Source organism: Mesorhizobium sp. WSM1343, assembly GCF_055901535.1.
In genome coordinates, this window is sequence record NZ_CM148370.1 from 3671365 (window position 1) to 4119278 (window position 447914).

The window sequence follows — 447914 nt, forward strand, 5'->3', positions numbered from 1 at the left end:
TGGCGGAAGGCGCAGCATTTGCATCTTATTCGTGCGTTTGGCGCCATATCATGTCATGATCTGCCGATGACATCACCCGATCTCAACTTACTGTTCGCTCTCGACGTCCTGCTGACCGAAGGCAGCGTGGCGCGCGCCGCCAGCCGCCTACGCCTCAGCCCTTCGGCGATGAGCCGCACGCTGGCGCGACTGCGCCAGGCGACGGGCGATCCGCTGCTGGTTCGCGTCGGTCGAGGCCTTGTGGCGACGCCGCGTGCGGAAGAACTGCGACAGCAGGTAGGCCGTGTCGTCCAGGATGCGGAGGCGATCCTGCGCCCTGCCACCTTGCTCGATCTCCCGAACCTGGACAGGGTCTTCACGCTGCGCACCAATGAGAGCTTCGTCGAAGAGTTCGCACCTCGTCTCGTTGCCCGTATCCAGGCCGATGCGCCCGGCGTGCGGCTGCGCTTTGCACCGAAGTCCGACCGGGACGTCATGTCGTTGCGCGACGCGGCGATCGATCTGGACATAGGCGTCGCTGGCGAGACCGGCCCGGAGGTGCGCATCCAGGCGCTGCTTCGCGACCGCTTCATCGGCGCCGTGCGAACGGGCCATCCCTTGACCGAGGGCGCGGTGACGCCTGAGCGCTATGCCGCAGGCCGACACATCAGCGTTTCACGGCGTGGCCGCGAGAAAGGGCCGATCGACGAGGCTTTGAACCGGCTCGGGCTGCGGCGGACCGTCGTGTGCATGGTTTCCGGTTTCTCGGCAGCCCTTGCCATGGCCCGCACATCAGACCTGATCGCCAGCGTTCCGGAGCGGCATACCGAGGGCGCACGCGCCGGCATGCGCAGTTTTCCCCTGCCGGTTGCCACCGCGGAAGTCACTATCTCCATGCTCTGGCATCCGCGCCTCGATGCCGATCCGGCGCAACGCTGGTTGCGCGACTGTGTGCGGGAGGTGTGTGCGGCGTCGCGCTGACAACGATGAGAAGCCTGAGCCAACCGCCCAGGCTTCTCATCTGTCCAGTCTATTCGGTTTGGCGTTTCTGCAAATGCCTCAGTGCGCTTAGTGTGAGCGTCGCCATGACCGAACAGTAGGCGACCAGCGGCCACGCCGTGTCTCCGCCGAGCAGGACGACGAACAACGTGCCGAGGATGCCAACGACAAGGCTCTGGATGCAGAAGTAGAGTGCGACTGCGGTTCCCGCGACATCGCCAAACGCCTCGAGTGCACCGTTTGCGGTGACTGAGACAGTGAAGACGATACCCACGGCAACGACCCACATCGGCAAGATAAATGTCGCGAAGGACGGCTGTGCGAACAGTTGCCCCACTGCCAATAGCGCCGCGCCGAACAGCAGCATCGCCATGCCCCTGATGGCACTGCCGGCGATGCCCCAGCTTGCAATGAACCTTCTGGCGAAGCGGGTGGTGACGATCATCACCAGCGCCGCGGTGGCGAAGGCTAGACTGAAGCCGAACTGTGAAAAGCCGGCCCGATCCATGAGCACCCGTGGCGCAGTCGAAAAGAACACGAAGAAGGCGCCCATAGCGGCACTGAATGCAAGCGTGTAGGTCCAGAAGGCAAGACTGGAGAGAATGGGTCGAAGCGCCATTCGCCTGGTATCGCCATTCGAGGGGCGGGTTTCGTGCCATTTCGGCCATGCGTTGAGGGTAGCTGCCGTGGCCAGGACTCCGAGCGTCAGGAGGATCGCCCGCCAGCCGAAATTGTCGGCAATCAACGCACCGGCAACCGGCCCCAACGCCGGCACGAAAGCCAACATCGAGCTGAACAGGCCGTAAATGACGGCACTTTCGGGTCTTTGCGCAAGACGTCGCGAACCGTTGCGAAGGTTGCAACGAGAATGGCGGACGCACCAATGGCCTGCACGACGCGCAGGACGACGAAGACAGCGGCCAGCGAGGTGCTGGCGAGCAGAAAGGAAGCGCCTGAAAACAAAAGCGCGCCACCGATCAGCACCGGGCGCCTGCCGATCCTGTCGGAAATCGGGCCGAAGACGACTTGGCCGAGCCCAAGACAGATCATGTAGAGGCTCAGCGTCAGCTGGATGACATCAGGCGATGTCTCGAGGATCCCCGGCATCGCCGGGACAATCGGGAGGTAGATGTCCATGGCCAGCGAGGCCAGTATGTCGAAGGGCGCCATCAGCACCATGGCTGCTGGCAGGGAAGTGGTCCATGTCGGGTTTTTTGGAAAAGGCATGATTGAACATCCGCTCAAATGGCTACATTTGGCGGCGATCTGCCGTTCTCACTGAAGATGGGAAATGACGGGCCGCCGCAACAACGAAGTGCTGTTGCGGCCTACTTGTCTGCTGACTTGCTGGTTCCCATAAACGCTATCCCGGAAAATGACGGCGCAGACATTCTCTCGAGTGCGCTCGCGTTTCCCTAGCAGCCGAAGGTTGCCCAGGCAACAGGATCAGCTTGATGCGCGTCAACGCGCCATCGCCGCCTCGAGCACCCTGAAAATCCGCTCGTCCGTGCATTGGGCAACGTTGAAGCGCAGGAAACGGCCAGCCGTTCCGGACAGGCTGAATGCGTTGCCGGGCGCCAGCACGATGTTGTCGGCCAGCGAGCGGCGGGCGACTTCGGCCGCATCGACGCCGTCCGGCAGGCTGCACCACAGGAAGAGGCCAGCCGGCTGGTCGATCCACGGCGTGATGCCGATCGCTTTCAGGTGGGCGGCCGTCTCGCCCATGGCGCGCGCAAGCTTCGCGCGCAGCAAATCCATGTGCTTGCGGTAGCTGCCGTCCTTCAGCAACGTCAGCACCAGTTCGGCCGCGAGCCGGCCGCCGCCGAAGGTCGTGGCGATCTTGAGGTCGGTCAGGGGCTCGATCCAGTCGCGCGGTGCGGCGATGAAGCCGCAGCGAACCGATGCCGACAGTGTCTTGGAGAAGCTGCCGATATGGACAACGCGGTTGAGACCATCGAACGCCGCCAGCCTGGGGGCGGGCGCATGTTCGAAATCGGCGAAGATGTCGTCCTCGACAATGGTCAATTGCGATTGATCGGCGAGTTTCAGCAGCCGGTGCGCGGTGACTGGCGACAGCACCGCGCCGGTCGGATTGTGGATGGCGGAATTGGTGATGTAGAGGCGTGGCCGATGCTCGGCCAACGCCTGCGCGAACAGATCGATATCCGGCCCCGACGGCGTGTAGGGAACGCTGACGACCTTGGCCCGGTGAGCGCGCAACAGGGCGTGGAAGTTGAAGTAGCAGGGGTCGTCGACCAGCACGGTGTCGCCGGGCTCGATCAGGAACCGGCACAGGAGGTCGATGGCCTGCGTGCCTGATTCCGTCAGCATGATCTGCTCGGGCGAGGCCTCGATGCCATGCCCGGCCATGCGCCGCGCCAGCAATTGCCGCAGCGGTGGCAGGCCGAGCGGCGTGCCGTAATCGGCCAGTGCGACATCGTCGGCACGCGCCACCGTGCGCAGCGCCCGGCGCAGCCCTGCCTGTGGCATCCATGAAGCGGGCAGCCAGCCACAGCCGGGCTTCAGCATGTCATCGCCGGCCTCCAGGGACTGGCGCGAGATCCAGAGCGGATCGACGGCGCGGTCGAGGCGGGGGCCGATTTCGGCCAGCGACAGCGGCGCCAGCGATCCGGCGGCATAGAAGCCGGAGCCCGGCCGCGAGCGGATCGCGCCTTCGGCGGCGAGCCGCTCATAGGCTTCGACCACGGTGGATTTGGACACTCGCATGGATTTGGCAAAGGCGCGGATCGACGGCAATTGCGCTCCCGGCGTCAGGCTGCGCGCCGCGATCCGCTGGCGGATCGTCGCCATGACGCCTTCGACCAGCGTACCGCCGCTCTCGCTTCCTGTAGTCTGCTTGTCCATCCGTACTGCTCTGCTGACCATGACAGTTTTGCATAATTGTACCGCATTGTCTCTGGCGATACTACCGGCTCCGCGCGATACGGAGCCGACAAACGGAGCATACGATGGACAAGACCGCGAGTGGCTGGATGAATGGATTCATCGGCGTGTTGATCTTCAGCGGCTCGCTGCCGGCGACGCGCGTGGCGGTCAGGGAATTCGATCCGACATTCCTGACCTCGGCCCGGGCGGCGATTGCCGGACTGCTTGGCCTTGCGCTGCTGCTCCTGTTTCGGCAGAAACGCCCGGAGCGCGGCGATCTGCTGTCGCTGGTGATCGTGGCACTTGGCGTGGTTGTCGGCTTTCCCTTGCTGACCGCGCTGGCGCTGAAGCACGTCACCACGGCCCATTCCATTATCTTCGTCGGCCTGCTGCCGCTGGCCACTGCGATATTCGGGGTGCTGCGCGGCGGCGATCGGCCGCGCCCGGCGTTCTGGTTGTTTTCATGCATCGGCAGCGCGCTGGTCGCGGGCTTTGCGCTGACGCAGGGCGTGACTGCCTCGCCGGTCGGCGACGGTCTGATGCTGGCTGCCATCATCGCTTGCGGCCTCGGCTATGCCGAGGGCGCCGCGCTGTCGCGCAGGCTCGGCGGCTGGCAAGTGATCTGCTGGGCGCTGGTGCTGTCGCTGCCGATCATGCTGGTGCTGACGCTGCTGACAATGCCGCCGTCGTTCGACGGCGTCGGCGTCAGTGCGTGGATGGGGCTTGCCTATGTCTCGTTGTTCAGCATGCTGATCGGCTTCGTGTTCTGGTATCGCGGGCTGGCGCAAGGCGGCATCGCCGCGGTTGGACAGTTGCAGCTGCTGCAGCCATTTTTCGGGCTGGCACTGGCAGCGACGCTGCTGCACGAGCAGGTCAGCCCGCTGATGGTGGTCGTTACGCTTGGCGTCGTGCTTTGCGTCGTAGGCGCCAAGCGATTCGCGAAGCAGGAATTGCCCACGACGCGCGATTGCCTGACGACGGTGCCGTCCTCGCCTAAAACTTCGTGACCACCCCAATGCCGATGCCCTCGAAGCCGCCCATCGCCATCAAGGCTGCGGGCGCCTCGTCGAGGCTGATCTTCTTGCCGACGAGCAGTTCCGGCTTGAGCTTGCCGTGGCGGATCATCTCCATCATCGCGGGGTAGCGATAGGCCTGCATGCCGTGACTGCCGAGGATTTCGAGTTCGAAGGCGATTACCTTGTCCATCGGCACCTGCGGCCGGGCGTGTTCGCCCAACATCAGGCCGACCTGCACATGGCGGCCGCGCCGACGCAGATTGGCGATCGAGTTGAACGAGGTGGTCGGGTGGCCGAGCGCGTCCATCGACATATGCGCGCCGCCATTGGTGATCTGCTTGACCGCCTTGACCACGTTCGGCGTTGTAGATGCATTGATGGTGGCGACGGCGCCGATCTTTTTGGCGAAATCCAGTTTCTCGTCGGTGAGATCGATGGCGATGACATTGGCGCCCATGGCGCTGGCAATCATAATCGCCGACAGGCCGACGCCGCCGCAGCCATGCACCGCGACCCATTCGCCCGGCTTCACCCGGCCCTGGTCGACAATGGCTCGAAACGAAGTGACGAAGCGGCAGCCGAGGCTGGCGGCGGTGGCGAATTCCATCTCGTCGGGCAGGCGCACAACATTGGTGTCGGCATGTTCGATGGCGACATATTCGGCAAACGAGCCCCAGCCGGTGAAGCCAGGCTGTGTCTGGTGCTCGCAGACCTGGTGATTGCCCGAATTACACTCGAAGCAGCGGCCGCAGCCGACGGCGAACGGCACTGTGACGCGCTCGCCGGCCTTCCAGCGCGTGACCTGCTTGCCCGCGGCGACGACGATGCCGGCAAGTTCGTGGCCCGGCACGTGCGGCAGCGTGATGCCTTCGTCATGACCCATCCAGCCATGCCAGTCGCTGCGGCACAGACCGGTCGCCTCGACCTTGATGACGACGCCATCGGCTGCCGGCTTCGGATCAGGAACGGTCTGGATCCTCGGCGCTTCGCCGAATTTCTCGAAGACGACGGCTTTCATCGATAACTCCAAATAATTTCACGGACCACGCGCATCGAAGCGCGAAGATAGCCGATTCCTTGGCGCGGCGAGTCCGAAATTGATGCCGTCGATCAGGCCTGGGACGCGGGAGCCGTGTCGAGCAGCGGCTGCCAGGCTCGGAACCAGTCGTCGGCCTCGGCGTCCCATGGCCAGATGCCTTCAGTCGTCGGAAAAATCAGCTGCACGACACGGAAATCCGGGCCGTCGTAGAACCAGAGATCCCAGCCGAAATGCTCGGGGTAGTGCTCGATATGAACAGCGTCGAACTGGCAGTCGAAGTCTTTGACGAAGCCGGACGTTCGCTGTCCTGGTTCGAAAACCTCGCCTGAGTGGACCCGTCTGCAATACTCGTTGATGATGGACTGCGAGATTTCAGGCCTCAGACCTATCACGACCAATTCTGGAGCCCCGAAATTGTGCTCGATACCGACTGAATAGGCGAAGGGCGCCAGGTCGCCTTCCTCCAGCACGTACAGGATATGGCAGCCATAGGCCTCGATGTCGGCAAGCACCTTTACTTCCTCTGGATCGGTGGCTTCTCTATTCGGCATCGATCTGGTTCTGGGGCGCCGCTTTCTGGAAGGCCGGCAGCGCCATGCAGGCGGCGTTGATGCGCGCGATCGTCGGGTAGGGCGTCAGATCGACGCCAAAGCGGGCATTGCTGGCAATCTGTGCGGCGAGGCAGATGTCAGCCAGACCCGGCGCGTCGCCATGGCAGAATGTTCCGGTCTCCGCCGACAAGGCCAGGATCTTTTCAAGCGGCTGAAAGCCCTCGTTCACCCAGTGGCGGAACCAGTTGACGACGTCCTCGTCGCCGGCGCCGAACAGCGTGCGCAGCGAGGTCAGCACGCGCAGATTGTTCACCGGGTGGATGTCGCAGGCGATCATCTGCGCCAGCATTCTGACCCGTGCCCGACCGGCCGCATCCCCTGGCAATAGCGGTGGTTCCGGGCTGGTCTCGTCGAGGAATTCGATGATTGCCAGCGATTGCGTCAGCAGCGTGCCGTCGCCGAGCACCAGCGCCGGCACCAGCCCTTGCGGATTGACCGCGAGATAGGCTGGTTCGAGGTGCTCGCCATGGCGCAGATGATGCGGGATGTAGTCGTAGCTCAGCCCCTTCATCTCCAGCGCGATCCGCACCCGGTAGGAGGTGGAGGAGCGATAGTAGTTGTGCAGGACGAGTTTGCTCATGCGCTCACTTCGGCTGGCCGATGGTTATTTCGATGGTGCCGATGCCGTCGACGCCGCCGGTCATCGTGTCGCCGGGGCCAACCGCGCCGACGCCTGCCGGCGTACCGGTGAAGATCAGGTCGCCGGGCTCGAGCTCCATCGCCTCGCTGCAGATCGACACGATATCCGGTATCGGCCAGATCAGTTCGGCGAGGTCGGCATCCTGCCTGACCTTGCCGTTGACGGCGAGCCAGATGCGGCCCTTCTGTGGGTGGCCGGATTCGTGCGCTTGCACCAACGGGCTGCAAGGGGCGGAGCGGTCGAAGGCCTTCGACCAGTCCCAGGGCCGGGCGGCCTTCTTGGCCTCGTCCTGCAGATCGCGGCGGGTGAGGTCGATGCCGACACCATAGCCCCAGACATGGTCCAGCGCCTTGTCGCGGGGAATGCGGAAGCCGGCTTTGCCGATCGCGGCCACCAGTTCGATCTCGTGGTGCAGATTGGCCGTCAGCGGCGGGTAGGGGATAGCGGTGCCGGAATCGACCACCGCGTCGGCCGGCTTGGTGAAGAAGAAGGGCGGATCACGCTCGTCATTGCCGAATTCGCGGGCATGCGCCGCGTAGTTGCGGCCGACGCAGTAGATACGGCGCACCGCAAAACGATCGGACGAGCCGGCAACGGCCACCGATGCGGTTGCGGGCAGGGGAAGGACGAATTCTGTCATCAAGGGTCTCTGCTTGGTTGCCGGAACATTCGACCGATTTGGGGGCCTGGACAAGGCGATTTGGTCGAGAAAGTGCCGGCGGCACTTTCCGCCGGAGATGGCGATATACTATTTGGCAATAATCTGGCCATGGTGGAGAGGTTATTCTAATCGCTCACGAACTGAAATGAACCCCATGACCGCAACCCACGATCGCGCCCGGTTCCTGATCATCGACGACCATCCGCTGTTTCGTGAGGCGCTGCACAGCGCCGTGCAGATGGCCTATCCGGAAGTCGACACGGTGGAGGCGCGCTCGATCACCGAGGCACTCGATCTTCTGGCCGATGCCAAGCCGTTCGACCTCGCGCTTCTCGACCTCTCGATGCCCGACGTGCACGGTTTTGACGGCCTGCTGCAGCTCCGGACCCGCTATCCGCGCCTGCCGGTGGTGATCGTCTCTGGTTACGAGGAGCCGAAGATCATTTCCGAGGCGCTGTCCTATGGTGCCGCCGGCTTCATCCCGAAATCGGCGCGCAAGAGCGACCTCGCCGCCGCCATACGCTCGGTGATGGAAGGCGCGATCTATGTGCCGGAAACCTATGAGGGCCGCACGCCGGATGCCGAAAGCGTCGACCGCGCCGACATGGTGCAGCGCCTGTCGACACTGACGCCGCAACAGCTGCGCGTGCTGCAGATGCTGCGCCAGGGCCTGCTCAACAAGCAGATCGCCTATGAGCTGCAGGTGGGCGAGACCACGGTGAAGGCGCATGTCTCGGAAATCCTGCGCAAGCTCAATGTCTACAGCCGCACGCAGGCAGTGATCGAGGTGTCGAAACTGGACAATGCGGAGCTGTTTCGCGATCAGGCTGGGTTTTGAGCTTTTACCCTGCCGTTCAAGGGGAGGGTATGAAGCTAAGCCAGCAAATGCGCCAGCAGCGCCCTTAGTTGGGCCGGCTTCAGTGGCTTGCGCATCAGTTCGATGCCGCCGGAGCGGGCGGCTTTGGCGACCGCTTCCGAACTGTCGGCGGTGACGATCAGCGCCGGCACGGCGCGGCCGAGATAGTCGCGGACTTCGGCGATGGTCGTGGTGCCGAGATCGCCGCCGTCGAGATGCTGGTCGGCAATGACGATGTCGGGCACCCAGTCGGTGTCGCCAAGCATGTCTAGCGCATCGTCGGTCGAGGTCGCGGCCCGCACCAGGCATTGCCAGCGTTCGAGGAGGAAGGTCATGGCCTGCAGCACTTCGATATCGTTCTCGACCAGCAGCACCTTGGTGCCGAACAGGCCATAGCCGCGCGGCCGTTCCATATCGGCAACGCTGGCGATGGCATCGGCTGGCGCACCGATGCCGACGGGTACATCGATGTGGAAGATCGTGCCGCGTCCGACCTTCGACGAGAATGTCACGGGATGGCCGAGCGCGCTGGCCATGCGGCGCACGATGGCGAGCCCGAGCCCGAGACCGCCACCGTCCAGTTCGGCATTGGCCGGCGAGGTGCCGCGGTGGAACTCCTCGAACACCGCCTCGCGCTGGTCGTCGGGAATGCCGCAGCCCGTGTCGGCGACGTCGATGCGGATGGTGTCGCCGCGATGCCTGGTGCCGACAAGCACGCCGCCCGAGCGTGTATAGCCCAGCGCGTTGGAGAGAATGTTCTGCAGGATACGGCGCAGCAGCGTGCGGTCGGAGCGGACCACGGCATGGACCGGCCGGAATTTCAGCGACAGGCCTTTCATCTCCGCCACCGGCAGGAAATCCGAGCGGAGCGACGAGAACAGCGCCTCCAGGCTGACGTCGCTTATGTCGGGCTGCACCACGCCGGCATCGAGCTTGGAGATGTCGAGCAGGGTTCGCAGCAGGTCCTCCATCGTCTCCAGCGAGCGCTCGACCTGCCGCACCAGTTTCTTGCCCTCGTCGCTGGTCTGAACTTCGGCGAGCGCCGAAACCGAAAGGTGGGCGGCATTCAGCGGCTGCAGCACGTCGTGACTGGCAGCGGCGAGGAAACGGGTTTTTGACAGGTTCGCAAGTTCGGCGTTTTCCTTGGCGGCACTGAGGTCAATGTTCGACTGCTCCAGCCGCCGCAAGGTCGAGTGAAGTTCCTCGGTACGTGTACGCACCCGGTTTTCCAGCGAGATCGTGGTCTGGAACAGCGAAAAGGCGTTGCCTTGCTGGTCCATCGAGCGCTCGACGCGGCTGACCAGTGCCGCGTTGATCTTCTTCAGCTTTTCAAGATCGTTTATGTCCCTCAGCGGCATCTTGTTGCGCCGTCCTATTCCGCCGCCTGGCGCTCGCCGAAGGCGATGCCGGTGAAAGTCTGGTTCAGATGCATCGACCGGTACTGTTCGCCATAGGTGCCGAAGCCGATGACATTGTTGACCCGGTAGAGTTCCGAGATCTCGCGAAACACCTGCCGATTGCGTGCGTCCAGCCGGCGCAGCACGCAGTCGAAGCCGAGGATCATGTCGATGCCGCCAAGCCTCTCCTCGACGTCGCGCAGGGCGGCGCGCGTCGATTCCACCATGTCCTTGGGCTGAGCGATCGACAGCACGACGCCATCGTCTATGGCGCAGAAGAACGACAGCGAGCCGTCGGCATGCATCTTCTGGATCGACCGGCAATAATATTGTCCGCCCACCTTCACCACCACGGGATGCGAGGCGAAGCTCAGTGGCGTCAGCATCTGCGCGACGATACCGACGGACGCGGCGTATTCCTGCGCCGCATTGGTGGCGTTGAACTCGCGCACGATGCGGTGATCTGGATCGGAAGCCGTCACCACCAGTTTCTCATCGGTGGGAACGAAATTGTCGGTCTTGAAGACATGGAAGGGAATTTCGGTCGATATCAGCACGATGATGGCGCTGTCGGAGGTGACCTTGCCGTTCGAGATCAGGCGCGTCGTCTCGAATTTCAGATCGTCGCCGGCGGAGCCGCCAAGCAGCGGAATGTCATCGAGACCCCAGTGGATGGCTGAACTCACCGCTTCTTCGGCATAGGAGAGCCCGTCGATGAAGCAGAGCGCGAAAGTGCCTTTGGTCCGATCGCAACCGAGGCGCGCGCGCAGCGATCGCCGCAGGGTCTCGACCTCGCCGGTGATCCTGTCCATACCCGACGAGGACAGATTTTCGACCATCACGCTGACGGCGGTAAACGCGGTGGACGGAAGCAGCATGGCCAGCACATGACCATCCTCGAGACCTTGCGGCGTGATCTCGCCGGCAGTCGAGCAGCCGGCGTGGTGGAGCGCCGGCGCGTGGGTCATGAGCGCCTGGGAAAGGGCGCTGGCTTCGACCAGGCTCTGGGAAAAGAACAGCAGGGCAAAGCCCGCGTCGATGGCGGCTGCTTCCAGTGCGATCGCCTTGGCGAACGCCTCCATGTCGGGCTCGTCCGTGGTGAGCGCCGACAGGCCGCATGCATAGCGCGTCTGTGAATTGGCCAGCGATGTTCTCCGCATTTCCTCCGACGCTTTTTTGTGCGCGGCTGTTTTAAATGCTTCTGGCGCGCGGGCGTCGACCGACATTGTTGCCTTCAATCGGCGGTTTGGCAATGGGGCCACCGGCACCGCATGTTTGGGCGCGGCCATGACCGAAAGTACAATGTGCCGCGTTTGCGACGTGCTGTTTTTTGTCCGATGTGCGGTGTACCAATAACGCATGGCCGATGCGCCAACGCCGCGTTGGCAACGTGATGACCAAGGTTGATACCCAGGGAGGGACCATGTCGGACGTTTCGTTGATAGTGAACGGAAAGCGGGTCAGCGGTGCTGCCGAGGACCGAACACTTCTGGTTCACTTCCTGCGGGAAAATCTCGGCCTTACCGGCACGCATGTCGGTTGCGACACCTCGCAATGCGGTGCCTGCGTCGTCCACGTCGACGGCAAGGCGGTCAAATCCTGTACGATGCTCGCGGTGCAGGCCTCCGGCTCGACCGTGTTGACGATCGAGGGCCTGGCCAATGGCGCCGACCTGCATCCGGTGCAGGCCGCCTTCAAGGAACATCACGGGCTGCAGTGCGGCTTCTGCACGCCGGGCATGATCATGACGGCGACCGACATGATCGGCCGCCACCCCGAAGGGCTCGACGAGGCGACGGTGCGTGCCGAACTCGACGGCAACATCTGCCGCTGCACCGGCTACCACAACATCGTCAAGGCGATCCTCGCCGCATCGACGACGATGAAGGGGTCGAAGGGTAAGGCGAAACAAGCGGCTTGAACGAGGCAGTAGGGCAATAAGGCAGTAGGGCAGTAGGGAATCGGAGCCAATTTTTCCCTACTGCCGTACTGCCCTACTCACCTACTCCCCTACAATCTCGGGAGGAATTTCTGATGGGCATTGAAGGTGTTGGCGCTCGGGTCGCGCGCAAGGAAGACAAACGATTCATCACGGGCGCCGGCCGCTATGTCGACGACATGGTGGTTCCCGGCATGAAGCACGCCGCCTTCGTGCGCAGTCCGCACGCGCATGCGCAGATCAAGAAGATCGATGTGAAGAAGGCCCAAGGCATGCCCGGCGTCATCGGCGTGCTGACCGGCAAGGAACTCAAGGCCGATGGCATCGGCAATCTCATCTGCGGCTGGATGATCCACTCCAAGGACGGCTCGCCGATGAAGATGGGGGCATGGTCGCCACTCGCCTTCGACCGGGTCCGTTATGTCGGTGACGCCGTCGTCATTGTCGTCGCCGAGACCAAGGGGCAAGCGCGTGACGCCGCCGAGGCGGTCGAGGTCACCTACAAGGAGTTGAAGGCCGTCGTCGACGCCTCCAAGGCGATGGACAAGGGTGCGCCGCAGATCCACCCCGAAGCGGACAATAATCTGATCTTCGACTGGGACATCGGCAATGCCGACGACACGGAAGCGGCCTTCGGGAAGGCAGCCCATGTGGTCAAGATGGACATCATCAACAACCGGCTGGTGCCTAACGCCATGGAGCCGCGCGCCGCACTTGGCCATTACGACAAGGCCGAGGATCACTACACCTGCTGGACGACCTCGCAGAACCCGCATGTGGCGAGGCTGGTGATGAGCGCCTTCTACAATGTCGCGCCGGAAAACAAGCTGCGCGTGATTGCGCCCGATGTCGGCGGCGGTTTCGGCTCGAAGATCTACATCTATCCCGAAGAGATCGTCTGCCTGTGGGCGTCGAAGAAGACCGGGGTGCCGGTCAAATGGGTGGCTGACCGGACCGAGAGTTTTCTGACCGACGCGCATGGCCGCGACCATCACACCCATGCTGAAATGGCCTTCGACAAGGACCACAGGATCCTCGGCCTGAAGGTCGAAACCCAGGCCAATCTCGGCGCCTATATGTCGCTGTTTTCGTCGGCGACGCCGACCTACCTCTATGCGACGCTGCTGTCGGGCCAGTACAATATCCCGGCCATCCACGCCAATGTGAAGGCGATCTATACCAACACCGCGCCCGTCGATGCGTATCGCGGGGCAGGGCGGCCGGAAGCGACCTTCGTCATGGAGCGCATGATGGAGACGGCGGCCCGCCAGTTCGGCGTCTCGCCGGCCGAGCTGCGGCGCAAGAACTTCGTCACAGCGTTTCCGCATCAGACGCCGGTCATCATGTGCTATGACGCCGGCGACTATGCCGCTTCGCTCGATGCGGCAATGAAGGCGTCGGATTATGCCGGCTTTGCCAAGCGCAAGGCCGCCGCCGCCAAGAAGGGGCTGCTGCGCGGCATTGGCATGAGCTGCTACATCGAAGCCTGCGGCATCGCGCCGTCTGCTGCCGTCGGCTCGCTCGGCGCCGGTGTCGGCCTTTGGGAATCGGCGGAAGTGCGCGTCAACGCGGTCGGCACGATCGAGGTGCTGACTGGCTCGCACAGCCACGGCCAGGGCCATGAGACGACCTTCGCGCAACTGGTCAACGAGCGCTTCGGCGTGCCGCTCGATTCGGTCTCGATCGTACATGGCGACACCGACAAGGTGCAGATGGGCATGGGCACCTATGGCTCGCGCTCGGGTGCAGTCGGCATGTCGGCCATCGTCAAGGCCCTCGACAAGGTCGAGGCCAAGGCCAAGAAGATCGCGGCACACCTGCTCGAAGCCGACGAAGGCGATATCGTCATCGAGAATGGCGCGCTGAAGGTCGCCGGCACCGACAAGAACGTGCCGTGGTTCCAGATGGCGCTGGCCGCCTACACTGCCCACAACCTGCCGGGCGGCATGGAGCCCGGGCTGAAGGAGACGGCGTTCTACGATCCGTCGAATTTCACCTTCCCGGCGGGCTGCTATATCTGCGAGGTCGAGGTCGACCCGGAAACCGGCGTCACCGAGATCGTCCAGTTCGTCGCTGCCGACGATTTCGGCAACATCATCAACCCGATGATCGTCGAGGGCCAGGTGCATGGCGGGCTGGCGCAAGGCATCGGCCAGGCGCTGCTCGAAGGCGCCCATTATGACAATAGCGGCCAGCTTTTGACCGCGAGCTACATGGACTACACCATGCCGCGCGCCGGCGATCTGCCGTCGTTCAAGGTTTCGACCTCGAACACGCCTTGCCCGGGCAATCCGTTGGGGATCAAGGGCTGCGGCGAGGCCGGCGCCATCGGCTCGCCGCCGGCGGTGATCAACGCCCTCACCGACGCCATCGGCAGCAACGATCTTGCCATGCCGGCTTCGCCGTCCACCGTCTGGGCCGCGATCCGCGCGACGAAACACTGAAAGCGAATAGCGAATAGGGAGTAGCGAATAGGGAAGAGAAGGCGGTGCGACTGGATAGATCCTATTCGCTATTCGCTACTCCCTATTCGCCCATTCACCCCAGGGAGAATTCCATGTACGCAGTCAACTATCACCGCGCCGCCTCGGTCGCCGATGCTGCCAAGCTGGTCAAGACAGGCGACGCCAAGCTGCTTTCGGGCGGTATGACGCTGATCCCGGCGATGAAGACGCGGCTTGCCGCGCCGTCCGACCTTGTCGACCTGTCGCGGATCGCGGAGCTGCAGGGCGTCAAGGTGTCGGGCAAGACCGTCACCATCGGCGCCGCGACCACGCATCACGCCGTTGCCAATGACGAGAAGCTGAAGAAGGCCTGTCCGGCGCTTGCCCATCTGGCGTCACTGATCGGCGATCCGGCGGTGCGCCACAAGGGGACGATCGGCGGCTCGATCGCCAACAACGACCCGGCGGCCGATTATCCGGCGGCGCTGCTGGCGCTGGGCGCCACCATTATCACCAACAAGCGCGAGATCGCTGCCGACAAGTTCTTCAAGGGTCTGTTCGAGACCTCGTTGAAGGAAGGCGAGATCGTCACCGCCGTCACCTTCACCGCGCCGGCCAAGGCGGCCTATGAAAAGTTCCGCAATCCGGCATCGCGCTACGCCATCGTCGGCGTGTTCGTTGCCAAGGGCAAGGATGGCGTCAGCGTCGCCGTCACTGGAGCCGGCGATGACGGCGTCTTCCGCTCGAAGGAGATCGAGGCAGCATTGGCCAAGAATTTCGCGGCCTCGGCACTGGAAGGTGTGAAAGTGCCGGCGAAGAATCTGATGACCGACATCCATGCCTCGGCCGATTATCGCGCCAATCTGATCGCGGTGATGGCCAAGCGCGCGGTTGCGGCAGCCAACGCCTGAGAAACTGTTTGGAAACTCTACTCCGGCGGCCATCTGATGGCGTTTTCTGTGCTTCCGGTGCTCACGTACCAAAAGTACGCTCCGCTCCGGTTCTCGAAACCACCACCATATGACTCGCCAGGGCGAGTTTCGAAACAGTTTCTAATACGATCGGTCGCAGACAAGGAAAGGGGGCCTCCGTGGCCCCTTTTTTGTCGTGCGGCGGCCTGCATCCGTTCAGTTGCTGCTGGCATGGCCGCCGCACTGCTTGAAGCAATTCCGGCCGATACATCGCCCGGACCTGATCCGGCAGCAATCTCGCACTTGCACAAATTCATATTGCACTGCAATATGGACTGGGCGGGAATGCGAGCTGGGTTCGAAATGTACCGTCGTACCCTTCGCATACCTATTGCGAGAGGATCGGCATGACCGACATTTCCGCGACGCATGTCGTTCCGTCCCGATCCGCCGCCGACAGATCAACCAGAACAAGACTGGCCTATCTCGACGGCTGGCGCGGGCTTTCGATCGCGCTGGTTCTGATCGGCCATTTCTTTCCGGTTCCGGGAATCAATCTTGGCGTGCTGGGCGTCGAATTCTTCTTCGTGCTCAGCGGCCGGCTGATGGGCGAGATCCTGTTCATCGAACGCTACCCGCTGAAAAAATTCTTCAAACGCCGCTTCTCCCGCATCTATCCGGCTCTTCTGGTCTTCGTAGTCGTCGCGATGATCGCGCTCTCCGGCACGTTCCTCGCCTTCAAATGGAAGGCCGCGCTGACGGCGCTGACATTCACCTACAATTATGCCGGCATTCTCGTGGCTCGGGCAGGGGCGCTCGACCATATCTGGTCGCTCTGCATCGAGGAGCACGCCTACATCATCCTGGCGCTGATCAGCGTCATCGTCTCAAGTCGCTCTCGCGTGGTCGTGCTGCTCCTGGCGCTGGCCTTGCTGGCCATGGCCAATGGCGCGGTTTCGTACTGGGTCTTGGGGATGGACTACGAAACCACTTATTGGCGCACGGATGTGCACATCGCGTCGATCCTGCTGTCGGCTTCGATCTGCCTGCTCAAGGCCGACGGCAGGCTGCCGGCGTTTTTGAGAGGCAAGCATGTGGCCCTGGTGGCGACGGTCTGTGCCGTTGTCCTGTTCCTGGATCGGGTGCCGACGCCGATGCACTATCTCTTCGCGGTGCCGCTGCTGGCTCTGGCCGTCAACGCACTCGATTTCAGCCCACGGTATTTTTCCGGATTGCTGTCGTCCTGGCCGATGGCGACGCTGGGGCTGTGGTCGTACTCGCTCTATTTATGGCAGCAGCCGTTCTACAAATTCGTCTATGAGCAAGGCAGCGCGCCGATACCGATGCTGGCCGCGGTCTTCGCTTGCGCGGCCTGCAGCTACTACCTCATAGAGCGCCCGGCTCGCGAATGGCTCAACCGCAACTGGTGAATGCCGTCGTGCCCGGCCAGATGATCGTGAGGGCAGGTGGAGGGATCGCGCTTCATAAGAAGACAGTCAATTAATTGTTTCTAATCTAACTTTCGGGAAAGCAATGACCTGCTTTCCGATATGGGCCAGTCTCATTAGACATTGGTCGTATGGCAGGCATTCCTTATTGCCTCGCCGGCTTACCCGCCTAGTTTGTTCGCAGGACACATCTGAGAAGATGGTTCGAAGACGCATCTGGGAGGATGGAATGGATACGACCGGGGAAAGGGCGGGCGGCTGGCTCGACCGCTCACGCACCGTCGCCGAGCCTGGCTTCAGCAGGTGGATGGTGCCGCCGGCGGCGCTCTGCATCCACCTTTGCATCGGCCAGGCCTATGCGTTCAGCGTTTTCAACTTGCCGATGTCTAAGCTGATCGGCATCACCGACTCGGCGCCCGACGACTGGAAATTGACCGGCCTCGGCTGGATTTTCTCGATCGCGATCCTGTTCCTGGGCATTGCGGCGGCGTTCGGCGGTGGCTGGCTGGATCGCGTCGGTCCGCGCAAAGCCATGGTCGCTTCTGCCTGCTGTTTCGGCGGCGGCTTCATTGTCTCGGCGCTCGGCGTCTATCTGCACCAGTTGTGGATCATCTATCTCGGCTACGGCGTGCTGGGCGGCATCGGTCTCGGCCTCGGCTATATCTCGCCGGTCAAGACGCTGATCACCTGGTTTCCGGACCGGCCGGGCATGGCAACCGGCATGGCGATCATGGGCTTCGGCGGCGGCGCCTTCATCGCCTCGCCGCTGTCGGTTTATCTGATGAAGCTGTTTTCGACGCCTGAGCACATCGGCGTCGCCGAAACCTTCCTGGTGCTGGGCATCGTCTATTTCGTCTTCATGCTGATCGGCGCCGTTATCGTCAGGGTGCCGCCGGAGGGCTGGAGGCCAGCCGGATGGACGCCGCCGGCGGCACAGAATGCGATGGTGACGACGTCCAATGTCCATCTCGACGATGCGTTGAAGACGCCGCAGTTCTGGCTGCTGTGGGGCGTGCTGTGCCTTAATGTGACGGCAGGGATCGGCGTGCTCGGCCAGGCCTCGGCGATGAGCCAGGAGATGTTTCCGGGACGCATCACGCCTGCCGCTGCCGCCGGCTTCGTCGGCCTGCTGTCGATCTTCAACATGCTCGGCCGCTTCTTCTGGGCCTTGACCAGCGATTATATCGGCCGCAAGACAACTTATGCCATCTTCTTCGCGCTGGGCGTCGTCCTCTATGCGGCGGTGCCGTGGACCGGCCAGACCGGCAGCGTTTTCCTGTTCGTGCTGTTCTACGGGATCATCCTCAGCATGTATGGCGGCGGCTTCGCCACCATTCCCGCTTACCTGCGCGACGTCTTCGGCGTGCGTTACGTCGGCGCCATCCACGGCCGATTGCTGACCGCGTGGTCGGTGGCGGGCGTGCTTGGCCCGGTGCTGGTGAATTATATCCGGCAGTACCAGATCGACAGCGGCGTTGCGAAGGCCGACGCCTACACGGTCACCATGTACATCATGGCCGGCCTGCTGGTTGTCGGCCTCCTGCTCAACCTGATGATGCGGCCCGTCAATGCGCGCTTCCACATGAAGACCGAACCAGCGGTGGCTTAGAGTCAGTTCCATCCCGATAGAATCGGGATGGGCTCTATCTTATTGTTTGAGCATGATCTTTTCCGAAAACCGGAGTCCACTTTTCGGGATCAGCTCTGAGGAGACCGACCATGGCGCAAGACAACGAGAATTCGATCAAACTCACGCTGGCCTGGCTGCTGGTCGGCATCCCGTTGGTCTGGGGGTTCTGGATGACGCTGGTGAGTGCGACAGCCCTGTTCCAGTAGTCCTCATCTTCGTGCGCAGATCTGCCTGGTCTGTCAGGCGCTGATCTGCCTGGCGTAATAGCGCACCGCTTTCTTGCCGCCATGGATGACGGCGTCGCCGGCCTCGACGAAGCCGAGCGCGGCGTGAAAGGCATCCGAGGCGGGGTTCGGCGGGGCGGTGTTGACTTCGCAGGTGACCAGCGTGTGGCCGGCGCGCTCAACATGGCCGAACAGGTCCTGATAGAGCCGGCGGGCGTGGCCGCGGCCGCGTGCGTGCGCCGCCACGACGACCCGGTCGACATAGACGAAGCGCTCATAGCGTTCGCGGAACCACAGGAAATTCGGGCTGTCGTAGCGGGCGTCCTGGTCGAAGGTCATGATGAAGGCTTCGAGATCGCCGATGCGCCTGGTGTAAAATGCTTCGCCAAGCAGGAAGGACAGCCGCTCAGCCTCCAGCCACGACAGTTCGGCGGCATGCTCGTTGTTGAGCACCAGGATCGCCGCTTCGTCTTGGGCCGATACACGGGCTATCGGGGCAGGGCTCGAGGTCATGCCTTGGCTGCCGCGATCGTTGCCGCCACCAGCGCTGTGTCGGTCAGCGTGTTGCGGTACTCGCGATCGAGATCGGAACCACCCATGCCGACATGGGGATTGCGGTAGTCCATGGCACTCGGCACATCCTTGAGGGCGGCAAAATGCATTTCGGACAGGCCGGTTCTGCTGCGCACTTCGGCAATGTTGTGCAAATCCAGTCCGCCGCAGCCGAGGATGACGATGCGGTCGCCGGCCTGCCGCACCAGATCCGCCAACAGCGGCAAGCCTTCGATGGCAGTGTCACGCTGGCCGCTGGTCAGCACGCGGCCGACCTTGCTGCGGATCAGCGATTCGAGCGCCTCGGCCGGCTCGCGCGCCATGTCGAAGGCGCGATGGCAGGTGACGTTCAAGGGGCCGGCGGCCTGCGTCAGTTCGCTCATGCGCGCCTCGTCCATGGTACCATCGGCGTTCAGGCAGCCAAACACCACGCCGGGCACGCCGAGTTCGCGCAGTGCCGAGACATCTGCCAGCATCGAGGCATATTCGGTCTCACTGTAGAGAAAATCGCCGCCGCGCGGCCGCACCATGACGTGAAACGGCACGTTTGCCTGCTCGATGGCGGCGCGGATCGTGCCGAGGCTTGGCGTGATGCCGCCTTCGACGAGGCTGGCGCACAGTTCGATCCGGTCGGCGCCGGCGGCTTGCGCCGCGAGAAGGCCGTCAATGCCTTCGACACAGATTTCGATCAGCGGCAGGCGGAGAGCTTTGGTCAAGGGGCGATCCATTCCATGATTTCCCGGCCAGCCCTACCACCGCGCCGGTTGCTGCGAAAGCGCGAACAGACTTTCGCGCCGGGCACGGACTTCGCGGTTATTGGCGCAATTCCGTGTTCTTGGCGCCTTGCTCGACCTGATCGATCACCAGAAGCTTCACCTCGATATCACCGATATTGGTGGCCTGATGCCACTGGCCGATCATTTCGATGATGAAATCGCCGGCCTTGTAGGTGTTGCTGTCGCCGGTCTCGACATTGGTGACCTTCAGCGTGCCGGCCTGGACATAGGCATAGCGCGGGAAAGGGTGCCTGTGGACCGGCAAGGTCGCGCCCGGCGCGATGTCGTAGGTCGAGACCAGCACCTGCACGTTCTTCTGCGGCAGCGTGATCGGTTGGCCGGACGCGGTCGTCGTGCGCGACGCAAGAGGGGTCACGACGACAGGCGTGCCGCTGCTGTCCAGCGCGTGGGCCGGGTTCGCGGAAAAGGCTGCCGCGAGCAGCAGTCCTGACATCAAAATTTTTCGCATGATTCGCATCCACCCCTGGCGTCAACATCGCGCAGTGGCCACCAGCACGCAAGGCAGCGCCTTGGGCACCTGCCTGCCGGCCAAAAATATTTTTGTCGCCCCTCTTGAAGGAAAAAAACACGATTACCAGATCGTTTTCCGTCGAGGCTTCGGCTCGACATACTGGCGTCGCAGCGACGCTGCGACAGCCTCGTAATCCATGTTGCTTCACGGAGGATATGGCTATGAGAAGCTCTGATTATACCCCTCTTTACCGCACAACGGTCGGCTTCGACCGTCTCTTCGATATGCTCGAAAAAAGCGTACGCTCCGACTGGCCTCCCTACAATATCGAGAAGACCGGCGAGAACGACTATCGCATTACGATGGCTATCGCCGGCTTCGCTCTCGATGAGGTCGAACTCATGCAGAACGGCCCCGAATTGTCTGTCGTCGGCCAAAGGAAACCCGACCAGGAAAATCGGGAGGTCCTTCATCGCGGCTTGGCGACGGGCAACTTCAAGCAGGTGTTCAAACTTGCCGACCACGTAAAGGTCAAGGCGGCCAACCTCGAGAATGGCTTGCTGTCAGTGGACCTGGTCCGCGAAGTGCCCGAGGAACTCAAGCCTCGGCGCATTGAGATAGGGTCCGAAGCCAAAGCGGTTTCGCTCGAGCAACCCGGCAAGAAGCAGTTGATCGACTCGGATGCGGAGCCTCAACGCGAGGTCGCCTGATTCCCTGGACCTAAATCTACGGTCCGCCTCCCGGTTCGGCCGGGAGGCACAGATCGCGGAGAATGGAGATGAGAACCGGAACTTACAGTTTTCACCAACCTGAACCGAAAAATCTTGCCGCGGAATCCGCCGGATTGCGGACGCCGGATGATGTGCTGAACGAGGAGACGATGACGATCGGTGCAAAGCGGGCTTTGCTCGCTTTCTGGGCTTCCGACGTTCATGCGGTTCCTGACAATCCCGCGTTGCGGCAATTGGACAACGGCGCCATCGTGGAAGTCAGCGACATACTTCGCGCACTCCGCCTTCTGGACGAAACCGGGCGGGAACCGCGTGTTTCAAAGGAGTCGGGAACCGTCAGCCTGTCTTTCGACCGGCGCCGCAAGAAGAGCCGGCTCGGTTGGATGCGGCGCCCCTGGCGGGATGACGATGATGATCCGCCGCCAATCCCGGCCTTTGCGACGGTGCCGCCCGGGCGTGGAGGCGGCGGCATGTTGGCCGAGCCGGAGCATGCAATCGCATGATGACCCAAGCCAGCAACAACCAACGTGCGGAATGGAGGATCACATGAGTTACAGGACGTTCGACCGACCGGTCCTGGTCAAAAATGGCGAGTTCGTTCAAGAAATTGGGTGCCTCGACGATGCGTTCGACTTCTTTGAGGAGTGGCCAAGGGAACGGCGAGGTCCGATTTTCGAAACGGCCTTTCGAGCTTGCCAGCGTGCTCACGACGGCCAGGTTCCGCTGACGGTGGCGCGCGATGCCGTCGCCGGCTTCGCAAGATCCGTCAAAATCTTGCAGGACCCGCTTGCCCAATTCCCTTGGATGGACGGCACAAGGTCAGGTCGTGGTGGGGTAACCGCTTAGCCTTGATAAGGGGCGGCGCCATCAGGATGGTTCGGCTGCATGGTCGTCGTTTCCGCATCGCTACAAGGTGAACTGCCCTGCCAGCTCACCTTTGGCGGGCGGTTGTTGTTCGAGCCGTTAGTACGGTTTTTTGGCGGGCGCGTCCGCGTCGCCATCAGCGGCATGCGACACTATCGCAGATTATGCCACGGCCCTCAGCGGAGGCTCCGCCATTGTCCCCAGGCCGTCGCATTCCGTGCAGGCACCCGTTTTTCCGGGGCAGCCACCCCGATGGGTCCCCTGAGGGCAGCAGTGTCCGTTTGACGCATACCATTTGGAGCAGTCGAAAACCCTGCCGCTGCCATGACAGCGCAGGCATTCCATATTTGATGAAATCATACCCAATTCTTGCCCAACCCAAACGCACTCGCCCCATGCCGCAAGTAACAGGAATCATTGCGCTTTCAAGCACACTGCCCTGACTTAAATTGGGGGGATCGACGGATGGCCGGCATCGATGGCGAGCTATCGTTGCGCCGTAATTGCGTTGCTCGTGAAAACCTTGCTCGTCACAAGCCGGGTTGGGCATTGGTCGGCACCAGCAGGCTGCGCCGCCTTGTCCGGTTCCTTGTCGGCAGTGACAGCGACTGCGTCGCCGGGCTGCGCGTTGGCGGCCTGTGTGGCCGTGGACGCGAAGAGGACCGTCTGAGTGATGAGAGCCGAAACCGCGGCAACCTGGACCAGCACGGCGGCAAGGGCGATCTTCTTGAGCATGCGAGAAAACGCTTTTTGGCGCTCCCGGTTCCCCCATTCAGGTTTTCGGCTTGCTGCGGGAACAAGGGACCGGCAGTGCGGTTAACTCGATTATGCCGAGCAAGATCAAAGAACCACCATCGAAGCCCGAACCGGAGAAGCTACCTGTCCGACGTCGGGACAAAGAAGCCCCGCCAGAGCTTGAACATGTCGACCCGCCACCACGAGATGTGCGAGAGGCACCGGCACCCAACCCGAACGGTGACAAGAGATGAAATCCTGATGAGATCGCGGTGAAGAGATCGCCGTGATCGAAGCGCGCTGCATAGCGGCGCCAGGTCAAGTTGAGGATCAACCTGCTGCTGCCTGCGGTTTTCCAGACATGCCATAGATCAGCCCCTATGGGCGACCTGACCGTCTCAACGCTTTGAAGAATTTGGCTCCCCGGGCCGGACAAATTTGGTAAATCGAACCGGGTGCAAAAAGACCAGAAAAGTCTTTATTTCCAATCGGTTGCGGCGACCGCTTCTCCAAAGCGTCGACCGCCTTGGTGTATCTCAAGAGGTAGCAGCGGTGTATCTCTTGGTCAAGCGAAATGACGATGCAAGATGAGGATCGCAAATCAATGTCGCTCTTGCAGGGCCACCACGCTATCAGCCACTCGGAAGTACGTTATCAGCAGGGGAGAGATTGTCCGGAAAGCGTTCGCTTGTCCCGCAAGGCTTCCTACCGCACTCGACATCTGCTGTGTGACGTTGGCGAAACTCCGATAGACGTCCTTCAGGCTCTTCGTTTCGCCGATCACTGCATAGGTCTGGGCATCTGCTCCCTTGAGTTCGGTCAGGAATGCAAACTGCTGCTGGGTGAGTTCTTCATCAGGAAGGAAGGGAAGTACGGCTTCCATCTTTTTGGCTGCGTCTGCAAATAACTGGGCCGCTTGCTGGAATTGTTCGCCACCGGAGCCTGGCAGAAGCTCCCTCTGACGAAGCCCTTCGATCACTTTGCCCACGGCTTCGAGTGCTGTTGCACTGGCGTCCCGTGACTGTCCTGCACCCGCTGAACCGCCGAGCACATTTCCGAACTCTCCGGCGTGGGTGCCGGTGCAAAGTGCAATACAAATCAAGGCCGGAGCAAAGAACCTAATTCGCACACCACGCCTCCCTCATAGCCACGTAGTTTTGGGTGATTCTCTTCTCGGCCAGCATCTCGTCGAATGCCTCCGCCATGCTTTTTTCAGAAAGCAATTGGCAAAAATCCTGCCCGAAGGCGTCGCCAATCTTCTCGTTGATTCCGCCAGCCTCAAGTTGCCTGTAGACAGAAAGATAGAAATTAAGCATCGCCCAGAAGTCGGTTTTTGCTTCCTCACGCTCCTCCGTTGGCAACGTTCCTTGTCTCAATTTTTTGACAAATCCGCGCGAAAGTACCTGTGCAGCTAACTCTCGTGCATCGTGTTGAATGGTGTAAGTGTTAGACGCTTGGAGCGAATAATTTGCTGAACGAAGCTGCCACGCAGTCGCACCGAACCCTATGATACCAACAACAACGCCGAGAATTGCCGCCACTGCCTGGATTTCACCACTCTTTTCCCCAAGCCAGTTGCACATCTTTAGTTCCCCCTTTGAGTAACATACCGCAATCTGGGGCCGGCGATAGAGAGGGTCCTGAGTAGTGCACCGCCATGTTTGAGCTTCAGCCCCCGACACACCTCTTGGGGCGATGCATCGGGGGATGGGATAGGCGTCACTCAGTGAAGGCTGTGCCGGTCTTCCGGGCGGCTGCTATGGCTTGGGCATGGCCGTGGAAGACGTGCCATTCGCCCTTGGCCGCAGCCCTGCGGAGCGCCGGGTAATCGGCCTCGTCCACATGCTCGAAGTAGGTCGCCAGCGTCAGCCCATGCTGCCGAAGGACGTTGCGGTCCAGATGCTGACTGAATGCAGTCTCGACCACAGCCGCTTCAACCGGGTCGATGCCGTAGGCTTCGCCGGTAAGGATTTCTCCGGTTTCCACGTAGGCGTCCACGATGAATTGCTGTTGGGGTTCGCTATGCGTGTCACGGAACCGATCAAGGCTCTGGTCGGCCATGCGTACAAATTCGTTATGTTCCTTTTCCTCCTTCTCGTCGTTGGTCAGTTCCTCGTTCTGGGCCTTGTCATCCACGGCAGGCAATTCAGGGGCCGCAGCCCCCTCGTCACTCTCGGCCTCCGTGGTTACCTGAAAGAATAACCGTAGGGGACCAGAGCCGCGTTCACAGCCGCAACGTAATCGCCCTGGCTGATCTCCCCACGTGCCGCCATGTCCTTGGCTTGCTGGGGTCCCAACTGGATGCCACCAACGGTCACCGCAAGCTGATCCACAAGGGCCTGCGGTGCCGAGCCATTCATGGGCTTAGCTGCTGCTATCTGAGCCTTCTGGCCCTCGTTCAGCGCCTGTCCAGTGTTGATGCCCATACGCTTGGCCTGCATCTGTTGATTGGCCCGCAAGCCTGCCTCCGTCTGGGCCGCGATCTGCTCTCGAAAGTCGGCTTCCTTCCGGGCCTTCTCGGCCTGCTCGTGGTCGCGCCGCATCTGGTCCACGCGGTCTTCGACGGCCTGTCGGTCCCGCGCCTCCTGCTCCCGGATGTTGACATGGTCGCTGTTGATCTGGAGCCCAGAGGCCCTGTTGAAATCGTTCATGCTGTTCGTTCCTTCAATGTGAGTGTGTTGACCTCGGAGCGGTATTGCCCCGAGACGTGTTGATGCGGTGGTGATGGAGGGTCAGCGTTGAGGCGTGAACCCGCAGGTCATGGTCTCTCGGCCCTCAGGACGTGCGTCGGACGTGGCTGGAGTGGACGGCGTGGAAAGCCCGTGGGTGCCTCCGGCGGGCTCTCTGCGGGGCGCTGTGGGCCTCATGAAGACCTCAGTCATGCCTCGAGCAACCGCTGCCGGCTCTAGCTCTGGATACCCGTAAACCATGTAGCAGCGGTCGGCGACGACAAGGACATTGGAGATGCCGGTCAGCCGCTCCAGTTCGCTCGACGTCCCTGCTTGGCCCTTACCGAGCGCTTCGACGATGACTAGGGCCGTCTCCCGGCTGGGGTAGTCTTCGGGTGGCAGGAGGCCGCGTAGACCACTCATGCCCGATCGCCCTTCGAGGTCATCCGACCCATACGGTAGAGGTACGCAATCGGTGATGCCTCGGGGTCCGCGACCTCATCCACCATGAGCGGGTCGAGGGTGCCCATTGCAACCAGCCGGTCCATGGTCTGGTGATACTCCTTCACATCGTTTCGGTTCATGTCGCGCCACTGATCCTTGCGCGGCTGAACCACGATCCCCTCCGTTGTTGCTCGTCTCAAGCTCCTTCGCTCCTGTGCTGCTTTAAGTGACTTCGTTCGGCGCATCTTTGCGCGCTGTGGAAGGGCATGGTCGGGTATCGCCCGCTGGCCCGGTAAATGGTCGAGCGTCAGCCGTTCGCGGCTGCCTCGCTTTCCTCGGTCATGGTCAAGTTTGTGCCGCTTGCCTCGCCTGTCCGCTTCCTGTCGGACCTTGGCCCCCAGCATCTCGCCCGCGACCATCTGGCTCCAGTCGGCCTGGGTGTAGCTTTCGCTCTCGGTCGAGGTCATGACCAAGAACAATACTTCCCGGTCGGTTAGTGCCTTTGGGTCACAATGCGCCTGCATGATCTGGAAGGCAGTCGGGCGATAGACACAAACGCCGGTCTCGCTCACCATTCCGCGCCATGGCTGGCCGGTTTGGTGTTCGATGGTCGAGGTCCCATCCGGGTGCTGATCAAGATAGGGGGCGAGATACGCGGTGACGGCTTCTGAGGTGACGAAGCGGTCATGGGGGTCAAAGTCTGGCCGTCGCATGGTGGCCAGAGCCTTTTCATCGGTGGTCATTTTTCGACGATGTAACTCCTTGTGTAATGTAGGTATCCAGTCGGATGACGATCATGGTGACGTAGTCAGTGAACGCCCGAAGGCGAACCAATTTGGGGACTAGGGGAACCCTCGGGTTGAAGACCAATGAGAGAGACCAAGGAGGGAAATCCCACTCCGGGCTCAACTCGAGTCCAGCCTCAGGTGTCAATCAAGTCGGGACTGAGGGTGTCATCCCTGATTCGGGAGAGCCTTCGCTTTCCAAGCCTTCCATGCCCTTATTTGGTCTGCTCGGGTGTTCACATGCAGGGAAACCATTCGGGGCGATGCTCCGGTGATCCTGCAGATGTCGACCTGGAGGAGGTCAGGGAAGTGGTCGGACAGGAAGCAGACTTCCATCTGTGGTGTCATCTCTGACCGACGAGACGCCTTGAACCTATCGAGGCATTCCTTGGCAGTCGTGACAATTGGGTTTGACGCGATCTCTGACGCCATGGTCTTGACCGCACCGTCCCACCTTAGGTCGGCCCAAGATTGCCCCTCGGGTGACAGGACGTCGAAGGGATAGCTCCCCGCCTTCCTCGGATAGATACGCTTACCTAGCCCGGCTCGGATCGCTTCGTCAGTGAGGCGTCTTCGGGTGACCCTAGCGTTGCCCGTACTGGATACCTCAAGCTGTTCTTGGAGTAGACCGAGGTGAGATAGGATTGCTCGGACTTGCCGAGATCCGACACCCTTGTAAGTGCCGTATTCAGTCACGGAGACCCAATTGCCCAAAGAGACGGTCTTGAGATCGCCGGTGGTTCGGTCGAGTACTTCGGTTGTGTATTCCATTGCTCCTTTGTTGGCGTGGTCGATTTGGGCGATTGTCCACCCTCAAATGCATAGATGAGCAGACACGCGTCTGAACATTCGCACCTCACCAAGACTGACCACCCCGGAGACACCTTCAAGCGCCCCCGGAAGGAGCAACGAGGGTGCCTGTCGGGTCTGCACAGGGTGGTCGATCTGGGAGAAGAGCGTTGCGTAGGTGCTAGTGGAGGCCTTAATCGCCTTCGTCGTGCGGGTGCAAAGACCCTGCTCAGTGCTAGTGGGCACCCTATCCGTTTCGTAGTGCTAGTGGGGGCCTTTATCGCCCTTCCTAGTGCTAGTGGTGTGGGTTGTCCCTTCGTAGAGCTAGTGGAGGGGCTTGTCCCGAGAGGGAGCTGTTGGGTGGTGCTAGTGGGTGGGTTTATGCCCCTGCCAGCACCTTCTGGACCGCTGAGGGTGAACACCCGGCTTCCTTTGCAATCTGCCTCACAGAGCAGCCCTCAGCCTTCAGGGCCTTGATCAGGGCATGGTCGAGCGTCACGGGCCTGCCGGTCTTCCATGGCTCGCCTTGGGCCGCTGCCTTTGCCTTCGCCTTGGCGATGCCTTCCATCTGCCGCTCCTTGCGAAGCGCCGTCTCAAACTCCGCGATGCTGGCGAGGATGCCGAACACCAACTTGCCCGTCCGGGTGGTCGTGTCGAGCGAGGCGTCGTCCAGCACTTTGAAGCCAACACCCTTCTTGTCGAGCGTCCCGACGATCTGGTGGAGGTGCGCCGCTGATCTCGCCAGACGGTCCACCTTGGTCACCACGAACACGTCGCCCTCACGGGCAAACTCTAGAGCCTTCTCAAGCTCGGGTCTCATCTCGTCCAAGCCAGACCGCTTCTCGCTGAAGACCTTCTCAGCGGCGGCAGCCGTCAGCTTCTCAAGCTGGGTGTCGAGGTCTTGGCCGGTGGTGCTAACGCGGGCGTAGCCGATGATCATCGTGTGCACTATCCTCTAAGATCGTTGGTGAACGACACTTAGTGGACGATTAGTGTACATGTCAAGCGACGTGTTCACGAACGTATAGGTTTGTGAACGGTGCGCTTCCAAATCGCGGCGATATCAAAGCGCGGAGACCAATGATTAGGTCGGTTGCGTTTGAGGCAAGAGGCGAAATCGGCTATCGTTGCGGAAAGCAGGAACGCGAGATGGAAGACAACAAACTTGGCAATGGCGGAAGCGTCGTTGAGATCGTCATGATCGTCGTCCTCCTCTTGGTAGCAATCGGCCTAGTCATAATCGTCGCGACTGGAATGCCTTGAACATCCCGCCCTGGAATGCCTCGACGTAAGGAGAAGTGTGGTGCTTGGTGCGAGCTGGCCGCGCGGTGTGTGGTGGATCGAGAGGGGTACGGGGGGACAGCGCGCGTGCCAGTTATCCGATCACCCGCTCAGAAATTTCTACCAAATATTCCGACCACATAATGTGATTTGGTTTTTCAGCAGGTTCTCACAATATGCCACTGAGGGGGATTGGGAGGTCACGCGGATGGAACGCCTATTGAAGTCCGACGACGTCATACAGCAAGCCATAGACCACGCCATTCAGGGCGAAATCATCTCCCTTAAGAAGGCCGTCGCGTTCATCCGAACGAAGCGCCCTGACCTAAAGGACGAGCTGGACGAACTGGGCGACGACAACCCACTATGTGAAAAGGTGGTCCAAATAGCCGCGCGGACCGGGAAAGCCGTCCTCTTCGACCTGCACGATTAGACCAGCGCCAGTTGTTTGAACCTCACATATCAGCGGATCGCAATTCGAACCCCGCAAAGGGAACCATTTGTCGGACAAGAAGTTATAGGCGCCAGGACGCTGGGGACACCCTGATGACGAAGCGTGACAAAGCCGGTCACAAGACCGTCGCCGACCATCTTCTGGAGCTGATCCGAAACGAGGACAACCGCCATCACGTTCGGCAGGCCTTCGGGTTGGAAGTTGACGCTGAGTTGCCACCAACTCTAGCCTCATTGCTCGACGCCATTGAAGACGCCCATAAGAAAACCCTAAATTACCTTCATGAGCCAGTTGAGATACGACCTGAGGCAAGACCCGGACGGGACCTGGACGGTGTTCGATGTGTTCACTGGGCAGCCGGCTGAGCCTAGCGGTAGACCTGCCACAGGTCTCGACATGGAGTATGCCGACGATCTGGTTGACCTTTTGAATGCCGCCGATCTGAAGCGCAGGCTCGCCACCGGGAGGTTCAACTAATGGCACTCCATTGGCTCAACCTTGCGGGCTGGATGCATCATTCTCCAGCAGCCGAACGTAGTGTGCCTCCGGCAGCCCGTAGATGCCATTTGCAGATGTTTTAAGGCCTTTGCGGTCTCGGATATCCACTTCGCCACGCCGGGAATAGATGAGACCGCGTCCTTCCAGCACCTGCAGCCCGACGGTAACGCCTGGGCGCCTTGCCCCGAGCATGACGGCGAGAAACTCATGGGTGATCGCAAGGCGTTCGCCGTGGACCCGATCGTCACACATCAGAAGCCAGCGCGCCAACCGCTCTTCAAGGTTTGATTTTGCGTTGATCAGGGCCGTATAGCTGGTCTGGATGTGGAAGTATTGGACATAGCGCAAGAGGAAGAGGCGCAACGTTGGGCTGTTCGCGAGTGCAACCTTGAATGCCTCAGCTCCGATGCGGTAAGCGCTGCCGGGCGACTGGACGTAACATTCATGCGGGGCATAGTCAGCGCCCATCACGAGCGCGGCACCGGTCATTCCCTCGAACCCGACAAGCCCAACCTCGGTTTCCTTTCCTGCCCCTCTGGCCACCACAGAAGCAATGCCGTCCTCCAGGAAGTAAACCGTCTCGATCTCCGAATCGGCTTTCTCTAAAGTCATTTTCAGCTTGAGGTCACACAGTTCAAGGTGTGGCTGCAAAAGCCCCAGGTCACCAGGGTTAAGTCGACGCAACAATTGGTTTTTATAGGAATCGTTCTCCGGATTGGTCATAGCTCAATCCCGCTTGGGGCAAGAGCTTTCCAATCTCCCTGCCGTCCGCGCCCGTAAACACGTGCAGACGATTTCGAGAAGATACGCCCTCTGGCGCGCAATTGACAGTGAAATGCGATTCGATGCACGGCTTCCCCCTGCCGGTAAATCACAAAACATCTACGTCCAAAGTTAAAGGGTTGGAATCGTACAGAACTCTGCTTGGTACGAAATCGACAATCCTATCACTACCAAAAGGACAAGACGTGTATTAGCTTGCACTAATGGCACTCCATTGGTTCAGCGCTGTAGTCCCCGTCAAGACTGAGAAGGTCGGCGTCACGCTGGGCGTCAGCAACGTCAAGACCGCCTTTGAGGAACTCATGAAGTGGCCCGAGAAGGGACCTGAGTGGAACAAGGCGGTGCAGCTCTGCATCGAATGCTTTGAGGACCGAGCGTCACCCCAGGATGTCCAGAAGGCCTTCGAGGAGGCTGCTAAGGAGCAGGGGATGCTCAGGTCTTTGTAGAGGCTACTCAAAAGGAAAGACCCGCTACCGGAGGGAACAGGCAGCGGGCCCCTTGAGCGGCTACATCCCTTGAGGAATCTACCCGCTCTGCATGGTTAACTCGCATCACACACGATTCGTTCCGAGTAAGTTCCTCGCTGCTCATGAGCGTATCTTCTGATCGGAAGCATGAGAGCGCGAAGATGTGCGCAGACAGTCTTGCGATGACAGGCGTTGTTTTTATTGCTCCGTAGCGGTTGCGCTGATCTTTTCACATGAGGCTACGCCGGCTACCTCAGGAACTAAGTGGGGCAAAAATCAGTTCGAGATTAGGTGTCCCGGAAATAGAATAACTTTGTGCAAAACTGTCTGTTCTCTTGCCTTTTTGCTGTTTGGCAGCCTTAGGATCGCCTATAGAGAGCGGGGATTAACGGGAGCTGGACATGAGTTGGAGCTACGACCGCGCACGATCTCGGATACAGGGTTTCGTGGCAGGAGCGCCCAATGTGGCCGTCGAACGCTTCGATGAGGGGTTCACTCCCCGCTTGCAGGCGATAAGACGCAGCATCGGCCGCGACGCTGGCTCTGGCCGGCCACTCTATGATCTACCGGAAAATGTGGCAGTCGTGGCTGACACCGTCCAAATTTATGTGAATTTGGTCAACTATGATGAGATGCGCCTTGATGCAGGGACAGAAACAGAGCGGAGCCACGCACGCGCCTTAGCTTATCTGCATCTGCACTATGCGGCGCTTGACCGGGTTGTAGCCGAGACAGGTGCGCAACGGGTCGACTTTCATGGAGCGCGCCTTCACGCGGTAGTAGCTGAGCCTGCTGGCCCTGAGAATGCGCAAGAGCGCGTCGCACGAGGTCTGAGCCTTGCGTTGGAAATGATAGCTCTTGCCGATGCTGCAAGCGCAGCAATCTTCGGCGGTGACTATTTGGCAAGATATCGTGTCGGAATTGATGTCGGCATGTGCGTCGCTATTGATTCTGGTCGCCAAGATGAGCGTGAGCCCCTATTTGTTGGCTCGCCAGCAAATCATGCTGCTAAACTCGCCGATGGCTCGGCTCCGGGCATCTTTTTGTCACCTCGGGTACGCGGCCTATTCAGCTTGACGGACTCGAACATCCTGCTGGGTTCCGTCCCTGAAGCAAGTTCCGCCGAGTTGGACGAGGTTTTGCGTGCGGACCCCCGAACACTAGGGTCACAGATTCTCAGAGACGCCGATACCAGGCGTCGCGCAGCAGATTGGCAATCTGACATTCGCGAGCATCGGACGACGACCGCCGGTAGTGACGATTTCGTATTCCATCCTCACGTGCTGCCGCTTCGTTCGATCGACTACGAAGCGCTTATGCCGAGCCGCAGCATTCGAATGCCCATGGTTTCCGTGTTTGCCGACATTGAGGGCTATACGGCATACGTTGACAATGCAGTGGCGACGAACACTGTCTCAGAAGCAGTTCGTAACTTGCATGTGATACGCAGTGAGCTAAACGCGGTCGTGCAGGAAGACTTTGCCGGCCGCAAGGTTCGTTTTGTGGGAGACTGTATCCACGGTCTTCTTGCAGATGGTCAAGGCACCCAAGTTGACGAGGCTGACAGCGTCGACATAGGAGCTCAGTGCGCAGGGGCGCTTCGCTCTTCTTTTGATCTGTGCCGGAGTATTCTGTCGGGGATAGACTCACTCGGACTTGCAATTGGCTTTGAGCTCGGTCCTACTCCCGTAAGTCGCATTGGCATTCGGGGCGACCGGGCGGTCCGAGTAGCTTCCAGTAAAGCGACCATTAGCTCTCAGGTTCGCCAGGAAGTCTGCAGCGGCGTAGAGACAAGGATCGGAGACAAAGCCTATGAAACGGCCTCCTATTCAATCCGGGCTCTTTTCCCGGGTCAGGTCGCTCAAGACCTTCACTATGATGACGTAGCGTTCCAAGGTCCCGAGTCGCGAGCAGCTGCTGCTGCGCCCGAGCCGGTTGGCGCAGAGAGGTCGCATCTCGATCAGTGAACGCGCTGGCTCTCCTAATCGCCGAAGCGCTGCCGGACTGGGCTCGCATCGTCAATGATGGCGAGACTTGGTTGCGAGTGGGAGTGGCCCCCAGGCGTCAAAGCGGTGCACCCGCAGCCGATTTTGATCTTCTTATTGATACCGACACTCCGGCAGCAACGGTTCGCGAGTCTAGGATTGGCTATAGGCTTCCGGCCGCTTGCCCGGAACGACACATAAATGGCGATGGTACGTTCTGCTTAGGGCTTGGGCGCTCCGCGATCATAGATATAGACGGGGCACAGGCCTTCTGGCTGACACTGCGAACGTATCTTCTAAGCCAGCAGTTTGCCGAGAAACATGGCAGATGGCCCCCCGGCCGGGGTCTCTCTCACGGTGACGCCGCTGCAATACAAATCGAAGCCGAGGAAGCTGCGGCCCGATGTGGACTTTCTGTCGAATATGCGGCTGCCATCGACTACAAGATAGGTTGGCTTGCTGGGCCTTTGCCCCTGTCTGTCGAGGACACCAAATCCGAGGGAACCCACGTTTGCCCCCTGGGGCCGACGCCAGGTTACATTTTAAGGTTGAGGGTAGGGTGTTCACGATGTGAGGCCCTCGCAGAACTGGTAGATCGGGAAGCGGCTCGGCGGGCGGAAGAAGCTGCATTCGCTGAGTTAATGAGGACGTATCGGCCATGCTGCGGGACCATGCCGAGGTGCTCGTTGGGGGAATTTAAGGGACAGAAAGATGCAGACGCCATGTAGCGGTGGCGGTGGTCGACTGTGGCGGTAAAAGGCGATGACTCAACTGTGGGAATGGTGCACCCATTGAAAAGTAGTCTCGCGGTCCGTAAATACCATCCGGGCGGAGATCTCCTTAAATGACATTGAAAGATGACCTCGCGACTGAGGTCAGCACGATTTTTAGAGGCGCGTGGACGACGCGTGACGGAAACGTGGTGCCTTCTGATGCCAGTATTAAGCTCGGCAACGATTCGATCGATATCGAAGCAACAGTTCTCTATGCAGATATGTCCGAATCAACGAAACTTGTAGACAATAGAAGTGCGCAGTTCGCTGCTGAGGTTTATAAGGCGTTTCTTCACGCAGCAGCCAAAATCATAAAGAGCTTGGGCGGTGCAATCACGGCCTATGACGGTGATCGCATCATGGCGGTCTACATTGGAGATCGTAAGAATACGGCAGCCGTTAAAACTGGACTTCAGATCAACCATGCTCGGACGCAGATCATCCAGCCGGCCTTGAAATCAGTTTACAAAGATTCCGATTTTGTCCTGAAGCACACTGTCGGAATCGACACTTCAAAACTCAAAGTCGCAAAGACGGGCGTCCGGGGCTCAAACGACTTGGTGTGGGTCGGCCGGGCCGCCAACTGGGCAGCTAAGCTCTGCACTCTCGGTAACGACTATCCAACACGGATAACGAAGGCCGTATTTGACGCCATGAACAAAGAGGTAAAAATCTGGGACGGCAAGGAAATATGGGAGGCGAGATTGTGGACGGCCATGAATAACGCACCAATCTATAGATCTAATTGGGGATGGGCGGTTCCGTGAACGCCGAGGGCAACCCAAGCGTGGTTTCGATCGAAGTCGCTGAACGTCAACTCGATCGAATACAAGGATTTTTCCCACGCATCGACAACAAAGTCTCTGCCTTATTCGCAATAGCGTCTGCTCAGATAGCGGCAGTTGGACTAAATTTGACGTTTGGCGATCTCAAGGCTTGGTATATCACTATTTTATTGGGTCTTTTCGTGGCCGCGGTAGGGTGGACGATTCTTAGCCTTTACTACTGTACCTATCCTCACCTTTCAGGTGGGCGTAAATCGCTCGTCTATTTCAATGAAATCGCATCATTGACAGAAGGCGACTACAGTCAACGTTACACAGCCCTGACCGAGGTGGAATTGAAGCGCGATATCGTGGGTCAGATTTGGCGCAACTCAGAAATCGTCAAAATGAAGTACTGGTACCTTAAGAACGCAACGGTGGCCTCAATGCTGGGTGTTGTTCCTTGGTCGATGATACTGATAGCGACTTCGCTCAACCACGCTCGATTGCCTGTTATCCAATAGACCATACAGGTGCGCCTCTACCTGCGTAGGCGGCGTGGAAGCTTCCGCCCTATAAGAGAGGCAGTTGACGCTCTCAGACTGTTGGCCGTCCGAGAATTTGGTCATGTCCCCCAGGGCATCGGTCCGCTGGCGGATGGCCTGTTGCGACGTGGTCAGGTTGTCGACGTTGCACATGGAAGCTCCGATTAGGCGGGCTTCGCGTTCCTCAGCTCTTCGAGCCAGGCACCCAAGGCCAGGCCGTCCCTTAGCTCAAGTCGGTAGGGCATAAATTTGGTGAACTCTAATGAAGTGACCACTCCCGGTTTAAATGCCGAAGTAGTAGTGATTACTGCCTTACATGCATTCAGATCCCCTGATAGCACCCCGAGCTCGCCCGAAGGTCATCGTGACCGACAAGATGGCCAGCCGAGTAGGCTTTTGCTTGATCTAAGATTCGAACAGACCCAAATCCGTCCTTGGACGCGATGATGTCTCTGCCCAAATCCCCTCGCTGGGGCGTGAGAGTGACGCTGTAGCCGGCCCGCTGGTAAGCCCCTGCTAGGAACTCCTCGAAACTCCTTGGGGCTTGGGCAAAGTGGAAAAGGAACTGAGGGTCCTTTGCAATCTCGGATAGGATTGCCATCCATGGCAGTGTGACGGTTACTATCCGGGCACCTTCGGCGACCTTCTCACCCGCGACAACCAACGATTGAAGCACTGGCGGCTCCTCGCTCTTCCTTTTGACGATGGCCCTCCCATTGGAGGATGCCAACACCCCTAGCATCATCGAACTCGCCCTTAGCCTAATGTGATGTCACGCTCTCAGATTCCTGTGGATAGCGTAATTGATGCCTTTGCGCGGTTCCAAGCTGTTAGCCGCAAACGCGCCGCGTTCGGCCTTAAACCGTAGCGACAACTGTTGTGCGCGCATGCTTCGGATAGGAATCAGTTTGGGACGCAAACAAATGGACACTCTTGAAATAGCCGCCTGGGGCATTGGCATTCGAGGCGTAGGGCCCGTAGGCAGCATCGGCGCCCTCGTCGCGTTGTTTTTAATACTCGCCTACATGGCCTACACTTTGTGGCGACGGAACAGACCGTGAGTCGACGGATACGACAACCGCTCTTGATTGCAAGCGTAATAGTTGAGGCGTTCTGCACCGCAAGGGGGCATGGGAGGGGAAAGTGGCAGTCTTCGTCAAGCTGTGCGCGTTTTTTGGGGTGTTGGCCAATTTCATCGGCTCAATCATGCTGTTGCGGGATTTCCGCGACATTGTCCAACTACCTTTCTTCCGGTTCCGCTCTAAGTATCTGAAGACCAGGGCGCTGACCCTTGTCGAGAAACACGCCCCATCTGGGTTGCCAGTGCTAACTCCGCTGTCAGCAGACACAAGGAGAAAGGGCACCAAGACTTCCTATAGCTTCTTCGCCATCCTCCGTGCGAAGCCAGCGTTTAGGGAAATCATGGTGCTTGTAAACAACCACAACACCCTGCGAGCCAATTTGCATCTCGGGCCTTATCAAATTAGCGACTACGAAGCGCTAAACAGAGGCGCGGTTATGAGGAGTTTCGTGGAGATCGACAAGACACTGGAAGACTGGCAACAGGAGCAGGACCCCGAAGAAAGAACCGACAGGAGCCGCGCGCTTTGGCTTTTTATCGCAGGCTTCGCGCTGCTTCTGCTCGCGTCGTTCGTGGATTTAATCACTTACATGATTGGTTGGTGACTTAAGGCTTAGCCAGCGGCCTTTTCAATCGCCCGTCTGGCCATCTCAAGCCGCGCCTCGTCGCCACCATAGTCCTCCCCAACGCTGCCCGAGGAATGACCCAGAACAATGTCTTGGTCCGACTTACTGACACCGGCCAAGCGTAACCGGTCCTTCATGAGGTGGCGTAGGGAGTGGGTGGTGGCTTTTGGATCAGCCACACAGGCCCGAACATGCTTGCCCAAGGCGGCCGATGCTGAGGATGCACCCTTAGGACGTCCGTAGGTTGGGAACAGCATTGCGGCATTGCCGGCGGCTTTGAAGGCTTCCTTTGCGGCATTCAGAGCGTCTCCGATCAAAGGCACGTTGCGGCGCGACACTGCATTCTTAATGCGGCGGTCGTCGTGCCACTCGACCGTGATGTGCGGGGTGGCGTGTTCGAGATGCACGTCTGCAACCCGCAAACCCGAGACCTCGGCGAGGCGACATCCAGTCCCTTTAAGAATGCGCCAGATGTGCTGGAGGTCGGTCTTGGCGTGTGACACAAGGCGCGCCGAGATGGCGGCAGTCTCATCCAACGTAAAGGGCCGCCGTTTGTCTTTATCAGGCTCTGCCTTGTCCTTGGGCGCGGCCTCCAAGTTCATGAAGGGATTGGTGACGCCGGTGAGGTCAAATTCTCTGATGGCGTGGTTGATCATCGCACGGACCACATTCAGGTAGCGGTCCACGGACGACGCTTTGCGGCCATCGAGCATGTGATCCCTGACCTCTTTGGCGTCTTCCCGCTTGAGGCTGCTTAATGTTCGGTCCTTGCTAAGAGCCGCGCTGACGAGCTTGAACACTCGCTCAAGCTCCATCTTCTTCGTTTCGTCAGTGCCAACCTTCTCTTTGAGGTACAGCCTCTTGGCATCCTCCAAGGTCGGGGCAGGGCGTTGCTGACTTTGACCAAGGACAAGTGCGTGGATCAGGGCGCGGTCCGCCGACTCTATGCCGACTGGATTGCCTCGGTCGTCGACTGGATATTTTTCGGCAATCTGCTCAGCGATTAATTCCCGAGCTAATGCTTCGGGGTCATCCTCGTGCTCTGGACCGATCCATTCGGGGTCGAGACTGAGCGCGCGAAGCCGTGCGCGGCTCAGCCTATGGTGCTCAAAGTCGGTCAGGGTAGGGGTGCCGGCCAAGCTGCTTAGGGCTCGCGCATCCTGCGGCCGAGACCAAAGGCGCAACTGCTGCTCTGCCTGTGCATGCACCTTGGGGTAAGCCTTCAGTGCTTGATGTTCGGTCGCGCCGAGCGGGACCAGGATTTCCAACTTGCCCGCAGCGGCCTGGAGCTTCTTCGGAATTTTCCGCCGATAGCGCCAGCCGGCAATGCCACGTTTCTGTAAGTGCTTCACGTCGATCTTCATAGTTCAGGGTACCCCGCAGTGTATCGCGCGGTGTATCTCTGGGGAAGCGGAAACCCTTGCGAGGCTTGGGTTTCAAGGCATTTCTGGAATAAGTGGCTCCCCGGGCCGGATTCGAACCAGCGACCAACCGGTTAACAGCCGGTTGCTCTACCACTGAGCTACCGGGGAACGGAGGCTCTTATGTGAGTGGCGCAGCCTATAGCTGCCCTTTTCGGCTTTGCAAAGAAGCTTTTCACATTTTTCCGAGGCTTTTTCGCATAGGCCTTTCTCGCAATCGTCGAAGGATGCCCTCATATTAGCCGTCTTGGCAGGGATATGGAACCGAAAGCGCGGCGGCGGCTTTGGTTTGAGCATGCTTGCGAACGATCGAAACGGGTCAATCTTTCGAGACGATGACAGCACAAGACAACCAGATGCCGGCGCGCAAAATCTCCGTTTTCGGGCGCGAGTTCAAAATGCCGCGCTCGCGCGGGCTCAGAATCACGATCGGCATCCTGCTGACCATCGGTGGCATCCTCGGTTTCCTGCCGATCCTCGGCTTCTGGATGGTTCCGCTCGGATTGCTGGTGCTGTCCTATGAATTCGCCATGGTTCGCCGTCACCGGCGTCGCTTTGTCGTCTGGTGGGAACGGCGTCGCCGGCCCGATTGACCGCCGATAGCGCAAGGTGGTGTTTCAGTGGGCGGCGTGCTCTTCCAGTGCCTCACGGATCTGCTTGAGAACAGCCGCGGCGGAGGCAAGCCTTGCCCTGTCATGCGGCGACAGGATGCGTTTCTTCTCCCATCAGGCTATGCTTAACTGTCCGCTAATAAAGCGGTCCGATGATTTGCCGGACGCCGTCCGGACTGACGCGAGGAAACCGTTCGGAATGCAAGGTGGCCGCTTGACGGCATTTTCGCCGCAACCTATTGGAACCGGGTGGAACGCCGGGAGCAATGAGGCCTCGTGGCGGAGTGGTTACGCAGAGGACTGCAAATCCTTGCACCCCGGTTCGATTCCGGGCGAGGCCTCCAATGCCCGGGCCCCCGCGCGGCAGCGCAGGGGCCTGAAGTTCCTGACACAATGGACCGCGGTTCTGGCGCGGCAAGCGGACTGGTTGGGACATGAGCGCTGATTTCTCCGAACTACGCGTCAAGATGGTCGACGGCCAGGTCCGCACCACAGATGTGACCAGCGCGCCGCTACTCGATGCAATGCTTGTCGTCCCAAGAGAGATGTTTGTCGGCGCCGCCCAGCGCGATCTCGCCTATATCGACGAGGACATCCGCATTGCAGCCGGCGCGGACGGTTCGCGCTACCTGATGGAAGCGTCGCCGTTGGCCAAGCTTATCCAGCTGGCCGAGATCAACCCGACCGATTCGGTGCTCGATGTCGGTTGCGGAACGGGCTACGCCTCGGCCATCCTGTCGCGGCTGGCCGGGTCCGTAGTGGCGCTGGAAAACGATTCGGCGCTGGCGGAAACCGCCAGATCGACGCTTTCGTCGCTTGGCTGCGGCAATGTGACCGTCGTCCAGGGCGCGTTGCCGCAGGGGCATGCCGCCAAGGCGCCTTATGATGTTATCTTTATCGGTGGCAGTGTCGCGGAAGTGCCGGCCCCGTTGCTCGACCAGCTTGCCGAAGGCGGCCGACTCGTCGCCGTCGAAGGGCAGGGCAATTCCGGCGTGGCCCGTCTCTTTTTCAAGGCCGGGGGGGTTGTAACCGGAAGACGTGCATTTAATGCGGCAATTAAGCCACTACCGGGGTTTGAACGCATTCGTGCTTTCGAATTCTGAATGATTTGGCCTTGCAGCAGAGGCTTTGTCATGGTCGCTTGCATTTGAACGATCGCTGCTGATGCCAAACTGGGGGCACTTTGGGGGTGAGCAGCAGGGAACACGAACACGCGGCGCCGGCTGATCTATGAGAGAAGCAGGCGCGGCGCGGTTCCCATGGAAAACGAATGAGGGTTTAACCGTGCCGTCTTTACGCAAGTCACTTTTCACCGCCGTCCTCGTTTCGGCGACCATGCTGTCCCCACTGGCCGCTTCAGCCGAAACCATCTCCGGCGCGCTTGCAAAGGCCTACCAGTACAATTCTTCACTGAATTCGGCCCGTGCCGGCGTTCGCGTCACCGATGAGGGTGTCGCCATCGCCAAGTCGGGCTACCGCCCGGTTGTCACCGGCTCGGCGGATATCGATTATTCGAGCAGCCATCTCAACGGCACCAATTCAAGCGTGCGGCTGACCACCGGCAATTTTGGCGTCCAGATCGACCAGACGCTGTTCGACGGCTTTCAGACCAGGAACAATGTCGCTGCCGCCGAAGCGCAGGTCCGGGCTTCGGTCGAAAGCCTGCGCAACACCGAAGAGGGCATCCTGTTCAGTGCGGCGCAAGCGTATATGAACGTGATTCGCGACCGGCAGGTCGCCGTGCTGACCGAGCAGAACCTGCAGTTCCTGACCGAAACGGCGCGCGCGGCGCGTTCGCGCTTCGAAGTTGGCGAAGGCACGCGCACCGATGTCGCCCAGGCCGACGCTTCGCGCGCCGCCGCGGTGGCGTCGCTGAGTGCTGCCCGGGCGCAGGCGCTGGCAAGTGCGGCGCTCTATCGCCAGATCGTTGGCGACGAGCCGGGCAAACTCAAGGGCGCTTCGCCGGTGGCAAAGCTGTTGCCGTCGAGCCTCGCCGCCGCCGTCGGGGTGGCCTCGAACGAGCATCCGGCCATCCTTGCCACGCAGCATCTGGTCGACGCCGCGGCGTTTTCGGTGAAGTCGGCCGAAGGCGCGCTGTTGCCGCAGCTGTCGGCTTCCGCCGGCGTTTCGAGCGCCTATCGCAATACCTCGCCTTTGCCAGGCGTCGGTTCGCAGGATGGCACGACCAATTCGGCCAGTGTCGGGGCAACGCTGACCATCCCGATCTATTCAGGTGGCCGCACCTCGGCGATCGTGCGCCAGAACAAGGAATCACTCAGCCAGGCCCGCATCCAGGTCGACGTCAGCCGCGACCAGGTGCGCCAGGCCGTCACCGCCGCCTGGACCGAGTACACCGCCGCGCAGCAGCAGCTGACGGCCAACAGGCAAGTGATCGAAGCCGCGAAGCTGGCACTGAACGGTGTCATCGAAGAGCGCAATGTCGGCCAGCGCACCACGCTCGACGTCCTCAATGCGCAGGCGACGGTCATCACCGCCCAGATCAACCAGGCCGGTTACGAACACGATGTGGTGGTGGCGAGCTACGCCATCCTGCAGGCGACCGGCCGTCTGTCCGTCGACCGCCTTGGCTTGCAGGTAGCGAAATACAAGCCTGAAGAGCACTACAACGCGGTCAAGGACAAGTGGTACGGACTGCGCACGCCGGACGGCCGCTGAGGCGTTCGGCCTGAACTGGCCGTGTTCCCTGCTTGAGCAGGATCTTTCGCGCTGCGGCTCTCGGGTTCAGATGGCGCTAATCTGTTGAAATCCCACAAGTCCCCAGATTGGGGATTCTCGTGCGGCGATCCGTCGGTTACGCTGTGGCCATGATTCGATCCGGCTCTGCCGGAGCGGAAAACCCAACAGGGGTCACAAGGGCGGCGGATGTGACGATGGCAACGGCAAGCAGCGCACAGCGCGAACCTTCCATGGAAGAGATACTGGCTTCCATCAGGCGGATCATCGAGGACAGCGACGGCGGCCGCAAGCAGCCGGGCGACGCCGATGAGCTGAGCCAGGATCTGGAGAGCGCGTCGAGCGCCTATGCAGCCCCCGACGTGGAAGCTTTTCGTGCCGACCTGCATGCCGCCCCCGAGGGCAGGAAGCCTGTCACGCTGGCGGAAGTCCAGTCACAGCTGCCGCCGGCCGAGCCGGTGGTGGCGCGCATGGAAACGCCGGTGCGCCCCGATCCCAGCCCGGCAAGGCCATCGATGACACTCGCCGAGGTCAGCGCCCGCGTTGCAGCGGAGCCAATCACGGCTGAAGCGCCAATATCGCGTCCTGTCGCCGACGCTTCCATCGCCGATTGGCGTCGCGAGATCGCCGCGGTTGGCGAGCAGGCGAGGGCGGCGGTGCCAGACCGGAGCGAAGCCCGCAAGACAGCTGCCCAGCCGTCGATGGAGGCTCCAGGGGATGAACCGACCGCGAAACCGGCTACCGAGCCGTCTCGTCCGGATGCAAGCGTGGTGCGGCCGGTGGCGGCCAGCGACGCGCCGCGTCCGGCGATCGTTTCCGAGCACACCGGCCGTCAGGTCGCGGCTGCCTTTGGCGAGCTTTCCGACGCATTTGCCAGCCGCAGCAAGAAGACATTCGACGAGATGGCCGAAGAGATGCTGCGGCCGATGCTGCAGGATTGGCTCGACAACAATCTGCCGACACTGGTCGAAAGGCTGGTGCGCGAGGAGATCGAGCGCGTGGCGCGCGGGGCGCAGTAGTTCCCCATGCCGATTGCCCAGAGGAAACGGCGCCTTCGTGGCGCCGTTTCTTTTGGTGAAGTCGTTGTCGGCAGGACGACGGATCGCTTTGCGTTGAAATGACTGAGGCCGCGCCTATCTGCTTGTGAGGGTCCGAGACTGCCCTTGCGGTTGACTTGGCCAAAACCTTCCGATTTACACCGGACCAGCAAAACTCCCGACAGCGCGGACCATTTTCCCATGCTTGAAAAGACCTACGACGCCAAAACCGTCGAGCCGAAGATCGCCAAAGTCTGGGAAGAGGCCGACGCGTTTCGCGCCGGTGCCGGGGCCGAGGAGGGGGCGGAGGCCTTCACCATCGTCATCCCGCCGCCGAACGTCACCGGCTCGCTGCATATGGGACACGCGCTCAACAACACGCTGCAGGATATATTGGTGCGCTTCGAGCGCATGCGCGGCAAGAACGTCTTGTGGCAGCCGGGCATGGACCATGCCGGCATTGCCACGCAGATGGTGGTCGAGCGGCAGCTGATGGAAAAGCAGATCCATCGCCGCGACCTGACCCGCGAACAGTTCATCGAGAAAGTGTGGGAGTGGAAGGCCGAATCCGGCGGTGCCATCTTCAACCAGTTGAAGCGGCTCGGCGCCTCGGCCGACTGGTCACGCGAACGCTTCACCATGGACGAAGGCCTGTCCAAGGCGGTGCTCGAAGTGTTCGTCACGCTCTACAAGGAAGGGCTGATCTACAAGGACAAGCGTCTTGTGAACTGGGACCCCAAGCTGCTCACCGCGATCTCCGATCTCGAGGTCGAGCAGCAGGAGGTCAATGGCAATCTCTGGCACTTCCGCTACCCCGTCGAAGGCAAGGTCTTCGACCCGGAAAACCCGAAAACCTTCATCACCGTGGCGACGACGCGCCCGGAGACGATGCTGGGCGATACGGCCGTCGCGGTGCATCCCGACGACGAGCGCTTCCGGCATCTGGTCGGCAAGAACATCGTCCTGCCGATCGTTGGCCGCAGGATTCCCGTGGTGGCGGATGAGTATTCCGATCCGGAAAAAGGTTCGGGCGCGGTCAAGATCACGCCGGCGCACGACTTCAACGATTTCGAGGTCGGCAGGCGCCACAAGCTGCCGGCGATCAATATCCTGACCACGGAGGCGGCGGTAAGTCTCAGGGACAATGAGGATTTCCTTGCCGGTCTCGAGGTGACGCCGGAGCGCCAGGCGGTCTGGGACGAACTCGACGGCCTCGATCGCTTCGTCGCGCGTAAGAAGATCGTCGAGCTGATGGAAGAGGGCGGCTTCCTCGAAAAGGTCGAGCCGCATCGCCACGCCGTGCCGCATGGCGATCGCGGCGGCGTGCCGATCGAGCCGTTCCTGACCGAGCAATGGTATGCCAATGCGGCGGAGCTGGCCAAACCGGCAATCGCTTCAGTGCGCGAAGGTCGCACGAACTTCGTGCCGAAGAACTGGGAAAAGACCTATTTCGACTGGATGGAGAACATCCAGCCCTGGTGCATCTCGCGCCAGCTCTGGTGGGGCCACCAGATTCCGGCCTGGTACGGGCCGGACGGGCGCGTCTTCGTCGAGAAGACCGAGGAAGAGGCGCTGAGCGCCGCGATCGAATTCTATCTGGCGCTGGAAGGACCGTGGAAGGCCTGGGTCGAGGACAAGCTGGAGAACTTCAAGCCGGGCGAGATCCTGACCCGTGACGAGGACGTGCTGGACACCTGGTTCTCGTCGGCGCTGTGGCCGTTCTCGACGCTGGGTTGGCCCGATGAGACTCCCGAGCTGAAGACCTACTACCAGACCGACGTGCTGGTGACAGGCTTCGACATCATCTTCTTCTGGGTCGCCCGCATGATGATGATGGGCCTGCACTTCATGGACGAGGAGCCGTTCCACACCGTCTATGTCCATGCGCTGGTGCGCGACAAGAACGGCGCCAAGATGTCGAAGTCGAAAGGCAACGTCATCGATCCGCTCGACCTGATCGACGAATACGGCGCCGATGCGCTGCGCTTCACGCTGACGGTGATGGCGGCGCAGGGCCGCGACGTGAAGCTCGATCCGGCGCGCATCGCCGGCTATCGCAATTTCGGCACCAAGCTGTGGAACGCGACGCGTTTTGCCGAGATGAACGAGGTCGCGCGCAATGACGATTTCTGGCTCAACGACGCCAAGCTGGCGGTCAACCGCTGGATCCTCACCGAGCTGACGCGGGCGGCGCGCGAGATCACGGACGGCATCACCTCATACCGCTTCAACGAGGCGGCGGGCGCTGCCTACCGCTTTGTCTGGAACCTGTTCTGCGACTGGTACCTGGAACTGCTGAAGCCGGTGTTCATGGGAACCGACGAGGCGGCCAAAGCCGAAAGCCGAGCCTGCGTCGCCTTCGTGCTCGACGAGATCTACAAGCTGCTGCATCCGATGATGCCGTTCATGACCGAGGAACTGTGGGCGCAGACCGCTGGCGAAGGCAAGCAACGCCCCTCGCTGCTGTGCCATGCCGCGTGGCCGTCACCGGACTTCGAAGACGCCGAGGCTGCAGCCGACATCAATTGGCTGGTCGACCTCGTCTCCGGCATCCGCTCCGTGCGTTCGGAGATGAACGTGCCGCCGGCAGCCATCGCACCGCTCGTCGTGGTCGGCGCCAACGATGTGACACGCGAGCGCCTCGTTCGCGAGGATTCGGCGATCAAGCGGCTGGCGCGGGTCGGCGACATCTCGCTTGCCGATGTCGCGCCCAAGGGTTCGGCGCAGATCGTGCTCAACGAGGCGACGATCTGCCTGCCGCTTGGCAGCCTGATCGACCTCGCCGCCGAGGCTGCACGGTTGCAGAAGGAACTGGCCAAGGTGACCGAGGAGATCGCGCGCCTGCACAAGAAACTGTCGAACGAGAGGTTCGTGGCCAGCGCGCCGGCCGAGATCGTCGATGCCGAGCGTGAAAAGCTCGCCGAATACCGCGATGCACAGGACAAGCTGTCGGTCGCGTTGGCCAGGGTTCGCGACGCCGGTTGAGGATAGATTCGCGAGACTTTAGACCCCTCTAAAATGCTGGTTTTCCGCCTGGAAAATCAGCATTCCGTTGCGTTAATATTGACGTAAACGGAAGTTTTAGCCGCATTGTTGCCATAATGTAACAATGGGGCTCCCGGACCCCAAAAAAGGCCTGTTTTCGAGCCTTTTGGATGGTTTTCCCTGTTTTTTGAGAGCCGCTCAGCCTTCACAGACCATTTTTCGGCCTTGCCGCACCCGGTTGCATTTCCTCGAAAATGCGGCTGGCCAGTGTGTACATGTACGCCCGCGAATTCGTTGTTGCACCGTTAACCTGAATTGGTTCTAGCTTGGTGCACTCGAATTCGGGGGAGGACATTTCATGACTATTCTGCGACTGAAGGCGCTGCTGGGGGCGGGCTGCTTTTCGCTGGCTTTGATCGGGACGGCGATGAATCCGGCACATGCCGGCGGCCTGGAGCGTGGCGGCTACGATATCGATCTGCTGTTCGATCCTGCCCAAGTCACGGGTGAGGTCTCCGGCACCTATGTGATGCCGCAGCGCGACCTCAAGAACGTGAAGGACACCGACCCGTCCGACGGCCCCCTTAACCTCATGGGTTTCTCCAACAGTGCTCGCGATACCGAAAGCTATTGGGTGCCGAGCGTCGGCATCAAGGCGGGTATGGGCCCCGTCGATTGCCTCGTGGACTATGGCCAGCCGATTGGTGCGTCCAGCAACCCGGGTCGGAATTGGGCCGGCGCGAACAGCAATGTTGAAACCCAGGTGAAGAGCGAGGCTGTGGGTGGAACCTGCTCCTACAAAATGGATCTCGGCAAAGGACAGTTTCGTTTTATCGGCGGCGTGTTCCACGAGAATGTTTCTGGCTTCAAAGAACAATTGGTGGCTCCCATTCCCGGTGCGGGCATAGGGCGGCTTGACCTTGAGGGTGACGGCTGGGGATGGCGAGCCGGCGTTGCGTATGAGATTCCGGATATCGCCCTGCGCGCCAGCTTGGTCTATAATTCGGCGGTCAAGCTCAACAATTTGGACGGAACGCTGGATCTGTCTCAGGTTCCCGCGGCCCTCAATCCTTTAAATCCGTTTTTGGGCAAAGTGACGAATGTTAGTGGTTCCTCGCAGGTTCCGGATTCTGTAGAGCTCAAGCTTCAGTCGGGCATAGCTCCTGGCTGGCTGGCATTCGGATCCATCAAGTGGATGAATTGGAGCGAGCTACAGAGCATTCCGTTTTGTCCCACCGGCACGGCATCCTGCACGACGACCAGCCCATTGCGGCTTACCTCGCTCGATCTACTCTATCGCGATGGCTGGACAGTTTCCGGCGGCGTCGGCCACAAATTCAATGATCAGTGGAGCGGTGCGGCGGTTATCACGTGGGATCGCGGAACGTCGACCGGCCTGAGCGCCCAGACCGATACCTGGACCCTCAGCGGTGGCGTGGCCTACACGCCAACTCAGAACATCGAGGTTCGACTTGGGGGCGCGGTGGGAGTGCTGACCAGTGGATCGATCCATACGGCCGTAAACCCAGATGATGGCCTAACATATGACAATGGCTATACCGCGGACTTCGGCAACGACCTTGTCACGGCACTTTCAACATCATTGAAGGTCAAGTGGTAACGAATTGAAATTGCGCATGAAAGGCCGGGCACTGCCCGGCTTTTTTCGTTTGAGATCGCATTGCCCGCGATTGTCTCATCCAAGCTGCATTGCACGTAATCCAAACCGCTTGCGCCTCCTGCTATTGTGACGTTTTGGCAACACTTTCTGAACAACCCCTGCGGTAGAAGCTGGGCTGAGGAAATTGCCCATTTCCCGCCATAAACCCGGCGCACCTCGATCTTGTCTCGGGACACGCGCCAAAAGGCTCGGCGAGGGGGCAGGCCGCTCCGCCCCATTTGCAGGGAAGATGGGGCAAGGAAGAGTATGGACGCCAAAGTCATCTCCAAGGCTAAGCTCCCTAGCCGCTATGTGACCGTCGGTCCGGCGCGTGCGCCGCATCGTTCCTATCTCTATGCCATGGGTTTGTCGGCGGCCGAGATTGCGCAGCCGCTGGTCGGGGTCGCCTCCTGCTGGAACGAGGCGGCGCCCTGCAACATTTCGCTGATGCGCCAGGCGCAGGTGGTCAAGAAGGGCGTCGCGGCCGCCAGCGGCACGCCGCGCGAATTCTGCACCATCACCGTCACCGATGGCATCGCCATGGGTCACCAGGGCATGAAGTCGTCGTTGGTGTCGCGCGAGGTCATCGCCGATTCGGTCGAGCTCACCATGCGCGGCCATTGCTACGACGCGCTGGTTGGGCTCGCCGGCTGCGACAAGTCGCTGCCCGGCATGATGATGGCCATGGTGCGGCTCAACGTGCCGTCGATCTTCATCTATGGCGGTTCGATCCTGCCCGGCAGCTATCGCGGCCGCCAGATCACCGTGCAGGATGTTTTCGAGGCGGTCGGCCAGCACTCAGTCGGCACGATCAGCGATGACGAACTGCTTGAGATCGAGCAGGTCGCGTGTCCCTCGGCCGGTTCCTGCGGCGCCCAGTTCACCGCCAACACCATGGCGACCGTCGCCGAGGCGATCGGCCTGGCGCTGCCCTATTCCTGCGGCGCGCCGGCGCCCTATGAAATGCGCGACCGGTTCAATTTCGCCTCGGGCGAAAAGATCATGGAGCTGATCGCCAGAAATATCCGGCCGCGCGACATCGTCACGCTGAAGGCGCTGGAGAATGCGGCGACCGTGGTCTCGGCCACCGGCGGTTCGACCAACGCGGCACTGCATCTGCCGGCGATCGCGCACGAGGCCGGCATCAAGTTCGACCTGTTCGACGTGGCCAAGATCTTCGAGAAGACGCCTTACATCGCCGACCTCAAGCCGGGCGGCAAATATGTCGCCAAGGACATGTTCGAGGCCGGCGGCATTCCGCTGCTGATGAAGACCCTGCTCGACCACGGCTATCTGCATGGCGATTGCATGACGGTGACTGGCCGCACTTTGGCCGAAAACATGCAGCACGTTGTCTGGAATGAGCATCAGGATGTGGTCCGCCCGGCCAACAGACCCATTACCCAAACCGGCGGTGTCGTGGGCTTGAAGGGAAACCTGGCCCCCGAAGGCGCGATCGTGAAGGTCGCCGGCATGGCGGAGTTGAAATTCTCCGGTCCGGCCCGCTGCTTCGATTCGGAAGAGGAATGTTTCGAGGCGGTGACCCATCGCAACTACAGGGAGGGCGAGGTTCTCGTCATTCGCTACGAAGGACCGCGCGGCGGCCCCGGCATGCGCGAAATGCTGTCGACGACGGCAGCACTCTACGGCCAGGGCATGGGCGGCAAGGTGGCGCTGATCACCGACGGGCGCTTCTCGGGCGCGACGCGCGGTTTCTGCATCGGCCATGTCGGCCCCGAAGCAGCCGTGGGTGGCCCGATCGGACTGCTCAGGGATGGTGACGTGATCTCGATCGACGCGGTGAACGGCACGATCGATGTGGCGTTGTCCGATAGCGAACTGGCGGCGAGGGCAAAGACATGGAAGGCGCGCGCGACCGATTATCAGTCGGGCGCGATATGGAAATATGCACAGACGGTAGGGCCGGCGCGCGATGGCGCGGTGACCCATCCGGGCGGTGCGAAAGAAACACACTGTTATGCGGACATCTGAGTTGTTGAGGTCGTCTGTCTTTTCGGCACTGGTCGTGGCCGCCACGTTTGGCGCGACCTTTGGCGCCGTCGGCCAGGCCATGGCCTTCGACGACAAGGTGTTCGACGACAAGACCGGGGTGAAGCCGCAATCGAGCCCCTGGGCGGTCTTCCAGTTCGGCTTCTCCGCCTACAAGAACGGCCACAAGGAGCAGGCTGCCGAGGCCTACAAATACGCCGCCGAAAACGGCCAGATCGGCGCCACCTGGAAGCTTGCCCGCATGTATGCCGAGGGCGACGGCGTGGCGCGCGACGACTATGAGGCGTTCAAGTTCTTCTCCGAGATCGTCGACCAGGATGTCGAGCCCGGCTCGCCCGAGGAAAGCTATGTCTCCGATGCGCTGGTGGCGCTTGGCGACTATTTGCGCACGGGCATTCCCGGCAGCCCGGTCACCGAGAACGAGGTGGCGGCCCAGGAATACTACATGCGCGCGGCTGCCAACTACCGTAACCCGAACGCACAGTTCGAGATGGGGCAGATGTTCCTGAAGGGCGAGGGCGGGGTGAAGGCCAGTGTCAAGCAGGCCGGGCGCTGGTTCCAACTCGCCGCCGAGAAAGGCCATGCCGGCGCCCAGGCGACGCTGGGCCATCTGTTGTTCCAGAGCGGCAAGATCGTTCGCGGCCTGGCGATGATGACGGCAGCGCTCGAACGCGCTTCGCCGGCTGACCAGCCCTGGATCCGCGGCATGCAGGAAGAGGCATTTGCCACCGCGGGCGAGGCCGACCGTCGCACCGCCATCTCGCTGGCCGATGATATCCTCACCAAGGGCAACAACGCGGACCAGTAGTTTTGCTGGCGGCTGAACTGCCGATCTCCCCCACGAAGCGGGAGATTGCTCAGTTCGCGATCGGCTCCGTCGGCACCATGCTGGGCGCCGGCGTCGAGATCGGCGTGACATGGGGGTGTGGCGCCAGCGTGTTTTCCGGGCAGCTATCCCCGATCTTCGTCCACGAGGTGTTGTTGAGCACCATATCGCAGCGGGCCAGATGGCTCTGCTCGGCCACCGTCAGGCAGGCGACCTGACCGATCTGGTAGGATTTTCCATTGGCCAGGCATTCCTGGTCGGCAAATGCCGTACCAGGAACGGCCATGGCAAATGCCAGGCCAATGGGACAAAGATGAAATCGTGTGCTCATGGAACCCCAGCCGCCATGCTGGTCTGCAATGAACGGCGCGAAATGTGGCGATATGAGGGTTCAGCGCAGACGGGCCCGGCGAGGTTCTCTCAAGCCGGCTGAAGCGCGAGATCGATCGCCACCGGGACATGGTCGGACGGTTTTTCCCAAGCGCGCACATGCTTTTCGATAGAGGCCGATGAGAATCGGTTGGCGGCTTCCGGCGACAAAAGCAGGTGGTCGATACGGATGCCGTTGTTCTTCTGCCAGGCGCCGGCCTGATAGTCCCAGAACGTATAGGTGTCGCGCGCGTCGGTGACCGCGCGCACCGCCTCGGTGAAACCAAGATTGAGCAGCCGACGGAAGGCCTGTCGCGTCTGCGGCTGGAACAGGGCGTCGCCCAGCCAGTTCTCCGGAAACCGCGCGTCGATCGGCTCGGGAATGACGTTGTAGTCGCCGGCGAGCACCAGAGCCTCCTCAAGTCTCAGCCGTTCTTCGGCCCAGCGCTCAAGCCGCGCCATCCAGGACAGCTTGTAAGGAAACTTCTTCTCGTCATCGATCGGATTGCCGTTCGGCAGATAGAGCGAGGCAACGCGCAAGGCGCCCTTGTCGGTTGAGAAAACGCCTTCGATGAAACGCGCCTGTTCATCGGCATCGTCGCCGGGCAGGCCCCTGATCACCTCGTCGAAGCGCAGCTTCGACAACAGCGCGACGCCGTTGAAACCCTTTTGGCCATGGGTTTCGACATTGTAGCCAAGCGCCTCGATCTCGGCGCGCGGGAACTGCTCGTCGACCGTCTTGATCTCCTGCAGGCAGACGATGTCGGGTGCGCTCTCGGTCAGCCAATGGGTCAGGTTGCCGATGCGGGCGCGGACACCGTTGATGTTCCAGGTGACGATTTTCATGGCGGTCTCGATGCTGTTCAGTTGGGCTCTTGCGGCGGATGGCGTTCGACGAGGCCGATCGTATTGCCAGCCGGGTCCTTTAGGAAGGCCATCCATTCGCTTTCCCCCGCTGGACCGAACTGGCCGTCCGTGTCGCGATGGACAAGCGTTGGCGGCGCGGTGAAGGGCACGCCGGCGGCAGCAGCCGAGGCATGGAACTGATCAAGGCCCGATATGTCGAGATAGACGGTTCCGGCCGGTACGCCGTCGGTGAACAGCAGCCTGATTTCTCCGGCCATGATGAAGGCGATGCCCGGCGGATCGAAGCGTGCATGGACGGCCATGCCGAGCACGTCGCGCCAGAAAGCCAGCGTCACGTCGAGGTCACGGCCAGCCGACAGCGCGATCTGACGGACCGCACCGATGGCAGGCATTCTATATGGAGAAACTCGTGCCGCAGCCGCAGGAGGCGACGGCGTTCGGATTGCGGATCTGGAACGACTGGCCCATCAGATCGTCGACGAAATCGATCACAGATCCGCCCATATAGACCAGCGACAAATCGTCGATCAGCACGGTGGCGCCGTCCTTCTCGATGGCGACGTCGTCGTCGTTGCGCGTATCGACCAGATCGAACTTGTAGGAGAAGCCCGAGCAGCCGCCGCCTTCGACCGAAACGCGCAGCGCCGTCTTGCCGGCTTCGTTCGAGACAATCCTGGCGATCCGCTTGGCGGCGGCCTCGGTCATATCGACTTTCATGGCAGTCTTGGCATCAGCGCCCATGGGCGTCACCTTGCTTTCGGTTTCACATGATAGGTATGAAGCGCGAGGGGCCAAGTCAACCTGGCTAAGTCAAACGCGGCAGCATCAGCCATGACCAGTGAGTTGGGCGACATCGGATTCGGCTATCGGCCACGCGCCGCCTATGCCTGCGATCCGGCAAACTCGCGCGGGCGGCTGTTCGACGAGGTGGAGAGCCCGACCCGCACGCCATTCCAGCGGGACCGTGACCGCATCATCCATTCGACGGCCTTCCGGCGGCTGAAGCACAAGACGCAGGTCTTCATCGCCCATGAAGGCGACCACTATCGCACCCGGCTGACCCATTCGATCGAAGTGGCGCAGATAGCGCGCGCCCTGGCACGGGCGCTGCGCGGCGACGAGGATCTGGCCGAGGCGGTGGCGCTGGTGCATGATTTCGGCCACACGCCCTTCGGCCACACCGGCGAGGACGCGCTCAACGAGAAGATGGCCGCCTGGGGCGGCTTCGACCACAACGCCCAATCGCTGCGCATCGTGACAAGGCTGGAGGCGCGCTACGCCGAATTCGACGGGCTCAACCTGACCTGGGAAACGCTGGAAGGCCTGGTCAAGCACAATGGGCCGCTGACGGATGCCAACGGCAAGGGTCTGAAAGGGCCGGTGCCACAGGCGATCCGTGATTATTCGCAACTGCACGATCTCGAACTCGACCGGTTCGCCGGCATCGAGGCGCAATGCGCGGCGATCGCCGACGATATCGCCTACAACACGCATGACATCGACGACGGGTTGAGGGCAGGACTCTTGACGCTGGACATGCTGGAGACGGTTTCGCTGCCGGGAACGATCCTGAAAGGCGTGCGCGAACGCTATCCCTCCCTCGATGCCGTGCGCACCGGCCACGAACTGATGCGGCGGCAGATAACGGCCATGGTCGAGGACGTGATCAGGTCGACGACCGCCAATCTCGATCGCATCAGGCCGCGGAGCGCCGATGCAGTGAGGGCAGCTGGCGAGACGATGGTGGTTTTCTCGGCCGAAATGGCTGCCCTGGAGAAGGAACTGAAGGCCTTTCTGTACAAGCACCTCTACCGGCACGCGGAGGTTATGAGGGTGCGCGCGGATGCCGAGCAGATCGTCAAGGATCTGTTCGACGCCTATTTCGCCGATCCGCGCGCCATGCCGGATGGCTGGCGCGAGGGGCTGGATCGGGCCGATGATCGCATCAAGGCGCGCAGCGTCGCCGACTTCCTGGCGGGTATGACCGACACCTACGCGCTCAAGGAACACCGGCGTTTGTTTGACCATACGCCTGAATTGGGCTAGGGCGGGCTCGATTTTGCCGGCCAACGAGCCGGATTCGCTGCAAAGCCGCCAGAGCCAGACCCCAGAGTCACACAAATGAACATCTTCGCCGATTTCACCGCGCGAATCATAAAAGCCGTCGAAGCGCTTGATCTGAAAGACAAAGACGGCATTTCGCCTGACCTGTCGCGCATTGCCGTTGAGCCGCCGCGCGACGCCAGCCATGGCGACCTGGCGACCAATGCGGCAATGATGCTGGCCAAGCCGACCGGCCAGAACCCGCGCGCGCTGGCCGAAAGACTGGCGCAGGCGCTGCGCGACGACAAGGATGTCGCGGCAACAGAGGTGGCCGGCCCCGGTTTCGTCAATCTCAGGCTGAAGGACGGCTTCTGGCAGACACATCTGACCGCACTGCTCGGCGAGGGCCGCAACTATGGCCGCTCGATGGTTGGCGGCGGCAGGAAGACCAATGTCGAATATGTCTCGGCCAATCCGACCGGACCGATGCATGTCGGCCATTGCCGGGGTGCTGTCGTCGGCGATGCACTTGCCAATCTGATGGCCTTCGCCGGTTACGACGTGACCAAGGAATACGTCATCAACGACGCCGGCTCGCAGATCGACGTGCTCGGCCGTTCCGCATTCCTGCGTTACCGCGAAGCGCTGGGTGACGACATCGGCGAGATTCCGGCCGGGCTTTATCCGGGCGATTACCTGGTGCCAGTTGGTCAGGCGCTGGTCGCGGAATTCGGCCGCTCGCTGCTGCAGATGCCCGATGACGAGGCGCTCGCCATCGTCAAGGATCGCACCATCGATGCGATGATGGCGATGATCCGCGAGGACCTGGCGATGCTCAACGTGCATCACGACGTGTTCTTCTCCGAGCGCACGCTGCACGCCGACAATGCCAGGAAGATCCGCTCCGCGATCAACGATCTGACGCTGAAGGGCCATATCTACAAGGGCAAGCTGCCGCCGCCCAAGGGCGAGAAACCCGACGATTGGGAGGACCGCGAGCAGACGCTGTTCCGCTCGACCGCGGTCGGCGACGACATGGACCGGGCGCTGGTCAAGTCGGACGGCTCATTCACCTATTTCGCCGCCGACGTTGCCTATCTCAAGGACAAGGTCGATCGCGGCTTCGTCGACCTGATCTATGTGCTCGGCGCCGACCATGGCGGCTACGTCAAGCGGCTGGAGGCTCTGGCGCGGGCGATTGCCGGCGAAGAGGTCAAGCTCACCGTGCTGCTGTGCAATCTGGTCAAGCTGTTTCGCGAGGGCGAACCGGTGCGCATGTCGAAGCGGTCTGGCGATTTCGTGACGCTGCGCGAAGTGGTGGAGGAGGTGGGCCGCGACGCGATCCGCTTCATGATGCTCTATCGCAAGAACGATGCGCCGCTGGATTTCGATTTCGCCAAGGTGACCGAGCAGTCCAAGGACAATCCGGTGTTCTATGTCCAGTACGCCTCGGCGCGCTGTCATTCGGTGTTCCGGCAGGCGAGCGAGCAACTGGGCGAAGCCAATTTCGACCGCAACAGCCTGGCGTCGGCCGCGGCATTGCTGACCGACGAGGGCGAGATCGGCCTGATCCGCAAGCTTGCCGAATACCCGCGGCTGATCGAGTCCGCCGCCCTTGCGCTCGAGCCGCATCGGCTGGCATTTTACCTCTATGATCTGGCTTCCAGCTTCCACGGGCACTGGAACCGTGGCACGGATAATCCGGACTTACGTTTTGTTAAGGTTAACGACCGACAATTGACGCATGCCAGACTAGGGCTGGTGCAGGCTGTTTCGGACGTTTTGACGTCCGGCCTGACGTTGATCGGGGCCGCCGCGCCCACTGAAATGCGTTAGGTTTGACTAAATAACCTGTCACCTTTTGCCCACATTGCGCTGGTAAGGGCCAACCCTACGCGACGTCCATGGCGTCCGAATGAGTGCGAGTTCGGGAACAATAATGGCAGACAGAACCCAGCTGAGAGTAGCCGACAACAACGACATCGCTGAGGATGATCCGTTCGCGGAACTGACCAGGATCATGGGATTCGACCCGCGCCAGCCGGTCAGGCCGCAATCGCCCGCCCAGCCGCAGGCCCCAGCCGCCGATCGCGGGCTCGAAGAGGGCGATTTCGATATCGATCTCGAGAAAGAAATGATGGGCGAGTTCGGCGCTGACGACAGCGACGCCGCTCCGGTTGTCCAGGCTTATGAGCCGACTTTCGTGCATGAGCCGGCATTCGAAGCGGCTGACGCCAGCGCGATGGACGACGAGCTTTCGGTGTCGCTCGACGACGATTTCGAACTGGACATGGCTGAGATCGACGACCACGTCGCCGGCGCCAGCCATGCGGTCGCCGCTGAAGCCGTGCCGTCCGTCGAGCCCGCTTTCGCGTCCGACATTGGCGATGCCGTCGCCGGTTCGCTCGAGGACGTGTCCCCCTTCGAGGACGATCAGTCGATGGCGGACGAGCTTGCCGCCTCGCTCGACCAGGACCTTCGGATCGATGAGGAAGCCGAAGAGGCCCTGTACAGCGTTGCCGATACGCCCGCTTCTGTCGAGCCGGTTGCCTCCGATGACGAGTTCGACGATGCGGTGGCAATGTCGCTTGAAGACGAGCTGATGCTCGACGACCATTCGGCGGCGGAACAGTCATTCATGGCCGCCGATCCCGTCGAGCATGCCATGCCGGAGCAGGCGGCGGCGCTTGACGGCCAGGCAATCTCCGACGAGAGCTTTGCTGGCCTCGACGATGCCATGGCCGATGTCGACATGGATTTCGACGTTCGCGCGGATGAGCCGATCGCCTTCGACGAGCCGGAAGCGCATGAAGTGCTTGCCGATGCTGCGGACTCAACAAGCGAGATTTCCAGCCCTGAAGGCCTGTCGGACGATGCCTTCGACCTGAACTTTGAAGATTCGTTCGCCGAAACGGTCGAAGAGCCGGTCGCCGAAGTTGCTGCCGCTATGGTCCAGCCGGCGGCGCCAGAAGCCAATGTCGCGCCGGCGGTGCACGCCCCGATTGCGGACGAACGGAGCCTGGAAGACGAGTTGAATGCGCTGCTGGGCGCCATGACTTCCCGCACGGCGCCGGCGGCCAGCGAGCCTGTCACGGCTCAGCCGGCTGTCGCTGCCCCGCCGCCTGTTGCCCAGCCTGCCGAGGAACCGGCCGACCTTGTCGGCGACCTCGACTGGGATCTTGACGAAACCACGCCTGAGCAGAATCGACATGTTGGCACGGCCCAAGCGGCCGACGCGGATATTGACGATCTTATGCTTGATGAACTCCAGGATCCGAACTCGGACACCATTGGCGATGTCGATTTCGACGATGATGCGTTGGACGCGGCTTTGGCCCAGGGCCTTGATCCGCGTGACGAAGCCGCTCCCCGGGACAATTCGGCGGATTCTTTCGATTGGCTTGCGGAGCGTTCCCAACCGACAGAGCCGACGCGTTCGTGGAGCCGCGTGACGCCGGTTCCGCAGCAGCCGTCATTCAGCACGCAGCCTACGTTTAGCGCTCAGCCGGCCGCTTCGGTGGCATCATCCATGGCCGCAGCGCCGGCAGTCGCCGCCACGACGTCCTATGGTTCGTCCGAGCCGGTCGAAACCTTGGCTCCCGCTGCACCAGTATCGGCGCCGCAATCGCGCCAGCCGGCGCGTTACGAAGACATGCCCGATGTCGAGACGGTCGATGTGCCCGAGCGTGTCGTGGCGCTGGCGGACGATCTCGATATCCCCGAACTGCACTTCGAGGAAGACCAGCCGGCGTCGCCTGGCTATGACGATCTCGATGCCGAGTTCTCCAGCCTTCTCTCCGAGATGAACGCGGTGGAGGTCGCTGCCGCTCCCACAGGCAACGCGGCCGGCGCATCTTACGATGATGGCTCCTATGCCGCGGGCTTCAAGCCGGGCTATGACAGCCTCAAGCCGGGCTATGAGGGGATCAAGTCGGGCTATGAGCCGGAAGCGCGAACCTATGCGGCGCGGCCGATGGAAATGTCTGCCCGCGCGGCGCCGCCTACGGGTTATGCCGACGCCTCGGGCTACGACCTCGACAACCTGCCGGGGAGCCAGCCGGCTTCCCAAGCCGATGATTTCACCGTCGATGAACTCGACTACGATCCCGAACTCGACGAGGAGATGGCTGTTCCGGGTCTCGGCGAGCGTGAGGCCGCAAGGCCGTCGCGCGGACGCGGCCTGTTCATCGCCGCGATTGTCGGCGCGGTCGCGGTCGCGGGCGGTCTCGGTGCCTTTGCGCTGTCCTTTGGCGGCAAGGGCGGCAGCGAAGCGCCCGTCATCGTCAAGGCCGACAACGCGCCGATCAAGGTCAAGCCGGAGAATCCGGGCGGCGCCGTGGTGCCCAACCAGGACAACAAGGTCTACGACGCGGTCAGGGGCGCCAAGCCCGCCGAGCCGGTCCAGGAAAAGCTGGTCACCAACACCGAAGAGCCGGTGGACGTGCAGGCGAAGGACCCGGCCCGCGCCATCGATCTTTCGCCGGACCAGAATGCAGCCGGCGCTGGAACCGATGTCGGCAACGCCGCGCCGATGGCCGGCGCCGCTTTGGCCGACAATACGGCGCCAACTCCCAAGTCCGAGGACCGCATCGCGCAGGTGCTGCAGGATGCAGACAAGGGCACAAATGCCGATGTCGTCGCCATTGCACCGCGCAAGGTGAGGACCATGGTGGTCAAGTCGGACGGTTCGCTGGTGCCGCGTGAAGATCCGGCGGCGCCCGCCGCTCCGCAAGTGGCCGCTACCGAGCCGGTCGATCCGGCGCCGCAGCATGTCGCCCCGGCGGCGCAAGCCGATGCCGACCAGACCGGTACCGTGGCGCCTGCCGCCGCCCAGGCGGACGACGAGCCGGCCCTCAAGCCGGTGGCCAAGCCGAAGGCCGAGGCCAAGGCCCAATCGGCCAACACGCCGGCAAAGGTTCCGCTCGCGCCGCAGCGTCCGTCCGACCAGCCGGTCGATGTCGTCGGCGAGGTCAAGCCCGATCAGGTTGCGTCCATCGATCCGGCATCGACCGCGGCCGGCGGTGGCTCGTGGTCGATGCAGATCGCCTCGCAGCCGACCGTCGAAAGCGCCCAGTCCAGCTATCAGGATCTGCAGCGCCGCTATGGCAGCGTGCTTGCCGGGCGTACCGCCAACATCGTCAAGGCCGAGATCGCCGGCAAAGGCACGTTCTACCGCGTGCGCGTTCCGGCCCAGTCACGCAATGACGCGATCAATTTGTGCACCAGCTACAAGGCCGCCGGCGGCAACTGCTTCGTCTCGCGCTAAAGCCGGAGCCAACCGATTGAAAGCCGGCGCGGTCACCGCGCCGGCTTTTTTCATGGGGAAAGCATATCCGGCGTTGCCGTGGATGAATCCCTGGCGATTCCCTTTGATCGCACAAAGCCCTAAACTGCCGACATGACCGAATCAAAATCCATGATCCTCGGCTGCGCCGGGAAATCGCTCACCCGCGAAGAAATCAATTTCTATCGCAATGAATGCCCGTGGGCCTTCATCCTGTTTGCGCGCAACATCGGCGAGACCGAACAGATCCGCGATCTGGTCGCCGAGATGCGAGACTGCATAGGGCGTCCGGACGCGCTGGTGTTCATCGATCAGGAAGGCGGCCGTGTGCAGCGCTTGCGGCCGCCGCTGGCGCCGAATTATCCCGCCGGCGGCGCGCTGGGCGCGCTGTGGCGCGACGATCATGATGCCGGCGCCCGCGCGGCCTGGCTGATGGCGCGGCTGCATGCTTTCGATCTGTTACGCTACGGCATCACAGCCGATTGCCTGCCGGTGCTCGACGTGCCGATCGAAGGCGCCAGCGATGTCATCGGCGCGCGTGCCTACGGCAAGGACCCGCGACCCGTGATCGAGCTCGGCCGCGCAGCCGCGGAAGGGCTGATATCGGGCGGCGTGCTGCCGGTCATGAAGCATATTCCGGGCCATGGACGTGCCTTTGCCGACACGCATTTTGAACTGCCAGTGGTCAATGCCTCGCTCAGTGATCTGCAGCGGCATGATTTCGCCCCGTTCAAGGAGCTTAGCCATCTGCCGATGGCGATGACTGCGCATGTCGTCTACAGCGCGATCGACCCTAACAATCCGGCGACCACCTCCGGCAAGGTCATCGACGAGATCATCCGGCGCGAAATCGGCTTCGACGGACTGCTGATGAGCGACGACACATCGATGAAGGCACTTTCTGGGGATTTCCCGACAAAGGCGGCCTCGATCCTTGCGGCGGGCTGCGATCTGGTCCTTCACTGCAACGGCGTTTTCGAGGAGATGGCCGGCATCGCATCGCGCACCACTGGGCTTGAGGGCACGTCGCTGGAGCGCGCCAAGCGGGCGCTGACCTATATAAAGGACCGTGACACGGTCGAAGAAACCGAAATACGCGCCGAATTCGCCACCTACTTCGATGCGGTGGCATAGCAAGGGAAAGTGACAGGCAGTGGCGGAGACATTGGAAAGCAAGGCCGCGAAGGCCGCACCGATGGACCGTCTGTGGGCCGAAAATGACGATTCACGCGTCACCGGCGACCCGTCGCTGGTCGTCGACGTGGCCGGCTTCGAAGGTCCGCTCGATCTTCTGCTGCATCTTGCCCGCACCCAGAAAGTCGATCTGGCGCGCATTTCGATCCTGGCGCTGGTCGAGCAATATCTGACCTTTGTCGAGACGGCGAGGGCGCTCAGGCTGGAGCTTGCCGCCGACTATCTGGTGATGGCGGCATGGCTGGCCTTCCTCAAGTCCAAGCTCCTGATCCCCAAGCAGCCAGGCGACGAGGGCGAAAGCGGCGAGGAACTGGCGGCGGTGCTGCAGTTCCGACTGAAGCGGCTGGAAGCCATGCGCGACGCCTCGGCGCGTCTGGTCAACCGCAACCGGCTCGGCCGCGACGTGTTCGCGCGCGGCATGCCGGAAATGGTCATCATCGAAAAGCGCAACGCCTATTCTGCCTCGCTCTACGATCTCTTGACCGCCTATGCCCAGCAGCGCCAGAAGCAGGCGATCAACAATGTGACCATCGCCAGGCGCGGTGTCTGGTCGCTCAAGGACGCGCGCGACATCCTGACCCGCCTTGTGGGAGCCGTGAGCGACTGGACGACGATGGAGAGTTTTCTGATCGCGTACATGACCAGTCCCGAGGAGCGGCGCACGGCGATCGCGAGCTCGTTCGCTGCCACGCTGGAACTGGTGCGCGAAGGCAAGATGGATGTGCGGCAGGATCAGACGTTCGCGCCGATCTACATGCGCGGCCGAACGCAGACAATCAAGGCAGTCGAGGTGGCATCATGAGCGAACGCGCCAACGCTTCGGTTGTGCCGTTCAAAGTCGGCGATGAACCCGAAGAGGGCCTGCTTTCCCAAGATCCGGCCGAGCAGCAGCTACAAAACCCGGCCGAACGGCTGCATCTGGCCGAGGCTGTGCGCATGGCCGAGGCGATCGTGTTCGCCAGCACCGAACCCGTCAGCGAAAAGCAGCTTGCGGCACGCCTGCCGGACGGCATCAACATCGCCCTGGCCATGTCCGAACTGCAGCAGATCTATGCGCGGCGCGGCGTCAATCTGGTGCGTGTCGGCGATGCCTGGGCGTTCCGCACCGCCGGCGACCTGGCTTTCCTGATGAGCAGGGATACCGTCCAGCAAAGGAAGCTCTCCCGCGCGGCCCTCGAAGTGCTGGCGATCATCGCCTATCACCAGCCGGTGACGCGTGCCGAGATCGAGGACATCCGCGGCGTCGAAACCTCGAAAGGCACGCTCGACACGCTGCTGGAAACGGAATGGGTGCGCATGCGCGGTCGGCGAAAGACACCCGGACGCCCGGTCACCTACGGCACCACGGAGACCTTCCTCGACCATTTCGCGCTGGAAGAGATCCGCGATCTTCCCGGCATGGAGGAACTGAAGGGGGCCGGCCTGCTTTCGGGCCGCATGCCGTCGAATTTCTCCATTCCGCAGCCGCCGGCCGATCCCGATGCATTGACCGACGACGAGGATGCGCTGACCGATATCGATCTCGAGGAACTCGGCCTGCTGACGCCGCGCGTCACGGAAGATTGACTGGCATTGGCGGCCGATCTGTCGAGGATGTGCGGATTCGTAGCGGGGCCGCCGCGTCGAAAATGCGTGACATCCGCCACCCTTTCATAAACTCTGTCGCAGTTGTGTTTGAATCCCAACGCGAAAACGCATAGATCATCGCCAGGGAAAACATTCGAGAGAGATTTGCTATGGGTTCATTTTCGATTTGGCACTGGATGATCGTGCTGGTGATCGTGCTTTTGGTGTTCGGCCGCGGCAAGATTCCCGAGCTGATGGGCGACATGGCCAAGGGCATCAAGAGCTTCAAGAAGGGCATGGCCGACGACGACGTTGCCGAAGACAAGCGCACCGTCGAACATCGTGCCGACGAGACCGTTGCGGCCGCGAAGGAAAAGGCCAGCAAGAGCTGAGCCCAAAGGTTCTAGTCGGAACAGAGTGTCATGTTTGAAGTCGGCTGGACCGAAATGCTGGTCATCGCGATCGTCATGATCGTGGTCGTCGGGCCCAAGGATTTGCCCAATATGCTGCGCACCTTCGGCCGCACGACGGCGAAGCTGCGCGCCATGGCATCCGATTTCCAGAAACAGTTCAACGAGGCGCTGAAGGAAGCCGAGCTCGACGACGTCAAGAAGTCCGTCGACGAGCTCAGGGGCATGAGCCCGATGGCCGAGATCAGGAAGCAGCTCAATCCGTTCGAACAGGCCGCGGCCGACGTTCGCTCCGGCGTCGACGCGGCGATGAAGCCGAAGCCGGCAGCCGATCCGGCAACGCCAGCCGCTTCGACCCCGCAGGCGGCCGAGCCGCTGAAGAACGGTGCAACGACCATGCCCGGCGTCAACGGACCGGAAGCAGCGCCGGCAGCGCCGATTTTCCCGGCGATGACCGACGAATCGGTGGTGACGTCATCGGTGCCGACGACACCCGTCGTGGCGCCGAAGGCGTCCACGGCGAAGAAGGCAGCCAAGCCTGCACCGTCAAGGGCGACGCCGGCTATAAAGGCTTCGGCAAATGGCGCTAAAGCTCCTGCAAAAACGGTCACCGCTAAGGCCACGCCTGCGCCCAAGGTGCCAGCGAAGCCGGTGACGGCGGCAATGCCTGAAACGCCCAGGGCCAAGACGCCCGCTGCGGCCAAGGTGATCGCGTCCAAGACCGTAGCGACCAAGACGGGGGCGAAAATCGAACCGAAACCTGCTGCGGCCAAGAAGCCGGCGGCCAAGAAGACGGCTGGAGCCGCCAAGTGAGCGTTTCGGACACCGAAAAGGACGAGATCGAGAAATCGTCGGCGCCGCTGATGGAGCATCTGATCGAGCTGCGCCGGCGGCTGATCTGGTCGCTGGGCGGTTTCTTCGTTGCCTTCCTGGTCTGTTTCTTCTTCGCCAAGAAGCTGTTCAACCTTCTGGTCGTCCCGTTCAAATGGGCGACGCAGTGGGCAGGCCTCGATCCGCACAAGGTCGAGCTGATCTACACGGCGCCGCAGGAATTCTTCTTCACGCAGGTCAAGCTCGCCATGTTCGGCGGCATGGTGATCGCCTTTCCGCTGATCGCCACGCAGATCTACAAATTCATCGCGCCCGGCCTCTACAAGAACGAGCGCAACGCCTTCCTGCCGTTCCTGATCGCGTCGCCAATCCTGTTCCTGATGGGTGCGTCGCTGGTCTATTTCTTCTTCACGCCGATGGTGATGTGGTTCTTCCTCGCCATGCAGCAGGCCGGCACCGACGATCAGGTGCAGATTTCGCTGCTGCCAAAGGTGTCGGAATATCTCAGCCTGATCATGACGCTGATCTTCTCCTTCGGCCTGGTGTTCCAACTGCCGGTGGTGACCAGCCTGATGACACGCGTCGGCATGCTGTCGTCCAAGGGGCTGGCCGAGAAGCGCAAATGGGCGATCGTCATCGCCTTCGTCGTCGCGGCGGTGCTGACGCCGCCCGATCCGATGAGCCAGATCGGCCTCGCCATTCCGACCATCCTTCTCTACGAGGTCTCCATCTGGGCTGCCCGGCTGATCGAGCGCGATCAGGAAAAGCAGCGCGTGGCACGCGAGAAGCAGGACGCGGCGGAAGAGGTCGCCGAGAAGAAGCCGGCGGACGCGTCCTCCACCTGAACGGCGCCGCCGCGTCTGGCCAGCCTTGATAGGAATTTTTTCTTGACCTGGTGAGGGCAGCTATGCTATGATTCTCGGTATGGTGCTGACTTGCGCCAGCGACCCGCCGTAGAGGCGGGTTTTTCATTTCAGGCTCTCCTCCGCCTTCAGCCGAAAGCGCGTCAAAGCGTGATCGCATGCTTGCGTTCCCCATGCCCCATCTTGCATCGATCGAGGATGCGGTTTACGCCCTCTGGCTGAAAACGCATCGCACTGAAAGCGATGCGTTTCAGTTTTGTTTGAAGCATGTCGTTGTCCCAAACCGCTGCGCACTTTGGGCGACATGCTACCCCGGAGCGTTCAAACCATGCTTGACATCAAATGGATTCGCGACAACCCGAAGGCCCTTGTCGAGGCGCTGGTGAAGCGCTCGTGGTCGGCTGACGAGGCGCAGTCCACGGTCGGCGGGCTGATCGCCTCGGACGAGGCGCGGCGCGAACACGTTACCGAGCTACAGACCAAGCAGGAGCGCCGCAATGCCGCGTCGAAAGAGATCGGCAACGCCATGCGTTCGGGCGATGCTGCCCTGGCCGAGACGCTGAAAGCCGAAGTCGGCGAGATCAAGGTCTTCATCCAGAACGGCGAGGCGCGCGAACGCGAGCTCGACAAGGCGCTGAACGATGCGCTGGCGGTGCTGCCCAACGTACCGTTCGACGACGTGCCTGTCGGCAAGGACGAGCACGACAATGTCGTCAAGCACATCGTCGGCAAGGTACCGACGCGGCCGAACTGGGTGAAGGAGCACTTCGAGATCGGCGAAGCGCTCGGCATGATGGATTTCGAGCGCGCGGCAAAGCTGTCGGGCTCGCGCTTTACGGTGCTGAAAAACGGACTGGCGCGGATGGAGCGCGCGCTCGGCCAGTTCATGCTCGACTTGCACACGACCGAACACGGCTACGAAGAAGTCATCCCGCCGCTGATGGTCAAGGACGATGTTTTGTTCGGCACCAACCAATTGCCGAAGTTCGAGGAAGATCTGTTCTTCACGCCGCACGGGGAGGGCAGGCTTGGCCTGATTCCCACCGCCGAGGTCCCACTCACCAACCTTGTGCGTGAGGAAATCACCGCGCATGAAAAACTGCCGCTGCGCTACACCGCGCTGACACCGTGCTTCCGTTCGGAAGCGGGCTCGGCCGGGCGCGACACGCGCGGCATGCTGCGCCAGCATCAGTTCTACAAGGTCGAGCTGGTGTCGATCACCGATCAGGAATCGTCACTTGCCGAGCATGAGCGGATGACGCAATGCGCCGAGGAAGTGCTGAAGCGGCTCGGCCTGCCGTTCCGCACCATGACGCTCTGCACCGGCGACATGGGTTTTGGCGCACGCAAGACCTACGACATCGAGGTCTGGCTGCCCGGCCAGAACGCCTATCGCGAGATCTCGTCCTGCTCGGTGTGCGGCGATTTCCAGGCGCGCCGCATGGACGCCCGCTACAAGGACAAAGACGGCAAGGGCAACCGCTTCGTCCACACGCTCAACGGCTCGGGCACAGCCGTTGGCCGCGCGCTCATCGCCGTCATCGAAAACTACCAGAACGAGGATGGCAGCGTAACCATTCCTGAAGTGCTGCGGCCTTACATGGGCGGTCTGGAAAAGATCGAAGCGAAATAATGCGTATCCTCCTGACCAATGACGACGGCATTCATGCCGAGGGCCTGGCGTCGCTCGAACGCGTCGCACGTACGCTGTCCGACGATGTCTGGGTGGTGGCGCCCGAGCAGGACCAGTCCGGCTATGCGCATTCGCTGTCGATCTCGGAGCCGCTGCGGCTGCGCAAGATTGGCGAGAAGCATTTTGCCGTGCGCGGCACGCCGACCGATTGCGTCATCATGGGCGTCAAGAAGATCCTGCCTGGCGCACCCGACCTGATCCTGTCCGGCATCAATTCGGGCGCCAACATCGCCGACGATGTCACCTATTCCGGCACCGTCGCCGGCGCCATGGAGGGCGCGCTGCTCGGCATTCGCTCGATCGCGCTCAGCCAGGGCTACAGCTATGTCGGCGAAGATCGCGTCGTGCCCTACGAGACGACGGAGGCGCTGGCGCCGGCGCTGCTGAAGAAACTTGTCGCGACGGCATTGCCCGACGGCGTGCTGCTCAACGTCAATTTTCCCAACTGCACGCCCGAGGAAGTCGCAGGCACGGTGGTCACCTCGCAGGGCAAGCTCGTGCACTCCCTGTGGGTCGACGAGCGCCGTGACGGGCGCGGCCTGCCTTACTACTGGCTGCGTTTCGGCCGCGAGCCGGTCGAAGGCAAGCAAGGCACCGACCTCTACGCCTTGCGCAACCGGCTGGTGTCGGTGACGCCGCTGCAGCTCGACCTTACCGCCCATGAAATCCGTGACCAACTGAGCAAGGCGCTCGCATGAACCAGGGCCTCCCGATCGACGACCGCGAAGGTTTTGCCGCCTTTCTGCTGCGTCTGCGCGGCCGGGGGACTGTGCCGAAGGCGCTGATCGCGGCCTTCGAGGCGACGCCGCGGCGCGGCTTCCTGGCGGCCCAGTTCCATCAGATCGCCTGGTCGGACCGCATGCTGCCGATCGAATGCGGCGAGGCGATCGAAGGCGCCGACATGCAGGCGGCGGTGATCGCCGCACTCACCATCGAGCAGGGCAACCGCGTGCTCGAGATCGGCACCGGCTCGGGCTACACCTCGGCGGTGATGTCGCGGCTGGCCGCTCGGGTCATCACCACCGATCGCTACAAGACGCTCGCCGAGCAGGCGCGGCAGCGCTTCGAGGCGCTCGGCATCGGCAATGTGATCGTGCGCCACGCCGATGGTTCCGGCGGGCTGCCGAATGAAGGGCCATTTGACCGCATCGTCGCCTGGGCTGCCTTCGACAGCCTGCCGCGTTTCCTGCTCGACCAGTTGTCGAGCGGCGGTATCGTCATCGCTCCGATCGGCCCGGAAGAGGGCGAACAGGTGCTGGCCAAGCTGACCAAGGTCGGCAGCCGCTTCGAGCGCGAAGACATCGGCCTCGTTCGCCTGCAGCCGATCCTGCGCGGTGTTGCCGCTATTATCTAGCGCGGATGTCGATGTTCGGCCGCGTCGTGCGCCCGTCTTCGACCCCGGCTGGCCTGACCCGAAATCTTCGCACGGCTCGCTCTCTAATATTTTAAGAAAAATTGCGTCGGATTCCATGAGGTTAACCGTCGAGTAACATTAACGCGCTTTAATCATGCCTAGTTTGTACCGGGTATGTGCGGGTTAGTGCGATGCAACTCAGTGTTTTGAAGACAAACGGTCGCAATCTGGCGCGAGGCTGCGCCATTCTGATGGTCGCGGGTGCTGCTGCGGGGTGCAGTTCCCAGGTTTCGCGGTTCAATGGCGTCGACGACGTCTTTACATCCTCGACCAACAATCAGCGCGCCATCATCAACAAGCAGGATGCCGTACAGCAGCCCTATCCGGGCGATGTCGCCGCCGCTCCGATCGATGGCAGCCATACACAATCGGTCAGCCGCTCCAGCCTCGAGCCGGTCTCGACGCGGCCGCTGCCGCCGCCCGTTGCCCAAGCGCAGCAGGCGCCGGCATCGAAGCCGGTGCGCACCGCATTGGCCCCGGCACCGCATGTCGACAGGACCACGACCGGCACCGTCGCTCCGGCGGCGTCGCCTTTCAAGGTTTCGCAACCTGACGAACCCCGCGTGGCTGCTTCCGGCACTCCGCATGCAACCGAGATCGTCGTCAGGGACGGCGAAACGATCGGCGGCCTGGCGCAGCGGTACAAGGTGCCGTCCGACGTGATCATGAAGGTCAACGGGCTGAGCGCGACCAAGGGGCTAAAGACCGGCCAGAAGCTGGTCATCCCGGCCTATGCCTATTCCAGCAAGAGCGAGGCGAAGGTCGCGGATGCCAAGCCGGCGAAAGACGGCAAGCACAACCTGCCGGCCACTGCGCCGGACAAGGTCGCCGTTCTGCCGCAGCAGCCGAAGCCTAAGGAAGGCAAGTCCGCCGCTCAGGTCGACGCGTCGGCCGCAGCAAACCAGCCCAAGGAGCCCAAGCCGCAGGTTGCCAAGACGACCGGCGCTGCCGGGACCTACACGGTCCAGTCGGGCGACACGATGTCTTCGATTGCCAGGAAGACCGGCGTCGGCGTCGTTGCTCTAAAGCAGGCCAACGGGATGAAGGACGGACTGCTCAAGATCGGCCAGACCCTGAAGGTGCCGGCCGGCGGAACCGCGACCGTCGCCGCTGCCAAGCCGGCCAAGGTCGATCCGGTGACGACGGCCACCACGCAGCCCGCGGCAAAGACCACGCCGTCTGAAACGCTGGCGTCCTACACGCCGCCGAAAAAGGATTCGAAGGTCATCCAGCAGGCCGAGGCCGACGATGCCGTCGCGCCTGATGCCACCGGCATCGGCAAGATGCGCTGGCCGGTGCGCGGCCGCGTGATTTCCGGTTTCGGCTCGGGCAAGGACGGCGTCGATATCGCCGTGCCGACGGGCACGCCGGTCAAGGCGGCCGAGAACGGTGTCGTCATCTATGCCGGCGACGGCCTCAAGGAATTCGGCAACACGGTGCTGGTGCGCCACGAGAACGGCCTGGTCACCGTCTACGGCCATGCCAGTTCGATCGAGGTGCAGCGCGGCCAGAAGGTCAAGCGCGGCCAGGAGATCGCGCTGTCGGGCATGAGCGGCACGACGGACTCGCCGAAGCTGCACTTCGAAGTGCGCAAGAATTCGGCGCCAGTCGATCCCTCCGGTTATCTCGAATAGTCGGGGCTGTTTCGAATAGAAGAAAAAAAGCAATTTGCGGGCCGTCTGACCTCCAGTCCGGCCCGCCGGCTCAGCCCGTTCCGAAAGGAGCGGGCTTTTTCAGTTCCGGTGCGACGCGCCAGTCTTCAAGCTTCAAAGATGGTCGCGCAGAGTGTCGGCGATCATGACGCCAAGGCTGCTGGCCTTGACGCCGAGAAGCGTCTCCGCGTCGGAGGAATCGACCAGCAAGGGTTTGTCGAAGAGATAGCTCATCTCGATAAGCTCATGCATGCCCAATGCTTCCATTTCGGAGATGGAATAGGAGCGTGTTCCTGGAATTTCACGGTGAAGCATTGCCGCGGTCGCTCGGATGAGTTCCCGGGGTGGGGCGTGTTGCGATGGAACATGGAACGCCCGTCCCCATTCGCCCGCGTAGCGCGAGGCAGCGACCAGTGTCCTGGCCACGTCCTTCGTGAAGGACCAGGCGTGAGTTGCGTCGAGGTTTCCGATGAAAGCCGTCGGTTTCCCTTCGATTATGGAGGGCAGCGCGACCAGTGAGAAAGAGCTGATCGCGCCATGTCCAAGATAATCGCTGGACCGCACTTCGACGGCCGGCACGTCCGCACGGACCGCCCGCTGCCACATGATCGTCCGCGCGGTTCCTTTCTTCGAAGTCGGATCCAGAGACAGGTCGGAGTGAAGCGGGCTTTCGGCATCTTTGCCATAGCCATAGAGGTTTCCGAGCACCACAAGCTTCGCTCCGACCGCTTCGGCAGCCCGCACGGTGCCGTCGATGATTGGGAAAAAGTCGGTCGGCCAGCGGTGATAGGCGGCCATGGCGCACATGAAGATCGCGTCGGCGTTTCGGCTGATACGCGCCAGTTCCGCGGCATTGGTGGCGTCGGAGTGCACGGTCCGGACGTTTTGCAGCGCGTTCGAACCGACACTCCGGCTCGTCAAGACAACATCATGGCCTTCTTCGCCCAGAAGCCGCGCGGTCTCGCGACCAACCGGGCCTGCTCCCACAACAACATAGAAACTCATGGCATAACCTCTCATCCAAGTTTTATGGAGAGGCGTAGGTACATAGCCACGGCATTGAAAATCGCGCGGGAATTGCCAAGTCTTGAACAGGTTTTGCCATGAATCGAGAAAGCATGCTCTCGCAAGTCGCCCCGGCCCGATCCCCGTCCGACGTAACATTGGCCTCCCGGCATGTCGAAGCCGGGGTCCATCGTCTGCTCCGGGCGCCACACCATCGCATCATGGTGCATGCAAGTGCCGCGACGCGCTCCTACTGCCATGAGGTTGGACGGTATTTCGTCAGGCGCGCCGGCGACATCGACCTGGTGCCCGCCGGTCAGGAGGGTGGGTTCGAGGCTGAGACCCCGTTCGACACGATCGAGATCGCGTTACAACCGGCCTTGATGGAAAGGGTGGCAGCCGAACTTGGCGGCAAGGCGCGCGCATTGCCGCTCGGCACACGTCACCTGCTTCGTGACCAGCGCATCGAGCATCTCGCACGAGCACTGGAGAGCGATCTCAATGCGAAGGCGCCAGGCGGGTCGTTGTTTGTCGACAGCATCGGCGCCGCGCTCGCTGTGAGGCTGCTTGGCCTCGGTGAACCTGATATCGATCGCGCGAGCCGATTGTCGGATACTCAGCTCAAGCGCGTGCTGGAGCATATCGAGGTTGCGCTGCACGAACCCCTGTCGATCCATCGACTGAGCCGGGTTGCCCGGCGCCAGCAGTTCGCACTTGCGGACATGGTTCAAGGCGGCGACGGGCTTCACCCTGCACCGCTACGTGCTACGGCGTCGCGTCGAACGCGCACGCGTCCTGCTGCAGCAAGGCGATCTCAGCACAAGCGAAGTGGCGGAATTGACGGGCTTCGCGCACCAGTCACATCTGGCGCATTGGATGCGGCGTGAGATCGGCCAAACGCCGCGTGATTTGCGGCGGTCGCAGCCGCCCAAATGATCTTGTCATCGGATGGCGTTGGCGACGCTATCCAACGCATTAGTCCTTCAGCGGTTTGCCGAGCCGGCCAGCCAAATCCTGGGTGAACTGCCAGGCGACGCGGCCCGAGCGGCTGCCGCGGGTGGTCGCCCATTCCAGTGCTTCGGCGCGCAGCGTGTCGGGATCGATTGTCAGCCCGTGATGGCGGACATAGCCGTCGATCATGTCGAGATACTCGTCCTGTGAACATTTGTGGAAACCGAGCCACAGCCCGAAGCGGTCGGACAGCGACACCTTTTCCTCGACCGCTTCGGACGGGTTGATGGCGGTCGAGCGTTCATTGTCGATCATGTCGCGGGGCAACAGATGGCGGCGGTTCGAGGTGGCGTAGAAGATGACATTGGCTGGACGGCCCTCGACGCCGCCTTCGAGCGCTGCCTTGAGCGATTTGTAGGAGGTGTCGTCATGGTCGAAGGAGAGGTCGTCGCAAAACAGGATGAAGCGGAAGGGCGCCGCCTTCAGCAGACCCATCAGCTTCGGCAGCGTGTCGATGTCCTCGCGGTGGATCTCGATCAGCTTCAACGGCAGGTCGGACCTGGCCTTGGCGTTGATCTCCGCATGCACGGCCTTGACCAGCGACGATTTGCCCATGCCGCGCGCGCCCCACAACAACACATTGTTGGCCGGGTAACCGGCGGCGAAGCGTTCGGTGTTGTCGACAAGGATGTCGCGGACACGGTCGACGCCACGGATCAGTCCGATGTCGACGCGGTTAACCCTGTGCACCGGTTCCAGATAGCCCGGATCGGCCTGCCAAACGAAGCAATCGGCCTCGCGGAGGTCGGTTTGAGGCACCGGCGGCGGGGCAAGGCGGCTCACTGCTTCGATCAGCCGGTCGAGTTTCTGGTTCAGGGCCTCAATGCTGCTGTCGGTCATGTCTGTCTTTTGTTTTCGCGTTTTTGATGTCTTGGGGCGTGAAGCTGCCCGATTCCGCCTGATACAAAACCGGTTGCAACCTTTTGTTCGAGCATAATTTTTTGCGGAAACCGGCTCGCGCTTTTTGCGATCCTGCTCTAACACGGCTCAACAGGCCGGAAAAGCAGCCGATTTGGCCGGCCGCGCAGTTGCATTGACAACTTTACCGACTATATTCCGGCCAAATTTCAAGGGGCCGCCAGATTGGCGGCTGTTTTCAAAATTCAGGAGTACCTCGATGTTCGTGACACCGGCATACGCCCAAGGCGTCGGCGCTTCTCCCGACATGTTCATCAGCATTTTGCCGTTTGTCCTGATTTTCGTGATCATGTATTTTCTGATCATCCGGCCGCAGCGCACGCAGCTGAAGAAGCGTGGCGAGATGCTGGCCGCGGTCCGTCGCGGCGACACGGTCGTCACCGGCGGCGGCTTCGTCGGCAAGGTGACCAAGGTGATCGACGACAACGAGCTCGAGGTCGACCTTGGTAATGGCTTGAAGGTGACGGCGCTGCGCTCGACGATCGCCGATGTGCGCGTCAAGGGCGAGCCGGTGGCCAACCAGAACGCCAAGAAATAATCCAATTTTAGGCGGAGCGATCCGCGGACACGCTCTGACGGACGACGCCATATGTTGTATTTCTCGCGCTTCAAGATGATCCTGATCTGGGTGGCCGTGGCCATCACGGTGATCCTCGCCGCGCCCAACCTGTTCTCCGCCAGCACGCTGGCGCAACTGCCCAACTGGGTGCCGAAGCGGCAGATGACGCTCGGCCTCGACCTGCAGGGTGGTTCGCACATCTTGCTGGAAATGAACCAGAACGATCTGATCAAGGACCGGCTGGAGACGACGCGCGACGAAATCCGCACGCTGCTGCGCGACGCCAAGATCGGCTATACCGGCCTTGCCGGCACGGGGCGGACCCTGCAGGTTCGCATTACCGATCCCGCCCAGATCGATGCCGCCAAGACGGCGCTGAAGACGCTGACCGATCCGGTCGCCGCCGGCCTGTTCACCGGCGGTTCCGTGCAGGAAATGACGCTCGACGATTCCGAGCCCGGCCTGCTCAAGTTCAACGTCACCGATGCCGGCATCAAATACCGCACGTCGACCGCGCTGACGCAGTCGATCGAGGTGGTCGAACGCCGCGTCAACGAACTCGGCACGACCGAACCCATCGTGCAGCGGCAGGGCGATGATCGTATCCTCGTCCAGGTGCCGGGCCTTCAGGACCCGCAGAGGCTGAAGGAGATCCTCGGCCAGACCGCCAAGCTGACCTTCCAGATGGTCGACCAGTCGATGCCGGTGCAGGACGCGCTCAATGGCCGTCCGCCTGCCGGTTCGTCGGTCCTGTATTCGCAGGACGATCCGCCCGTCCCCTATCTGATCGAGAACCGCGTCATCGTTTCGGGGGAAAACCTCGTCGATGCGCAGGCGACCTACAATTCGCAGAACAACGAGCCGGTGGTGTCGTTCCGCTTCGATTCGAAGGGGGCGGCGCGCTTCGGCCAGGCCACGGCGCAAAATGTCGGCAAGCTGTTCGCCATCATCCTCGACAACCAGGTGATTTCGGCGCCGCAGATCCGCGAGCCGATCCTCGGCGGCACCGGCCAGATCTCCGGCAATTTCACCGCCCAGAGCGCCAACGATCTCGCCGTGCTGCTGCGCGCCGGCGCACTGCCGGCGACGTTGACGGTGATCGAAGAACGTACAGTGGGTCCGGGCCTTGGCCAGGATTCGATCCATGCCGGCAAGGTCGCCGGCATCATCGGTTCTATCCTCGTCGTTGCCTTCATGTTCGTCGCCTACGGCTTCCTCGGCTTCCTCGCCAACATCGCGCTGGCGGTGCACGTGGCGATGATCGTCGGCGTGCTCTCGCTGCTTGGCGCGACGCTGACCTTGCCTGGTATCGCCGGTATCGTGCTGACCATCGGCATGGCGGTCGATTCCAACGTGCTGATCTACGAGCGCATCCGCGAGGAGCGGCGCGCCGGCCGCTCGGTCATCCAGGCGATCGATACCGGTTTCACCAAGGCGCTGGCGACCATCGTCGATTCCAACATCACCTCCCTGATCGCCACCGTGGTGCTGTTCTATCTCGGTACCGGTCCGGTGAAGGGCTTTGCCATCACCTATGCCATCGGCATCCTGACGACCGTCTTCACCGCCTTCACCTTCACCCGTCTGCTGGTCTCGATCTGGCTGCGCCGGGCTCGCCCGAAGGAATTGCCGAAGGCGCCGGTGACCTTCGTTCCGCCCGGCACCAAGATCCCCTTCATGGGCATCCGTCGCTGGACGTTCACGCTGTCCAGCGCACTTTCGGTCCTGTCGGTGGTGCTGTTCATGACCGTCGGCATCAACTACGGCATCGATTTCAAGGGCGGTTCGCTGATCGAAGTGCAGGCCAAGAGCGGCAATGCCGATCTCGCCGACCTCCGCGCGCGGCTGACCGAACTCAACATCGGCGAAGTCCAGGTGCAGCAGTTCGGTACGCCGAACGACGTGCTGATCCGCGTCGGCACGCAGGATGGTGGCGAAAATGCCGAGCAGACCGTCATCGACAAGGTGCGCGGCGAGCTGCAGGATAATTACGATTTCCGCCGCGTCGAAGTGGTGGGACCGACCGTGTCCGGCGAGCTCGCCAAGCAAGGCACGATCGCCATGCTGATCGCGCTGCTCGGTATCCTGATCTATGTCTGGTTCCGCTTCGAATGGCAGTTCGCGGTCGGCGCCATCGTGGCGACGGTGCACGATGTGGTCATGACGCTCGGCTTCTTCGTCATCTCCGGGCTGGAGTTCAACCAGTCGTCACTGGCGGCGATCCTGACGATCATCGGCTATTCGCTGAACGATACGATCGTGGTCTATGACCGTGTCCGAGAGGATCTGCGAAAATACAAGCGCATGCCGCTGCCGCAACTCCTGAACAACGCCATCAACGAGACGCTGTCGAGAACGACGCTGACCTCGGTGACGACGATCCTGGCGCTGCTGGCGCTGGTTCTGTTCGGTGGCGAGGTGATCCGCTCGTTCACCATGGCCATGCTGTTCGGCGTGATCTTCGGCACCTATTCGTCGATCTTCATCGCCGCACCGCTGCTGATCCTGTTCAAGCTGCGGCCGCAGGCTTCAGCCGACGAGGAGAAGCCGGTCAATGGCGGCAAGGCGGTCGCGACCTGACGCGCCCCCCCCGAAGAGGTTTAACGGTGACCAGCAAAGGCATCGTCATCCGCGAGGCGCATTTCCCGGGCCGCGCGCCGATCGAAGCCTACGGCAATGGCGGATTCCGCTTTGCCGACATGTCGCATCGCGGTTCGCTGCTCTGTCTGCCATCCGGCATCCATGGCTGGGAGCCGGTGGACCCCTTGGCGCTGACGGTGGCGGATTTTGACAGGCTGCTGTCCGAGGCCGACAAGATCGAGATCCTGCTGGTCGGCATGGGCAGGGATCTTCGGCCGTTGCCCGCTGCATTGCGGGCCGCGCTGAAGGCCGCCGGCATTGCATCCGACCCGATGTCGACGGGTGCCGCGGTGCGGACCTACAATGTCCTTCTGGCGGAAGAGCGCGCCGTGGCCGCCGCGCTCATTGCCGTCGATTGATATGCCTCGAAGCGCTGAAATCGTCATGGACGCGGTGCGTGCCGCCGACCATGATCGCTATCTGACCGCGCTCTACGCGCCGGACGGCAAGCGCTACGCGCTGTTTTCGCTCTACGCCTTCAACGCGGAGATATCAGGTATTCGCGATCGCATCCATGAGGCGCTACCGGGCGAGGTGCGGCTGCAATGGTGGCGCGATGTCATTGCCGCCGGCGGCGAGGCCGGCGCCGGCCATCCCACTGCCGAAGCCGTGAACGCTACGATAGCGACATTCGGCCTGCCGAAGCCGGCCTTCGAGAACATGCTCGATGCGCGCATCTTCGACCTCTACGACGACCCGATGCCGTCGCGCACCGATCTGGAAGGCTATTGCGGTGAGACGGCCGCAGCACTCATCCAGCTTGCGGCGATGGTGCTCGACCCCGGCGAGGCGCCGCGCTTTGCCGAACTGGCGGGCAGGGCAGGCTGCGCACAGGCGATGACCGGCCTGCTGCTGCTGTTGCCGCTGCACCGCCAGCGCGGACAATGTTTTGTCCCGGCCGACATTCTGGCGGCAGCGGGATCGTCGCCGGAAGAATTCGTCACCGGCGACGGCGGACCCGGCGCCAAACGCGCGGTGGCGGCGATGATGGCGCTGGCACGGGAACATCTTTCCGCCTTCGAGAGGGGCGCACCGGCTCTGCCGGTCTCGCTGCGTCCGGCATTCCTGCCACTTGCCCTGTCACGCGCCTATCTCGGCAAGATGGAGAATGGCTCGCCGCTCGAAGGCGTGGCGCGGCTGTCGGCCTTGCGCCGGCATTGGCTGCTGCTGCGTCGTGCGAGCAAGGGTTGGCCTGCTCTTTGACGTAAACGTCAACCGTGCTAAGAAGTCTCCGCGCCAAAACTGTCGCCATAGACGACAGGCCGGCCGGAGGAGATACCCATTCAATGAGCTTGCCTTTGCTGGTTGCGATCGTCGCCCTTGGCATCGCGCTGTCGGTTGCCGCGGTGCATTTCACTGGCGGCAGCAAGACGGCGACGCTCAGTGGCGCAGATCATGCGAAGAGCCGGTTCGCCGAAGATTTTCCCGACGAGATCGTGGCGGCGGTCCGCCTGACAGCGGATGCCAGGACAGCGTTTTTGAATATCGGGCGACGGCGCATCGGGATCGTCCACAGCATCGGCGACTGCTTTTTGACCCGCATCGTCACGCCCCGGGATGTCGGGGTTTTGACCGCCGAAGAAGGGAATACGGTCTCGCTGCGGCTCGCCGATTTCACTTGGAAGGGCGGCCGCTTCCGCTTTGCCAGCGCAACGGATGCGCAAGGCTTGCTGAAGGCGCTTGAGCCGCAGAGTTTCGGCGGAGAGGCGGCATGATGGACGACTACAATTTTCCGCAGGTCACTCAACTGGCCATCCCGTTCTTCGTTGTCGCGATCCTGATCGAGCTTTGGTTGGTGCGCACCGGCCGTGCCAAGGGTTCGTTCGAAACGCGCGACACATTGACCAGCCTGATGATGGGTACCGGCAATGTCGTTGCCGGGCTGCTGCTTGGCGTCGTGTCCTACTGGGCGTTGCTGTGGCTCTGGCAGTTCCGCGTCTTCAATCTCGGCCTGTCGATCTGGGTCTTTCTGGTGGCCTTCCTGCTCGATGATCTGCGCTACTATTTCTATCACCGCATCGCGCACCGGGTGCGCTGGGTGTGGGCCGAACACGTCAACCACCATTCCAGCCAGCACTACAATCTGTCGACGGCGCTGCGGCAGAGCTGGACGGGCCTGTTCACCTTCATGTTCGTGCTGCAGGCGCCGCTGGTGCTGCTCGGCTTCCACCCGGCGGTCATTGCCTTCACCTTCGGCTTCAATTTGGTCTGGCAATTCTGGATCCACACCGAGACCATCGGCAAGATGTGGGGCTGGTTCGAGTTCGTCTTCAACACGCCCTCACACCACCGCGTCCACCACGCCACCAATCCGCGCTATCTCGACGCCAACTATGCCGGCACGCTGATCATCTGGGACCGCATGTTCGGCACCTTCGTCGGGGAACTGGAAGAAGACCGGCCGCGCTACGGCATCGTCAGGAATCTCGGCACCTTCAATCCGCTGAAGGTGGCATTCCATGAATGGATCGGCATGTTCAGGGATGCCTTTGCGCCCGGTCTGACCTTGAGCGATCGCCTGAACTATCTGATCAAGCCTCCCGGCTGGAGCCATGACGGCTCGCGCGAGACTTCGGAGAGTTTGAAGGCTGCCTATGTCAGGCGAAATCCTGCTGAGGCGGGGAAGCCGGGATTGCCAAGCGTGGGTGTCGAGCCCGCCGAGTAGAACTTCTTATGTCAGGAGGGTCCGTCGTCATCGCTGTCGTACGCCAATTGCGCGATTCGTTCCCTCACTTGCGAGATGGCGTGATCCAGCGGAATAGCGGGACGCGTATCTTCGATCGAAGCCTTTATCTTGGCCCGGATCGCGGCTAGGCGCTCGGCATGCTCCTCTTCCTCGCGCTGGAAGGCCCGGAGCGCCGCGCGGATGACTTCGCTCGCCGAGCCGAAAGAGCCGTCTTCGACTTTTTGGCGGATAAGGCGGGCCATTGCTGGCGTGACTGTGACAGAAAGTTTCTCGGCGAATTCCGTGGAACGGCTCCCATTGGACAGCAAGTGGGATTGTATCCTGCTTCATCCGTGCGGCCAACGATGAGGTCCTAGCGCCTGGGTTTCGCCCGGCCGGCTTCCGAACCATCCGGCATGGTGGCGCTAATGCGCCGAGTTGTGCCGAAATGCCGGCCGAATTCATGGCCCCCCAAATCTGTAAAATTGGCTTCGAACTCAACCAGCGCGTCGACAATAGCCGGCGCCTCCGAGCTGGGAGCCTCCTGCGTGAATCGTGCACTGAGGTAGACGCCATGAGGATGTGAGGGATCCAGACGGGCTTGGATCGCCCAGAAGGATGACAGCGAATAGATCGCTTTCATGAAATCCAGAATTAGCCGGTCATTGTAGGGACCTTCGACAGGCTGAACGGCAATGATTCTCTTCAAGCTTCGATCACGGTTCTCATTGTAATTTTCATTTTCGTACAGCCAACCTTGGCCCCCGTGAGGCTGACCTATTAGCGCCTCGATAGCGGGTATATGAACTTCGCGCAGCTTCCGCAGGTTGGTGCATCTGACATAGATGCTCCAGCAAATTTCGTAGTCGCCGGCGAAAGGTTCGCCACTCGGCGGCAGGTCCGACGGCAGAAGCTGGTGCAGCTCGGAGTGCTTGGCCACGGACTACTCGGCGGCTTGCGCTTGTGCCGGCAGCCCTAGCCATTCTCGGCAATCAGCCTGCGCACGCGATGTGATGGCGTGCCGCTTGGCAACGGTCTTGTCCTTGCCGCGCATGCGTTTGCCCTCGGCCTTCGGAGCTTCGACAGGTGGGAACAGGCCGAAATTGACGTTCATCGGCTGGAATGAGCGCTTTCCCGGCTCGTCATCGGAGACAATATGACCGCCGGTGATGTGGTTGAGCAGAGCGCCGAAGGCCGTGGTCAGCGGCGGCAGGGACGGAGCAAGGCCGAGCCGCTCCGCTGCGGCGAAGCGGCCGGCGAGCAGGCCGATGGCCGCACTTTCGACATAGCCTTCGCAGCCGGTGATCTGGCCGGCGAAACGCAGGCCGGGCCGCGACTTCAGTTGCAGCGAAGCGTCGAGCAAGGTCGGCGAGTTGATGTAGGTGTTGCGGTGCAGGCCGCCGAGACGGGCGAAATCAGCGTTTTCGAGACCCGGTATGGTGCGGAAGATGCGCACCTGCTCGGCATGCTTCAACTTGGTCTGGAAACCGACCATGTTGTAGAGCGTGCCCAGCGCATTGTCCTGCCGCAACTGGACGACGGCATAGGCCTTTACCGTCGGATTGTGGGCATTGGTCAGCCCCATCGGCTTCATAGGCCCGTAGCGTAGCGTCTCGACACCGCGCTCGGCCATGACTTCGATCGGCAGGCAGCCGTCGAAATAGGGCGTGCCTTCCCATTGCTTGAATTCGGTTTTCTGGCCGTCGACCAGCGCTTGCACGAAGGCAAGGTACTGGTCCTTGTCCATCGGACAATTGATGTAGTCCTTGCCGGTGCCGCCTGGCCCGACCTTGTCGTAGCGCGACTGGAACCAGCAGGTATTCATGTCGATCGTGTCGAAATGGATGATCGGCGCAATGGCGTCGAAGAAGGCGAGCGCATCGGCGCCGGTCGCTTCCGCGATCGACTGGGCAAGCCCGGGGGCGGTCAACGGACCCGTGGCAACGATCGCCTGGTCCCAATCCGTCGGCGGCAGACCTGGCACTTCCTCGCGCCGGATGGTGATCAGCGGGTGTGCTTCGAGTTTTTTCGTCACGGCATCGGCGAATCCGTCGCGATCGACGGCCAGCGCGCCGCCGGCCGGAACCTGGTTGGCGTCGCCGGCGCTCATGATCAACGAGCCGGCCAGCCGCATTTCGGCGTGCAACAGGCCGACCGCGTTGTTGTCGGCGTCGTCGGAGCGGAAGGAATTGGAACAGACGAGCTCGGCCAGGCTATCGGTCTTGTGCGCATCGGTGCCACGAACGGGCCGCATTTCATGCAGGATGACGGGCACGCCGGCTTGCGCTGCCTGCCAGGCGGCTTCGGAACCGGCGAGGCCGCCGCCGATGATGTGGATTGGGTTTTTGCTCATGAGCGCCGGAATAATCGCTTGGTGCGGCGATTGCAATTGCCGTGCGCGGTGCGGGGCAAACAGCTGCTGATGGGAGCGCCTCGTGAAAACAACAACACCCGCCGGGGGAGGAGGTCCGGCGGGTGTCGTTTTTCGGGTCGACCTTCGGGAGGAGGTGAAGGCCGGCCATATTCGTCATCGCCGGGGAGGAGGTCGGCTTTGACGAAATTCCTTTCGCCATTTTTAGAAGGGGCGAAACCTCTGGAGCAAAATTCGTCTTGCCCCTGGGAAACAACGCCCGCCGCGGGAGGAGGTGCGGCGGGCGCCGTTTTTGTGGCCAACCCTCGGGAGGAGGTGAAGGTCGGGCCGATTCGTCATCGCCGGGGAGGAGGTCGGCTTTGACGAAAACTCTTTCGCTGTTTGAAAAGGAGCGAAACCTTTGGGGCAAAATTCGATTTGCCGGGAACAACGCCCGCCGCGGGAGGAGGTGCGGCGGGCGCCGTTTTGGTGGTCAACCCTTGGGAGGAGGTGAGGGGTGACCGTATTCGTCAAGGTCGGGGAGGAGGTCGACCCTGGCGAAATTCTGTCTAGATCGCCTGGCGGGCGATGATCTTGATTTCGTCGCGGACGATACCGAGATCATGCAGCTGGCGGTTCGAAAGGCGACCCAGCTCGGTAACCGTCTCGCGATAAACGCGCCAGTTACGATAGTTGCGGATCAGGTTCATTGTCGTTCTCTTTTTCAAAACTGGTTCGGACCATTCGCGGTCCGAAGAATTAGACCGCCTTGCGAGCGACGTAAGGAATGTCGCTGCGGCTGATGCCGAGGTCGGTCAGTTCACGGTTGCTCAGGCGGCTCAGCTCGGACACGGTGTCCCTGTAGCGGCGCCAGTTGCGGTAGTTGCGGATCAGGTTCATGGTAGTTCTCGTTTCGTCTTTCTTGCGGATCATTCCGTTTGTGCACGAACTATAAATAGGCGGACCCATATCGATTTAAAAGCGCTATGGCTGCATGGCAGCAATGCAAATTGTGCAATGCAGCATTAACGCTCGTTCACGGACCTGACACAAAGAAACCCGAATCGGAAAATGCCTAAGCGTCAACGGCTTGACCGGATCGGCTGCAAAAAAGACCAAACTTGGGGGGAGAAGCAGCATGGCGAGCTATTCGTCGCGGGTCAGGGCGGATATCGCGCGCTGGCAGCAGGCCGGCATGATCGACGCCGCGACGGCCGATTCGCTGGCGCGCGATGTCGAGGCCAACGAGCGCAAGTCGCTGAGCTTCGGCTCGATCCTGGCTATGATGGCCGCCTTGCTGTTCGGCGCCGCCATCCTGATTTTCGTCGCCGCCAATTGGGACGCGATCCCGAGGCTGGCGCGCGTGGCGGCGCTGTTTGCCGTCATCCTTGGCGGCTATGTCGGCGGCGCGGTGCTGAAGGCCCGCGACCATGCGGCAATCGGGGAAGCGCTGTGGATCGTGGCGGCCGCGGCTTTCGGCGGCTCGATCGCGCTGATCGGCCAGATGTATCATCTCTCGGGCGACGAGGCCTCGGCTCTGGTGACCTGGGGAGCCGGCACGGCGCTGGCGGCGGTTGCGCTGCGATCGAACCCGCTGACGGTGGCTTCGGTCGGCATCGCCGATGCCTGGCTGGTCCTCAAAGGCTTCGACTATTACAGCCGCAGCGATTTTCCGCACGGCTTCGTCGTGATGGCGATCGTGCTGTTTGCCGTCTCGTTCTGGACCCGCAGCCAGGCGGCGCGCCACCTGATTATCCTGTCGGTGCTGTTCTATCTCATGCTGCTGGTCACCAACCACGACACGCTGCAGGTGGCGATCCCGCTGGTCGTCGCCTCGGCGCTGCTGTTCGCGGCCTCGGTCTTCGCGCCTGGCCCGGTCGACCGGGTCGTGCAACTCGGCGGCCGCTTGCCCTTGCACGCGCTGCTCGCCTTCCTCACCGGCCTCGCAATGATCCAGTTCGAACTCGCCGACGAGAGCACCTACAACAGCGGTTTTGCCCTCGCTTCGGCGATCGCGCTGGCCGGTGTTGTCGCCGCGATCGTGCTGGCAGGACGGGAGAGCCGTGGGCTACGCTGGCTTGCCTATCTCGGCTTCGCCTTCGAACTCGCCATCATCTATGTCGTGACCCTGCAATCGATGCTCGATACGGCCGGTTTCTTCCTGGCCGCCGCGGTGCTGCTCGGCATCCTCGCGATCGTCATCATCCGCGTGGAAAAACGCATGAAGGGCCCAGACGCCAAGGGAGCCACGGCATGATCACCGGGAAAAGGCTTGTCATCTCGGCGCTGGTGCTGGCGCTCGTCCAGATAGGCTTCCTGAGCTGGATCATCGCCGGCCGGGCGGCGATCCTGCGCAACGGCAAGGAAGTGCTGCTGAAGATCGAACCCGTCGATCCGCGCGACCTCCTGCGCGGCGACTATATTATCCTGGGCTACGAGATTTCACGCATACCGGTGAAAATGATCGCCAACATTCCGCCCGACAAATTTTCAAGCGACGATACGTCGATTGTGGTGCGCCTGAAGAAGGGCGCCGACGGCTATTGGCAGCCGACGGCCGCCTGGTTCGGCAAGGCGCCAACGATGGCAACCGCCGACGAGGCCGATATTCTAGGCCACATCGCCGAAGGCTGGGACCTTCGCGGCGAAGAGGCGACCATCGCGCCGGACTATGGCATCGAGCGCTTCTATCTGCCGGAAGGCGAGGGGATGGCGATCCAGAACGACATGCGGGTGCGGCCATTCGGCATCCGTCTTGCGCTTGCCGGCGACGGCACCGCGCAGATCAAGGCGCTGGTCGACGGCGACAAGACGCTGTTCGAGGAACCACTCTACTAAGTCCCTTATTTCCGATGGTGTGAAGCATGCCAGTTAGCCTGTCGACGCGTGAAGACATCAACCTCGACACTGTCTTCCGCGTCGCCTGGAAGAAGGACACGGTGGAGATCAGCGAGAAGGCCTTGCAGCGCATCGCCGAATGCCGCGTCTCGTTTCTGAAGCTGATTGAATCCGATCCGCCACCGGTCATCTATGGCGTCACAACCGCCATGGGGGAATTGGCAAGCCGAAAGCTCGAACCTGACGAGCGTGATCGCCATGCGCGCATAAAGGCGTTTGCCGCCGCCACCTCGTTCGGCGATCCCTTGCCGGATCGCGTGGTCAGGGCGATCGTGCTTGCCCGTCTGACAAACTTCATCGAGGGCAACGCCGCCACCACGCCGCGCATCGCGCTTGCCGTGGCCGCGATGCTCGACGGTGGGCCGATGCCTGTCGTGCCGGCCTCCGGCCAGGGCGGCGCCGGTGAGATCCTGGCGCTCTATCCCTTGTTTGCAGAACTTTCGACGCGCTTCGACCTCGAGGTCAAGGAACGCGGCTCGCTCATCAACGGCTCGCCCTGCGCCGCCGCTTTGGTGGCCGACGCAGCGCTCGCGGGGCGCCGCCGCATCCGCATGGCGCAAAAAGTTTTCGCGCTGTCGATCGAAGCGTTTCGCGCGCCGCTCGAGCACTATGACGCGGCGCTCGACACGCTCTGGGGCGATGAGCATGAAACGGCTGCCCTGCAGGGATTGCGGGAGTTTCTGGTTGGCGCCGGCGATGGGCGACGCAACTATCAGGCGCCGGTCAGCTACCGCATCGTGCCGCGCGTCCTCGGCCAGGCGCATCGTGCGCTGGCGACGGCCGAGCGGGCGGCCAATGTGTCGCTGGCCTCGATATCGGACAATCCCGTCTACATCCCGCCCGACGATGCAGATCGGCTCGGCCGCTGCATCTCGACCGGCGGCTATCACAATGCGATGGCAACGCCGGCGCTGGACGATCTGGCGGCGATATGGGCCGACATCTGCCTGCTCTGCGACCGCCACGCCTCGAAGCTTCTGAACGGCAAGGTGTCGCTGCTGCCGGATCTGCTGATGACCGGACGTCACTCAGCCGATAGCGATGGCCATGGCAATGTCGGCTATGTGCCGATGGCGATCACCGGCTATCTCGAGCAGGCCAAGCTGGCCGCACAGCGCACCTTCATTCCGGGCACGGAATCGGCTGGCGCGGGGCAGGACGACGTCGCCACGACGGCATTCTTCGCATGGACCAAGGAAGCGACCGCCGGCCGCTGCGTCGATGCCGCCATGGCGATGCTGGCAATGATCGCCTCGCAGGCGCTGCACGTCACCGAACGGACGCCGCCGCCGGCACTGCGTTCCTTCGTCGATCAAATCAGAGCTATCGTGCCGCCTGTCGGCGCCGATCGCGTGCTGGGACCGGAGCTTGCCAGGTTGGCGGAATGGTTCACTGAGAAAGTGTTCGAGGCGTAGAGATGCCGACAAGCTGTAGCCAGTGAAATTGGTGCGCCTGAACGGATGAAGTACGAACCTGAGAACACTCCTTCATCTAACGAACTTAGGGTGGCACGCCACCGAAGCTCGAAGAGCGAAGGGTGGTGCGGACGACGGGAATCGAACCCGTACGATCAGAGATCGAGGGATTTTAAGTCCCTTGCGTCTACCAATTCCGCCACGTCCGCAGGCCAGCCCTTTTCAGACGCCAGACACAGGCCGTCAAGTCGTGTTGTTGAGCGTTCGCCGAACGTGCAAACAGACCGGGCGGCTTGATGATACTGGCGCGATCACGGAATTATCGGCGCGGCGGGTAGTGGTAGGATGCCTTGTGGTGGATTTGATCCGCCAAGGCCGGCGCCTCTCAGGCCCAACCCATTCCCCCCGCCCACTGGGAGCGTCGGCCACCCTTCCATGAAGAGAGCCCCTCAAGTGGTCGCCTGGGCCGGCAGCGTCGCGATTGTGGGCCTGGTCAGAACTTGTAGCTCAAATTGATCCCGACCGTATTCAGCTTCACGTTCTGATCGCGATCGTTAAAGGGTTCTGCCACCTCGTAGTGCTCGGAGCCGAAATCATAGTAGCGATACTGCGCGCCGACGACGAACTTGTCGGTCAGCGCGTAGTCGACGCCGGCACCCACGGTCCAGCCGACATTCGTGCGCGTGCTGTCGAACGCCGGACCCGCGACTTGCGATGTTTCGATGCCGGCAAAGGCGACGCCGCCAATGCCGTAGACCAGCAGGCGGTCCATGGCGTAACCCGCCTTGGCGTTGACCGACCCGAACCACTTGATGTCGGTGCCGAATGTGCTTCCCAGCGCCGATACCGTCGTGCCGCCGACCGAGGAATAGTTGAGGTCCGCCTCGGCGCCGAGCACCGCCTGGTCGAATTGCCACAGGCCGGCGACGTGGCCGCCGACAAAACCGCCGTCAATGTCGGGCGCGATGGAAAACGGCGCACCTTCTGTCACCGATACATCGGATTGGCCCCAGCCATAGCCGGCCTGCAGACCAGCGTAATAGCCCGTCCAGTCGAATCCGGGCGCGGTCATCGGCACGTCGACCGCTGGGTCGGCTGCAAAAGCCGGCACGGCCAGAACGGCAAGGAAACCGGCACTAGCGACCATCAATCGACGCATCGAACTCCCCGAAATGACGGTTCAGAAAGATCCTCGTCAGAAGGATAACCGCATTCGCCGCAATCGCAATCCCCCTGTCGCCGTACAGAATCCTCTATTTGGCATCGATGAAGTCCAGCACAGCCTGGCTATATTCATCCGGCGCTTGCAGCATGGCGAAATGACTGGCGTTGGGCAGGACGATCAGCTTCGCACCTGGGATGGCGGAGGCGATATAGTCGGTGTGTTCGCGCTTGATCGCCTCATCGTGGTCGCCGGCAACGATCGCCGTCGGCGTGGTTATCTCGGCAAGCTGTTCCTTGCTCCACGCCGGCTCGCTCTCCCACATGTGGCTCATCTGCGCCACGAAGGCGTCATACTGGTCCGGTGTTTTCGACATCTTCTTGTAGTCGCGGCCGGAGCGGTCGATGTAGGCGGCAAAGGTCTTGTTGGTCATCACGCCCGGATCAAGGCCGTCGGCGGTTACGTTGGCGGCTTGCGCGAACAGCCTTGTCAGCCGCTCCGGATGATGCAGTGCGATGTCGATACCGATGATGCCGCCATCGCTCCAGCCGACAAGCGCGGTCTTGTCGATCTTCAGGTGGTCGAGCAGCGCCAGATAGTCCGACGCCATCAAGTCGTAGCCATAGGGCTGCTCGGTGCGGGTGGAGCGGCCGTGGCCACGGCTGTCGGCGACGATCACCTTGTGCGTCTTGGAAAGCGTGGCCACCTGGCTGGCCCAGATGTCGCCGTGGCCGAGGCCGCCATGGATGAGCAGCACCGGATCGCCCACGCCGAAAACGGCGTAGTACATCTGGATGCCGTTCACTGGCGCGTATCCGCTCTGATCGGGTTTGGGCATGGCCGCTGGTTCCGGCAAGGTCTGCCAACGCTCCTCGGCCACGGCAGAAGTGGTCGACGCTGCGAACAGGATAACGATGGCGAACGCTTTCCAAAAACGGGTCATGTCTTCCCTCATATGGTTCGGTTCGCGGTCAGCATCGCCTTCCAGCCGGATTAGTCAACAAGCTCGCCCTGACGCGGTATGTCGGACCGACGGCTCTGGCGGCGCCCGCCGACATTTGCGAGACTGGCGGCAACCGAGGAATCGCCCATGACGAAAGCAACGCCCGCAAAACCCAGACCTTGGACCGAGATGGCGACACATCTGGTCGATGTCGCCGTGGGGCGCAAACCCGCTGACCTGGTCGTGCGCAACGGCCGCTGGGTGAACGTTCATTCGGGCGAGATCATCGCCGGCACCGACATCGCCATTGCCGGCGGGCGCTTTGCCTATTGCGGGCCCAATGCCAGCCATGCAATCGGCCAGGGCACCAAGGTGGTCGATGCCGGCGGGCGTTATCTGGTGCCCGGCCTCTGCGACGCGCATATGCATGTCGAGAGCGGCATGGTGACGGTGACCGAGTTCTGCCGGGCCGTCATTCCGCACGGCACCACCTCGATGTTCATCGACCCGCACGAAATCGCCAATGTTCTGGGTCTGCCCGGCGTGCGGCTGATGCATGACGAAGCGGTCGCCATGCCCATCAACGTGCATGTCCAGATGCCGTCCTGCGTGCCTTCGGCGCCGGGGCTGGAACATGCCGGCGCCGAGCTGACGGTCGCCGATGTCGCGGAAGCGATGACCTGGGAGAACATTATCGGCCTGGGCGAAGTGATGAATTTCCCCGGCGTCGTCGCCAATGATCCGGTCATGTCGGGCGAGATCGCCGCGACTGTCAAGGCAGGCAAGACGGTCGGCGGCCACTATGCCTCGCGCGATCTCGGCCTGCCGTTCCACGGCTACGTCGCCGGCGGCCCCGAGGACGATCATGAGGGCACGCGCGCCGAGGACGCCATCGCCCGCGTGCGCCAGGGCATGAAGGCGATGCTGCGGCTGGGCTCGGCCTGGTACGACGTTGCCTCGCAGATCAAGGCGGTGACGGAGGGCGGAATCGACCCGCGCAACTTCGTCCTGTGCACCGACGACAGCCATTCCGGCACGCTGGTCCAGGAGGGCCATATGGACCGCGTGGTGCGCCACGCCATCCAACAGGGATTGAAGCCGGTGACGGCGATCCAGATGGCGACGCTCAACACCGCCCAGCATTTCAAACTGGAGCGCGAGATCGGCTCGATCGCGCCGGGCCGGCTGGCCGACCTGCTGATCGTCTCGGATCTCGCCGCAATGACCATCGACGAGGTCTATGCACGCGGCGTCAGGGTGGCCAAGGGCGGCAAGCTCGAAATCGACATTCCGGCCTATGATTACCCCCGGACGGCGAAGAACACCGTCAAGCTCGGCAAGAAGTTGAAGGGCGACGACTTCGATATCGCCGCCCCCAAGGGCGCCAACGAGGTTCGGGTGCGTGTCATCGGCGTCATCGAGAACCAGGCGCCGACGCGCGCGCTGGAGGCCGATCTGCCGGTCGAGGACGGGCTGGTCGCCATGGACCGCCGCAACGACATCTGCCAGATCGCGCTGGTCGAGCGTCACAGGGGCACGGGCGGCGTCACCAACGCCTTCGTTTCGGGCTTCGGCTATATGGGCGACTGCGCCATGGCGTCCAGCGTGGCGCATGACGCCCACCACATCATCTGCGTCGGCACCAACAAGCAGGACATGGCGCTGGCGGTAAACCGTCTGGGCGCGGTCGGTGGCGGCGTCGTGCTGTTCTCCAAGGGCAAGGAACTGGCGCTGGTCGAAATGCCGATCGCAGGCCTGATGTCGGACGAACGGGCGGAAATCGTCGCGGCCAAGGCCGAGAAGCTCACCGAGGCGATGCGCAAGATGGGCTGTTCGCTGAACAACGCCTACATGCAGCACTCGCTGCTGGCGCTGGTCGTCATTCCGGAGCTCAGGATCTCCGACGTCGGCCTGATCGATGTGACGACATTCCAGAAGGTCGATCTGTTCGTCTAGGATTGTTGATATTCAGGCCATGCCGGCCTGCAAGTAGCGATTTTCTGCGCTTCCGGTGCTCACGTACTTAAGTACGCTCCGCTCCGGTTCTCGAAAACCACCACTTTCGGCTCGGCCTGACCCGAATCTCAACAATCCTAGCGCCAATGCCGCCCGCTGGCTCACCCGCCGGTGGCGATGGTCAGCACCTTGAACGGCGTGGTGATGACGATCTCTGCGACCGAGCCGACGGCCTTGCCGAGGCCCTGGCCGAGATTGTTGAGCTGTGTCGGGTCGGGTTCGTCCGAGGCGAGGCCCGCCGGCGCCCGCAGCCGGTCGCCGAGCAGTTGCACCAGCATCGGGTTGTCGGCGAATTTGGCGTGGTTGAGGCGGTCGCCGCCCTTGGCCTGGGAAAGATCGACCACCGACACGCCATAGCTGGCGAGGTCTGCAGCGTTGCCGTAGTCGCCGACGCGCGGCTTGTCGCCCGAGATCAGGGACGAGAGCTTGAGAGCCCGGTCATCCGCAGAGAGCAGGATGGCGAACGGCTTGTCGGGTTTGCCGTAGCGGATCATCTGCTTCTTGAAGACGTCGACATCGATGTCGGGCGAGGCCAGGATGACATAGCCCAGCTTGCCGCCGAGATCCCGGTCGCCCGTGATGGCAAGCTGGCGCAGCGCCTCCATGGTCACCCAGGTTCCCATCGAATGGGCGATGATGTCGATGCTCTTGACCTTTGTCTTGGCCAGCATCCGGAGCGTCGCCTCGAGGTCGTCGCGCGCTGCGTTGGCGCTTTCCTTGTCGTAGATATAACCCGTGGTCTTGCCGCTCGAAGCCCAGGAGAACAGCACCGGGGTGCCGGGATATTTGGTGTCGTGGGCGATCTGCGTCAGCCGGTAGATGCCGTCGTCAAAACCGTTGTTGAAGCCGTGCACGAAAACCAGCGCACGGTCGCCGCGCATGGAAATGTCGGCGCCGACCGCTTTGGCGAACTGGGGCGCGCCCTCATAGAAAGTGACGTCCTTGGCGGTAAAATCCTTGGCAGGATTGCTGTTTGCCGATCCCTTGGCCCGCTCGATGGCGCCGACCTGATGGCTTTTGGGAACGGTGACGTCGACACGGGCAAAGCTGGTGGTCAGCGAGCGATCGCCGTCGTAAACCTGTCGCGGCTCTTTTGTTGCCCTCTGGCGGGTGGTGGCGACGAAGATTTCATGCGTGGCCGCGATGTCGGATGCGGGCACCGAGACCGTCGTCCTGTTGAGCAGGTCGTGCGTTTTCCCGCCAGCGCAGCCGGTGACAGCGAGCGCCAATGCAACGACGAGGTAGCTCTTCGAACGCACGGTCACACGCAGGCTCCCGCAAAAGGGGACGTCAAACGCGTGACGTCGCTGGCTATTCCGATAAGGCCAGAGACCGGCGCGGTCCAGTTCAAAGTGAATCCATACGTCCGCGATGCCGGGCAGGCATGGCCGCGAGACCGCACCTATTGGCCAAGCAGGCTGATGCGGTCAGTGACATCACGGTCGCTGGCAAAGCCGTCATCCTCGCGCAGCCGCTGGCCGATCATCTTCACCAGCGTCGGATTGTCGGCGAACTTCGTATGGTTGAAGCTATCCGATCCCTTGACCTTGGACAGGTCGACGACCGTCACGCCATAAGAGGCAAGATCGGCGGCATCCTTGTAGTCGCCGACACGCGGCCGCGAACCGGCGATCAGGCCGGAGAGCCGCAGCGCACGGTCGTCGTCCGACAACAGCAGGATGAACGGCTTGTCGGGCTTGCCATAGCGCCGCATCTGGCTCTTGAACACGTCGACATCGATGTCGGGCGAGGCCAGCACCACGTCGCCGAGCTTACCGCCGAGATCGCGATCGCCGGTGATGGCCATCTGGCGCAGCGTTTCCATGGTGACCCAGGTTCCGAGCGAATGTGCGACGATGTCGATGCGCCGCGCGCCGGACTGCTCCAGCATCCTGAGCGTCACCTCCAACTGGTCGCGGGCAGCGCTGGCGCTTTCCTTGTCGTAGACATAGTCGGTGGTCCTGGCGCCCGATGCCCAGGAAAACAGCACTGGCGTGCCGGGATAGCCGGAATCATGGACGATCTGGGTCAGGCGATAGACGGCGGCATCGAAGCCGGTGTTGTAGCCATGCACGAAGACCATGACGCGGCCGCCGCGCGCCGCGATGTCGGCGTTGAGCGCGCTGGAGAATTTCGGCTGCGTGTCGTAGCCGACGACCTCGGAAGCCATGAAATACTTGGCCGGGTCGTCCGACTTGCCGCGCGAGCGGCGCTCGATCTGGCCGGTCTTGTGAAGCCCCGGAACGGTGACGTTGACGCGGGCATAGTTCAGCGTCGCCGACCGTTCGCCGTCGAAAACCTTGTTGGGATCGTCGGATTTCTTGCGCGTCGTGGCGATGAAGATCGAGTGGTTGCCGGCGATCTCCGTCACCGGCGCGGACACCATGGCGCTGCCAAGCAATTCCTGTGTTTGCTGGCCGGCGCAGCCGGCGACGAACAAGGCCAGGACAACGGTAAAAATCTTCTTCAAAGGCACGCCTGAATTTCCAACTCCGGCCGAAAGGCCTGTCTATCCTCACGATACCTCCCGGACAGGCAGAGTGCGGCAGAACTAAGTCCTGTCGAGTCGAAATGTGGTCGGCGCCCCGCTGCGGCCATCGCAGTGTTGCGCGAAAGCCAAAATGGCGGGAAACGCCTGCGTGATGTGCGCAATGAGCGGCGTCGCCGCTGGCCCTCCAATCCCCGCGGAGATAGCGATTTCATACCGCCCGATGCGAGGGGGCATGAGAATGCACCCGCAAGTAGCTGAAAATATTTCGCAAAATTTCCGCCCGGAAGGACGTAAATGATGGACGATGGCGCTGGGGAGCCGGATATGTGATAGGCGGGCTCGCGCCGCACCTGGTCATGGCGCTCAACAACCGAACGTTCGCGACCCGATTAATGATAGAGATCCGCGGACAGCATGCAACGCAAGGTGATTTTCCCCAGGGGTGGTTTCCGATGAACAGTTTCTCTTCCCGCGTTGCTGCTGCCGCCGCCGCGATCCGCCAGATCTTCCCGGAAACGCCGCTGCAGGAGAACGACTATCTGTCGAAAAAGACCGGCGCGCGGGTTCTGCTCAAGCGCGAGGATCTGTCGCCGGTCCGCTCCTACAAGATCCGTGGCGCCTTCAACTTCTTCCGCAAGACGCTGGCGGTGGGCAACGAGGCGGAACTGTTCGTCTGCGCGTCCGCCGGCAACCATGCGCAGGGCTTTGCATTCGTCTGCCGCCATTTCGGCAGGCGAGGCGTTGTGTTCATGCCGGTGACGACGCCGCAGCAGAAGATCGACAAGACCAGGCTGTTCGGCGGCGAATTCATCGAGATCAGGCTGGTCGGCGACTTTTTCGACGACTGCTATCGCGCCGCCTTCGAATTCACCGAAAGCTCCGGCGCCCATATGGTGCCGCCCTTCGACCATAAGGACATCATCGAGGGGCAGGCGACCGTCGCCTACGAGATCGCCGACCAGATGCCGGGCGCCCGCATGCCCGACATCATCATGCTGCCGGTTGGCGGCGGCGGGCTTGCCGCCGGCGTCACCCATTATTTCGCCGATCAGGGCCGGGAAGCGCGCTTCGTCTTCTGCGAGCCGGCCGGTGCGCCGAGCCTGCGCGAGAGCCTCGCTGCGGGAAAACGGCTCAAACTCGCCAAGGTCGACAATTTCGTCGATGGCGCGGCGGTGGCAGAGATCGGCCGCGAGCCGTTGCGGCATCTCAAGGATTTTCCGGCCGACACGGTGCGGCTGATCCCGGAAAACCGGCTCTGCGCCACCATGATCGAGATGCTCAACGTCGAAGGCGTCGTGCTGGAGCCGGCCGGCGCGCTGGCGATCGATGCGCTCAAGGATTTCTCCAGGAAGGAGATCAGGGGCAAGACCATCGTTGCCGTGGTTTCGGGCGGCAATTTTGACTTCGAGCGGCTGCCGGACGTCAAGGAGCGGGCGCTGCGCTTCGAGGGGCTGAAGAAGTACTTCATCATCCGCTTTCCGCAACGACCGGGCGCGCTACGCGACTTCCTCGAATTGCTCGGTCCCGACGACGATATCGCCCGCTTCGAATATTTGAAGAAATCGGCACGCAATTTCGGTTCGGTGCTGATCGGCATCGAAACCAAGGACCGTCGCAATTTCGACCTGCTCAAGGCGAATTTCGAGGCCGAGGGCGTCCAGTATCAGGACATCACCGACAACGAGACACTGGCCGGGTTCATCATATGAGCGATCGAATGGTTGATCCGGGAAAAATCTTCGTCGCGCTGTTTTCCGGCATCAATGTCGGCGGCAACCGCATCGTCAAGATGGCGGAGCTGCGGTCGTTCTTCGAGGGCCTCGGCTTTTCCGACGTCGCCACCTACGTGCAGAGCGGCAATGCCGTGTTCCGGGCGAAGAAAGGCGACGCGGCGGCACTGGCGAACCTGCTCGAAGCAGCCTTCGAGACGAAATGGGGGTTCCATTCGCGCATCATGGTGCGCGATCTCTCCTGGTTCGAGAAGCTGGTGCGCGAAAATCCCTATCCGGAAATTGCCGCGGACCACACGAAGCTGCACGCCTATGTGCTGGAACGCGAGCCGACCGCCGATGAGGTGGCGCGGCTGACCGAAAAGTGCACCGGCCCCGAACGCTTCGAGATCAAGGGCGATGTGCTCTACCTCAGCGCACCGAATGGGCTGGGCAAATCGGTGTTTGCCGGGCTGATCCCGCGCACGCTGAAAGTGCCGGGTACCGCGCGCAATTGGCGCTCGGTGCAGGCGCTGCTGGAGATGGCCGCACACGCCGGTGAGAAGTAGTTGGCCGGCTAGGCGGAAGTTGGTTTCCAGTCGAAGGTCAGTTCTTCGCGGAAAGCAAAGCGCTTGATGTGATCGGCGACAACGCTTTCCAGGCGCTCGATCGATCCTGCTTCGTCAGTCGACACCGTGATATGCAGCGCTGCGGCATCGGCAGCCATGACGGTACGGCCCATTGAGAGATCGATGGTGCCATGGGTGGGATCGAACTCGACCGGGAATTTGTGTGCCCAGTGCTTGCACAACTGCTGCAGATAGCGGCTGGCATGTTCGGTGGCGACGTCGGCATGGCTGGTCGGCATGAATTCTCCTGGGCAAGCGCCCTTTTGCATGGCTGGGCGCCGGCCCAAGCCTGGCGCCTCAGCCAGACAGATAGGCGCCGCCCCTGAAAAACCAAACGGTAGCGGGGCCGTCAGCCTGGCATTGTCCGCTCAAGACAGCGTGATCGGCTACCAGCTTCCGGTGTTCGCCATCGAAGCCCAAGGCTCGGCCTTGGCCTTGGCCGGGCCTTTCTGCAAAAGCTCGATCGAGATGCCGTCCGGCGACTTGACGAAAGCCATGTTGCCGTCGCGCGGCGGCCGGTTGATGATGACGCCATTGTCCATCAGATGCTGGCAGGTGGCGTAGATGTCGTCGACCTCATAAGCGAGGTGGCCGAAATTGCGCCCGCCCTTGTAGTCTTCGGGATCCCAATTGTAGGTCAGTTCGACCAGCGGTGCCTTTTCATTGATGCCGCTCTCCTCGTCTTCCGGTGCGGCGAGGAAGATCAGCGTGAAGCGGCCCTGCTCGTTTTCGTAGCGGCGCACTTCCTTGAGGCCGAGCTTATTGCAGTAGAAGTCGAGCGAGGCATCGACGTCGGCGACGCGGATCATGGTGTGCAGATAGCGCATGTGATTTCCTCGATAAATTGCGTTGCGGCGCAACATAGGGTCGGCCCTGTCAAAGGGCAATCGTGCGGCGGTGCGCAATGCCGGCAAAGAACAAATCCGGTATTGCCCCAATGAACCGTGAAAAAAGGCACGGCAGGTCTTGCACACACCGGAAGCCGCAGTGTTAATCTGTTGGCAAGAATCAGTTGCGGTGTTCTTGAAAAGAGGGGGCATTCTTATGGGGGAAAAGGCCTCTTTCATGGGGCGGGACGGAACCCTTGGCGACGCCTTGCAGCGTGACGAAGGCGGCGACGCTTCTGATCTGCTCGAAGTAGCCGGCGCTATCAAGTGGTTCGATGTGGCCAAGGGTTATGGTTTCATCCTCCCGGATGACGGCATCTCGGGCGACATCCTCCTCCATGTGACATGTCTTCGAAGAGACGGCTTTCAGACGGCCCTGGAAGGCGCGCGTGTGGTCTGCCTCGTCAAGCATGGCGAGCGCGGATTGCAGGCCTTCCGTGTGCTCTCCATGGATGTCACCACCGCGGTCCACCCGGCCGAGATGCAGGAGCAGCGCACCCATGTCGCGGTGACGCCGGAGAGCGGTCTCGAACGCGCCTTGGTGAAATGGTTCAACCGCACCAAGGGGTTTGGTTTTCTCACCCGCGGCGAGGGTACCGAGGATATCTTCGTCCATATGGAGACCTTGCGCCGTTACGGTGTCACCGAGCTTCGGCCCGGACAGGTCGTGCTGGTTCGTTTCGGGCGCGGCGACAAAGGCCTTATGGCCGCCGAAATTCACCCCGATATGGGGACCTTGCCGGTCTCGCACTAGGGCGTTTCCGGCCGAGGATCTCGAATGGCTTACAGGAACTGGCTGACCGCGGGCGCGATGTGCGCGATTGCCTTCATCGCCGCCGCCGGTGGTTACTTCTATTCCGAAAAGCCGACCTCGGCGGACAGCCGGGCGATGATCCTTCCGGCCGATCCGGCGCCATTGGTCGTGGTGACGAAAGGCGGTGACCGCTCTTTCTCCATCGAAGTCGCCGACACCGCCGCGGAGCGCGAGGCTGGCTTGATGTATCGCCAGGACATGGCGGACAACCACGGCATGCTGTTCGTCTTCGAGGTCCAGCAGCAGGTTGGCTTCTGGATGCACAACACCCCGATGCCGCTTGATCTGATTTTTGTCGGCCAGGATGGCAAGATCCGGGCGGTCAAGCACGGCGAGCCGCAATCAGACGCCGTCATTTCGCCTGGTGTACCGGTGCGCTTCGTGCTCGAGCTCAAGGCCGGCACTGCCGCCAGGAACGGCATCGAGTATGGCGACCTTTTGCGCCATCCGGCGGTGGGCACGGTGTCCGGCCCGAGCATGCCGCCCGCCGACAATGGCGATGCACCAAATGGCGGTGGCGGTTGAGTGCGCAAGCGGGGTCGCTGATGCAGTTTTTCACCCATGACGGCTTCGATCTTGCTTTCCTGGAGCGCCAGCCGGAATCGGGCGAGGGCGATCCGGTGCTGATGATCCACGGCTTCGCTTCGAGCCACTATGTCAACTGGGTGTCGCCCGGCTGGTTCAAGACGCTGAACGATGCCGGTTACCGCGCCATCGCCTTTGACAATCGCGGCCACGGCGCGTCGTCCAAGAGCTATGATGAGGCGGACTATACGCCGGTCAAGATGGCCTCCGATGCCACTGCCTTGCTCGACCATCTCGGCATCGAGCGCGCCCACGTCATGGGTTATTCGATGGGCGCGCGCATCGCGGCGTTCATGGCGCTGTCCGATCCGGACAAGGTGGCGACGCTGGTCTTCGGCGGCCTCGGCATCGGCATGATCGACGGTGTCGGCGATTGGGATCCGATTGCCGACGCGCTGCTTGCCGAAGATCCGGCCGCGACCAGCCATCCGCGCGGCCGGTCGTTTCGCGCCTTCGCCGACCAGACCCGCAGCGATCGCCGTGCCTTGGCGGCTTGCATCGCCAAATCGCGCGAATTGCTGAGCGAGCAGGATGTTGCCCGCATCGCCCAGCCGACGCTGGTCGCCGTCGGAACGACCGACGACATAGGCGGCTCGCCCGATGAGCTTGCAGCGTTGATGCCGAACGCCAGCGCTTTTCATATCGAGGGCCGGGACCATATGCTGGCCGTCGGGGACAAGACCTTCAAGCAGCGCGTGCTGGAGTTCTATGCCGAAAATCCGCTCTGAGCGGAGGGCCAGGGCAGCGAGAAGCAGTGCCGTAGTCGGGGACGAGGCTGCTTGGCATCGTGATAGGCGCCTATCCTGATTGTCCTTAGCCGTTTGCAAGGGCCGCCAGCGATCGCGCGATGTTTTCCCGGGCCTGCGGTTCGAAGCGCTGGCGAAACTCTTGCGTGTGGAAGATATGCGGGCGGGCGAGGAAACTCTTCAAGACCGCACTGCGTCCGGCTCGCCACATCGGCTCCTCCACCCAGTGGTACTCGCGCCGCACGGCGCGCTCATAGGCGTCGAAGGCGTCCGGTGCGGCACCCAGGATCGACAGGTCCATATCCAGGAAAAGACTTGCGTCCCGTGTGGCCGTCGCGTCGTCGAACGGCGGGACCTGGTGCGTGGCGGTGGCGACGATCATTGCCGAGATGCGGTTGATACGTGAAGGATCTGCGCGGCCCGCCAGCTTTTTTTCGGCAAGGGCGGCACTTTGCGCCTCATTGTCCTTGGCCTTGCTGTCATAGACGGCATCGTGGAACCAGATCGCCGCTTCGATCGCCTCGGGATCGGCCAGCAACCTTCGATAGTCGCCAGCCAGCGCCAGCATCGCCTCGATATGGGCAAGGTTGTGGTAGTGGCGGCCCTGTGCCCGGTAGAGTGCTGAGAGCTCGCTTTTCAGCGCGTCGTCGATCAAGGGTTCGTTTTCCATGGCTGCTTGAATTCCCGCGAACCAAATCCATTTGACAAAGCACTAAGGAAAATTGAGTTCAATCGTGCTATGATCTGGCTTATATGTGCGGCCGGGCAGCAGGCAAGCACAACAGGCAAGCCAGGCAGGACGCAGGACGAGACGGCGATGAACAGCATCAGCATTTCCCGACACAGCGCATTGAAGCCGGTCGATCCGATCTGGCGTTCGATCCGCGACGAGGCCATGGAGGCTGTCAACCGCGACCCGCTGCTCGCTGCATTCCTCTATTCGACCATCCTCAACCAGGACAGCCTGGAAGAAGCAGTCATTCATCGGCTGGCCGAGCGGCTGGCGCACCAGGACATCGGCTCCGATCTCATCCGCCAGACCTTCAAGTCCATGCTGGCCGACGACAAGGAGTGGCCGACGACGGTGCGTGTCGACATCCAGGCCTATTACGATCGCGATCCGGCTTGCGACCGCTTCATCATGCCGGTGCTCTATTTCAAGGGGTTTCACGCCATCCAGACCCATCGGCTGGCGCATTGGCTGTGGAACCAGGGGCGCAAGGATTTCGCGCTCTATCTGCAGAGCCGCTCGTCCTCGGTCTTCCAGACCGACATCAACCCGGCCGCCCGCATTGGCAAGGGCATCTTCATCGACCACGCAACCGGCCTCGTGGTCGGCGAGACGGCGGTCATCGAGGATGACGTGTCGATCCTGCATGGCGTGACGCTGGGCGGCACCGGCAAGGCCGGCGGCGACCGCCACCCCAAGATCCGCTACGGCGTGCTGATCGGCGCCGGCGCCAAGATACTCGGCAACATCGAAATCGGCCATTGCTCGAAGATAGCGGCCGGCTCGGTGGTGCTGTCGCCTGTGCCGCACAACAAGACGGTTGCCGGCGTGCCGGCCCGCGTCGTCGGCGAGACCGGCTGCGATCAGCCGTCGCGCCAGATGGACCAGCTTTTGCCGTCGCAGACGATGGATCAGGTCGTCAGTTTCGACATCTGATCGTCATATGTCCGCTGCCTGAGGCCGTGGGCAGACATGGGCGATTGTTCTCGCCCAAGGTCTTTTGAGATTCAGGTCAGGCCGAGCCGAAAATGGTGGGTTCCGAGAACCGGAGCGGAGCGTACGTTTGGGTACGTGAGCACAGTTCTACCGCGACGCGGTAGAACGGGGAAGCGCAGGAAACCGCCATTTGCAGGCCGGCCTCACGTGAATATCAACAGACCTTAATCAGGCCGCTTGCCTTTACATCGCCATTGTCGACGTGCCAGAAGCGCGTTCGAACGAGCAAGCCCGATGATCGGAGAAGACTGTTGAAGCCGGACGAAATCAGAAAGCTGGACGCCTATTTCAAGCGCGTCTTCCAAAACCCCAGGCTCGAGGTCAAGGCGCGGCCGCGCAAGGACGATTCGGCCGAGGTCTATGTCGGCGACGAATTCCTCGGCATCGTCTTCAAGGACGAGGACGACGGCGACTACAATTTTTCGATGGCGATTCTCGACATCGATCTGGCCTGAGCCAGAAAATCTTGCGGTCGGCCGGCTTCATGGAGCCGGCCAGCCGGGTTCCCTTGAAGCGTTCTTAACGTCCCGCCTTCAGAACGCGCCCGGCTTCAGTGGCGATTGCCGCATCGAGCGCCTGCCAATCGCCCAGAAACTCCCTTGGGAAGCGATAGGTGAGGCTGAGTTCGTCGCCGACCTGGATGTCGCGCTCGCAAGGCGCCAGCGATTGGTCGGCACTCGGCCCGCTCAGGCAACGGGCCACGAACGGCTCCTTGCCGGGGCGATTGCCGACAACCAGCACCTCGTTCAGATAGCCTGATTTCTCGTTGAAACCATAAATCATCGTGCCGCCAGGCCCGGCAGTGCCGGGTCGGGTGATCAGCGCGCTGTAGATCGGCGCGAAGCGGCCGCTCATGTCACGCGACATCATCTGCTGTTCGAAGGACAGGAAGACGATGCTTTTGGCTGTCCCCGTATGGTTGAAATCATCTCGCGCGGCCTCGCTGTAGCCGTCCATCTGGGGATAGCGCAGATAGAGGTCGAGCCGCGAGGCGATGCCGTCGCGCCGGGCCTGGGCGAAACGGATGGCATTGGCCGGGACCGTGATGACATTGTTGCCGATCACCACCTGGTGGGCCGTTGCGTCGTCGGTGTATCCGGCCATGGCGATCGAATGGCCGAACCATTTGCCGGCAAGGCTGATCGCCACCGACAACAGGGCGAGCGCCGCGAACCCGTAGAGCACCCGCTTCATCAGCGTGGAATCGACCACGGTGAGTTCGTTGGCGAGCGCTGCCTGCTTCATCTCAGTCCTCGGATCTCGGGCCGCCCGTCCGCCTCCAGTGTCCCCGGGCGGCACACATCGCACGGCATGGCTCTTGCAGCCTGCATGGAACGACTGTGCAATTTCATGGTAAATGGAAAGTTAAGATGGGACCGCTGGAACTCACACTCTTTGCTTTTGCCGTCGGGTTGACGGCCTGCGGGCTGGCCGGATCGGCCATGGAACTGGTGTCGGGCCGCAAGGTCGCCTTCACCGAACCCTATGTGTCGCCGTCACATGTCTTGCGCTCGCTGCTCGCCACGGCCTGTGCGGGACCGTTCATGCTGGTCAACGACGCCATCGATGCCCGGCGTCAGCGCCGCATTTCAACGTTGGCGCTGATGTCCTGCGGCTGCACGGCAATTGCGTGGACCTTGGCGCTGGGCGTCGTCGTGCTTGCCATTGCCTCATGGTCGGTCCGTCTCCTAGGGTCCGAGCTGCCAGCTTGAGACGATTCGGAGACCAGAAATGCCGCTTTATGCGATCGATGGAACAGAGCCCAGCTTCGCCGATGCGGACTCGAACTGGATCGCGCCCGATGCGACGCTGATCGGCGACGTCAGGGTCGGACGCAATGCCGGCTTCTGGTTCGGCGCCGTCATCCGCGGCGACAATGAGCCCATCGTCATCGGTGCCGACACCAACGTGCAGGAACATACGGTCATGCACACCGATCCCGGTTTCCCGCTGACGATCGGCGAAGGCTGCACGATCGGCCACCGCGCCTTGCTGCATGGCTGCACGATCGGCGACAACAGCCTGATCGGCATGGGCGCCATCGTGCTGAACGGCGCGAAAATCGGCAGGAATTGCCTGGTCGGCGCCGGTGCGCTGGTTACCGAGGGCAAGGAATTCCCGGACAATTCGCTGATCGTCGGCTCGCCCGCCAAGGCGATCAGGGTGCTGGACGACGCGGCCGTGGCAAGGTTGCGCGGCTCGGCGGCGCATTATGTCGCCAACGGCAAGCGCTTCAAGGCGGGGTTGAAGAAGGTTTGAGGCTAGCCTGGCATTTGCTGGTTTCTTAGCGCCTCAACTCACTGTTCGTCAGTTGCGCCCAGCCATCGCATCGCGCAGCAAGGAAGCACCGCCTTCAAAGCCGGCAATCTCGGCTTCCTCGATCGCGGTCCTGTAGTCATCGATGCGGGTTTCGAGCGCCGGGTCGGCGCCCGCCGCCAAAAGCAGACGGATCGCATCGACACTGCGGATGGCCACCGAATAGTGCAGCGGAGTCCAGTCGTTGACGCCCCGCATGTTGGGGTCGGCGCCAGCTTCGATCAGCACCCGCACGATGTCCAGCCTATTGGCGCGATCGGTGGACAGCGCCGCAATGATGGACGGAAACCCGCCATGATCCTGATAATTCGGATCCGAGCCCGCATCCAGCAAGGTCGAGATGAAGCCGACGGGACTCCAATAGATCGCATATTCCAGCGGATGCCCAAGGCCGAACTCAAACGGCATGCGCTCGTCGAACCAGCGCGAAGAGCCGCCCAAGGCTAGACCGAGGCCGTCGAAGTCGCCGGCCTTGAAGGCATCGTCGATCGCCTTGAAGAGGCGATGACGCTCGCATCGATCTTCCGGGATTTCCAACATCGCCGTGTTCCAGAAGGCGAAAACCAACGGCCTATATTGCCCCGATCCCCTGCGCGTGGAAAGGCGGTCGTCCGATGCGTCCAGTAGGTCGACGATGCGCATAACATTTCACGGATTGCTGATATAAGTCATCGCTGAATAATAATCTGCATCGCGGAGGTAGCTTTCCGGCATGCCATTCCAGCTCAGTGAGCAAACGCAGCAAATTCTTTCGCTAATTTGCATTCTGTTAGCTGGCGTCTTCATTGGTATGGCCTTGGAACGTCTCCTATCGAGGAAACGGAGGCAGGCATGGAGGGAGAGCAATAGCAGGCGCTGGGCGAGAGAGCGCAGAGGGGGCGACATTCTTAGCGGCCTATGGGTTGCCCCGAAGCCTGTTTCCGCGCCACCGAAACCGATTGATCCTGCTGACCAGTTGCGGATCGTCATGGGTGCGAGCTTCACTATTCAACCGCTCCTCAACAGGAGTGAAGTGCGCGTCTTCAAGGAACTTGATCGCATGGTGATCAGCTGCAATCCGGGATGGCAGGTGATGGCCCAAGTGTCACTGGGCGAAATTTTGCGCAGCGCGAACGCTGACGCCTACAGCTGCATCAACTCGAAACGAGTGGACCTTCTTCTTGTGGACGAGACTTGTCTGCCTCGACATGCGCTCGAATACCAAGGCCATGCGCATCACCAAGGCACAGCAGCAGCACGTGATGCGGTCAAAAAGGAAGCGCTGCGACGTGCTGGCATCAGTTACCATGAGATCGTCGGCGGTCACACGACACCTTCGGAACTCAGGCGACTGGTTGAGAGGCTGGTGGACAAGCCCACCGCACCGCAATAGCTGACCTTTTGCAACGCAGATTTCTCGGAACCTGATTGGTTTTCGAACGGCCATAGCCAGAAATGGCGGAGCCGGCCCGGGGACGGGGCCGGCTCCTTTCACCCGGTCGTTGGGGACGGGGAGGGTGGGGACTCGACCGGGTTTCTCCTGAAGCGCCTCGCATTCACGCGGCGCGCTTGAGCTCTGTTTTAGCGGACGCTGGCGACCGCGTCGGAGCGGCCGTCATTGATCGTCACCCAAACGCCGGAATTCTGGTCCGACTGGCGCTTGAGATAGGTGTAGTCGGTGTCCGTCCAGGACAGGACCTTGGTCTCAAGATTGTCGAGGATGAATTCTCCGAGGCTGGTGCGCACGGTCAGCACCGCGTGGCCGTCGCCATTCGGCTGGCGCGCCACCGTCATCAGCAGATTGCCGGCGGGGACGCCCGCATCCATCAACTCGCGGCGCTTTTCCAGCGCGTAATCCTCGCAATCGCCATAGCCATTGGCCGGATAGGCCCAATATTCCTCGACACCGTAGTTTTCCATGTCGGTGCGCGGCTTGATGCGGGTGTTGACCGAATTGTTGATGTTGACGATCGTCGCCCACAGCTTGCGGGTCAGTTCGACCGGCGCACCCCTGGGGGTCCGTTCGCTGCATTCGCCGGGAATGCGCTGGCAGAACTCATAGTGACCAACAGGCTGGGTGGTGCGTCCACCGGTGTGCATATAGGCCGGTCCCGCGGCATATGCTGATCCCCAAGCGGAAAGCTGCATCGCCATTGCCGCCAGCAACAGCTTGCCCCTCGTTTTCTTCATTGTTGTAGTCTCCCCGTTCGAAGGAGACATTGCCACGTGTGGATTTATTTGACGCAAAAGCGCGAAGTAGATATTGAGTAAAACTCCAATAGAATAAACGTAAAATTTGAATCATTTGAGTATTAATTCGTTTGGATCTGAAGGCTCCCACCTCGGGCGCGGAGCGCTCCCAGAAACAAGCTCCCAGAAACAAAAAACCGGCCGCAAGGGCCGGTTCCTGGAATGTTGCTGTCGGGCCTGCTCAGGCGCGTGGCGTGTTGAATTCGGAATCAAGCGTTTCGGGACGCTGGATCACAGCGAATTCGATGGCGACGCCATCCTCGAAATGACGCACGACCTGCCCGCGCATGGTGCCAAGCATGACCTGGATGCCGATCGCCGGTTTGACGTCGATTTCGACAGCGGCGCCGGAGAGCGAAAGGTCGATGATGCGGCACTGGTACTGGCGGCCGTCGGTGAGCTGCAGCACGCTTGTCGGATTGCGCGGTGCGACGCGCTCGTGGCGGCGATCTTCCGGCAGGTCGAGTTCATGCTTGTTGGCCAGCCAGGTCAATTGCGCGGCCAGCTTGTCCTTCTTGCGATCCGATGCAATGACGGTCATCGCGAAACCGTCCTGCAGGGTGCGTGTGACGACGCCTTCGATGCGGCCGATATGATCGATGTAGGCGATGATTTTTTCGCCGGGCATGCCGATGCGGTCGGTGCGAAACGCAACATTGCCCGGTGACATGTCGACGACCTGGCAGGGATGTTCGGTGCGGTCTTCCAGCATGAAGCGTCCGTAAATTTTAACCCGGACGCGCTGAAAGTTTCGCCTTTCAGCTTGGGACGGCGCATAGTCGACCGCCGCTGACCTCATGACTGCCTACACCCCGTTTGGCATCCCGCGCGCCGATGCGAGGAACTTCATCACAGAAGTACAACAAAGCGGGTTAACAAAGGGGAAAAGCGGGCGCTCCAGCGTTTTCCTTTTTGCAGGCCGTGGTGCCAAAACCGCCGCGCAGTTTTGGGCGACGTGCATCAGGTCTCAAAAAACAGCGGACTATTCCTCGCGCCCGCCATCGAAGACGACGAGATGACGGATGCGACGCACCCGGCCGAGCGCCGAGATCGTCTCGGGTGCCCCAAGTTCATCGGGAACAAGCGAGGGAACATCGATCGCCGGGCGATTGTTCAGAAGCTCCTTCTCCGGATCTATGACGCGGATTGAATCGATCAACGCATCGGTGATCGGATCGGCACCCAGCCAGAAGGGTTTCTCCACGGCGCTGATGACGCCCAGGCAGCGCGGATTTTCGACGCCGCCGTCCAGCGGCAGGGCAAGCAGTTCGAACTTATTGGAGCGCCCGTTGCGGCTGAAGCCCTCATAGCTGATGAGCACGACCGATTTCTGCTCGAACACGCCATGGATCAGGCGCGAGACGAGCCGCTGGTCCTTCTCGCGCCACAGCGATGGAAAGGAAAACCCCTTGAGCTCGCGGCCGTAGCAGGCGCAAAGCCTTGTGCCGGCCAGCCGGAATACGGCCTGTCCGCGCGTGTCACGTTCCAGGATAAAGGTGTCGGCCAGCAGCGACTTGATGTCGGCCGGTTCGACCTCCGAACGTTTCGGGGCGGGGCGTCCATCACGCAGGCGGTTCCAATATTGGAACAGCGTGATCGATCCATTCTGGTTCATGCTATGCTGCTCCGCGCAATCTGTCGTCTGATGTCCCATCGGTGAACAGAAGGGCGCCCTCCGAGGACCTACATGCGTTGCGGAGCAGGAAGCGTGCCAGCGTCGTTAACACTTGTTCACGGGTCGGGGTCGTTAAGGTTAACAAGTGGTTTACGTTGCGTCTGAGCCAGCCCCGTGGCACACAAAAACCACTCCAGAAGCGGTCGTTTCGCGACGATCGGCAGCACTTCAGTCAGAGTTTTAGGGGAGCAGGGGGCTCGACCGGCCGTTCAAGGGAAACCTTGAACGGCTTCTTTTTTGATTCGCGCCAGATGATTCGCGGTTTGCTGTTCGGTCCGCGTTAATCTAGATGCTCGAACCTGGAATCCCGCAGGGAGTGCAATTTCAAATGAGTGAACCGGCAATTCCCTCGGAAGCCGACCCGCTCGAGGGCGCGCCCGAGCCGCGGCGCGAGCCGGTGTTCAACCTGCCGCCCGTCGTGCTGGCGGTGATCGGCATCTGCGTCGTCGTCTATCTGTTGCAGCAATATGTGTTGAGCGAATCCCAGCAGATGACATTGCTGTATGACGGGGCCTTCATCCCCGTTCTCTACACCGGGCAATACGGCTTCGACTGGTTCCTGTTTTCGCGGCCCTTCACCTACGCGTTCATGCATGGCGGCTTTGCCCATATCGCCATCAACATGGTGTGGCTCGCCGCGTTTGGTTCACCATTGGCAAACCGTCTGGGAACGCTGTGGTTCGCGCTGTTCTTTGCCGCAACCGGGCTGGCTTCGGTCGCGCTTTTCTGGGCACTGCATCCTTACGGTGAGGCGCCGCTGGTCGGGGCTTCCGGTGCGATATCAGGCATGATGGGGGCTGCGGCGCGTTTTGGCTTCCGCACCGATCGTTCGGCCGGCAAAGCCGCCTTCGCCGGCCCGGTGCTGCCGATCGCATTCGTGTTGCGCTTACGCGGTGTCGTGATTTTCCTTGCCATGTGGATGGTCATCAATCTCGCCACCGGCCTGCTCGGTTTTGCCCCGGGGGTAGACGGCCAGATCGCCTGGGAGGCCCATATTGGCGGCTTTGTCGCCGGCTTCCTCGGCCTGCGCTGGTTCGACAGGCGATGGCAGGCGCCCGAATGGGAGACGGCCGACCACCACACTTGAAATGCAACCGATCACGGCGCACGATGTTCACTCTTACGTGAAGGCCGGTCAGGGCAGGAACCGGCAGGCAAAGCAGAGGAGGACGCCATGACGGTTAAGGCAATTCTCGAGAGAAAAGGCCATGACGTGTTGACGCTCGGGCCGAACGAAAAGCTTAGCGAAGCCATCCGTATCCTGGCAGAGCACAAGATCGGGGCGCTGGTCATCACCAATGGCGATCGCAAGATCGTCGGCATCCTGTCAGAGCGCGACATCGTCCGGGTTGTCGCCCGCGAAGGTGGAGCCGCGCTCGATATCCCCGTGCGTTCGGCGATGACGCCGAAAGTGAAGATCTGCAACGAAAACCACACCGTCAACGAGGTGATGGAGATCATGACCCGAGGCCGCTTCCGCCATCTGCCGGTGGAAAAGGACGGCATGCTCGATGGCATCGTGTCCATTGGCGACGTGGTCAAGCGCCGCATCGAGGATGTCGAGCGCGAGGCCGACGAGATCAGAGCCTACATCGCCACCGCCTGAGCGGTGAGGCGAACCGCCGGCCGGAGAACCGACCGGCGGAGCCGTGGTTACCTGTTGTCGAGTTCGGAGCGGACGAGTGCGAGCCCGCGCCGGGTGATGCGGTAGGGTCCACCGTCAGACGAAGAAACAGCCTTCTTCCGCTTCAGTTTTCGAAACAGCTCGAGATCGACGCCCGGATAATGCCAGCCGTCGCGGGTCAGGCATTTGACGGAGGCGATCCGTTTCTTCTCGTTCTTTTCGATTTCAATGCGTCCGCCCTGCGCGAGCAGGTGCAGGATGCGCTGTTTCCACAGCGCCGCGCGTCCTCTTGGACGCGCAAAGGACGCTGTGGCACTTATGATTTGGCGCATGATCCTTTCCGAAAATCGATACCGATTTTCGGGGTCATGCGCTGCGCGAAATATCCATGTGAGAGTTTTCCGGGAAAACAAAAAATGCCGCCGCCGCGAAGCTTCGCGGCACGGGGTTTCAGGTTTTCTGCCCTGCCTCGCCAGGAGGTCAGGGCCTTACCGGGACAGAGCGTAAGTGGACATCCACTCTCCATTGGAATGGACCTCCTATAGGCGAACGCGGCTGAAAAGGCCAGTCCGCGGCTTTGCGCTTGTGTTTTTTGGGCGCTTGTCTCTTTTGGCGGTTTGCACTAGCGAAGTTGCACACCAAAGTGTGCGAAACGCATTATCCGCAGTTCCAATACGCAGGCCACCATGTCCCTCATCGACACCCGCACGCCCGACGCCAAGCGCCTTGTTTCCGGTGCCACCGGCGACTGGGAGATCATCATCGGCCTCGAGGTCCATGCCCAGATTACATCGGAAGCAAAGCTGTTTTCCGGCGCCTCGACCGCTTTCGGCGCGGCGCCCAACGCCAATGTCAGCCTGGTCGATGCGGCGATGCCCGGCATGCTGCCGGTCATCAACGAGGAATGCGTCAAGCAGGCGATCCGCACCGGCCTTGGGCTGAAAGCGCAGATCAACCACAAGTCGGTCTTCGATCGGAAGAACTACTTCTATCCAGACCTGCCGCAGGGCTACCAGATCTCGCAGTTCAAGCAGCCGATCGTCGGCGAGGGCACGGTGATCGTTTCCGTTGGCCCCGATCGTCAGGGCGAATTCGAGGACATCGAGGTCGGCATCGAGCGGCTGCATCTGGAGCAGGATGCCGGCAAGTCGATGCACGACCAGCATGTGACCATGTCCTATGTCGACCTCAACCGCTCCGGCGTGGCGCTGATGGAGATCGTCTCCAAGCCCGACATGCGCTCGGCCGACGAAGCCAAGGCTTATGTCACCAAGCTGCGCACCATCGTGCGCTATCTCGGCACCTGCGACGGCAACATGGACGAAGGTTCGATGCGCGCCGACGTCAACGTTTCGGTGCGCAAGCCGGGCGGCGAGTTCGGCACGCGCTGCGAGATCAAGAACGTCAACTCGATCCGCTTCATCGGCCAGGCCATCGACTTCGAGGCGCGCCGGCAGATCGCCATTCTCGAGGATGGCGGCAAGATCGACCAGGAGACGCGGCTGTTCGACGCCGTCAAGGGCGAGACGCGTTCGATGCGCTCCAAGGAAGAGGCGCATGATTACCGCTACTTCCCCGATCCGGACCTCTTGCCGCTGGAATTCGACCAGGCCTATGTCGATGCGCTGGCCAAGGAATTGCCGGAACTGCCAGACGACAAGAAGGCGCGGCTGATCGCGTCGCTCGGCCTGTCGGCCTATGACGCCTCGATCCTGGTTTCGGAAAAGCCGATCGCCGACTATTTCGAGAAGGTGGCCGCCGGCCGCGACGGCAAGCTAGCCGCCAACTGGGTCATCAACGATCTGCTCGGGCAATTGAACAAGGCCGGAAAAGACATTGAAAACGCTCCGGTTTCCCCCGAGCAGCTTGGCGCGGTCATCGATCTGATCAAGGACGGCACCATTTCCGGCAAGATCGCCAAGGACCTGTTCGAGATCGTCTGGAATGAGGGCGGCGATCCGCGCCAGCTGGTCGAGAGCCGTGGCATGAAGCAGGTCACCGACACCGGCGCCATCGAGAAGGCCGTAGACGAGGTGATCGCAGCCAACCCCGACAAGGTCGAACAGGCGCGCGCCAAGCCGAGCATGGCCGGTTGGTTCGTTGGCCAGGTGATGAAGGTGACCGGCGGCAAGGCCAATCCACAAGCGGTCAACGACCTCGTCAAGACCAAGCTGGGCATCGAGTAGCGCGGTGTTTGTCCGCACCGCAGGTGAACGTGATCTGACGGCCATCCGGGCGCTGCTGGTCGAAACCTGGCACACGACCTATGACGCGGTCTATGGCCCTGATCGGATCGACCGGGTCATCGAGGATTGGTGTTCGCCGGCGAAATTGAGAGCTAGCCTTGAGCGGCCGAATGCCGAATTCCTGGTCGCCGACGACGGCAAGCGCATCGGCGGCGTCGCCTATGCCGAAAGCGTCGAAGGCGGCACCGTGGTCGACCTGCAACAGCTCCATGTCGCACCCGACCTGCAAGGCCGGGGTATCGGCGGGATGTTGCTCGATGAGGTGATCGAGAATTTTCCGGAAGCCCGCTCTCTACGCATCGAGGTCGTGGAGCAGAACAGGCGTGCGGTCGCCTTCTATCTGGCCAACGGCTTTGCCGAGATTGGCCGGGCCGACAATTATGGGCCGGCGCAGTCCGGTATTGCTGCGTTGATTCTTGAGCGGATGCTGACCGCCTGAGCGCTCGATGATCGCGCGATTGCATCACGTTGTTGCGAGTGGACCCTCGAGCGCACGGCTTTCATTTGACGGCGCAAATATCGAGCGCAAAGCTGTGGCCGCTGACCCCAGCCATGATCGGTGTTTGACCGGTGGCATGCGAGGCAGCTTGGGGAATCGTCATGCCAAGCTTGCCGGAACTGATGCCGACACAGGTGTCGGACGAGACCTTTGGCAGCGTCACCTATCATATAGCGGGCGAGCTGGTGCCGGTGCTTTCGGTCGATGTCACGCGCATGCCGGTCTATTTCGAGCACCACATCCTTTTGTGGAAGAATTCCACCATCACCATCGGCCTGAAATCGCTGAAGGGCGCCCTGAAGCGCATGATGGCCGGCATCCAGATCTTCGTCACCGAGGCGTCGGGGGCGGGCATCATTGCCTTCAGCCGCGATGGGCCGGGCCACATCGTGCCGATCCATCTCAGGCACGGCGAAGAGATCCAGGTGCGCGAGCACCAGTTTCGCGCCGCCACCGGCAATGTCGACTACACCTTCGAACGGGTGCGCGGCCTGGCGACGATGCTGTTCGGCCAGAGCGGCTTTTTCATCGACCGCTTTCGCGGTGATTCCGGCGATGGCATCGTCTGGCTGCACGGCTATGGCAACGTCTTCGAAAAGACGCTCGCCGCCGGCGAAACCATCGACATCGAACCGGGCGGCTGGCTGTTCAAGGATGCCTCGGTCAGGATGGAGACCAAGATCGATCGCCTGTCGAGCGGCTTCTTTGGCGCCAACATGAATTTCATCGTGAACCGATTCACCGGACCGGGCCGTGTCGGCATCCAGTCGATGTATCTGCATATGCCGACCGAGGAATAGTTCGGCGAAGGCCACTGGCGGGCAGCAATGGCGGCCACGATCCGGCCATGCGTCATCGCGGCGTTTGCCGTGCCGGCTCACCACGGATATGCAAGGGCCATGACCAAATTGTTCCGCACTGCGGCGCTGGCGCTGCTCGCCATCATCATTTTCGCGACCTTGTCGCCGATCCAGATGCGGCCGCACCTCGCTGAAGCAAATGTCGAGCGTGCCTTGGCTTATGTCCTGCTGGGCTTCGCCCTGGCGGTCGGCTTCCCCAACCGACTGTATCAAGTGGTGATTTTCGTGGCTGTGATCGCCGGCATGCTGGAACTGCTTCAGCTCATTGATCCCGGTCGCCATGCACGCCTCATCGATGCATTGGTGAAAGCCTTTGCCGGGGTGGTTGGGATCGTCGCGGGACACCTGATCGTCAGGGCCGGCCGGCAAAAGAGCGAGAGCTAGGCGCGGCAGCAATCCGCCGCGGAGGATCGAGCCTTCGCTAGGCAGCGGGAACCCCCACATTGTCGATTAGCCTGGTCTTGCCGAGCCATGCTGCTGCGAGAAGACGCCCTTCGCGGTTTCGACGCCATGGCGCAAGCGTCAGGCTTTCGCGTGCCTCGACATAGTCGACCTTCTGGAAGCCGACGGCGATGAGGGCGCGGCTGGCCTCTTCGGTTGCGTCGCTCTGGTCGGCGCCGCCCGCCAGAGCCACTGCCGTTTTGCGCAATATCACGTTGAGTTGGCGGGCGACCTTCAGTTCGGCCTCATCGAGATAGGCGTTGCGTGACGACATGGCGAGACCATGCGCGTCGCGTATCGTCGGGGCGCCGACGATCTCGACGGGCAGGTCGAGATCGCCGCAGAGCTGTCTCACCACGCAAAGCTGCTGGTAGTCCTTCTCGCCGAAGACCGCAAAGTCGGGCGTTGCCTGCAGGAGGAGCTTTGCCACCACGGTGGCGACGCCGTCGAAAAAGGTCGGCCGAAAGTCCGATTCGAGCCCGGCGGAGGGGCCGCCGACCGAGATTTTCGTGGCGAAGCCGGCGGGATACATCTCGCCAACCGTCGGTGTGAAAGCAAGGTCGGCCTTTGCCGCGCCGAGCCGGTCGAGATCGCGGGCGAGTTGGCGCGGGTACTTGTCGAGGTCTTCGCTCGGCGCGAACTGTGTCGGGTTGACGAAGATCGACACGACGCAGCGCTCGGCTTTTTCGAGCGCGATCCTGACCAGCGAGATGTGCCCGTCGTGCAAAGCGCCCATGGTCGGCACCATGGCGACACGAAGGCCGTCACGGCGCCAGTCATGGATTTGCGTGCGAAGTGCGGCAACGCTGTCGACGACGACGGGTTGGCTCATGCGTCATCCCTGCTGTTTGTCGCCGAAAAGACATGGCCGGGGCCCGGGAAGGTCCGGTTTCGCACTTCTGCTGCATAGCTCTTTGCGGCATGCGAGATCGCGCTGCGCAGGTCGGCGTATTCCTTGACGAATTTCGGCACGCGATCGACGGTCAGCCCGACCATGTCGTCGATGACCAGGATCTGGCCGTCGCAGTCGCCGCTGGCGCCGATGCCGATGGTTGGAATGGCGAGGCGGCGGCTGATATCGGCGGCGACCCTCTCGACCGTGCCTTCGATGACCACCGAGAAAGCCCCGGCGTTCTCGACGGCGAGCGCATCGCGAAGCAATGCCGCAACAGCCCCCTCGGTGCGGCCTTTGATCTTGTAGCCGCCGTCCTTCTCGACCGATTGCGGCTGGAGGCCGATATGCCCCATGACCGGAATGCCGGCGGCGACGATGGCCGCGATCTGGCTAACCATGTCGACGCCGCCTTCGAGCTTCACCGCCTGGCAGCCGGTTTCGTCGACGACCCGCCGCGCCGAGGCGACGGCAAGTGCTGCCGTGACCTCATAGCTGCCAGCCGGCAGGTCGATGACGACGCAGGCACTGGCCGAGCCGCGCATCACGGCTTGCCCATGCGCGATCATCATCTCCAGCGAGGCACCCAGTGTCGTCTTGTGGCCATGGAGGACCATGGCGACACTGTCACCGACCAGAAGCAGATCGACATGGTGATCAAGCAGACGGGCGATGGGATAGGTATAGGCGGTCAGGCAAACGATCGGCGTGCCGCCCTTGCGGTGGCGAATCGCCTCGGCGCTGATGCGCATGTCGGTGGTCGGCAATTCCGTGGCCAATCGTCACCTCCTTTGGCCTCAAGCCGGGCTGGATACAAGCATGGGCGCGCAGAGCTTTAGAAACACCGCAAAGGCTTGGCAAGCGTGCATGCAGCCACCGGCAGGATCACAGGCTTGTGTCGGGTTTCGGGAAAGCCATTTGCGCACACGCCGTGGCAAAACCCTTGCCTTCGGCAAGGCCTGACGCCATAAGCAGGAAACGGGCGCTGCCGGCGCGAGGGTTTTGAAATGAAGACTTTCCTTACGCAGTTTTTCACCTGGTGGAACAGCCAGACGATAGGAACCCGCCTGCACACGTGGCGGTATGGCAAGAAGGTCGGCCAGGACGAGACCGGCAATTTTTACTACGAAGGCGGCATCGATTCGGAAGGCCGCACGCGCCGCTGGGTCATCTACCGCAATTATTCGGAAGCTTCGGCGATACCGCCCGGCTGGCACGGCTGGATGCACCACCGTGTCGACGTCGCGCCGTCCAGCGAGGACTACAAGCCACGCGACTGGCAGAAGCCGCATCAGCCCAATCTGACCGGCAGCCCGGCGGCCTATCGCCCGAAGGGCTCGGTGCTCACCAATCAGCATCGCCCGCAGGTCACCGGCGACTACGATGCCTGGACACCCGGGTCGTAGCGACAGGGTGCGAGCCGGTCCTTTATCGCCACAATTGGTGTTTAGCTGCTTGCTGATCAGAAAACGGCGACTAGCCTTGGCGATCGACAGAATCACCCGGGCGCGAACCACCGGTATCTTTGCATGAGCTTTTCTTACTCAATATCGGCCAGTCTGGCGCTAGCCGCCGGTCTTGCCGTCAGCACCGTGGCCTTCGCCGCTTCGCCTGAGCCCGCGGCACCCGCGCCGGTGCCGCCCGCGGGAGCGGACCGGGTTACCAATGCCGTTGCCGAGTTTGCCGGTATCGACAAGATCACCGGCCGGATCATCACCTTCGATGTCTATATCGACGAGACGGTGCAGTTCGGCGCTTTGCAGGTGACGCCGCGCGTCTGCTATTCGCGGCCGCAGGCGGAGGCGCCGAAGACCGATTCCTTCGTCGAGGTCGACGAGATCACGCTCGACCGCAAGATCCGCCGCATCTTCACCGGCTGGATGTTTGCCGAAAGCCCCGGCCTCAACGCCGTCGAGCATGCCGTCTACGACGTCTGGCTGAAGGCCTGCAAGCAGAAGTCGGATGTGCCGGCGCCCGACGGAGCCAAGGCTGACGCAACCAAAGCGGAGGCTCCCAAGCCCGCCGCAGCCAAACCGGAAGCCGCGACCACTCCGGACGTCACAACGCCTGATGTGACGGAGCCGGACGCTTCGGAACCCGATACTACCGACACCAACTGATCCCCCGGAACCGTCCTGGCCACAATGCGTTGGGCCACGGACGAGCGCACATTCATGCGCAAGGAGGATCTTCCGATGTCAGACAGCAAACGGATCACGGCTAGCAAGGCCGAATTGCTGGAACTCGAAAAGGGGTTCTGGACGGGCGACTCCGCCTACTACGCGGCCAACGCCGACACCGAATGCCTGGTGGCATTTCCGCAGATGGCACAGGCGATGGACAATGCGGATCTGGCCAAGACCGCGGCCAAGCCCAACCGCTGGCGCAACCTGCAGATGGATCTCAAGGGCATTATCGAGCCGGGCAGCGACATCATCATGCTGACTTACGAGGCGCGTGCGACACGGGAGAATGGCGAGGCTTATGCCGCGCTGGTCAGCACCGGCTACGTCCATCGCGCCAACGGCTGGAAGATGATGTTCCATTCGCAGACTCCATTGGAAGCCGCTACCGGGAAGTAGGCTCAATCCTCAGGGATAGAATATTGCCTCGCCCTTCAACGCATCGGCGAGCATCTTCTCATACTTGCCGCGCGGCACGTCGACCGCACCGAACCGCTTGAGGTGCTCGGTGGTGAACTGCGTATCAAGCAGAGCAAAGCCCCGCGCCTTCAAGCGCTCGACGAGGTAGAAGAGGCAGGTCTTGGAAGCGTCCGTCTCCCTGGCGAACATGCTCTCGCCAAAAAACACCCGGCCGAGCGACACGCCATAGAGGCCGCCGACCAGCCGGTCCTCACGCCACGCTTCGACCGAATGACAATGGCCTATCCGATGCAACTCGATATAGGCTTCGCGGATCGGCGCATTGATCCAGGTCGAGCGCCGCTCCGCGCGCTTTTCGGCGCAGCCGTCGATGGTCGCCTCGAAATCGAAATCGAAACGGATGTCGAAGGGATGTTTCTTGATCGTTTTCCAGAGACTTTTCGGCGTGTGAAAGCCGTCAAGCGGGATGATGCCGCGTGTCTCCGGCCGCACCCAGAACACCTCCGGGTCGCCGGCACTTTCTGCCATTGGGAAAACGCCCGAGGCGTAGGCCTTGAGCAGCAGGTCGGTGGGGATGCGATAGCCGGGCGCGTAGGGGCGGGTCATCGCGTCTCCGCGCTACTCTTCCTTGGCCAGGTATTTTTCCAGCCAGTGGATGTCATAATCGCCATTGGCGATGTCGGCATTGCCGACGAGATCGCGAAACAGCGGCAGCGTCGTCTTGATACCGTCGACGACGAACTCGTCCAGGGCGCGGCGCAGGCGCATCATGCACTCGACGCGGTTACGCCCATGTACAATCAGCTTGCCGATCAGGCTGTCGTAATAGGGCGGGATCTTGTAGCCGGAATAGACGCCGGAATCGACGCGGATGCCCAGACCACCCGGTGTGTGGAAATGGGTGATCGTACCGGGCGAGGGGGTGAAGGTGCGTGGGTCCTCGGCGTTGATGCGGCATTCGATGGCGTGGCCGTTGAACTTGATGTCCTCCTGCTTCACCGAGAGGCCGCCGCCGGAAGCGACGCGGATCTGCTCATGCACGAGATCGATGCCGGTGATCGCTTCCGTCACCGGATGCTCGACCTGCAGGCGCGTGTTCATCTCGATGAAATAGAACTCGCCATTTTCGTAGAGGAACTCGATCGTGCCGGCGCCGGAATAGCCGAGGTCGGCGATCGCCTTGGCGCAGATGCCGCCGATACGGGCGCGCTCTTCGGCATTGAGGGCCGGCGAGGGCGCCTCTTCCCAGACTTTCTGGTGGCGGCGCTGCAAGGAACAGTCGCGCTCGCCGAAATGCACGCCGCGGCCAAAGCCGTCGCCGAACACCTGCACCTCGATATGGCGCGGCTTTTCCAGGTATTTCTCGATGTAGACCGCATCGTCGCCGAAGGCCGCACCGGCTTCCGTGCTCGCCGTTTGCAAGGCGACCTCAAGGTCGGCCTCTGTAAGCGCCACCTTCATACCGCGCCCGCCACCACCGGCCGATGCCTTGATGATCACGGGATAGCCGATCTCGGCGGCAATGCGCCTGGCTTCCTTTTGGTCGGTGACGGCGCCGTCCGAACCGGGCACAACCGGAATGCCGAGGCGCTTGGCGGTTCGCTTGGCCTCGATCTTGTCGCCCATGATGCGGATATGGTCGCCGGACGGACCGATGAAGGTGATGTTGTGCGCGGCCAGTATGTCGGCGAACTTGGCGTTCTCCGACAGGAAGCCGTAGCCCGGATGCACGGCGTCGGCGCCGGTGATTTCGCAGGCCGCAACGATCTGATGGATGTTGAGATAGCTGTCGCGCGATGGCGGCGGACCGATGCAGACGCTCTCGTCCGCGAGCCGCACATGCATGGCGTCGGCATCGGCGGTCGAATGCACCACCACCGTCTGGATGCCGAGTTCCTTGCAGGCGCGCAGCACCCGGAGGGCGATTTCGCCGCGATTGGCGATGAGGATCTTCTGAAACATCAGGCCCGCTCTACTCGATCACGACGAGCGGCATGCCATATTCGACCGGCTGCGAATCCTCGAAAAGGATCGCGGTCACCGTGCCGGCGCGTGGCGAGGGGATCTGGTTCATCGTCTTCATTGCTTCGATGATCAGCAGCGTCTGGCCTTCCTTGACCTTCTGGCCGACTTCGATGAATGCCTTGGCGTCCGGCGACGGCGCCAAATAGGCCGTGCCGACCATCGGTGAGGTGACCGCATTCTTGGAAAGGTCCGCCACCACAGGCACGGCAACGGCGGCAGCCTGCGCTGCTGCCGGCGCATAGGCCGGTTGCGGCGCCGCGATTGCATGAACGGCCGGCGCCTGCCGCGAGACGCGCACCTTCAGGTCGCCCAGTTCAACCTCGATCTCGGTGAGGTTGGTGTCGTTCAGTATGCCCGCCAGATCGCGGATCAGTTGCTGGTCAACACCGGTCTTCTTTATCGACATTTTCGAGCCTTCTGTTTGTTGGCCGGTCATAGGCGTGCGGCCAGCGCCTGTAGCGCCAGCGTATAGCCGAGCGGCCCAAAGCCACAGATCATGCCGACGGCGACCGGCGCGACCATGGAGACGTGGCGGAATGGTTCCCGCGCATGGATGTTGGAAAGATGAACTTCGGCCACCGGCAATGGTGCGACGGCGCGGATGGCGTCGTGGATGGCAATCGAGGTGTGGCTGTAGGCGCCCGGATTGATGACGATGCCGACAGCCTTGTCGCCGGCTTCCTGAATCCAGTCGACAAGGTCGCCCTCATGGTTCGACTGGCGGAAATCGATCTCGAACCCCAGCGCCGTGCCTGCCTGCTTGCAGTCGTCGGCGATCGCGGCAAGCGTCTTGCCGCCATAGATGCCCGGCTCGCGCTTGCCGAGCGCGTTGAGATTGGGACCGTTCAGGACGAAAACCGTTTTCAAAAAAGCCGACCTTTCCCGGCGCCGTCATCAAGCCGGCGCGCTGGGCCCTCTATAATGGGCATAGCCGCCCGCGGAAAGAGCGCAAGTGCGTTCTTTCACTGTCCACAACAGGCGGAAATGTGCCAGTGAGAGATAGCTGGCGAGCAAGATCAGAGCGCGGCTTTCGCCGCCTCGATCTTTTCAGCCAGCACTTCCTGCCCGAGCGCCCCGAACACCACCTCGTTGCCGACGACATAGGACGGCGTTCCGGTGATCGCCAGCTTGTTGGCAAGATCGTAGGTCTTGGCGAGGGCCTCGTTGATTGTCGGGTCCTTCATCTTCTCGCGCAGCGCCGCTTCGTCGGCGCCGAGCGACAGCGCGACCTTCATGGCCGCCGCCTCGGTGGCGCGTCCCTGACCGCCGAGCAACGCATTGTGGAACTCGCCGTACTTTTCCGGGTGCATCAGGTGGAAGGCCATCGAGACCACGCTCGCCTTCTGCGAATCCGGTCCGAGGATGGGGAATTCCTTGAGCACGAAACGCAGGTCCGGATCGGTCTTGGTCAGCGCCTTCATGTCGTCGATGGCACGTTTGCAGAAGCCGCAATTATAGTCGTAGAACTCGACGATGGTGACCTTGCCGGTCGGATTGCCGACGACGCCGTCGAAGGCGGAGTTGAAAATCTGGTCCTTGGCATCCTTGATCACGCCGAGATGAGCGATGCGCTGCTCTTCCTTCTGCTTGGCCTCAAGCGCGTCCTGGACCTCCAGAAGAACTTCCGGGTTTTTCAACAAATAGTCGCGGATGATGCCTTCGACCTCGGTGCGGTCGATCTTGGTATCGGCCGCCGCCGTCTCGACCGGCTGTGCGGTCCCGGCCTTGGCGATCTGCGGGTTTCCGGCAACGAATCCGAAAGCCAGCATGGCCAGAGCGACCGCAACCCCCGTGGTGCCCAGCAGCAGTGCCTTTTTCATCGTTCCTGTTCCTTCTGCCTGTTTTCCGGTCTGGCTATGTCGTGGCGCGGGGCCGGAAGGTTCACTTGATCTTGGTTGACGGCTTGTAGTTTATGATATCCTGGGCGCGAAGCCAGCGCGGCTCGCCGCGTTTCATCTGCTGCTGCGCCCGCATGGCGAAAATCTTCGCATCCTTGTAGTTGCCGGAATAGAAATGGCTTTCGGCGGTGGCAAGTTCAGCGCCAGGTATGTCGCCCAACTCGCCATAGGCCTGCGCCAGATAGCGATATCCGGCTGAATTTTCCTTGTCGCGACCGAGGCCATTATTGATCTGCACGACGGCTTTTTTGAGGGAGTCGGGCGTGCCGACGGCCATCAGCGCCTGGCCCACGGACACCGGCAGCAGACCGGACCGAGCCGAATCGAGGCTGACCGCCTTGGCATAGGCGTCCGCGGCTTCCTTGGGTTTGTTGGCTTTCATCAGGATGTCGCCGCGCAGTTCCTGGAAGTAGGCATTCTTCGGTTGCGCCTTGATCAGTGCATTGGTCTTGGCGAGGGCGGCGGCGATGTTGCCGAACAGGTAGGTCGACTGGGCGTCGCCGTACTGGGCGGCGAGGGTTCCTTGCATCTTTCGCATCAGCCGGGACGCGGCCGCCTGGCCTTCCATGTAAACGGCGATCTTCACCCGCATCATGTCATGGCGCTGCTGCAGCGCGGGCGGGTCCGGCCTGTCGACATTGGGGTCCTGTTTCACCAGCACTTCGAGATTGGCGATGCGGTCCTGCGGCATCGGATGGCTGATCCGATACGGATCGACCTGGGCGCCCGAAAGCGAAAGTGCGGTCTGGAAGCGGCGGAATGTCTTCAGCATGCCCATGCCGGACTGGCCGGTGGCGTTGAGATAGGTGATCGCCGAGCGGTCGGCCGTCATCTCCTCGGTGCGCTGATAGGCGAGGATGCTGCGCTGTGCCATTTCGCCGCCGCCGGCAGCCACGCCCATGCCGGCGCCGGCGAGACCGCGGCTGCTGGTTGTGGCACCGGCGACAATGGCGCCGGCGCCAAGCAATGTCGCGATGACGGCCATCGTCTTGGCTCGTTCGAGCTGGTCGCGCAGCTTCTGCTGGTGGCCGCCGGCAATATGACCGGCTTCGTGCGCGATGACGCCGATGATCTCGTTGGGCGTTTCAGCCGTCATCAGCGCGCCGGTGTTGATAAACAGCCGACGCCCGGTGACGAAGGCGTTGAAACTCTGGTCGTTGACCAGGACGATGTCGATGCCGTCATTCGCCAGGCCGGCCGCCCTGAAGATCGGCCGCGCGTAATCGCGCACCAGCGCCTCGATCTCGGCGTCGCGCACCACCGGCACGTTCTGGGCGAAGGCGCTGACCGAGCTCGACATTGCAACGGCAACGCCAAGCGAAAGCGTCGCGAAGACGCGCGCTGCCTGGGCAATCGTCGATCTGGGTCGGCTCAACATGATGTGTCCACTGGTAGACGAGCGGGCGAAAGATGAAAAGTCGGCGCCGGAAACTTCCTCAACTTGTGATCCTCACATCAATCGGGCATTTGTGCGGCACATGCGCCAGTGCCTGGCGCCGTCAGTCATCGGGAATACTGGTTAAATGGTCGTTTCGCTCTCACGCCGTGGCAATGTCGAGCCCTTCCATGCGATGGACATTCTGGCAGAGGCAAACCGGCTGAAGTCCCAGGGCGTGCCGGTTGTTTCGATGGCCGTCGGCCAACCCTCCGATCCCGCACCGGTTCTGGTTCGCGCCGCAGCAGCCAAGGCGCTGCAGGATGGGCGCATCGGCTACACCGACGCGCTCGGACTGGCAGGTTTGCGCAAGGCGATAGCCGGACACTACGCCGATCACTACGGGCTTGAGATCGAGCCCGGCCGGATCGCGGTGACCACGGGATCGTCGGCCGCCTTCAACCTTGCCTTCCTGGCGATGTTCGATCGGGGTGACCGCGTCGCCATCGCGGCACCCGGTTACCCTGCCTACCGCAACATCATGGCCGCACTCGGCATCGAGGTGGTCGAGATCGAGCTCGGCGACGCCGCCTACCTGCATGCCGGCCATTTGGAAGCCGCGCATCGTGAAAAGCCGCTGAAAGGCGTTCTCTTCGCCAGTCCCGCCAATCCAACCGGCGCGGTCATACCAGCCGATGAACTGGCGGCCCTGGTAAGGACGGCACAGGACCTCGGCATCGCCGTCATCTCCGACGAAATCTATCACCGGCTGGCCTATGCCGCCCCCGACACCACGGCACTTGCCTATGGCGGCGATGTGACGGTGATCAATTCCTTCTCCAAATATTACTGCATGACCGGCTGGCGAATCGGCTGGATGGTGCTGCCGCAGGAACTGGTGCGGCCGGTCGAGCGCGTCGCCCAGAGCCTCTACATCTCGCCGCCGGAGCTATCGCAGATTGCCGCGATCGAAGCGTTCAGGGCGACCGAGGAACTGGAGGCGGTAAAAGGCCGCTACGCCTGGAATCGCGAGCTCTTGATGAAACGCCTGCCGGAACTCGGCTTTCCGCTGGCGGCGCCCATGGACGGCGCCTTTTATGCGTTCTGTGACGTCACCAGGCATACCAATGACAGCATGGCCTTTGCGCGAAAGATGCTGGCCGAGGCGCATGTTGCAGCAACGCCCGGCCGCGACTTCGACACTCAGGCTGGGCACCGGACCATGCGTTTCTCCTATGCCGGCAGCCACGACGACATGGTCGAGGCAATGGTGCGCATCGAACGCTGGTTGAGGTAGCACCATGCCGGAACTTGAACAGGCCCCCAAACTTGATCGGGCATTGGCCGAAGTCGCCGCCGAAATGGCCGAGCGCACCGATCGCGGCGACGTCGCTTCCTACATTCCGCAGCTGGGCAAGGTCGATCCGAAGAAGTTCGGCATCGCGGCGGTCACCAATGACGGCCGCGTGCTGATGGCCGGCGATGCCGACCAGGCATTTTCCATCCAGAGCATCTCGAAAGTGTTCACGCTGACACTGGCGCTCGGCAATGTCGGTGACGCGCTTTGGCAGCGGGTAGGCCGCGAACCGTCAGGCAATCCATTCAACTCGATCGTGCAGCTCGAGCATGAGAACGGCATTCCGCGCAACCCGTTCATCAATGCCGGCGCCATTGTCATTTCCGACATCCTGCTTGCCGGCCACCAGCCGCGCGAGGCGATCGGCGAAATCCTGCGCTTCATCCAGTTCCTCGCCGACGACGAAACGATCATCATCGATCGTGAGGTCGCGGCGTCCGAACGGGCCACCGGCTATCGCAACTTCGCGCTTGCCAACTACATGAAATCCTTCGGCAATCTCCACCACGCGCCGGAGCTGGCGCTGGGCGTCTACTTCCACCATTGCGCCATCGCAATGAGTTGCCGGCAACTGGCGCTCGCCGGCCGCTTCCTCGCCAATGGCGGCAAGAACCCGGCGACCGGGCATTCCGTGGTGTCGGCCGAACGGGCACGCCGCATCGGCGCGATGATGCTGACCTGCGGTCACTATGATGGCTCCGGCGATTTCGCCTTCCGCGTCGGCATCCCCGGCAAGAGCGGCGTCGGCGGCGGCATATTGGGCATCGTGCCGGGCGTGGCGTCGCTTGCCGTCTGGTCGCCCGGCCTCAATGCCAACGGCAACTCCAAGCTGGGGTCGATCGCGCTGGAAAAGCTGGCCAGGATGATGAACTGGTCGATCTTCGCGCCGTGATGCATGTCGCCCAAAAGTGCGCAGCGGTTTTGGGACAACGACATGCATAAAAATCAAAGAAGCGTTTTAGCCTTTCGCGATCCGGAATAGCGCCAGATAAGAAAATCCCGCACCGTCTTCGAGACGGCGCGGGATTTTTGTCAACAAACTAGCTCAGGTGGCTGAAAGGCTTAGAAAAAGCCCTTCCGCTGCCACCATCCGCCGCGTTTCGGCTTGTCGTCGGTCTTGTCCTCGGCCTTGGCCGCGGGTTCTTCCGCTACGGTCGAAGACACCACCGGCTCGACCGGCGCATTCACCGCCGCCGGCTTGCGCCGCGACGGGCGGGCCTTCGGTGCCTTCTCGACAGCCGCTGCTTCGTCGGACGCCGTGGCCGGCGTCTCGACCGGTGCTTCCGCCTCGGCAGCCGGCTCTTCGGCGACGATTTCGGCTGCGGCCTTCTTCGGCTTGGCGGCACGGCGTGGCTTCTTCGGCTTCTCCGTGCTCGGCGCGTCGTCATTGGCCGGAGCAAGCACCACCGGCTCTTCGGCCGCTGCGGTAACCACCGGCTCGCTAGCGATCACCTCGGTTGCCGAGACTTCGCCTTCGGACGCGTCGGCTGCTTCGCCAGCACTTGCCTCAGCCTCGCCTTCACCGTCTTCGCGGCGGTTGCGCTTGCCGCCGCGCTTGCCGCGCCGGCGCTTCTTGCCCTGGCCTTCGTCCGAAGCTTCAGCTGTGGCAGGAGTTTCGGAAACACCAACAGGGGCATTGTCGTCCGCTTCCGCGTCGCCATCTCCGGCGGCCGAGTCCGAGTCCGAAAACTCGCCGGCCGGAGCCGAGACGGAAGCACCGTCCGCAGGGGCGCCATGTTCGCGATCGCGATCCTTGCCGCCACGCCGACGCCGACGCTTGCGGCGCTTGCGGTCGCGGCCTTCGCCTTCCTCACCACCGGCAGCGGGCCGCGGCTGCTGTTGCTGCGGCTGCTGGCGTGGCTGTTCTGCCTGGATCGGCGCCTCGTCGTCTTCCTCGATGACGGCAATCTCATCCTCGGGCTCGTCCGGCTCGACATAGGCCGGGAAGCTGCGCGCCTCGACAAAGCCTTCCGGCTTTTCAGCCAACGCGCCGCGGAAGATCGCATAGTGCTGCGAACCCACCGAATCGTCGGCCTCGACGGTGATCGTCAGCCCGAAGCGGCTTTCGAGTTCCACCAGCGTGCCGCGCTTGTGGTTGAGCACGTAGAGTGCTGTCGCCGCCGGCGTCCGCACCGTGATGTGGCTGCGCGAATCCTTGAGCAGGAATTCCTCGATCGCCCGCACCACCATCAGCGCGACCGACGAATCGGAGCGCACATGGCCGGTGCCGCCGCAATGCGGGCAAGGCTTCATGGTCGATTCCAGCACGCTGGCGCGGATGCGCTGGCGTGACATCTCCATGAGGCCGAAATGCGAGATACGGCCGACCTGGATGCGCGCACGATCGTTCTTGAGGTGATCCTTCAGCCGCTTCTCGACGGAGCGGTTGTTGCGGTTCTCCTCCATGTCGATGAAGTCGATGACGATCAGGCCGGCAAGATCGCGCAGCCTTAGCTGACGCGCGACTTCCTCGGCCGCTTCCAGATTGGTGTGGAGCGCGGTGTCCTCGATCGAGTGCTCCTTGGTGGAGCGGCCCGAATTCACGTCGATGGCAACCAGCGCTTCGGTCTGGTTGATGATGATGTAGCCGCCGCTCTTCAGCGTCACTTGCGGCTGCAGCATGCGGTCGAGCTGTGCCTCGATGCCGTTGCGCACGAAGATCGGCGTCGTGTCGCGGAACGGCTGAACCACCTTGGCGTGGCTCGGCATCAGCATGCGCATGAAGTCCTTGGCCTCGCGGTAGCCTTCCTCGCCGGAGACAAGAATCTCGTCGATATCCTTGTTGTAGAGGTCGCGGACCGAGCGCTTGATCAGGCTGCCTTCCTCGTAGACCAGGGCAGGGGCCGTGGACTGCAAGGTGAGATTGCGGACATTTTCCCAAAGCCGCATCAGATATTCGTAGTCGCGCTTGATCTCTGCCTTGGTGCGGCTCTCGCCGGCGGTGCGCAGGATGACGCCCATGCCCTGCGGCACTTCGAGATCGGCGACGACCTCCTTGAGCCGCTTGCGGTCGACCGCGCTGGTGATCTTGCGCGAAATGCCGCCGCCACGCGCCGTGTTCGGCATCAGCACCGAATAGCGGCCGGCCAGCGACAGATAGGTGGTCAGCGCCGCGCCCTTGTTGCCGCGCTCTTCCTTGACGACCTGCACCAGGAGGATCTGCCGGCGCTTGATCACTTCCTGGATCTTGTACTGGCGGCGCACCGGCTTGCGGCGGTTGCGCACTTCTTCCAGCGCATCCTCGGCGCCGACCGATTCGACTTCGTGATCGTCCGGATGCGAGGACTGCACTTCTTCCAGCATGCCGCGATCATTGTCGCCGGAGGTCGCTTCGCTGCCTTGTTCGGCCAGCGGGACGGCTTCGGAAATCACATCGGCCTCGACCGAGGCGGCGATCGACGTCGGGCCGCCTTCGCGGATTTCGCCTTCGTCCTGCTCGGCCGAATCCTCACCATGCTCGGACGCATCGGCATGTTCGGACGAATCAGCCGCATGTTCGATGATCTCGGACGTGTGCGAGATGTCCTCGACACCAGCGTCGGCACCTTCTTCTGCCTCGTCGGCAGCGTCGCTCGCCTCGCCGGAATCGGCTGCATCGCGCTTGTGCTCGCCCCGGTCGCGGGGCTTGCCGCCGCGCCTGCGGCCGCGCCGTCCGCGATCGCGGCTCTGGCGATCATCGCCGTCGCCGTCCTCGTTCTCCTCGTCCTCAGCCTCCTGCGCTTCCGCGCGCAGCAGTGCCTGACGATCGGCGACCGGAATCTGGTAGTAATCGGGGTGGATTTCACTGAAGGCGAGAAAACCGTGACGGTTGCCGCCATATTCGACAAAGGCTGCCTGAAGGGAGGGCTCTACGCGCGTTACGCGGGCTAGGTAGATGTTTCCTTTGAGCTGCTTCTTGTCCTGGGATTCAAAGTCGAATTCTTCAATACGGTTACCGCGTATGACGACAACGCGTGTTTCCTCCGGGTGGGAGGCGTCTATCAGCATTTTGTTGGGCATTATTTCGTTTCCCCCCGGCAGCCGTCAGCCGCAGCTTGCGAGGCAAAGCCTGCTGCTGCGTGTCTGGAATGTGGGTGCCGGATATTTGAACGTCCGTCGGCCGCCGCTTGAGCGCCATGGCGGTGCCGCCCGCAGCCATAATGGCGCGGTTTGATGCGGACCTTTCCATGATTGCGCTTGAAGCCATCGTCACCAACAGAACCTTTTGAACCAAAGCCCGGACGAACCGGACCAGCTTGTTTGCTCATACAGAGCCGGCACGGGAACAAACCCGGCCGTTTTCCTCACGCAGGCGATTCCCCCGCCACGGGAGCACGCCTGCGAAATTCGTCGCGATCACCTGAACCCTTTTCGCCTGAAGCGAAAGGAGCCGCCTTTACGTCTGACCCTGTAGCAAGAAGCTGCGGAGGAGGGCGGTTCCAGGATTGCAGTGATCCACCATCGCTTTTATGATTTGGCGGGGTGGAAGGCAACCCCGATTTCCGATGCCGGCAAAAAGCCGTTCCGTAGCGTAAAGCCAGGCTTGCGGCCCTGCATGAAAAGGCTTGGTTAACCTTCTCTGGATACCAATCGTTAATCGAGTTCGCGGCCTAACCGGCATTTCGACGAAACGACCGGGCGCCGGGCGCCAAACCGGGAGCGACTGCAAGAGAGATGGGATTGGCGGACTTCACAGACAAGGGATGTCCTGTCGGCGGCCGGATCCTGGCCGCTTTCTGCCTCTTGCTGCTGCTGGCGGCCTCATCCGTCTTGTCTGCAAATGCCAGTGCCGCCGACGCTCCGCTCGTGGCAAAAGGCTACAAGATGGCCGGCGATGCCACCAAGATGCGCATCGTCATGGATTTCGACCGCGAACCCGATATCAAATGGTTCCTGCTGCGTGGTCCCAACCGTCTTGTCATCGATCTCGCGAATACGAGATTCGCCGTGGATGCCAAGGATTTGAAGGCGCGGGGCCTGGTCAAGGGCGTGCGCCTGGGCGAACTCGGCGAGGGCGTTTCGCGTCTGATCCTCACCGGCAAGGGACCCTTTGCCGTCGACAAGCTCGACGTGCTCAAGAACGAGGACGGAACCGGCTACCGCATTGCCATCGATATGTCAGCGGCATCCGAACGCGAGTTCGATGCCGCACTTGCCAATCAGGCGCTGACCACCGGATCGACCGTTTCGACCGACAAGGGAGGGCGGGTCGGCACCGGGCCGGTCTCCAATCCGGGCCATCGGTTCACCGTCGTCATCGACCCCGGCCATGGCGGCATCGACGGCGGTGCCGAGGGCCTGAACGGCACCATCGAAAAAAACGTCACGCTGGCCTTCGCCACGGAGCTGCGCGACAAACTCGCGGCGGTCGGCAATTATGATGTGTTCATGACGCGCGACACAGACGAATTCCTGCGTCTGGACGACCGCGTGCGCATTGCCCGTCAGCATGAGGCCGACCTGCTTATTTCGATCCATGCCGACACGATCAGCGTCAAGGGCATTCGCGGCGCCACCGTCTATACCGTCTCCGACAAGGCTTCGGACCCCGAGGCGCAGGCGCTTGCCGACCGTGAGAACCTCTCCGACCAGTTCGCCGGCATGGAAATCAAGAACGACAACAAGGAAGTCACCGACATCCTGATCGACCTGATCCGCCGCGAAACACACAACTTCTCGATGAGTTTCGCCCACACGCTGGTTGGCCAGTTGTCGACCAGCGTCGGTCTTATCAACAATCCGCAGCGCTCCGCGGGTTTCAAGGTGCTCAAGGCACCCGATGTGCCGTCGGTGCTGGTCGAACTCGGTTATCTCTCGAACGCCAAGGACGAGGCGCAGTTGCTCAACGCCGACTGGCGCGGCAAGGCGGCCCAGAGCATAACCAATGCCGTCGCGCTGTTCGCGTCGGCCAAGGCCGGATCGGGAACCGGAGGTTGACATGACCGGCGACGCCTGCAACCAGAGGCGGCGTTGCGCGACGACAACACCCAGTGCTTTTATTTCCGGCCAGCAGCCGTGAAATCAGGCATTGCCGTATTTTGTCCACATGGCGGCGACAAGGGTTTTCGATTACGGATTGGGACCGGCTCGAAAGCTTGCGTGAAAGGCGGCTTCGTTTAGGAAATTCCCGAACCAAGGACTGGAGCGGGTATGATTCGTCTCATTGGCTATTTTTTCGGCATCGGCACGACGCTGGCCCTTCTGGTCGCGGCGGGCGTTGCGATCTACATCGGCCATTTGTCGAAGGATCTGCCCGACTACGAGGTGCTGGCCAAATACGAGCCGCCGGTGACCACCCGCATCCATGCGTCCGACGGCGCGCTGATGGCCGAATATGCGCGCGAACGGCGCCTGTATCTGCCGATCCAGGCCATTCCGGACCGCGTCAAGGCGGCCTTCCTGTCGGCGGAAGACAAGAATTTCTACAATCACCCGGGCATCGATGTGACCGGCCTCGGCCGCGCCATCATCGTCAACCTGCAGAATTTCGGCTCGGGCCGGCGCCAGGTCGGCGCCTCGACGATCACCCAGCAGGTGGCGAAGAATTTCCTGTTGTCCTCGGACCAGACCTACGAGCGCAAGATCAAGGAGATGATCCTCGCCTTCCGCATCGAGCAGGCCTATCCCAAGGATCGCATTCTCGAGCTCTACCTCAACGAAATCTTCTTCGGCTTCGGCGCCTATGGCGTCGCCGGTGCGGCGCTGACCTATTTCGACAAGTCGGTCAACGAACTGTCCGTGGCCGAGGCCGCCTACCTGGCCTCCCTGCCCAAGGGGCCGAACAACTATCACCCTTTCAAGCATGCCGATCGCGCGATCGAGCGCCGCAACTGGGTCATCGATCAGATGGTCGAGAACGGCTATGTCACGCGTGAGGAAGGCAACAAGGCCAAGGCCGAGCCGCTGGGCGTGACGCCGCGGCGCAGCGGCACCTATCTGTTCGCCGGCGAGTACTTCACCGAAGAGGTGCGCCGCCAGATCATCGCCCGCTACGGCGAGAATGCGCTCTACGAAGGCGGCCTCTCCGTCCGCACCACGCTCGATCCGAAGATCCAGCTCATTGCCCGCAAATCGATGCAGAACGGGTTGATGAAATACGACACGCTGCGCGGCTATCGCGGGCCGGTGACATCGATCGATGTCTCGGGCGACTGGGGCGTGCCGCTTGGCGCCGTCAAGGGACTGGAGGATGTTCCCGAATGGTCGCTCGCCGTCGTGCTCGACAGTTCGGCGACCGGCCTGTCGATCGGCCTGCAGCCCGCACGGCAGGCGTCGGGCGAGATCGTCAAGGAGCGCGTCGAAGGCACCATCAGCAAGGAGGACATGGGTTTTGCCATGCGCCATGTGGTCGCCGGCAAGACCGTCAAGGCCAGGTCGCCGGCGGAGGTGCTGAAGCCGGGCGACGTCATCTTCGTGCAGAAAAACGATGGTGCCGAGGGCACCTACAGCCTGCGCCAGGTGCCCGAAGTGGAAGGCGGCCTGATCGCCATGGACCCGCACACCGGCCGCGTGCTGGCCATGGTCGGCGGCTTCTCCTATGCGCAGTCCGAATTCAACCGCGCCACGCAAGCCATGCGCCAGCCGGGCTCCTCGTTCAAGCCGATCGTCTATTCGGCAGCGCTCGACAATGGCTATACGCCGGCCTCGGTCATCATGGACGGGCCGATCACGATCCAGAGCGGCAACACGAGCTGGACGCCGAAGAACTATGACGGCACCGTCGCCGGTCCGGCGACCCTGCGCTCCGGCATCGAGAAGTCGCGCAACCTGATGACGGTGCGGCTTGCCAATGACATGGGTATGAAGCTGGTGGTCGAATATGCCGAGCGCTTCGGTGTCTACGACCATCTGGCACCCTATCTGCCAATGGCGCTGGGTTCCGGCGAAACCACCGTGATGCGCATGGTGTCGGCCTATTCGATCATGGCCAATGGCGGCAAGTCGATCAAACCGTCGCTCATCGACCGCATCCAGGACCGCTACGGCAAGACGGTGTTCAAGCAGGACGAACGTGGCTGCCAGGGTTGCAATGCGCAGGAATGGCAGAACCAGCCGGAGCCGGAGCTGGTCGACAATTCCGAGCAGGTGCTCGACCCGATGACCGCCTACCAGATCACCTCGATGATGGAAGGCGTCGTGCAGCGCGGCACCGGCGCCACCATCGGCGAACTCGGCCGTCACATCGCCGGCAAGACCGGAACCACCAACGACGAAAAGGACGCCTGGTTCATCGGTTACACGCCCAACCTCGTCGTCGGCCTCTACATGGGCTATGACACGCCGCGCGGCCTCGGCCATGGCGCCACCGGTGGCGGCCTCGCAGCCCCGATCTTCAAGGACTTCATGCGAGTGGCGCTGGACGGCACGCCCAATGTCGACTTCAAGGTGCCGGAAGGCATGAACCTGGTCGCCATCAATCGCAAGACCGGCATGCGTGCCGCATCGGGCGATCCCGGCACCATCATCGAAGCCTTCAAGCCGGGCACCGGTCCCGCCGACAGCTATTGGGTGATCGGCATGGGCGCCGACGGCTCAAATGCCACCGGTGGCGCGCTGTCGCCGCAGGCCAATCAGGCTATCCAGTCCGGCGGCGGCGGCCTCTACTGACGATTTTCAGGGGCGGATGGGCTGGCCTTGGGCCGGCCCATTTTGCTTTACAGCCGGCGGCGGCGTGCCTATGTATCGCGCCGACCGATTTCAGCAAACAGGACAGAACAGCCAGCCATGCGCGCGGAAACGCAGAATATTGTCGACGAGATCAGGCAGGCGATAACCCTGCTGAGGAGGCATCTTTGACTGGGATCAAGCCATAAAGCGGCTTGAATACCTCAATGTGCGCGCCGAGGACGCCAGCCTCTGGAACGAGCCGCTGGAAGCGCAGAAGCTGATGCGCGAACGCCAGAGCCTCGAAGAAGGCATCGCCTCGGTGAAAGGTCTGACGCAGGCGCTGGAAGACAATATCGGCCTGATCGAACTCGGCGAGGAAGAGCGCGATGAGGGCGTGATCGCCGAGGCGGAAGCCGCGATCCGCTCGATGCAAGGCGAAGCGAAGGCCCGCCAGGTCGAGACGCTGCTGTCGGGTGAAGCAGACTCCAACGACACCTATCTCGAAATTCATGCCGGTGCCGGCGGCACAGAAAGCCAGGACTGGGCCTCGATGCTGCTGCGCATGTACACGCGCTGGGCCGAGCGGCGCCGTTTCAAAGTCGAAGTGCTGGAAATGCATGACGGCGAAGAGGCCGGCATCAAGTCCGCCACGTTGATGATCAAAGGCCACAACGCCTATGGCTGGATGAAGACGGAATCGGGCGTTCATCGCCTGGTGCGTATTTCGCCCTATGACAGCAATGCGCGCCGGCATACGTCCTTCGCCAGCGTCTGGGTCTATCCGGTCATCGACGACACGATCGAGATCGACGTCTCCGAATCCGACGTCCGCATCGATACTTATCGCTCGTCCGGCTCGGGCGGCCAGCACGTCAACACCACCGATTCGGCGGTGCGCATCACGCATCTGGCCACTGGCATCGCGGTCGCCTGCCAGGCCGAACGTTCGCAGCACAAGAACAAGGCCAAGGCCTGGGAGATGCTGCGCTCGCGCCTTTACGAGGAAGAGCTGAAGAAGCGCGAGGCGGTTGCAAACGCCACCGAAGCATCGAAGAGCGATATCGGCTGGGGCCACCAGATCCGCTCCTATGTGCTGCAGCCCTATCAGTTGGTGAAGGATCTCCGCACCGGCGTCGAGAGCACCAGCCCGTCGAGCGTGCTCGATGGCGACCTCGACGATTTCATGGAAGCCTCGTTGTCGCAGCGCATCGAAGGCGGTGCCGGCGAAGCCGTGGCGGACCTGGACTAGGATATGCCCATATTCAGGTGAGGCCGGCCTGGCCTCATCTGAACATACCCCTGCGCACCACAGCAATGGAGGAGAGAGTGCCGAGCAAGCTCACCGGAAAATGCTTTTGCGGCGCGGTTCACTACGAGGTGGCCGACGAATTCCTCTATGCCGCGAATTGCCATTGTTCGGACTGCCGGCGCACCACCGGTTCGGCATTCAAGCCTTTCGCCGGTATCGAGCGTGAAAAGTTTGTCCTCACCGAAGGCGAGGACAAACTCCTGATCTTCGGCGACCAAAGCGGCCACAACGCGCATTGCTGCCGGTGCGGCTCCTTGCTTTATTCGCTCGTGCGCGACGGCGCCTACGTCCATGTCGCCATGGGAACGCTCGTCGACGACCCATCCATTCGTCCAACCGAGCACATCTTCGTCGGTTCGAAGGCGGGCTGGTTCACCATCACCGATGACCTGCCGCAGTATCAAGAGCACGTGATTGCCGGCTCCGACCAGCAATAGGCTGGAACCACAGCGGGCCAATCCCGTTTATTCGACGCCCGTTTGCCGGGAATTGACCTTGGCCTCATCTCGTCGGCGGTAGCGGATGCCTGACGTCTGTAGAACGATGTCGGGAATGCATGTTCTTGCGCCGACCAAGGAATCAGCCCAGCATCCAAGGGCTGGGAGAGAAAAAGCATTTATGGCCGGACGCGGCATATCTGCGACCCGACGATCCGGCCACTGGGAAGATACGTTCCGGGAACGGGCAAGCGAAACGCTTGATGCTCGTTTGAAAGGAACGTTTCCATGTCTGCTGCCACACTCAGATCGGCCAATGCCGTTCAACCGGCTGGCCGACTTTTGTTTTCCCTGTTCGCGATCGGCGCGATGGCAATGCTGACGGCACCTGCCTTCGCGCATGACGCCACGCCCACGGCGGCAAAGCCACAAGGCTGGAGTTATCCGTTCGCATGCTGCGCCAACTATGATTGTCGCACGACCCATACGGGCGAAGTGCTGGAGAAACCCGAGGGCTATGTCATCGCCGGAACGGGTGAGGTCGTTCCAATGACCGACAAGCGTGTCAAGGACAGCCCGGACGGCGAGTTCCATTGGTGCGCGCACCAGGGGGGCCTCGACGCCGGCAGGACAATCTGCCTGTTCGTGCCGCCGCGCTCTTATTGACGATAGGAACGCATTCCGACGTCCGCCTGATCGCGTGTGACGGGACGGGCTTGCTGAGACGCGCCTGTCGCGGTAGCGCCGGGTGATGCTTGCTGACAGACAGTTGTCAGGAGCACCTCTTTATGCTGCCTTTGCCGCACAGGGTGGCGGCGACAGGAGGAGTTCGTTGATGACCATCAAGGCAAGCTGTCATTGCAAGGCGACGACGTTCGAGGTTTCGCAAGCACCGCAGACGGTGACGCAATGCACCTGTTCTTTCTGCTCGAAACGCGGCTCGCTCTGGGCCTATTACGTGCCTTCGCAATTCAAGCTCACCAGCCCGATGGAGAACGTCTCTTTCTATCGTTGGGGGTCGAAGACCGTAAAGCACGGTTTTTGCGCCACCTGCGGCTGCGGCACCTTTACCGAAACGCCGGACTGGTCGACAGGCGAGCCGGATTTCGACAATCCCAAGATCAGCGTCAACTCGCGGCTGTTCGATGATTTCGATCTCGACAAGGTCGAAGTGGTTGTCATAGACGGCAAGAACCTCTGGTAGCTTATCCAAACCATTCCGGCACGGCGATGCGGCGCCACCACCGGGTATTGGTCTCTCGGGAAAAGCCGTGAACGGCGCTTTTGCCGTTCCGCTTTTCGCCGCAATTCATGGTACAAGTCGCGGGAAGGGCTGATTTGGCGCCACCGCAAGGCGTGACTTGGAGAGGGACCATCCTATGAAAAAGACTGTGCTCGTCGTCGTGGCGACGGCTGTGCTCGTGAGCGCCTGCACCACCACCGATCCGTATACAGGCGACCAGAAGATTTCCAACACGGCGGCCGGCGCCGGCCTTGGCGCCCTGGCGGGTGCCAGCCTTGGCCTGCTTGCCGGTGGCAACGACCGCCGCAACGCACTGATCGGCGCCGGCATCGGCGCGCTGGCCGGCGGCGCCATCGGCGCCACGATGGACCAGAACGAGGCCGAACTGCGCCGGCAGCTCGAGGGCACCGGTGTCAGCGTCACCCGCAGCGGCGACCAGATCATCCTCAACATGCCGTCCGACATCACCTTCAACTCGGATCAGGATGCGGTGAAGCCCGGCTTCTATCAGGTCCTGAACTCCGTCGCGCTGGTGCTGAAGAAGTTCAAGCAGACCACGGTCGACGTGTTCGGCCACACCGATTCGACCGGTGGCGACCAGCACAATTTCGATTTGTCGCAGCGTCGTGCTTTGGCGGTGGCGAACTATCTGTCCGGTCAGGGCGTGGATCAGCGGCGCTTCGCCGTCACAGGCTTCGGCAAGACACGTCCGGTCGCATCCAATGCCACAGCCGAAGGTCGGGCGCAGAACCGCCGCGTCGAGATCCAGCTGTCGCCGCTCACCTGATCCGTCCGGCAAGCGAATGCGAAACGGCCCTCATGCGGGGCCGTTTTTGTTTGAGCTGACATCGGCGCTCTGGATGGGTACGGTATAGATTTAGTTACTGCTAAAATATAGCTTTCCGGCGGCCATGGAAAGGAATAGCATCATGGCAGTCCAGCGGGGATGAGGCGGTGTAACCGGCCGCGCAATCAGCATTTTTCCGCCTCGGTCTTGCACGGCCAGATCAGAAATCTGGGAGGAATGCATGACAAGAACAGCCAGCCTTGGGCGCTGTGGCGTCCTCGTTTTAACAGGTTTGGTAGGCGCGTGGCTGAACGTTGCTTCGGCTCGGGCCGAGGACGCCAACAAGGCCGACATCGAAGCCTTGAAAAAGTCGCTCGCCAAATATGAGGATTACACCGCTGCCGTCCGCGACCTCTATCTGTCGACGGTCGGCTGCGTCTACTACAGCGGAGAAAAGATAGCGGGCGCGATGGATTACCCGAAGGGCGCCATGGGTATTCACTTCGTCAATGTCCCGAGTGTCGGCCAGAAGCTCGACCCGATGCACCCCAACGTGCTGATCTATGAACCGACCAAGAAGGGTTTGCGGCTGGTGGGCGCGGAATGGCTGGTGCCTCTGACGCCGGACATAAAGGAGCCTCCGAAGCTGTTTGGCCAAACCTTCATGGGGCCGATGGAGGGGCACTACCCTCTCATCCCGAAGGAGTTCGTCCACTATGACCTTCATGCCTGGCTCGGAGACAATCCGAACGGCATGTTCAGTCCGACGAACCCGAACGTGAAATGCTCGAAGGCCGAGTTTCCGATGCTGGAAAAACCGACCAAGATGATGCCTGGGCCGATGTAACGGGCGAACCAGGCTGGAGCTCTACCGAGAAGGCAAGCCGGATGGCTGGCTTGCCTTCGAAGCGGTCGGGATCAGACCTTGGCGACGATCCGCATGAAGGCCGGCATGTCATCGCCGAAGCCAACGGTGGAATCGTTGTCTTCCTGGTGACGTTGGCGGGCAGGGCGGCTGTTGTCTCGCTGCGGCCGGGTATCGCCGCGTTCCGGTGCGCGCTGTTCGTTGCGATCGGACGATTTGCGCTCGGTGTTTTCCGAACGGATCGCTTCCTTGCGCGAGCGCCGTTCGCCGACGTCGGCGGCTGCCGCTGCGACCTCGGCCACCGGCTGGTCCTCGCGGACTGTTTCCGGTGCCGTGTCTTCGCTGCGCTTGGCGTGGCGTTCGCGCGGTTTGCGCTCGCCGCCCTTTTCCCTGCTGCGGTCGTCGTCCTTGCGACCGGCGCGGCGCGGTGCGCCCTTGCCACGGCGCGGAGCATCGTCCTCGCCGCCTTCGCTGGCAACCACCGTCGATAAGTCGCCGTCATGCCATTCGATCTTGTTGCCGATCAGCCGCTCGATGGCGTCGATGTATTTGGTGTCCGACTTGGTCGCGATGGTGAAGGATTTTCCGGAGCGTCCGGCGCGGCCGGTACGGCCGATACGGTGGACATAATCCTCGGCATGGATCGGCACGTCATAGTTGAAGACATGGCTGACGTCGGGGATGTCCAAGCCGCGCGCGGCGACGTCGGAAGCGACGAGGTAGCGCAGCTTGCCGTCGCGGAAATTGGCCAGCATCTGCATGCGCGCGCGCTGGTCCATGTCGCCATGCAGCGCACCGGCGTCGAAATCATACTTCAGCAGCGAGCGGAACAGTTCCGACACTTCGATCTTGCGGTTGCAGAAGATGATGGCGTTCTTCAGTTCGGCATCTTCGGCCTTGATCAGGTTGCGCAGCGTCTCGCGCTTGTCCCACGGCTTGGAGCCTGATTTGACCAGCCGCTGGGTGATGTTGGTGGCGGCGGACGCGGCCTTCGAGACCTCCACGCGCACCGGCGCATGCAGGAATTTCTCGGTCAGCTTGGTGATTTCCGGCGGCATCGTCGCCGAGAAGAACAGCGTCTGCCTGGTGAACGGGATCATCTCGCAGATGCGCTCGATGTCGGGAATGAAGCCCATGTCGAGCATGCGGTCGGCTTCGTCGATGACGAGGATCTCGACGCCATTGAGCAACAGCTTGCCGCGCTCGCGGTGATCGAGCAGGCGGCCGGGCGTCGCGATCAGCACGTCGACGCCGCGCTCCAGCTTCTTGTTCTGTTCGTCGAATGAGACACCGCCGATCAGGAGCGCGATGTTGAGCTTGTGGTTCTTGCCATATCGGATGAAATTCTCTTCGACCTGCGCGGCGAGTTCGCGCGTCGGCTCCAGGATCAGCGTGCGCGGCATACGGGCGCGGGCCCGGCCGTTTTCGAGGCGGGTCAGCATCGGCAGCACGAAGGAAGCCGTCTTGCCAGTGCCGGTCTGGGCGATGCCCAAAATATCCTTGCCGAGCAAGGCGTGCGGGATCGCACCAGCCTGGATCGGCGTCGGCTGGGTGTAGCCGGCGTCGGTGACTGCGGAAAGGACCTTCGGCGACAGGCCGAGGTCTGCGAAGGTCAACGCTTCTTGAGCGGTCGTGGTGTCTGAGGACAAGTGTTGTTGTCTTTGGCTGGTTCGGGGAAGCGCAACGGCGTCTAATGGCGTCGCGGCAAGCGCCACGCGCCTGCAAGATCGGTATTGCAATTAGGAGCAAGCCCTCGATTTGTCAACAGAAACGGGCAGCAATGGCACGATTGTGAAGTTGTAACCTTAATCGGGATGCTTAATCGACCTGTCGGTCGCAGCGCCGGCTCAATAGCGGAACTGTTCGGCGAGAATACGCTCGTTCCAGGAATGATTGGGATCGAACAGCAACGTTGCTGTCGCGGTGGGTGATTCTCGCACCGTCACCGAGGTCACCGCCTTGACCTCGGTATGGTCGGCGGCGGCGTTCACCGGCCGCTTTTCCGGCTCGCGGATATCGAAGCGCACCGTCGCTTTGTTGGAGAGCAGCGCGCCGCGCCAGCGGCGCGGGCGAAACGGGCTGACCGGGGTCAGCGCCAGCAGCGGCGCGTCGAGCGGCAGGATCGGCCCGTGCGCCGAAAGATTGTAGGCGGTGGACCCGGCCGGGGTTGCGATCATGACGCCGTCGCAGTTCAGTTCCTCAAGCCGGACCTGTTCGTCGACGGTGATGCGGATCTTGGCCGTCTGGTACGATTGACGCCACAGCGCCACCTCGTTGATAGCCAGTGCCGAAATCGTTTCGCCTTCCGAGGTCACGGCCAGCATCTCCAGCGGGCGGATGGTTTCGGCGACGGCGGCTTCGAGACGCTCGGTCAGGCCACCGGAACGATACTCGTTCATCAGGAAGCCGATGGTGCCACGGTTCATGCCGTAGACCTTCTTGCCGGTCCCCATCGTGTCGCGCAGGGTCTGCAGCAGGAAGCCGTCACCCCCAAGGGCAACGACGATCTCGGCCTCCTCGACGGAAGACTGGCCATAGCGCGCCGACAGGCTTTCCAGCGCCGTCTTGGCGTCAGCGGTGTCGGACGAGACGAAGGCGATGTGGCTGGCGGCTTTGCTCATGGCTCCCCGATGACGACCGGTTGGCAGCGGCAGGGCCGCGCCAATTTCGGGGTAGCATGGGCGGGGTAGGTCTGCAAACGGAGCCGCCATCCCGGATGGCAATGCCATTCCGGGATGGCGAGGCGACCGCGGGACGGCGGATGCGGACATGCGTTCGCGTATCATGTCAAAGGCTACGCGAATGTGATGGTTAAGACCGGCTTTAAAGTCTCGTAAAGCCGGATCGGTCATGTTAGCCGGCAGTGGATGGGTGGCGTGGGGGCTAGCCAGTCGAGGCCGACATATTGCCGGTAACACGCCTGATCATTGTCTTTCTGATGCTGGGAAGCTTCGCGCTGCTCTTTGCCGAACTGGTGCGCCAGTCCGAAGAGACGAGCTTCCGACCGCAGCCCACGGCGTCGCGCTGTGGTGACGCAGCCGGAGCGCCATGCCCGCAAAGGGCGCTGTAGCGCTGTAACCTGATCATCCTTTCGGACGACCGGCGGCATTGGCGGCCGCTTCGGTGCGCGACATCGCGCGGCAGTTTCTCTCCTTAAAAACAGAGGCCGGTCGGCTGCCGCACGTTCCACTCGTGAAAGCTTGCTGTTTGCACTCGCGGCGCTTGGCGGTGTAGATGGGTGCACCGATTGGCGGAAAGGTTTTTGGGTAGCCTCGTATCCGCCGTTGTTGGGAAACAAGCCCTGCGGCTCGTTAACTGGCCGGGTGTCTGGAGCAGGGGGGTCCATGTCGCGCAGCGTGTTGATTTCTGGTGGCTGCGGCTTCCTCGGCTCACATCTGGTCGACCGTCTGTTGCGGCGAAGCGATCTGGAAAAGCTGATCGTCGTCGACAATCTTTGGACCGGGACGCGAGACAACGTCGCACATATCGCCGATCCGCGTTTCGATCTGCAGATTGCCGATGCCGAAAGCTTTTCATCCCTTCAACGCTTCGATGAGATCATTCATCTCGCGTCGCCGGCTTCGCCGCTTTGGTACATGCGCGAGCCGGTACGCACGATCAAGGCCAACATCGGCGGCGCGCTCAATCTTCTGACGCTGCTCAAGCCCGGCGGCCGTTTCTGCTTCGCCTCGACCTCGGAAGTCTATGGCGACCCCCTGGTTTCACCCCAACCCGAGAGTTACAGGGGATCGGTGGACTGCACCGGTCCCAGGGCCTCTTATGATGAAAGCAAACGCTGCACCGAGGCATTGCTGTTCGAACAGCAGCGGGTTGTCGGGCTCGACATTCGAGTCGTCAGGATTTTCAACACATATGGGCCGCGAACCCGCATCGACGACGGACGCGCCGTTTCGAACTTTGCCATCCAGGCTCTGACAACCGGGGTGCTGACGGTCTATGGCGACGGGTCCCAATCGCGCAGTTGGGGTTATGTCGACGACATCGTCGAGGGGCTGGAACGTTACTTCTGGCGCGACGGCATCTCGCATCGCGGCCCTCTGAACATCGGCAACGATCACGAGGTTTCCGTCCTGCGCATCGCGGAATTCGTCAGGTCGCTTGTCCCCGGCAGCCGCATCGAGCACCACCCTCCGGCTCCCCAGGATCCGACAAATCGGCGTCCGGACCTGACGTCGGCGAGGCATGTCCTTCCTGGCTGGGAAGCCAGGACGGGCTATCAGGAAGGCATCGGGCGCACCTTCGATTGGTTCCGTCAGCGAATTGCGGCCGGAACCGTTGCGGCCCCAACGGCCTGACGCGCCCGACGTCGCGGCCAAAGCTCTTTCCTGGCTGCCCACTTGGTCACCACCGCATCGGGCGCATCGATCGGCGAGCCATGGCCGTATCCGCATAAAGATATTGACTGCATGTTTAGTCATAGTTACTCCTGAGGTCGCGAATTGAGTTGGACAGCCGGCGCCAGCCGGTGAATGGCCACCATGAAGAGGGGAATATCTCGACTGCGATGCGGCTTGCCGTTGCCGGTGCGCCGCATGCCGCAAATGCGATGCCGACGGCCGTTCTCGTGCCGTCGATCGGCATTGTCGCGGCCATCTTTTCGTCAGCAGGAAACGGACCTGAGGCCGTAACGCCGCCGGTCCCAACAATGGGAGCATACAGCATGAACTGGAAACTGACCGCGACGGCCATCGGCCTGTCGCTGCTGACTGTCACGGGCGTTGCCCATGCCGACGGCGAACTCAACATCTACAATTGGGGCAACTACACCAGCCCCGAGCTGATCAAGAAGTTCGAGGAGACCTACAAGGTCAAGGTCACCGTCACCGACTATGATTCCAACGATACCGCCCTGGCCAAGGTCCGGCAGGGCGCCTCCGGCTATGACATCGTCGTGCCCTCGGCGAGCGTCGTGCCGGTCTGGATCAGCGAAGGTCTGCTCTTGGAGACCGATCCCAACAAGATGGAGAACTTCAAGAACGTCGATCCCAGGTGGGTCGATGTTCCATTCGATCCAGGCCGCAAATATACCGTTCCATGGCAGTGGGGAACGACCGGCATTTCGGTGAACAAGTCGGTTTATGCGGGCGACCCCAACACATCGGCGATCTTCCTCGACCCACCCCCCGAACTCGTCGGCAAGATCAATGTCGTACCCGAAATGGGTGACATCATGTTCCTCGCCATCGCTTACGAGGGTGGCAAATATTGCAGCAGCGACATGCAAATGCTGAAGAAAGTGCATGACAAGCTGGTGGAGGCCAAGGCGAAATGGCTTTCGCTCGACTATGCGGCCGTCGATGGCCTGGGCAGGGGCGACATCGCCGCGGGCGTCAACTGGAACGGCATATCGCTGCGCGAGCGACTTGAGAACGACAAGATCGTCTATGGCTATCCCAAGGAAGGCTATCCGATCTGGATGGACAATGTCGCTGTCCTCAAGGACGCCAAAAACGTCGACAACGCCAAGCTGTTCCAGAATTTCATCATGGATCCGCAGAATGCGGCACTGATCTCAGCCTTTGCGCGTTATTCGAACGGTATCAAGGGCTCGGAAGCCTTCATGCCCGACGACATGAAGACCGCGCCGGAAGTCAACATTCCCGCCGATTTCGCCCCCAAGGGCCAGTTCATGCAGGCATGCCCGCCCGACGTGCAGGCGCTCTACACGAAGATCTGGACCGACCTGCAGAAATGACCTGACCAGGCTTTCCCGCGCCGCTGCACGCGGCGCGGTCATCTCCGTCCATGCAACGCGATGCGCAGATCGCAGGAGACTTCCCATGACCGATCTCGACCTTTGCTACATGCCGGCCAGCGAGGCGCTGCGGCTGTTCAAGGCAAAGAAGCTTTCGCCCGTCGAACTGATGCAGGCCACCATCCGCCGCGCCGAAGCCACCAAGCCGACGATCAACTGCCTCACCTTCACGCATTTCGACGAGGCGATGGACCTGGCCAGGAAAGCCGAGGCGAAATACGCCAGGGGCGCCCGTACCGGGGCGCTCGAGGGGCTGCCGATCGGCATCAAGGACGAGAGCTACATCAAGGACAAGCCGACCTCGCACGGCTCGCTGCTGTCCCGGGATGCCATCGGTGGCCATACGTCGACGATGAACGAGCGCATCATCAAGGCCGGAGGCATTGTCCATGCCCGCACGGCGACGCCTGAATTCAGCTGCGCCGGCTACACCTGGTCGAAACGCTGGGGCGTGACGCGTAATCCGTGGAACCGGGATTTCACGCCCGGCGGTTCGTCCGGCGGTGCCGCGGCGACGCTGGCGTCCGGCACGTCGTCGATCGCCACCGGCTCGGACATTGCCGGGTCGATCCGAATTCCCGCGTCGGCCTGCGGTCTTGTCGGCTTCAAGCCGCCTTACGGGCGCAATCCGGACGAGCCGCCGTTCAACCTCGATTTCTACTGCCACACCGGACCTTTGGCGCGAAACGTCGGGGACGCGATCCTGCTGCAGAACGTGATGGCCGGACCGAGCCCGCTCGACATCGCCACGCTCCGCCCCAAACTGCGCCTGCCCAGCGACTACAAGCCGATCAAGGGCTGGAACATTGCTTTCTCGATGGACCTCGGTTCTTTCGAGGTCGATCCGGACGTGCGCAAGAACACGCTTGCCGCCTGCGATGTGTTTCGCTCGCTTGGCGCCACGGTCGAGGAAGTCGATCTGGGCTGGGGCGACGACGTGCTCAAGGCGGGCATGGCCTATCTCGAACATCTGTTCGGCGCCTCACTGTCGCAACTGCTCAAGGAGCACGGCAAGGACATGACGAGCTATGCCAGGCAGTTCGCCGAGGACGGGCAAAGGTCGAAGGCGACGGACTTTGTCGGAACACTGGAAGTGGCGGCCAGGATGTACCAGACTCTGGGGCCGCTGCTGGAGACCTACGATGTGCTGATCTGCCCGACCAACGCGCTTCCCGCCGTGCCGGCGGAGTTCGATCAGACAACGGGCACGGTCGAGATCAACGGCAAGCAGGTGAACCCGTCGCTTGGCTGGGTGATGACGACGCCGTTCAACATGATGAGCCGCTGTCCGGTTCTATCCGTGCCGTCGGGCCGGGCGGCAAGCGGCGTGCCGACAGGCATCCAGATCGTCGGCCGCACCTATTGCGATGCCGATGTCTTCCGGGCGGCCATGGCCTATGAGACGGCCAAGGGGCAGTGGTACACAAACGCCGAAACGCGCCCGTCGCTATAACAGCGATGCGGCCCTTGCCGCGATCGTGGTTGATCTGCGGTTTCGGTTGTGGTGAGCCGACGCCGGACACCTCGAATAGACGGATCCGTGGCGGCGTCGGCGATCGCCGGCAGAAGGTCCGAAAGGAGCTGGACGAAGATGGCGCAACAGAAAGCTGCGGCGGCAAAACGCAAAGGCGCAACGGCGAAGAATGGACGTGCGGCAAACGATGCCGCGCCGCCCAAGGACCGTCGGCGCGAACGCGGCGAAGCCAGCGTGCAGCGGATCATCGACGCCACCATCGAGCTCATCGCGGAGGAGGGGCTGGCAAGCGTCACCATGCAGCGCATCGCCGAACATGTCGGCTCGTCCAATGCCCTGGTCGTCTTCCATTTCCGCAGCAAGGAGAACCTGTTTCGCGCCGTCCTGCAGTATCTCAGCGATCGATATGACGAGCTGTGGGTGACGCTGGTGCGAGCGCCGGGCCTGTCGCCGGTTGAGCGGGCCCTGGGCGCAGTCGATTGCGCGCAACGTTTCGCCCGCCAGCACCCGAAATGGGTTTCGGTCTTTGTCGTGTTCTCCAGCGACCGCAAGAGCATGCAGATCTACAATGAGATCGGCCTGCCGAGCGATCTTGCCTACACCGCCGAAGCGCGCGAGTTGCTGATCGAGATTTCGCGCAGCGGCGGTTACACCGGCGTCGACATCGACACGCTGTCGGAGAGCCTGAATTATCTGGTCCACGGCGCCTGGTATTGGGATCATCTCAATCCGTCCAGCCGTGACACCAACGTGCTGCGCAAGACCATGCTGCTCCTGCTGCATCAGGCATTCCCGCGGCATTTCGAACTGATGCGCTAGAGCAATTCCAGGAAAAGTGTGAAACGGTTTTCCGTCCGGAATTGCGCCAAACAAGGAGTTGGAGTGGTTCGCCGTTTCCGTGAAACGGTGAACCGCTCTGACCGCTTTCATGGCTGCCGCAGATGGCAGCCGGCCTGCCGCTTCTGTTCCAGATACTCGTCGACAAGCTGGCGGTAGCGCACCTTGCCGAAACTCGGGAAATGGCCGCCATGCACGACCGAGACATCGAGGTCGCGCATACGCAAGAGCGTCGCCATGTAATCGGGGATGTCCGAGTGGTAGACATCGTCGATCAGCGGGCCGTCATAGATGATATCGCCTGATAACAGGATGCCCGTCCTGTTTTCATAGAGCGCGATGCCGCCGGGCGAATGGCCGGGCGTGTGGATCACCTCGAAGGCACGATCGCCGAGATCGACGACGTCCCCATGCTCGAGCAAACGGCCGGCCGGTGCGGGCAGAATGCCGTAGCGCGCCGTGTCCCAGCCTTGCGGCATGCGATCGAACATTTCGTCGGTCGCATAGGTGCCGGCTGCCGTCCACTCGTTACGCGGATCGGCGAGGATCCCGGCCTCGGCGGCGTGCACGCAGCGCTCGGGAAATTCGTGGTGGCAGCCTATATGGTCGAAATGCGTGTGGCTGGCGACGCAAATCAGCTTGCGCTCGCTGACCAACGGCACGTGACGCCTGAGGCTGAAATGGCCAAGCCCGGTGTCGAACAGGAGATCGCGATCGCGGCCGCGCACATGCCACATGTTGCAGCGGAAGAATGGTTTTATCCATGGCTCGTGGATCAAGGTTACGCCATCGCTCATGCGGATGGTCTCGTACCAGTCGGGAGCGTCGATGACCGCAAGCGTTGCCATGTTCAATCCGTCAGCAGGATGATCTGATCGGTATCGCAGGAAATCGCGACCCTGTCGCCCGGCTGGACGGTCGCCGTCGCGGGCAATTTGGCGATGAAGTGGAGCGAAGGGTCCTCGACGGAAACGGCGAGCACGCGCTTGAAGCTGCCCTGGAAGACCACGTCGCTCACCTCGGCCGTGCCGAGCCTGACACCGCCGCGCGCCTCGCCGAGGACAAGATGCTCCGGCCGTATGGCCAGCGCAACGGCAAAGCCGACCGGCAAGGCGCCGGGCAGCGAGACCGGCCCGACCGGCGTCGCGACGGTGCTTGTCCTATCCTTCGCCTCCGTGACCGTGCCGGCGAGGATCGTGCTTTCGCCCATGAAGGTCGCCGAAAAACGCGTCGCCGGCCGTGCGTAGACGCGCTCTGGCGGACCTTCGTCCTCGATGCGCCCGTCATTCATCACCACGCAATGGTCAGCCAGCGCCATCGCCTCTTCCTGGTCGTGCGTGACATGGATAAAGGCGGTGCCGACGCGCTTCTGGATCGCCTTCAATTCATCCTGCATCTGCCGGCGAAGTTTGAGGTCGAGGGCGCCGAGCGGCTCGTCGAGCAACAGCACCGCCGGCTCGATCACCAGCGCGCGCGCCAGCGCCACGCGCTGCCGTTGGCCGCCGGAGAGCTGATGCGGCTTCTTGTCGAAGGCAGAGGCGAGACCGACCAGCGCCAGCGCCTCGCGCGCCTTTGCGGCGCGTGTCGCGCCGTCGACGCCCTGCATGCGCAGGCCGAAGCCGACATTGCTGCCGACGCTCATATGCGGAAACAGCGCATAGTCCTGGAACACCGTCGTCGTTGGGCGCTTGGCCGGCGGCACCGACGTGCAGTCCTGGCCACGGATGAACACCTTGCCTTCGCTGGGGGTGACGAAGCCGCCCAGAATGGACAAGAGCGTCGTCTTGCCGGAGCCGGACGGCCCGAGCAGGATCGTGTAGCTGCCGGGCTCGATCTGCAGCGAGACATCCTTCAGCACGGTGTGCTGGCCGAAGCGATGCGAGACACTGCTGATGTCGACGAGGGGCGCGCTCATGCGGGCTTTCTCCGAAGCAATGTCAGTTCAAAAAACACCACCAGCACGATGGAGACGGCGAAGACCAGCGAGCCGACGGCATTGGTCTTGGGATTGAGGCCGGAACGCAGCAGGTTCCAGATCTCGACCGGCAGCGTGGTGTCGAAGCGGGTGAGCAGGAAGGAGATCACGAATTCGTCCCAGGAGAAGGTCATCGACAGGAAGAAGCCGGCGAAGATGGCCGGCGCCATGACCGGCACGGTGATCAACAGCAGCACCTTCCATTCCGGCGCGCCGAGGTCGCGCGCGGCGCGCTCGATGTTGATCTGGTGGTCGCCCATCTGGCTGTAGATGATGGCAAAGCACAGCGGCAGATTGATCACGACATGGCCGATGCCGGCAGCCAGTAGCGATTTCGGTACGCCGGCCCAGTTGAACAGCACCAGCAGCCCCATGCCGATGATGAGATAGCTGACCGTCAGCGGCAGGGTGATCAGCCCGCGCAGCAGGCCGGAGCCGGGCAGGACGAAGCGGGCAAAGCCCCAGGCGGAAAGGAAGCCGAGCGTCACGGCGGCGAGCGAGGAGATGGACGCCACCAGCAGCGAATTGACCAACGCCGAAGTCAGCCGTGGGTCCGAGAGCACTGCGTCGTACCAGCGCAGCGACGGGCCGGTGAAGGGCGGGATCGGGAACGACGTCGCCTGCAGCGAAAACAGCACCAGCACGATCACGGGCAGGAAGATGAAGCCGTAGACGGCAAGCGCGTAGAGCCAGGAGGCGATGCGGACAATCCTGCGCATCTCAGGCCCGCTCGATCTTCAGCCAGCGGGCGCAGGCGAGATAGGCGATGGTGACCACCGCCATCAGGATGATCGACAGCGCCGAGGCCAGCGGAAAGTCGCCGCGCCGGCCGATCTGCATCATCACCAGCTGCGGCATCAGCAGCTCGTTGTTGCCGCCCAGGATCTGCGGCGTGATGTAGTCGCCGATGCACAGCACGAAAGTGAGGAAGGCGCCGACCATGATGCCGGGCAAGGTCAGCGGCAGCACGACATGCAGGAAGGTTCGCACCGGCCCGGCGCCGAGATCGGCGGCCGCCTTGCGGTAGCTCGGGCTGAGCTGCTTGAGATTGGCGAAGATCGTCAGCGTCAACAACATGACGAAGAAGTGCACGAAGCCGGTGATGGTGGCGAAACGCGTGTTGGCGAGATGCACAGGCTCGCTGATGAGGCCGGAGCCGGTCAGCGCCCGGTTTACGACGCCGTTCTGCGCCAGCACCAGCAGCCAAGAATAGGAGCGCACGACATAGGAGGTCCAGAACGGCAGCACCGCCAGCATCAGCGCCAGCCGCTGCCAGCGCTCCGGCACCTGTTCGGCGAGGATCCAGGCGAAGGGATAGGCGAGCAGCACCGATACTACGGTGACGATCGCGGTCACCTCAAGCGAGTTCACCATCGCCTGCCAGTAGGAAGGGTTGGTGAAGAACTGGCTGTAGTTGGACAGCGTGAAGCCGCCGCCCTCATGCGCCGTCAGGCTGGAAAACCCCATGGCAATGAACGGCAGCACGAAGAACAGCAGCGTCCAGCCGAGCGCCGGCGTGACCAGCGCCCAGGGCAGAGCAGAGCTCGCCCGGGGCAAGGGGTTGTTTCCAGCCGAGCTCATGAGCGCTATCGGCTCATTTCGCCTGCAGCATTTCGGTCCACATGTCCTGCATCTTCTTGTCGAGATCGGCGTTCGGCGCCGGATAGGCCTGGGCACGCGTCAGGAAGCCCGGCTGTTCGTCGAAGCGCAGCACCTTCTTCTGGTCGTCGGTCAGTGCTGCCTTGGTGTTGGCCGGCATGCCCCAGTAGCAGGAGGAGGTGGCAAGCCGCGCCTGGCCCTCCGGGCTCATAATGTACTGGATGAACTTCAGCGCCATGTCCTTGTTCTTGGAATCCTTGAACATGGCCAGCGACTGCGACCACAGAACCGCACCTTCTTTCGGGATGGAGAAGTCCAGCGCCGGGTTTTCCTTGGCCAGGCCCGCCGTCACCCATTCGCCGCCGCCGACCAGTATGTCGACCTCGCCCGTCGCCAGCGCCGTCTGGCTGGCGGTCACTTCGCCGACCAGCTTGGCATTGGCTTTCATCTTCAAGAGCTCGTCCTTGAGGGCGGGCAGGTCGGCTTCGGTGAGATCGGCCGTCTTTTTGCCGATCGCCAGTGCGGCCATGCCGATGACCGGCAGGTAGTAGTCGTAGATGGCGACCTTGCCCTTGTACTTGTCGCCGGTCAGGGCCGCCATCGACTGCATGTCGGCCGGATCGACCTTGGTCTTGTTGTAGCCGATCGTGTTGTAGCCGAACTTTTCGGTGATGCCGTAGCGCTTGCCGCCGACCATGGTGGAGCCGTCCATCTTCACCTGCGCAAACAGGTCGGCCAGCGGCAGCTTGTCTTCCGGCAGCGGCTCGAACAGGCCTTTTTCGACGCCGCGCGGCACGTCGATCGAATCGATCACCATCACGTCCCAGTCGCCCGGCTGCGACTGTTCGACGATGGCGAGGCCAGCGCCGGTGCCCTCGAATTCCTTGACGTTGACCTTGACGCTATTGGCCTCCTCGAAGGGCTGCAGCAGTGCTGGATCGGCATGATCGCACCAGATCAGCGCGTTGAGGTCGGCGGCCTGGACAGCGCTGCCGGCTGCGAGCAACAGCGCCGCGGCCGCGCACGCAGCATGCAGATGGCTCTTCAACATGGAAAGCGAATTCATGGTCTTGGAATGTGCGGACATCGAGTGTTCTCCCTTGCCTTTGTGGCTTCTTGCAAAAAATTGAACCAATTCTAAAATTGAGTCAATTCTGTTTTTGTGGCAAGAGGCTGGAATGAGCGGATTGCGGGCAAGGCAAAAGGCGGACCGGCACAGGCGCATCATCGAAGCGGCGGCGGAACTGTTTCGAGAGGCCGGCTATGAGGGCGCCAAGATAGAGGCGATCGCCACGCAGGCCGAGGTCTCGGTCGGCACCATCTACAACTACTACGAGAACAAGGGCGACATCCTCGGCGCCATCGTCTCGCTGGAGGTCAACGAGGTGCTGAATGCCGGGCAGGGCGTCGTCGCCGGGCCGCCGGCCAATGTCGGCGATGCGCTGGATACGCTGATCGGCATCTACATCGAGCACTCGCTGCACTATCTCAGCAAGGAGATGTGGCGGCAGGCAATGGCGATCTCGACGCAACTGCCCGACAGCCCGTTCGGCCAGGCCTACACCGCGCTCGACCGCGCGCTGACCGAACAGATCCGCGCCCTGATCGCCCGCCTGCAGGCGCTTGGCCTTGTGCGGCAGGACATCGACGGAGCAGCGCTCGGCGAACTGATCTTCAATAACATGAACATGATGTTCATCGAATTCGTGAAGCGCGACGCGGCGAAAATACCGGAGCTGCGCGCGGCGATACGGAGGCAGAACCGGATTTTGGTGGCGGCGATCGGGGTGTGAGACGTCAGGAGCAGGCAGGAGAAAGCGTCGCTTCCGCATTAGACCTGGTTCAGACGCTGATCGCCTCTTGAGTTGAATTTAAAATCTGATACAACTTATAGGTGTATAAACGGGGGAGAGGTAAATGGGGGCGTTTTCCATCTGGCATTGGGCGATCATGCTGCTGTTGATCGGCGTGCCTGTTTTCTTTGCTGTTCGATCGGCCGCGAAGCCGTCGCAGAATCCTGAGACTCTTGTGGGCTTCGGCGGCTGGCTGATGCTGCTGGCTATCGGTCAGGCATTGTCACCGCTGCGCACACTCGCCGAATTGGGGGCCTCCAGCGATGGCTACAACCAGCTCATGCTGGTGCCGAATGGACCCATGGTGGTCTATGGCGAGGTTGCCCTGCTGCTGGCATTCATGGTGCTTCAGCTTGTGGTGCTCGTTGCCATGCTGAGGCGGAGCCTTCGGTTCAAGCAGTTGTTTCTCATCCAATGGCTTGCAATCCCGGTGGCGGTCATACTGGACGCGATCTGGGTCTCCACCGCGATCGGGGTTTCGGTTCGGCAAGTGGTCACTGGCGAGGCGCTTGCGACGCACATAGTCTCGTTTGTGCTGATAGGGCTCTGGGTCGCCTACGTCTACAAGTCCGTCAGGGTACGGAACACCTTCACCAGGGTTGGGGCATCCACCCAGGTTGCTGGCGCGTCGTAGAAGAAGGCACAACTTGGAATGTTGGAACTGCGCGCGGCGATCCGCGGGCAGAACCGAATTCTTGTGGCGGCGATTGGGGTGTGACCTCGTGCACCACTATGTCGCCATCGAACCTGGAACGGCCAGATCCTGAGCCGACCGACCTCGACCATCATCCGTGACGGCTGCGACCTTTTGGAAGGTCTTTATTTCGTCCTCATTTATACGTGCTGCCCGCGCTCTCGTCTGGAGATCAACCAGGCGCGCCACGAGCGATTGCGACGTCTCGACTTCAGGGTTCATCATTTTCATTTGTCCGATTGAGTGGCGATTTGACGAGCGCAACCCGCCGGCATCCCTGCCGGCGGGCCTGGCCGGTTCGAAGTTTCAGTCGTAGACTTTCACAATCTTGCGTGTGCTCGGGTCCACCAAAACCGTTCGGTTGTCGACCACCGTATAGCGGTATTTGACGTTGGGAACCTCGTGGAGTTCGACCGTGTCTGGCAGAGCCGTGCCGACATTCAACTCCACCCCCGGAAGCTTCACAGAAGCCAAGGGTTGCTTCTTCACGTATTCGCGGACGACGGTGTCCTGTTCCGGTGTGATAACAACATCCTGTGCCGCAACCGCGCCGACGCTGGCCAACAGCAAGAGCGCCGCAGCGGCGCTGCTTAGGTGCATCCTCATTTGTTTTTCTCCTCTTGTAACCTGGCGGCAGCACGATCGGCTGGGCGCCAGCCACCCGAACACGTCGCCAGGCCAAACGTTCCTCATACGGGCCTCTGTCTAAATCCGCGCAGGACCAAAGTCTGGTTGGAAAACGCAATGGTCTTACCCGTTGGGAGTAGGCGGAACGGCTTAGGCCTAAAGGTTGTTGTCTCTGCAAATTCGGAGAGAAACAGTGGAAAAAAGTGTCGGCCAGGCGCGATGGTTGCTCGCACCGATTTTCGCAACAGCCATCACCTTCCTGGTGATGGGGGTCGTTCTTGGCTGACATGGCGTGGATCGGCGCAGCTACGTCCCTTCCTGCGCTGATAGGACCCGTGAGCTGCTTCGACGGCGGGCGGGTCCTGTATTTCACCGTGCGCCCATGCATGCTCATTCGGCAGGCGTGGGCGCATTTCTAGCACATGTACCTTGGGAGGTTTATTATGGATCGGCGATCCTTCTTGACTGCAATGTTTGGCGTTGCCGGGGCAGCGGCCCTTGCAAGCGCTGTCCGCCCAACTGACGCAATGGCGGGTGTTCCAGGGGCCGGACACGGCATCCTCGATGAACTTGAGACGCCACAAACAGAGACCTTTGAAGAAGACGCACAGGCAGAAGTGCAGCAAGTCTACCATCGGGACTGGCACTACCGTCCCCACCGCCGCCGGCGGGGCTGGAGACGGGTTTGCCGCAGTTATTGGCGGCATGGTCGCCGTCGCGTCCGGTGCTACCGCCGACGTGGTCCTTCGGTCGTCCTTCGATTTTAACTGATTTCCCGCTTCGGCCCGTTCCGGCTCACGCGCCGAGAACGGGCCGGTTTAGATTCTTTTCGGTGAACGATGACAATGACATTGGTCCACAGATCGAATGAGAGTGGCAGCGCGAACCAACCGGGAAATGGCAACGATGATCGTGCGCCCGGGTTTGTGGCCTCCGTCGCTTTGCCGGACAGAGAAAACATTGCCGACCTTGTCAGACGAACAGAGCGCATGGCCATCTTGGTGGTTCTTGGACTGAGCGGCTGGTTGATGCTCGTCCCCGCTATTTATCTTGTGCTGACGCACGGGATATGAAGCTTGCGGGACATCCGTGCGCGCCCAGGGTTGGATTGCAATCGCATCGGATCGCGGCTTCCGCAGCCGTTTCGTGTCACCGGCAATGTGGGCGGGACGGGCTGTATTGCTGGCGCGAGGCGCAGGTGCTTGGATCACCGCGGCCTACGTCCGGCATGCTTGGAGCGCTATAATCCAACTAGCCGAACGTAATCGGCTTCTGGCTTGCCGTAGGTGCCGTTTGCGCAGGCCGCAAGTCCGCTGCGGTCCCTGATGTGCACTTCGCCACGTCGAGAATAGATGAAACGACGTCCTTCCAGCACTTGCAGCCCAACGGTAACGCCTGGGCGTCTTGCTCCAAGCATGACGGCGAGAAACTCATGGGTGATCGCAAGGCGCTCGCCGTGGACCCGATCGTCACACATTAGAAGCCAGCGCGCCAACCGCTCTTCAAGGTTTGATTTTGCGTTGATCAGGGCCGTATAGCTGGTCTGGATGTGGAAGTAGTGGACATAGCGCAACAGGAAAAGGCGCAACGTTGGGCTGTTCGCAAGAGCCTCCTTGAAGGGCTCGGTTCCCATCCTGAAAGCGCTGCCGGCCGACTGAACGTAACATTGATGCGCTGCATAGTCAGCGCCCATCACGAGCGCGGCACCGGTCATTCCCTCAAAGCCGACAAGGCCCACCTCGGCTTCCTTACCTGAAGCCGTCGCGACCACAGAAGCGATGCCGTCCTCCAGGAAGTACACCGTCTCGATCTCCGAATCGGCTTTCTCTAAGGTCATTTTCGGCTCGAGGTCACACAGTTCAAGGTGTGGCTGCAAAAGCCCCAGGTCACCAGGGTCAAGCCTGCGCAACAATTGGTTTCTGTAGGAATCGTTCTCTGGATTGGTCATAGCTCAATCCCGCTTGGGGCAAGAGCTTTCCAATCTCCCTGCCGTCTGCGCCCGTAGACACGTGCAGACGATTTAAAAAATATACGCCCTCTGGCGCGCGATTGACAGTGAAATGCAACCTGATGCACGGCGTCCCCTCAGCCGCCGAATTACAAAACAGGGGTGTACAAAGTTACAGGGTTGGAATCGTACAGAACTCTGCTTCGTACGAATCCGACAATTTGTGATCGCAGCCAACGAGCCGGCATGATGTACATGGTTATCAATGTCGAGGCAGAGCGACGAGAGGGCGACCGACCGACTGGCAAGGCGACGGCTGTGCCCCATAACGGGTCAAAAGTTTGGCATCTAAATTGCTTTCACAGGTATGGGGTGGGCGAGAGCCCGTCGCTTCGCAAATGGAGCGGCGGGTCTACCCTACCAGTGACTGTCGAATGGCCACGGCAGCAGAATGTACCGCCTTTCAGCAGAAACTAACGGAACATCCGTACTCGCCCAAAGTTGGATTGCAGGAAGCATCGCATGCGGGCTTCCGCAGCCCGTTTCGTGTCACCGGCAATGTGGGCGGGGCGGGCTGTTTTGCGTTGGTACGCAATTTATACCGCTGACTACTTGTGGGTAATCCAGTCCAACAAGCCAACGTTAACCTGCTCGCACCCGACATATTCGCGGACCAGGCTTTCAGCCAGGTGGCGCCATTCACACTCGGGAACGCCTGTTTCCCTGACCAGGTTTCGAAACGCCGAGCGGAGAATGTCGGCATCGAAGGCCGAGACGGCAACAGGACCTGGCTCCGGATCTCCCTCCCGGGCCATGTCATCGCGATGACGTTGGCGAAGGCGCTTGAGCAGTTCGCGCGAGGCCTCGATTGCGCGTCGGGAGTGGTCCATATCACGGCGAAATGAGGCAGTTCCGGCCAGGGAATGGTGCCGCAACCGAAAGCTGGTTTCTATAACCGCGCGTGCGACTTCTATATGCGTTTCTGCCATCGCGGCCTCCCTTCCTGCGAAAGGATTTATTTACTCTCTTGTCACGCGTGACCCAAGAAGGATTCAACATACGGTTTGGTACGAAGGGATGGCGCGCAGATGGGCATGGTCCCGAACGAACGAAGGGCCTGAACGGCAAACTATTTGCGATCCAGGCCCCTAGCCGTCGGGTTCGCGGCGACATTGCGCCCGCGGAATGCCATTCACAAGCTGGACCTTGGTCTTGCCATTCCCGCGGAGGGCGTCAAAGTCGGAGACGCGCTGAACAGTTAGAACTTCATCGCGATGCCGACGCGGAAATCGTGCGTCTGAAGCGTGTGTTCCAGCGTGCATCCGCCGCCACAATATTCAAGCGACTTCTTGCCGAAGAAGGAGAAGTCGTATTCGCCGCGCAAGAACACGTTGTGTGTGAGCGCGACGTCGATGCCTGCTCCAACAACACCACCGACCAAGGTGGCATCCCGCTCAGCGTTTCCACCTGGGTAGAATGTCTTCAGCTTTGCAGCGGTTACACCAGCCGTGACGAACGGCATGTAGGCTCCCATGTCCATGCCAACGCGACCCTTTACGGATCCGAACAAACCTGTGGAGGCGTCAAGGACGCCTGGGCCTGGAATATCGTCGAAGGTGTTCTTCTTGAAGCGGTAGCCAAGCTCGCCTTCGACGCCATAGACAATCTTGCCGGATTGGAGGTTATAGCCTGCAAAGCCGCCGACCGTTGCCGAGCCGACATTATGCGTTGCGCCAGCCTGGGCGCCCGGTCCATAGATCTTGTAGTGTTCCAACGTTCCGGCACCGAACACGCCGGCGTATGGCCCTTGCCAGGTCCATTCAGGGGTATCGACAGGAGCGATCGTCATATCGGCAGCCATGGCCGGAGCCGCGGAAAGCGCAACGAATGAAGCGAGCAAAAAAGCTTTCATGAAATCCCCATCAAAATCGCCAATCGCCTTATATCGATGAGCCTGCAACTTTGTATATAGCTAGGAAGTCACACCCGTAGGCTAAGTTGCTGCGCCTGAATTCGGCGAAATAGGTATCGGGATGGCCGGTGCAAGCAGGCATCCCTCGAAGAGCTCAATACTTCCGCGTCAGGCTTCGATGCGGGCATTATCGAGAAATTCAAGTGCTGAGCGTGGAAGGGTGCCGTTCTGATCTTCAATGAAGCCGCTGCCGCACGGATCAGGCTTGCAGCTGTGTTCGCGAAGAATGCCGATGGGTATACCGGACGGCTCAATCCGCAGCAATCAGGAAGGATGCCGTCGACGCCATAGTTAGGCGGCGGCGCGCAGGGCGGTGACTCGCCCAATGTCCGGGTCCCTTCTCAGCCATCTATCGGGAAAGTCCCGGGTATTTGGCCTTCTCAGCCTGGCAATTTCCCGCTCTCTGGACCGCCATGGCGTAAGCTCTTTCATAGGTGCGAATGGCCTTCCGGAACTTAGGAGGATTAGGCGTCAGGTGTTTTTCTAATCCCCTCGTACAAAAGCACAGGGACAGCAATGATAGCTTTTCCATCTTCTGTAGGCCTCAGCCGGCACCTTTGCATAACGCCGTTGAGGTTACCTGCCATTTTAGCGGCCAAATTTAACTTGGCATCGGGCATCCCGACCAGGAAGTGGATATTGTCCTGTCCTGCCGAAGCCGCCGAAGACGCGAAGCAAATTGCGGCGGCGAGTGCGACCAAAATGCGGATCAAAGTGACGTCCCCCCAATATTCCCAAATCTGAGCCAGGCTGAATATTTGGCAACCTAGCACCAAGCACACTATCCACAAATATGACACCTTCAAAACGCTCTCGCTCGATGCGCCAATGGGAGGGACTGACCTTAGGCGAATCGATTTGCTGGTGGCGCGGGAACCTTACGAGCCGGAGGAGGACGAAGAGGATGATCCGGATACGGTGATGCTCTGGGGCGGATACTCGCGTTGGCAAATGAAAATTCCAGGTGGATAAGCGGTGGATCGAACCCGAACCTTGTTTTCTAAGCTTTTGAAAATGTCATGGTTTTTGCATTGTGCTGGTGCCCCCGGACGGAATCGAACCGCCGACCTTCGGTTTACAAAACCGCTGCTCTACCAGCTGAGCTACAAGGGCACGGCGCTCCGGTTAGCATATTTGTTGCGCCAGTAAAGACAAAACTCCGTTTTTTCCCGGCATGCCGCATGGGCCGTCGGCGAGGGCATCCTGAAAACCGCCGGATTGCTTCCTACATCTAGGGAAGGGTGCAATCGCTTCGAGCAGGGGTGTCGCATGATCAGATTTGTCATCATTCTTCCGATCATCTTCGTGGCCTGGATGCTGCTGGTGAAGATCATCAGCGACGTGAAGAAGGCCAATGTCGACTGGACCGGCGTCACCACCATCATCGGTTTCATCGCGCTGGCTTTCTGGCTGCGCCATGTCACGGGGATGGGGTGAGGGAATAGGGGAATAGGGGAATAGGGGAATAGGGGAATAGGGGAATAGGGGGCGACGGGTCATTGGTGTCCTTGCCGTCGCTGCGCTGGCGTCAGCGGCGCCCCACAAAAAATCTCCTCCACCTATCGAACCTTTTCCTGCGCCGCGCCGACTGATGGTCAGAGGCGAATGGGTCGCCTCGATCAAAAGATCCAGGAGATCATCATGTTCAAGCGCACTCTTACCTCGGGCCTCGTCGCCATCTTCGTCGCCGCCGGCGCGCTCGCCGGCACTGTCGGCACGTCGTCAGCCCACGGCATGCATGGCCATCATCATCACCACCACAACCATCACAAGAAGCACTTCAAGAAGTTCTGGTGGAAGCACTACAACCACCACCACAACCATCACCACAGGCACGGCAGGGTGATCATTTTCCTTTGATGGAGGGACCCAATTCCCCAAGAGGGCGGCTTCGGCCGCCCTTTTTGCGTTCGGCGATCACCTTGTGAAGTAGGGCGGCAAAGCTGCTGATCCCCGGCAAGCTACGGCATGCACACATTTCCAAGCAACTGGTCTTTGGCGATAGAGTGCATGGCAGCTTGGCGCATGCATTGCCTATGCGGTGCTGGTCCCGCTCCGTCTCGGCTTCGCCGAGCCACCGCTCGCCCAGCAACGCTCCTTTCCTTTCCCTCCGGAGGGGGGAAGGTGGCGCTGCGAAGCAGCGACGGATTGGGGGACCCACACGGCAATCGGGCCTCGGGCCGATCAGTCACCCCAGTCATAGCGGGTATGTGCATGGCGTAGCCCCAGCAAGTGGGGGAGATTGGCCGCATCAACGTCCTCTCCAACCTCTTCCAGTCGCCGTCAGCGTGGACCTCGGTCCATCCGATTTCCCGGATATCAGAAAAATCAAAAAAAGTTCGAACCTTTTTCCTGGCTGCGACGACAGATGATCAAGAGGCGGATGGATCGCCTCGGTCAACGAAGCAAGGAGATCGTCATGTTCAAGAACACACTCGTTTCCGGCCTTATCGCCACCGCCGTCGCCGCCGCCACGCTGGCCGGCACCGTGCAGCCTTCGGCCGCCCACAGCCATCACCACAACCGCGAAATCGGCATCGGCATTGCTGCCGGCGTCGGCGGCTTCGTCCTCGGCAGCCTGCTCGCCCAGCCGCGCACCGTCTATGTCGACGAAGGCGGTGGCTCGTGGCATGTCCGCCGCTGCTACGATCGCTATGCCAGCTACGACGCAGACTCCGATACCTATCTCGGCCACGACGGATATCGCCACTATTGCCGTCTCTGAGGGGAGGAGGACCCGTTCAGCAACAGAGGGGCCCATGCGAGCCCCTCTTCTGTTGTCTGGATGGTAGCGGTGCGTGCTCCATCGGCCGCTTCAGCGCAGAACTGAAGGGATTGGTCCGGCGACAGATCGGACAGTGTACAGAGATTTTCCGAGCGTCTATCCTGGACCGCGAAACGCGGGGAGAGACCCTTGGACGAGCAGGACCCCAGGGAAGACCTGGTCGAAACGGTTTTCCGCAACGGCACCGTCACCACCGTCGGCATCCTGCTGGCGTTTTCGCTGGGCTTCATCACCCATTGGGCCGCCAACCCGATCCCGTGGCAGACCTACCATCTTGTCGCCGTCCTGCCGATCCTGGCCGGCATTGCCTTGCAGATGCGGGCGCTCTCGCTGCTGCTCGACACGAAATGCCTGCAGCGGCGCATCTATGAACGCGCCAACCGCATCTTCATGGCCGGCCTGATATTCACCGCCTGCGGCGTCGGCATGGCCATCCTTCTCGATTTCTTCGATATCGCGACCAGGAGCGCGCTGCCCGGGGCGGGCTGATCAGCCGGCTCGCACGCCGCCGATCATCCTGGTCACCTCGGCTGCTGCATCGCGCACCAGCGGGCCGATCTCGGCCAGCCGCTCCGGCGTCACCCGCACCGTCGGCCCCGACACGGAAACGCCGCCGATCGGCTCGCCGAATTCGTTGAAGATGGCGGCTGCCACGCAACGCATGCCGGGGTGCCGCTCCTCGTCGTCGACCGACCAGCCGCGCAGCTTGATCCGCGCCAGATCGTGGGCAAGCGCCGAAATGTCGGACAGCGTCCTGTCGGTGAAGCGCTGCAGGCCTGCCTTGCGCAGGATGGTTCCGACGCGCTCCGGCTCGAGATGCGCCAGCACCGCCTTGCCGATGCCCGACGCATGGAAGGGGCTGCGCGTGCCCGGCCGGAAGAAGGCGCGGATCGCCTGATGCGTCTCGACCTGGCTGACGAAGACCACGCAATCGTCCTCGGCGACGCCGAGATTGGCGGTCTCGCCGGTTCTCTCCATCAGCTCCTGCATGACGATACGCGCGCGGTCGACCAGCTTGCGGCGGCGCAGGAAGGCCGCGCCCATGCGGTAGGTCTCGACGCCGATCGACCACAGCTGGTCTGATGTGTCGAATTCGACCATTCCGTGGTTTTGCAGCGTCGTCAGCATGCGGTAGGCGGTGGAGGCGGCAAGCCCGCTCTGCGCCGATATTTCGCTCAGCGACAGGCCGCTGCCTTCCGCGACAATGGCCAGGATCCGCAGCGCCCGATCGAGCGACTGCACCGAACTGGCCTCCGAGGGCCCATTGAAAGCGCGCGGCCGGCCGCGCTGGCGTTTTTCCGTGGTTTCCATGGCGTCATTCTCGACCGATTTCGCCAAATGCACAATGAAAAAATTTTTCACTGATATCGCCGGCCGAATTGCTGGAAAACGGAAAATCCAACAAAATCAGCGTATAGCCGTCGTTTTCTAGAAATGAAAAAATATTCTGAAAAAATTGAAAAATAGCCGACGTGCTGGCATCCTCAGCCAATCCAACAATGACAAACCCGTGGAGGGCTGGAAAATGGCCAGGATGCGCGCTGTCGATGCCGCGGTTCTCGTTCTCGAAAAGGAAGGCATTTCCTGCGCTTTCGGCGTGCCGGGCGCGGCGATCAATCCGTTCTATTCGGCGCTGAAGGCGAGGGGAACGATCCGCCACGTGCTTGCCCGTCACGTCGAGGGCGCCTCGCACATGGCGGAAGGCTTTACCCGGGCCAAGGCAGGCAATATCGGCCTGTGCATCGGCACTTCGGGTCCGGCCGGCACCGACATGATCACCGGGCTCTATTCGGCCGCCGCTGATTCCATTCCGATCCTGTGCATCACCGGCCAGGCGCCGCGGGCGCGGCTGAACAAGGAGGATTTCCAGGCCGTCGACATATCAGCCATTGCCGCGCCGGTCGCCAAATGGGCGGTCACGGTCATGGAGCCCTATCTCGTCCCCATGGCGCTGCAGAAGGCCTTTCATCTGATGCGCTCGTCGCGGCCGGGTCCGGTGCTGATCGACCTGCCGGTCGATGTCCAGCTGGCCGAGATCGAATTCGACATCGATGCCTATGAGCCGTTGACGCCGTTCAAGCCGGCCATGACGCGCGCCCAGGCCGAAAAGGCGTTGACGATGCTCAACGCCGCCGAAAAGCCGCTGATCGTCGCCGGCGGCGGCATCATAAACGCCGATGCGTCGGATTTGCTGATCGAATTCGCCGAGATTTCAGGCGTGCCGGTCATCCCGACCTTGATGGGCTGGGGCGCGATCCCCGACGACCACCGGCTGATGGCCGGCATGTGCGGGCTGCAGACCTCGCACCGCTATGGCAATGCGACGATGCTGGAAGCCGATTTCGTCTTCGGCATCGGCAACCGCTGGGCCAACCGTCACACCGGCTCCGTCGATGTCTATACCAAGGGCAAAAAATTCATCCATGTCGACATCGAGCCGACGCAGATCGGCCGTGTCTTCGCGCCGGATCTCGGCGTCGTTTCGGATGCTGGTGCTGCGCTGAAGATGCTGCTCGACGTCGCCACCGAGTGGAAGACGGCAGGCAGACTGCGCGACTGGTCCGGCTGGGCGAAGGAATGCCAGGCTCGCAAGAAGACGATGAAGCGCAAGACGCATTTCGACCAGGTGCCGCTGAAGCCGCAGCGTGTCTATGAGGAGATGAACAAGGCGTTCGGCCGCGACGTCACCTACGTCACCACGATCGGCCTGTCGCAGATCGCCGGCGCGCAGTTCCTGCATGTCTACAAGCCGCGCAACTGGATCAATTGCGGCCAGGCCGGCCCGCTCGGCTGGACCTTGCCGGCTGCCCTTGGCGTGCGCGCCGCCGATCCCGACCGGACCATCGTGGCGCTGTCGGGCGACTATGATTTCCAGTTCATGATCGAGGAACTGGCGGTCGGCGCCCAGCACAAGCTGCCCTATCTCCATGTCGTGGTGAACAACGCCTATCTCGGCCTGATCCGCCAGGCGCAGCGCGGCTTTTCGATGGACTTCGAGGTCGACCTTGCCTTCGAGAACATCAACCGGGCAGGCGATCCCGAGGCCGGCTACGGCGTCGACCATGTTGCCGTCGCCGAGGCGATGGGCTGCAAGGCGGTCAGGGTGCGCAAGCCGGAAGAGTTCGCCGGTGCCTTCAAGGAGGCGCAGCGGTTGATGAAAGAACACCGGGTTCCGGTTGTCCTCGAATTCATCCTCGAACGCGTCACCAACATCTCGATGGGCACCGAGATCGACAAGATCACCGAATTCGAGGAGCTTGCCGAGAGCCACGAAGATGCGCCGACGTCGATCGTCATGCTGGATTAGGCTTGGCGGAGAAAAGGAGAAAAAGAATGCCGCGTTTTTCAGCCAATCTTTCGATGCTCTTTGGCGAGCATGAGTTCCTCGACCGTTTCGATGCCGCCGCCCGCGCCGGCTTCAAGGGCGTCGAATATATCGGCCCCTATGACCATGCGCCCGATGCCGTCGCCGCCCGGCTGAAGAAGAACGGCCTGACCCAGGTGCTGTTCAACCTGCCGGCCGGCGACTGGGGCAAGGGCGAGCGCGGCATTGCCGTGCTGCCGGACCGCGTGCCGGAATTCCGCCAGGGCATCGCCAAGGCGATCACCTACGCGCAGGCGCTCGGCTGCCAGCAGGTCAATTGCCTGGCCGGCATCGCGCCCGCCGGCGCCGATCGCAAGGTGCTGGAGGACGTCTTTGCCGAAAACCTCGCCTTCGCGGCGGAAAAGCTGGAGCAGGCCGGCATCAGGCTGCTGATCGAGCCGATCAACACGCGCGATATCCCGGGCTTCTTTCTCAACTATTCCGACCAGGCGCTGGCGCTTATCGACCGTGTCGGGTCGAAGAACCTGTTCCTGCAATACGACATCTATCACATGCAGATCATGGAGGGGGATCTCGCCCGTACCATCGAGGTAAACCTCGACCGCATCGCGCATATCCAGCTTGCGGACAATCCAGGCCGTCACGAGCCGGGGACGGGCGAGATCAATTTTCCCTTCCTGTACGAGCACATCGACCGCATCGGCTATTCCGGGTGGATCGGGGCGGAATACAAGCCGAAGGCCGGGACGGAGGCTGGGCTGGGGTGGTTTCAAGCATTAGCCAGGCAGGGAAGTGCTGCGGCCTAGCCAACGCCGCGCCCCCTCATCCGGCCCTTCGGGCCACCTTCTCCCCGGCGGGAAGAAGAGACAGGCACCAACGTCGGCTTCTCTTCTCCCCTCGGGGGAAGATGGCCGCGCTAGCGGCCGGATGAGGGGGCGTTTCACACAAGCAACTGGAGAACCAAAATGGAAACCATCGGCTTCATCGGCCTCGGCATCATGGGCGCACCGATGGCGGGGCACCTGTTGGACGCGGGCCACAGGGTCATAGCCAGCGACCATCGATCGAAACTCTCAGCCGATCTCGTCGCCAAGGGCCTAACGTCAGTCACCGGCCATGCTGCCGTGGCGAAGGCCGCCGACATCATCATTCTGATGGTGCCCGACACACCGCAGGTCGCCGATGTGCTGTTTCACGAGAACGGCGTCGCGTCCGGTCTGACCAAAGGCAAGCTGGTCATCGACATGAGCTCGATCTCACCGATCGAGACCAAGATTTTTGCTAGGAAAATCAACGATCTAGGCTGCGACTATCTCGATGCACCGGTCTCGGGCGGCGAGGTTGGCGCCAAGGCGGCGTCGCTCACCATCATGGTCGGCGGCGAGGAGAAATCCTTCGAGCGCGCCAAGCCCGTGTTCGAGAAGATGGGCAAGAACATCACCCTGGTCGGGCCCAACGGCGTTGGCCAGACCACCAAGGTGGCCAACCAGATCGTCGTTGCGCTGACCATTGAAGCCGTCGCCGAAGCGCTTGTTTTTGCTTCGAAAGCCGGCGCGGATCCGGCCAAGGTCAGGCAGGCGCTGATGGGCGGGCTGGCGGCTTCGCGCATTCTGGAAGTGCATGGCGAGCGTATGGTCAAGCGCACCTTCGCCCCGGGTTTTCGGATCGAACTGCACCAGAAGGATCTGAACCTCGCGCTGGAGGGCGCGAAAGCGCTCGGCGTGTCGCTGCCCAACACGTCGACCACGCAGCAGCTGTTCAACGCCTGCGCGGCCAATGGCGGCGCCAAGGAGGACCATTCGGCACTGGTCAGGGCGCTTGAGAGGATGGCCGATTTCGAGGTCGGCAGCGAGGCAGCCGGCGCCCAGGGCAAAGCGGCATAGGTCAGGAGAGGGCGGCGCAACGTTCCCAAGCCGCCAACTCCTGGCCCATCGAAGAACGGGTTCCGGCGTCTGTCGGGACCCGTTTCTCGTCGAGATGGTTTTTTGGCTTAGCCGCGCTTCAAAAATGCCCGTGCCACGTAAAGGCTGATCGCCGCGGCATTCGATACGTTGAGCGAATGGATGGCGCCGGGCATGTCGAGCCGCGCCAGCGTGGTCACCGTCTCGCGGGTCTTCTGGCGCAGGCCTTTGCCTTCGGCGCCCAGCACCAGGGCGATCTTTTCTCCGGCAAAGCTCTTTTCGAGTTCGGCCGGCGCGTCCGAATCAAGCCCGATGGTGCGAAAGCCGGCCTCGTGCAGCTGGCCGAGCGCTTCGGCGAGGTTCTTCACCTCGATCTGGTCGATGTGCTCCAGCGCGCCCGAGGCGGATTTCGCCAGCACGCCCGATTCCTGCGGGCTGTGGCGGGCCGTGGTGACCAGCGCGCCGGCGCCGAAGGCGACCGCCGAGCGCAGGATGGCGCCGACATTGTGCGGGTCGGTGATCTGGTCGAGCACCAGCACCAGCTTCGCGTCACCAAGCGCATCGAGCCGCTTGGCTTTAAGCGGCTCGGCCTCGATCAGCACACCCTGATGCACGGCATCCGACCCTGTGATCTTGTCGATATCCCTGGGTTCGACCAGTTCCGTCTTGAAGGGCAGGGCGGCGAGATCGGCGATTTCGAGGCGCTCGGCCGCATTGCGCGTCACCAGCATCTTCCTGATCTTGCGGCGCGGATTGTCGAGTGCGGCGCGAACCGTGTGCAGGCCGTAGAGCCGCACCAGTCCGTCCGCGGCATTTTCGCCCGGCGGAACCGGCTGTCGAGGCCGGAACGCCGGCGCGCCGCCGCTTTTCTCGTCGCGATAGGCGCGGCGCAGCTTGGCGTAATGGGTGTCTTTGGGGGTGTTGGTTTTATCGCTCATGGCTGGCTTCTATAGCGGTGTCCTCCGGCCAAGGATATGGCCCGCCGTCACAGCCGGCGAACAACATCGAAAAACGCTGGCTGCGCGGTTGACACCCAATGGCCTTGCCGCCATAAGGCGCTGCGCTGGTTTCGGAGAACACATAACTCGGGTCCGGATCGGCGTGAATGCCTCGTTGCATGGCTCCGGCGGCAGACTGGAGAGGTGCCCGAGTGGTTAAAGGGGACGGACTGTAAATCCGTTAGCTTAGCTTACGTTGGTTCGAATCCAACCCTCTCCACCACTGCCGGCCCGGAAGCCCTGAAACGCGACAAGAATCGGACCGAAAAGTGCATGGCGCTTTTCGGATGAATCCGGTACTTCAGGTAAGGCGCGGGTATAGCTCAGTGGTAGAGCAGCAGCCTTCCAAGCTGAATATGCGGGTTCGATTCCCGCTACCCGCTCCAGACACTCATCCCATCACCGGCAAGCCGAGGCACTGCGCACGAAGCGCAGCGCTCCAATTGTCGTGGCTGCGCCGCGTCAGCTGTTGAACGCGGATGCGACCTGGTGCTGCTGCGGCACCTGGCCGTTCGGCGTCAGCTTGTCGACGATGCCGGGCAGGGCGGTGGACAGTTGCTTGAGCAGTTCCTGCTCGTCCAGTCCGGTCCGTTGCGCGATCTCGCGGATGATCTGCGGTCCGATCGCGGCGCCAAGATCGTTGGCGTTGATCGACTGGTTCTGGCCCGTTCCGACCCAGGAGTCCGCGGTGTTGCCGTGACCGGCGTCCCGGAGCTTTTCGAGCAGTCCGCCCAGGCCGCCCAGCAGGCCACCGTCGGCGGATGTGGTTTCCGTCGGGACGGGGGCGGTCGGAGCGGGCACGGGAGACTGTTCTGGCTCTTCGGCACTTCTGCCGCTCAGCATCTTGCCGACCAGCAATGCGCCGAGTGCGATCATCAGAGGTTTGGTGATGTTGCCGCCGGGAACGGCGTTGTCAAAAAGTCCCATCGTGGATCCTCCATAGCGACCAAGGCCCGACCCCTCCTCAACAATGAAGCATTCGGGCGGAATTTCAAGCTGGCTTGAGGTTTTGACAATCATATGAAAATGTTCGGCTGGCGAGGGGATGGAGAGGAAAAAATGGGTATCATCAGCTGGATCATTCTCGGCGTGGTCGCCGGCTTCATAGGCAGCAAGATCGTCAACAAGACCGGCCAGGGTGTCATAATGGATATCGTGCTGGGCATCGTCGGCGCCATCGTCGGCGGGCTGATCTTCAGTGCCTTCGGCGCATCTGGCGTCACCGGTCTCAACATCTACAGCCTGATCGTTGCCGTCATCGGGGCGGTGGTTGTTCTGTGGGCCTACCATCAGTTCAGCGCAAGGCGGACGCTTTAGGCGCCTGCGGATCGTCTGAGGTTTCGAGTTTCTGAAGGCAAGGCCGGCTTCAGGCCGGTGTGCCCGGCTGTGGCTTGCCTATGGCATCGGGGCGGCGAAAATAAAGATCGGCGTTCCCGCAATGAAACGAGGCTAGGCGACGACGGCCAACCGGCGCTGGCGCTGATCCAGCGACACGATGGTCAGCCCGCTGCCGACGACCAGCAGGATGCCACAGACCGCCAATGTGTTGGGGAATTGCCCGAACACCAGCAGGCCCGAAATGACCGCCCAGACGGTGAAGCAATAGTAGAACGGCGCCACGGCGCTGGTCGGTCCGACGCGATAGGCCATGAAGATGAAGAAGTGGCCGAAGATCAGGAAAAATCCAGCACCTGCCATCAGCAGCAGGTGATGCGCCCCGGGCATGACCCAGCGCTCGGAAACAAGATGCGCGGCGCCGGCGCCGATCAGCACCACCACGACGGCGGAAATCGCCACGATCATCCCCGGCACCTCGGCCGAGACCCGCCGGCCGGCTAGGTCGCGCGCCGCTGCAAGGGCTGCGTTGCCGAGCGCCAGCAGGGCATAGACCGAAATGCCTTGCATGGTCGGCTGCGCCACCATCAGCGCGCCGACGAAGCCGAGCCCGATCAGCGCCATGCGCCGGCCGCCGATCCGCTCGCCAAACAGGATCGAGGAGCCAACCAGCATCAAGAGCGGCGTGATCTGGCCGAGCGCGGTGGAATCGGCGATCTGCATGTTGGCGAGCGCGACCACATAGCAAAGGATCGCCGCCAGCTCGAGCACGTTCCGGCTCAGGACGCGCTTGTCGAAGATCAGCGGGATCTGCTTGCCGTAGCCCAGCGCGAACAGCAGCGGGAAGCCCCAGAGGGCCGCCGCGGCACCCCGCAGAAACAGCACCTCATAAGACGGCAGGCCCGCCGTCGCGAGCTTCATCATTGTATCGTTGACGAGATACGACCCCGTCGAGACGATCATAAACAGCGGGCCGCGGACAGAGGCAGGGATGAAATGCATCCGGCCACAAGATCAGAGGCGGATGGCGGCGGCAATGGTCCATGGCCTGGCCATGATTCAGACAGGGCCGGGCAAGCAAGCCGGCGCTTTCGCGGCCTCGATCGGTCGGCCCGCTACCCCTTCATTTTGCCCGGAGCCTTCCTATATCAGCGCCACATCCCCGCAATCGGATCGATGGTTCGGACTGAGTGAGACGGCACCCGGCCAAAAGACGCTTGTGTTTTTTGGCCTTTGTCGCTAATCGCCCCGCATTCGACTGAACTGAAGGTCTTCGACCGAACTGAAGATCCGGGCCGTCCAAGGAAAGAGACAATGGCAAAAGGTAAATTCGAGCGTAACAAGCCTCACGTGAACATCGGCACGATTGGCCACGTCGACCATGGCAAGACGTCGCTGACGGCGGCGATCACCAAGTATTTTGGCGAATACAAGCGCTACGACCAGATCGACGCTGCCCCTGAAGAGAAGGCGCGCGGCATCACGATCTCGACGGCTCACGTCGAATACGAGACGGCCAACCGCCACTACGCTCACGTCGACTGCCCCGGCCACGCCGACTATGTGAAGAACATGATCACCGGCGCCGCGCAGATGGACGGCGCGATCCTGGTCGTGTCGGCTGCCGACGGCCCGATGCCGCAGACCCGCGAGCACATCCTGCTGGCCCGTCAGGTCGGCGTGCCGTCGATTGTGGTGTTCCTGAACAAGGTCGACCAGGTCGACGACGCCGAGCTGCTCGAACTGGTCGAGCTCGAGGTTCGCGAGCTTCTGACCAAGAACGAATTCCCCGGCGACGACATTCCGATCGTCAAGGGTTCGGCTCTGGCTGCTCTCGAAGACTCGGACAAGAAGATCGGTGAAGACGCGATCCGCGAGCTGATGGCTGCGGTCGATGCCTACATCCCGACGCCGGTCCGTCCGCTCGACAAGCCGTTCCTGATGCCGATCGAAGACGTGTTCTCGATCTCGGGCCGCGGCACGGTGGTGACTGGCCGCGTCGAGCGCGGCGTGGTCAAGGTCGGCGAGGAGCTGGAAATCATCGGCATCCGTCCGACGACCAAGACGACCTGCACGGGCGTGGAAATGTTCCGCAAGCTGCTCGATCAGGGCCAGGCTGGCGACAACATCGGCGCGCTGCTGCGCGGCGTTGATCGTGAAGGTGTCGAGCGCGGCCAGGTTCTGGCCAAGCCGGGCACGGTGAAGCCGCACAAGAAGTTCGTGGCCGAAGCCTACATCCTGACCAAGGACGAAGGTGGCCGTCACACGCCGTTCTTCACCAACTACCGTCCGCAGTTCTACTTCCGCACGACCGACGTGACCGGCATCGTGTCGCTGCCGGAAGGCACCGAGATGGTGATGCCGGGCGACAACATCACGGTCGATGTCGAGCTGATCGTGCCGATCGCCATGGAAGAGAAGCTGCGCTTCGCTATCCGTGAAGGCGGCCGCACCGTCGGTGCCGGCATCGTCGTCACCATCAAGGAATAACCGAGCCCGGCATTCGCCGGATCGACAAGAAAGGGCGGTCTTCGGGCCGCCCTTTTCGTTTGCCGGGCTATCGGCTGCCGCCCCGTCGGCCGAAGCCTGTTGCAAGGCTCTGGACCTCGTCTAGTATAGGTTGCATCAAGGGGCTTTTTCCAAATGGTTCCAAGGCGGTATTTTCATCGTCGGGCATTGTGGCCGCTGGCTCTGACCTGGCTGATTGCGTTGCTTGCCACAGGCCCGGCAGCCTTCGCGGCGGATGCGGCGCCGGATCTTGGGCCGACGATGCGGTTCGGCATTGTCCGCAGCAACGCAGCGGGGTGCGAGCCGATCTGTCCGGAATGGATATCGGCCGAGGGCTCCATAGAAGCCGGAACTCCGGCGCTCTTCAAACGCATGCTGAAGACGCTTGGCGGGCGGAAACTGCCTGTTGTCGTGGATTCTCCCGGCGGCAATGTCGAGGCGGCGCTGACGCTTGGCCGGCTGATCCGCAAGAACAAGCTCGATATCGCCATCGGCAAGACGGTGTTTTCCAGCTGCCAGCCCGACGCGAAGGGGTGCCAGGACCGTGACGCCCGCTACTTCGGCGATGTCATCGACTATGGCGCCATGTGCAATTCCGCCTGTCCTCTGATGTTTGCCGGCGGCATCAGGCGAGTGGCTGGCGAATGGGCCTATCTCGGCGTCCATCAGATCACCACGACCTACATCCGCACGAAATTGCAATACCGGACCACCTACCGGATCGTCGGGGGCAAGAAGAAGATCCTCAACACGAAGATCGTCAGCCGCAAGAACGCCGGCAGCTACAAGACCTACGAAATGAGCAAGTCGGTGGAGAAAAAGCTGGCGGCCTACCTGGACCAGATGGGCATCGAACAAAGCATGCTCGAAACGATGAAGGGCACCCCGGCCAGCGAAATCCACCAGATCGCCCTCGATGACATGCTGGCGATGAAGCTGGTCACCAGCACGGACGCCGTGGGCCTGTTGACCGCGGCGAGCCTGTGCGAACCCGGCCGCCTGGCCACGAATTGCCGGGAGGTGCCGGGGAACAAGCCTGGTGGCCTGATGGCGACCGCGGCCAGGCCTACTCCGCCAGCGATCGAACCCGAGGCGGCGCGGCGCGATGAAGACATGCGCTTCGTTGTCGTTCGCGGCACCAATCCGCTCTGCAATCCAGACTGCCCGGAATGGATCTCGGCGGAAGGCGCGATCACCCCCCAGACCCCGCAGAAGCTGCGCCAGCTGCTCGCCACGCTCGGCAAACGGCAACTGCCTGTCGTGATCAGCTCGAAGGGAGGCGACCTGTTCAGTGCCCTGGCGGCGGGACGGCTTATCCATGAAAAGAAGCTCGACGTCGCCGTTGGCCGCACCGATTTTGTCGGCTGTGACCCAGGAGCGTGGAATTGCCTGGCCAAGGAGGGCGCCTATGCCGGGCTGAGCATCGATGCGGGCGTGGAGTGCGATTCGGCCTGCGCGTTCATGCTTGCCGGCGGCATCAGGCGGCTTGTCGGTCCCCAGGCGCGACTTAGCCTCTACCCGATGGGGCAAAAGCTGATGGTCAAGGCTTACCTGGAGGAGATGGCGATCAGTTCCGCCCTGTTCGCGGCGATCGAGCGGCGCTCGGTCGAGCGCCGGCTGGAACCCGACATGATGCTGAAGGTTGGCCTGACGACGAGCCTGCAATCGGTCGACGCGCTGACCGGTGCGACCATTTGCGAGGCGGTGCCAAGACCCGAGAATTGCCGGATCCGGCCTTCCGCCAATGCCGAGGCTGACGCGCCGGCCAAATTGTAGTGGGCGACGGAGCCCGAAACTGGCCATCGAGGCAGGTTGAGCCGCTTTCGATTTTTCCGCTATCGTCGCTGCTGGCGGCTTCAGGCAGGCGGAGGATCGAGAATGGGCCAGGATATCCCGACACTCTACGAATGGGCCGGCGGCAGCGAGGCTTTGAACCGGCTCACCCAGACCTTCTATGACAAGGTGGCGCAGGACCCGATCGTCGGGCCGGTGTTCAAGACCATGTCGCCGGATCACCCCGCCCATGTCGCGGCCTTCATCGGCGAGGTTTTCGGCGGACCGAAGACCTACAGCGAGCAGTTCGGCGGCCACCGCGAGATGGTCATGCACCATCTGGGCAAGCATCTCACCGAGGAGCAGCGCCGCCGCTGGATCAGCCTCCTGGCCGATGCCGCCGACGCGGTCGGCCTGCCTGACGATCCGGAATTCCGTTCGGCCTTCATGGGCTATGTCGAATGGGGATCGCGCCTGGCCAAGATGAACTCCAATCTCGGCGAAACCTGCGATCCGCAGACGGAACCGATGCCGGCCTGGGGCTGGGGTGTGCCGGGCGGCCCCTATCAGCCACCGGGTACAAACTAGCGTCCAGTCGCCATGGAGGTGTTGGGCTGATGCCGGAAGATGTGAAGATCATACGTTGGCGCGAGTGGGACGGACCGGGTCTCGAACATTTGGTGCTGCAGGAGCGGGCAGGGGAGGTCTCGGCCGACTCTGTCGCAGTCTGCTCCGGGCAAACGCCTTTTGCCGTCCGTTACCGCATCGCTTGCGATGTCGGCTGGCACGCCAGGCGTGTCGTTGTCGATATGATCGGTAGCGGCCGCACGCTTGTTCTTGCCGCCGATGGCGATGGTCGCTGGACCAGGGACGGCCTGCCTATGCCGGAGCTCGACGGCATTTTCGATCCCGACCTGACCATCACGCCGTTCACCAACACGCTGCCGATCCGGCGATTGCAACTTTCCGCCGGGCAGAGTGCCGAGATAACCACTGCCTTCATCGACTTCCCCGCCCTCACGGTCGTCGCCAACCCGCAGCGCTACACATGCCTCGAAGAGGGCAGGCGATATCTCTATGAATCGCGCGCCAGCGACTTCAGGCGGGAACTTGAAATCGACCGCAACGGGCTGGTTGTCGACTATCCCGATTTCTGGCGCAGAGGTTAAGGCGTGTTTGCATGCAAACCGCTCTTTACAGAGCGTGCGGAAGCTTTTAGGAAGCGCCTGCTGCGCCGACATGCGCACGTACGGGCATAGCTCAGTTGGTAGAGCGGCGGTCTCCAAAACCGCAGGTCGTAGGTTCGAGCCCTGCTGCCCGTGCCATTCCCTGAATGGCATTCAACCCAATGTCTCGCCGTTTCGGAATGGCGTTCAAAACGATATTTCCATGGTCCGGCCTTTGAAAATCGGCGACCCGCTTGCCATATAGGGTCGATTGGGGCATAAGAGCGCCATAGCCGGGACGGAACGACTGGATGGTTCCGAGGCGGTGTTTGGTCATAAAGCGGAGACTTGCCACTTGCGTGGATCAAGAATCGGTTTTATGTAGACGAAACAGACACGCGACGCGTGGAGCTGGGAAACCGGCTTTACGCGTCTGATTTGCATGGGCGAAATGATTGCGCTGATTCGGCGCGAAATTCGCTCAGGCGGCACGTCCCGGCCAGCGGGATCATCCAGGAGACCCGGCCAACGGGTCTTGAAGACAGAGCGGCATATGGCTTCGAAAACCACAAATCCTTTCGTCTTTCTCCAGCAGGTTCGCGCGGAGACCGCCAAGGTGACTTGGCCGTCGCGGCGCGAAACGATGATCTCGACGGTGATGGTTCTGGCCTTCGCAGTGATCGCGATGATCTTTTTCTTCACCGCTGATCAGCTCATGGGCCTCGCGGTCGAACAGATTCTGGGCATCGGACGCTAAGTCCGGCGATTACGGAGAAGTCTTGAAATGACCGCGCGCTGGTACATCGTCCACGCCTATTCGAACTTTGAAAAGAAGGTCGCCGAGGATATCGAGAACAAGGCCAAGCAGAAGGGCCTGTCTGCCGACATCCACCAGATCGTGGTTCCGACCGAGAAGGTCGTCGAAGTTCGCCGCGGCCGCAAGGTCGATGCCGAGCGCAAGTTCTTCCCGGGCTATGTGCTGCTGAAGGCCAATCTGACCGATGCCGTGTTCTCGCTGGTCAAGAACACGCCGAAGGTCACCGGCTTCCTGGGTGACTCCAAGCCGGTGCCGATCACCGAGGCGGAAGCGCAGCGCATCCTGAACCAGGTCCAGGAAGGCGTCGAGCGGCCCAAGCCCTCGGTCACGTTCGAGATCGGCGAAGCGATCCGCGTTTCGGATGGTCCCTTCGCGTCGTTCAACGGTTTCGTCCAGGAAGTGGACGAGGAGCGGGCGCGGCTCAAGGTGGAAGTTTCGATCTTCGGGCGCGCCGTGCCTGTCGATCTGGAATTCGGGCAGGTCGAAAAGGGCTGATCCGAAATCCTGAAGCCGGTTTGGCGATCAGGGGAGGCGGCGCGGAAGCGCGGCCTGAGAACGGTGGGAGACGAATGCGGCTTTAGCCGGCCGCATGGATCGCACCACCAGACTGCAACCGCCGGCATGACCGGCATAGACAAAGGCAGGAAAAGAGATGGCTAAGAAAATTGCAGGCCAGCTCAAGCTCCAGGTGAAAGCGGGATCGGCTACGCCGTCTCCCCCGATCGGCCCGGCGCTTGGTCAGCGTGGCATCAACATCATGGAGTTCTGCAAGGCGTTCAACGCGCAGACCCAGGAAATGGAAAAGGGATCGCCGGTTCCGGTTGTCATCACCTACTATCAGGACAAGTCCTTCACCTTCGTCATGAAGACGGCGCCGGTGAGCTACTTCCTGAAGAAGGCGGCGAACCTGACCTCTGGTTCCAAGGAGCCGGGTAAGGTCAAGGCCGGTACGGTTTCGCGTGACAAGGTCCGCGAGATTGCCACCGCGAAGATGAAAGACCTGAACGCAAACGACGTCGAAGCGGCCATGCGCATGGTCGAGGGCTCCGCCCGCTCGATGGGTCTGGAAGTGGTGGGCTAAGATCATGGCAAAGATTGCAAAGCGTGTATCGAAGACCCGCGAAGGCATCGATCCCAACAAGGCTTATGCCCTGGGTGATGCGCTGAAGCTGCTCAAGGACCGTTCCTCGGTGAAGTTCGATGAGACCATCGAAGTCGCCATGAACCTCGGCGTCGACCCGCGCCATGCCGACCAGATGGTCCGCGGCGTGGTCAACCTGCCGAACGGCACCGGCCGCTCGGTACGTGTCGCCGTGTTCGCCCGTGGCGACAAGGCCGACGAAGCGCGCGCCGCCGGCGCCGACATCGTTGGTGCCGAGGATCTGGTCGACATCGTCCAGAAGGGCACGATCGATTTCGATCGCTGCATCGCCACGCCGGACATGATGCCGCTGGTCGGCCGTCTGGGCAAGGTGCTCGGCCCGCGCGGCATGATGCCGAACCCGAAGGTCGGAACCGTCACCACCGACGTTGCCGCCGCCGTCAAGGCGTCCAAGGGCGGCGCCGTCGAGTTCCGTGTCGAGAAGGCTGGCATCGTCCATGCCGGCGTCGGCAAGGTCTCGTTCGACGTCAAGGCCCTGGAAGAGAACATCCGCGCCTTCGCCGATGCGGTGACCAAGGCAAAGCCGACTGGCGCCAAGGGCAACTACGTCAAGAAGGTGTCGGTCACCTCGACGATGGGCCCGGGCCTCAAGCTCGACGTCGCGACGCTCAACGCGTCCTGATACGACATTTGGATCGGCCGCCAAGCGGCTGATCCGCAAGTGAATTCCGGACCTCCGACTTGTCGGCGGCCCGGTACCGGAAGCCGAAAGGTTTCCGGACATCCTGTCCGAGATTGCAGGCGGCCCAGAAGCCTTAATTCGATTTGGGCCTGCATGAGACGGGTGAAGACCGGACAACGGAGCGATTGCTCCAATGAAAGGTTCGAACCGTGTTTGCCTTTTGTCTGCGCATCGCCGGCTTGACTGTCGATGTGGCGAAAGGGGGCAGGATCCTCGAGCGTCGTTCGGGAGATCCGTTACTGGATGGCCCGGTCGACAAAAGGCAACCCGACGCCTGTCCTCGTCAATGGGATGTTCCCGTTAACAGGATTGGGGTCAACTGGAGATAGGCAGTGGACAGAGCGGAAAAACGCGAACTCGTCACGGGCCTGAACGGTGCGTTCTCGAACGCAGGTTCAGTGGTCGTGGCCCACTACGCCGGTATCACCGTCGCGCAAATGAACGACCTTCGGTCGAAAATGCGCGCTGCCGGTGGCACCGTCAAAGTCGCGAAGAACCGTCTCGCCAAAATCGCTCTTCAGGGCACGGACTCCGCATCGATCATCGAGCTGTTCAAGGGACAGACGCTGATTGCTTATTCGGAGGATCCGATTGCGGCGCCGAAGGTCGCGTCCGATTTCGCCAAGGGAAATGACAAGCTCGTCATTCTCGGCGGCGCAATGGGCACCACCTCGCTCAATGCCGACGGTGTGAAGGCACTCGCCACACTTCCGTCGCTCGATGAGCTGCGCGCCAGGCTGGTTGGCATGATCGCCACGCCGGCAACCCGGATCGCCCAGATCGTCAATGCGCCAGCGGCCTCGGTCGCGCGCGTCATTGGCGCTTACGCCCGGAAGGACGAGGCGGCATGAGGCCGTTCCTCGCTATCACAAACACACGTTCGAACCTTATGAAGGAACACAACAATGGCTGATCTCGCAAAGATCGTAGACGACCTTTCGAAGCTGACCGTCCTCGAGGCGGCCGAGCTGTCGAAGCTTCTGGAAGAAAAGTGGGGCGTTTCCGCCGCTGCTCCGGTGGCGGTTGCCGCTGCTGGCGGCGCTGCGGCCGCTGCTGCTCCGGCCGAGGAAAAGACGGAATTCGACGTCGTCCTCACCGACGCAGGCGCTCAGAAGATCAACGTCATCAAGGAAGTCCGCGCCATCACCGGTCTGGGCCTCAAGGAAGCCAAGGATCTGGTTGAAGCGGCTCCGAAGCCGGTCAAGGAAGCCGTTTCCAAGGCCGACGCTGACAAGTTCAAGGCCCAGCTGGAAGCAGCCGGCGCCAAGGTCGAACTGAAGTAAGCGTAAAAGCGGCGGGCGGCCTCGCGCCGTCCGCCACTCCCTTCGCCCGAAGGGAGAGCGCGTAACGCGAGATTTGCGAGAACCTCTTTCCTGAGGGCCGAAAACCGGCCTTCAGGAAACGGGTTTTCTCCCGTTCTAGCCGGCCGCCGACAGGCGCCGGGAAAACAGACAGAGGGTTGCCGCCAAGGTGGCCCAGTATGCAAGGCGAGCCGCGGCGAGGCTCGTCCCGAGTTTAGAGCTAAGGAGCGACGATGGCCCAGACCCAGACTTTCAATGGCCGCAGACGCGTACGCAAGTTCTTCGGAAAGATTCCGGAAGTTGCGGAGATGCCGAACCTGATCGAGGTTCAGAAGGCATCCTATGACCAGTTCCTGATGGTGGCGGAGCCCAAGGGTGGGCGTCCGGACGAGGGGCTGCAGGCCGTTTTCAAGTCGGTCTTCCCGATCTCCGATTTTTCCGGCTCCTCCATGCTGGAGTTCGTGAAGTACGAGTTCGAAGGACCGAAATTCGACGTTGACGAATGCCGTCAGCGCGACCTCACCTATGCCGCGCCGCTCAAGGTGACGCTGCGCCTCATCGTGTTCGATATCGACGAGGATACCGGCGCCAAGTCCATCAAGGACATCAAGGAGCAGGACGTCTACATGGGCGACATGCCGCTCATGACCTTGAACGGCACCTTTATCGTCAATGGCACCGAGCGCGTCATCGTTTCGCAGATGCACCGTTCGCCGGGCGTCTTCTTCGACCATGACAAGGGCAAGTCGCACTCGTCGGGCAAGCTTCTGTTTGCCGCGCGCGTCATCCCGTATCGCGGTTCGTGGCTCGACATCGAGTTCGATTCCAAGGACGTCGTGCACGCCCGCATCGATCGCCGCCGCAAGATTCCGGTGACGTCGCTGCTGATGGCGCTCGGCATGGACGGCGAAGAGATCCTGTCGACCTTCTACAACAAGATCACCTACAAGCGTGCCGGCGACCATTGGCGCATTCCGTTCAACGTCGAGCGTTTCCGCGGCCTCAAGGCTGTCGGCGACCTGGTCGATGCCGATACCGGCGAAGTCGTCGTCGAGGCCGGCAAGAAGATCACCGCACGCCAGGCACGGGCGCTTGGCGAAAAGGGTCTGAAGGCGATCAAGGCGACCGACGAGGACCTGCTCGGCAACTATCTGGCCGAGGACATCGTCAACTACGCCACCGGCGAGATCTTCCTCGAGGCCGGTGACGAGATCGACGAGAAGACGCTGAAGGTGCTGCTCGGCACCGGCGAAGAGGAGATCAAGGTTCTCGACATCGACCACGTCAATGTCGGCGCCTATATCCGCAACACGCTCAACGTCGACAAGAACGAGAGCCGCCAGGACGCGCTGTTCGACATCTATCGTGTCATGCGCCCCGGCGAGCCGCCGACGCTTGAAACCGCCGAAGCCATGTTCAACTCGCTGTTCTTCGATAGCGAGCGCTACGATCTGTCGGCCGTCGGCCGCGTCAAGATGAACATGCGCCTCGAACTGAAGGCCGAGGACACCGTGCGCGTGCTGCGCAAGGACGACATCCTGGCCGTGGTCAGGACGCTGGTTGAACTGCGCGACGGCAAGGGCGAGATCGACGACATCGACAATCTCGGCAACCGCCGCGTGCGTTCGGTCGGCGAGCTGATGGAAAACCAGTACCGCGTCGGCCTGCTGCGCATGGAGCGTGCGATCAAGGAGCGTATGTCCTCGATCGAGATCGACACGGTCATGCCGCAGGACCTGATCAACGCCAAGCCGGCGGCTGCCGCCGTGCGCGAGTTCTTCGGTTCCTCGCAGCTGTCGCAGTTCATGGACCAGACCAACCCGCTGTCGGAGATCACCCACAAGCGCCGCCTCTCGGCGCTTGGACCGGGCGGTCTGACCCGCGAGCGCGCCGGCTTCGAAGTGCGCGACGTGCACCCGACGCATTACGGCCGCATCTGCCCGATCGAGACGCCGGAAGGCCCGAATATCGGTCTGATCAACTCGCTGGCCACCTTCGCACGCGTCAACAAGTACGGCTTCATCGAGAGCCCGTACCGCAAGATCGTCGACGGCAAGCTGACCAATGACGTCGTCTATCTCTCGGCGATGGAAGAGGCCAAGCACCACGTCGCGCAGGCCAACGCCGAACTCGACAAGAACGGTGGTTTCGTCGACGAATTCGTCATTTGCCGCAGCGCCGGCGAAGTGATGATGGCGCCGCGCGAAAACGTCGATCTGATGGACGTGTCGCCCAAGCAGATGGTGTCGGTGGCCGCGGCCCTGATCCCGTTCCTGGAAAACGACGACGCCAACCGCGCTCTGATGGGCTCGAACATGCAGCGTCAGGCCGTGCCGCTGGTGCGCGCCGAGGCGCCGTTCGTCGGCACCGGCATGGAGCCGATCGTCGCCCGTGACTCGGGCGCCGCCATCGGTGCCCGCCGCGGCGGCATCGTCGACCAGGTGGACGCGACGCGTATCGTTATCCGCGCCACCGAAGATCTCGATCCGGGCAAGTCCGGCGTCGACATCTACCGGTTGATGAAGTTCCAGCGTTCGAACCAGAACACCTGCATCAACCAGCGCCCGCTGGTTCGCATGGGCGACCGGGTCAACAAGGGCGACATCATCGCCGACGGTCCGTCGACCGAGCTCGGCGATCTGGCGCTCGGCCGCAACGTGCTGGTCGCGTTCATGCCGTGGAACGGCTACAACTACGAGGACTCGATCCTCCTGTCCGAACGCATCGTCGCCGACGACGTCTTCACCTCGATCCACATCGAGGAGTTCGAGGTCATGGCGCGCGATACCAAGCTTGGACCGGAGGAAATCACGCGCGATATCCCGAACGTCTCGGAAGAAGCGCTGAAGAACCTCGACGAAGCCGGCATCGTCTACATCGGTGCGGAAGTTCAGCCGGGCGACATCCTGGTCGGCAAGATCACGCCGAAGGGCGAAAGCCCGATGACGCCGGAAGAGAAGCTTCTGCGCGCCATCTTCGGCGAAAAGGCGTCCGATGTGCGCGACACCTCGATGCGCATGCCTCCGGGCACATTCGGCACCGTCGTCGAGGTGCGCGTCTTCAATCGCCACGGTGTGGAGAAGGACGAGCGCGCCATGGCGATCGAGCGCGAGGAGATCGAACGCCTCGCCAAGGACCGCGACGACGAGCAGGCCATTCTGGACCGTAACGTCTACGCGCGTCTTTCCGACGTGCTCGTCGGCAAGGAAGCGATCGCTGGACCGAAGGGCTTCAAGAAGGGCTCGACGCTGTCCAAGGATACGCTCGACGAGTATCCGCGTTCGCAGTGGTGGCAGTTTGCCGTGGAGAACGAAAAGCTCCAGAGCGAACTGGAAGCGCTGCGTGGCCAGTACGACGATTCCAAGAAGGCGCTCGAGCAGCGTTTCATGGACAAGGTCGAGAAGGTCCAGCGCGGCGACGAAATGCCTCCGGGCGTCATGAAGATGGTCAAGGTCTTCGTGGCCGTGAAGCGCAAGATGCAGCCCGGCGACAAGATGGCCGGCCGTCACGGCAACAAGGGTGTCGTGTCGCGGATCGTTCCGGTCGAGGACATGCCTTTCCTCGAGGACGGCACGCATGCCGATATCGTGCTCAACCCGCTGGGTGTGCCGAGCCGCATGAATGTCGGCCAGATCCTGGAAACGCATCTGGGCTGGGCATGTGCGGGCATGGGCAGGAAGATCGGCGAGCTGATCGACACGTACAAGGCAGCGGGCGACATCAAGCCGCTGCGCAAGACGCTCGAGAGCTTCATCCCGGCCAACGACCGCAACGAGCCGGTTCGCGACTATGACGACGAGAGCATCGTTCGCCTCAGCGAGCAGATGCGCCGCGGCGTCTCGATCGCGACCCCGGTGTTCGACGGCGCGCATGAGGCTGACATCAACATCATGCTGGAGCAGGCGGGCCTGCACAGCAGCGGTCAGTCGCAGCTCTATGACGGACGCACGGGCGAGCCGTTCGATCGCAAGGTGACGATGGGCTACATCTACATGCTCAAGCTTCACCATCTCGTGGACGACAAGATCCACGCGCGTTCGATCGGTCCGTACTCGCTCGTCACCCAGCAGCCGCTGGGCGGCAAGGCGCAGTTCGGTGGCCAGCGCTTCGGCGAGATGGAGGTCTGGGCGCTGGAAGCGTACGGCGCCGCCTACACGCTGCAGGAAATGCTGACGGTGAAGTCCGACGACGTCGCCGGCCGTACCAAGGTCTACGAGGCGATCGTGCGTGGCGACGACACCTTCGAGGCCGGCATCCCGGAGAGCTTCAACGTTCTCGTCAAGGAAATGCGGTCTCTCGGCCTCAACGTCGAGCTGGAGAACACCAAGCTCGACGACAACCCTGTCCGGCTGCCCGACGCGGCCGAGTAAGGCGATGGCGCGCCACGGCTGTCCGCGGCGCGCCTCGAGCATGATCCCGAAAAGTGGCTACCGGTTTTCGGACAGGATCATGCTCAACCAGGAAGAATTCGACGGCCAGTGGCCGACAAAGACGGCGGGCGTTTGGCTCGCGACTAGATGCAAGGGATCTTCGAGGATCCCGAAAAGGAGAACGGCATGAACCAAGAGGTCATGAATCTCTTCAATCCGCAGGCGCCTGCGCAGGTGTTCGATTCCATCCGGATATCGCTTGCCAGCCCTGAGAAGATTCTGTCCTGGTCTTTCGGCGAGATCAAGAAGCCGGAGACCATCAACTACCGCACCTTCAAGCCGGAGCGTGACGGTCTGTTCTGCGCGCGCATTTTTGGCCCGATCAAGGACTACGAGTGCCTGTGCGGTAAGTACAAGCGCATGAAGTACAAGGGCGTCATCTGCGAGAAGTGCGGCGTTGAAGTCACGCTGTCGCGCGTTCGCCGCGAGCGCATGGGCCATATCGAGCTGGCGGCACCGGTCGCCCATATCTGGTTCCTGAAGTCGCTGCCGTCGCGCATCGGCACGCTGCTCGACATGACCCTGAAGGACATCGAGCGCGTCCTCTACTTCGAGAACTACATCGTCACCGAACCTGGCCTCACCGCGCTGAAGGAGCACCAGCTGCTCAGCGAGGAAGAGTACATGATCGCCGTCGACGAGTATGGCGAGGATTCGTTCACCGCCATGATCGGCGCCGAGGCCATTCATGACCTCCTGGCCGGCATGGACCTGGAGAAGATCGCCGGCGACCTGCGTTCGGAACTGGCGTCGACCACCTCCGAGCTGAAGCAGAAGAAGTATCTGAAGCGGCTCAAGGTCGTCGAGAACTTTATGGAATCCGGCAATCGTCCGGAATGGATGATCATGAAGGTGGTTCCGGTGATCCCGCCGGACCTGCGTCCGCTCGTCCCGCTGGACGGCGGCCGCTTCGCCACGTCGGATCTGAACGATCTCTATCGCCGTGTCATCAACCGCAACAACCGCCTGAAGCGGCTGATCGAGCTGCGCGCCCCCGGCATCATCGTGCGCAATGAAAAGCGCATGCTGCAGGAAGCCGTCGATGCGCTGTTCGACAACGGCCGTCGCGGCCGCGTCATCACCGGCGCCAACAAGCGCCCGCTGAAGTCGCTGTCCGACATGCTCAAGGGCAAGCAGGGCCGGTTCCGTCAGAACCTGCTCGGCAAGCGCGTCGACTATTCCGGCCGCTCGGTCATCGTGACCGGTCCGGAGCTCAAGCTGCACCAATGCGGCCTGCCCAAGAAGATGGCGCTCGAACTGTTCAAGCCCTTCATCTACGCCCGTCTCGACGCCAAGGGTTACTCCTCGACCGTCAAGCAGGCGAAGAAGCTGGTCGAAAAGGAGCGTCCGGAAGTCTGGGATATCCTCGACGAGGTCATCCGCGAGCATCCGGTGCTGCTGAACCGTGCGCCGACGCTGCACCGTCTCGGCATCCAGGCGTTCGAGCCGATCCTGATCGAAGGCAAGGCGATCCAGCTGCACCCGCTGGTCTGCACGGCCTTCAACGCCGACTTCGACGGCGATCAGATGGCCGTTCACGTGCCGCTGTCGCTGGAAGCGCAGCTTGAAGCCCGCGTGCTGATGATGTCGACCAACAACATCCTGCACCCGGCTTCGGGCGCGCCGATCATCGTGCCGTCGCAGGACATGGTTCTGGGTCTCTACTATCTCTCGATCGTCAACCAGAACGAGCCGGGCGAGGGCATGGTGTTTGCCGACATGGGCGAACTCCAGCACGCGCTCGAGACCAAGGCGGTGACGCTGCACTCCAAGATCAAGGGTCGTTTCCGCACGGTCGACGCCGAAGGCAAGGTCGTGTCGAAGATCCATGACACCACGCCTGGCCGCATGATCATCGGCGAGCTTCTGCCGAAGAACGTCAACGTGCCTTACGAGACCGCCAACCAGGAGATGACCAAGAAGAACATCTCCAAGATGATCGACACCGTCTACCGCCATTGCGGTCAGAAGGAGACGGTCATTTTCTGCGATCGCATCATGGCGCTCGGCTTCAGCCATGCCTGCCGCGCCGGCATTTCGTTCGGCAAGGACGACATGCTGATCCCGGATGCCAAGATCAAGCTGGTCTCCGACACCGAGGCTTTGGCCAAGGAATACGAGCAGCAGTACAATGACGGTCTGATCACGCAGGGCGAGAAGTACAACAAGGTCGTCGACGCCTGGGCCAAGTGCTCGGAAAAGGTCGCCGACGAGATGATGGCCCGCATCAAGGCGGTCGAGTTCGAGGACAATGGCCGTCAGAAGCCGATGAACTCGATCTACATGATGTCGCACTCCGGTGCGCGTGGCTCGCCCACCCAGATGCGCCAGCTTGCCGGCATGCGCGGCCTTATGGCCAAGCCGTCGGGTGAAATCATCGAGACGCCGATCATCTCGAACTTCAAGGAAGGCCTGACCGTGCTCGAGTACTTCAACTCGACCCACGGCGCCCGCAAGGGTCTGGCCGACACCGCCTTGAAGACGGCGAACTCGGGTTACCTCACCCGTCGTCTGGTCGACGTGGCGCAGGACTGCATCGTCAACTCCGTCGACTGCGGCACCGACAAGGGCCTCACCATGCAGCCGATCGTCGATGCCGGTCAGGTCGTTGCTTCGGTCGGCCAGCGCGTGCTGGGCCGTACGTCGCTCGACGACATCACCCATCCGGTGTCGGGCGAGATCCTGGTCAAGGCCGGAACGCTGATGGACGAGCGTGACGTGGAACAGATCGAAAAGGCCGGCGTCCAGTCGGTCCGCATCCGCTCGGCACTGACTTGCGAAGTCAGGGTTGGCGTCTGCGCGGTCTGCTACGGTCGCGATCTGGCCCGCGGCACCCCGGTCAACCAGGGCGAAGCCGTCGGCGTCATCGCGGCGCAGTCGATCGGCGAGCCGGGCACCCAGCTCACCATGCGTACCTTCCACATGGGCGGTACCGCGCAGGTGGTGGACAGCTCGTTCCTTGAAGCCTCGTATGAGGGCAAGGTCGAGATCCGCAACCGCAACGTGGTGCGCAACTCCGACGGCCAGCAGATGGTCATGGGCCGCAACATGGCGGTGCTGATCCTCGACGAAGCCGGCAAGGAGCGCGCCTCGCACCGTCTCACCTATGGTTCGCGCATCTTCGTGGACGATGGTGACAAGGTGAAGCGCGGCCAGCGTATCGCCGAGTGGGATCCCTACACGCGTCCGGTCCTCACCGAAATCGAGGGCAGGGTGTCGTACGAGGATCTGGTCGACGGCATTTCCGTTCAGGAAACGGCCGACGAGTCGACCGGCATCACCAAGCGTGAGGTCATCGACTGGCGCTCGACGCCACGTGGCAACGACCTGAAGCCGGCGATTGCGATCCAGGACGCCAAGGGCAAGGTCGGCAAGCTGTCCAAGGGCGGCGACGCCCGCTTCCTGCTCTCGGTCGAGGCCATTCTTTCGGTCGAGCCGGGTTCGCAGGTTCGCCCCGGCGACGTTTTGGCGCGTATTCCGATGGAAAGCGCCAAGACCAAGGACATCACCGGCGGTCTGCCGCGTGTTGCCGAGCTGTTCGAGGCACGTCGTCCGAAGGATCACGCCATCATCGCCGAGATCGACGGCACGATCCGCTTCGGCCGCGACTACAAGAACAAGCGTCGCATCATCATCGAGCCGCATGACTCGACGCTTGAGCCGGTCGAATACCTGATCCCGAAGGGCAAGCCGTTCCATCTCCAGGACGGCGACGTCATCGAGAAGGGCGACTACATCCTCGACGGCAACCCGGCGCCGCACGACATCCTGGCGATCAAAGGCGTGGAGGCACTTGCTTCCTACCTCGTCAACGAGATCCAGGAAGTCTACCGTCTGCAGGGCGTGTCGATCAACGACAAGCACATCGAGGTGATCGTTCGCCAGATGCTGCAGAAGGTCGAGATCACGGTGCAGGGCGACTCGACCTACATCCCGGGCGATCATGTCGACGTGATCGAACTGGAAGAGGTCAACGAGCGTCTGGTCGAGGACGGCAAGAAGCCGGCCGAAGGCCTGCCGGTGCTGCTCGGCATCACCAAGGCATCGCTGCAGACGCCGTCCTTCATCTCGGCCGCCTCCTTCCAGGAGACGACGCGAGTGCTGACGGAAGCTGCCGTTGCCGGCAAGACCGACATGCTGCAGGGCTTGAAGGAAAACGTCATCGTCGGCCGGTTGATCCCGGCCGGTACCGGCGGCACGATGAGCCAGATCCGGCGCATCGCCACCTCGCGCGACGAACTGATCATCGACGAGCGCCGCAAGGCCTCGGGTGCGGAAGTCGCCGAGCCGATGCTGGCCGACATGACCACCGCCGCGCAGTAAGCGCGGACGGCAACGATCTCAGGCAATAAGGCCGTCGGGGCAACCCGGCGGCCTATTTCTTTGTGCTATTCGGACACCCTCTCGAAGCGAAGCAGATCGCCCGGCTGACAGTCGAGATAGTCGCAGATGCGCTCCAGCGTGTCGAACCGGATACCCTTGACCTTTCCCTGCTTCAAAAGAGAAAGATTGGCCTCGGTGATGCCGACATATTCGGCCAGGTCCTTTGACTTCACGTTTCGTTCGGCGAGGACGACATTGAGCCTGACCCTTATGGGCATGAGCTGATCCTCATCAGATGAATTGCGCGTTTTCTTCGGCGAGTGCCGATGCCTCGGCCATGACCCAGGTGATGACAGCGACGATGCAAGCTGCCAGCAAGGTCAGCATCGTGTCGCTGTCGAGACCGAGCGTCAGCCGGTGCTGGCCGGCAGGCGCGTCCCAGCTGAGCAGAACGGACAATGCCGCCGCCGAAACCGGTTTCAGCAAGGCGGATGCCAGCAGGCCGAGGCCAAAGTATCGCAAATTGCTGATGGCGCCCTGACCGAAGAAGTTGCCGGACGCGAAAGCGCCGAAGCAGCGCCTTGCGGCCATGAGCGCGAAGACGAGGCAGGCAAGCGGCACGAACGAGATCGCGAACCCGACCAGTCTTCGACCGAGGCCAAGCTCGCTCAGCCATTCCTGTGGGATTTGCGCATCGGCCGCGATCGAACTGGCGGAGACGCTGAGCCAGTAGAACAGCAGACCGATGGTCAGCAATATGGCGAGGACGACAAAACACCTCGCCAGCACTAGGCTGAAAAGTCGGATGCGTCTCAATCTAAGCTGGCGGGCAGGATCGGCGGGGACAGCCGTGATGACAGGTTCAATCATCGCCGTTATCACTCCATCGTAATGAATTATCGTTTTACAATAATTTATTTATGCGCAATGATGATTCTTGTCAATTCCTCATCACAGGAGAAACCTATGCCTTCGTTCAAACGCCGGATTGCCGTGGCAGCCATCGCGATTGTCGCCGCGTCCATAACGCCTTTTGCTGCCATCGCCCTCCCGTCGACAGCGACAGGCCGGATATCGGTGGGGCAGGTGATGGAAATGCTCGACAAGGCCGACACGAGCCCGGTCGCCAGGCAAACGCTGGTCGCCTATGTCGCCGGGGTTGGCGAAGCCGCCGGCGTGATCGCCGACACGATCGGCAATGGCGGCCTCGTTTCCTGCAAGAGTTCTTTCAGCCTGGATACACGAGCGGTGCGCGCCGCCCTTGAAGCGGGCGCCCCTCGTCAGGGTAACTGGTCTCAGACACCGGCGACGCCACTGATCATTGCCGACATGGTCAAGCGTGCCGGTTGCAGGACCAGGAATTGAGCCTGGCGATCCGCTGGTTCTCAGTCGCGCGACAATCCTGTCGCGCGACTATTCCCAACCTGCGACCCCCGCGCGCGATCAGCGAGTGCGGTTCCAGAGCTCAATCGAAAAACGCCTCGACTACGTTGCGCTTGCCGAGCATGAAGGCGTCAGCGACATGCTGGAGCGGGGCCAGATCGACATCGGAAACGCCGGCGCGCACGATCTCGGCGAAGCGCTTGTAGAGCATCGGATATTCCGCTTCCGGCTCTTCGTGAATGAGCTTGCCGTCGATGGCGAGCTTCGAGCCGCCACCCGACAGCACCATGGCGCCCTTGTCGGTGTCGGCCAGGATGTCCCAGCTTTGCGGGCCTGTCTGCAGCCAGTCGAGGTCCATCGTCACCGGCAGGCCATTCGAGGTGCGGAAGGTGACGCGCGCGGCAACCGGGGAGGCGCGGTTTTCGGGAAAGTCGAGCACCGCCGAGGTGATGAACATGGCCGGCAGGATATGGGTGGCAATCGACAGCGCGTTGATGCCGGGATCGAAGACGCCAAAACCGCCGGGAGCCCAGATCCATTCCTGGTTCGGGTGCCAGCGGCGCACATCCTCTTTCCAGTTGATGGCAGCCGAGCGGATGCGGGCTGAACTTAGAAAAGCACGTGCGGCCTCGACGGCCGGCGCATAGCGCGAGTGCCAGCTGGCGAACAGCGAGACGCCGTTGTGCGCAGCCAATGTCTTGAGGTCTTCGACCTCGCTGACAGTAGCGCCCGGCGGCTTCTCCAGGAAGACATGCTTCTTTGCCGTCAGCGCCGTCCGCGCCGCGTCGTAGCGGAATTGCGGCGGCATGCAGAGCGAGACGGCCTCGAGCTCGGCTACGGCGTCGAGCATGGCTTCGATGGTGGGGAAATTCGGGATGTCATCCACCTTGCCGTGACGGCTGGCGGCTGCGACGAGGCAATAGTCCTGGTCTTTCGCCAGGGCCGGCAGGTGCTGGTCGCGGACGATCTTGCCGACGCCGACGATGCCTATCTTGATGGGCTGGGACACGGCCGCTCCGTCTGTTTGATGATGGTCATGGCTTCTTATCAGAACACTTGCCCCGGGCAAGCCGAAGCCGGGCAGCCAAGCTCAGCCTTCCCTTAGCGGCAGCACATTTGTCGGCTGGGAAGGCCTCGGTCGCCGATTCGGTTCGGCAGTCGATTCGAAAGCTGGACCGGAGTCAGATCGGCACGTCGAAGGTAACGATCGACACTTCGCCTTCGAGCGCGCCCTGGAAGGCGGAAATATGCGGCTCTTCGTCGGGGATGCCGTCCATGTCGCCGATCTGGTCGAGCTCGGCCTCGGCGTAACCTTCGGCGGCAAGCGATTCGAGCGCCCGGCGCACCGCCGAATCGTCGTCGGGCGCAACCAGCATGACGTGAACGCCTTCCGGTTTGCCGCCTTTTTTCTTCCACACCCGGCCGGTGATGATGGTGACCGGGCGTTCTTCGTTGTCGTTCACGGGCCGATTCCTCTTGGCAGCGGGTGGGCGGGCGAGGGGGTTTTGACTGCTCATGCGGCCTTTTCGCATGAAGCAAGGCCGCGCAACAGCGCAAACCCATTCACTTTGCCTGAAGGCTTGTCACTTTCTTCCTCGCTCTTGCAAAAATGCGAAAGAAAATTACATGCGGTTTTCGCATGGCTGCCAAGCCTTGGTCGGCGCGCAATATTTGGTGCTCCGGGCTTGACGGTCCGCGGTCTTACGGGTAGAAGCCGCCCAGTCAGAACCGATGTGAGGCTCTCCCTTCCGAAGCGACACGCTTTGGAGTTTGCCTCAAACAGGGTTCGTTTTACGAGCGAAAAGACATTTCCGGCGTGCACGAAGCGGCTTCCGCTTCCTCTGCCTTTTGTTCGGGCAAGACCGCGAGGCGCGGTTTATGGCCCGAATTTGCGTATGGAAATGACGCTTTGAGCGGCCCTGACCGGGCGAGACACGGAATTGAGAGACAAGAGGGTTTAATGCCTACCGTCAACCAGCTGATCCGCAAGCCGCGCATTGCGCCGGTGAAGCGCAACAAGGTCCCGGCCATGCAGCAGAACCCGCAGAAGCGGGGCGTCTGCACGCGCGTCTATACAACGACGCCGAAGAAGCCGAACTCGGCGCTGCGCAAGGTGGCCAAGATCCGCCTGACCAATGGTTTTGAAGTGATCGGGTACATCCCCGGCGAAGGCCACAACCTTCAGGAGCACTCCGTGGTGATGATCCGCGGCGGCCGCGTCAAGGATCTTCCGGGCGTTCGCTACCACATCATCCGCGGCGTGCTCGACACGCAGGGTGTGAAGAACCGCAAGCAGCGCCGTTCGAAGTACGGCGCCAAACGCCCGAAGTAAGGGGCGTCCGAAATAAGATTTTCCGGCCTTGGCGCTCCTTGAGTGCGTCGGGCTATGAGATTGAGAGACAAAAGCCATGTCGCGTCGTCACAGTGCAGAAAAGCGTGAGATCAATCCGGACCCGAAGTTCGGCGATCTGATCGTCACCAAGTTCATGAACGCCGTCATGTATGACGGCAAGAAGTCGGTCGCCGAGACCATCGTCTACGGCGCGCTCGACCAGGTTCAGTCGAAGACCAAGCAGGAGCCGGTCACCGTCTTCCATCAGGCGCTCGACAATGTCGCGCCGCATGTGGAAGTGCGTTCGCGCCGTGTCGGCGGCGCCACCTACCAGGTTCCGGTCGACGTGCGCCCCGAGCGCCGCCAGGCATTGGCCATTCGCTGGCTGATTGCTGCGGCCCGCAACCGCAACGAGACCACGATGGTCGACCGCCTCTCCGGCGAGCTGATGGACGCGGCCAACAACCGCGGCACCGCTGTCAAGAAGCGTGAAGACACCCACAAGATGGCTGAAGCCAACCGCGCTTTCGCGCACTACCGCTGGTAAAGCGCGAACGAGACTGAGAGGCAGCTACGATGGCCCGCGAATACAAAATCGAAGACTACCGCAATTTCGGTATCATGGCGCATATTGACGCCGGCAAGACGACGACCACCGAGCGCGTCCTCTACTACACGGGCAAGTCGCACAAGATCGGCGAAGTCCACGACGGCGCTGCCACCATGGATTGGATGGAGCAGGAGCAGGAGCGCGGCATCACCATCACGTCCGCCGCGACCACGACCTTCTGGAAGGCTCGTGACGGCAAGATGCACCGCTTCAACATCATCGACACCCCCGGCCACGTCGACTTCACCATCGAAGTCGAGCGTTCGCTGCGCGTGCTCGACGGCGCCATCGCACTGCTCGATGCCAATGCCGGTGTTGAGCCGCAGACCGAGACCGTCTGGCGCCAGGCCGACAAGTATCGCGTTCCGCGCATGATCTTCTGCAACAAGATGGACAAGATCGGCGCCGACTTCTATCGCTCGGTCGAGATGATCGGCTCGCGCCTCGGTGCGCATGCTGTTGTCATGCAGCTGCCGATTGGTGCCGAGACCGAGTTCAAGGGCGTTGTCGACCTCGTCGAGATGAACGCGCTGGTCTGGCGCGACGAGACGCTGGGCGCTGCCTGGGACATCGTCGAGATCCCGGACGACCTCAAGGCTCGTGCCGAAGAATACCGCGAGAAGATGATCGAGGCTGCCGTCGAAATGGACGAGACGGCGCTTGAGAATTACCTCGAAGGCAAGATGCCGTCGAATGACGAGATTCGCGCGCTGATCCGCAAGGGCACCATCGCGGTCAAGTTCTACCCGATGTTCTGTGGCTCGGCCTTCAAGAACAAGGGCGTGCAGCCGCTGCTCGACGCCGTCGTCGAATATCTGCCGTCGCCGGCCGATGTTCCCGCCATCAAGGGCGTCGATGCCAAGACCGACGCCGAGATCGAGCGTCATGCCGACGACAACGAGCCGTTGTCGATGCTCGCCTTCAAGATCATGAACGACCCGTTCGTCGGTTCGCTGACCTTTGCGCGCATCTATTCGGGCAGGCTCACCAAGGGCATCTCGGTCGACAACACCGTGAAGGGCAAGAAAGAGCGCATCGGCCGCATGCTGCAGATGCATGCGAACTCGCGCGCCGACGTCGAAGAGGCATTTGCCGGCGACATCGTTGCTCTTGCCGGCCTCAAGGACACGACCACCGGCGACACGCTGAGCGATCCGCTGCATCCGGTCATTCTCGAGCGCATGGAATTCCCCGATCCGGTCATCCAGATCGCCATCGAGCCGAAGACCAAGAACGACCAGGAAAAGATGGGCCTCGCCCTTCACCGCCTGGCCGCCGAGGATCCGTCCTTCCGCGTCAAGACCGACGAGGAAAGCGGCCAGACCATCATTTCCGGCATGGGCGAACTCCACCTCGACATCATCGTCGACCGCATGCGTCGCGAGTTCAAGGTCGAGGCCAATGTCGGCGCACCGCAGGTGGCCTATCGCGAGACGATCACCCGCAAGCACGAGCAGGACTACACGCACAAGAAGCAGACCGGCGGTACCGGTCAGTTCGCTCGCGTCAAGATCCTGTTCGAGCCGAACCCGGACAGCAGCGAGTTCGAGTTCGATACCAAGATCGTCGGCGGCGCCGTGCCGAAGGAATACATCCCTGGTGTCGAAAAGGGCATCAACAGCGTCATGACCTCGGGTCCGTTTGCGGGCTTCCCGATGATCGGCGTCAAGGCGACCCTCATCGACGGCGCTTACCACGATGTCGACTCCAGCGTTCTGGCCTTCGAAATCGCCGGCCGCGCCTGCTTCCGTGAAGCAGCACCCAAGCTTGGCGTGCAGCTGCTCGAGCCGATCATGAAGGTCGAAGTCGTGACGCCGGAAGACTACGTCGGCAGCGTCATCGGCGATCTGAACGGTCGTCGTGGCCAGATCCAGGGTCAGGAAGCGCGTGGCGTCGCCGTGGTCATCAACGCGATGGTGCCGCTCGCCAACATGTTCAAGTATGTCGACAACCTGCGCTCGATGAGCCAGGGCCGTGCGGCCTACACGATGCAGTTCGATCACTACGAGCCGGTTCCGACCGCAGTGGCCCAGGAAGTCCAGAAGAAATACGCGTAAGGGTTCCTTAGCCACCGACGTCGCGTCCCTTGCGCGGTGCCGGATCTGAAGAGCGAATAACAATTTCCCCCAAGCGGGTAGAATAGACGGAGAACGATTATGGCCAAAGGTAAATTCGAGCGTAACAAGCCTCACGTGAACATCGGCACGATTGGCCACGTCGACCATGGCAAGACGTCGCTGACGGCGGCGATCACCAAGTATTTTGGCGAATACAAGCGCTACGACCAGATCGACGCTGCCCCTGAAGAGAAGGCGCGCGGCATCACGATCTCGACGGCTCACGTCGAATACGAGACGGCCAACCGCCACTACGCTCACGTCGACTGCCCCGGCCACGCCGACTATGTGAAGAACATGATCACCGGCGCCGCGCAGATGGACGGCGCGATCCTGGTCGTGTCGGCTGCCGACGGCCCGATGCCGCAGACCCGCGAGCACATCCTGCTGGCCCGTCAGGTCGGCGTGCCGTCGATTGTGGTGTTCCTGAACAAGGTCGACCAGGTCGACGACGCCGAGCTGCTCGAACTGGTCGAGCTCGAGGTTCGCGAGCTTCTGACCAAGAACGAATTCCCCGGCGACGACATTCCGATCGTCAAGGGTTCGGCTCTGGCTGCTCTCGAAGACTCGGACAAGAAGATCGGTGAAGACGCGATCCGCGAGCTGATGGCTGCGGTCGATGCCTACATCCCGACGCCGGTCCGTCCGCTCGACAAGCCGTTCCTGATGCCGATCGAAGACGTGTTCTCGATCTCGGGCCGCGGCACGGTGGTGACTGGCCGCGTCGAGCGCGGCGTGGTCAAGGTCGGCGAGGAGCTGGAAATCATCGGCATCCGTCCGACGACCAAGACGACCTGCACGGGCGTGGAAATGTTCCGCAAGCTGCTCGATCAGGGCCAGGCTGGCGACAACATCGGCGCGCTGCTGCGCGGCGTTGATCGTGAAGGTGTCGAGCGCGGCCAGGTTCTGGCCAAGCCGGGCACGGTGAAGCCGCACAAGAAGTTCGTGGCCGAAGCCTACATCCTGACCAAGGACGAAGGTGGCCGTCACACGCCGTTCTTCACCAACTACCGTCCGCAGTTCTACTTCCGCACGACCGACGTGACCGGCATCGTGTCGCTGCCGGAAGGCACCGAGATGGTGATGCCGGGCGACAACATCACGGTCGATGTCGAGCTGATCGTGCCGATCGCCATGGAAGAGAAGCTGCGCTTCGCTATCCGTGAAGGCGGCCGCACCGTCGGTGCCGGCATCGTCGTCACCATCAAAGAGTAATTTGGACTTAAACCGATCTGTCGCGGGCGCGGGAGTTGCCCGCGCCGCGCCAGAACAAGGAAGTGACGCATGAACGGACAGAATATCCGCATCCGCCTTAAGGCGTTTGACCACCGCGTGCTCGACGCCTCGACGAAGGAAATCGTGTCGACGGCCAAGCGTACCGGTGCAAACGTCCGCGGCCCCATTCCGCTGCCGACGCGGATCGAAAAGTTCACGGTCAACCGGTCGCCTCACGTCGACAAGAAGAGCCGCGAGCAGTTCGAGATGCGCACGCACAAGCGTCTGCTCGACATCGTCGATCCGACCCCGCAGACGGTCGATGCTTTGATGAAGCTCGATCTGGCCGCCGGCGTCGACGTCGAGATCAAGCTCTAAGGGAATGAGAGCGCGGTAAGGGGCGGTGCCCCTGGCCCGGAACTCTAAAGGAATTGAACCGATGCGTTCAGGTGTGATTGCAAAGAAGGTGGGAATGACCCGCATCTACAACGATGCCGGGGAACATGTTCCCGTCACCGTTCTCCTGATGGAGAACTGCCAGGTCGTGGCCCAGCGCACGCAAGAGAAGAATGGCTACACCGCCGTTCAGCTCGGCGTTGGCCTTGCCAAGGTGAAGAACACGTCGAAGGCGATGCGCGGCCATTTCGCGACCGCTTCCGTCGAGCCGAAGGCGAAGGTCGCCGAGTTCCGCGTCTCCGCCGACAACATGATCGATGTCGGCGCCGAGATCACCGTCGAGCACTTCGTCGCCGGCCAGAAGGTCGATGTGACGGGCACGACGATCGGCAAGGGCTTTCAGGGCGTCATCAAGCGCCACCACATGGGCGGTGGCCGTGCAACGCACGGTAACTCGGTTTCGCACCGTACGCACGGTTCGACCGGCCAGCGCCAGGACCCGGGCAAAGTGTTCAAGGGCAAGCATATGGCTGGCCACATGGGCGACACCCGCGTCACCACGCAGAATGTCGAGATCGTGTCGACCGACGCCGACCGCGGCCTGATCCTGATCCGCGGTGCGGTTCCCGGATCGAAGGGCGCCTGGATCCTGGTCCGCGATGCGGCCAAGGTGGCACTGCCGGCCAATGCGCCGAAGCCTGCCGCGATCCGCGCCGTTGCTGCCGAAAGTGGCGCCAAGAACGAGGCTCCGGCCACAGAGGGAGCGGAATAATGGATCTCAAGATCACAACGCTGGGCGGCAAGGACGCCGGCAAGGTGGAACTCTCCGACGAGATTTTCGGCCTTGATCCGCGCGAAGACATCCTGCAGCGCGTCGTGCGCTGGCAGCTTGCCAAGAAGCAGCAGGGCACGCACAAGACCAAGGGTCGCGCCGAGATCGCGCGCACCGGCGCCAAGATGTACAAGCAGAAGGGTACGGGCCGCGCCCGTCACCATTCGGCACGCGCTCCGCAGTTCCGCGGCGGCGGCAAGGCCCACGGCCCGGTCGTTCGCAGCCACGAGCACGAACTGCCGAAGAAGGTTCGCGCTCTCGGCCTCAAGCATGCTCTCTCGGCCAAGGCCAAGAGCGCGTCGATCATCATCATCGACGAGCTGAAGCTGACCGAGGCCAAGACGAAGGCGCTGATCGCGAATTTCGCGACGCTGGGCCTGACCAATGCTTTGCTGATCGGCGGCGCCGAGCTTGACAAGAACTTCAAGCTGGCGGCGACGAACATCCCCAACATCGACGTGCTGCCCATCCAGGGCATCAACGTCTACGACATTCTGCGCCGCGGCACGCTGGTCCTTTCGAAGGCCGCCGTCGAGGCTCTCGAGGAGCGTTTTAAATGACCGACCTTCGTCATTACGACGTGATCGTCTCGCCGGCGATCACCGAAAAGTCGACCATGGCCTCCGAGCAGAACAAGGTCGTCTTCAACGTCGCCAAGAAGGCGTCGAAGCCGGAAATCAAGGCCGCCGTCGAAGCGCTGTTCGGCGTCAAGGTGATGGCCGTGAACACGCTTGTCCGCAAGGGCAAGATCAAGCGCTTCCGTGGCACGGTTGGCCGCCAGAGCGACGTCAAGAAGGCGGTTGTGACGCTGGCCGATGGCCAGTCGATCGACGTCGCGACGGGTCTCTGAGCAAGGCCGCGAGGACAGAACAATGGCACTGAAAAAATTCAACCCGGTAACGCCCAGCACCCGTCAGCTGGTCATCGTCGACCGCTCGGGCCTCTACAAGGGCAAGCCCGTCAAGGGTCTGACCGAAGGCCTGACCAAGTCGGGCGGCCGCAACAATCACGGTCGCATCACCGCCCGCTTCATCGGCGGTGGTCACAAGCGTTCGTACCGCATCATCGACTTCAAGCGCCGCAAGTTCGACGTCGTCGGCACGGTCGAGCGCATTGAGTACGATCCGAACCGCACCGCCTTCATCGCGCTGATCAAGTATGACGATGGCGAGCTGTCCTACATCATCGCTCCGCAGCGTCTGGCTCCCGGCGACAAGATCGTGTCCGGTGAATCGGTCGACGTGAAGCCGGGCAATGCGATGCCGCTGGCTTCGATGCCGGTCGGCACCATCGTCCACAACATCGAGCTGAAGCCGGGCAAGGGCGCTCAGGTCGCCCGTTCGGCAGGTGGTTACGGTCAGCTGGTCGGTCGTGACCAGGGCATGGCGATCCTGCGCCTCAATTCGGGCGAGCAGCGTGTCGTTCACGGCTCCTGCATGGCCACTGTTGGCGCCGTGTCCAATCCGGACCACGGCAACATCAATGACGGCAAGGCCGGTCGCACGGTCTGGCGTGGCAAGCGCCCGCACAATCGCGGCGTGACCATGAACCCGGTCGACCATCCGCACGGCGGCGGCGAAGGCCGCACATCGGGTGGCCGCCATCCGGTTTCGCCTTGGGGCAAGCCGACCAAGGGTAAGAAGACGCGGTCCAACAAGGCGACCGACAAGTTCATCCTGCGCTCGCGCCATCAGCGCAAGAGCTAAGAAGAGGTAACGCCAAGTGACTCGTTCGATTTGGAAAGGCCCCTTCATTGACGGCTACCTTCTCAAGAAGGTGGACAAGGTTCGTGAAGGTGGTCGCAATGAGGTGATCAAGATGTGGAGCCGTCGCTCCACCATCCTGCCGCAGTTCGTCGGCTTCACCTTCGGTGTCTACAACGGCCAGAAGCATGTTCCCGTCTCGGTGAACGAGGACATGGTCGGTCACAAGTTCGGTGAATTCGCTCCGACCCGGACCTATTACGGTCACGGCGCGGATAAGAAGGCGAAGAGGAAATAATCATGGGCAAGGCCAAAGCTCCGCGCAGGCTTGCTGATAACGAAGCGCGCGCCGTATTGCGCACGATCCGTATCAGCCCGCAGAAGCTGAACCTGGTTGCCGCGCTGATCCGCGGCAAGAAGGTCGCGACAGCGCTTTCCGATCTCGAATTCTCGGCCAAGCGGATTTCCGGCACGGTCAAGAAGACGCTGGAATCGGCAATCGCCAACGCGGAAAACAACCACGACCTGGATGTCGATGCACTGATCGTGGCGGAAGCCTATGTCGGCAAGTCGATCGTCATGAAGCGGTTCCATGCCCGTGGCCGCGGTCGCGCCAGCCGTATCGAGAAGCCGTTCTCGCACCTCACGATCGTCGTTCGTGAAGTCGAAGAAAAAGGGGAGGCCGCATAATGGGCCAGAAAGTCAATCCGATCGGTCTTCGCCTCGGCATCAACCGCACCTGGGATTCGCGCTGGTTCGCGAACACCGGCGAGTACGGCAAGCTGCTGCATGAGGACATCAAGATCCGCAAGTATCTCGAGAAGGAGCTCAAGCAGGCTGCCATCTCGAAGGTCGTGATCGAGCGTCCGCACAAGAAGTGCCGCGTCACCATCCATGCCGCGCGCCCGGGTCTGATCATCGGCAAGAAGGGCGCCGACATCGAGAAGCTTCGCAAGAAGCTGATGGAGATGACGAAGTCCGAGACGCACCTCAACATCGTTGAAGTGCGCAAGCCGGAGATCGACGCGACCCTGGTCGCCCAGTCGATCGCCCAGCAGCTCGAGCGTCGTATCGCGTTCCGCCGCGCCATGAAGCGTGCCGTTCAGTCGGCGATGCGGCTTGGTGCCGAAGGCATCCGCATCAACTGCGCCGGCCGCCTCGGCGGCGCCGAGATCGCGCGCATGGAATGGTATCGCGAAGGCCGCGTGCCGCTGCATACGCTGCGTGCGGACGTCGACTACGGTACGGCCGAAGCGCACACGGCTTATGGCATCTGCGGCGTCAAGGTCTGGGTGTTCAAGGGCGAGATCCTTGAGCATGACCCGATGGCTTCGGAGCGTCGGGCCAGCGAAAGCGATGCAGCGCATGGCGGTGGTGGTGATCGCGAACGCGGTCGTCGTCGCGAAAACGCCTGAGACATTTAGGAATTTGGAGTTAGAACGATGCTGCAGCCAAAGCGCACAAAGTTCCGCAAGCAGTTCAAGGGCCGTATCCATGGTACCGCAAAGGGCGGCACCAACCTGGATTTCGGTGGTTTCGGGCTGAAGGCGCTTGAGCCGAACCGCGTCACCGCACGTGAGATCGAGGCGGCCCGCCGCGCGATCACCCGTGAAATGAAGCGCGCTGGTCGCGTCTGGATCCGTATTTTCCCGGACGTGCCGGTCACTTCGAAGCCGACCGAAGTCCGCATGGGTAAGGGCAAGGGCGCGGTCGATTATTGGGCGGCGCGCGTCAAGCCGGGCCGCATCATGTTCGAGATCGACGGCGTCAATGAAGAAACCGCCCGTGAGGCACTGCGTCTCGGCGCGGCCAAGCTCTCGGTCAAGACGCGCTTCGTGCAGCGCATCGCAGAATAAGGACGGGCTGATCATGAAAGCCGAAGACATCCGGACCAAGACCCAGGACCAGCTGACCGACGACCTGGCCAGCCTGAAGAAGGAGCAGTTCAACCTGCGCTTCCAGAAGGCCACCGGCCAGCTCGAGAAGACCGCGCGCGTGAGACAGGTCCGTAAGGATATTGCGCGTATCAAGACCATCGCTGCGGAAAAGTCCGCGGCTAAGAAGGCTTAAGGACGAAAACCATGCCAAAGCGCATTCTGCAGGGCACCGTCGTCAGCGACAAGAACGAGAAGACGGTTGTCGTCAAGGTCGAACGGCGCTTCACGCATCCCGTGATGAAGAAGACCGTGCGCATGACCAAGAAGTACAAGGCGCACGACGAGAACAACGCCCACAAGGTTGGCGATCAGGTGTTCATCCAGGAATCGAAGCCGATTTCCAAGGACAAGCGCTGGATCGTCGTGTCTTCGGACCAAGCCTGACCTCGGGCGTAAACAACGAATTTTGGACAGACCGGGGAGGGGCTTTGAGCCCATCCCGTTAGAAGAGAAGAAGGCGGCCAGTCATGATTCAGATGCAAACAAACCTCGACGTCGCGGATAATTCCGGCGCCCGTCGTGTCATGTGCATCAAGGTGCTGGGCGGCTCGAAGCGGAAATACGCTTCCGTGGGCGACATCATCGTGGTGTCGATCAAGGAAGCCATTCCGCGCGGCCGCGTGAAGAAGGGCGATGTGATGAAGGCGGTCGTGGTTCGCACGGCCAAGGACATTCGCCGCCCGGATGGCAGCGTGATCCGTTTCGACAAGAACGCGGCCGTTCTCGTCGACAACAAGAAAGAGCCGATCGGCACGCGTATCTTCGGACCGGTTCCGCGCGAACTCCGCGCCAAGAACCACATGAAGATCATCTCGCTCGCGCCTGAAGTGCTGTAAGGAGCCGGACCAATGCAAAAGATTAGAAAAGGCGACAAGGTCGTCGTGCTGGCCGGCAAGGACAAGGGCCGTTCGGGCGAAGTCCTCTCGGTACAGCCGAAGGAAGACACCGCGCTGGTGCGCGGCGTCAACATGATCCGCCGTCACCAGAAGCAGTCCCAGTCCCAAGAGGGCGGGATCATCACCAAGGAAGCGCCGATCCAGCTGTCGAACATCGCGCTGGCCGACCCCAAGGATGGCAAGCCGACCCGCGTCGGCTTCATCTTCCAGAAGGACGGCAAGAAGGTGCGCGTCGCCAAGCGCTCGGGAGAAGTCATCAATGGCTAAGGCTCAAACCACGAAGCCCAAGGCTGAAAGCAAACAGTCCAAGGCTCAGAACACGCCGCGCCTCAAGCAGGTCTACAACGAGACCATCCGCAAGGCGCTGCAGGAACAGTTCGGCTACGACAACGAGATGCAGGTTCCGCGCATCGACAAGATCGTGCTGAACATGGGCGTTGGCGAAGCGACCGCCGATTCGAAGAAGCCTTCGATCGCGGCCGAAGACCTGGCGATGATTGCCGGCCAGAAGGCCGTCGTTACCCGCGCCCGCAACTCGATCGCCGGCTTCAAGGTCCGCGAGAAGATGCCGATCGGCGCCAAGGTCACGCTGCGCAAGGAACGCATGTATGAGTTCCTCGACCGCCTCGTGAACATCGCACTGCCGCGCGTCCGCGACTTTCGCGGACTGAATCCGAAGAGCTTCGATGGCCGTGGCAACTACGCCATGGGCATCAAGGAACACATCGTGTTCCCGGAGATCAACTACGACAAGGTTGATCAGATCTGGGGCATGGACGTCATCGTTTGTACGACTGCGAAGACGGACGACGAAGCCAGGGCATTGCTCAAGGCCTTCAACTTCCCCTTCCGCCAGTAACGGCAGCGAGAAAAGGAAAAATCTGAAATGGCAAAGACCAGCTCAGTCGAGAAGAACAACAGGCGCCGCAAGCTTGCCGACCAGTACGGTCCCAAGCGGGCTGCGCTCAAGGCGATCATCATGGATCAGTCCAAGCCGATGGAAGAGCGTTTCCGCGCTCAGCTCAAGCTTGCCGCCATGCCGCGCAACTCGGCCAAGATCCGCATCCGCAACCGCTGCGAAGTCACCGGCCGTCCGCGCGCCTACTATCGCAAGCTCAAAGTATCGCGCATCGCGCTTCGTGATCTCGGCAATAACGGCCAGATCCCGGGCCTGGTCAAGTCGAGCTGGTAAGGAGGACATAACATGTCATTGAGCGATCCTCTCGGCGATATGCTGACCCGCATCCGCAACGCGTATGGCCGCAAGAAGTCGAGCGTTTCGACGCCGGCTTCGCGTCTGCGCACCCGCGTCCTCGACGTGCTGAAGGCTGAAGGCTATATCCGCGATTACAGCCAGACCGACTTCGACAACGGCAAGTCCGAAATCGAGATCGAGCTGAAGTATTTCGACGGCGCGCCGGTCGTGCGCGAAATCGCCCGCGTTTCGAAGCCAGGCCGCCGCGTCTATGTTTCGGCCAAGTCGATTCCGCAGGTCGCAAACGGCCTCGGCATCGCCATCCTTTCGACACCGAAGGGCGTGATGGCCGACCATGAAGCACGTGAACAGAACGTCGGCGGTGAGATCCTCTGCCAGATCTTCTGATCTGGCAGTTGACCGCAAAGTGGAATCCGGTCTTCGGATCGTTCCCGAAGACAGAGACCTGAAACAAGAGAAGTGACGAGGACAACAAAATGTCTCGTATTGGAAAGAAACCCGTTTCGCTGCCGCAGGGCGTGACCGCGACCGTCAACGGCCAGACCGTGACGGCGAAGGGCCCCAAGGGTGAGCTGAAGTTCGTGGTGAACGACGAAGTGCTGGTCAAGATGGAAGGCAGCGAGATCGCTGTCCAGCCGCGCGACCAGACCAAGACCGCCCGCTCGAAGTGGGGCATGTCGCGCACGCAGATCGTCAACATCCTGCAGGGTGTCAAGGACGGTTTCGAGAAGAAGCTCGAGATCACCGGCGTCGGCTATCGCGCGGCACTTCAGGGCAAGAACCTGCAGCTGGCGCTTGGCTTCAGCCATGACGTCGTCTATGAGACGCCGCAGGGCATCACCATCACCGTGCCGAAGCCGACTGAAATCACCGTGGCCGGCATCGACAAGCAGCAGGTCGGCCAGGTTGCGGCCGAGATCCGCGAGTATCGTGGTCCCGAGCCTTACAAGGGCAAGGGCGTCCGCTACGCCGGCGAGAAGGTCGTCCGCAAGGAAGGCAAGAAGAAGTAGTAGGCCTGGCCTCGAGAAGTTGAAGACTTTTCGGAAAGGGCCAAGCCAAGAGTGTAACGCCGCGGGGAGCGGTCGCGGGAGGCGCTTTCGCCTACCGCATATGGCGGCCCCCGTTTTTTGAAGGCAAGGAAGACCATCATGGGTACCAAGGAATCCACGCAGCGCCGCGCGCAGCGCGTCCGTCGTCAGATCAAGAAGGTCGCCGGCGAGCGTCCGCGTCTGTCGGTCCACCGCACGTCGAAGAACATCTATGTGCAGGTCATCGACGACGCCAAGGGCCACACCATCGCCGCCGCTTCGACGCTCGAGAAGGACTTCAAGGGTTCGCTCAAGACCGGCGCCGACACCGCTGCCGCCACCGCGATCGGCAAGCTGATCGCCGAGCGCGCCACCAAGGCCGGCGTCAAGGAAGTCGTCTTCGACCGCGGCGCTTACATCTATCACGGCCGCGTCAAGGCGCTCGCCGAGGCTGCCCGCGAAGGTGGCTTGAGCTTCTAAGCATAGTCCCGAAAAGTTGCAGACTTTTCGGATAAAGATTATGCGAAGGAAATGATTTCGCCCCCGGTGACCGTTTCCCGATTTATTCGGGGCGAGGCACCGGATCTTATCAGCAACCGTGCTTCCGGAAAAAAACAAGGAACAGGATATGGCACAGGAACGTAGGGATGGCGGCCGCGGCCGCGATCGTGAAGAACGCGATGACGGCATGGTGGACAAGCTCGTCCACATCAACCGCGTCGCCAAGGTCGTCAAGGGCGGCCGTCGCTTCGGTTTTGCAGCACTCGTCGTCGTCGGCGACCAGAAGGGCCGCGTCGGCTTTGGTCACGGCAAGGCGCGCGAAGTGCCGGAAGCTATCCGCAAGGCAACTGAATCGGCCAAGCGCGACATGATTTTCGTGCCGCTGCGCTCGGGCCGTACGCTGCATCACGACGTCGAAGGACGCTGGGGTGCTGGACGCGTGCTGCTGCGCGCCGCCAAGCCAGGTACCGGCATCATCGCCGGTGGCCCGATGCGCGCTGTCTTCGAGACGCTCGGCATGCATGACGTGGTCGCCAAGTCGATGGGTTCGTCGAACCCCTACAACATGGTTCGCGCCACCTTCGACGCGCTGAAGAGCCAGATGCATCCCAAGGATGTGGCTGCTGCTCGCGGCATCAAGTATTCGACCCTTCAGGCCCGCCGCGGCACCGCCGTTGCGGCTGAAGAATAGTCGATCTGACCAGGGATTTTGACCATGGCCAAGAAAGCAACCAAGACCATCACCGTTGAGCAGATCGGTTCGCCGATCCGCCGTCCGAAGGAACAGCGCGCGACGCTGGTCGGCCTCGGCCTCAACAAGATGCACAAGCAGCGCACGCTGGAAGATACGCCCTCCGTGCGCGGCATGATCGCTGCCGTCCAGCATCTCGTCCGCGTCGTGGACGAGGGCTGAGCCAGAGCGCAGGAGAAGTCAGATGAAACTCAACGATCTGCGTGACAAGGACGGCGCGACGCACTCCAAGAAGCGTCTCGGCCGTGGTATCGGCTCCGGCTCCGGCAAGACCGGCGGCCGCGGCGTCAAGGGCCAGAAGGCGCGCTCCGGCGTCGCCATCAACGGCTTCGAGGGTGGCCAGATGCCGCTCTACCGGCGCCTGCCGAAGCGTGGCTTCAACAACATCTTCGCCAAGAGCTTCACCGTCGTGTCGCTGGCCCGCATCCAGGTGGCCATCGACGCCAAGAAGCTCGACGCCAAGGCAACCGTGACGGCTGAATCGCTGGTTGCCGCCGGCGTCATCCGCCGCGTCAAGGACGGCGTGCGCATCCTCTCGGATGGCGAGATCAAGGCGAAGCTCGCCTTTGACGTCGCCGGCGCCTCCAAGGCCGCGATCGAGAAGATCGAAAAGGCCGGCGGTTCGGTCAAGCTGCCGCAGGAAAAGGCAGCTGCCGAGTAACGGCAATTTGAAGCGCGATCGGCAGGAGTGGGATCCGTTTTTGCTCACGATTTCGCTTTGATCTGCTCAACGAGGCGGCCGCGTCAACGCGGCCGCTTGCATGTTTAGAGCCCGGAGCTTATCTCGTGAGCTTCGGTGAAACGCGCCGCCTGACCTCAGGGCCATCAAGCGTTACCAAGCGGAGAATCAGGCATGGCTTCGGCTGCTGAACAATTAGCCTCGAATCTGAATTTCTCGGCCTTCGCCAAGGCGGAGGATTTGAAGAAGCGCATCTGGTTCACGATCGGCGCGCTGCTGGTTTATCGCCTCGGCACCTATATCCCGCTTCCCGGTATCAATCCCGACGCCTTCGCCCAGGCCTTCTCTTCGCAGAGCAAGGGCGTGCTCGGCATGTTCAACATGTTCGCCGGCGGCGCCGTGCAGCGCATGGCGATCTTTGCGCTCGGCATCATGCCTTACATCTCCGCCTCCATCATCATGCAGCTGATGACCTCGGTCATCCCGTCACTGGAAGCGCTGAAGAAGGAAGGCGAACAGGGCCGCAAGGTGATCAACCAGTACACGCGCTACGGCACCGTGCTGCTTGCGCTGGTCCAGGCCTATGGCATTTCTGTCGGGCTGGAAGGCGGCAACGGCATCGTCAGTGACCCCGGCATGTTCTTCCGCATCTCGACCGTCGTCACGCTGGTCGGCGGCACCATGTTCCTGATGTGGCTGGGCGAGCAGATCACCGCCCGCGGCATCGGCAACGGTATTTCGCTGATCATCTTCTCCGGCATCGTCGCCGGCCTGCCGCACGCCATCTCCGGCACGCTGGAGCTTGGCCGCACCGGCGCGCTGTCGACCGGCCTGATCCTGGCGATCATCGTGCTGGCTATCGTCGTCATTGCGCTCATCGTGTTCTTCGAGCGCGCCCAGCGCCGCTTGCTGATCCAGTATCCGAAGCGCCAGGTCGGCAACCGGATGTTCCAGGGCGATACCTCGCATCTGCCGCTGAAGCTCAACACGTCGGGCGTCATTCCGCCGATCTTTGCCTCGTCGCTGCTTTTGCTGCCGGCCACCGTCGCCGGCTTCTCGCAGACGACGAACCTGCCGGCGTGGGCAAGCACCGTGCTCGCCTCGCTCGGCCACGGCCAGCCGCTCTACATGCTGTTTTATGCGGCGATGATCGTGTTCTTCGCCTTCTTCTACACCGCGATTGTCTTCAACCCGAAGGACACCGCCGACCAGCTCAAGAAGCATTCGGGCTTCATCCCGGGCTATCGTCCGGGCGAGCGCACCGCCGATTACATCGATTACGTTCTCACCCGCATCACCGTCGTCGGCGCCATCTATCTGGTGCTGGTGTGCCTGCTGCCGGAGTTCCTGATCTCGGCGACTGGCGTACCATTCTACCTTGGTGGCACATCGCTTCTGATCGTGGTCAGTGTCACGCTCGATACGGTTGCGCAGATTCAGGGTCACCTGATCGCGCACCAGTATGAAGGCCTGATCAAGAAGTCGAAGCTGCGCGGGGGGAAGAAAGCCAGATGAGGTTGATATTGCTTGGGCCGCCAGGAGCGGGCAAGGGGACGCAAGCACAAAGACTGGTAGAAAAACACGGCATACCCCAGCTCTCGACGGGCGACATGCTGCGTGCTGCCGTCCAGGCAGGCACCGAGGTTGGCAAGCGCGCCAAGGCGGTGATGGATGCCGGTGAACTGGTGTCCGACGCGATCGTCAACGCGATCGTCGCTGAGCGTATCGATCAGCCCGACTGCGCCAAGGGGTTCATCCTCGACGGCTATCCGCGGACCCTGGTGCAGGCGGATGCGGTCGAGCAGATGCTGTCGGACCGCTCCCAGGGGCTCGACGCCGTCATTGAACTCGTGGTCGACGACAAGGCCCTGGTTGGCCGGATCGTCAAACGCGCCGACGAGGCGCAGGCCGCCGGCCTTCCCGTTCGCAAGGACGACAATCCGACCGTGTTCGAAGAGCGCCTGAGGGAATACTACAAGAAGACGTCGCCGCTGATTGGCTACTATTATGCCAAGGGCAAGCTCCGCAGTGTCGACGGCATGGCCGATATCGACGCCGTGACGGAACAGATCGAAGCGGTGCTCAAGGACGCGGTGCGGGGAAATTAACGATTGCACTTGACGGAGGCGGTTCGCTGCGGTATGGCGGCCCGTCTTCCTATCAGGCATGAGCTTTGCTTGTCCGCAAGGGCAAGGCAGCCGCATTGAACTGGAAACTCCCGCATGGGCCGGCCTCCACCGGACGCGGGGCAACTTAAGACAGCGCCGAGCCTACCTTGTTTTTGAGGATTGGCCGGCCCACATGGAGAAGGGAAGAACATGGCTCGTATAGCCGGCGTCAACATTCCGACCAACAAGCGCGTTGTCATTGCGCTGCAGTACATTCACGGCATTGGCAAGCGGTTCGCCCAGGAGATCGTCGACAAGGTCGGCATCCCGGCCGAGCGCCGCGTCAACCAGCTGACCGACGCGGAAGTGCTGCAGATCCGCGAGACCATCGACCGCGATTACCAGGTTGAAGGCGACCTGCGCCGCGAAGTCTCGATGAACATCAAGCGGCTCATGGACCTCGGCTGCTACCGCGGCCTGCGTCACCGCCGCTCGCTGCCGGTCCGCGGCCAGCGCACGCATACCAATGCGCGCACCCGCAAGGGCCCGGCCAAGTCGATCGCCGGCAAGAAGAAGTAATTTTTTAGGGGAATAAGGGAGTAGGGGAGTAAGGCAGTAGGGAATGCCCGCCAGTCGGGTCGCATTTTTCCCTACTCCCTTGCTGCCCTATTCCCCTACTCCCTTACGAAGGTGGAGCCGCTGGCATTACGGCGGTGTAGAGATCAACTGAAAGGACTATCATGGCCAAGGAAGCCGCTCGTGTTCGCCGTCGCGAACGCAAGAATATCTCGTCGGGCGTTGCCCACGTCAATTCGACCTTCAACAACACGATGATCACCATCACCGATGCGCAGGGCAATTCGATTGCCTGGTCGTCGGCCGGTGCCCAGGGCTTCAAGGGTTCGCGCAAGTCGACCCCGTTCGCTGCCCAGATGGCTGCCGAGGATGTTGCCAAGAAGGCCCAGGAACACGGCATGCGCATGCTCGAAGTCGAGGTCTGCGGACCCGGCTCCGGTCGTGAATCGGCACTGCGTGCCCTGCAGGCGGCCGGCTTCACCATCACCTCGATCCGTGATGTGACGCCGATCCCGCACAATGGCTGCCGCCCGCGCAAGAAGCGTCGCGTCTAAGCATTTACCGAACGCCGCGCGAGCGCCCTTGGGCGCTCCTCCGCGGCATTCCAGGTCGCCCGCCACGATTGGATGGTGGCGGGTCAACGGAAGGAAAGCATCATGATCCAGAAAAATTGGCAGGAACTGATCAAGCCGAACAAGATCGAGTTCTCGTCGAAGAAGAAGACGCTGACCACGCTGGTCGCCGAGCCTCTCGAGCGTGGCTTTGGCCTGACGCTGGGCAACGCGCTGCGCCGCGTGCTTCTGTCTTCGCTGCGCGGTGCGGCTGTTACCGCCGTGCAGATCGACGGCGTTCTACATGAATTCTCGTCCATCGCCGGTGTGCGCGAGGACGTGACCGACATCGTCTTGAATATCAAGGAAATCGCCATCCGCATGGAAGGCGATGGTCCCAAGCGCATGGTCGTTCGCAAGCAGGGACCGGGTGCGGTTCTTGCCGGCGACATCCAGACGGTTGGCGATGTCGAGATCCTCAACCCCGACCACGTCATCTGCACGCTGGACGAAGGCGCTGAAATCCGCATGGAATTCACCGTCGACACCGGCAAGGGTTACGTGCCGGCCGACCGCAACCGCGCCGAAGACGCGCCGATCGGCCTCATCCCGGTCGACAGCCTTTATTCGCCGGTCAAGAAGGTCTCCTACAAGGTCGAGAACACCCGCGAGGGCCAGGTTCTCGACTATGACAAGCTGACCATGACGATCGAGACCGACGGTTCGATCACCGGCGAGGACGCAGTGGCTTTCGCCGCCCGCATCCTGCAGGACCAGCTCGGCCTGTTCGTCAACTTCGACGAGCCGCAGAAGGAAGTCGCCGCCGAGGCCGTCACCGAGCTCGCCTTCAACCCGGCGCTGCTCAAGAAGGTCGACGAACTCGAGCTTTCGGTGCGTTCGGCCAACTGCCTGAAGAACGACAACATCGTCTATATCGGCGACCTGATCCAGAAGACCGAAGCCGAGATGCTGCGCACCCCGAACTTCGGCCGCAAGTCGCTGAACGAGATCAAGGAAGTCCTGGCGGCGATGGGCCTGCACCTCGGCATGGAAGTGCCGGACTGGCCGCCGGAAAACATCGAAGACCTCGCTAAGCGTTACGAAGACCAATATTGAGCATGAATTCCAAGGATCGGCGGCGTGGGTCGCTCGATCCGACGGTCATGCGGAAAACCATCAGAGGCCGCGGCCTCTTGAACAACTGAAGAAGGAAAAGAGCCATGCGCCACGGTTTCAAAGGCCGCCGCTTCGCCCGAAGCATTAGCCATCGCAAGTCGATGTTCGCCAACCTCGCCGTGTCGCTGCTCGAGCACGAGCAGATCGTCACCACCTTGCCGAAGGCGAAGGACCTGCGTCCGATCGTCGAGAAGCTGGTGACGCTCGGCAAGCGTGGCGACCTGCACGCCCGCCGCCAGGTCATTGCCCAGATCGGCAATGAAGGCGTCGTCAAGCGTCTGTTCGACACCATCGCGCCGCGCTACGCCAACCGCAATGGCGGCTATCTGCGCATCATGAAGGCGGGCTTCCGTCACGGTGACAACGCCGCCATGGCTGTCATCGAATTCGTCGATCGCGACGTCTCGGCCAAGGGCGCCGGCGACCGCGCTCGCATCGAGGCCGAAAGCGCTGACGCGGACGCCGCAGCCGCATAAGGCTCGGTTTTCCCAAATGAGTTCAAAGGGGCCTGCGGGCCCCTTTTTGTTTTCTGAAAGCAGCAAACCGCGCCGGAATCCGATTTCCGGGCATGCCCCTGGGGTTTTGGCCCAAAATAGTCGGATTTCAGCGGCTTAGCCTTTCATTTTGCACAATCGTCGGGACAATGCCCCCGAACTTGCCTTGGAGGATTCGCGAATGCGCGCCAGAAGACTGCCCTTTGTTCTGCTTTTCGCCACCATGGCGTTTGCGGCCGCACCGGTGGTCAGGCAGGCATTGGCCGAGGAGACCAAGACAGATCCCGGCCTGTCAGATGTGCTGACCGACCTGCTGCATGGCGTCGAGGGCGAGAACGCGACGTCCGGTCCCGACAAGCGCGTGCCGTTTGGCCGCGAGGAGGTGCAGCTGTCGTTTGCGCCGCTGGTCAAGCAGACGGCGCCGGCGGTGGTCAACGTCTATGCCTCGCAGACCGCCAAGGTGACATCGCCTTTCGACGGCGATCCGTTCTTCGAGGAATTCTTCGGCCGCTCGCAGCCGCGTGCGCAGTCTTCGCTGGGCTCCGGCGTGCTGGTCGATCCGACTGGCGTCGTGGTCACCAATTACCACGTCATCAAGGATGCCGACCGGGTCAAGGTGGCGACCGCTGATGGGCGTGAGTTCGACAGCAAGGTGCTGCTCAAGGACGAGACTCTCGACCTTGCCGTGCTCAAGATCACCTCGGACAAGCCGTTTCCGGTCATTGCCATCGGCGATTCCGACGCGCTCGAGGTCGGCGACCTGCTGCTGGCCATAGGCAACCCCTTCGGCGTCGGCCAGACCACCACCAGCGGTATCGTCTCGGCACTGGCCCGCAGCCATATCGGCGTCTCCGATTCCAGCTTCTTCATCCAGACCGACGCCGCCATCAATCCCGGCAATTCCGGCGGCGCGCTGATCAACATGGGCGGCCAGCTGGTCGGCATCAACACGGCCATCTACAGCCGCAGCGGTGGTTCGATCGGCATCGGCTTCGCCATTCCCTCGAACATGGTTCGCGCCTTTGCCGACGCGGCCAAGGCCGGGCTCGACTTCTTCGAACGGCCCTATATCGGCGCCGAGTTCGAAGCGGTGACGCCGCAGATCGCAGAATCGCTCGGCATGGAGAAGCCGACCGGTGCGCTGGTCTCGTCGGTCGAGGCGACCGGACCGGCCGCCAAGGCAGGGCTCAAGCCTGGCGACGTGGTGCTGCAGCTCAACGGCAAGCCGGTCGAGAGCATCGAAGCGCTGGACTACCGGATGGCGACGCTGTCGATCGGCACCACCGCCAATTTCGCGGTTCTGACCAAGGGCCAGCAGGCGGCGATGGATATCGCGCTGGAGCGTGCTCCGGAAGGCATGAAGGCTGCCGAGGTGACGCTGCATGGCCGCAGCCCCTTTTCGGGCGCCAAGGTCGCGGAGCTGTCGCCCCGGCTCGCGCAGCGGCTTGGCCTGCGCACGGACATCAAGGGCGTCACCGTGGTCGACATCAACCGCGATTCACCGGCCGCCGATTTCGGCTTCCAGCCGGGCGACATCGTGCGCGAGGTGAACGGCACCACCATCGATACCGCAGCGACCCTGGAGCTGGCGGCCAAGACGGATACGCGCTGGTGGCGCTTTACGGTCGAGCGCGGCGGGCAGATACTGCGTCAGGTGTTGCGTTATTAGGGCAGGGTTCCGTGCATTCGGGCTCATGCTCCAACGAAAAAGAAGTGCATGGCCGATCTGTTCAGCGTCGATGAACCGGAAAAGAAGCCGCCTGGGCGGCCGCTGGCCGACAGGTTGCGGCCGAGGAACCTTGGCGAGGTCGTCGGCCAGGAGCATCTGACCGGGCCTGACGGCGCGCTGACCCGGTTGATCGGTTCCGGCTCGCTCGGCTCGATGATTTTCTGGGGGCCGCCCGGCACCGGCAAGACCACCGTGGCGCGGTTGCTCGCCGGTGAAACGAGTCTCGCCTTCGAGCAGATATCGGCTGTCTTTTCCGGCGTCGCCGACCTGAAAAAGGTGTTCGAATCAGCCAAATTGCGCCGTGCCAATGGCCGCCAGACCTTGTTGTTCGTCGACGAGATCCATCGCTTCAACCGTGCGCAGCAGGACAGTTTCCTCCCGGTCATGGAGGACGGGACAGTCGTGCTGGTTGGCGCTACGACCGAAAACCCGTCCTTCGAACTGAATGCCGCTTTGTTGTCACGCGCGCGCGTTCTGGTCTTCCATTCGCTTGGCGAGGAGAGCATCTCCAAGCTGATGGCGCGGGCGGAGGAGACCGAGGGCAGGGCGCTGCCGCTCGACGACGAGGCGCGGGCCATGCTCATCCGCATGAGCGATGGCGACGGCCGCGCCTCTCTTACCCTGGCAGAGGAAGTCTGGCGAGCAGCCAAGCCCGGCGAGGTCTTCGATCCCGAGGGTCTGCAGCGCATCGTCCAGCGCCGCGCGCCAATCTACGACAAGGGCCAGGACGGCCATTACAATCTGATCTCGGCGCTGCACAAATCGGTACGCGGTTCAGATCCTGACGCGGCTCTCTACTATCTCGCACGCATGTTCGATGCCGGCGAGGATCCGCTCTATCTAGGCCGCCGGCTGGTGCGCATGGCCATGGAAGACATCGGCCTTGCCGACCCGCAGGCGCTTGTCGTCGCCAATGCCGCCAAGGATGCCTACGACTATCTCGGCTCGCCCGAAGGCGAACTCGCCTTTGCCGAGGCCACCGTCTATCTCGCCACCGCGCCCAAATCCAACGCCGTCTACAACGCTTTCAAGGCCGCCACGCGGGCCGCCAAGGAACACGGCTCGCTGCTGCCACCCAAGCACATCCTCAACGCGCCGACCAAGCTGATGAAAGAGGAGGATTACGGCGCGGGCTACCGCTACGACCATGACGAGCCGGATGCCTTTTCGGGGCAGGATTATTTTCCGGAGAAGATGGGTCGCCAGACCTTCTATGATCCGCCCGAGCGCGGCTTCGAGCGCGATATCAGGAAGCGGCTCGATTATTGGGCAAAGCTGCGCAAAGAGCGGGAATAGCCGGGTTGCGTGAGGCTATTGACCAGATCCAGCAGGCAGCCAGCCGGCCGCGGTAGCAGGGCCGTTGTGTGGTAACCCAAAAAACCTTATCAAGGCGCACGACCGGGCGGTGGCCATTGCCTTGATTTGGGCACCTCATTCGCAACAGGATCGCGCTTGGCGCGTGGAAAAATGACAAAAAATCTTCGCAAATCCCTTCGCAAATTCGCCATTGCCATCCCGCTTCTCGCCCTTGGCTTCTATTTCATCCCCATCCTGACGACGATCTTCATCGTCTGCGGCCTGATCGACGTGCTGCGCAACGACCGCAAGGATCTGTCGCTGTTCTCAGGCTATTTTCTCGGCAACGGCCTGTTCACCTGGCTGCTTTCGCCGTTCAACCTGCTGGTCGACCTCCTGTGCTACAGAAATCCTGGCGTGTGGAAGCTGGATCAGTTTCCCGCCGACTATCAACGCGAGGTCAACGAGGTCCTGGACATCTTCAAGGCGCGCAAGGATGAGATCATCGCCGATATCGATGCCAATTTCGGCGCCGGCCGGCGCGGCATGTATGTCTACCAGTGGTACGGCAAGCACAGGATCGACAACGTCGCCGAGTTCAACAAGGATTTCAAATACATCAAGACCATCGCCGTTTCCGTCTTCAGCAAGCGCGAATCGACATCCTGGCATTTCGGCCCGCTGCGGCTCAGCCTGCGCATTCTCTACAATCTGATCCCGGTTAAGTCGGAGATTTTCGTCGAGTGCGGCAACGTCAAGAACTACTGGTACGACAATCCGCTGTTCGTCTTCGACGACACGCTGCTGCATCGCTCGGTCAACGAGTATGACGGACGCCGCTACTGCGTGTTCATGGACATCATCCGGCCGTCTCCAGTTCCCAGACTGATCGCGGGCATGCTCGCCGTCGTCTCGGTGAGCGTCGAGCGCATCAATTCCATGTTCTACAAGAACTGGAAGATGATCGGTTCGACCAAGCCGAAGAATGCCGGGACGACCTGAGCTTTGGAAAACCGGCGCTGCCGGCGGCATTTGGGTGCTCTGCATGTGAGACTTGGCTATCCTGTGGCCGCTCATGCGCCGGAACGGCTCCTGGCTGCATGAACGGCGGCCCGGGCTGACTTTGACAGTTCTGCCTCTTCTCCTTCTGGCGGCTTCAAGTGACGAAGAACAGATCTCTCGGATTTTGGGCAACGACATATGTGTGCACCGCTCTTGTGGGAATTGCTCTTGCTCTCACCTATGTAGGGCTTGAACAGCCTGTCTATTACTGGGACTTCGCTGCCTATTTCGACACGTTCAGCCGGCAAGGCACGCTCCTGGTCCAGAGCCCTCTCGAGTGGCTCAGCCATTTGAGGACCTCGATCGCAACGGATGACTACAGTGCGGCGATCCTGGTGCCGCTGATGCCGTTTCACATCGTTTTTGGCGATTCGCGGTTTTCCTACATCGCCGGAATAGTCGCTGTTTATCTGGTCCCGACCGCTCTTCTCATCGGCAGAATAAGCTATCTGGAGGCGGCGACCGGGGCGTCTTCATGCCGAAGCTGGTTCACCGTATGGATTGCGGCCTTTCTCTACACGCCCTTCTGGGCGGCGACCCTTCGTGGGTTGCCTGACATTGCCGGCTGTCTCGCGCTTTGCGCGGCAACCTATTTTCTCTGGAAATCGAGGTTCCTGACCCATGAACCGGTGATCAGCGGAATACGTGTCGGCGTATGCCTGTGGTTGGCATTCATGCTGCGCCGCTGGTACGCTTATCCCGTCATCGGGGTCGGAATTTCCGCGGCCTTCTTCTGTTTTCTGCAGGTCGCCAAAGACCGGGACTTTCCCGCACTCCGCAATGCCGCCGTCGGGGGCCTGTGCGCGATCCTCGTGGTTGTCGGAGCCGCGCTGACCTTCCAGCAACCCCTGATCCTCAAGATACTGGGAACCAGCTATGGCGACCTTTACAGCGGATACAAGACGAGCTTCGTCTCACAGGTTGACCAGGTAGGATCGCGGCTCAGCTATGTGAACTGGCTGTTGATCGCATTTGGCCTTTACATCTCCATCATACGCCAAAACAGATTTTCCCTGTTCTGTGCCGTTGCTTCGGTACTCACCTTCTTCCTCTTCACCCGTATGCAGGACCCGGATCGCCATCATTCGGTGCCAATGTTTCTTTGGCTCTTTCCTGCCTACGCCCAGGCAATCGTTGCGATCGTTTCGATGCCGGCGCTGAGATCGCGATGGTCGAACGCCGCGATAGCCGTTGCCGCCATGCTGGCGTTTTTCGGTACCTTTTTCCCGATAAGCCGCCAGGTGCTGTCACCGATCAGCTACGTCTTTGCCAGGGAAGCCACGCTCCCGCTGCACCTCGACAATCTTCCAGAATACAGGCGCCTTATCGATGACCTTCTTGGAAAGATGGGACCTGGGGACCGGTTGTCGGTATTTGCGTCCAGCGGGATCATGAGCGACTCATTGCTCTATGAAATGGACAAGGACCTTTACCCTCGCATCGAGTGGGCTTGTCAGGTCGATAGTCGCGATCGATTCAGACCGGCGGCGTTGAAGTCCAAATACGTTGTCGTGACCGATCCGCCCGTTACCCATCTGCAGCCGGGTGCGCAGCTCTGTGTCTCGATACCGGACCAATACATTGTCGAGGGCAAAGGCATCGGCGCAGCATACAGGCGCATCGCGGCGTACCAGCTGTCCGGCGACGTCAAGGGCTACCTCTACGAACAGGTGCGCCCTATCGGCAAAACGGAGATCGATGACCTCTATAACGAGTTCAGGAAAAAATATCCGGGATGGGCAACGCCTGAGTGGTGACGAGCTCGGCTGATCCGTGCGGTTGCGCCCACAACGAGGGATTGACCGGGCAGCCCTGCGGGGGCAGTAAACGGTCATGTTCAATCTGTTTCTCGTCGTCGTCGGTGGCGGCATCGGTGCCGGAATTCGTCACCTTACCAACATCGGCGCGCTGCGTTTTGTCGGCCCCAACTATCCCTGGGGCACGATGGCCATCAACGTCATCGGCTCCTTCGCCATGGGGCTGTTCATCGCCTCCATGATGCGCCGTGGCGGATCGAACGAGGTCAGGCTGTTCGTTGCCACCGGCATTCTTGGCGGCTTCACCACCTTCTCAGCCTTTTCGCTCGATTTCGCGACGCTGTGGGAGCGGGGAGCCACGCTGCCTGCGCTGGGTTATGCCCTTGCCAGCGTCATTGGCGCCATTATCGCCCTGTTTCTGGGACTTTGGCTCGCAAGAAGCCTGCCTTAGTGCTATTGCCGCGCCAAGAACAGGCCGAGCTTGGCTCGGGAAACGGATAAGCGACAAAAAACATGGCAGGCGTTGAACAGATCACGGTGGAAGCCGGTGAGGCGGGCATGCGGCTCGACCGCTGGTTCAAGACCCATTTCCCGGGCCTTGGTTTCGGCCATTTGCAGAAGCTTCTGCGCTCCGGCCAGATCCGTGTCGACGGCGGCCGGGTCAAGGCCGACACCCGTGTCGAGCCCGGCCAGATGGTTCGCGTCCCACCGCTCGAGGTTGACAAGAAGGGCGAGAGTGCGCTGACCGGCCACTCGATCCGCAACCAGGGCGATGCCGATGTCCTGTCGAAAATGCTGATCCATGAAGACCCTAAGGTTTTCGTCTTCAACAAGCCGGCGGGCCTTGCGGTGCAGGGCGGCTCGGGCGTCACCCGCAATGTCGACGACATGCTGGAGGCCTGGCGCAACCAGAAGGGCGAGAAGCCCAGACTGGTTCACAGGCTCGACCGCGACACTTCGGGCGTGCTGGTCGTCGCCCGCACCCGACTGGCCGCCATGAAGCTCTCGGAAGCGTTTCGCGCCCGCGAGACCAAGAAGACCTATTGGGCGCTGGTCAAGGGCGTGCCGCCCAAACGCGAGGACAAGATCTCGACCTGGCTGATCAAGGAGCCGACGCCGGACGGTGACCGCGTGCGGGTCGCCGCGCATGGCGAAAAGGGCGCCGACCACGCTGTGTCCTACTACCGCATCATCGAGCAGGCGGCGCAGACGATGACCTGGCTTGAAATGGAGCCCTATACGGGCCGCACCCACCAGCTTCGCGTCCATGCCGCCTACATCGGCTGCCCGATCCTGGGCGATCCGAAATATTTCGAGGCCGACACCAACTGGGACTTTCCCGGGGGCATTCAAAACCGCCTGCATCTGCACGCCCGCCGCATCATCATTCCGCATCCCGACAAGGGCGTCATCGATGTCACGGCGCCAATGCCACCGCATATGCGCCAGAGCTGGAACCTGATCGGCTTCGACGACGCCAGCGCGGAGGACTGATCGTGAGCGGCGCCACCGACGCGCTCGACCGGCGCGACACGGTCGACCTGGCCGCCGCCGCGATCATGGTCGGGCTGACCTTTTCCTGGGGGCTGAATTACGTCGCCGCCAAGATCTCCTACGCTGGCTATGATCCGGTTTTCCTGTCGATCGCGCGCTCGATCATCGGCGGCATGTGTGTCTTTGCCTGGTGCCGGTGGCGCGGCATCGCGCTTTTCACGCGCGACGGGACCTTGCTCGCCGGCATCGTGGTTGGCGCGCTTTTCGGCATCGAGTTCCTTTGCCTCTATGTCGGCCTGGAGCATACGACCGTTGCCCGCAACACGCTGCTGGTCAACACCATGCCGTTCTGGATGCTGCTCGGCGGCCATTTCCTGCTCGGCGAGCAGATCACGTTGAGAAAATTCCTTGGCCTGCTGCTGGCCTTTGCCGGCCTTGCCGCGGTGTTTTCCGACAAGCTTGGCGGCGGCGGAGACATGCTGTTCGGCGATCTGCTGAGCCTTGGCTCCGGATTCTTCTGGGCTTTGACCAACATCCTCATCAAGCGGTCGAAGCTGGTCGAGGCGAGCGCCGAGAAGCTTCTGTTTTACCAACTCGCCGGGGCAGCGATCGTAGGCGTATTGGTGCTGCCTCTCGCCGGCCCGCCCGTTCGCGACCCGACCGTGCTGCCGACCTTGGCGCTGCTTTTCCAGGCGGTCTACATCGTCGCCTTCACCTATGTGCTGTGGTTCTGGCTGCTGCGGCGCTATCCGGCGTCAGGCTTGTCCAGTTTCACCTTCCTGTCGCCGGTTTTCGGCGTCCTGTGCGGAGCCATGTTCTTGAATGAGCCGCTGACCATGCGCATTTTCCTGGCACTTGGCCTGATTGCCGCCGGCCTGATCATCGTCAACCGGCCGGCGCGCAAGCTGACGCCGGTGTAAGAGAGACCTTCATGCGTGACATCCTCAACGACCTCGAAGCGGGCAAGTATCTCTCCGACCCGGATCCTGTGCGCCGCGCCCAGATCCAGATGAAGACGCCTCTGCCCAAACGCTTCTACAAGGCCGCCTCTGTGGCACCTTTCGACAGTGGCTTTGCCGTGCATCTCGACGGCAAGCCGGTGCGGACGCCGGGCAAGGCGCTGCTGGTGCTGCCGACCGAAGCAGCAGCCGCGCTCGTCGCCGACGAGTTCGCCGCCCAAAGCGAGACCATCGATCCGGTGAAGATGCCGGTGATGCGCCTCGTCAACACGGCCATCGATGGCGTCGCCAGCGACCCGCAGGCGGTGCTGGAGGATATCCTGCGCTTTGCCTCATCCGATCTCACCTGCTATCGCGCCGACGCACCGCAAGGGCTGGTGGAGCGGCAGAACCAGCATTGGGATCCGGTGATCGACTGGGCGAGGACACTCGGAGCCCGCTTCAATCTGGCCGAGGGCATCATCCATGTCGAGCAGCCGCGCGAGACCATCGCCGTGCTGGGCAGCCATCTTGCCCAGCGCGCCGAGCCGCTGCGGCTCGCCGCCATTCATGTGATGACGTCGCTGACCGGTTCGGCGCTGCTGGCGCTGGCTGTCGATTTCGGCGAGATCGACGCTGAGGCTGCCTGGGCCGCTGCTCATGTCGACGAGGACTGGCAGATCGAGCATTGGGGGCAGGATGCGGAGGCCGTTGCCCGCCGCGCGGCTCGCAAGCGCGACATGATGGCTGCCGCCGGCCTGCTGCAAGCGCTCAAGGGCTAGGGGTTTACCAACTCGCCCGGTTTCATCCCGCAGCGCACCTAATACCAAAGTCATAATCCCAAAGACGCGCTGCCTTTGGCGGGCGCTTTCTGTCATTTTTCCCCGATGGCTGTCGTTGAGTCCGTGCTCGGAGGAGAACGCGGACAGTGTCGCGCAGCAATGAGAACGGATCTCACGGGAGGATAACGCAATGGCAATAGCATCGACCGCCGGCGGAACAAGCCGCGGCATGACGCGGGAAGAGAAGAAAGTCATCTTCGCTTCCTCGCTCGGCACCGTTTTCGAATGGTATGATTTCTATCTCTATGGCTCGCTGGCGGTGTTCATCGGTTCGACCTTTTTCAGCCCAGCCATTCCGGAAGCGACCCGCAACATTTTCGCGCTGTTGGCTTTCGCCGCAGGCTTCCTTGTGCGCCCGTTCGGCGCACTGCTGTTCGGCCGCATCGGTGACCTTGTCGGCCGTAAATATACTTTTCTTGTCACCATGACGATCATGGGCCTGTCGACCTTCCTGGTCGGCTTGCTGCCCGGCTATGCCACTTTGGGCATCGCCGCTCCCGTGATCCTGATCATCCTGCGCATGCTGCAGGGCCTGGCTCTGGGTGGCGAATATGGCGGCGCGGCCACTTACGTCGCCGAACATGCGCCGGACAACCGGCGCGGCTACTACACCTCGTGGATCCAGACCACGGCGACGCTCGGCCTGTTCCTGTCGCTGGTTGTGATCCTGATCGTACAGGCTTCATTGAGCAAGGAAAACTATGCTGCCTGGGGCTGGCGTATTCCGTTCATCGTGTCTTTCCTGCTGCTCGGCATCTCGATCTGGATCCGGCTTTCGCTTTCCGAATCCCCGACCTTCCAGCGCATGAAGGATGAGGGCAAGGGCTCCAAGGCGCCGCTGACGGAAGCCTTCGGCCAATGGAAGAACGCCAAGATTGCACTGCTGGCGCTGCTCGGCCTCACAGCCGGTCAGGCCGTGGTCTGGTACAATGGCCAGTTCTACGCGCTGTTCTTCTTGACCAACGTGCTCAAGGTCGACGCGCAGTCGGTCAACATCATGATCGCGGTCGCCCTGGCGGTCGGTTCGATCTTCTTCGTCGTCTTCGGCTGGCTCTCCGACAAGATCGGCCGCAAGCCGATCATCATGGCGGGCCTTGCGCTGGCGATTGTCTGCACCTTCCCGCTGTTCAAGGCACTGACATGGGCTGCCAATCCGGCACTCGCCACGGCGCAGCAGAACACCAGGGCGACGGTGACCGCGGCGCCGGGCGACTGCAAGTTCCAGTTCAATCCGGTTGGCACGGCGAAGTTCACGACATCCTGCGATATCGCGACTTCTTTCCTGACCAAGAACTCGGTTCCCTATGACGTGGTGTCGACGGCTGCCGCCGGCACACCCGCATCTGTCAAAATCGGCAACGAGACGGTCGAGTCCTATGACGCCATCGCCGCCGGTGATCAGGCCAAGACCAAGGAAGCGGCCTTCATCAAGGCCGTCAATATGTCGCTGCAGGACGGCGGCTATCCGCTGAAGCGCGCGGCAGCCAAGGTTGCGGACCAGAAGCTCGATGCGTTTGTTGCCGCCAACCCGGAACTGAAGCTGGACGCCGCTGCCATCCGTGCCGGTGAAAAGGCGACGGTGCCGATCGACCAGGCGGTCAAGGACAAGCTGCTGACCACCGATGAGGCAGCGGGCGCACCCGAAGTCACCGTCTACAACATTCCAGGCGGCGGCGCGTTCGCCATGTTCGCCGATCCTGCAGCAGTGAACTGGCCAATGACGATCGGCATCCTGTTCATCCTGGTGCTGTTCGTGACCATGGTCTACGGGCCGATCGCGGCGATCCTGGTCGAGATGTTCCCGACCCGCATTCGCTACACCGGCATGTCGCTGCCCTATCACATCGGCAATGGCTGGTTCGGTGGACTGCTGCCGGCAACCGTGTTCGCGCTCAGCGCCTACAAAGGCGACATCTACTATGGCCTTTGGTACCCGGTGGTGATCGCGGCTATAACGCTGGTCATCGGCATGATCTTCGTCAAGGATACGCTCGGCACCGACCTGCACGCCAAGGAGTAGGCAGCCCCAGCGTTCAAAAGAAAGCCCGGCGCGAACGATCGCGCCGGGCTTTTTCTTTTCAGGCCAATTCGTTGGCGAGGGCTGCTGCCCTTTGTGTCAGCTCTTGCGGCCCCGGGCCTCTTCCTCGATGGCTGCCTCATGGTACCAGCCGTCGCCGAAATCCGCGCGGGCACCACGCAGCGAGGCAAGCTCTGCCGCAAACTTAGCCTTTCCGCTCAAATTTGAGGCAGAGAGGCGTGCTGCCGCCGGGAACATCAAAATTTTGGCCGACGGTCGTGTGGAAATGACTTCCATTGCCGGGTTCCTTTCTTCCGCCGAACCTTTTCGATTCAACTTGGCCTGAAGATAAGGTCTGCAATCAAGTTAGGCAATATGCCTATGAAAAGATCAGCGTTTGCACATTATTTGTGCAAATAAGGACTGTGATGGATCCGGGCGCATTGCTTAGGCGGCTCACCGACTTCCGGTGGATGCCGCGTCAATTTTGTCGCACCCTCCGGACCAAGAATGGCACACGAATTGCATTTTAAGTGTGCGGCAGGCCGGCTGCTGACGGCAGACGCATGTCGACGCCGTTCAGTGTTCGGTGATCAAGCAACGAGAGGCTAGAATGACGAAATACAAGCTCGAGTATATCTGGCTCGATGGATATACCCCGGTCCCCAACCTTCGCGGCAAGACGCAGATCAAGGAATTCGCCGAATTCCCTGAACTCGAGCAGCTGCCGCTGTGGGGCTTCGATGGTTCCTCGACCCAGCAGGCCGAAGGGCACAGCTCCGATTGCGTGCTGAAGCCGGTTGCGGTCTATCCGGATCCCGCCCGCACCAACGGCGTGCTGGTCATGTGCGAAGTCATGATGCCCGATGGTGTCACGCCGCATGCCTCAAACAAGCGCGCCACCATCCTCGATGACGAGGGCGCCTGGTTCGGCTTCGAGCAGGAATATTTCTTCTACAAGGACGGTCGCCCGCTCGGCTTCCCCGAGAGCGGCTATCCCGCACCCCAGGGCCCGTACTACACCGGCGTCGGCTATTCCAATGTCGGCTCCGTCGCGCGTCAGATCGTCGAGGAGCATCTCGACCTCTGCCTCGCCGCCGGCATCAACCACGAAGGCATCAACGCCGAAGTGGCCAAAGGCCAATGGGAATTCCAGATTTTCGGCAAGGGCTCCAAGAAGGCCGCCGACCAGATGTGGATGGCCCGCTACCTCCTGCAGCGCCTGACCGAGAAATACGGCATCGACATCGAATACCACTGCAAGCCGCTCGGAGACACCGACTGGAACGGCTCTGGCATGCACGCCAACTTCTCGACCGCCTATATGCGCGAAGTCGGCGGCAAAGCCTATTTCGAAGCGCTGATGGCGGCCTTCGACAAGAACCTGATGGATCACATCGCCGTCTACGGCCCGGACAACGACAAGCGTTTGACCGGCAAGCACGAGACCGCGCCGTGGAACCGGTTCAGCTATGGCATTGCCGACCGTGGCGCCTCGATCCGCGTGCCGCATTCCTTCATCAAGAGCGACTATAAGGGTTATCTGGAAGACCGCCGTCCGAACTCGCAGGGCGACCCCTACCAGATCGCCTCGCAAATCCTGAAGACGATCGCCTCGGTTCCGGCAAGCGCTCAGGTTTCAGCCGCCGCTTAAGTGTTTCGGACTGTATGACAAGAGGACCCCGGCGTTTCGCGCCGGGGTTCTTTTTTGGCCGTTACCCGGCTGACTGCATTCCCGGTAAAACATACCCAGAAAAAGTCAGGCAGTTCCGGCGGTCGCTAATCGCCCGTGAGTTCCGGCCGCAGCCGTGCGGGTCTGCGGCGATCACTCGCCAGAAAGCCCGGAAAACCGCCTTTTCCAGCCCTTGTCCGGGGCGATGGATCTTCCATAAGCATCTGTTCATACAACGGAATCGGTCATTCGCCACCCGGCTGGCGGCGTTGACAGATCACGCTACGGCATGCGTATTCGCAGGCCTTGGGGTTACGTCACGCAATGCTGTTCGGACGGGCGGGGTTTTCTTGAACGGCGGCATTGGCGTGGGCGCCGGACGAGCGGTCACTGTAGCCTGAGACAGTGCTCCGCTCGCTCCTGGCTCCGAAGTTGGCGACCGAGCCGCCTCCCTTGATCATTTACTGAACACCGCCGAGTTGTGATTGAAGCGACGCGCTCAAGCCGGCCGCTCCGATGGACCGTAGGTCCAAGAATCCGGGCATCCTATGATCGTCGAAGACGAAAGGCGGATACGGCTGTCCATGCGCGGCTGCCGTGCAGGCGAGGCATGCCGGTCGGCTGGCAATTCCTATGGAGCGCAGCAAAAAGCCCTTGAAAGAGGGACGTCTTTCAAGGGCTTGAGCATTATAGCTAATCTTGGACCGAGATTGAATCTCAGACGGAGTAGTACATGTCGTACTCGACCGGATGCGGGGTCATTTCGAAGCGCATCACTTCGGCCATCTTCAGCTCGATGTAGCTGTCGATCTGGTCGTCATCGAAGACGCCGCCGGCTTTCAGGAAGCCGCGGTCCTTGTCGAGGCTCTGCAGGGCTTCACGCAGCGAGCCGCAGACGGTCGGGATCTTCTTCAGCTCCTTCGGCGGCAGGTCGTAGAGATCCTTGTCCATCGGCTGGCCGGGATGGATCTTGTTCTTGATGCCGTCGAGGCCGGCCATCAGCAGCGCTGAGAAGGCGAGGTAGGGGTTCGCGCCCGGATCGGGGAAGCGGACCTCGACGCGCTTGGCCTTCGGCGACGAGCCGAACGGGATACGGCAGGACGCCGAGCGGTTGCGCGCCGAATAGGCGAGCAGAACCGGCGCTTCATAACCCGGCACCAGGCGCTTATAGGAATTGGTCAGCGGGTTGGTGAAGGCGTTGATCGCCTTGGCATGCTTGATGACGCCGCCGATGAAGAACAGGCAGCTTTCCGACAGACCGGCGTATTCATTGCCGGCGAAGGTCGGCTTGCCGTTCTTCCAGATCGACATGTGGACGTGCATGCCCGAGCCGTTGTCGCCGAAGATCGGCTTCGGCATGAAGGTGGCCGTCTTGCCATAGGCGTTGGCGACCTGGTGGACGACATACTTGTAGATCAGCATCTTGTCGGCGTTGCGCACCAGCGCGTCGAACTTGATGCCGAGTTCGTGCTGAGCCGCCGCCACCTCGTGGTGGTGCTTTTCAACGCGCACGCCCATTTCGGCGAGCACGGTCAGCATTTCCGAGCGCATGTCCTGTGCGCTGTCGATCGGCGGCACCGGGAAGTAGCCGCCCTTGATGCGCGGACGGTGGCCGAGATTGCCGGTCTCATAGTCGGTGTCGTCGTTCGACGGCAGCTCCGTGGAGTCGAGCTTGAATCCGGTGTTGTAGGGATCGGCCTTGTACTTCACGTCGTCGAACACGAAGAACTCGGCTTCCGGGCCGACAAAGATGGTGTCGCCGATGCCTTCGGCCTTCATGTAGGCCTCGGCCTTCTTGGCCGTACCGCGCGGATCGCGGTTGTAGGATTCACCCGAAACCGGATCGAGGATGTCGCACAGGATGACCATGGTCGACTGCGCGAAAAACGGGTCCATGTGGACCGTTTCCGGATCGGGCATCAGCACCATGTCGGACTCGTTGATGGCCTTCCAGCCGGCAATCGACGAGCCGTCGAACATCACGCCATCGGCGAACATGTCTTCCTCGACCTCGATGACATCCATCGTCACGTGCTGCAGCTTGCCCTTCGGGTCCGTGAAGCGCAGGTCGACGAATTTCACGTCGTTGTCCTTGATCTGCTTCATGATGTCTTTGGCTGTCGTCATGTCATGTATCCCTGTGTGATGACTTTTTTTGATGATGACGTTTTTCGGGAGGATGGCGCGGTCGGTCAGACCGCGTCCATGCCCGTTTCGCCGGTGCGTATACGCACGACTTCCTCGATATTGGAAACGAAGATCTTGCCGTCGCCGATACGACCGGTCTGGGCCGCCTTGCGGATGGCCTCGATCGCACCTTCGACCGCGTCGTCGCCAAGCACGACCTCGATCTTCACCTTGGGCAGGAAATCGACGACATATTCGGCGCCGCGGTAGAGTTCGGTGTGACCCTTCTGACGACCGAAGCCTTTTGCTTCGGTGACGGTGATGCCTTGCAGTCCGGCCTCCTGAAGCGCTTCCTTCACTTCGTCGAGCTTGAATGGCTTGATGATCGCTTCGATCTTTTTCATGTAAAAAGTGGCCTCCACTGCCAAAAAAACGGGTTGTGACCCCCCGCTTGCGCCTCCATCAAGCACGAACTGTGCCAATTCAGCGGATTCTAAGCGGTCTCATAAGATTTCAAAGCCGCGCCGCACCGGGATGCAAATTCGCGTCATTCGCTGCACCGGAAGCGGCATGGACTGCCAGAGCCTACACAGCGCCAGCACCTCCGTCCGCACAAAAATCAGGCATATTGCCTATCCCTCAGGCAACTTTCTGCCCGCGAGGCCTTCGTGCCAACGTTATGGCTGCAGATCTCGGCAACTCCCCCTTGTTTGCTTAGGATCGAAATCGGACAATGCTTGATCGCATGCGGATCGGCAATCCATGAGCAACGAACTTCTTTCCCCGGCCGAAATGAGCGAGGCCGATCGGCTGACGATTGCCGCCGGCCCAGCCGACGGCATCGGCCTGATGCGGCGCGCTGGTGGAGCGGTCGCGGCCGAGGTTCTCAAGCGCTACCCCTCGGCAAAGCACATCCATGTGCTGTGCGGGCCCGGCAACAATGGCGGCGATGGCTATGTCGTTGCCCGCATCCTGGCCGGCAGCGGCGTCGGCACATCGGTCTGGGCATCCGGCGCGCCGAGGCCGAAAAGCGATGCGGCGCTCGCCGCCGCGGAATGCCCGATCAAGCCCCGGCCGCTGTCTGACTTTGACGCCAAGCCTGGCTCGATCGTGATCGACGCGCTCTATGGGGCGGGGCTGTCGAAGCCGCTGTCCGGCGACGCCGCGAAAGCCATCGATACAGTGACAGCCCTGAGCCTGCCCGTGGTCGCGGTCGACCTGCCGTCCGGCGTCTCTGGAAGGAGCGGTGACATATTGGGCAGGGCGTTTCGTGCCGAGGTCACCATCACCTTCGCGCGGAAAAAGCCTGGCCACCTGCTGCTGCCGGGGCGCGGGCAATGCGGTGAGATCGTGCTCGCCGATATCGGCATCGGCGACGGCATCATCGCCCAGCTCGCCGTCTCGACCTTCGAGAATGTGCCGGACCTGTGGTTGCAGGAATTTCCCGTGCCGGCGGTGGATGCGCACAAATACAAGCGCGGCCATGTCGGCGTCTTTTCCGGCGGTCCCAGTGCTACCGGCGCGGCGCGGCTGTCGGCGCTGGCCGCCGCCAGAAGCGGGGCAGGGGCGGTCACCGTGCTGTCGCCTGGCAATGCCATGCAGGTGAACGCGATTCACCTGACCTCGATCATGCTGCGCGAGGCGGGCTCGCTCGAGGAGGTGCAGGAATTTCTAACGGTGCGCCATCCCGGGGCGCTGGTGTTCGGACCGGGGCTCGGGCCAAAGCCCAAGGTCGGCGATTTCGCCCTGCAACTGATCAAGGCTTTGGAGGAGGAAGCACGCACATCGGCGGCTGCAAGCTACGCCGGTGCGATGGTGCTCGATGCCGACGCCATCACGTCGCTGGCCCATCAGCCTCAGGCGCTGTTCGAAGCTGCCCGTCAGCCGAATGCGCCTGCCTTGATAGTTACGCCGCATGAGGGCGAATTCGGCCGCCTGTTCCCTGATATCGCCGGGGACAAAACCATGTCGAAATTGGACAAGGCGCGAACGGCCGCCGCGCGGGCCAACGCCGTCATCGTCTACAAGGGCGCCGACACGGTCATAGCAGCGCCCGATGGCAAAGCGGCGATCAACTCCAACGGTGCACCGTGGCTGGCCACAGCCGGGTCAGGCGACGTGCTGTCGGGCATCATTGCCGGTTTGCTGGCGCAAGGCATGCTGCCCTTCGAGGGCACCTGCGCGGCGGTGTGGTTGCATGCCGAAGCCGGCAGCCGGTTCGGACCCGGTCTGATCGCCGAGGACCTGCCGTTGGCACTGGTGCCGGTGTTGCGCGACCTCTTCGACGCGCGCACGGCTGCCCAATGAGCCGCGCGCTCGTTCTGTTGCTTGCCACCCTCATCGCTGTCTTCATGGCGCCGACGGCGCGCGCCGAAGGTCCTGTGACGATCGTCGACGATCCGGCGGTGCTCGCCGCACTCGATGCCACGGGTTTCGGTTTCGCCGATGTTTTGGGGGTCGACGGCGAGGGCGGTCTGAAGACGCTTTACGACGAGGCGCCGGCCTTTCACGCCATCGTCGAAACGGTTGCCTCCGATGTTGCAGCACTTCGTGCCGATATGAAAGCCGGCGGCCGGACGCTCTACGAAGTCACCGACGGCAATGTCGGCCGCATCATGGACATGCGCTGGCTGAAGACCGACGCCGCGCGCTTCCGGCTGGTCGGCGTCATCAACCGGCTCGATCGTCGCGACTTCGCGGTGCTGCAAGGCGACAGGAGCTGCGGCGAGGTGCGCTTCATCTACCGCCTGGCCTACAGCTTTCGCAAAAACGGCAAGCTGCTGGCGTCGCGCCTGCCATTCAATTTCAATGCCGTCTACAGCGCCGCCCCCGACGCCGATGGCGGCTGCGTAGGTGTTGCCGGGCGCTGGACGCCACAGCTTGACGAGAGCGTCGATGCCGGCTGGCTGACCGGCGGGCCGCTGGAGAGAGCTGGGCTCACCTTCAAGCAGCTGGAGCTCAACGCGCAGGTGGTACGCTTCCCGTCCGGTCAGGAAACCGAGTTCGGCGGGCAGGCCGCCTATCTCATGCGGGTATTCGGCATCGATGGCGCTGCTATCAGCGAGAAGCCGCTGGAGAACACGCCCGACACCGCACGGCTCTCGCAGGACACGGCGCTGAAAGCACGGCTCGCCGCCTATGTCGGCGCCAATTTGCCGGCGGTCGATGAAGGTGTCTATGAAATCCCCGACGAGTTCCTGGCCAGAAAGATCATCTCATGGTCGACCTTCGGCAGCGCGCGGCAGGCCAATCATCCGTTTACGGAATTGTTCCAGCCCAAGGAATTCGCATCGCTCGATTATTCCACGCTAAAACTGGTGCGCACGCCGGAAGCGTTGGTCGAGCGGCTGGACAATGGCGCCTGCCAGGGTTGCCATCAGGCCGGTTCCACTGCCGGCTTCCATTTCATCGGCCTTGACGACAAGACGACATCGCCGCTCAACCGCATCGAGGTCGGCATCTCGCCGCATCTTCATGCCGAGATCCCGCGCCGCCAGGCCTGGCTGCGCGCTACAGCTGAGGGCAGGGAGCCAAACCGCTTCCGTCCGCTCTCCTTTGCGCCGCCGGCAGCCTGGACGGACGCCGCGGTCGACTACGCGCCGGCCGAGATGGCCATGCCGTGCCTGATGCCGGAAGATGCGGACCGCTTCGGTGCGACCTGGAAATGCGGCGGCGGCACCGTCTGCACGCCGCTGGCCACCGCTTCGGGCGTGCACACGAAACTGGCGCAATGCCTGCTGCCCAAGGACAGCGAAAAACTGTTTTCCGGCCATCCCTGCCTGACCGGCTCGATCGCCAGCAATGCGGCGCAGCCTTTCAACGACCGCTACAGCAAATCGGGCCAGTTCGCGGCCTTCGCCTCGGACATTTCCCGTACCGCCTACACCTGCCGACCGCCGAAGATCGGCGTGCCGGGCGGCATCGCCTATCGCGGCTGCGACGACAAGGACCGTGCCTTCGCGGCCTTCAAAGCTGGCAAGCCGATGCCGAATGAGATCTGCGGGCTGGTCGGCGGCAAGAAATTCGACATCTGCGTGGCCACCAACAATTTCGACCAATGCCTTGGCGGCGCCGTCAATCGCGGCAACCGGCCGGCCTGTTCGGCCGATCATTTCTGCCGCGAGGACTATATGTGCCAATCGCTGCCGCCGGACACGCCGGGCATCGGCAAGGTCAGAGGCATCGGCTTCTGCTCGCCGACCTATTTCATCTTCCAGATGCGCATCGACAATCACGCGACACCGTGGGGCAGCCCTGTCCGCGCCACCATGGGAGCGGGGTTCGGGGCGGCGGAAGAGGAGTGAGTTGCCGGCGCCTCACAGCGGGATGTTGTCGTGCTTCTTCCAGGGGTTCTGCATGTCTTTGTTGCGCAGCATGCGCAGCGCCCGGGCGATGCGGCGGCGGGTCGAATGCGGCATGATCACCTCATCGACATAGCCGCGCTCGGCAGCGACGAAGGGTGACAGGAAGCGATCCTCGTAAGCCTTTGTATGAGCTGCGATCTTTTCGGCGTCACCGATGTCCTTGCGGTAGATGATCTCGACCGCGCCTCTGGCGCCCATCACCGCGATCTGCGCCGTTGGCCAGGCATAATTCATGTCGCCGCGCAGATGTTTTGAGGCCATCACGTCATAGGCGCCGCCATAGGCTTTGCGGGTGATGACGGTGATCTTCGGCACAGTGGCCTCGGCATAAGCGAACAGGAGTTTCGCACCATGCTTGATCAGCCCGCCATATTCCTGCGCCGTGCCCGGCAGGAAGCCGGGGACATCGACGAAGGTGACGATCGGGATCGAAAAACAGTCGCAGAAGCGCACGAAGCGCGCTGCCTTGCGGCTGGCATCGGAATCGAGCACGCCGGCCAGCACCATCGGCTGATTGGCGACGAAGCCGACCGTGCGGCCCTCGACGCGTCCGAAACCGGTGACGATGTTCTTGGCAAAACTCTGCTGGATCTCGAAGAAGTCGCCTTCGTCGGCGACCTTCAGGATCAGCTCCTTGATGTCGTAGGGCTTGTTGGCGTTATCGGGAATCAGCCGGTCGAGCGACAAATCATGGTCGGTGACCGACTGGTAGCATTCGATCTCGGGAAGCTCCGATGTGTTGGAAGCCGGCAGCAGGTCGACCAGCCGGCGCATCTGCAGCAGCGCCTCGACGTCATTGTCATAGGCGCCGTCGGCGATCGAGGATTTCGTCGTGTGGACGGAAGCGCCGCCGAGACTCTCGGCGGTCACCGTCTCGTTGGTCACGGTCTTCACCACATCCGGCCCGGTGACGAACATGTAGGAGGTGTCGCGCACCATGAAGATGAAATCGGTCATGGCAGGCGAATAGACGTCGCCGCCGGCGCACGGTCCCATGATCACGGAAATCTGCGGGATGACGCCTGAGGCCAGCACGTTGCGTTGAAAGATCTCGGCGTAGCCGCCGAGTGCCGCGACGCCTTCCTGGATGCGCGCGCCGCCGGCATCGTAGAGGCCGATGATCGGCGCCCGGTTGCGCAGCGCCATCTCCTGTACCTTGATGACCTTCTCGGCATGCGCTTCCGACAGCGAGCCGCCGAACACGGTGAAATCCTTGGCGAAGAGATAGACCGGGCGGCCGTTGACCGTGCCCCAGCCGGTGACGACGCCGTCGCCGGCGATCTTGGTCTTCTCCATGCCGAAGTCGGTCGAGCGGTGTTCGACATACATGTCGAATTCCTCGAAAGAGCCCTCGTCGAGAAAGACTTCGATGCGTTCGCGCGCGGTGAGCTTGCCCTTCTTGTGCTGGGCATCGATGCGGGCCTGGCCACCACCCATGCGGGCGATCTCGCGGCGGCGCTCGAGTTCCTTCAGCACGTCCTTCATCGATTACCTCCCAAGCCAGCGGCATTTCGTGGTAATCGTGCCGGCAAGCGAGCGCAAGCGCCGCTTGCTCCGTGGATTTTGCTGCGCTGCAGCATGACGCCCCTTGCATTTGGTGGCGAACTGGGCCATATGCGGCGGCATAGGCGCTTGGGCCGGGACTTATCCGGCCTTCTCGACGAATGAGACTGGTTGCGTCTGTTTTCCCTCTTTCCGGTATATCGGCCCTTTTTCCGGTAAATCACAAAGCGGCGAAAAAGCCCCGTGGCATGATGCCTGCGGGCACGACAGCGCAGCCGAGTGGACGAACCCGTCCGCCCGCCTTGTCGTTTCATGAAAATTTGTTCGACGGCAGGTTGCGCCCTGCCGCCATCGATGTTTGCGGCCAGAAGCCGCGTGAAAGAAGATTATTTTGACCAACGAAAACACTTTGCCCGGTAGCAACACTGCGGAACTCACCGGTTTCGCGGCACTGGGTATTACGGGCGCGCTGCTCAAGGCCACCCACAACGCCGGCTTCACCGAGCCGAAGCCTATCCAGGCGCAGGCGATCCCGCCGCAGATGGAAGGCCGTGACATTTTCGGCATCGCCCAGACCGGCTCCGGCAAGACCGCGGCCTTCGCTCTGCCGATCCTGTCGAAGATCATCGCACTCGGCACCAAGCGCCGGCCGAAGACGGCGCGTGCGCTTATCCTGGCGCCGACGCGCGAACTCGCCGTGCAGATCGAGGACACGATCAAGATCCTCGCCAAGGGCGCGCATGTCTCGACCGCGCTCGTGCTTGGCGGCGTCTCGCGCTTCAGCCAGGTGAAGAAGGTTGCGCCCGGCGTCGATATCCTGATCGCAACGCCCGGCCGGTTGACCGACTTGGTGCGTGAGGGCGACCTCATGCTTGCCGACACCAAATGGCTGGTGCTCGACGAGGGCGACCGCATGCTCGACATGGGCTTCATCAACGACGTCAAGCGCATCGCCAAGGCGACCGCGCCCGATCGTCAGACGGTGCTGTTCTCGGCGACCATGCCCAATGAAATCGCCGAACTGGCCAAGGGCCTGCTGAAGAACCCGATCCGCGTCGAAGTCGCGCCGCAAAGCACGGCAGCGGCCGAGATCGTGCAAGGCGTCGTCTTTGCCCGCACCAAGCAGAAGCGCCAGGTGCTGTCGACGATGCTCGCCGATGAGGCGATGAAGTCCGTCATCATCTTCTCGCGCACCAAGCATGGTGCCGACAGGGTGACCAAGGACCTCGAGCGCGATGGCTTCAAGGCCGCCGTCATTCACGGCAACAAGTCGCAGAACGCCCGCCAGAAAGCGCTGAACGATTTCCGCGACGGCTCGGTGCGCATTCTGGTGGCGACCGACATCGCGGCGCGCGGCATCGACGTACCCGGCATCAGCCATGTCGTGAATTTCGATCTGCCGGATGAAGCCGAGAGCTACGTCCACCGCATCGGCCGTACCGGCCGCAACGGCATGGACGGCATCGCGATCACGCTTTGCGATCCTTCCGAGAACAGCAAGCTGCGCCAGGTCGAGCGCATCATCCGCACCAAGCTGCCGATCGTTGCCGACCATCTCGGCAGCCCCGATCCGCTGCGCAATCCGGCAGAAAAGAACGAGCGCTTCGAGCCGGCCAATGACCGCAACGACCGCAATGGCCGTCGCGACGGCAGGCGGCCCGGTGGCGAGAACAAGGGCAACGGCTTTGGCAAGAAGCGCTTCGGCGACAAGCCGGCCTTCGCCGGCGAGCGCAAGCCGGACGGCGCCAAGCCGGCCTTCAAGGGCAACAACAAGCGCCGCTTCGGCGGTAAGCGTCCGGCTGCGCGGGCCGCGTAAGCCAGACCGCGCTGCAGTCAGTCAAGCTTCGGCTGGCTGATTGCCGAGACGAAACAAGAAAAGGGCGGCCGAAGCGATGCTTCGGTCGCCCCTTTTCGTCGGCCTACTTCACCACCGCTTCGATCCAGACGGCGATCCTTTGCGCCAGAAACGCCGTGGTCGACGGCGACAGCGCGTCGCCGGCAATGACGTGATTGTCCGGGTCGCCAGTGTCGTCGACCGGAACCAATTCATGCGGCGCGCCCCAGCGCCCGGCAATCTCGCGGCTGCGGTCGGCCCGCACCACTTTGTCCGAATCAGAAAAGATGAACAAAGCAGGGACGGTCGCCTTCTCCACCGGCGCGCCATAGGCAAGCTCGGTCAGCGCCTGCATCGGCAAGGTTGCTTCGATCGGATAGCGGGTGGTCCAGAATTTTTCATTCAGCGCGTTGCGCGGCACGAAGCTATGTTCCTTGCCGGCGACCAGCCTGGCGATTTGTTTGCCCCACGGCATGGTCAGGATCTCGGCGCCCGAAGCCTTGACGCCGAAGTTCGGGGAGATGAACGCAATCGCCGCCACCCCGTCCGACGCACCGGGCTGCGTTGCCGCCCAGACCGCCAGCGAGCCGCCGGTCGAAGTCGAGATGACGATCACCTTGTCGCCGATCGCCCGGCCGATGGCGAGCGCCTCCTCATAGTCGTTGATCCAGTCATTGATGCTGCCTTGCGTCATCGCCGCGCCATCCTGCCCATGACCGGTAAGGCGTGTGTAGAAGAGATTGGCGTCAAGCTGTTCCGCCACTTCGTCAGGCAGCGGGCGGACCTCGCCCTTCGATGCGGAAAAGCCGTGGATGTAGACGATCGATAGCGGGGTCCTGGCATGCACCAACGGATCGGCCCAGACGATCTCCTTCTCCAGCCCGTCTCGGATTCCGGGGATGGCGGCTTCCGCCTTTGCCACATAGGCCTGCGGATCGTCGCCGATGAGCGAGGGATCGAAACGGATCGTGGTGTCGACGCGAACGCGCGGGCCGAACACGAAGGCCAGTGCGAGAACGGCAATAAGGCCCAGCACAGCAAGCACGATCCGTCGCCCCATCGCAGACTCCACGCGGCACTTGTCTCAACCATGGCGACGGCGGCCCGAAAACGGGTAGCCTGCCAATTTCGCAGGCGTCCTATTCGATCGGCGGCTTGCGGTCGTAATGCAGAGGCCGCGCCTTCCAACTGGTCATCAGGCTGATAAACCCTCTGCACAGCGGCCTCGGCAGCAGGGCGAGCAGTTTCAGCGGCCAGCTTGTCCGGCGCGGGAAATGGACTTCGAAGCCGCCCGACTTGATGCCCCGCGCCATGCGGCGCGATGCGCGGCTGACCGGCATCAGTCCCGGCATCGGCAGCATGTTCTTCTCGGTCAGCGGGGTGTCGATGAAGCCAGGATTGAACACCTGGATACGCACGTTCATCTTGTCGAAATCATACTTCAGCGACTCGGCCAGGATATTGATGGCCGCCTTGGTGCCACCATAGGCGGCCGTTGTCGGCCAGCCGAAATAGGATGTCACGGAGCCGACCAGCACGACATGGCCGCGCGCCCGCACACGCATGCGTTCGACCGCCGGCACGAGACCGTTGATGATGCCGAAATAATTGACCTCGAAGGACCGGCGAAAGTCGTTGACGACAAGATTCTCCCCCGGCGTCGAAATGTAATTCCCTGCATTGAAGATTGCGAGCACGATGGGACCGAGCTCCTTCTCGATGGCAGCGACGGTCCTTGCCATGCGCGGCTCGTCGGTGACGTCGCAGGGAAAGGCCGTGACGCTGCCCGGCATCTGCGCGGTCTCGACGACAAGCGTGTCGATCGGATCGTCGTCGAGCGCCGTCACCGCGACGGCATAGCCTTGGGAAGCAAGATCCCTGGCCAAGGCACGGCCGATGCCGCTCGATCCGCCCGTGATCCAGGCGACGCCGTGCTTCGGGTTGGCCCGGTAGAGTGTCATGCTGCGCCCTGTCGACTTGTTGGTGCTTTGCTCTAGCGATGAAGAAATCGAATGAAAAGCTGCTTTTCAACGTCAGCCGGAAAATGAGCTGTGGTGCAAGAGGTCGGTTTCGGGAAGCGCTGACGCAACTACAGTACCGCAAATGCGACTGGACCAGACAAATTCTTGCCTTGAAACTGCAGCTTCGGGTTTCTAGGGTTTCGGCGCACCTACACAAGGAATCCTGAATGCCCCGTTCTGTGATCGACGCAATCGGCAACACGCCTTTGATCCGCCTCAACAAAGCTTCGGAACAAACCGGTTGCGAGATCCTGGGCAAGGCCGAATTCATGAATCCGGGCCAGTCGGTCAAGGATCGCGCCGGCCTGTTCATCATCCGCGACGCCGAGCAGCGTGGGCTGCTGAGGCCCGGCGGCGTCGTCGTCGAGGGAACGGCGGGCAATACCGGCATCGGGCTGACGCTGGTCGCCAAGGCGCTCGGCTATCGCACCGTCATCGTCATTCCCGACACACAGAGCCAGGAGAAGAAGGACACGATCAAGCTGCTCGGTGCCGAACTGATCGAAGTGCCTGCCGTGCCCTACAAGAACCCCAACAATTATGTGAAACTGTCGGGGCGGCTGGCCGAGCAACTGGCGCGGACCGAGCCGAACGGCGCCATCTGGGCCAACCAGTTCGACAATGTTGCCAACCGTGACGGCCATATCCGCACCACAGCGGAGGAAATCTGGAGCCAGACCGGGGGCAAGGTCGATGGCTTTGTCTCGGCGGTCGGTTCCGGCGGCACGCTGGCCGGCGTCGCCTTTGGGCTGAAGGCGAAAAGCAAGGATGTGAAGATCGCGCTGGCCGACCCTCTGGGGGCCGCGCTCTACTCCTTCTACACCAGCGGCGAGCTGAAGTCCGAAGGCAGCTCGATCACCGAAGGCATCGGGCAGGGGCGCATCACCGCCAATCTCGAAGGGTTCACGCCGGACTTTTCCTTCCAGATCCCCGATGAGGATGCGCTGCCGATCGTCTTCGACCTGATCCAGGAAGAGGGGCTTTGCGTCGGTGGCTCGACCGGCATCAACATTGCCGGCGCGATCCGCCTGGCCAGGGAATTGGGTCCCGGCCACACCATCGTGACCATTCTTTGTGACTACGGCACGCGCTATCAGTCAAAACTGTTCAACCCGGAATTCCTGCGCGAGAAGCAACTGCCGGTGCCAGGCTGGATGGAGCTGAAGAGCACAATTTCGGTGCCGTTCGAAAAGGTCGCGTGATGGCAAACAGGACGGATGCCCTGTTTCGCGACGACGCCTATCTGCGGACGGCGGATGCGACAGTCGTTGCCGTCAACGACCGCGGCGGCATCATCCTCGACCGGACGATCTTCTACGCCACTTCGGGCGGCCAACCGGGCGATACCGGTTATCTCGAACGCGCGGACGGCAGCCGCATCGCCATTGCCGCTACCCTCACCGGCGAGACCAAGGACGAGATCATCCATGTGCCGGCGCCTGAGCAAGCGGTGCCACAGGTCGGCGAGACGGTGAGGCTGGCCATCGACTGGGAACGCCGGCATCTCCTGATGCGGATGCATGCGGCTTGCCATTTGCTCACCGTCGTCTGTCCGTTTCCAATCACCGGTGCCGCCGTTTCCGAGGACGACAGCCGTGTCGACTTCGACGCTCCGGATGCCGGCTTCACCAAGGAGGACATCACCGCCGGGCTGATGGAGCTGGTGCGGGCCGATCATCCGATCTTTGTCAGGCTGATCAGTGACGAGGAACTGGCCGCCAATCCCGGCCTGGTGAAATCCAAGAACGTTCGGCCGCCGGCCGGCACCGGCAAGATCCGCCTGGTCTGTATCGGTGACAACGCCTCGGTGGACAGCCAGCCCTGCGGCGGCACCCATGTGAAGAGCACTGGCGAAGTCGGCGAAATCCACATCGGCAAGATCGAGAAGAAGGGCCGTGAAAACCGGCGCTTCCGCATCCGCTTTGGGCCGATGCCGGCAAACTGAACAGACAGTGATCGCCAAAAGGCGAGCAGGAGCACAAAATGGCCGAGGACAGCCCCTTCACCGTCGACGCAGACTGGCTGCAGCAACGTCTCGGCCAGCCGGGCCTGACGATCATCGACGCATCCTGGTATCTCCCGGCGCAGAAGCGCGATGCGCGCGGCGAGTACGATTCGGCCCACATCCCGGGCGCACGATTTCTGGATCAGGATGCCGTTTCGGATCCGGATTCGCCCTTGCCGCATACGCTGCCGTCACCGCAGCATTTTGCCCAGTATGTCGGCGCCATGGGCGTTTCGGCCGATGACACCATCGTCGTCTACGATGGTCCGGGCTTCTTCTCGGCGCCCCGGGCGTGGTGGATGTTCAGGGTCATGGGCGTCTTCCAGACCTATATTCTGGATGGCGGCTTCGATGGCTGGAAAGCCGCCGGCAGACCGGTGACGGCTGAGCCGACGAAGATCGCGCCAAACGTGTTTCATGCCGATTTCGACTCCGGGCGCGTCGCCAGCCTCGCCGACATGCGCCGGATCGTCGACACCAGGGCAAGCCAGATCGCCGACGCCCGGGGACCGGGCCGCTTCACCGGCACTGAACCTGAGCCGCGCGCGGGTATCCGCTCCGGCCATATGCCTGGCGCGCGCAATCTGCCCTATTCGGCGCTGTCGGAAAATGGCGAGCTGCTGTCGAAGGACCGCCTGCGCAAGGCGATCGAGGAGGCCGGCATCGATCTGTCGAAACCTGTCGTCACCTCATGCGGCTCCGGTATTACCGCAGCGGTGGTGACGCTGGCGCTGGAAACGCTTGGCCATGCCAACAACAGGCTTTACGACGGCTCATGGACGGAGTGGGGCGGGCTTTCCGACACGCCTGTCGTGACCGGCCCCGTTGTGATCGGCAAGGAATGAAGACGATGGAAAACGGCGCGCTGGAAGATATTGACGTCACGGTGACGTTTCTCGAGATGCATGTGCCGCCGGCCTATTCGCCGCCGGTGCCCTACAACCGTCAGATCGCGCTGCTGAAGACCAAGGACATTCCGCTGCATTTCTACCGCTATCTGATGGACCGGGTGGGGCGCAAATGGCACTGGGTCAATGTGCTGAGGCTGGATGACGACGAGCTTGCCGCCGGCATTCATCGCGAGGATCGCGACATCAGGGTCCTTTATCTCGACGGCGCACCCGCCGGCTTCTTCGATCTCAAGCCGCATCTGCCGGAAGAAGTCGAGCTCGCCTATTTCGGCATGATGGAACATGCGACGGGACAAGGCATCGGCCGCTGGTTCCTGGGTTCCGCGATCGCAGCCGCCTGGTCGCATGGTCCGAAGCGCGTGACGGTGCAGACCTGCACGCTCGATCATCCGGCGGCTCTGCCGCTTTACCAGAAGCTCGGCTTTGCACCGGTGGCGCAAAAGAAGGAAATCGTGCATCCGCTGCCTTTCGCCGAGCGCGCGGCCAGCGTCATGCGGCTCTAGCTGGAAGCTGACACCAGCCCGACTCTGAACCTGTCGTTCATCGGCCCTTCAGGCTGCTTTTGGCATGTTGCCCGCACCATCAATGCGGCCAAGGCCGAAGGAGACGAAGACATGCTGACCCGCCGTACACTTGCCGCCGCGCTGATCGCGGCGATTGCCATGCCAAGCCTGGCCGCAGCCCAGGCGACAACGCCTTCGGCCGCGACGATCGAGCGGAAGCTCGAGGCGGCACCGCGTGTCAAATTGCGGCCGAACGAGCGCGTCACCATCCGGGAATTCAAGCGGCGCCCGGATTTGCGCCGCATGGCCCGCTCGATCGATATCCAGTCGATCAACTTCGCCTTCGGTTCGGCGGCTATTGCCAACTCGCAATACGACAAGATCGAGACTATTGCCGACGCGCTGCGGCGAATCCTGCGCCGCGATCCCGGCGCCCGCGTGCTGATCGAGGGCCATACCGACGCCGTCGGCTCCTTCCAGTCGAACCAGGCCCTGTCCGAACAACGCGCCGCTTCGCTCAAGCGCACATTGGTGCGCGAATTTAGGGTGCCCGGCCATGCACTGGAAACCGTTGGTTACGGTGAGGAGTTTTTGCTGGTGCAGACGCAGAACGAAAACTGGCAGAATCGCCGGGTGACGCTGCGCCGCTTCGACGATTTCATCCGTTGAGTCGCAGCTCCGAATTTTAATTAGCCGGCGCCTTTGACAGGAACCTGATGAGAGCCGATCGCCGAGGGCGATCGGCTTTTCGACATTTGGCAGGAATCGGGTGGGCGGCGAGGGTTCAAGGACATAATTTCCAATCACGACACCGGAGATTTTTCCATGACCATCCAGTTCAAAGCTTTGCCGACCGAAGCTGTCAGGACGCTGCAGCGTGGTGGCGTCGATGCCTATGGCCAAACGCCCGAGCGAAAGGTCTCAGATGGTGACGGCATGCCTTGCCGGCATTGTTTGAAGAACATAGGAGCCGGCGATGCCTATCTTGTTCTGGCATACAGGCCATTCCCGGAGCTTCAGCCTTATGCCGAAACCGGGCCGATCTTCCTGCATGCCGAGGCATGCGACCGCGCTGCCGAGAGCGAGGCGCTGCCCGAGATTCTCGACAGCCCCGACTACATCGTGCGCGGCTATGGCAGGGATGACCGTATCGTCTATGGCAGCGGCGGCGTGGTCCCGACCGGAGACATCACCAGGCGGGCCAAGACCTTGTTGGAACGCGACGAGATCGCCTACGTCCATGTCCGCTCGGCGCGCAACAATTGCTACCAGTGCCGCATCGAGCGCGCTTGAGGCTGAGATTAGCCGCTGGAAACAGCTGTCGTACTCCCGTCGCATAGTCGCGATAGAAAGCCATTGTCGATCGATTTGCCGACCGCGGATGAACCGGCGGCAAATCTCGACATCGAGGAAGCGGGGCTTTGGCTCCGCTTTTTTGTTGCCTGCGTTTGGAGCAGACGTATTCCACGCAAGAAAAAAGCCCGCCGGCATGGCCGACGGGCTGCAACTGTTTGGCTGGAGGGCCTTTTAGTTGAACTTGTACTTCGCGCCGAGGCGCACGGTGTGGAAAGAGGAAGTCGAGGTAAGGGTGTCGTCAGGTGCGCCGAATTCCGAAGAAAAGTCCTTCTTGGCGAACTGCGAATAGCGATATTCGAGGCCAACGGTGACGTTGCTGGACAGAGCCGTTTCCAGTCCGCCACCGACCGAGAAGCCGCTGGAGCCCCAGTCGAGGATGTCGCCGATCGGGTCGGAAGCGTTCAGGTCGAAATGCTGCCAGCTATAGCCGGCAAGCGCATAGGCAAGGGTCGATTCGTTCATCTTCATGCCAACGCGGCCCAACACATCGAACCCATAGTCGGTATCGACGTTGATCGATCCGCCGCCGAGATCCAGCTTGGAAGTCATGCCGGAGTAGCGTGCATCGACCATGACGCCTGCGACCCAGCTGCCGAAGTCATGATCGTAGCCGACGTTCAGTTCACCAAAGGCACCTTCGCCACCGAGACCATTGAATTCCAGGTCGCCGAGCGGCGGAACGTTGATCTGGTGCACGGACGCACCGGCACCACCAGCGCCGCCGATATAGAAGCCGGTCCAGTTGTAGGCTGGCGTCTCGAAGGCAGCACCGCCGCCGTTCTGGGCACCGAAACGGTAATTGGCTGCGATCTGGAAAGTATGGCGCGAGGTGTCAAGATTGAGGAGACCGTCCGGAACCCCGACGATGCCAGCCTCGGAAAGAAGATCGTCCTTGGTCCCGAAGCCCGTATAGCGATACTCAGTCTTGATCGTCCAATTGCTGTTGATGGCCGTTTCGATGCCACCTCCGACAAAATACCCGCTCTGATCCCAATCAAAGTCGAAGCCAGCGTTCGTATCGAGCTTGTACTTCTGCCAGGAATAGCCACCCAGCACGTATCCCAGAGTGTTTGGCGTCAAGAGGTAGCCGAGACGCAGGCCAGCGTCGAAACCGTAGGTTTCCTTGATCGAAGCGTCGAATCCCGTAATGTCCAGCGTGGTCCCGATGTTGCCGACGTGAGCGTCCAGCAGACCTCCGATGAGGAACCGCGGCGCGACCATATAGTCATAGCCAACCGTCAGCTCACCGTAGACGCCTTCGCCACCAATGCCGTTCAGCGAGACTGGAATAAAATCGCTGCTGAGCTTGTGTACGTTGGCACCGGCGCCGACGCCAAAACCAACGTATAGACCGCTCCAGTTAAAGCCGGCAGCTTCTTCTACCGGCTGCACGACGTCTGCTGCATGAGCAGCAGATATCAAAGCCACAGCAGAAACAGCACCAAGAAGAAAAGATTTCGCGGATGTGCGAATGAACATATGCCCGTACCCCATGAGTAAACCCAGAATGTCTCTAGCAGGGAACCGGCCGGCACGGGAATGACAAATATGCAACAATGATGAGCAAAGTGCCGTTGCGTCACATCTTTCGGTGCCATGCTTTGCCTGAAAAACAGGCTCGCAAGAAAAAACCCGCCGGCATGGAACCGGCGGGCTGGATTGAAAGGAGCTGTTTTCGCGAAAATCAGGCGGCGAGTACCGCTTTCGGCTCGACCAGTTCGTAGCCGAGCGCCTCGGCGACTGCGCGGTTGGTGATCTTGCCCTTGTGGACATTGAGGCCGTTGCGCAGGTGATGATCGTCGACCAGCGCCTTGAGGCCCTTGTCGGCGAGCTGCAGGCCGTAGTGAAGCGTCGCGTTGTTGAGCGCGTGGGCCGACGTGACGGGCACGGCACCCGGCATGTTGGCGACGCAATAGTGGATGACGCCGTCGACCTCATAGGTCGGCTCGGCATGGGTGGTGGCGTGCGAGGTCTCGAAGCAGCCGCCCTGGTCGATGGCGACATCGACCAGCACCGAGCCTTTCTTCATGCCCGACAGCATTTCGCGCGAAACCAGTTTTGGCGCCGCGGCACCCGGGATCAGCACTGCGCCGACGACGATGTCGGCTGAAAAACACTCTTCTTCCAGCGCCTCGACAGTCGAGTAACGAGTGTGGACGCGGCCGGCGAAGAGATCGTCGAGCTGGCGCAGGCGCGGGATCGAGCGGTCGATGATGGTGACGTCGGCGCCAAGGCCCGCCGCCATCCTGGCCGCGTGCAGGCCGACGACGCCACCGCCGAGAACGGTGACCTTGCCGGGCAGCACGCCGGGCACGCCGCCCAGCAGCACGCCGCGGCCGCCATTGGCCTTCTGCAGCGCCGTGGCGCCGGCCTGGATCGACAGGCGTCCGGCAACTTCCGACATCGGCGCCAGCAGCGGCAGGCCGCCACGGTCGTCGGTCACGGTCTCGTAGGCGATTGCCGTTACGCCGGACGCAAGCAGGCCCTTGGTCTGCTCCGGATCCGGAGCAAGGTGGAGGTAGGTATACAGGATCTGGCCTTCGCGAAGCTGCGCCCATTCGCTGGGCTGCGGCTCCTTGACCTTGACGATCATGTCCGACCTGGCGAACACCTCGGCGGCCGTCTTGGCAATCGTGGCGCCGGCGGCGCGATAGGCGTTGTCATCGGCGCCGATGCCGGCACCGGCCCCGGTCTCGACCAGCACTTCGTGGCCATGGGCGACATATTCGCGGACCGAGCCGGGGGTGAGGCCGACGCGGTATTCGTGGTTCTTGATTTCCTTGGGGCAGCCGACGCGCATTTTCTTCTCCTGATCCGGCCCTTCTGGGCTCGTTCCCTGTATGGCTGGAGTGAACCACGAATCGTTGCGCAGGTGTTTGCGAATGCGCTTGCGCCCACCGACCGGTTTCGATAATCGTTGCGCGAAACAGCAAGATGTTCGCAGGATTCACGAATAATGCCGCTCGACAGGATTGATATCGCCATTCTCGAGGCTTTGCAGAAGGATGGCAGGATACCCAATGCGGCGCTGGCCGAGAAGGTCGGCCTGTCGCAGTCGGCCTGTTCGCGCCGGCTCGACAATCTGGAGAAATCCGGAACCATTCGCGGCTACCACGCCCGGCTTTCCAATGCGGCACTTGGCCACCAGATGACGGCGATCGTGCACATATCGCTGTCGGGGCAGTTCGAGAAGACGCTGTCGGATTTCGAGGCGGCGATCAAGCGCTGCCCGAACGTGCTGTCCTGTCACCTGATGTCGGGCGAATACGACTACATCCTGCGGATCGCGGCGAAGGATCTCGTCGACTATGAGCGCATCCACAAGGAATGGCTGTCGGCGATGCCGCATGTGACCAAGATCAATTCGTCCTTTGCGCTACGCGAAATCGTCGACAGGACCGCCATGGGCATGAAGCCGGAAATGGCCTAGGCCTCCGTTACCACCCGATCCATCGGAATGTCGTGCGGCTGCGGGTAGATGGTCGCGATGCGCTGCAGCTCGTAGCCGACGCCGATGACCAGTGGCTTGAATGGCATCGCTGCCAGCGTACGGTCGAAGAAACCGCCGCCATAACCCAGGCGGTAGTTCAGGGGATCGATGCCGACGATCGGCGAGATGACGATGTCCGGCAGCACCGGATCGCCCTCGGCCGGGATCGGGATGTTCCAGACACCTTTCTCCAGCCGGTCGCCTGCTTTGTAGGCGCGGAAGATCAGCGGCTGCCCCTTCTCGATGACGATGGGCAGGGCGGTGCGGCCGCCGCGTTCGTTTATGGACGCCATCCAAGGCCGCAAATCCGGCTCGCCGCGAAACGGCCAGTAGAGACTGACCATGCGGCCGGCGATCTCGCCGATTACCGCGTCGAGGCCATCGGCGATGCGTTGCGACATTACCGTTCGCGCGTCGGCCGAAACAGCAAGACGCGCGGCGATCAGGCGTTCGCGCTCAGCCTTGCGCCAGCGTCTCACATCGGTCCAGTCGCTCGAAGGCGCACGGAATTCCGTATCGAGTTCGTGCATGAAACAGGGCGGCGAAGAATACTGCGCCGGAGCATCGTCGTCACGATCGTTGGCCATGCCTCACCTCATCGCGTGTTCGATGACGCTATACCTCGCGATACGATACAACATGTGCATTCACGACATGCAACGACGAGTCTCGGGCACTGGCCATCTGTTGTTGCATTGCACAAAAATACCTACATGCAGGCAGGCAATCTTGCTATCAAGGTGAACGGAATGAACGAAGCCAGGCATCATGTCGTCGTTGTCGGCGCGGGTTTCGGCGGCCTTGAGTTCACCCGTGCGCTTGCCGGCGCTCCCGTGCGCATCACCATGATCGACAAGCGCAACCATCACCTCTTCCAGCCGTTGCTCTACCAGGTGGCGACGACGGCGCTGGCCACCTCCGAGGTTGCCTGGCCGATCCGCCACCTCCTGCGCAAGCGCAAGGATGTGACGACGCTGCTCGCCAATGTCACCGGTGTCGACCGCGCCGGCAAGCGCGTGCTGCTCGACGACGGCAGCGCGGTCGCCTACGACACGCTGCTGCTCGCCACCGGTGCCCGCCACGCCTATTTCGGCCATGACGAATGGGAGCCGTTCGCGCCTGGCCTGAAGACGCTGGAGGACGCCACCACCATTCGGCGGCGAATTCTCCTGGCCTTCGAACAGGCCGAGCGGGAGGCTGATCCCGCCAAGCGCCAGGCGCTGCTGACAATTGCGATCGTCGGTGGCGGGCCGACCGGCGTCGAGCTTGCCGGCACCATCGTCGAGCTGGCGCATGACACGCTGCGCGGCGAGTTCCGCAACATCGACACGCGGCAGACGCGCGTGGTGCTGATCGAGGCCGGCGACCGCATTCTGGCCAATTTCGCACCGAAACTTTCCGACTACGCCAACAAAGCGCTCGAGCGGCTCGGCGTGACGGTCGAGCTCGGGCGGGCCGTCACGCGCTGCGACGCCGAAGGTGTCGTGTTTGGCGATAAGCAACTGGCCGCCCGAACGATCCTGTGGGCAGCCGGCGTTGCCGCTTCGCCAGCCGCTGAATGGCTGGGAGCGAAGGCGGACCGCGCGGGCAGGGTGCTGGTCGAGCCCGATCTAAGTGTGCCTGGCAGCCCGGAGATCTTCGTCATCGGCGACGCCGCTCATGTGCTGCGGCCAGACGGGCGGCCGGTTCCCGGCGTGGCGCCTTCCGCCAAGCAGGAGGGCCGACATGTTGCGGCTACCATCAAGGCCAGGCTCGGCGGCGACACGACCGCGCGTCCTTTCCACTACAGGCATGCCGGCGATCTGGCGACGATCGGCAAACGCGCCGCCGCCATCGATTTCGGCTGGATCAAGCTCACCGGCTGGCTCGCCTGGTGGCTGTGGGGAGTGGCCCACATCTATTTCCTGATCGGCTTTCGCAACCGGCTTGCTGTTTCGCTGAGCTGGCTATGGATCTACGCGACGGGGCAACGCAGCGCGCGGCTGATCACCCAGGGCGACGACGACAAGGGCTGATTTCTTCACCGGCACCGTTCATCCGCACGTCATCTGTTGCTGGTCGACTGACCTTCCGATGCACGCAACTTCTTGAATGGACTTGAGCCGATTTCGGCGCGAAGTTCGCTTCGGGGCAGGGCGTGTCACGTTGTCGATGAGGAGAAAACATGTCGCAACTGCTCCATCCCGTCTCCCGCCGCGATTTCCTCGCTGGCACCGCAGCTACAGGGGCGCTGATCGTGCTTCATCCCTTCTCCGCTCGCGCACAGGCCAACCAGGCGCATCTCCGGATCATGGAGACCACCGACATCCATGTGAACGTGCTGCCTTACGATTATTACGCCGACAAAGCGAACGACACGCTGGGCTTGTCGCGCACGGCCTCCCTGATCGACGCCGTGCGCAAGGAAGCCGTGAATTCGATGCTGATCGACAATGGCGACCTGCTGCAGGGCAACCCGATGGGCGACTACATCGCCTATGAAAAAGGTCTGAAGGACGGCGACCTGCATCCGATCATGAAGGGTATGAACCTGCTCGGCTACGAGTGCTCGACGCTGGGCAACCACGAGTTCAACTATGGCCTGTCGTTCCTGGACAAGGTGCTGGCCGGCGCCAATTTTCCCTTCGTCTGCGCCAATCTGATCCGCGGCACCGAGCTTGCCGCGAACCCGCGCGACGACAAGCTCTATCTCAAGCCCTATGTCATCCTCGACAAGAAGATCAAGGACGGTTCGGGCGCCGAGCAGCCGATCAGGATCGGCATCATCGGCTTCGTGCCGCCGCAGATCATGGTCTGGGATCTCAAGAACCTCGAAGGCAACGTCAAGACGCGCGACATCGTCGAGGCGGCCAAGGCCTGGGTGCCGCAGATGAAGGAGGCGGGCGCCGACATAGTCATTGCGCTGTCGCATTCCGGCATCGACGTGAAGCACGGCGACATGATGGAGAACGCCTCGTTCTTCGTCGCCGGCGTCGCCGGCATCGACGCGGTGTTCACCGGGCACCAGCATCTGGTGTTCCCCGGCAAGAAGGATTTCCAGTCGCTCGATGGTGTCGACACGCAAAAAGGCACGCTGCAGGGCAAACCCGCCGTCATGGGCGGTTTCTGGGGCTCGCATATGGGGCTGATCGACCTGATGCTGGAGCGTGACGGGTCGAAATGGAAGGTCGTTTCCGCCACTTCCGAGGCGCGGCCGATCTTCGAACGCGTCGACAACAAGAATAAACCGACTGTCCCGGACGACAAGCGCATCATCGCGGCCCTTGAGCAGGACCACCAGGCAACACTGGCCTATGTGCGCCGCCCCGTTGGCAAGACCTCCGCGCCGCTCTATTCCTATTTCGCGCTGGTCGCCGACGATCCGTCGGTGCAGGTCGTCAGCCAGGCGCAGACCTGGTACCTCAGGGATATTCTGAAGAACACGCAATGGAAGGATGTGCCGCTGCTGTCGGCGGCCGCTCCGTTCAAGGCCGGCGGGCGCAACGGCGCCGACTACTATACCGACGTGCCCGCCGGCGATATCGCCATCAAGAACGTCGCCGACCTCTATCTCTATCCCAACACCGTGCGTGCGGTCGAAATCACCGGTGCGCAGGTCAAGGAATGGCTGGAAATGTCGGCCGGGATCTTCAACCGGATCGAGCCAGGGAAGGCCGACCAGGCCCTCATCAACACCGACTTCCCATCCTACAATTTCGACGTCATCGACGGCGTCACCTATAAAATAGACCTGTCGCAGCCGCCGAAATACGATGCCAAGGGCGGGCTGGCTAACGCCGGCGTCAATCGCATCGTCGACCTGAGTTTCGATGGAAAACCAATTGACCCCAAACAGAAATTCGTCGTCGCGACCAACAACTACCGGGCCGGTGGCGGCGGCAATTTCCCTGACATCAATGCCTCGAAGATCATCTATGAAGCGCCGGACACCAATCGCGACGTCATCGTCCGCTACATCGTCAGCGAGGGTACAATCAACCCGTCCGCGGACGACAACTGGTCGTTCGCGCCGCTGCCTGGAACCAGCGCCGTGTTCGAAACCGGCGCCAAGGCGAAGGATTTCATTGCGCAGCTGAAATCGCTGAAGATCGAGCCGGCAGGCGAGGGCGAGGCAGGTTTCGCGAAATACCGCATCCTGCTTTGAAGGTGGTTCGGGTCGGCTCGAGTCCCGGCCTTATGGCGTGGATTGAGCCGGCTGGGTGAAACGTTCCTTGATGTCAGGCATGACGAGATCCAGCGCATCGGTGGAAATGCCGCCGGAATAACCGTTCGGCAGCTGCTTGATCTGTTCGGGATCGTCCAGCCCTTGCGAAAAGTCGCCGCCGGTGTACGGGCCGAGCAGATAGACGCGGCTGTCGACGCCTTGCATGCGATCGAGAAACCGGTTCGGCCAACCCCACATCCATTTCGCGATGTTGACGGGAATGAGCAAGGTACCTTTTCGGCAGGCATCTGGAACATAGCCGCTCCAGCCAAGCGCGGCATAGCGCAGAATGCATTGCGTCAGCGACGCGCGGCTCAGCGTATGCATGTCTGGCAGTGCTGCCTTGACTGCGGCAATCGGCTTGTCGCCGCCATAGACCGAGAGATAGAAGCGCTCGTTCGGCGATAGCATGGCAAGCCGTGCGGCCAGCTTTTCGCCTTCGCCCGGATCGTTGCTCTTGACGTTGATGTTGAAGCGGCGGGCCGGGAAGTGCGCCAGAACCTCATCCAGCGACGGCATCATGCCGATACCCTTGCCGCGAAACGGAAAGGTCTTGCCGCCATCCGCCGTATAGCCATAGCCGACATCGAGGGTCTTCAACTCGGCCATGGAATGGTTGCGTGTTTCTCCTTGCCTTCCGTGCGGCAATCCAGCGTCCAGTCGTGGAAGACGGCGAAATTGCCGTCTGTCGTCGGGTGAACATCCAGTTCGAGCGCGTCAGCGTCCAGCGCGAAGGCTGCTTCCATCGAGGGGATCGTGTTTTCGAGGTAGGCATGGCGCGGCGGCAACATGCGACTGGCCGTGCACGTCTCACCCGTCATGCCTTCCCGTGCGTAGTCCTGGGCAAGGCCGCGATGGGCAAGCACTTCCGGCTTGCCGGCGGGGCGGCTCGACAACAGCGAGGTGTTGTTGAGCCAGATGCCCGCCGCGGCGACAACAATGATGCCGAAGAAGATCGTCCGTTTGCGCATCAAGTGATTTCCGATTCGTCCGTCCTGCGCGGCATCCTGCTTTGCGATCGGACTTTTTGACGGCGACCGGGCGGCGACATCGAGATCATCCTCGATATCGCCTGGTCGGCGGCAATGAAATCGAAGAACGTGTCGACTTACGCCTTGTAGACCACCTGGCGCACGTCGATGTAGCTGGCGCGGAATCCGGCCTCGCAATAGTGCAGGTAGAACTCCCAGAGCTTCTTGAAGCGGTCGTCGAAGCCGAGCGGGACGATCTTCTCCCATGACGCCCAGAACCGGTGGCGCCATTCGGCAAGCGTGCGCGCATAGTCATCCGGAAACACGCGCTCGCGCAGATGGGCAAGGCCATGATCCTTGCCCAGTGTCTTCAGGATCGACGGTGTCGGCAGCATGCCACCCGGGAAAACATAGCGCTGGATGAAATCCGGCCTTGCGCGATAGGTGTCGTAGGCGGCTTCGTTGATGGTGATGATCTGCAGGCCGGCGGTGCCGCCGGGTCTCAGGCAAGCCTTCATCTTGCCGAAAAACACCGGCCAGTATTTCTCGCCGACCGCCTCGAACATCTCGATCGAGGCGATGCGGTCATAGGTGCCGGTTTCGTCGCGATAGTCCTGCAGCTTGATGTCGACCTTTTCGGCAAGGCCAGCCTTGGCGATGCGAGCCGTTGCAAAATCGTGCTGCTCGCGGCTGATCGTCAGCCCGGTGACGCGGCAGCCGATCTCGCGTGCGGCGAATTCGGCGAAGCCACCCCAGCCACAGCCGATTTCCAGCACATGGTCCTTCGGGCCGATCCCTGTGTCTTTCGCCAGCGCGCGATATTTGGCGGCCTGGGCGCTTTCCAGGTCGTTGGCTCCGGTCGTGTAGAGCGCCGACGAATAGGTCATGCTCGGATCGAGCCATTGCTTGTAAAAGGCGTTGCCGAGGTCGTAATGCGCCGAGATATTGCGCTTCGAACCGGTGCGGGTGTTCTGGTTGAACCAGTGGCGGATGCGCTGGACGGTGTTGATCAGCCAACTGGTGCCGCCCGCGATACGCTCGCCAATGACCGAATTGACCACGAACAGCTCCAGGAAGCTGGTCACATCAGGGCTTTCCCAATCGCCGTCCATGTAGGATTCGGCTACGCCGATCGTGCCGCCGGAAAAGGCGCGGCCGGGCAAGCGCCAATTCTTCAGCACCAGTTCGGCATCTGGGCCAGGTCCCTTGCCGCCGACGAGGACGGCGCGGCCGTCCGGCAGCCTCACCTTGAGCGAACCGCGCGGCAGGTTCATCGCCGCCGACAGCACCATGCGCGCTTTCGCCGGCAGACCTTTGACAATCTCGGCGAAATTGAACTCATCGAGCCTGACCGCGTCGCTCAATGCTGCGCCAAAAAGTTCCTTTTGTGCCATCTCGTGCCCCCTGGATTTCCGCGGTGTCGGGGCAGATTGCCGAGCCACGGTTCTCTTGGATCATTCGCCAGCTTCGAACGCCGTTGCCGGTCCCGGGCGCTGACCGGCTCAGTGACGGGCGGGCTCGAATGAAACACGCGCTCTTTTACCAGAGCTTTAGCGCTTCCCAGTGAATCCCTGCGGCGATCTTCCACGTCATGCGGCGAAACTTCAAGAGGCAGGCCGCAAGCGGGGCTGTGCCACGCGGAATGCTTGCGCCAGCGAGAATCCGCTTTTTTGCACAGCAAAGGCCGAGCGCGCAAAAAACGCCTATGGTCGCAGAATTGCTCGTGCGATAGATCTAGCCATGCGTTATGTAATCGTCATTGCCGCCATCGCGTTTTTCCTGATCTGGGATGGCATGTACAATCAGGGCCGCTATCTCGACACAACAGTGAGAGAGCTTAGCCATGTTGTGCGATATGTTACCGGCAGAGCTTAACTCCAGTGGCGGCAGCCGCGACATCCTAGTCGATTGACGCCAACGTCCTGCCGTCACAAAAGACCCCAGCATTTTGATCGAGGAGGCGGGGTTGATCCGGCATATCGTTTTCTTCAGCGCGCGGCGAAAAGAGGATGTCGAGGCTGTGCGCACCGGCTTGCTGGCGCTCGGCAACATTCCTCATTCCAGCCTGTTCGAGGTCACGCTCAACACCAAGGTGGATCCGCTGTCGGACGAGGTCGACGTGGTCGTCTACGCGGAGTTTGCCGATGACGCCGCGCTGGCCGCCTACAAGGCGCACCCGCTCTATGCGCAGACCACCAGCAAGGTCAAACCGATGCGCGAACTGCGCTATTCCGCCGATGTCGTTGCCGGAAGCTGATCGAGGCTTTGTCCCAACTGGTGCCTTTTTCGACGTCCGGTGAACTGGCGGGGGCGAAATGGCCGGGATTGCGATCAAGTCTTGAACCGATTTGCGGAATGATGCACATCGCGGCTGCATGACCCGAACCATCACTGGCACTCATCCGCTCGATCACCTGGTGCTGCCAACGCAGAGCCTTGAGGTGGCGCGAGCCCGGCTCGCCGCGCTTGGCTTCGTCGTGGCCCCGACCGGCATCCATCCCTTCGGAACGGAAAACTGCTGTGTTTTCCTGGCCGACGGCACGTATCTCGAACCGCTGGCGGTCGGCGACGAGCAGGTGGCGGCAAAGGCTATCGCGGACGGCAATGTCTTCGTCACGCGTGATCGCGCCTATCGCGACAGCAACGGCGACGAGGGGTTTTCCGCCATTGTTCTAGGTACGGGCAATGCCGATGCCGACCATGCACGCTATGTCGATGCCGGCATCTCGGCGGGAGACATGCTGGGTTTTTCGCGCGCTTTCACCGACCCAGCCGGCAAGAGCGACATCGCATCGTTCAAGCTCGCTTTCGCGGCCGGAGCAGAAGCCACGGACGCCTTCCTGTTTGCCTGCGAGCGGGTCAACGCGCCTGATGTCGACCGCGCGGCTTTGCAGGCCCACGCCAACGGCGCGACCGGAATTGTCGAGATCTTGGCGGTCAGCGATGCGCCTGGAAAGCAGCATGAGTTGATTTCTGTCACGGTGGACAATCCGGCCGCCGAAAGGCAGGGCGGCATGTTTTCCCTGCCGAATGCAGATTTGAGCGTGCTTGACCGCGCGGCTTTCACCGCGCGCTTTGGCCTGCCGGCCGGCGCGCCGACAGATCTACGCTTCGCAGCGGTGGTCTTTTCGGTTCGGAACGCCGATGTGACATCGAGGCTGCTTGCGGCTAATTCCATCCAACACGATATAGCGGGCAATGATATTGTCGTGCAGCCTGCACCCGGACAGGGCGCGGCTTTCATCTTCCGGGAGACCAAATGAACAAGCCCGTCGCGCCCAATTCAGCGGTAATTGTCGGCAATGTCGTCTTCGACAACAAGGCGGCTCTGTCGCTGATCGCCGGCCCGTGCCAGTTCGAGTCGCGTCAGCACGCTTTCGACATGGCCGGCGCGCTGAAGGAACTGACCGGCAGGCTCGGAATAGGCCTCGTCTACAAGACCAGCTACGACAAGGCCAACCGCACCTCGCTGTCGGCGACGCGCGGCGCCGGCATGGACGCGGCACTTCCCGTCTTCGACGAACTGCGCAAGGAATTTTCGCTCCCGGTGCTGACCGATGTCCACACCGAGGAGCAGTGCGCCATCGTGGCGCCGCATGTCGATGTCCTGCAGATTCCGGCTTTCCTGTCGCGCCAGACCGACATGCTGGTCGCCGCGGCGAAAACCGGCAAGGTCATCAACGTGAAGAAGGGACAGTTCCTTGCCCCCTGGGACATGAAGAACGTCGTCGCCAAGATCACCGGATCCGGCAATGCCAATGTGCTGACCACCGAGCGCGGTGCTTCTTTCGGCTACAACACGCTGGTCTCCGACATGCGCGCTTTGCCTGTCATGGCAGAGATCGGCGCGCCGGTGATCTTCGATGCGACCCATTCGGTGCAGCAGCCGGGCGGGCAGGGCGGTTCCTCGGGCGGTGAACGTCGTTTTGTCGAGACGCTGGCGCGCGCGGCCGTCGCTGTCGGCGTTGCCGGCGTCTTCATCGAGACCCATCAGGATCCTGACAACTCGACCTCTTCCGACGGCCCCAACATGCTGCCGTTGAAGGACATGCCCGCCCTACTCGAGCGGCTGATGGCATTCGACCGCATCGCCAAGGGTCTCTAGGCCGGAGATATCCTCTGTCGACCGCCGATGCTTGTGGACGGCGCAAGCCGCCTGTACGCTCGACCGGCAAATGAGCGTTTTGGCAGGAGGAAGCCATGTCTGTCGCCCGCGTCACCGAAATCACATCGTCGTCGAAGAAGAGCTTTCAGGACGCCATCGAACAGGGAATTGCGCGCGCATCCAAAACGCTGAAGAACGTCGAGGGCGCCTGGATCCAGGACCAGAAGATCGTCGTCCAGGACGGCAAGATTGTTGCTTATCGCGTCAACATGAAGGTTACCTTCATCCTCGCCGAGTGATCGGGCGACGCCGAAAAAGTCGGGAACCTTCGCCCGCGCCCCTCATTGTCCAATTATGGTTCGAAACCACAATGAGGAGCACAATCATGGCAACCCAGACTGGCCACACCCAAGCCATCGCCGCTTCGCGGGTCATCGGCACATCGGTCTACAACACCGAAGGCACGAGCATCGGCAGCATCGAGGATGTGATGCTCGACAAGATGGCGAACGGCATCATGTTCGCGGTCATCGGTTTTGGCGGCTTCCTTGGCATCGGCGAGAAATATCACGCCATTCCCTGGGCAAGCCTCGACTATGATGAGGACAAGGGCGGTTATGTCGTACCGTTTTCCAAGGAACAACTCATGGCGGCACCGGCCTATTCGATCAACGAACTGACCGGTGCCGATGGCGAGGCGGCGCGCGACGAATCCTACAATTATTACAAGGTCACGCCTTACTGGCATTAACAACAACGACAAAGCGGCCCCGTCGAGAGAGACGGGGCCGCTTTGGATTCCGGCTTATTCGCTGACGTGTAAGGGGGCCATCGCCTTCGGCGGCGACTGCTGATTGTCGCATGACGTCAGGAATGCCGCCGCGATCAGAAACAGACTCACGATACCGCTCAACTGAGACATGGCGAAACTCCTCCTGTTTCGCCCCGCGCGCTGCACCTTAACCGGAAGTCAGCCGACCGTACATGACTTATGATGACGGCGATTTGCGCTTCGTGAATCGTTCGGAGGCCGATGCCGCGGCAATAATTGCCAACGGGCCGATTGCCTTTTGCAGCACTTTGGCTAAGACGTGCGGCATTCTTCAGATCAATCGAGGACATCGCAAATGACCGCCATCGTCGACATTGTCGGGCGTGAAATCCTGGACAGCCGTGGAAATCCGACCGTCGAGGTCGATGTCATTCTCGAAGACGGCTCGATGGGCCGCGCGGCGGTGCCGTCGGGTGCTTCGACCGGTGCCCACGAGGCCGTCGAACTGCGCGACGGCGGCGCCCGCTATCTCGGCAAAGGTGTGCTCAAAGCCGTCGAGGCGGTGAACGGCGAGCTGTTCGAGGCCATCGGCGGCATGGAAGCCGAAAACCAGATTCATATCGACCAGACCATGATCGAGCTCGACGGCACGCCCAACAAGAGCCGGCTTGGCGCCAACGCCATTCTCGGCGTTTCGCTGGCGGTGGCCAAGGCGGCCGCTGATGCCGCCGGCCTACCGCTCTACCGTTATGTCGGAGGCACCAAGGCGCATCTCCTGCCGGTGCCGATGATGAACATCATCAATGGCGGCGCGCATGCCGACAACCCGATCGATTTCCAGGAATTCATGATCCTGCCGATCGGCGCGCCGACGCTGCGCGAAGGTGTCCGCTGGGGTTCGGAAATCTTCCATACGCTGCGCAAGAAACTGAAGGATGCCGGCCACAACACCAATGTCGGCGACGAGGGCGGCTTTGCCCCGAACCTGAAAAGCGCTCCGGTGGCGCTCGATTTCATCATGGAATCGATCGAGCAGGCCGGCTTCAAGCCGGGCGACGAGATCGCGCTCGGCCTCGATTGCGCCGCGACCGAGTTCTTCAAGGACGGCAACTACGTCTATGAAGGCGAGAAAAAGACGCGCGATCCCAAGGCCCAGGCCAAATACCTGGCCAAGCTTGCCACCGACTATCCGATCATCTCGATCGAGGACGGTCTTGCCGAGGACGATTGGGAAGGCTGGAAGTACCTGACCGACCTGATCGGCAAGAAGACGCAGCTGGTTGGCGACGATTTGTTCGTCACCAACACGGCGCGGCTGCGCGACGGCATCCGCATGGGGGTTGCCAACTCGATCCTGGTTAAGGTCAACCAGATCGGCTCGCTTACGGAAACGCTCGACGCCGTCGAGACCGCGCACAAGGCCGGCTACACCGCCGTGATGTCGCACCGCTCGGGCGAAACCGAGGATTCGACCATTGCCGATCTCGCCGTCGCCACCAATTGCGGACAGATCAAGACCGGCTCGCTGTCGCGCTCGGACCGCATGGCCAAGTACAATCAGCTGATCCGCATCGAGGAAGAGCTCGGCAAGCAGGCAAGCTACGCCGGCAAGTCGGTGGTCAAGGGCTGATCCGGAAACACCGGCTCATCGATACCGGACAAAAGGGCGGGAGCATTCCCGCCCTTTTTCGTTTCGGCGCCGCCAAACAGGTCACCCGTAACCGTCCGTTAAGCACAATCGGGCGAGAAAGATCGTGAGCCGCCTGAGTTCGCGGGCTAGAGCCGGATGATCTCAGGTCTGTTCGACCTGAAATCTGAATCCGACTCTAAATCAAAGAGATAGAGCATGATGTCGTCCGAAAACCGCTTCACACTTTTCGGCATCATGCTCTAGAGGAATCGGGCGATGTGGACGCGTCAGCACAAGCAGAGAAACACCGGCCGGCTGATCATTCCCTCGCTTTGCGTGGCGTTCCTGGCCTATTTCGGCTTTCATGCCTATCACGGCGAATTCGGTATCTACTCGAAATATCAGCTGGAAGCCCAGACGGTTGCGCTGCAAGGCCAGCTCGATGCGATCAAGGCGCGCCGCATGGAGCTCGAGCGCCGCGTTCGGCTGATGCATGAAGGCACGCTCGAGAAGGACATGCTCGATGAGCAGGCGCGCAAGGCGCTCAATCTGTCCCAAGCTGACGAAATCACCATTATGTTGCCGGCCTCGGCGAAATAACTGATTTCAAGTTAATCACCAATATTTTCAATGATTTTAATCGCTTAGTCGCATGCCAGCTATGCAAATTCGGCATGGCGCAACGCTTTGACGCGTGTTAGCCTCCCTAAAATCGGTGGGGAGGAGCTGATCTCCCCAGAGCAGATTTCATCCTGCTCTAATGTCCACGAAGAGACGCCAACAGGGAGTGATGCATGGCCACCGCCGCCAGAAAAGCGCCTGCCAAATCCAAATCCGACGGCAAATCGGGGCTTTCGACCCCCAAACCTGTCGAATTCACCAAGGACGAAGAGCTTGCCGCTTACCGGCACATGCTGCTCATCCGTCGTTTCGAGGAAAAGGCCGGCCAGCTCTACGGCATGGGTTTCATCGGCGGCTTCTGCCACCTCTATATCGGCCAGGAAGCGGTCGTCACCGGCATGAAGATGGCGCTGATCGACGGCGATCAGATGATCACCGCCTATCGCGACCACGGCCACATGCTGGCGATGGAGCTGTCGCCGCGCGGCGTCATGGCCGAGCTGACCGGGCGTCGCGGCGGCCTGTCACGGGGCAAGGGTGGCTCCATGCACATGTTCTCCAAGGAAAAGCACTTTTATGGCGGCCACGGCATCGTCGGCGCGCAGGTGTCGCTCGGCACGGGCTTGGCCTTCGCCAACCGCTACCGCGACAACAACAATGTCTCGCTGACCTATTTCGGCGACGGTGCGGCCAACCAGGGCCAGGTCTATGAAAGCTTCAACATGGCCTCGCTGTGGAAGCTGCCGGTGATCTACATCATCGAGAACAACCGGTATGCCATGGGCACCTCGGTGTCGCGCTCTTCGGCGGAAACCAATTTTTCGCACCGTGGCGCTTCGTTCAAGATTCCCGGCATCCAGGTCGACGGCATGGACGTGCGCGCTGTCAAGGCCGCCGGCGACCAGGCGACCGAATGGTGCCGCGCCGGCAACGGGCCGATCATTCTCGAAATGCAGACCTATCGCTATCGCGGTCACTCGATGTCCGATCCGGCGAAATACCGCTCAAAGGAAGAAGTGCAGAAGATGCGCTCCGACCATGACCCGATCGAACAGGTCAAGGCGCGGCTGATCGAGAAGAAGTGGGCAACCGAGGACGAGCTTAAGGCCATCGACAAGGAGGTCCGCGACATCGTCGCTGACGCCGCCGAATTTGCCCAGAACGATGCAGAGCCGGATCCGTCCGAGCTCTGGACCGATATCGTATTGTAACGGGAGGGCAAGGACATGCCGATCGAAATTCTCATGCCCGCTCTCTCGCCGACCATGGAAGAGGGCAATCTTTCCAAGTGGTTGAAGAATGAGGGCGACAAGGTCGTCGCCGGCGACGTCATCGCCGAGATCGAAACCGACAAGGCGACGATGGAAGTCGAGGCCGTCGACGAAGGCACGCTTGGCAAGATCCTGATCGCCGCCGGCACCGAAGGCGTCAAGGTCAACACACCGATTGCCGTTTTGCTGCAGGACGGCGAAAGTGCCGGCGATATCGGCAAGTCCTCGGCTCCCGCCAAGGCGGAAGCACCGGCAAAGGCAGAGGCTCCAGCCGCGGCGGAGGACAAGGCGGAGGCCGCAAAACCGGCTGCCGCGCCGGTGGCTGCTGCACCGAAGACGGAAATCGCCGCCGATCCGGACATTCCGGCCGGCACGGAGATGGTCTCGACCACGGTGCGCGAAGCGCTGCGCGATGCGATGGCCGAGGAAATGCGCCGCGACGGCGATGTCTTCGTCATGGGCGAGGAGGTTGCCGAATACCAGGGCGCCTACAAGATCACGCAAGGGCTGCTGCAGGAATTCGGGCCGCGGCGCGTCGTCGACACGCCGATCACCGAGCATGGCTTTGCCGGCGTCGGCGTCGGCGCGGCGATGGCCGGCCTGAAGCCGATCGTCGAGTTCATGACCTTCAACTTCGCCATGCAGGCGATCGACCAGATCATCAACTCCGCCGCCAAGACGCTCTACATGTCTGGCGGCCAGATGGGTGCGCCGATCGTTTTCCGTGGACCGAACGGCGCCGCCGCACGCGTCGCCGCACAGCACTCACAGTGCTATGCCGCCTGGTATAGCCACATTCCGGGCCTGAAAGTGGTGATGCCCTACACCGCCGCCGATGCCAAGGGCTTGCTGAAGGCGGCGATCCGCGATCCCAATCCGATCATCTTCCTCGAGAATGAGATCCTCTATGGCCAGTCCTTCGACGTGCCGAAGCTGGATGATTTCGTGCTGCCGATCGGCAAGGCGCGCATCCACAAGACCGGCAAGGACGTCACCATCGTCTCTTTCGGCATCGGCATGACCTATGCGGTCAAGGCCGAAGCCGAGCTGCGCGGCTTGGGCATCGATGCCGAGATCATCGACTTGCGCACGATCCGGCCGCTCGATCTCGACACCATCATCGCCTCGGTCAAGAAGACCAACCGGCTGATCGTTGTCGAAGAGGGATATCCGCAGAACTCGGTCGGCGACCATATCGCCAACCAGGTGTCGCAGCGCGCCTTCGATTTCCTCGACGCGCCGGTCATCACCATCGCCGGCAAGGATGTGCCGATGCCCTATGCCGCCAACCTCGAGAAACTGGCTTTGCCGAACGTCGGCGAAGTCATCGAGGCGGTCAAAGCCGTCACATATCGCTGAACCGGGCGGGAGGACAAAATGCCAATCAACATCACCATGCCGGCCCTGTCGCCCACGATGGAAGAGGGCAATCTGTCCAAGTGGCTCGTCAAGGAAGGCGACAAGGTTTCGCCGGGCGATGTCATTGCCGAGATCGAGACCGACAAGGCGACGATGGAAGTCGAGGCTGTCGATGAGGGCACGGTCGCAAAGCTCGTCGTTCCCGCCGGCACCGAAGGCGTCAAGGTCAACGCTCTGATCGCCGTGCTCGCTGCCGAAGGTGAGGATGCAGGCGCTGCCGCGAAAAGCGGGGGCGATGCTGCTCCAGCGAAAGCCGAGGCCAAGCAGGACAAGGCGCCAATCTCCCCACCCGTGGGGGAGATGTCGACGAAGTCGACAGAGGGGGGCGCTGTCCCGCCGTCCTCTCAGCGCGAGACGCCCCCCTCTGGCCTGCCGGCCATCTCTCCCACAAGGGGGGAGATCAGCCAGTCGCCGGAAGGACGCACCTTCGCGTCGCCGCTCGCACGTCGCATAGCCAAGGAAGCCGGTGTCGATGTGTCTGCCGTGACCGGCACCGGTCCGCATGGCCGGGTGGTGAAGGCGGATGTCGACGCGGCCATTGCCGGTGGCGGTGCCCAGGCGGCGCCTGCCGCCAAGGCTCCGGCTGGCGTGCCCGCTGCTGCTGCCGCGCCGGTAAAGGCGATGTCGGACGATCAGGTGCTGAAACTGTTCGAACAGGGCTCCTACGACCTTGTCCCGCATGACAACATGCGCAAGACCATTGCGCGCCGCCTGGTCGAGGCCAAGACCACCATTCCGCATTTCTACCTGACGCTCGACTGCGAGCTCGATGCGCTGCTGGCGCTGCGCACGCAGATCAATGCGGCAGCCCCGGTGAAGAAGACCGACAAGGGTGATGCTCCGGCCTACAAGCTGTCGGTCAACGATATGGTCATCAAGGCGATGGCGATGGCGCTGAAGGCAGTGCCCGATGCCAATGCCTCGTGGACTGAAAGCGCCATGGTCAAGCACAAGCACGCCGATGTCGGCGTCGCGGTGTCGATCCCCGGCGGCCTGATCACGCCGATCATTCGGCATGCCGACGAAAAAACGCTGTCCACCATCTCCAACGAGATGAAGGATCTGGCCAGTCGCGCGCGCAGCCGCAAGCTGAAGCCGGAAGAGTATCAGGGTGGCACCACGGCGGTGTCCAATCTCGGCATGTTCGGCATCAAGGATTTTGCCGCGGTCATCAACCCGCCGCACGCGACCATCCTGGCGGTCGGCGCCGGCGAGGAGCGGGCAGTGGTCAAGAATGGCGAAATCAAGATCGCCACCGTGATGTCGGTGACGCTGTCGACCGACCACCGCGCCGTGGACGGTGCGCTGGGTGCCGAACTGCTGGTCGCCTTCAAGCGCCTGATCGAGAACCCGATGGGCATGCTGGTTTAGGGAAGCGAGAGGGCGGTGCGGATAGTCTTCACCAGCCTCTTCGCTTTCATCATTTCCGGATTCGCCACCGGACTGGCTGCTCGGAAACGGGCGGTCACAACCCATGGATGGCGGGTGAAGCGTGGGTTGATCGACGCGCAGGTGGGTGCATGAAGACGGTTCTTTGTTACGGCGACTCGCTGACCTGGGGCTACAATGCCGAAGGTGGCCGCCATGCGCTGGAAGACCGCTGGCCAAGCGTGCTGCAGGCCGGCCTTGGCAGTGGCGTCGAAGTTATCGCCGAAGGCCTCAATGGCCGTACCACCGCCTTCGACGACCACCTGGCCGGTGCTGATCGCAACGGCGCCAGGCTGCTGCCAACGGTGCTGACGACGCATGCGCCGATCGACCTGATTGTCATCATGCTCGGCGCCAACGACATGAAGCCGTGGATCCACGGCAATCCCGTCGCGGCCAAGCAGGGTATCCAGCGGCTGATCGACATCGTGCGCGGTCACGACTATCCGTTCGACTGGCCGGCGCCGCAGATCCTGATTGTTTCGCCGCCTGTCGTCAGTCGCACCGAAAATGCCGAATTCAAGGAAATGTTTGCCGGCGGCGACGACGCCTCGAAGTTTTTGGCACCGCAATATGCCGCGCTCGCCGATGAGGCCGGCTGCGGCTTCTTCGACGCCGGCAGCGTGGCGCAAACCACACCTCTCGACGGTGTTCATCTTGACGCCGAAAATACGCGAAACATCGGCGAGGCGCTGACACCAGTCGTGCGCGTCATGCTGGAATTGTGAAGGAGAAAACCCGTGGCTGAGAACTATGACGTCATCATCATCGGCTCCGGTCCCGGCGGCTATGTCACCGCGGTGCGTTCCGCGCAGCTCGGCTTCAAGACGGCGATCGTCGAGCGCGAGCATCTCGGCGGCATTTGCCTTAACTGGGGCTGCATCCCGACCAAGGCGCTGCTGCGCTCGGCCGAGATCATGCACTATTCGGATCACCTGAAGGATTACGGGCTGAAGCTCGACGGCAAGGTCAGCGTGGACACATCGGCCGTCGTTGACCGCTCGCGCAAGGTGTCGCTGCGGCTCAATGGCGGCGTTGCCTTCCTGATGAAGAAGAACAAGGTTGACGTCATCTGGGGCGAGGCCAAGCTTTCGAAGGCGGGCGAGATCGTCGTGTCCAAGACGGCCAAGAAGCCGATGGAGCCACAGCCGCCGGTGCCGAAAGGCGTCAAGGGCGAGGGCACCTATACCGCCAAGCACATCATCCTGGCGACCGGCGCCCGGCCACGCGCGCTGCCCGGCATCGAGCCGGACGGAAAGCTGATCTGGACCTATTTCGAGGCTATGGTGCCGAAGGAGATGCCGAAGTCGTTGCTCGTCATGGGGTCGGGCGCCATCGGCATCGAATTCGCCTCCTTCTACCGCACAATGGGCGCCGAGGTGACGGTGGTCGAATTGCTGCCGGCGGTGATGCCGGTCGAGGACGCCGAAGTCTCGAAGTTCGCGCAGAAGCAGTTCGAGAAGCAAGGCATGAAGATCATCCTCGAAGCCAAGGTGACCAAGGTCGAGAAGGGCACGAACTCGGTCACCGCGCATGTCGAGATGAAGGACGGCAAGGTCGAGAAGATCACCGCCGACCGGATGATCTCGGCCGTCGGCGTGCAGGGCAACATCGAAGGCCTCGGGCTTGAGGCGCTTGGCGTGAAGACCGAACGCGGCTGCGTCGTCATCGATGGTTACGGCAAGACCAATGTGCCGGGCATCTACGCCATTGGCGATGTCGCCGGCCCGCCGATGCTCGCCCACAAGGCCGAACATGAGGGTGTCGTGTGCATCGAGAAGATCGCTGATTTTCCTGGCGTACATGCCACCGACAAACTGAAGATTCCGGGCTGCACCTACTGCAATCCGCAGGTCGCCTCGGTTGGCCTGACCGAAGCCAAGGCCAAGGCCGAGGGCTGGGATATCCGGGTCGGGCGCTTCCAGTTCGCCGCCAATGGCAAGGCGATCGCGCTCGGTGAGGATCAGGGCTTCATCAAGACCATCTTCGACAAGAAGACCGGTCAATTGCTCGGCGCCCACATGGTCGGCGCCGAAGTGACCGAACTGATCCAGGGCTTCGTCGTGGCGATGAACCTGGAGACGACCGAGGAAGAGCTGATGCACACCATCTTCCCGCACCCGACGCTGTCGGAGATGATGAAGGAAAGCGTGCTCGACGCCTATGGCCGCGCGCTCAACGCGTGATAGATTGAAAGCGCTGCTACAGATGGAACCCGGCGGCAAGGTACATCGTTTGCGGATGCACTTTCATCCATCATACAAGGAGAAGGCATATGCACCTGAATGGCGTCGGCTGGATAGCAGCCATCATCATCGGCGGCCTGGCAGGCTGGTTCGCCGAAATGTTCATGAAGAGCAACACCGGCATCTTGATGAACATCGTTATGGGCATCGTCGGCGCGATCGTACTGAATGCCATTCTGCAGGCTCTCAATTTTGGCCCGTTCGGCGTCGGCTGGATTGCCTATCTGATCACCGGCTTTATCGGTGCCTGCCTGCTGATCTGGGCGGGACGCCTGGTGCGCCGCTGACATCCCTGAAGAGCTGCCATGCGAAAAAGGCTGTTGCGGCATGCGCCGCAGCGGCCTTTTTCTTTGCGCCGAAAAGTCCTAGATGACGTTATGACAACGAACGCCTGACTGGCGCTCGCCAATGAACCAGGTTTCCCGATGGTCACTGTCCTCGATACGATCGCCAACGCACCGCGCCTGCGGCATCCCGAAAAGGCGCACAAGCCTGATCAGGATGTCCTGCGCAAGCCCGACTGGATACGCGTCAAGGCGCCGATGTCGAAGGGCTATGCCGAAACGCGCGAAATCGTGAAGTCGCACAAGCTGGTGACGGTCTGCGAAGAGGCCGGCTGCCCCAACATCGGCGAGTGCTGGGAAAAGAAGCACGCCACCTTCATGATCATGGGCGAGATCTGCACCCGCGCCTGCGCCTTCTGCAACGTCGCCACGGGCATTCCAACCGCTCTTGACCCGGATGAACCGGCCCGCGTCGCGCATGCGGTCAAGCAGATGGGCCTTACCCATGTCGTCATCACCTCGGTCGACCGCGACGACCTCGCCGATGGCGGTGCGCAGCATTTCGCCGAGGTCATCCGCGCCATCCGGGCGGCGACGCCGCTGACGACGATCGAAATTCTGACGCCCGACTTCCTGCGCAAGGACGGCGCGCTGGAGATCGTCGTGGCGGCCAAACCCGACGTCTTCAACCACAATCTCGAAACCGTTCCGTCGAACTATCTGACGGTTCGTCCGGGCGCCCGCTATTTCCATTCGATCCGGCTGTTGCAGCGGGTCAAGGAGCTTGATCCGTCGATCTTCACCAAGTCCGGCATCATGGTGGGGCTGGGCGAAGAACGGAATGAAATCCTGCAGTTGATGGACGATCTGCGTTCGGCCAATGTCGACTTCATGACCATAGGCCAGTATCTGCAGCCGTCGAAGAAGCACCACCCGGTGATCCGCTTTGTTACGCCGGAGGAGTTCAAATCCTTTGAGACGATCGGCCGGACCAAGGGTTTCCTGCTGGTGGCGTCCAGCCCGCTGACGCGTTCATCGCATCACGCCGGCGACGATTTCGCCAAGCTGCGTGCGGCACGGGAAGCGATTCTCAAGAAATCAGCTTAATCAGCCGGTTTCATGCCAAAATTCGAAGCTACCCGACGCGTATCCCATACACCCGAGCAGATGTTCGCTTTGGTCGCCGATGTTGAATCCTATCCGCAATTCCTGCCGCTTTGCGAAGCGCTGACGGTTCGCTCGCGCAAGGAGCGTGACGGGCGTACCGTTCTCCTTGCCGACATGAGCATCGGCTACAAGGCGATCCGCGAAACCTTCACGACGCAGGTACTGCTGAAGCCCGACGAGAACACCATCGACGTGAAGTACATCGACGGGCCGTTTAAATATTTGAGCAATGTCTGGCGTTTCGAACCCGACGGCGCCGGTTGCGCCGTCCGCTTCTTCATCGACTACGAGTTCAAGAGCCGCATTCTGGGCGCGGTCATGGGAACCATGTTCGATCGTGCCTTCCGCATGTTCGCCGAAGCCTTTGAGAAGCGCGCCGACGTCATCTACGGTACAAAACCGTCTTGAGGCTTGCGCATGCTTTTCTGGATAGCGAGCACCGTTGGACTGGCGATCGCCTATCTCTTCGGTTCCATGCCCACGGGTTATCTGGCGGGGAAGCTGCTCAAGGGCATCGATATCCGGGAGCATGGCTCCAAATCCACCGGGGCAACGAACGTTTTGCGGGTCTTGGGAAAATGGCCTGCGTTGGTGGTGTTGCTGGTGGATGTGCTGAAAGGTGCTGCGGCGATCGTCTTTACCCGCTGGTTCTATCCCTGGTTCATCACGTTGCCGTTGGTTACGCCATCGACCCCGCTTGACCTGCAAGCCTGGGTGCCTTGGGCTGTTTGCCTGGCCGGAATTGCCGTGTTGTTGGGACATGGCCGTTCGATCTGGTTGAATTTCACAGGTGGCAAATCCGCTGCGACGGGGCTTGGCGTGTTGCTGGCTCTGTCTTGGCCGGTAGGTGTGGGGGCTGCGGCGGCTTTTGGTGCTGTGCTGGCTACGTCTCGGATAGTTTCCCTGAGTTCGATGGTAGCGGCGTTGACCGCGATCGCCCTCATCTGTGGCCTGGAGCAACCGTTGGCCTATCGGTTGCTGGTGATTGCGGGCAGCATCTACGTGGTTATGCGCCATCGTGCCAACATTCAGCGGCTGCTGGCTGGGACGGAGCCACACTTGGGGCAAAGCAGCCCGGAATCGAAAACGTAACCGCAAATCCGGCTTTCGGGTCCGCCCGCCCAACGTTTTATAATTCTATCCGAGTGCTTGCAGGCCCAGTTCCAGCGCTTGCCGGACCGTTTCGCGACGGATGAAATCGCGGCCTTTGTCTGCAAAGAGCTGGTGCTCGGCGACAATCGGTCGGCGGTCCAGCGCAACCCCGAACCAGACCAGGCCGACCGGTTTTTCCGCCGAACCGCCGCCAGGCCCGGCGATCCCGGTAACCGCCAGGGTCAGCCCGGCGCGCGAACGGGTAAGCGCGCCTGTCGCCATTTCGATCGCAGTCTCGCGCGAAACCGCCCCATGCGCATCGAGCGTGGCGGCGGAAACGCCGAGCATGTCCATCTTGGCTTCGTTGGAATAGGTGATGAAGCCGCGATCGACCACGGCGGACGAGCCCGCGATGTCGGTGAGTGCCGCGATGATCATGCCGCCGGTGCAGCTTTCCGCCGTTGCCAGCATGATGCCGCGTTTCTGGCAGGCTTGCAGCAAGGCATTTGCCAGGTCGCTGTTGGTCATTCCGGCACCTCGCCGGGAAACACCACGCTGGCAGTGGCGATCGCCGCAATGCCTTCCTCGCGCCCGACGAAGCCGAGCTTCTCGTTGGTTGTCGCCTTGATCGAGATGCGATCCGCGGAAATTGCCAGCATCTGCGACAGGGCTGCCGTCATCGCCTCGCGGTGCGGGCCGACGCGCGGCGCTTCGCAGATCAACGTGATATCGGCATTGGCGATGCGGCCGCCGCGCTCGCGCACCAGCCCTGCCGCATGCTCGACGAAGATCCGCGACGCAGCGCCTTTCCACTGCGGGTCGGACGGCGGAAAATGCGTGCCGATGTCGCCGGCGCCGCAGGTCGCCAACAACGCATCGGTCAGAGCATGCAGACCGACATCGGCGTCGGAATGGCCGGACAGTTTCTTGTCGTGTGCAATGGCGACGCCACACAGTGTGACATGGTCGCCGGGCTCGAAAGCATGGACGTCGTAGCCATTGCCGGTCCGGATGTCGGGAAAGCGCACACGTTCGCCGGAAAGCCGCTGGTCCGCCATGGCAATATCCCGTGCCCAGGTGAGTTTGACATTGTCCGGCGAGCCCGGAACGATCTTGACCGGAATATGCGCCCATTCGGCGATCGCGGCATCGTCGGTAAAATCCATTTTTCCCAGATGATGGGCTTTCTCGTGCGCGGCAAGGATGGGCCAGAACGGAAAGCCCTGCGGCGTTTGCGCCGCGTGAAGACCGCTGCGCGAAACGGTTTCGCCAACCACCCCGGAGGCCGACTCGCGCTTCAGCGTGTCGGCGACGGGCAAAGCGGGCAATGCGCCCTCGCGCTCGCCGATGGCGGCGATGGTGCGATCTATCAGGTCCGCATCGACAAACGGACGCACGGCATCGTGGATCAGAACCTGCCCCGGCGCGTGGTCTCTAAGGGCAAGCAGGCCGAGCCGGACGGATTCCTGCCTGGTCGCCCCGCCGATAACGGCGCTAACGCGCTCGGCGTTGGTGCCCGCCGCCTGCCGGAACAGTTCATGGTCGTCGGCATGAATGGCGACGACGATCTCGCCGGTCCGCGGGTGGGCCAGAAAAATGTCCAGCGTGTGTGCAATGACGGCAAAGCCGCCAATGTGTTGATATTGCTTCGGTCCGTTGGCCTGTCCGGCGCGCGCGCCACGGCCGGCCGCGACGATTACCACCGCGACCTTGCCATCCGCACTCGAAACGTGATTTTCACTTGCGTCAGTCATTGCAGATTGGCTTAGCGCACGATCCCGAAAAGTGTAATCGGTTTTCGGCAAAGATCGTGCGTCAAATATGAATCCCAAAGCGTCCTTTGCGCGTCCCACGGGGCGCGCGGCGCTTTGGCCACACCCAATCCCGAAGGCCAGCATTTTCCCAATTGCGCCTTAATGTGGCGTCATTCCGCGTTGCACATTGCGGCCGATATGGCTAGAGAATGTGCAACGAATGAAGATGCTTGGTTTTTGTGCATGGTTAATTTGACCAAATTGGCCGCGCCGCTTAACGTCGGCGGCGTGAAACTCCGCAATCGCGTGTTCCTCGCGCCGATGTCGGGCATTACGGACGAGCCGTTCCGGCAGCGTGCCCACGCGCATGGAGCGGGCCTGGTCGTGTCCGAAATGGTTGCCAGCGGCGAGCTCGCCAAGGGCAGGGCCGGTTTCAACCTGCGCATACGCCACTCCGGCCTGCCCGTCCATATGGTTCAGCTTGCAGGCCGCGAGGCGGTGCACATGGCCGAAGGTGCCAGAATCGCCGCCGGCGAGGGCGCCGACATTATCGACATCAACATGGGATGCCCGGCCAAGAAGGTCACTGGCGGCTACGCTGGTTCGGCATTGATGCTGGATCTCGACCACGCACTGTCGCTGATCGACGCCGTTGTCGGCGCGGTCGAGGTGCCAGTGACGGTCAAGATGCGGCTTGGCTGGGACGAAGGCGCGCTCAACGCGCCGATGCTGGCGCGCCGCGCCGAGCAGGCCGGTGTCAGTATGGTGACCGTGCACGGCCGAACGCGCTGCCAGTTCTATCAGGGCAAGGCCGACTGGCGTGCCATCGCCCGCGTCAAGGAAGCCGTGTCCATCCCGGTCGTCGCCAATGGTGACGTCTCTTCGCCGGCGGAAGCGGCCGACATTCTCGATCAATCGGGTGCCGACGCCGTGATGATTGGCCGTGCCCATTATGGCGTGCCTTGGATCGCAGGTGGCATTGCGGCCGCAGCGACAGGCGAAGCGACGCCAAATATTCCACGGAACCCGACGGCGCTCGCCGACTACATCGTGACCCACTATGAGGATATGCTGGCGCTCTACGGCGCCGAAAGCGGCCTGCGCCAGGCGCGCAAGCATCTTGGCTGGTATCTTGATCGGCATGCAGGCGGCGTCGCCGACGACAGCCGAAAGGCCGTACTGACCGCATTCGAGCCCGCGCGCGTCATTGCCTTGCTGCGCGATGTGTTTTCGCGCGATCCGCAACCTTTGACCCTGCGGAGTGCCGCATGAACGCCGCCGCCGGCCAAGGCGCTGAAATGGCGGATGCCGCCCAGATCGTGCTCAACACCATCCGCCGCCCGGTGATCATGATCAGCGAGGAAGGCTTCATCACCTTCGCCAACGCCGACGCGGAAGACTTCTTTCGTTCAAGCGCGACCATGCTCGCCCGCAACACGCTGTCAAAACTCATTCCCTTCGGCAGCCCGCTGCTGACGCTGGTCGACCAGGTGCGCGAGCGCCTGGCACCGGTCAACGAGTATCGGGTCGACGTGTCGTCGCCGCGTCTCGGCATCGAGAAGGTCGTCGATCTCTATGTCGCGCCGGTACCGGAATTTCCGGGCTCGGTGGTGGTTATGTTCCAGGAACGGTCGATGGCCGACAAGATCGACCGGCAGATGACGCATCGGGGCGCAGCGCGCTCGGTCACCGGCCTGGCCGCGATGCTTGCCCATGAGATCAAGAACCCGCTCTCCGGCATCCGCGGCGCTGCCCAGTTGCTGGAACTGTCGGCTTCCGACGAAGACCGTGCGCTGACGCGGCTGATCACCGACGAGACCGACCGCATCGTGTCGCTGGTCGATCGCATGGAGGTGTTTTCCGACGAGCGGCCGATCGACCGCTACCCCGTCAACATCCATGTCGTGCTCGACCATGTGAAGGCCATTGCCAAGAACGGTTTTGCCAAGAGAATCAAGATATTGGAGGACTATGATCCTTCGTTGCCTCCGGTGTTTGCCAACCGCGACCAGTTGATCCAGGTGTTCCTCAACCTGGTCAAGAACGCCGCCGAGGCGATCGGCAGTGACCCGCAGGGCGAGATCGTGCTGTCGACCGCCTTCCGGCCAGGCATCCGTGTTTCCGTTCCGGGCACGCAGGACCGCGTGTCGCTGCCGCTGGAATTTTGCGTGCGTGACAATGGTTCCGGCGTCTCGGAAGATATCCTGCCGATCCTGTTCGACCCGTTCATCACCACCAAGCCGAACGGCTCGGGGCTGGGGCTGGCGCTGGTCGCCAAAATCGTCGGCGAACATGGCGGCATCATCGAATGCGAATCGACGCCGCGCGGGACCACATTCCGCATCCTGATGCCGGCCTGGAAAGAAGCGCCATACGGCGCCGATGAAGACGGTGAAGGAGACCGCAAATGACCGTTCGCGGCAATATTCTCGTCGCCGACGACGATGCGGCGATCCGTACTGTCCTCAACCAGGCGCTTTCGCGCGTCGGCCACGAGGTGCGCGTCACCTCCAATGCTTCGACTTTGTGGCGCTGGGTGGCGGCGGGCGAGGGCGATCTGGTCATCACCGATGTGGTGATGCCGGACGAGAACGCCTTCGACATGCTGCCGCGCATCAAGAAGGCGAGGCCGGAACTGCCGGTCATCGTCATGAGCGCCCAGAACACCTTCATGACGGCGATCCGCGCGTCTGAAACCGGCGCCTATGAGTATCTGCCCAAGCCGTTCGACCTGACCGAACTGCTCAACATCGTCAACCGGGCGCTTTCCGAGCCGCGACGGCCGAAGATCGATGCGCGGCCGGAAGAGCAGCCCGATGCAATGCCGCTGGTCGGCCGTTCGGCCGCCATGCAGGACATCTACCGCATGCTGGCGCGCATGATGCAGACCGACCTGACGGTGATGATCTCGGGCGAATCCGGCACCGGCAAGGAACTGGTGGCGCGCGCGCTGCATGAATATGGCCGCCGCCGTGGCGGCCCCTTCGTCGCCATCAACATGGCGGCGATCCCGCGCGACCTGATCGAATCGGAACTGTTCGGTCACGAGAAGGGCGCCTTCACCGGCGCGCAGAATCGCTCGACCGGACGCTTCGAGCAGGCTGAAGGCGGCACGCTGTTCCTCGATGAAATCGGCGACATGCCGATGGAAGCGCAGACACGGCTGCTGCGCGTGCTCCAACAGGGCGAATACACGACGGTTGGCGGACGCACGCCGATCAAGACCGACGTGCGCATCGTCGCCGCCACCAACAAGGATCTGCGCACCCTGATCAACCAGGGGCTTTTTCGCGAGGATCTGTTCTATCGCCTCAACGTGGTGCCGCTCCGGCTGCCCGCGCTGCGTGAGCGCTCCGAGGATGTGCCCGACCTTGTCCGCCACTTCTTCAAGCTCGGCGAAATGGAAGGCCTGCAGACCAAGCGCATTTCGTCAGGCGGCATCGAGTTGATGAAGCGCTATCCGTGGCCGGGCAATGTGCGCGAACTGGAAAACCTGGTTCGCAGGCTCGCCGCGCTCTATTCGCAGGACGAGATTTCCGCCGAGATCATCGAGGCCGAGCTCAAGACCGGCGAACGTCCCGTGGTGCCGGGTGGCGGCAATCTCATTCCCGACGATTTGTCGATCGGCCAGGCGGTCGAGCACTTCCTGCAACGCTATTTCGCCTCGTTTGCCGGCGATTTGCCACCTGCCGGGCTTTATCAACGCATCCTGTCCGAGGTCGAGTTTCCACTCGTCCTAGCCTCGATGACGGCAACCCGCGGCAACCAGATCAAGGCCGCGGAACTGCTTGGCTTGAACCGCAACACGCTGCGCAAGAAGATTCGCGAACTCGGCGTCAACGTCTACAAATCGTCGCGCCAGGGCTGAGCCTTGATCTGAGCCCGCGCTCTTTTCAGGGGATCGGCTCGCGAAAGATTTCCGTCTCGGTCACACTTGTTGCATAATCGCCACAATGCGTTGCATACATCCGACGCAATCATGGCACTAGACGGCGACATGGCCCCGCAGGCACCGACAACAAACCAACCGCTTTTCAGCGAACCCGGCGCTCGTGACGGGCGCCGGCTGCTTGCGCTGCCAGGCGTGATCGCGGTCGTCGGCGCGCTGATGACGGCGGCGATCTCGTTCACCATCCTCGTTGGCGCCACGCCGATCACACCGAACGAGTCGACGACGCTGGCGTTGATTGCCCTCAACGCGGCTTTCGTCCTGATTCTTATCGCGCTGGTCGGGCGTGAGGTGCACCGCATCCTGATGGCGCGCCGGCATGGCAAGGCCGCTTCGCGGCTGCATGTGCGCATTGTCGCCATGTTCGCCCTGGTTGCCGCCATTCCGGCCATCATGGTGGCCATCATCGCGTCGATCACGCTCGACATCGGCCTCGACCGCTGGTTCGAGATCCGCACCAAGACGATCGTCAATTCGTCGCTGTCGATCGCCGACGCCTATGTTCAGGAAAATGCCCGCAACCTGCAGGGTACGACACTGTCCATGGCCTATGATCTCGATGCGTCACGCACACTCTACGGCCTTGATCGTACCGGCTTTCTCGACCTGATGAACAAGGAAGCCGTGGGCCGTTCGCTGGCCCATGCGGCGCTGATCAAACCTGACGGCTCTTTCGTCATGAGCGCCAAGACCGACACGGATTTTGCCATGCCTGAGCCGCCGGAAGGCGCCGTGGCCAGCGCTGCCGACGGCAAGCCGGTGCTGATCGAACCGAAAACGCGCAACATCATGGGCGCCATCGTCAAGCTGCGCGAGATCGAAGGGCTCTATCTCTATACCATTCGCCTCGTCGATCCCGAGGTCATCAAGGCACGCCAGATCGTCAGGTCCAACACCGATGAATATCGGGGGCTGGAAGACAACCGCCGCACCTCGCAGGTGGCCTTCGCGCTGCCCTATCTTTCGCTCACCCTCATCATCATCCTGTCCGCGATCTGGACCGGCATTGCGGTCGCCGACCGTCTGGTGCGGCCCATTCGCCAGCTCATCGGCGCCGCCGACGAAGTGGCGACCGGCAATCTCGACGTCGCGGTTCCGGTCAGGCCCTCGGACGGCGATGTCGCCTCGCTTGGCGATACGTTCAACAAAATGCTTCTCGAACTGAAATCGCAGCGCAACGAGATCCTGTCGGCCAAGGACCTGATCGACGAGAGGCGACGCTTCTCCGAAGCCGTGCTTGCCGGCGTTACTGCCGGCGTCATCGGCGTCGATCCCTACGGCATCGTCACCATCGTCAACCGCTCGGCCGAAGCGATGCTGGCCATATCCGCCAGCGCAGCCCTTGGGCAGAACCTTTCCGCCGTGCTGCCGCATGTCGGCCGCGTCTTCGAAATCGGCCGCAAGTCCGGCAAACCCGTCTATCGCGAGCAGGTGACCTTCTACCGCGCCGGCGCCGAGCGGACCTTCAACGTTCAGATCACCATCGAGGCCGGCGATGACGGCTCGGAGGAAAAGTCCTATGTCGTGACGGTTGACGACATCACCGACCTGGTCCAGGCGCAGCGCTCGTCGGCTTGGGCGGATGTGGCGCGGCGTATCGCCCACGAGATCAAGAACCCGCTGACGCCGATCCAGCTCTCGGCCGAACGCATCAAGCGCCGCTATGGCAAGGTGATTACCGAGGACCGCGAGGTTTTCGACCAGTGCACCGACACCATCATCCGGCAGGTCGAGGATATCGGCCGCATGGTCGACGAATTCTCGGCGTTCGCGCGCATGCCGAAGCCCGAGATGAAGGCCATAGATCTGCGCGAATCGCTGCGCGAGGCCTCGTTCCTGGTCGAGGTCAGCCGCGCCGACATCACTTTCGAGCGGATCTTCGGCAGCGAGCCGCTGAAGGGCACGTTCGACAGCCGGCTGATGGCGCAGGCTTTCGGCAATGTGATCAAGAACGCCGCCGAGGCAATCGACGGATTGGAACAGAAGGATGGTTCGCACGGCATAATCCGGATTCAGGCCGGGCGCCAGAATGGTGTGATTCGAATCGACGTCATCGACAATGGCAAAGGCCTGCCGCGCGAGAATCGCCAACGGCTGCTCGAGCCCTACATGACCACACGCGAGAAGGGCACCGGACTTGGCCTCGCTATCGTCAAGAAGATCGTGGAGGACCATGGTGGCAGGCTGGAACTACACGATGCTCCTGCGGACTTCCACGATGGGCGCGGCGCGATGATCAGCATCATCCTGCCGCCTGCGGCCGCAACGGCTCCGCGCGGCGAAAGCAGGGCGGAAAACGAAAGAGAAACTGAAAAGGTCGGTAATGGCGTCTGATATTCTCATCGTCGATGACGAGGAAGACATCCGTGAACTCGTCGCGGGCATACTGAGCGACGAAGGTCACGAAACCCGCACGGCATTCGATGCCGACAGCGCGCTCGCTGCTATAGCTGATCGCGCGCCGCGGCTGATTTTCCTCGACATCTGGCTGCAGGGCTCGCGTCTCGACGGGCTGGCGCTGCTCGACGAGATCAAGACGATGCATCCGACCTTGCCGGTGGTGATGATTTCCGGCCACGGCAACATCGAAACGGCGGTCTCCGCCATCCGTCGCGGCGCCTATGACTTCATCGAAAAACCGTTCAAGGCCGACAGGCTGATCCTTATTGCCGAACGTGCGCTCGAGACCTCGAAATTGCGGCGCGAGGTTTCCGACCTCAAGCTGCGCAGCGGTGAAACCTTCGATCTGATCGGCATGTCGTCGGCGATGAGCCAGTTGCGTCAGACCATCGAACGCGTCGCGCCGACCAACAGCCGCGTGATGATCATCGGCCCGTCTGGCTCGGGCAAGGAACTGGCCGCGCGCGCCATCCACACGCTGTCGGCGCGCAAGGGCGCGCCTTTCGTGACGCTGAGCGCCGCCAACATCACGCCCGAGCGTATGGAGATCGAACTGTTCGGCACCGAATCGAATGGCGTCGAGCGCAAGGTCGGCGCGCTCGAGGAGGCCCATCGCGGCATCCTCTACATCGACGAGGTGGCCGACATGCCGCGCGAGACGCAGAACAAGATCCTGCGCGTGCTGGTCGAGCAGCAGTTCGAGCGGGTAGGGGGAACCAAGCGGGTCAAGGTCGATGTCCGCATCATCTCCTCCACGTCGCAGAACCTCGAAGCGATGATCGCCGACGGGCGTTTCCGCGAGGATCTTTACCATCGCCTCGCGGTGGTTCCGGTCATCGTGCCGGGATTGGCCGAGCGGCGCGAGGATATTCCCTACCTCGTCGACAATTTCATGAAGCAGATCGCCCGCCAGGCCGGCATCAAGCCGCGCCGCATCGGCGACGACGCGCTGGCCGTGCTGCAGGCGCACAACTGGCCGGGCAACGTTCGCCAGCTGCGCAATAATGTCGAGCGCCTGATGATCCTGGCGCGCGGCGACGACGTCGATGCGCCGATCACCGCTGATCTGTTGCCGGCCGAGATCGGCGATGTCATGCCGCGCACCCCGAATCAATCCGACCAACACATCATGGCGCTGCCGCTCCGCGAAGCGCGTGAGCAGTTCGAGAAGGATTACCTGATCGCCCAGATCAACCGGTTCGGCGGCAACATCTCGAAAACCGCCGAGTTCATCGGCATGGAGCGCTCCGCTCTGCATCGCAAGCTGAAGTCCCTGGGCGTCTAAGCGCGACGTCCGACCAGCCGCGCGTGGTCCAACCATTTGCCGGTTACGCCCGCGGTGGAATCGCATAAGAAAGCCCGAGAATTTCTGAGGGGTCGCCAATGCCGCGCATTGCCTATGTCAACGGGCGCTATGTCACGCACGCCGACGCTGCCGTGCATATCGAGGATCGCGGCTATCAGTTTGCCGACGGTGTCTATGAGGTCTGCGAAGTGGCGCGTGGCTTCATCGTCGACATGCCGCGCCACCTGGCCCGGCTGAACCGTTCGCTGACCGAATTGTCGATCGCCTGGCCGGTCACCTCTCACGTGCTGCCGCTCATTCTGCGTGAGGTGGTCAATCGCAACCACGTCGCCAATGGCCTGGTCTACGTGCAGGTGACGCGCGGCGTGGCCAGCCGCGACTTCGTCTTCCCTTCCGCCGACACCAAGCCTTCGCTGGTGGTAACCGCCAGGAAGGCCGATCCTGCCGCTGGTGCAAAGCGAGCCGAGACAGGCATCGCCGTCATCACCGTGCCGGAGAACCGCTGGGACAGGGTCGACATCAAGACCGTCGGGCTGCTGCCCAATGTCTTGGCCAAGCAGAAGGCAAAGGAAGCCGGTGCGCAGGAAGCCTGGTTCGTCGACACCGAAGGTAACGTCAAGGAAGGCGGCTCGTCCAACGCCTGGATCGTCACCAGGGACGGCGTTCTGGTCACCAGGCCGGCCGAGCATGGCATCCTGCGCGGCATCACCCGCACGACCATGTTCGAAGTGGCGGCCAAGCTTGGCCTGAAGATCGAGGAGCGCGGCTTTTCCGTCGCCGAGGCCAAGACGGCACGCGAGGCGTTCATCAGTTCCGCAACGACGATCGCCATGCCGGTGGTGACCATCGATGGCGACACGGTCGCCAATGGGCACCCCGGCTCAATAACACTTTCGTTGCGGCAAGCCTTTTTTGACATTGCGGAAAAAAGTCCAGCCTGATAACCGCACAGGTGGAATGAACATCAATATATCTCGTTCTGCTTGTCGTTACTGACGACAAGACGGTGTTTGCGAGCTTGACATGCGCCCGTTAATTTGGCGCATTGGCTTGCAAACCGAAGGGGATCGGCGAAAGACAAGAACAATGGCGGAACGATCGCAAAACCTTCAGGACCTGTTCCTGAATTCAGTTCGCAAGAGCAAGAACCCGCTCACCATCTTCCTCATCAACGGCGTGAAGCTGACCGGCGTGGTCACTTCGTTCGACAATTTCTGTGTCCTGCTGCGCCGCGATGGTCACTCCCAGCTCGTCTACAAGCACGCCATTTCCACGATCATGCCGAGCCAGCCGGTTCAGATGTTCGATGGCGAGGAAAGCCAGGGCGCCTGATTGGCACGTGAGAAAGACGCGGACGCCACCGTTCGCGGGAAACCAGCGCATCACCCCAGGACTGAGGCCAAGGGCCCGACCCGGGCCGTGGTCATTGTGCCCGTCCTTACCCGCCACCAGCGCAACGACGACGAGACCAACCGCCCGCGGCTGATGCGTTCGGCTGATGCGCGTCACGACGAGGCCGTTGGCCTTGCCCGCGCCATCAACCTTGATCTGATTCACACCGCGGTGGTGACCGTCAACGATCCGCGCCCGGCGACGCTGCTCGGCAGCGGCAAGGTCGCCGAGTTCGCGGAAATCGTCAAAGAGGGACATGCGGAAGTGGTCGTCGTCGACCATCCGCTGACCCCTGTGCAGCAACGCAATCTCGAGAAAGAGCTGAACGCCAAGGTGCTGGACCGCACCGGGCTGATCCTCGAGATATTCGGCGAGCGTGCACGCACCAAGGAAGGCACGCTGCAGGTCGAGCTCGCCCATCTCAACTACCAGAAGGGCCGCCTCGTGCGTAGCTGGACCCATTTGGAGCGTCAGCGCGGCGGCGCCGGATTCCTTGGGGGCCCCGGCGAAACACAGATCGAATCCGACCGGCGGCAGTTGCAGGAAAAGATCATCAAGCTGAAGCAGGAGCTGGAAACGGTGCGGCGCACGCGCGACCTGCACCGCGCCAAGCGCAGGAAGGTGCCGTTCCCGGTGGTGGCGATCGTCGGCTACACCAATGCCGGCAAGTCGACGCTGTTCAACCGGCTGACCGGGGCGGATGTGCTGGCACAGGACATGCTGTTCGCCACGCTCGACCCGACGCTGCGCCGCGTGCGCCTGCCACATGGCACGCCGATCATCCTCTCCGACACGGTCGGCTTCATTTCGGACCTGCCGACACATCTGATCGCGGCTTTCCGCGCCACCCTGGAAGAGGTGGTCGAGGCCGACCTCGTGCTTCATCTGCGCGACATTTCCGATCCGGACACGGCCGCCCAGGCCGAGGATGTCGAGCGTATCCTTGCAGATCTTGGCGTTGACGCTGGTGATGCCAAGCGGGTGATCGAATTGTGGAACAAGATCGACCGGCTCGACGAAGGCAACCGGACCCGGCTGCTTGCAGACGGCGCCGATGCCAACAAGGCGCCGCCGATTGCGGTGTCGGCGGTGACCGGCGAGGGCATCGATGCGCTGAAGGCGATCATCGAAACGCGGATGGCGGGCGAACTCGAAGACCTCACCGTGACGATCGAGCCGGCACAGTTCGGCCTTGTCGACTGGCTTTACCGCAATGGCGATGTGGTTTCGCGAAGCGACAATGACGACGGCAGCGCCACCATCTCGCTGAAGGCCACGCAAAGCGCGCGCGAAGAGATCGAAAACAGATTGCGTCGTAAAAACAACGGATAATCCGGAGCAGTTCCAGGAAAAGTGTATAGCGGTTTCCGTCGGGAGTTGCCCGAAAAGAGAGACTACTTCGCGGTCTTTGCTTCCTGCCAGAGCGCTTCCATCTCGGCCAGATCAGCCTTGTCCAGCGTGTTGCCGGCTTTCTCCAAAGCCTGCTCGACATAATGGAAACGTGAGCGGAATTTCTCGTTGGTGCCGCTCAGCGCTGCTTCCGAATCGAGCTTGAGGTGGCGACCGAGATTGACGACGGCAAACAGCATGTCGCCGAACTCGTCCTTGATCGAGGCGGTGTCGCCCTTGGCCAGCGCCTCGCGCAATTCGCCGATCTCTTCCTCGATCTTGTCGAGGATGGGTGCTGCCTCGCTCCAGTCGAAGCCGACGCGGGCGGCCTTCTCCTGAAGTTTCAGCGCCCGGGTCAGCGCGGGCAGGGCGACCGGCACGCTATCCAGAAACCCCTTGCCATTGTCTTCGGGATCGAGACCGCGCGCGAGGCGGGCGCTTCGTTTCTCTGCCTTCTCTTCTGCCTTGATCTTTTCCCACATGCCCTTGGCCATGCCGGCGCTGCGGGCCTTTTCGTCGCCGAAGACATGCGGATGGCGTCGGATCATTTTCGTCGTGATGGCTTGCACCACATCGGGGAAGGCAAACTCGCCGGCCTCCTCGGCCATTTGCGCGTGGTAGACGACCTGCAGCAGCAGATCGCCGAGCTCGTCGCGCAGATCGTCGAGGTCGCCGCGCGCGATGGCATCCGCGACCTCATAGGCCTCTTCGATCGTGTAGGGCGCGATGGTCGAGAAATCCTGTTCGATATCCCAGGGACAGCCGGTCTTCGGCGCCCGCAGCGCCGCCATGATCTCGATCAGGCGCGAAATGTCTTTCGATGGCGTCATAGGGCTGATGCTATCCCGCGACCGGCCGCGCTGCCAACGCTGTCAGTTGGCAAGGGGAGATTGTCCACAGGGGGCAGCTCTGCGAAGGTCAGCTGACCAGAGCCTGGACTTCTCGCCGCCGGGCTGTAGTGAAACTTATCCTTCGTTATCAACTCCTTCGTTATCAACGCGCTGCAGGATCGCGCGGTAACGGCTGCACACTGCGGGATCGGCATAGAAGTCCACTTCCGTATCAATGATCTCGTCAAGGCTTAGTCCAAGGTAATGCGCCTTGACTTTTGCCAGGACGTCTTGCGCTTGCTTGATTTCGCCGAGTTCGGAATGGCAGACGACAAGACGAACGAGCGACCACGGAGGTACAGTCGCCATTTTCGCGTAGCAGGCAGTTGCCTCGCGATACCGCCCAGCCGTCGTCAGTATGACGCCACGGAAGTCATCATACCATCCCACAGCGTACGGGTCGCGGCGCTGGGCTTCGTTTATTTCGCTAAGCCCTTCCTCGGGCCTGTCCGTGTGATTGAGGAAAATAGCGCGGATACTAAGAATGAACGGATCGTTCGGATTGAGCGCAACCGCCCGGTCGAGGCTGATTTCAGCTTGCCTGAATTGGCGCAAATACAAGTGAGCGAAGCCGGTGGCGAGGTGCCCATAGGCCTCGTCGGGGTCAAGGCCCAATGCGGTTCTTGCGATCTCCAGTCCGGAATGCAAATGACCGGGATTGTTGTAGTCCCAATAGTACTTGAAGGACTCCACAAAGCTGAGCATGGCGTGGGCGGCAGCAAACCGCGGATCGAGGCTCACCGCCCGGCGCAGAAAGGGTTCTGCTTCGAGCACCGTATCATAGACGGCTGCAAGTTGCAGCGCCCGCAAGTAAAACTCATAAGCCGACATATTGTTGGTCGGCCGGGACCTGGCGCGCGATGCAATCGCTGTTCTGGTCTGTCGTGCCAGACGCGCCGCAATCATCTGGGTGATTTCGTCCTGGATGGCGAAAATGTCGTCGAGTTCGCGGTCGTAGTGTTCGCCCCAGATATGGGCCATCAAGACGGCGTCTGTCAGCTGCACGGTGATGCGAACCCGGTTGCCAATCTTTCGGACGCTACCGTCGACGACATACTGCACGCCAAGTTTCTTTGCCACCTCGGCCACGTCATTGGCCTTGCCTCGGAACTGGAAGGAGGAATTCCGCGCAATGACTAGGAACTCCCTGAACTTGCCGAGCCCGGCGATGATGTCTTCTGTAATCCCGTCGCTGAAATAGTCCTGCTCCGGGTCCCCGCTCATGTTGTGGAAGGGTAGAACGGCAATTGATGGCCTGGTCGGCGCCGCAGCTTCTGCTGTAGCCCCGAAGGGCCTAGGGCCAGCATATTTATAGCCACGGCCATGCACGGTTACGATCATTTCGGCGGGCAGCAGTTTTCGTAGCGCCGAAATGTGGACCTGCAGCGTGTTCTCCTCCACCACCAGGCCGGGCCAGACCGCATCGAAAAGTTCGGTCTTGCTGACCACCTCATCCGGCCTGTCGAGCAACATGGCGAGGATGTCGAAGGAACGGGCCGAAAGCTCCACCGGACCTTTCGGCCCCAGCAACTGCCGTTCGGCGCGTTTCAAACGATAGTTCCCAAACTCCAAGTCCATCGGCAAAGAACCCGTCCTCGCGGGCAAGATAATCCAAGATGACCCTGAAGGCGAACTTCAGGGCCGTTCAGGACTCTTCAGGTCCGGGCCAAGGATTTGAACGGGAACCGGTGTCACTCTCCCCGTCACAGGAGGACACCATGACTGACATGCCCACCCCCATCACCACCCGCCGCCTTAACCTGTCGAAGCCCAGCTTTGCGTGGCTCCAAATCGGCGCATCGCTTGCCGCCATGTCCGGCTTTGTGGGAGATGCACTCAAGATGGCATTCGTGGACCCTTACACGAGTCTCCGTCGCCAGCCGGAGGTCGTCCCGGACGATGATCTTGAGGGTCGGGATCCCACTTGGTGATCTGCTCAAGAGACGGAAAACCGTTTCACACTTTGCCTGGAATTGCTCTAGTCGAGCACCGAGACGATCGCTTTGGCGAGGTCGTCCATGCCGTCCTCGGGCAGGCCGGCGACATTGATGCGGCTGTCGCCGACCATGTAGACGCCGTGCTCGGCGCGCAGCCGCTCGACTTGCGCTTCGGTGAGGCCAAGGCGGGAGAACATGCCGCGATGGCTGGCGACGAAATCGAAGCGGTCGGAATTGGATTGCCGGCGCAGGGCTTCGGCGAACTGGACACGGAGTCTCAGCATGCGCAGCCGCATCTCTTCAAGCTCGGCTTCCCAGTCTGCACGCAAGGCGGCGTCCTCCAGCACGATGCGTACGGCTGCTGCCCCGTGGTCCGGCGGCATCGAATACATGGCGCGCGCCGCCGACAGCATCTGGCTCATTGCCACATCTGCCTGTGCGCCGTCCTTGGCCAGGATCATTGCTGCGCCGACGCGGTCGCGGTAGACGGCGAAATTCTTCGAGCAGCTCGACGCGACGACCATTTCCGGAACTTTCGCCGCCAGCAGGCGCAAGCCGAGGGCGTCGGCCACAAGGCCATCGCCAAAGCCCTGATAAGCGATGTCGACGAACGGCAGCAGCGCGCGCTCGACGACCAGATCGGTAACGGCTGCCCACTGTGCCGCATCCAGATTGGCGCCGGTTGGGTTGTGGCAGCAGCCATGCAGCAGCACGACGTCGCCGCTCTTTGCGGTCCGCAGGGCCGCCAGCATGTCGTCGAAGCGAACAGCACCCGACGCGGCGTCGAAATACGGGTATTCACGGATCTGCAGGCCGGCGGCGCGCATCACCGGCATGTGGTTCGGCCAGGTCGGGTCCGACAGCCAGATGGTTGCGTCCGAACGCGTCCGCTTCAGCAATTCCGCCACCAGCCGCAGCGCGCCGGAGCCGCCAGGCGCCTGTGCGGCGCGGATGCGCGTCATGTCGGCGCCCGGACCGAAGGCGAGCTTGGCCATCACCGTGTTGAAGCCGGTATCGCCGGCAAGGCCGAGATAGGTCTTGGTGTCCTGGGCCTGCAGCAGGCGCTTTTCCGCCTCGCGCACGGCGCGCATAACCGGCGTCTTGCCGTCGCGATCCTTGTAGACGCCGACGCCGAGATCGACTTTGTCGGGGCGCGGATCGGCGCGATATAGGCCGATCAGAGCCAGGATCTTGTCGGCGGGGGCGGGCTGCAGGGTCTCAAACATCGATAGGGCTCCAATGGCGGCGGAGTGATACGCAAATCGGTCGCGTTTCGCCAGCGGTTTTAGCTAGGTGCTCCAGCCCGAGACGGCTGGGAAGCCTGCCCTGCGCGCTCATGGATGAGGGTTTGAAGGGAAACCTATTGATGCGCGTCGGAAATGACCAGCCGGCACGAGCAGAGCGATCACGCATCCTCTGCGCCGGCATGAGCGCTTCCGTGCGTAATTTCGGCCTTGCCTCGGCCAGCGGTCAGCCCCCGCCGGGCCTGTCTTTCACAGCCTGCCGCAACAGACAGGCGACCGCGCCCAGCACCATCAAGGCCAGCCCGAACCATGTCAGGGCATAGACCAGATGGTTGTTGTGGAACGAAACGACCGTCAGGCCGCCGACCGGCCACCCTCCCGGATTGGGCGTGGCATCGGCATCGATGAAATAAGGAGCGACCTGCCCGACGCCTTGCTTGGCGGCGATCGCCTGTACATCGCGCGAATACCAGCGGTTGGCAGCCGGATCGTTGGTGCGCAAGAAGCCGCCTTTCGGTTCGCTGATGCGCAACAGGCCGTGAATTCCGGTGTGATCGCCCGAGGGCTTGCCTGCGAGGCGGGTTGCCGGATCGCGCTTGTCCGTCGGCACGAAGCCCCTGTTCACCAGAATCGTGAAGCCATCATCCGCTCGGAACGGCGCCATTACCCAGAAGCCACCGCCGAGATCGGTGACCGCCTGGACCAGGGTCTCGCGATCACCGAGAAACCGGCCCGTGACGACGAGGCGGCGATACTCGTCATCCCTGGCGTTGATCGCTGGCCAGGCCGAAGGCGCCGGGGCGGCCACGGGTACTGCCTTGAGACGCTGGTCGACACGCTCGATCAGGTCGAGCTTCCAGACGCGGCGCTCCAGCTGCCAGATAACGAGCGCCGAGAACCCTGCGATGCCGATGGCTCCGCAAAGGCAAAGCATCAATAGCGTCCATCTCGAACGCGTAACCCTTTGGCCGTCGCCTGTAGTCGGATGCGGTGTCGTCCGCGCCTGTTCGTCCAAAGCCAGGTCCCTCTCTCAGGGTATCTGACTCATGTCATGGCCGGGCATCATGTTGACGTTCAGATGGTACATGACCCAGAGCGAGCCCGTCAGCGCGATCATCACCAGGATGAGGGTGAAGATCAGCGCCATCATGGTCCAGCCGCTCTCCGACCTGGTGTTCATATGCAGGAAGAACACCATGTGGACGATGATTTGCACGACGGCGAAGGCCATGATGGCAATCGCCGACGCCATCTGATTGCCGAGCGCGTTGGTCATGACCAGCCAGAAGGGAACGGCGGTCAGCACGACGGACAGGCCGAAGCCTGTCAGATAGCCGGCCAGCGAGCCGTGATTGACGCCGTGATGCGCGTGGCTGTGGTTGCTGGTGTCTGTTTGGTGCCCGGCGCTCATCGCAACATTCCCATCAGATAAACGAAGGTGAAGACGCCGATCCAGATGACGTCGAGGAAGTGCCAGAACATGCTCAGGCACATCAGGCGCCGCTGGTTCGCGGCGATCAGCCCATGCCTGGAGACCTGCACCATCAGCACCACCAGCCAGACCAGGCCGAAGGTGACGTGCAGGCCGTGCGTTCCGACCAGCGTGAAGAACGACGAAAGAAAGCCGCTGCGCTGCGGCGTCGCCCCCTCGTGGATGAAATGGGCGAATTCGTAGAGTTCGATGCCGAGAAAGGCGAGGCCGAACAGGCCGGTGATCACCAGCCACACCTGCATCGGTCTCACTCGCCCTTTCGCCATCTCCAGCATCGCGAAGCCGTAGGTGATGGAGGACAGGAGCAGCATGGTGGTGTTGAGCGCGACCAGCGGAAGATCGAACAGGTCCTTCGGCGCGGGCCCGGCGGCGTAGTTGCCACCGAGCACGCCGTAGACTGCAAACAGCATCGCAAAGATGAGGCAGTCGCTCATCAGGTAGATCCAGAAGCCGAGCATGGTGCTGCTGCCGCTCTCGGCATGGCCGTGGTCGTCTTCCAGGTGGAAGATCGTGTCGTCGATCACCGTGTCGGCGTGTGCCATGGTGCTCATCCCGCCTGGCTGGTGGCTGCGAGCAGGCGTGTCCGCTCGTCCTCGACGCGGGTGACGTCGCTGGACGGAATGTGGAAGTCCCGGTCGTAATTGAAGGTATGCGCGATGGCGTAGCCGATCAGAGCAACGAAGCTGACGATCGCCAGCCACCAGATGTACCAGATGAGCGCCACGGCAAGCACCACGCTCAACCCAGCCAGAATGACGCCGGCTCCGGTGTTGCGCGGCATGTGGATGTCGTGGAAGCCCGTCAACGGACGCTGGTAACCGCGATTCTTCATGTCCGCCCAGGTGTCGAGATCGTGGACGACCGGCGTAAAGGCGAAATTGTAGGCCGGGGGCGGCGACGAGGTTGCCCATTCGAGTGTACGCCCGTCCCACGGATCACCGGTGTCGTCGCGAAGCTGCTCGCGCCGGCGCACGCTGACGAAGATCTGGATGAGGAAGGACAGGATACCAAGCAGGATCAGGAAGGCGCCAAAAGCGGCGATGATGAACCAGATCTGCAGCGAGGGATCCTCGAAGGTGCGTAGCCGGCGCGTTACGCCCATCAGGCCGAGGATGTACAGCGGCATGAAGGCGAACCAGAAGCCGACCACCCAGAACCAGAAGGACATCTTTCCCCAGAACGGATCGAGCCGGAAGCCGAATGCCTTGGGGAACCAGTAGCTGATACCGGCAAACAGGCCGAACAGCACGCCGCCGATGATGACGTTGTGGAAATGCGCGACCAGGAACAGGCTGTTGTGGAGCACGAAGTCGGCCGGCGGAACCGCGAGCAGCACGCCGGTCATGCCGCCGACAGTGAAGGTCAGCATGAAGGCGACTGTCCACATCATCGGCAGTTCGAAGCGGATGCGGCCGCGGTACATGGTGAACAGCCAGTTGAATATCTTGGCGCCTGTCGGGATCGAAATGATCATCGTGGTGATGCCGAAGAACGAGTTGACGCTCGCTCCCGACCCCATGGTGAAAAAGTGATGCAGCCAGACGAGATAGGACAGGATGGTGATGACGATGGTTGCGTAGACCATCGAGGTGTAGCCAAAGAGCCGCTTGCCGCAGAAGGCCGAGGTCACTTCGGAAAATATGCCGAAGGCCGGCAGGATCAGGATGTAGACCTCGGGGTGGCCCCAGATCCAGATCAGGTTCACGTACATCATCGGATTGCCGCCGAAGTCGTTCGTGAAGAAGTTGGTGCCGACATAGCGGTCGAGAGCCAGCAGGGCCAGCACCGCCGTCAGCACCGGGAAGGCGGCGACGATGAGCACATTTGTGCAGAGCGCGGTCCAGGTGAAGATCGGCATTCTCATCATGGTCATGCCAGGCGCGCGCATCTTGACGATGGTGCAGACCAGGTTCACGCCCGACAGCAGCGTGCCGACGCCCGCCACTTGCAGCGCCCAGATATAATAATCGACACCGACATCGGGACTGTAGCCGATACCCGACAGCGGCGGGTAGGCGAGCCAGCCGGTGCGCGCGAATTCGCCGACGAACAGCGACATCATGACGATGACCGCGCCGCCGACCGTCATCCAGAAGCTGAAATTGTTGAGGAACGGAAACGACACGTCGCGCGCGCCGATCTGCAGCGGGACGACGAAATTCATCAGGCCCGTCACCAGCGGCATCGCCACGAAGAAGATCATGATGACGCCGTGCGCGGTGAAGATCTGGTCATAATGATGCGAATTGAGATAGCCTTCCGAACCGCCGAAGGCCATCGCCTGCTGGAGCCGCATCATGATGGCGTCGCTGAAGCCGCGCAGCAGCATGACGATGCCGAGCACCATGTACATCACACCGATGCGCTTGTGGTCGACGCTGGTGAACCATTCGCGCCACAGATAGCCCCAGAGCTTGAAATAGGTCAGCGCGCCGACGAGGGCGATGCCGCCCAGCGCGACGACTATGAAGGTCGCGACCACGATGGGCTCGTGCAGCGGCAGCGACTCGAGCGTAAGCCGGCCGAAGATCGCCTTGAGAAGAGCAGGATTGTCGAACATGTCTTGCGTGGCGCCTCAGGAGTTGAAGGGCGACCGAAGCGTGCCGGTTGCGGAAGGTGACGGCAGTCGGATCGACAGGGGCAGTGGCCGTTGCAGACCAGCGCCGACTATCGGCGTCGAGGTCATCGGCGTGGCGGATTGATCAGCCTTCGAAGCGGCCAGTGCTTCTTCGGTCGTGCATATGCTGGCGACATAGGATGGGGCAGGGCCGAATATCGTGCCGCGCCGGGCGAACTTGTCATACAGCAGCGGAAGGGTGTTGCGGATGCCGGCCATTCCCAGACCGCCCTTGGCATCGATCTGCGACATCTCGCTCATGCACATCTTGCCGGGCTCGACGCACATGTTGAGGATCGCCTTGTAGAGATCGCTATCCACCGCCGCATAGTGGCGCACGGGTTGGTTCTCACTGGGCTGTTCGAGCTCCAGATAGCCGTTTCGGTCGAGCTTGCCGCCGCTGTCCTTTGCCTTCGCGATCCATGCCTGGAAACCGGCATCCTCGAGGCCGTGGAACGCGAAGCGCATTCCCGAGAAGCCGGCGCCGCTGTAATTGGCAGAGAACCCTTCATAGTCGCCGGACTTGTTGATGACAGCGTGCAGCCTGGTTTCCATACCCGGCATCGCATAGATCTGGCCGGCCAGTGCTGGAATGTAGAAGGAGTTCATCACCGATGCGGAGGTAATGCGAAAGCTGATCGGCCGGTCGACCGGCGCAGCCAGTTCGTTGACCACGGCGACGCCGTATTCCGGATAGATGAACAGCCATTTCCAGTCGAGCGCGACGACTTCGACCTCAAGCGGGCGCACGTCCGGCGGCAGCGGCTTGCCGGCCGCTACACGTCCGATCGGACGATAGGGGTCGAGCAGATGGGTGCCCATCCAGGTCACCGCGCCCAGGCAGATGATGATCAGAAGCGGCACAGCCCAAATGACGAGTTCGAGATGGGTCGAGTGGTCCCAATCCGGCTCGTAGCGCGCCTCGCGGTTGGACTGGCGGTATCGCCAGGCAAAGAATATGGTGAGAGCCATCACCGGTATGATGACGATCAGCATCAGTGCCGTGGACACCATCAGCAGGTCGCGCTGCTGCTCGGCGACGTCGCCGGCAGGGTTCAGGACGACCATGCTGCAGGAGCCGAGCGATGCCAGCAGGGGCAGCAGGAAAAGGGTACGGAGACGGCTCAATGTATGACCTGTCGGTTGTTCCCCCCAGTGCTAACCGTACCGCGGCGATGAAGGCATTGGACAATTTGTCCAATGCCGCAATGACGCGGCAGGCGTCATCAAAGCATCTGGCCCGCGCACATGGCAAGCGATCGTATGAGACCGCGGCGGGGCGACGGAGAATGCTGTGAGCCCAACTTCGAAGATCGAAGCCGACGCAAGACGGATCAATGCGCGGCATCATGAGGTGAAGCCCGGCGAAATCGCCGTTGGCGTCATCATCGGCAGGACGTCGGAATTCTTCGACTTCTTCGTCTACGCGATCGCTTCCGTCATCGTTTTCCCCAAGCTCGTATTTCCATATGCCGACCCGTTGACCGGCACGCTCTACTCCTTCGCCATCTTCGCGCTTGCCTTCATCGCGCGGCCGATCGGGACGGCGATCTTCACCGCGCTCGACCGCGCCTACGGACGCAGCGCCAAGCTCACCATCGCGCTGTTCCTGCTGGGGACCTCGACCGTGTCGATCGCCTTCGTGCCCGGTTACGACCAGATCGGCCCGGCTTCGGCCTGGCTGCTGGCCATGTTCCGGATCGGTCAGGGACTGGCGCTGGGCGGGACATGGGACGGACTTGCCTCGCTGCTGGCGTTGAATGCCCCCGAAAAGCGTCGCGGCTGGTATGCGATGATCCCGCAGCTGGGCGCGCCACTCGGGCTCATCGTCGCCAGTGCCCTGTTTGCATATTTCGTCGGCAACCTGTCGGCTGAAGACTTCTTCAGCTGGGGTTGGCGCTACCCGTTCTTCGTCGCCTTCGCCATCAACGTCGTCGCCCTGTTCGCGCGGCTGCGCATCGTGGTGACGCCGGAATACACCAAACTGTTCGAAGGCCAGGAACTGGAGCCGACTTCCGTCCGCGAGACGTTGCGCGCCGAAGGGCGCACTGTCGTGCTCGGCGCTTTCGCGCCGCTGGCGAGCTTCGCCCTGTTCCACATGGTGACGGTGTTTCCTCTGTCCTGGATCTTCCTGTTCACGCGCGAGGGACCGGCACGGTTCCTGGTCATCGAGACGATCGGAGCCTTCTTCGGCCTGGCGGCAATCGCGATCTCGGGCGTCGTTGCCGACCGGGTCGGGCGCTGGCCCTTGCTTGGAGGCTCGGCGGTGGCCATTGCCGTGTTCAGCGGTTTCGCGCCACAGCTGCTCGATGGCGGCTTCGTCGGAGAGTCCGTCTTCATGGTGTTGGGCTTCGTCCTGCTCGGCCTGTCGTTCGGCCAGTCTTCGGGAGCACTCGCCTCGAATTTTTCAAAGAACTACCGCTATACAGGTGCTGCGCTGACCTCGGATCTCGCCTGGCTGTTCGGCGCCGGCTTCGCCCCCATTGTCGCCCTGTTCCTGTCCGCCCATTTCGGGCTGATCTCGTCAGGCGCCTATCTGCTGTCGGGAGCGCTATGCACGCTGCTGGCGCTGCGGCTCAACCAGCGCCTGGATCGGACTCCCGCTTGAGTGACCTGCTTGGCCAGGGCTGGGGACCTCCCGGCCCAATGACGCTGCACGACAAGACCAACAAGCAGAATTTTCTGCTTCTGATCCAACTGCGCTGGATCGCGGTCGGCGGTCAGATCGTGACGATCCTGTTCGTCCGCTACGCGCTTGGCATCGGGCTGCCGCTGGTGCCGATGGCAGTGGTGATCCTGCTGCTGATCGCTCTCAACGTCGCCAGCCTGCGCCGGCACAGCAGCCAGGACGCGATCACCAACACCGAGCTGTTTCTTGGACTGCTGCTCGACGTCACCGCGTTGACGGTCCAGCTTTACCTGAGCGGCGGCGCGTCCAATCCCTTCATTTCGCTTTACCTGCTCCAGGTCATCCTGGGCGCGGTACTGCTGGAGACATGGTCGGTCTGGGCGCTTGTCCTCATTGCAAGCACGTGCTTCATCGCGCTGACCACCTTCTACCGTGAGATCAGCCTGCCCGCCGCACACGGTGCCGGGCTGTTCAGCCTGCACATTCAGGGCATGTTCATCTGTTTCGTCCTGGCGGCAACGCTTCTGGTGCTGTTCATCACCAGGGTCCAGAACAACATTCGCACCCGCGACGCTCATCTTGCGGATTTGCGCCAGCAATCGGCGGAGGAGGCTCACATCGTCAGGATGGGCCTGCTCGCCTCTGGCGCCGCGCATGAGCTCGGCACGCCGCTGGCTACGCTTTCCGTCATCCTCAACGACTGGCAGCGCATGCCGGTTCTCGAGGCCGATCCGGATCTGGCGCAGGAAATCCGGGAGATGCAGGGCCAGTTGGACCGTTGCAAGAAGATCGTTTCGGGAATCCTGATGTCGTCGGGCGAATTGCGCGGCGAAGGCACGGTTCGCACCTCCGTCGATGCCTTTCTGGCGGAGCTGGTGGCCGAATGGAAGTCGACACGGCTGCCGCAAGGTTTCGAATACACCAGGCGTTTCGGCGCCAACCAGGAGATCGTCTCCGATCCCGCGCTCAAACAGGTGATGTTCAATGTACTGGACAACGCACTTGAAGCGTCGCCTCTATGGGTCGGTTTGATCGTCAGCCGCCACGCGGACGATCTCATCATCGAAGTTGTCGACGCGGGACCGGGATTTGAAGAAGCCATGCTTGCTGAATTCGGCAAGCCCTACACGTCGACCAAGAACCGGCCAGGTAGCGGGCTCGGCCTGTTTCTGGTCGTCAATGTCATCCGCAAGTTGGGGGGCAGCGTCACCGTAAGAAACAGAACCGAGGGGGGAGCTTCGGTTACGTTGCATCTGCCGCTGGCTGCTCTGTCTCCGCAAGGGCACAATGCCGACTAAACGCACGCTGCTGATCGTCGAGGACGACATCGCCTTTGCCAACGCACTGCGCCGGTCTTTCGAACGGCGTGATTACGAAACGCATAGCTGCCGGAGCGTCGACGGCGTGCAGGCGCTGATCGGCACCGTTGCCTTCCAATATGCCGTCGTCGATCTCAAGCTTGCCAGCGGCTCGGGCCTTGAGTGCGTCAGGGCGCTGCACGAACACGATCCTGAAATGCGGATCGTCGTGTTGACCGGCTTTGCCAGCATCGCCACCGCTGTCGAGGCGATCAAGCTCGGCGCCTGCCAGTATCTCGCCAAGCCCGCCAATACAGACGACATTGAAGCGGCTTTCGGCCAGGTCGAGGGCAATGCTTCGGTGCCGCTCGCCGAGCGGCCAACCTCGATAAAGAACCTCGAATGGGAGCGCATCCACGAGACGCTGGTGGAAGCCGACTTCAACATTTCCGAGACGGCACGACGGCTCGGCATGCACCGCCGGACACTGGCGCGGAAGCTGGAGAAGAGGCGTGTGAAGTAGGCACGATCCACCGGGCATGGCACATCGTGGCGATGCCGATGATAAGATTGATGCCGGCAACAATCATTGCATTCGAACGATGTCCTCCAAAGGAAAATTGGCAGGGCAGGGATTAAAATCCCCACATGCTCCGTAAACAGGACATGAAACCGCCGATGCCACGCTTTGACATCATAGGACAGCTCGGTTCGCTGCGCCGCTATGCGCGCTCGCTGACGCGCGACAGCACCGACGCCGAGGACCTTGTCCATGACGCGCTGGTGCGCGCTTATGAGCGGCGCAGCACCTTCCGCTCCGGCGGAAACCTGCGCGCGTGGCTGCTGTCGATCGTCCACAACACCTTCATCGACAGGATGCGGGCCCGCAAGTCCGAGGCGTCGCGCGTCGAACAGGCTGGATACCTGGCCGACGGCAGCACGCCGGCACCACAGGAACATTCGGTGCGCCTGGCGCAGGTGCGCCAGGCTTTTTTCAGCCTGCCGGAAGAACAGCGTTCAGCGCTGCACCTCGTCGCTATCGAAGGCCTCTCCTACCAGCAGGCCGCCGATGCCAGCGGCGTGCCGCTCGGCACGCTGATGTCGCGCATCGGCAGGGCGCGCGCCGCACTGCGCGAGATGGAGGAGCCGGCGAAGGCAAAAAACCACCTCAGGATCGTTGGAGGCCCTTCATGACCGCAACTGTCGATCCCGTGACGGATATCGACCTCGACGCCTATGTCGACGACCAGATCGACGTCACCCGCCGCATCGAGGTGGAGGCATTCTTGTCCGCTCGCCCGGAGGCGGCGGCGCGCGTGATGTCGGATCTCAGGACCCGCGATGAACTGCGCGTGGCGCTTGCCGGCTCCAAAGGCATGGCACGGCCCGCGACCGCCGATGCCGCGCGGCGGCTGGAGAGGGGGCTTGCCCGCGGCCGCATCTTCGGTGTGCTGCAGCGCGCCGCGGTGGTTGCTGTCTTCGTCGCCGCCGGGTGGCTGGCGAACGGTATCATCGGGCCGATGTCGGTGACCAAGGTCGTCGCCTCGCCGCAGCCGCCCGCCTATGTCGACGACGCAGTGCGGGCCCACAGGACCACGCTGGTGCGCGAGAGCATGCCGTCGCAGCCCGAGGCGCCCAATTACAACGCCGGCGAGATTCGCGCCGCGACCGCCATCGTCATGCCGTCGCTGCCCAAGGATTGGAAGGTCCGCGACGTGCAGATCTATCCGTCCCGCTTTGGTCCGAGCGTCGAGATGGCGGTCGAGACGAAAGACATGGGGCTGGTGTCGCTGTTTGCGATCCGGCCTGGAACCTTCGACGTCGTCAAGCCGACGATCGCGCCCTCGGGCGACATCTCATCGGCCTATTTCCAGATCGGCGATGTGGCTTATGCGGTGGTCGGACGAAGCGAGGTCCACGACCTCGACCGCGCCGCAGAGACGCTCGCCAAGACGCTCTACTGATCGATCCACAAAGGAGAACGCAAATGAACACCCCCAATCTGGGATATCGCGTCGCCGCCGGCGCCCAAACCGGAGCCGTCTTCGACGAGGGCCTGCGCCAGCACATGCTGCGCGTCTACAACTACATGGGTGTCGGCCTGGTGGTCACCGGCCTCGTCGCCTTCATGATCTCGTCAACGCCGGCGCTCTACGTGCCGATCTTCTCCAGCCCGCTGAAATGGGTGGTGATGCTGGCACCGCTCGCCTTCGTCATGCTGTTCTCGTTCAAGATGCAGACCATGTCCGCGGCGAGTGCCCAGGCGATGTTCTGGGCCTTCTGCGCGGTCATGGGCCTCTCGCTCGCCTCGGTGTTCCTGGTGTTCACCGGAACCAGCATCGCGCGCACCTTCTTCATCGCAGCCACCATGTTCGGCGCCACCAGCCTGTACGGCTACACGACAAAGCGCGACCTGACCCAGTTCTCGTCGTTCCTGATCATGGGCCTGATCGGCGTGGTGATCGCCAGCATCGTCAACATCTTCCTCGGCTCGACCGCGCTGCAGTTCGCCATCTCGGTGATCGGCATCGCCGTGTTCATCGGCCTGACCGCCTGGGACACGCAGACGATCAAGGAACAGTATGCCGAGAATTTCGACGCGGAATCGCGCCAGAAACTTGCCGTCTTCGGTGCCTTCTCGCTCTATCTGAACTTCATCAACATCTTCCAGCTGCTGCTGAATTTCACCGGCGAACGCGAATAACGACTATCCGCTGTGGGCAAGAGCGAGGGTTATTGCTCTTGATGCGGAGAGGTGGCCGGAGGGAGATCCTCCGGCCACAATTCGTTCCTGCAGAACCAGGCTGCACCTTGAGTCCCGAAGCGCTTTTGCTAGTCTGCCCACCGCGCCGGCCTTCAACAACGACCCGCGAGGAAATGTGGCACAGGACAGCCAAACGCTTCATGGCGACGGTATCTCGGCGACCATCGTTGCGCAGGGCGCCGAACTGATTTCGCTGCAAGATGCGCACGGATTCGAATTCCTGTGGCAGGCGGGGCCGGAATGGCGGCGTCACTCGCCGGTGCTGTTCCCGATCGTAGGGCGGCTGGCGGGCGATCATCTGCGCCATCGCGGCCGGACCTATCCAATGACGCAGCACGGGTTCGCGCGCGACAAGCCGTTTGCCTGGGCGCGGAAGGGGCCGCGATCCTGCACGCTGGTGCTCACCGACGATGTCGACACCCGGGCGCGCTATCCGTTCGCCTTTCGGCTTGAAGTGACCTACACGCTGGTCCGCCAGCAGCTTGATGTGACTTTCGACATCACCAACACTGGTGATGAGCTCCTGCCGGCATCGATCGGGGCGCACCCGGCATTCAATTGGCCCTTGCAGCCGGATCAGGCCAAGACGGACTACCGGCTGATCTTTGCCGATGATGAGCCGGCGCCGATCCGCCGCCTTAAGGACGGACTGCTGCTGAAAACGCCACAGCCGACGCCTGTCGAAGGCAACATACTCCCGCTCTCCGAGCGGTTGTTCGACGAGGACGCGGTGATCATGGACCAGCCCGCAAGCTCCAGCGTGCGTTATGCCCCCGAGCGTGGCCCGGCTCTGGAAATATCCTGGCAAGGGGTTCGGGAGTTGGGCGTCTGGTCAAAGCCGGGCGGCGCGCCGTTCCTTTGCATCGAACCCTGGCACGGCCTTGCAAGCCCGGTGGATTTCGATGGTGATTTTGTCGACAAACCAGGCCTGATGCTGATCGCGCCGGGTGCAAGTCGCGTGATGAGCTATCGGGTACGTCTGCTGCCAATAGCCAATTGGAGTGCGCTCAGTGAATTCTGAAACGATCGAGATCTACCATCCACGTGGTGTTTCAAATTTGGGCCAATGGGATATTGGTGGTCTCAAGCTCAAAGTCTATGGTCTCGTCGCAGACAACAAAAAGATCGACGAACCCATGGCGACTCTGGCGCAGTCATTCGTGCGACAGGAGGTTCTGCCGCGTGTGGCGGACGAGGGTGACGAGAATGGCATGGGCTTTGTGATCATTCATCCTGGTGAGCTCGGTGTGTCCATCTTAGCTCACTGGTGGATACAGGGTTCGGTGCTTTGTCAGCACATCTATCGGAAGCTGTATTCCGCAACCGAACCGATGGACACGGTTAAGAGACCTGTTATTGCCTGTGTTTGGGAATTGGCTCTGATGAATGCCGAGCAGGAAGCTTGGCGAAAAACGATGATGAAAGGCGAGCCCAATCCATTGGGATACATGGGCGCTTGGGCTGACTTCGAAGCTGCATAGAGGCTGCTCATGATCGACTATTGCGTGGTCGCCCAGATCGTCGGTGCCCAATGAAGCTGTACTTCAGCCGCAATCCCAATCCTCGATTGGCGGTCGCGGTCGCACGCTATCTCGAAACGAAACTGGACTTCGAATTCGCCTCGCCATTCGCTGCCGGGCAAATGGAGAAATTTCGCCGGTTAAATCCCAACCTCTCACTGCCCATCCTTGTGGATGATGAGGGAAAGAGCCTCTGGGAGGCAGACGCCATAGCCTGCAGGCTGTCGCGCCACGCGCATTCGGATTTCTGGCGCACCGGCGATGACGAACCTGAGATGATCCGGTGGCTCAGCTGGGGCAAGGAGTACTTCGCACTCGCTTGCGACACGGTGCATTTCGAACGTGGGACGAAACAGCGGTACGGCATCGGCCCGATCGATCAGAAGCGGGTGGAGGAGGGCCTGAACCAATTCCATACGGCTGCGGCAATACTCGACGCCGTGCTTGCCGAGCGGCAGTGGCTGGTCGGCAATTCGGTTTCCTATGTCGATTTTCGAATGGCGACCTTCCTACCGTTCAACGACGCCGCCAGACTGCCGCTCGACGATTATCCCTCTGTCAGCCGCTGGTACCGTCGACTTGAAGACATCGACGCCTGGCGTGACCCTTTCAAAGGGATGGATGCACCCGAATTGCCGCCGGTGCCGCAAATGGCCGTCGCGGACCAGCGGTGAGAACGCGCGCGAAGAGCAGCGCAGCAGGCCGAGCCTACCAAGGCGATGATGTGCGGGGGACCGGATGAATATCTATGTCCTGAGCGTGGTCGAAGGACAGGAATGGGTCCTTCCTCGGCAGGCGGACGACTACCAGCTGTTTTCGACGCTCTGCGGCCGGAAGCAGACACAATGGCATCCGTCCAGGATGGAGATCCTGCGCGAACACGAAGACGGTACGCTCCGGCAATATTCAGATTTTCCATGGCTTGGCGAGCATGTGCTCATCCTGCGGGCGAGGGCGTCGAAATTGCTTCGGCCAACCCTCGAACCGTACGGTGAATTCCTGCCGCTTCCTGCTGACGAGCCAATATCGCTCTTCAATGTCACCACCGTGATCGATGCGCTGGACGAGGAACGTTCAAAGATCGTTCGCTTTGACGATGGCGGCATCATGGTGATCGAAAGCCTCGTCCTTCGAGCGGACGCAATCGGCGGTACCGAGATATTCAAGCTGCCCGAGCGTGCCGACGGGGTGCGAATATCCGATATTTATCTGCAGGAGACGATCGTACGCCGGATCGGGGAGCTTGGGCTCAAGGGCATTGCTTTCAACCTGGTCTGGAGCGACGAGCCGGTCGGACGAGGCAGGATCGAATACCCAGGTGCCAAAAAGGGCATTTCAACCGCAAGCTCGCTCACGCGCTTTTGGGCCGCTCTGCGGCGAAGAGCGGGATTTTGACATCAAACCTGCCGGACGACGGTGCCGACCACATTGACGAGAAGGCGCGCGGCGGTCAGCGCTGACAGGCCGTCAATATCGGCCGGAGGATAGAACTCGACAAGGTCGAATCCTGCGATCCTGGCCCGTTTGCCGAGGCCGGCGATCAGGTCGATTACCTGCGTGTAGGTGAGGCCGCCGGGTGTACGCGCCGCCACGCCCGGCATGATGCTTGGATCAAGGCTGTCGCAGTCGAGGGTGACGACGACCCGCGCGCCTTCCGGAATATGCCGGAGCGCGGCTTCGACGCCCTGGGCATGAACCTCGCGGGCGGTCACGAAGCGGCTGCCATAGCGCCGGGCTGCTTCGATTTCGGCGATGCGCGCGCTGCCGACGCTGCGCAGACCGACCTGCACCATGCCGGCGACATGCGGCATCTCGCTTGCCCTGCGCATCGGGCTCGAATAGCCGTGGCGTTCGCCATGAACCTCGTCGCGCCAGTCTATATGGGCGTCGACCTGCAGGACCCAGACCGGCCCGTGCTCTGCAAAGCCGGCGAGGAAGGGAATGGTCATGGAACAGTCGCCGCCGATCAGGATCGGCACAGCCGGCAACGTCAGGATCTCGCGCGTTTTTGCCTCGATCCTGGCCCGGTTGCCGGCATTGTCATGCATGGTGGTCAAGATATCGCCGGCGTCGACGCAAGAGTCCGGCTTGCCGTCGAACAGCGGGCCGCCAAGATCGAAATCCCAGTGCTCGACGAACGCGGCATCGTCCTGGCTGGCAGCACGGATGGCGTTGGCGGCCAAGGCATAGCCGCTGCTGTCCTTGCCGGGATAGGTGCTGCCGTGACCGGCCCCGAAGATTACCGCACGAGGGACGCGGCTATCTGCGAGACGGTCGGGAAAGCCGAGAAAGGGAGGCGAGGGGGTCATGCCTTGATGGTCCTGATAGTGGCTTGGCGCACGCCGATCGGCTGCGGTTAGATCAAGCGCCTCGGCTTCAGCTTTGTGTGCCCGATTGGGTAAGCCCAATAAACTCTAAAACGATCGAGATCGAGCACCCACGGGGTGTTTCAAATTTGGGCCAATGGGACATTGGCGGCGGCATGGGCCGATTCCGAGGCGACATAGAGACTTGCGCGCCGGCGATGACGTTGGGCCGGGCTTGGATCGGCAGGCGCGATCCCGAAATTTCCAGTACGTGACGAGAATGAACCTTTGGCTGGCCGCCCGGTAGCGGAACCAGGCGGGGTTCACGTTGTTACCACAGCGGGCGACTGCCGGTTGCCGGATTCGGAGTCATCGTTTCATGACCAATGGCCCATTGCCTGAAAACGTTCTGGTCTCGCTTCCCATGATTGACGCAAAGGCGGCGCCGACGCTCAAAAATGCCGAGGCGGAGGTATTTTATACCGAAGCAATCCGCGAGCTTGCCGCCACCGACATTCCCTTTCTGGTCGCCGGGACCTACGCGGTAAGCGCCTATACGGGTGTCACCCGCCAGACCAAGGACCTCGATATCTTCTGCAAGGCAGGCGACTACGCGCGGATCCTCGCCCATTTCAAGCAGCTTGGATATGCCGTCGAAATCGAGGACGACCGGTGGCTCGGCAAGGTGTTCAAGGGCACGCATTTCTTCGACGTCATATTCGGCTCGGCCAACGGCACGGTGCCTGTTGGCGACCTGTGGCTGGAACACGCCCGCCAAACCGAGCTGTTGGGCAGCAGGGTGCGGATCATCGGCCCGACCGAACTCATCTGGTCCAAATGCTTTATCCAGGACAGAGGGCGACACGACGGCGCCGATATCGCTCATACGATTCTCAAGGCGGGCGATCAGATCGATTGGCACCGGCTGCTTTCTTATCTGGAGGTTCATTGGGAGGTTCTGTTGATGCAGCTTATCAATTTCAGATGGATCTATCCGAGCGAGCGCGATCATATCCCGGCCTGGTTGCTCGATGAATTGCTCGACCGCCTCGCCAAGCAACGGCAATTGCCGTCTCCAAGGATGAAGATCTGCCGTGGGCGGCTGCTTTCGCAAACCGACTACGAGATCGACGTCAAGGAATGGGGCTTCGCCGGTGTCGGTGGTGTGGGAGAATTCCGTGATGGCTGATCCCGTCAAGAGCAGCGCGCCCAAGGACGGCGCACGCGCGCTCAAAGTTGCCGCGGTCGGGGATCTCCATGTGCGGGAAGATGCGCAAAACTCGTATCGAGACCTCTTCGGCGAGATATCGAGCGAAGCGGACATTCTCGTTCTCACGGGAGATCTGACCAATCTCGGCAAGCCTCGTGAAGCGGAGATGCTGGCCGAGGATCTGCGCAACTGCTCGATCCCGGTTGTGGCAGTCCTCGGCAATCATGACTACGAGTCCGGTGCGGTGGAAGACGTCACGAAGATCCTGCGGCAGGCGCATGTTCACCTCCTCGACGGGCAGACAGTCGAAATCGAGGAGGTCGGTTTTGTCGGCGTGAAGGGATTCATAGGCGGCTTCGGGTCACGCATGCTCGGCTCATTCGGGGAACCGGCGATCAAGACGATGGTCGCGGAAAGCGTGAACGAGGCAATGCGACTTGAAAATGCGATGCGCCAGGTGCGGGCCAAGCGCACGCTGGTGATCCTTCACTACGCGCCGATTGCCGACACCGTCGCGGGAGAACCGCTGGAAATATTTCCGTTTCTGGGCTCTTCACGTCTGGCCGAAACGATCGATCGATTCCAGGTCAGTGCTGTCGTGCACGGTCATGCACATCGCGGTTCTTACGAAGGCCAAACGCCTGGCGGAGCCAAGGTCTACAACGTCGCCATGCATGTGGCCAAGCCTGGCGGCCGCCCCTACGCCTTGCTGGAAATCTGATGCCAACGGCTTGCGCCGTCGATGCCCATTGGCCTGGACTCAGTTGGTGGCGTTGATCGACCTCGCCAACTCTTCCAGCTTGCGGGGATCGTTGCCGTGACGGCGCACCAGTTCGCGTGCCTGCCTTGACGGCAAATCGGTCGTGGCGGCCAGCTGTCGCACCTGCTGATCGTCGATGGCGACTTGCGGCAGTGTATGGTCGATATCTCCTGACTTGTCCTTCATCACGCTTCTCCTTGGTCGATTTCGACGACAACGGCTCGAAAATCCGACCGGTTCCGAACGATCTGCAACTTTTGCGCCGGCATCCGTGGGCGGACCAACGTGCGCCTGCCTTGAGGGCGCAACGATCTCGATGGGCTGGATTCTGTCAGGAACCATGCCACGGCGGACGAGTTGTTCCGACTGAACAGAGACAGTTAGATGCCACAGCCAAGACAGCCAGACCCAAATCGCGATATGCCCGTGCCGCCTCCAACATGGAAGCCGGAGCCGATCGAGGAACCCGAACCGGAAACGCTTCCGGACGAGACTCCGCTGCCCAACCCCGACGAGAATGAAGAGCCTCCCGTCCACGCATGAGACGGGAGTTTCTGCATCGCGGGGCAAGCGCGCAACCTCCCGAGGACTAACGATCTATCTCGCCAAACACGATGTCGAGCGACCCGATGATCGCGGCAACGTCGGCGATCATGTGCCCTCGAGACAGGAAATCCATCGCCTGCAGATGGGCGAAAGATGGCGCACGTATTTTGCACCGGTAAGGGAGGTTGCCCCCGTCAGAAACCAGATAAACGCCGAATTCTCCCTTTGGCGCTTCAACCGCGGCGTAGACTTCTCCCGCCGGCACGCGATGCCCCTCGGTATAAAGTTTGAAATGCTGGATGGTCGCTTCCATAGAGCGTTTCATCGTGGCGCGCCGCGGCGGCGTGATCTTCTGGTTCGGAATCGCGACCGGCCCCTGGCCTTCGGGTGACCGCAGTTTTTCCAGGCATTGCTTCATGATCCGCACCGACTGGCGCATCTCCTCCATACGGACGAGATAACGGTCATAGCAGTCTCCGTTCTTGCCGACGGGGATGTCGAAATCCATGTCAGGGTAACATTCGTATGGCTGTGCCTTGCGCAAATCCCATGCCGCGCCCGATCCGCGTACCATCACGCCGGAAAACCCCCAGCGCCAGGCATCATCCAGCCCGATCACACCAACATCGACATTGCGCTGCTTGAAGATGCGGCTGCCGGTGAGCAGATCGTCGAGGTTGTCACAGACTTTGAGGAACGGACCGCAGAAAGCCCAGATGTCGTCGAGAAGCTTCGCAGGCAAATCCTGGTGCACGCCGCCGATTCTGAAGTAATTCGCATGCATGCGAGCGCCGGAGGCGCGCTCGTAAAAGACCATCAGCTTCTCGCGCTCCGCAAATCCCCAAAGCGGCGGCGTCAGGGCGCCGATATCCATGGCCTGGGTCGTGACATTGAGGAGATGCGACAGAAGCCGGCCAATTTCGCAAAAAAGAACACGGACAAGCTGCCCACGCTTTGGAACTGTTATGTCGAGCAGTTTTTCGGCGGCGAGGCAGAACGCATGCTCCTGGTTCATCGGCGCGACATAGTCGAGCCGATCGAAATAGGGCAGCGCTTGCAAATAGTTCTTGTGCTCTATGAGTTTTTCGGTGCCTCGATGGAGCAAGCCAATATGCGGATCGGCACGCTCGACGATCTCGCCGTCCAGTTCGAGCACCAACCGAAGAACACCATGGGCGGAGGGGTGCTGTGGCCCGAAATTGATGGTGAAGTTGCGAACGGCGGCTTCGACCATTGCTGCTCTCCGCGACTGCATTTCGCCGATTCAGTGATGCGTATGGTTCGATGCCTCAAGTCGTCGTCTGAATGATCAGCGTCAGCGTGCCATCGCCATCTATGTTTGCAGCGACAACCTGCGAGGAATTGAGCCCATTCGCTCTCAAAGCCGACGTCGCCTGAGGTGAGGCATCGACGGAGCTTTGCAGGCGAAGCAAATCTTCGGCGCTGGTCTGGTTAATCACGGCATCGGCCTGCGCCTTGATTTCGTCCGGCAAATCCTCGACGGCGACAATGGCGACGCCGGTGAAATTCAAACCGGCAGAGCCTGGATCGGGCGGCGCCAGCTCCGGCTGCGCTTCGCCCTGCGGTGGCGTCACCTGGGGAAGCTGCGGTCCGATAGTTTGGGCGTAGACGGGCTGAATGGTGACCGCCCCGGAAAGCGCGACAGCTATCGTCAACATGCGCATGGTCGCTCCTTGCATTCTTCGAGGGAGATTTTGAAGAAACCTCCATGCTGAGCGATGGTTCCGCAAGGCCGGTCCCACCGGGCGATTTCGCCCCAACTCACCCCAGAGAGACGCCGAAAACCCTGGCCAAGGCGTTCGTCACACGGCTGTCTCCAACCGGTTGGGCAGCTCCGTACGGATTCGTACCAGCGATTGATCTGCACCTTGGACAGGATCAAAATGAAGCTGAGGTGACCATGGGAGGGAGCCGCATGAGCATCGCCAGATGGGCAATAAGACCTGTCGGTACCGCCAAGGCGTTTCTGGCAGAAGAGCTTCGAAGTGCGCGATACGGCGACATCGTTTCGGTCAAAGCGGCGATAGAGGCCGCTCGCAGGGACGCGCCTTATTTGCAGGATACAGATGATGAATTGATGGAGACGATCGTCGAGCTGGCACGGGAACTGGGTCTGGCCGTCCTTTTTGACTCTCGCGATTGACCGATGAGCCATGGTCGATGCGATTTGGTACGAAATCGACAATTGGCTCATGGTCGAAAATGCGCAATCATTGGGAAATGGGACGACGGCTGGACGACAAACTCGATTGCAAGGCTTGTGGGACCATCCAAATGGACATTCCCGACGACGCCAACGAGTCGACGCCAATTCATTGCAGCAATTGCGGCGCCTTTCTCGGCGAATGGGGTGAATTGCAGGATGATTTCTACCGCCAGGCTCGCGGTACCGAAGCATTCGACTTGCGCAACGGAACCATTATCAAGAAGTAGCGCGCAACAATGCGCCCCCGGATGACACAGGTAAATCCACAGGGGGGTGGCAGATCTAACCGACGTCGATGACGACCATCAGCCCGCCGCCGCCCTTTTCCTCGACATTGTTGTTCGTCGTGTGATGCGGGATGTGGCAATGGATGAGCCACTTGCCGGGACGCCGTGCCTTCCAGACGACGTCATAGCGCTGTCCTGGCCCGACATTGATCGTATCGGCCAGAAAGCGCGCCGAGGGAGGAAGCGTCTCACCGTCACGAGCGACGACCTCGAAGGGTCCGCCATGGATATGCATGGGATGGACGAAGCCATTATTGGTGCCGATGAAACGCACCTTCAGCGTCTCGCCCACCTTCATGGGGATGGCGTCGGTTGCGGGATAGGCCTTGCCGTTGATGGTGAAGAAGTTCGGCATACCGCCTTCCATCGGCATCGAAGGATAGGTCAGTCCATCGCGCACCAGCCATTCCTGAAGTTCGATCACATAGTCGTGGTCAGCCTGAACCTCGTCGGCGGGATTGGCAGGGTCGATGATCAGCGCCCCATAGAGCCCCAGCGCCTGGGTACGGTCCGGCTTGGCATGCGGATGATAGAAATAGGTCCCGTGCTGGGTCGCGGTGAATTCGTAGGAATAGGATTGCCCAGGCTCGATCGGCGGCTGGGTGATCTCGGCGGGCCCATCCATCTGGTTCGGCAGGATCATGCCGTGCCAATGCACCGTGGTCTCCTCAGGCAGGTCGTTGGTGACGTCGATGCGAACCTTATCGCCTTGGCGAATGTGGATGCGCGGACCGGGGATCTGGCCGTTGTAGGCATAGGCGTCGACCGCGACCTTGGGCAGGATCTGCCAGCGGACCACTGAGGGCCTGAGGTCGAACACCTTGACGCCGTTCTCCAGGCGGAATGGCAGTTCCTGGTCGCCTTTGGCGGCAAGGCCATAGGATGCCGTGACGCGATGCGGATCGGTTGCAGCCATGTCACGCATGGCTTCCGCCGGCGTGTCGCGGCCCATGATCATGCCTTGCGGCATGATCGCCCCGCCGACGTCACGTGCCGAAAGCGTCAGGTTCAGCCAGTTCGCCGGTGCGGCCATGCCAATCGCCAGCGCCAGCACCGAGACCATGCCGAGGGCTGCTATCTGCGGCGTCGTGGCGTCCGTCTCCATCTGATGGCCGCTGCGTTTGGATTTGTGGGATGTGTTGGCGTGGCCTTGTCGTCGATCATCGCCGGCGCGGGCATGATGCGTAGCGTGCTGTTGCTGGGCGGTCGGCTCTCGACTGCTCATTTCGGCCGCCTCCGGGCGCTGCGTCATCAACCCGTGCTTCAGTCCGCGAGCGACCAGCCAGACATTGGCGGGATAAGCAAGTGTGAAGCCGGCAATGACGCCGATCGACATCACGCCCCAGAACAAGAACTCGGTCGGCTCCATCGCGCGCATGTCGCGTCCCATCATCAGGAAGCTCATGACGGGCGCCATGCCGGCCATCATGAAATTCATCGAGATGAACTCGGGCAGGAAGCTCTTGCGCACATTCTCCCAGTAGGTGCCGCCCATCATCGATTTCATGAACAGCGACTGGAAGATGAACAGGCCGAAGGCGAAACCCGCCAGATATTCGACGATGAGGTCGAGCCACATCGGCAGGCCAAGCGTTGCCGTGATGACCGCCGCGAGAATGATGCCGGTTGCATCGCCGGCAACGCAGTGGATGGTCGAACCGACGCCCTGCTTCCATAGCGGCCTGGTGAAGTCTTCATGCTCGCCCGGTCGTGGCTCCTTGTCTGCAAGCACATAAAGCAGCAGCCCCAATGGACCCATATAGAGGGTCACCAGGATGAAACCCCATTTCATCACCAGCGGTTCGGGATTGTTGCGGTATTGATCGAAGCCGACATAGAGCGTCGAGGCGGCGGCAAGAGCGAACCAGACAGCAAGGAAATAGTCGATTGGCTGGATGAACATGGATGCATCCCGTCGCGGATCAGCGGTTTGTCACAAGCAGCCCCCGCCGATGAACGCAGCACGTGTGTTTATGATCCCGCCGGCCCAATCCGGTTGTGTCGAATTCTCCAGCCTGGCGCTCTTGTCGAAGCATTACGGCGCGGTAATTCCTTTGAAGGCGTGGGCGCTTCGCTGCCTCAACAGGAGCTGGCCATGAAACATCAAACACTCGACCAACTGCATGCCGTCGCCAAGATTGAATCGTCGGCTGCATATTCCGCAATGACACGAAATCAGCGCATAGAGCGCTGGGCTGAACTGCTGGAGCGTAATCCCGAGCGATGCCTTGGCGCGTTTGCAGGCACCGAACATCTGCACCCCGAAGCACGTGCAATGATGCGGGGCGAGGGAACCGCAATTTCGGTTGCTTTCGAAGATCCAGTGCTGCGCGCATCGGGTTTGAAAGACGATACCTACGGCGAGGCAAAGCGCTTTTTCGAGCTGAACGACTGGCAGTTGCACGACATCGTCTGCGATTGCCACGTCGGCTCAACCATGAAAGCGCGCTGGGCTGCGACGCGAGTCCGCTCAGCCGTCAGCGGCAGGTTCTTTGCGTGGTTGCGGCAAAGGATAATGCGCTGACCCAGTTGGGGATCGTCGTCGCCCGCTGCGGCTTACGATCCCCTGTCTTGCCGATTGGATGTCTTGCCGATTGGATGTCTTCCGATCGGATATCTTGCGATGCGGATCAACGCTTGTCCTGGTATAGCCGGTCGGTCGCCCGGTCGCTTTCCCTTCGTTCAGCGGGCCCACGCCGGCGGCGTGCGATAACTGCATAGGCCAACAGCACGATCAGCAACAATGGGCCGCCGGCAACGACGACCAACCACATGATATCTCCAAACATGGCGGCATCTCCTTTCCCAGACAACCGGCAAGGAGGAGAACCGTTCCGCGCAGCAGCAGGGTAATGCCACCTCGGTCATCAACTTACGGATTGCGTTCGTAGGTTCCGATGAGTTCTGCCTGCTCGAGCGAGTGTTTCTGCGCCTCCCGCCAGATGCGCTCGACGCCTGCGCTGGCCGGAATGGCAAGGCTCGGCGTGTCGAGCGCGGCCAGCCGGAAATGGTAATGGTGGACGCCATGTCCGACCGGGGGTTCAGGGCCGTCGTAATAGGCGTTGCCAAAATCATTTGTTGCTTGCCTAAGGGCACCGGGACCTGGCTTGCCGCTTTCCGCCTCGGGAAGTTCCCTTGTCTCCGCGGAGATGTTGAATACCGCCCAATGACCAAACGTTCCGCTCGGCGCATCAGGATCCTGAACGACGAGAACGAGGCTTTTGGCGTCGTCCGGTACTCCAGACCATTTCAGCGGCGGCGATACGTTTTTGCCGTCTCGTGTATATCTTTCGGGAATTGGTCCGCCTTCGGCAAAGGCGGCGCTGCTGAGGGCAAGTGGCATGGTTCACTCCTTCCGGGGAAGTTGATCGCAGCGATGCCAACGGCATGCTATTTGTTGGTCCGCATCTTTTGTCTTGGATCGATCCCGCCAGCAGCGGTCGTGTCGTTCTCGACATCGCCTTCGACCGTGTTCTCGCCTTCAAGCTCGAACTCTTCGCCTTCCTTGATCGTTCCCTTGGAAGTCCCGATACCAGGATTGTTCGCCAAGTCGGCATCGCTGGGTTTTTTCCATTTCGGATGTTTGGTTTCGGTCATGAGAAAACTCCTTCGACGGGATTTCAGTTTAAAAATGCAAGCCAGATAACCGTTCCGGTTCCAGGGCTCTGCTTCATCGGCTCGCCGCGCGCGCCGGTTAGAGCCCGAATGGATAGGTGTCGGGAACGCCGGTTCTTGCATGCTCCGGGCCAAGCGGCGTCACTGCCGCGGTTTTGTCGAACCATAGGAACGCGTCGAACTGCTGGGGCAGGGAAGCGTCCGCATAGTGGCTGCCCAGCTCGGTTTCCGGCCGGTAGATTACCCCGATGAATCGCTCCAGCCTGCGTTCCAGCAGCCGCTCACGCAGCGTCTTGTCGCGCCCGAGGTCGAGCAGGAACCGCGACACAAGAGAATCGTGGCAAAGCCGTTCGTAGCTGTCGGCGTGCGACGCGCGAACCTGCTTCACCTCCATTTCGCCATCCCAGTCGCTTGCGGCCGCTACAGTGCCGGAATGCGTGCCCATACCGATTAGCGCTGCCTCATCGCCGAAACGCTGCCGGCAGAGCTGACCGATGTTCAGTTCGTCCCTGACGACACCCATCTCGGTGAAGCGGGCATCGCCGATATGGGAATTGTGCGCCCACACCACCGCCTTGGAGTTGGGGCCGCCGGCGTCCAACAAATGTTCCAAGGTCTCGAACATATGGGTGTCGCGCAGGTTCCAGGACTCCGCACCGCCATAGTACATGATCCGGTAGTAGTGTTCGGCGGACGCGATCAGCCGGGCATTCTGACTGGCGTCGAGAAAGTCGGTTCCGTCCTGTTTTGCATAATCGAGTTGTCTGGCGAGCAAGTCCCGGCATTGTTCCAGCACGGCTTTCTCGCATTTTTTATAGCCGGCGGTGAGCACCGCACGGCCGTAGGTAGACGGTTCGTGTTGCCAGGGCGTCAGGCAACCATACCGTTCGCGTGCGATCTTGGCTGCCTGGGGATCGACCCGGTCGAGATAGTCGAGGACCGCGCCTATGGACCCGCTCATATTGTAGATGTCCAGGCCGTAGAACCCTGCTTGCTCCGAAGGTTCTAGCTTCTCGTTGCGACGGCGCATCCAGTCGGAGAAGGCCGCGACATCGGTGTTGCGCCACATCCACGTCGGAAACCGCTGGAATGGCGCACCGGCGCCTGTTCGCGGCCGACGATGGCGAACGTAGCGGTCGATCGCCGCCGCATCGGGCCAGTCCGCCTCGACCGCGACGATGGTGAAGCCGTGCCGTTCGACGAGCCTGCGGGTGATCGCCGCGCGCGCCCTGTAGAACTCGGACGTGCCATGGCTTGCCTCGCCAAGCAGAACGACGCGCCGGTCGGCGAACCGATCGAACAATGCGCCGAAGGCCGGATCGTCGAAATCGGGCAGCGGTTCAGCCGCGGCCGCGATCATATCGGGCAGGCTGATTGGATGCGGATGTCGAAGTGGACGACCGACCTTGGTGACGGTGCCGTTTTCCGACCAACCCTGCTCGCCGATGAGAGGGACGAAGCGCACGCCGCCGAAATCCTCCTCGCTGTAGGTTGCGGCACCTGTCCGGGTGACTTTGAGCAGGCGTTGCAAATCGGGGTCGTCGCCGACCGGAATGACGAGCCTGCCGCCGACATCGAGTTGCTCCTGAAGGGCGAGCGGTGCGCCGGGACCGCTGGCTGTCACCACGATGGCATCGAACGGCGCCGCCTGCGGCCAGCCCTTGGTGCCATCGCCTGTCCGGACCTCGATGTTTCGATAGCCGAGTTTTTCAAACCGCCGTTTCGCCGTTTCTGCCAAACCGGGATGACGCTCTATGGTGTAGACCTGTTCGACGATCCGGCTCATCACCGCGGCGGCGTAACCCGAGCCGGTGCCGATTTCGAGCACGTGGTCACCCGGTTTGACGTCCGCCATTTCGATCATGAATGCGACGATGTAGGGTTGCGATATGGTCTGGCCGTCGGCGATCGGCAGCGGCGTGTCTTCATAAGCAAATTCCTCGAAACCGGGTTCTACGAAGGCCTCGCGTGGAACTTCGCGCATCGCCTGCAGAATTTCACGGTCATGGATGCCACGCCGGCCGACGTGGATATTGACCATTCGATCACGGGCACGAGGAAGATCGAGCATTTTTTAGCTCCCTTTGGTGCAACGCTTCGAGGTTGTCCTTCGCGGTAGCTGCCTTGAACCTGGCCTTCGCGATTCCAGTTTCTAACCGCTGGAGGACTTCAAGGTTCCCGCCTATTTGCGGACAGAGCCGCTCGCTCCAGCGGGATAGCGACCGGTCTCTTGGCCGCTCGGGTCGCGACACTGTCCCGGACGGCGGCAGTCGGGGGTTGCTCAAGCGCAAAGATGCCCCAGTTATCACCAGCGAACCGAAAGCTGGAGATGTCGATGAACGACAAGGCTGCCGCGACGCCGCAGGCTATCGGCCACGAACGGATCGACCTCATGGACCGTTACTGGCGCGCCGCGAATTACATCTCGGTCGGCCAGATCTATCTGCTCGACAATCCGCTGTTGCGCGAACCGTTGAAGGCCGAGCACGTCAAGCCTCGGTTACTTGGCCATTGGGGCACGACGCCGGGCCTGAATTTTCTCTACCTGCATCTGAACCGCGTTATCCGCGAACGCGACCTCGATGTTCTGTTTATCTGCGGCCCGGGCCATGGCGGTCCCGCAATGGTCGCCAACACATGGCTCGAGGGCACCTATAGCGAGATCTATCCCGATATCGGGCAGGGCGAAGACGGCCTCAGGAAACTGTTCCGGCAGTTTTCCTTTCCCGGTGGCGTGCCAAGCCATGCCGCGCCCGAGACGCCAGGCTCCATCCATGAGGGCGGTGAACTGGGATATGCATTGGTTCATGCCTTCGGTGCGGCCTTCGACAATCCGGGTCTGGTGGTTGCCTGCGTCGTTGGTGACGGCGAAGCCGAGACCGGTCCGCTGGCGGCGGCATGGCATTCCAACAAGTTCCTGAACCCAGCGTCGGACGGCGCCGTCCTGCCGATCCTGCATCTCAACGGCTACAAGATCGCCAATCCGACGATCCTCGGCCGCATGGACGATCAGGAATTGCGAGACCTTTTCGCCGGCTATGGCTACGAACCGTTCTTCGTCGAAGGCCACGAGCCGCTTGCCATGCACCGGTCCATGGCCGCGACGCTCGACACGGTGCTCGATCGCATCCGTTCCATTCAGGAGCAGGCACGGGCTCCGGGATGGCATGGTCAACGCCCGAAATGGCCGATGATCGTGCTGCGCAGCCCCAAGGGATGGACCGGGCCGAAGGAGGTCGATGGCGATAAGGTCGAGGGTTTCTGGCGCTCGCATCAAGTGCCGGTATCGAACGCTCGAGGGAATGAGGAGCACCGCAAGATCCTCGAAAACTGGATGCGAAGCTACGAACCGGGAGAGCTGTTCGACGAAAGCGGGCACCTGTTGCCGGAGCTTGCGGCACTTGCCCCGACAGGGACAAGGCGCATGGGCGCAAGCCCGTACGCAAATGGCGGCCTGCTGAAGCGCGATCTGATGCTTCCAGATTGGAAAAGCCTGGCGCTGGAAGTGCCGCGTCCAGGTGGCGTCATTGCCGAGGCGACGCGGATTTGCGGAAGCTATCTTCGCGAGGTGTTCCGCCTCAATGCCGAGGCGCGAAACTTCCGCCTGATGGGGCCGGACGAGACATCCTCCAACCGCCTCGACGACGTGTTCGAGGTCACCGATCGGATCTGGATGGAGCGCATCGAGCCCTATGACGTCCATCTTTCCCGTGATGGTCGCGTCATGGAAGTGCTGAGCGAGCATCTCTGCCAGGGCTGGCTTGAAGGCTATCTGCTCACCGGCCGCCATGGCCTGTTTTCATGCTATGAGGCCTTCATTCATATCGTCGATTCGATGGTCAACCAGCATGCCAAATGGCTGAAGACCTCCGGCGAGCTCGCTTGGCGCAAGCCGATCGCCTCGCTCAATTACCTTTTGACCTCGCATGTCTGGCGGCAGGATCACAATGGTTTCAGCCATCAGGATCCGGGCTTTGCCGATCTGGTCGCCAACAAGAAGGCCGACACGGTAAGGCTCTATTTCCCGCCGGACGCCAACACCCTGTTGTGGATCACCGATCATTGCCTGAGAACCTATAACCGCATCAATGTCATCACCGCCGGCAAGCAGCCGGGACCGCAATGGCTGTCCATTGAAGAAGCCGGAGCGCATTGCAAAGCTGGAGCGGGCATCTGGGAATGGGCCGGCACGGTTGCTCAGCACGAGGAGCCCGATGTGGTCATGGCCTGCGCCGGCGATGTGCCGACCCTGGAAACACTGGCCGCGACAGACATTCTGCGCTCCGCGATCCCCGACCTGAAAATCCGCGTCGTCAATGTTGTCGATCTGATGACATTGCAGTCGAACACGGAGCATTCGCACGGCCTGCCCGACGGGGACTTCGACGCGTTGTTCACGAAAACACGGCCCGTCATCTTCGCCTATCACGGCTATCCCTATCTCATTCATCGCCTGACATACCGCCGCGCCAACCATGACAACATGCATGTGCATGGCTTCCGCGAGGAGGGCACCACGACGACGCCATTCGACATGGTGGTGCTCAATGAACTCGACCGCTACCATCTCGCGCTCGCCGCCATCGAACGCGTGCCGGGACTGGCCGAAAGGGCCGAAGGGCTTGCCGGCGAACTCCACGGCAGGTTGGCGAAGCACAAGGCCTATGTGCGCGAGCACGGCGAAGACATGCCCGAAATCCAGAAATGGAGCTGGCCCGACAAAGCCGCGACAAAGGGGCGCCAATGACGCGTCGGTCGATCCTGGCGCTGAATGCCGGCTCGTCCAGCATCAAGTTCGCGCTTTACGATCTTGTCTCATCACGGGATATGCAACTCGTTTCACGCGGCACGCTGGACCTGGGCGACAAACCCACACTGCGCGCAAAAGCGGCCGACGGAACGGTGCAGTGCGATCGGCCGCTCACCGCCGACAAGCGGCGTGACGCGGCCATAGGCGAGATGCTGAATTGGGTGCAGGGCGAAATTGGGGAAAGAAACCTGATCTGCGCCGGCCATCGCATCGTGCATGGCGGAAGCGAGTTCATCGAACCTGTCCGTCTGACCCCAGACATCATCGACGCCATCGACAAACTTACGCCGCTTGCTCCGCTGCATCAGCCTCGCAGTCTCGCGCCCGTCCGTGCAATAGCCGCCTTGCAACCGGACCTGCCACAGGTTGGCTGTTTCGACACCGCTTTCCACCAGACGATCGATCCGCTCGTGCGGCGCTTTGCCCTTCCGCGCCAGTATGAAGAGCAAGGCTTGCGCCGCTACGGGTTCCACGGTCTCTCCTATGAATACATCGCCGGGCGGCTCAGCGAGATATCGCCAATTTTCGCGGCGAAACACACGATCGTCGCCCATCTCGGCAATGGGGCAAGTCTTTGCGCCCTGCACGGGGGCAAAAGCATCGATACCACGATGGGTTTTTCGGCCCTGGATGGCCTCGTCATGGGCACGCGGTGCGGCGCCATCGATCCCGGCGTGCTGTTGTATTTCCTGCTGGAAAGAGGCATCGCGGCGGAAAAACTGCAGGCGATGCTCTACGAGAAGTCGGGCCTGCTCGGCGTATCCGGTATTTCCGGCGACATGAGGACGCTCGAAGCGAGCAATGATCCTCGCTCGCAAGAGGCGATGGCGCTTTTCGCCTTTCGCGCCGCGAGAGAGGCCGCGGCGCTTGCAAACACGATGGGTGGCCTTGAATGCCTGGTGTTCACCGCCGGCATCGGCGAACGGTCCGCGACCATCCGCAAGGCCATATGCGAAAAATTGACCTGGCTTGGCGTGGTGCTTGAAGATCGCGCCAACAACACCCACGCCGAGATCCTCAGTCGTCCCGAGAGCAAGGTGGAAGTACGGGTGATTGCGACCGATGAGGAAAGTGTCGTTGCACGTCACAGCCGCATGGTGATGCAAGCCTAAACGCTCGCCTCGGCATCGGAAAATCGGCTGTCGATTCGGCCCGATGAAAGCGCGGGCAAGGGTATTCCCTGTACGAAAATTACCAAGCAAGCGGTCGGGGGAACCAACTGCCCATAGAAATATTGTGCGAGCAATCCCGGCTAACCCCGAGATCGTCGGCCGATGATCAGGCCGACAGCCTTACTTCAGGCATTGGCTGAGGAATCCATGTTTACGGACGACGTTGCGGTGAGGCGCCTGAAAATCCTGGTCGAGCAATATGTCGAGACACGCAAGAAACGCCACGATGTGATCTCTACCGCCAAGGCCGGGACCGCAATTCGAGAGGTGATGCCAAGTTGCCCGCTTTCCGGAAAGGCCTTCGATGATCTGATAGCGGCCTGCGCCATCGAGCATGGCCTCGCTGTGCTCTTCGACAATCCGGGGACATCAGGCACTGAAGTCTGAGGCTGGCGCTTCCGATGCTACCGTCGCGATGAGCAGGAGTTCAGTCGGCATGTCCAGGTACTTTTTCGACCTTCGAGATGAGAGCGGAAGCTTGCAGGAGGATCCCGAGGGCCAGGAATTTTCTGATCTCGCGAGCGCTGAGGAAAACGCGATGGCGTCGGCGAAGGAAATCCTTGCCGAAGAGCTGCTGCATGGCAGGCCGCTGCGTACCGGATTGACCTTCGAGATTTTTGACGAGAACCGCAACCTGGTGCTGCGCTTTCCTTTTGCGCTCGCGGCCGAAAAGGCCGGGGCACCCCCTTAATCCCGAATTGCCTGGCCGATCACTTGCAGGGGCCATACAGGTCGCCTCATGCGGATCCTATCCTTCCGCCTTGAAGTTTCTGGCTTCCTTCTCGACCTTGGGGTTGTCCTTGCCATGCTTTTGCATGAGCTCCTTGGCCTGCTTGGGTGAGACGTCGGTGGTCTCTGCCAAGCGCAATGCCTTCTTGTCCTTGCTTTCGGTCTTCTGCTTCTTGGCCGTCATGGCTCTTGAACTCCCTTGAAGCCTTTTCCGATCGATCTTTGCCGGTGCGAACACCTGAGCATGTCCAGATGAACACTGTCGTTGCCTGGCTTGCTTCGATGACGAGACGTCAACGAGACGATGCCGGTCAGGTTCCGTGCATCGCCTGCTCATGTCCAAACTTGTCACGCCACGCGGCGGTACCGATGGCGGTCGCGGATGAACTCATTGAAGAAGCGGCCTTTTGAGGAAGCTTTGGTGAAAGCGGCATAAGTTGCCGGTGCAACATCCTCATATTCGTAGCGTCTGCCGCTCGGCACAAACCAGACCGACAGGATCCTGGTGGCGGGATCGTATTGCGCATTTCGGATCACGGTCGATGGCATGGTCGCACCCGACAGGTCTGCCCGAATAACCCGTTAGCGATCGTCAGGTTCCGCCGATATCCTGGCGTCACGCACCGCGACTACCGGTCGCGCGGGTTGCCGAACTTCGGGTCGCGCTTCCTTGAATATCGGTCGATGCGTGGCAGGCTGTCATCAAACTCGATCCACGGCAGCCTCAGGTCCCAATAGGCATGGGCTTGCGGCCGAAACCCTTCAGGGTTGTCAAAGAAGCCGATCGTCACATAGAACTCGTCCGGCAGGCCTTCGTCGCTATAGCCTATCGAGCTTCCACAGTCTGGGCAGAACGTGCGGGTGACGCCTGGCGTTTGGGAAAAGGCCTTCGGCGTCCCTCTAAGGAGCTGAAATTGCTTCGGCCGGTAACCAACCCAGATCGTCAGCGGACTGCCGATGGCCCGGCGGCAATCGTCGTCGTGATCGTAGCATATCCAGAAAGGCTCTCCGTCCAGGGCTGCGGCGATCCCTCCGCAGAAGCAGGCTCCGGTTTCGCGCCGCATCGTCTGTCCACCCTGTTGCGCCTAAGAGAGAGCGGCCGAGTGGCCGCTCCCGTTCAAGGTGAAGTCCTTGAAATCATGCATCGTGATGCTCGGGCATGCTCTTGAGCTGATCCTTGGTCCAGTTCGTCACCGCGTGAACGTCGCCGTCTTCATCGCGCATGAATTCCAACTGGCTTGCGGGAACGGCCACCGGCTTGGCGCCAATGCCGAGAAAGCCGCCGACATCGATGACGACCTGACTGGCGGCTCCTGAGCCGTGCACATGCGAAACGCTGCCGACTTTGTTGTCGTCTGCGTCGTAAATCGTGGCGTCTTCGAGAATGTCTGGTGTCAGTTCGGTGCTTGTGAGGCGTACGTGGTTGGTGTGATCCATCTTTCGAGACTCCTGTTGGGTGGAATATTTGAACCTCTCAGCCGAGCAATCGTTCCGAACAATTCCGGGGGCGACGGACGGACGACGCAAGGACGCTAGAAGCCTCAACTCAGCCTCCGTCCGAATTGACTCGCAAAGCTCCGTACGGAAGCGTACAAAAGGAAATCGTCAGCAGCACAGTTGGGGCGCTGACGCTTGGGAGTGACCATCGCTCTTGCCCATCACGAGGCATGGTGTTGCACGGCGAAGGAGCCCGAGCACCCCGGTCTGCCATTGGGCGCGATGACCGCGCTGGCGCGGGATACAGGCGCCACTGAACAACAGATACGCGAAATCATATCGCTCCTCGGGTTCGATCGCGCCTCTATCCTGCGGGAGGCTCGTTTGCTGGCGAAAGATAGTCAGCCAACAAGGCCTTCGAGTCTTCAGCAGTAACTGTCGGTTTCATACCAACGCGCCCGCCCGTCTAGTGCTGCGCGAGACGAAGTCTATGGTTCGTTACCGTCCGCTCGTTCGACGGGCGCGGCCGGCTAAGAGATCCCAGTGCTCTTGCCCAAGGGAAAAGAGTCTCGTGGATTACCAGACACTGCAAGCCAAGAGCGAATTGCTTCGCCGGATGAGCGCGGACGATTTCGCGCGGCTACGTCCGCATCTGGCGAGTGTTTTTCTTGAGTTGCGCGCGCCGCTGGAGACCGCGGGGCAGAAGATCGAAGCCGTCTATTTTCTGGAAAGCGGGCTGGCCTCGGTAGTGGCGAGGACTTCGCCTGCGACCGAAGCCGAAGTCGGAATCATCGGGTTCGAAGGAATGACCGGTTCGGCCCTGGTCATGGGGGACGACCAGGCCAACTTTGATTGTTACGTCCAGTCGACATGCGAGGCTCTCCGGATAGAGGCTGCCCCCTTCGTCGAAGCCCTGGAGGACAGCCCTACATTGCGGTCGTTCCTGTTGCGCTATGTCCAATATTTCCATGTTCAGACAAGCTATACGGCATCGATCAACGCGCGGCAGAGCCTGGAAGTTCGACTGGCAAGATGGCTTTTGATGTGCAGCGACCGCACTGTCGGCGACAGGCTTATGATAACCCATGAATTTCTGTCCATCATGCTTGGTGTGAGGCGTCCGGGGGTTACCGTCGGCCTCCAGATGATCGAAAGTTATGGTTATATCCGAGCGCGCCGCGGAGAGATTACGATCCGCGATCGAGACGGTCTCATGACGTTGGCGCGAGATTCTTACGGTCCACCCGAAACCCAGTACCGCCGGCTGATCGGAGATTTGGGCTCGAAGCATCCCGCGAGGCAGGAGCGGCCTCTCGTTTGAGCGCGCCGGGCCAACAGAGGCTTCTCCGCCACAGAGCCGCCAGCGGACATTTCGAGTGGCCGGCGCGATGATGCCGGTGAGACACCGTTGCCTAAACCCGCGCCGGCCACTGCGGCATGTTTTGGGGATGCCGCGTTGCCAATCTAGTTGCCGACAAGCAACTGGCAACGAAAGCTCACGGTTTGGTAAGAACCGTACGTACATGCACGCAAACTCCCTCGGTCGCGTTCAAGGCATGCTCGCGAAATCCTGAGTTGAATACAGTCCCTCGATAAAATCCGGATTGGCAGGCCCTGTCCGTCGTTGTGGTGACGTCCGCAGGGTGGGTGCAGATTGGCTGGCCAGGTTCCGATATTGCCAGGCGGGCTGGCCTTCACCATCTTAGCTGGGATGGCGACACCCAAATCGAAAACACTCGACTCCGGCTCATCCGGGCTTCAGCACGATCTCTTTGGTGCTGCCGACGACCTACCGGAAGGTTTCTTCTATCAGCCCGAGTTGATCACGAAACGGAACTCGCCCGGCATCTGGAAGGCCTGCCGTTCGAGGCGTTCGATTTCCATGGCCATCTGGCAAACCGGCGCGTCGTCGGTTTTGGCCTGCGTTACGACTACGACAGACGCCAGGTCGTCGAGGCGCCGCCGATCCCTGACTTCCTGCTGTCCCTGCGCGACAAGATCGCAGCGTTGGCAGGCCGGCCCGCCAACGCCTTCGCGCAAGTGTTGATCAACGAATACCGGCCCGGCGCCGGCATCGGCTGGCATCGAGACAAGCCTCATTTCGAAGACGTTGCGGGTGTTTCGTTGCTGGCGCCTTGCAGCTTCCGGCTCCGGCGGAAGAATGGCACCAAATGGGACCGCCGGACCATCGTCGTCGAACCAAGGTCGGCGTATCTCATGACCGGACCATCGCGCATGGAATGGGAGCACAGCATTCCGGCGGTTGACCTGCACCGCTACTCGATCACCTTGAGGACATTGCGCGCCAACTCCGCATGAGCATCGCGCGCCGAGCCGTTCTGTCGCATTGCCAGCGCCATCACGAGTTCTTGAACGCAAAACGGTTCCGGGAACCTCCCAACCACAAGTTGGTTTGGAGGACAGGTACAGCTTCAAAGGTGGAGAATGTCCATGGCCCGTGCCCGATCCGTGTTGGTGGCAGCCAGGCGTCCGTTCCATAAAACGCCGATGGCGGTCGCAAACGCATGTTTCGTCGGCACATTGCTGACCGACGTTGCCTATTGGAGAAGCGCTGAAATGATGTGGGCAGATTTTTCCGCCTGGCTGCTCCTTGCCGGCCTGGTTGTAGGCGTGCTCGCGGTCCTTGCAGCACTTGTCGATTTGTCTACCGGCCGAATTGCCCGTCAAGCCGGGCCTGCATGGCCATATCTCCTTGGCAGCCTCGTCGTGCTCGTCATATCGCTCTTCAACGCACTGGTGCACAGCCGTGATGCCTGGACCTCGGTCGTGCCGACGGGGCTCATCCTGTCCGCCGTCGCCGTGATCGTTATCCTCTTGCTGGGACTGCTGGGATGGAGCTCCGGTCGCACTCACGTGGAGGTGGTCGAATGAATGTCTCCGCCAGACATATCCGGCGTATCGCGAGCCTCGGTCTGCTGTTCGGATCGATTTTGGCGCTGCCCGCATGCAGCGATAACGAACCGGATCCCACCGATCAGGTCGGAGCAAACCCGACGCTGCCTGAACCTATTCAGTATCTGGTGCCGCCCATGCATGTCGCGTCGGTCGTCGGTTGGAAACAAGACGAGAAGCCGACCGTCGCCAAGGGTTTGCAAATCCGGGCCTTTGCCAAGGGCTTGAGGCATCCGCGCTCGCTTTACACATTGCCGAATGGTGACGTTCTGGTGGTCGAATCCGTGGCGCCGCCCGGTGCCGCGATCAAGCGGCCGAAAGACCTGATCATGGGCTGGATCGAGTCGATGGCGACCTCGGGCGGCGGCACCGAAGGAAGCAACCGTATCACCCTGCTGCGGGATACGAACGGCGATGGTCTGCCCGATGTCCAGGAGGTCTTCCTCGATCATCTCAATTCGCCCTTTGGCGTGGCCCTGGTCGGCAACGATCTCTACGTCGCTAACACCGACGCCATCGTGCGTTATCCCTACACGTCGGGCGACACCAAGATCACCGCGCCGGGCGCCGTGCTGACGCCATTGCCCGGCGGACCTATCGATCACCACTGGACAAAGTCTCTCGTGGCCAGCCCCGACGGGTCTCGGCTGTATGTCGGCATCGGATCCAACAGCAACATCACCGAGAACGGCATCCAGGCGGAAAAGGACCGGGCCGCCATCTGGGAAGTCGACAGGGCCACTGGCCGCTATCGTATTTTCGCGAGCGGCCTGCGCAATCCCAACGGGCTGAGTTGGGAGCCGCAGAGCGGCGCGCTGTGGGCTGTGATCAACGAGCGCGACGAGCTCGGTCCTAACCTGGTTCCCGACTACATGACCTCGGTCAAGGACGGCGCGTTCTATGGTTGGCCGTACAGCTACTATGGTCAGCATGTCGACCCGCGCGTGATGCCGCAGCGGCCGGACCTCGTCGCCAAGGCGATCCCTCCCGACTATGCCTTGAGTTCCCACGTCGCACCTCTGGGCTTGACGTTCTACACTGGAACCAACCTGCCGGAGCTCTATCGCAACGGCGCCTTTGTTGGCGAGCATGGTAGCTGGAACCGCAAGAGCTTCAACGGCTACAAGGTCGTTTTCGTGCCGTTCAAAGACGGTCATCCAGATGGCAAGCCGCAGGACGTCGTCACCGGTTTCCTCGGCAAGGACAACAAGGCGCACGGGCGGCCCGTCGGCGTTGCCGTCGACAAATCCGGCGCGCTGCTGATCGCCGACGATGTCGGGAACACGGTCTGGCGCGTAACTTCCACGAGCCAGTAGGCACCTGCATAACGCTGATCGCTTCACTATCTCGGTGCGAATTCCACTAGCGCCTTGACGAATTCTGCCGGTGCCTCGATCGGCAGGAATTCGCCGCAGTTGGCGATCATGTGACCTTGCAGGTTCTTTGCGCCAGACATCCTCAGACCTTCGAGGTAATCGTCGATCGATCCAAAATCCGCGTCGCCGCGGATATAGAGGATCGGAACTTCGATGCGCGCCGGGGCATTGGCCTCGGCATCCTGCTTGAACGCGCGATACCAATCAAAGCCGGCCTTAAGTGCCTCCGGCCTCGCATAGGCCTGCGTCAACGTCTCCCGCATTTCATTGGTCAATGCTTCGGGACGGCCGGCGAGCAGATCGAAGAAAAAATCGAAGTAGGCGCGTTGATGGCCCGTCACCAGCAACTCCGGTAACTCAGGCACCGCATGAAACGCAAAGTGCCAGATGCCCGGGTTTGCGACTACCTTCGTCCATGGATGAAGGCCGGGGATAACCGTATTCATCGGCACCGCGCCGACGATGCGACCGCCATGATGGCGAGCAGCAGCGAAGGCAATCATGCCGCCCACATCGAAGCCTGCGACGACGATGGATTTGGCCCCAAGCGCCTCGGCGGCTGAAATCACAATACCGGCAAGAACCTTCTTTTCCGCCGACGGCGGAGTGCCACGCGATTCACCGATCTCCGGAAGATCGAAAGCCAGCGTAAAGTACCGTGTGCCGAGTTCATCGATCACGCCATCATAGATTTTCCGGGAATGGGGCCAGCCGTGCAGAAGGATCAAGGCCGGTCGGCGCGGATCGCCGGCCGTGGATACCGCCAGCTGCATATCGCCTGCTTCGAGGGTCTGGACGAGCATCGTCTATCCATTTTCGGGAACTCAGAAGAAAACGAAGAGCGAACGAATAGGTTGCCCCACCAGTTCAGTCTGCGTCGCTCGCCGCTGCCCGTTCTCCAACGTCTGTGCTCAAGGACCAGCCCGCTTTCTGAGCCGGCTCGACCGTCACCAAGTAGGAGGAGGGGGCCATCCACCGGCCCTGTTGGTCCGCCTGCGGAACAAGCATTTAACCCTGGCGTTAGAATGCCGGGCGATCCCGCAACGGGCGAATGGGCAGTCGCGAAGTCGTCGCGGCGGTTTGCAATTAGGACAATGCAGGGAGATTCACATGCCGCTTACGGCCTTCGCACTCAATTGCTCGCTCAAAGCTTCGAACGACAGGGAAAAATCCTCCACCGATCGGTTGCTCGCCGATGTCCTGGCGGCGTTGATGCAATACGATGTGAAGGGCGAGATCGTGCGTGCGCTCAGCCACGATATCAAGCCCGGCGTGCTCTCCGACATGGGCGAGGGCGACGATTGGCCGAAACTCAGAAAGAAGATACTGGCGGCCGACATCTTCGTGCTCGGGCTTCCGATCTGGCTTGGCCAGCCCTCGAGTGTGGCCAAGCGCGTCCTGGAGCGGATGGATGCCTTTCTCGAGGAGACGGATGACAGAGGGCGAATGCCGGCAGCAGGAAAGGTGGCCCTGGTGGCCATCGTCGGTAATGAGGACGGTGCGCATCACTGCCACGCGGAATGCTTTCAGGCATTGAACGATGTCGGCTTCACCATCCCGGCCAATGGCGGGGTCTACTGGGTTGGCGAGGCGATGGAGGACGTCAATTATGTCGACCTGCCGGCAACTCCGGAAAAAGTCTCGGGTGCGATCGAAATGGCAGCCTCAAACGCCGCCCATCTCGCTGGATTGCTGAAAGACCGGGGCTACTCGGGCGTCTCGGGATGACCTTTGTTCGCCTAAACAACTTTGAGCGGCCAGACCTTGCAGCGTCGATGAGGTCTCAATCGGGAACAGGAAGGCTTGTAGCGAGTTCATATTCTCATCAGCCGGCGACCGCCGCTCCGTCTACACGGCGCGAAGCCGCAAACAGGAGAGCAAGTCATGGGTCTCGGCACAATTCTTATCATCATTCTGATTATCGCATTGCTTGGCGGCTTTAGTGGACTTGGCGGCGGGCCATTCTACGGCACCGGCTATTACGGGGGCGGCGGCCTCGGTCTTCTGCTGCTTATAGTCATAATCCTGGTTGTGCTCGGCCGTCTCTAGCCGAGTCCGCCATGCGGTGGCAGGATTGTATCACCTGCCGCTTGCGGTTCTCTCCGGAGTTGCTTTGAATCCATAGCAGTCCGGCAATGACGGTCCGCCCTCTGGAGGGCGGACCACTCGTCGGACATATCAGGTCAAAATCAGCACGATCTTGAACGTATCCGGATCAACGATGACGATCCGACCGTCCGCAAGCACGAAATACTCGTAGCTTTCGTAAGCGGGAACGATCTTGACGATACGAGCCGGCAGCCGATGCAGCCTGACCTTGTGCCGCGGAACTTCGACGCCGACGCTGATGTCAAAATTGACATTGGACACAGGCTCGACCTTCGTCTCCCGGATAATCTGAGTGACTTGGGTTTTCTGCTCCACCGTCACGTTGTTGATGGAACCGGTCGACGTCGTATCCTGTGTCGAGGCCTTGCCCTGGGCCTGCTGGTCGGTGGTGGTGCCGGCCTTGCCCTGAGCCTGCTCGTCGGTCTGCATCTTGGTCTTGCTCTGGGCCTGCTGGTCGGTGGTGGTGCCGGTCTTGCCCTGAGCCTGCTCGTCGGTCTGCATCTTGGTCTTGCCCTGAGCCTGCTCGTCGGTCTGCATCTTGGTCTTGCCCTGGGCCTGCTGGTCGGTGGTGGTGCCGGCCTTGCCCTGAGCCTGCTCGTCGGTCTGCATCTTGGTCTTGCCCTGGGCCTGCTGGTCGGTGGTGGTGCCGGCCTTGCCCTGAGCCTGCTCGTCAGTCTTCAGCTTGGCTTTGCCCTGGGCCTGCTGGTCGGTGGTGCTGGCCTTGCCCTGGGCCTGCTGGTCGGTGGTGGTGCCGGCCTTGCCCTGAGCCTGCTCGTCGGTCTTCAGCTTGGCTTTGCCCTGGGCCTGCTCGCCCATCTTGGAGCCGTTCTGGCAGTCAGCCTGCCCGGAAGCGCAGTTGGCGTCTGCGCCAGATTGGCTTTCGGTCTGTTGTGTCTGAGCCACCGCCGTTCCACAGCCGAGCCCGATGGCCAGCATGCTGGTAATGAGAACACGTTTCATGGGAAATCTCCCTGGGTAAGGTTCGTCCCTTCACTGGGTAGAACCAGCACCCAAAAAAAATGTTCCGAGATAGATGCGTGAGTGCTAAAAAACGACCCCGCTTGAGATCATACGATCGCGGGCGGAAGCCGCCGTTAAAGCGACCTTTTCAACCTTGGCGATTGCCCTAGCTGTCTCCTGAGAGGAGACCGACATGGCAATCTATAGTCTGAGAGTGGTCAGCTTCATTTTCGTTGCCCTGGCTTTCGCTCCGGCCGCCGCGCATTTCTTCGCTATGTTCAACAAGATGAAGCTCGACGGGCCAAACTATCTGGCTGCGCAGCGCGCCTATGATGGATGGAGCCTGTTCGGCATCGTGGTGCTGGGAGCATTGCTCTCCACGGCCGCCCTGGCGATCCTGCTCTATCGAGCGAGCGCATCTTTCGGCTTGGTTGTTGTCGCCTTTCTAAGCATCGGCGCCACGCAGTTTGCCTTCTGGACGCTGACCTATCCAATCAATCAGGCGACCCGGAACTGGACTGTCCTCCCTGAAAACTGGGAGCTGCTGCGGCGCCAATGGGAGTATTCGCATGCCATCGCCGCAGGCCTCAACGCCTTGGCGTTGCTGGTCCTTTTCATATCGGCGCTTCGCCCTGCGGTGCGTTGAACGACCACGTCGTCACCAGCACGGCCAGCGGGCAGGAACCACCATGAAGCGGAATCATTGAAACGCCAGATGTTCCAGCGCGGCAGGAAAAATGAAACGGTACTATTTTGATCTTCAAAACGGTGACGGCGCGGTACCCGACGATGACGGGCAGCTGTTCGAATCCCGGGAACAAGCCAGAGCGGAAGCAATTCGTATTTTGCAGGATGTCGCGCAAGACGAAATGCCCGACTGCGATTTCGTCAAGATAACCGTCAAGGTACGCGATGAGATCGGTGCGCAGATGTTTGAGGCGTCGCTTGTTCTGACCTCCGGATGGAGCGTTTGATGTCGCAGTGCTAGCGGCGATACCGCACCGGGATTTGCACGACATTCTCCGATCCAGGCAGATCAAAGGCCATGGCCAGCTGACGTACGGAGGCCATCTCCACGATCAGTTCTTCAATCGAAAGGTCCGGCAGGCCGGTCTTCACCCTCTGCCTCACCCTGGCCGCAAGTTCATGAACCCGCACCGGGACGAAAAGCGGGCTGTCGTCCAGCAGCTTGCTGATTTCGATGACCACATCGGCGTCGATGTCTTTCGGCAATTCCCGCATGAGCGTCACCTCCAATCGAAGCAACAGCCCGCCATGTCGATGCGACGGGCGATCCGGCTTTGAGCGCCGGGCAGTGGGATCGGAGAGGGACGTGCTCGGCGCTGGCCGATAGCCTGATTCATAAAACTGCGAGCATAGGTGTGTCACGAAAAAACATCGGTACGAAATTTACCAAGCCGGTCATCCCATGCAATCCACAAGGGCCTTCCCGAAATCCGGCAGCGGCTGTTGCCGACAGAGGAGGAACAAAAAATATGGCCCGGAATTGAGACTGACGAATTGGAGGATCTAGCCATGGACAGCAGGGAAGAAAAGATCAAACGACGGGCCCATGAAATCTGGGAACAAGAGGGCCGGCCGGTAGGCCGCGAGCAGGAGCACTGGGATCGGGCCGTGCAGGAGATCGAAGCTGAGGGTTCGGAGACTGAACGTGGCCCGGTTCTGCCTGACCCGACAGTTGCGGCCGATTCCAATAGCTCGAAGCGTTGATCGGCAATCCCATGGCGTCTTGAGGACCCCGGTCGGGCAACCAAATTGGCGGAACCTCGTTTGCCGGGCATCAACCAGAGGAGGTTTCGATGAAGAGGTTCTTTTCATTCCTGGTCTTGGCCGCTGCCCTTGCGCTCGGCGCCTGCGACAACAACACCGAGCCGATGAAAGCCACCAGCAACAAGAACCCACACGTTGATCAGGCCGCCAGACCAGGCCCCACGACTGGCGGCGACCAGCCAGCTACGGTGCCTCAGAGCAAATGAACTCCGTCTCACATTGCGACACACCTCTGCTGCGCGTCGCCTATCTCGATGGTGGACCGCAGGACGGCGCCCCGGTTGTCCTGCTGCATGGCTGGCCCGACGACGCGACGACATACGCTCGTATTTCGCCGGTCCTTCATGAAGCTGGCTTCCGTACGTTTTCCCCTTGGTTGCGAGGCTTTGGGCCGACATCGTTCCTGTCGAAAGAAACCATGCGCTCGGGCGAGATTGCCGCGATGGCGCAGGATGTGCTGGATTTTGCAGATGCGCTTGGCATCAGCCGCTTTGCAGTTGTCGGACATGATTGGGGCGCTCGGATATCCTATCTGCTCGCGTCGGTTTTTCCGGACCGCATCAAGTGCTGCGCTGCGCTGTCCCTCGGCTGGCAACCAGGGAAACCAGCAACGCCGGCGCCCGAACAGGCGAAAGCATTTTGGTATCAATGGTTCATGGCGACCGCACGGGGCGCCGAGTTCGTACGAAAGAACGGCAAGGAATTCGCCAGGTATCAGTGGGACAGCTGGGGTCCATTAGGCTGGTTCGACGACGCCATTTTCGATGGCGTTGCGAGCTCGTTCGAAAACCCTGACTGGGCGGATGTGACGTTGCATTCCTATCGGGTCCGGTGGGAAGAGGCCGAGCCCGATCCGCGTTACGCCGAACTCGCCCGCCGGCAAGCAACGGTCAAGATCATCACCGTGCCGATCCTGACGCTTCACGGTGGTGACGACCGCGTTGTGTTTGCCCAGTCTTCAGAGGGGCTCGAAGGGCATTTCACCGCGTTCTACAGGCGGGTGGTGCTGGATGGCATCGGACACTTCCCGACGCGTGAGGCTTTTGATCAGGTTTCGCGAACGTTGGCTGCATTTCTCGATAGCCATGGCAAGCGCTGACGGAGGGGCGCCATCGACCCCATAGTAAAGACCGGAACCTGACGCATCGCCGCGCATTTCGTCTCCATGCATGACGAACCGAAATGCGGTCTCGCAATCAATCGGCAGCCAGGGAGAATTTGGATGCAAGCTTCAGGCGCAATCTCAAGACACCATGCTGGCCAGTTGGCCATAGAACCGTTTGCGGGCACGGTGACGGTACGATTTTCCGACGCCATAGTCGCTGCCACGGAACGGGCGAAAGTGCTTCAGGAAGAAGGACATGAGCCCGTGTTCTATATTCCTTTCGAAGACATCTATTTTGACCTTTTCGAAAAAACGAACACCACCAGCCGCTCCCCTTTGAAAGGTACCGCGAGCTACTGGCGCGTCCATGCCGTGGGCAGCTCGGCTGACGATTTCATGTGGGCATACGAGACGCCTGAAACCGCGGCGCGGGCCATTGCACGTCATGGTGCATTCGATCCGGAAAAGGCGCGCATCGATGTCGAGCCCGCGGAGGACAGAAGGCATACGCCCCACGTCACGGAGTAGATTGCCCGTTCTCACCGGCGCGAGCTGAAATTCAAGGCTGGTGCTAACCGCGTGGAAACTCTTCATCAAGGATGCGTAGTGCCTCCTCGTATCTGACGGTTGATGCCCCAGCCTGTCGTGCCTGCCAGATATTGTCCGCCAGATCCGCGCGCTTCACCGGCAGCGCCAATGGATTCGATGCCGCTCGTCGCACGAACGCGAAGTAATCCTCGCCGTCCCTGCGCGACATGGCGTCGACGGCCGACGCGATCGTCGGGCCAAAACCGGCCTCTTCCAACCTGGTCCGGTCCCAGCCTTCGCCCTTTTCCAGGACGTCATGGAGATAGGCGACGACCTTCTGATCCTTGGTTTCGACCGCGTCAACGACACGGCGACTGTGCTCGATATAAGGTCGCCCGGTCTTGTCGCGCTGTGCCTGGTGGACCTCTTCGGCAATCTTGGCCGCCCGGTAAAACATGCTCATCAGGCTTCCCCTTCAGACATGGTTTCACCATCGCTCCTCGGTGTCGTGGTGCGGCAGGTCCATTCCGCAGCAAACCCAGCCAAGTCGCTGCCTCGATCCATAATTGTAGCGCGGCTCCAGGCGAGCCGGATCGTCGAACGTTCCGACATGAAGCGCGATCTCTCCCGGCGATGCGTCATAGGCGAGGCTGAGCGGCGATCCGCAGGCGGAGCAGAACCCCCTGCAGGCAATCGGCGAAGACCTGCGATAGGTCGGCGTCGCATCGATCCAGGTCACGCTTTGGGAAGGCACCCAGGCCAGAACCGCGAACGCACTGCCGGTCGCTCGCCGGCACATATCACAATGGCAGTAATGCACTCTCGGTTCGCTTCCAACGCGGAAGCGGATCGTGCCGCAGAGACATCCTCCGCTCAGTTCCATTTTGGCGCCCCGGTTGACTTGCGGCTCCAACGCCTCTCGCGCGGTCTCATGCGAGCACCTCCATTCATCACAGCGGAAACGCCGGTCATTTGCGTCGGTTCCTGTTGGCTATCTCAGGAACCAGTGCTTGCGCGCGGCGTTGCGTGTCTTTGCTGGCAAAATGAGGAGTCAGGGAATGCTTGGCCGGTCGGAGACGCACTGATGTCGATGCCGGGGCTGGCATACGGTCCCTTGGGCGATCGATGCATGCATGTCTGCGTGGATATGCAGCGGCTGTTTGCCGAGCCGTCTCAATGGGCGACACCCTGGATCACCCGGGTTCTCCCGCAGATCGAGACGCTGGTCGAAAGACGCGCGCCGCAGACGGTCTTTACACGCTTCCTGCCAGCCAAGAAGCCGGGGCAGGGCGTCGGCACATGGAAGCGCTATTATGAGCGCTGGGCTTCACAGACGATCGAGACGATCGGGCCTGAAATGACCGAACTGTTGCCGTCTTTAGCCGGCTACTGCCCGCCAGCGGCGATCATCGACAAGCACATCTACTCGCCCTGGTTCGAAGGGCGCCTCAGAGCCTTCCTGGTGGAGCGCGGCATCGATACGCTCGTCATCACCGGTGGCGAAACGGATGTTTGCGTTCTGGCCACGGTGCTCGGAGCCATCGATTTCGGCTATCGCGTGGTTCTCGTCACGGACGCGCTATGCAGTTCTTCCGATGCAACCCACGACGCACTGCTGACCGTTTACCACCAACGTTTCGCGCAGCAGGTCGAGACGGTTGAGATGGAAACGGTTCTCTCGAACTGGACTTGACGTTCGCTAACTCGGCTCGGCGGAAAGTGTCCATGCTTCCTTGCGCGGTTTGGCTGCCTATCTGTTAAGAGAATAACGGACACCAGAACGGGTAGCAGACGTGACGCAACGATCGGGAAGTGCTGATCTTCCACTCCATGGCGGGCGCGTGCCAAAATGGCTCGGCGACCGCATGACGCGTCTTGGCGCCGTGATGTGCGAAGCGATCATTCATCACTATGGTCGAGACGAACTGCTGCGACGGCTGGCGCATCCGTTCTGGTTCCAGTCCTTTGGTGCTGTCATGGGCATGGATTGGCATTCGTCGGGGATCACGACCAGCGTCGTGGGCGCTTTGAAGCGTGGCCTCACGCCGCTTTCCGGCGAGCTCGGCATTCATGTCTGCGGTGGTCGCGGCGCGCATTCGCGAAAAACCCCGCATGAACTCGAAGCCATCGGCCAACGCGTCGGCTTTGACGGAGCGGGCCTGGCCACCGTCAGCCGTCTTGTCGCCAAGGTCGACAGCGCCGCAATCCAGGACGGTTTCGATCTTTACCTGCATGGTTTCATCGTCACCGATGACGGTCGCTGGGTCGTGGTGCAGCAAGGCATGAACGGTGACAGCAAGGTGGCGCGCCGCTACCATTGGCTCTCCGACGGGCTCAAGAGTTTTGTCGACCAGCCGCATGCCGCCATCGAGGGCATCAATCAAGGCGAGATCGTCAACCTGACCGACAGGCGCGCCGACGCGTCGCGCCAAGGGCAACTGAACCTTTTGCAGGAGCTCGGACCCGATCGCATCCTGGGCGAGCTTGCGGCATTGGAGCGTTGCGCGGAGCCGAGGCGCCGGCAGGAACCGGAGCAGCCGCTGCTGCCGCATTTGGTCATGCCGGCCCATCATGACGTTCGCGAAAGCGATGTCGTCATGCATCGTCTTCACGGCAATATCGCCGCCGCCGCAGACCGCGGGCCCACCGATTTCGCCGAGCTCCTTCTGGTCCCCGGCGTCGGCGCGCGCACGGTGCGCGCGCTGGCCCTCGTTGCCGAGGTGGTGCATGGCGCGCCTTGCCGCTTTTCCGATCCCGGCCGCTTCTCGCTGGCGCATGGCGGCAAGGACAGGCATCCATTTCCAGTGCCGCTGAAGGTCTATGATGAGACGATCGGGGTTCTGAAGTCGGCCGTCCAAAAGGCAAAGCTCGGTCGCGATGAGGAAATCGGTGCCTTGAGGCGGCTCGACGATCAGTCGCGGCAAGTCGAACGATACGCAACCGGCCCCAGCCTGAAGGAAATTGTCGCGGGAGAATTCGACCAGTCGCATCTGCTTGGCGGGCGCAGCGTGTTCGGGTGGGAAGCGGCCCCGGACACAGCACCTGCTGAGCGGAGCAAGAAGGCCTGAGAACGAGCTAGAGCGGCTGGAGATCAATCGTCCAGATCGATGAGCGCGACATCGAGATCCGGGCGCTTGCTGCGGCGCAGATGGCCGGGCGCTTCCACCAGGGTGATTTCGAGCGTTGGCCGAACGATGCCATCAAGCAGATGTCCACCCCGGGTGGTGCCATCGCTCAATCCCAGCACCGCATGGACGTGCAGGCTGGGCTTATCGTCATCGCCCAGTGCGACATCGCCGATCGCGCTCAGAACCTCGCACTGTTCGTCGATAGGGATTTTGCGGTAGGTCTTCGCGTCCGGATCAAACCAGCCCACGGTGGCTTTTTCGAAAGCCCCTATGGCGGTCAGGGACGCGCTGCCGATCTTCTGGTCGACCGCGAAGGCGGTCAGTGCCGCGAACGCTTCTTCGCCTGGGTCGAGCACCAGGACAAATGTCCTTTGTCCGCCGATCTCATTGACGAGCTGCGATTTCATCCCTGTCCTTCCATCGTTCGGCCCCATTGAGCGCCGCCGTCAGATCAATGGGCACGGTGTTCCGCATTGCGCTTGCGGGTCGCTGCAGCTTTCTTTGCCGATTCCGATCGGCTTGCGGCAGATCGTGATGCCGATGCCTTGCCGCCGCTTTTGCCGCCTTTGTGCGCCGCCGGATGGCCCGTGTGTTTGCCGCGGCCCGAACCGCCTTCCTTCTTGCCGCCGCCATCGTCCTTGTTGACGGTTGCCCATGCGCGCCGCTCTGCCTCCTTGTCGGAAACCCCGCGCTTCTCATAACCTTCGGCAATGTGGTCGGCTTTACGCTCCTGCTTGTCAGTGTACTTCGATTTGTCGCCTCGTGGCATGGCCAGCTCCTCCTGTTGAACAAGGGCTGAACGTCGACTCGACGCGGTGGTTCCAACAGAAGTTCGCGAAGCCGAGGCCGCATGGCGGGGCAGCGCCATACACCGCCGCGGCGCGAGCTAACGCTTTTCGGGCCGGGGAGAGCGCAGCAGCAAGGCGAGGGGAACGAGCAGTGCGGTCGCTACCGCGCAATACCGAAAGACATCGATATAGGCGAGCAATGAGGCCTGCCGCGCTATCAACTGTCCTATCCAGCCGACCGCCTGCTGTTTTGCGTCGATCATCGGCGAGCCTTGAGCCACGAAGTGCTCGGTCGCCTGACGCAGAACCTGCTGGTAGGCCGGTGACGACTGTGCCGTGTGGCCGACGAGGTTTGCCTGATGGATTTGCGCGTTCTGGGCTATCACTGTGTTGGACAGCGACACGCCGATGCTTCCGCCGATGTTGCGGGCAACGTTGATGAGTGCCGACGCCTGGTTCGTCTGCTGCGGAGCAAGACCGACGTAAGCCGCCGTCGAGATGGGGATGAACAGGAACGGCAGACCGATCATCAGGAAGATGCGCGCGAAGGCAAAGAAGCCGAAACTGACGTCCGGGGTGAGCGATGTCATATGCCAGAGCGCGACAGCGACGACGGACATGCCTGCCATGATCAGGTATTTGGGCTGGACGATGGCGCCGGCAAATCCGGAAACCGGCATAAGCATCAACATTGCGATGCCACCCGGCATCATCGACAGGCCCGACAGGGTCGCCGTATAGTTGAAGGCGGTCTGCTGCAGTTGCGGCATCAACTGGGTGGTGCTGAACAGCACGGCGCCCACCGCCATCATCACCAGGAACGATGTGCCGAACTGGCGGCTGAAGAGCAGGCGGACGTCGACGATCGGATCGCGGTGACTGAACTCCCACGGGATCAGCAGCAGGAATGAGACCGCCGAAATCGCCGCGAAGGTCACGATGAAACCTGATGCGAACCAATCGTTGCGCTGGCCCTCATCGAGAAAGATCTCCAGGCAGCCAAGTGCCGTGGCGACCAGGATGAAACCGACCCAGTCTATTCTGAGGCCGCCCTTCAACCGTTCCTGCCGTTCGCGCTCGAGCACGTCAGGCTCGACCACCAGCCACTGCACCAAGGCAAGCGACATGATGCCGAACGGGACATTGATGAAGAATATCCAGTGCCAGGAGAAATGGTCGGTCAGCCAACCGCCGATGGTCGGCCCGACTGTCGGTGCGACGATGACGGCAATGCCGTAAAGAGCAAATGCCTGGGAGCGTTTTTCGGGTGGAAAGGTGTCGGCGAGAATGGATTGTTCGCTGGGTGCCATGCCGCCGCCGCCGAGGCCTTGCAGGATCCTGAAGACGATGAGCATTTCCAGATTGGGCGCCAGGCCGCACAGCAGCGACGCTATGGTGAAGATCGCCACGCAAAGCATGTAGTAACGCTTGCGGCCGATGACGCTGGCCAACCAGCCGCTAACCGGGATGATCACGGAATTCGCGACCAGATAGGTGGTGATCACCCAGGTGCTTTCGTCCATCCCGGCCGCGAGGCTGCCGGCGATGTTGCGCAGCGCCACGTTGGCGATCGAGGTGTCGAGCACCAGCATGAAGGTGGCGATCGAGACGACGACTGCGATCAGCCACGGATTGCGCCCGCCGGCGGCGGACCGGCTTTCGCTCCGTTCACCAGCCATTTCGACGGCGCTCATCTTACCTTGACTGTCGGCACCACCGACAGGCCTGGACCCAGCAGCACGCCCGGCGGTCGGTCGAAGACGATCTTCACGGGCACGCGCTGCACCACCTTGACGAAGTTGCCGGTGGCATTCTCGGCCGGCAGCAGGCTGAAGGCGGTGCCACTGCCCGCCTGGATGCTGTCGACGCGGCCGTGGAAGTTCTTTTCGGGATAGGCGTCGATATCGATGTCGACGGGCTGTCCCGGCCGCATCAGATCAAGCTGGGTCTCCTTGAAATTAGCCTTCACCCAGACCTCGTCGGGAACGAACATCATCAGCACCTGACCAGGCTGGGCGTAGGTGCCCTTGGCGGCCGTGATACTGGTGGCGCGACCGGTGACAGGCGCGGTTATGATGGTGCGCGACAGCATGGTGCGGGCCTGCTCCTGGCTGGCCTTGGCTTGATTGAGCTTTGCTTGCGCGCTCTTGGTCTGTGCCTGCAGAACAGTGACCTGGCTTTTCGCGGCAGCGACGTTTGCTCCGGCGCTGTCGAGGGCGGCCTGGTCCTGGCGCAGGGTAGAAGCGGCCTGTTCCGCCTGCTGTTGGGTGGAGGTTCCCTTGGCCAGCAGCTCACGGTTGCGCTTGTCCTCCGCTTTGGCAAACTCGAGCGCGGCCTGGGCCTGCGCCACCTGCTTCTGTGCCGCATCGATCTTGGCGTTTTGTGCTTCGATCTGTGCGCCGACATCGACGATCTCGGCCTGCGCCGAGGCCACACCGGCGTCGGCTTCCGCCAGGCTTGCCTGATAGTCGCTGTCGTCGATGCGCAAGAGCACGTCGCCGGCTTTCACAGACTGGTTGTCGGTGACCGCGACATCGGTGATACGACCCGATATCTCGGCACCGATCGTCACCGTGCGGGCGTCGATGAAAGCATCGTCGGTCGATTCATACTGACGCGCGTCCAGCCACCACAAGACCAGCCCTACGGCAATCAGCAGCACTGCGAGCAGGATGGCGATGGATATGTAAGGGTGCCGCCGAGGGAAGCTCAGCAGGCTGGGCTTTGGTTCTCCGGCCTGCTTGTCCTGCTTGTGCTCCTGACCGACGTCTCTCCGGTGCTTTGGCGCCGCCTCTGAGGTGGCCCTGCGTGACGTGGCGTGCGTGTCGCCGGTTTCAGATTCTTCGGTTTGGGTTTTCGCGTCCACGGGAGAACTCCCAGGAGTTTTGACCGTGGCCAGTCAACGACAACTGGTCGTAAAAGGTTCCTGGCGACCGGGCACGGTTTCGCGCCTGGCGGAATTGGTTCAGCCGATTGCCAATCTGACCGCGATGACCAGGATCACGATACCGACCAAGCCGGCTATGAAGATAACCCGACGCGTGCGCGTTCGCAGGATGATCTCGCCCTGTCTCGCCTGCTCCGCAGAGAACACAGGTCCATTGTCATCGTCCTTGTCATGCCGACCATCGCTCATGATCGCCTCCTTCCGGCCCTTGGCACACACCGGCTCTTGGCCCACAACCATCGCTCGACAGGTGAGGTTCCGGTTACATCGATCCCGCCCGCAGAAAAAAGGATCACAGGCTCGTGAGCAGGGAACTTTGTCCTCCGCGACTGGTTTGGGCCGCTTGAGACCCAGCCAGCCCGGAGCCAGCCATGTCCGATGCCAAGATGTCCAGTGGCCTGAGCAGACGCATGTTCATGACGGCCTCTGTTTCGGCGGCGGCGGCGATGCCGCTTGTGAATTCCCCGACGAGAGCTGCCCAGCCAGCGTCCGCAAAGCCAGCCGAACCGCGCGACTTGTCGGCGGTTTCAATGCGTATCAACAAACAGACCTACAATCTCGCGCTCGACAATCGAACCAGCCTGCTTGACGCTCTGCGCGACCACGTCGGCCTGACCGGCACCAAGAAAGGTTGCGATCACGGTCAGTGCGGCGCCTGCACGGTTCTGATCGATGGAAAGCGGGCACTGTCCTGCTTGAGCTTTGCCGTCATGAACCAGGGGCGGGAGATCACAACGGTGGAAGGCCTGGCCTCGACGGACGGGGAACTGCATCCGGTCCAGCAGGCCTTCGTCGACCACGATGCCTTTCAATGCGGCTATTGCACACCGGGTCAGATCATGTCCGCCATCGGTTGCATCAACGAAGGCCATGCTGGATCGGAAGATGACATTCGCGAATATATGAGCGGCAATCTATGTCGCTGTGCGGCGTATCCCAACATCGTTGCGGCGATCGTCCAGGCGCGCGACGAGATCAGGAGGGCTTAGGATGCGCCCCTTCGTTTATGAAAGACCAACCAGCGTCTCCGCTGCAATCGCCATGGCATCCCGTGTCGATGCCGTGCGCGTTCCGCCAACCGGCGCCGACACGCAATTCATCGCCGGCGGCACCAATCTGGCCGACTACATGAAGCTCGGTGTCGCGCGGCCGGACCGACTGCTTGACCTCAACACTCTTGCCGAGCCAGCCTTGCGGCAGATCAGGATAAACGATGACACGATCCGGTTTGGTGCACTGGTCCGCATGGGTGAAGCAGCCGACAACGATGACGTCCGGCGGCGTTGCCCGGCCCTTGCCGACAGCCTGAAATTCGCCGCCAGCGGTCAGCTTCGCAACATGGCGAGCCTGGGCGGCAATGTGCTGCAACGTACGCGCTGCGAGTATTTTCGAGAGATTTCCTGGCCGTGCAACAAGCGCGAACCCGGCTCCGGCTGCGCTGCGATGGAAGGGTCCAATCGCCAGCACGCCGTGCTGGGTACGAGCAATGCCTGCATCGCCACTTATCACGGCGATTTCGCGCAGGCGCTGGTTGCGCTCGATGCCACCGTCGAGATCGAAGGTCCGCGGGGAAGGCGCACGCTTGCATTTGCCAAGCTGCACAAACGGCCGGGCGACACGCCCGACATCGAGACGGATCTCGCCGCCGACGAGCTCATAACCGCCATCGAAGTGCGGCTCGAACGGTGGAGCAGCCGGTCGCGCTATCTGAAGATTCGCGATCGCGAATCCTACGCGTTTGCGTTGGCGTCCGCGGCTGTTGCGCTCGACATGGATGGCGAGACGGTAAGGAGTGCGCGCATTGCGCTTGGTGGTGTGGCGACGGTGCCGTGGCGGGCGCGCGAAGCAGAGGACGCGCTACAGGGCAAAGTGCTTGACGAAGCCGCGGCGCAAGAGGCTGCCGAGGCTGCCTTCGCCGATGCCAGACCGCGCGAGCATAACGCATTCAAGATACCGCTCGGCAAGCGCACGCTGGTGCGGGCGCTGCTCGAAACCCGGGATATGAAGGGCTGAGCCATGAACCAAGCTGCACCCGCCCCCAGGGAAAACCAGGGCGATCCGGTTGTCCGCATTGACGCCCGGCTAAAAGTTACCGGACAGGCCGGCTATCCCGCCGACATCGTCACGGCCAACGTCGCCTACGGTGCCCTTGCCACCAGCAGCATTGCCCGGGGCAAGGTTTCGGGACTTCACACGAAAGACGCCCGGGCCGTACCCGGTGTGCTGGACATCGTCACCTATGACGATATGGACCAGACCGACACGCCGAAATTCGGCAACACCGGCGCAAGTTCGATCGGGCCTTTGCACGACAAGACGGTTTTTCACGACGGTCAGATCATCGCTCTGGTGGTTGCCGAGACCTTCGAGGCGGCGGAGGAAGCCGCAATGTTGATCCGCGCCGACTATGAGGACGAACGGCCCGCCGCCAGCTTTGATTCCAAGGGCGTGAAGATGGAGCCGGCTGCCGGCAAAAACCCTATGTTCAAGGAGGATGCGAAGGCCGGTGATTTCGATGCCGCCTGGGCGGATGCGACGGTAAAGATCGACGAAAAATATTCGACGCCGACCCAGCATCACAATCCGATCGAACTGTTTTCGACCACCGCAATATGGCAAGGCGACCAGTTGACCATACACGAGCCCAGCCAGAACGTTACCGGCTGGAAGGTGGAACTGGCACGCCAGCTGAAGCTCGATCCGGCCAATGTGCGGATCGTCAGTCCCTATATCGGGGGTGCCTTCGGCTCCAAGGGGCCGATGACGGCACGCACCGCTATCGTTGCCGTCGCGGCGCGACGCATTGGCCGCCCGGTTCGCTGCGTCGTCAATCGCATGCAAGCCTTCGGTACGCAGACCTATCGCGCCGAAACGCGGCATCGGATCCGCATGGGCGCCGGCAAGGACGGCCGCATCACGGCGTTCGGACATGAGGCCTGGGAGGTGACGTCACGCCCTGACCCTTATGTCGTCGGCGGCACGTCCGCCACCGCGCGCATGTACAATTACGGCGCCGTTCTGACGCATGTTTCGCTGGTTCATGCCGACCGCAACACGCCTGGCTACATGCGATCGCCGCCGGAGACGCCTTATGTCTACGCGCTGGAAAACGCCATGGACGAAATGGCTGTGGCCCTCGGCATGGATCCTGTCGAGTTTCGTCGCATCAATGAACCGGAGAAGGAGCCCATCGGAGGCAAGCCATTTTCCAGCCGCTCACTCATCAAGTGCTACGACCAGGCGTCGGAGGCCTTTGGCTGGTCGAAGCGCGATCCCAAGGTCGGCTCGATGCGCGACGGCGACTGGCTGGTCGGGATGGGCTGTGCGACGGCGATCTATCCGACTGCCGCCGCGCCCTGCGCGGCCCGGGTTCGTCTCACCGCCGACGGCGAGGTTCGGATCCAGTGCGGCTCGCATGAAATCGGCACCGGCGTTCGCACCATCGCCGGCCAGATGGCGGCCGAAAGACTGGGCATCGGCATGGACAAGATCAGCGTCGAGATGGGCGACAGTGCCTTGCCGCCGGCTCCCGTGTCGGGCGGATCGATCTCGACCGCCAGTGTCTGCTCGGCGGTCATGAAAGCCTGCGACGCGATACGCGGAAAGCTGTTCGCCGCCGCTGCGGGCAGGGGGGCTCCGCTGGCCGGTTCGGGCAATGCGAAGCTGGATTTGAAGGGCGAAGAGGTCGTCACCGAGACCGGCAAATCCGCAAAGCTGGCTGATGTCTTCAAGGCTATGCAAGTCGGCGCCATCGAGGAATATGCCGAGTTTGCGCCGAAGGGTTCTTCGCCTGAAGCCCTCAGCAAACTCTATGCCGGACAGTCGGAATTTCATGGTGGAGAGAACGACGAAGATTCGGTCAAATATGCCTTTGGCGCCGAGTTCGTCGAAGTGCGCATCAACAGCTATACACGCGAAATCCGGGTCCCGCGCATCGTCGGGGCCTTCGCCGCCGGGCGCATCATGAACACGCGCACCGCGCGCAGCCAGCTGATGGGTGGCATGATCTGGGGTATCGGCCAGGCGTTGCACGAGGCGACGGAAATCGATCAGCGACAGGCGCGCTACGTCAACCGCGACCTGCAGGACTATCTCGTGCCGGTCAACGCCGACATCAAACAGGTCGACGTTATCCTGGTCCCCGAAATCGACCATCAGGTCAACCCTGCCGGCGTCAAGGGTTTGGGCGAACTCGGCAATGTCGGAACGGCTGCTGCCGTGGCGAGTGCCGTCTATCATGCCACCGGCAAGCGCATTCGCGATCTGCCGATCAGAATAGACGATTTGATAGGCTGACGATCAAGAGTTCTGGACCAAGCATGGAACTCGTAACCCATAAGAAATTCAAAAACGGAAGGTTGATGCCGTGGGGAAAAGGCACGGTCGTCTCCGGAGCAAGGGGATTTGTCTACCTTTGCGGAAATACGGCAACCGCCGAAAATTACGATCCGACCGGAAAGAGAGGAGGGGGATTCACTGGCGATGCTGCGGCACAGTGGCGCGCAATTCTGGCGAACATCAAATCAGATCTGGAAGAACTCGGCAGCGCGCTCGACTATCTCATCCGGCTGACCTTCTTCATCAAGGGGCCATTTCCCGATGGCGGCGTTCTGAGTTCACCCAATTTTCGTCTCGACGTACTGGACGAGTTCTTTGCCGAGCATTGCCGAAGCACTGCAGCTATAACAACCCGCCGCCTTCGGAGGTGATCGGAGTTGCAGCGCTTGCGCAAGCCGACATCGTCGTTGAAATTGTTGCGGTGGCGGCGTTGCCTGACTGAAGAATTTCGCATGCAGCGCTGGCTTGATTGACTTGGCTCTCGCGTGTCACTCCGGGGCTGTGGCGGGAGCCGTGTAACGGCGGCGCACGGCATCAAGCACCCGCTTGCGGCTCTCCTCCGCCGACAGGGTCTTGTCCTCTTCCGCCTGGGCGGTTTCGCGCGCCAGGTCCTTGTCCCTGATCTGATGTCGAAACCATTTGGAATAGTCGCCGGTGCGCAAATGAAACTCCCAGGTCTTGTCATCTATGCCCTCGGCGATCTGAGCGAAGATCATCAGATTGTGAGCCCTGAGATTCATCGCATTCTCAGGGCCATGGAAATAGAAGCTGCCGGCTTCGTCGAGCTGGCCTTCGGCATATTTCCGGCTGTGCCGCTTGAGTGACTGACGTGGTTCGACCACTTTGACCGTCTTGACTTTTTTGCCTGCCTGCGGCCGCCAGAACAGCACGCGCGCACCTTTCGGGCTGGGGATGACTTTCGGCGGCTCAATGCCGGTTTCACGGCAGAAGACCTTCACGACGTCCTTTGCCTTGGGGCCAAGCGCAATGATGGCTGTCACCAGGCGCAAGGCGTCTGTCGAGATCGCCTCGGGGTGAACGGTGATCAGGATTGTGCCAGGCAATTCCAATGACAGAACCGCCCGCGTATCGTCGCGCCGCTTGGGCAGAAGATGATGCGCTTCATCGATCACGAGCCAGTGCGGTCTCGCGGTGCGCCGGCGGAAACTGCTGAGGCCAGGCAGCAGGTCGGCAAAGAAATCCGGCCTCTCGTCGACCCGCAGGGCCAGTCCATTGACGACTATGTTGCTGTCGGCCTTGGCGATCAGATCCAGCACTTGCGCCTTTGTCGGCGCGCTTGAGCCGTCTCCCAGGCGAACGGCGCCTTCGAGGCCATCATAGTCGCCTTCGGGATCGAAGACACAAAACTGAAAGCCGCTTTCGACGAAGCGCTCGGTCAGCGCGGTGGCCAAGGTGGATTTACCGATACCGGAACTCCCGGCAATGAGGATCGTGTCGCTCGGCGACAGGTAGGTATCGTCGCCGCCAGATGATCCAAGAACGATGCCGTCATGGCGCTTCGGCACTATCGCGTGATCACGCTTTATCAGCTTTGCGATCAGTTGCTCCACGCCTTTGCCTCGGGCGCCACGCATGACCAGGTTGGCTGTATCCTTGACCGCCGGAATTGCATTGTCGACGGCGACGCTGCAGCCACAGGCTTGCAGGAACGCATGATCGTTCTCGGCGTCGCCGACGCCGACGACGTTGTGCGGCGAAAGTCGAAGGTCCTGAAGGGCCGCGGCGAGCCCGGTGGCTTTGTTGATGCCGCTCGGCAGGATCATCACCGCGCCCTTGTTGAAGATGATTTCCAGTTCGAGACCCATCTTCTTGATGACCTCAAGCACGGTCGCTTGATGCGGTTCCCAGGTCGCGACGATCGATCGTCCGACCGAAAGCGGCTTGACGCCCTGCCTCTTCAACCTGGCGACGAATTTGGGCTCGGGCGGCGGGGCGATCACCCGCTCTTCCTCGCTGGCCGGCGTGTAGATCATCGCGCCATTCTCAGCGACGACCTTGTCGAAGAGGCTAAGCTCGGGAAAGACGCCCTTGGGATCGGGCAGTTCACGCCCGGTGACGAGAACCAGCTTGCGGCCGCTTTTCTTGAACCGCTCAAGCGCAGTGAGCGTTTTCTTGGCGACGACCCCATCATGAGCCAGCGTGCCGTCATAGTCAGTCGCCAATGCAATGAAATACATTCCGCCAACCCTTCTCGGTTCCGATTGCTCTGCGGCTAGAACGTGTGATCGAGACAAAGGCTCCCCACCGACCGGATCGCAGGTCTTGGAGAAGGGGGAACGGGTCCGCCCTCGGAAATCAGGAACTCCTTCGGTGCCGGCACGTTGACCAGACAAGCCGGGAACCGTCCCGGTCTTTGTTGGCGGCGCAAACCCCGTCGCCGAAATCCACACCAAGCGCAATGAAAGGTAAGGCCATGGGCTTCTTTTCGAAGGACATCAAGACACTCGACGATCTCTTCGTGCACACGCTGCGCGACATCTATTACGCCGAAAAGCAGATCGAGAAAGCGCTGCCGAAGATGATCGACAAGGCAACCGACCCGCAATTGAAAGCCGGATTTGAAAAACACCTCGATCAGACGAGAGGCCATGTCGAGCGCGTCGAACAGGTGTTTGAGTTGCATGGCGTCAAGGCCAAGGAGGTCAACTGTCCGGCAATCGACGGCATTCTCGAGGAGGCCGACGATGTGAGCGGTGACGTCGATGACAAGGAGGTTCTCGACGCGGCGCTGATTGCTTCGGCGCAGGCCGTCGAACACTACGAGATGACGCGCTACGGCACGCTCATCGCCTGGGCCAAGCAGCTTGGCCGCACCGACTGCGCCAATGTGCTGGCCAAGAATCTCAAGGAAGAACAGGCGACAGATCGCAAGCTAACCGAAATGGCGGAAAGCAAGATCAACCTGCAGGCAGCCGAATAAGGCTGCAATCCGGCCGGCTGGTAACTCGGCCGGCCGGATTGCCGGTAGGTTCCATCCCGTCAGCGAGACGGGTCGACGCCCAGTGCCGCTGATTGCTTGCGCAGCGCCTCACCGTCATCCTGCGGCACATGCCGAGCAGACCCTGCGGTTTCCGTGTAGATGCGATACGCTACACAAGCGAACGCCACCATGAAAAGCAGACGGCCCATCCATCCTACTCCTTCGTTGCGGATTTCGGTTCGGCCATCCTCAGTACCCTCCGACGACGGGCAAGATCTCGCCGGTGATGTAGCTCGAGCAATGCGGCGAAGCGAGGAACACATAGGCCGGCGCGAGCTCTTCCGGTTGCGCTGGTCGTTTCATTGGCGTGTCGGCGCCGAATTTCGAGACGTCAGCTTCCTTGTCCGACGGATTGAGCGGCGTCCACACCGGACCCGGTGCTACCGCATTCACCCTTATGCCCTTGCCAATGAGATTGCCCGACAGGGCCCGCGTGAAAGCATGAATGCCGCCCTTGGTCATCGAATAGTCGACCAGCTGTTTTGAACCGTCGATACCGGTTACCGAACCGGTGTTGATGATCGCCGAACCGGGTTTCATGTGCGGCACCGCTTCCTGCGCCATATGAAAATAGCCGTAAAGATTGGTCTTCAACGTCGTGTCGAAATGTTCTTCGGTGAGCTCGCCGAAGTCGCTGGAATGGATCTGGAACGCAGCATTGTTGACCAGCACGTCGATGCGGCCGAATTTTTCAACGGTCTCCATGACCGCCTTGTGGCAGTGGCTGCGTTCGCTGACATCGGCCTTGACCAGGAGGCAGCGTCGTCCCTCCTTTTCCACCGCGGATTTGGTCTCTTCAGCGTCTTTGTCCTCGGCCAGATAGACGATCGCGACGTCGGCGCCCTCGCGGGCGAACAACACCGCCACCGAGCGGCCGATGCCCGAATCGCCGCCCGTGATGAGCGCTACCTTTTGGTTGAGTTTTTTCGATCCGAGATAGTAAGGCGCATCGTACAGCGGCGCCGGCTCTATGGCCCATTCATGTCCCGGTTTGGGCTGATGTTGCTCAGGGAAGGGGGGCTCGGGATATTCGCGGGCGCCAGCCTGCATGGCGCCTTGAAGCTTCCCATCGCCTTTCGATTTGTCCTTGGCATCGATGCCACGTTGGATATGGCGCTGCTTGGCCGCTTCACCGGCTATTTCCGACTTCATCTGCATGATCGTCTCCTTGGCTTGGAGAGAAAACAACGCATGTCGGCCAAAAAGGTTTGCGCAAAAGATCGACTGCAGAGAGGATTCCAACCAGCGGTTGGCAATGCGTGGCGACGACATCGCCAACTGCAACAATTCAGCTGCAATGCAGCCGCACCAGCCACCGCCGCGATGGGATCGAGCATCTGGGGCTTGCCCGCTGCCTGCGCCGCCTTGGCGGCGAGCCAAACGTGATGATGTGGACTGGGAAGCTCTTGCGTCAAACTGGCATGCGCAAAGCAGCGCCATCCGGTCTGCTCCGGGCGGAGCGCCGGAATTCTATCTTGGCGAGAGGCCGTCGAGCAGGAAGTCGAGGCCTCTTCGGAAGGCGCCATCCCAATCGTTGTCCAACAGCAGACGAGAGCGTTCGATTGTCGGGTAGTGTTCGCTGAGAGGTGTAAGACGCTGCTGTGCGGCTGCCCTGTCTTCTTCCGAGAGATCGAAGCTTGCCCGGGTGAGGGTGGCGCCCATCACATAGTTCCAGAGCGACCATATCGCGGCGTTCAGATCCGCGTCCGCAACACCGGCTCTGGACAAGGTCTTGCTCAGCATTTCCAGGCGACCGAGAATGTTCCGGCCGAGCGCCCGGCGCGGCAACAGCGATGCCGACCAAGGATGACGCAACATTCTGGCGCGCCAGTCTTCGAGCATATGAACGACGTCTCCGCGCCAGTCCGGAGACTCACCTGTTTCAGGCGATCCGCGATGTTCGAGCACCGAATCGACTGCTAGATCAAAGACATCCTCCTTGTTGTCGACGTGCCAATATAGACTCATCACACCCGAGCCGAGGCGATCGGCCAGCCGACGCATTGTCAATCCGTCTATGCCCTGGGCGTCCAGCAGTTCCACCGCGGTCGCCACGATACGCTCTCGAGACAGCGGCGGCTCGCTGCTCGCTTGCTGCACGGGCTGGAGCGACACGCTTATCCGTTGATCCCCTTTGCTCCGGGCGCCGCTGCGTTTGGCTATCATCCGTCGTCCTCGCTTTTTCAGAACATCGATTTTGACCGGCAACGCGACAAATGTCGATCTTGAACGATTGACTCGTACGACGTACCATACGATGACTCGTACATCGCACGATTCACGTAGCGATTAGGTTAAAGTTCAATCTGCAGGCGCCAGGGTAGGTTGCTCGCAGGCTGCGGAGCCAAGCGAAAAACCATGTCACGCGCAATCAAGCATCTGCTTATCGGAGGGCTAATCATCATGACCATTGCAGTCCCCACTGCGTCGCCGGCGAACGAGTTCAAGCTGACTATTGTCAATCCGCAGGCGCTCTACGACCCGTCGCCGAATGGCTACAGCACCGCCGTAATCGCACCGCTCGGAGCTCGGATCGCCTACATCTCCGGGCAGGGCGGCCAAGACAGCACAGGAACCTTGTCACCGGATTTCGCCGTCCAGGTGAAGCAGGCCTACGCAAATTTGCATGCTGCGCTTGAGGGCATCGGCGCCAAGCCGGATCAGGTGGCGAAGCTCACGGTCTTCGTGGTCGACCACGACATGTCCAAGCTCGAGGTGTTGACCAGGAACGTCAAGGACATGTTCGGCGAGGCGCTGCCGGCGCAGACTCTGGTTCCCGTTCCCAAGCTTGCAATCGATCCCATGCTTTTCGAGGTGGAGGCCACCGTTATTCTGGAATAGTCGCTCCGATTGACCCGATCGTTCGAACAAAGAGTCGAGCGCGCTGCCGACGGCTGCGCGCTCACAATATCGAGCGGATGTTTCCAAGCCTCACGTGTTTCCAGGCTGAAGCCTCCAAGGGAACTGGAAAGTGAAGTCGGGGACCGCCGCATCCATGCCGCTCGCCGTATCCAAAAGTCGCATAAGATAGATTATGGAACTAATGCATGGGCCAAGAGCTGTAAATTGTCGCTGATTCTCATAGGCTTGAGCCGATTGTGGCGTATTGCCTTGAGCGGATCGCCAACGCTAGGCTGTCGAAATGAAGATGGCAAACAGCGAGATCGAAGCGGCAATCGAAGTGTTCGTGCATGGCTTCAGCGCTGACAGGAGCCGCACCTTTCCTTACGAGGCCAGCCGGGTTGGACCATTGTGGCTGATGCGCGATGCCGAACGCAAGAATCCTCGCGATTACCGCGGCGAAGAATGGGTCGTCCATGACGTCGCCGCTCAAGAGACCGATGCCGTCGTGCGGCAGCATGCACGGCCGGGCTTTGCCATTTCCGTTGTGATCGCGAACGACGATCCAGACGGGCCGACACGAACCGCCTACAAAGCTCTCGGCTACCGGCTGCTGCGGACCGAAGGCTTTTTCGTCCACCGATTGCACCGGATTCCGAACCCGCCATCGGTTGCTTCGGTCGAACGCGTGCAGACGGCCGAACGGGCGGCACAGTTGGGAAAGATCATCCGCAGGCAGCCGATCCCAGACGATTTGCTCGGCGACACCGCGCCGTTCCGCCAGTATGTGGCAATCGACGGCGCCGACATCGTTGGGCGCGTTCGCAGCCTGGATGCCGTGGGAGCCACCTGGTGTTCGAGCATGTATGTCGAGCCGTCGCACCGGCGTCGCGGCATTGGTCAGGCTTTGATATCGAAAATGTTGCACGACGATCGCGCGCGCGGGTCAAGGTACTCGGTGCTGGCAGCAACCCATGCCGGGGCGCTGCTTTATCCCCGGATGGGCTACGAGCGGATCGGAACGCTGCTGATATTTGCACCAAGGAGCCGAAAGCCCTCATGAAGCTCTATTCGCATCGTGCTGATTCATAAGGGATTTCTATAACCATGCCGTCATAGGCGGGTTCGACATTGGCTGGTGTCTCGGCCATCACCGAGACGTAGTCGAGCGGCACGTGCATATGTGTCAGCACCGCATGTATCGGCGCCAGCCGCTGGATCCATTCAAGCGCTTCGCCAAGTGACAGATGACTTGGATGCGTCCGGTACTGCAGCGCGTCGATGATCAGCACGTCGAGGTCGCCCAGTCGTTCGGCGGTGGGTTCCGGAAAGTCGCTGATGTCGGGGCAATAGGCGAGACCGCCAATGCGGAAACCGAGCGATACGATGTCGCCGTGGATCTGCGGCAGCGGCTCGAGGGTGAGGGTACCCCCCTCTCCTTCGACGACCACCGGCCTGGCGTGGTCGATGAGATGCGGCCTGACGATCGGCGGATAGGAACTGCCTTGCGGCGTCTCGAAACAGTATCCGAACGCTTCCCGCAGCCGAAGCATCGTCGCCCTGTCGGCATGGACGTCGATGAGCTGGCGCTGATCGAGGACGAAACCGCGCAGATCGTCGATGCCATGGATATGGTCGGCATGCGGGTGGGTATAGACGACCGCATCGACACGTTTAACGCCGGCCAGCAACATCTGCTGCCGAAAATCCGGCCCCGTGTCGATGACGACAGTCGTTCGGCTGCCGTTCGCCGCGATCCGCTCGACGAGCGCGGCGGCACGGGTGCGCCGGTTCCTGGGGTTGTCGGGGTCGCAATTGCCCCAATCGCCGGTGATGCGCGGCGTACCTGGGGACGAGCCGCAGCCGAGAATGGTGAGGCGCAGCCGGTCAGTCATCGTTCAGGCACTTTGCTCTGCAGGCCGCGGCATCTTGCCGAACAGCCGGAAGAAATTATCTGTGGTCAGATCGGCGATTTCAGCTTCGCTTACCCCGATCGTTTCGGCCAGCACCTTGGCGGTATGGGCGACATAGGCGGGCTCGTTGCGTTTGCCGCGAAACGGCACGGGCGCCAGATAGGGCGCATCGGTTTCGACCAGCAATCGGGCATGCGGGACATCGGCGGCAATGGCACGCAACTCAGCTGAATTCTTGAAGGTCAGGATGCCCGAGAACGACACGTAGCCACCGAGAGCGACGCCCACCTCGGCAAGCCGGCGCCCGGAAGAAAAGCAATGCAGGATGAAGGGGAAGGCGCCCTTCCCTGTTTCGTCCTCGAGAATATCAGCCATGTCGGCATCGGCATCGCGCGAATGGATGACCAGCGGCAGCCCCGTTTCACGGGCGGCGGCGATGTGATTGCGAAAGCCTTGCGCCTGTGCATCGCGTGGCGCCTTGTCGTAAAAATAGTCGAGACCGGCCTCGCCGATGGCCACTACTTTTGGGTGCGCGGATAGCCGCACAAGCTCCTCGACCGTGATATCCAGTTCTTCGGCCGCATTGTGCGGATGAGTGCCGACAGAGCAATAGATTTCGTCGAAAGTTTCAGCGATCTCAAGTACTTGCGGAAACCGCTTCACGCGTGTCGAGATCGTCACCATACGGCCAATTCCGGCGGCTAAAGCGCGGGCGACGATGGCCGCCCGCTCCTCGGCGAAATCTGGAAAATCCAGATGGCAGTGGCTGTCGACGAGCATCAGATGTTCGCGTCCGGCTGTTCGACGTAACGCGGAAACACGCCTTCCGGCACCGGCAACGCAGTGCCGGGCACAAGCGCGTGATCCGCGTGGACATGCACGAAATCGCGGCTCTCCGCCGGCACCGCCAGCAGGTCGAGCAGTTTCGCGGCCGAGCCCGGAGTGAAGGGCTGACACAGCACCGCCACGCGGCGCACGACTTCGGCGGTCGTCCACAGCACCGTTTCCATGCGCGCCGGGTTGGTCTTCTTCAGCGCCCATGGTGCCTCGCCGGCGAAGTAGCGATCGGCTTCCGCCACCACGCCGAAGATAGCTGCCAGCGCCAGATGGATGCCCTGCTCGGCGACCGCCTTGCGCGCGGTGTCGAGCGCGGCGGCGGCCTGATCCAGGATCGCTCTGTCTGCATCCGTCAGCTCGCCGCGCTGCGGCACCACGCCGCCGCAGTTCTTGGCGATCATCGACAGCGAGCGCTGCGCCAGGTTGCCGAGGCCGTTGGCAAGATCGGCATTGGTGCGGTTGACGATCGCGTCATGGCTGTAGCTGCCATCGTTCCCGAACGGCACCTCGCGCAGGAAGAAGTAGCGCACCTGGTCGAGACCGTAGTGCTCGACCATCGCGAATGGATCGACGACGTTGCCAACAGATTTCGACATCTTCTCGCCGCGGTTGAACAGGAAGCCATGCGCGAAAACGCGCTTTGGCAACTCGATGCCCGCCGACATCAGAAATGCCGGCCAATAGACCGCATGGAAGCGGACAATGTCCTTGCCGATGATGTGCGTGGCCGGCCAATAGTGCCATTGCTCGGCCTTTGTGTCGGGATAGCCGGCGGCGGTGATGTAGTTGGTCAAGGCGTCGACCCAGACATACATCACATGCTTGTCGTCGCCTGGCACCGGCACGCCCCATTTGAAGGTCGTGCGCGAGATCGACAGATCCTTCAGCCCCGACTTGACGAAGCTGAGCACCTCGTTGCGGCGCTCGGTCGGACCGACAAAGTCGGGCTGGCTCTCATAAAGCGCCAGCAATTTGTCCTGATAGGCGGAAAGCCGGAAGAAATAGCTTTCTTCCTCGTTCCATTCGACCGGCGACCCAAGCGGTTCGCGGCGCACGCCGTCGTCGCCGAGCGTCGTCTCGCTCTCGTCGAAATAGGCTTCCTGGCGCACCGAATACCAGCCGCTATAGCGGTCGAGATAGATGTCGCCATTGGCGGCCATCGCTTTCCAGATCGCCTGACAGGATTCGTAGTGGCGCGGTTCGGTCGTGCGAATGTATTGGTCATTCGAGCCGCCCATCGCCTCGGTCATTGCGCGGAAAATCGCCGAATTGCGGTCGGCCAGCGCCAGTGGCGTTATGCCTTCCTTCTCGGCCGTTTGCTGCATCTTCAGGCCATGCTCGTCGGTGCCGGTCAGGAAGAAGACGTCCTTGCCGTCCAGGCGCTGGAAGCGTGCCAGGGCGTCGGTTGCAATGACCGTATAGGCGTGGCCGATATGCGGCTTGCCGTTCGGATAGAAGATCGGGGTGGTGATGTAGAATTTGTCGCGTGACATGAATGAACCGTCATGAATGTCTGAATGGAAAGGCGCGGCGGTGGATATCGTATCGAGGCAGCATTTGCCATCCCGATCCAGGAAACCCAGTCACATTCGCATTGCAGAATTCAGGCGGTCGATCATGATCAAGGCGTGCTGCTTCTTATCGAGATTGTAAGTATCGGTCTCAGATATAGCGTCCAGCGCCTCATGCCAAGTGTCCGACAGCGTTTTGGCTCGTGCGAGATCGCCAGCCAGTGCTGCCTGACTTGCCGCGTCCGACAACAGGTCTAGCGCCCGGCGGTTGAAGATATCGAACTGGATCGCCTGATCGCGGCCGGCCACGGCTTCGGCGAGGCGGAACGCGCCGCCGACATCGCTCTTTCTCCCGGTGACCAGAGCGTCGAGCGTCGAAGCGATCTCCAGCCCGCCATACTGCGTCAAGAGGATCGCGTTGCGGGCGCTGCCCCCTGCCCGCTCGGCCAGTGCCGCGCGCGCCGCCGGATCCTCAGGCGGCGCCGGCTCGGTCGTTTCCAGCACCGTCATCAGGTCGTCGGCGTCGAGCGGGGTCAATCGCACCACCTGACAGCGCGACCGGATCGTGGGCAGCAGGCTGCCCGGCGCGTGGACAATCAGGATGAACAGCGTCCGTGCCGGCGGCTCTTCAAGATTTTTCAGCAAGGCATTGGCGGCATTGGTGTTCATGTCGTCGGCGGGGTCGACGATGACGACCCGGTAGCTGCCGTCATGCGAGGTCAGCGACAGGAAGCGGCTGACCTTGCGGATCTCATCGACGGTGACGACCGTCTTGAAACTCTTGGTCTTGTCGTTCAGCGGCCGGGTCAGATGCAGCACGGAAGGATGCGCCCCGGTGGCGATCTGGCGAAACAGCGACGACGCCGGATCGGGAGCGGCAAGGCTTTCCGGCGCCTGCGCGAAATCCGGGTGCTTCAGCAGATGATGCGCAAGGTGGAAGGCGAGCGTCGCCTTGCCGATGCCGACTGGCCCGGAAAAGATCAGCGCATGCGGCAGCTTGCCGGCGCGATAGGCGGCGGTGAGCACGCCTGCAGCCTGGCCGTGCCCGACCAGAAGGGGCGTTTCGGAGGGCTCCGGCACGCCGTCGAGCGTGTCGTGCTGCTCGGGTGCGATGCGCTCGAAGATCATGCCGGCGTCGCCTGCCTGTCGCGTGCCGGCGCTCTCGCCGCCAGCGCCGCGAACACTGCCGCGGTGACGACGTTCTCAACCGCGTCGGGCTCGGCGGCTGCGTCGACGACGATGCAGCGCTCCGGCTCGGCCTTGGCGATCGCCAGAAACGCCTCGCGGCGGGCCTGGTGGATCGCCAGCGTCTCCTTTTCGAAACGGTCGGCGACTGCCTCGGCGCCGCGCCGCAGCGTTGCGCGCCTCAGGCCTTCCGCTGGGTCGATGTCGAAGATCAGCGTCATGTCCGGCATCATGCCGTTGATGGCGACCTGTTCCAGCGCATCCATGAACGCCGGATCGATGCCGCCGGTGACGCCCTGATAGACGCGTGAGGAATCGAGGAAGCGGTCGCAAAGCACGATGGAGCCACGCTCGACCGCCGGCCGGATCACCTGCTCGACATGATCGGACCGCGCGGCGGCGAAAAGCAGCGCTTCCATCTTCGGCCCGAACGGTTCGGCTGCGCCCGACAGCAGCACATGCCTGACCGCTTCGGCGCCCGGCGAGCCGCCGGGTTCGCGGGTAAGCAGCACGTCGTATTTCTTGGCGCGCATCTTCCTGGCCAGCCGCTCGATCTGCGTCGACTTGCCTGCCCCCTCGCCGCCTTCGAAGGTGATGAAAAAACCGCGTGCCAACCGAGAGGCCTTCTTGTCCATGGCTGAATGGGATTGTAGCGCTCTAGATAGTCCGCGTTGGGCCAAACGTCCATGCCGTCGATTTTTTGCCCTTATGCATGTCGTTCCCCAAAACCATGGCTGGTTTTGAGCGACATGCGTTAGCGCAGCCAGCCGATCGCCAGTTCCTTGACTGCATCGAGCGCGCGCTGCGGCAGCGTGCCGACGCCGATCGATTCGGCTGCGAAAAGCGGCGTCTCCTGGCTCAGCGTATCGCCGATCCAGACGCGCAGCGCACCCACCGGCTGCCCCTCCTCCACCGGTGCTGCAACCGGGCCGTCATAGACGATCCTGGCCGTCAGCTTGTCGCGGTTGGTGATCGGCAGGAAGATGTCGATCGGTCCCTTTGCCTTCAGCGTCACCCCGGATTTGGCGCCGCCGAAAACCTGGGCTTCTCCAACCACCTCGTCCCTGGCGAAAATTTCGGTCTTCTCGAAGGAGCGGACACCCCAGTCGAGCAGCTTTCGCGCTTCCTCGGCGCGCTCCTTGTCCGAGGCCAGCCCGCTCATCGCCGCGATCACGCGGGTACCATTGTGGCTGAGCGAACCGACGATGCCGAAGCCGGCTGCCTCGCTCGCCCCGACCGCCAGGCCGTCGGCGCCGATGTCCATCGCCAGCAGCGGATTGCGGTTCCTCTGTGAGATCTTGTTCCAGGTGAAATCCTTTTGGGCATAATAGCGATAGAAATCCGGATAATCGCGCCACAGGTGCAGGGCGAGCTGCGCCAGTTCGCGCACGGTCGTCTGCTGGCCATCTGCCGGCAGGCCGGTCGAATTGACGAAAGTCGACGTCTTGAGGCCGATCTGGCGGGCGCGTTCGGTCATCTGCGCGGCAAAATTGTCTTCGGATCCCGACATGCCTTCGGCGATGACGATGCAGCCGTCATTGGCCGCCTGCACGATCACGCCCTGAATCAGGTCTTCGAGCCGGATCGACGACTTGAGCTTGGCGAACATCGTCGATGTTCCCGAAGGCGCGCCACCCTTGCGCCAGGCGTTCTCGCTGACCACGAACGTATCGTCGAGCTTCAGGCGGCCGGATTTGATGGCGTTGAAAACCACTTCCATGGTCATCAGCTTGGCCATCGAGGCCGGCGGTATCGGCTTGTCGGCCTCCTTGGAAAACAGCACCGTCCCGGTCTCGGCATCGATCATGAAGGCCTGCGCGGCCTTGGTCTCGAACAGCTGTGCACCGGCCGGAGCCTGGAAAAACAGCAGCAAGCCAAAAACCAGAAGCCCGGCGAGAGGCGGGAGCAAGCGAAATTGCATGATGTTCGACCCGTTGGCCGGCACCGCCGGCAAGCCCGCGAAAAGTATCAGGCTTTTTGCGCGGCGGATCAACCGCGCAGCGGAAATCCCACCAGGCTTGCGCTCAGTTGCGCACAGCCAGCGCATCGGGCGCGCCATGCGACCAGGCAGCCTGCAGCAAATCATCGAGATTGCGGTGGCCATCGGGATAGAGATTGACCGAATACCAATCCTCGCCATCGAGTTCCGAACGCTGGATCTCGATCTTGCCGTATGCGGCAAGCTGAGCGGCAACACGCTTGGCCTCCGCTGCATCCTCGAACGAACCAGCCGCGACGTAGTCAGTGGACGGACCGGCTGTTGGCGGCTGCCGTTTCCATGATTGGAGCATATCGGCCGGCGACATGCCGTCGCCACCCATCGCGGCGAAGGCATTTGAGGCGCGTTCGACCCGCTCGTCGGCATAGGACAGCGAGGCCACGGCAAACGGCGATTGCGGCGGCAGATTGATCTGCGGACGCTCCGGCACGATCGGGCCGAAATCCGGAAGCGCCAGATCGCCATAGGCCGACGACTGCGTCGACATGATCGGCTGGACAGAACCGGAATCGGTCAACTGGCCCGGAAACGGCACGGCAGCAATGCCGGCAGGCAGGCTTGGCGACGGCCCGTTCATGGCGACCATGACGCCGGTCGGCAGTCCATCCGACGGGTCTGGCGCCCTGTTGCCGGGATGATAGGAGGCCATCAGATACTGGTCGTCATCGCCGTCGAGCGGCGCGCGGCCGACATATTCGACCTTTACCTGAGCGGTGCCGGTGTTGGCATAGTCAAGCATCTGGGCAGCGCGCTCCGATACGTCGATGATGCGGCCTTCGTGATATGGGCCGCGATCGTTGACGCGAACGATGACCGAACTGCCGGTCTTGAGATTGGTGACGCGGGCATAGCTTGGCAGCGGCATGGTCGGGTGCGCCGCCGTCAGATGGGTCATGTCATAGACTTCGCCATTGGCGGTAAGCCGGCCATGGAAGGCGTCGCCATACCAGGAGGCGAGGCCGACCTTGGCGTAACGCTTGTCTTCCTTCGGGTAATACCACTTGCCGCGGACCTGATAGGGTTTGCCAAGCTGATCCCTGCCGCCGCCACGTTGGATGCGCCCGTTCCGGGAGATCACACGCGGGCTTGCCTTCACGCCATATTCGGATTCGGCGAAATATTCCTTGGAGCGGGTCTTCTTGTTGACCATCGCTTTCGGCTCAGGCTGCGACGCGCAGGCGGCCAGCAAGGCAGCCGACATGGCGAACAACGCGACGGTAGCAGCGCGACGAAGACGCGGTGGCGTCACAGCCTGCATTTTCCTGATGTCCCCTTCAGTCTCAACTCAAGGCGTCGCGTTCAACCACCAGAGGAGCCAAAACACTCACCCGACAATACCAACGACGCTTAAAACCCCGATCCTTTGTGCGCAGGAATTGCTTATCACGGTATTAACCGATTGTGGCCGCAACCGGGCAAGATTGTGGCGTCTCCACCGTAAGAGCTCTCTGAAAAGTAACGGTTTTCGTGCTTCCACGCGAGAGATGTGATGCCCTCTGCCACAGAAAGCCTGGCTTCGCTCCTGCCCGCCGTGTCTGCCGGTTGACCGGGCTTTGTCGGGCAGCGGACCGACCGCCGGAACAAAGAAATGCGCCGCTAGTTTCATCCGCAGGGCACTCGAACAGAAGGACGAGCATGATGAAAATGACTTCATTGATGGTCGCGATCGCGATGTCGCTTTCTGCCGGGTCTGCGATCGCCGCATGTCCGGACAAGTCAGCTTCGAACACCGGGACCGATGCCGGACAGACCGCCGGTATTTCGAAAGATGGAACCCACGCGCCTTTAGAGACTCCGAAGGCCATGGGCAACGCGAACAAGCCAGCCGCCAAGGATGGCACCACGATGCCATTGGCGGGCGCTGAAGGCGGGGGCGACAAAAACCTTGCAACCTCGCAGCAGGATATCGAGGCGCAGCAGCACGGTGATAAGGCCGCGGCGGCAAAGGCGGACGAAAATTGCAAAGACTGAGGACCGTACAGGCCGGAGCCGATTTGCAGCTTCGGCCTTCCTCACCAGTAGCTGTTCCCTTGGCGAAAGTTAAATTCTGCGGGATACCGCAGCTGTCCCAAGAGGCTGACCCGTAGGGATTCCCTCCGCCCAATTCCGAGGATGGCTTGGTCGGTAGGTCGCGCCCTCGGTTGGGCCTGCACGAAAGCCCTCCAGCGTCAGGCTTCTTGTGTTCGCGCGCAAACCTGTACATCGCCAGTCGGCGGGCTCCTTCTTCATCATGCACCAATGGGATAGCGAGTTCCGGTGCTCGATTCCGAAAAACTCAGAGCCTGCCAGGACAGCAGGAACCGACACAGTGGTGGTTGACGCAGCCCTCAATGCCGCTTTACAGGAATGAGGCGTGAACCAGCCGGGAGCGCCTTCGGTGCCAATCCGGTGCCACAGGCCAAACGAGTTGGCCCCGCGCTGCCCAAATGGTTGAAAAACCACGATGGAGGAATGGCCGAGCGGTTTAAGGCACCGGTCTTGAAAACCGGCGTGGGTGCAAGCTCACCGTGGGTTCGAATCCCACTTCCTCCGCCATTCGATCGAGAAGGGCATACAGAGCATACAGAACTGAGTACGCCGATTTCCGCCTCCGTGGAGGTAAGGGCGAAGCGTCAAACATCATGTCTGCTTTCTCCTGACCTTGGGCGTCAGCACTGGTAACCCCCCTGCTCATTCGACGTTCTATCCCTTGCATCGACCGCAATCAGAGGTATGCTAACACTTCATTCTGGTTGTATATTTCGCAAGGCTTATGGGATATTCGATCTCTCACGAGCGCCTGTCGGTAGTGATCGGTCGCATATATGAGGCCGCCTACGATCAATCGATTTGGCTTGACGTGGTCCTTCAGTTGCAAGCCATGTTTCATGGCTCCAGAGCCTGTTTCTCGGGCATCGACTGGGCCAATGTCGAGGATAGCTTTTGCGTCTCACCGAGCCGCGACCCCTATTGGGACAGGATTTTCCTTGACCATTTCGCGACCAACGAACTCTTTGCGCCGCGTGTGGCCGCGCCGCTTGGCCGGGTTTTTAGCGACACCCAGTTGATTGGGCGGCACCGTATTGAACGCACCTCCGTCTGGAACGAATGGATGATGCCGCAGGACATGTATGACGGCATGTTCTGCAATCTGCGCGCGTCGGAAAAGAACTACTGGTTTTTCGACGTGCAGCGAGGCCGAGGGCAGCCGGCGTTCGACGCCGATGATCGTGCGATGCTCGCCCTGATCACACCTCATCTGGAGCGCGCTGCGGGTTTGGGCCGACATTTCGAGGCGCGGCCTGTGCTCCAATCGCTGCTCGGCCACCTGCCCTTCGCCGGCTTTGTCGTCGATCCGCGCCTGCGCATCCTTGACATGAATGACGCCGCGCAAAGACTTCTGGTACAGCCGATCACTCTGCTGACGGCGAACGGTGGCCATCTGGCCACCTCCGATTCCACGCAAACCCAAATGCTGCAACGTGCGGTCGCACGAGTCTGCCGGGTGGACGAGAGCGAGTTTCCCAATTCGGCTGCCGATTTGATCTTGCGGTCGGAGCGCGGCGACCAACTGGTATTGTCGATTGGATTGTTGCCCGACGGCGAGATGTTCGGCCTGTCGGCTGGACCTTGCGCGGTGGTGCTGGCGCGCGAATCACGTTTGGCCCTGTCGACGAGCTTAGCCGATCAACTGCGAAAAACCTTTGGGCTGACAGGGAAAGAAGCTTCCGTCGCGCTCGCGCTCGCAAGCGGATTGTCCTTGAAGGAAATAGCGATCAGGGAAAACATGGCCTACGGCACCGCACGCGTTCATCTGGACAAGATTTTTCGCAAGACAGATACGCAGAGGCAGAGTCAGCTCATTGCGCTGCTGAATGCATTTCGTCTTCTGCCCTAACAAGCTGCAATAGCACATTAAGGTTCTTCGAGTGCAGGGCGTTGCGACTGTGGCGAGCCAGCGACAGTGCGCCACTCTTTGGCCGGTCTATGGCATTTGATATATATATCGCCCACCCATCATCCGTTATTGCGAATCTGAAGCACTGATTTGCTCGAAACATTGCTTTGCTTGGGCTGTTCTGATGACGGCAGATTGCATTTATTGGACGATGGGGCGGGCCTATCATGAGACTCTACGGTTTTTCGGCAGACAAAGCCTACCCACTCGTTTCCTTGCGCGCGCAACTCCTCTCGCAGGCCAGTCGCTCGGCACTGCGTTTCGCAATCGGCATGGCCGGTTTCGCCGGCTCGGCTGTTTTCTTTTCCCCGCAGGCGCAGGCGGCATGTACGGTCACTCTGGGAACTGATGTGCAGTGCGGCACCACCTCCACGGTCAATGCCGTCAATCCGGCTGCTCCTCCCAACGACCGGGGCTATTCATTTTCTTCACCGTTTACGGCCCACCTCGCGATCGATGCCGGGGCGACGGTCAGCGGATTTGGCCTCGCGATCGAGAATACCGGCAATGGCGCCGTCATGGTCGTCAACAACGGCACGATCACTGTCGATGCGGGCAACACGCCAACAGCCGGCGGGACCGCGGCACTCAATATCGATGCCGCCTCCAACCTGATCACGTACACAGGCAGCGGCGCGATCACCAATAACGGCAGTGGCGATGCCTTCGCAATAAAGCAGAATGGCCTGGGCTCGATCGATGTCGATGCCACCGGCGATATCACGGCGGCTGCCGGCTCAGGCATTGTGGTGCGTAACACGGCGGCGAGTGGCTCCATCGATGTCACCACGGGCGCGGTGACGGCGCTGGCTGCTGGCATGTTCGGTATCGACGTCCAGTCGTCTTCGACGGCAGGCAATCTCACGATCGTGGCGAACGGCGATGTGAAGGCGGGCAATACCGGTATCTTGGGTCGAGTTTCCTCCACAGGAACTGGCAACATCGATATCACGGCGAACGGCGCCATCGACGCAGGCAACGGCATTATCGCGCAGAACTTGGGCAACGGCTCGACGACGGTGAAGGCGATGGGACCGGTCACCGCGACAATGGCGTCGGGCCTTGGCGTCTTCGCTCAGGGCCGGGGCGATGTCTCGATAACAACGGGTGCGGTGACCTCGACGGGCGGTCAGGCGGTCTATGCAATAGGGACCGGCACAGGCACAGGCACAATCGATGTGACGACCAACGGCAATGTCTCGGGCACTGGAGGCATCCTCGCAGGTAACTCCGGCACGGGCATGATCAGCGTGATCGCCAATGGTGAGGTGACCGGCACATCCTTTGACGGCATCGTCGCGAACGGTGGTGGCGCGGTGGACGTGCAGGTCGCCGGCACGGTGATGGGCGCGCGTTCCGGCCTGACCTTGATTGGTGGCGGCGGCGGGACGGGCAACATCTCGGTGACGGGCGCGGGCGGCTTCGTCGGCGGCAGCGACGATGCGGTGAACATTCAGAACAATGGTTCGGGCACGGTCACGGTCGATATCTCGGGCGCCAGCAACTCGACGGCGGGCTCAGGCATCGTGGTGGGCGACACAGCAACAGGCGGCAGCATCGCCGTCACGACGGGCGCGGTGACGGCGCTGGCTGCCGGCAGGATCGGCATCGACGTTGAGACGCTGTCGGCGACGGCCAATGTGACGATCGTGGCGAACGGTGATGTGAAGGCGGGCGGCCCCGGTATCTTCGCTGGCCTTTCCTCGGGAAGCGGCAACGTCGATGTCACGGCGAACGGCGCGATCGACGCGAGCAGCGGGATTGTCGCAGGGACTGTCGGTACAGGTTCGGTGACCGTGAAGGCGGTTGGTCCGATCACCGCGACGACTGGCCGAGGTATCGACGCTGAAAGCTCGGCCGGCAATGTCGCGGTGATAACGGGTGCTGTGAACGCAACTGCGGCTACGGCGATCTTCGCGCTCCAGGACAATCCGGTGGGCGCTGGCACGATCAATGTGACGACGAATGGCAATGTCTCGGGTACGACAGGTATCCAGGCAACCAATCTTGGCACGGGCGCGATCACGGTGATCGCCAATGGCGCGGTGACCGGAACGTCGGCCGAGGGCATCGTCGCGACGGGCAACGGCGTAGTGGATGTGCAAGTCGCCGGCACGGTGACGGGCGCGACGCGTGGCCTGACTTTGACTGGTGGGACGGGCGCCATCAACGTCGCCTCGTCGGGCGCGATCCGTAGTCTTTCCGGACTGTCCAGCGATGCGGCGATCGAGACCAATGCCGCGACGATGGCGCTCACAAACGCCGGTTCGATCGTCGGTACAGCGCAGTTTGCCGGCGGCGCGACACTGTTCGCCAACGACGGGAACTGGAACGGCGCCGGTGGAACCAGTGATTTCGGCGGTGGCGCCAGCAGGCTGGTCAACGACGGGACCGCCGTCGGTGGAAACTCCGCCGGCGTCGCGGAGACGACGCAATGGACCAATCTGTTTCAGTTCACCAATCAAGGCACCTTGACAATGGCCGACGCTGGCGCCGGCGATGTGATCCGGCAAACCGGCGGCAATGCCGCTTTCGCGACTGGCAGCATCATGGCGATCGATATCAACACGGCCGGCCAGGCCGACAGGTTCAGCACCTCCGGCACCGCGACGATCACTGGCGCGACGCTGACCGTGAACGCCGCGGGCGGCATTGCGGTGCCGGGCACCCGCTATACGGTGTTGACCGCCGATGCCGGGCTGACCGGGCAGTTCGCTGCCTTGACTGGAGTTGTCAACACCGCCTTCCTCAGGCTTGTCGATACCTATGACACCAACAACGCCTATCTCGACATCCTGAAATACCGCAACTTCACCGACGCAGCCTTGACCCGCAATCAGATCGCAACCGCTGGGGGGCTCGAGAGCCTGCCGACATCCGGATCCCTGTACAACGTCATCCTCAACCTCGCGACCGACGTGCAGGCACGTGATGCCTTCGACCAGCTCTCGGGCGAGGTGTATCCCTCGGCGCAGACTTCCCTCATCGAAGATAGCCGTCTTCTGCGCGACGCGGCGACGAACCGCATCCGGGCCGCTTTCGGTATCGTCGGTGCATCGGCCGCTCCGGTCATGGCCTACGCCGATCAGACCTATGGCGGTGCTGCGGGCGCCTATGTCTCGCTCGATCCCAATACGACCGCTGCAGTGGCGTCGGACACCGATCGCTTCGCCCTCTGGAGTCAGGGCTTTGGTTCATGGGGCCATACTGGCAGCGACGGCAATGCTGCCCGCGTTGACCGCTCGACTGGCGGTTTCCTGGCTGGCGGTGACGCCGCCATTTTCGACACCTGGCGATTGGGTATCATGGCGGGATACAGCCGCACCAACCTCGATGTGAAAGACCGCGCCTCGTCGGGCTCGAGCGACAACTATCATCTCGGCCTCTATGGCGGCACCACTTGGGATGTTGGGGGCGGCACGCTCGGCTTGCGCACCGGTACATCCTATACTTGGCACGACATCGCGACGAGCCGCTCCGTCACTTTCCCCGGTTTCAATGACAGCCTCAAGGCAGATTATCGCGCCGGAACGGCGCAGGTGTTCGGCGAACTGGGCTATGGTATCCATGCTGGAAATTTAGGCTTTGAGCCCTTCGCCAATCTCGCCTATGTGAACCTCCGGACTGACGGCTTCACCGAGACAGGCGGCGCGGCGACGCTGACAAGCGCTTCGGCAATCACCGATGCGACCTTCACCACGCTCGGCCTACATGCCTCAGGCGAGTTCACCGTCGGCGAGATGGCGGCGACGGTTCGCGGCACGCTCGGCTGGCGCCATGCCTTCGGCGAGACCGTACCGCTGTCGCGCTTCGCATTCGCCGGCGGCGCATCATTCACCGTCGCGGGCGTGCCGATCGCCAAGGACGGGCTGATACTCGATGTCGGGTTCGACATCGCCATCGCACACAATGCCACGCTCGGCCTCACCTATGGGGGACAATTCGGCAGTCGCGCCGCAGACCAGAGCGTGAAAGCCAATCTCGCGGTCAGGTTCTAGTTGGGGGATGGGCCACACGCCGCAGGACGAGCCCGCATTCGCGTCTCCTCGTCCGCCCGCGTTCCATTCACAATCCGCGTTTGCCGCCGCCACTTGCGCAAAAGGTAGAGCCTTTAGCCTTTGGAAAGGGAGATGTGGTTCCTCTCAGAGGCGCGGACTGCGCGCTGAGGCGAATCGATGGATATCTTTGGCATCAAGGCACTTCTGATCTGCGCCCTGATCTTCATTCCGTTTGAACATCTGTTTGCCGAGCGGCCGCAGAAGATCTTTCGCAAGGGCTTCGCTGTCGATCTGATTTATCTGCTGTTCAACGGCTTCATCATAAAGCTGGCCATCGTCATGATGGCGGCAGGCGCGCTCGGTGCCGCTGCACTCCTGGTCCCGCAAGCGATAACGCATGCCGTCAGCGGCCAGCCCGTCTGGCTGCAGGTTGCCGAAATCATCGTGATCACCGATGTCGGCGTCTACTGGACACATCGGGCCTTTCACAAAATCCCGGCGCTTTGGAAGTTCCATGCCGTTCACCACGGCATTGAAGAACTCGACTGGCTCGGGGCCTTCCACAATCATCCCGTCGACGCCATCGTCACAAAGGCAATATCGCTGACGCCGATCTTTTTCCTCGGCTTCTCGGAAGCGTCGATCGCCGTCTTTTCGACTCTCTACCTTGGACATACGCTGCTTGTGCATTCAAACGTGCGGATTCCGTTCGGCCCCTTGAAGTGGCTGATCGCCAGCCCGCAGTTCCATCGCTGGCACCATGCCAACCAGCGCGAAGCCTATGACAAGAACTTCGCCGGGCAGTTGCCTTTCCTTGACGTGCTGTTCGGCACCTACAATCCCACCGGTGACAAGGTGCCGGAGAAGTACGGCGTCGACGATCCGATCCCTTCCACCTATTTCGGCCAGATCGGCTATCCGCTCCTGCGCCGCAGGAAGCTGCCGAACCGGGCGGTGCCGAACGCCGAAGCCTGACGGCTGGCCCGGCGTTGCGGTATCCACACCGGTCCCCTTTCGAGCCGCAGGACGCCGAACCACCGGAAGGCTTTTCGCCTCGAATCGGCTAAACCTTGTGCCATGAACGAGATCTCACTCTATGCGCCGGTGAAGCGGTTCCTCGAAAGCCTCGACTTTGTCGTCAAAGGCGAGATCGACGGCTGCGATGTTGTTGCGTTGCGCGAGGGGGAGCCGCCGGTTGTCGTCATCTGCGAGTTGAAGCTGCAGTTCAATCTCGAACTGGTGCTGCAAGGTGTCGATCGTGCGGCGGCCTGCGACGAGGTGTGGCTGGCCGCGCGCATGTCGGCTCGCGGCAAGGGACGCGAAAGCGATGCCAGGTTCCGCAATCTCTGCCGCCGGCTTGGCTTCGGCTTGCTTGGCGTGACCGCGACGGACCGGGTCGAGGTGCTTCTCAGCCCGATCGCGCTGGCGCCGCGCAAAAATGCCCGCCGGCGCTCCCGCCTGGTCGATGAGCACCAGCGCCGTCGCGGCGATCCCGTTGCCGGAGGAGGATCGCGCAATCCGATCATGACCGCCTATCGCCAAAGCGCCCTCGCCTGCGCTGCCGCCATGGTGGATGGCCCCAGGCGGCCGCGAGATCTGAAGGCGGTGACGCCGATCGCGCCCAAGATCCTGCAGCACAATGTCTATGGCTGGTTCGCGCGCGTCGACCGCGGCCTGTACGATCTTACCGATGCCGGCCGTGCCTCTTTGGTCCGTTGGCCGCAGGCACGCACGACGAATCCCGACACGCAATTTTGAACGCAGCAGCCATATGATTGAGATTCCCGCAGCGTCCGAGGCGGTCCGCTCGGTTGATTTCTCCGACAAAATATGTTGCTTGTCCCGCCCATGAAGAAGCTCTGCATGACCGCCTTGGCGTCAGTGACACTGAGTTTTCCAGCCAGCGCAATGGACAATGCATTGCGCGCCGGACTGATGAAACTCGATCCCCAAACTCGCCTTGAACAGCGTTGCGACGCCGAAGTGCTCGACCGCATCACCCATGACGATCGCAAGTTCAAAGCCGATCGCGTCGTCGCCTACGCCTTTGCCACGCCCGAGATGGGCGCCGATGCAATCAAGAGCCCGGGTGCTGCGTTTCGCAGCAAGGGGCAGTGGTATAGGCTGAAATTCAAGTGCCAGACCGGGCCGGACCATATGGAAGTCTTGCAACTCCGCTACCGGATCGGCGACGAGATTCCGGAAGCCGACTGGGCAAAGTATAATCTCTACGATTGATTGGCGATCGGCCATGGTTTTGCCTGGCTGTCGGCGAGTGCCGCGAGCATTGGATCTGGCTTCACGTAACGATGCTTCGGTGATGGCGCCACGCGTGATCCCTTGACGCCAAGGGACCACCAAGTTAGGGCCTCTGGGTAATCGACGAACACTCGGCAAAATCAGCAAGGGCTTCCGGTCGATGGACATTTTTTTCAGCGCTGCCAGCCTGACCGCCCTGCTCCAGGTCATCGCCATCGACCTCGTGCTGGCCGGCGACAATGCGATCGTCATCGGCCTTGCCGCTGCCGGCCTGCCGGCTGACCAACGCAAGAAGGCGATCCTCATCGGCGTGATTGCGGCAACGGTGCTGCGCATCGGTTTTGCCGCAATTACCGTCAAGCTGCTGGCGATCGTCGGCCTGCTGCTGGCCGGCGGCATCCTGCTGCTGTGGGTCTGCTGGAAAATGTACCGCGAGCTGCGCACGTCACATGCCGATGAGCTGGAAGCGACCGAGGCGCTGTCGAATTCGGACCTCAACAGTGACCAGGCAGTCGCCGGCAAGTCGAAGCGCAAGACCCTTGGCCAGGCTGCCTTGCAGATTGTCGTCGCCGATGTGTCGATGTCGCTCGACAACGTGCTGGCGGTGGCTGGAGCGGCGCGTGATCATTTTCCGGTGCTGGTCATCGGCCTTGTGCTGTCGATCGCGCTCATGGGGCTGGCTGCGACCTTCATTGCCAAGCTGCTGCATCGCCACCGCTGGATCGCCTATGTCGGCCTGCTGATCATACTCTATGTCGCGCTGGACATGGTCTATCGTGGCGCGGTGGAGGTCTGGCCACATGTGAACAACGTGGTCGGCTGAAGCTGGCGGACATCCGCGTCTTCACTCCGTCGAAGCAAGACCGCCGTGCGTTTTGCCGCATCGCGGGCCTGCCCATACCAATGCCGCAATAAGTGTGGTACTGCGCCGGCAATCCTGAAAAGCCCGGAAACCCTCTATGTCCGCTCCCCGCGTGAGTTTTGTCAGTCTTGGATGCCCGAAGGCCCTCGTGGATTCGGAGCGCATCATCACGCGCCTGCGCGCCGAAGGTTACGAAATCGCGCGCAAGCATGACGGCGCCGACCTCGTCGTCGTCAACACCTGCGGTTTTCTCGATTCCGCCCGAGACGAGTCGCTCAACGCCATCGGCTCCGCGCTTTCGGAAAACGGCCGAGTGATCGTCACCGGTTGCCTGGGCGCCGAGCCGGACGTCATTCGCGAAAAGCACCCGAATGTGCTGGCGATCACCGGGCCGCAGGCCTATGAGAGCGTGATGGCCGCGGTGCATGAGGCCGCACCGCCTTCGCACGATCCCTATATCGATCTCCTGCCGCCGCAGGGTGTCAAGCTGACGCCGCGCCACTACGCCTATCTCAAGATTTCCGAAGGCTGCAACAACCGCTGCACCTTCTGCATCATTCCCGCACTGCGTGGCGACCTCGTCTCGCGGCCGGCGGCAGATGTGCTGCGTGAGGCTGAGAAACTGGCCAAGGCTGGCGTCAAGGAACTTCTGGTCATCTCGCAGGACACCAGCGCCTACGGCATCGACATCAAGTACCAGACGTCGATGTTCGGCGACCGTGAAGTGCGCGCAAAATTCCTCGATCTTTCGGAGGAACTGGGCAAGCTCGGCATCTGGGTGCGCATGCACTATGTCTACCCCTACCCGCATGTCGCCGACGTCATCCCGCTGATGGCGGAGGGCAAGATCCTCCCTTACCTGGATATCCCGTTCCAGCATGCCTCGCCGCAGGTGTTGAAGAACATGCGCCGGCCCGCGCATGGCGAAAAGACGCTCGAGCGCATTCGCGGCTGGCGCGAGGTCTGTCCGGATCTGGCCATCCGCTCGACCTTCATCGTCGGCTTCCCCGGCGAGACGGATGACGATTTCGAGATGCTGCTCGACTGGCTCGATGAAGCCAAGATCGACCGCGCCGGCTGCTTCAAATACGAGCCGGTCCGCGGCGCCCGCTCCAACGATCTCGGTCTCGAACAGGTCCCGCAGGAAATCAAGGAGGCGCGCTGGCACCGCTTCATGCAGCGTCAGCAGAAGATTTCGGCGACACAGCTGGCCAGAAAAGTCGGCAAGCGCCTCCCGGTGCTGATCGACGAGGCGCATGGCACATCGGCACAGGGCCGCACCAAATACGACGCGCCCGAGATCGATGGCTCGGTGCACATCCAGTCGCGTCGTCCGCTGCGCCAAGGCGATATCGTCACCGTCAAGATCGACCGTGCCGACGCCTATGACCTCTATGGTTCGGCGGTCTGACGCCTCGTTCCGCGTAAATTTACTACATCTGGCGATAATCTAGGCCTCTTAACCCGCTCAGCCGCGATCCGCTCTATGGTTTGCCGACCGTAGATGCGGGAAATGCGGATGAACACCAGACCTGCGGAACAAAATTACATTGCGACGCTGGACCTGCTCAGGCTGGTCGCGGCGATGGCTGTCGTGTTCTTCCACTATTTCTTTCGCGGCGCGGCTGCCGAGGGCATTCTGGCTGAGGGTTATCCGCTTGCGGCACCGTTCGCCCTCTACGGCTATCTCGGCGTCAATCTGTTCTTCCTGATCAGCGGTTTCGTCATTGCCTGGTCGGCGGAAAACCGCAGTTGGGACCAGTTTGCGGTCGCGCGGTTCGTTCGCCTCTATCCGGGCTTCCTGCTCTGCATGACGATCACCTTCGCGATTGTCTTCCTTGCCGGGTCGCCGCTGCTTTCGGCCTCTTTCGTTCAGTATGCCGCCAATCTGTCGATGTTCGCGCCGGCGTTCGGCCAGCCCTTCATGGACGGCGTCTACTGGTCGATCGTTCTTGAGCTGGTGTTCTACGGCTGGGTGACGCTGGCGCTGCTCACCGGGCTGTTTCAGAAACGCAAGCTGGAGCTGATCTTGATCTGGCTGGCGATCTCGGCCTTGAACGAGTTCTTCATCGGCAGCGGTGCCGCCAGGCTGCTGTTCATCACCGAGTTTGGACCGTTCTTCGCCGCCGGCGTGGTGGTCCACCACCTGCATGCGCATGGCCGTTCACTGCCTGCAATGCTGCTGCTTGCCGCCGCCTTCCTGATCTCCTGCGGCACGCTGTCGGTGACGCAGCACTGGATGCTTGGCCACTACGGCATTGCCGTTTCGTCGGCCAATCTGGTCATCGCCAACGTCGTCATGCACACGGCCTTGATCGGTGCGGTGCTGCTGCGCAATCGTCTGCGGCCATCGGCGCTCACCCTGGCGCTGGGCGGGCTGACCTATCCGCTCTATTTGCTGCACCAGGACATCGGCTATCTCGTCATCAATGCGGCAACGCCCCTTATCGGCAAATGGTTTGCCGCCTTTGGCTGCGGCGCACTTATGCTTTTCGTTTCGTGGGCAATCTGGCGCGCCTGCGAACGACCCGCACAGCGGTTGCTGAGGATTTGGCTCGGCCGCGCGGTCGATGCTGGCTTGGCGCGATTTCGTCGCGTCTCAGCCGGAGCGCAGCCCGCCGAATGAAAAAGGGCGCCTCGCGGCGCCCTCCTCATTTCGATCTCTTGTGCTGCCTACTGCGGCAGCTTGTCGTCGACACCCTTCACATAAAAATTCATGCCGAGCAGCGTGCCGTCATCGGCGACTTCGCCATCCTTCAGCCACGGCGTGCCGTCTTGCTTGGCGATCGGCCCGGTGAAGGGGTTCCAGCCGCCGGCGATCTTCTTCTCGGTGGCCTCCGCCATCGCCTTCACGTCGTCGGGCATGTTGGTGTAGGGGGCGAGCTTGACCGCGCCGTCCTTGATGCCAAGCCAGACATTGTCCGGCTTCCAGGTGCCGTCGAGGGCTGCCTGGACCCGGCTGATGTAATAGGGACCCCATTCGTCGGTGAGCGAGGTCAGCTGCGCGTTCGGCGCGAACTTGATCATGTCGGAGGACTGGCCGAAGCCGTGCAGCTTGCGCTCCTCGGCCACCTGCAGGGCAGCGGTCGAATCGGTGTGCTGGACGATAATGTCGGCACCCTGGTCGAACAGCGCCTTGGCGGCGTCGGCTTCCTTGCCCGGATCGAACCAGGAATTCACCCAGACGATCTTGGCCTTGAAGTTCGGGTTGATCGACTGCGCGCCGAGCATGAAGGAGTTGATGCCCATCACCACTTCGGGGATCGGGAAGGAAACGATGTAGCCGGCAACGCCTGCCTTCGATTCCTTGGCGGCGATCTGGCCGAGCACATAACGGCCTTCATAGAAACGCGCATTGTAGATGCCGAGATTGTCAGATGTCTTGTAGCCGGTGGCGTGCTCGAACATCACCTTCGGGAATTTCTTGGCGACCTTCACTTCCGGGTCCATGAAGCCGAAGGAGGTGCCGAAAATGATCTTGCAGCCTTCGCGTGCCAGGCGCTCGAAAGCGCGGTCGGCGTCGGGGCCTTCCGAGACGTTTTCAAGATAGGCGGTTTCGACCTTGTCGCCGAGCGCCTTCTCCACTTCGAGACGGCCCTGGTCGTGCTGGTAGGAATAGCCAAAATCGCCGATCGGGCCGGTGTAGACCCAGCAGGCCTTCAGCTTGTCCGCGGCCTCGGCCGTCGCTGCCAGCGACATGGCGGCGGTCGTGGTCATCAGGGCAATAAGCAGTTTTTTCATTGTGTTACCTCTCTGAGTTAGCCTTGGAGCTTCCCGTTTGTTTTTTGTTGTCAACGATCCGGAACGAATGGCTGCCCCAAGGAAGCCGGCGTGTTCATCATCGTCAGACGCTTGTTGCGCGAGATTAGAACGAGAACCACGACGGTTGCCAGATAGGGCAGCGAAGAAAGGAACTGTGAGGGCACTGGAATGCCAAAAGCCTGTGCATGAAGCTGGCCGATCCACACCGCGCCGAAGATGTAGGCGCCGGCCAGCACCCGCCATGGCCGCCAGGAGGCGAACACCACCAGCGCCAGCGCGATCCAGCCGCGGCCGGCGCTCATGTTCTCCACCCATTGCGGCGTGTAGACCAGCGAGAGATGGCCGCCGGCGAGACCGGCACAGGCGCCGCCGAAGATGACCGCGAGGTATCGGTAGCGGATGACCTTGATGCCAAGCGCATGCGCCGAGGTGTGGCTGTCGCCGATCGAACGCAGCGTCAGCCCGGTGCGGGTCTTGAACAGGAACCACATGACGGCGGCGGTCAGTGCGATCGAGATGTAGAAGATCGGATCCTGGCCAAACAGCAGCCTGCCGATCACAGGGATTTCCGTCAGGCCGGGAATGTCGAGGTTGGGCAGCCTTTCGCCGGGCTGGCCGACGAAGCTGGTGCCCATCATGCCGGACAGGCCAAGGCCGAGCAGCGTCAGCGACAGGCCGGTCGCCACCTGATTGGTGGCCAGCGACAGCGTCATGACGGCAAACAGCAGCGAGAACACCGCGCCCATGGCAATGGCCGCCAAAAGGCCGATCCAGGGCGATCCGGTGAGATAGGTTGCGCCGAAGCCGCCGACGGCGCCCATGATCATCATGCCTTCGACGCCGAGATTGAGTACGCCGGAGCGCTCGACCACCAGCTCACCGATTGCCGCGATCAGCAGCGGCGTTGCCGCGGTGGCGATGGTCAGAAGGATGTTTACGGTGATGTCCATCAACGGGCTTCCTTCAGCTTCGGTGCGGCTTCGAGTTTGGCCACGCCTTCCGGTTTGGTCAGCGCCAGGCCGACCAGACGTATGCGGTAGTGGATGAGCGTGTCGCAGCCGAGCACGAAGAACAAAAGCATGCCCTGGAACACCCGCGCCACCTTGTCGGAGATGCCGAGCGCGCTCTGCACTGCTTCGCCGCCGAGATAGGTCAGTGCCAGCACCAGTCCGGCGGCAACGATGCCAAGCGGGTTGAGACGGCCGAGGAACGCCACGATGATGGCGGTGAAGCCGTAGCCGGGCGAAATGACGGGCTGCAGCTGGCCGATGGCGCCCGAGACCTCCGAGATGCCGGCAAGTCCCGCCAGCGCGCCCGACAGCAGGAAGGCAAAGAACACCATCCGGTTGAGGCCGAAGCCGGCGAAGCGTCCTGCCCGCGGGCTCGAGCCCAGCACGCGCACCTCGAAACCTTTCAGCATGCGGCTCATCAGGATCCAGACCAGCACCGCGGCGACCAGCGCGAAGACAAAACCCCAGTTTGCCCGTCCGGCATCCGGCATCAGTTCCGGCAACACGGCCGAATCGTTGAACTGGATGGTCTGCGGGAAGCCATGGCCCTGCGGATCGCGCCAGGGGCCGCGCACCAGCCAGTCAAGGAAAAGTTGCGCGACATAGACCAGCATCAGGCTGGTCAGGATCTCGTTGGTGCCGAAGCGCGTCTTGAGCAGAGCCGGGATCGCCGCATAGGCCGCACCTCCGACCATGCCAAGCAACAGCATCAACGGCAGCACCAGCGGGCCTTCGAACTGCGGAAACAGTACTGGAAGCATCGAGCCAACGATGCCGCCGAGGATGAACTGGCCTTCGGCGCCGATGTTCCAGATGTTGGCCTTGTAGCAAACCGACAGGCCGACGGCGATCAGGATGAGCGGCGCGGCCTTGATCGCCAGCTCATGCAACTGCCAGATTTGGCTGATCGGCTCGATGAAATAGATGTTGAACGCAGTCAGCGGATTGACGCCGAGCAGCGCGAACATGACGGCCCCGGCAATGATGGTCAGCGCGAAGGCGATGAACGGCGACAGGGCCGAAAACAGCATGGAACGCTGCGGACGTTTGACGAGTTCGAGGCGCATCATGCCGTCTCCAACGTGTGTTCGGCGTGACCGGGTTCGGCGCCACCCATCAGCAAGCCGACCTTCTCGAAGGTCGCTTCGGCGATCGGCATCGGCTTCGACAACTCGCCATTGTGCATGACGGCGATCGCATCCGAGATCTCGAACAGCTCGTCGAGATCCTGGCTGATCACCAGCACCGCCGATCCGCTGCGCGACAACTCGATCAAGGCCTGGCGGATGTGGGCGGCAGCGCCCGCATCGACGCCCCAGGTCGGCTGGTTCACCACCATGACGCTTGGCCGGCGGTCGAGTTCGCGGCCGACGATGAATTTCTGCAGATTGCCGCCCGAAAGAGCCGCGGCCTCCGGATCCGGCGCGCTCTTGCGCACGTCCATCGCCTCGATGATGCGTTGGGACGCGGCCTGGATGGCGGCGCTCTTGACCATTCCGCCGGAACCGACGAACGCCTTGCCGTCGGTGGCATGGCGCGACAGCAGCAGGTTTTCGGAAAGCTTCATGCGCGGTGCGGCACCGTGGCCGAGGCGTTCCTCCGGCACGAAGGCAGCGCCCAGCAGGCGTCGTCCGGTGATGGTGAGGCTTCCCGAATCCTTGCCGCGAATGCGCACCGAGGCGGCATCCTGCTGCAGCACTTCGCCTGAAACGGATTCGAAGAACTCGCCCTGACCATTGCCGGCGACGCCGGCGATGCCGATCACCTCGCCGGCGCGGACGTTCAGGTTGATGCCCCTGAGCGGGATCGAGAACGGCGTTGCCGGTTTGCGGCTGAGATTGCGGATTTCGAGCAGCGGCTGCGCCTTGTCGATGCCCTCGACCGGCGCGCGCACCACGGCCTGCACCTCGTTGCCGACCATCATTCGCGCCAGCGAAGAGGCTGTTTCCTCACGCGGATTGCAATGGCCGACCACCTTGCCGTGGCGCAGCACGGTGGCGCGGTCGCAGATGCGTTTGACCTCTTCGAGCCGGTGCGAGATGTAGAGGATGGATTTGCCTTCCGAGCGCAGGCGCTCCAGCGTCTCGAACAGCTTGTCGGCTTCCTGCGGCGTCAACACCGAGGTCGGTTCGTCCAGGATGATGAGCTGCGGCGTCTGCAGCAGACAGCGGATGATTTCGATGCGCTGGCGCTCGCCCACCGACAGGTCGCCGACCAGCGATTCAGGATCGAGCGGCAGGCCATAGCTGAAGGAAAGCGCCCTCGCCTTCGCAGCGATGCTGCTGATCGGCGAGCCGTCGTCCAGCGACAGCGCGATGTTTTCGGCCGCGGTCAGCGCCTCGAACAGCGAAAAATGCTGGAACACCATGCCGATGCCGAGCTTTTTCGCGACGCCCGGGCTGGAAATCCTGACGGCCTGACCGTTCCAGAAGATCTCGCCGGCATTGGGCTCCAGCGAGCCGAAAAGCATCTTGACCAGCGTCGACTTGCCGGCGCCGTTTTCGCCGAGCAAGGCGTGGATCTCACCCCTGGCGATGTCGAGATCGATATGATCGCACGCCGTCAGCGTGCCGAATATCTTGGTGAGGCCACGCACCTCAAGCAGGTTCGTGCCGTCCTGATTTGCACTCACAGTGCCTCCCATCTGGTTAGCCAGACATGTTCTGTGTTCCCGCAGGCATGGTAGGCGCGGCCGGCTCTCATCGGAAAGCGGCACACGTCTTGAAAGAGCTTCAAGAATTTCAGCGGAAATTCAAGGATAGCAAGGCAGAACGAACTAAGGGATGAGAATGGTCGTCCCTGTGGTCCTGCGGCCCTCGAGGTCGGAATGCGCCTTGCCGGCGTCCTTCAGCGCGTAGCGCTGGTTGATCTTGATCTCGACCGCGCCGCTGAGCACGACCTCGAACAGAGCGGCAGCAGAAGCGTCGAGGTCCTCGCGTTTTGCGTTGTAGACGAACAGTGTCGGCCTTGTTGCAAACAACGAGCCCTTCTGTGCCAGCAACGACATGCTGAACGGCGGTATAGGTCCCGAGGACTGGCCAAAGCTGACGAACATGCCAAGCGGCCGCAGGCAGTCGAGCGAAGCCGGAAACGTGTCGTTGCCGACCGAATCGTAGACGACATCGCATTTCTTGCCGCCGGTAATGGCGGCGACGCCGGCGACGAAATCCTGTTCCTTGTAGTTGATGACGTGATCGAAACCATGCGCCCTGGCGAGCTCGATCTTGTCGGACGAGCTGGCGGTGCCGATGACGGTGGCGCCGAGATGTTTTGCCCATTGGCCGAGGATCAGGCCGACGCCGCCTGCCGCGGCATGGAACAGGATCGTGTCGCCGGCTTTCACCTTGAACGTCCGCCGCAGCAGATATTCCGCGGTCATGCCCTTCAGCATCATCGCTGCGGCCTGTTCGTCGCTGATGCCATCCGGAACCTTGACGGCGCGGCTGGCATCGATGACGCGTTCTTGCGCGTAAGCCCCCGTCGTCACGGCATAAGCGATGCGATCGCCCGGATTCAGCCAGTCGACGCCATGGCCGACCTCCAGCACCACGCCGGCGGCTTCGCTGCCTGGCACGAGCGGGAAGCCGCCGGGTGGCGGATAGAGACCGGAGCGATGGTAGACATCGATGAAATTGAGGCCGATCGCGGTGTGCCGGACCAGGATCTGCCCGGATCCCGGCTGGCCGGGATCAGCGTCCTCATAGGTCAGAACTTCCGGGCCGCCATTGGCATGAATGCGGATCGCTTTGGACATTGCTAGGCTTCCTGTGGGCTAGGCTTGTGGGGCCAGGCTCCCTGTGGGAGTGGCCGATCAGGCCTTTTTGGCACCGAGATTGGGAAAGAACTGCATGATGCCACCGATGCAGGCAAGATAAAGCCCGGTGATGGTGATGCCGATCTTGGTGAAGGTGCTGACCTGCTCGCCCAGCACGCCGATCTGATCGTAGAAGGCGGCGAGCGCCGCTTGGGCCAGGGCAAGCGCGCCGAAAGCGCACCACAACAGGGTCATCCCGAGGTTGATGCGCCGCAGCCGCACCACCCGCACCGGGTGGATGAAGTTGATCGGCACGAAAGTCAGGACGCCGGCCACCACCACCACCGCGAACGAAACCCATTGTCCGGGCTCGATGACGAACAGGGTGAACACCACCATGTTCCAGACCACCGGGAATCCCTTGAAGAAATTCTCCTTCGTCTTCATGCCGGTGTCGGCATAGTAGATGGCGCTGGAAACGACGATGATCGCCGCCGACAGGAATGACAGGCCCTCGCCCATGAAGCCGCGCTGATAGAGCGCGAAGGCCGGGATCAGCACGTAGGTCACGTAGTCGATGATGTTGTCGAGCAGTTCGCCCGACCATGTCGGCAGGATCTCCTTGACCTCGAGTTTTCTGGCGATCGGCCCATCGATGCCGTCGACGAACAGAGCCAGCCCGAGCCACCAGAACATTGCGGTCCAGCGCTCTTCACTTGCCGCCACGAGCGACAGGAAGGCCAGGAACGACCCCGAGGCGGTCAAAAGGTGGACGGAGAACGCCCTCGCCTGCGGCCAGGTGACCTTCTTCTTCGGGCGCGGAATCCGGTCCGTGATCTTTTTGGCGGCTTTTCGTGCTGCCAAATTCCTGGCCGTTGTGTTCTTGCTCACGGGCCCCGCCAATCCAGCTTGCAGATTTCGGCCGAACGGCCGGCGAAATTCCAATTGCGGCCAAAAGCCCGCATCTTGCTCTTGTCGGACCTGGCCACGATGATCTCGGGCGCGATCCAGTATTCCGAATTGCTGATCACCGTATCCTTGTCACGGTCCTTGCCTTGGATGGGTGTGACCGCTCCGTCGATAATCCTGGGTATCTGGAAGATACGCGTTTTGTCACGCGTCTCATAGGTGATCGGCACCTGCTCGACACCGAGGAATTTGCCGACGAGGATTGAGAGCAGCGATGTGGTTCCACCTGCCTTGCCCGTGAAGATCTTTGTCAGCGCCTTGACCGCATAGACAGAGGCGCGGCTGTCGATGAACAGGCCCGCGGTCCAGTTGCCGCGGCTCATATAGCCTGGGATTTCCATGATCAGCCCAAGATTGAGCCCGGACAGATCGACCTCACCGAAATGGCCGGCATCGATGCGAAACCCGGCCCATGTCTGGCAATAGCCTTCGGTCGGCGGATGATTGCCAAGCGAGAGCACGCAAGGGCAAAAAACCGTGCAATTGCAGGAGAGTACGAGCTCTCCCTTCATCGCCCAGCTCTGGTCTGCCATCGATTTTCCCCCACTCACAGCGAGACTACTAGCAGCGCGGCTGCCCAGACAAGCAGTATCGCACCGGCCAGCCGGGTTGGAACCCTGCTGGCCGTTTGTTTTTCGATCAGGGTGAACAGGCCGATCAACGCCATCCAGAAAACGTTCATGACGCCAACGGCGAACATCACCAGCATCAAGGCCCAGCAGCAGCCCAGACACCACAGACCTTGCGCGGCACCGAGCCGAAAGATGTTAAGGGGCCTTGCGCTCCAGCTCGCGAAAAGGATCGAGAACGGGTTCCTGCATTTCTTCAGGCAAGCTTCCTTCAAGCCGCCGAACTGGTAGAGGCCGGCAATCAGCAGAGCGAGCGCACCGGCAATGCCGACGACCGGATCGAGCATCCCGGCTGACGAAGCGAATGCATGGACGGCCAAGGTCAGCGCCGCGAACGCAATTGAAGCGGCGAGCCAGACGCTGAGATAGCCGGCGACCAGCAGCAGCGGGTGAACGACCGGTTCGCCCTTGATGCGTGCCGTGTCAGCGATCTCGCAATAGGTGCGTATCATCGGCGCCGCCGAAGGCAGCATCGTCGCGATCGCCATCAGGAACCACATCGAAACGAGCGCGCCGGCCTGCAAGCCGAGACCTGCGTCCAAAGGCACCGGTGAGAGGCACAGCACAAAGAACCGTTCCAGGAAATAGGGCAGCGGCAGTTGCGGCAGGCTGCGAAGGATCGTGTCGCCAGGGGCGCCGACGCCCGCAATCCCTGTTTCAGCCCCGCGGATTGCCATCGCCGCAAGAGACAGCCATGCAAGCAGGATGCAAGCGCCGACAACGACGTTTACCGTGACCCGGGGATTGCGCGCGATGCCGGCCATGGCGCGGCCGGCGCGGTCGAGATGGCTGAAGTCGTCCTGCTGGCCGGTCATGACATCCGAATGGGCCGAATCGCCGCGTTGATCAAGCGGCATGATCTGACCTATATGCTGATCGAACGGCAGGTCGGGTGGACCGCCTCGCATTGCAAGCCGGAAGCCGATCTTGGAGCATCAGCAAACTGCGCGGATACTGATTGCCGGCACGGGGCCGGCAGGGCTGATCGCGGCACTGGGTTTTGCCGCCGAAGGTTTCCCGGTGACACTGGTCGGGCCGGAGGCCACCGCCCCCGATGGTCGCACGACGGCCCTGATGAACCCTGCCTTGAAAGTGCTCGACCGGCTCGGCGTGCTCGAAGCCGTCAAATCCAAGGCGGCGCCTCTGAAGGTGATGCGCATCGTCGATGCCACCAGCAGGCTGATCCGCAGCCCGGTCGTCACCTTCCGCGCCAGCGAGATCGACGAGGATGAATTCGGGCTGAATCTTCCCAACAGCGTCCTCACCCCGGCACTCGCCAGCGCCGTTGCCGCGCATGCCGGCATCGACTGGCTGAGGTCGATGGTGGCGAACTGGCATCTCGATGCCGAGCATGTCCGTGCCGGCCTCGCCGACGGCAGCTCGGTTGACGCATCGCTGGCGGTCGCCGCTGACGGACGCTTGTCACCGGCGCGCCAGGCGGCCGGCATCTCGACCTCGGCCCGGTCCTACCCGCAGGCAGCTCTCGTCCTCAATTTCGGCCATAGCGGCGATCACGCCTTCACCTCGACGGAATTCCACACCGAGACCGGTCCGTTCACGCAGGTCCCGCTGCCCGGCAATCGCTCCAGCCTGGTCTGGGTGGTCAAGCCCGAGACCGCGACCGAGCTCGCCGCGCTGGACGATGCGACACTTTCTCAGCGGGTCGAACAGCAGATGCAGTCGATGCTGGGCCGGGTGGCTGTCGAGCCGGGCCGGCAGATCTACCCGCTATCGGCGGTGACGCCGCTGCGTTTCGCAAGGGATCGGGTGGCGCTGGTCGGCGAAGCCGCCCATGTGTTTCCGCCGATCGGTGCGCAAGGCCTCAACCTCGGCATCAGAGACGTCGACGATCTAATTGGAATCGCTTGTGAAAATCTATCCGATCCGGGCGCAGCCAAGGCGCTTGCAGCCTACGATTTCAAGCGCCGCCCCGACATTCTGGCGCGCAGCAGCGCGGTCAACCTGCTCAACATGTCGCTGCTTTCCGACATGCTGCCGGCGCAGATGGCCCGCGTTGCCGGGCTCGGCGTGCTCGGAGGCTTCGCGCCGCTTCGGGCTTTTTTCATGCGCGAGGGGCTTCGTCCCGGCAGCGGTTTTGCCGCGCTTGCCGGCGGGTTAGGGAAACAGGTCCGGCGCTAGGATATTGTGCCGGATCAGGTAGAGCAGCCCGGTAACGGTCACGACCGACAGGCAGGTAGTGATCAGCACACTGGCCGACGCTCGCTGTACCCAGACGCCATACTGCTGGGCGATGACGAAGACGTTCGTGGCGGTCGGCAATGCGGCCAGAAGCACCGCCGAGAAGACCCATGTCTCAGAGAAATTGCCGATCCAGCTCAGCACGACATAACAGAGCAACGGGTGCAGGATCAGCTTCAGCGCGGCGATCGGAACCATCTCATGCGGGACGCGATTGAGCGGCCTGAGCGCCAGCGTGACGCCCATGGCAAACAGCGCGCAAGGTGCGGCCGCACGGGAAAGATATTCTAGAAATCGCTCCACCGGCACGGGCGGTCGAAAGCCGATATAGGCGGCGCCGACACCCAGGGTGGTTGCGATGATGAACGGATGCAGCACGATCTTGCGCACGACGCCGAGCGCAAGCCGGAGAGGAGTGGTCTTCTCGTCGCCAGACAGCGCCATCATCATGGGCGCGATGGCGAAATGCATGATGTTCTCGAAACAGAAGATCAAGGCGACCGGCACAGCCGCCTCCTCGCCGAAGGCCAGCAATGCCAGGCCCGGTCCCATATAGCCGATATTGCCATAGGCGGCCGCGAGCGCCTTGATGGTCGATTGCGCTATCTCGCCGCGCGAGGTCAGGACCGACCCCATGAACATCAAGGAAAATATCATGAAGGTCGAGACGACCGAGCCGAAGATGAAGCGCCATTCCGTCAGGTCTTCAAACGGCGTCTTGGCAAGCAGCTGGAAGAAAAGTGCCGGCAGCGCGACATAGACGATGAACGTGTTCATCCAGCCGAGCGCGTCCAGCGGCTGCCTGGTGATGCGCGCCACCAGAAACCCGACAAAAATCAAGCCGAAGAACGGAAGAACAAGACCGATGACGTCAGACATTTTTATGCTGGTCCGAAACCCTGGCGCCGGGCTAGCCCGTTGCTTAATAGGGCGTCAAGCGCCTCGGGATTGAATTGATGCGCGGTCTGCGCCAAATAAGCTCAAGGAATTCAGTGGTGAGTACGATGAAAACAGCCAAATTCGCAATCGGACAGGTGGTTCGCCACCGGCTGTTTCCATTCAGGGGCATCATTTTCGATGTCGATCCGCAATTCGCCAACACCGACGAATGGTACGAAGCCATCCCCGCCGACGTGCGGCCGCGCAAGGATCAGCCTTTCTATCATCTGCTCGCCGAGAATTCGGAGACCGAATACATCGCCTACGTCTCCGAGCAGAATCTGCTTGAGGATCAGTCGGGTGAGCCGGTCCGGCATCCGCAGATCAAAGAGATGTTCGACAAGAGGCCGGACGGCGGCTACCAGCCGAAACGGCAGTCCACGCATTAGCCTGCTGGAAGACAATCACAAAAAAAGCGGGGCATGAACCCCGCTTTTTTGTTGGCTCGGCGATATCGGCCGATCAGTTGGCGGTCTTCGCCTTGTCCTGCTCTTCCTTGAGCTTCTTGGCGAAATCCTGGTTGTTCTTGGCGACGAAGTCCTGAAGCTTCTTCTGCCTGTCCTCGATGTCCGACTGCTGCAGCGCCGGGCCGTCATAGGCGCCGCTGAAGCCCTGCAGGGCGATCTTGATCGGATTGGGCTGGTTCTGGAAATTGACGGAAGTCAGCGTGATCGCCTGGCCTTTCTTGAATGCCGCGACGAGCTGATCGGTCAGCGGCACTTCGGCCACGCAACGATCCGGGAAGCAAATCACATAGTCGAGCTTCTGCGCCTTGCCGGTGTCGATCTGCAGGCCGATGCCGGGAGGCACCAGACGGCCGGTCGGAACCGTCACCTGGAACACCTTGCGGTTCACCTTGCCCTTGAGCTCGATCAGGCTGACGCCGGTGACCAGCTGGCCATTGCCGGCAGTGGTGATGTTCTGGACGTTGCAGATGTCGACATCTTCCTGCTTGGTGCAGGCCTTGAACCAGCCTTGCGGAATCTGCTGCTGCTGCTGTGCGGAAGCGGCGGGAAGTCCTGCGCCGAGAAAGCCGACCACGCCAGCGGCCATGACCGACAGGCGGTACGCGTTGCTGTTCAGGCTCGTCATGTCGTGCACTTCCTCTCAAATGATCCCGGGACCGGCTTCTTCGTGCCGTGTGGTCCAGCTACCTGTTGCCGAAATGAGGCAACAGAATGACTTCGGAGGGCGTGTTACACTGCAAGCGAGGCCGAATCCAGCCCGGCGCCTGCGATTCTTGGCCGTGCGATTTGGGCCGTGCGATTTGGGCTGATGTATCTGGCCGGAGCGCGGTGGCGCCATGCTAGGGTGCAGTCCGAATCATCAAGCCGCCCAGTAAGGAGACGGTCATGGGCCGCGTTCTTGTTTGGCTGATCACCGCGATATCGTTTCTCGCCCTTTCGCATCAGCCGGCCGCATCGGAGCCGAAGCACGCCATCGCCATGCAGGGCGAGCCGGCGCTGCCGCCCGACTATACGCATTTCAACTACGTCAATCCCGACGCGCCGAAGGGTGGCTCGATCACCTATTGCGTCGTCGGCAGCTTCGACAATCTCAACCCTTTCATCCTCAAGAGCCTGCGCACCACGGCGCGCGGCATGATGGATACGATCTTCGGCAATCTGGTCTTCGAGCCGTTGATGCAGCGCAATGCCGACGAGGCTTTCACGCTCTACGGTTTGTTGGCCGACAGCGCCGACATGGATCCGGAGCGCAAGAGCATCGAGTTCCATCTCAATCCGAGGGCCAAATGGTCGGACGGTCAGCCGGTGACGCCGGAGGACGTGCTGTTCAGTTATGATGTCTACACCGACAAAGGCCGCCCGCCTTACAGCGACCGCATGGCCAGGGTCGCCAAGCTCGAAAAGACCGGCGACCACAGCGTGCGCTTCACCTTCAACGACAAGGCCGATCGCGAATTCCCGCTGATCATCGCGCTGACCCCGATCATCCCGAAGCACGCCTTCGACAAGGAGACTTTCGACAGGACGACGCTCAAGCCGGTGATCGGCAGCGGTCCGTATACGATCGCGCAGGTGCAGCCAGGCCAGCGCATCGTCTTCAAGCGCAACCCGGACTATTGGGGCAAGGATGTCCCCGCCAAGCGCGGTTTCGACAATTACGACCAGATCACCATCGAGTATTTCCTCAACGCCAACGCCAAGCTCGAAGCGTTCAAGAAAGGCCTCTGCGCCATCGATGACGACAGCGATCCGGTGAAGCGCGAGCGCGATCTCGATTTTCCGGCCTTCCACAAGGGCGATGTGATCGCCGAAACCTTCGACACCGGCATTCCGCCTGTCGTGACCGGCTTCCTGTTCAACACAAGGCTGCAGAAGTTCGCCAACCCGGTCGTGCGGCGCGCGCTCGGCATGCTCTACGACTTCGAATGGGCCAACAAGAACCTGTTCGGCGGCAAATACACGCGCACGATGAGTTACTGGCAGAATTCCGAGCTTTCCGCGCTCGGCCATCCGGCCGACGACAGGGAGAAAGCGCTTCTGGCGCCCTACCCCGGCCGCGTGCCGGCCGATGTCATGGACGGCACATGGCGGCCGCCGGTGACCGACGGATCGGGCCAGGATCGGCGCGTCTTGAAGGCAGCTTTCGATCTTTTGAAAAGTGTCGGCTACCACGTGCAGAACGGAACGATGCTCGATCCCGAAGGCAAACCCTTCGGCTTTGAGATCCTGACCGCTTCGCAGGACGAGGAGCGCCTTGCCGGCATCTATCAGCGCACGCTGGAGAAGATCGGCATCAATCTCACCATTCGCAGCCTCGACGGCGATCAGATCCAGTCGCGCAAGCAGCGCTTCGATTTCGAGGTCTTGGTCGGATCGAGCGGCTTCAACAATTCGTTGTCACCCGGCATCGAGCAGAGCGGGCGCTGGAGTTCGACTGCCGCCCGGACGGAAGGCTCGTTCAATCTCGCCGGCGTCGCCGATCCGGCTGTGGACGCGGCAATCGAGGCGATGCTGCGCGCCCGCTCCAAGGAGGATTATGTTGCCGCCGTTCGCGTTCTCGACCGGCTGCTGATCTCCGGCAACTACATGGTGCCGATGCAGTACAACACGCAGCAATGGATCGCCTACTGGAACTACCTGGAACATCCGCAAAAGACGCCCATATTCGGGTATCAACTGCCAACATGGTGGCGCAAACCCAACTGAGGGATCAGGAGATCGAGATGAGCGAATTGAACGCCATCACCGTCGATGTGGTGTCCGATGTCGTCTGCCCCTGGTGCTTCATCGGCCAGAAGCGGCTCGACAGGGCAATCGCCGCCGTCGGCGATGTCGACGTGCATGTCCGCTGGCGGCCGTTCCAGCTCGATCCGACCATTCCGCCCGAAGGCAAGGACCGCCGCGAATACATGCTGGCAAAATTCGGCAGCGACGAGCGCATCCGCGAAATTCACGCCCGCATCGAGCCGCTCGGTGAAATCGAAGGCATCTCGTTTGCCTTCGACGCCATCAAGGTGGCGCCGAACACGCTGGATGCGCACCGGCTGATCCGTTGGGCAGGGGCCGCCGGCGAAGCCATTCAGAACAGGCTTGTACGGCGGCTGTTCCAGCTGAATTTCGAGGAAGGCGCCAACATTGGCGATCATGCGGTCCTGGTCGAGGCGGCGCGCGAGGCCGGCATGGATGCGTCCGTGGTCGCCTCGCTTTTGCCGACCGAGGCCGATGTCGAGGCGGTGCGCACCGAGATCGCCACCGCGTCTCGCATGGGCATTTCTGGCGTGCCCTGCTTCCTGCTCGAGGACAAATACGCCGTCATGGGCGCGCAGGATGCCGATACGCTGGCCGATGCCATTGGCCAGGTTGCGACCGCCAAGGCGCGCGGCGAACTGGACAAGGCCGGCTGAGGCCGGCCGGCCTCTCCGCGACAGCGGCAGACGTTACTTCGCCGTCGCCTTGGCCTTGCTGATGAAAAATCCATGGCCGTTCGTCGCCGTGCAGGTCAGTCCCTTGGTTGACGACTGGCACGAGAACGGCCCGGCGCTCCAGCTGTTGCCGTAGCCAAGCTTGTCGACATCGCTGCAACAGCCCTGCTCGCCTGGGTTCTCGATCAGCGTTGCTGGCCCCTTCGGACCCAGGATAATCGTAAGGTAGCTCGGCTCGACGCGCGAGCAGCTCAGTTCCGGGCCGCCATCCCTCGGCTCATAGGTGCCGGTGCCGCCTTTGGGCGTGTAGATGCAGCCGATGTTGCCGGACGGCGTGTTGAACTCGATCTGGCCCTCGGCGCTGGCCGGAATGCTTTGCTCGCCGGCATGCGCCAAAGGTACAAGGGCAAGGAGGGACAGGATTGCGGCCGCGCGTGCAAGCATTGGGAGCTTCCTTATTGGAGAACCGGACATGCATGAGTGTCGCCGATGCCGGGCAAGGTTCAATCCCAGGCGGATGAATTGTCAAACGCAGTCCCTTGTCTGACCCGACAAGACGGAACGCGCCGCTCGATCGATTCTCCCGTCAATTCCTGCCCCCGGCAGGGACGACCACGGCAATCCTGGCGTGTCACGAGCCGCAGATTTTCGAGCTCTTTGAGCCGTCCACAGTAAGAAAACCGGTCGCTCGATATGATTTCGAGTTCACGAAACCGTGTGAAAGCCTTCCCTAGGGGAAGCCGTGCCAACGCCACGCCTCGATATATCAAGCACATGAAATTAAAAGCAATATCTGGCTTTTTGCCAACCGTTGTCGCTATATTTCAGCATGTAATCTGTTGCCTCACGGCAACGGCTGCCGGGGCAATCCGGTCGGCCCGGTTTTAAATTAATGGAAAATGATCAATTGGTGTTACCATCCGTAACAAAAGAAAAAAGGTTTGGGCGGGATAGTGATTCGGGTCGGTAGACCATCGCAAGAGTCAGTACCGGAAAAAACACCTCGCGATGCCGCAGGGCGATCGCTTCTGACGCCGGTGTCGTCGATGCGCAGCTTCTGGGGCCTGATGCGGGCCTACTGGGTTTCCGACCGCTGGAAGGAAGCCTGGACGCTGACGCTGGTGATCGCGCTGCTCACGGCGTTGTCCAGCAAGGCCGGTGTCTGGTTCGCCGAAGCCTCGGGCGAACTGGTCAATTCCATCGCCTTCTTCCATGACGCCGCCAACACCACGCCGCTTCGCTCGCTTTTGGTCAATGCCGGCGTCCTCGTGCTGCTGGTCGTACTCAAGGACGCTGGCTTCACCGGTATCCGCAACCTTGTCTCGGCGACGTTGCACCGCAAATGGCGCGGTTGGCTGGACAGCCGCTTCAATGAAGCGCTGCTGGACGGCAATCATACGCATTTCCATGCCCAGCACGCGTCGACCGGCAGCGGCGCACCGGCCCCCGACAACATCGACCAGCGCGTCCAGGAATCCATCAAGGACATGACCGGTGGCGCCATCGGGCTCGCCATGGGCGTGCTTGGCGTTGCCACATCGCTCTATTTCGTCGGCCAGAAGCTGCTCGAAAACTCCGTCGAGGTGAAGGGGCTGGAATTCCTCGGCAGCTATGGCAGCGCCATCCTCGCCTTCCTGGCCGTCGCCACCTACGTGCCGCTGAACACTTGGATCGCGGTCAAGCTCGGCGGCCTGCTCGAGCGCCTCAACGTCAGGATGCAGCAGGCCGAGGGCAGCTATCGCGGCGAGCTGACGACATTCCTGCGCCGCTCCTTCCATGTCGCGGCGTCTCAGGGCGAAGGCGTGCAAAGGACCATGCATGGCCGGCTTTATGTCGACATCGACGGCACCTGGACGCGGCTGAACATCGTCAACACCGTCTACATGTCGTTCGAGCTGATCTACAATTTCATCGGTGCCCGCATTGTCGCCTACGGACCGGGCCTGGTGCCGTTCATCCACAACGGTCTCGACCTCAAGGGCTACATAACCGGCTCCGAGCTGGTCAATTCGCTGATCGGCCAGTGTTCGTGGTTCATCCACGTCATGCCCGCCATCGCCACGTTGCGCGCCAACAGCCAGCGTGTCACCGAATTGGCCAATGCGATCGAGAATGTCCAGCATCCGCAGGAATTCTACAGCCAGACCGGCCGCTCCGACTTCCACTATGCCAGCCAGAACCCGGTTTTCGGCCTGACCATCCAGAAGCTCGAACTGGCGCATCAGGGCGAGGACGCGACGCCCTTTCTCAGCGCCGCCAATCTGCGCTTCCGGCGCGGCGAATGGACTTTCCTGAAAGGCGAGTCCGGTTGCGGCAAGACCTCGCTGATCAAGGCGATCAACGGCCTGTGGCCCTATGGCCGCGGCACCATCGTCTTCCCAGAGGGCGTCAAGAGTTTCTATGCCGCCCAGGAGGTCAAGCTGCAGCCTGTGTCGCTGAAGCAACTGGTCTGCCTGCCCGGCTCCGAGCACGACCATGGCGATGCGCAGGTGGCGTCGGCGCTGCACAAGGCGGGGCTCGGCGACTTTATCGAGCACATGGCCGACGAAAGCCGCGAAGGCAAAAGCTGGGACCAGGTTCTGTCGGGCGGCCAGAAACAGAAGCTGGTGGTGGCCCGCATCGTGCTGCAGCAGCCGGGATTGCTGTTCCTCGACGAGGCGACCGGCGCGCTCGACCCCGATGGCAAGGTCGCCTTCCACCAGGCCATCAAGGACAACTGCCCCGATGTCACGGTGATCAGCGTCATGCACGAGGCGGTGGCGCCGAGATCGATGACGGGCAGCGAATTCTATCACAGCATCGTCGCGATCGCCGACGGCGTCGCCACCAAGAAGCCGCTGGTTCCGACCCTGCCCGCCGAACTCACTACCATTCTGGTGCAGCCAAGGCCGGCCCCAAGGCCGGTCGAGGACAAGTGGCTGCGCTTCTCGCGCCGGCTGAAGCAGAAATAACGGTTATTCCGCCCTGGTCTGCCTGGTCGAACGGCGGCCGGTGATCACAGTCTCGCGATCTCGGCTGCTCGTCGGCATTTTCCCTCCTCACCGCGATTGACACGGCAAGGCGCGCTCCTATGTTGCGCCCGCTTGCAGATAGTAAAAATGCGAACCCGCAATCGGAAAGGTCACCGCGCCATGCCTGGCGACAGTCACAGTCGAACGCAACAGCCGTCCGCCCTGACGTGACCTCACATGGTTCATGTCCTGCCGGACGGCAAGGAGTGAGCCATGAACGAATTTACCACGGTGGCAAGCGACGAGGCCGTCGCGATTGCCCGTATCCTAGCCAACGATCACGTCGCCGACATTGTCGAGGCCCTGAACAGGGAGCCTCGAGAGACCGCGACGGAACTGCTCTGTGAAGTGACGTTCGAACGTCTGGTCGAGATCTTCGATCAGCCGGAACTCGACGGCGCGTCGGAACGCATGGAGGCGCTGCCGCGCGCCAAGGCGGGCAAGCTGCTCACCGCCATGTCGGTCGACCGTGCAGCCGACATCCTGCGCGAACTGGAAGAGCCGGCGCGTTCCGAGCTGCTTGGCGGACTTGCGCCGCCGCTGCGCGCAACGCTGCTCTCCATCCTCGGCTATCCCGAAGGCAGTGCCGCATCGATCATGACGACGGAGTTCGTCAGCGTGCCCTCGGACTGGAGCGTCGGGCAAACGCTCGACTACATCCGCAAGGTGGAGCGGACGCGCGAGACCGTCTATGCGATCTATATCGTCGATCCGCAAACGCACCTGCTTGTGCGCTCGACGGGCCTGCGCCGGCTGATCACCGGTGAGCCGGACGATTCGATCATGACGGTGGCGCCGGATCATCTTCCGGTGACGGTCGGCCCGCTGACCGATCGCGAAACGCTGGCGCAGACGATCTCCAAATACGATCTGCTCGCCGTTCCGGTCGTCGACCATGGCAAGATCCTCGGCATCGTCACCATCGACGACATCATCGACACGATGATCGCGGAGACGACCGAGGACGTGCACCGTTTCGGCGGCATGGAGGCGCTGGACGAGCCGTACATGAAGATGAGCTTCCTCGCCATGATCAGGAAACGCGGCGGCTGGCTGTGCGCGCTGTTCATCTCGGAGATGCTGACGGCTAACGCCATGCAGAGCTATGAGGGCGAGCTGGAGAAGGCGATCGTGCTGACGCTGTTCATCCCGCTGATCATGAGCTCCGGCGGCAATTCCGGCTCGCAGGCGACCTCGCTGGTCATCCGCGCGCTGGCGCTGCGCGAGATCGGCCTTGGCGATTGGTGGCGGGTGGCGCTGCGCGAGCTGCCCACCGGCCTCGTGCTGGGCGCCATGCTCGGTGTGGTCGGCGTCTGCCGCATCGCGCTCTGGCAGTATATGGGCTTCTACGACTATGGCCCGCACTGGCCGCTGATCGCCACCACGGTGGGTGCTGCACTGGTCGGCATCGTCACCTTCGGTTCGCTGTCGGGGTCGATGCTGCCGTTCGCCTTGAAGCGCATCGGCTTCGATCCGGCCAGCGCATCGGCGCCGTTCGTTGCCACGCTGGTCGATGTCACCGGGCTGGTGATCTATTTCTCGGTGGCGCTGATGATCCTGCGCGGCACGCTGCTGTAGCAACCATCTCCGCCGTGGCATGTCCTTGCCGCGGCGGAGTTCCTCAACCCGGCTTTGCCGTCAATCGACCCGCTCGCCGTCCTTCACGCGATAGGTCGGCTTGTACATGGTGACCAGTTCTTCCGCCGCTGTCGGATGCACGGCCATCGTACGGTCGAAATCGCCCTTGGTCAGGCCGGCCTTCAGCGGGATGCCAAGAAGCTGCGCCATCTCGCCGGCGTCCGGCCCCAATATGTGGGCGCCAAGCACTTTCTTCGACGCGCCATCGACCACCAGCTTTATCAGCATCTTCTCGTCGCGCCCGGACAGGGTGTGCCGCATCGGCCGGAATGTGGCGCGGTAGATCTCGATGTCGGAAAAGCGTTTGACGGCGTCGTCCTCCGACAGGCCGACAGTGCCGATCTCGGGCTGTGAAAAGACGGCGGTCGCGATCGTCTCGTGATCGGGAGCGGTCGGATTTCCCTTGAAGGCGGTTTCGATGAAGCACATCGCCTCATGGATCGCCACCGGCGTCAGCTGCACGCGGTTGGTGACGTCGCCGATTGCCCAGATGTTGTCGACATTGGTGCGGGAATATTGGTCGACGGCGATGGCGCCGGTCTTGGTCATCTCCAGTCCGATGGCTTCCAGGCCCATATTCTCGGTGTTGGGAATGCGGCCGATGGCCAGCATCACCTGGTCGACGGTCAGCACCTCGCCACCGCTGACCAGCGCGTCGAGCCGGCCGTCCGGCCGCTTGCGGATCCATTCGGACACGGAATGGCAAAGGATCCTTATCCCCTTCTTTTCCATGGTTTCGTGCAGCATGCGCCGCAGGTCCATGTCGAACCGGCTGAGGATCTCCTTGCCGCGATAGACCAGCGTCGTGTCGACGCCGAGACCATGAAAAATGTTGGCGAACTCGACGGCGATGTAACCGCCGCCCTCGATCATGATCGCCCTGGGCAATTCCTTGAGGTCGAAAGCCTCGTTGGAAAAGATGCAATGTTCGTGGCCGGGCAGCGCCGGATGCGCCGCCGGGCGGCCGCCGGTGGCAATCAGGATCTGGTCTGCTGTGACGGTGCGATCCTCACCCAGGAGATGCACGACATGCGGATCGACGATCATGGCGCGCGAGTGGAAGGTCTCGCCGCCGGCGCCCTCGACGTTCCTGACGTAGATCGCCTCCAGCCGGCTGATCTCGCGATCCTTGTTGGCGACCAGCGTCTGCCAGTCGAAACTGGCTTCCGGCACCGTCCAGCCATAGCCGGCGGCGTCGGCGAAGTGCTCGGGAAATTGCGAGGCATAGACGTAGAGCTTTTTCGGTACGCAGCCACGGATGACGCAGGTGCCGCCATAGCGGTATTCCTCGGCGATGCCGACACGCTTGCCGAGTGCCGCGGCGACGCGCGCCGCCCTCACCCCGCCCGAGCCGCCGCCGATGACGAAAAGATCGTAGTCGTAACCGGCCATGACGCGGCTCCCAGGCTTCAGAAATGTGTCAGACAGGTAGGCCGCAAAACGGCAAAAGAAAAGCCCGGACAGGCCGGGCTTTCGCAGTAGGCCGCAAGGCCATTTGAAAATGCGGGTCAGTTGTTGTCCGCGGGGGCCGCGCCGTCGGCGGGCGCTGCGCCATCGGCCGGAGCTGCGGCTCCGTCGGCGGGCGCGGCAGGTGCTGCCTGCGCCTTTGCCTTGGCGGCTGCGGCCAACTTTTCGCCGACCTGCTGGGCGAGATCGCGGCCGAGGCCGTTCTGCCAGATGTCGGCTGCCTTGACCAATTCGCGGGTCACCGTCGGGCCGCTATCGAGCAGCTTCTTGCCCGAATCGGAATTGTAGAAGGCGGCGATGTCGGTCAGTTCCTTTTCGGAGAACACTTTCGCGTAGGCGAGTGCTGCTTCCTTCTCGAGGTCGGCGCGGCGCGAGGCCAGCGCCAGAGCCTTCTCGTTGATGGTCTTGCCGATCAGTTCCTGCATGTCCGGGTTCTTCTGGATCAGCTGCGATTCGAGCGCCGCGGCTGCCTGCGGCAGGATGTTGTCGAACGGGTCGGTCGCGTGGATCGCAGCGACCGCCGCGCGGGCGGCCTTCAGGTGCGCTTCCGTGACATCCTGCGAAAACGCCGGCGACGAGAAGGCGAAAACGGCCGAGGCCGCCAGAAGGACGGAAAGGCTGCGAACCCGGTTATGCAACGTCATGATCGGTAGAACTCCCTGGTTTTCGGGCGGCATGGACGGTTTGGATACCGTCGCCGCCGGCGATGATGGCCGCTGAAGCCAGCCCGATGAAAAGACCATGCTCGACCACGCCCGGAATGGCGTGGAGAGCATTCGAAAGCGCTCTTGTATCCGGAATGCGGCCAAAAGATGCATCGAGGATAAAATGGCCGCCGTCTGTAACAAAAGCCTGCCCGCCCGTCATCCTCAATGTGACCGGTCCGGAAAGACCGAGCTTTTCAGCCGCTGCGGCAACCGCGATTTCAGTGGCGCGCAGGCCGAACGGATTGACTTCGATCGGCAGGGGAAAACGGCCGAGCGTCTCGACCATCTTGGAGCGGTCGGCGATGACGATCATGCGCTGGGACGCCGCGGCGACGATCTTCTCGCGCAGCAGCGCGCCGCCGCCGCCCTTGACCAGGGTCAGTTCCGGGTCGACTTCGTCGGCGCCGTCGACGGTGAGATCCAGCTCTGGCGTTTCCTCCAGCGTCGACAGCGGCACGCCAAGCTCGCGGCACAGCAACGCGGTGCGCTCCGAAGTCGGCACGCCGATGACGGTCATGCCGGTTGCAACCTTTTCGGCAAGCAGCCGCACGAACTCCTCGGCCGTTGTGCCGGTGCCGATGCCGAGCCGCATGCCGTCGCTCACATGGGCGAGTGCTGCGCGCGCGGCTTCGACCTTCAACTGCCTTGCATCCATGTCGGTTATTGCCCCGGAAATTCGCTGCCGGGCTCGTAGCATTTTTGCCGGTCCGGTCAAAGCCCTGGACGGCGCTTCTCCAGGTGATGCTCGGTATAGGAATTATTTCCTTGATGGGTGAGTGCAGCTATGCTACATTTTTGCCCATGGTGCTGATTTGCGCCAACAGCCCGCCGTCGAGGCGGGTTTTTTCATAGCGGCGTCCAGCCGCGAATGCCCGGCCTGATAAGCAGGCCCCGCCTGAACGAGCCGGCCCAGCGCTTGCCTCGACGCGCCGCAGCCGCTATCGCCTGCCCATTGCACACCTGCCCAGGACAGACCATGACCCAACCGATCATCGTGTTCGACCTCGACGGTACGCTCATCGACACAGCGCCGGACCTGCTCGACAGCCTGAACCACAGCCTGGCCGCCAGCGAGATCGCGGCGGTCGACGAAGCCGGCTTCAGGCGTTTTGTCGGTCACGGTGGCCGGGTGATGATCGAGCGGGCGCACGCCGCCCATCAGCGATCGCTTGCCGTCGAGGAGCACGACCGGCTGCTGAAACTTTTCCTCGACCACTACACACTCAACATCCCCGGCAAGTCGCGCCCCTACCCCGGTGTCGTCGAGGCGATCGCGCGCTTCGAGGAGGCCGGCTATACCCTCGCCATCTGCACCAACAAATACGAAGCCAACTCGCTGGCGCTGATCGAGGCGCTCGGCCTGACCAAACATTTCGCGGCGATCGCCGGCCAGGACACGTTCGCCTTCCGTAAACCCGACCCGCGCCATTTGATCGAGACCATAAAGCTGGCCGGCGGCGACCCTCACCGCGCCCTGATGGTCGGCGATTCGCAAACCGACATCGACACGGCGAAAGCCGCCGGCATTCCGGTGGTGGCGGTCGATTTCGGCTACACCGACCGCCATGTGCGCGAATTCGAACCGTCGGCTGTCATTTCGCATTTCGACGCCCTGACGCTCGATCTGGCGCAAAGGCTGATTGCTGCCGCCGGAAACTGACCGGAAGGCGGCGGGAGACAGGGCGCAAAGCACAGCAAAACCGATCCGTGTCAGAACGCCGGACACCGCCTTGACTTCCCGCACCTGCCTCCCTTATATCGCGGCTCGCTTGGCCTTCGGGCAACGAGCGGGCGATTAGCTCAGCGGGAGAGCACACCCTTCACACGGGTGGGGTCGCAGGTTCAATCCCTGCATCGCCCACCATCGGCCTTCCTGAACGCCGCACCCCAAAATGCCTAGCAACTACACCCCGCCCCTTCCCCGCCAAAATTCTTCTGGGCGAATTCCACGCGCTGCTGTAGCTCGCATATCTCTGGAACGGGCAGACGTCGGAGCCGTTTCGGACCTTCATCTGTTCGCGATCCCAAAACGACACCTCGATGCGGTCGTCGGCGCAAAAGACCGTATAGCGTTGTTCCGGTTCAGCGCTCGGGCTTGCTCCATGGGCCGGGCTTCATCGAGCGTCACTTGCCCGACAGGTCGCTGAGCGCTTCGTCCATTAGCCAAAGATGCGTAGTCGCAGCAATGGAAGGCGGCGAGATAGTCGCCGCGCATGAACTCCTGTCGATGGGGCCAAACTCTGCCCTACGCCGGTCGAGCCGCGATCAGCGCTTCATCGCGTGCAGGATGGCCTGCATGTGCTCTTCCAGGTCGAGTTCACCCCGAGCCTCGGCGGTCAACAGGTAATCGGCCTTGGCCCGGCGGTCGCCTCGGCTGATCGCTGGATAGGAGCAGATGGCCAGCAAGGCTTCCTGTTCAATCCGGTCTGCCCTCTTGCATTCGTGGCTGCTGCTGCCCGCTTGATGAACAACCCTGTGAAGCTCGACATAGCTGGCTTCATGGGCTCCGATCAGCGCCCGCAATTCGGGTGAGGCCCCTTCCGCTTCGGCAAACGTCGGTTCAATGACCGAGGCGACGGCGGTAAACGCAAGAAGTGTACGGCGTGTGATTTCGGGCATGCCTCATATCCCTGCTGTCCGATCATGCAGGCACACCATAGCACCGGCGCAACGGTTCGAAGAGATGCTCCGGGACGCGACCGCACTGTCTGCTGACAAAATGTACTCGCTCCCGCAGCCCGCCCTCCCAGCAGCCAGTGTGGCCTTAAGTCGCAATGATTGGCTTGCGAAAGCAGGGTTTCGGGCTTCATTGACGCTGCGATCGACACCATATGGTGATCCACAGCCCTCCAAACGAGAGAAGCTCGCTTTGACGCGGTCGCATAGCGGCCGTCAGCCGGCAATGGCTATGAACCAGGAACCTGAAAAACAATGCCTGAAAATGTCAGACCAATTTCGAAAGACGTCCCCCTCATTCAGCTAGGCGTCTATCAGTGCCGCTTCCCGGTAAGCGAAGACCGGTCGGTACCCGGCGGTTATCGTTTTTGTGCCGGGCCAACCTCGGCGGATCGCGTCTATTGCGATCACCACCACAGCATCGTGACCGCCGTCGACCCTCGTCGAACCCGTTCAGGTCTCCACCCCGCTCAACTACGCGCCGCGTAAGTCAAGTGCGCGGCGGCCCCTCATTCGGGAAGCTGCAAACCAGTGGACGGAACCGGCACCCGTTTCAGTTGCGGAACAAACCGGCATACCAGCGAGTTTCTCCCCGACGAAACTTGAGGGAAAGCCATGTCCAGATTTCTGCTGGCGACCAGCGTCGCCGTTCTTCTCGCCGGCGGGCCGGCCTTGGCCGCGGACGACAAGCCGCTGCCGCCGCCCAATGCCAAGAAGCTGTCGGAGATCATTGCCAAGGTCGAGCAGCGCGACGGCTTTCGCTATGTGGACGAGGTCGACTGGGACAGCGGCGCCTACACCGTCACCTATTACACGGCGGACAAGGCGAAGGTCGAAATCACCTATGATCCCGTGACGGCGGAGCCGAAATAGGGACGTTCCGACGCGAATTCGTTCTCGGCTGCGTCACAGGCTCCCGGCGCCAACTTCGGCGATCGCCCTGGCGCGGGCGCCTCCCCTTGCGTCAGTCGTGCTTTGATGGCTGACTGTCATTTCCTGGAATAGCTCCGGGCGCCGCATTGGGGGATGGGGATGGCGACGGCAAAGCACGTGATGAAGCGCATATTGATGATGTTGGCCGGCTACTTCGTATCGGTGCTGGTCGGCCTGATCGCCATCGCGGTGATCTATGGCGTGCTCAGTTCCTTGCCCAATGCGCCCAACTATTTCGACGTCATGGGCGTTTCGCCGATCGCGGTGCTGCTGGTGCCGCCGCTCGGCATGTTCGTCTATTTCCTGACCATCGTGGTGACCGCGCTGCAGACGTTGATCTTCGCGCTGATCGCCGAGTTCTTCTCGTTGCGCAATGTCCTGCTGCACATGGTTTTCGGCGCTGGCGCCGCAGTCGGCGGCTTCGCCTTGATCTGGCCGAGCGCACCGGAGGACATGGACCCGGAGCGTTGGGTCGACATCGGCATCATTGCCGCTGCCGGCCTTGTCGCCGGGTTGCTCTATTGGCTGATCGCCGGGCGCGACGCCGGCTTCCGACGGCCGCTGTTCGAGCGCTAAAAATCAACTCGAAGGCGAACGCACCGCCTCCGTGGCATCCAGGGCCTGCTTCAGCCGCGAGTCGCGGTCGTAGACGTCGCCGAAATATTCGACCTTGCCCGACAGATCGGGCCATGCGGTGAAATAGGCGACATAGACCGGGATCGTGCGTGTCACGTTCTCGGTCGCGTGGCCGTGCTTCAGCTTTTCGGCGATATAGTCCACGGAGGTGCCAAGCACCGCCGCCGCCATGCCGCGCGGGTCCTGCAGCCGCACGCAGCCATGGCTGAGCGCGCGCATATCTCGCTGGAAGAACGATTTCTGTGGCGTGTCGTGCATGTAGATCGCATGCTTGTTGGGGAACAGGATCTTCAACTCGCCCAGCGCGTTGGCCTCGCTCGGCTGCTGGCGCACGCTGTATGGGATGTTCGAGCCATAGGCGCCCCAGTTGACCGCCGACGAAGGAATGCGCTTGCCGCGCGAATCCGTCACCTCATAGCCGGCCCGGTCGAGATAGCCCGGATCGTTGCGCAATCTCGGCAGCATCTCGTTGACGATGATCGACTGGGGCACGCCCCAATAGGGATGGAAATCGACCTGCTTGATCTGGTCGTAGAAGAAGGAGGTCTGGTTGGTGGTCCGGCCAACGACGACACGCGTCTTGAGCCTTTCCTCGCCATTGTCGATGTAGCTCGCGGTGAAGGCCGGCTGGTTGATGAAGACGCGCGGGCTGCCGAGATCGGAGGGCAGCCAGCGCAGTTCCTCCAGCGCCACTTCCACCTTCAGCAGCTTGTCGGCCTTGGATGTTCCGGCCAGCGACGCGACGGTACGCGGGCCGATGACGCCGTCGCCCTTCATGCCTGCCTTTTGCTGCACGGCCTTGATAACCGGAACCAGTTCCGGATCATAGACGTCGCTGGTGGCCAGCCTGGACAGGACCTCGCCATAGGCGCCGCCCATCTCGTCATCGAGATTGCGCGCGATCAGGGTCAGCAGCTTCGGCAGTTCGGGGCTGGTTTCGCCCGGCTTCAGCAGCAGTTTGGGGTCGACGACGATTTCGTTTTCCGCACTGGCCTGCAGCGCTTCCAGTTCGACGCGCAGCGCCTGGTATTCCGCATTCTGCGGGTGCCGCGATTCGAGATAGGTGCGCACCTGCTGGGTATGAGCCAGCGTTTTCAGCACGCCTTGCAGATCGAGCGGCTTGGCCGGGAAATCATAATAGCCGGTCATGCGGTTGGGATCGACGCGGCCGTTCTGGGCGTCGTGGGCATAGCGCAGCACACGCGCCGAAAGCGCCATCTCGAAACGGACGAGTTCTTTCAGTTGCGCATTGGCATCGGTCGACGATGCGCCGGCAGCGGGCACTTCGACCGTATAGTCGGCGGGCGTGAGGCCATAGCTTGAAGCCTCGCCAAGCACCCGCACCGCATCCTGCGCACGGCTGTTGAGGCTGGTTCCGCTTATCCAGATGAAATCCGGATTGGCCGAGTAGTACGCGATCAGCGCCTTGGCGATGTCGGGCTCGGCTAAGAGTTCGTAGTCGCCCAAGCTGGCAACCGCATCACGAAACGCGGCACCCGTAGCCGACGGGACGAAGGCGGCGTCCTGCGGTGTCGCCGGCGCCGGCGTCGCGGCCAATGCCGAGAAGTCGACGCGAACCAGCCGGTCGGCCTTGTAGGTGTAGTAGGACGGGCTGCTGATCTTCACATTGCCGCCGCCGCCACCGGACACTTTCGGCTTTGGCTTGTTCTTCGGTGGCGGGGGCGGAAACTCGCCTTTCGGCGCATGCCTGACGCCGCCGCCGAAAAGCATGTCGAAGAGCCCCTGCGCGCCTGCCTGGGGTACACCGAAAGCCAGCGTCGCCGTGATTGCCATCAGCGGCATCACGGTTGCTTTGTTTCCGAGGAATTTCATGAATCACCCGCTCCGGCCGCAACCGGTTCCCGTTCCGCACGCTCGATCGTCCCGCTCACCGCATGGCGGATGTAAGGCGCGACTATACTGATTCATACCGATTTCGTTAAGCTTTCATAAATTTTGGAAAGCCTGTTGCAGAACGGTTTCACAAGATCGTGACGGCTGGAGCGGAGGGTGGTTCCGCCCCAGCCGGAAATCCCGTCGGGATCAGGCGTTGGCGCCGCCATCGATGGTCAGGGCGGCGCCGGTGACGAAGCGGCCTTCCGGGCCTGCGAGCCAGGCGACCATGCCGGCAATGTCGTCGGCCTTGCCGAAGCGCGGCGTTGCCATCTTCCGGCGCTGGTGTTCGGCATGCGGGCCATCGGCCGGGTTCATATCGGTGTCGGTCGAACCGGGGTGGACGACATTGGCGGTGATGCCGCGCGGGCCGAGGTCACGCGCCAGCGCCTTGGTCAGGCCGACCAGCGCCGCCTTGCTGGCTGAATAGGCCGTGAGGCTGCCGTCGGTCGCCCGCTCGGCAAGGTTGCTGCCGATCGAGATGATGCTGCCGCCCTCACCCATATGGGCGGCCGCGGCCTTGGAAGCGATGAACGGGGCCCGGAGATTGACCTCCATGGTCTCGTCGAAATCGGCGAGCGACAGCGTGTCGATTGGGGCGGCGCGCCAGATGCCGGCGCTGTTGACCAGGATGTCGAGCCGGCCGAAGGCGGTTACGGCGTCGTCGACTGCCTTGTCTATGGCGACCGCATCGCGGTTGTCGGCCTTGATCGCGATGGCGCGGCCGCCCTCGGCCTCGATCTCGGCGACGACAGCGCGGGCCTGTTCCTCGCCATGCACATAGGTCAGCGCGACGCTGGCGCCATCGGCCGCCAGCCTCCGCGCAATCGCCGCGCCGATGCCGCGACTGCCGCCGGTGACGAGCGCGGCCTTGCCGTTCAATTTGCTGCAAGACATCGAATTCTCCTTTTATGTAATGATCGATACATAAATATCTGTCAGCCTTGCCCGCTGGCGTCAACTGAATTATGTATCGATCAACACAGAAAGAGCGTCATGTCGGAACGAGGCCGTCCCCGCACCTTCGATCGAACCGCGGCCCTGCGCCGCGCCATGCAGGTGTTTTGGGCGCGTGGTTACGAAGGTGCATCGATGAGCGAGCTGACCGCTGCCATGGGCATCAACTCGCCCAGCCTCTACGCCGCCTTCGGCAGCAAGGAGGCGCTGTTCCTGGAGGCGACGGATTTTTACTCGCACACCGAGGGTGCCGACATCTGGCTGGCATTGGACGAGGCTCCGACCGCGCGGCAGGCGATCGAACAATTCCTGTGCCTGACGGCGAAAGCCTATGCGCAGAGCGATCGCCCGCAGGGCTGCCTGATCACGCTGGGCGCACTGCATCAGGATTCGAGCCGCGGCGCCATCTGCGACGATCTGCGCCGCCGTCGTGCCGAAAACCACACCGCCCTGCAAAAACGTCTGGAGCGCGGTATTGCCGAAGGCGAATTGCCGGCGGATTTCGATTCGAATGCCGCTGCGACCTTTTTCGCCACGGTCCAGCACGGCATGTCGATCCAGGCACGCGACGGCGCCTCACACGCTGCCCTGCTGGCGACGGTTGCCGGGGCCATGGCAGCCTGGAAGACGATGGCCGGCGGCAGCGCGGCGTGACAAACGCCGGCTGGTGTGCTCGAAATTCTGACTTGCCAGCAATACTAGGGCCGGCAGGCCGGGAGGGATGAGAGCGTGAAAAAGGGTTATCGCGAGCTGCTGGACGAGGCGAACGCCGTGATCGAGGTGGTTTCGCCGGAGGAGGCGGCCGGGCTGATCGACGATGAAGACACCATCTTCGTCGATCTGCGCGATCCGCGCGAAGTGGAACGCGACGGCAGGATTCCCGGCGCCAAGCATGTCACGCGCGGCATGCTGGAATTCTGGATCGACCCCGAAAGCCCTTACCACAAGCCGTTCTTTGCCTCGGGAAAGAGTTTCGTGTTCTTCTGCGCAGGCGGCTGGCGCTCGGCCCTGGCCACAAAGACGGCGCAGGATATGGGGCTTTCGCCGGTCAAGCACATCCTTGGCGGCTACACCGCATGGAAGGTCGCCGGACTGCCGGTCGAACCCGGCGAGAAGAAGAAATAATCTCGACCGCCGCTCAGTGAAGCAGCAATGGCTCGCGATGCGTCACGAAGCCGACCGCGCGTTCGACCACGCCCTTGTCGGCAAGAATGCGGCGATGGCCAAGCCCGTCGGCCCAGTAGAGCCGCACATGGCCGCCGGCACCGGCATAGCGCCTTGCGTGATCGGCCGAGACTTCGCGGTCGTCCGGCGCGTGGATGACCAGGGTCGGCACCGGTGCCTGGGCGAGCTGGCGGTCGCCGGTGAATTCGTGCAGGGGCCGGCCGGAAAGATGCTCGACCCGGTCCGCCATGGCGGCTTGCGAGCGCGGGCCGACATTCAACATATGACTGAAGTCGGCAAAGATCGCCGGCAGGGAACTTGGCGCCGCGATCAGCACCAGGCGTCCCGCCGCCAGCGGCGGGATGTTCTTGACCGAGCCCGCGATGGCATTGGCGGCGACGGCGCCGCCGAAGGAATGGCCAACCGCCGCCACGAACGGGCCGAACCATTCGCCGGCAACCCGCACCGCATCCACCGCATTGACCATGTTCAGGCGCCGGCCCTGCGACTGGCCGTGGCCAGGCAGGTCGAGCGAAACGACCCTGTAGCCGGCGGCACGATAGCCTTCGATCAAGGCGCGCATATATTCGGTGCGCGAGCGCCAGCCATGGACGACGAGCACCGTGCCGACGGCCGCCCTGCCCGGCTCGGGCCGGAACTCGTGCACCATGACGCAGCCGGTCGCGGTCTTCAGCCAGTGATGACGCGCCTCGGTCATGAACCCCGTCGCACGCTCGACAGCGCGGCGCTCGCCATCGCTGAGCGCCTTGACATTCGGGGTGCGGCAGAACAATTCGAACGCCGCGCGTCCGCTGAGCCGTGGCGCGACACGCTCTGCCGCACCGAACACGCCCCGGATGACCTTCAGCCCGAATGATGCCATAGTGAGAATCCATCCATACGTTCAAGCATGAACATAATAGTTCAAAGATGAACAATAAACAAGAGCTGCCTTGGGACAACCCGCGTTTCCGCAACTGGGTCGCGGTGGCGCGCGCCTGCCATGTGCTTGAGCGCACGCTGGCGGTGAAACTTGCGCCGCTCGATTTGAAGCCGGCGCAGCTCGACGTGCTGATGAACCTCTATCGCCACCCCGGAATGTCGCAGCACGATCTTGCCCGCAAGCTGCTCGTCGGCCGCTCCAACATCACCATGCTGTTGCCGCAGCTGGAAGCGCGTGGCCTGCTGCGTCGCGAAGGCGACGAGAAGGACAAGCGCATCCTGCGGCTCGCGCTCACCGAGGCCGGCGAGGCGCTGCTGATGCAGGCGCTGAAAGTGCATATGGCGCTGATCGAGAAGGCGATGAGCCAGTCGACGCCGGAGCAATGCGACATGATCGGCGAGCAGATGCGCAAGATCTATGATGTGCTGAATGAGGCTTGAGCGCCCTTCAGCCCAACCCTACCACATCGTCTTCTTCGCCCGTTCCGGCCATTCCTTGTCGTAGGTTTCGCCGTCGATGTTCTTGCGGCTGGTGATTTCCAGGATCTGTCCGGGCGTCGGCAGCGACTTCGGCTCGACATGCCTTGCCGGGTTCCAGAGCTCGGAGCGGACGATGGCCCGGGCGCATTGGAAATAGACCGCATCGATGTCGACGACGGTTACCGATCGCGCCGCCTTGCCGTCCACCGCAAATGACGCGCACAGCGCTGTATCCGTTGTGATGTGGGCGCGACCGTTGACGCGCAGCGTCGTACCGGAGCCCGGCACCAGGAACAGCAGGCCGACGCGTGGGTCGCGGATGATGTTTTTCAGCGAATCGGCGCGGTTGTTGCCGCGACGGTCCGGCATCATCAGCGTTTTCGGATCATGGATGCGCACGAAGCCGGCGAGATCGCCGCGCGGCGAACAGTCCAGCCCCTCCGGTCCGCTGGTCGCCAGTGCGACAAAGGGCGAGGCTTCGATGAAGGCGGCGTATTCGGGAATGACGTGGTCGAGTTCCTTGACCAGCGAGGCCTCGCCTGGAACGCCATAGAGTGCCTCGAGCTGCTCGACCGTGGTGATGACGGACATGTTTTCGCCTCCAAACCTTTGCCGGCGCTACGCCATCTCGATGACGTTTTGACGACAGCGAGAGGAATCAATCTAGCGGTCCCGGCTCAATCCCTTTTCCGCAAGCTCCGCGAGATAGGCTTCCCAGCGCGCATCCTTCTCGTGGCCGAGCGTATGCAGGTAATTCCAGGTGAAGATGCCGGTGTCGTGGAAATCGTCGAAGGTGATGCGCACGGCGTAGTTGCCGACCGGCTCGATCTTCAGGATCGCCACATTGCGCTTGCCGGGGACCGTCACCCGCTGATCCGGCGAATGGCCCTGCACTTCGGCCGATGGCGAGGCGACGCGCAGCAGTTCCGCCGGCAGTTCGAACGGATGGTGGTCGGGAAAGGTGACGGACAGAAGTTTGCGGTCCTTGGAAACCCTGAGTTCTTTCGGTGCGGTCATGCTGTTCGATCCCGTGTCATCCGCCCTTCCCTACGCCGCTTCGCCAAACGGGAAAAGGTCTGATGAGACCGACCGACATGCGATGTCGGCTGAGAGATGTTACCAAAGATCGAGAGGCGCTATCTTGAACAGCAGGCCGGATCGTATCACATAGCGGTATATAACGAAGCCGTTCACGGCCACGGGAAGCGCTTGAAGCATGGACATGATTGATCCTTTCGGTCGCACGATCAGCTATCTCCGCGTGTCGGTTACCGACCGCTGCGATTTCCGCTGCACCTATTGCATGGCCGAGGACATGGCCTTCCTGCCGAAGAAGGACCTGCTGTCGCTGGAAGAGCTCGACCGGCTGTGCACGGTTTTCATCGAAAAGGGCGTCAGGCGATTGCGGCTGACCGGCGGTGAGCCGCTGGTGCGCAAGAACATCATGCATCTGGTGCGCCAGCTGTCGCGGCATCTCGAAAGCGGCGCGCTGGAAGAACTGACGCTGACCACCAACGGCTCGCAGCTGTCGCGCTTTGCCGCCGAACTCGCCGATTGCGGCGTCAGGCGCATCAACGTGTCGCTCGATACGCTCGATGCCGACAAATTCCACAAGATCACCCGCTGGGGCCATCTCGACAAGGTCATGCAAGGCATCGATGCCGCGCAGGCGGCCGGACTGAAAGTCAAGCTCAATGCGGTGGCGCTGAAGGATTTCAACGACGCCGAGCTGCCCGACATGATGCGCTGGGCGCATGGCCGCGGCATGGACCTGACGGTCATCGAAACCATGCCGATGGGCGAGATCGACGCCGACCGCACCGACCAGTACCTGCCGCTGTCGCTGCTGCGCGCGTCGCTCGAACGCCAGTTCACGCTGACCGACATTCCCTTCAAGACCGGCGGCCCGGCGCGCTACGTCCAGGTCGCCGAGACCGGCGGACGGCTCGGCTTCATCACGCCGATGACGCATAATTTCTGTGAGAGCTGCAACCGCGTCCGGCTGACCTGCACCGGCACCCTCTATATGTGTCTCGGCCAGGAAGATGCCGCCGATCTGCGCGCGCCCTTGCGCGCCTCGGAAGGCAACGAGCTGGTCGCCGAAGCAATAGACGAAGCCATCGGCCGCAAGCCCAAGGGCCATGACTTCATCATCGACCGCCGCACCAGCCGCCCATCGGTGTCGCGCCACATGAGCGTCACTGGCGGCTGATCTTTCCGTGAAATTTATGCAATATCGCTTCGGGATCATGACTTCGAGGCGAGCATGCGGCTGCACTCTTCATTCCTGGTCATTGCGACAATGGCAGCAACCAGTGCGGTCGCCGCGCCATTCACCTATGTGAACGATCGCTTCGGCACTGTCTGCACCTTTCCCGACGACGTCTTCACCGATCGCCAGCCGGAGCCCGACAATGGCGACGGACAGCAATGGCTGAGCGCCGATGGCGCCAGCCTGATCTGCTCGGGCATCCTCAACGTCGACGACGACACGCCGAAAGGCTTTGTCGCGGCGGAGAAGGCGAGCAAGGAGCCGGGCTACAAGATCACCTACAGCAAGGCCGGAAAGGACTGGGCCGTGCTGTCGGGCCTGAGGGATGGAAAGGTATTCTACGAGCGACGTCTGTTTGGGAAAGACGGTATCATCCGTACGGTCTGGGTCGACTACCCGCCGGCGCTGAAGTCGAAATACGATCCGCTGGTCGGCGCCATCGCCGGCAGTCTCAAGGGGCCATGACGGTTTCGAACCACACCCCAGAAAAAGTCTTGTTCGCGAACCGCAGCCGGATTTACGGCCAGTCTGTTCCAGCCTAGCCTTCCCCTGGAAGCTGCTCTTCGCTCACAGGGGGATACACCATGCGCAAACTCGTTCTTTCTCTGGCACTGCTTGGCCTCGCGGCCGTGCCCGCGGCGGCGCAGTCGATCGGCGGCACCTATACGGTCGCCGGCACCAACTTCGACGGCTCGGCCTATGGCGGCGAAGCCACCATCACGCTGACTAGCGGGACGACCTGCGCGATCCATTGGGAAACTGGTGGCTCATCTTCCGACGGCATCTGCATGCGCAACGATGATGCCTTCTCCGCCGGCTATGTCATGGACAAGGACATTGGCCTCGTCGTCTACAAGGTGGCGGCGGACGGTTCGCTGCACGGTCTTTGGACGATCGCCGGCAAGGAAGGCAATGGCACCGAGGTGCTTACGCCGAAGAAGTAAGTTCGCCATCGCAGGCGATATTCAGGGCCACAAACAAGGCTGTGGCCCAGTCCTTTGCTGTTGCTGTTTCATGCCCGACTGTTACAGGCTTGCTGCCTGAAGCGCGTCGCGTTTGAACGGATTCAGCCACGCGCTTCAGGTCTTTGTTTCTTATGCATGTCGTTTCCCCAAACCGAGGTCACTTTTGGGCGATATGTATTAGCAGAACCGGTAGCCGTCTTGCCCCTGTCTCCAAATCTTCGCGGCGCATTGTTCATGATGGTGGCGATGGCCGGCTTCACCCTCAACGACGCCATAACCAAATACTCGTCGCAATCGATGAACATGGCGCAGGTCATGTTGATCCGTGGGGCTTTCGCTTCGCTTTTCGTCGGCCTGCTGGCCTGGCAGCGCGGCGCTCTCGCCCGCCCGGGCTCGATGCTGCAGCCTCTGGTCGCCTTGCGCGTGATCAGCGAGGCCGGCGCAACGGTGAGTTTCCTCGTCGCCCTCGCCCATCTGCCGATCGCCAATGTTTCGGCGGTGCTGCAGGCGCTGCCGCTGGCGGTGACGATGGGAGCGGCACTTGTCTTTGGCGAGACTGTCGGCTGGCGGCGTTGGCTGGCCATCGCCATCGGATTTGCCGGCGTGCTGATCATCGTGCGGCCGGGCTTCGAAGGGTTCAGCGTCTACTCGCTGTCGGCGCTGGCCAGCGTCGCCTGCTGCGCGGTGCGCGATCTCGCCACCAAGCGGATCCCCAAGGCCATTCCGACATTGCTGGTGTCGACCGCGACCGCGCTTGCCATGACCATCGTCGGCGCGGCGCTGTTGCCGGCAATGGGCGGCTGGACGCCGATGACGGGCAACAGCACGGCCCTGCTGGCCCTGGCTGCTGTGCTGGTGATTATCGGCTACCAGTTCATCATCATGGCGATGCGGGCGGGCGACATCTCCTTCATCGCGCCGTTCCGCTACACGGCCCTGATCTGGTCGATCCTGCTTGGCCTGTTCATCTTCGCGGACATTCCCGATCTGCCGATGATCGTCGGCGCCACCATCATCATCGGCTCCGGCCTCTATGCGCTCTACCGCGAGCGGGTCGTCGGCCGGCGCAAGATCGTCGCCGAAAGCACGGGGCCAAGCATGGTTCCGGACGGAATCTAGCCAGATCATTCTTGTGATTTCCGACGGCTGGCGTACAGGCTTCGTGGCATGAAGCGAGACATTGCGGGGATTGTTCTGGCCGGTGGCCAGTCGAGGCGGATGGGCGGCGGCGACAAGAGCCTGTTGCCGCTTGGCGATGGCTGCCTGCTTGACCAGGTCGTGTCGCGCTTCGCCCCGCAAATAGAATCGATGGCGCTCAGCGCCAATGGCGACCCTGCACGATTCCTGCGCTTTGGACTGCCGGTGCTTGCCGACAGCGTGCCCGGCTTTGCCGGTCCGCTCGCCGGAATCCTGACCGGCCTCGAATGGGCCGCGGCCAACAGGTCTTGCAAGGCGATCGTCAGCGCTGCCGGTGACACGCCTTTCCTGCCGTTGGACCTTGTCGAGCGTCTGGCAGGGGCCGCCGATCAAAGCCCCGGTTCTATTGCCGTTGCCCGCTCGGCCGGCAAGCGGCATCCGACCTTCGCGCTGTGGCCGATCGGCTGCCGCGATGCCTTGCGGCACTTTCTGGTCGATGAAGATATCAGGCGGGTTTCGGCTTTCATCGACCGGCAGGGTTTTGTCGAGGTAGAATTCCCGGTTCCGCCATCGGCGGGGGTCGACCCTTTCTTCAACATCAACGAGCCGGACGATCTTGTGTCTGCCGAGCTTCTGTTGCAGAGCATCAAGCCATGAACAGACGCGTCTTCGGCATCACCGGCTGGAAGAATTCCGGCAAGACGACTTTGACCGAGAGGTTGGTCAGCGAATTGGTTCGGCGCGGCTGGAAGGTGTCGACGGTGAAACATGCCCACCATGACTTCGACATCGACAAACCTGGCGCGGACAGCTTTCGCCACCGGCAGGCCGGCGCCACCGAAGTCGCGATCGTCTCCGGCGTTCGCTGGGCACTGATGCACGAGCTGCGCGGCGAGGATGAGCCGACATTGGAGACTGTCCTGTCGCGGCTTGCCCCTTGCGACCTCGTGCTGGTCGAGGGCTACAAGCGCGAAGCCCACAGCAAGATCGAAACCCGCCGGCTGGATGCGAAGGACCGCACGCCGCTTTCGGCGGAGGATCCCAACATCGTCGCTGTCGCCGCCGATTTTGCCATTGAAGGCGTGCTGCTGCCGGTATTCCATCTCGACGATGCAAAATCGATAGCCGACTTCATCGAGCGCACCACCGGGCTCGTTGCTTGAGCGCTGACGCAACGGCAGAATAGCCTTGCCCATTTTTATGGTTTTGCAGTTGCTTTTTTCTTGGAAAGAGTGGGAGTATCGCGCCAGCGGGCGGTCAAAAGCACCGCCCCACAGAGCCGTTCGGAACGACGGCCGGGACCATAAAGAGAGGACCATCATGCGTATTTCACTGCGTATCGCGCTTGCCGCTTCGGCCGCGCTGCTGACGCTCGGCGTCGCCCAGGCCCAGGAAAAGACCCTGAGGATCGGCACCGAAGGCGCCTACCCGCCCTTCAACAACCTTACCGCCGATGGCCAGCTCGTGGGCTTCGACATCGACATCGCCAAGGCGCTTTGTGATGAGATGAAGGTCAAGTGCACCTTCGTCGCCCAGGATTGGGACGGCATCATTCCAGCCCTCCAGGCCGGTAAATTCGACGCCATCGTCGCCTCGATGTCGATCACGCCGGAGCGCAAGGAGAAGGTCGACTTCTCGAACAAATACTACAACACGCCCTCGGCGATCGCCGTGCCGAAGGACAGCACGCTGAAAGGCGTGACCAAGGAAGATCTCGCCGGCAAGACCATCGGCGTCGCCACCACCACCACGCATTTCAACTATGCCTCGAAGACCTACACCGACAGCACCGTGAAGGGCTATCCGAGCAGCCCCGAGGAGCAGGCCGATCTTGCCAATGGTCGCCTCGACGCCATCGAGGACGATATCGTCGTGCTGCAGCAGTTTCTGGACTCGCCTGACGGCGCCTGCTGCAAGATCCTCGGCCAACCTTCGCCGCAGCCGGTCGAGATTTTCGGGCCTGGTGCCGGCATTGCCGTACGCAAAGGCGAAACTGACCTGGTCAACAAGCTCAATTCGGCCATCGCCGCCATTCGCGCCAATGGAAAATACAAGGAAATCAACGACAAGTATTTCAAGTTCGACGTCTACGGCGCCGAGTCCTGATAAGCCAGGTCAAGACGGCGGGGAATTTCCCCGCCGTCTTTCTATTCGTCTTGGGAATGCCGTGGGGATAAGACCGGTCGATGCCAGCCCAGAGCATATGGACACTTCTCAGTTGGGGACCTGAAGGCTGGCTTGACGATATTGCCTATGGCGCACTGATCACCATTGCGCTGGCGCTTGCCACGCTGCCCATCGGATTGACGATCGGCTTTTTCATTGCACTCGCCAAGCAGTCCGAAGAACCGTCGCTGCGCCTTGCCGCCAACATCTACACCACGGTCTTTCGCGGCCTGCCGGAACTGGTCACGCTCTTCCTGTTCTTTTTCGGCATGCCGATCCTGCTGCAGCATCTCGTCAGGTATTTCCGGCCTGACGTCACCATCGACGTCAACAGCTTTGTCGCCGGCATGATCGTGCTTGCACTGATCTTCTCCTCCTATGCCAGTGAGGTTTTCCTTTCCGCCTTCCGCGCCATTCCCAAAGGCCAGTATGAGGGCGGCTACGCCATCGGTCTTTCGAACTGGCTGACCATGCGCAAGGTGATCGTGCCGCAACTGTTGCGCATCGCGTTTCCCGGACTGGAGAACTGCTGGCTCAGCCTGCTCAAGGACACGTCGCTGGTGTCGGTCGTCGGCCTGGCCGAGACGCTGCGCAATGCCAGCATTGCGGCCCGCGTCACCAAGCACGCTTTCCTGTTCTTCGGCGTCGCCTCGCTGGTCTTTCTTGGCCTTGCCGTCCTGTCGTCCTTCGCCACCAATGCGATCCTGCGCTCGCTTGGCCGGCGGGAGGCGCAGCGATGAGCGCCACGGCCACCATGGTCGAACGTCCGCCGCCACGGGCGCGCGGCTGGCCGCGCAGGCGTATCGCCGGTTACGCGCTGGTGGGCCTATGGATTTTGTTCGGTATCGGCATCGTCAGCTATCTCTTCCTTGCCTGGAATCCCGATTTCTTTGCCAAATATGCGCCGGCTTATCTGAGCGGGCTTGGGGTCACGCTGGCGCTGGTTTCCATATCGATGGTACTCGGCGCGATCCTGTCGGTGCCCGTCGCTTACGGGCGCATGTCCAGCAACCGGATCCTGTCCGGCCTCGCCTATTGCTACGTCTATTTCTTCCGCGGCACGCCGCTGCTGGTCCAGACTTATCTGGTCTACTACGGATTGGGTTCGTTCCGCGTCGAACTCCAGTCGGTCGGCCTCTGGGATTTTTTCAAGGACGCGTTCAATTGCGGCGTCTTTGCCTTTGCGCTCAACACGGCCGCCTACCAGGCGGAGATTCTGCGCGGCGCCATAGAGAGCGTGCCAAGAGGGCAATGGGAAGGGGCGGCCTCGCTTGGCCTGCATAAGCTGCAGACGTTGCGCAAGATCATCCTGCCGCAAGCCCTGATCGTTGCCTTGCGGCCCTATGGCAATGAACTGATCCTGATGGTCAAGGCGTCCGCCATCGTCGCCATCATCACGGTCTATGATCTGATGGGCAATGCCAAGCTCGCCTTCGCCAACTCGTTCGACATCCAGGCCTATATCTGGGTCGCCCTCGTCTATCTGGTGATGGTCGAGATCTTGCGGCATGGCGTCGAATGGATCGAGCGCCGGATCACCGTTCACCTGAAACGCTGACGATTTTCAATTCGGCTGCACCAGTCGATCAGGCTATACGCGTCTTGACGAATTGAGCGCAGAGCCTAGAGCTTTCGCAGCAAATTCCGTTTCCATTCTGAAGGGCAAGCTCATGGCATCTGTTGCATTTCTCGGTCTTGGCGTGATGGGCTATCCGATGGCCGGACACTTGAAGGACAAGGGCGGCCATGACGTCACCGTCTACAACCGCACCAAGGCCAAGGCCGAGCAATGGGTTGGCCAGCATGGCGGTAGCCTTGCGGCGGCCCCCGCGCAGGCCGCCGAGGGCAAGGATTTTGTGTTCTCCTGCGTCGGCAATGACGACGATCTGCGTTCGGTGACGACCGGTCCGGAAGGCGCCTTCAAATCGATGAAGAAGGGTTCGGTCTTCATCGACAACACCACCGCCTCGGCCGAGGTCGCTCGCGAGTTGGCAGCGGCGGCGCAAGCCGGCGGGTTTTCGTTTCTCGACGCGCCGGTCTCGGGCGGCCAGGCCGGCGCCGAGAACGGCGTGCTGACCGTGATGGTTGGCGGCGAGCAGGACGCTTTCGACAAAGCGAAGCCTGTCATCGACGCTTTTGCCCGCATGGTCGGCTTGATGGGGTCGGCCGGTGCCGGCCAGCTCACCAAAATGATCAACCAGATCACCATCGCCGGCCTCGTCCAGGGCCTGGCCGAAGGCATCCATTTCGGCAAGAAGGCCGGGCTCGACATCGAGAAGGTGATCGAGGTGATTTCCAAGGGCGCCGCGGGCTCCTGGCAGATGGAGAACCGCCACAAGACGATGAACGCCGGCAAATATGATTTCGGCTTCGCCGTCGACTGGATGCGCAAGGATCTCGGCATCTGCCTGGCCGAGGCCGACCGCAATGGCGCCAGACTGCCGGTCACCGCACTCGTCGACCAGTTCTACAAGGATGTGCAGGCGATGGGCGGCAAGCGCTGGGACACGTCCTCGCTGCTCGCCCGTCTCGAAAAATAGGTCTCTGCCGTGGCAGAGCTCTCGCCTCAATCCAGTGCCGCGGAAATCGTCGCCCATCTTCGCGCCATCGGATCCGAGCAGAACCGCCTCGGCATGTTGCGCTACGGCATCAAGATCGACCGTGCACTTGGCATCTCGCACGGCATGCAGCGGCAGATCGCGCGGACGATCAAACGCAACCACGAGCGCGCCTTCGAGCTATGGGACAGCGGCATCATGGAGGCGCAGTTCATTGCCTCCGTCACAGCTGACCCGAAACGGTTTTCTGCTGAAGATGCAAGGCGATGGGCGGCTAGTTTCGACTCCTGGGACATCGTCGACGGCGTCTCGGATCTCTTTGTCGATACGGACGCCTGGAAAGAACTGATCGCCGAGTTTGCGGCCGACGAGCGGGAGTTCGTTCGGCGCACGGCCTTCGCCATGATGGCCTGGTCTGTCGTCCACCGGAAGCAGGAGCCAGGGGCGACCTTCCTCTCCTTCCTGCCGATCATCGAAGTGTATGCCGCCGACAGCCGCAATTTCGTGAAGAAAGCCGTTAACTGGGCGCTTCGGTCGATCGGCAAACGATCGATGGACATGCACGGTGCCGCACTGGCTGTCGCCGAACGGCTGGCGCAGTCGACCGACAAGACGGCGCGCTGGATCGGCAAGGACGCCGTAAGGGAGCTGACCAATGCCAAGACGCTCGCGCGGATCGCCGCCAGGAAAGGCTGACGGCGCGCGTTCCGCCATGTCAGGATCTCGCCGACATGTGAAGTGGCTGCCGACATGTGATGCGCCTCGAGCGTTGACGTCTTTGGCAGCGGCGTCTTTACTTGAGGCTCAAAGGAAGCGGCCGATGAGCAATCCTCTAAAATCAACCCTGGCGCTCGCTGCCGCTTTGTTTGTGTCCGCTGCCGCCGATGCCTCGGCCGAGACTGCGCACATATTCTGGAAGGATCTGCGTCCGGCTACGCAATCCGCCGCCGAAAACGTCGGGCTGCCGATGATCGCGGCAAAATTGCCCGACCATGGCGAAACGCTGTCCGTCAATCTTCAGGACAAAAGCATTCAGCTAGCCGGCTACGCATTGCCGGTCGATCGCGACGGTGATCTTGTCTACCAGTTCCTGCTGGTACCCTGGACGGGTGCCTGCAGTCACATGCCGACGCCGCCGCCCAACCAGATTGTCTTGGTTACGCCGGCCCGTCCCTACAAGATGTCCGAGGCCTATCAGCCTGTAGCGGTCACCGGCGCGCTGAAGCCGGACATGGAGAAGAGCCAGCTGTTCATCCTCGACGGCGTCAGCATCATCCAGTCTGGCTACAGCGTGCGCAAGGCAGATGTGGTGAGCGTCGAGACCGTGCCGGATACGATCACGCTGCCGGTGAACTCACCCTGGAGTTTCCTCAACAAAAAGAAGAACTAAGCGGGATGACTTTATGTGACGTTCAGCTCAGGCAGCGTTGGCACCCGATTCCTTGTCCAGAACCATGTAGTCGAGCGGGATTTCGGTCGTGTACTTGATCTGCTCCATGGCGAAGGACGACGACACATCACGGATTTCGATCTTGGCGATCAGCCGTTTGTAGAAGGCGTCATAGGCGGCGATGTCGGGCACCACGACGCGCAGGAGATAATCGACGTCGCCGCTCATGCGGTAGAACTCGACCACCTCGGGAAACTCCTGGATGACTTCCGAGAAACGCCGCAGCCATTCATGGCTATGCGAATTGGTGCGGATCGACACGAAGACGGTGACGCGCACATTGACCTTTTCATGGTCGAGAATGGCAACGCGCCGCTTGATGACGCCCTCTTCCTCGAGCTTCTGGATGCGTCTCCAGCAAGGCGTCGTCGACAGCCCGACTTTCTTGGCGACATCGGCGACCGCGAGTGTCGCGTCCTCCTGCAAGAGGCGGAGAATTTTTCTATCGAGGCGATCCATATCGTGCTCCCAAGGGAATAGAATGCCTATACTCTGCCTTATCCAGGCCTTTCACAAGAAAGAAATTCTGCTGATCGGGCAAAAAGCGAGTGATTTCTTGCTGAAAGGTCAGCCGAGGCGATAGCGGATTTCCGAACGCAGAAAAGGTAGCAAATCCATTTCAAACCACGGATTCTTCTTCAGCCAGCCCGTGTTGCGCCACGAGGGATGCGGCAGCGGCAGCACTTTCGGACCGATGGAATTCTCCCAGATGGAGCGCCAGTCCATGACCGTTTCCGTCAGTGAGGGCCGGCGCGCCGCACCCATGTGCCAGGACTGCGCGTAGATACCGATCGTCAGCACCAGATCGATCCGTGGCATAGAGGCCATCAAAGGTGCGCGCCAGGCCGCCGCGCATTCGCGCCTCGGCGGCAGATCTCCCCCCTTGGCATCCTGGCCGGGAAAGCAGAAGCCCATCGGGACGATGGCGAATTTTTCGATGTCGTAGAATTCGTCGCTCGTCACGCCAAGCCAGCTGCGCAGGCGGTCGCCGGAAGCGTCGGTGAACGGCATGCCCGACAGATGCACTTTGGTGCCGGGCGCCTGGCTGGCGATCAGGATCCGGGCGGTGGATGATGGGCGCAGCACTGGTCGCGGCTCATGCGGCAACGGCTTGCCGGCCGGATTTTCCACGCAGATGCGGCAGGCGCGGACCCTGGCGACGAGGTTTTCGAGTTCGGCAGTCATTCTCAGGCTGATGCGCTCGGCCGGCTGGAAACGGCTTGATGCCAGCGCAACACATTCGCGCACTCATCCGGTACCTTGATGCGTGCCGGCTTCATGAAATCGACAGCGATCAGGCCGGTGATGTCGGCGATCGAATAGCTGTCACCGGCGATGAACTCCCGGCTGCCCAGTTCGCCGTCCAGCAGCCTGAGGAACGCCACGGCCTTCGGCTTGTTGGCCTCACCCCATTCAGGGACCTGCGGGATTTCCCATTCCTTCATGGCCGGATGGATGTGCCGGAAGGCCTGCGTGACGCAGCTGAGCAAATTGAACTCCATCCGCCTCTGCCACATCTCGACCTGCGCCTTGCCGAGTGCGCCACGCCCGAACAAAGCGGGCTCCGGATGCAGTTCCTCGAAATAGCGGCAGATGGCGACGGATTCGGTGATGACGGTGCCGTCGTCGAGTTCCAGCACCGGCAGACGCTGCAAGGGGTTGCGTGAGCTGACCGCCTGTTGCCTGTGTTCCAACGCGCCCATATCGATGGGCACCTGCGGAACCTCGATGCCTTTCTCGGCCAGGAAAACGCGGACCCGCCTTGGATTGGGCGCCCGGCCACCGTCGAAGAGCTTCATTCCATCCTCCTGTTCGTCCTCGGTTCCAGTTCCAGGATGCGCATCACCAGAAGCGAAAAATCTCGCGCACGGCATCGCCGATCGACGCCAGTGTGCCGTGCTTCTTCTCGACGACTTCGCCGTGATGGCTGTCTCGCCAATTCTGCGGCTGATCGAACGTTCCCGCCCAGATGCCGGCCTTTGCCGCGCGGGCGATGGCTTCCTCGCTCTCGAAGTCGCCATAGGCAACCGCCCAGCCCGCCTCGACCTGCGCGCGGTTGAGATCCTTGCCGCCGGCGGTGCAGTCGCCGAGCAGCCGGCCATAACGATCACGCTGCCAGCCGGTACAAGAGACGGGCTTGCCGGCGATCAGGCGAACGAGCGACTGACGCGCAAGCGTGCCGCAGGAATAGTCCGCGCCGTTCTTGCGGCAGGTCTGCGTATATTCCGGAGCATCGATGCCGCGCATGCGGATACGCTCGGTGCCAAGCGTGATCGAATCGCCGTCGTTGATGATTGCCACGCCTTGCGTCTTGCGTGTCTCCACCCGGTCGAGGCGGGCCGCCAGCAGGATCAGCAGTCCGAGGATGATGACGGCAAGCCCGTAATCCACCAGCCGGCGCCACAGGCTTCTGGGGCGCGCAACGTATCGCCGGCGCGGCCTCGGCGACCATGAACGGCTCATATGGCAAACGGTTGGTTAATCATTCGAACGTAGCTTAACACTTGGAAACCGCTGCTCGCATAAATTGAAGTTTTGATGCCCTTGCAACGCTCGAACACAGCGGACAAGTTCATTGTGGACCGCAGGAAACGCCATCGCAACAGCGATGTCGCGCGCGCGGTGCGCAAGACGCGTGACCGTCTTTCGCAGCAGGCCGGCAATCCCGATTTCGATCGCGAACTGCTGAAGCTGCATGCCCGAGCGATGACAAGCGGCGCCATCGCCATCCCGCTTCTCGTGCTGGCGATTGCCGCGGGTGGCCGGCTGGCCGGAATCGGCAATGAGATCGGGCTTTGGGCGCTGTTCACGCTAACCTGCTACACTATCGTTGCCTTCATGGCGCGGCGCATCGAGCGCACTGAAGCTTCCGAGCTCAACCCTTTGCAAGCACGGCGGGAATTCCTGATCGGCCATTTCCTGTGCGGTCTCGGCTGGGCTTGGTTCGTGTGGCTTGGCTGCAGCGTCTGCGAGGTCGATCCGTTCCACATCGTCAAGGCCGTGGTGCTGTTGTTCGCCATGGCGGCGACCGCGGTGATGACCTCGTCTCTGCGGGGCGCGCTGCTGGCGACCTTTGCCGTTCCCGTGGCGCTCTACGCCTATGCCGGCGCCAAGCTATGGATGCCGGTCGAGGCGATCATGGCCGCGCTGCTGGTCGTGTCGCTGCCGTTTTTCGCCTATGTGGCCCGTCATCTGAACCACTCGTCCCTGATGATGCTGTCGTTCCGCTCCGAAAAGGATGCGCTGATCGCCGAACTGGAGACGGCGAAATCGATGTCGGACGAAGCGCGGCGGCGGGCCGAGGACGCTAATCTGGCGAAATCGCGGTTCCTCGCCTCGATGAGCCACGAATTGCGCACGCCGCTCAACGCCATTCTCGGTTTTTCCGAGGTGATGTCGAACGAGGTGCTGGGACCGATGAGCAATCCCACCTATCGTGACTACGCCCATGACGTGCACGAATCCGGCCAGCATCTGCTCGACCTGATCAACGAGATTCTCGACCTGTCACGCATCGAGGCCGGCCGCTACCAGCTCAATGAAGAGCCGGTGATGCTGCTTGGTATCGTCGAGGACTGCTGTCACATGATGGAGTTGAGAGCGCGCAACAAGGATATCCGTGTCGTCCAGGATTTCGAGCACGAGCTGCCTCGGCTGTTCGCCGATGAACGGGCCGTGCGGCAGATCACGCTCAACCTTCTGTCGAACGCGATAAAATTCACCGCCACCGGCGGCGAAATCCGCGTCCGTGTCGGTTGGACGGCGGGCGGCGGACAATACATTTCGATCAAGGACAATGGCCCGGGCATACCGGAAGATGAGATCCCGATCGTGCTTTCCGCCTTCGGCCAGGGCTCCATCGCCATCAAGAGCGCCGAGCAAGGCACCGGGCTTGGCCTGCCGATCGTGCAAGGGCTGCTCGCAATGCATGGCGGCGAGTTCGAACTTCATTCCAAGCTGCGCGAAGGCACCGAGGCGATCGCCATCTTCCCGCTGAGCCGGGTGATGGAGGAATTGCCAGCACTGCCGACCGCGGCGGTGGCGGCTCGACGGCGGTAATACCTCAAGCCCTAACCGCGTACCGCCGCAGCCATGCCCGAACTGGTCAGCGCGGCGGCCTTGACCAGACCCGCGGCAAGGGCGGCCCCTGCCCCTTCGCCATGGCTGATGCCCAGATCAAGCAACGGGCGCAGCCCGAGCCGTTGGGCGGCGCGTGCATGCGCGGGTTCCGGCGAAAGGCTGGCCAGCAGGCAATGGTCGAGCGCGGCGGGATTGACGCCATGCAGTACCGCTGCGGCTGCCGTCGCCGCCAATCCGTCGAGCAGCACCGGAATCTTCTGCATCCGCGCGGCAAGGATGGCGCCGGCGATCGCTGCGAATTCCCGGCCGCCGACCCGGCGCAGCGCCTCGAGCGGGTCGCCGAGATGGCCGTCATGAAAAGCCAGCGCCGCATCGACCACGTCGGCTTTGCGTGCCTGCATCGCCGCATCGGCGCCTGACCCCGGGCCGACCCAATCGGCGCCCCTGCCCCCGAACAGCGCCGCAAACAGGGTGGCGGCGACGGTGGAGTTGCCGACGCCGAGATCGCCGAGACACAAAAGGTCGGTGCCGCCGGCGATCGCTTCCATGCCGAAGGCCATGGTGGCGGCACAGCCACGCTCGTCCAGCGCGGCCTCTTCGGTGATGTCGGCGGTCGGGATGTGCAGGGCAAGATCGAAAACCTTAAGCCCGAGATCGTAGGCAATGCAGATCTGGTTGATTGCGGCACCTCCGGCGGCGCAAAGTTCGACCGCGTTGGCGGTCGCCGCCACCGGCCGTGGCGAAATGCCGTGGCGCGTGACGCCGTGATTGCCGGCAAAGACCGCCATCAGCGGTCTTGTCACCGCGGGCGGAGCCCGCCCGCTCCAGGTGGCCAGCCAGGCGGCGATGTCTTCGATGCGGCCAAGCGAATTGCCTGGTTTGTCGGCCTTGGCAAACAGCGTGCGCACGCGGGTCTCGGCTGCCGTGTCGGCCGCCGGCAGATTGGCCAACAAGTTGCGAAAATCGTCGAAAGGCTGTGCGCTGGTCATCTTGTTATCGATCATTCCCTGGAGTTGGTAAGCGGCATAGCCGCCTTGCGGGGTTGGCACAACCTCTGGGATGATGGGCCTGGATTTGCCGCAAAGCCGGCCCCGCAGGGCGCAATCGCGAGGGCTTGCATTGGCTTTGCCGTTGCACCATGTGGAGGTGGAACAAGGGATTGCGGATGGAAGCCCAAGAGAAAGTCATGACGGCCATCGAATCCCCGTGCATCCTGGTCTGCTCGATCGACATGAAAACCGGCTTCTGTTTCGGGTGCGGCCGCACGCGCGAGGAAATCGGCGCCTGGATCGGGATGACGCCGGAAACGCGCCGCAGCATCATGGCTGAATTGCCGGCCCGGCTGGAAACGGTCGAGCGCCGGCCGCGCCGGGAAACGCGCCGCACCCGCATGGCGCGCGAACGCGACGCGCTGTCGTGAGGTGCGGATGAGCCGGTTGTTCTGGATATTGATGGCCGCGATCGGGGTGGGAGCAGTCCTGCTCATGCTCAACGATTCCGCCGGCAGCACCCTCGGCGTGGAGAACAACGATTTCAGCCGGCTGATCTGGCTCGGCGCCTTTGGCGCCCTTATCGGCGCCGGCCTGCTTCGCTCGGGCCGACCCCTGGGCGCCATGGCCCGCAACTTAGGCGCCTGGGCGGCCATCGCGCTCGCGCTGATCGCCGGTTACCAGTATCGCTACGAACTGCAGGATGTCGCCAGCCGGGTGACCGCGGGCCTTGTTCCCGGCAGTCCGCTTGCGCTTGGCGTCGAGGACGGCCACGCCACGGTGACGCTCGACAAGGCGGACAACGGCCATTTCGAAGCGCGCATCCTGATCAACGGCAACCCGGTCCGGGCCGTGGTGGATACCGGCGCGACCAGCACCGTGCTGACGTCCGAAGACGCACAAGCCGCCGGATTCAATCCAGCGGCGCTCAACTACACCATACCGGTTTCGACCGCCAACGGCATGGCACGCGCCGCGGCCGTGAAAACCGATCAGATTGCGATCGGCGGCATCACGCGCAGGGATATGTCGGTGATGATCGCCGCACCCGGCATGCTCAGCCAGAGCCTGCTCGGCATGAACTTCATCGGTTCATTGTCGGGTTTTGACGTGCGCGGCGACCGCATGATCCTCAGGGACTGATCCCCGAATCTCAAGCCGCTTCGGCTGCCGCTCCGCCGAGCTCGACGGCCGCGAAAGCCGCCTTCAGCACGTCCGGGCCGGCGCCGGGTTTTGTCGCGTCGGTGGACAGGATCTGCCGGTAGCGGCGCGCGCCAGACAAGCCATGGAACAGTCCGACCATGTGGCGGGTGACATGTCCAAGCCGCCCACCCTGCTCGATATGACGTGCCGCATAGTCCGCCATCGTATCGATCAGCGCGGCGAAATCGAACGGCTCGGACTGGACGCCGTAGAAAGCGGCATCGACGCCAGCCAGAATGCCGGGCGTGTGGTAAGCGGCGCGGCCAAGCATGGCGCCATCGACATGGTCGAGATGCGCCAACGCCTCTTCGATCGTCTGAATGCCGCCATTGATGCCAATGAATTCGTTAGGTTTTCTAGCCTTCAGCCGATAAACCCTGTTGTAGTCGAGCGGCGGGATGTCACGGTTTTCCTTGGGGCTCAGCCCTTCCAGCCACGCCTTGCGCGCATGCACCCACAATGCGTCGGCGCCGGCGTCGAAAACTCCATCCGCCAACGCATCGAGGGCCGGCTCCGGATCCTGCTCGTCGACGCCGATGCGGCATTTGACGGTCACGGGAATTGTCACCGCCGCCTTCATCGCCGCGACACAGCCGGCAACGAGGTCCGGCACCTTCATCAGGCAGGCGCCGAACGTGCCCGACTGGACGCGGTCTGACGGACAGCCGACATTGAGGTTGATCTCGTCATAGCCAAAGGCCTCGCCGATGCGCGCCGCCTCGGCAAGTTTTTCGCGATCCGAGCCGCCGAGCTGCAGCGCGACCGGATGTTCTGACGCATCGAAGCCGAGCAGCCGCTCGCGTGCGCCATGGATGACGGCGTCGGCCACCACCATCTCGGTGTAAAGCAGCGCATGGCTCGACAGCTGGCGGTGGAAGAACCGGCAATGCCGGTCCGTCCAGTCCATCATCGGTGCTATGGCTACCCTAAACCTTTGATAATCTTTCATGCTTCATAACTTCGACAGGTTGGATCGCGTCGTACGGGCTCTATCACGCGCCATGATAGGCCCAAGCCGCAAATCGGCGGATGACTGGCCGGCGCGACGGCGTGGGGCGTCGAATACCTCAATCGCAGGGTAGCGTATAGGTCGACCTGGCCGGAATTGCCAACGCGTCGCCTGCTTTCGATGCCTGGGCGGAGGACGGAACCCTCCAGCTTCGTATGACGGTGTCTGCGCCAACGATGTGGCTAGGAACTGGGAAGGCCAGCCCTCGACAGCATCTCAAGGAACCGGGAATGATGATGATCCTTTACATAGCGCGGCACAAAGCCAGGGCAGACGTTGCTCAGATTGAGATGCGGAAGTTGTGACAGACAATGGTGGATGGCCCGGGACGCTTCTTCGTTGTTTCCGGTGGCCGACGCGGTCGCGGCCCAATAAAGGGCGCCGCGAACGAAGCCAGGCTTTGTCCTGACCACTTTGCGGGCGGCTTCGAGCGCCCGCTGGTTGTCTCCGCCAGCGAAGAGCGCCACAACCAGGCCGTGGTGGCGCCAGAAGTCGATGACATCGTGCGTTCCGAGCCGGATTGCTTCGTTGGCCTCACGCACCGCTTCGTCGACCTGTCCGCGCAACGCAAAGAGCATCGAAATATCGCCGTGGCCAGTCGGGTAGCTTGGGTTGAGGCTGATCGCGTGGCGGCATTCGGCGATCGCCTCGTCGATGCGACCGCAACTTTCGAGAGCGAACGACAGAATACATCGGGCAATTTCATCGTCCGGTACCGCCCGTACTGCGGCTTCCGCAAGCTCGACCGCACGCTCGATCACCCCACGCTCCCGAGGCAGCGCACCAAACGCCACGCCCATGGATATCACGATCGAGAGCGTCCGCTTTGCACGGGCATTGTCGGGACCTATCGAGAAGGCCCTCTCGGCAAGCTCTATCCCGACCAAAAGTGAGTCCCGAGTCATCTCAAAATATTTCATGAGGGCTTCGTTCACCAGCCTGCGCACTTCAGGGATCCCTGGCGGGCTTTTGTCTCGAACCTTCCAGTTGGTCAGTTGAAGTTCGAGGATCACGGCAAGAACAACAGATTGTGCGATCCTGTCCTGGAATTCGAGCGCGTTCTCGGAGTGGCCGTCGAACTTCTGGGCCCAGACGTGGTGGCCGCCGGCGGCATCGACGAGCTGGACATTCACCCTCAACCCATTGCCGGATCTCTGGACGCTGCCGCTGAGCATATATCGCGCCCGGAGTATCCCTGGTGTCTTGGCTTCTTCGCCTGGGCCGCTCTTCTCGGGCGGAAGCGCGGCGAGCACGACATAGTCGGCCACTTCGGAGAGGGCTGTCGTGATGTCCTGGACAAGTCCCTTTGCGAAGAAGTCGTCGCCTTGCTTTCCGGTCAGATTGACGAAGTCGGCAACGCTGATGGACGGACGCCCAAGGCGCTGGCTGGACGGAACACCATTTGTCGACTGCACATTTGAAGCGTCGTCGGCGGCGAGCAACAGAGATTGCCAAAGCGCCCGCGTTTCAGGGCCGGCTTCGACGCCGAACTCCTTCTTCAGCATGCTTCTGCAAGCTTCGTATGTCCTGATTGCCCTGTCGCGTTGGCCACATGCGAGCAGCAATTCCATCTTGAGCCGATAGGATTCCTCCCGTGTCGGTTCCATGGTCAGAATACGATCGGCCAGGATCAGCCCGGCATCGGGGTCGACGAGACGGGCCAGTTTTTCGAAGGACTCAAGCGCGCGGCCGAGCAGCCTGTCGCGTTCCGATGTGATCCAGTCATCGAACGTATTGCTTCCCAGATAAAGCCCGTCGAGGAAGGGCCCGGTGTAGTTCGCCAAGGCCTTCGCGAGGTCCTGGGCGGAACGGGCCGAGAGACCCGTTTCGAACTTCTCCGCGTCGACTTGAACCAGCTCTGGCCTCAGGGCGATCAACTCACCGCTGGAATGGATGAGATCCACCCCCTCTCGCGCCAGATCCTGGCGCAGGACACTGAGGGCCTGCCGAAGGCTGTTGCGCGAATGTTCAGCGTCGCTGTCGCCCCATAGGAGGTCAGCCAGCCTCTCCCGCGTCGCCGCCATGCCCGGACACCGGGCCAGATAGGCGATGATTGCCGGCCCTCGTTTCCCGGTCAGCCGAAGCGGGCCGGCCGTTTCATTTTCAATCCGGAAACCGCCGAAGAGTGAGATTCTATTTGCAGCGCCGCTGTCCTCACTTTGCATTTGCTATCCCAGCCTGACGAAATCCTAACTCAAAACTAACGCTTCGCAACAGTCGGCCTTCGCGCTCAAGCGCTGCCGTAACGGCAGGCTGTTTAGGCTTTGCTAAATTAAGGCGACCAAGTCAACGAAAGGCTTGGTTCGAGGGGGGCGCGTGTCCAAGACAAGAGCCAATTTGCTGCTGCTGTTTGCAGCCGCTTTGTGGGGCTTCGGCAATGTCTCGCAAAAGATGGTGCTTGTGCATCTCGACGCGCTGAGTGCTGTGGGTCTGCGATGCCTGATCGGCGGGCTGCTTGTGCTGCCCTTTGTCTTCATGGAGAAGCGGCTTCCGCTCGGGCCGGACTATTTTTCCAGCTTGGCCAAGGTGGGCGCACTGTTTGCCATCTCCATCACGCTCCAGCAGCTTTGCTATCTCGGGGCCTCCGTCACCAATGCGAGCTTCCTGGTAAGCACGGCAACGGTAATGACACCGCTGGCCGCCTGGTTTCTCGTAGGCGAACGTCCGACAGCGAGTCTTACAATCGCCGCCGGATTGACCCTTGTTGGAGCCCTGCTGTTGTCGGATGGGATAGCCGGGTTCAGCAGTGGCGATCTTACCGCTGTGCTCTCGGCTGCCTGCTATGCGCTCTGGGCAGTCGAGCTGGGCCGGCACATGCAGGTGCATGCGCGGCCGTTCACCGCTGCCGCGACACAGTTCTTCGGCGCCGCAGCCTTCGCCCTGCCGCTCGGTGCAATGCAAGGCAATCTGTCGCTGGCCGCCGCATCCGCAGCCGGCCCGGAACTGGCCATCCTCGGCGTGTTCTCCACTGCGATTGCCTTCGGCATACAGACGGTTGCCCTCCGCTTTACGCCGGCCAGCCACGCCGCCGTGATCGTCAGCGCAGAAAGCGTTTTCGGGGCGCTGGGCGCGGCAATCTTTCTCGGCGAGCGGAGCTCGTCCGCGAGCGTCTTGGGTGCCGGCATCATCCTGGGTGCGATCCTGTCCGTGGCAATGTCGAACCGAGCGCCGCAGGCACGCACGTCCTTGCGAACCGCTTCGGTTCAACCCTTCGACGCGGCCCCTGCCTTTGCAACTGCGTCCGCAAATCGGGCGGGCGATCGTCATCCCAACAATTCAGGTCCAGTGGAGGAATGTGATGGCCCTTGCCGGTGATGCGAAACGTATTCCAGACCCGGCCGGACTTGTCGCGGGGGCGCAGTGATGGATGCGCGGACAATCCTTCTTCCGGTCGCACATTTGGTATCGGCGCTTCGCGCCCGCATGAAGGGACCGGGTGGCTACTACAACAGCGGCAATGCGCTCGGCCTCATTGTCGGTCTGGCGATCCAGATTGCCACCGCGCCGGTCGGCTTGCATGAGGGAAGCAGCGTCACCATGGCGGTGATCGAATATTTCGCTGGCAGCCATGGCACTGTTGCGCTGACCTTGACCACCCTGGTCTTCTTCTGGGGCGGCGAGGCCTATCACCGGGCCTGGGCAAGGCCGGATGCTCCCGATCCCGCCCTCAACCGTCTAGGCGACTTCCTGTCGGGCCTGGGTGCGATCGGGCTCGGCATTGCCCTGTTGCTGCTCGGCGATCCATTGCTTGCGGCGACCTCCGGCCTGCTGCATGCGCTGGGCAAATTCGGCAGCACCTTCCACAGGCCCGGCACGCCAATTTCGATCTGGCCGGCCGCTTGGCCCGATCCGTTCCGCAGTGCGGTGCTCGCCAGCCGGTTGCCGGCAATGCTGGCGACGACAGTGGCCCTCGCCCGCGCTTTGCCTGAGGTCTGGTGGAGCGGCTCCTTCGCGGCCCTCGCCATGCCACTGACCTTGCTCGGCTGTTATCTCTTGTGGACCAAGGCCGATCTGCTGCTCTTCGGCGTGGGCACCAAGGCCACCCGCCAAATTTCCACATGTTGAACCCGCTTTTTGAAACGACCGGATGTCGAGATGGAGAATGACATGTTTGGCAGTGTGTATCATCAGGACGCCGGCCCCCCACCCTTTCGCGAACGGGTGCGGATGACAGGCTGGGGCAGTCTCCTGACGCCGGCCGGTTCAATCTCGAGAATGACAGGAATACTTGCAGCTTCGCTGTTTTGGGGGGTCTCTGCCCATGCCGCGAACGTTGACGTCGCCATCGTGTTCGCGGTCGACTTTTCGTCATCCATCGATCCGAAGATCGCCGATATGCAACGCGAGGGACATGCCGCGGCACTCACCTCGCCAGAGATCATCGCCGCCATCAGCCGGAATTATGTTGGTTGCATCGGCGTTGCCTATTTTGAGTGGTCGAGCCCCGGACACGCGCGCGTCGTGCTGCCGTGGACAAGCATCTGCGGACTGGAAGATGCCGAAGCGGCGGCTGCGGTGATCAGCAGGAAAGGCGATACCGGCTTCATCCGCAGAGGGCGTGGCGGAACATCCGTCTCCTCGGCTATCGACATAGGCAGTCTCCTGCTCGACCAGTTCCCGGGAAAGGCCGCAAAGAAAGTCATCGATATCTCCTCCAATGGCGAGAACAACGACGGGCTTCCCGTCCAGCCGAGCAGGTCGAACGCCATAGCCAAGGGATATACGATCAATGCCATCGCCATCCCGACGGAGGATGAGAATCCCGACCAACCTCTGGCATCCTATTTTGCCAAATCGGTCATTGGCGGTTCCCAGGCCTTCGTCATGACGCCGAAGGGGCCAGACGACTACACCATGGCGCTTCGCCGCAAGCTCGTGACTGAAGTAAGCATGAACGATGACCGTCCGCTGTGAAAATGCGCCATGTAGGACGAACTTTCGAGGCCCCATCCCGGAGCGCATTGCACAACGAGATCCCCGCGCCGCTGCAGCGCGAGACCTTGTAGGACCGTCAGGACAACAGCCTATCGTCGCAATGCGTGCACGCTTGCCTTGCCTTCGCCGCCTACCGGCAAAGCCATGTCATCGTCGAGAAGGCGCGTGATGCGGGCAAAGCCGGTGAACGCTTTCCTTGCTTCCTCGGCGGACATCTGGCCCGACAAAGCGGCCGAGCAACAGTTCAGCGCGCACTGATAAACCGGACCGCGCCGTCCCGTTGGCCATTTCCGCAAGAACATCATGGCTTCGGCAACACTATCGATTTCTTCCGCAGGGTGCCCTTGCCCGCGCGAAATCCGCACGGGCGAAAAGAAATGCAATTGATCCATCGTTTCCTCCCGGTCGACCGCAATGCGCTCGATCGAACCCCACCAAACGCGCCAACAGCCGGTTGGTTCCAGCCAAAGAATGGAATCTTTCAGAAATCTGTCAGGCGAAGGCGATCAGCTGTGCGGTGGTGAGTGTCGCCTACATCGTCGGAAAGTGGCAGGCGACTTTGCGACCGGGTCGGTATTCCCGCAACTGCGGCCGTTCCGAACGGCAGCGCTCCGCCGCGATCGGGCATCGGGGATGGAAACGGCAGCCGGTTGGAGGGTTCAGAGGGCTCGGTACGTCGCCGGTGAGGATGATGCGCTTGCGCGTCCCGCTGGGCGTCGTCTCCACGACAGGAACCGCCGAGATCAGCGCCTGGCTATAGGGATGGGCTGGTGCTGCAAACACCTCTTCCGCCGGCCCTTCTTCGACGATCGAGCCGAGATACATGACCGCTATGCGGGTTGAAACCTGACGTACCACCGACAGGTCGTGGGCGATGAAGATGTAAGTGAGATTGAGCTTCTCCTGCAGATCGGCAAGCAGGTTGACGATTTGCGCCTGCACCGACACGTCGAGCGCGGAGACGGGTTCGTCCAGGACCACGAGGTCCGGGTTCAATGCAATAGCCCGCGCGATGCCGACGCGCTGGCGTTGCCCGCCGGAAAATTCGTGCGGAAACCGCATGACGTGATCCGGCAGCAGGCCGACAAGGTCGAACAGTTCCGCCACGCGTCTGGTGATCTCGCTCGACGAGAGCCTGCCATGGATGCGCAGCGGCTCGGCCACCAGGTCGCCGACGCGCCGGCGCGGATTGAGCGATGCCGACGGATCCTGGAAAACCATTTGCAGGCGGCGCCGGAGCGGCCTGAGTTCGGACAGCGACTTCGAGGTGATATCGTTGCCTTCGAACAGAAGCTCGCCGTCCGATATGTCGTAGAGCCTCACCAGGCAGCGCGCCAGCGTGGACTTGCCGCATCCGGATTCGCCGACCAGGCCGACCGTCTCGCCGCGCCACACGGTCAGGGAAACATTGTCGACCGCATGAACGGTTCGCTTGCCTTCGGCGGAAAAACGGCTGCCGATGGAAAAGCGCTTGCCCAGCGAACGCGTCTCGATAATGGGGCGGTTCTTGTCGGTCATCGATCCGCTCATGCCTGTGCCACCCTGAAGCACGCCGCGGCATGAGTGCCGCTCCCGAGGTCGGGTTTGCCGGCCTCGCAGGGCTCATAGTGAACCGGGCACCGCGGACCGAACGCACAGCCCTGCGGCAATCGCAGCAATGACGGCGGCGAACCGGGAATGGCCGGCAGGCGGCGTGGTTTTTCGCCGGTCAGCGGCGGGATCGAACCGAGCAGAGCGCGCGTATAGGGGTGTCGCGGATCGGAAAACAGCTCCGCGCGACTGCCGCGCTCCACCACGCGGCCGGCATACATGACCATGACCCGGTCGGCGAGTTCGGAGACCACGCCCATGTCATGCGTGATGAAGACCACCGCCGACTTGTGCGTCGCGCGCAGCTTGCGCACCAGATCGAGAATGCCGGCCTGTACGGTGACGTCGAGCGCCGTGGTCGGTTCGTCAGCCACCAGCAACGCCGGATTGCAGGACAAAGCCATTGCGATCACCGCCCGTTGACGCATGCCTCCGGACAGTTGGTGCGGGTAGCGCGACATCGCCTCGTGCGGATTCGGAAAATTCACCTCGGCCAGCAATTCCTCCACGCGCTCCATCGCCTTGGACTTGCTGATGTTGCGATGCGCGCGGATCTGTTCGGCGATCTGCCAGCCGATCGTGTAGACAGGCGTCAACGCGGTCATCGGATCCTGGAAGATCATCGCGATCTCGTTGCCGCGCAGCCGCCTCAGTTCGCGCGCGGGCAGTCCCACCAGTTCGCGGCCCTTGTAACGGATCGAGCCTTCGATGGTGGCGTTGGGATCGGTGATCAGACCCATGACGGCCAGCAGCGACACGGTCTTGCCGGAACCGGACTCACCGACGACGCCGAGGATCTCGCTCTCCTCGAGGTCGAAGGAAACGCCATCGATGGCCCGCACCAGGCCATCATTTGTGCGGAAGGATACTTTGAGGTCGCGCACCGACAGTATCATGATGTCCTCAGGCGCGGATCGAGAAGGATGTAGACGAAATCGACGACCGCATTGGCAACAACCACGAACATCGAAGCGTACATCACCGTTGCCATGATCATCGGCAGATCGAGATTCTGCAGCGCGTCATAAGTGAGCTTGCCGATGCCGTGCAGCCCGAACACCACCTCCGTCAGCAGGGCCGAGCCTCCGACCAGCGCACCGAAATCCAGGCCGAACAAGGTGACGAAGGCGATGAGCGACGTGCGCAAGGCATGGCGCAGCAGGATGCGGGTCTCCGACAGGCCCTTGGCCCGGGCCGTACGGATATAGTCCTCCTGCAGGGATTCGATGATCGCCGCGCGCAGCACGCGCCCATAAATGCCGATGTAGAGAATGGACAGCGTGATCCACGGAATGACCAGGGTCAGGAACCAGCCCTTTGGATCGTCGGAGAAGTTCTTGTAGCCGAGCGGCGGCACCCAGGAGAACGCCCAGCTGTCGTGGTAGCGGCTCTGGGTGATCAGGTTCATCACCTCGCCCAGCCAGTACACCGGCATCGAAATACCGAGCAGCCCTAGCGCCATCAGCAGCTTATCCAGCCAACTGCCGCGCGTGGCGGCGGCGGCGATGCCGATCATGATGGAGACGACCACCCACAGGATCGCCGCTCCGAACACCAGCGAGAGCGTGACCGGGATCGAATCCATGACCGCCGGCACCACCTTCCAGCCACGATTGACGAAGGAGGTCAGATCGCCGGTGACGAAGATCTTCTCCATCATCGTCACATATTGCACGTAGAGCGGCCGGTCGAAGCCGAAGCTGTGGCGTACCGCCTCCAGCACTTCGGGCGATGCATTGCGGCCGGCGATGCGCGCCGCCGGATCGGAGCCCGGCGTGGCGAAGAAAATCAGGAAGACGATGACCGAGATGCCGAACATCACGAACAGCATCTGGCCGAACCGGCGCAGGATTGCGTAGATCATCAGTCGCGCCCCAGCCGAACCTTGGAGCGCGGGTCGAGCGCGTCGCGCAGACCGTCGCCGAAGACATTGAGCGCCATGACGGAAACCGCGATCGCCAGGCCCGGCACCAGCGCCACCAGTGGCCTGGTGTAGAGCAGCGCCTGTCCGTCCTGGATAATGGTGCCCCAGCTCGCGGCCGGCGGCTGCACGCCGATCGAAAGGAAGGAAAGGGCTGATTCCGTGAGCATGTTCAGCGCCATCATCAGCGGCACGAAGACGATCAGCGTCGTGGTGACGTTGGGCAGGATGTCGCGCCACAGGATGCGCCATCCCGGCACGCCCAGATTGATCGCGGCGAGCACGAATTCGCTTTTGCGCAGTGCCACAACCTGCCCGCGTATCGGACGAGCCACATAGGGCACATAGACGATACCGATGATGATGACAGGCAGCCACAGACTGCCGGATTCGATCTGGATCGGTCCTATCGTGATGCCATGCGCGATGGTGACGATGGAGAGCGAAATCGCCAGCAGATAAATGGGGAACGCCCACAGTATGTCGAGGAAGCGCGACAGCACCGTGTCGGTGACGCCGCCGAAATAGCCGGCGATCAATCCCGCCGCCGTGCCCAGGATCAGGGTGAAGATGGTGGCTGCTCCGGAGATCAGCAACGAGCTCAGCCCGCCATAGAGCATCCTGGCCATGACATCGCGCCCCTGGCTGTCGGCGCCGAGGAAGTAATTGCCCAGCCGCCAGGTCGGGCCGAGCGGTGTGTAGCCAAGCCCGAGCCCCTCAGTCGACTGTTCCATCACCGGAACGTCGACGCCGTCGATCTGGATGACGGCGTCGAGCGTCGAGGCGAAGGGGTCCACGCCGGCCCATTTCGCATAAAGAGGCGCACTGAGGCAGGCAAGGATGATGAGGAGGAACACGGCCAGCGACGCCATGGCAGCCCTGTCCCTTGCCAGCTTCGCAAACGCGACGGCCCAGGGCCCTCGCGTCTTGCGCGGCGCGGCGACAGCTACGTTCGACACGGACGTGCCCCTCCGCGGTTCGTTACTGCACCCAGGCCATTACTGTACCCAGGATTGGGTGATCATCCAGTTGAACTGCCGGTTGAACTTGAAATTGCCAAGACGTTTGCTGACGAAGTCAAGCCGCTTCGGCGTGAAGAGGCCGACCGCAGGTGCCTTGTCGGTGACTTGCCTGTCGATTTCAGCCCACATTTTATCGGCGGCTTTCTGATCGGTGACGCCGAGGTCCAATGCCTTTTGCATCTTGGCGTCGATTTCCTTGTCGCAGAAGCCGGCGATGTTGATCGAGGCGTCCGAACCTTCGCGGAAAGAGGCGCAGCTGAACAGGATGTTCAGGAAGTCCGAAGCCGCCGGATAGTCCTTGTACCACTGGGTGACGGACATCTGCACCTTGTTGTTGGTGTTCTGGATGTAGGTGAACTGGATGTTCGACGAGATCGGCTTGACGTCGGCGACATAGCCGATGCTGGTCAGCACGCTCTGCAGATAGACGCCGATGGAGCGCGAAATGGCGGTGTCCTCGACGATGATCGTCACCTTCTGGCCCTTGGTGCCGGAGTCCTCGACGAGCTGCTTTGCCTTGTCGAGGTCGGGGGCCGACCATTTGGCGCCCGGATTCTTGGTGAAGGGGCAATAGTCTTCATGGCCGGGGAAGTCCGGAGGCAGGACCTGGCAGACCGGCGAAGCCAGCACCTTGCCGCCGAACAGCTTGACCAGCGTGTTGCGATCGATCGCATAGGCAACGGCCTGGCGGGCTTTTTCGTTGTCGAAGGGTGCGAGACGGTTGTTCAGCGGCGCGTACCACCAAGCCGAAAGCGGTGAGATGTGCAACTGGTCCATGGACTTGCTGCCCAGTTCGCCCAGGCGGTCGCTCGGCAGAGCGTCGAACATCCAGTCCGCTTCGCCGTTCTGGATCGCGGTGACGGCTGCCTCTTCGGACAGGCCGAAATCATATTGGACGACATCCGGATAGCCGTCCGGCTGGGCTTCTTCGCTCCACTGCTTGAAATTGGGGTTGCGGGAAACCGTCATGCCCTTGTTCGGGTCGAAGGCGGAGATCATGTACGCGCCGGTGCTGGGAATGGGCTTGGAACCCATGTCTTCAGCGGGCGTGTCCGCCGGCAGGACCACGGCATGCGGCAAGGCAAGCTTGTAGAGCAGCTCGGCATCCGGCTTGGTGATGTTGATGGTGATGGTGCCGGCCGCTTCGTCGCCGACAACGCCGCCTTCCAGCGTGCAGCCCTTGGTGTCGGCCAGGCATTTGTCCGCACCGACGATGCCGGCATAGAACGTGCCGGAGGTGGGTCCGGAAACCTTGAAGATGCGCTGGAAAGAAGCGACGACGTCCTTCACGCCAAGATCCTGGCCGCTGGAGAACTTGATGCCCTTGCGCAGCTTGAAGGTGAAGGTCTTGCCGTCATTGCTGACCTGCGGCAGGGCCTCGGCCAGATCGGGGACGATGGTGAAACCGTCCATGCCCTCGGCCTTGCGGAAGGCCACCAGGCCGTCATAGATCGGCTGGTACATCTGCCAGCCCTGGTCCGTGTAATTGATGTGCGGATCGAGCGTTCCGGCCGCGGAGCGGGCCAGCAGGCGGATGGTGCCGCCTCGGTGCTCCTTGAGATATTCGGCCTGTGCCGGGGCCAGCCATGTACCGGCCAGCAATGCCGCGGCTGTTGCCGCCAGAAGCAGTTTCTTCATGTCTTGATTCCCCTTTTTTCAGTTATCGTTGTGGTCCAGGAAGTCTCCCATCACCCGCATGCACGCATCTTGCTCTTCGACATGCGGCATGTGGCTGGAATGCTCGAATATCTCCCAGCGAGACCCCTTGATGCCGTCCTTATAGGGCTGCACGGTCGCGGGCGTGGCCTCGTCGTGACGTCCGGAGATGATCAGTGTGGGAACATCGATGGCCGGCAGGCGCTCGACGATGCTCCAGTTCTTCAGCGTTCCGATGACATGGAACTCGTTTGGCCCATTCATCAGATTATAGACGGTCGGATTGCGCACGACCTGGGCGAAACTTTCCGTGACTTCGGGCGGGAAAGGCACGACCCGGCAGACATGCCGCTCGTAGAACACCATCGTCGCAGCCTGGTACGCCGCATCGTCGGTCGTGCCGGCCTGTTCGTGTCGGGTCAGTGTCTCCTGCACATCCGCGGGCAGATCCGCACGCAACCGGTTGGCCTCTTCGACCCACAGTTTCATGGAAGCCGGTGAGTTGGCTATGGTCAACGATTTCAGGCCTTGCGGCCGCGTCACGGCATATTCGGCGCCCAGCATACCGCCCCAGCTCTGGCCGAGCACGTGGAAGCCTGTCCGAATGCCGAGGTGGTCGACGAGGTTTTCAAGCTCGTCGATGAACAGCCCAGGTGTCCAGAAATCGGCGCCTTTCTCAGGCAGCAAGGTGGAATTGCCGCAGCCCAACTGGTCGTAGTGGATGACGGCGCGATCCCTTCGCGCAAGAAGCTTGTAGGCATCGACATAGTTGTGAGCGACGCCCGGGCCGCCATGCAGGATCACCACAGGCGCCTTTTCGCCGCCGAGTTCGCCACTGACCCGATACCAGGTCTCGTAGGCGCCAAAAGCGGCCCGTCCTTCCATGCCGATGATCTCAGATGACATCCCAATTCCCAGTGCGATTGAAGGTACTTTTATCGTCCGCGGCGGCAGGCGCCTAACTCATGTTACGGGTGACCTGCACCCACTCTTCCAGCATCTGCACGCCAAATGCCGTGGCACCTTGCCTGCCGAGCGGCCGATCGGTGTCGGTCAGTTCCTTGCTGGCGATGTCGAGATGCACCCAGGGGCGATCTTCGGTGAAATGGCGCAGGAAGGCTGCGGCATAGGGAGCATCGCCATCTTCCATATCCTTGGCATGATGCCGCAGGTCCGCGAACGGCGATTGCAGGCCCTCGTCGTAGGCCCGGTCGAGCGGCAGCCGCCAGAACCGCTCGCCGACCGTTTCTCCGGCCGCGATCATCTGTGACGCGATGGCATCGTCGGTGCTGAACAGGCCGGCGAATATCGACCCCAACCCACGCGTCACCGAATAGGTCAGCGTTGCCAGATCGACGATCACTAAAGGGTTGAAGCGCGTGGCTGCATAGTGGAGGCAGTCGGCCAGAAGCAGGCGTCCCTCCGCATCCGTGTCGAACACTTCCACTGTCTGTCCGGACGCCGTCGTGATGATGTCGCGCGGTTTGAGCGCCGTGCCGGATGGCATGTTCTCCGCGATGCCGAGAACACCGACAACGTGTACCGGGCTGCCTTGCCGGGCGAGCGCGATCAGCAGGCCGACCACAGCGGCCGCCCCGCCCATGTCGGCTTTCATGTCGAACATCTGCGCTCCGCCCTTGATGCAGAGGCCGCCCGAATCGAAGCAGACGCCCTTGCCGACGAAAGCGAGTGGTTGGGCGGGAGCACCCTTGCCCCGGTAGCGCAGGACAGCGACCCGCGGCGGGCGCGCCGAGCCCGATCCGACAGCAAGAAGCGCGTTCATGCCGAGCTCCTTCAGTTGCGCGGCATCAAGCATTTCGATGTCGATGCCGGCTTCACGCAGGGGCTCAAGATGATCGTGGAAATTGTCGGGATGGAGGTGGTTCGGCGGCAGGTTGACCAGGGTGCGTGCATATTCGACGCCGTCGGCGATGGCATTGATCCGCGCCAGCGCCGCTGTCAGGTCCGGGCCGCGAGCCCCTACCAGTTTCACCCGCAAGGTTCTATCCGCTCCCGCCCCTTGCCGCCGGTTGCGCATGTCGAAACGATAGCGGCGCAGCCGCATGCCAAGCGCGACACGCGCCAGGATTTCGGCGCCGGGCAGGTCAACGCCGGCGATCGGGTCCAGGACCAGGGTGGGCGCGCATTCCCCCTTGCCCTCGAGATGCGCGGCAAGCAGACCGCCGGCGCGCGCCAGTGACAGGGTGGTTACGGCTTCAGCTTTGCCCAGGGCCAGGACGACCACGCGCTTGGTCGATACAGACTGCGGGGCAATAAGATCGATGCAGGTGCCGGATTCGGCCAAGGCGGCCGGGTCGGAGCAGGCGCGCGAGAGAATCCCGCCCATCTCGGCATCCAGGGTGGACGCCCGCGGGCCGAAGCCTGTTTGGGCAGTTTGCAAGATCACGACGACGGAGGCGGCGGAAATCTCGTCCGCGGTCTCGAAAACCGGCGCTGGCGATTGAGGCATAGGCTGGCGCTCTCTCCGATTGCGGCAATACCAGCCGGGTAGCGAGCAACGCTTCGCTCACCCCGGTGGAGACTGGTCAAGCCGGTCTCCGCCGTTCGTGGTATAATGGGTCCCCAAATAGTCGCTTTCTTGAGACGACTTAATTGCTCTTGTCGTCTGGGTATCCCCTAACAGGGCAGGCGATCAAACGCGAATTCCGCCCATGTCGATTGACAAAAACTCAACTGACAATTCATGATCGGCCAATGGCCCTTCCCTCACTCAATGGCATGCGCGCTTTCGAGGCCGCCGCTCGCCTTGGCAGCGTCAAGGACGCGGCGGAAGAACTGCATCTGACACCCTCGGCTGTCAGCCGGCACATCCGCGCGCTTGAACGAAATCTTGGCCAAGACCTGTTCGAACGCGGTTTTCGCCAGATAACGCCAACCATAAGGGGCTCCTACTATGCGCGCAGCCTCTCGGAGGCGTTCGAAGCGATCTGGCGCGCCACCGATGACGTCAGCCTCTCCGAGGGGTCGCGCCACGGCAAGATCCAACGTGTCCGGGTCTTGTGCGTGCCCACCGTTCTGAACCTTTGGCTGGCGGACCGGTTGCCGAACTTTCGCCGGTTGCATCCGTCGGTGGATCTGGAGATCTCCACTTCAGGCAAGCGCGCCAACTTCGATTTGGCCATTGTCGACGAGTTCGTCTACAAGGCCGGCCCGGCTCTGACGCTGCTGATCCCGCTGCTTTTGACGCCGGTCTGTGCGCCTTCGCTTCTGGAGGGGCCTGTGCCGCTGCGATCGCCGGCCGATCTGGTCAATCATCATCTGATCCATGAATGCGAAACCATGAGATGGAAGCGTTGGCTGGAGCAGGAAGGCGTTCTGGAAACGACGCCAAAATCCAGCACAACACTGGATGATTGCACCTTGATCATGCGCGAAGCGATCAATGGCGCCGGAATAGCGCTTGCGGACACGATGATGGCGCAAGATTTTCTGCAGCAAGGCAAGCTGGTCGCGCCGTTCCGTGCCCGCCACACCTATCCGGCCGGCATTTACCTGCATCAGCGTCGCAGCATCGGCAACAAGCCAGGCACTGGTCTGTTTCAGGATTGGCTGCTCGCCGAAGTCGCGGACCACAAGCAGGTGATGGCAATCGCTTAGATGCCCCCAACCGAAGATGTCGGGAGCCACCGCTTCAGATTGGAATCCCCGCGTCGAACCTCGACTCATCCGTGGTTCAGCGATGACCCACCATCGCCGTGCATCGATAATCGCAGTTCTCATTGAATATCTTTAAGGCCAAAGCCGGCAAATAGGTTGCTTGTCGGTTCCCCTGCGGCAGGCTTAACCTGCACGCGGCCAACGCGTGAGGGCGCGTGCTGCAAAAGGGGAACATTGCCATGACGATACAGGGTGCTTCACCTGATCTGTACAACGAGGATTTGGCTCCGGCCAAAGTTCGAAACTGGGGACCATTCTCGATCTTCAACGTCTGGACGTCGGACGTCCACAGCCTTTGGGGCTACTATCTTGCCGCCAGTCTGTTCCTGTTCTGCGGCGGCTTCGTCAATTTCATCATCGCCATAGGCATCGGCTCGCTGATCATCTACGCGCTGATGAACATGGTCGGCTATGCCGGCGTGAAGACGGGCGTGCCCTACCCCGTGCTTGCCCGCGCCTCTTTCGGCATCTGGGGCGCCAACATACCGGCGCTGGTGCGCGCCATCGTCGCCTGCTTCTGGTACGGCGCGCAGACTGCCGCCGCCTCGGGCGCGATCGTGGCGCTGCTGATCCGCACGCAATGGTTCGCCGATTTCAACGCCAGCACGCACTTCCTCGGTCATACCGGCCTGGAGGTGATCTGCTTTGTGGTCATCTGGGGGCTGCAATTGCTGATCATCCAGAACGGCATGGAAACGGTCCGCCGATTCCAGGACTGGGCCGGCCCCGCTGTCTGGGTGATGATGCTGATCCTGGCGATCTATCTCTGCGTCAAATCAGGACGATTTGCCTTCACCAGCGACATCCCCATGGACGTGCTGCTGGACAAGACCAAGGATGCTGGCGTGCCGGGTACTCCTGGCTCCTGGACCTCACTGTTCGCGGTGGCGGCGATCTGGGTCACCTACTTTTCCGCGCTTTATCTCAATTTCTGCGATTTCGCCCGTTACGCGCCGGACAAGGCATCGCTGCGCAAGGGCAACATCTGGGGCCTGCCGATCAACCTGATCCTGTTTTCGCTGGTGGCCGGCGTCACCACCATTGCCGCCTTTGACGTCTATGGCGAGGTGCTGCTGCATCCCGACCAGATATCGGCGAAATTCGACAGCTGGTTCCTGGCGGCGCTTGCTGCCCTGACCTTTGCAGTTGCGACGCTTGGCATCAACGTGGTGGCGAACTTCGTCTCGCCGGCCTTCGACTTCTCCAATGTCTTTCCCAGGCAGATCGACTTCAAGAAGGGCGGCTATATCGCGGCCGTGATCGCCCTGCTGCTCTATCCCTTCGCGCCATGGGAAGGCAGTGCGGCTTCCTTCGTCAACATCATCGGCGCGACGATGGGGCCGATCTTCGGGGTGATGATGGTCGACTACTACCTGATCCGGAAGGGTGAGGTCGACGTCGAGGCGCTTTATCGCGAAGATGGCGAATTCCGCTTCCAGGGCGGCTGGCACGTCAACGCCTTCATCGCCGCCGGCATCGGCGCCATCTTCTCGTCGATCCTGCCCAACTTCACCAACTGGCTGCCGTCCTGGTGGGGTGTCTATGGCTGGTTCTTCGGCGTGGCGATCGCCGGCATCATCTACTACGTGCTGCGCACCGCCGCTTTGGGCGCCGGCGCCAGGACCGCGAAGGCCTGACAAGGTGAATTTTGGGGCGGCGAGAGCCGCCCCAAAACCTACCCGAGCATCTCGGCCAATCTGCGCACCGTGTTCCAGTTGCGCGACGTGCCCGTGCCCATGCGCTTGTGATTCATCGCCGCAAGCAGCCGCGAGCTTGGCCTCTCGCGCGAAAAGACGACCCAGATGTCGCCGCCGACCGAAGTCACTTTTTCATCCACGCCGGCATAGGCCTGGAGCCCCGTCACGGCCTCCACGGGCGCAGGCTTGCGCATCACCCGTACGGCCACCTGATCGCCTGCTTTGGCCGAATCGGCCGGGAACGGATTGCCGGCGGCAAGCTTCAGCCAGTCCTTGGCACCACGCACGATGATGTCGACATGGCGGCCGAAGGTTTTTTCGAAGGCTGCCTCCAGCCGCTGTTCAAGGTCGGCAATATCAGTTGCCGGCGCCTCGAAGACCAGATTTCCGGTCGCCACCAGGGTGCGCGGGTTCTTCAGCCCGAGATCTTCCGCCATGGCCTTGAGGTCGGCCATGACGACCCGGCGGCCCTCGCCCAGAATGATGCTGTAAAGCAGCGCGACATAGGTTTGCATGGCCGACCGGCTACACCAGCCGGCTCTGCTCCACCGCCGCCTCGATGAAACTGGCGAACAGCGGATGCGGGTCGAGCGGCCGGCTTTTCAGTTCCGGATGATACTGCACGCCGATGAACCAGGGATGGTCGGGATACTCGACTGTTTCCGGCAGCACGCCGTCGGGCGACATGCCGGCGAACACCAGGCCGCAATCCTCAAGCCGCTCCTTGTAGTCGACATTGACCTCGTAGCGGTGGCGATGGCGCTCGGAAATCTGCGTGTCGCCATAGATTTCGGCGATCTTGGAACCCTTGGCGAGCTCGGCCTGATAGGCGCCGAGCCGCATCGTGCCGCCGAGGTCGCCGGTTTCGCGGCGCTTCTCCAGCATGTTGCCTTTCAGCCATTCGGTCATCAGGCCGACGACCGGCTCCTCGGTCGGACCAAACTCGGTCGAAGACGCATGCTCGACGCCGGCCAGCGACCGCGCCGCCTCGATGCAGGCCATCTGCATGCCGAAGCAGATGCCGAAATACGGCACTTTTCGCTCACGCGCGAACTTCGCCGCCAGGATTTTGCCTTCCGAGCCGCGCTCCCCAAAGCCGCCGGGAACCAGGATGCCATGCACCTTTTCCAGCCACGGCGTCGGATCCTCCTTTTCGAAGATCTCCGATTCGATCCAGTCGAGCTTGACCTTGACGTGATTGGCCAGGCCGCCATGCGACAGCGCCTCGATCAGCGATTTGTAGGCGTCCTTGAGGCCGGTATATTTGCCGACAACGGCGATGGTCACCTCGCCTTCCGGATTGTGGATGCGGTTCGACACCGCTTGCCACGGCTCCATGCGCGGCTTCGGCGCCGGATCGATGCCGAAGGCGGCCAGCACTTCCGAATCAAGCCCTTCCTTGTGATAGGCCATCGGCACGTCGTAGATATGCGGCACGTCGAGCGCCTGGATCACGGCGCTTTCGCGGACATTGCAGAACAGCGACAGTTTTCTGCGCTCTTCCTTGGGGATAGCGCGGTCGGCGCGGACCAGCAGGATGTCGGGCGCGATGCCGATGCCGCGCAGTTCCTTGACCGAATGCTGAGTCGGCTTGGTCTTCAGTTCACCGGCCGTCGGGATATAGGGCATCAGCGTCAGATGCACGTAGACGGCATTGTTGCGCGGCAAGTCGTTGCCGAGCTGGCGTATAGCCTCCAGGAACGGCATCGCCTCGATGTCGCCGACCGTGCCGCCGATCTCGCACAGCACGAAATCATAGTCGTCATTGCCGTTGAGGACGAAATTCTTGATCTCGTCGGTGACGTGGGGGATGACCTGCACGGTGGCGCCGAGATAGTCGCCGCGCCGCTCGCGCTCGATGATGTTCTTGTAGATGCGGCCGGTGGTGATGTTGTCCTGCTGGTTGGCGGAGCGGCCTGTGAAGCGCTCGTAATGGCCAAGATCAAGATCGGTTTCCGCACCATCGTCGGTGACGAAAACCTCGCCATGCTGGTACGGCGACATCGTCCCCGGATCGACATTGAGATAGGGATCGAGTTTTTTGATGCGTGCGCGATAGCCTCGCGCCTGCAGGAGAGCCCCAAGGGCCGCTGCGGCAATGCCTTTTCCAAGTGAGGAAACCACGCCGCCTGTGATGAATACATATCGCGCCATGGGAGTCATCGCTTAACGCGGCCGGATTGATTCCGCCAGAGAAAAAACCACCGCGAAGGTTTTTTCCCAAGAAGGCGCTCGGATCGTGAATAGGGCAAAACAAAAGGGCCGGCTGAGCCGGCCCTTTCGGCAGGATGACGAAAACGTCAGATGATGACGACCTTGGTGCCAACCCTGACGCGGCTGTAGAGGTCCATGACGTGCTCGTTGATCATGCGGAAGCAGCCATTCGAGGCGCTGGTTCCGATCGACTGCGGCGCGATGGTGCCGTGGATGCGCAGATGCGTGTCCTTCTTGCCGTCATAGAGATAGATGGCGCGGGCGCCGAGCGGATTCTGGCCACCGCCAGGCATGCCGTCCTTATACTGGCCGTAATGCTTCGGCTCGCGCTTCTGCATGTCCAGCGTCGGGATCCAGCGCGGCCATTCCTGCTTGTCACCGACCGCGACCGTGCCCTTGAACTGCAGGCCCTCGCGACCGACCGCAATGGCGTAGCGCCGCGCGGTGGAAGATGATTCGACGAGGTAAAGGCGCCGCGCGCTGGTGTCGATGACGATGGTGCCGGCATCGTAACCAGTGAATTCCACGTCCTGCGGCACGAATTCCGGCTTCACCTTGAACTGCTTCTTGGCCTCCCTCTTGGCGAGAGCCTGATCGAGAGCCCGCGTCTCGGGAAGATAGCTTATCGAGGAGCCGGACGACGTCCCGCCGAAAAGGCCGGCGAACAGGCCGCCGCCGCTCGGCTTCTTCTGGCCGATGACTTCGCTGCGCAGTTCGCCATTGTTGCCGGTCAGGGCGACGTTCATGGCCTCCGCCGGAAGCGGCTCGGCCGACTGGATCGGCGCTATCGGTTCGATAGGCTCGATGATCTTGGCAGCCTGCTTCTTGGCCGGCTTGGCATCGGCCACCTCGGTTGCCGGCGCGCTCTTGCCCTTCTTGGCAAGGAACGCCTGCCGTTCCGCGTCGGCCTTGGCCTTTGCCGCCTCGCGCATTGCCAGCTTCCTGGCTTCGAGCGCCTTGGCTTTGGCGGCTTCCTTGTCGGCAACGATCTTGGCCTCGATCTTCTTGATCTGGGCGAGGTCGTCGGGCGTCGGGTTTTTCTTCTTCTTGAGAAGCTTCAATTGCGACGCATCACTCTTGACGGCGACGTTGATGGCAGAAGTTGTTTCAGCCGAAGGCTGTGCGGCCATATTGGCCGGAACGCCTGCGAAAGCGGGGGAACTCACGCCGAGTGCGGCGCAAAGTCCCAGGAAAATGAAGCTGCGAAGCTGCATGGCGAAGATCCGATCGTTCTATGCTTGTTGCCACGGCGTCGCCCAGCGCCCCCCAAGGGCGCCGGAAATGCCGCGTGCAATCTATAGTCGAATAAGCGCGGCCGCCTCAAGCGTGGGGCCATGCCTCACCCCGTCGAATCTTCGTGATCCCGCTGCATTTGCCGCGACTGTGTTCAAACGACCACAGATCGCGGTTCAGGCACCGAGGACTACTGGTTTGGAACCTGCGGGGTCGCCGGTGCGGCGGGAGCCGTGCCGTTGGTCGCCGGCGGCGTCGAGCCGGCGGCAGGCGCAGTGGCCGGGGCAGTCGCAGGAGCCGAAGCATCGTTGCCGGAAGGCGGCGTCGGCGTGGTGGTGCCCGCGGGCGCCGGAGTTGTGGTTCCAGGCAACTGGTTGAGCACGCCTTTGCCGGCGCCGTCCGAGGTCGCCGGCACGCGGTCCAGGATATCGATCGGCTTTTCGCCGTAGCGGGCGACGATCGACAGGGTCAAGGAGGTGGCGAAGAAGGCAGCCGCCAGGATCGCCGTCGCACGCGTCAGCGCATTGGCCGCACCACGCGCGGTCATGAAGCCGGACCCGCCACCGATGCCGAGGCCACCGCCTTCGGAACGCTGCAGCAGCACCACGCCGACAAGGGCGAGCACGACCATGAGATGGATGACGATCAGTACGGTTTCCATAGTTTATCCTGGCAAGGCCTTGCCCGGCCGCGGACACGACCGGTGAATTGGAGGCGGCTCAATACAATGCTTTGACGGCATTTCCAAGCCCGTGGCCGGAATATGGGAAGCAACCCGTCCTTTGCAACGATTTCGTGCACCGGAAGCCCTGTCCGGCGGGGAAAATGTCTTCAAGCAATATTGCGATAGGCCTCGGCGATGCCGAGAAAGTCCGCCGCTTTCAGGCTGGCGCCGCCAACCAGCGCGCCGTCGACATTCCTGACGCCGAGCAGTTCGACCGCGTTGGAGGGCTTGACCGAGCCGCCATAGAGAATGCGCACCTTCGCCGCGACGCCGCCGAGCTTTTCCGACAGCTTTTCGCGGATATGTGCGTGTGCCGCAGCGACGTCGGCCGCCGTCGGCGTCAGGCCGGTGCCGATCGCCCATACCGGCTCATAGGCAATGATGGTGTTGGACGGGGTGGCGCTTGGCGGGACCGAGCCCTCGACCTGCCGCGACAGCACGTCCAGCGTGGCGCCCGCTTCACGCTGCTCATGCGTTTCGCCGACGCAAATGATGGCAACAAGCCCGGCACGCCATGCGGCGGATGCCTTGGCCTGGACAGTGGCGTCATCCTCGCCGCGTTGCTCGCGGCATTCGGAATGGCCGACGATGACATGGCTCGCACCGGCATCCCTGAGCATTTCCGCCGAGATGCAGCCGGTGTAGGCGCCGCTCTCCTTGGTGTGGCAATCTTCGCCGCCGGCATGCACCGGCGTGCGCGACAGGATCTCGGCGGCGTGGGCAAGCAGGGTTGCGGGAACGCAAACCAGCGCTTCGGTCTCCGCGTCAAGCCCACTCATGAAGCCGTTGCCGATCATCCTGAGCTCGTTGAGGGAGGCGCTGGTGCCGTTCATTTTCCAGTTGCCGGCGACGAGCGGGCGAATTCCTGGCGTCATGGGTTTGCTTCTCCGGATGATATCGGGGCTCTGGCCCTCACTACCAAAATCAGGCCACAAAGCAATCGACAGTGGGCCGGAAGGGCGCTATTGCGCTTGTTTCAGACTCGGCGCATGCGAAAATGCGCATAAATCGGAAGTAAAAATGCTTGGTATATTGAGAAGCGCGGCAGGCACCTGGGTCGCGAAGGGGCTGTTGGTGCTGCTGGTGCTCAGCTTTTTGGTCTGGGGCGTTTCCGGACGGCTGATGGGCGGTTTGGCCGGCCATGATTCGGTGATAACCGCTGGCGGCACCAAAGTGTCGATCAACGAATACCGTCTCGCCTATGATCGCCAGCTCGCCGTCATGTCGCAGCAGTTCGGCCAACGTCTCAGCCACGAACAGGCAAAGGCGCTCGGTGTCGACAACCAGGTGCTGGCGCAGCTCGTCTCGGGTGCCGTTCTCGATGAACAGGCCCGCAAGCTGGGCCTCGGACTTTCCAAGGATCGGCTGGCCGAGCTGACACGCGAAGACCCGGCCTTCAAAGGCCCGGGCGGCCAGTTCGATCGCAGAACGTTCGAATATATGCTGCAGCAGATTGGCATGCGACCCGAGGACTATTTGAAGAACCGTGCTCAGGTGGCGGTGCGCCAGCAGATTGTCGAGGCGGTCTCGGACGGCCTCAAGGCTCCGGACACTTTCTTCAAGGCAGTTGCGCTCTATCGCGGCGAAGACCGCACCATCGACTATTTGACGCTGCCCAAGGCACTGGTGGAGCCGATAGCGGCGCCATCCGATAGCGTGCTTTCGGCCTATTTCGAAGCCAACAAGAAGACATATGCGGCACCCGAATACCGCAAATTCTCCTATGTCCGCCTCGAGCCGGTCGACATCATGGATCCGACCGCCGTCACCGACCAACAGGTCAGCGACGATTACAACAAGAACAAGGCGCGTTACACCACGCCGGAATTGCGTACCATCGAGCAGCTCGTGTTCAAGACGCCGGATGCGGCCAAGGCCGCGTTCGATTCGCTCAAGGCAGGCGCCACTTTCGACAAGCTGGTCACGGCGGAAGGCAAGACCCCGGCCGACACGTTGCTCGGCACGCTTGCCAAGGACAAGATCGCCGACAAGGCGGTCGCCGACGCCGCCTTCGCGCTTAACGCCAATGAAGTCAGCCAGGTCGTGCAGGGCGCCTTCGGTCCGGTGCTGCTGCGTGTCACCGAGATCAAGCCCGAAGTGGTGAAGCCGCTGGCCGAGGTGTCCGACCAGATCCGCAAGGATCTGGCGCTGGGCGAGGCAAGCCGCATCCTTCTGGACGTGCGCGACAATTACGATGACACCCGCGCCGCCGGCAGTTCGCTGGCCGACGCTGCGGCCAAGCTGAAGCTGAAGGTCGTCACCATCGACGCCATCGATCGCAGTGGACTGCGGCCAGATGCAAGCATCGTCAAGGACCTGCCGCAATCGCCGGAGCTGATCAAAGCCGTCTTCGACGCCGAACCCAACACGGAAAACGATGCCTTGACCACAGCCGACAACGGCTTCGTCTTCTATGAGGTGGCGTCCATCACGCCGGCTCGCGACCGCACGCTGGATGAGGTTCGTCAGAAAGTCGTGGCCGACTGGACGGCGGCGGAAACAAGCAAGCGGCTCGCCGCCAAGGCTGACGAGCTGGAAAAGCGGCTCAAGGCCGGCGCAACGCTCGATGTCATTGCCAGCGAACTGAAGCTGGAAAAGCAGACCAAGCGCGGTGTCAAGCGCGAGGCTGACGACGTCGATTTCGGCAAGGAAGGTGCCGCAGCGATGTTCGGAGTCGGCGAAGGCGGTACCGGCCTGATCCCCTCGCCTACCGGCGACGGACAGATCCTGTACAAGGTCGCCGAAGTGTTCGAGCCCGCCGGGGCCGATGCCAGCTCGGTGCCGGATGACGCACAGAAATCCTTCACCTCCGGCATGTCGGACGACCTGCTCGACCAATTGGTGGCGCAGTTGCAGACGCAGTATGACGTTCGCGTCGACCAGGCCGCCGTCGCCCAAGCCTCGACAAGATGAGCGCGCTGAAAACCCATATCGCCAAGATCGCGACCGGTAGCGCGCTTTCCTTCGAGGAAGCGCGCGAGGCCTTCGACATCATCATGTCGGGTGATGCGACCCCCGGCCAGATCGGCGGTTTCCTGATGGCGCTGCGCGTGCGAGGCGAGACGGTGAGCGAGATTTCCGGCGCCGTCGCCACCATGCGGGCCAAGATGCTGCAAGTCGACGCGCCGGACGGCGCCATCGATATCGTCGGCACCGGCGGGGACAATTCCCACAGCGTCAATATTTCCACGGGATCGGCCTTTGTCATCGCCGGCAGTGGTGTGCCGGTTGCCAAGCACGGCAATCGTGGCCTGTCCTCGCTGACAGGAGCCGCCGACGTGCTGGTTGCGCTCGGCGTCAAGATCGACATCTCGCCCGAATTCATCGGCCGCTGCATCCACGAGGCTGGCATTGGTTTCATGTTCGCGCCCGCGCACCATCCAGCGATGAAACATGTCGGTCCGACCCGCGTCGAACTCGGCACCCGCACCATCTTCAACCTGCTCGGGCCGCTCTCCAATCCAGCTGGCGTCAAGCGGCAGCTGGTCGGTGTGTTCCTGCCGGAATGGATCCTGCCGGTTGCCGAGACGCTGAAGGCACTGGGTGCGGAGCATGCCTGGGTTGCTCATGGCGACGGCTATGACGAGATCACCACCACCGGCGAGACGCAGGTCGCCGAACTGATCGGCGGCGAGATCCGCAGCTTCACCCTGACGCCTGAAGCGGTCGGGTTGCCGCGCCACAGCAGGGACGAACTGCGTGGCGGCGATGCGGACTACAATGCCAAAGCCTTGCGCGATATGTTGGGCGGCGCTGCCGGCGCCTATCGCGACACCGTGCTGATGAATGCCGGCGCCGGCCTGGTGGTGGCGGGCAAGGCGACGACGCTTGCCGACGGCATCGCGCTCGCCGCGCAAGCCATCGACAGCGGCCGGGCCCTGCAAGTGCTCGACAGGCTGGTCGAGATTTCGAACGGGTAAAACGTGTCTGACATTCTTCGCAAGATCGAGGCCTACAAGCGCGACGAGATCGCGGCGGCAAAGGCACGTGTGCCGCTGGCCGAAATCAAGGCGCGAGCCAAGGACGCCGACGCACCGCGCGGCTTTCTTGCCGCGCTCGAAGCAAAGCGCAAATCCGGCGCCTTTGCGCTGATTGCCGAGATCAAGAAGGCAAGCCCGTCCAAGGGGCTGATCCGCGCCGATTTCGATCCGCCGGCGCTGGCGCAGGCCTATGCCAAGGGTGGCGCTGCCTGTCTTTCGGTGCTGACCGACGCACCGTCCTTCCAGGGCGCGCCGGAATTTCTCACCCGGGCGCGAGCCGCCGTCGCGCTGCCGGCGCTGCGCAAGGATTTCCTGTTCGATCCCTATCAGGTCTACGAAGCCCGCGCCTGGGGCGCGGATGCCATCCTGATCATCATGGCCAGCGTCGACGACGCCCTGGCGAGCGAGCTTGAGGCAACGGCATTCGAACTCGGCATGGATGCGCTGATCGAGGTGCATGATGAGTCCGAGACGCTGCGCGCGCTAAAACTGTCGTCGCGGCTGATCGGTATCAACAACCGTAATCTGCGCACATTCGAGACCAGCCTTAAAACGTCGGAGCGGCTGGCACCCATGGTGCCGGGCGGCCGCCTGCTGGTCAGCGAGAGCGGTATTTTCTCGCATGACGACTGCCTCAGGCTGCAAAAGAGCGACATCGGCACTTTTCTTGTCGGCGAGAGCCTGATGCGGCAACAGGACGTCACCACCGCGACGCGCTTGCTTCTGACAGGCAAGGCTTTGGCCGAGGCTATCTGACGATGGTATCAGGCCTGACCCATCTCGGCGCGCAGGGCGAGGCCAACATGGTCGATGTCGGCGACAAGGAAGAAACAACGCGCACGGCGATCGCCGAAGGCTTTGTCGCGATGCAGCCCGAGACGCTGAAGATGATCCTCGCCGGCAACGCCAAGAAGGGCGACGTGCTCGGCACCGCGCGCATTGCCGGCATCATGGCGGCGAAGAAGACGCATGAGCTGATCCCGCTCTGCCATCCGCTGCTGCTGACCAAGGTTTCCGTCGACATCGAGCCGGACCACGCTTTACCTGGCCTGAAGGTCACCGCACTGGCCCGCGTCACCGGCAAGACGGGCGTCGAGATGGAAGCGCTGACGGCCGCTTCGGTAGCCTGCCTGACCATCTACGACATGGCCAAAGCAGTAGACCGCGCCATGGTCATCACCGGCATCCGCCTGGTCGAAAAGACCGGCGGCAAGTCGGGTGACTACAAGGCGAGTTCCTGATGGCGCTGGTTCCTATCGCGGAGGCGCTTGAGCGCCTGCTCGATGGTGCGGCACCTCTAGCCGGCGAAAGCGTTCCTCTGTTCGAGGCGGTGGATCGTGTTCTGGCGGAACCGGTCGTGGCACTCCGTACCCAGCCACCTTTCAACGCTTCCGCCATGGATGGCTATGCCGCTCGAGCCGCCGACGTGGCGTCGGTACCATCCAGGCTGTCGGTGATCGGCATGGCGCCGGCCGGACGTGGTTTTGCCGGTAGGATCGGCAAGGCACAAGCGGTGCGCATCTTCACCGGCGCTCCGCTGCCCGAAGGCGCCGACACCATCGTCATCCAGGAGAATGTCCACGACCTCGGCGGCGGCGAAATCGAAGTGACCGAGCCGACGGCGCAATGGCGCAATATCCGCCGCATCGGGCTCGATTTTTCAACAGGCGATGTGCTGCTGGAAAGAGGCCGCTTGCTCGACCCGGCTGCACTGTCGCTGGCAGCATCGGCCAACCATCCCCAGCTCAACGTGGTGAAACGACCGCTGGTCGCCATCATTGCCACCGGCGACGAATTGCTGCCGCCGGGCAGTGATCTCGGCCCGGACCAGATCATCTCGTCCAATGCCTATGGCGTCGCTGCCACCGCACACTCGGTCGGCGCCCGCGCGCTCGATCTCGGCATTGCCGCCGATCGCAAGGAGGCCATCGCCGAACTGGTGCAAAAAGCGGTCGCGGCCGGTGTGGATGTCATCGTGACGCTTGGTGGCGCCTCGGTCGGCGATCACGACCTGATCCACGACGTACTGACCGGCGAAGGCATGACGCTCGGCTTCTGGAAGATCGCCATGCGCCCCGGCAAGCCGCTGATGTTCGGCCGCCTCGGCGATATCAGGTGCATCGGCCTGCCCGGCAACCCGGTGGCAAGCCTGGTCTGCTCGCAACTGTTCCTGAAGCCGCTGCTGGCGCGGCTCGGCGGCCGCAACCATCGCCAGGACATTCGCCCAGCGCGACTGGGTGCCGCAATGCCGGCCAATGATTTGCGCCAGGACTATGTCCGAGCCGTGGTCAGGGAAGATGACGGCGCGCTGGTGGCGACGCCGTTCGGCATTCAGGATTCCTCGATGCTGAGAATGCTGGCCGACGCCAACGGGCTGATCGTGCGGGCACCGTTTGCCCCTGCAGCAGCCGCGGGCGAGGCTTGCAGCGTTTTGATGCTGCGCTGAGGAATTCCAGGCAAGCCGTTCATAACAGACGAGAAAGTGATCTCGGCTCTAGCTCGAGATCAAGCTCTGTGTCAGCGGATGCGCCGGATCGGTAAGGCCGTCGACAATGTCGTAGTGATGCCGGTCGGGCTCGACCACGGTGCTGGTGGTGGCGCCAAGGCCGGTCCAGATGCTGGCAAGCAACGTATTCTGGCGCAGGAACTCGGCGCGCTCACCGCCGCCGGCCCAGCAGGTGACGCGGGCGCCATCCATCGGGCGCAGCAGGGCTGGGCTTTCAGCCAGCGCCTCCTCTTCGTCGATTGCCAGGTCCTTGTTCATGCCGGTGCGCATGAGCGGACGCAAATCGTGTAGACCTGAAATCGAAACGACATGGCGTATGCGCCGCGCCACATCCGGCGCCAGAGGCGTGGTTATCGTCACCATCCGGGTGGCGAGATGGCCGCCGGCCGAATGTCCGGTCAGCATCAGCGGTCCGTCAACCATTGCCGCTGCCTTGCCAATCGCCGCCCCGACTTCCCGGACGATGCCTGCGATGCGTATGTCCGGGCACAGCGTGTAGGAGGGCATCGCAACGGCGAAGCCGCTGCCGACCGCGCCCTTGGCGAGATGCGACCACAAGCTCTTGTCGGTCTCCAGCCAGTAACCGCCATGGATAATCACCACCAGTCCTTTGGGCGCGGCCTTGGGAAGGAAAAGATCGAGCCGATTGCGCGACCCGTCGCCATAGGCGATGTCGAGCCGTGCCCGGCTCTCTGCCGAGAGCGCATCGCGGAATGCTGCCGCTGGCTCCGCCCAGGCGGCTGGCCAACGGTCGCTGCCGGCGATGTTCGCGCCGTTGGCATAGGCATCATCCCAATCGACGATGTGACGTTCGAACATCTGCGCCCTCCCCCAAAACGGCATCGCTGTTGCGCTAGCAATGGCCAGCGCCACGCCATGCGTCAATGCTCCAGGGCAAAACATTTTAGGCTTGAAACAAATTTCGACTGGTGCGATCCTGCCCGTACGAACAGCCGACAATGGGAGGTCTGCTGTGCTGCCCTCACGTGCAGATGTTCACCCTTTCGGACGCGCATCTCCGAGCAGGCGTGATGGGCAGCACGAAGCCTCCTCAGAGCAGGACCTTAGGATCCACCACATCCAGCCAAGGCGCATTGCGCACTGGCCAGGCAGCAGACGGGAGAGCGGCGACATGCTTGGGCCTTCAGCGCATATCGACACGTTCACGCGCGATCACCTGCCGCCGCCGGAGCAATGGCCCGATATACTGCTCGACGGCTTCGACTATCCCGAACGCCTCAACGCCGGTGTCGAACTGACCGACCGGCTGGTCGAGAAGGGCCTCGGCGACCGCACAGCCCTGATCGGCAATGGCCGCCGCCGCACCTACAAGGAACTGTCCGACTGGACGAACAGGCTCGCCCACGCGCTGGTCGAGAATTATGGCGTCGAGCCCGGCAACCGGGTGCTGATCCGCTCGGCCAACAACCCCGCCATGGTCGCCTGCTGGCTGGCTGCCACCAAGGTCGGCGCCGTGGTCGTCAACACCATGCCTATGCTGCGCGCCGGCGAACTGGCCAAGATCGTCGACAAGGCGGAAATCACCGTCGCGCTCTGCGACACCAGGCTGATGGACGAGATGACCGCCTGCGCCAAGGACAGCACCTTCCTCAAACAGGTCATAGGCTTCGACGGCACCGCCAACCATGATGCCGAGCTCGATCGTGCCGCTCTCGACAAGCCGGTGACATTCACCGCCGTCAACACCGGCTGCGACGATGTCGCGCTGCTCGGCTTCACCTCGGGCACGACAGGCGTGCCGAAGGCGACGATGCATTTCCACCGCGACCTCCTGATCATCGCCGACGCCTATGCCCGCGAAATCCTGGAGGTGACGCCGGACGACATCTTCGTCGGCTCGCCGCCGCTGGCCTTCACCTTCGGCCTTGGCGGGCTCGCTATCTTTCCCCTGCGCTTCGGTGCGGCGGCGACGCTGCTGGAGCAGGCGACGCCACCCAACATGATCCACATCATCGAGACCTACAAAGCCACGATCTCCTTCACCGCACCGACTGGCTACCGCGCCATGCTGAAGGCCATGGATGAAGGTGCCGATTTGTCTTCGCTGCGGGTTGCCGTTTCAGCCGGCGAAACCTTGCCCGCTCCGGTTTTCGAAGAGTGGACGCAAAAGACCGGCAAGCCGATCCTCGACGGCATCGGCGCCACCGAAATGCTGCACATCTTCATCTCCAACCGCTTTGGCGACATGAAGCCCGCGTCGACCGGCAAGCCGGTCGGCGGCTACGAGGCGCGCATCGTCGACGACGAGATGCGCGAAGTACCGCGCGGCGCGACCGGCAGGCTGGCGGTGCGCGGCCCGACCGGCTGCCGCTACATGGCCGATATCAGGCAGAAGGACTACGTGCGCGACGGCTGGAACATCACCGGCGACACCTTCACGCAGGACGAGGACGGCTTCTTCCATTTCGCCGCGCGCTCCGACGATATGATCGTCAGCGCCGGCTACAACATTGCCGGCCCCGAGGTCGAGGCCGCACTTCTGTCACATCCCGACGTCGCCGAATGCGCGGTGATCGGCGCCGAGGACGCCGAGCGCGGCCAGATCGTCGAGGCGCATGTCGTGCTGGTGCAGGGCGTGGCGCCTGACGCATTGACCACCAAGCGCCTGCAGGACCATGTCAAGGCGACGATCGCGCCCTACAAATACCCGCGATCGGTGAAATTCATTGCTGCTTTGCCCAAGACCCAGACCGGCAAGATCCAGCGCTTCCGGCTGCGCACGGAGAAAGTCAATTGAGCGAGCCCTACGATCCGGCGTCCGAAGGCGCACAGATGTCGTTCAACGAGCGCATGTCGTACAGCGACTATCTGCACCTGGAGAAAGTGCTGGAGGCGCAGACGCCGCTCTCGTCGGCGCATGACGAGATGCTGTTCATCATCCAGCACCAGACCTCGGAACTGTGGATGAAGCTCGCTTTGCACGAGATTGGCGCCGCGATCCGCTCGATCCGCGCCGACCGGCTCGAGCCGAGCTTCAAGATGCTGTCGCGAGTCGCGCGCATCTTCGAGCAGCTGAACAATGCCTGGGATGTGCTGCGGACGATGACGCCCAGCGAATATACCGAGTTTCGCGACGCGCTCGGCCAGTCCTCGGGTTTTCAGTCCTGGCAGTATCGCGCCATCGAGTTCATGGCCGGCAACCGCAACCTGGCCATGCTCGGCCCTCACAAGCATCGGCCTGACCTTAGCGGAAAGCTGGAAGCCATCCTGGCCGAGCCATCGCTCTACGACGAGGCGCTGCTGCTTTTGGCGCGCAACGGATTCGACATCGGTGCCGATGCCAGGCGCACGGACTGGCGTGAGACGCGAACCGAGAATGAAGAGGTCCTGGTCGCCTGGCAGACTATCTACCGCGATCCGCAGCGCTACTGGATGTTCTACGAACTGGCCGAGAAGCTGGTCGACTTCGAGGATTATTTCCGCCGCTGGCGCTTCAACCACGTGACCACGGTGGAGCGCATCATCGGTCTGAAGCGCGGCACCGGCGGCACGTCGGGTGCTTCGTATCTGAAGAAAATGCTCGAGGTCGTGCTGTTTCCGGAGCTGTGGACGGTCCGCACTCGGCTCTGACATCATCGAAATGAGAACAGGCTCACCGAAGGGACGCTCTGTGGCGGAAAGCCTTCGCGAACAACCGGGGACTGACCATGAGTGGAATTCCTGATCTCGCCGCAGTCGAAGCGATGGATGCCACGGATCCGCTGCGGGCCATGCGCGACCGTTTCATTCTGCCGGAGGGGGTGATCTATCTCGACGGCAATTCACTGGGGGCAGCATCTCATGCCGTTTTCGGCGAGCTGCAGCAGGCGGCGACACAGGAATGGGCCCAAGATCTTATCCGAGCCTGGAACACGGCCGGATGGTTCGAGATGCCGATCGAACTCGGCGACCAACTCGGACGCCTGATAGGAGCCGCGGCCGGCCAGACCGTTGTCTGCGACACGACATCGACCAACATCTACAAGGTGCTGCACGCAGCGATGGAGATGCGGCCCGGCCGGTCAGCCATCGTCGCCGAAGGTGACAGTTTCCCCACCGACCTGTACATCGCCGAAGGCGTGGCCTCGACCCGGGATGGCGTCCTGCTGCGCCTCGCGGGTGTCGACGCGCCGACCATCGAAGAGCTGATCGACGAAAACGTCGCGGTGGTGCTGGTCAACCACGTCAATTACAAATCGGGTGAACTGCGCGACATGACGGCGCTGACGCGCAGGGCTCATGCGGCCGGAGCGCTGATCGTCTGGGATCTCTGCCACACCGCCGGCGCCCTGCCCGTCGAGCTCGATCAGGCAAATGCCGATTTCGCTGTCGGCTGCACGTACAAGTACCTCAACGGCGGTCCGGGCGCGCCGGCCTTCATCTATGCCGCACAGCGCCACCACGGCGATATCAGCCAGCCGCTCAGCGGCTGGTGGGGCCATGCGCGGCCCTTTGCCTTCGAACGGGGTTATGTTGCCGGCACCGGCATCCGCCGTTTTCTGTGCGGTACGCAACCGGTCCTGTCGATGCGGGCGCTCAAAGGCGCGCTTGCCATCTGGAGCGACGTCGACATGGCGGCATTGCGAAAGAAGAGCGTCGCGCAGACAGAACTGTTCATCCAGCTCGTCGAAGCCAAGTGCGGCGCCTACGGTCTCACGCTGGAGACCACCCGCGACGCGACCAGGCGCGGCAGCCAGGTGTCGTTCCTTCACGACCACGGCTATCAAATCATGCGGGCGCTGATCGAGCGCGGGGTGATCGGTGACTTCCGCGCACCGTCGACCATCCGTTTCGGCTTCACGCCGCTCTATGTCAGCTACAAGGATGTGTGGCTGGCGGTTGAGGTTCTGGAAGACATTCTGCGCACGGGTGCATGGAAGGACCAGCGTTTCGCCGTCAAGGAAGCCGTTACCTGACGCACCGATCCCGGCGATCCGCTGCCCTCACTGCCTGGCAAATGACGGAGAGCTGAATTTCCAGCCAAAATGCCCAACTGACGTTGGCGTTTTGGCTCCGTTTCGTTCACGGCCAACGAACGTCCCGAAGGTTGCAATCGCCCCTTGTCGAGGTCGATCGACAGATAATGCCAAGCTTTGGTAGAGGATAAGCCACAAGTCATTAACCATAACAATTTCAATGTGAGCAGGCGCATTGCCGAAGGTGGCGCCCGTCGATCGTAACCCGCTGGCAAGCGCCAAATAATTTCAGCAGCCTTAACAAATTCACTAAACTTTAAACGGTTGCAGAACACAACTGGAACAGATAGTGTTTGTTCTGGGTTTGTTTTTCGATTCTGGTTTCAGGGAACCTGGGGGCCGCCATGCTGACACGCAAGCAACATGAACTGCTGATGTTCATCCATGAACGCCTGAAGGAGAGCGGCATTCCGCCATCCTTCGACGAAATGAAGGAGGCGCTCGACCTTGCCTCCAAATCCGGGATTCATCGGCTGATCACGGCCCTTGAGGAGCGCGGCTTTATCCGCCGGCTGCCCAATCGGGCCCGCGCGCTGGAAGTGCTGCGGCTGCCGGACTCGATCGCGCCAGGCCTCAATGCGGCAAAGAAGTTTTCGCCAAGCGTCATCCAGGGCAGTCTTGGTCAGGGTGGTGCTCTTGGCCGGCAGATCAAGCCGGCGCCTTCGCGGATGCCTTCGCCCGGCAATGACGACGATGCGGTCTCTGCCGTTTCGATCCCGGTCATGGGTCGCATCGCCGCCGGCGTGCCGATCGATGCCATCCAGCATCAGACGCATTCGATTTCGGTGCCGCCGGACATGATCATGGGCGGCGCGCACTATGCGCTGGAGGTCAAGGGCGATTCGATGATCGAGGCCGGCATCTTCGACGGCGACACCGTCATCATCCGTAACGCCGATACGGCCAGCCCCGGCGAGATCATCGTGGCGCTGGTCGATGACGAGGAAGCGACGCTGAAGCGGTTCCGCCGCAAGGGCGCCTCGATTGCCCTCGAAGCCGCCAATCCAGCCTACGAGACACGGATTTTCGGGCCGGACAGGGTCAAGGTGCAAGGCAAGCTCGTCGGCCTGATCCGTCGCTACTGAGACGGCTGTGGGTTGACCACTGGCTTCTCGGGTTTCTTGAAGGGTGCCAGCCCCCTCGCCTCGCGAGAGTATTTGCGTTGCGTGTGCCAGGGCCGATATGGGCTGTCCACGGCGAAGCTGATTGTCGCCGGCGTGGTCGCCGATTGGCGATCGAAGAAGACCGCGGCACTGCCTTTGCGAGCCAGTTGCCGCTTGGTGATAACGAGAACCAGCGGGTTATGACAGGCGTCATAGGCGGTGGCGTCGTTGACGACGATCAGCTCGGCGAAGCCGCAGGCTTTCCAGGTGTCCTTGCGGTCCTCGACATAGGCAATGATCGCACCGGACATGTGCCTGGCCACGCAAACGCCTGAGGAGCAATAGAACGGCGATCCCGGCGGTAGCTCAACGGCATCCGCGACGTCGAATTGCCCATCGCTGTTGTCGAACACTTCCGGAACGACGATGGTTTCCGATGTCAGCGCGCGTTTCCAGTTGTCGACGGTGAATTCGTTCGGCCGTTGCCGGCTGACGGCAAGCTCACCGCCACCGATCGGCAACGCCACCAGCCGGGCGTCTTCCGAGATCAGCACATCGGGCGTGCGCGTATCCGAGACGGTCAGCAAGCCTGCCAACGCGAATGGCAGAGCCGCGAGCCGCAGCCATGTCGTCGCCATCGTCGCGATGACCAGGGCAATGGCCACCAGCAGGACCGACTGCTGCGAAATCAACCCGACCCCATCGACAGGCGAACGCTCGGAGATCCAGCCCGATATGGCGATCATCATCGTCAGGCCCTTGCCCATCAGGTAGAGAGCTGGCCAATCCAATCCGAAAGGCATCAGCAGCGCGCTGGCGACGGCCAGGAACATGACGACGGTGACGATCGGCATAACCGCGAGATTGGCGAACAGGCTGAGCGGCGACACACGCTGAAAATGCCAGATGGCAAACAGCGTCGTGGCGCTGCCGGCGATGATCGAGGTCATGGCCAGACCAATTGCCGCCAGCAGGAATTTTCGTGTCAGGAACCCGGGCAAGGATCGCTTCGGCGGCGGCGGTCTTGCTTTTCCCGCGCGGTGATCCGCCCAGCCGGCATAAGCGCCGACCAGAGCCGCGGTCGCGGCGAACGACATCTGAAAACTCGGGCCGACCACCTCATGCGGCGACACCACGATGACGGCGATCGCCGAGATCGCCAGATTGCGCATGGTGAGTGCTGCTCGATCGAACAGAACTGCAATCAGCATCACTGCCAGCATGATGAAGCTGCGCTCGGCGGCGACGACGATACCTGAGATGACGAGGTAGGCTGCGATCGAGAACAGTGCGGCGGCAGCGGCATACTTCTTGACCGGGCGACGCGCGGAAAAATCGGGAAACAAGGCGAAGGCGCCGCGCAGCAACCCCATGATGGTGCCGGCGACCAGAGCCATGTGCAGTCCCGAAATGGAGATGATGTGGTAGATGCCGGTACGTCGCATCGCCTCATTGATGTCATCGGGAATGCCGGCGCGCACGCCGACGATCAGCGCCGCGGCGATCTCGCCTTCGGCGCCGCCGACGCTCGCCCTGATATGGTCGGCGATGCCTTCACGGGCATTTTCCACGCTGGAGGAAATTCGGGCCGACAGCGGCATGTCGCCATCATCGGTGACGACAAGCTTGGGATTGCCGAGAAAGAACCCGCTGCCGCCAATGCCGGCAAAATAGCTGTCGAAGGAGAAATCATAGCTGTCCGGTCGCACCGGCCCGGTCGGCGGCAAAAGCTTGGCATATCCGGTGATGAGAGAGCCTGCGGTCACGTCAGCCGGGATCTTGCGTGCCGAAAGCCGCACCCGTTCCGGCGCATAGCGCAGTTTCGGTCTTGCGGTCGATGTTACGTCGATGGTCAGCCGGATACGGCCAGTTTCCATCCGGTCGAGCGAGACGACGCGGCCGGTCACCTGCGTCGAGATTTCCGAGCCCAACATTTGTGTGCCCGCACGCCACGTCTCGACCTTGGCAGCAAGCAGTCCTAGGGTGCACAAAAGTGCCGCCATGAAACACAGATGGGTCTTTGGCCATGAGCGCGAGATCAGCGCACAGATCCCCGTCAGGATGACAACCGCGACAGGTCTCACAAAGTCAGGCTCCGCAGCCAGCGAAAAATAGCCGATCGCTCCGATCGCAAGGCAGACCGGTACCAGCAGGAAGGCCACGCCCCGGTCGAGTTCCAGGCTCGCCGCCGTGTTCACGCTGTGGCCCAGGCGAGGCAGTGATATCAGGCCGATCTGCCGGCGCACGCGCACGATCCTGCCGGTTTCGGCAACAGGAACAGAGGCGGCGATACCCGTTTGCAAGGGCAGCTTGCCGGAATCCGGCACGAGGGGCGACGGCGGCGGCAATGAGGCTGGCAGAGGCGCAAACAGGGACCGTTCGCTGACGCCAATGGCAGCGTCCTCGCCCTGATCCGAGCCCCAGCCTCGTCCAGCCATCGGGTCTGCCCCTTGCGCCCTCGACACCCTATGCTACATGAACGCGCAAAGCGCGAAAGTCCGCGCGACCGCACCCCGCTTCAGATGGTTTCCGAGAGTTCCATGTCCGACAAGGTCGTCACCCGTTTTGCCCCCTCGCCCACCGGCTATTTGCACATAGGCGGCGCGCGCACGGCGCTGTTCAACTGGCTGTATGCAAAGCATACCGGCGGCACGATGCTGCTGCGCATCGAGGACACCGATCGCGAACGCTCCAATGAAGCCGCGACGGCTGCCATCCTCGACGGGCTTTCCTGGCTTGGCCTGAGCTGGGACGGCGAGCCGGTGTCGCAGTTCGAGCGTGCGCCCCGCCACCGCGAGGTGGCCGAGGAGCTCGTGCGCATGGGCAAGGCCTATTATTGCTACGCCACGCCAGCCGAACTGGAGGCCATGCGCGAGGCCGCCAGAGCCAAGGGGCTGCCACCCCGCTACGATGGCCGCTGGCGCGACCGCGACCCCTCAGAGGCACCCGCAGGCGCCAAGGGCGCCATCCGCATCAAGGCGCCGACCGAAGGCGAGACCGTCGTCCATGACCGGGTCCAGGGCGACGTGCGCTTTCCCAACAAGGATCTCGACGACTTCATCATCCTGCGTTCTGACGGCAATCCCACTTACATGCATGCCGTCGTCGTCGATGATCATGATATGGGCGTCACCCATATCATTCGCGGCGATGATCATCTGACCAACGCCGCTCGCCAGACCGTGATCTACAACGCCATGGGCTGGAACGTGCCGTCCATGTCGCATATCCCGCTGATCCACGGCGCCGATGGCGCCAAGCTATCGAAGCGGCACGGCGCGCTTGGCGTCGAGGCTTATCGCGCCATGGGCTACCTGCCGGAGGCGCTGCTCAACTACCTGGCGCGTCTCGGCTGGAGCCATGGCGACCACGAGATCATGTCGATCAAGGACATGATTTCCTGGTTCGACATCGGCGATGTCAACAAGGGCGCGGCGCGCTTCGACTTCGCCAAGCTGGAGGCAATCAACGGCGCACATATGCGTCGCATGAGCGATGCCGAACTGTTCGACATCTTCATCGCCACCCTGCCCTACCTCGAAGGTGGCCCGGCGATCGCCGCACGCCTGAACGACAGCACCAAGGCGCAGTTGCTGGCAGCGCTTCCGGGCCTGAAGGAGCGCGCCAAGACGCTGGTGGAGCTCGTCGACGGCGCGGCCTTCCTGTTTGCCACGCGACCGCTGCCGATCGACGACAAGGCGGCCCTTCTGCTCACCGACGATGCCCGCAAGATCCTGCGCAGTGCTCACGAAGCTTTGAACGGGCTTGCGGGTGACTGGACAGCCGTCTCGGCGGAGGCGGCGATCCGCGAGGTGGCGGCGGCCGGCAGCCACAAGCTCGGCGCGGTGGCCCAGCCTTTGCGCGCCGCTTTGACCGGCAAAAGCACCTCGCCGGGCGTGTTCGATGTGCTCGCCGTGCTCGGCCGCGAGGAAAGCCTGGCGCGCATCTCAGATCAAATCGATTAGGAGCAAACTGGCCCAAGAAGATTGGCATTGAAAGGCGGGTTTCGCAGTGCAACATTAGGCCTTGGCCCAATCTGGCACGCACCTCCTGAAATGCGGTGGCGAATACGCGCATTGCGGTGATTTTCGACGTGTCGCTCTGCGAAATTTGCCTTTGCCGGCATGAGGAAACAAGAAGGAGTTTGCAATGACCGAAGCTGCGAAAAAACTGGATTTGGGCAAGACCCAAGAGGCCACCGCAACGCTTGAATTCGCCGGCAAGACCCATGAATTCAAGGTGCGAAGCGGTTCGGTCGGGCCTGATGTGATCGACATCGCCTCGCTCTACTCAACCACCGGCGCTTTCACCTACGATCCCGGCTTCACCTCGACGGCAAGCTGCGAGTCCGAAATCACCTTCATCGACGGCGACGCCGGCATCCTGTTGCACCGCGGCTATCCGATCGACCAGTTGGCCGAACATGGCGACTTCCTCGAGGTCTGCTATCTCCTGCTCTACGGTGAATTGCCGACCAAGGCGCAGAAGGACGATTTCGATTACCGCGTGACGCGCCACACCATGGTGCATGAGCAGATGTCGCGCTTTTTCACCGGCTTCCGCCGCGACGCGCATCCGATGGCGGTGATGTGCGGCGTGGTCGGCGCGCTGTCGGCCTTTTATCACGACTCCACCGACATTTCCGACCCCTACCAGCGCATGGTTGCCTCCATGCGGCTGATCGCCAAGATGCCGACGATCGCGGCGATGGCCTACAAATACCACATCGGCCAGCCCTTCATTTACCCGAAGAACGAGCTGAACTTTGCCGCCAACTTCCTGCATATGTGCTTTGCCGTGCCTTGCGAGGAATACAAGATCAATCCGGTGCTGGCGCGCGCCATGGAACGCATCTTCATCCTGCACGCCGACCACGAGCAGAATGCCTCGACCTCGACCGTTCGCCTCGCCGGCTCGTCGGGCGCCAACCCGTTTGCGTGCATCGCCGCCGGCATAGCCTGCCTGTGGGGACCCGCGCATGGCGGCGCCAATGAAGCGGCGCTCAACATGCTTGGCGAGATCGGCCATGTCGATCACATCCCGGAATTCATCGCCCGCGCCAAGGACAAGGACGACCCGTTCCGCTTGATGGGCTTCGGCCACCGCGTCTACAAGAACTACGATCCGCGCGCCAAGATCATGCAGAAGACGGCACATGAGGTTCTGGGCGAGCTCGGCATCAAGGACGATCCGCTGCTCGACATCGCCATGGAGCTGGAAAAGATCGCGCTGACCGATTCCTATTTCATCGAGAAGAAGCTCTACCCGAATGTCGACTTCTATTCCGGCATTACGCTGAAGGCGCTGGGCTTCCCCACCACGATGTTCACCGTGCTGTTCGCGGTCGCCCGCACCGTCGGCTGGATCGCCCAGTGGAAAGAGATGATCGAGGATCCGCGCCAGAAGATTGGCCGCCCGCGCCAGCTCTATACCGGTGCACCGGAGCGGGATTACGTGCCGATCGCCAAGCGGTGAATTAGGAAATAGTGAGTAGTGAGTAGTGAGTAGTGAAGTCGACCATTTCTACTGATTACTGACTACTCACTCTCTTGACATACCGCATCACCACCTGCGCGGCGATCTCGCCGGACGGTCTGCCCGTAGCCATGCGCCGCCTGATCTCTGCAAATCCATCCTTCTGCCAGGCACGCATGCCGCTGTCGGCGAACAGTGCCTCCAATTGCCGGGCAAGATTGTTCGGCTTGATATAGCCGTCGTAGAATTCGGGAATAAGCGCTCGATCCGATATCAGATTGGGCAGCAGCGCCGACCAGACGGAAACGAGGTACGGCGCCAAGATGCGCGCGACCGGGTCGAGCCTGTAGCAGGAAATCATCGGCACGCCGGCCAGCGCCAGTTCCAGCGATACCGTCCCGGACGCGATCAGCGCCGCATCGGCCCTGCCGAAAGCCTGCCATTTGCGCTGGGGATCGACGATGATCTCAGGCTTTTCATCCCAGCGGTTGACGGAAGATTTGACGAGGTCGGCGACATGCGGGACGGTCGGCAGCAGCAGCCGCAAGCGGTGGCCGCGCGCGCGCAGGATCGACACCGTCTCGCCGAACGGGTCGAGCAGCCGCCGTACCTCGCTACGCCGCGAACCGGGCAGGACGAGCAGGGTTTTGACCCGATCAGGAGAAAGGTCGCGCGGCAGCTCCTGCGCCTTGGCTGCAGCGAGCAAGCCCGCATCGTGGGTCAGGCGATGCCCGACATAGGTGCCCGGTGGCCCGCCGAGCCGCTCGAGCTCCTTGACCTCGAAAGGCAGGATGCAGAGGATGTGGTCGACATAGGGCTTCATCGCCACTGCCCTGCCCGGCCGCCACGCCCACACGCTCGGGCAGACATAGTGGATGATCGGTATCGACGGGTTGGCCGCACGCACCTTTTTGGCGACGCGCAACGAAAAGTCCGGACTGTCAATGGTGACGAGGCAATCCGGCTTTTCGTCGGCAACGGTCTTGGCCAGTTGGCTGATCCGCCGCATCAGGCGCGGCAAGTCGCGCAGGACGGCACTGAATCCCATAAGGGCGATCTCGCCGGCATCGAATGGCGAGACCAGTCCCAGCGTCTGCAGATGACGGCCTCCGAGGCCGACGAGTTGCACCTCGCGTCCCGCAGCCTGCCTGAGCGAGCGCACTATATCGGCGCCAAGCAGGTCGCCGGACTCCTCGCCGGCAACAATCGCGATCTTCAATGCCCTGTCAGCCATTGTGCCGCTCCGTCGTGGCAGGCAGGCCAATGACGAACAGGCCGAGTGCGTTGGCGCGCGCGATGGTTTCAGGACCTTCGAGAACCAGCGAACGTCCCGCCTCGACGGCAATCCCGGCAAGCTCGGCTGCATGCGCTGCTTCGACCGTCTGCAGGCCGATGGACGGAAGATCCGCTCGCAGTTCCTGACCAGGCTTGGCGCACTTGACCAGGACGCCGCGAGTCTTGCCCGCAATACGGCCGTGGCCGCGTAAGAGCTTTGCCCGCTCAAGCAGTCCGGCTGTTCCTTCGATGCCTTCCAGCGCAATGGTCCGGCCACCGATGGCGATCGCGGCCTGGCCGATGTCCAGCGCCCCGATGGCTTTTGCCGCGGCAAGGCCTGCCTCGATGTCACGCCAGTCCGACTTTTGTGGCGCGGCGTTGGTCAGGACGCCTTCGGCGGCGACAAGGCTCGGCACGACTTCATGGGCGCCGACAACTTTTATTCCACGGGCTTCGAGGCCCCTCGCCAAGACCTTCAGCAGGCCATCGTCGCCACGCGCGAGCGCCATGACGACCAGCGGAATTACCGCGAGCAGGCTGAGACTGGGGCGCAGCGCAAGCAATCGCGGTCGGCGCTTGATCTCGCCTGCAAGCACCAGATGGGTGATCCGGTGCCGCCGTAGCAATGGGACCAGCGAGCCTATACCTTCCAGAGCGAGGCTTTCATGATCGTATCGGGAGAGCTCCGCGATGCGGTCGACCTCGCCTTCCATCAGGATGACGAAGGGCGGATAGCCTTGTTCAGCCGAACCGGCCGCGACTTCGACCGGCAGACTGCCGCCGCCGGCAATGATGCCGACCCTGGAGCCCGGCGGAAGATCAAGACGCGCTGCCGCTGTCTCAGTCTTCGTCATCGACATCGTCGCCATCGCCGCCCTTGAGCGACGGCACAGCATAGTGCCGCTTGCCGCGACTGGTGATGAAATCGATGATCTTCATGGCGGTCGGCGACGACGCGAACTCCGCCTTGGCGAACTCGATGTTCTCGCCAACGGTGCGGGAACGATCGAAGATCATCCTGTAAGCCTTGCGCAGCACAAGGATTTCGGACCTTGGCAGGCCGGAGCGCTTGAGGCCGATGATGTTGAGGCCGCGTAGGCTGGCGCGGTTGCCGACCGCTATGGCAAAGGGGATGATATCGCCGACGATCGCGGAGCAGCCGCCGAGAAAGGCGTTGTCGCCGATGCGGACAAACTGATGCACTGCGGTCAGTCCGCCGATATAGACATTGTTGCCGACCTCGCAGTGGCCGCCCAGCGTTGCGCCATTGGCGAACGTCGCATTGTTGCCGACGACGCAATCATGGGCGATATGGGCGTAGGCAAGGAAATTGCCGTTGTCGCCGACCGTCGTCTCGCCGCGGCTGGAATCGGTGCCGAGATGCATGGTCACGCCTTCGCGGATCGTGCAGTTCCTGCCGATGACCAAGGTGGTGCGACCGCCCTTGTGCTTGGTGTTCTGCGGCGGTGCGCCCAATGTCGCCATCGGGTAGACCTTGGTCGAGGCGCCGATCGACGTCGCGCCCATCACCGAGACATGACTGACCAGTTCGACGTCGTCGCCGATCACCACATCGGCGCCGACATGGCAGAAAGGCCCGATGCGCACACCTAGGCCGATTTTGGCGCCTTCCTCGACAATGGAGGAAGCATGGATGGATGTCTTGATTTTCATAAGCACTCGATCGTCAGTCGCTGGTGACCATCATGGCTGAAATCTCGGCCTCGGCCGCCTTGGCGCCGTCGACCATGGCTTCACAAGCGAATTTGAGCAGGTTGCCGCGTTTCTTGATTTTCTTGACATAGATCTTCAACTGGTCGCCGGGAACCACCGGTTTGCGGAATTTGGCGTTGTCGATGGTCAGGAAATAGACCAGCGACGGCTTTTCGGTACCCAGGCTGCGGATACAGATGGCGCCGGCCGTCTGCGCCATCGCCTCGACGATGAGCACACCCGGCATGACCGGCTGCTCAGGGAAATGGCCCTGAAAATGCGGCTCGTTTATGGTCACGTTCTTGATGCCAACAGCGGATTCGTCGCCATCGATGTCGACGATACGATCGATCATCAGGAACGGATAGCGGTGCGGCAGGAGCTTCATCAGCCCCATGATGTCGACCGCCTCCAGCGTCGTCGACGCGATCATGTCAGCCATTGCCTCCCTCGCCCTGTTTGCGGGTCCTGGCGAGCTTGCGCAGCATGGCTATCTCCCGCATGGCTTCCGCCATCGGCTGTGCCGGATAGCCGCCCCAGATCTCGCCTGCAGGGACATTGCTCATAAATCCACTTCTGGCGGCAAGCTTGGCCCCTGTCCCTATGGTCAGGTGATCCGCAAGCCCCACGCCGCCGCCCATGGTGACATTGTCACCCACGACCACAGAACCCGAAATACCCGAAAGCCCGGCTATTATGCAATTGCGGCCGATGCGGACGTTATGGGCGATCTGCACGAGATTGTCGATCTTGGTGCCTTGGCCGATGATCGTATCGGACATGGCGCCGCGATCGACGGTGGTGTTGGAGCCGATCTCGACGTCGTCCTGGATAACGACACGGCCGATCTGCGGCACGCGTTCGGGACCCTTGGCCCCGCCGACGAAGCCAAAACCATCCTGGCCTATCCTGGCGCCGCCATGAATGATGACGCGATTGCCGATCAAGGCATACTGGATGCTGGCGCCCGGACCGACATAGCCGTCGCGGCCGATCTGGCAGGATTGTCCGATGACCGCATTTGGGGCGATGACAGTACCGCTGCCGATCGAAGCGCCTGGCCCGATAACCGCGCCGGCCTCGATGACGGCACCGGCTTCGACATGCGCGGTCGCATCGACATGAGCGTGCGGCGAGACGCCGGTTTCACTGGTCATCGGCCCTGGTGTCGCCGCCCTCGGAAACAGCAGACGCCCGATCAGCGCAAAGGCCTGTTGCGGGCGCGGATGAATGAGAACGGCAACGCTTGCCGGCGCCTTGCCGGCAAATTCCGCCGGGCACAGGACCGCGGCAGCCCGCAGCGACGGCATCAGCGCGGAATTACGCTTGCCGTCGACAAAGACGAGCGCATTCTCGCCGCCCTCGCTGGCCGGCGCGAGTGCTTCGATCGAAATATTGGAGTGGCCGGAATCGACAAGCACCGAGCCGGTCAGATTCGCGACTTCGCCCGCCGTATACCGGCGTGATGGCGCGAAGAACACCGGATCGGTCATTCCAGAAGCTATATCCAGCTAGGTCGGAACATTTCTCCCGGACCCTGAAGACCCGGGAGCATCGTTGGCCGCCGATCAGAAGCGGGTCGATATGCCGAAGTTGAATTCCTGCACGTCGTCGCGCGCTTCCTTCTTGACCGGGATCGCATAGTCGATACGGATCGGACCGAACGGCGACGCCCACATCAGACCAACGCCAACAGAGGCACGCAGCTGCATGTCCGTTGACTCTTGAGCAACGCTCGTAACCTTGCTGCCATAGAGAGTCGCCGCGTCAGCAAACACAGCACCGCGAAGGCCGAAGCTTTCCGGAACGACTGGCAGCGGGAACTGGGCTTCAGCAGAGGCATTGAAGTAGGTCGTGCCGCCGAGATGGTCACCCGTGAGAGGATCCACAGGCCCGATACCGCCATAGGCGAAACCACGGATCATGCGGTCCGTGCTCTGGAACTGATCGAAGATACGCAGGCCGTCACTGCCATAACCCTCGACATGACCGGCGCCGCCCGAAACAAGGCCGACAAGATCAAGCGACTCGGACAACGTCTGATAGACGCTGCCGCGCCCCGTGACCTTCACGAACTTGGCATCACCACCGAGGCCCGCGACCTCTACCGTCGTGGTGGCGTAGATGCCCTCGTGCGGGTTCTTCATGTCATCGATGGTATTATAGACCAGTCCCAGGCTGACCGACGATTTGATCCAGGGGCTTTGTTCGATGCCATCAAGGATTGCGGTTGAGATATCGCAGGTTCCGCTGGGATCTGAATCGGTGGGATTGCAGCCGTCGTCAACTTTATATTTTTCCTGCGAGATGTTGTACGCCAACTGGGTCGAGATGCTGTCGGTGATCGGCAGGCCGAAACGGATCGTCGCGCCCGTGGTATCGCTGTCATAGTTGTTGTTGTATTCCCGCGTCGACTTGAAGATGTCGAAACCGGCGGCGATGCGCCGTCCGAGGAAATAAGGCTCGGTGAAGGACAGGCTGTAGTCGCGTGAATTCTTGCCGCCGCCCGCAGACAGCTTGATGAACTGACCGCGGCCGAGGAAGTTGCGCTCGGTCACCGAGCCTTCGACCGACGGACCGGCCGTGTCGCCACCGGTCGAATAACCAGCGCCCACCGAGAACTCACCGGTCGATTTCTCGACCACATCGACCACCAGAACGACCTGGTCGGGCTGAGAGCCCGGCACGGTCGAGATGTCGACTTTCTCAAAATAATTCAGGTTTTCCAGGCGCTTTTTCGCGCGCTGGATGAGCACCTGGTTGAAGGCGTCGCCTTCGCTGACGTCGAACTCACGGCGAATGACATAGTCACGCGTGCGATCGTTGCCGCGGATCTCGATGCGCTCGATATAGGCCTTGGTGCCCTGGTCGATCGTATAGACCACCGAAATGGTGTGGTTCTCGAAATTGCGGTCGCCGCGCGGCGTGACCTGCGCGAAGGCATAGCCGGAACCGGCCACCTTCTCGGTCAGCGCGATGATGGAATCCTCGACGTTCTTGGCGTTGTAGACGTCACCCTTATGGGTCTCGATCACCGATTCCAGCGACTTGCCGTCGACTTCCGGGATCGTGCTCTCGACGCTGACATCGCCGAACGTGTAGCGGTCGCCTTCCTGGACGGTGATGGTGACCGTGTACTTGTTCGTCGCGCTGTCGAGCTCACCGACAGCGGACACGACCTGGAAATCGGCATAGCCGTGATTGTAGTAGAAGCGGCGCAGCAGCTCCTGGTCCGCGCGCAGCTTGTCGTCGTCGTAGACGTCGTCGCGCAGGATGAAGGAAACCCAGGACGAACGCTTGGTGTTGATGATATCCGACAGGCGGCGGCTGGAATAGGCGCTGTTGCCGACGAAATTGATCGCCGCGATCTGCGTGCGATCGCCTTCGGCAATGTTGAAGACCACATTCACGCGATTGTCGCCAAGCTGCATGACCTGCGTGGTCACGGTCACGTCGTCGCGACCAATGCGCTTGTAGGCAGCCTTGACCGATTCCACGTCGGCATCGAGCGTCGCCTGCGAGAACGTTCCGCGCGGCTTCAGCTGCACCGCCGCCGCGAGCGCATTGTCCTTGAGCTTCTTGTTGTTCTGGAACAGCACCTGGTTGACAACCTGGTACTCGGCAACCTTGACAACCAGCGTCGAGCCGACCTGGTTGATCTGCACATCCGAAAACAGCCCGGTGCCAAACAGTGCCTTGACCGCACCGTCGATATCGGAACTGGAGAAAGCCTTGCCCGGCTTGATGGTGATGTAATTACGGATGGTCTCAGCGTCGATACGCTGGTTGCCGCTTACTTCGACTCTGCTGACGACAGCGGCTTCAGCCGCCGATGTGGCAACGAACTGCACTGCGAGCGCGCCTGGCACGACCATGGCCGCGGACAGGGTCACCGCGGACGCGGCGCTTAGAAACTTGGATGCTGCCTTCATCGGGCTTAATAACCTTTTCTCGTAGTCCCCACGGCGAGAAAACCGGACGTGCGGTAATTTCCCCTACCGTATTAACCGGATTTTCCCTACACGCAAGGCTTCTGGTTAATTTGTATTTACTTAACCCTGCGGCGTGGCTTTCGCGTCACTCATATCCCCTTGCATGGTAAACGGCGTCTCAACATCGTCCATGCAGAAGCCAAATTTCTTCATGATTTCAGCACCCAAACAGATCGTTCCAAAAAACGAACCCCATGAAGCACAGCACCAGAAGCAACCCG

Annotated in this window: 451 protein-coding genes, 9 tRNA genes and 5 pseudogenes (1 of these 465 running past the window's edge); 284 read left to right on the forward strand and 181 right to left on the reverse strand. The window is 61.8% G+C overall.

Features of this window, described 5'->3' with window-relative positions:
- Window positions 1-66: 66 nt before the first annotated feature.
- Complete coding sequence (locus AC0NIL_RS17780) at window positions 67-960, forward strand: LysR family transcriptional regulator (RefSeq protein WP_473573074.1); 894 nt, start codon at window positions 67-69, stop codon at window positions 958-960.
- A 49-nt stretch (window positions 961-1009) separates the two neighbouring features.
- Here AC0NIL_RS17780 and cml read toward each other — a convergent pair.
- Both cml and AC0NIL_RS17790 read right to left on the reverse strand, forming a co-directional pair.
- Window positions 1010-2205, reverse strand: a pseudogene (gene cml / locus AC0NIL_RS17785) (CmlA/FloR family chloramphenicol efflux MFS transporter).
- 234 nt (window positions 2206-2439) lie between these two features.
- Window positions 2440-3843: an aminotransferase-like domain-containing protein gene (locus AC0NIL_RS17790; protein WP_473573073.1), complete on the reverse strand. Its 1404-nt coding sequence runs from the start codon at window positions 3841-3843 to the stop codon at window positions 2440-2442.
- A gap of 104 nt (window positions 3844-3947) precedes the next feature.
- On the opposite strand from AC0NIL_RS17790, the gene AC0NIL_RS17795 reads away from it, so the two are divergent.
- Complete coding sequence (locus AC0NIL_RS17795) at window positions 3948-4871, forward strand: DMT family transporter (RefSeq protein ID WP_473573071.1); 924 nt, start codon at window positions 3948-3950, stop codon at window positions 4869-4871.
- On the opposite strand, the gene AC0NIL_RS17800 is transcribed toward AC0NIL_RS17795, so the two are convergent.
- The 4 genes from AC0NIL_RS17800 to AC0NIL_RS17815 all read right to left on the reverse strand — a co-directional run bounded on the left by AC0NIL_RS17800 (window position 4858) and on the right by AC0NIL_RS17815 (window position 7810).
- Window positions 4858-5898 carry a zinc-dependent alcohol dehydrogenase family protein gene (locus tag AC0NIL_RS17800; RefSeq protein WP_473573070.1) on the reverse strand — a complete coding sequence of 347 codons (1041 nt, stop codon included), beginning with the start codon at window positions 5896-5898 and terminating at the stop codon, window positions 4858-4860. The genes AC0NIL_RS17795 and AC0NIL_RS17800 overlap by 14 nt on opposite strands.
- A gap of 92 nt (window positions 5899-5990) precedes the next feature.
- Window positions 5991-6470, reverse strand: coding sequence for a DUF4262 domain-containing protein (locus AC0NIL_RS17805; protein WP_224675382.1), 480 nt, complete (start codon window positions 6468-6470; stop codon window positions 5991-5993).
- Entirely contained in the window at window positions 6460-7110 is a 651-nt protein-coding gene (gene maiA, locus AC0NIL_RS17810; RefSeq protein ID WP_024503824.1) for a maleylacetoacetate isomerase, read from the reverse strand. Before maiA ends, AC0NIL_RS17805 begins: the two co-directional genes overlap by 11 nt.
- Before the next feature lie 4 nt (window positions 7111-7114).
- Window positions 7115-7810, reverse strand: a complete 696-nt coding sequence (locus AC0NIL_RS17815; RefSeq protein ID WP_024503825.1) for a fumarylacetoacetate hydrolase family protein — start codon at window positions 7808-7810, stop codon at window positions 7115-7117.
- A 175-nt stretch (window positions 7811-7985) separates the two neighbouring features.
- Between AC0NIL_RS17815 and AC0NIL_RS17820 the strand changes: the two genes are divergently transcribed.
- On the forward strand, window positions 7986-8669 hold the full coding sequence (locus AC0NIL_RS17820) for a response regulator (protein WP_027039066.1): 684 nt from the start codon (window positions 7986-7988) through the stop codon (window positions 8667-8669).
- Between the two features lie 35 nt (window positions 8670-8704).
- Here the strand turns inward: AC0NIL_RS17820 and AC0NIL_RS17825 are convergent, their stop codons facing one another.
- Window positions 8705-10045, reverse strand: a complete 1341-nt coding sequence (locus AC0NIL_RS17825; protein WP_013531263.1) for a hybrid sensor histidine kinase/response regulator — start codon at window positions 10043-10045, stop codon at window positions 8705-8707.
- 14 nt (window positions 10046-10059) lie between these two features.
- Window positions 10060-11244 carry an FIST signal transduction protein gene (locus tag AC0NIL_RS17830; RefSeq protein WP_050592709.1) on the reverse strand — a complete coding sequence of 395 codons (1185 nt, stop codon included), beginning with the start codon at window positions 11242-11244 and terminating at the stop codon, window positions 10060-10062.
- A 263-nt stretch (window positions 11245-11507) separates the two neighbouring features.
- Here AC0NIL_RS17830 and AC0NIL_RS17835 point away from each other — a divergent pair, with 263 nt between their 5' ends.
- From AC0NIL_RS17835 to AC0NIL_RS17860, 6 genes are all read left to right on the forward strand, one after another.
- Complete coding sequence (locus tag AC0NIL_RS17835; RefSeq protein WP_275952880.1) at window positions 11508-12005, forward strand: (2Fe-2S)-binding protein; 498 nt, start codon at window positions 11508-11510, stop codon at window positions 12003-12005.
- Between the two features lie 113 nt (window positions 12006-12118).
- Window positions 12119-14467: a xanthine dehydrogenase family protein molybdopterin-binding subunit gene (locus AC0NIL_RS17840; protein ID WP_275952882.1), complete on the forward strand. Its 2349-nt coding sequence runs from the start codon at window positions 12119-12121 to the stop codon at window positions 14465-14467.
- 113 nt (window positions 14468-14580) lie between these two features.
- Entirely contained in the window at window positions 14581-15378 is a 798-nt protein-coding gene (locus AC0NIL_RS17845; RefSeq protein WP_063172334.1) for an FAD binding domain-containing protein, read from the forward strand.
- 407 nt (window positions 15379-15785) lie between these two features.
- Window positions 15786-16808, forward strand: a complete 1023-nt coding sequence (locus AC0NIL_RS17850) for an acyltransferase family protein (RefSeq protein WP_013531268.1) — start codon at window positions 15786-15788, stop codon at window positions 16806-16808.
- Window positions 16809-17055: 247 nt separating this feature from the next.
- The gene (locus tag AC0NIL_RS17855; RefSeq protein WP_473573069.1) at window positions 17056-18435 is read left to right on the forward strand and encodes an L-lactate MFS transporter; all 1380 of its coding nucleotides are present in this window, start codon (window positions 17056-17058) and stop codon (window positions 18433-18435) included.
- A 110-nt stretch (window positions 18436-18545) separates the two neighbouring features.
- Window positions 18546-18662: an MFS transporter small subunit gene (locus AC0NIL_RS17860; protein WP_013531270.1), complete on the forward strand. Its 117-nt coding sequence runs from the start codon at window positions 18546-18548 to the stop codon at window positions 18660-18662.
- 33 nt (window positions 18663-18695) lie between these two features.
- Here the strand turns inward: AC0NIL_RS17860 and AC0NIL_RS17865 are convergent, their stop codons facing one another.
- The 3 genes from AC0NIL_RS17865 to AC0NIL_RS17875 form a co-directional block, all read right to left on the reverse strand.
- Entirely contained in the window at window positions 18696-19193 is a 498-nt protein-coding gene (locus tag AC0NIL_RS17865; RefSeq protein ID WP_473573067.1) for a GNAT family N-acetyltransferase, read from the reverse strand.
- Window positions 19190-19948 (reverse strand): copper homeostasis protein CutC, encoded by a 759-nt coding sequence (locus AC0NIL_RS17870; protein WP_473573065.1) that lies wholly within the window; start codon window positions 19946-19948, stop codon window positions 19190-19192. The genes AC0NIL_RS17865 and AC0NIL_RS17870 overlap by 4 nt, the downstream gene beginning before the upstream one ends.
- 97 nt (window positions 19949-20045) lie before the next feature.
- Window positions 20046-20477: a cupin domain-containing protein gene (locus AC0NIL_RS17875; protein WP_024503833.1), complete on the reverse strand. Its 432-nt coding sequence runs from the start codon at window positions 20475-20477 to the stop codon at window positions 20046-20048.
- Between AC0NIL_RS17875 and AC0NIL_RS17880 the strand changes: the two genes are divergently transcribed.
- The 4 genes from AC0NIL_RS17880 to AC0NIL_RS17895 all read left to right on the forward strand — a co-directional run bounded on the left by AC0NIL_RS17880 (window position 20395) and on the right by AC0NIL_RS17895 (window position 22057).
- Window positions 20395-20673: a hypothetical protein gene (locus AC0NIL_RS17880; RefSeq protein ID WP_164753782.1), complete on the forward strand. Its 279-nt coding sequence runs from the start codon at window positions 20395-20397 to the stop codon at window positions 20671-20673. The two genes, AC0NIL_RS17875 and AC0NIL_RS17880, sit on opposite strands and share 83 nt — an antisense overlap.
- 28 nt (window positions 20674-20701) lie before the next feature.
- Complete coding sequence (locus AC0NIL_RS17885; protein WP_013531273.1) at window positions 20702-21190, forward strand: Hsp20 family protein; 489 nt, start codon at window positions 20702-20704, stop codon at window positions 21188-21190.
- A 68-nt stretch (window positions 21191-21258) separates the two neighbouring features.
- A complete protein-coding gene (locus tag AC0NIL_RS17890; RefSeq protein WP_063168152.1) occupies window positions 21259-21714 on the forward strand; it encodes a hypothetical protein in 456 nt (151 codons plus the stop codon).
- Between the two features lie 43 nt (window positions 21715-21757).
- Window positions 21758-22057 (forward strand): DUF982 domain-containing protein, encoded by a 300-nt coding sequence (locus AC0NIL_RS17895; protein WP_013531275.1) that lies wholly within the window; start codon window positions 21758-21760, stop codon window positions 22055-22057.
- Window positions 22058-22561: 504 nt separating this feature from the next.
- Here AC0NIL_RS17895 and AC0NIL_RS17900 read toward each other — a convergent pair.
- From AC0NIL_RS17900 to AC0NIL_RS17930, 7 genes are all read right to left on the reverse strand, one after another.
- Window positions 22562-22810: a hypothetical protein gene (locus AC0NIL_RS17900; protein WP_473573064.1), complete on the reverse strand. Its 249-nt coding sequence runs from the start codon at window positions 22808-22810 to the stop codon at window positions 22562-22564.
- Between the two features lie 601 nt (window positions 22811-23411).
- Window positions 23412-23939 carry a hypothetical protein gene (locus tag AC0NIL_RS17905; protein ID WP_473573062.1) on the reverse strand — a complete coding sequence of 176 codons (528 nt, stop codon included), beginning with the start codon at window positions 23937-23939 and terminating at the stop codon, window positions 23412-23414.
- Entirely contained in the window at window positions 23929-24393 is a 465-nt protein-coding gene (locus tag AC0NIL_RS17910) for a hypothetical protein (RefSeq protein ID WP_473573061.1), read from the reverse strand. The genes AC0NIL_RS17905 and AC0NIL_RS17910 overlap by 11 nt, the downstream gene beginning before the upstream one ends.
- Before the next feature lie 136 nt (window positions 24394-24529).
- Window positions 24530-24946 carry a hypothetical protein gene (locus AC0NIL_RS17915; RefSeq protein WP_127329555.1) on the reverse strand — a complete coding sequence of 139 codons (417 nt, stop codon included), beginning with the start codon at window positions 24944-24946 and terminating at the stop codon, window positions 24530-24532.
- A gap of 50 nt (window positions 24947-24996) precedes the next feature.
- Window positions 24997-25461, reverse strand: a complete 465-nt coding sequence (locus AC0NIL_RS17920; RefSeq protein ID WP_473573059.1) for a hypothetical protein — start codon at window positions 25459-25461, stop codon at window positions 24997-24999.
- A gap of 437 nt (window positions 25462-25898) precedes the next feature.
- Window positions 25899-26666, reverse strand: coding sequence for a hypothetical protein (locus tag AC0NIL_RS17925; RefSeq protein ID WP_473573058.1), 768 nt, complete (start codon window positions 26664-26666; stop codon window positions 25899-25901).
- Window positions 26667-27876: 1210 nt separating this feature from the next.
- Window positions 27877-28437 carry a recombinase family protein gene (locus AC0NIL_RS17930; RefSeq protein WP_473573056.1) on the reverse strand — a complete coding sequence of 187 codons (561 nt, stop codon included), beginning with the start codon at window positions 28435-28437 and terminating at the stop codon, window positions 27877-27879.
- A 561-nt stretch (window positions 28438-28998) separates the two neighbouring features.
- Between AC0NIL_RS17930 and AC0NIL_RS17935 the strand changes: the two genes are divergently transcribed.
- On the forward strand, window positions 28999-29211 hold the full coding sequence (locus tag AC0NIL_RS17935; RefSeq protein ID WP_473573055.1) for a hypothetical protein: 213 nt from the start codon (window positions 28999-29001) through the stop codon (window positions 29209-29211).
- 113 nt (window positions 29212-29324) lie between these two features.
- The gene (locus AC0NIL_RS17940; protein ID WP_473573054.1) at window positions 29325-29597 is read left to right on the forward strand and encodes a hypothetical protein; all 273 of its coding nucleotides are present in this window, start codon (window positions 29325-29327) and stop codon (window positions 29595-29597) included.
- 127 nt (window positions 29598-29724) lie between these two features.
- On the opposite strand, the gene AC0NIL_RS17945 is transcribed toward AC0NIL_RS17940, so the two are convergent.
- Complete coding sequence (locus AC0NIL_RS17945; protein WP_473573053.1) at window positions 29725-30453, reverse strand: Crp/Fnr family transcriptional regulator; 729 nt, start codon at window positions 30451-30453, stop codon at window positions 29725-29727.
- A gap of 263 nt (window positions 30454-30716) precedes the next feature.
- Here AC0NIL_RS17945 and AC0NIL_RS17950 point away from each other — a divergent pair, with 263 nt between their 5' ends.
- The 5 genes from AC0NIL_RS17950 (at window position 30717) to AC0NIL_RS17970 (ending at window position 35026) form a co-directional block, all read left to right on the forward strand.
- The gene (locus tag AC0NIL_RS17950) at window positions 30717-30959 is read left to right on the forward strand and encodes a DUF982 domain-containing protein (RefSeq protein ID WP_473573051.1); all 243 of its coding nucleotides are present in this window, start codon (window positions 30717-30719) and stop codon (window positions 30957-30959) included.
- Window positions 30960-31444: 485 nt separating this feature from the next.
- A complete protein-coding gene (locus tag AC0NIL_RS17955) occupies window positions 31445-32947 on the forward strand; it encodes a nucleotidyl cyclase domain-containing protein (protein ID WP_473573050.1) in 1503 nt (500 codons plus the stop codon).
- Between the two features lie 83 nt (window positions 32948-33030).
- On the forward strand, window positions 33031-33693 hold the full coding sequence (locus AC0NIL_RS17960) for an E2 domain-containing protein (protein ID WP_474048796.1): 663 nt from the start codon (window positions 33031-33033) through the stop codon (window positions 33691-33693).
- 116 nt (window positions 33694-33809) lie between these two features.
- Window positions 33810-34505, forward strand: a complete 696-nt coding sequence (locus AC0NIL_RS17965) for an adenylate/guanylate cyclase domain-containing protein (protein WP_473573047.1) — start codon at window positions 33810-33812, stop codon at window positions 34503-34505.
- Window positions 34502-35026 carry a Pycsar system effector family protein gene (locus AC0NIL_RS17970; protein ID WP_473573046.1) on the forward strand — a complete coding sequence of 175 codons (525 nt, stop codon included), beginning with the start codon at window positions 34502-34504 and terminating at the stop codon, window positions 35024-35026. The genes AC0NIL_RS17965 and AC0NIL_RS17970 overlap by 4 nt, the downstream gene beginning before the upstream one ends.
- 343 nt (window positions 35027-35369) lie before the next feature.
- Here the strand turns inward: AC0NIL_RS17970 and AC0NIL_RS17975 are convergent, their stop codons facing one another.
- Entirely contained in the window at window positions 35370-35792 is a 423-nt protein-coding gene (locus AC0NIL_RS17975) for a restriction endonuclease (RefSeq protein ID WP_474047851.1), read from the reverse strand.
- Window positions 35793-36190: 398 nt separating this feature from the next.
- Between AC0NIL_RS17975 and AC0NIL_RS17980 the strand changes: the two genes are divergently transcribed.
- Window positions 36191-36733: a hypothetical protein gene (locus AC0NIL_RS17980; RefSeq protein ID WP_473573045.1), complete on the forward strand. Its 543-nt coding sequence runs from the start codon at window positions 36191-36193 to the stop codon at window positions 36731-36733.
- 8 nt (window positions 36734-36741) lie between these two features.
- On the opposite strand, the gene AC0NIL_RS17985 is transcribed toward AC0NIL_RS17980, so the two are convergent.
- Both AC0NIL_RS17985 and AC0NIL_RS17990 read right to left on the reverse strand, forming a co-directional pair.
- Window positions 36742-38118 carry a tyrosine-type recombinase/integrase gene (locus AC0NIL_RS17985; protein ID WP_473573044.1) on the reverse strand — a complete coding sequence of 459 codons (1377 nt, stop codon included), beginning with the start codon at window positions 38116-38118 and terminating at the stop codon, window positions 36742-36744.
- 93 nt (window positions 38119-38211) lie between these two features.
- A tRNA-Asn gene (locus tag AC0NIL_RS17990) sits at window positions 38212-38286 on the reverse strand.
- A 224-nt stretch (window positions 38287-38510) separates the two neighbouring features.
- Here AC0NIL_RS17990 and AC0NIL_RS17995 point away from each other — a divergent pair.
- The 9 genes from AC0NIL_RS17995 to AC0NIL_RS18035 all read left to right on the forward strand — a co-directional run bounded on the left by AC0NIL_RS17995 (window position 38511) and on the right by AC0NIL_RS18035 (window position 49980).
- The gene (locus tag AC0NIL_RS17995) at window positions 38511-38768 is read left to right on the forward strand and encodes a hypothetical protein (protein ID WP_024503836.1); all 258 of its coding nucleotides are present in this window, start codon (window positions 38511-38513) and stop codon (window positions 38766-38768) included.
- A gap of 288 nt (window positions 38769-39056) precedes the next feature.
- Window positions 39057-39130: transfer RNA gene (locus AC0NIL_RS18000), tRNA-Cys, on the forward strand.
- Between the two features lie 90 nt (window positions 39131-39220).
- On the forward strand, window positions 39221-39889 hold the full coding sequence (locus AC0NIL_RS18005; protein ID WP_024503837.1) for a protein-L-isoaspartate O-methyltransferase family protein: 669 nt from the start codon (window positions 39221-39223) through the stop codon (window positions 39887-39889).
- Between the two features lie 181 nt (window positions 39890-40070).
- A complete protein-coding gene (locus AC0NIL_RS18010; protein WP_013531279.1) occupies window positions 40071-41462 on the forward strand; it encodes a TolC family outer membrane protein in 1392 nt (463 codons plus the stop codon).
- A gap of 215 nt (window positions 41463-41677) precedes the next feature.
- Complete coding sequence (locus AC0NIL_RS18015) at window positions 41678-42499, forward strand: PopZ family protein (protein WP_473573043.1); 822 nt, start codon at window positions 41678-41680, stop codon at window positions 42497-42499.
- 219 nt (window positions 42500-42718) lie between these two features.
- A complete protein-coding gene (locus AC0NIL_RS18020) occupies window positions 42719-45502 on the forward strand; it encodes a valine--tRNA ligase (protein WP_473573042.1) in 2784 nt (927 codons plus the stop codon).
- A 358-nt stretch (window positions 45503-45860) separates the two neighbouring features.
- Entirely contained in the window at window positions 45861-47123 is a 1263-nt protein-coding gene (locus tag AC0NIL_RS18025; RefSeq protein ID WP_024503841.1) for an OmpP1/FadL family transporter, read from the forward strand.
- 306 nt (window positions 47124-47429) lie between these two features.
- On the forward strand, window positions 47430-49154 hold the full coding sequence (ilvD, locus tag AC0NIL_RS18030; protein ID WP_024503842.1) for a dihydroxy-acid dehydratase: 1725 nt from the start codon (window positions 47430-47432) through the stop codon (window positions 49152-49154).
- Window positions 49141-49980 carry a tetratricopeptide repeat protein gene (locus AC0NIL_RS18035; RefSeq protein ID WP_013531284.1) on the forward strand — a complete coding sequence of 280 codons (840 nt, stop codon included), beginning with the start codon at window positions 49141-49143 and terminating at the stop codon, window positions 49978-49980. The genes ilvD and AC0NIL_RS18035 overlap by 14 nt, the downstream gene beginning before the upstream one ends.
- A 49-nt stretch (window positions 49981-50029) precedes the next feature.
- Here AC0NIL_RS18035 and AC0NIL_RS18040 read toward each other — a convergent pair whose 3' ends face one another.
- From AC0NIL_RS18040 to erpA, 4 genes are all read right to left on the reverse strand, one after another.
- Window positions 50030-50284, reverse strand: a complete 255-nt coding sequence (locus tag AC0NIL_RS18040) for a hypothetical protein (protein ID WP_244506831.1) — start codon at window positions 50282-50284, stop codon at window positions 50030-50032.
- A gap of 134 nt (window positions 50285-50418) precedes the next feature.
- Window positions 50419-51213, reverse strand: a complete 795-nt coding sequence (xth, locus tag AC0NIL_RS18045; RefSeq protein WP_013531286.1) for an exodeoxyribonuclease III — start codon at window positions 51211-51213, stop codon at window positions 50419-50421.
- 17 nt (window positions 51214-51230) lie between these two features.
- Complete coding sequence (locus AC0NIL_RS18050; protein ID WP_013531287.1) at window positions 51231-51626, reverse strand: VOC family protein; 396 nt, start codon at window positions 51624-51626, stop codon at window positions 51231-51233.
- Between the two features lies 1 nt (window position 51627).
- Window positions 51628-51975 carry an iron-sulfur cluster insertion protein ErpA gene (erpA, locus tag AC0NIL_RS18055; protein ID WP_013531288.1) on the reverse strand — a complete coding sequence of 116 codons (348 nt, stop codon included), beginning with the start codon at window positions 51973-51975 and terminating at the stop codon, window positions 51628-51630.
- Between the two features lie 90 nt (window positions 51976-52065).
- Between erpA and AC0NIL_RS18060 the strand changes: the two genes are divergently transcribed.
- The 13 genes from AC0NIL_RS18060 to AC0NIL_RS18120 all read left to right on the forward strand — a co-directional run bounded on the left by AC0NIL_RS18060 (window position 52066) and on the right by AC0NIL_RS18120 (window position 68166).
- A complete protein-coding gene (locus AC0NIL_RS18060) occupies window positions 52066-53280 on the forward strand; it encodes a deoxyguanosinetriphosphate triphosphohydrolase (protein WP_127371664.1) in 1215 nt (404 codons plus the stop codon).
- A 75-nt stretch (window positions 53281-53355) separates the two neighbouring features.
- Complete coding sequence (argS, locus tag AC0NIL_RS18065) at window positions 53356-55113, forward strand: arginine--tRNA ligase (protein WP_473573040.1); 1758 nt, start codon at window positions 53356-53358, stop codon at window positions 55111-55113.
- 103 nt (window positions 55114-55216) lie between these two features.
- Complete coding sequence (locus AC0NIL_RS18070; RefSeq protein ID WP_473573038.1) at window positions 55217-58543, forward strand: SPOR domain-containing protein; 3327 nt, start codon at window positions 55217-55219, stop codon at window positions 58541-58543.
- Between the two features lie 132 nt (window positions 58544-58675).
- Complete coding sequence (gene nagZ / locus AC0NIL_RS18075) at window positions 58676-59695, forward strand: beta-N-acetylhexosaminidase (RefSeq protein ID WP_013531292.1); 1020 nt, start codon at window positions 58676-58678, stop codon at window positions 59693-59695.
- A gap of 61 nt (window positions 59696-59756) precedes the next feature.
- A complete protein-coding gene (locus AC0NIL_RS18080; protein WP_473573167.1) occupies window positions 59757-60557 on the forward strand; it encodes a segregation and condensation protein A in 801 nt (266 codons plus the stop codon).
- The gene (gene scpB, locus AC0NIL_RS18085) at window positions 60554-61321 is read left to right on the forward strand and encodes an SMC-Scp complex subunit ScpB (RefSeq protein WP_473573037.1); all 768 of its coding nucleotides are present in this window, start codon (window positions 60554-60556) and stop codon (window positions 61319-61321) included. Before AC0NIL_RS18080 ends, scpB begins: the two co-directional genes overlap by 4 nt.
- Before the next feature lie 170 nt (window positions 61322-61491).
- Window positions 61492-61713, forward strand: coding sequence for a twin-arginine translocase TatA/TatE family subunit (locus tag AC0NIL_RS18090; protein WP_013531295.1), 222 nt, complete (start codon window positions 61492-61494; stop codon window positions 61711-61713).
- 30 nt (window positions 61714-61743) lie between these two features.
- Complete coding sequence (tatB, locus tag AC0NIL_RS18095; RefSeq protein WP_063168118.1) at window positions 61744-62544, forward strand: Sec-independent protein translocase protein TatB; 801 nt, start codon at window positions 61744-61746, stop codon at window positions 62542-62544.
- Window positions 62541-63407 carry a twin-arginine translocase subunit TatC gene (gene tatC / locus AC0NIL_RS18100; RefSeq protein ID WP_013531297.1) on the forward strand — a complete coding sequence of 289 codons (867 nt, stop codon included), beginning with the start codon at window positions 62541-62543 and terminating at the stop codon, window positions 63405-63407. The genes tatB and tatC overlap by 4 nt, the downstream gene beginning before the upstream one ends.
- Before the next feature lie 346 nt (window positions 63408-63753).
- Window positions 63754-65058 (forward strand): serine--tRNA ligase, encoded by a 1305-nt coding sequence (gene serS / locus AC0NIL_RS18105; RefSeq protein WP_024503849.1) that lies wholly within the window; start codon window positions 63754-63756, stop codon window positions 65056-65058.
- Window positions 65058-65816, forward strand: coding sequence for a 5'/3'-nucleotidase SurE (surE, locus tag AC0NIL_RS18110; protein WP_473573036.1), 759 nt, complete (start codon window positions 65058-65060; stop codon window positions 65814-65816). Before serS ends, surE begins: the two co-directional genes overlap by 1 nt.
- Entirely contained in the window at window positions 65813-66472 is a 660-nt protein-coding gene (locus AC0NIL_RS18115; protein ID WP_027160428.1) for a protein-L-isoaspartate(D-aspartate) O-methyltransferase, read from the forward strand. Before surE ends, AC0NIL_RS18115 begins: the two co-directional genes overlap by 4 nt.
- Window positions 66473-66663: 191 nt before the next feature.
- Window positions 66664-68166: a peptidoglycan DD-metalloendopeptidase family protein gene (locus AC0NIL_RS18120; RefSeq protein ID WP_127367304.1), complete on the forward strand. Its 1503-nt coding sequence runs from the start codon at window positions 66664-66666 to the stop codon at window positions 68164-68166.
- Window positions 68167-68298: 132 nt separating this feature from the next.
- Here the strand turns inward: AC0NIL_RS18120 and AC0NIL_RS18125 are convergent, their stop codons facing one another.
- Window positions 68299-69189 carry an NAD-dependent epimerase/dehydratase family protein gene (locus tag AC0NIL_RS18125; RefSeq protein WP_473573166.1) on the reverse strand — a complete coding sequence of 297 codons (891 nt, stop codon included), beginning with the start codon at window positions 69187-69189 and terminating at the stop codon, window positions 68299-68301.
- 113 nt (window positions 69190-69302) lie between these two features.
- Here AC0NIL_RS18125 and AC0NIL_RS18130 point away from each other — a divergent pair.
- A pseudogene (locus tag AC0NIL_RS18130) lies at window positions 69303-70125 on the forward strand (helix-turn-helix domain-containing protein).
- A 39-nt stretch (window positions 70126-70164) separates the two neighbouring features.
- Here the strand turns inward: AC0NIL_RS18130 and AC0NIL_RS18135 are convergent.
- Window positions 70165-71040, reverse strand: coding sequence for an ATP-binding protein (locus AC0NIL_RS18135; protein WP_024503854.1), 876 nt, complete (start codon window positions 71038-71040; stop codon window positions 70165-70167).
- Window positions 71041-71317: 277 nt separating this feature from the next.
- Here AC0NIL_RS18135 and yajC point away from each other — a divergent pair, with 277 nt between their 5' ends.
- The 6 genes from yajC (at window position 71318) to AC0NIL_RS18165 (ending at window position 76982) form a co-directional block, all read left to right on the forward strand.
- Window positions 71318-71656 carry a preprotein translocase subunit YajC gene (yajC, locus tag AC0NIL_RS18140; protein ID WP_013531305.1) on the forward strand — a complete coding sequence of 113 codons (339 nt, stop codon included), beginning with the start codon at window positions 71318-71320 and terminating at the stop codon, window positions 71654-71656.
- 51 nt (window positions 71657-71707) lie between these two features.
- On the forward strand, window positions 71708-74257 hold the full coding sequence (gene secDF / locus AC0NIL_RS18145; protein WP_275952926.1) for a protein translocase subunit SecDF: 2550 nt from the start codon (window positions 71708-71710) through the stop codon (window positions 74255-74257).
- Between the two features lie 26 nt (window positions 74258-74283).
- Complete coding sequence (locus AC0NIL_RS18150) at window positions 74284-74676, forward strand: Mth938-like domain-containing protein (RefSeq protein WP_027160422.1); 393 nt, start codon at window positions 74284-74286, stop codon at window positions 74674-74676.
- Window position 74677: 1 nt separating this feature from the next.
- Window positions 74678-75520 (forward strand): phytoene/squalene synthase family protein, encoded by an 843-nt coding sequence (locus tag AC0NIL_RS18155; protein WP_275952929.1) that lies wholly within the window; start codon window positions 74678-74680, stop codon window positions 75518-75520.
- An 83-nt stretch (window positions 75521-75603) separates the two neighbouring features.
- Window positions 75604-76032, forward strand: coding sequence for a hypothetical protein (locus AC0NIL_RS18160; protein ID WP_275952930.1), 429 nt, complete (start codon window positions 75604-75606; stop codon window positions 76030-76032).
- Window positions 76032-76982: a sterol desaturase family protein gene (locus AC0NIL_RS18165; RefSeq protein ID WP_174564975.1), complete on the forward strand. Its 951-nt coding sequence runs from the start codon at window positions 76032-76034 to the stop codon at window positions 76980-76982. Before AC0NIL_RS18160 ends, AC0NIL_RS18165 begins: the two co-directional genes overlap by 1 nt.
- A gap of 11 nt (window positions 76983-76993) precedes the next feature.
- Here AC0NIL_RS18165 and AC0NIL_RS18170 read toward each other — a convergent pair whose 3' ends face one another.
- From AC0NIL_RS18170 to AC0NIL_RS18190, 5 genes are all read right to left on the reverse strand, one after another.
- Entirely contained in the window at window positions 76994-77311 is a 318-nt protein-coding gene (locus AC0NIL_RS18170) for a type II toxin-antitoxin system ParD family antitoxin (protein ID WP_082827420.1), read from the reverse strand.
- Between the two features lie 44 nt (window positions 77312-77355).
- Entirely contained in the window at window positions 77356-77922 is a 567-nt protein-coding gene (locus AC0NIL_RS18175) for a hypothetical protein (protein WP_013531312.1), read from the reverse strand.
- A 3-nt stretch (window positions 77923-77925) separates the two neighbouring features.
- Window positions 77926-79335, reverse strand: a complete 1410-nt coding sequence (gene trmFO / locus AC0NIL_RS18180) for a methylenetetrahydrofolate--tRNA-(uracil(54)-C(5))-methyltransferase (FADH(2)-oxidizing) TrmFO (protein ID WP_063168111.1) — start codon at window positions 79333-79335, stop codon at window positions 77926-77928.
- Window positions 79336-79901: 566 nt separating this feature from the next.
- Window positions 79902-80042, reverse strand: a complete 141-nt coding sequence (locus tag AC0NIL_RS18185; RefSeq protein WP_013531314.1) for a DUF1127 domain-containing protein — start codon at window positions 80040-80042, stop codon at window positions 79902-79904.
- A gap of 49 nt (window positions 80043-80091) precedes the next feature.
- Window positions 80092-80232, reverse strand: coding sequence for a DUF1127 domain-containing protein (locus AC0NIL_RS18190; protein ID WP_013531315.1), 141 nt, complete (start codon window positions 80230-80232; stop codon window positions 80092-80094).
- A 238-nt stretch (window positions 80233-80470) separates the two neighbouring features.
- Here AC0NIL_RS18190 and AC0NIL_RS18195 point away from each other — a divergent pair, with 238 nt between their 5' ends.
- From AC0NIL_RS18195 to AC0NIL_RS18205, 3 genes are read left to right on the forward strand one after another with little or no spacing between them, the layout of a single operon-like run.
- A complete protein-coding gene (locus AC0NIL_RS18195; protein ID WP_063168110.1) occupies window positions 80471-81589 on the forward strand; it encodes a DUF2157 domain-containing protein in 1119 nt (372 codons plus the stop codon).
- Window positions 81586-82170, forward strand: a complete 585-nt coding sequence (locus AC0NIL_RS18200; protein ID WP_063168109.1) for a GDYXXLXY domain-containing protein — start codon at window positions 81586-81588, stop codon at window positions 82168-82170. The genes AC0NIL_RS18195 and AC0NIL_RS18200 overlap by 4 nt, the downstream gene beginning before the upstream one ends.
- Before the next feature lie 26 nt (window positions 82171-82196).
- Window positions 82197-83645 carry an aromatic amino acid lyase gene (locus AC0NIL_RS18205; RefSeq protein ID WP_063172313.1) on the forward strand — a complete coding sequence of 483 codons (1449 nt, stop codon included), beginning with the start codon at window positions 82197-82199 and terminating at the stop codon, window positions 83643-83645.
- 123 nt (window positions 83646-83768) lie between these two features.
- Here the strand turns inward: AC0NIL_RS18205 and AC0NIL_RS18210 are convergent.
- The 3 genes from AC0NIL_RS18210 to AC0NIL_RS18220 all read right to left on the reverse strand — a co-directional run bounded on the left by AC0NIL_RS18210 (window position 83769) and on the right by AC0NIL_RS18220 (window position 85750).
- A tRNA-Leu gene (locus AC0NIL_RS18210) sits at window positions 83769-83854 on the reverse strand.
- 284 nt (window positions 83855-84138) lie between these two features.
- Window positions 84139-84804 (reverse strand): outer membrane protein, encoded by a 666-nt coding sequence (locus AC0NIL_RS18215; protein ID WP_027160415.1) that lies wholly within the window; start codon window positions 84802-84804, stop codon window positions 84139-84141.
- A gap of 94 nt (window positions 84805-84898) precedes the next feature.
- Window positions 84899-85750, reverse strand: coding sequence for an alpha/beta fold hydrolase (locus tag AC0NIL_RS18220; protein ID WP_275952934.1), 852 nt, complete (start codon window positions 85748-85750; stop codon window positions 84899-84901).
- A gap of 147 nt (window positions 85751-85897) precedes the next feature.
- Between AC0NIL_RS18220 and ade the strand changes: the two genes are divergently transcribed.
- On the forward strand, window positions 85898-87706 hold the full coding sequence (gene ade, locus AC0NIL_RS18225) for an adenine deaminase (protein WP_275952935.1): 1809 nt from the start codon (window positions 85898-85900) through the stop codon (window positions 87704-87706).
- Window positions 87707-87867: 161 nt separating this feature from the next.
- Here the strand turns inward: ade and AC0NIL_RS18230 are convergent, their stop codons facing one another.
- Entirely contained in the window at window positions 87868-89031 is a 1164-nt protein-coding gene (locus AC0NIL_RS18230; RefSeq protein ID WP_024503865.1) for an alpha/beta hydrolase, read from the reverse strand.
- A 137-nt stretch (window positions 89032-89168) separates the two neighbouring features.
- Window positions 89169-90242, reverse strand: a complete 1074-nt coding sequence (locus AC0NIL_RS18235) for an alpha/beta hydrolase (protein ID WP_013531324.1) — start codon at window positions 90240-90242, stop codon at window positions 89169-89171.
- A gap of 467 nt (window positions 90243-90709) precedes the next feature.
- On the opposite strand from AC0NIL_RS18235, the gene ilvA reads away from it, so the two are divergent.
- Both ilvA and AC0NIL_RS18245 read left to right on the forward strand, forming a co-directional pair.
- A complete protein-coding gene (gene ilvA, locus AC0NIL_RS18240; RefSeq protein ID WP_473573032.1) occupies window positions 90710-91966 on the forward strand; it encodes a threonine ammonia-lyase IlvA in 1257 nt (418 codons plus the stop codon).
- A gap of 8 nt (window positions 91967-91974) precedes the next feature.
- Complete coding sequence (locus AC0NIL_RS18245; protein WP_024503867.1) at window positions 91975-92535, forward strand: DUF1697 domain-containing protein; 561 nt, start codon at window positions 91975-91977, stop codon at window positions 92533-92535.
- 8 nt (window positions 92536-92543) lie between these two features.
- On the opposite strand, the gene AC0NIL_RS18250 is transcribed toward AC0NIL_RS18245, so the two are convergent.
- Both AC0NIL_RS18250 and gloA read right to left on the reverse strand, forming a co-directional pair.
- Window positions 92544-92834 (reverse strand): DUF2218 domain-containing protein, encoded by a 291-nt coding sequence (locus AC0NIL_RS18250; RefSeq protein ID WP_127366976.1) that lies wholly within the window; start codon window positions 92832-92834, stop codon window positions 92544-92546.
- A gap of 147 nt (window positions 92835-92981) precedes the next feature.
- Entirely contained in the window at window positions 92982-93422 is a 441-nt protein-coding gene (gene gloA / locus AC0NIL_RS18255) for a lactoylglutathione lyase (protein WP_013531328.1), read from the reverse strand.
- Window positions 93423-93639: 217 nt separating this feature from the next.
- Between gloA and AC0NIL_RS18260 the strand changes: the two genes are divergently transcribed.
- The 3 genes from AC0NIL_RS18260 to AC0NIL_RS18270 are packed head-to-tail and all read left to right on the forward strand — an operon-like array spanning window position 93640 to window position 95609.
- On the forward strand, window positions 93640-94236 hold the full coding sequence (locus AC0NIL_RS18260) for a cold-shock protein (RefSeq protein WP_013531329.1): 597 nt from the start codon (window positions 93640-93642) through the stop codon (window positions 94234-94236).
- 24 nt (window positions 94237-94260) lie between these two features.
- Complete coding sequence (locus AC0NIL_RS18265) at window positions 94261-94821, forward strand: DUF192 domain-containing protein (RefSeq protein ID WP_063172308.1); 561 nt, start codon at window positions 94261-94263, stop codon at window positions 94819-94821.
- A gap of 20 nt (window positions 94822-94841) precedes the next feature.
- Window positions 94842-95609 carry an alpha/beta fold hydrolase gene (locus AC0NIL_RS18270; protein WP_224621591.1) on the forward strand — a complete coding sequence of 256 codons (768 nt, stop codon included), beginning with the start codon at window positions 94842-94844 and terminating at the stop codon, window positions 95607-95609.
- Between the two features lie 85 nt (window positions 95610-95694).
- Here the strand turns inward: AC0NIL_RS18270 and AC0NIL_RS18275 are convergent, their stop codons facing one another.
- Window positions 95695-96297 carry an HD domain-containing protein gene (locus tag AC0NIL_RS18275; RefSeq protein ID WP_224675320.1) on the reverse strand — a complete coding sequence of 201 codons (603 nt, stop codon included), beginning with the start codon at window positions 96295-96297 and terminating at the stop codon, window positions 95695-95697.
- Between the two features lie 147 nt (window positions 96298-96444).
- Between AC0NIL_RS18275 and cysE the strand changes: the two genes are divergently transcribed.
- Together cysE and AC0NIL_RS18285 are read left to right on the forward strand one after the other, a co-directional pair.
- Window positions 96445-97293: a serine O-acetyltransferase gene (gene cysE, locus AC0NIL_RS18280; protein WP_013531333.1), complete on the forward strand. Its 849-nt coding sequence runs from the start codon at window positions 96445-96447 to the stop codon at window positions 97291-97293.
- A gap of 311 nt (window positions 97294-97604) precedes the next feature.
- The gene (locus tag AC0NIL_RS18285; protein WP_027160407.1) at window positions 97605-97808 is read left to right on the forward strand and encodes a DUF3126 family protein; all 204 of its coding nucleotides are present in this window, start codon (window positions 97605-97607) and stop codon (window positions 97806-97808) included.
- 64 nt (window positions 97809-97872) lie between these two features.
- Here the strand turns inward: AC0NIL_RS18285 and AC0NIL_RS18290 are convergent, their stop codons facing one another.
- A complete protein-coding gene (locus AC0NIL_RS18290; RefSeq protein ID WP_024503873.1) occupies window positions 97873-98598 on the reverse strand; it encodes a hypothetical protein in 726 nt (241 codons plus the stop codon).
- Window positions 98599-98723: 125 nt separating this feature from the next.
- Between AC0NIL_RS18290 and AC0NIL_RS18295 the strand changes: the two genes are divergently transcribed.
- The gene (locus tag AC0NIL_RS18295; protein WP_063168099.1) at window positions 98724-99065 is read left to right on the forward strand and encodes a DUF6949 family protein; all 342 of its coding nucleotides are present in this window, start codon (window positions 98724-98726) and stop codon (window positions 99063-99065) included.
- A gap of 19 nt (window positions 99066-99084) precedes the next feature.
- Window positions 99085-99612: a gamma carbonic anhydrase family protein gene (locus AC0NIL_RS18300; RefSeq protein ID WP_027160406.1), complete on the forward strand. Its 528-nt coding sequence runs from the start codon at window positions 99085-99087 to the stop codon at window positions 99610-99612.
- Between the two features lie 48 nt (window positions 99613-99660).
- Here AC0NIL_RS18300 and AC0NIL_RS18305 read toward each other — a convergent pair whose 3' ends face one another.
- A complete protein-coding gene (locus AC0NIL_RS18305; protein ID WP_063173701.1) occupies window positions 99661-100209 on the reverse strand; it encodes an ankyrin repeat domain-containing protein in 549 nt (182 codons plus the stop codon).
- 172 nt (window positions 100210-100381) lie between these two features.
- Here AC0NIL_RS18305 and AC0NIL_RS18310 point away from each other — a divergent pair, with 172 nt between their 5' ends.
- Window positions 100382-101041, forward strand: coding sequence for a DUF2726 domain-containing protein (locus AC0NIL_RS18310; protein ID WP_063172305.1), 660 nt, complete (start codon window positions 100382-100384; stop codon window positions 101039-101041).
- A gap of 188 nt (window positions 101042-101229) precedes the next feature.
- Here AC0NIL_RS18310 and AC0NIL_RS18315 read toward each other — a convergent pair whose 3' ends face one another.
- The 3 genes from AC0NIL_RS18315 to AC0NIL_RS18325 form a co-directional block, all read right to left on the reverse strand.
- Entirely contained in the window at window positions 101230-101838 is a 609-nt protein-coding gene (locus AC0NIL_RS18315; RefSeq protein WP_063172304.1) for a transglutaminase-like cysteine peptidase, read from the reverse strand.
- Between the two features lie 241 nt (window positions 101839-102079).
- On the reverse strand, window positions 102080-102697 hold the full coding sequence (locus AC0NIL_RS18320) for a PilZ domain-containing protein (RefSeq protein ID WP_013531341.1): 618 nt from the start codon (window positions 102695-102697) through the stop codon (window positions 102080-102082).
- 183 nt (window positions 102698-102880) lie between these two features.
- Window positions 102881-103513, reverse strand: a complete 633-nt coding sequence (locus tag AC0NIL_RS18325) for a PAS domain-containing protein (RefSeq protein WP_024503876.1) — start codon at window positions 103511-103513, stop codon at window positions 102881-102883.
- Window positions 103514-103901: 388 nt separating this feature from the next.
- Here AC0NIL_RS18325 and AC0NIL_RS18330 point away from each other — a divergent pair, with 388 nt between their 5' ends.
- Window positions 103902-104660: a rhomboid family intramembrane serine protease gene (locus AC0NIL_RS18330; RefSeq protein ID WP_063172303.1), complete on the forward strand. Its 759-nt coding sequence runs from the start codon at window positions 103902-103904 to the stop codon at window positions 104658-104660.
- An 87-nt stretch (window positions 104661-104747) separates the two neighbouring features.
- Entirely contained in the window at window positions 104748-105179 is a 432-nt protein-coding gene (locus AC0NIL_RS18335; protein WP_013531344.1) for a CBS domain-containing protein, read from the forward strand.
- 47 nt (window positions 105180-105226) lie between these two features.
- On the opposite strand, the gene AC0NIL_RS18340 is transcribed toward AC0NIL_RS18335, so the two are convergent.
- Window positions 105227-105529, reverse strand: coding sequence for a YjhX family toxin (locus tag AC0NIL_RS18340; protein WP_013531345.1), 303 nt, complete (start codon window positions 105527-105529; stop codon window positions 105227-105229).
- A gap of 354 nt (window positions 105530-105883) precedes the next feature.
- Here AC0NIL_RS18340 and gatB point away from each other — a divergent pair, with 354 nt between their 5' ends.
- The 4 genes from gatB to AC0NIL_RS18360 all read left to right on the forward strand — a co-directional run bounded on the left by gatB (window position 105884) and on the right by AC0NIL_RS18360 (window position 109186).
- Complete coding sequence (gatB, locus tag AC0NIL_RS18345; RefSeq protein WP_473573028.1) at window positions 105884-107383, forward strand: Asp-tRNA(Asn)/Glu-tRNA(Gln) amidotransferase subunit GatB; 1500 nt, start codon at window positions 105884-105886, stop codon at window positions 107381-107383.
- A 4-nt stretch (window positions 107384-107387) separates the two neighbouring features.
- The gene (locus AC0NIL_RS18350) at window positions 107388-107882 is read left to right on the forward strand and encodes a GNAT family N-acetyltransferase (protein WP_063168096.1); all 495 of its coding nucleotides are present in this window, start codon (window positions 107388-107390) and stop codon (window positions 107880-107882) included.
- A 161-nt stretch (window positions 107883-108043) separates the two neighbouring features.
- Window positions 108044-108742 (forward strand): AIM24 family protein, encoded by a 699-nt coding sequence (locus AC0NIL_RS18355; protein WP_013531349.1) that lies wholly within the window; start codon window positions 108044-108046, stop codon window positions 108740-108742.
- Between the two features lie 99 nt (window positions 108743-108841).
- Window positions 108842-109186 (forward strand): VanZ family protein, encoded by a 345-nt coding sequence (locus tag AC0NIL_RS18360; protein ID WP_063170249.1) that lies wholly within the window; start codon window positions 108842-108844, stop codon window positions 109184-109186.
- A 37-nt stretch (window positions 109187-109223) separates the two neighbouring features.
- Here AC0NIL_RS18360 and panC read toward each other — a convergent pair whose 3' ends face one another.
- Together panC and panB are read right to left on the reverse strand one after the other, a co-directional pair.
- A complete protein-coding gene (gene panC, locus AC0NIL_RS18365; protein ID WP_013531351.1) occupies window positions 109224-110075 on the reverse strand; it encodes a pantoate--beta-alanine ligase in 852 nt (283 codons plus the stop codon).
- Complete coding sequence (gene panB / locus AC0NIL_RS18370; protein WP_198327644.1) at window positions 110072-110887, reverse strand: 3-methyl-2-oxobutanoate hydroxymethyltransferase; 816 nt, start codon at window positions 110885-110887, stop codon at window positions 110072-110074. The genes panC and panB overlap by 4 nt, the downstream gene beginning before the upstream one ends.
- A gap of 255 nt (window positions 110888-111142) precedes the next feature.
- On the opposite strand from panB, the gene AC0NIL_RS18375 reads away from it, so the two are divergent.
- From AC0NIL_RS18375 to AC0NIL_RS18385, 3 genes are all read left to right on the forward strand, one after another.
- Window positions 111143-111541 (forward strand): NADH:ubiquinone oxidoreductase subunit NDUFA12, encoded by a 399-nt coding sequence (locus tag AC0NIL_RS18375; protein ID WP_013531353.1) that lies wholly within the window; start codon window positions 111143-111145, stop codon window positions 111539-111541.
- A gap of 123 nt (window positions 111542-111664) precedes the next feature.
- Window positions 111665-112255 (forward strand): DUF2155 domain-containing protein, encoded by a 591-nt coding sequence (locus AC0NIL_RS18380; RefSeq protein ID WP_063172299.1) that lies wholly within the window; start codon window positions 111665-111667, stop codon window positions 112253-112255.
- A gap of 75 nt (window positions 112256-112330) precedes the next feature.
- Window positions 112331-112717 carry a hypothetical protein gene (locus AC0NIL_RS18385; RefSeq protein WP_024503882.1) on the forward strand — a complete coding sequence of 129 codons (387 nt, stop codon included), beginning with the start codon at window positions 112331-112333 and terminating at the stop codon, window positions 112715-112717.
- A 9-nt stretch (window positions 112718-112726) separates the two neighbouring features.
- Here the strand turns inward: AC0NIL_RS18385 and aat are convergent, their stop codons facing one another.
- The 6 genes from aat to AC0NIL_RS18415 form a co-directional block, all read right to left on the reverse strand.
- Window positions 112727-113344 (reverse strand): leucyl/phenylalanyl-tRNA--protein transferase, encoded by a 618-nt coding sequence (gene aat, locus AC0NIL_RS18390; protein ID WP_024503883.1) that lies wholly within the window; start codon window positions 113342-113344, stop codon window positions 112727-112729.
- Between the two features lie 12 nt (window positions 113345-113356).
- On the reverse strand, window positions 113357-114700 hold the full coding sequence (gene accC, locus AC0NIL_RS18395; RefSeq protein WP_013531357.1) for an acetyl-CoA carboxylase biotin carboxylase subunit: 1344 nt from the start codon (window positions 114698-114700) through the stop codon (window positions 113357-113359).
- A gap of 10 nt (window positions 114701-114710) precedes the next feature.
- Complete coding sequence (gene accB, locus AC0NIL_RS18400; protein ID WP_013531358.1) at window positions 114711-115169, reverse strand: acetyl-CoA carboxylase biotin carboxyl carrier protein; 459 nt, start codon at window positions 115167-115169, stop codon at window positions 114711-114713.
- A 26-nt stretch (window positions 115170-115195) separates the two neighbouring features.
- On the reverse strand, window positions 115196-115630 hold the full coding sequence (gene aroQ / locus AC0NIL_RS18405; protein ID WP_013531359.1) for a type II 3-dehydroquinate dehydratase: 435 nt from the start codon (window positions 115628-115630) through the stop codon (window positions 115196-115198).
- Window positions 115631-115779: 149 nt separating this feature from the next.
- Entirely contained in the window at window positions 115780-116583 is an 804-nt protein-coding gene (locus AC0NIL_RS18410; protein ID WP_013531360.1) for a DsbA family protein, read from the reverse strand.
- Window positions 116584-116644: 61 nt separating this feature from the next.
- Window positions 116645-118039: a M48 family metalloprotease gene (locus tag AC0NIL_RS18415; protein ID WP_013531361.1), complete on the reverse strand. Its 1395-nt coding sequence runs from the start codon at window positions 118037-118039 to the stop codon at window positions 116645-116647.
- 145 nt (window positions 118040-118184) lie between these two features.
- Between AC0NIL_RS18415 and AC0NIL_RS18420 the strand changes: the two genes are divergently transcribed.
- Both AC0NIL_RS18420 and AC0NIL_RS18425 read left to right on the forward strand, forming a co-directional pair.
- Complete coding sequence (locus tag AC0NIL_RS18420; protein WP_027160394.1) at window positions 118185-119333, forward strand: pyridoxal phosphate-dependent aminotransferase; 1149 nt, start codon at window positions 118185-118187, stop codon at window positions 119331-119333.
- A 4-nt stretch (window positions 119334-119337) separates the two neighbouring features.
- Entirely contained in the window at window positions 119338-120285 is a 948-nt protein-coding gene (locus AC0NIL_RS18425; RefSeq protein WP_013531363.1) for a glutaminase, read from the forward strand.
- A 170-nt stretch (window positions 120286-120455) separates the two neighbouring features.
- Here the strand turns inward: AC0NIL_RS18425 and AC0NIL_RS18430 are convergent, their stop codons facing one another.
- Window positions 120456-123392: an Rne/Rng family ribonuclease gene (locus AC0NIL_RS18430; protein ID WP_024503887.1), complete on the reverse strand. Its 2937-nt coding sequence runs from the start codon at window positions 123390-123392 to the stop codon at window positions 120456-120458.
- Window positions 123393-124046: 654 nt separating this feature from the next.
- On the opposite strand from AC0NIL_RS18430, the gene AC0NIL_RS18435 reads away from it, so the two are divergent.
- From AC0NIL_RS18435 to AC0NIL_RS18470, 8 genes are all read left to right on the forward strand, one after another.
- Window positions 124047-125309 (forward strand): N-acetylmuramoyl-L-alanine amidase, encoded by a 1263-nt coding sequence (locus tag AC0NIL_RS18435; RefSeq protein ID WP_275952943.1) that lies wholly within the window; start codon window positions 124047-124049, stop codon window positions 125307-125309.
- A 213-nt stretch (window positions 125310-125522) separates the two neighbouring features.
- Window positions 125523-127979, forward strand: a complete 2457-nt coding sequence (locus tag AC0NIL_RS18440; RefSeq protein WP_224675720.1) for a penicillin-binding protein 1A — start codon at window positions 125523-125525, stop codon at window positions 127977-127979.
- Between the two features lie 117 nt (window positions 127980-128096).
- A protein-coding gene (gene prfB / locus AC0NIL_RS18445) for a peptide chain release factor 2 (RefSeq protein ID WP_013531367.1) occupies window positions 128097-129228 on the forward strand; the annotation gives its coding sequence in 2 pieces (ribosomal slippage) (window positions 128097-128162 and window positions 128164-129228; 1131 coding nt in all).
- Window positions 129229-129293: 65 nt separating this feature from the next.
- Window positions 129294-129725: a GFA family protein gene (locus AC0NIL_RS18450; RefSeq protein WP_063172296.1), complete on the forward strand. Its 432-nt coding sequence runs from the start codon at window positions 129294-129296 to the stop codon at window positions 129723-129725.
- Between the two features lie 288 nt (window positions 129726-130013).
- On the forward strand, window positions 130014-130391 hold the full coding sequence (locus AC0NIL_RS18455) for a hypothetical protein (RefSeq protein WP_013531369.1): 378 nt from the start codon (window positions 130014-130016) through the stop codon (window positions 130389-130391).
- 169 nt (window positions 130392-130560) lie between these two features.
- Window positions 130561-130929, forward strand: coding sequence for a GFA family protein (locus AC0NIL_RS18460; RefSeq protein ID WP_024503891.1), 369 nt, complete (start codon window positions 130561-130563; stop codon window positions 130927-130929).
- A gap of 175 nt (window positions 130930-131104) precedes the next feature.
- Entirely contained in the window at window positions 131105-131755 is a 651-nt protein-coding gene (locus AC0NIL_RS18465) for a YiaD family glycine zipper/OmpA-like lipoprotein (protein ID WP_013531371.1), read from the forward strand.
- Between the two features lie 241 nt (window positions 131756-131996).
- Window positions 131997-132602, forward strand: a complete 606-nt coding sequence (locus tag AC0NIL_RS18470) for a hypothetical protein (RefSeq protein WP_013531372.1) — start codon at window positions 131997-131999, stop codon at window positions 132600-132602.
- 71 nt (window positions 132603-132673) lie between these two features.
- Here AC0NIL_RS18470 and AC0NIL_RS18475 read toward each other — a convergent pair whose 3' ends face one another.
- A complete protein-coding gene (locus AC0NIL_RS18475) occupies window positions 132674-134269 on the reverse strand; it encodes a DEAD/DEAH box helicase (RefSeq protein ID WP_063172295.1) in 1596 nt (531 codons plus the stop codon).
- 198 nt (window positions 134270-134467) lie between these two features.
- Window positions 134468-135241 (reverse strand): NAD kinase, encoded by a 774-nt coding sequence (locus AC0NIL_RS18480; protein ID WP_013531374.1) that lies wholly within the window; start codon window positions 135239-135241, stop codon window positions 134468-134470.
- Between the two features lie 723 nt (window positions 135242-135964).
- On the opposite strand from AC0NIL_RS18480, the gene AC0NIL_RS18485 reads away from it, so the two are divergent.
- Window positions 135965-136936: an NAD-dependent epimerase/dehydratase family protein gene (locus tag AC0NIL_RS18485; RefSeq protein WP_063168088.1), complete on the forward strand. Its 972-nt coding sequence runs from the start codon at window positions 135965-135967 to the stop codon at window positions 136934-136936.
- Window positions 136937-137051: 115 nt separating this feature from the next.
- On the opposite strand, the gene AC0NIL_RS18490 is transcribed toward AC0NIL_RS18485, so the two are convergent.
- Window positions 137052-137330 (reverse strand): hypothetical protein, encoded by a 279-nt coding sequence (locus AC0NIL_RS18490; protein WP_127218689.1) that lies wholly within the window; start codon window positions 137328-137330, stop codon window positions 137052-137054.
- On the opposite strand from AC0NIL_RS18490, the gene AC0NIL_RS18495 reads away from it, so the two are divergent.
- The 3 genes from AC0NIL_RS18495 (at window position 137302) to AC0NIL_RS18505 (ending at window position 140689) form a co-directional block, all read left to right on the forward strand.
- Window positions 137302-138336, forward strand: coding sequence for an extracellular solute-binding protein (locus tag AC0NIL_RS18495; RefSeq protein WP_275952945.1), 1035 nt, complete (start codon window positions 137302-137304; stop codon window positions 138334-138336). The two genes, AC0NIL_RS18490 and AC0NIL_RS18495, sit on opposite strands and share 29 nt — an antisense overlap.
- 85 nt (window positions 138337-138421) lie before the next feature.
- Window positions 138422-139849 (forward strand): amidase, encoded by a 1428-nt coding sequence (locus AC0NIL_RS18500; RefSeq protein WP_275952946.1) that lies wholly within the window; start codon window positions 138422-138424, stop codon window positions 139847-139849.
- Window positions 139850-139987: 138 nt separating this feature from the next.
- Window positions 139988-140689 carry a TetR/AcrR family transcriptional regulator gene (locus AC0NIL_RS18505; RefSeq protein ID WP_013531378.1) on the forward strand — a complete coding sequence of 234 codons (702 nt, stop codon included), beginning with the start codon at window positions 139988-139990 and terminating at the stop codon, window positions 140687-140689.
- Between the two features lie 107 nt (window positions 140690-140796).
- On the opposite strand, the gene AC0NIL_RS18510 is transcribed toward AC0NIL_RS18505, so the two are convergent.
- Genes AC0NIL_RS18510 through AC0NIL_RS18530 form a run of 5 tightly spaced genes read right to left on the reverse strand, consistent with a single transcriptional unit; the run spans window position 140797 to window position 145368 of the window.
- Window positions 140797-141555 (reverse strand): MBL fold metallo-hydrolase, encoded by a 759-nt coding sequence (locus AC0NIL_RS18510; protein ID WP_275952947.1) that lies wholly within the window; start codon window positions 141553-141555, stop codon window positions 140797-140799.
- A 2-nt stretch (window positions 141556-141557) separates the two neighbouring features.
- Entirely contained in the window at window positions 141558-142622 is a 1065-nt protein-coding gene (locus AC0NIL_RS18515; RefSeq protein ID WP_275952948.1) for an ABC transporter ATP-binding protein, read from the reverse strand.
- Window positions 142619-143401, reverse strand: a complete 783-nt coding sequence (locus AC0NIL_RS18520) for an ABC transporter permease (protein ID WP_013531381.1) — start codon at window positions 143399-143401, stop codon at window positions 142619-142621. The genes AC0NIL_RS18515 and AC0NIL_RS18520 overlap by 4 nt, the downstream gene beginning before the upstream one ends.
- Before the next feature lies 1 nt (window position 143402).
- Window positions 143403-144263: an ABC transporter permease gene (locus AC0NIL_RS18525; protein ID WP_473573023.1), complete on the reverse strand. Its 861-nt coding sequence runs from the start codon at window positions 144261-144263 to the stop codon at window positions 143403-143405.
- Between the two features lie 13 nt (window positions 144264-144276).
- Complete coding sequence (locus AC0NIL_RS18530) at window positions 144277-145368, reverse strand: polyamine ABC transporter substrate-binding protein (protein ID WP_473573021.1); 1092 nt, start codon at window positions 145366-145368, stop codon at window positions 144277-144279.
- Window positions 145369-145459: 91 nt separating this feature from the next.
- Between AC0NIL_RS18530 and AC0NIL_RS18535 the strand changes: the two genes are divergently transcribed.
- Both AC0NIL_RS18535 and AC0NIL_RS18540 read left to right on the forward strand, forming a co-directional pair.
- Window positions 145460-146074, forward strand: a complete 615-nt coding sequence (locus AC0NIL_RS18535; RefSeq protein WP_473573020.1) for a TetR/AcrR family transcriptional regulator — start codon at window positions 145460-145462, stop codon at window positions 146072-146074.
- Between the two features lie 124 nt (window positions 146075-146198).
- On the forward strand, window positions 146199-146768 hold the full coding sequence (locus AC0NIL_RS18540; RefSeq protein ID WP_473573019.1) for a DUF2569 family protein: 570 nt from the start codon (window positions 146199-146201) through the stop codon (window positions 146766-146768).
- 366 nt (window positions 146769-147134) lie between these two features.
- On the opposite strand, the gene AC0NIL_RS18545 is transcribed toward AC0NIL_RS18540, so the two are convergent.
- The 5 genes from AC0NIL_RS18545 to AC0NIL_RS18565 form a co-directional block, all read right to left on the reverse strand.
- The gene (locus AC0NIL_RS18545; protein WP_013531386.1) at window positions 147135-147434 is read right to left on the reverse strand and encodes a DUF1236 domain-containing protein; all 300 of its coding nucleotides are present in this window, start codon (window positions 147432-147434) and stop codon (window positions 147135-147137) included.
- Window positions 147435-148695: 1261 nt separating this feature from the next.
- A complete protein-coding gene (locus AC0NIL_RS18550; protein WP_474047883.1) occupies window positions 148696-149403 on the reverse strand; it encodes a Crp/Fnr family transcriptional regulator in 708 nt (235 codons plus the stop codon).
- A 608-nt stretch (window positions 149404-150011) separates the two neighbouring features.
- Complete coding sequence (locus AC0NIL_RS18555) at window positions 150012-150392, reverse strand: hypothetical protein (RefSeq protein WP_013531389.1); 381 nt, start codon at window positions 150390-150392, stop codon at window positions 150012-150014.
- A 269-nt stretch (window positions 150393-150661) separates the two neighbouring features.
- Complete coding sequence (locus AC0NIL_RS18560; RefSeq protein WP_013531390.1) at window positions 150662-151315, reverse strand: outer membrane protein; 654 nt, start codon at window positions 151313-151315, stop codon at window positions 150662-150664.
- A gap of 1097 nt (window positions 151316-152412) precedes the next feature.
- Window positions 152413-152488 (reverse strand) — tRNA-Thr (locus AC0NIL_RS18565).
- A gap of 156 nt (window positions 152489-152644) precedes the next feature.
- Here AC0NIL_RS18565 and AC0NIL_RS18570 point away from each other — a divergent pair.
- The 4 genes from AC0NIL_RS18570 to AC0NIL_RS18585 all read left to right on the forward strand — a co-directional run bounded on the left by AC0NIL_RS18570 (window position 152645) and on the right by AC0NIL_RS18585 (window position 154649).
- On the forward strand, window positions 152645-152812 hold the full coding sequence (locus AC0NIL_RS18570) for a hypothetical protein (protein ID WP_013531392.1): 168 nt from the start codon (window positions 152645-152647) through the stop codon (window positions 152810-152812).
- 204 nt (window positions 152813-153016) lie between these two features.
- Entirely contained in the window at window positions 153017-153235 is a 219-nt protein-coding gene (locus AC0NIL_RS18575) for a hypothetical protein (protein ID WP_127367528.1), read from the forward strand.
- A gap of 559 nt (window positions 153236-153794) precedes the next feature.
- The gene (locus AC0NIL_RS18580) at window positions 153795-154100 is read left to right on the forward strand and encodes a BA14K family protein (protein WP_013531394.1); all 306 of its coding nucleotides are present in this window, start codon (window positions 153795-153797) and stop codon (window positions 154098-154100) included.
- A gap of 189 nt (window positions 154101-154289) precedes the next feature.
- Window positions 154290-154649: a hypothetical protein gene (locus AC0NIL_RS18585; protein ID WP_013531395.1), complete on the forward strand. Its 360-nt coding sequence runs from the start codon at window positions 154290-154292 to the stop codon at window positions 154647-154649.
- Here AC0NIL_RS18585 and bhcR read toward each other — a convergent pair whose 3' ends face one another.
- The gene (gene bhcR / locus AC0NIL_RS18590) at window positions 154650-155471 is read right to left on the reverse strand and encodes an HTH-type transcriptional regulator BhcR (protein ID WP_024505797.1); all 822 of its coding nucleotides are present in this window, start codon (window positions 155469-155471) and stop codon (window positions 154650-154652) included.
- Window positions 155472-155685: 214 nt separating this feature from the next.
- Between bhcR and gcl the strand changes: the two genes are divergently transcribed.
- The 3 genes from gcl to AC0NIL_RS18605 all read left to right on the forward strand — a co-directional run bounded on the left by gcl (window position 155686) and on the right by AC0NIL_RS18605 (window position 159368).
- Window positions 155686-157467, forward strand: coding sequence for a glyoxylate carboligase (gene gcl, locus AC0NIL_RS18595; RefSeq protein ID WP_063170247.1), 1782 nt, complete (start codon window positions 155686-155688; stop codon window positions 157465-157467).
- 26 nt (window positions 157468-157493) lie between these two features.
- Window positions 157494-158291 carry a 2-oxo-tetronate isomerase gene (gene otnI, locus AC0NIL_RS18600; RefSeq protein ID WP_473574339.1) on the forward strand — a complete coding sequence of 266 codons (798 nt, stop codon included), beginning with the start codon at window positions 157494-157496 and terminating at the stop codon, window positions 158289-158291.
- Window positions 158292-158450: 159 nt separating this feature from the next.
- Window positions 158451-159368 (forward strand): 2-hydroxy-3-oxopropionate reductase, encoded by a 918-nt coding sequence (locus tag AC0NIL_RS18605; protein WP_473574337.1) that lies wholly within the window; start codon window positions 158451-158453, stop codon window positions 159366-159368.
- 107 nt (window positions 159369-159475) lie between these two features.
- Here the strand turns inward: AC0NIL_RS18605 and rlmB are convergent, their stop codons facing one another.
- Window positions 159476-160324, reverse strand: coding sequence for a 23S rRNA (guanosine(2251)-2'-O)-methyltransferase RlmB (gene rlmB / locus AC0NIL_RS18610; RefSeq protein WP_473574336.1), 849 nt, complete (start codon window positions 160322-160324; stop codon window positions 159476-159478).
- 198 nt (window positions 160325-160522) lie between these two features.
- Here rlmB and AC0NIL_RS18615 point away from each other — a divergent pair.
- Window positions 160523-160607 (forward strand) — tRNA-Tyr (locus AC0NIL_RS18615).
- Between the two features lie 89 nt (window positions 160608-160696).
- Window positions 160697-160770, forward strand: a tRNA-Gly gene (locus tag AC0NIL_RS18620).
- Window positions 160771-160846: 76 nt separating this feature from the next.
- Here AC0NIL_RS18620 and AC0NIL_RS18625 read toward each other — a convergent pair.
- Window positions 160847-161311, reverse strand: coding sequence for a YidB family protein (locus tag AC0NIL_RS18625; RefSeq protein WP_024505802.1), 465 nt, complete (start codon window positions 161309-161311; stop codon window positions 160847-160849).
- 132 nt (window positions 161312-161443) lie between these two features.
- Here AC0NIL_RS18625 and AC0NIL_RS18630 point away from each other — a divergent pair, with 132 nt between their 5' ends.
- Window positions 161444-161701: a GlsB/YeaQ/YmgE family stress response membrane protein gene (locus AC0NIL_RS18630; protein WP_013531402.1), complete on the forward strand. Its 258-nt coding sequence runs from the start codon at window positions 161444-161446 to the stop codon at window positions 161699-161701.
- A 132-nt stretch (window positions 161702-161833) separates the two neighbouring features.
- On the opposite strand, the gene AC0NIL_RS18635 is transcribed toward AC0NIL_RS18630, so the two are convergent.
- Entirely contained in the window at window positions 161834-162721 is an 888-nt protein-coding gene (locus AC0NIL_RS18635; protein WP_064993614.1) for a DMT family transporter, read from the reverse strand.
- Window positions 162722-163033: 312 nt separating this feature from the next.
- Here AC0NIL_RS18635 and tuf (AC0NIL_RS18640) point away from each other — a divergent pair, with 312 nt between their 5' ends.
- The 13 genes from tuf (AC0NIL_RS18640) to rpoC all read left to right on the forward strand — a co-directional run bounded on the left by tuf (AC0NIL_RS18640) (window position 163034) and on the right by rpoC (window position 179881).
- Window positions 163034-164209 (forward strand): elongation factor Tu, encoded by a 1176-nt coding sequence (gene tuf / locus AC0NIL_RS18640; RefSeq protein WP_013531404.1) that lies wholly within the window; start codon window positions 163034-163036, stop codon window positions 164207-164209.
- Between the two features lie 153 nt (window positions 164210-164362).
- Complete coding sequence (locus AC0NIL_RS18645) at window positions 164363-166003, forward strand: COG3904 family protein (protein WP_473573962.1); 1641 nt, start codon at window positions 164363-164365, stop codon at window positions 166001-166003.
- 102 nt (window positions 166004-166105) lie between these two features.
- On the forward strand, window positions 166106-166588 hold the full coding sequence (locus AC0NIL_RS18650) for a group II truncated hemoglobin (RefSeq protein WP_013531406.1): 483 nt from the start codon (window positions 166106-166108) through the stop codon (window positions 166586-166588).
- Window positions 166589-166617: 29 nt separating this feature from the next.
- The gene (locus AC0NIL_RS18655; protein WP_013531407.1) at window positions 166618-167169 is read left to right on the forward strand and encodes a putative glycolipid-binding domain-containing protein; all 552 of its coding nucleotides are present in this window, start codon (window positions 166618-166620) and stop codon (window positions 167167-167169) included.
- Between the two features lie 80 nt (window positions 167170-167249).
- Window positions 167250-167325 (forward strand) — tRNA-Trp (locus tag AC0NIL_RS18660).
- Between the two features lie 394 nt (window positions 167326-167719).
- Complete coding sequence (secE, locus tag AC0NIL_RS18665) at window positions 167720-167923, forward strand: preprotein translocase subunit SecE (RefSeq protein ID WP_013531408.1); 204 nt, start codon at window positions 167720-167722, stop codon at window positions 167921-167923.
- 27 nt (window positions 167924-167950) lie between these two features.
- Window positions 167951-168478: a transcription termination/antitermination protein NusG gene (nusG, locus tag AC0NIL_RS18670; protein WP_013531409.1), complete on the forward strand. Its 528-nt coding sequence runs from the start codon at window positions 167951-167953 to the stop codon at window positions 168476-168478.
- 157 nt (window positions 168479-168635) lie between these two features.
- Window positions 168636-169064, forward strand: a complete 429-nt coding sequence (gene rplK / locus AC0NIL_RS18675) for a 50S ribosomal protein L11 (protein ID WP_013531410.1) — start codon at window positions 168636-168638, stop codon at window positions 169062-169064.
- Between the two features lie 4 nt (window positions 169065-169068).
- Window positions 169069-169767 (forward strand): 50S ribosomal protein L1, encoded by a 699-nt coding sequence (gene rplA / locus AC0NIL_RS18680; protein ID WP_013531411.1) that lies wholly within the window; start codon window positions 169069-169071, stop codon window positions 169765-169767.
- Between the two features lie 392 nt (window positions 169768-170159).
- Window positions 170160-170678: a 50S ribosomal protein L10 gene (rplJ, locus tag AC0NIL_RS18685; protein WP_013531412.1), complete on the forward strand. Its 519-nt coding sequence runs from the start codon at window positions 170160-170162 to the stop codon at window positions 170676-170678.
- 54 nt (window positions 170679-170732) lie between these two features.
- Window positions 170733-171110, forward strand: coding sequence for a 50S ribosomal protein L7/L12 (gene rplL, locus AC0NIL_RS18690; protein WP_013531413.1), 378 nt, complete (start codon window positions 170733-170735; stop codon window positions 171108-171110).
- Between the two features lie 251 nt (window positions 171111-171361).
- Window positions 171362-175498, forward strand: coding sequence for a DNA-directed RNA polymerase subunit beta (gene rpoB / locus AC0NIL_RS18695; RefSeq protein WP_013531414.1), 4137 nt, complete (start codon window positions 171362-171364; stop codon window positions 175496-175498).
- A 186-nt stretch (window positions 175499-175684) separates the two neighbouring features.
- Window positions 175685-179881, forward strand: a complete 4197-nt coding sequence (gene rpoC / locus AC0NIL_RS18700; RefSeq protein ID WP_013531415.1) for a DNA-directed RNA polymerase subunit beta' — start codon at window positions 175685-175687, stop codon at window positions 179879-179881.
- Window positions 179882-179946: 65 nt separating this feature from the next.
- Here rpoC and AC0NIL_RS18705 read toward each other — a convergent pair whose 3' ends face one another.
- The gene (locus AC0NIL_RS18705) at window positions 179947-180159 is read right to left on the reverse strand and encodes a helix-turn-helix domain-containing protein (protein ID WP_013531416.1); all 213 of its coding nucleotides are present in this window, start codon (window positions 180157-180159) and stop codon (window positions 179947-179949) included.
- Window positions 180160-180172: 13 nt separating this feature from the next.
- The gene (locus AC0NIL_RS18710) at window positions 180173-180751 is read right to left on the reverse strand and encodes a DUF2975 domain-containing protein (protein WP_063168071.1); all 579 of its coding nucleotides are present in this window, start codon (window positions 180749-180751) and stop codon (window positions 180173-180175) included.
- Between the two features lie 96 nt (window positions 180752-180847).
- On the opposite strand from AC0NIL_RS18710, the gene AC0NIL_RS18715 reads away from it, so the two are divergent.
- Window positions 180848-181246 (forward strand): chlorophyllide reductase subunit BchY, encoded by a 399-nt coding sequence (locus tag AC0NIL_RS18715; RefSeq protein ID WP_013531418.1) that lies wholly within the window; start codon window positions 180848-180850, stop codon window positions 181244-181246.
- Between the two features lie 100 nt (window positions 181247-181346).
- Here the strand turns inward: AC0NIL_RS18715 and AC0NIL_RS18720 are convergent, their stop codons facing one another.
- Together AC0NIL_RS18720 and AC0NIL_RS18725 are read right to left on the reverse strand one after the other, a co-directional pair.
- The gene (locus AC0NIL_RS18720) at window positions 181347-182273 is read right to left on the reverse strand and encodes a Gfo/Idh/MocA family protein (RefSeq protein WP_473573961.1); all 927 of its coding nucleotides are present in this window, start codon (window positions 182271-182273) and stop codon (window positions 181347-181349) included.
- 172 nt (window positions 182274-182445) lie between these two features.
- On the reverse strand, window positions 182446-182727 hold the full coding sequence (locus AC0NIL_RS18725) for a transcriptional regulator (RefSeq protein ID WP_013531420.1): 282 nt from the start codon (window positions 182725-182727) through the stop codon (window positions 182446-182448).
- A gap of 497 nt (window positions 182728-183224) precedes the next feature.
- Between AC0NIL_RS18725 and rpsL the strand changes: the two genes are divergently transcribed.
- From rpsL to AC0NIL_RS18925, 40 genes are all read left to right on the forward strand, one after another.
- Window positions 183225-183596, forward strand: a complete 372-nt coding sequence (gene rpsL / locus AC0NIL_RS18730; protein WP_006333356.1) for a 30S ribosomal protein S12 — start codon at window positions 183225-183227, stop codon at window positions 183594-183596.
- Between the two features lie 76 nt (window positions 183597-183672).
- Window positions 183673-184143, forward strand: a complete 471-nt coding sequence (rpsG, locus tag AC0NIL_RS18735; protein WP_008875664.1) for a 30S ribosomal protein S7 — start codon at window positions 183673-183675, stop codon at window positions 184141-184143.
- A 29-nt stretch (window positions 184144-184172) separates the two neighbouring features.
- Window positions 184173-186263, forward strand: a complete 2091-nt coding sequence (gene fusA, locus AC0NIL_RS18740) for an elongation factor G (protein WP_013531421.1) — start codon at window positions 184173-184175, stop codon at window positions 186261-186263.
- 99 nt (window positions 186264-186362) lie between these two features.
- On the forward strand, window positions 186363-187538 hold the full coding sequence (tuf, locus tag AC0NIL_RS18745; protein ID WP_013531404.1) for an elongation factor Tu: 1176 nt from the start codon (window positions 186363-186365) through the stop codon (window positions 187536-187538).
- Window positions 187539-187607: 69 nt separating this feature from the next.
- Window positions 187608-187916, forward strand: a complete 309-nt coding sequence (rpsJ, locus tag AC0NIL_RS18750) for a 30S ribosomal protein S10 (RefSeq protein ID WP_010909272.1) — start codon at window positions 187608-187610, stop codon at window positions 187914-187916.
- A 61-nt stretch (window positions 187917-187977) separates the two neighbouring features.
- A complete protein-coding gene (gene rplC / locus AC0NIL_RS18755; RefSeq protein WP_013531422.1) occupies window positions 187978-188706 on the forward strand; it encodes a 50S ribosomal protein L3 in 729 nt (242 codons plus the stop codon).
- Entirely contained in the window at window positions 188706-189326 is a 621-nt protein-coding gene (gene rplD / locus AC0NIL_RS18760) for a 50S ribosomal protein L4 (protein ID WP_013531423.1), read from the forward strand. Before rplC ends, rplD begins: the two co-directional genes overlap by 1 nt.
- Complete coding sequence (locus tag AC0NIL_RS18765) at window positions 189323-189616, forward strand: 50S ribosomal protein L23 (protein WP_013531424.1); 294 nt, start codon at window positions 189323-189325, stop codon at window positions 189614-189616. The genes rplD and AC0NIL_RS18765 overlap by 4 nt, the downstream gene beginning before the upstream one ends.
- A gap of 22 nt (window positions 189617-189638) precedes the next feature.
- Window positions 189639-190472, forward strand: a complete 834-nt coding sequence (rplB, locus tag AC0NIL_RS18770; RefSeq protein WP_024505067.1) for a 50S ribosomal protein L2 — start codon at window positions 189639-189641, stop codon at window positions 190470-190472.
- Window positions 190473-190488: 16 nt separating this feature from the next.
- Complete coding sequence (gene rpsS, locus AC0NIL_RS18775) at window positions 190489-190767, forward strand: 30S ribosomal protein S19 (RefSeq protein WP_006205463.1); 279 nt, start codon at window positions 190489-190491, stop codon at window positions 190765-190767.
- Window positions 190768-190769: 2 nt separating this feature from the next.
- The gene (rplV, locus tag AC0NIL_RS18780; protein WP_006205462.1) at window positions 190770-191159 is read left to right on the forward strand and encodes a 50S ribosomal protein L22; all 390 of its coding nucleotides are present in this window, start codon (window positions 190770-190772) and stop codon (window positions 191157-191159) included.
- Entirely contained in the window at window positions 191159-191884 is a 726-nt protein-coding gene (rpsC, locus tag AC0NIL_RS18785) for a 30S ribosomal protein S3 (protein WP_013531426.1), read from the forward strand. The genes rplV and rpsC overlap by 1 nt, the downstream gene beginning before the upstream one ends.
- 27 nt (window positions 191885-191911) lie before the next feature.
- Entirely contained in the window at window positions 191912-192325 is a 414-nt protein-coding gene (gene rplP / locus AC0NIL_RS18790) for a 50S ribosomal protein L16 (RefSeq protein WP_013531427.1), read from the forward strand.
- A gap of 13 nt (window positions 192326-192338) precedes the next feature.
- Window positions 192339-192539 (forward strand): 50S ribosomal protein L29, encoded by a 201-nt coding sequence (rpmC, locus tag AC0NIL_RS18795; protein ID WP_006205459.1) that lies wholly within the window; start codon window positions 192339-192341, stop codon window positions 192537-192539.
- An 11-nt stretch (window positions 192540-192550) separates the two neighbouring features.
- Window positions 192551-192790, forward strand: a complete 240-nt coding sequence (rpsQ, locus tag AC0NIL_RS18800) for a 30S ribosomal protein S17 (RefSeq protein ID WP_010909280.1) — start codon at window positions 192551-192553, stop codon at window positions 192788-192790.
- An 83-nt stretch (window positions 192791-192873) separates the two neighbouring features.
- Window positions 192874-193242 carry a 50S ribosomal protein L14 gene (gene rplN / locus AC0NIL_RS18805; RefSeq protein WP_006205457.1) on the forward strand — a complete coding sequence of 123 codons (369 nt, stop codon included), beginning with the start codon at window positions 192874-192876 and terminating at the stop codon, window positions 193240-193242.
- Between the two features lie 12 nt (window positions 193243-193254).
- Window positions 193255-193569, forward strand: coding sequence for a 50S ribosomal protein L24 (rplX, locus tag AC0NIL_RS18810; protein WP_013531428.1), 315 nt, complete (start codon window positions 193255-193257; stop codon window positions 193567-193569).
- The gene (gene rplE / locus AC0NIL_RS18815; RefSeq protein WP_013531429.1) at window positions 193562-194161 is read left to right on the forward strand and encodes a 50S ribosomal protein L5; all 600 of its coding nucleotides are present in this window, start codon (window positions 193562-193564) and stop codon (window positions 194159-194161) included. Before rplX ends, rplE begins: the two co-directional genes overlap by 8 nt.
- A 27-nt stretch (window positions 194162-194188) precedes the next feature.
- Window positions 194189-194494 (forward strand): 30S ribosomal protein S14, encoded by a 306-nt coding sequence (gene rpsN / locus AC0NIL_RS18820; RefSeq protein ID WP_013895695.1) that lies wholly within the window; start codon window positions 194189-194191, stop codon window positions 194492-194494.
- 12 nt (window positions 194495-194506) lie between these two features.
- Window positions 194507-194905: a 30S ribosomal protein S8 gene (rpsH, locus tag AC0NIL_RS18825; protein ID WP_013531431.1), complete on the forward strand. Its 399-nt coding sequence runs from the start codon at window positions 194507-194509 to the stop codon at window positions 194903-194905.
- Between the two features lie 89 nt (window positions 194906-194994).
- On the forward strand, window positions 194995-195528 hold the full coding sequence (gene rplF, locus AC0NIL_RS18830) for a 50S ribosomal protein L6 (RefSeq protein ID WP_275952958.1): 534 nt from the start codon (window positions 194995-194997) through the stop codon (window positions 195526-195528).
- 138 nt (window positions 195529-195666) lie between these two features.
- Window positions 195667-196026, forward strand: coding sequence for a 50S ribosomal protein L18 (rplR, locus tag AC0NIL_RS18835; RefSeq protein WP_013531433.1), 360 nt, complete (start codon window positions 195667-195669; stop codon window positions 196024-196026).
- Between the two features lie 148 nt (window positions 196027-196174).
- Window positions 196175-196738, forward strand: coding sequence for a 30S ribosomal protein S5 (rpsE, locus tag AC0NIL_RS18840; protein ID WP_473573960.1), 564 nt, complete (start codon window positions 196175-196177; stop codon window positions 196736-196738).
- Window positions 196739-196762: 24 nt separating this feature from the next.
- Window positions 196763-196960: a 50S ribosomal protein L30 gene (gene rpmD, locus AC0NIL_RS18845; protein WP_006205449.1), complete on the forward strand. Its 198-nt coding sequence runs from the start codon at window positions 196763-196765 to the stop codon at window positions 196958-196960.
- Between the two features lie 22 nt (window positions 196961-196982).
- Window positions 196983-197459 (forward strand): 50S ribosomal protein L15, encoded by a 477-nt coding sequence (gene rplO, locus AC0NIL_RS18850; RefSeq protein WP_013531434.1) that lies wholly within the window; start codon window positions 196983-196985, stop codon window positions 197457-197459.
- Window positions 197460-197651: 192 nt separating this feature from the next.
- Window positions 197652-198992: a preprotein translocase subunit SecY gene (gene secY, locus AC0NIL_RS18855; RefSeq protein ID WP_013531435.1), complete on the forward strand. Its 1341-nt coding sequence runs from the start codon at window positions 197652-197654 to the stop codon at window positions 198990-198992.
- The gene (locus tag AC0NIL_RS18860; RefSeq protein WP_013531436.1) at window positions 198989-199585 is read left to right on the forward strand and encodes an adenylate kinase; all 597 of its coding nucleotides are present in this window, start codon (window positions 198989-198991) and stop codon (window positions 199583-199585) included. Before secY ends, AC0NIL_RS18860 begins: the two co-directional genes overlap by 4 nt.
- A gap of 210 nt (window positions 199586-199795) precedes the next feature.
- Entirely contained in the window at window positions 199796-200164 is a 369-nt protein-coding gene (gene rpsM / locus AC0NIL_RS18865) for a 30S ribosomal protein S13 (protein WP_013531437.1), read from the forward strand.
- 161 nt (window positions 200165-200325) lie between these two features.
- Entirely contained in the window at window positions 200326-200715 is a 390-nt protein-coding gene (rpsK, locus tag AC0NIL_RS18870; RefSeq protein ID WP_006205444.1) for a 30S ribosomal protein S11, read from the forward strand.
- 102 nt (window positions 200716-200817) lie between these two features.
- Complete coding sequence (locus AC0NIL_RS18875; protein WP_013531438.1) at window positions 200818-201828, forward strand: DNA-directed RNA polymerase subunit alpha; 1011 nt, start codon at window positions 200818-200820, stop codon at window positions 201826-201828.
- A 104-nt stretch (window positions 201829-201932) separates the two neighbouring features.
- Window positions 201933-202364: a 50S ribosomal protein L17 gene (gene rplQ / locus AC0NIL_RS18880; RefSeq protein ID WP_013531439.1), complete on the forward strand. Its 432-nt coding sequence runs from the start codon at window positions 201933-201935 to the stop codon at window positions 202362-202364.
- A gap of 199 nt (window positions 202365-202563) precedes the next feature.
- Window positions 202564-204051, forward strand: a complete 1488-nt coding sequence (locus tag AC0NIL_RS18885) for a DegQ family serine endoprotease (RefSeq protein WP_275952959.1) — start codon at window positions 202564-202566, stop codon at window positions 204049-204051.
- Window positions 204052-204099: 48 nt separating this feature from the next.
- Window positions 204100-205407: a replication-associated recombination protein A gene (locus tag AC0NIL_RS18890; protein ID WP_013531441.1), complete on the forward strand. Its 1308-nt coding sequence runs from the start codon at window positions 204100-204102 to the stop codon at window positions 205405-205407.
- 171 nt (window positions 205408-205578) lie between these two features.
- Entirely contained in the window at window positions 205579-206409 is an 831-nt protein-coding gene (locus AC0NIL_RS18895; RefSeq protein WP_275952960.1) for an aspartyl/asparaginyl beta-hydroxylase domain-containing protein, read from the forward strand.
- Window positions 206410-206567: 158 nt separating this feature from the next.
- Window positions 206568-208226 (forward strand): hypothetical protein, encoded by a 1659-nt coding sequence (locus AC0NIL_RS18900; RefSeq protein ID WP_275952961.1) that lies wholly within the window; start codon window positions 206568-206570, stop codon window positions 208224-208226.
- A 76-nt stretch (window positions 208227-208302) separates the two neighbouring features.
- Complete coding sequence (crcB, locus tag AC0NIL_RS18905; protein ID WP_063172204.1) at window positions 208303-208677, forward strand: fluoride efflux transporter CrcB; 375 nt, start codon at window positions 208303-208305, stop codon at window positions 208675-208677.
- Between the two features lie 62 nt (window positions 208678-208739).
- Window positions 208740-209720: an RluA family pseudouridine synthase gene (locus AC0NIL_RS18910; RefSeq protein ID WP_024505072.1), complete on the forward strand. Its 981-nt coding sequence runs from the start codon at window positions 208740-208742 to the stop codon at window positions 209718-209720.
- Between the two features lie 2 nt (window positions 209721-209722).
- Window positions 209723-210640, forward strand: coding sequence for a DMT family transporter (locus AC0NIL_RS18915; protein ID WP_275952962.1), 918 nt, complete (start codon window positions 209723-209725; stop codon window positions 210638-210640).
- 11 nt (window positions 210641-210651) lie between these two features.
- Window positions 210652-211440, forward strand: a complete 789-nt coding sequence (locus tag AC0NIL_RS18920) for an ATP12 family chaperone protein (RefSeq protein WP_275952963.1) — start codon at window positions 210652-210654, stop codon at window positions 211438-211440.
- Between the two features lie 190 nt (window positions 211441-211630).
- The gene (locus AC0NIL_RS18925; RefSeq protein WP_224674179.1) at window positions 211631-213520 is read left to right on the forward strand and encodes an MFS transporter; all 1890 of its coding nucleotides are present in this window, start codon (window positions 211631-211633) and stop codon (window positions 213518-213520) included.
- Window positions 213521-213616: 96 nt separating this feature from the next.
- Here AC0NIL_RS18925 and AC0NIL_RS18930 read toward each other — a convergent pair whose 3' ends face one another.
- A complete protein-coding gene (locus AC0NIL_RS18930) occupies window positions 213617-213814 on the reverse strand; it encodes a DUF2735 domain-containing protein (RefSeq protein WP_063168063.1) in 198 nt (65 codons plus the stop codon).
- A gap of 316 nt (window positions 213815-214130) precedes the next feature.
- Here AC0NIL_RS18930 and AC0NIL_RS18935 point away from each other — a divergent pair, with 316 nt between their 5' ends.
- Complete coding sequence (locus AC0NIL_RS18935; protein WP_013531450.1) at window positions 214131-215171, forward strand: glutamine synthetase beta-grasp domain-containing protein; 1041 nt, start codon at window positions 214131-214133, stop codon at window positions 215169-215171.
- 735 nt (window positions 215172-215906) lie between these two features.
- On the opposite strand, the gene glnA is transcribed toward AC0NIL_RS18935, so the two are convergent.
- Together glnA and AC0NIL_RS18945 are read right to left on the reverse strand one after the other, a co-directional pair.
- On the reverse strand, window positions 215907-217316 hold the full coding sequence (gene glnA, locus AC0NIL_RS18940) for a type I glutamate--ammonia ligase (protein WP_013531452.1): 1410 nt from the start codon (window positions 217314-217316) through the stop codon (window positions 215907-215909).
- A 65-nt stretch (window positions 217317-217381) separates the two neighbouring features.
- Window positions 217382-217720, reverse strand: a complete 339-nt coding sequence (locus AC0NIL_RS18945; protein ID WP_006205430.1) for a P-II family nitrogen regulator — start codon at window positions 217718-217720, stop codon at window positions 217382-217384.
- Window positions 217721-218078: 358 nt separating this feature from the next.
- Here AC0NIL_RS18945 and AC0NIL_RS18950 point away from each other — a divergent pair, with 358 nt between their 5' ends.
- Together AC0NIL_RS18950 and AC0NIL_RS18955 are read left to right on the forward strand one after the other, a co-directional pair.
- Entirely contained in the window at window positions 218079-219623 is a 1545-nt protein-coding gene (locus AC0NIL_RS18950) for an NAD(P)H-hydrate dehydratase (protein ID WP_275952964.1), read from the forward strand.
- Window positions 219620-221620 (forward strand): hypothetical protein, encoded by a 2001-nt coding sequence (locus tag AC0NIL_RS18955; protein WP_275952965.1) that lies wholly within the window; start codon window positions 219620-219622, stop codon window positions 221618-221620. Before AC0NIL_RS18950 ends, AC0NIL_RS18955 begins: the two co-directional genes overlap by 4 nt.
- Before the next feature lie 12 nt (window positions 221621-221632).
- On the opposite strand, the gene AC0NIL_RS18960 is transcribed toward AC0NIL_RS18955, so the two are convergent.
- On the reverse strand, window positions 221633-223165 hold the full coding sequence (locus AC0NIL_RS18960; RefSeq protein WP_027028871.1) for an acyl-CoA carboxylase subunit beta: 1533 nt from the start codon (window positions 223163-223165) through the stop codon (window positions 221633-221635).
- 409 nt (window positions 223166-223574) lie between these two features.
- On the opposite strand from AC0NIL_RS18960, the gene AC0NIL_RS18965 reads away from it, so the two are divergent.
- Window positions 223575-224999 (forward strand): DEAD/DEAH box helicase, encoded by a 1425-nt coding sequence (locus AC0NIL_RS18965; RefSeq protein ID WP_024505079.1) that lies wholly within the window; start codon window positions 223575-223577, stop codon window positions 224997-224999.
- 103 nt (window positions 225000-225102) lie between these two features.
- On the opposite strand, the gene AC0NIL_RS18970 is transcribed toward AC0NIL_RS18965, so the two are convergent.
- Window positions 225103-226077, reverse strand: a complete 975-nt coding sequence (locus AC0NIL_RS18970; protein ID WP_473573959.1) for an alpha/beta hydrolase — start codon at window positions 226075-226077, stop codon at window positions 225103-225105.
- A 79-nt stretch (window positions 226078-226156) separates the two neighbouring features.
- Entirely contained in the window at window positions 226157-226978 is an 822-nt protein-coding gene (locus AC0NIL_RS18975; RefSeq protein WP_024505081.1) for an SDR family oxidoreductase, read from the reverse strand.
- A 227-nt stretch (window positions 226979-227205) separates the two neighbouring features.
- On the opposite strand from AC0NIL_RS18975, the gene AC0NIL_RS18980 reads away from it, so the two are divergent.
- The 6 genes from AC0NIL_RS18980 (at window position 227206) to AC0NIL_RS19005 (ending at window position 231750) form a co-directional block, all read left to right on the forward strand.
- Window positions 227206-228240: a cysteine synthase A gene (locus tag AC0NIL_RS18980; RefSeq protein WP_064994176.1), complete on the forward strand. Its 1035-nt coding sequence runs from the start codon at window positions 227206-227208 to the stop codon at window positions 228238-228240.
- The gene (locus AC0NIL_RS18985; RefSeq protein ID WP_127366844.1) at window positions 228240-228983 is read left to right on the forward strand and encodes an alanyl-tRNA editing protein; all 744 of its coding nucleotides are present in this window, start codon (window positions 228240-228242) and stop codon (window positions 228981-228983) included. The genes AC0NIL_RS18980 and AC0NIL_RS18985 overlap by 1 nt, the downstream gene beginning before the upstream one ends.
- A 38-nt stretch (window positions 228984-229021) precedes the next feature.
- The gene (gene sseA / locus AC0NIL_RS18990; protein WP_275952967.1) at window positions 229022-229888 is read left to right on the forward strand and encodes a 3-mercaptopyruvate sulfurtransferase; all 867 of its coding nucleotides are present in this window, start codon (window positions 229022-229024) and stop codon (window positions 229886-229888) included.
- A gap of 5 nt (window positions 229889-229893) precedes the next feature.
- Window positions 229894-230457: a GNAT family N-acetyltransferase gene (locus tag AC0NIL_RS18995; protein ID WP_275952968.1), complete on the forward strand. Its 564-nt coding sequence runs from the start codon at window positions 229894-229896 to the stop codon at window positions 230455-230457.
- 111 nt (window positions 230458-230568) lie between these two features.
- Complete coding sequence (locus AC0NIL_RS19000; RefSeq protein WP_013531463.1) at window positions 230569-231126, forward strand: OmpA family protein; 558 nt, start codon at window positions 230569-230571, stop codon at window positions 231124-231126.
- A 156-nt stretch (window positions 231127-231282) separates the two neighbouring features.
- Window positions 231283-231750, forward strand: a complete 468-nt coding sequence (locus AC0NIL_RS19005; RefSeq protein WP_275952969.1) for a DUF1203 domain-containing protein — start codon at window positions 231283-231285, stop codon at window positions 231748-231750.
- A 234-nt stretch (window positions 231751-231984) separates the two neighbouring features.
- Here the strand turns inward: AC0NIL_RS19005 and AC0NIL_RS19010 are convergent, their stop codons facing one another.
- Window positions 231985-233292 carry an outer membrane protein gene (locus AC0NIL_RS19010; RefSeq protein WP_063168057.1) on the reverse strand — a complete coding sequence of 436 codons (1308 nt, stop codon included), beginning with the start codon at window positions 233290-233292 and terminating at the stop codon, window positions 231985-231987.
- 205 nt (window positions 233293-233497) lie between these two features.
- Entirely contained in the window at window positions 233498-234613 is a 1116-nt protein-coding gene (gene ald, locus AC0NIL_RS19015) for an alanine dehydrogenase (RefSeq protein WP_023812057.1), read from the reverse strand.
- A 156-nt stretch (window positions 234614-234769) separates the two neighbouring features.
- Here ald and AC0NIL_RS19020 point away from each other — a divergent pair, with 156 nt between their 5' ends.
- On the forward strand, window positions 234770-235243 hold the full coding sequence (locus AC0NIL_RS19020) for an Lrp/AsnC family transcriptional regulator (RefSeq protein ID WP_013531467.1): 474 nt from the start codon (window positions 234770-234772) through the stop codon (window positions 235241-235243).
- Here the strand turns inward: AC0NIL_RS19020 and AC0NIL_RS19025 are convergent.
- Window positions 235240-235890 (reverse strand): 5-formyltetrahydrofolate cyclo-ligase, encoded by a 651-nt coding sequence (locus tag AC0NIL_RS19025; RefSeq protein WP_084015898.1) that lies wholly within the window; start codon window positions 235888-235890, stop codon window positions 235240-235242. The two genes, AC0NIL_RS19020 and AC0NIL_RS19025, sit on opposite strands and share 4 nt — an antisense overlap.
- A gap of 162 nt (window positions 235891-236052) precedes the next feature.
- On the opposite strand from AC0NIL_RS19025, the gene AC0NIL_RS19030 reads away from it, so the two are divergent.
- Both AC0NIL_RS19030 and AC0NIL_RS19035 read left to right on the forward strand, forming a co-directional pair.
- A complete protein-coding gene (locus AC0NIL_RS19030) occupies window positions 236053-237318 on the forward strand; it encodes an NAD(P)/FAD-dependent oxidoreductase (protein ID WP_013531469.1) in 1266 nt (421 codons plus the stop codon).
- A 149-nt stretch (window positions 237319-237467) separates the two neighbouring features.
- On the forward strand, window positions 237468-239447 hold the full coding sequence (locus AC0NIL_RS19035) for a bifunctional 2',3'-cyclic-nucleotide 2'-phosphodiesterase/3'-nucleotidase (RefSeq protein ID WP_224620884.1): 1980 nt from the start codon (window positions 237468-237470) through the stop codon (window positions 239445-239447).
- 30 nt (window positions 239448-239477) lie between these two features.
- On the opposite strand, the pseudogene AC0NIL_RS19040 reads toward AC0NIL_RS19035, so the two are convergent.
- Window positions 239478-240478: pseudogene (locus AC0NIL_RS19040) on the reverse strand (glycerophosphodiester phosphodiesterase family protein).
- 137 nt (window positions 240479-240615) lie between these two features.
- Entirely contained in the window at window positions 240616-241872 is a 1257-nt protein-coding gene (locus AC0NIL_RS19045) for an SAM-dependent methyltransferase (protein WP_063168054.1), read from the reverse strand.
- Window positions 241873-242444: 572 nt separating this feature from the next.
- Here AC0NIL_RS19045 and AC0NIL_RS19050 point away from each other — a divergent pair.
- From AC0NIL_RS19050 to plsY, 16 genes are all read left to right on the forward strand, one after another.
- Window positions 242445-242735 (forward strand): Dabb family protein, encoded by a 291-nt coding sequence (locus AC0NIL_RS19050; protein WP_013531473.1) that lies wholly within the window; start codon window positions 242445-242447, stop codon window positions 242733-242735.
- A 118-nt stretch (window positions 242736-242853) separates the two neighbouring features.
- A complete protein-coding gene (locus AC0NIL_RS19055; RefSeq protein WP_024505093.1) occupies window positions 242854-243741 on the forward strand; it encodes a VOC family protein in 888 nt (295 codons plus the stop codon).
- The gene (kdsA, locus tag AC0NIL_RS19060; protein ID WP_013531475.1) at window positions 243738-244583 is read left to right on the forward strand and encodes a 3-deoxy-8-phosphooctulonate synthase; all 846 of its coding nucleotides are present in this window, start codon (window positions 243738-243740) and stop codon (window positions 244581-244583) included. The genes AC0NIL_RS19055 and kdsA overlap by 4 nt, the downstream gene beginning before the upstream one ends.
- A gap of 95 nt (window positions 244584-244678) precedes the next feature.
- Window positions 244679-244882, forward strand: a complete 204-nt coding sequence (locus tag AC0NIL_RS19065; RefSeq protein WP_013531476.1) for a dodecin family protein — start codon at window positions 244679-244681, stop codon at window positions 244880-244882.
- A gap of 86 nt (window positions 244883-244968) precedes the next feature.
- A complete protein-coding gene (locus AC0NIL_RS19070) occupies window positions 244969-245334 on the forward strand; it encodes a PRC-barrel domain-containing protein (protein WP_127369200.1) in 366 nt (121 codons plus the stop codon).
- Between the two features lie 376 nt (window positions 245335-245710).
- Window positions 245711-246985: a phosphopyruvate hydratase gene (gene eno / locus AC0NIL_RS19075; RefSeq protein ID WP_064994168.1), complete on the forward strand. Its 1275-nt coding sequence runs from the start codon at window positions 245711-245713 to the stop codon at window positions 246983-246985.
- Window positions 246986-247261: 276 nt separating this feature from the next.
- The gene (locus AC0NIL_RS19080; RefSeq protein WP_013531480.1) at window positions 247262-247585 is read left to right on the forward strand and encodes an FtsB family cell division protein; all 324 of its coding nucleotides are present in this window, start codon (window positions 247262-247264) and stop codon (window positions 247583-247585) included.
- 194 nt (window positions 247586-247779) lie between these two features.
- Window positions 247780-248817, forward strand: a complete 1038-nt coding sequence (pdhA, locus tag AC0NIL_RS19085) for a pyruvate dehydrogenase (acetyl-transferring) E1 component subunit alpha (RefSeq protein ID WP_063168051.1) — start codon at window positions 247780-247782, stop codon at window positions 248815-248817.
- 15 nt (window positions 248818-248832) lie between these two features.
- Window positions 248833-250236, forward strand: a complete 1404-nt coding sequence (locus AC0NIL_RS19090; protein WP_013531482.1) for a pyruvate dehydrogenase complex E1 component subunit beta — start codon at window positions 248833-248835, stop codon at window positions 250234-250236.
- A gap of 18 nt (window positions 250237-250254) precedes the next feature.
- Window positions 250255-251667, forward strand: a complete 1413-nt coding sequence (locus AC0NIL_RS19095; protein ID WP_474047927.1) for a pyruvate dehydrogenase complex dihydrolipoamide acetyltransferase — start codon at window positions 250255-250257, stop codon at window positions 251665-251667.
- Window positions 251668-251816: 149 nt separating this feature from the next.
- Window positions 251817-252452: an SGNH/GDSL hydrolase family protein gene (locus AC0NIL_RS19100; RefSeq protein WP_013531484.1), complete on the forward strand. Its 636-nt coding sequence runs from the start codon at window positions 251817-251819 to the stop codon at window positions 252450-252452.
- 12 nt (window positions 252453-252464) lie between these two features.
- Window positions 252465-253910, forward strand: a complete 1446-nt coding sequence (lpdA, locus tag AC0NIL_RS19105; RefSeq protein ID WP_013531485.1) for a dihydrolipoyl dehydrogenase — start codon at window positions 252465-252467, stop codon at window positions 253908-253910.
- Window positions 253911-253999: 89 nt separating this feature from the next.
- The gene (locus AC0NIL_RS19110) at window positions 254000-254257 is read left to right on the forward strand and encodes a GlsB/YeaQ/YmgE family stress response membrane protein (protein WP_127370325.1); all 258 of its coding nucleotides are present in this window, start codon (window positions 254000-254002) and stop codon (window positions 254255-254257) included.
- A 138-nt stretch (window positions 254258-254395) separates the two neighbouring features.
- Complete coding sequence (gene lipA / locus AC0NIL_RS19115; protein ID WP_024505190.1) at window positions 254396-255361, forward strand: lipoyl synthase; 966 nt, start codon at window positions 254396-254398, stop codon at window positions 255359-255361.
- Window positions 255362-255373: 12 nt separating this feature from the next.
- Window positions 255374-255829, forward strand: a complete 456-nt coding sequence (locus AC0NIL_RS19120; protein WP_013531488.1) for a type II toxin-antitoxin system RatA family toxin — start codon at window positions 255374-255376, stop codon at window positions 255827-255829.
- Window positions 255830-255838: 9 nt separating this feature from the next.
- Window positions 255839-256513, forward strand: coding sequence for a glycerol-3-phosphate 1-O-acyltransferase PlsY (plsY, locus tag AC0NIL_RS19125; RefSeq protein ID WP_027163469.1), 675 nt, complete (start codon window positions 255839-255841; stop codon window positions 256511-256513).
- Between the two features lie 45 nt (window positions 256514-256558).
- On the opposite strand, the gene AC0NIL_RS19130 is transcribed toward plsY, so the two are convergent.
- Window positions 256559-257041, reverse strand: a complete 483-nt coding sequence (locus AC0NIL_RS19130) for a CinA family protein (protein ID WP_473574085.1) — start codon at window positions 257039-257041, stop codon at window positions 256559-256561.
- Window positions 257038-258267, reverse strand: a complete 1230-nt coding sequence (locus tag AC0NIL_RS19135) for a bifunctional 2-C-methyl-D-erythritol 4-phosphate cytidylyltransferase/2-C-methyl-D-erythritol 2,4-cyclodiphosphate synthase (RefSeq protein WP_064994293.1) — start codon at window positions 258265-258267, stop codon at window positions 257038-257040. The genes AC0NIL_RS19130 and AC0NIL_RS19135 overlap by 4 nt, the downstream gene beginning before the upstream one ends.
- 243 nt (window positions 258268-258510) lie before the next feature.
- On the opposite strand from AC0NIL_RS19135, the gene dusB reads away from it, so the two are divergent.
- The 8 genes from dusB to hflX all read left to right on the forward strand — a co-directional run bounded on the left by dusB (window position 258511) and on the right by hflX (window position 268646).
- Window positions 258511-259539 (forward strand): tRNA dihydrouridine synthase DusB, encoded by a 1029-nt coding sequence (gene dusB / locus AC0NIL_RS19140; RefSeq protein ID WP_473574086.1) that lies wholly within the window; start codon window positions 258511-258513, stop codon window positions 259537-259539.
- On the forward strand, window positions 259536-260678 hold the full coding sequence (locus tag AC0NIL_RS19145; RefSeq protein WP_013531493.1) for a two-component system sensor histidine kinase NtrB: 1143 nt from the start codon (window positions 259536-259538) through the stop codon (window positions 260676-260678). The genes dusB and AC0NIL_RS19145 overlap by 4 nt, the downstream gene beginning before the upstream one ends.
- Window positions 260675-262135 (forward strand): nitrogen regulation protein NR(I), encoded by a 1461-nt coding sequence (gene ntrC / locus AC0NIL_RS19150; protein WP_024505195.1) that lies wholly within the window; start codon window positions 260675-260677, stop codon window positions 262133-262135. The genes AC0NIL_RS19145 and ntrC overlap by 4 nt, the downstream gene beginning before the upstream one ends.
- A 129-nt stretch (window positions 262136-262264) precedes the next feature.
- Window positions 262265-264550, forward strand: a complete 2286-nt coding sequence (locus AC0NIL_RS19155) for a sensor histidine kinase NtrY-like (RefSeq protein WP_024505196.1) — start codon at window positions 262265-262267, stop codon at window positions 264548-264550.
- Window positions 264540-265901: a nitrogen assimilation response regulator NtrX gene (gene ntrX / locus AC0NIL_RS19160; protein ID WP_013531496.1), complete on the forward strand. Its 1362-nt coding sequence runs from the start codon at window positions 264540-264542 to the stop codon at window positions 265899-265901. The genes AC0NIL_RS19155 and ntrX overlap by 11 nt, the downstream gene beginning before the upstream one ends.
- Window positions 265902-265999: 98 nt before the next feature.
- Complete coding sequence (locus tag AC0NIL_RS19165; protein ID WP_027163475.1) at window positions 266000-266863, forward strand: D-amino-acid transaminase; 864 nt, start codon at window positions 266000-266002, stop codon at window positions 266861-266863.
- Between the two features lie 145 nt (window positions 266864-267008).
- Window positions 267009-267254, forward strand: coding sequence for an RNA chaperone Hfq (gene hfq / locus AC0NIL_RS19170; RefSeq protein WP_006202172.1), 246 nt, complete (start codon window positions 267009-267011; stop codon window positions 267252-267254).
- Window positions 267255-268646 (forward strand): GTPase HflX, encoded by a 1392-nt coding sequence (gene hflX / locus AC0NIL_RS19175; RefSeq protein ID WP_473574087.1) that lies wholly within the window; start codon window positions 267255-267257, stop codon window positions 268644-268646. It begins immediately after the preceding gene.
- Window positions 268647-268708: 62 nt separating this feature from the next.
- On the opposite strand, the gene mazG is transcribed toward hflX, so the two are convergent.
- Window positions 268709-269533: a nucleoside triphosphate pyrophosphohydrolase gene (mazG, locus tag AC0NIL_RS19180; protein WP_013531500.1), complete on the reverse strand. Its 825-nt coding sequence runs from the start codon at window positions 269531-269533 to the stop codon at window positions 268709-268711.
- Window positions 269534-269668: 135 nt separating this feature from the next.
- Window positions 269669-271144 carry a winged helix-turn-helix domain-containing tetratricopeptide repeat protein gene (locus AC0NIL_RS19185; protein WP_245465125.1) on the reverse strand — a complete coding sequence of 492 codons (1476 nt, stop codon included), beginning with the start codon at window positions 271142-271144 and terminating at the stop codon, window positions 269669-269671.
- 167 nt (window positions 271145-271311) lie between these two features.
- Here AC0NIL_RS19185 and AC0NIL_RS19190 point away from each other — a divergent pair, with 167 nt between their 5' ends.
- Complete coding sequence (locus AC0NIL_RS19190) at window positions 271312-271524, forward strand: hypothetical protein (protein ID WP_473574088.1); 213 nt, start codon at window positions 271312-271314, stop codon at window positions 271522-271524.
- 47 nt (window positions 271525-271571) lie between these two features.
- Here the strand turns inward: AC0NIL_RS19190 and AC0NIL_RS19195 are convergent, their stop codons facing one another.
- From AC0NIL_RS19195 to cyoA, 6 genes are all read right to left on the reverse strand, one after another.
- A complete protein-coding gene (locus AC0NIL_RS19195; protein ID WP_473574090.1) occupies window positions 271572-272756 on the reverse strand; it encodes an amino acid aminotransferase in 1185 nt (394 codons plus the stop codon).
- Window positions 272757-273000: 244 nt separating this feature from the next.
- Entirely contained in the window at window positions 273001-273708 is a 708-nt protein-coding gene (locus AC0NIL_RS19200) for an SURF1 family protein (protein ID WP_473574091.1), read from the reverse strand.
- A 96-nt stretch (window positions 273709-273804) separates the two neighbouring features.
- Window positions 273805-274185, reverse strand: a complete 381-nt coding sequence (cyoD, locus tag AC0NIL_RS19205; RefSeq protein ID WP_013531503.1) for a cytochrome o ubiquinol oxidase subunit IV — start codon at window positions 274183-274185, stop codon at window positions 273805-273807.
- A complete protein-coding gene (gene cyoC / locus AC0NIL_RS19210) occupies window positions 274182-274808 on the reverse strand; it encodes a cytochrome o ubiquinol oxidase subunit III (protein ID WP_013531504.1) in 627 nt (208 codons plus the stop codon). Before cyoC ends, cyoD begins: the two co-directional genes overlap by 4 nt.
- 5 nt (window positions 274809-274813) lie before the next feature.
- A complete protein-coding gene (gene cyoB, locus AC0NIL_RS19215) occupies window positions 274814-276826 on the reverse strand; it encodes a cytochrome o ubiquinol oxidase subunit I (protein ID WP_024505201.1) in 2013 nt (670 codons plus the stop codon).
- A 15-nt stretch (window positions 276827-276841) separates the two neighbouring features.
- Window positions 276842-278011: a ubiquinol oxidase subunit II gene (cyoA, locus tag AC0NIL_RS19220; RefSeq protein ID WP_013531506.1), complete on the reverse strand. Its 1170-nt coding sequence runs from the start codon at window positions 278009-278011 to the stop codon at window positions 276842-276844.
- A gap of 166 nt (window positions 278012-278177) precedes the next feature.
- On the opposite strand from cyoA, the gene AC0NIL_RS19225 reads away from it, so the two are divergent.
- The 10 genes from AC0NIL_RS19225 (at window position 278178) to AC0NIL_RS19270 (ending at window position 286489) form a co-directional block, all read left to right on the forward strand.
- Complete coding sequence (locus AC0NIL_RS19225; protein WP_024505203.1) at window positions 278178-279491, forward strand: MFS transporter; 1314 nt, start codon at window positions 278178-278180, stop codon at window positions 279489-279491.
- A gap of 38 nt (window positions 279492-279529) precedes the next feature.
- Window positions 279530-280810 (forward strand): ATP-binding protein, encoded by a 1281-nt coding sequence (locus AC0NIL_RS19230; protein WP_063172182.1) that lies wholly within the window; start codon window positions 279530-279532, stop codon window positions 280808-280810.
- Window positions 280800-281333 (forward strand): response regulator transcription factor, encoded by a 534-nt coding sequence (locus AC0NIL_RS19235; protein WP_024505205.1) that lies wholly within the window; start codon window positions 280800-280802, stop codon window positions 281331-281333. The genes AC0NIL_RS19230 and AC0NIL_RS19235 overlap by 11 nt, the downstream gene beginning before the upstream one ends.
- Window positions 281334-281488: 155 nt before the next feature.
- Complete coding sequence (locus tag AC0NIL_RS19240) at window positions 281489-282004, forward strand: sigma-70 family RNA polymerase sigma factor (RefSeq protein WP_174299063.1); 516 nt, start codon at window positions 281489-281491, stop codon at window positions 282002-282004.
- A complete protein-coding gene (locus AC0NIL_RS19245) occupies window positions 282001-282774 on the forward strand; it encodes an anti-sigma factor family protein (RefSeq protein ID WP_013531511.1) in 774 nt (257 codons plus the stop codon). Before AC0NIL_RS19240 ends, AC0NIL_RS19245 begins: the two co-directional genes overlap by 4 nt.
- A gap of 23 nt (window positions 282775-282797) precedes the next feature.
- Complete coding sequence (locus tag AC0NIL_RS19250) at window positions 282798-283514, forward strand: Bax inhibitor-1/YccA family protein (protein ID WP_473574092.1); 717 nt, start codon at window positions 282798-282800, stop codon at window positions 283512-283514.
- 175 nt (window positions 283515-283689) lie between these two features.
- Complete coding sequence (locus tag AC0NIL_RS19255) at window positions 283690-284595, forward strand: aldose 1-epimerase family protein (RefSeq protein ID WP_473574093.1); 906 nt, start codon at window positions 283690-283692, stop codon at window positions 284593-284595.
- Entirely contained in the window at window positions 284585-285055 is a 471-nt protein-coding gene (locus AC0NIL_RS19260; RefSeq protein ID WP_027163485.1) for a hypothetical protein, read from the forward strand. The genes AC0NIL_RS19255 and AC0NIL_RS19260 overlap by 11 nt, the downstream gene beginning before the upstream one ends.
- A 50-nt stretch (window positions 285056-285105) precedes the next feature.
- Window positions 285106-285768, forward strand: a complete 663-nt coding sequence (locus AC0NIL_RS19265; RefSeq protein ID WP_473574094.1) for a glutathione S-transferase family protein — start codon at window positions 285106-285108, stop codon at window positions 285766-285768.
- A gap of 64 nt (window positions 285769-285832) precedes the next feature.
- Window positions 285833-286489: an imm11 family protein gene (locus tag AC0NIL_RS19270; RefSeq protein ID WP_473574095.1), complete on the forward strand. Its 657-nt coding sequence runs from the start codon at window positions 285833-285835 to the stop codon at window positions 286487-286489.
- A 2-nt stretch (window positions 286490-286491) separates the two neighbouring features.
- Here AC0NIL_RS19270 and AC0NIL_RS19275 read toward each other — a convergent pair whose 3' ends face one another.
- Entirely contained in the window at window positions 286492-287403 is a 912-nt protein-coding gene (locus AC0NIL_RS19275; RefSeq protein ID WP_473574096.1) for an agmatinase, read from the reverse strand.
- Window positions 287404-287779: 376 nt separating this feature from the next.
- Here AC0NIL_RS19275 and AC0NIL_RS19280 point away from each other — a divergent pair, with 376 nt between their 5' ends.
- Both AC0NIL_RS19280 and AC0NIL_RS19285 read left to right on the forward strand, forming a co-directional pair.
- Window positions 287780-288589, forward strand: coding sequence for a nucleotidyltransferase family protein (locus AC0NIL_RS19280; RefSeq protein ID WP_063168036.1), 810 nt, complete (start codon window positions 287780-287782; stop codon window positions 288587-288589).
- Complete coding sequence (locus AC0NIL_RS19285; RefSeq protein ID WP_013531519.1) at window positions 288582-289331, forward strand: metallophosphoesterase family protein; 750 nt, start codon at window positions 288582-288584, stop codon at window positions 289329-289331. Before AC0NIL_RS19280 ends, AC0NIL_RS19285 begins: the two co-directional genes overlap by 8 nt.
- A 39-nt stretch (window positions 289332-289370) precedes the next feature.
- Here the strand turns inward: AC0NIL_RS19285 and AC0NIL_RS19290 are convergent, their stop codons facing one another.
- The 3 genes from AC0NIL_RS19290 to AC0NIL_RS19300 form a co-directional block, all read right to left on the reverse strand.
- Window positions 289371-289556: a hypothetical protein gene (locus AC0NIL_RS19290; RefSeq protein ID WP_013531520.1), complete on the reverse strand. Its 186-nt coding sequence runs from the start codon at window positions 289554-289556 to the stop codon at window positions 289371-289373.
- A 403-nt stretch (window positions 289557-289959) separates the two neighbouring features.
- Window positions 289960-291150 carry an NADH-quinone oxidoreductase subunit D gene (locus tag AC0NIL_RS19295; protein WP_473574097.1) on the reverse strand — a complete coding sequence of 397 codons (1191 nt, stop codon included), beginning with the start codon at window positions 291148-291150 and terminating at the stop codon, window positions 289960-289962.
- 55 nt (window positions 291151-291205) lie between these two features.
- Complete coding sequence (locus AC0NIL_RS19300; protein WP_013531523.1) at window positions 291206-291601, reverse strand: hypothetical protein; 396 nt, start codon at window positions 291599-291601, stop codon at window positions 291206-291208.
- 251 nt (window positions 291602-291852) lie between these two features.
- Between AC0NIL_RS19300 and AC0NIL_RS19305 the strand changes: the two genes are divergently transcribed.
- The gene (locus tag AC0NIL_RS19305) at window positions 291853-292080 is read left to right on the forward strand and encodes a hypothetical protein (RefSeq protein WP_023812003.1); all 228 of its coding nucleotides are present in this window, start codon (window positions 291853-291855) and stop codon (window positions 292078-292080) included.
- A complete protein-coding gene (locus tag AC0NIL_RS19310) occupies window positions 292077-292370 on the forward strand; it encodes a hypothetical protein (protein WP_164745831.1) in 294 nt (97 codons plus the stop codon). The genes AC0NIL_RS19305 and AC0NIL_RS19310 overlap by 4 nt, the downstream gene beginning before the upstream one ends.
- Window positions 292371-292425: 55 nt before the next feature.
- Here the strand turns inward: AC0NIL_RS19310 and AC0NIL_RS19315 are convergent, their stop codons facing one another.
- Window positions 292426-294333: a multicopper oxidase domain-containing protein gene (locus AC0NIL_RS19315; protein ID WP_473574098.1), complete on the reverse strand. Its 1908-nt coding sequence runs from the start codon at window positions 294331-294333 to the stop codon at window positions 292426-292428.
- Between the two features lie 192 nt (window positions 294334-294525).
- Here AC0NIL_RS19315 and AC0NIL_RS19320 point away from each other — a divergent pair, with 192 nt between their 5' ends.
- Window positions 294526-294954, forward strand: coding sequence for a hypothetical protein (locus AC0NIL_RS19320; protein ID WP_013531527.1), 429 nt, complete (start codon window positions 294526-294528; stop codon window positions 294952-294954).
- Window positions 294955-295060: 106 nt separating this feature from the next.
- Here AC0NIL_RS19320 and AC0NIL_RS19325 read toward each other — a convergent pair whose 3' ends face one another.
- The 4 genes from AC0NIL_RS19325 to AC0NIL_RS19340 all read right to left on the reverse strand — a co-directional run bounded on the left by AC0NIL_RS19325 (window position 295061) and on the right by AC0NIL_RS19340 (window position 298116).
- Window positions 295061-295219 carry a hypothetical protein gene (locus AC0NIL_RS19325; RefSeq protein WP_013531528.1) on the reverse strand — a complete coding sequence of 53 codons (159 nt, stop codon included), beginning with the start codon at window positions 295217-295219 and terminating at the stop codon, window positions 295061-295063.
- An 83-nt stretch (window positions 295220-295302) separates the two neighbouring features.
- A complete protein-coding gene (locus AC0NIL_RS19330; protein ID WP_013531529.1) occupies window positions 295303-295773 on the reverse strand; it encodes a YbhB/YbcL family Raf kinase inhibitor-like protein in 471 nt (156 codons plus the stop codon).
- A gap of 47 nt (window positions 295774-295820) precedes the next feature.
- Window positions 295821-296027: a hypothetical protein gene (locus AC0NIL_RS19335; RefSeq protein WP_337122051.1), complete on the reverse strand. Its 207-nt coding sequence runs from the start codon at window positions 296025-296027 to the stop codon at window positions 295821-295823.
- Window positions 296028-296124: 97 nt separating this feature from the next.
- Window positions 296125-298116 carry a protein-L-isoaspartate(D-aspartate) O-methyltransferase gene (locus AC0NIL_RS19340; RefSeq protein ID WP_063168033.1) on the reverse strand — a complete coding sequence of 664 codons (1992 nt, stop codon included), beginning with the start codon at window positions 298114-298116 and terminating at the stop codon, window positions 296125-296127.
- A gap of 264 nt (window positions 298117-298380) precedes the next feature.
- Between AC0NIL_RS19340 and AC0NIL_RS19345 the strand changes: the two genes are divergently transcribed.
- The 4 genes from AC0NIL_RS19345 to AC0NIL_RS19360 all read left to right on the forward strand — a co-directional run bounded on the left by AC0NIL_RS19345 (window position 298381) and on the right by AC0NIL_RS19360 (window position 302718).
- Window positions 298381-300792, forward strand: coding sequence for a phosphoketolase family protein (locus AC0NIL_RS19345; RefSeq protein WP_473574099.1), 2412 nt, complete (start codon window positions 298381-298383; stop codon window positions 300790-300792).
- Window positions 300789-301967, forward strand: a complete 1179-nt coding sequence (locus AC0NIL_RS19350) for an acetate/propionate family kinase (protein WP_473574100.1) — start codon at window positions 300789-300791, stop codon at window positions 301965-301967. The genes AC0NIL_RS19345 and AC0NIL_RS19350 overlap by 4 nt, the downstream gene beginning before the upstream one ends.
- 207 nt (window positions 301968-302174) lie before the next feature.
- The gene (locus AC0NIL_RS19355; protein WP_013531534.1) at window positions 302175-302414 is read left to right on the forward strand and encodes a hypothetical protein; all 240 of its coding nucleotides are present in this window, start codon (window positions 302175-302177) and stop codon (window positions 302412-302414) included.
- A gap of 91 nt (window positions 302415-302505) precedes the next feature.
- Window positions 302506-302718: a DUF6894 family protein gene (locus AC0NIL_RS19360; RefSeq protein ID WP_063168031.1), complete on the forward strand. Its 213-nt coding sequence runs from the start codon at window positions 302506-302508 to the stop codon at window positions 302716-302718.
- 57 nt (window positions 302719-302775) lie between these two features.
- On the opposite strand, the gene AC0NIL_RS19365 is transcribed toward AC0NIL_RS19360, so the two are convergent.
- From AC0NIL_RS19365 to AC0NIL_RS19380, 4 genes are all read right to left on the reverse strand, one after another.
- The gene (locus AC0NIL_RS19365; RefSeq protein ID WP_013531536.1) at window positions 302776-302940 is read right to left on the reverse strand and encodes a hypothetical protein; all 165 of its coding nucleotides are present in this window, start codon (window positions 302938-302940) and stop codon (window positions 302776-302778) included.
- A gap of 164 nt (window positions 302941-303104) precedes the next feature.
- Complete coding sequence (locus AC0NIL_RS19370) at window positions 303105-303305, reverse strand: KTSC domain-containing protein (RefSeq protein ID WP_013531537.1); 201 nt, start codon at window positions 303303-303305, stop codon at window positions 303105-303107.
- Window positions 303306-303385: 80 nt separating this feature from the next.
- Window positions 303386-303820 carry a GFA family protein gene (locus tag AC0NIL_RS19375; RefSeq protein WP_013531538.1) on the reverse strand — a complete coding sequence of 145 codons (435 nt, stop codon included), beginning with the start codon at window positions 303818-303820 and terminating at the stop codon, window positions 303386-303388.
- A 73-nt stretch (window positions 303821-303893) separates the two neighbouring features.
- Window positions 303894-304193, reverse strand: coding sequence for a PRC-barrel domain-containing protein (locus AC0NIL_RS19380; RefSeq protein WP_013531539.1), 300 nt, complete (start codon window positions 304191-304193; stop codon window positions 303894-303896).
- 571 nt (window positions 304194-304764) lie between these two features.
- Between AC0NIL_RS19380 and AC0NIL_RS19385 the strand changes: the two genes are divergently transcribed.
- From AC0NIL_RS19385 to AC0NIL_RS19400, 4 genes and pseudogenes are all read left to right on the forward strand, one after another.
- A complete protein-coding gene (locus tag AC0NIL_RS19385; RefSeq protein WP_082826458.1) occupies window positions 304765-305514 on the forward strand; it encodes a Crp/Fnr family transcriptional regulator in 750 nt (249 codons plus the stop codon).
- 390 nt (window positions 305515-305904) lie between these two features.
- Window positions 305905-306512: pseudogene (locus tag AC0NIL_RS19390) on the forward strand (alpha-ketoglutarate-dependent dioxygenase AlkB).
- A 132-nt stretch (window positions 306513-306644) separates the two neighbouring features.
- A complete protein-coding gene (locus AC0NIL_RS19395; protein ID WP_050596360.1) occupies window positions 306645-307085 on the forward strand; it encodes a DUF2231 domain-containing protein in 441 nt (146 codons plus the stop codon).
- Window positions 307082-308422: a PQQ-dependent sugar dehydrogenase gene (locus tag AC0NIL_RS19400; protein ID WP_275953002.1), complete on the forward strand. Its 1341-nt coding sequence runs from the start codon at window positions 307082-307084 to the stop codon at window positions 308420-308422. The genes AC0NIL_RS19395 and AC0NIL_RS19400 overlap by 4 nt, the downstream gene beginning before the upstream one ends.
- A gap of 26 nt (window positions 308423-308448) precedes the next feature.
- On the opposite strand, the gene AC0NIL_RS19405 is transcribed toward AC0NIL_RS19400, so the two are convergent.
- A complete protein-coding gene (locus AC0NIL_RS19405; protein WP_013531544.1) occupies window positions 308449-309285 on the reverse strand; it encodes an alpha/beta fold hydrolase in 837 nt (278 codons plus the stop codon).
- Window positions 309286-309592: 307 nt separating this feature from the next.
- Between AC0NIL_RS19405 and AC0NIL_RS19410 the strand changes: the two genes are divergently transcribed.
- Both AC0NIL_RS19410 and AC0NIL_RS19415 read left to right on the forward strand, forming a co-directional pair.
- The gene (locus tag AC0NIL_RS19410; protein ID WP_024505224.1) at window positions 309593-310210 is read left to right on the forward strand and encodes a flavodoxin family protein; all 618 of its coding nucleotides are present in this window, start codon (window positions 309593-309595) and stop codon (window positions 310208-310210) included.
- A gap of 156 nt (window positions 310211-310366) precedes the next feature.
- On the forward strand, window positions 310367-310531 hold the full coding sequence (locus AC0NIL_RS19415; RefSeq protein WP_013531546.1) for a DUF3309 family protein: 165 nt from the start codon (window positions 310367-310369) through the stop codon (window positions 310529-310531).
- 129 nt (window positions 310532-310660) lie between these two features.
- On the opposite strand, the gene AC0NIL_RS19420 is transcribed toward AC0NIL_RS19415, so the two are convergent.
- A complete protein-coding gene (locus AC0NIL_RS19420) occupies window positions 310661-311527 on the reverse strand; it encodes a DUF1236 domain-containing protein (RefSeq protein ID WP_474047956.1) in 867 nt (288 codons plus the stop codon).
- A 217-nt stretch (window positions 311528-311744) separates the two neighbouring features.
- Here AC0NIL_RS19420 and AC0NIL_RS19425 point away from each other — a divergent pair, with 217 nt between their 5' ends.
- Both AC0NIL_RS19425 and AC0NIL_RS19430 read left to right on the forward strand, forming a co-directional pair.
- Entirely contained in the window at window positions 311745-312197 is a 453-nt protein-coding gene (locus AC0NIL_RS19425) for a membrane protein (protein WP_013531548.1), read from the forward strand.
- 91 nt (window positions 312198-312288) lie between these two features.
- Entirely contained in the window at window positions 312289-312525 is a 237-nt protein-coding gene (locus AC0NIL_RS19430; protein WP_027161660.1) for a DUF6894 family protein, read from the forward strand.
- 10 nt (window positions 312526-312535) lie between these two features.
- Here AC0NIL_RS19430 and AC0NIL_RS19435 read toward each other — a convergent pair whose 3' ends face one another.
- Complete coding sequence (locus tag AC0NIL_RS19435; protein WP_013531550.1) at window positions 312536-312793, reverse strand: hypothetical protein; 258 nt, start codon at window positions 312791-312793, stop codon at window positions 312536-312538.
- Window positions 312794-313087: 294 nt separating this feature from the next.
- On the opposite strand from AC0NIL_RS19435, the gene AC0NIL_RS19440 reads away from it, so the two are divergent.
- From AC0NIL_RS19440 to AC0NIL_RS19450, 3 genes are all read left to right on the forward strand, one after another.
- Window positions 313088-313282, forward strand: a complete 195-nt coding sequence (locus AC0NIL_RS19440) for a DUF2934 domain-containing protein (RefSeq protein WP_032808298.1) — start codon at window positions 313088-313090, stop codon at window positions 313280-313282.
- Between the two features lie 262 nt (window positions 313283-313544).
- Entirely contained in the window at window positions 313545-314441 is an 897-nt protein-coding gene (locus AC0NIL_RS19445; RefSeq protein ID WP_275953005.1) for an alpha/beta fold hydrolase, read from the forward strand.
- Between the two features lie 123 nt (window positions 314442-314564).
- Window positions 314565-314975 (forward strand): DUF427 domain-containing protein, encoded by a 411-nt coding sequence (locus tag AC0NIL_RS19450; protein ID WP_013531554.1) that lies wholly within the window; start codon window positions 314565-314567, stop codon window positions 314973-314975.
- Window positions 314976-315018: 43 nt separating this feature from the next.
- On the opposite strand, the gene AC0NIL_RS19455 is transcribed toward AC0NIL_RS19450, so the two are convergent.
- Together AC0NIL_RS19455 and AC0NIL_RS19460 are read right to left on the reverse strand one after the other, a co-directional pair.
- Window positions 315019-315438 carry an HD domain-containing protein gene (locus tag AC0NIL_RS19455; protein WP_275953006.1) on the reverse strand — a complete coding sequence of 140 codons (420 nt, stop codon included), beginning with the start codon at window positions 315436-315438 and terminating at the stop codon, window positions 315019-315021.
- Window positions 315439-315462: 24 nt separating this feature from the next.
- A complete protein-coding gene (locus AC0NIL_RS19460) occupies window positions 315463-315858 on the reverse strand; it encodes a GFA family protein (RefSeq protein WP_275953166.1) in 396 nt (131 codons plus the stop codon).
- A 201-nt stretch (window positions 315859-316059) separates the two neighbouring features.
- Between AC0NIL_RS19460 and AC0NIL_RS19465 the strand changes: the two genes are divergently transcribed.
- Window positions 316060-316668 (forward strand): cysteine hydrolase family protein, encoded by a 609-nt coding sequence (locus AC0NIL_RS19465; protein ID WP_013531556.1) that lies wholly within the window; start codon window positions 316060-316062, stop codon window positions 316666-316668.
- A gap of 100 nt (window positions 316669-316768) precedes the next feature.
- Window positions 316769-318043 carry a DUF763 domain-containing protein gene (locus AC0NIL_RS19470; RefSeq protein WP_275953007.1) on the forward strand — a complete coding sequence of 425 codons (1275 nt, stop codon included), beginning with the start codon at window positions 316769-316771 and terminating at the stop codon, window positions 318041-318043.
- Between the two features lie 23 nt (window positions 318044-318066).
- Here the strand turns inward: AC0NIL_RS19470 and AC0NIL_RS19475 are convergent, their stop codons facing one another.
- The 5 genes from AC0NIL_RS19475 to AC0NIL_RS19495 all read right to left on the reverse strand — a co-directional run bounded on the left by AC0NIL_RS19475 (window position 318067) and on the right by AC0NIL_RS19495 (window position 322027).
- Window positions 318067-318510, reverse strand: a complete 444-nt coding sequence (locus AC0NIL_RS19475; protein ID WP_275953008.1) for a PPC domain-containing DNA-binding protein — start codon at window positions 318508-318510, stop codon at window positions 318067-318069.
- A 44-nt stretch (window positions 318511-318554) separates the two neighbouring features.
- On the reverse strand, window positions 318555-318872 hold the full coding sequence (locus tag AC0NIL_RS19480; RefSeq protein WP_013531559.1) for a hypothetical protein: 318 nt from the start codon (window positions 318870-318872) through the stop codon (window positions 318555-318557).
- A gap of 117 nt (window positions 318873-318989) precedes the next feature.
- The gene (locus AC0NIL_RS19485; RefSeq protein ID WP_165447102.1) at window positions 318990-320585 is read right to left on the reverse strand and encodes a DHA2 family efflux MFS transporter permease subunit; all 1596 of its coding nucleotides are present in this window, start codon (window positions 320583-320585) and stop codon (window positions 318990-318992) included.
- Complete coding sequence (locus AC0NIL_RS19490) at window positions 320582-321757, reverse strand: HlyD family secretion protein (RefSeq protein WP_473573301.1); 1176 nt, start codon at window positions 321755-321757, stop codon at window positions 320582-320584. Before AC0NIL_RS19490 ends, AC0NIL_RS19485 begins: the two co-directional genes overlap by 4 nt.
- A gap of 99 nt (window positions 321758-321856) precedes the next feature.
- Window positions 321857-322027: a hypothetical protein gene (locus tag AC0NIL_RS19495; RefSeq protein ID WP_082827566.1), complete on the reverse strand. Its 171-nt coding sequence runs from the start codon at window positions 322025-322027 to the stop codon at window positions 321857-321859.
- Between the two features lie 182 nt (window positions 322028-322209).
- Here AC0NIL_RS19495 and AC0NIL_RS19500 point away from each other — a divergent pair, with 182 nt between their 5' ends.
- From AC0NIL_RS19500 to AC0NIL_RS19515, 4 genes are read left to right on the forward strand one after another with little or no spacing between them, the layout of a single operon-like run.
- Window positions 322210-322827: a (2Fe-2S)-binding protein gene (locus AC0NIL_RS19500; protein ID WP_275953010.1), complete on the forward strand. Its 618-nt coding sequence runs from the start codon at window positions 322210-322212 to the stop codon at window positions 322825-322827.
- Window position 322828: 1 nt separating this feature from the next.
- Window positions 322829-323851 carry an FAD binding domain-containing protein gene (locus AC0NIL_RS19505; protein ID WP_024505524.1) on the forward strand — a complete coding sequence of 341 codons (1023 nt, stop codon included), beginning with the start codon at window positions 322829-322831 and terminating at the stop codon, window positions 323849-323851.
- A 3-nt stretch (window positions 323852-323854) separates the two neighbouring features.
- Window positions 323855-326134 (forward strand): xanthine dehydrogenase family protein molybdopterin-binding subunit, encoded by a 2280-nt coding sequence (locus AC0NIL_RS19510; protein ID WP_275953011.1) that lies wholly within the window; start codon window positions 323855-323857, stop codon window positions 326132-326134.
- A 23-nt stretch (window positions 326135-326157) separates the two neighbouring features.
- Window positions 326158-326547: a RidA family protein gene (locus tag AC0NIL_RS19515; protein ID WP_275953012.1), complete on the forward strand. Its 390-nt coding sequence runs from the start codon at window positions 326158-326160 to the stop codon at window positions 326545-326547.
- Between the two features lie 117 nt (window positions 326548-326664).
- On the opposite strand, the gene AC0NIL_RS19520 is transcribed toward AC0NIL_RS19515, so the two are convergent.
- Complete coding sequence (locus AC0NIL_RS19520) at window positions 326665-328374, reverse strand: HAD family hydrolase (protein ID WP_473573305.1); 1710 nt, start codon at window positions 328372-328374, stop codon at window positions 326665-326667.
- Window positions 328375-328610: 236 nt separating this feature from the next.
- Between AC0NIL_RS19520 and AC0NIL_RS19525 the strand changes: the two genes are divergently transcribed.
- Window positions 328611-329117 (forward strand): YciE/YciF ferroxidase family protein, encoded by a 507-nt coding sequence (locus tag AC0NIL_RS19525; protein WP_013531567.1) that lies wholly within the window; start codon window positions 328611-328613, stop codon window positions 329115-329117.
- 59 nt (window positions 329118-329176) lie between these two features.
- On the opposite strand, the gene AC0NIL_RS19530 is transcribed toward AC0NIL_RS19525, so the two are convergent.
- The 3 genes from AC0NIL_RS19530 to AC0NIL_RS19540 all read right to left on the reverse strand — a co-directional run bounded on the left by AC0NIL_RS19530 (window position 329177) and on the right by AC0NIL_RS19540 (window position 331343).
- Window positions 329177-329326 carry a hypothetical protein gene (locus AC0NIL_RS19530; RefSeq protein ID WP_013531568.1) on the reverse strand — a complete coding sequence of 50 codons (150 nt, stop codon included), beginning with the start codon at window positions 329324-329326 and terminating at the stop codon, window positions 329177-329179.
- 40 nt (window positions 329327-329366) lie between these two features.
- Window positions 329367-330335, reverse strand: a complete 969-nt coding sequence (locus tag AC0NIL_RS19535; RefSeq protein WP_473573307.1) for an SDR family oxidoreductase — start codon at window positions 330333-330335, stop codon at window positions 329367-329369.
- Window positions 330336-330647: 312 nt separating this feature from the next.
- The gene (locus AC0NIL_RS19540; protein WP_473573309.1) at window positions 330648-331343 is read right to left on the reverse strand and encodes a TetR/AcrR family transcriptional regulator C-terminal domain-containing protein; all 696 of its coding nucleotides are present in this window, start codon (window positions 331341-331343) and stop codon (window positions 330648-330650) included.
- Between the two features lie 192 nt (window positions 331344-331535).
- On the opposite strand from AC0NIL_RS19540, the gene AC0NIL_RS19545 reads away from it, so the two are divergent.
- Window positions 331536-332018: a RidA family protein gene (locus AC0NIL_RS19545; protein WP_027161647.1), complete on the forward strand. Its 483-nt coding sequence runs from the start codon at window positions 331536-331538 to the stop codon at window positions 332016-332018.
- Between the two features lie 418 nt (window positions 332019-332436).
- Window positions 332437-333081 carry a GNAT family N-acetyltransferase gene (locus AC0NIL_RS19550; protein WP_224620913.1) on the forward strand — a complete coding sequence of 215 codons (645 nt, stop codon included), beginning with the start codon at window positions 332437-332439 and terminating at the stop codon, window positions 333079-333081.
- A gap of 4 nt (window positions 333082-333085) precedes the next feature.
- On the opposite strand, the gene AC0NIL_RS19555 is transcribed toward AC0NIL_RS19550, so the two are convergent.
- From AC0NIL_RS19555 to AC0NIL_RS19585, 7 genes are all read right to left on the reverse strand, one after another.
- Complete coding sequence (locus AC0NIL_RS19555) at window positions 333086-333913, reverse strand: MBL fold metallo-hydrolase (protein WP_275953014.1); 828 nt, start codon at window positions 333911-333913, stop codon at window positions 333086-333088.
- A gap of 3 nt (window positions 333914-333916) precedes the next feature.
- The gene (locus tag AC0NIL_RS19560; protein ID WP_063168015.1) at window positions 333917-334711 is read right to left on the reverse strand and encodes a TatD family hydrolase; all 795 of its coding nucleotides are present in this window, start codon (window positions 334709-334711) and stop codon (window positions 333917-333919) included.
- A complete protein-coding gene (gene metG / locus AC0NIL_RS19565) occupies window positions 334711-336261 on the reverse strand; it encodes a methionine--tRNA ligase (RefSeq protein ID WP_063168014.1) in 1551 nt (516 codons plus the stop codon). Before metG ends, AC0NIL_RS19560 begins: the two co-directional genes overlap by 1 nt.
- Before the next feature lie 90 nt (window positions 336262-336351).
- Window positions 336352-337407, reverse strand: a complete 1056-nt coding sequence (locus AC0NIL_RS19570) for a DNA polymerase III subunit delta' (protein ID WP_027161642.1) — start codon at window positions 337405-337407, stop codon at window positions 336352-336354.
- Complete coding sequence (tmk, locus tag AC0NIL_RS19575; RefSeq protein WP_063170241.1) at window positions 337404-338078, reverse strand: dTMP kinase; 675 nt, start codon at window positions 338076-338078, stop codon at window positions 337404-337406. Before tmk ends, AC0NIL_RS19570 begins: the two co-directional genes overlap by 4 nt.
- A 140-nt stretch (window positions 338079-338218) precedes the next feature.
- Window positions 338219-339385, reverse strand: coding sequence for a D-alanyl-D-alanine carboxypeptidase family protein (locus tag AC0NIL_RS19580; RefSeq protein WP_275953015.1), 1167 nt, complete (start codon window positions 339383-339385; stop codon window positions 338219-338221).
- A gap of 103 nt (window positions 339386-339488) precedes the next feature.
- Window positions 339489-340721 (reverse strand): septal ring lytic transglycosylase RlpA family protein, encoded by a 1233-nt coding sequence (locus tag AC0NIL_RS19585; protein ID WP_275953016.1) that lies wholly within the window; start codon window positions 340719-340721, stop codon window positions 339489-339491.
- A 377-nt stretch (window positions 340722-341098) separates the two neighbouring features.
- Between AC0NIL_RS19585 and AC0NIL_RS19590 the strand changes: the two genes are divergently transcribed.
- From AC0NIL_RS19590 to AC0NIL_RS19635, 10 genes and pseudogenes are all read left to right on the forward strand, one after another.
- Window positions 341099-341434: a hypothetical protein gene (locus tag AC0NIL_RS19590; protein ID WP_013531580.1), complete on the forward strand. Its 336-nt coding sequence runs from the start codon at window positions 341099-341101 to the stop codon at window positions 341432-341434.
- 474 nt (window positions 341435-341908) lie between these two features.
- Window positions 341909-341998: transfer RNA gene (locus AC0NIL_RS19595), tRNA-Ser, on the forward strand.
- 217 nt (window positions 341999-342215) lie between these two features.
- The gene (locus tag AC0NIL_RS19600; protein WP_127369403.1) at window positions 342216-343340 is read left to right on the forward strand and encodes a helix-turn-helix transcriptional regulator; all 1125 of its coding nucleotides are present in this window, start codon (window positions 342216-342218) and stop codon (window positions 343338-343340) included.
- Window positions 343341-343567: 227 nt separating this feature from the next.
- Window positions 343568-347398, forward strand: a complete 3831-nt coding sequence (locus tag AC0NIL_RS19605; protein ID WP_275953017.1) for an autotransporter domain-containing protein — start codon at window positions 343568-343570, stop codon at window positions 347396-347398.
- Window positions 347399-347575: 177 nt separating this feature from the next.
- Window positions 347576-348373 (forward strand): sterol desaturase family protein, encoded by a 798-nt coding sequence (locus AC0NIL_RS19610; protein ID WP_024503269.1) that lies wholly within the window; start codon window positions 347576-347578, stop codon window positions 348371-348373.
- A gap of 102 nt (window positions 348374-348475) precedes the next feature.
- A pseudogene (locus AC0NIL_RS19615) lies at window positions 348476-349173 on the forward strand (DUF2161 domain-containing phosphodiesterase).
- Between the two features lie 55 nt (window positions 349174-349228).
- Entirely contained in the window at window positions 349229-349636 is a 408-nt protein-coding gene (locus AC0NIL_RS19620) for a DUF930 domain-containing protein (protein WP_032808257.1), read from the forward strand.
- Window positions 349637-349817: 181 nt separating this feature from the next.
- Entirely contained in the window at window positions 349818-350480 is a 663-nt protein-coding gene (locus AC0NIL_RS19625; RefSeq protein WP_013531644.1) for a TerC family protein, read from the forward strand.
- A 136-nt stretch (window positions 350481-350616) separates the two neighbouring features.
- Complete coding sequence (rimO, locus tag AC0NIL_RS19630; protein ID WP_064993202.1) at window positions 350617-351930, forward strand: 30S ribosomal protein S12 methylthiotransferase RimO; 1314 nt, start codon at window positions 350617-350619, stop codon at window positions 351928-351930.
- Between the two features lie 108 nt (window positions 351931-352038).
- Window positions 352039-353145 carry an acyltransferase family protein gene (locus tag AC0NIL_RS19635; protein ID WP_275953018.1) on the forward strand — a complete coding sequence of 369 codons (1107 nt, stop codon included), beginning with the start codon at window positions 352039-352041 and terminating at the stop codon, window positions 353143-353145.
- A gap of 47 nt (window positions 353146-353192) precedes the next feature.
- Here the strand turns inward: AC0NIL_RS19635 and AC0NIL_RS19640 are convergent, their stop codons facing one another.
- From AC0NIL_RS19640 to AC0NIL_RS19675, 8 genes are all read right to left on the reverse strand, one after another.
- Window positions 353193-354260, reverse strand: coding sequence for a BMP family ABC transporter substrate-binding protein (locus AC0NIL_RS19640; protein WP_013531647.1), 1068 nt, complete (start codon window positions 354258-354260; stop codon window positions 353193-353195).
- Window positions 354261-354310: 50 nt separating this feature from the next.
- The gene (locus tag AC0NIL_RS19645) at window positions 354311-355231 is read right to left on the reverse strand and encodes an ABC transporter permease (RefSeq protein WP_275953019.1); all 921 of its coding nucleotides are present in this window, start codon (window positions 355229-355231) and stop codon (window positions 354311-354313) included.
- Entirely contained in the window at window positions 355231-356361 is a 1131-nt protein-coding gene (locus AC0NIL_RS19650) for an ABC transporter permease (RefSeq protein ID WP_013531649.1), read from the reverse strand. The genes AC0NIL_RS19645 and AC0NIL_RS19650 overlap by 1 nt, the downstream gene beginning before the upstream one ends.
- Window positions 356358-357935, reverse strand: coding sequence for an ABC transporter ATP-binding protein (locus AC0NIL_RS19655; protein ID WP_275953020.1), 1578 nt, complete (start codon window positions 357933-357935; stop codon window positions 356358-356360). The genes AC0NIL_RS19650 and AC0NIL_RS19655 overlap by 4 nt, the downstream gene beginning before the upstream one ends.
- Before the next feature lie 132 nt (window positions 357936-358067).
- Window positions 358068-359045, reverse strand: coding sequence for a quinone oxidoreductase family protein (locus AC0NIL_RS19660; protein WP_275953021.1), 978 nt, complete (start codon window positions 359043-359045; stop codon window positions 358068-358070).
- Between the two features lie 57 nt (window positions 359046-359102).
- A complete protein-coding gene (gene pcsA, locus AC0NIL_RS19665) occupies window positions 359103-359909 on the reverse strand; it encodes a phosphatidylcholine synthase (protein ID WP_024503276.1) in 807 nt (268 codons plus the stop codon).
- Window positions 359910-359932: 23 nt separating this feature from the next.
- Window positions 359933-360547, reverse strand: coding sequence for a DUF1326 domain-containing protein (locus AC0NIL_RS19670; protein WP_013531653.1), 615 nt, complete (start codon window positions 360545-360547; stop codon window positions 359933-359935).
- Window positions 360548-360561: 14 nt separating this feature from the next.
- Entirely contained in the window at window positions 360562-361500 is a 939-nt protein-coding gene (locus AC0NIL_RS19675) for a DUF2182 domain-containing protein (protein WP_275953022.1), read from the reverse strand.
- A 70-nt stretch (window positions 361501-361570) separates the two neighbouring features.
- Here AC0NIL_RS19675 and AC0NIL_RS19680 point away from each other — a divergent pair, with 70 nt between their 5' ends.
- The gene (locus tag AC0NIL_RS19680; RefSeq protein ID WP_275953023.1) at window positions 361571-362782 is read left to right on the forward strand and encodes a UbiH/UbiF family hydroxylase; all 1212 of its coding nucleotides are present in this window, start codon (window positions 361571-361573) and stop codon (window positions 362780-362782) included.
- Here the strand turns inward: AC0NIL_RS19680 and AC0NIL_RS19685 are convergent.
- The gene (locus AC0NIL_RS19685; protein WP_127368242.1) at window positions 362759-363721 is read right to left on the reverse strand and encodes an AEC family transporter; all 963 of its coding nucleotides are present in this window, start codon (window positions 363719-363721) and stop codon (window positions 362759-362761) included. The genes AC0NIL_RS19680 and AC0NIL_RS19685 overlap by 24 nt on opposite strands.
- A gap of 125 nt (window positions 363722-363846) precedes the next feature.
- Between AC0NIL_RS19685 and hspQ the strand changes: the two genes are divergently transcribed.
- Window positions 363847-364170 (forward strand): heat shock protein HspQ, encoded by a 324-nt coding sequence (gene hspQ, locus AC0NIL_RS19690; protein WP_027161605.1) that lies wholly within the window; start codon window positions 363847-363849, stop codon window positions 364168-364170.
- Window positions 364171-364243: 73 nt separating this feature from the next.
- Here hspQ and AC0NIL_RS19695 read toward each other — a convergent pair whose 3' ends face one another.
- Window positions 364244-364873 carry an invasion associated locus B family protein gene (locus AC0NIL_RS19695; RefSeq protein WP_013531658.1) on the reverse strand — a complete coding sequence of 210 codons (630 nt, stop codon included), beginning with the start codon at window positions 364871-364873 and terminating at the stop codon, window positions 364244-364246.
- A gap of 260 nt (window positions 364874-365133) precedes the next feature.
- Here AC0NIL_RS19695 and AC0NIL_RS19700 point away from each other — a divergent pair, with 260 nt between their 5' ends.
- Window positions 365134-366954: an extracellular solute-binding protein gene (locus AC0NIL_RS19700; protein WP_275953024.1), complete on the forward strand. Its 1821-nt coding sequence runs from the start codon at window positions 365134-365136 to the stop codon at window positions 366952-366954.
- A 17-nt stretch (window positions 366955-366971) separates the two neighbouring features.
- The gene (locus tag AC0NIL_RS19705) at window positions 366972-367652 is read left to right on the forward strand and encodes a DsbA family oxidoreductase (protein ID WP_473573317.1); all 681 of its coding nucleotides are present in this window, start codon (window positions 366972-366974) and stop codon (window positions 367650-367652) included.
- 33 nt (window positions 367653-367685) lie between these two features.
- On the opposite strand, the gene AC0NIL_RS19710 is transcribed toward AC0NIL_RS19705, so the two are convergent.
- Window positions 367686-368114 (reverse strand): hypothetical protein, encoded by a 429-nt coding sequence (locus tag AC0NIL_RS19710; RefSeq protein WP_275953026.1) that lies wholly within the window; start codon window positions 368112-368114, stop codon window positions 367686-367688.
- Between the two features lie 602 nt (window positions 368115-368716).
- Between AC0NIL_RS19710 and AC0NIL_RS19715 the strand changes: the two genes are divergently transcribed.
- Window positions 368717-370621 carry an ABC transporter ATP-binding protein/permease gene (locus AC0NIL_RS19715; protein ID WP_164753936.1) on the forward strand — a complete coding sequence of 635 codons (1905 nt, stop codon included), beginning with the start codon at window positions 368717-368719 and terminating at the stop codon, window positions 370619-370621.
- Between the two features lie 273 nt (window positions 370622-370894).
- A complete protein-coding gene (mgtE, locus tag AC0NIL_RS19720; RefSeq protein ID WP_275953027.1) occupies window positions 370895-372259 on the forward strand; it encodes a magnesium transporter in 1365 nt (454 codons plus the stop codon).
- A gap of 60 nt (window positions 372260-372319) precedes the next feature.
- On the opposite strand, the gene gor is transcribed toward mgtE, so the two are convergent.
- The 3 genes from gor to rpiA form a co-directional block, all read right to left on the reverse strand.
- Window positions 372320-373711, reverse strand: coding sequence for a glutathione-disulfide reductase (gene gor, locus AC0NIL_RS19725; protein WP_275953028.1), 1392 nt, complete (start codon window positions 373709-373711; stop codon window positions 372320-372322).
- A gap of 116 nt (window positions 373712-373827) precedes the next feature.
- Entirely contained in the window at window positions 373828-374430 is a 603-nt protein-coding gene (locus AC0NIL_RS19730) for a DUF2059 domain-containing protein (RefSeq protein ID WP_473573320.1), read from the reverse strand.
- Window positions 374417-375148 (reverse strand): ribose-5-phosphate isomerase RpiA, encoded by a 732-nt coding sequence (gene rpiA, locus AC0NIL_RS19735; RefSeq protein ID WP_027036598.1) that lies wholly within the window; start codon window positions 375146-375148, stop codon window positions 374417-374419. The genes AC0NIL_RS19730 and rpiA overlap by 14 nt, the downstream gene beginning before the upstream one ends.
- 321 nt (window positions 375149-375469) lie before the next feature.
- Between rpiA and AC0NIL_RS19740 the strand changes: the two genes are divergently transcribed.
- Both AC0NIL_RS19740 and AC0NIL_RS19745 read left to right on the forward strand, forming a co-directional pair.
- A complete protein-coding gene (locus tag AC0NIL_RS19740) occupies window positions 375470-376153 on the forward strand; it encodes a phosphoglycolate phosphatase (RefSeq protein ID WP_013531667.1) in 684 nt (227 codons plus the stop codon).
- Window positions 376154-376282: 129 nt separating this feature from the next.
- Window positions 376283-376357 (forward strand) — tRNA-Val (locus AC0NIL_RS19745).
- Window positions 376358-376758: 401 nt separating this feature from the next.
- On the opposite strand, the gene AC0NIL_RS19750 is transcribed toward AC0NIL_RS19745, so the two are convergent.
- A complete protein-coding gene (locus AC0NIL_RS19750) occupies window positions 376759-377112 on the reverse strand; it encodes a hypothetical protein (protein WP_127369242.1) in 354 nt (117 codons plus the stop codon).
- Window positions 377113-377784: 672 nt separating this feature from the next.
- Here AC0NIL_RS19750 and AC0NIL_RS19755 point away from each other — a divergent pair.
- Together AC0NIL_RS19755 and AC0NIL_RS19760 are read left to right on the forward strand one after the other, a co-directional pair.
- Window positions 377785-378042: a PepSY domain-containing protein gene (locus tag AC0NIL_RS19755; protein ID WP_063172137.1), complete on the forward strand. Its 258-nt coding sequence runs from the start codon at window positions 377785-377787 to the stop codon at window positions 378040-378042.
- 153 nt (window positions 378043-378195) lie between these two features.
- Complete coding sequence (locus tag AC0NIL_RS19760; RefSeq protein ID WP_164753774.1) at window positions 378196-378678, forward strand: hypothetical protein; 483 nt, start codon at window positions 378196-378198, stop codon at window positions 378676-378678.
- A gap of 3 nt (window positions 378679-378681) precedes the next feature.
- On the opposite strand, the gene AC0NIL_RS19765 is transcribed toward AC0NIL_RS19760, so the two are convergent.
- On the reverse strand, window positions 378682-380571 hold the full coding sequence (locus AC0NIL_RS19765; RefSeq protein WP_275953031.1) for a L,D-transpeptidase family protein: 1890 nt from the start codon (window positions 380569-380571) through the stop codon (window positions 378682-378684).
- 210 nt (window positions 380572-380781) lie between these two features.
- On the reverse strand, window positions 380782-381528 hold the full coding sequence (locus tag AC0NIL_RS19770; protein WP_275953032.1) for a 3-oxoacyl-ACP reductase family protein: 747 nt from the start codon (window positions 381526-381528) through the stop codon (window positions 380782-380784).
- Between the two features lie 99 nt (window positions 381529-381627).
- Here AC0NIL_RS19770 and AC0NIL_RS19775 point away from each other — a divergent pair, with 99 nt between their 5' ends.
- Together AC0NIL_RS19775 and AC0NIL_RS19780 are read left to right on the forward strand one after the other, a co-directional pair.
- Window positions 381628-382242 (forward strand): TetR/AcrR family transcriptional regulator, encoded by a 615-nt coding sequence (locus AC0NIL_RS19775; protein WP_275953033.1) that lies wholly within the window; start codon window positions 381628-381630, stop codon window positions 382240-382242.
- 75 nt (window positions 382243-382317) lie between these two features.
- Window positions 382318-382713: a rhodanese-like domain-containing protein gene (locus tag AC0NIL_RS19780; protein ID WP_275953034.1), complete on the forward strand. Its 396-nt coding sequence runs from the start codon at window positions 382318-382320 to the stop codon at window positions 382711-382713.
- A gap of 13 nt (window positions 382714-382726) precedes the next feature.
- Here AC0NIL_RS19780 and AC0NIL_RS19785 read toward each other — a convergent pair whose 3' ends face one another.
- Window positions 382727-383635 carry an alpha/beta hydrolase gene (locus AC0NIL_RS19785; RefSeq protein WP_275953035.1) on the reverse strand — a complete coding sequence of 303 codons (909 nt, stop codon included), beginning with the start codon at window positions 383633-383635 and terminating at the stop codon, window positions 382727-382729.
- A gap of 47 nt (window positions 383636-383682) precedes the next feature.
- Here AC0NIL_RS19785 and AC0NIL_RS19790 point away from each other — a divergent pair, with 47 nt between their 5' ends.
- A complete protein-coding gene (locus tag AC0NIL_RS19790; RefSeq protein ID WP_013531696.1) occupies window positions 383683-384135 on the forward strand; it encodes a MarR family winged helix-turn-helix transcriptional regulator in 453 nt (150 codons plus the stop codon).
- Between the two features lie 18 nt (window positions 384136-384153).
- On the opposite strand, the gene AC0NIL_RS19795 is transcribed toward AC0NIL_RS19790, so the two are convergent.
- Both AC0NIL_RS19795 and AC0NIL_RS19800 read right to left on the reverse strand, forming a co-directional pair.
- On the reverse strand, window positions 384154-384765 hold the full coding sequence (locus AC0NIL_RS19795) for a pyridoxamine 5'-phosphate oxidase family protein (protein ID WP_063172133.1): 612 nt from the start codon (window positions 384763-384765) through the stop codon (window positions 384154-384156).
- Between the two features lie 72 nt (window positions 384766-384837).
- Window positions 384838-385191 (reverse strand): gamma-butyrobetaine hydroxylase family protein, encoded by a 354-nt coding sequence (locus AC0NIL_RS19800; protein ID WP_013531698.1) that lies wholly within the window; start codon window positions 385189-385191, stop codon window positions 384838-384840.
- A gap of 199 nt (window positions 385192-385390) precedes the next feature.
- Between AC0NIL_RS19800 and moaA the strand changes: the two genes are divergently transcribed.
- The 12 genes from moaA to AC0NIL_RS19860 all read left to right on the forward strand — a co-directional run bounded on the left by moaA (window position 385391) and on the right by AC0NIL_RS19860 (window position 394662).
- Complete coding sequence (gene moaA / locus AC0NIL_RS19805; protein ID WP_127385184.1) at window positions 385391-386386, forward strand: GTP 3',8-cyclase MoaA; 996 nt, start codon at window positions 385391-385393, stop codon at window positions 386384-386386.
- 90 nt (window positions 386387-386476) lie between these two features.
- Window positions 386477-386911, forward strand: coding sequence for a hypothetical protein (locus AC0NIL_RS19810; protein WP_275953036.1), 435 nt, complete (start codon window positions 386477-386479; stop codon window positions 386909-386911).
- A gap of 119 nt (window positions 386912-387030) precedes the next feature.
- Window positions 387031-387390: a hypothetical protein gene (locus AC0NIL_RS19815; protein WP_013531701.1), complete on the forward strand. Its 360-nt coding sequence runs from the start codon at window positions 387031-387033 to the stop codon at window positions 387388-387390.
- Window positions 387391-387609: 219 nt separating this feature from the next.
- Window positions 387610-388530, forward strand: coding sequence for a DMT family transporter (locus AC0NIL_RS19820; RefSeq protein WP_013531702.1), 921 nt, complete (start codon window positions 387610-387612; stop codon window positions 388528-388530).
- Window positions 388531-388578: 48 nt separating this feature from the next.
- Window positions 388579-389205: a molybdenum cofactor guanylyltransferase MobA gene (gene mobA, locus AC0NIL_RS19825; protein WP_275953037.1), complete on the forward strand. Its 627-nt coding sequence runs from the start codon at window positions 388579-388581 to the stop codon at window positions 389203-389205.
- Window positions 389202-389711 (forward strand): molybdopterin-guanine dinucleotide biosynthesis protein B, encoded by a 510-nt coding sequence (gene mobB, locus AC0NIL_RS19830; RefSeq protein WP_275953038.1) that lies wholly within the window; start codon window positions 389202-389204, stop codon window positions 389709-389711. Before mobA ends, mobB begins: the two co-directional genes overlap by 4 nt.
- 157 nt (window positions 389712-389868) lie before the next feature.
- Window positions 389869-390654 carry an ABC transporter substrate-binding protein gene (locus tag AC0NIL_RS19835; protein WP_013531705.1) on the forward strand — a complete coding sequence of 262 codons (786 nt, stop codon included), beginning with the start codon at window positions 389869-389871 and terminating at the stop codon, window positions 390652-390654.
- A gap of 80 nt (window positions 390655-390734) precedes the next feature.
- Window positions 390735-391454 carry an ABC transporter permease gene (locus AC0NIL_RS19840; RefSeq protein ID WP_024503306.1) on the forward strand — a complete coding sequence of 240 codons (720 nt, stop codon included), beginning with the start codon at window positions 390735-390737 and terminating at the stop codon, window positions 391452-391454.
- On the forward strand, window positions 391451-392272 hold the full coding sequence (locus AC0NIL_RS19845; RefSeq protein WP_024503307.1) for an ABC transporter permease: 822 nt from the start codon (window positions 391451-391453) through the stop codon (window positions 392270-392272). The genes AC0NIL_RS19840 and AC0NIL_RS19845 overlap by 4 nt, the downstream gene beginning before the upstream one ends.
- Before the next feature lie 112 nt (window positions 392273-392384).
- Window positions 392385-393254: an NAD(P)-dependent oxidoreductase gene (locus AC0NIL_RS19850; protein WP_275953039.1), complete on the forward strand. Its 870-nt coding sequence runs from the start codon at window positions 392385-392387 to the stop codon at window positions 393252-393254.
- Window positions 393255-393263: 9 nt separating this feature from the next.
- Window positions 393264-393968, forward strand: coding sequence for a DNA alkylation repair protein (locus tag AC0NIL_RS19855; protein ID WP_275953040.1), 705 nt, complete (start codon window positions 393264-393266; stop codon window positions 393966-393968).
- A gap of 124 nt (window positions 393969-394092) precedes the next feature.
- Window positions 394093-394662 (forward strand): DUF3299 domain-containing protein, encoded by a 570-nt coding sequence (locus tag AC0NIL_RS19860; protein WP_013531710.1) that lies wholly within the window; start codon window positions 394093-394095, stop codon window positions 394660-394662.
- Between the two features lie 27 nt (window positions 394663-394689).
- On the opposite strand, the gene AC0NIL_RS19865 is transcribed toward AC0NIL_RS19860, so the two are convergent.
- From AC0NIL_RS19865 to AC0NIL_RS19880, 4 genes are all read right to left on the reverse strand, one after another.
- Entirely contained in the window at window positions 394690-395181 is a 492-nt protein-coding gene (locus AC0NIL_RS19865) for an Lrp/AsnC family transcriptional regulator (RefSeq protein ID WP_006205209.1), read from the reverse strand.
- A 108-nt stretch (window positions 395182-395289) separates the two neighbouring features.
- Window positions 395290-395970 carry a uracil-DNA glycosylase family protein gene (locus AC0NIL_RS19870; protein ID WP_013531711.1) on the reverse strand — a complete coding sequence of 227 codons (681 nt, stop codon included), beginning with the start codon at window positions 395968-395970 and terminating at the stop codon, window positions 395290-395292.
- Window positions 395910-396521, reverse strand: a complete 612-nt coding sequence (locus AC0NIL_RS19875; RefSeq protein ID WP_027161586.1) for a glutathione S-transferase — start codon at window positions 396519-396521, stop codon at window positions 395910-395912. The genes AC0NIL_RS19870 and AC0NIL_RS19875 overlap by 61 nt, the downstream gene beginning before the upstream one ends.
- Before the next feature lie 43 nt (window positions 396522-396564).
- Window positions 396565-397185, reverse strand: a complete 621-nt coding sequence (locus AC0NIL_RS19880) for a thermonuclease family protein (protein ID WP_063167987.1) — start codon at window positions 397183-397185, stop codon at window positions 396565-396567.
- 75 nt (window positions 397186-397260) lie between these two features.
- On the opposite strand from AC0NIL_RS19880, the gene AC0NIL_RS19885 reads away from it, so the two are divergent.
- Window positions 397261-398781: a sensor histidine kinase gene (locus tag AC0NIL_RS19885; protein ID WP_024503313.1), complete on the forward strand. Its 1521-nt coding sequence runs from the start codon at window positions 397261-397263 to the stop codon at window positions 398779-398781.
- 11 nt (window positions 398782-398792) lie between these two features.
- Here AC0NIL_RS19885 and AC0NIL_RS19890 read toward each other — a convergent pair whose 3' ends face one another.
- The gene (locus tag AC0NIL_RS19890) at window positions 398793-399791 is read right to left on the reverse strand and encodes a nicotinate-nucleotide--dimethylbenzimidazole phosphoribosyltransferase (protein ID WP_275953046.1); all 999 of its coding nucleotides are present in this window, start codon (window positions 399789-399791) and stop codon (window positions 398793-398795) included.
- Window positions 399792-399988: 197 nt separating this feature from the next.
- On the opposite strand from AC0NIL_RS19890, the gene AC0NIL_RS19895 reads away from it, so the two are divergent.
- Both AC0NIL_RS19895 and AC0NIL_RS19900 read left to right on the forward strand, forming a co-directional pair.
- A complete protein-coding gene (locus AC0NIL_RS19895) occupies window positions 399989-400222 on the forward strand; it encodes a DUF1289 domain-containing protein (protein ID WP_275953047.1) in 234 nt (77 codons plus the stop codon).
- Window positions 400223-400229: 7 nt separating this feature from the next.
- Window positions 400230-400934, forward strand: coding sequence for a TIGR02281 family clan AA aspartic protease (locus AC0NIL_RS19900; protein ID WP_064993180.1), 705 nt, complete (start codon window positions 400230-400232; stop codon window positions 400932-400934).
- A gap of 10 nt (window positions 400935-400944) precedes the next feature.
- Here AC0NIL_RS19900 and dusA read toward each other — a convergent pair whose 3' ends face one another.
- Entirely contained in the window at window positions 400945-401943 is a 999-nt protein-coding gene (gene dusA / locus AC0NIL_RS19905) for a tRNA dihydrouridine(20/20a) synthase DusA (protein WP_275953048.1), read from the reverse strand.
- Window positions 401944-402185: 242 nt separating this feature from the next.
- Window positions 402186-404168 (reverse strand): BTAD domain-containing putative transcriptional regulator, encoded by a 1983-nt coding sequence (locus AC0NIL_RS19910; protein WP_275953049.1) that lies wholly within the window; start codon window positions 404166-404168, stop codon window positions 402186-402188.
- A 151-nt stretch (window positions 404169-404319) separates the two neighbouring features.
- On the opposite strand from AC0NIL_RS19910, the gene AC0NIL_RS19915 reads away from it, so the two are divergent.
- The 3 genes from AC0NIL_RS19915 to AC0NIL_RS19925 all read left to right on the forward strand — a co-directional run bounded on the left by AC0NIL_RS19915 (window position 404320) and on the right by AC0NIL_RS19925 (window position 406917).
- Window positions 404320-405318: a DMT family transporter gene (locus tag AC0NIL_RS19915; RefSeq protein ID WP_473573326.1), complete on the forward strand. Its 999-nt coding sequence runs from the start codon at window positions 404320-404322 to the stop codon at window positions 405316-405318.
- 48 nt (window positions 405319-405366) lie between these two features.
- On the forward strand, window positions 405367-406068 hold the full coding sequence (locus AC0NIL_RS19920; RefSeq protein ID WP_145923756.1) for a hypothetical protein: 702 nt from the start codon (window positions 405367-405369) through the stop codon (window positions 406066-406068).
- 150 nt (window positions 406069-406218) lie between these two features.
- Window positions 406219-406917 carry a DUF1194 domain-containing protein gene (locus tag AC0NIL_RS19925; protein ID WP_224672815.1) on the forward strand — a complete coding sequence of 233 codons (699 nt, stop codon included), beginning with the start codon at window positions 406219-406221 and terminating at the stop codon, window positions 406915-406917.
- 110 nt (window positions 406918-407027) lie between these two features.
- Here AC0NIL_RS19925 and AC0NIL_RS19930 read toward each other — a convergent pair whose 3' ends face one another.
- The 8 genes from AC0NIL_RS19930 to AC0NIL_RS19965 form a co-directional block, all read right to left on the reverse strand.
- Window positions 407028-407330: a DUF982 domain-containing protein gene (locus AC0NIL_RS19930; protein WP_024503323.1), complete on the reverse strand. Its 303-nt coding sequence runs from the start codon at window positions 407328-407330 to the stop codon at window positions 407028-407030.
- 139 nt (window positions 407331-407469) lie between these two features.
- Window positions 407470-408456 carry an ABC transporter ATP-binding protein gene (locus tag AC0NIL_RS19935; RefSeq protein ID WP_027161575.1) on the reverse strand — a complete coding sequence of 329 codons (987 nt, stop codon included), beginning with the start codon at window positions 408454-408456 and terminating at the stop codon, window positions 407470-407472.
- Window positions 408457-408464: 8 nt separating this feature from the next.
- Window positions 408465-409424, reverse strand: coding sequence for an ABC transporter ATP-binding protein (locus tag AC0NIL_RS19940; protein ID WP_024503324.1), 960 nt, complete (start codon window positions 409422-409424; stop codon window positions 408465-408467).
- A complete protein-coding gene (locus AC0NIL_RS19945) occupies window positions 409421-410392 on the reverse strand; it encodes an ABC transporter permease (protein WP_473573328.1) in 972 nt (323 codons plus the stop codon). The genes AC0NIL_RS19940 and AC0NIL_RS19945 overlap by 4 nt, the downstream gene beginning before the upstream one ends.
- Window positions 410392-411408, reverse strand: coding sequence for an ABC transporter permease (locus AC0NIL_RS19950; RefSeq protein ID WP_473573330.1), 1017 nt, complete (start codon window positions 411406-411408; stop codon window positions 410392-410394). The genes AC0NIL_RS19945 and AC0NIL_RS19950 overlap by 1 nt, the downstream gene beginning before the upstream one ends.
- Window positions 411409-411447: 39 nt before the next feature.
- Window positions 411448-413109, reverse strand: a complete 1662-nt coding sequence (locus tag AC0NIL_RS19955; protein ID WP_473573332.1) for an ABC transporter substrate-binding protein — start codon at window positions 413107-413109, stop codon at window positions 411448-411450.
- 18 nt (window positions 413110-413127) lie between these two features.
- Window positions 413128-414033: a proline iminopeptidase-family hydrolase gene (locus AC0NIL_RS19960; RefSeq protein WP_473573333.1), complete on the reverse strand. Its 906-nt coding sequence runs from the start codon at window positions 414031-414033 to the stop codon at window positions 413128-413130.
- A gap of 52 nt (window positions 414034-414085) precedes the next feature.
- Entirely contained in the window at window positions 414086-415597 is a 1512-nt protein-coding gene (locus AC0NIL_RS19965; protein ID WP_473573335.1) for a leucyl aminopeptidase, read from the reverse strand.
- Window positions 415598-415842: 245 nt separating this feature from the next.
- Between AC0NIL_RS19965 and AC0NIL_RS19970 the strand changes: the two genes are divergently transcribed.
- Window positions 415843-416745: a LysR substrate-binding domain-containing protein gene (locus AC0NIL_RS19970; RefSeq protein WP_024503328.1), complete on the forward strand. Its 903-nt coding sequence runs from the start codon at window positions 415843-415845 to the stop codon at window positions 416743-416745.
- Between the two features lie 239 nt (window positions 416746-416984).
- Window positions 416985-418442 carry an NCS1 family nucleobase:cation symporter-1 gene (locus AC0NIL_RS19975; protein WP_027161571.1) on the forward strand — a complete coding sequence of 486 codons (1458 nt, stop codon included), beginning with the start codon at window positions 416985-416987 and terminating at the stop codon, window positions 418440-418442.
- 38 nt (window positions 418443-418480) lie between these two features.
- Here the strand turns inward: AC0NIL_RS19975 and AC0NIL_RS19980 are convergent, their stop codons facing one another.
- The 5 genes from AC0NIL_RS19980 to tpiA form a co-directional block, all read right to left on the reverse strand.
- Window positions 418481-419017, reverse strand: a complete 537-nt coding sequence (locus tag AC0NIL_RS19980; protein ID WP_473573336.1) for a DUF1697 domain-containing protein — start codon at window positions 419015-419017, stop codon at window positions 418481-418483.
- Between the two features lie 10 nt (window positions 419018-419027).
- On the reverse strand, window positions 419028-420665 hold the full coding sequence (locus AC0NIL_RS19985) for a CTP synthase (protein WP_013531733.1): 1638 nt from the start codon (window positions 420663-420665) through the stop codon (window positions 419028-419030).
- 137 nt (window positions 420666-420802) lie between these two features.
- Window positions 420803-421930 (reverse strand): L,D-transpeptidase, encoded by a 1128-nt coding sequence (locus tag AC0NIL_RS19990; RefSeq protein WP_013531734.1) that lies wholly within the window; start codon window positions 421928-421930, stop codon window positions 420803-420805.
- A 209-nt stretch (window positions 421931-422139) separates the two neighbouring features.
- Window positions 422140-422610 carry a preprotein translocase subunit SecG gene (secG, locus tag AC0NIL_RS19995; protein WP_013531735.1) on the reverse strand — a complete coding sequence of 157 codons (471 nt, stop codon included), beginning with the start codon at window positions 422608-422610 and terminating at the stop codon, window positions 422140-422142.
- Window positions 422611-422780: 170 nt separating this feature from the next.
- On the reverse strand, window positions 422781-423548 hold the full coding sequence (tpiA, locus tag AC0NIL_RS20000) for a triose-phosphate isomerase (protein ID WP_013531736.1): 768 nt from the start codon (window positions 423546-423548) through the stop codon (window positions 422781-422783).
- Between the two features lie 145 nt (window positions 423549-423693).
- Here tpiA and AC0NIL_RS20005 point away from each other — a divergent pair, with 145 nt between their 5' ends.
- The 5 genes from AC0NIL_RS20005 to AC0NIL_RS20025 are packed head-to-tail and all read left to right on the forward strand — an operon-like array spanning window position 423694 to window position 429099.
- Entirely contained in the window at window positions 423694-425586 is a 1893-nt protein-coding gene (locus tag AC0NIL_RS20005; RefSeq protein WP_024503334.1) for a SurA N-terminal domain-containing protein, read from the forward strand.
- Window positions 425583-426593 carry an anthranilate phosphoribosyltransferase gene (gene trpD, locus AC0NIL_RS20010; protein ID WP_024503335.1) on the forward strand — a complete coding sequence of 337 codons (1011 nt, stop codon included), beginning with the start codon at window positions 425583-425585 and terminating at the stop codon, window positions 426591-426593. Before AC0NIL_RS20005 ends, trpD begins: the two co-directional genes overlap by 4 nt.
- A 3-nt stretch (window positions 426594-426596) precedes the next feature.
- On the forward strand, window positions 426597-427409 hold the full coding sequence (gene trpC / locus AC0NIL_RS20015; RefSeq protein WP_013531739.1) for an indole-3-glycerol phosphate synthase TrpC: 813 nt from the start codon (window positions 426597-426599) through the stop codon (window positions 427407-427409).
- A 2-nt stretch (window positions 427410-427411) separates the two neighbouring features.
- Complete coding sequence (moaC, locus tag AC0NIL_RS20020; RefSeq protein WP_024503337.1) at window positions 427412-427894, forward strand: cyclic pyranopterin monophosphate synthase MoaC; 483 nt, start codon at window positions 427412-427414, stop codon at window positions 427892-427894.
- Window positions 427894-429099 carry a molybdopterin molybdotransferase MoeA gene (locus tag AC0NIL_RS20025; RefSeq protein WP_473573338.1) on the forward strand — a complete coding sequence of 402 codons (1206 nt, stop codon included), beginning with the start codon at window positions 427894-427896 and terminating at the stop codon, window positions 429097-429099. The genes moaC and AC0NIL_RS20025 overlap by 1 nt, the downstream gene beginning before the upstream one ends.
- Window positions 429100-429147: 48 nt before the next feature.
- Here the strand turns inward: AC0NIL_RS20025 and AC0NIL_RS20030 are convergent, their stop codons facing one another.
- Complete coding sequence (locus AC0NIL_RS20030) at window positions 429148-429978, reverse strand: alpha/beta hydrolase (protein ID WP_473573339.1); 831 nt, start codon at window positions 429976-429978, stop codon at window positions 429148-429150.
- 313 nt (window positions 429979-430291) lie between these two features.
- On the opposite strand from AC0NIL_RS20030, the gene AC0NIL_RS20035 reads away from it, so the two are divergent.
- From AC0NIL_RS20035 to lexA, 4 genes are all read left to right on the forward strand, one after another.
- Window positions 430292-431917, forward strand: a complete 1626-nt coding sequence (locus tag AC0NIL_RS20035) for an AMP-binding protein (protein WP_473573340.1) — start codon at window positions 430292-430294, stop codon at window positions 431915-431917.
- Window positions 431914-432750 carry a tryptophan 2,3-dioxygenase gene (gene kynA, locus AC0NIL_RS20040; RefSeq protein ID WP_013531744.1) on the forward strand — a complete coding sequence of 279 codons (837 nt, stop codon included), beginning with the start codon at window positions 431914-431916 and terminating at the stop codon, window positions 432748-432750. The genes AC0NIL_RS20035 and kynA overlap by 4 nt, the downstream gene beginning before the upstream one ends.
- A gap of 77 nt (window positions 432751-432827) precedes the next feature.
- The gene (kynU, locus tag AC0NIL_RS20045; RefSeq protein ID WP_473573342.1) at window positions 432828-434075 is read left to right on the forward strand and encodes a kynureninase; all 1248 of its coding nucleotides are present in this window, start codon (window positions 432828-432830) and stop codon (window positions 434073-434075) included.
- Between the two features lie 404 nt (window positions 434076-434479).
- Window positions 434480-435220, forward strand: coding sequence for a transcriptional repressor LexA (lexA, locus tag AC0NIL_RS20050; protein WP_473573344.1), 741 nt, complete (start codon window positions 434480-434482; stop codon window positions 435218-435220).
- On the opposite strand, the gene AC0NIL_RS20055 is transcribed toward lexA, so the two are convergent.
- Window positions 435214-437676, reverse strand: coding sequence for a ComEC/Rec2 family competence protein (locus AC0NIL_RS20055; protein WP_473573346.1), 2463 nt, complete (start codon window positions 437674-437676; stop codon window positions 435214-435216). The two genes, lexA and AC0NIL_RS20055, sit on opposite strands and share 7 nt — an antisense overlap.
- 102 nt (window positions 437677-437778) lie before the next feature.
- Between AC0NIL_RS20055 and gltX the strand changes: the two genes are divergently transcribed.
- Both gltX and gltA read left to right on the forward strand, forming a co-directional pair.
- A complete protein-coding gene (gene gltX, locus AC0NIL_RS20060) occupies window positions 437779-439203 on the forward strand; it encodes a glutamate--tRNA ligase (RefSeq protein ID WP_275953066.1) in 1425 nt (474 codons plus the stop codon).
- A gap of 184 nt (window positions 439204-439387) precedes the next feature.
- The gene (gene gltA, locus AC0NIL_RS20065) at window positions 439388-440713 is read left to right on the forward strand and encodes a citrate synthase (protein ID WP_013531749.1); all 1326 of its coding nucleotides are present in this window, start codon (window positions 439388-439390) and stop codon (window positions 440711-440713) included.
- A 55-nt stretch (window positions 440714-440768) separates the two neighbouring features.
- Here the strand turns inward: gltA and lpxB are convergent, their stop codons facing one another.
- The 7 genes from lpxB to rseP all read right to left on the reverse strand — a co-directional run.
- A complete protein-coding gene (gene lpxB / locus AC0NIL_RS20070) occupies window positions 440769-441947 on the reverse strand; it encodes a lipid-A-disaccharide synthase (protein ID WP_127385140.1) in 1179 nt (392 codons plus the stop codon).
- Complete coding sequence (locus tag AC0NIL_RS20075) at window positions 441940-442857, reverse strand: LpxI family protein (protein WP_224672824.1); 918 nt, start codon at window positions 442855-442857, stop codon at window positions 441940-441942. Before AC0NIL_RS20075 ends, lpxB begins: the two co-directional genes overlap by 8 nt.
- Window positions 442829-443662, reverse strand: a complete 834-nt coding sequence (gene lpxA, locus AC0NIL_RS20080; protein WP_224672825.1) for an acyl-ACP--UDP-N-acetylglucosamine O-acyltransferase — start codon at window positions 443660-443662, stop codon at window positions 442829-442831. Before lpxA ends, AC0NIL_RS20075 begins: the two co-directional genes overlap by 29 nt.
- A 13-nt stretch (window positions 443663-443675) precedes the next feature.
- A complete protein-coding gene (gene fabZ / locus AC0NIL_RS20085) occupies window positions 443676-444143 on the reverse strand; it encodes a 3-hydroxyacyl-ACP dehydratase FabZ (RefSeq protein WP_027036657.1) in 468 nt (155 codons plus the stop codon).
- Window positions 444136-445194, reverse strand: coding sequence for a UDP-3-O-(3-hydroxymyristoyl)glucosamine N-acyltransferase (lpxD, locus tag AC0NIL_RS20090; RefSeq protein WP_013531754.1), 1059 nt, complete (start codon window positions 445192-445194; stop codon window positions 444136-444138). Before lpxD ends, fabZ begins: the two co-directional genes overlap by 8 nt.
- A 75-nt stretch (window positions 445195-445269) precedes the next feature.
- On the reverse strand, window positions 445270-447633 hold the full coding sequence (bamA, locus tag AC0NIL_RS20095) for an outer membrane protein assembly factor BamA (protein WP_224672826.1): 2364 nt from the start codon (window positions 447631-447633) through the stop codon (window positions 445270-445272).
- Window positions 447634-447850: 217 nt separating this feature from the next.
- On the reverse strand, window positions 447851-447914 hold the end of the coding sequence (gene rseP, locus AC0NIL_RS20100) for an RIP metalloprotease RseP (RefSeq protein WP_024503348.1). Its footprint extends 1079 nt past the window's final position; only the last 64 of its 1143 coding nucleotides appear in the window; its start codon lies off the right edge, out of view — the gene reads right to left on this strand; the stop codon is at window positions 447851-447853.

Excerpts from the sequence above, each read along its gene's own strand:
- AC0NIL_RS17780 (WP_473573074.1), top strand. The coding sequence starts at position 67 with ATGACATCACCCGATCTCAACTTACTGTTCGCTCTCGACGTCCTGCTG.
- AC0NIL_RS17790 (WP_473573073.1), bottom strand. The coding sequence starts at position 3,843 with ATGGACAAGCAGACTACAGGAAGCGAGAGCGGCGGTACGCTGGTCGAA.
- AC0NIL_RS17795 (WP_473573071.1), top strand. The coding sequence starts at position 3,948 with ATGGACAAGACCGCGAGTGGCTGGATGAATGGATTCATCGGCGTGTTG.
- AC0NIL_RS17800 (WP_473573070.1), bottom strand. The coding sequence starts at position 5,898 with ATGAAAGCCGTCGTCTTCGAGAAATTCGGCGAAGCGCCGAGGATCCAG.
- AC0NIL_RS17805 (WP_224675382.1), bottom strand. The coding sequence starts at position 6,470 with ATGCCGAATAGAGAAGCCACCGATCCAGAGGAAGTAAAGGTGCTTGCC.
- maiA (WP_024503824.1), bottom strand. The coding sequence starts at position 7,110 with ATGAGCAAACTCGTCCTGCACAACTACTATCGCTCCTCCACCTCCTAC.
- AC0NIL_RS17815 (WP_024503825.1), bottom strand. The coding sequence starts at position 7,810 with ATGACAGAATTCGTCCTTCCCCTGCCCGCAACCGCATCGGTGGCCGTT.
- AC0NIL_RS17820 (WP_027039066.1), top strand. The coding sequence starts at position 7,986 with ATGACCGCAACCCACGATCGCGCCCGGTTCCTGATCATCGACGACCAT.
- AC0NIL_RS17825 (WP_013531263.1), bottom strand. The coding sequence starts at position 10,045 with ATGCCGCTGAGGGACATAAACGATCTTGAAAAGCTGAAGAAGATCAAC.
- AC0NIL_RS17830 (WP_050592709.1), bottom strand. The coding sequence starts at position 11,244 with ATGCGGAGAACATCGCTGGCCAATTCACAGACGCGCTATGCATGCGGC.
- AC0NIL_RS17835 (WP_275952880.1), top strand. The coding sequence starts at position 11,508 with ATGTCGGACGTTTCGTTGATAGTGAACGGAAAGCGGGTCAGCGGTGCT.
- AC0NIL_RS17840 (WP_275952882.1), top strand. The coding sequence starts at position 12,119 with ATGGGCATTGAAGGTGTTGGCGCTCGGGTCGCGCGCAAGGAAGACAAA.
- AC0NIL_RS17845 (WP_063172334.1), top strand. The coding sequence starts at position 14,581 with ATGTACGCAGTCAACTATCACCGCGCCGCCTCGGTCGCCGATGCTGCC.
- AC0NIL_RS17850 (WP_013531268.1), top strand. The coding sequence starts at position 15,786 with ATGACCGACATTTCCGCGACGCATGTCGTTCCGTCCCGATCCGCCGCC.
- AC0NIL_RS17855 (WP_473573069.1), top strand. The coding sequence starts at position 17,056 with ATGGATACGACCGGGGAAAGGGCGGGCGGCTGGCTCGACCGCTCACGC.
- AC0NIL_RS17860 (WP_013531270.1), top strand. The coding sequence starts at position 18,546 with ATGGCGCAAGACAACGAGAATTCGATCAAACTCACGCTGGCCTGGCTG.
- AC0NIL_RS17865 (WP_473573067.1), bottom strand. The coding sequence starts at position 19,193 with ATGACCTCGAGCCCTGCCCCGATAGCCCGTGTATCGGCCCAAGACGAA.
- AC0NIL_RS17875 (WP_024503833.1), bottom strand. The coding sequence starts at position 20,477 with ATGCGAAAAATTTTGATGTCAGGACTGCTGCTCGCGGCAGCCTTTTCC.
- AC0NIL_RS17885 (WP_013531273.1), top strand. The coding sequence starts at position 20,702 with ATGAGAAGCTCTGATTATACCCCTCTTTACCGCACAACGGTCGGCTTC.
- AC0NIL_RS17890 (WP_063168152.1), top strand. The coding sequence starts at position 21,259 with ATGAGAACCGGAACTTACAGTTTTCACCAACCTGAACCGAAAAATCTT.
- AC0NIL_RS17895 (WP_013531275.1), top strand. The coding sequence starts at position 21,758 with ATGAGTTACAGGACGTTCGACCGACCGGTCCTGGTCAAAAATGGCGAG.
- AC0NIL_RS17900 (WP_473573064.1), bottom strand. The coding sequence starts at position 22,810 with ATGCTCAAGAAGATCGCCCTTGCCGCCGTGCTGGTCCAGGTTGCCGCG.
- AC0NIL_RS17910 (WP_473573061.1), bottom strand. The coding sequence starts at position 24,393 with ATGTGCAACTGGCTTGGGGAAAAGAGTGGTGAAATCCAGGCAGTGGCG.
- AC0NIL_RS17920 (WP_473573059.1), bottom strand. The coding sequence starts at position 25,461 with ATGAACGATTTCAACAGGGCCTCTGGGCTCCAGATCAACAGCGACCAT.
- AC0NIL_RS17925 (WP_473573058.1), bottom strand. The coding sequence starts at position 26,666 with ATGACCACCGATGAAAAGGCTCTGGCCACCATGCGACGGCCAGACTTT.
- AC0NIL_RS17930 (WP_473573056.1), bottom strand. The coding sequence starts at position 28,437 with ATGATCATCGGCTACGCCCGCGTTAGCACCACCGGCCAAGACCTCGAC.
- AC0NIL_RS17940 (WP_473573054.1), top strand. The coding sequence starts at position 29,325 with ATGACGAAGCGTGACAAAGCCGGTCACAAGACCGTCGCCGACCATCTT.
- AC0NIL_RS17945 (WP_473573053.1), bottom strand. The coding sequence starts at position 30,453 with ATGACCAATCCGGAGAACGATTCCTATAAAAACCAATTGTTGCGTCGA.
- AC0NIL_RS17950 (WP_473573051.1), top strand. The coding sequence starts at position 30,717 with ATGGCACTCCATTGGTTCAGCGCTGTAGTCCCCGTCAAGACTGAGAAG.
- AC0NIL_RS17965 (WP_473573047.1), top strand. The coding sequence starts at position 33,810 with ATGACATTGAAAGATGACCTCGCGACTGAGGTCAGCACGATTTTTAGA.
- AC0NIL_RS17975 (WP_474047851.1), bottom strand. The coding sequence starts at position 35,792 with ATGATGCTAGGGGTGTTGGCATCCTCCAATGGGAGGGCCATCGTCAAA.
- AC0NIL_RS17985 (WP_473573044.1), bottom strand. The coding sequence starts at position 38,118 with ATGAAGATCGACGTGAAGCACTTACAGAAACGTGGCATTGCCGGCTGG.
- AC0NIL_RS17995 (WP_024503836.1), top strand. The coding sequence starts at position 38,511 with ATGACAGCACAAGACAACCAGATGCCGGCGCGCAAAATCTCCGTTTTC.
- AC0NIL_RS18005 (WP_024503837.1), top strand. The coding sequence starts at position 39,221 with ATGAGCGCTGATTTCTCCGAACTACGCGTCAAGATGGTCGACGGCCAG.
- AC0NIL_RS18015 (WP_473573043.1), top strand. The coding sequence starts at position 41,678 with ATGGCAACGGCAAGCAGCGCACAGCGCGAACCTTCCATGGAAGAGATA.
- AC0NIL_RS18020 (WP_473573042.1), top strand. The coding sequence starts at position 42,719 with ATGCTTGAAAAGACCTACGACGCCAAAACCGTCGAGCCGAAGATCGCC.
- AC0NIL_RS18025 (WP_024503841.1), top strand. The coding sequence starts at position 45,861 with ATGACTATTCTGCGACTGAAGGCGCTGCTGGGGGCGGGCTGCTTTTCG.
- ilvD (WP_024503842.1), top strand. The coding sequence starts at position 47,430 with ATGGACGCCAAAGTCATCTCCAAGGCTAAGCTCCCTAGCCGCTATGTG.
- AC0NIL_RS18035 (WP_013531284.1), top strand. The coding sequence starts at position 49,141 with ATGCGGACATCTGAGTTGTTGAGGTCGTCTGTCTTTTCGGCACTGGTC.
- AC0NIL_RS18040 (WP_244506831.1), bottom strand. The coding sequence starts at position 50,284 with ATGGCCGTTCCTGGTACGGCATTTGCCGACCAGGAATGCCTGGCCAAT.
- xth (WP_013531286.1), bottom strand. The coding sequence starts at position 51,213 with ATGAAAATCGTCACCTGGAACATCAACGGTGTCCGCGCCCGCATCGGC.
- AC0NIL_RS18050 (WP_013531287.1), bottom strand. The coding sequence starts at position 51,626 with ATGCCTGCCATCGGTGCGGTCCGTCAGATCGCGCTGTCGGCTGGCCGT.
- erpA (WP_013531288.1), bottom strand. The coding sequence starts at position 51,975 with ATGGGCGCTGATGCCAAGACTGCCATGAAAGTCGATATGACCGAGGCC.
- AC0NIL_RS18060 (WP_127371664.1), top strand. The coding sequence starts at position 52,066 with ATGACCAGTGAGTTGGGCGACATCGGATTCGGCTATCGGCCACGCGCC.
- argS (WP_473573040.1), top strand. The coding sequence starts at position 53,356 with ATGAACATCTTCGCCGATTTCACCGCGCGAATCATAAAAGCCGTCGAA.
- AC0NIL_RS18070 (WP_473573038.1), top strand. The coding sequence starts at position 55,217 with ATGGCAGACAGAACCCAGCTGAGAGTAGCCGACAACAACGACATCGCT.
- nagZ (WP_013531292.1), top strand. The coding sequence starts at position 58,676 with ATGACCGAATCAAAATCCATGATCCTCGGCTGCGCCGGGAAATCGCTC.
- AC0NIL_RS18080 (WP_473573167.1), top strand. The coding sequence starts at position 59,757 with ATGGACCGTCTGTGGGCCGAAAATGACGATTCACGCGTCACCGGCGAC.
- scpB (WP_473573037.1), top strand. The coding sequence starts at position 60,554 with ATGAGCGAACGCGCCAACGCTTCGGTTGTGCCGTTCAAAGTCGGCGAT.
- AC0NIL_RS18090 (WP_013531295.1), top strand. The coding sequence starts at position 61,492 with ATGGGTTCATTTTCGATTTGGCACTGGATGATCGTGCTGGTGATCGTG.
- tatB (WP_063168118.1), top strand. The coding sequence starts at position 61,744 with ATGTTTGAAGTCGGCTGGACCGAAATGCTGGTCATCGCGATCGTCATG.
- serS (WP_024503849.1), top strand. The coding sequence starts at position 63,754 with ATGCTTGACATCAAATGGATTCGCGACAACCCGAAGGCCCTTGTCGAG.
- surE (WP_473573036.1), top strand. The coding sequence starts at position 65,058 with ATGCGTATCCTCCTGACCAATGACGACGGCATTCATGCCGAGGGCCTG.
- AC0NIL_RS18115 (WP_027160428.1), top strand. The coding sequence starts at position 65,813 with ATGAACCAGGGCCTCCCGATCGACGACCGCGAAGGTTTTGCCGCCTTT.
- AC0NIL_RS18120 (WP_127367304.1), top strand. The coding sequence starts at position 66,664 with ATGCAACTCAGTGTTTTGAAGACAAACGGTCGCAATCTGGCGCGAGGC.
- AC0NIL_RS18125 (WP_473573166.1), bottom strand. The coding sequence starts at position 69,189 with ATGAGTTTCTATGTTGTTGTGGGAGCAGGCCCGGTTGGTCGCGAGACC.
- AC0NIL_RS18135 (WP_024503854.1), bottom strand. The coding sequence starts at position 71,040 with ATGACCGACAGCAGCATTGAGGCCCTGAACCAGAAACTCGACCGGCTG.
- yajC (WP_013531305.1), top strand. The coding sequence starts at position 71,318 with ATGTTCGTGACACCGGCATACGCCCAAGGCGTCGGCGCTTCTCCCGAC.
- secDF (WP_275952926.1), top strand. The coding sequence starts at position 71,708 with ATGTTGTATTTCTCGCGCTTCAAGATGATCCTGATCTGGGTGGCCGTG.
- AC0NIL_RS18155 (WP_275952929.1), top strand. The coding sequence starts at position 74,678 with ATGCCTCGAAGCGCTGAAATCGTCATGGACGCGGTGCGTGCCGCCGAC.
- AC0NIL_RS18160 (WP_275952930.1), top strand. The coding sequence starts at position 75,604 with ATGAGCTTGCCTTTGCTGGTTGCGATCGTCGCCCTTGGCATCGCGCTG.
- AC0NIL_RS18165 (WP_174564975.1), top strand. The coding sequence starts at position 76,032 with ATGGACGACTACAATTTTCCGCAGGTCACTCAACTGGCCATCCCGTTC.
- trmFO (WP_063168111.1), bottom strand. The coding sequence starts at position 79,335 with ATGAGCAAAAACCCAATCCACATCATCGGCGGCGGCCTCGCCGGTTCC.
- AC0NIL_RS18185 (WP_013531314.1), bottom strand. The coding sequence starts at position 80,042 with ATGAACCTGATCCGCAACTATCGTAACTGGCGCGTTTATCGCGAGACG.
- AC0NIL_RS18190 (WP_013531315.1), bottom strand. The coding sequence starts at position 80,232 with ATGAACCTGATCCGCAACTACCGCAACTGGCGCCGCTACAGGGACACC.
- AC0NIL_RS18195 (WP_063168110.1), top strand. The coding sequence starts at position 80,471 with ATGGCGAGCTATTCGTCGCGGGTCAGGGCGGATATCGCGCGCTGGCAG.
- AC0NIL_RS18200 (WP_063168109.1), top strand. The coding sequence starts at position 81,586 with ATGATCACCGGGAAAAGGCTTGTCATCTCGGCGCTGGTGCTGGCGCTC.
- AC0NIL_RS18205 (WP_063172313.1), top strand. The coding sequence starts at position 82,197 with ATGCCAGTTAGCCTGTCGACGCGTGAAGACATCAACCTCGACACTGTC.
- AC0NIL_RS18215 (WP_027160415.1), bottom strand. The coding sequence starts at position 84,804 with ATGCGTCGATTGATGGTCGCTAGTGCCGGTTTCCTTGCCGTTCTGGCC.
- AC0NIL_RS18220 (WP_275952934.1), bottom strand. The coding sequence starts at position 85,750 with ATGACCCGTTTTTGGAAAGCGTTCGCCATCGTTATCCTGTTCGCAGCG.
- ade (WP_275952935.1), top strand. The coding sequence starts at position 85,898 with ATGACGAAAGCAACGCCCGCAAAACCCAGACCTTGGACCGAGATGGCG.
- ilvA (WP_473573032.1), top strand. The coding sequence starts at position 90,710 with ATGAACAGTTTCTCTTCCCGCGTTGCTGCTGCCGCCGCCGCGATCCGC.
- AC0NIL_RS18245 (WP_024503867.1), top strand. The coding sequence starts at position 91,975 with ATGGTTGATCCGGGAAAAATCTTCGTCGCGCTGTTTTCCGGCATCAAT.
- AC0NIL_RS18250 (WP_127366976.1), bottom strand. The coding sequence starts at position 92,834 with ATGCCGACCAGCCATGCCGACGTCGCCACCGAACATGCCAGCCGCTAT.
- gloA (WP_013531328.1), bottom strand. The coding sequence starts at position 93,422 with ATGCGCTATCTGCACACCATGATCCGCGTCGCCGACGTCGATGCCTCG.
- AC0NIL_RS18260 (WP_013531329.1), top strand. The coding sequence starts at position 93,640 with ATGGGGGAAAAGGCCTCTTTCATGGGGCGGGACGGAACCCTTGGCGAC.
- AC0NIL_RS18265 (WP_063172308.1), top strand. The coding sequence starts at position 94,261 with ATGGCTTACAGGAACTGGCTGACCGCGGGCGCGATGTGCGCGATTGCC.
- AC0NIL_RS18270 (WP_224621591.1), top strand. The coding sequence starts at position 94,842 with ATGCAGTTTTTCACCCATGACGGCTTCGATCTTGCTTTCCTGGAGCGC.
- AC0NIL_RS18275 (WP_224675320.1), bottom strand. The coding sequence starts at position 96,297 with ATGGAAAACGAACCCTTGATCGACGACGCGCTGAAAAGCGAGCTCTCA.
- cysE (WP_013531333.1), top strand. The coding sequence starts at position 96,445 with ATGAACAGCATCAGCATTTCCCGACACAGCGCATTGAAGCCGGTCGAT.
- AC0NIL_RS18290 (WP_024503873.1), bottom strand. The coding sequence starts at position 98,598 with ATGAAGCAGGCAGCGCTCGCCAACGAACTCACCGTGGTCGATTCCACG.
- AC0NIL_RS18295 (WP_063168099.1), top strand. The coding sequence starts at position 98,724 with ATGGGACCGCTGGAACTCACACTCTTTGCTTTTGCCGTCGGGTTGACG.
- AC0NIL_RS18300 (WP_027160406.1), top strand. The coding sequence starts at position 99,085 with ATGCCGCTTTATGCGATCGATGGAACAGAGCCCAGCTTCGCCGATGCG.
- AC0NIL_RS18305 (WP_063173701.1), bottom strand. The coding sequence starts at position 100,209 with ATGTTGGAAATCCCGGAAGATCGATGCGAGCGTCATCGCCTCTTCAAG.
- AC0NIL_RS18310 (WP_063172305.1), top strand. The coding sequence starts at position 100,382 with ATGCCATTCCAGCTCAGTGAGCAAACGCAGCAAATTCTTTCGCTAATT.
- AC0NIL_RS18315 (WP_063172304.1), bottom strand. The coding sequence starts at position 101,838 with ATGAAGAAAACGAGGGGCAAGCTGTTGCTGGCGGCAATGGCGATGCAG.
- AC0NIL_RS18320 (WP_013531341.1), bottom strand. The coding sequence starts at position 102,697 with ATGAGGTCAGCGGCGGTCGACTATGCGCCGTCCCAAGCTGAAAGGCGA.
- AC0NIL_RS18325 (WP_024503876.1), bottom strand. The coding sequence starts at position 103,513 with ATGAACCAGAATGGATCGATCACGCTGTTCCAATATTGGAACCGCCTG.
- AC0NIL_RS18330 (WP_063172303.1), top strand. The coding sequence starts at position 103,902 with ATGAGTGAACCGGCAATTCCCTCGGAAGCCGACCCGCTCGAGGGCGCG.
- AC0NIL_RS18335 (WP_013531344.1), top strand. The coding sequence starts at position 104,748 with ATGACGGTTAAGGCAATTCTCGAGAGAAAAGGCCATGACGTGTTGACG.
- AC0NIL_RS18340 (WP_013531345.1), bottom strand. The coding sequence starts at position 105,529 with ATGCGCCAAATCATAAGTGCCACAGCGTCCTTTGCGCGTCCAAGAGGA.
- gatB (WP_473573028.1), top strand. The coding sequence starts at position 105,884 with ATGTCCCTCATCGACACCCGCACGCCCGACGCCAAGCGCCTTGTTTCC.
- AC0NIL_RS18355 (WP_013531349.1), top strand. The coding sequence starts at position 108,044 with ATGCCAAGCTTGCCGGAACTGATGCCGACACAGGTGTCGGACGAGACC.
- AC0NIL_RS18360 (WP_063170249.1), top strand. The coding sequence starts at position 108,842 with ATGACCAAATTGTTCCGCACTGCGGCGCTGGCGCTGCTCGCCATCATC.
- panC (WP_013531351.1), bottom strand. The coding sequence starts at position 110,075 with ATGAGCCAACCCGTCGTCGTCGACAGCGTTGCCGCACTTCGCACGCAA.
- panB (WP_198327644.1), bottom strand. The coding sequence starts at position 110,887 with ATGCGCATCAGCGCCGAGGCGATTCGCCACCGCAAGGGCGGCACGCCG.
- AC0NIL_RS18375 (WP_013531353.1), top strand. The coding sequence starts at position 111,143 with ATGAAGACTTTCCTTACGCAGTTTTTCACCTGGTGGAACAGCCAGACG.
- AC0NIL_RS18380 (WP_063172299.1), top strand. The coding sequence starts at position 111,665 with ATGAGCTTTTCTTACTCAATATCGGCCAGTCTGGCGCTAGCCGCCGGT.
- AC0NIL_RS18385 (WP_024503882.1), top strand. The coding sequence starts at position 112,331 with ATGTCAGACAGCAAACGGATCACGGCTAGCAAGGCCGAATTGCTGGAA.
- aat (WP_024503883.1), bottom strand. The coding sequence starts at position 113,344 with ATGACCCGCCCCTACGCGCCCGGCTATCGCATCCCCACCGACCTGCTG.
- accC (WP_013531357.1), bottom strand. The coding sequence starts at position 114,700 with ATGTTTCAGAAGATCCTCATCGCCAATCGCGGCGAAATCGCCCTCCGG.
- accB (WP_013531358.1), bottom strand. The coding sequence starts at position 115,169 with ATGTCGATAAAGAAGACCGGTGTTGACCAGCAACTGATCCGCGATCTG.
- AC0NIL_RS18410 (WP_013531360.1), bottom strand. The coding sequence starts at position 116,583 with ATGAAAAAGGCACTGCTGCTGGGCACCACGGGGGTTGCGGTCGCTCTG.
- AC0NIL_RS18415 (WP_013531361.1), bottom strand. The coding sequence starts at position 118,039 with ATGTTGAGCCGACCCAGATCGACGATTGCCCAGGCAGCGCGCGTCTTC.
- AC0NIL_RS18420 (WP_027160394.1), top strand. The coding sequence starts at position 118,185 with ATGGTCGTTTCGCTCTCACGCCGTGGCAATGTCGAGCCCTTCCATGCG.
- AC0NIL_RS18425 (WP_013531363.1), top strand. The coding sequence starts at position 119,338 with ATGCCGGAACTTGAACAGGCCCCCAAACTTGATCGGGCATTGGCCGAA.
- AC0NIL_RS18430 (WP_024503887.1), bottom strand. The coding sequence starts at position 123,392 with ATGCCCAACAAAATGCTGATAGACGCCTCCCACCCGGAGGAAACACGC.
- AC0NIL_RS18435 (WP_275952943.1), top strand. The coding sequence starts at position 124,047 with ATGGGATTGGCGGACTTCACAGACAAGGGATGTCCTGTCGGCGGCCGG.
- AC0NIL_RS18440 (WP_224675720.1), top strand. The coding sequence starts at position 125,523 with ATGATTCGTCTCATTGGCTATTTTTTCGGCATCGGCACGACGCTGGCC.
- AC0NIL_RS18450 (WP_063172296.1), top strand. The coding sequence starts at position 129,294 with ATGGAGGAGAGAGTGCCGAGCAAGCTCACCGGAAAATGCTTTTGCGGC.
- AC0NIL_RS18455 (WP_013531369.1), top strand. The coding sequence starts at position 130,014 with ATGTCTGCTGCCACACTCAGATCGGCCAATGCCGTTCAACCGGCTGGC.
- AC0NIL_RS18460 (WP_024503891.1), top strand. The coding sequence starts at position 130,561 with ATGACCATCAAGGCAAGCTGTCATTGCAAGGCGACGACGTTCGAGGTT.
- AC0NIL_RS18465 (WP_013531371.1), top strand. The coding sequence starts at position 131,105 with ATGAAAAAGACTGTGCTCGTCGTCGTGGCGACGGCTGTGCTCGTGAGC.
- AC0NIL_RS18470 (WP_013531372.1), top strand. The coding sequence starts at position 131,997 with ATGACAAGAACAGCCAGCCTTGGGCGCTGTGGCGTCCTCGTTTTAACA.
- AC0NIL_RS18480 (WP_013531374.1), bottom strand. The coding sequence starts at position 135,241 with ATGAGCAAAGCCGCCAGCCACATCGCCTTCGTCTCGTCCGACACCGCT.
- AC0NIL_RS18485 (WP_063168088.1), top strand. The coding sequence starts at position 135,965 with ATGTCGCGCAGCGTGTTGATTTCTGGTGGCTGCGGCTTCCTCGGCTCA.
- AC0NIL_RS18495 (WP_275952945.1), top strand. The coding sequence starts at position 137,302 with ATGAACTGGAAACTGACCGCGACGGCCATCGGCCTGTCGCTGCTGACT.
- AC0NIL_RS18490 (WP_127218689.1), bottom strand. The coding sequence starts at position 137,330 with ATGGCCGTCGCGGTCAGTTTCCAGTTCATGCTGTATGCTCCCATTGTT.
- AC0NIL_RS18500 (WP_275952946.1), top strand. The coding sequence starts at position 138,422 with ATGACCGATCTCGACCTTTGCTACATGCCGGCCAGCGAGGCGCTGCGG.
- AC0NIL_RS18505 (WP_013531378.1), top strand. The coding sequence starts at position 139,988 with ATGGCGCAACAGAAAGCTGCGGCGGCAAAACGCAAAGGCGCAACGGCG.
- AC0NIL_RS18510 (WP_275952947.1), bottom strand. The coding sequence starts at position 141,555 with ATGGCAACGCTTGCGGTCATCGACGCTCCCGACTGGTACGAGACCATC.
- AC0NIL_RS18515 (WP_275952948.1), bottom strand. The coding sequence starts at position 142,622 with ATGAGCGCGCCCCTCGTCGACATCAGCAGTGTCTCGCATCGCTTCGGC.
- AC0NIL_RS18520 (WP_013531381.1), bottom strand. The coding sequence starts at position 143,401 with ATGCGCAGGATTGTCCGCATCGCCTCCTGGCTCTACGCGCTTGCCGTC.
- AC0NIL_RS18525 (WP_473573023.1), bottom strand. The coding sequence starts at position 144,263 with ATGAGCTCGGCTGGAAACAACCCCTTGCCCCGGGCGAGCTCTGCTCTG.
- AC0NIL_RS18530 (WP_473573021.1), bottom strand. The coding sequence starts at position 145,368 with ATGTCCGCACATTCCAAGACCATGAATTCGCTTTCCATGTTGAAGAGC.
- AC0NIL_RS18535 (WP_473573020.1), top strand. The coding sequence starts at position 145,460 with ATGAGCGGATTGCGGGCAAGGCAAAAGGCGGACCGGCACAGGCGCATC.
- AC0NIL_RS18540 (WP_473573019.1), top strand. The coding sequence starts at position 146,199 with ATGGGGGCGTTTTCCATCTGGCATTGGGCGATCATGCTGCTGTTGATC.
- AC0NIL_RS18545 (WP_013531386.1), bottom strand. The coding sequence starts at position 147,434 with ATGAGGATGCACCTAAGCAGCGCCGCTGCGGCGCTCTTGCTGTTGGCC.
- AC0NIL_RS18550 (WP_474047883.1), bottom strand. The coding sequence starts at position 149,403 with ATGACCAATCCAGAGAACGATTCCTACAGAAACCAATTGTTGCGCAGG.
- AC0NIL_RS18555 (WP_013531389.1), bottom strand. The coding sequence starts at position 150,392 with ATGGCAGAAACGCATATAGAAGTCGCACGCGCGGTTATAGAAACCAGC.
- AC0NIL_RS18560 (WP_013531390.1), bottom strand. The coding sequence starts at position 151,315 with ATGAAAGCTTTTTTGCTCGCTTCATTCGTTGCGCTTTCCGCGGCTCCG.
- AC0NIL_RS18570 (WP_013531392.1), top strand. The coding sequence starts at position 152,645 with ATGATCAGATTTGTCATCATTCTTCCGATCATCTTCGTGGCCTGGATG.
- AC0NIL_RS18575 (WP_127367528.1), top strand. The coding sequence starts at position 153,017 with ATGTTCAAGCGCACTCTTACCTCGGGCCTCGTCGCCATCTTCGTCGCC.
- AC0NIL_RS18580 (WP_013531394.1), top strand. The coding sequence starts at position 153,795 with ATGTTCAAGAACACACTCGTTTCCGGCCTTATCGCCACCGCCGTCGCC.
- bhcR (WP_024505797.1), bottom strand. The coding sequence starts at position 155,471 with ATGGAAACCACGGAAAAACGCCAGCGCGGCCGGCCGCGCGCTTTCAAT.
- gcl (WP_063170247.1), top strand. The coding sequence starts at position 155,686 with ATGGCCAGGATGCGCGCTGTCGATGCCGCGGTTCTCGTTCTCGAAAAG.
- otnI (WP_473574339.1), top strand. The coding sequence starts at position 157,494 with ATGCCGCGTTTTTCAGCCAATCTTTCGATGCTCTTTGGCGAGCATGAG.
- AC0NIL_RS18605 (WP_473574337.1), top strand. The coding sequence starts at position 158,451 with ATGGAAACCATCGGCTTCATCGGCCTCGGCATCATGGGCGCACCGATG.
- rlmB (WP_473574336.1), bottom strand. The coding sequence starts at position 160,324 with ATGAGCGATAAAACCAACACCCCCAAAGACACCCATTACGCCAAGCTG.
- AC0NIL_RS18625 (WP_024505802.1), bottom strand. The coding sequence starts at position 161,311 with ATGGGACTTTTTGACAACGCCGTTCCCGGCGGCAACATCACCAAACCT.
- AC0NIL_RS18630 (WP_013531402.1), top strand. The coding sequence starts at position 161,444 with ATGGGTATCATCAGCTGGATCATTCTCGGCGTGGTCGCCGGCTTCATA.
- AC0NIL_RS18635 (WP_064993614.1), bottom strand. The coding sequence starts at position 162,721 with ATGCATTTCATCCCTGCCTCTGTCCGCGGCCCGCTGTTTATGATCGTC.
- tuf (WP_013531404.1), top strand. The coding sequence starts at position 163,034 with ATGGCAAAAGGTAAATTCGAGCGTAACAAGCCTCACGTGAACATCGGC.
- AC0NIL_RS18645 (WP_473573962.1), top strand. The coding sequence starts at position 164,363 with ATGGTTCCAAGGCGGTATTTTCATCGTCGGGCATTGTGGCCGCTGGCT.
- AC0NIL_RS18650 (WP_013531406.1), top strand. The coding sequence starts at position 166,106 with ATGGGCCAGGATATCCCGACACTCTACGAATGGGCCGGCGGCAGCGAG.
- AC0NIL_RS18655 (WP_013531407.1), top strand. The coding sequence starts at position 166,618 with ATGCCGGAAGATGTGAAGATCATACGTTGGCGCGAGTGGGACGGACCG.
- secE (WP_013531408.1), top strand. The coding sequence starts at position 167,720 with ATGGCTTCGAAAACCACAAATCCTTTCGTCTTTCTCCAGCAGGTTCGC.
- nusG (WP_013531409.1), top strand. The coding sequence starts at position 167,951 with ATGACCGCGCGCTGGTACATCGTCCACGCCTATTCGAACTTTGAAAAG.
- rplK (WP_013531410.1), top strand. The coding sequence starts at position 168,636 with ATGGCTAAGAAAATTGCAGGCCAGCTCAAGCTCCAGGTGAAAGCGGGA.
- rplA (WP_013531411.1), top strand. The coding sequence starts at position 169,069 with ATGGCAAAGATTGCAAAGCGTGTATCGAAGACCCGCGAAGGCATCGAT.
- rplL (WP_013531413.1), top strand. The coding sequence starts at position 170,733 with ATGGCTGATCTCGCAAAGATCGTAGACGACCTTTCGAAGCTGACCGTC.
- rpoB (WP_013531414.1), top strand. The coding sequence starts at position 171,362 with ATGGCCCAGACCCAGACTTTCAATGGCCGCAGACGCGTACGCAAGTTC.
- rpoC (WP_013531415.1), top strand. The coding sequence starts at position 175,685 with ATGAACCAAGAGGTCATGAATCTCTTCAATCCGCAGGCGCCTGCGCAG.
- AC0NIL_RS18705 (WP_013531416.1), bottom strand. The coding sequence starts at position 180,159 with ATGCCCATAAGGGTCAGGCTCAATGTCGTCCTCGCCGAACGAAACGTG.
- AC0NIL_RS18710 (WP_063168071.1), bottom strand. The coding sequence starts at position 180,751 with ATGATTGAACCTGTCATCACGGCTGTCCCCGCCGATCCTGCCCGCCAG.
- AC0NIL_RS18715 (WP_013531418.1), top strand. The coding sequence starts at position 180,848 with ATGCCTTCGTTCAAACGCCGGATTGCCGTGGCAGCCATCGCGATTGTC.
- rpsL (WP_006333356.1), top strand. The coding sequence starts at position 183,225 with ATGCCTACCGTCAACCAGCTGATCCGCAAGCCGCGCATTGCGCCGGTG.
- rpsG (WP_008875664.1), top strand. The coding sequence starts at position 183,673 with ATGTCGCGTCGTCACAGTGCAGAAAAGCGTGAGATCAATCCGGACCCG.
- fusA (WP_013531421.1), top strand. The coding sequence starts at position 184,173 with ATGGCCCGCGAATACAAAATCGAAGACTACCGCAATTTCGGTATCATG.
- tuf (WP_013531404.1), top strand. The coding sequence starts at position 186,363 with ATGGCCAAAGGTAAATTCGAGCGTAACAAGCCTCACGTGAACATCGGC.
- rpsJ (WP_010909272.1), top strand. The coding sequence starts at position 187,608 with ATGAACGGACAGAATATCCGCATCCGCCTTAAGGCGTTTGACCACCGC.
- rplC (WP_013531422.1), top strand. The coding sequence starts at position 187,978 with ATGCGTTCAGGTGTGATTGCAAAGAAGGTGGGAATGACCCGCATCTAC.
- rplD (WP_013531423.1), top strand. The coding sequence starts at position 188,706 with ATGGATCTCAAGATCACAACGCTGGGCGGCAAGGACGCCGGCAAGGTG.
- AC0NIL_RS18765 (WP_013531424.1), top strand. The coding sequence starts at position 189,323 with ATGACCGACCTTCGTCATTACGACGTGATCGTCTCGCCGGCGATCACC.
- rplB (WP_024505067.1), top strand. The coding sequence starts at position 189,639 with ATGGCACTGAAAAAATTCAACCCGGTAACGCCCAGCACCCGTCAGCTG.
- rplV (WP_006205462.1), top strand. The coding sequence starts at position 190,770 with ATGGGCAAGGCCAAAGCTCCGCGCAGGCTTGCTGATAACGAAGCGCGC.
- rpsC (WP_013531426.1), top strand. The coding sequence starts at position 191,159 with ATGGGCCAGAAAGTCAATCCGATCGGTCTTCGCCTCGGCATCAACCGC.
- rplP (WP_013531427.1), top strand. The coding sequence starts at position 191,912 with ATGCTGCAGCCAAAGCGCACAAAGTTCCGCAAGCAGTTCAAGGGCCGT.
- rpmC (WP_006205459.1), top strand. The coding sequence starts at position 192,339 with ATGAAAGCCGAAGACATCCGGACCAAGACCCAGGACCAGCTGACCGAC.
- rpsQ (WP_010909280.1), top strand. The coding sequence starts at position 192,551 with ATGCCAAAGCGCATTCTGCAGGGCACCGTCGTCAGCGACAAGAACGAG.
- rplN (WP_006205457.1), top strand. The coding sequence starts at position 192,874 with ATGATTCAGATGCAAACAAACCTCGACGTCGCGGATAATTCCGGCGCC.
- rplX (WP_013531428.1), top strand. The coding sequence starts at position 193,255 with ATGCAAAAGATTAGAAAAGGCGACAAGGTCGTCGTGCTGGCCGGCAAG.
- rplE (WP_013531429.1), top strand. The coding sequence starts at position 193,562 with ATGGCTAAGGCTCAAACCACGAAGCCCAAGGCTGAAAGCAAACAGTCC.
- rpsN (WP_013895695.1), top strand. The coding sequence starts at position 194,189 with ATGGCAAAGACCAGCTCAGTCGAGAAGAACAACAGGCGCCGCAAGCTT.
- rpsH (WP_013531431.1), top strand. The coding sequence starts at position 194,507 with ATGTCATTGAGCGATCCTCTCGGCGATATGCTGACCCGCATCCGCAAC.
- rplF (WP_275952958.1), top strand. The coding sequence starts at position 194,995 with ATGTCTCGTATTGGAAAGAAACCCGTTTCGCTGCCGCAGGGCGTGACC.
- rplR (WP_013531433.1), top strand. The coding sequence starts at position 195,667 with ATGGGTACCAAGGAATCCACGCAGCGCCGCGCGCAGCGCGTCCGTCGT.
- rpsE (WP_473573960.1), top strand. The coding sequence starts at position 196,175 with ATGGCACAGGAACGTAGGGATGGCGGCCGCGGCCGCGATCGTGAAGAA.
- rpmD (WP_006205449.1), top strand. The coding sequence starts at position 196,763 with ATGGCCAAGAAAGCAACCAAGACCATCACCGTTGAGCAGATCGGTTCG.
- rplO (WP_013531434.1), top strand. The coding sequence starts at position 196,983 with ATGAAACTCAACGATCTGCGTGACAAGGACGGCGCGACGCACTCCAAG.
- secY (WP_013531435.1), top strand. The coding sequence starts at position 197,652 with ATGGCTTCGGCTGCTGAACAATTAGCCTCGAATCTGAATTTCTCGGCC.
- AC0NIL_RS18860 (WP_013531436.1), top strand. The coding sequence starts at position 198,989 with ATGAGGTTGATATTGCTTGGGCCGCCAGGAGCGGGCAAGGGGACGCAA.
- rpsM (WP_013531437.1), top strand. The coding sequence starts at position 199,796 with ATGGCTCGTATAGCCGGCGTCAACATTCCGACCAACAAGCGCGTTGTC.
- rpsK (WP_006205444.1), top strand. The coding sequence starts at position 200,326 with ATGGCCAAGGAAGCCGCTCGTGTTCGCCGTCGCGAACGCAAGAATATC.
- AC0NIL_RS18875 (WP_013531438.1), top strand. The coding sequence starts at position 200,818 with ATGATCCAGAAAAATTGGCAGGAACTGATCAAGCCGAACAAGATCGAG.
- rplQ (WP_013531439.1), top strand. The coding sequence starts at position 201,933 with ATGCGCCACGGTTTCAAAGGCCGCCGCTTCGCCCGAAGCATTAGCCAT.
- AC0NIL_RS18885 (WP_275952959.1), top strand. The coding sequence starts at position 202,564 with ATGCGCGCCAGAAGACTGCCCTTTGTTCTGCTTTTCGCCACCATGGCG.
- AC0NIL_RS18890 (WP_013531441.1), top strand. The coding sequence starts at position 204,100 with ATGGCCGATCTGTTCAGCGTCGATGAACCGGAAAAGAAGCCGCCTGGG.
- AC0NIL_RS18895 (WP_275952960.1), top strand. The coding sequence starts at position 205,579 with ATGACAAAAAATCTTCGCAAATCCCTTCGCAAATTCGCCATTGCCATC.
- crcB (WP_063172204.1), top strand. The coding sequence starts at position 208,303 with ATGTTCAATCTGTTTCTCGTCGTCGTCGGTGGCGGCATCGGTGCCGGA.
- AC0NIL_RS18910 (WP_024505072.1), top strand. The coding sequence starts at position 208,740 with ATGGCAGGCGTTGAACAGATCACGGTGGAAGCCGGTGAGGCGGGCATG.
- AC0NIL_RS18920 (WP_275952963.1), top strand. The coding sequence starts at position 210,652 with ATGCGTGACATCCTCAACGACCTCGAAGCGGGCAAGTATCTCTCCGAC.
- AC0NIL_RS18925 (WP_224674179.1), top strand. The coding sequence starts at position 211,631 with ATGGCAATAGCATCGACCGCCGGCGGAACAAGCCGCGGCATGACGCGG.
- AC0NIL_RS18930 (WP_063168063.1), bottom strand. The coding sequence starts at position 213,814 with ATGGAAGTCATTTCCACACGACCGTCGGCCAAAATTTTGATGTTCCCG.
- AC0NIL_RS18935 (WP_013531450.1), top strand. The coding sequence starts at position 214,131 with ATGACGAAATACAAGCTCGAGTATATCTGGCTCGATGGATATACCCCG.
- glnA (WP_013531452.1), bottom strand. The coding sequence starts at position 217,316 with ATGACGACAGCCAAAGACATCATGAAGCAGATCAAGGACAACGACGTG.
- AC0NIL_RS18945 (WP_006205430.1), bottom strand. The coding sequence starts at position 217,720 with ATGAAAAAGATCGAAGCGATCATCAAGCCATTCAAGCTCGACGAAGTG.
- AC0NIL_RS18950 (WP_275952964.1), top strand. The coding sequence starts at position 218,079 with ATGAGCAACGAACTTCTTTCCCCGGCCGAAATGAGCGAGGCCGATCGG.
- AC0NIL_RS18955 (WP_275952965.1), top strand. The coding sequence starts at position 219,620 with ATGAGCCGCGCGCTCGTTCTGTTGCTTGCCACCCTCATCGCTGTCTTC.
- AC0NIL_RS18960 (WP_027028871.1), bottom strand. The coding sequence starts at position 223,165 with ATGAAGGACGTGCTGAAGGAACTCGAGCGCCGCCGCGAGATCGCCCGC.
- AC0NIL_RS18970 (WP_473573959.1), bottom strand. The coding sequence starts at position 226,077 with ATGGGGCGACGGATCGTGCTTGCTGTGCTGGGCCTTATTGCCGTTCTC.
- AC0NIL_RS18975 (WP_024505081.1), bottom strand. The coding sequence starts at position 226,978 with ATGACACTCTACCGGGCCAACCCGAAGCACGGCGTCGCCTGGATCACG.
- AC0NIL_RS18980 (WP_064994176.1), top strand. The coding sequence starts at position 227,206 with ATGCCCCGTTCTGTGATCGACGCAATCGGCAACACGCCTTTGATCCGC.
- AC0NIL_RS18985 (WP_127366844.1), top strand. The coding sequence starts at position 228,240 with ATGGCAAACAGGACGGATGCCCTGTTTCGCGACGACGCCTATCTGCGG.
- sseA (WP_275952967.1), top strand. The coding sequence starts at position 229,022 with ATGGCCGAGGACAGCCCCTTCACCGTCGACGCAGACTGGCTGCAGCAA.
- AC0NIL_RS18995 (WP_275952968.1), top strand. The coding sequence starts at position 229,894 with ATGGAAAACGGCGCGCTGGAAGATATTGACGTCACGGTGACGTTTCTC.
- AC0NIL_RS19000 (WP_013531463.1), top strand. The coding sequence starts at position 230,569 with ATGCTGACCCGCCGTACACTTGCCGCCGCGCTGATCGCGGCGATTGCC.
- AC0NIL_RS19005 (WP_275952969.1), top strand. The coding sequence starts at position 231,283 with ATGACCATCCAGTTCAAAGCTTTGCCGACCGAAGCTGTCAGGACGCTG.
- AC0NIL_RS19010 (WP_063168057.1), bottom strand. The coding sequence starts at position 233,292 with ATGTTCATTCGCACATCCGCGAAATCTTTTCTTCTTGGTGCTGTTTCT.
- ald (WP_023812057.1), bottom strand. The coding sequence starts at position 234,613 with ATGCGCGTCGGCTGCCCCAAGGAAATCAAGAACCACGAATACCGCGTC.
- AC0NIL_RS19020 (WP_013531467.1), top strand. The coding sequence starts at position 234,770 with ATGCCGCTCGACAGGATTGATATCGCCATTCTCGAGGCTTTGCAGAAG.
- AC0NIL_RS19025 (WP_084015898.1), bottom strand. The coding sequence starts at position 235,890 with ATGGCCAACGATCGTGACGACGATGCTCCGGCGCAGTATTCTTCGCCG.
- AC0NIL_RS19030 (WP_013531469.1), top strand. The coding sequence starts at position 236,053 with ATGAACGAAGCCAGGCATCATGTCGTCGTTGTCGGCGCGGGTTTCGGC.
- AC0NIL_RS19035 (WP_224620884.1), top strand. The coding sequence starts at position 237,468 with ATGTCGCAACTGCTCCATCCCGTCTCCCGCCGCGATTTCCTCGCTGGC.
- AC0NIL_RS19045 (WP_063168054.1), bottom strand. The coding sequence starts at position 241,872 with ATGGCACAAAAGGAACTTTTTGGCGCAGCATTGAGCGACGCGGTCAGG.
- AC0NIL_RS19055 (WP_024505093.1), top strand. The coding sequence starts at position 242,854 with ATGACCCGAACCATCACTGGCACTCATCCGCTCGATCACCTGGTGCTG.
- kdsA (WP_013531475.1), top strand. The coding sequence starts at position 243,738 with ATGAACAAGCCCGTCGCGCCCAATTCAGCGGTAATTGTCGGCAATGTC.
- AC0NIL_RS19065 (WP_013531476.1), top strand. The coding sequence starts at position 244,679 with ATGTCTGTCGCCCGCGTCACCGAAATCACATCGTCGTCGAAGAAGAGC.
- AC0NIL_RS19070 (WP_127369200.1), top strand. The coding sequence starts at position 244,969 with ATGGCAACCCAGACTGGCCACACCCAAGCCATCGCCGCTTCGCGGGTC.
- eno (WP_064994168.1), top strand. The coding sequence starts at position 245,711 with ATGACCGCCATCGTCGACATTGTCGGGCGTGAAATCCTGGACAGCCGT.
- AC0NIL_RS19080 (WP_013531480.1), top strand. The coding sequence starts at position 247,262 with ATGTGGACGCGTCAGCACAAGCAGAGAAACACCGGCCGGCTGATCATT.
- pdhA (WP_063168051.1), top strand. The coding sequence starts at position 247,780 with ATGGCCACCGCCGCCAGAAAAGCGCCTGCCAAATCCAAATCCGACGGC.
- AC0NIL_RS19090 (WP_013531482.1), top strand. The coding sequence starts at position 248,833 with ATGCCGATCGAAATTCTCATGCCCGCTCTCTCGCCGACCATGGAAGAG.
- AC0NIL_RS19095 (WP_474047927.1), top strand. The coding sequence starts at position 250,255 with ATGCCAATCAACATCACCATGCCGGCCCTGTCGCCCACGATGGAAGAG.
- AC0NIL_RS19100 (WP_013531484.1), top strand. The coding sequence starts at position 251,817 with ATGAAGACGGTTCTTTGTTACGGCGACTCGCTGACCTGGGGCTACAAT.
- AC0NIL_RS19110 (WP_127370325.1), top strand. The coding sequence starts at position 254,000 with ATGCACCTGAATGGCGTCGGCTGGATAGCAGCCATCATCATCGGCGGC.
- lipA (WP_024505190.1), top strand. The coding sequence starts at position 254,396 with ATGGTCACTGTCCTCGATACGATCGCCAACGCACCGCGCCTGCGGCAT.
- AC0NIL_RS19120 (WP_013531488.1), top strand. The coding sequence starts at position 255,374 with ATGCCAAAATTCGAAGCTACCCGACGCGTATCCCATACACCCGAGCAG.
- plsY (WP_027163469.1), top strand. The coding sequence starts at position 255,839 with ATGCTTTTCTGGATAGCGAGCACCGTTGGACTGGCGATCGCCTATCTC.
- AC0NIL_RS19130 (WP_473574085.1), bottom strand. The coding sequence starts at position 257,041 with ATGACCAACAGCGACCTGGCAAATGCCTTGCTGCAAGCCTGCCAGAAA.
- AC0NIL_RS19135 (WP_064994293.1), bottom strand. The coding sequence starts at position 258,267 with ATGACTGACGCAAGTGAAAATCACGTTTCGAGTGCGGATGGCAAGGTC.
- dusB (WP_473574086.1), top strand. The coding sequence starts at position 258,511 with ATGGTTAATTTGACCAAATTGGCCGCGCCGCTTAACGTCGGCGGCGTG.
- AC0NIL_RS19145 (WP_013531493.1), top strand. The coding sequence starts at position 259,536 with ATGAACGCCGCCGCCGGCCAAGGCGCTGAAATGGCGGATGCCGCCCAG.
- ntrC (WP_024505195.1), top strand. The coding sequence starts at position 260,675 with ATGACCGTTCGCGGCAATATTCTCGTCGCCGACGACGATGCGGCGATC.
- AC0NIL_RS19155 (WP_024505196.1), top strand. The coding sequence starts at position 262,265 with ATGGCCCCGCAGGCACCGACAACAAACCAACCGCTTTTCAGCGAACCC.
- ntrX (WP_013531496.1), top strand. The coding sequence starts at position 264,540 with ATGGCGTCTGATATTCTCATCGTCGATGACGAGGAAGACATCCGTGAA.
- AC0NIL_RS19165 (WP_027163475.1), top strand. The coding sequence starts at position 266,000 with ATGCCGCGCATTGCCTATGTCAACGGGCGCTATGTCACGCACGCCGAC.
- hfq (WP_006202172.1), top strand. The coding sequence starts at position 267,009 with ATGGCGGAACGATCGCAAAACCTTCAGGACCTGTTCCTGAATTCAGTT.
- mazG (WP_013531500.1), bottom strand. The coding sequence starts at position 269,533 with ATGACGCCATCGAAAGACATTTCGCGCCTGATCGAGATCATGGCGGCG.
- AC0NIL_RS19190 (WP_473574088.1), top strand. The coding sequence starts at position 271,312 with ATGACTGACATGCCCACCCCCATCACCACCCGCCGCCTTAACCTGTCG.
- AC0NIL_RS19195 (WP_473574090.1), bottom strand. The coding sequence starts at position 272,756 with ATGTTTGAGACCCTGCAGCCCGCCCCCGCCGACAAGATCCTGGCTCTG.
- AC0NIL_RS19200 (WP_473574091.1), bottom strand. The coding sequence starts at position 273,708 with ATGCTTTGCCTTTGCGGAGCCATCGGCATCGCAGGGTTCTCGGCGCTC.
- cyoD (WP_013531503.1), bottom strand. The coding sequence starts at position 274,185 with ATGAGCGCCGGGCACCAAACAGACACCAGCAACCACAGCCACGCGCAT.
- cyoC (WP_013531504.1), bottom strand. The coding sequence starts at position 274,808 with ATGGCACACGCCGACACGGTGATCGACGACACGATCTTCCACCTGGAA.
- cyoB (WP_024505201.1), bottom strand. The coding sequence starts at position 276,826 with ATGTTCGACAATCCTGCTCTTCTCAAGGCGATCTTCGGCCGGCTTACG.
- AC0NIL_RS19230 (WP_063172182.1), top strand. The coding sequence starts at position 279,530 with ATGACGCTGCACGACAAGACCAACAAGCAGAATTTTCTGCTTCTGATC.
- AC0NIL_RS19235 (WP_024505205.1), top strand. The coding sequence starts at position 280,800 with ATGCCGACTAAACGCACGCTGCTGATCGTCGAGGACGACATCGCCTTT.
- AC0NIL_RS19240 (WP_174299063.1), top strand. The coding sequence starts at position 281,489 with ATGCCACGCTTTGACATCATAGGACAGCTCGGTTCGCTGCGCCGCTAT.
- AC0NIL_RS19245 (WP_013531511.1), top strand. The coding sequence starts at position 282,001 with ATGACCGCAACTGTCGATCCCGTGACGGATATCGACCTCGACGCCTAT.
- AC0NIL_RS19250 (WP_473574092.1), top strand. The coding sequence starts at position 282,798 with ATGAACACCCCCAATCTGGGATATCGCGTCGCCGCCGGCGCCCAAACC.
- AC0NIL_RS19265 (WP_473574094.1), top strand. The coding sequence starts at position 285,106 with ATGAAGCTGTACTTCAGCCGCAATCCCAATCCTCGATTGGCGGTCGCG.
- AC0NIL_RS19270 (WP_473574095.1), top strand. The coding sequence starts at position 285,833 with ATGAATATCTATGTCCTGAGCGTGGTCGAAGGACAGGAATGGGTCCTT.
- AC0NIL_RS19275 (WP_473574096.1), bottom strand. The coding sequence starts at position 287,403 with ATGACCCCCTCGCCTCCCTTTCTCGGCTTTCCCGACCGTCTCGCAGAT.
- AC0NIL_RS19280 (WP_063168036.1), top strand. The coding sequence starts at position 287,780 with ATGACCAATGGCCCATTGCCTGAAAACGTTCTGGTCTCGCTTCCCATG.
- AC0NIL_RS19285 (WP_013531519.1), top strand. The coding sequence starts at position 288,582 with ATGGCTGATCCCGTCAAGAGCAGCGCGCCCAAGGACGGCGCACGCGCG.
- AC0NIL_RS19290 (WP_013531520.1), bottom strand. The coding sequence starts at position 289,556 with ATGAAGGACAAGTCAGGAGATATCGACCATACACTGCCGCAAGTCGCC.
- AC0NIL_RS19295 (WP_473574097.1), bottom strand. The coding sequence starts at position 291,150 with ATGGTCGAAGCCGCCGTTCGCAACTTCACCATCAATTTCGGGCCACAG.
- AC0NIL_RS19300 (WP_013531523.1), bottom strand. The coding sequence starts at position 291,601 with ATGCGCATGTTGACGATAGCTGTCGCGCTTTCCGGGGCGGTCACCATT.
- AC0NIL_RS19305 (WP_023812003.1), top strand. The coding sequence starts at position 291,853 with ATGAGCATCGCCAGATGGGCAATAAGACCTGTCGGTACCGCCAAGGCG.
- AC0NIL_RS19315 (WP_473574098.1), bottom strand. The coding sequence starts at position 294,333 with ATGTTCATCCAGCCAATCGACTATTTCCTTGCTGTCTGGTTCGCTCTT.
- AC0NIL_RS19320 (WP_013531527.1), top strand. The coding sequence starts at position 294,526 with ATGAAACATCAAACACTCGACCAACTGCATGCCGTCGCCAAGATTGAA.
- AC0NIL_RS19325 (WP_013531528.1), bottom strand. The coding sequence starts at position 295,219 with ATGTTTGGAGATATCATGTGGTTGGTCGTCGTTGCCGGCGGCCCATTG.
- AC0NIL_RS19330 (WP_013531529.1), bottom strand. The coding sequence starts at position 295,773 with ATGCCACTTGCCCTCAGCAGCGCCGCCTTTGCCGAAGGCGGACCAATT.
- AC0NIL_RS19335 (WP_337122051.1), bottom strand. The coding sequence starts at position 296,027 with ATGACCGAAACCAAACATCCGAAATGGAAAAAACCCAGCGATGCCGAC.
- AC0NIL_RS19340 (WP_063168033.1), bottom strand. The coding sequence starts at position 298,116 with ATGCTCGATCTTCCTCGTGCCCGTGATCGAATGGTCAATATCCACGTC.
- AC0NIL_RS19345 (WP_473574099.1), top strand. The coding sequence starts at position 298,381 with ATGAACGACAAGGCTGCCGCGACGCCGCAGGCTATCGGCCACGAACGG.
- AC0NIL_RS19350 (WP_473574100.1), top strand. The coding sequence starts at position 300,789 with ATGACGCGTCGGTCGATCCTGGCGCTGAATGCCGGCTCGTCCAGCATC.
- AC0NIL_RS19355 (WP_013531534.1), top strand. The coding sequence starts at position 302,175 with ATGTTTACGGACGACGTTGCGGTGAGGCGCCTGAAAATCCTGGTCGAG.
- AC0NIL_RS19365 (WP_013531536.1), bottom strand. The coding sequence starts at position 302,940 with ATGACGGCCAAGAAGCAGAAGACCGAAAGCAAGGACAAGAAGGCATTG.
- AC0NIL_RS19370 (WP_013531537.1), bottom strand. The coding sequence starts at position 303,305 with ATGCCATCGACCGTGATCCGAAATGCGCAATACGATCCCGCCACCAGG.
- AC0NIL_RS19375 (WP_013531538.1), bottom strand. The coding sequence starts at position 303,820 with ATGCGGCGCGAAACCGGAGCCTGCTTCTGCGGAGGGATCGCCGCAGCC.
- AC0NIL_RS19380 (WP_013531539.1), bottom strand. The coding sequence starts at position 304,193 with ATGGATCACACCAACCACGTACGCCTCACAAGCACCGAACTGACACCA.
- AC0NIL_RS19395 (WP_050596360.1), top strand. The coding sequence starts at position 306,645 with ATGGCCCGTGCCCGATCCGTGTTGGTGGCAGCCAGGCGTCCGTTCCAT.
- AC0NIL_RS19400 (WP_275953002.1), top strand. The coding sequence starts at position 307,082 with ATGAATGTCTCCGCCAGACATATCCGGCGTATCGCGAGCCTCGGTCTG.
- AC0NIL_RS19405 (WP_013531544.1), bottom strand. The coding sequence starts at position 309,285 with ATGCTCGTCCAGACCCTCGAAGCAGGCGATATGCAGCTGGCGGTATCC.
- AC0NIL_RS19410 (WP_024505224.1), top strand. The coding sequence starts at position 309,593 with ATGCCGCTTACGGCCTTCGCACTCAATTGCTCGCTCAAAGCTTCGAAC.
- AC0NIL_RS19415 (WP_013531546.1), top strand. The coding sequence starts at position 310,367 with ATGGGTCTCGGCACAATTCTTATCATCATTCTGATTATCGCATTGCTT.
- AC0NIL_RS19420 (WP_474047956.1), bottom strand. The coding sequence starts at position 311,527 with ATGCTGGCCATCGGGCTCGGCTGTGGAACGGCGGTGGCTCAGACACAA.
- AC0NIL_RS19425 (WP_013531548.1), top strand. The coding sequence starts at position 311,745 with ATGGCAATCTATAGTCTGAGAGTGGTCAGCTTCATTTTCGTTGCCCTG.
- AC0NIL_RS19430 (WP_027161660.1), top strand. The coding sequence starts at position 312,289 with ATGAAACGGTACTATTTTGATCTTCAAAACGGTGACGGCGCGGTACCC.
- AC0NIL_RS19435 (WP_013531550.1), bottom strand. The coding sequence starts at position 312,793 with ATGCGGGAATTGCCGAAAGACATCGACGCCGATGTGGTCATCGAAATC.
- AC0NIL_RS19440 (WP_032808298.1), top strand. The coding sequence starts at position 313,088 with ATGGACAGCAGGGAAGAAAAGATCAAACGACGGGCCCATGAAATCTGG.
- AC0NIL_RS19445 (WP_275953005.1), top strand. The coding sequence starts at position 313,545 with ATGAACTCCGTCTCACATTGCGACACACCTCTGCTGCGCGTCGCCTAT.
- AC0NIL_RS19450 (WP_013531554.1), top strand. The coding sequence starts at position 314,565 with ATGCAAGCTTCAGGCGCAATCTCAAGACACCATGCTGGCCAGTTGGCC.
- AC0NIL_RS19455 (WP_275953006.1), bottom strand. The coding sequence starts at position 315,438 with ATGAGCATGTTTTACCGGGCGGCCAAGATTGCCGAAGAGGTCCACCAG.
- AC0NIL_RS19460 (WP_275953166.1), bottom strand. The coding sequence starts at position 315,858 with ATGGAACTGAGCGGAGGATGTCTCTGCGGCACGATCCGCTTCCGCGTT.
- AC0NIL_RS19465 (WP_013531556.1), top strand. The coding sequence starts at position 316,060 with ATGTCGATGCCGGGGCTGGCATACGGTCCCTTGGGCGATCGATGCATG.
- AC0NIL_RS19475 (WP_275953008.1), bottom strand. The coding sequence starts at position 318,510 with ATGAAATCGCAGCTCGTCAATGAGATCGGCGGACAAAGGACATTTGTC.
- AC0NIL_RS19480 (WP_013531559.1), bottom strand. The coding sequence starts at position 318,872 with ATGCCACGAGGCGACAAATCGAAGTACACTGACAAGCAGGAGCGTAAA.
- AC0NIL_RS19485 (WP_165447102.1), bottom strand. The coding sequence starts at position 320,585 with ATGAGCGCCGTCGAAATGGCTGGTGAACGGAGCGAAAGCCGGTCCGCC.
- AC0NIL_RS19495 (WP_082827566.1), bottom strand. The coding sequence starts at position 322,027 with ATGAGCGATGGTCGGCATGACAAGGACGATGACAATGGACCTGTGTTC.
- AC0NIL_RS19500 (WP_275953010.1), top strand. The coding sequence starts at position 322,210 with ATGTCCGATGCCAAGATGTCCAGTGGCCTGAGCAGACGCATGTTCATG.
- AC0NIL_RS19505 (WP_024505524.1), top strand. The coding sequence starts at position 322,829 with ATGCGCCCCTTCGTTTATGAAAGACCAACCAGCGTCTCCGCTGCAATC.
- AC0NIL_RS19510 (WP_275953011.1), top strand. The coding sequence starts at position 323,855 with ATGAACCAAGCTGCACCCGCCCCCAGGGAAAACCAGGGCGATCCGGTT.
- AC0NIL_RS19515 (WP_275953012.1), top strand. The coding sequence starts at position 326,158 with ATGGAACTCGTAACCCATAAGAAATTCAAAAACGGAAGGTTGATGCCG.
- AC0NIL_RS19520 (WP_473573305.1), bottom strand. The coding sequence starts at position 328,374 with ATGTATTTCATTGCATTGGCGACTGACTATGACGGCACGCTGGCTCAT.
- AC0NIL_RS19525 (WP_013531567.1), top strand. The coding sequence starts at position 328,611 with ATGGGCTTCTTTTCGAAGGACATCAAGACACTCGACGATCTCTTCGTG.
- AC0NIL_RS19530 (WP_013531568.1), bottom strand. The coding sequence starts at position 329,326 with ATGGGCCGTCTGCTTTTCATGGTGGCGTTCGCTTGTGTAGCGTATCGC.
- AC0NIL_RS19535 (WP_473573307.1), bottom strand. The coding sequence starts at position 330,335 with ATGCAGATGAAGTCGGAAATAGCCGGTGAAGCGGCCAAGCAGCGCCAT.
- AC0NIL_RS19540 (WP_473573309.1), bottom strand. The coding sequence starts at position 331,343 with ATGATAGCCAAACGCAGCGGCGCCCGGAGCAAAGGGGATCAACGGATA.
- AC0NIL_RS19545 (WP_027161647.1), top strand. The coding sequence starts at position 331,536 with ATGTCACGCGCAATCAAGCATCTGCTTATCGGAGGGCTAATCATCATG.
- AC0NIL_RS19550 (WP_224620913.1), top strand. The coding sequence starts at position 332,437 with ATGCGCGATGCCGAACGCAAGAATCCTCGCGATTACCGCGGCGAAGAA.
- AC0NIL_RS19555 (WP_275953014.1), bottom strand. The coding sequence starts at position 333,913 with ATGACTGACCGGCTGCGCCTCACCATTCTCGGCTGCGGCTCGTCCCCA.
- AC0NIL_RS19560 (WP_063168015.1), bottom strand. The coding sequence starts at position 334,711 with ATGCTCGTCGACAGCCACTGCCATCTGGATTTTCCAGATTTCGCCGAG.
- metG (WP_063168014.1), bottom strand. The coding sequence starts at position 336,261 with ATGTCACGCGACAAATTCTACATCACCACCCCGATCTTCTATCCGAAC.
- AC0NIL_RS19570 (WP_027161642.1), bottom strand. The coding sequence starts at position 337,407 with ATGATCTTCGAGCGCATCGCACCCGAGCAGCACGACACGCTCGACGGC.
- AC0NIL_RS19580 (WP_275953015.1), bottom strand. The coding sequence starts at position 339,385 with ATGCAATTTCGCTTGCTCCCGCCTCTCGCCGGGCTTCTGGTTTTTGGC.
- AC0NIL_RS19585 (WP_275953016.1), bottom strand. The coding sequence starts at position 340,721 with ATGCAGGCTGTGACGCCACCGCGTCTTCGTCGCGCTGCTACCGTCGCG.
- AC0NIL_RS19590 (WP_013531580.1), top strand. The coding sequence starts at position 341,099 with ATGATGAAAATGACTTCATTGATGGTCGCGATCGCGATGTCGCTTTCT.
- AC0NIL_RS19600 (WP_127369403.1), top strand. The coding sequence starts at position 342,216 with ATGGGATATTCGATCTCTCACGAGCGCCTGTCGGTAGTGATCGGTCGC.
- AC0NIL_RS19605 (WP_275953017.1), top strand. The coding sequence starts at position 343,568 with ATGAGACTCTACGGTTTTTCGGCAGACAAAGCCTACCCACTCGTTTCC.
- AC0NIL_RS19610 (WP_024503269.1), top strand. The coding sequence starts at position 347,576 with ATGGATATCTTTGGCATCAAGGCACTTCTGATCTGCGCCCTGATCTTC.
- AC0NIL_RS19620 (WP_032808257.1), top strand. The coding sequence starts at position 349,229 with ATGTTGCTTGTCCCGCCCATGAAGAAGCTCTGCATGACCGCCTTGGCG.
- AC0NIL_RS19625 (WP_013531644.1), top strand. The coding sequence starts at position 349,818 with ATGGACATTTTTTTCAGCGCTGCCAGCCTGACCGCCCTGCTCCAGGTC.
- rimO (WP_064993202.1), top strand. The coding sequence starts at position 350,617 with ATGTCCGCTCCCCGCGTGAGTTTTGTCAGTCTTGGATGCCCGAAGGCC.
- AC0NIL_RS19635 (WP_275953018.1), top strand. The coding sequence starts at position 352,039 with ATGAACACCAGACCTGCGGAACAAAATTACATTGCGACGCTGGACCTG.
- AC0NIL_RS19640 (WP_013531647.1), bottom strand. The coding sequence starts at position 354,260 with ATGAAAAAACTGCTTATTGCCCTGATGACCACGACCGCCGCCATGTCG.
- AC0NIL_RS19645 (WP_275953019.1), bottom strand. The coding sequence starts at position 355,231 with ATGGACATCACCGTAAACATCCTTCTGACCATCGCCACCGCGGCAACG.
- AC0NIL_RS19650 (WP_013531649.1), bottom strand. The coding sequence starts at position 356,361 with ATGATGCGCCTCGAACTCGTCAAACGTCCGCAGCGTTCCATGCTGTTT.
- AC0NIL_RS19655 (WP_275953020.1), bottom strand. The coding sequence starts at position 357,935 with ATGGGAGGCACTGTGAGTGCAAATCAGGACGGCACGAACCTGCTTGAG.
- AC0NIL_RS19660 (WP_275953021.1), bottom strand. The coding sequence starts at position 359,045 with ATGTCCAAAGCGATCCGCATTCATGCCAATGGCGGCCCGGAAGTTCTG.
- AC0NIL_RS19670 (WP_013531653.1), bottom strand. The coding sequence starts at position 360,547 with ATGGCAGACCAGAGCTGGGCGATGAAGGGAGAGCTCGTACTCTCCTGC.
- AC0NIL_RS19675 (WP_275953022.1), bottom strand. The coding sequence starts at position 361,500 with ATGCCGCTTGATCAACGCGGCGATTCGGCCCATTCGGATGTCATGACC.
- AC0NIL_RS19685 (WP_127368242.1), bottom strand. The coding sequence starts at position 363,721 with ATGTCTGACGTCATCGGTCTTGTTCTTCCGTTCTTCGGCTTGATTTTT.
- hspQ (WP_027161605.1), top strand. The coding sequence starts at position 363,847 with ATGAAAACAGCCAAATTCGCAATCGGACAGGTGGTTCGCCACCGGCTG.
- AC0NIL_RS19695 (WP_013531658.1), bottom strand. The coding sequence starts at position 364,873 with ATGACGAGCCTGAACAGCAACGCGTACCGCCTGTCGGTCATGGCCGCT.
- AC0NIL_RS19700 (WP_275953024.1), top strand. The coding sequence starts at position 365,134 with ATGGGCCGCGTTCTTGTTTGGCTGATCACCGCGATATCGTTTCTCGCC.
- AC0NIL_RS19705 (WP_473573317.1), top strand. The coding sequence starts at position 366,972 with ATGAGCGAATTGAACGCCATCACCGTCGATGTGGTGTCCGATGTCGTC.
- AC0NIL_RS19710 (WP_275953026.1), bottom strand. The coding sequence starts at position 368,114 with ATGCTTGCACGCGCGGCCGCAATCCTGTCCCTCCTTGCCCTTGTACCT.
- AC0NIL_RS19715 (WP_164753936.1), top strand. The coding sequence starts at position 368,717 with ATGCGCAGCTTCTGGGGCCTGATGCGGGCCTACTGGGTTTCCGACCGC.
- mgtE (WP_275953027.1), top strand. The coding sequence starts at position 370,895 with ATGAACGAATTTACCACGGTGGCAAGCGACGAGGCCGTCGCGATTGCC.
- gor (WP_275953028.1), bottom strand. The coding sequence starts at position 373,711 with ATGGCCGGTTACGACTACGATCTTTTCGTCATCGGCGGCGGCTCGGGC.
- AC0NIL_RS19730 (WP_473573320.1), bottom strand. The coding sequence starts at position 374,430 with ATGACGTTGCATAACCGGGTTCGCAGCCTTTCCGTCCTTCTGGCGGCC.
- rpiA (WP_027036598.1), bottom strand. The coding sequence starts at position 375,148 with ATGGATGCAAGGCAGTTGAAGGTCGAAGCCGCGCGCGCAGCACTCGCC.
- AC0NIL_RS19740 (WP_013531667.1), top strand. The coding sequence starts at position 375,470 with ATGACCCAACCGATCATCGTGTTCGACCTCGACGGTACGCTCATCGAC.
- AC0NIL_RS19750 (WP_127369242.1), bottom strand. The coding sequence starts at position 377,112 with ATGCCCGAAATCACACGCCGTACACTTCTTGCGTTTACCGCCGTCGCC.
- AC0NIL_RS19755 (WP_063172137.1), top strand. The coding sequence starts at position 377,785 with ATGTCCAGATTTCTGCTGGCGACCAGCGTCGCCGTTCTTCTCGCCGGC.
- AC0NIL_RS19760 (WP_164753774.1), top strand. The coding sequence starts at position 378,196 with ATGGGGATGGCGACGGCAAAGCACGTGATGAAGCGCATATTGATGATG.
- AC0NIL_RS19765 (WP_275953031.1), bottom strand. The coding sequence starts at position 380,571 with ATGAAATTCCTCGGAAACAAAGCAACCGTGATGCCGCTGATGGCAATC.
- AC0NIL_RS19770 (WP_275953032.1), bottom strand. The coding sequence starts at position 381,528 with ATGTCTTGCAGCAAATTGAACGGCAAGGCCGCGCTCGTCACCGGCGGC.
- AC0NIL_RS19775 (WP_275953033.1), top strand. The coding sequence starts at position 381,628 with ATGTCGGAACGAGGCCGTCCCCGCACCTTCGATCGAACCGCGGCCCTG.
- AC0NIL_RS19785 (WP_275953035.1), bottom strand. The coding sequence starts at position 383,635 with ATGGCATCATTCGGGCTGAAGGTCATCCGGGGCGTGTTCGGTGCGGCA.
- AC0NIL_RS19790 (WP_013531696.1), top strand. The coding sequence starts at position 383,683 with ATGAACAATAAACAAGAGCTGCCTTGGGACAACCCGCGTTTCCGCAAC.
- AC0NIL_RS19795 (WP_063172133.1), bottom strand. The coding sequence starts at position 384,765 with ATGTCCGTCATCACCACGGTCGAGCAGCTCGAGGCACTCTATGGCGTT.
- AC0NIL_RS19800 (WP_013531698.1), bottom strand. The coding sequence starts at position 385,191 with ATGACCGCACCGAAAGAACTCAGGGTTTCCAAGGACCGCAAACTTCTG.
- moaA (WP_127385184.1), top strand. The coding sequence starts at position 385,391 with ATGGACATGATTGATCCTTTCGGTCGCACGATCAGCTATCTCCGCGTG.
- AC0NIL_RS19810 (WP_275953036.1), top strand. The coding sequence starts at position 386,477 with ATGGCAGCAACCAGTGCGGTCGCCGCGCCATTCACCTATGTGAACGAT.
- AC0NIL_RS19815 (WP_013531701.1), top strand. The coding sequence starts at position 387,031 with ATGCGCAAACTCGTTCTTTCTCTGGCACTGCTTGGCCTCGCGGCCGTG.
- mobA (WP_275953037.1), top strand. The coding sequence starts at position 388,579 with ATGAAGCGAGACATTGCGGGGATTGTTCTGGCCGGTGGCCAGTCGAGG.
- mobB (WP_275953038.1), top strand. The coding sequence starts at position 389,202 with ATGAACAGACGCGTCTTCGGCATCACCGGCTGGAAGAATTCCGGCAAG.
- AC0NIL_RS19835 (WP_013531705.1), top strand. The coding sequence starts at position 389,869 with ATGCGTATTTCACTGCGTATCGCGCTTGCCGCTTCGGCCGCGCTGCTG.
- AC0NIL_RS19840 (WP_024503306.1), top strand. The coding sequence starts at position 390,735 with ATGCCAGCCCAGAGCATATGGACACTTCTCAGTTGGGGACCTGAAGGC.
- AC0NIL_RS19845 (WP_024503307.1), top strand. The coding sequence starts at position 391,451 with ATGAGCGCCACGGCCACCATGGTCGAACGTCCGCCGCCACGGGCGCGC.
- AC0NIL_RS19850 (WP_275953039.1), top strand. The coding sequence starts at position 392,385 with ATGGCATCTGTTGCATTTCTCGGTCTTGGCGTGATGGGCTATCCGATG.
- AC0NIL_RS19860 (WP_013531710.1), top strand. The coding sequence starts at position 394,093 with ATGAGCAATCCTCTAAAATCAACCCTGGCGCTCGCTGCCGCTTTGTTT.
- AC0NIL_RS19865 (WP_006205209.1), bottom strand. The coding sequence starts at position 395,181 with ATGGATCGCCTCGATAGAAAAATTCTCCGCCTCTTGCAGGAGGACGCG.
- AC0NIL_RS19875 (WP_027161586.1), bottom strand. The coding sequence starts at position 396,521 with ATGAAGCTCTTCGACGGTGGCCGGGCGCCCAATCCAAGGCGGGTCCGC.
- AC0NIL_RS19880 (WP_063167987.1), bottom strand. The coding sequence starts at position 397,185 with ATGAGCCGTTCATGGTCGCCGAGGCCGCGCCGGCGATACGTTGCGCGC.
- AC0NIL_RS19885 (WP_024503313.1), top strand. The coding sequence starts at position 397,261 with ATGCCCTTGCAACGCTCGAACACAGCGGACAAGTTCATTGTGGACCGC.
- AC0NIL_RS19890 (WP_275953046.1), bottom strand. The coding sequence starts at position 399,791 with ATGACCAGCGCACAGCCTTTCGACGATTTTCGCAACTTGTTGGCCAAT.
- AC0NIL_RS19895 (WP_275953047.1), top strand. The coding sequence starts at position 399,989 with ATGACGGCCATCGAATCCCCGTGCATCCTGGTCTGCTCGATCGACATG.
- AC0NIL_RS19900 (WP_064993180.1), top strand. The coding sequence starts at position 400,230 with ATGAGCCGGTTGTTCTGGATATTGATGGCCGCGATCGGGGTGGGAGCA.
- dusA (WP_275953048.1), bottom strand. The coding sequence starts at position 401,943 with ATGAAAGATTATCAAAGGTTTAGGGTAGCCATAGCACCGATGATGGAC.
- AC0NIL_RS19910 (WP_275953049.1), bottom strand. The coding sequence starts at position 404,168 with ATGCAAAGTGAGGACAGCGGCGCTGCAAATAGAATCTCACTCTTCGGC.
- AC0NIL_RS19920 (WP_145923756.1), top strand. The coding sequence starts at position 405,367 with ATGGATGCGCGGACAATCCTTCTTCCGGTCGCACATTTGGTATCGGCG.
- AC0NIL_RS19925 (WP_224672815.1), top strand. The coding sequence starts at position 406,219 with ATGACAGGAATACTTGCAGCTTCGCTGTTTTGGGGGGTCTCTGCCCAT.
- AC0NIL_RS19930 (WP_024503323.1), bottom strand. The coding sequence starts at position 407,330 with ATGGATCAATTGCATTTCTTTTCGCCCGTGCGGATTTCGCGCGGGCAA.
- AC0NIL_RS19935 (WP_027161575.1), bottom strand. The coding sequence starts at position 408,456 with ATGACCGACAAGAACCGCCCCATTATCGAGACGCGTTCGCTGGGCAAG.
- AC0NIL_RS19940 (WP_024503324.1), bottom strand. The coding sequence starts at position 409,424 with ATGATACTGTCGGTGCGCGACCTCAAAGTATCCTTCCGCACAAATGAT.
- AC0NIL_RS19945 (WP_473573328.1), bottom strand. The coding sequence starts at position 410,392 with ATGATCTACGCAATCCTGCGCCGGTTCGGCCAGATGCTGTTCGTGATG.
- AC0NIL_RS19955 (WP_473573332.1), bottom strand. The coding sequence starts at position 413,109 with ATGAAGAAACTGCTTCTGGCGGCAACAGCCGCGGCATTGCTGGCCGGT.
- AC0NIL_RS19960 (WP_473573333.1), bottom strand. The coding sequence starts at position 414,033 with ATGTCATCTGAGATCATCGGCATGGAAGGACGGGCCGCTTTTGGCGCC.
- AC0NIL_RS19965 (WP_473573335.1), bottom strand. The coding sequence starts at position 415,597 with ATGCCTCAATCGCCAGCGCCGGTTTTCGAGACCGCGGACGAGATTTCC.
- AC0NIL_RS19970 (WP_024503328.1), top strand. The coding sequence starts at position 415,843 with ATGGCCCTTCCCTCACTCAATGGCATGCGCGCTTTCGAGGCCGCCGCT.
- AC0NIL_RS19975 (WP_027161571.1), top strand. The coding sequence starts at position 416,985 with ATGACGATACAGGGTGCTTCACCTGATCTGTACAACGAGGATTTGGCT.
- AC0NIL_RS19980 (WP_473573336.1), bottom strand. The coding sequence starts at position 419,017 with ATGCAAACCTATGTCGCGCTGCTTTACAGCATCATTCTGGGCGAGGGC.
- AC0NIL_RS19985 (WP_013531733.1), bottom strand. The coding sequence starts at position 420,665 with ATGACTCCCATGGCGCGATATGTATTCATCACAGGCGGCGTGGTTTCC.
- AC0NIL_RS19990 (WP_013531734.1), bottom strand. The coding sequence starts at position 421,930 with ATGCAGCTTCGCAGCTTCATTTTCCTGGGACTTTGCGCCGCACTCGGC.
- secG (WP_013531735.1), bottom strand. The coding sequence starts at position 422,610 with ATGGAAACCGTACTGATCGTCATCCATCTCATGGTCGTGCTCGCCCTT.
- tpiA (WP_013531736.1), bottom strand. The coding sequence starts at position 423,548 with ATGACGCCAGGAATTCGCCCGCTCGTCGCCGGCAACTGGAAAATGAAC.
- AC0NIL_RS20005 (WP_024503334.1), top strand. The coding sequence starts at position 423,694 with ATGCTTGGTATATTGAGAAGCGCGGCAGGCACCTGGGTCGCGAAGGGG.
- trpD (WP_024503335.1), top strand. The coding sequence starts at position 425,583 with ATGAGCGCGCTGAAAACCCATATCGCCAAGATCGCGACCGGTAGCGCG.
- moaC (WP_024503337.1), top strand. The coding sequence starts at position 427,412 with ATGGTATCAGGCCTGACCCATCTCGGCGCGCAGGGCGAGGCCAACATG.
- AC0NIL_RS20025 (WP_473573338.1), top strand. The coding sequence starts at position 427,894 with ATGGCGCTGGTTCCTATCGCGGAGGCGCTTGAGCGCCTGCTCGATGGT.
- AC0NIL_RS20030 (WP_473573339.1), bottom strand. The coding sequence starts at position 429,978 with ATGTTCGAACGTCACATCGTCGATTGGGATGATGCCTATGCCAACGGC.
- AC0NIL_RS20035 (WP_473573340.1), top strand. The coding sequence starts at position 430,292 with ATGCTTGGGCCTTCAGCGCATATCGACACGTTCACGCGCGATCACCTG.
- kynU (WP_473573342.1), top strand. The coding sequence starts at position 432,828 with ATGAGTGGAATTCCTGATCTCGCCGCAGTCGAAGCGATGGATGCCACG.
- lexA (WP_473573344.1), top strand. The coding sequence starts at position 434,480 with ATGCTGACACGCAAGCAACATGAACTGCTGATGTTCATCCATGAACGC.
- AC0NIL_RS20055 (WP_473573346.1), bottom strand. The coding sequence starts at position 437,676 with ATGGCTGGACGAGGCTGGGGCTCGGATCAGGGCGAGGACGCTGCCATT.
- gltX (WP_275953066.1), top strand. The coding sequence starts at position 437,779 with ATGTCCGACAAGGTCGTCACCCGTTTTGCCCCCTCGCCCACCGGCTAT.
- gltA (WP_013531749.1), top strand. The coding sequence starts at position 439,388 with ATGACCGAAGCTGCGAAAAAACTGGATTTGGGCAAGACCCAAGAGGCC.
- lpxB (WP_127385140.1), bottom strand. The coding sequence starts at position 441,947 with ATGGCTGACAGGGCATTGAAGATCGCGATTGTTGCCGGCGAGGAGTCC.
- AC0NIL_RS20075 (WP_224672824.1), bottom strand. The coding sequence starts at position 442,857 with ATGGCGACGATGTCGATGACGAAGACTGAGACAGCGGCAGCGCGTCTT.
- lpxA (WP_224672825.1), bottom strand. The coding sequence starts at position 443,662 with ATGAAAATCAAGACATCCATCCATGCTTCCTCCATTGTCGAGGAAGGC.
- fabZ (WP_027036657.1), bottom strand. The coding sequence starts at position 444,143 with ATGGCTGACATGATCGCGTCGACGACGCTGGAGGCGGTCGACATCATG.
- lpxD (WP_013531754.1), bottom strand. The coding sequence starts at position 445,194 with ATGACCGATCCGGTGTTCTTCGCGCCATCACGCCGGTATACGGCGGGC.
- bamA (WP_224672826.1), bottom strand. The coding sequence starts at position 447,633 with ATGAAGGCAGCATCCAAGTTTCTAAGCGCCGCGTCCGCGGTGACCCTG.